This is a genomic window from Janthinobacterium sp. PLB04 (assembly GCF_021165895.1).
In the GTDB taxonomy this organism is placed as follows: Bacteria; Pseudomonadota; Gammaproteobacteria; order Burkholderiales; family Burkholderiaceae_D; genus Janthinobacterium; species Janthinobacterium lividum.
On sequence record NZ_CP088968.1, the window covers coordinates 2,999,954 to 3,461,326 of the forward strand.

A 461,373-nucleotide genomic window follows, 5' to 3' on the forward strand; every position below is an offset into this window, starting at 1 on the left:
GCTGTTTAGCTGCCGAGGCAATCACCGATACAAGATCGGCTACTGTCACTAGAACAAGTACCCACGTGGGACTCCGTAAATGAATAATGAGGGCATCTTATGGATGTGCTGAAAGAGTGTCAACTGAAGAAATCTTAGGTTTCCAAAGTGTAATGTGGGTGTTGCAGGCCGCTTGTTCAGCCATGTTGCGTGGCCATTGCCAGCGAATCGGACAATATCTGCCACAAGGCCGCGTGGCGCTGCTGCAGCGCGGCGCCGCCCGCGTAGATCAGTTCCACGTGCAGGCTGTCGACAATGCCCAGGTAGGCTTGCGCATACAGGTCGACGCGTTGCGGCGCCAAGGCGGGTGCCAGTCGGCCCAGGCTGGCCACGTAGTGCTGCTGCAACTGCGCCAGCAAGGCTTCGTAGCCCGTGCCGACTTCGATGCGCAGGGGCGCGGGCGGCAAATACGCCGTGCGCAGCAAAAAGCGCAAATGGGCCGAGTCCGCATAGCGCTGCGCCATGCGGTCGCAGTACAGGGAGCCGGCCAGAGCACTGCCGGCCGTGGCCACCAGCGCCGCTTCATCGGCAAAGCATGCATCCATGAAGGCTTGCTCTTCGGCCAGGGCGTCGGCAAACACGTCGAGGAACAGGGAATCCTTGCCGGCGAAGTGCGAGTACAGCGAAGCCTTGCGCATGCCCGCCTGCCCGGCGATGTCGCTGAGGGACGAGGCATCGTAGCCGTGCTCCGAAAAGTGCACGACGGCGACGGCACAGATGTTATCGGCCGAAGCCGAGCGTTTTTTCATCATTGGGGTGAGTGTGAGTGAGGCGTCAGTGCGCTCCCAGGCTGTTGGCATGGACCGGATGGACGCGCGCAGTGGCCAGGGTCAGCCATGATACCAGCAGGCCGGCCACGGTCAAGAACAGCAGCCAGGGCAATGGCCCCCATTCGGACAGGCTGGCCGCCAGCGGCGTGGCCAGCGACGACAAGGTCATCTGGATGGCGCCCAGCAGGGCGGCCGTGGAGCCGAGCGCGCGCTGCTGGGAACCCATGGCCATGGCCATCAGCGCCGCTTCCGCGATGCCCAGGCCAAACAGGGCCACGAACATGCCCGGCACGACGGCGGCGATGCCCGCTCCCGCCCAGGCACCGAGCAGTGCCAGTCCCGCGCCGCACAGCATGGCCGCGCTGCCCGTCACGCTCAATCGCGCCACGCCATACTTTTCCACCAGGCGGCCGCTGGCCATCGCACCCAGCAGCACGGCCACGCCCGTGGCGCCGAAGACGAGGCCGAAGCTGCCGGCGGACAGGCCGAAGTCGCGCTGGTACACGAGCGACGCGCCGCCGATATAGGCAAACAGGAAAAAGAAAGTGGCGGACAGGGCCAGCGCGGGCAGCAGGAAGGCGCGATCCAGCGCGATGCGCGCATACGTGCGGTGCATGCCTTGCGGCGAGACGCGGCGGGCGCGGGGCAGCGTTTCCGGCAGGAACAGCGCGCTATTGAGCAGGGTCAAGACACCGAGCGCGGCCAGGGCCAGCATCACGGCGCGCCAGCCGTAATGTGCGTCGAGCAAGCCGCCTACGGCCGGCGCCAGCACGGGCGCCAGGCCCACGATGGTCATCAGGAGGGCAAACAGCTGCGCCGCCTGCACGCCATCGGCCACGTCGCGCACCATGCTCATTACGACGACCAGGGTCAGCGCCGCACCCAGGCCCTGTAGGGTGCGCGCCAGCAGCAGGGTGGTCAATTGATCGGCCTGCGACGCCCATACGGCGGCAAGAATGTAGACGGCGATGCCGGCCAGCAGCGGACGGCGCCGGCCCAGCATGTCGGTCAGCGGGCCGCACAGCAGCTGTCCGCCGCCCAGTGCCAGCAGGAAGACGGTCAGGCTCAGCTGCACATTCGCGTACGAGGTATGCAGCTCGCGCGCCATGGCGGGCATCGAGGCCAGATACATGTCGATGCCGGCCGGACCGAGCACGGCGACCAGGGCCAGGGAAGCCGCCAGCCCGAGACTGGCGGCGGGAAGAGGGGTTTGCTGCTGCATTGCGCTTCCTTTGTATCGTCAAAAAAACGGGGCATGGACGCCGCCGTGTTTTTTATTGTACACTTACTGCCTACCGGTAGGTAGCTTGTTCAATCAATGAAAAGGATGAGAGCGATGAAAAAGGAAAAAATGACGGGCGCGTTGCCGCTGACGGGGGAGACGGCATGACGGAAGTGGGTATTTCGCTCAGCGGCGTCGCTGTCGCACTGCTGTTTGCCGCCTGGAGTTCACACCGCGCCCGCTGCGAACGGCGCGATGTCGTGCTGTTGACGATGCTGGGCACGGCCCTGGGATTGCCGGGCGCGGCCTTGCTGGCGCTGTAACGTTGTCACGTTGTAGGTCGGATTAGCGGAGCGTAATCCGACATCGCCACAAGCGCCAACCATGTGTCGGATTACGCGCTTGCGCGCTAATCCGACCTACGTGGATGTGCAGGCATAAAAAAGGCAGGCCGCGTGGCCTGCCTTCTTGTCGTCGATACGCCCGCGGAAGCGGGCGCCCGGCGCTTACTCTTCTTCGTACGAGCTGATAGGTGCGCAGCCGCAGAACAGGTTGCGGTCGCCGTACACGTTGTCGGCGCGGCCGACCGGTGGCCAGTATTTGCGCTGGCGCAGGGATGCGACGGGGTAGGCAGCGATTTCGCGGCTGTACTTGCGTTCCCAGTTGTCCGACATCAGCACCTGTGCCGTGTGCGGCGCGTTTTTCAGCGGGTTGTCGTCGTGGTCGAATTCACCGCTGGCGACCTTGGCGATTTCCGCGCGGATGGCGATCATGGCGTCGATGAAGCGGTCGATTTCCACTTTCGATTCGCTTTCCGTCGGCTCGATCATCAGGGTGCCCGGCACGGGGAAGCTCATGGTCGGCGCATGGAAACCGAAGTCCATCAAACGCTTGGCCACGTCTTCGTTGCTGATGCCGGTGGCGTCCGTGATCGGGCGCAGGTCCAGGATGCACTCGTGCGCGACCAGGCCATCGTGGCCCGAGTACAGCACGGGGTAGTGCGGCGCCAGGCGGCGCGCGATGTAGTTCGCCGCCAGGATCGCCGTCTCGGTCGCTGCCGTCAAGCCTTCCGCGCCCATCATGGCGATGTACATCCACGAAATCGGCAGGATGCTGGCCGAGCCGAATGGCGCGGCGCTGACGGCGCCGATGCCGGCCACATCGCGCTGGTAGCCGGAGGAACGCTGGTTCGGCAGGAATTTCGCCAGGTGGGCGCCGACGCCGATCGGGCCGACGCCTGGTCCGCCGCCGCCGTGCGGGATGCAGAAGGTCTTGTGCAGGTTCAGGTGCGACACGTCGCCGCCGAACGAGCCGGGAGCGGCCACGCCGACCAGCGCATTCATGTTGGCGCCGTCGATGTAGACCTGGCCGCCGTGCGAGTGGATGATCTCGCACAGTTCCTGGATGCCTTCTTCAAACACGCCGTGGGTGGATGGGTAGGTGACCATTACGCAGGCCAGGTTGGCGCTGTGCTTTTCCGCTTTCGCTTTCAGGTCGGCCAGGTCCACGTTGCCGTTGGCGTCGCAGCTGGTGACGACCACCTGCATGCCGACCATGTTGGCCGATGCCGGGTTGGTGCCGTGCGCCGACGACGGGATCAGGCAGATGTTGCGGTGGCCTTCGCCGCGCGATTCGTGGTAGGCCTTGATCACCAGCAGACCTGCGTATTCACCCTGCGAGCCGGCGTTCGGCTGCAGCGAGACGGCCGCGTAGCCTGTCAGCGCGCACAGCATCTCTTCCAGTTGCGAGATCATTTCGCGGTAGCCGACCGTTTGCGCATCGGGAGCGAACGGGTGGATGTTGGAGAACTCGGGCCAGGTGACGGGAATCATTTCCGACGTGGCGTTCAGCTTCATGGTGCACGAGCCGAGCGGGATCATGGTGCGGTCCAGCGCCAGGTCCTTGTCGGCCAGGCTGCGCAGGTAGCGCAGCATTTCGTGTTCCGAGTGGTAGCTGTTGAAGACGGGGTGGGTCAGGTAGGCGCTCTCGCGCGCCAGCTGTGCCGGCAGGGCGCTGGTGACGCCAGCTTCCACGCTGTCCAGGTCAGGCGCGGCAGGCGCGTTGGCCAGACCGTGCGCGAACACTTTCCACAGCAGCGCGATATCGTCGCGCGTGGTGGTTTCATCGAGCGACACGCCGACATGGGTATTGTCGATCTTGCGCAGATTAACGCCGTGGTGCATGGCCGTCGCGTGCAGTTGCGCCGCATCGTCGACATTGATGGTCAGGGTGTCGAAGTAGCTCGCGTTGACGACGCCATAGCCGAGTGTCTTCAGGTTGGCGGCCAACACGCCCGTGTAGCGGTGCACGCGCTGGGCGATCTGCAGCAGGCCGGCAGGACCGTGGTAGACGGCGTACATCGAGGCCATCACGGCCAGCAGTACTTGCGCCGTGCAGATGTTCGAGGTCGCTTTTTCGCGGCGGATATGCTGTTCGCGCGTTTGCAGGGCCAGGCGATACGCCTTGTTGCCTTGCGCATCGACGGTCACGCCGACCAGGCGGCCCGACATATTGCGCTTGAATTCATCGCGCGTGGACAGATAGCCTGCGTGCGGGCCGCCGAAACCGAGCGGCACGCCGAAGCGCTGGCTGTTGCCGACGACGACGTCGGCGCCCCATTCGCCCGGCGGCGTCAGCATGGTCAGGGCCAGCAGGTCGGCCGCGACGATGACCATGGCGCCATTCGCGTGCAGTTTTTCCACGCCGGCGCGGTAGTCGCGCACGACGCCATTGACGCCCGGGTATTGCAGCAGCACGCCGAAGCAGGCGTCCAGCGACTCGATTTCAGCCGGGTCGAAGGTACGCACTTCGATGCCGATCGGCTGGGCGCGCGTCTGCACCACTTCCAGCGTTTGCGGCAGCACGTCATTGGCGACGTACAGCACGTTCGACTTCGACTTGCCCACGCGCTGGATCAGGGTCATCGCCTCGGCGGCGGCCGTGCCTTCGTCCAGCATCGAGGCGTTCGAGATACCCATGCCGGTCAGATCCGTGATCACTTGCTGGAAGTTCAAAATCGCTTCCAGGCGGCCTTGCGAAATCTCTGGCTGGTAAGGCGTGTACGCCGTGTACCAGGCCGGGTTTTCAAAGATGTTGCGCAACACGACGCCAGGGGTGAACGTGTTGTAGTAGCCCTGGCCGATCAGGGATTTCAATACCTGGTTCTTGCCGGCGATGGCTTTCAGGCGCGACAGGGCTTCCTGTTCCGGCATCGGCTGCGAGTACGCGCCCAGGGGCAGGGCGCCCTTGTTGCGGATGTTGGCCGGTACCAGGGCGTCGATCAGCGCGGCGCGCGATGGATAGCCGAGGGTTGCCAGCATGGCTTGCTGTTCGGTGGCAGAAGGGCCGATGTGGCGGGCGATGAAGGCATCGCGTGCTTCGAGTTGGGTCAGGCTGGTGCGGGTCATGATATAGAGGCCAAAAAAGACTGAAAAACCGGGATGCGGCGCGCGGGCGCAGCGCAGAAAAAATGCAAACGGGCCGCGATTGCGGCCCGTGAGTCAAACGCGATTACGCGCCGGTGGTGGCGCCATAGGCGGCAGCGTCGAGCAAGCCGTCCAGGGCCGACACGTCGGCTGGCTTGATCTTGAACAGCCAGTTGGCGTAGGCGTCGGCGTTGATCGACTCAGGCGAGTTGACCACGTCGTCGTTGACAGCCACGACTTCGCCGGCGATCGGCGCGTAGATGTCGCTCGCTGCCTTGACCGATTCCACCACGGCGGCGTCGTCGCCGGCGCCGTAGGTATTGCCCACGGTTGGCAGTTCAACGAAGACGATGTCGCCCAGGGCGTCCTGCGCGTACTCGGTGATGCCGACGGTGATCGTGCCGTCGCCTTCAAGGCGTACCCATTCGTGGGAAGCGGTGTACTTCAGTTCTGCAGGAATGTTCATGTGTGGCTCCAGATGGTAAGTGTTCGTTATTGATTATGGTTGTACGGTCTTGCGGGCGGCTCTAATACGCTTACGCAGCCAGGATTTTACCGTTACGCACGAAAGGCAGCTTGACAACAGAAGCGGCCAGCTGCTTGCCGCGGATTTCCACGTGCACGGTGTCTCCCACGTTCACGCCGTTCGGCACGCGCGCCAGGGCAATCGCTTCCTGCATCGTCGGGCTGAAGGTGCCGCTGGTGATTTCGCCCGTGGCTTCGCTGCCGGCGATGATGACTTTCTGGTGGGCGCGCAGCACGCCGCCTTTTTCGCGCAGGATCAGGCCCACGAATTGCGCGTTCTGGCCTTTGGCCAGCAGGGCGGCCTTGCCGATGAAGTCGCGCTCGCTGACCAGGTCGATGGTCCACGCCAGGCCCGCGTCGAGCGGGTTGACGGTTTCATCCATGTCCTGGCCGTACAGATTCATGCCCGCTTCCAGGCGCAGGGTGTCGCGCGCGCCCAGGCCTGCCGGCTTGACGCCGGCCGCTGCCAGGGCATTCCACAGCGCTTCCACCTGGGTGGCGGCCACGCCGATTTCAAAGCCGTCTTCGCCCGTGTAACCGGTGCGCGCCAGCATGACTTCGCCGAAAGCCGTGTCCTTGACGATGACGACGTTGAATGGTTTGATGGCTTCGGAGGCCGCTTGCGTTTCCGGCAGCACTTGCCACACCTTGGCGCGGGCGTTCGGGCCTTGCACGGCGACCAGCGCCATGGCGTCATTACCGTCGCGGCGCTGGGTGATCGTCAGGCCGCTGTTGGTGTTGGTATTTTGCTGCTGCATCCAGGCCACGTCTTTTTCCGCCGTGCCCGCGTTGCCGACCAGGCGGAACCAGTTTTCATTGAAGAAGTAGACGATCAAGTCATCGATGACGGTACCTCCGGCATTAAGCATGCACGAGTACAGCGCCTTGCCCGACACTTGCAGCTTGTCAACGTTGTTGGCCAGCAAGCCGCGCAGGAAAGCGCGCACGTTCGGACCTTCGATATCGACCACGCACATATGGGACACGTCGAACATGCCGGCGTCGCCGCGCACGGCATTGTGTTCTTCGATTTGCGAGCCGTAGTTGACGGGCATGTCCCAGCCGCCGAAATCGACCATGCGGGCGCCGAGGGCACGGTGGGCGTTATTGAGTGGGGTCGCTTTGAGCGTCATGGATTCCTCGGGACGAAGGTAAAAGGGGAGTTAACAAAACATAGAATAGCCAAACACGGCTTTCCAGCGTGATCACTGACCCCCCTGTCCTTTGTACCTGAGAGATTACGGGGGCTTGCCCCGTGCGCCCCTTCGGTGGGCCGCCGGCAATAGCCGCGGCCGCTCTCCAGAGTTGAGCTGAAACGTGTCGCCAAAGCAACAGCTTCAGTCCGCCTGATCGGTCCTTTTGCCTGAGAGTTTTTGGGTAGTGCCCCTTCGGCGGCAACGCTGGTTTGCCCTCTCCCGATCAAGTGGGAGGAATATATGCCAGCAGGGTGTTTCTGTCAATCTGAAAAGACGTTGCCAAATTGCAGCAAAAGCCCCGGTTTGCGGGGCTGGCAGGGGGCTGGAGACGCCGCAAAAGGGCGCCCGGCCACGCGGGAATGCGCTATGATGAAATTCTGGCTTTCTTGCGGGTGCCTGCCATGAACACTACACAAAGCGAGACGCAAAACAACACCGAGCAGCACGGTTACTTTACCCTCTCGGGCGACGTCAACAGTGACATGGTGCGGCGCGTCTTCAACGCCGTGGCCGACATCACGGAAGACAAGCTCACCACCGCGCACATTTTGATCCAGTCCAACGGCGGCTATGTCAGCGACGGCATCTGTCTGTACAACTTTCTCAGCAAGTTGCCGCTCGACATCATTACCTACAATGCGGGCGCCGTGGCGTCCATCGCCGTCACCCTGTTCCTGGCGGGGCGGCACCGCCACGCCAGCGACACGGCCCGCTTCATGGTGCACAAGTCGCATGCGACAGCCTCGCCCGGATCGCGCCCCGACGCGCTCAGCATCATCGTCGAGGGCTTGCGCGCCGACGACATGCGCACCGAGCGCATCCTGCGCGGCCACGTCAGCCTGACGGAAGAGCAGTGGCAGGTGCACGCGTATTCCGACCTGCACCTGACGGCTGACCAGGCGCTGGAAGTGGGCATGATCGAATCGATTCGCGACTTTGCGCCGCCCAAGGGCAAGCGCTTGACGAATATCTGACGCCTGCCTTGCAATGCCCGGCGGATGGTTTTGGCGTGGAAATTTTGTAATCGAATGTAATTCTTCGCTGCAGCACAGCAAAAGCCGCGCGGAACAGCACTGAGTCGTGGCATAGTGCAAGCTGATCATGAAATAAGTGCAGGCACGATGACTTGGTGGAATGGAATTTCTTTTGCGGCCGATATGGCCGTGATGGGGCCGGCTGGCGTGGCGATCGCCCTCTGGTTGCTCGTTTCGCGCCAGTGGCGCCTGGTACTGAGCTGGAGCCTGTGGTACGGCGGCGGCCTGGCCCTCGTGGTGCTGTCGAAGCTGGCCTTCATGAGCTGGGGCGTGGGCAGCAGCGCGCTCGATTTTACGGGTTTCAGCGGCCACGCCATGCGCGCCGGCGCCGTGTTTCCCGTGCTGATGTATGTGCTGCTGCAGCGGGCCGCACCGCGCTGGCGCCATGCCGGCGTGCTCGTCGGCGTGGCGTTTGCCGTGCTGGTGGCTATTTCCCGCGTGGTCGTCCATGCGCACAGCGTGTCGGAAGCCGTCAGCGGCTGCGTGCTGGGTCTGGCGCTGGCGCTGGGCTTCATGTGGAATGCCCGCGGCGCCGTCAATTTCGCCGTCAGCCATGCGCTGGCCCTGGCCAGCCTGGTGCTGATGGTGGTGCTCAGCTTCAAGGCCGAACCCATGCCGACCGAGCAATGGCTGCAAAAACTGGCCCTGGTGCTGTCCGGCCATGAGCGTGTTTTTTCCCGCGAAGACTGGAAACTGGCACAGGATGGCCGCCCAGCCCCATGATGCGGGGCACGCTGGCGCCTGGCGCCACGGTTTTTTGGCCAGAAAAGCATCAGGAAATGGTATGATGAACCACTTTTTTTGCGGTGCATGGCCAGACAGCCGCCGCGATGGTGCATCTGAAGTGAATATGAACCGGGTTCACCCATAATATAACCGCCAGCATAGGCCAGGAACTCTAAAACACGTGCGTCTCTCTTCCATCAAGTTGTCGGGATTTAAGTCTTTCGTCGATCCCACCAATTTCCAGGTGCCAGGCCAGCTCGTGGGCGTGGTCGGGCCGAATGGCTGCGGCAAGTCGAACATCATCGACGCCGTGCGCTGGGTGCTGGGCGAATCGAAAGCGTCGGAACTGCGCGGCGAGTCCATGCAGGACGTCATTTTCAATGGCTCCACGCACCGCAAGCCGGCTGGGCGCGCCTCGGTCGAGCTGGTATTCGACAACAACGATGGCAAGGCCTCGGGCCAATGGGGCCAGTACGCCGAGATCGCCGTCAAGCGCACCCTGACGCGCGACGGCACGTCCACCTATTACATCAATGGCCAGCCCGTGCGCCGGCGCGACATCCAGGATATTTTCCTTGGTACGGGCCTCGGTCCGCGCGCCTACGCCATCATCGGCCAGGGCATGATTTCGCGCATCATCGAATCGCGCCCCGAAGAATTGCGCGTCTTCCTGGAGGAGGCGGCCGGCGTCTCCAAATACAAGGAACGCCGCCGCGAGACGGAAAACCGCTTGCAGGATACGCGCGAGAATTTGCTGCGCGTGGAAGACATCTTGCGCGAACTCAATGCCAACCTGGAAAAGCTGGAAGCGCAGGCGGCCGTGGCCACCCGTTTCCACGCCTTGCAGGCGGACCAGGAAGAAAAACAGAAACTGTTGTGGTTGCTGCGCAAGAACGAGGCGCAAAACGAGCAGACGCGCTATTTCCGCGAAGTGGAACAGGCGCAGACGGACCTGGAAGAGCAGACGGCCAAGCTGCGCAACGTGGAACTGACCCTCGAGCAGATGCGCCAGGCGCACTTTGCCGTGGGCGACCGTTTGCATACGGCGCAAGGCCATCTCTACCAGACGAATGCGGAAATCGGCAGCCTGGAAGCGCAGATCAAGTTCGTCATCGAATCGCGCGCCCGCCTGCAGGCGCAGCTGGCGACCCTGACGGCCCAGCGCGACCAGTGGACGCAGCAGGGTGGCGAATACCAGGAACAGATCGAAGAGGCGGAATTTCATCTCGAAGAGCTGGCTGCCAAGGTCGAGCAATCGCAAATGATGGCGGAGCAGAAGGGCGAGCAATTGCCTGAGCTGGACGCCGCCTGGCGCGCCGCGCAAAACAAGAGCACGGAATCTCGCGCCCGGATCATGCAGGCCCAGCAGCAGCTGGAACTGGAATCGGCACACCAGCGCAACGCCTCGAACATCCTGGCCAGTCTCTTGAGCCGCCGCGAGCGCCTGCAGCAGGAAAAGAACAGCCTGAGTTTGCCCGACAGCAGCCATCTGGAAAACCTGAAACTGCAGCTGGAAGAAAAGCAGCAAACGCTGGAAGAACAGGGTTTCTACCTGGAAGAGGCGCTGGAGCAGCAGCCGAAGCTGGAGCAGGAACGGGCCGAGGCGCAGGCGCAAGTCAATGCCGAGACGGCGGCGAATGCCCAGCTGGAAGCGCGTCTTTCCGCCTTGAAACAATTGCAGGAACGGGTACAGACCCAGGGCAAGGTTCAGCCATGGCTGAAAAAGCACGAGCTCGACACCTTGCCGCGCCTGTGGCAAAAGCTGCAGATCGAAGCGGGCTGGGAAGCGGCCATGGAATCGATCTTGCGCGAGCGCACGTCGGCCCTGCAACTGTCGAACATCGACTGGGCCAAAGCATTCTTTGCCGACGCGCCGCCGGCCAAGCTGGCCCTGTATGCGCCATCCACCGTGGCGCCGCTGCCGATGCCGGAAGTGGCGGGTCTGAAACCGTTCCTGAACTTGCTCAAACTCAATGATCCGGGCTTGCGCGGCTTGCTGCAGGATTGGCTGTACAACGCCTACGCCGTGGAAGACGCGGCCGAAGCCCTGGCCGAACGGGGCAAGCTGCCGCCAGGCGGCTACTTCGTCACGCGTGCCGGTCACGTGGTCACGGCCACCAGCGTGCGCTTCTATGCGGCTGATTCGGAGCAGGAAGGCATGCTGGGCCGCCAGCAGGAAATCGAGAATATCGGCAAACAGTTGCGCGCCCAGCAATTGCTGGCCGAAGAGGCGCGCGCCCGTTCCGTACGGGCCGACGCGGCCGTGGGGGCCTTGACGCGCAACCTGTCCGACCTGCGCTTGCGCATCCAGCAACTGACGGCATCCGTGCATACCTTGCAGCTCGACGTGGTCAAATTGTCGGAAGTGGAAGCGCGTTTCAACCAGCGCAGCACGCAGATCGGCGCCGACCTGGCCGAAATCGCCGCGCAGGAAGCGGAACAGATGCAGACCAAGCTGGAATCGGAAGAAAAATTCGAACAGCTGGACATGGAACTGGGCAACTTGCAGGAAGCGCACGAAGACGGCCATACGGACTTCCTGCAGAAGGAACAGCGCCTGGCCGAAGCGCGCGAAGCCTTGCGCGACCTGGAGCGGGCCGCCAAGGATACGGAATACGCGGAAAAAGCCCAGCGCGCGAAGATCGAGGAGTTGCGCCGCAACATCGCCACGGCCAGTACGCAGGCCCAGCAAGTGACTGCCAGCCTGCAGGCGGGCGAACTGGAACTGGCCAACCTGGAAAGCGGTGCGGCGGCCGACGGCTTGCAGGACTTGCTCGAACGCCGCACGACGCAGGAGAGGGCGCTGGCCGATGCGCGCCATGAGCTCGATCAGATCACGCAGCAGCTGCGCCTGTCCGAAGATGCGCGCACGCAATCGGAACGCAGCCTGCAGCCGCAGCGCGACAAGATCATGGAAATGCAGCTCAAGGAACAGGCCGCGCGCCTGAACCAGGAGCAATTCGCCCAGCAATTGCTGGAGTCGGGCGCCGATGAAGCTGTCCTCACGGAAAAATTGCACCCGGACATGCGTCCCTCGTATCTGCAGGGCGAAGTGACGCGTTTGACGAATGCCATCACGGGCCTGGGCGCCGTCAACCTGGCCGCGCTGGACGAACTGGCGCAGGCCTCCGAGCGCAAGAATTTCCTCGACGCCCAGAATGCCGACCTGACGGAAGCGATCAACACGCTGGAAGACGCGATCCACAAGATTGACAAGGAAACGCGCGACTTGCTGCAAGACACGTTCGACAAGGTCAACCACCACTTTTCCGAACTGTTCCCGATTCTGTTCGGCGGCGGCCAGGCCAAGCTGACCATGACGGGCGACGAGATTCTCGATTCCGGTGTACAAGTCATGGCGCAGCCTCCCGGCAAGAAAAATGCCACCATCCACCTGTTGTCCGGTGGAGAGAAGGCGCTGACCGCGACCGCATTGGTGTTTTCCATGTTCCGCCTGAATCCGGCGCCGTTCTGCCTGCTCGACGAAGTCGATGCACCGCTGGACGATTCGAACACGGAACGCTTCTGCCGCATGGTCAAGCGCATGTCCGACCAGACCCAATTCCTTTTCATTTCGCATAACAAGATTGCGATGGAAATGGCCCATCAATTGATCGGTGTGACGATGCAGGAGCAGGGCGTATCGCGCATCGTGGCGGTGGACATGGAGTCCGCCGCAAATTTTGCAACCGAGGCACAAGCAGCATGACAGACCTTCAAATTACCTTGTTCGGCGCCGGTGGCGTCTTTATCGTCGGCGTTTTCTCGTATAACAAATGGCAGGAATACAAGGCCAAGAAAAGCGTGGAACGGGCCTTTTCCACTGACCACGACGACGTGCTGATGCGCGAGGGCGACGCCCCTGCGGTGGAAGCCCAGGAACCCGTCTTGCGCCAGGAGCCGCGCTTCGACTCGGCGCCCGCCGCCAAGGCCGAACCATCGTTCGGCGCGCCGCCAGCGGCCCCCGTACCTGACGCGCCCGTGCATGCGGAACCGTCGCTGGCCGATGCCGACCCTGCACCCGCCACGCCTGCCGTGCCGGCGCAGCAGGAAGTCAGCGCCGCCAGCGAACAGGCGACCAGCCTGGTCGACCCGCTGATCGATTGCCTGCTGCCCCTTTCGCTGGAAGCGCCCGTGCGCGGCGACAAGATCCTGCCCGTGCTGCAAACCCTGCGCCTGGTGGGCAACAAGCCCGTGCACTTCATCGGTTTGCACGTGAATGGCGACTGGGAACCGATCACGCATGGCGGTGTCTACACCAAGATGCAGGGCGGCGTGCAGCTGGCCAGCCGCAGCACGGCCTTGAATGAACTGGAATATTCGGAACTGGTCACGCGCCTGCGCGGTGTGGCCGACGAGATCGGCGCCGAGCCGGAAGTGCCCGACATGATGGAAGTGATGGCCGAAGCGCGCAATCTGCACCGTTTCGTGGCCGGCCACGATGCCCAGCTGGGTGTGAACCTGCACACGAATGGCGCGCCATGGGCCATTTCCACCTTGCTGTTCGCGCTGGAAAAACAGGGCTTTGACGTGCGTCCTGATGGCCGTTTCGTCATGCCGGACGGCGACGGCGGCTATCTGTTCTCGCTGTCGACGAATGTCACCCTGGCCGAAGAAACGACGCCACGCCTGACTCTGTTGCTGGACGTGCCATGCGTGGCGCCTGCACGCGACGGCTTCGGCGCCATGGTCGCCTGCGCCAAGGCACTGGTGGGCCGCCTGGACGCGACCATCGTCGACGATTACAACCAGGCCTTGTCCGATGCGGCGCTGGCCGAGATCGCCGGCCAGGTGCAAGAGTTTTACCAGGAAATGGACGCGGCCGACATTCCGGCCGGCTCCACCCGCGCCCTGCGTTTATTTAGCTGAAGAATCCCGCAACAATGACTGATCCGATCAACCAGGACGCCACCCAGCGGAATGCCGCCCAGCGCGTCCTGGCACTCACGGCCGAACTCAATCGGCATCTGCACGCCTATCACGTGCTCGACAATCCCACCATCCCCGACGCCGAGTACGACAAGCTGTTTGTCGAACTGCAGGCGCTGGAAGCAGCCCATCCCGAATTGCGCACGCCCGATTCGCCCACCTTGCGCGTGGGCGCGGCGCCCTTGCCGCAATTTGAGCAAGTCACGCACACGGTGCCGATGCTGTCGCTGAATAATGGTTTCTCCGATGACGATATCGTCAATTTCGACCGCCGCGTGCGCGAAGGCCTGGACCTTGACGGTGCAGAGGTCGACTACGCGGCCGAAGTGAAATTCGACGGCCTGGCCATCAACCTGCGCTATGAAAACGGATTGTTCGTGCAGGCGGCCACGCGCGGCGACGGCGCCACGGGCGAAGACGTGACGGCGAATATCCGCACCATTTCCGGCATCCCGCTGCGCCTGCATGGTGACAGGATTCCTGCCGTGCTCGACGTGCGCGGCGAAGTGATGATGTTCAAGGCCGATTTTGCCCGTTTGAATGAACGCCAGCGCGAAGCGGGGCAGAAGGAATTCGCCAACCCGCGCAATGCGGCCGCCGGCAGCCTGCGCCAGCTCGATTCGCGCATCACGGCGCAGCGCAAGCTGCGCTTCTATGCGTATGGCATCGGCGCCCTCGATGGCGCCGCCATGCCGGTGTCGCATTCAGCCTTGCTGGACTGGTACGAAACGCTGGGCATCCCCGTGTCGAAGGAGCGCAAGGTAGTGCAGGGCGCGCAGGGCTTGCTGGCATATTACGTCGATATCGGCGCGCGCCGGCCCGTCTTGCCCTACGAAATCGACGGCGTCGTCTACAAGGTGAATGCAACGGAAGACCAGCAGGAACTGGGCTTTGTGTCGCGTGCGCCCCGTTTTGCGCTGGCGCACAAGTTCCCCGCCGAAGAGGCGCTGACGCAGGTGCTGGGCATCGATATCCAGGTGGGCCGCACGGGTGCCATGACACCCGTGGCGCGCCTGGCGCCCGTGTCCGTGGGCGGCGTGACGGTGACCAACGCTACCTTGCACAATGAAGATGAAGTGCTGCGCAAGGATGTGCGCGTGGGCGACACCGTCATCGTGCGCCGCGCCGGCGACGTGATTCCCGAAGTGCTGAGCGTGGTGCTGGAAAAACGCCCGGAACCGGCGCCGCTGCCGTTCAAGATGCTGGAAGCGTGTCCCGTCTGCGGCTCGCACGTGGTGCGCGAAGAGGGCGAGGCGATTGCCCGCTGCTCGGGTGGCCTGTTCTGTTCGGCACAGCGCAAGGAAGCGTTCCGCCATTTTGCGGGCCGCCGCATGATGGATATCGAAGGCCTGGGCGAACGTTATATCGATACCCTGGTCGAACTGGAATACGTGCATGGCTTGGCCGACTTGTACGGCCTGACCCTGGATAAATTGCTGGAAATGAAAGTGCGCGCCGACGAGCGCGATGGTTCGACGCCTGAAACAGTGCAACAAGGCAAGATTCCTACCAAGTGGGCGGAAAATCTGCTGGCCGGCATCGAGGCGAGCAAGCGCCCGCCGCTGGAGCGTTTCCTGTTCGCGCTGGGCATCCGCCACGTGGGAGAATCGACGGCCAAGACCCTGGCCGAATGGCTGGGCAGCCTGGCGTATGTACGCAAAGCGCCGGCGGCCTTGCTGCGCGTGCTGCCCGACATCGGCGGCACCGTGGCCGAATCGATAGCCGACTTCTTTGCGGAAGAAAAGAACCAGCAGGCGCTGCAGGCATTGCTGGACGCGGGTGTCACGCCGCAAGGCGAACATGCGCCCAGCGCCAAGCTGCGCACGCAGCTCGAACAAACCACCTTGCTGGCCGCCATCGGCATCCCGAAGCTGACGGAGCCGCGCAGCAAGCAGCTGGTGGAGCGGGGCGTGACCCTGGCCAGCCTGGCTGCGCAAGGCGCCAGCTTCCATGCGGGCTTGCCCGCCGCCGTGGCCGAATCGCTGGCGCAATGGCTGGCCGATGAGGGCAATGTCAAGCTGCTTGCTCAACTGGACGCCCTGCGAAATGAATTACTGTCACAATTGCCTGAAATGCCAGCCGCTGGCGGCAAACTGGAGGGTAAGACTTTCGTCCTGACGGGCACCTTGCCCAACATGAGCCGCGACGAAGCCGCGGAGCTGATCGAGGCGGCCGGTGGCAAGGTCAGCGGTTCCGTGTCGAAGAAGACAGGCTATGTTGTGGCCGGTTCGGATGCCGGCAGCAAGCTGGCCAAGGCCCAGGAGCTGGGTGTGGCCATACTCGACGAGGCTGGCTTGCTGGCTCTGCTGGCGCAGGACTAATCATTCAAAATACTACAGAAGACCCATGAAAAAAATCAGAAAAGCAGTTTTCCCCGTCGCCGGCCTGGGCAGCCGTTTCTTGCCAGCGACCAAGGCGCAACCGAAGGAAATGCTCCCCATCGTCGACAAGCCATTGATCCAGTACGCGGTGGAAGAAGCGGTGGCGGCCGGCATCACGGAAATGATCTTCATCACGGGCCGCAACAAGCGCGCCATCGAAGACCATTTCGATACGGCCTACGAGCTGGAGTCCGAACTGGAAGCGGCCGGCAAGCGCCAGTTGCTCGACATGGTGCAAAACGTCATTCCCAAGCACATCAATTGCATTTACATACGCCAGTCGGCGCCGCTGGGCCTCGGGCATGCCGTGCTGTGCGCCCGTCCCGTGATCGGCGACGAGCCGTTTGCCGTCTTGCTGGCCGACGATTTCATGGACGTGGAAGAGGGCGTGCGCCCCGTGCTGGCGCAGATGACCGATGTCTTCCAGTATGAAAATTGCTCGCTGCTGGCGGTGCAGGATGTGCCGCGCGCGGAAACCAAGCAGTACGGTATTGTCTCGGCAAAGAATTATCAGCCGGACCTCGAATTGGTCTCGGCCATCGTGGAAAAGCCTGCGCCCGAAGAGGCGCCATCGACCCTGGCCGTGGTGGGCCGTTATGTGCTGACCAGCCGTATCTTCAACCACCTGGAAAATATCGGCACGGGCGCCGGCGGCGAAATCCAGTTGACGGACGGCATCGCCGCCCTGATGCGCGAAGAGCGCGTGCTGGCTTACCGCTACCAGGGGCAGCGTTATGATTGCGGCTCCAAGCTTGGCTACCTGAAGGCAACGACGGCGATGGGCATGAAACATCCGGAAACGGGCGCGGCCTTCCGCACTTACCTGCAAGAACTGCAATCGGCACTGGAAGTAAAATGACCGTACGTGAAATCCTCAAGATGGGCGATCCGCGTTTGTTGCGCATGGCCGAGCCTGTGCGTGAATTCGATACGCCCGAATTGAATGCCCTGATTGCCGACATGTTCGACACCATGCATGCGGCCAATGGCGCGGGCCTGGCGGCGCCGCAGATCGGCGTCAATCTGCAACTGGTGATCTACGGCTTCAAGCAAAACCTGCGCTATCCCGACGCGCCGCAAGTACCGGAAACCGTGCTGATCAACCCTGTGCTGACGCCTTTGTCGGAACGCAAGGAAGAGGGCTTTGAAGGCTGCCTGTCCGTGCCTGGCCTGCGCGGCAGCGTGCCGCGCTGGAGTGAACTGCATTACGAAGGCGTGGACCAGTTCGGCCAGCCCATCAGCCGCGACTGCGACGGCTTCCATGCCCGCGTGGTACAGCATGAAGTGGACCACTTGCACGGTATTTTGTATCCGATGCGTATCGTCGATTTTACGCAATTCGGTTACACGGAAGTCATGTTTCCGGACCTCGATCCCAACGACGACGACTAGGCGGCCTGAGCTTGGGGGCGGATCTGGCAAGGGCGAGCCCTGTACGGAGCGATTCGATGCCGAAGAGCCAAGCCCGGTGCTGGAAGCTGGATTGCGGGATATCCTGTGCAAACAATTGCATTGCTGATTATTTTTCAGGTTCCATGCACGCCGCACTCTGTTTTGCCACGTACACCGGATTTTCCTGTCTGCGAAATTCGCAGAAATAGCGATATTCAAAATGCCTGAAGCCGGTATCCTGGCTATTTTCGTCGTCGCGGATGAAGCTCAGGATGGCGGACGGGTAGGCGTTTTTTAGCTGTTGCTCATAATTTTTGCAGGCAGCGCTGCGGCTGTAGCCTCCTCCGCGCCATGGCGTCCACTCGCTCTTGAGTTCGTCAATGGCATAGCGTTCTATGCCGTGGCTAGGGTGCTGGCACACGGGAAAGGCAGCACATGCGGCTGATTTTTTCATTTCCGCCCCTGCGGCCGTCAACAGATGCTGGGCGCGCGTGATCGGGATGATGTAAGTGACCAATTGCCCGCCGTTATTGATTGCTACAGCCACCCCTACCACTGTGCCATACCGACCAAAGACCGGACTTCCGCTATTGCCTGGATTGAGCGCCAGGTTGGTTTGCCACCACGGTTTGAGTTGTCCGTCGAGCATGGTGTTTTCCGCTGTTTTTTGGCCGCCTGGCACCAGCGCCAGGTCGCTTGCGCCAGCAAAGCCGAGGGCTGTCAAAGTGGTGCCTACGGCAATATTATCAGGCGGGGCGATCGTTACCGTTGGCCACGGGGCGGCGCCTGGCGCCAAAGGCAGCTTCAACAAGGCCAGATCGGACTCCGAATCGCGCGAAACGACGCTTGCTTCGACTGGCGGATTGAGCCGGGAGCCGGCGCGCGCAGTCACCATAGCCGAGTTGACCGTCACATCCTTTGTATGCGGGCTGACGACATGGGCGTTGGTAATGACGTGGCCGGAGGGGGAGACGATGAAGCCGCTGCCGTAATCGACGCCATCGCCGTCGGGCGTAGTATATTCATACTTGATTTGTACCGTGGCCGGCTGGTTGGCTGTGAACAGGCATTGCATATCCTGTGCCTCTGACAATGGCGTGAAGAGTCCGAGCAGCGGTACGCACATCAGGATTGGTTTATTCATCTCGATCTCCACTTGCCGGACTCAGCGCAACTCGACGCAGTGGCTTGTACCCGGCTTGCTGCAGCTCGGCTTGTGTGTAAGACCTGCGGCACACTCCGCCGCACGACAGGTTGGCCGTCGACTCGATCACCACCACCACGGGACCAGCTGGCCCGGCGTGGACTGATTCGACCAGACGCACGTGGCTGCGCGGCTTGTTGACGATGTCTGCCGGAGACAAGTCGTGCCAGGTGACGGGTTTGCTGACCTTGTTGTCTGGCAGGCTGCCCGTGGTGAAGTAGCGGCCCGTATTCCAGGCGTACGAGACAAAACCGGAACAGTCCATGCCTGTACTGTTGGGGTAAACGCAATTTGCTTGACGACAGGTGCAGTCGTCGCCTGCAAGCCGGCCTGCATCGAGATGCCTTGTGAAACTATCCAGTGAACTCATGTAGCCACCCCAGCGGTAAGGAATGCCGGTCACGTTTTTATCGAGTAAATCGTCGAGGCGGCGTGGACGGCGCCAGATGTTCTCGGGAGGCTTGCACAGGTTGGCGACAGCGGTTTGTGCAAATGCGCTGGGTTTCAGTCGCCACACGAGTTCCAGCGGTGCGCGCGCACGTTGCAGGATATGCGATGCGCTGATCGGCATCAGGGCGATATTGGTGGCGTCAGAGACGCCATTGAGGCGCTCAAGGCCGCGCAGGCTGTCGTCATATTCCGCAATGAGCGTGGTGCTTGCAAGGTGTGACGCCAGCGCCAGCGGCTCCGCCTTCCCTATATCGGAAAACAGGATAGTCTGCAGCCGCACGGTGTTATCGTGGAAGAGCAGGCTCAGAACTGTTCCATCGTCGCGGCGCACATAGGGACGGCGAGTGTCGCAAGCGAAAGCCGCTGGCTGCACGTAGGCTTCGGCGTCCGCGGCGCCCGAGGTATTGACCTTGACAAGGCGCACATAGGCCGCCTCGTCCGGCAAGCGCCGGCTTTCGTGCAGGGCCACCAGCGCACCTTGTTCTTCATTGACCCAAAGAACCCTGGCATCGACGATGCGCATGTTTGAAGTGAGCCTGATTTTCGCAAGCGGGCCTGTTGTCTGGGACGATTCGATGAGGATCTCGTTCGGAGAGGCGCGCGGCGCTGCCACTGCATAGGATGCGGCGGCGGCCAGCGTGGTCGCCAACGGCGTGCCTGCTTGTTCCTTCGACAGATCGATCGGCGTGCGTTTTCCATTCAGATCATCAAGTGCAAAACCGTCCGCGAGCGCAACCAGCTGCGGCACTCCTGCTTCGGCGTTGTAGTCGGTGCGTGTGCGGGCCAGCACCTGGCCCATGCGGCTCACGACCACAACCTCACCGAGCGCCCCGACAACGAGGAATCCCTGTGAGGTGGCAAGGAAATCAACAGGCTCGAGCAGATCTGGCGGCAATGCGACGTCGTGCTTGCCACCGTCAGCCAGCACGATGATCTTGCCGTTGACCTTGTCCAGCACGGCTATCCTTTCCGCTCCTGCACTGGCAATGGCGGCCGGTCCCTGACATTCCTCGTTGGGGTGGATTTCCAGGCCGAGCTGGCCCGGGCCACTGCCGACCTCCAGTGCGATGCCGAGTGGCGCTTGCGCATGGGCACATAAGGCGCCGGCCATCAAACATGCCGGCAATAGGAATGACAGGAAAAGGGTGCGCATGGTCTCCTCCGGCACGGTGGTCGCTGGTTCGGGATGGGTGAGCTACCAGACTAGCAGCGAAGATGCGGCTTTTGTACTGTGCGCTATTGAGCTGGATCACGCCGCACATGAAAAAATGGCCGCGCAGCTGATATTGCTGTGCGGCCATCTTGTTCTCGCGTGCGGCAGCCTGGGCCGAGGGTGATAGCGCCTTGTTCAGCGCACCTTGCGGCTGCTGCCCAAGTTATCCAGCAGCATCTTTAATTCATCCTGCATGGCATCCGTCAGGTTCAGGAAGCGGCAGCCGATCTGCACCTGTTCTCCCAGCAGGAAGGAGCGGAAGGTGCGCGACAGGCGGATTTCCAGGTCGGCGATCATGACCTTGTTTGGTCCCAGTTCCAGGCGCACGCGCGACAGCTTGCGCCCCACGTACAGGCCCACCGTGTCGCGCGGATGGGCGCGCATGCCGATGCCGCCGGCCGAGAAATCATACAGCTGCAATTCATACGGACGGCCCTCGAGCACGAAGGCGGCCAGGTAGTACACGCCCAGCGGCGTTTCCAGGCGCGTCGATTCGCGCCGTTCCAGCACCAGGCAATGGCTGGGGAAGTTGGTCAGGTAAACGTTCGGGCGTTCGGGATACGCCTGCCATTCGCCATTGATGGTGAATTGCAGCTTGGCGCTTTGCACCCACGAGACAAATGTGGCGCCGCCTTCGGGCAGGGTAGCGCCTTCATTGAGTTCCAGCACGAATTGCGGCAAGTCGTCGTCGACGGACAGAATGCGCGCCATGATGACGTCTTCGCCGCCCGTCGGGTAGATGGAGATGGCGTCGCCATTGTCAGCCAGGCTGCACAGGGTTTCGCCGATGTCCCACGGATCGCTCATATGGTGCGGCTTGGTGCCGGGCGCCATCGGCTCGGCCACGTCAGCCAGGCTGGGCGCGCCTTTGCGCAGGGGATTGGGAATGGGATCGTTCACGACAGCGTATCTCTTTTGTTCTAATGGGGAATAGTGTATAGGTTTAAAGCAATATTTACTAAGTAAATCACAATAATTGTTTTTATATCACTATATTCCTGTTGCTTATGCGGAATGGCACGCCGTGCGGCATGCCATCCAGATGTCGCCGCTTAAAATTGTTCGTCCGCGCTCAGATAGCGCCATTGCCCTGTCGGCAAGTCGCCCAGCTTGACCTTGCCGATGCGCACGCGTTTCAGGCCCAGCACTTTCAGGCCCACGGCTTCGCACATGCGGCGGATCTGGCGTTTCTTGCCTTCGCGCAGGGTAAAGCTCAGCTGATCTTCGTTTTGCCAGCGCACCTTGGCCGGCAACAGCGGCTTGCCGTCGAGCCACAGACCGTGGTTGAGCTTTTTCAGCTCGCTGTCGGGCAGGGTGCCGCCCTTGGTGTAGCTCACGCGCACCAGGTATTCCTTGTCGATATCGGTATCGTGGCCGATCAGCTGCTTGGCCACGCGGCCGTCCTGCGTCAGCACCAGCAGGCCGACGGAATCGATGTCCAGGCGGCCGGCCGCCACCAGGCTGCGCAGCTGGGTGGGGTGGAACTGTTCCGGGCTGCGGTCTTCTGCCCAGCGGTTTTCCGCCTTGATCAGGGCCACGGCAGGCGTGTAGCCGTCTTCCGCCTGGCCGCTGACATAGCCGACCGGTTTGTTGATCAGTACGGTCACCCGCTTCGACTGCTCGGCCGCCGCCTGGCGTTCCACGGTGACTCTCTGGCTCGGGTAGACCTTGCTGCCCAGTTCGGACACCACCTTGCCGTCCACACGGACCCAGCCGCGCGCGATCCATTCATCGGCTTCGCGGCGGGAGCACAGGCCCAGTTCGGACATGCGTTTGGACAAGCGTAATAATTCTTCGGTCATGTTGTTTCAGTTTCAGTAAAGGTAGGCGCTGCGCGGGAGGTCATCAAACCTTTAGCGCATCGAGTAAATCGGTTTCCAGCAATATCTGGTTGCGGGCATTGTTGAGCGCGGGACCGTCGACGAGGAAGACGTCTTCGACCCGCTCGCCCAGGGTCATGATCTTGGCCGTGTGCAAGTTAATGCGGTACTTGGTCAGCACGTTGGCGATCGCATACAGCAAGCCCGTGCGGTCGTTGGCCGCCACCGACAGCAAATAGTATTGGCCCTTTTCATCGGGCCGCAAATCCACGGTCGGCTGGAAGGGGAAGGTGCGCGACAGGCGCGACAGCCGTCCCTTGCCCGGTGGCGGCAGCGGCGTTTGCGACTGCAACAGTTCACCCAGCTCATGCTCGATCAGGCTGATGATGTCGCGGTAGCTCTTGGCGAAGTTTTGCTCGGTGACAAGGAACGTATCGAGCGCATAGCCATTCTTTGTCGTGTGGATCTTCGCGTCGAGAATGCTGAAGTTCTTGCGGTCGAAATAGCTGCAGATGCGCGCGAACAGGTCGGGCTGGTCGGGAATGTACACGGCCACCTGCAAGCCTTCGCCTATGGGCGCCAGCCGGCATTTTACCACCGGCAACTTGCTGTCGAGCTTGTCATACAGCGAGCGCGTCTGCCAGGCGATGTCGGACGCGTCGTGGCGCAGGAAATACGCCACGTCCAGCTGCTGCCACAGTTTCAGGTGGGCATCCGGCGGCAAGCCGTACAGGCGCAGGGTGGCCAGCGCTTCCTGCTGGCGGTTCTTCAGCTCGCGGTCGGCCGTGTGTGGCTCGCCGCCCAGCACGCGCAAGGTGATCTTGTACAGGTCTTCCAGCAGCTTGCCCTTCCAGGCATTCCACACTTTCGGGCTGGTGCCGCGGATGTCGGCCACCGTCAGCAGGTACAGACCCGTCAGGTGGCGCTCGTCCTTGACCACTTTCGCAAAGGCGGCGATGACGTCGGGATCGGAGAGATCCTGTTTTTGCGCCACTTGCGACATGGTCAGGTGATTTTCCACCAAGAAAGCCACCAGTTCCGTGTCTTCCGCCGACAGGCCGTGGTCCTGGCAGAACTGGGTGGCGTCGGCCACGCCCAGCTTCGAGTGGTCGCCGCCGCGGCCCTTGGCGATGTCGTGGAACAGGGCCGCCACGTACAGCAGCCACGACTGCGAGAAATCGGCCATCAGCTGGCTGCAGAACGGATATTCGTGCGCGTGTTCGCTCATGGTGAAGCGGCGCATGTTGCGCACCACCATCAAAATGTGCTGGTCGACCGTGTACACGTGGAACAGGTCGTGCTGCATCTGGCCCACGATGCGGCGGAAATTCGGCAGGTAGCGTCCCAGGATGCTCATCTCGTTCATGCGCCGCAGCGCATGGATGATGCCGACCGGGGCTTGCATGATGCGCAGGAAGAGGGCGCGATTGAGGGGATCCTGGCGGAAGGCGCCATCGATCTTGAAGCGCGCGTGCCACAGGGCCCGCGTGGCGCGCGACGTCATGCCCTTCAGGGCCGGGCGCTCCGTCATCAGCACGAAGACTTCCAGCATGGCCGACGGGTATTGCTCGAACGTATCGTCGGCGCTGATGTCGATCAGGCTGTTGACTTCATTGAAGCGTTCGTTGATGGGCACAGCCACGTCGTCTTGCGGAAACAATCGTGCCTCGATGTTTTGCAGCAGAATCGTGTTGAGCTGGGTCACCGTCTTGGCGGCCCAGTAGTAGCGCTGCATCAAGAATTCGCTGGCGCGGCGCATGTGCGGCCCGCTGCCCGTCGCTTGCAGGCCCAGCGATTCGGCGATGGCCGTCTGCACGTCGAACACGAGGCGGTCTTCGCGCCGTCCCGCATGCAGGTGCAGGCGCACGCGGATATCCTTGAAGGCGCGCTCCTTTTCCATCAGCTGGCGCGCTTCCGTCAGGGTGATCAGGCCGCCCGTGGCCAGCGTGCGCCACGAGTTCGCCAAGCCGGCCGCCTTGGCTACCCACAGGATCACCTGCAAGTCGCGCAGGCCGCCCGGGCTTTCCTTGCAATTCGGTTCCAGGCTGAAGGCCGTGTCTTCGTATTTGGCATGGCGCTGGCGCATTTCCGCCGTTTTCGCCTGGAAGAATGCCTGCGGATCCATGGCCGCGTCATAGCGCTGCTGCAATTGTGCGAACAAGTCCGCGTTGCCGCACACGAGGCGCGCTTCGAGCAAACTCGTTTGCACGGTGATGTCGGCCTTCGATTCGACCATGCATTCATCCACTGTGCGGATGCTGTGGCCGATTTCCAGGCCCAGATCCCACAGCAGTTGCACCAGTTCCTCGAGCTTTTCCTGCGTGGCCGCATCGGGCGCCTGTTGCAGCAGGATCAGCAGGTCGACATCGGAATAGGGAAACAGTTCTCCGCGGCCATAACCGCCCACGCCGACCAGGGCCGTGCCGGGCGGCAAGCCTGCTTCCTGCCAGGCACGCGCCAGCACGCCGTCGACGCTGTGGCGCAGGCTGCGCAGCAGTTTTTCAGGCTTGCCGTCGGCCTGGAAGGCCGCAATGACGACCTGGCGGTCGGCTTTCAGTTGCTGCTTCAGCTGTTCCCGAACTTGCTTTTTCATCTGGGCCCTGGGTGGCGGTGGGTCGGGGTGCGGTCAAGCCTGATGAATCAGGCTTTATTGCCGATCAAGGCGGGCGGCGGCGGCATGCCGGGCGAGACGGTCAGCACTTCATAACCCGTTTCCGTCACCAGCACCGTGTGTTCCCATTGCGCCGACAGGCTGCGGTCCTTGGTTTTGATGGTCCAGCCATCGTTCATTTCGCGGATTTCGCGGCGGCCCGAGTTGATCATCGGTTCGACGGTAAAAATCATGCCCGCTTCCAGGCGCTCCAGGGTGCCTGGTTTGCCGTAATGCAACACTTGCGGCTCTTCATGGAAAACCTTGCCGATGCCGTGGCCGCAGAATTCGCGCACCACGCTGTAGCCGGCTTTTTCCGCGTGCTGCTGGATGGCGTGGCCGATGTCGCCCAGGTGGGCGCCCGGCTTGATCTGGTCGATGCCCAGCCACATGCATTCATAGGTGATTTCCGACAGGCGCTTGGCCAGGATGGTCGGCGTGCCGACGAGGAACATGCGGCTGTTGTCGCCGTGGTAGCCATCCTTGATGACGGTGATGTCAAGGTTGACGGAGTCGCCGCTCTTGAGGACCTTGTCGCCGGGAATGCCATGGCAGATGACGTCGTTGACGGAGGTGCAGATGGCTTTCGGGTAGGGCGTGTAGCCGGGTGGGCAATAGTTCAGCGGGGCAGGGATGGTGCCCTGCACGTTGACCATGTATTCGTGGCACAGGCGGTCCAGTTCGCCGGTCGTGACGCCGACCTTGACGAAGGGGGTGATGTAGTCGAGTACTTCGGCGCCGAGCTTGCCGGCAACGCGCATGCCTTCGATGTCGGCGGCGCTATTGATACGGATGGTGGACATGGTGTATTTCGCAATCTGCAAGAATTCAGGTGAAAAGCACAGACGATTTCTGCTGTATGGGAAAAAGTCTGCAAATATGTCGAAATTATAAACGAGGCGCCCTGAATCCGCCGCCTCCTTCCTATGGGCAGGCAGGGATTTGTGGGTGAAGTGGCGGCCAGCAGGCGGCGGCGCCACACCTTGCACCAGCATGGTGCATTGGGTGTTTCCGCAGGGCGCGCGATTTGCAGCGCGGACTTGATGCGGCGGGCATTTCGGTGTAGAATCCCGGGTTGCTTGAATTCTCTTTTAAGCAATGCAGTAAAACAGTGTCTTTAATTTATATAAACACGCGAATCCGGTCGACAAGGGTGCCTGTATGGTGACTGATCGGATTCCAGACCCAACCCTGGAGTTAATAATGTCCGTAACAATGCGCGAAATGCTGGAAGCCGGTGTCCACTTTGGTCACCAAACCCGTTTTTGGAATCCAAAAATGGCACCGTTCATCTTCGGCCATCGCAACAAGATCCACATCATCAACCTGGAAAAAACCATGGCGATGTACCAGGACGCAATGAAGCACGTGCGTCAACTGGCTGCAAACCGTGGCACCATCCTGATGGTTGGCACCAAGCGTCAAGCTCGCGAAATCATCGCTGCTGAAGCACAACGCGCTGGCGTGCCTTTCGTTGATCAACGTTGGTTGGGCGGCATGCTGACCAACTTCAAAACGATCAAGACCTCGATCAAGCGTCTGAAAGACATGGAAGTGATGATCGAAGATGGTTCGATCGAGAAGCTGTCGAAAAAAGAAGCGCTGATGTTCTCCCGCGAAATGATCAAGCTGCAAAAATCGATCGGCGGCATCAAGGACATGGGCGGCATTCCTGACGCAATCTTCGTCGTCGACGTCGGCTACCACAAAGGTGCGATCACCGAAGCAGCTAAACTGGGTATCCCGGTCATCGGCGTTGTCGATACCAACCACTCCCCAGAAGGCGTGAACTTCGTGATCCCAGGTAACGATGACTCCTCGAAAGCCATCATGTTGTACGCTCGCGGTGTTGCTGATGCAATCATCGAAGGCCGTGCAGCTGCCGGTAACGAAGTTGTTGAAATGGTTAAAGCAGCCGCTGGCGACGAATTCGTCGAAGTAAACGAACAGGCTTAATGGCCAGGCTATCGCAAGATAGCCGTTTGTAAGCACAGCAGTAAGGGAAAAGGGGTGGCAGCAGCTCCCCCTTTTTTTTAACAAAAAAACGATAGTGACCGCTGGCGAGGCATGCATGCCCGGCCGCGACTATCGACTCACCGAATCAGGAGAAACACATGGCAGCGATTACAGCAGCGATGGTAGGCGAATTGCGCGGCAAGACCGACGCACCAATGATGGAATGCAAAAAAGCACTGACCGAAGCCGATGGCGACATGGCTCGTGCGGAAGAGATCCTGCGCGTCAAACTGGGCGGCAAGGCATCGAAAGCATCGGCACGCATCACCGCTGAAGGCGTCGTGGCAACCTACATCGCCAATGGCGTAGGCGCCCTGGTCGAAGTGAACTCGGAAACCGACTTCGTTGCGAAAAACGACGATTTCCTGGCACTGGCCAACAACGCTGCCCGTCTGGTAGCAGAACACAACCCGGCTGACGTAGCTGCCCTGCTGGCCTTGCCACTCGATGGCAAGACCCTGGAAGACGTGCGCGCTGCCCTGATCGGCAAAATCGGCGAAAACATGACCATCCGCCGCTTCCAGCGTTTCGAAACCAGCAACAAGCTGGCTTCGTACCTGCACGGTTCGCGCATTGGCGTGATCGTCGAATTCGACGGCGCCGATGAGCAAGTCGGCAAAGACGTGGCCATGCACATCGCTGCCATGAAGCCAGTGTCGCTGTCCTCGAACGAAGTTCCAGCGGAACTGATCGAAAAAGAGCGTTCGGTTGCCCAACTGAAAGCCGAAGAAGACGCAGCCAAAGCGGCCGCCGAAGGCAAGCCAGCGCAATCGCCGGAAATCCTGGCCAAGCGCCTGGAAGGTTCCGTACAGAAGTTCCTGAAAGAAGTTTCCCTGCTGAACCAAGCTTTCGTGAAAAACGACAAGCTGTCGGTTGAGCAAATGCTGAAGGCGGCTAACACCAGCGTCAAAGGTTTCGCCATGTACGTAGTGGGCGAGGGCATCGAGAAGAAGCAAGACGACTTCGCAGCAGAAGTCGCAGCACAGATGGCTGCCTCCCAGGGAGCGTAAGTAAAGCGGGCCGAGAGGCCCGTTTTTTTGGCCCGCCCGCACCTGTCGTGCCGGGCGGCGGCATGGGCAGCTTCCTCTCGCCTATCCGGCGCTGCAAGGCGCTGCGCCATGTCATACTCGAATAACCTCATTTATGGAGCCCCAGCTCATGTCAAAACCAGCCTACAAGCGCGTCCTCCTCAAGTTGTCCGGCGAAGCCCTGATGGGTGATGATCCCTACGGCATCAACCGCGCCACGATCGAGCGCATGGTGGCCGATGTGGCCGAGGTGGCGAAGTTGGGTGTGGAACTGGCAATCGTGATTGGCGGCGGCAATATCTTCCGCGGCGTCGCGCCTGGTGCGCAAGGCATGGACCGTGCCACCGCCGACTACATGGGCATGCTTGCCACGGTGATGAATGCACTGGCCCTGGCCGATGCCATGCGCCACGTCGGCATTACCGCGCGCGTCATGTCGGCCATCGGCATCGAACAAGTGGTCGAGCCGTACGTCCGCCCGAAAGCCCTGCAATACCTGGAAGAAGGTAAAGTGGTGGTCTTCGCCGCCGGTACCGGCAATCCATTCTTCACCACCGACACGGCAGCTGCCCTGCGCGGTTCCGAGATCAGCGCCGAGATCGTCCTGAAGGCCACCAAGGTCGACGGCGTCTACACGGCCGATCCGAAGAAGGATCCGAACGCCACCCTGTTCCACACGATTACGTTCGACGACGCCATCGCCAAGCACCTGCAAGTGATGGATGCCACGGCATTCGCCCTGTGCCGCGACCAGAAACTGCCGATCAAGGTGTTTTCGATCACCAAGCCAGGCGCGCTGATGCGCGTCATCATGGGTGAAGACGAAGGCACCCTGGTGCACGTATAAGGGAAGCGGAGCGCCGAGAAACCGCCCATGGCTGCGTTGCAGCGCCTGATCCACGTTATGTACTATTCGTAGCGTCTTCGGTTCTGCGCCTTGCCCTGAACGGTTTTCGGCACTCCCGGCAGCGGTACCATTCAAGCCGCAAGCGCAATAGAATATTCATTATTATCAAGACAAGGAGTAGGTAATGTCCTTAGCTGACGTTAAAAAGAACACCCAGGAACGCATGACGAAGTCGCTGGAAACACTGCGGGCCGATCTGGCCAAAGTGCGTACCGGCCGCGCCCATACGGGTATCCTGGACCACGTGATGGTCGATTACTACGGTTCGCCGACGGCGCTGACCCAGGTCGCCAACGTGACCCTGATCGACGCGCGCACCATCGGTGTGCAGCCGTACGAAAAGAAGATGGCCAACACCATCGAAAAAGCCATCCGCGACGCCGACCTGGGCTTGAACCCATCGGCACAGGGCGACCTGATCCGCGTGCCGACGCCGCCGCTGACGGAAGAGCGCCGCAAGGAAATGGTCAAGCTGGTCAAGAGCGAGGCGGAAGACGCGAAGATTGCCGTGCGTAATATTCGCCGCGATGCGAACGAGTCGCTGAAGAAGCTGGTCAAGGAAAAAGCCTGCTCCGAGGACGATGAGCGCCGCTCGTCGGAAGAAGTGCAGAAACTGACGGACAAGTTTATTGCCGACATCGACAAGATGGTCGTCGACAAAGAAAAAGAAGTACTGACGGTCTAGTTTTCAGTCCTTTTGACACTGCCCGGGAAAGCATCGCTTTTCCGGGCAGTGCTATTTGGCGCATAATAGCTATCTTTTATTTTTGGTATTCGTGTTTTCATGATCTATTCGAGTTCGACAACGGCAGTACCTGAGGTGGGCACGGTGCCGCGCCATGTGGCAATCATTATGGATGGCAATGGTCGCTGGGCAACCAAGCGCTTCCTGCCCCGCGTGGCTGGCCACGTCAAGGGCGCCGACGCCGTGCGCGGCATCGTCGAGACTTGCCTCGACCGCGGTGTCGAATATCTGACCTTGTTTGCCTTCAGTTCGGAAAACTGGCGCCGCCCGGAAGAAGAGGTGTCGATGCTGATGCGCCTGTTCGTCACGATGCTGGAACGTGAAGTGGTCAAGATGCATGCCAGCGACATCCGCCTGAAGGTGGTGGGCGACCTGTCGCGCTTCAATGGCGAGCTGCAAACCCTGATCGCCAATGCGGAGCGCAAGACGGCGAACAACACGCGCCTGACGGTATCCATCTGCGCCAATTACGGCGGCCGCTGGGACATCATGCAGGCAGTCAACAAAATGACGGCCGAGGCGGCAGCCAATGGCCAGCCCGCCGCGCACGCTTATACGGAAGAGCAACTGGCGCCGCACCTGGCCATGGCCTACGCGCCCGAGCCCGACCTGTTCATCCGTACGGGCGGCGAGCAGCGCATTTCCAATTTCCTCCTGTGGCAACTGGCGTACACTGAGTTGTTTTTCACCGAGACTTTCTGGCCCGACTTCAATGACGAGTGCCTCGACGCGGCAATCGCGTCTTACCAGCAGCGCGAACGGCGCTTTGGCCGTACCAGCGCGCAATTAACTGAAAAGACAAACTGATGCTGAAAACACGGATAATCACCGCCCTGGTCTTGTTGGCGGTCTTGCTGCCGGTTCTGTATCTGAATTATTTCCCCGCCTTCGCCGTGATCGCCACGGCGTTCTTCGGCGCCGCCGTCTGGGAAAGCTTCCGCATTTTCAAAAATCGCCATGCGCTCGTGATTGCCGCCGTCTGGACTGCCGCCTTCGCGTATACGTTCTTTGTCGGTAACGGCATGGCGCAGCTCAATTTCTGGTTCGCCCTGTGCGTGGCCATCTGGCTGATCCGCTTCGTGCCCTCGCTGGCGACGGGCTTGCCGCCTACCGAAGGCCTAGGCAATACCTTGCTCAGCCTCGTGTATCCGGTGACCATCGTCGGCTGCTTCGTCGCCATCATCGCCCTGTTCCTGCATAGCCCCTTGTTCTTGCTGTCCGTCATGGCCCTCGTGTGGATCGCCGATATCGGCGCCTATTTCTCGGGCAAGGCTTTCGGCAAGCGCAAGCTGGCGCCAAGCATTTCCCCAGGTAAATCCTGGGAAGGCGCCATTGGCGGCGGCATCGCCGTGCTGGTCATTGCCGCCATCACCATCGTGGCCGCGCCATCGCTGCCGGTCTTGCAAGACACCTTTGCCGTGCAGCTGCAATTGCGCCGCGGTTGGCTGGTGGCCCTGCTGGTGCTGCTGCTGATCGTCGCCGCCAGCATCGTCGGCGACCTGTTCGAATCCCAATTGAAGCGCCGCGCCGGCATCAAGGACAGCAGCAGCCTGCTGCCTGGCCATGGCGGCGTACTCGACCGTATCGACGCGTTGATCCCGGTCCTGCCATTTGCCGCCCTCGTGGCCAGCTGGCTTTAAGGAAACTCATGCAATACATCACCATTCTTGGCGCGACCGGTTCGGTCGGCGTGTCCACCCTGGACGTGCTCGCGCGTCATCCGGAGCAATACAGCGTGTATGCGCTGAGCGCGCATACGCGTGTGGCCGAACTGGCCGCCCAGTGCCTGCAATTTCGTCCCCAGCGCGCCGTCGTCGGCACGGCGGACGCCGCCCTTGAACTGACGCGCTTGCTGCGCGGGCAGGGCGTCGATACGCAAGTCGAGTACGGCGAAGAAGCCCTGTGCGCCATCGCCAGCGCGCCGCAAGTGACGGGCGTGATGGCGGCCATCGTCGGCGCGGCCGGCCTGGCGCCCACCCTGGCGGCGGCGCGTGCCGGAAAGAAAGTGTTGCTGGCCAATAAAGAAGCGCTCGTCATGTCCGGCCAGCTGTTCATCGATGCCGTGCACGATAACGGCGCCGTGCTGCTGCCGATCGACAGCGAACATAACGCCATCTTCCAATGCATGCCGCATGCCCATGGCCGCGCGCCAGGCGCCGCAGGCGTGGCAAAAATCGTGCTCACCGCTTCCGGCGGCCCCTTCCTCACGCGCGACGTCGAAACGCTCGATTCGGTCACGCCGGACCAGGCATGCAAGCATCCGACCTGGGCCATGGGGCGCAAGATTTCCGTCGATTCGGCCACCATGATGAACAAGGGCCTGGAAGTGATCGAGGCGCACTGGCTGTTCGGCGCCCCTGCCGAGCAGATCGAGGTGCTGATCCACCCGCAAAGCGTGATCCATTCGATGGTGTCGTATATCGACGGTTCCGTGCTGGCCCAGCTGGGCAATCCGGACATGCGCACGCCGATCGCGCATGCGCTGGCATATCCGCAGCGTATCGCTTCCGGCGTGGCGCAACTGGACCTGGCGCAAGTGGCTACCCTGCAGTTCGAGCGTCCCGACTTCCGCCGCTTCCCTTGCCTGGCGCTGGCCTTCGACGCCCTGCGCGCGGGCGGCACGGCCCCGGCTTTGCTCAATGCGGCCAATGAAGTGGCCGTGCAAGCCTTCCTCGACGAACAGATCGGCTTCCGCCAGATCGACCGGGTCATCGCGCACGTGATCGAGACGGTGCCGCATGGCGCCGCTTCCAGCATCGAGGCCGTGATGGAGCAGGATCGCCTGGCCAGAGCGGCTGCGCGAGCATACATCGCCCAGAGGCTGGCTGCATGACGCTCATCACCACGTTGCTGGCCTTTATTGTCGCGCTCGGTTCACTGATTACCCTGCACGAGCTGGGCCACTACCTGGTGGCGCGCTGGTGCGGCGTGAAAGTGCTGCGTTTCTCGATCGGCATGGGAAAAGTGGTGTATTCGCGCAAGTTTGGCAAGGACCAGACGGAATGGGCGATTTCCGCGCTGCCGCTGGGCGGCTATGTGAGCATGCTCGACAGCCGCGCGCAAGACCTCAGCGACTTGCCGGAAAGCGAATTGCGCAGCGAATTCACGCGCCAGAGCGTGTGGCGCCGCATCGCCATCGTGGCCGCCGGCCCGCTGGCCAATTTCCTCGTTGCCATCGTGCTGTACGCGGGCCTGTTCATGCATGGCATCGAAGAGCCGTCGAGCAAGCTCGGCCCCGTGGCCGAGCAGACGGCCGCCTATGCGGCCGGCTTGCGCAGCGGCGATACGGTCGAAGCGGTGAATGGCAAGGCTGTGGCCAGCTGGTCCGAGCTGCGCTGGGAGCTGATCCAGGCCACGCTCGACAAGCAGCCGGCACGCATCGAAGTGCGCCGGCCTGACCGCGGCGAGCAGGAAGCGACCTTGCCGACGGCCAGCCTGACGGAAACGGATCTGGAAGGCGACGTGCTGGGCAAGCTGGGCCTGACCCTGGCCCGTTCCGCGCCCACCCTGATGGAAATCATGCCCGGTGGCGCCGCCGCGCGCGCCGGCTTGCAGAAAGACGACCAGATCCTGGCCATCGACGAACAGCCCGTGCACGACGTGGCGGCCGTCATCGCCACCCTGAGCCAGGCGCCGGGCCGGACCTTGCAATTGCAACTCTTGCGCCAGGGCCAGGACCTGACCTTGGCCATTACGCCGGACGCCGTGCCGGGCGCCGGGGCAGAGGGAGCTGTAACAGTTGGTAAGATACAGGCAAAGCTGGGGCAGGTGCCGGATATGATCACCGTGGCATCCGGACCGTTCGCCGCCGTGGGCAAGGCGTCCGCCAAGGTCTGGGATACCAGTGTCATGAGCCTGAAAATGCTGGGCAAGATGATCACCGGCCAGGTCTCGCTGAAGAATGTGACGGGACCCATTACCATCGCCGATTACGCGGGCCAGACGGCGCGCATCGGCCTGGTAAGCTACCTGAGCTTCATTGCCTTCATCAGTATCAGTCTGGGCGTGATGAATTTGCTACCCATTCCTGTTCTGGATGGCGGGCATTTGCTGTATTATTCGCTGGAAGTTTTGACCGGACGCCCCTTGCCGGAGCGCGTAGGCGAGATTGCCCAGCGCCTGGGGATCGGTTTGTTGCTGACCTTGATGGTGCTTGCCGTCTTTAATGACGTGTTGCGATTGCTGAATTAGGGCGGTGGTTGATGCCATTGCGTGAGTCGCACAAGCAATCTTTTGTGTATGTTGTCCATTGATTTACCCATTGAATAACCCCAATGAAATTACATTCTGCTCGTTTTGCCTTGCCTTCCTTTCGCCGTAGCCTGATCGGCGCCGCCGTCATGGCCTTCTGTTCCGGCCACGCGTTGGCCGTCCAGCCATTTACTGTCAAGGACATCCGGGTCGAAGGGATCCAGCGTACTGAAGCGGGCACCGTGTTTGCCTACCTGCCGGTGCGGGTCGGCGAAACGTTCTCCGACGAGAAGAGCGTGGCCGCCATCAAGGCCCTGTACGCGACGGGCATGTTCAAGGATGTGCGCCTGGAAGCCGATGGCGACGTGCTGGTGGTGCTGGTCGAGGAACGTCCGGCCATCGCCACCGTGGAATTTACGGGTACCAAGGAATTTGAAAAGGATGTGCTGGTCAAGGCCCTGAAGGAAATCGGCGTCGGTGAAGCCAAGATTTTCGACAAGGCCTCCGTTGACCGCGCGGAACAGGAACTCAAGCGCCAGTACCTGTCGCATGGCCTGTACGGCGTGAAGATCACCACCACCGTCACGCCGATCGAGCGTAACCGCGTCAACGTGGTGTTCGCCGTCGACGAGGGCGACGTGGCCCGCATCAAGCAGATCAACATCGTCGGCAACAAGGCCTTCACCGACAAGGAACTGCGCGAGCAGCTGGCCCTGAACACGGGCGGCTGGTTCAGCTGGTACACCAAGGCCGACCAATATTCGAAGACCAAGCTGACGGGCGACATCGAGTCGCTCAAGTCCTACTACCTGGACCGCGGCTATATCGAGATGCAGGTCGACTCGACGCAAGTGTCGATCACGCCCGATAAAAAAGACATCTACCTGACGATCAATATCACCGAAGGCGAGAAGTACAAGATTGCCGGCACCAAGTTCGAAGGCGAGATGTTTGGCCGCGAAGAAGAGCTGAAAGCGCTGAACCTGATGCGCGAAGGCGAAATCTATTCGGGCGCGCGCCTGACGGCGACGAACAAGCGCATCCAGGATCGCCTGGCCACGTTCGGCTATGCATTTGCCAACGTCAACGCGAATCCGGAAATCAACCGTGAAAAGCATGAAGTGGGCTTTACCTTCTTCATCGATCCGGGCAAGCGCGTGTACGTGCGCCACATGAATATCGCCGGCAACACCACCACGCGCGATGAAGTCATCCGCCGCGAATTCCGCCAGTTCGAATCGTCCTGGTATGACAGCAACAAGATCAAGCTGTCGCGCGACCGTGTCGACCGCCTTGGCTACTTCAAGGACGTGACCATCGACACGCCGGAAGCGCAGGGCACGACCGACCAGGTCGACGTCAACGTGACGGTGGTGGAAAAACCAACCGGTAACTTCCTGATCGGCGGCGCTTTCTCGCAATCGGAAAAATTCACCCTGTCGGCGTCGATTTCGCAGGCCAACTTTGCCGGTAGCGGCAACACAGTCGGCATTGAACTCAATACCAGCCACTACAGCCGCACGATCGCGTTTTCGCAAACCAATCCGTACTACACGGACGATGGCATTTCGCGCAGCTTTGAAGTCTACCTGCGTACGACGGAACCGCCGGCGCTGAACATCGGCAGCTACAAGATCAAGCAAACCGGTGGCCGCGTCAGTTTCGGCGTGCCGTTCTCGGAAGTCGACACCGTCTTCTTCGGTATCGGCGCCGAGCGCTCGCGCATCGAAACCGACATCACCAGCCCGATCCGCTTCAAGCAATACGTGGTTGACAATGGCGGTCCGTCCGACGGTATCGGTTCGGCTACCACCAATTCCATCCCGCTGACGGCGGCATGGCAGCGCGACAGCCGCGACAGCGCCCTGACGCCGTCGATCGGCCGCTACCAGCGCGTCAACCTGGAGGCTGACCTGATCGGCGACCAGAAATACTTCCGTGCCATCTATGAGCACCAGTATTTCCGTCCGCTGTTCAGCAAGGTCACCCTGGCGCTGAAGGGCGAACTCGATTACGGCCACGGCATCGGCAAGCACGTGTATCCGGTCTTCAAGAACTTCTACGGCGGCGGTATCGGTTCGGTGCGCGGCTACCTGAGTTCTTCGCTGGGCGCGGTCGAACCGAGCACCAACGATGCCTTGGGCGGCGCTTCGCGCCTGATCGGTAACGCGGAACTGCAGATGCCATTCCCCGGTTCGGGCAATGACCGCAGCTTGCGCTGGTTCGGTTTCCTTGACGGCGGCCAGGTCTACCAGGAAGGCGAAAAAATGCGTTTGTCGCAATTGCGCTATTCTGCTGGCTTGGGCATCAGCTGGATTTCCCCGGTGGGCCCGCTCAAGCTGAGCTATGCCAAGCCGCTGAACGCCAAGCCGACGGACCGCCTGGAGCGCTTCCAGTTCCAGATGGGCACCGGTTTCTGACCGGCCATCTGAACCGGGGCGACAGCTTTTACTTTTTGACCATGGAGTATCATGAACACCGCATCCGCTACCCTGCCCAAGACCCTTGCCGTGATCGCATTGTGCTGGAGTTCGCTGTTGCCGGTGCAGGCGCAGGCTCAGGAGTCGAAGATCGCCTGGATCAGCAGCGAACGTATTTATAACGAATCGAGGCTGGCCAAGCTGGCCAGCGCCAAGCTGGCCGAAGAGTTCCGCTCGCGTGAAAAAGCCGTGCAGGAACTGGCCAGCCGCTTCAAGGTCGCCAACGAAGCCCTGGAAAAGGACATGCCGACCCTGAGCGAGGCGGAGCGCGCCAAGCGCCAGCGCGAGTTTTTCGAGTTGGACAAGGAGCTGCAACGCCGCCAGCGCGAATTTCGCGAAGACCTGAGCCAGCGTACGAACGAAGAGCGCAGCGCCATCGCGGAAAAAGCCAACACCATCATCCAGCAGATGGCGCATATCGAAGGATATGACATCGTGCTGCAGGAAGCCCTGTGGGCCAGCCCGCGCATCGACATTACCGACAAGGTATTGAAGGCGCTGGACAAGTAACTGTAATAGTTTTTACGCCTGACAGTGCCGTGGCGAGCGGATGTGAGTTGTGGTTGAGAAGCGGAGCTGTGCTGGAGCACAGTGAGCATCGGAGACCGCAAATCGCGCCGCGCAGCAGGCATAGTCAGGCGTTCTTATAAAGGTAAAAGATGGGCACTCGACTAGGAGACTTGGTCGAACGCTTCGGCGGGCAGTTGGCGGGCGATCCGAACCTGGAAGTTTCAGGCATCGCACCGCTGGCCGACGCCGGCGCTTCGCACATCAGCTTTCTCAGCAATAGCAAATTCCGCGCACAGGCCGCCCAGAGCGGCGCCGCGGCGCTGATCCTCACGCCGGCCGACGACGCGCTGATCGGCGGCGACTACGCCGGCGCGCGTATCGTCACCCCGAATCCCTATGTGTATTTCGCGCGTGCGGCGCAGTATTTCGCCGCCCTGCACGAGATCAAGGCCCCGGCCGGCATCCATCCGGGCGCCTTTGTCGACGCCAGCGCGCAGGTTGACGCCAGCGCCTCCGTCGGCGTGCATGCGGTGATCGAAGCGGGCGCCGTGATCGGTGCCGGCTGCGTCATCGGCGCCGGCTGCGTGGTGGGCCGCGACGCCGTCATCGGCGCCGGTACCCAGCTGTTCGCCAACGTGACCTTCCACGCGCGCTGCGTGATCGGCCAGCGCGGCATCATCCATTCGGGCGCCGTGATCGGCACCGACGGATTCGGCTTCGCCAACGAAGGCGGCGTGTATATCAAGATTCCGCAGACGGGCAGGGTGGTGATCGGTGACGATGTCGATATCGGCGCCAACACCACCATCGACCGTGGCGCACTGGCCGACACCATCATCGAAGATGGCGTCAAGCTCGATAACCAGATCCAGATCGGCCACAACTGCCATATCGGCGCACACACGGCCATGGCCGGCTGCGTCGGCGTGGCCGGCAGCGCCATCATCGGCAAGTACTGCACCTTTGGCGGTGCCGCCATGGTGCTGGGCCACCTGACCATTGCCGACCGCGTCCACGTGGGCTCGGGCAGCATGGTCTCGCGTTCGATCCTGGAAGCGGGCCAGTACACGGGCTTCTATCCGCTGGCCAAGAACGCCGACTGGGAAAAGAGCGCCGCCATCGTGCGCAACCTGTCAAGCATGCGCGAGAAGATACGCGCGCTTGAAAAAACAATTAAAACACTGACCACGCAAGACGAAAAATGACTACTGAAAAAAAGACCCTCGACATCCTCGCCATCAAATCGCTGCTGCCGCACCGTTACCCGCTGCTGCTGGTTGACCGCGTGCTGGACTGGGAAGCGAACAAAACCATCACCGCCATCAAGAACGTGACGGTCAACGAAGAGTTCTTCCAGGGCCATTTCCCGCACAAGCCAGTCATGCCTGGCGTGCTGATGATCGAAGCGCTGGCGCAGACGGCGGCCTTGCTGTCGTTCCTGACGATGGGCGTGAAGCCGGACGAAAATTCGGTGGTGTACTTTGTCGGCATCGACAATGCGCGCTTCAAGCGTCCTGTCGAGCCGGGCGACCAGCTGAAGATGGATGTGGAAATCCTGCGCGTCTCGCGCGGCATCTGGAAATACAAGGCCGTCGGTACGGTCGACGGCAAGCTGGCGGTGGAAGCGGAACTGATGTGCACCATCCGCAGCGCGCAGGATGCGAGCCAGTCTGCGAGCCAGCCAGCGGGGCAGTAACATGGCGGCCATCCACTCCACGGCAGTCATCGACCCGAAGGCCGAGCTCGACAGTTCGGTCGAGGTGGGTCCGTACACCATCATCGGTCCGCACGTGCGCATCGGCGCCGGCACCAAGGTTGGCCCGCACGTGGTGATCGACGGGCACACGACGATCGGCAGCGATAACCACCTGTTCCAGTTTTCCTCCATCGGCGCGCAGCCGCAGGACAAAAAATGGGCGGGCGAGGCGACGCGCCTGGAAATCGGCGACCGCAACACCATCCGCGAATTCTGCACCTTCAACACGGGCACCGTGCAGGGCGGCGGTGTGACGCGCCTGGGCAATGACAACTGGATTTCGGCGTATGTGCACCTGGCGCACGACTGCCTGGTGGGCAACAACACGATTTTTTCGAACAACGCGCAGCTGGCGGGCCACGTGGAGATCGGCGACTGGGTCATCATGAGCGGCTTCGCCAATGTGCACCAGTTCTGCAAGATCGGCGCGCACGCCTTCGTCGGCATGAGCACCAGCCTGACGCAGGACGTGCCACCATTCGTCCTGTTGAACGGCAATCCGGCGCAGGCGCATGGCGTCAATATCGAGGGCTTGAAACGCCGCGGCTTTACGCGCGAGCAGATCAACGGCATCCGCACCGCGTATAAACTCATCTACCGCTCGGGACTGACCCTGGAAGAATCCAAGGCTGCCCTGTTCGAAGAAGAAGCGGCATCGTCGCCCGAGGTGGCGGAACACATTCGTGCCATGCGCGAATTCCTTGGCGTGGCGTCGCGTGGCATCGTCCGCTGACCAGTCCGGCGGCCTGCCGGTCGCCAATGTCGCCATCGTCGCCGGCGAGGTGTCGGGCGACCTGCTGGCCAGCCGGCTGCTGTCCGGCCTCGTGCCGCAGCTGCCCGGCGCCCGCTTTCACGGCATTGGCGGCGAGCACATGGCCAGGCAGGGCTTCGTGTCCGACTGGCCGCTCGACAAGCTGACCGTGCGGGGCCTGTTCGAGATCATTCCCCGCTATCGCGAGATCAAGGGCATCCAGAACGCGTTGCGCGACCAGCTGCTGGCAGAGCGTCCCGCCGTCTTCATCGGCGCCGACTATCCGGGTTTTAACCTGGGACTGGAACAGCAACTCAAGGAAGGCGGCATCCCCACCGTGCACTACATCGGGCCGCAGATATGGGCCTGGCGCGGCGGGCGCATCAAGAAAATCATCAAGGCCGTCTCGCATATGCTGGTGATCTTCCCCTTCGAGGAAGAGATCTACCGCAAGGCGGGCGTGCCCGTCACCTATGTCGGCCATCCGCTGGCTGAAATGATTCCGTTGCAGCCCGACGAAGCGGCCGCGCGCCGCACTTTGGGCTTGCCGGAAGACGCGAATGTCGTGACCCTGATGCCGGGCAGCCGCATGGGCGAACTCAAATACAATACGGTGGCCTTTGTCGGTGCCTGCAAGCTGCTGCTGGCGCGCGACCGCTCCCTGCGTTTCGTCGCGCCCATGGCCGGCGAAAAGCAGCGCCAGTACTTCCTGCAATTGATTGCGGAAGCAGGCTTGCAGGACGTCGAGATATTGCTGACCGACGGCGGCTCGCACACGGCCATCTGCGCCGCCGATGCGGTGCTGGTGGCGTCCGGCACGGCCTCGCTGGAAGTGGCGCTGTACAAGAAGCCCATGGTCATCGCCTACAAGATGATGCGCGCGTCGTGGGAAATCATGCGCCACATGGGTTACCAGCCGTGGATCGGTTTGCCAAACATCCTGGCGCGCGACTACCTGGTGCCCGAACTGCTGCAAAACGCGGCCAGCCCCGAATCGCTGGCCGAGGCCATGTGGCAGCAGCTGAGCGACGTGCCGGGCCGCCTGCGCCTGGTGCAGCGCTTCACGGACATGCACCATAGCCTGCTGCGCGACAGCGCGCGCGAGAGCGCCAACGCCGTCATGCAAGTCATCGCCGCCAACCGCAAGTAAACCCCGATCACCGCTTCAACCGCAGTACCAACCAAAGATTCAACGTGAAAAATATCTATCCCGGCCTGTTTGACGACTTGCCATTCTCGCTCGATGAAATCATCTGCGGCGTCGACGAGGCAGGACGCGGTCCGCTGGCCGGCCCGGTGTTCGCCGCCGCCGTGATCCTCGACCCGAACCAGCCTATCGACGGCTTGCGCGACTCGAAAAAACTCAGCGAAACCAAGCGCGACCTGCTGGCGCCGCAGATCAAGGCCAAGGCTCTGGCCTGGGCCATCGCCGAAGCGTCGGAAGAAGAGATCGACCGCCTGAACATTTTGCAGGCGTCGATGCTGGCCATGCGCCGCGCCGTCGAGGCGTTGGCTACCGTGCCGACCCTGGCCCTGATCGACGGCAACCGCTGCCCCGTGATGCCGATACGCGGCATGGCCATCATTGGTGGCGACGACAAGGTCGATTCGATTTCCGCCGCCTCGATCCTGGCCAAGACGGCGCGCGACGCGGCCCTGGTACACCTGCATGCGGCCTATCCCGAATACTGCTTCGACCAACACAAGGGCTACGGCACCAAGCTGCACCTCGAGCGCCTGCACCTGCACGGCGCCTCGCCCGTGCACCGCCGCTCGTTCGCGCCCGTGCGCAACGTGATCGCCCTGTTCGGCGGACAGGAGGTGGTGGCATGAAGACGATTACCTCGCGCGACAACGCGCAATACAAGGATTTGCTGAAGCTGGCGGGCAGTTCGCAGGCGCGCCGCAAGTCGGGCCGCACCTTGCTCGACGGCGTGCACCTGTGCCAATCCTACCTGCAGCTGCGCGGCATGCCGGAGCAATGCATCGTCAGCGAAAGCGCCTTGCAGAACGGGGAAGTGGCGGACATCGTCGGCCAGCTGGAAAGCCAGCGCGCGCACGTGCTGGGCTTGCCTGACGCGCTGTATAACGCGGTGAGCCAGGTCGAGCACGGCGTGGGCGTGATGTTCCTCATCGAGACGCCGGAACGGGCCGTCACGCAGCCCCTGGGCGTGTCGGCCGTGCTGCTCGATAACCTGCAAGACCCGGGCAATGTGGGCTCCATCCTGCGCAGCGCGGCCGCCGCGGGCATCACGCAGGTGTATTGCAGCGCCGGCACGGCTTTCTGCTGGTCGCCGAAGGTGCTGCGCGCGGCGATGGGCGCGCATTTCGTGCTCGACATCTTTGAAAACGTCGACCTGGCGGCGCTCGTTTCCGGCGCCAAGGTGGCAACCCTCGCCACCAGCGGCTATGCAACGCAGCGCCTGTACGACGTCGACCTGCGCCAGCCCGTCGCGTGGCTGTTCGGCCATGAAGGGCAGGGCGTGGCCGACGACCTGCTGTCGATGGCCACGCACCAGGTGGTCATTCCCCACCTGGGCCAGATCGAATCGCTGAACGTGGCCGCCTGCGCCGCCGTCTGCTTCTTCGAGCAGCTACGCCAGGGCCAGGCCTGACGCTTTCCAAGCAGAGCCGCCATGCCTGATCATCCAGTTCCGCCTTTGCTCGCCGACGGTGCCGCACGTGACGAGGCCTGGTGGCGCCAGGTGGCGGCGTTGTATCCCGCGCCGCCGGACGCCATCGTCAATCTCGAGCATGGCTATTTCGGCGCCATGGCTGCGCCCGTGCAAGCCGCCTTCGAGCAGGCCGTGCGCTACACCAACGAGCAACTGAGTCCTTTCGTGCGCGGCGAGTTCACGCGCACGCATGTGGATATCCTGCGCCAGCGCGTCGCTGCGCTGATCCATGCCGAACCGCGCGACATACTGCTGACCCGCAGCGGCACCGAGTCCATGCAGGTGCTGATCACGCAATACCACGGCCTGGCGCCCGGCGATACGGTGCTGTGGAGTAATCTCGATTATCCGGCCATGCGCACGGCCATGCGCTGGCTGGCGCAGCGCCGTGGCGTCACCAGCACGCAAATCAAGCTGAGCTTGCCCATCGGCGATGACGAGATCATCGCCAGTTATGCGCAAGCCATGCGCCAGGCCGTCAAGCCCAAGTTGCTGCTGCTGTCGCAGGTAACGCCGGCCAATGGCCAGCAACTGCCAGTGCAGGCCATCATGGCGCTGGCGCGCGAGCACGGCATCGACGTGCTGCTCGACAGCGCCCATGCGCTGGGGCAGGTCGACGTGGACGTGCAGGCCATGGGCGTCGATTTCGCCGGTTTCAATCTGCATAAATGGCTGGGGGCGCCGGCGGGACTGGGTATCGTGTATATCCGTGCATCGCAGCTGCACAAGATCGAACCGCACTTTGGCGACGATGATTATCCGCCCGACGATATCCGCGGCCGCCTGCACATGGGCATGCCGCCGATCGGTGCCATCCTGGCCGCGCCTGCCGCATTGGACTTCCACGCGCGTCTGGGCGGCACGCCGGCGAAGAATGAACGCCTGGCCTGGCTGCGCCATTACTGGGTCAGCCGCGTCGCGCAACTGCCTGGCGTGCGCATTCTGTCGCCGCTCGATGCCAGGCGTGGCACGGCGCTGGTGGCCTTTGCCGTCGATGGCATGCGTGCGCGGGAACTGCAGCAGGTTTTATTGCACCGCTTCGGCGTGTTTACCGTCGAACGCAATATCGGCGATACCGATGTCGTGCGCGCCACGGTGGCCATCACCACCACCATCGGTGAACTGGACCGGTTGGTGGCGGCGCTGACGGCACTATCCAGAGAAACGGACACCTGACAAAACCGACGCGCAGCAGGTTTGGTCAAGCGTACTAGTACTCGCGGCGGTTCGGCTTGATCTCCTGCAGGATCGTCGTGGAGATCTCTTCGATCGACTTGGTGGTCGACGACAGCCAGCGGATGCCTTCGCGTTTCATCATTTTTTCCGCCTCGTTGACCTCGTAACGGCAATTTTCGATGGCCGCATACTTGCTTCCAGCGCGTCTTTCGTTGCGTATTTCCGACAAACGTTCGGGCGTAATGCTCAATCCGAAAATTTTATTCTTAAATTCCAGCAGGGCCGATGGCAGCTTGTCGCGCTCGAAATCGTCGGGAATCAGCGGATAGTTGGCCGCCTTAATGCCGTATTGCATGGCCAGGTACAGGCTGGTCGGGGTCTTGCCAGAGCGTGACACACCCACCAGAATGACATCGGCCGAGGACAGGTTCTTGTGCGACTGGCCATCGTCGTGCGCCAGCGAATAGTTGATCGCCTCGATGCGGTTCTTGTATTCCTCGCTGTCGACGATATTGTGCGAGCGCCCGATGGTATGGGTCGACATGACGCCCAGTTCCTGCTCCAGTGGGGCGACAAAGGTCTGGATCAGGTCCATGTGCATGCCACTGGACTTGCGGATCACGGCCGACAGGTCGTTCTTCACCAGGGTGGAGAAAATGATCGGGCGCTGGCCATCGGTGGCGAACGCTTCGTTGATCTTGCGCGCCGCCTCGTAGGCCTTGTCCATGGTGTCGATGAAGGGCAGGCGGATCTGGCGGAAGCGCAGATCGAACTGCGTCAGCACCGAGTGGCCGAACGTCTCGGCGGTGATGCCGGTGCCGTCGGAAACGAAGAAGACGGTGCGGGCCGCGGAGGGCAAAGGGGGGCGTGGATCTTGTGTCATGGGTTTTCGGATCAAGATTGTGCGTCGTCAATTTGCGCCGCACAAGGTAAAATGGCTGCAACGGTATGATTGTGCTGCACGACGCCAAGAATAACAAGAAGACTGTCTGTGCGCCGCGCGTAAAGATTTCTATCATCAGTAAGGGTGTCATTATGACCAACGCAGTATCGCAACAGCAGGAAGACAAGGACGCGGTGTATGTTGCCTCGTTCGAGCATTTGCGCATGACGGATGTGGAATCCGTCGGCGGCAAGAACGCCTCCCTGGGCGAAATGATCAGCCAGCTGGCGGAAGCCGGCGTGCGCGTGCCCGGTGGCTTTGCCACCACGGCGCAGGCATTCCGCGATTTCCTGTCGTATAGCGCCAATGGCGGCTTGCCGCTGGCCGAACGCATCGCCCAGCGCCTCGAAGGGCTGAACATCGATGACGTGCGCTCGCTGGCGCAAGCCGGCGCCGAGATCCGTCAATGGATCGTGGAAACGCCATTCCAGCCACGCCTGGCCGCCGAAATCGACCAGTTCTATGCCAAACTGGTGGCCGATTCCGATACCGAAATGTCGTTTGCCGTGCGTTCCTCGGCCACGGCGGAAGACTTGCCGGATGCGTCTTTTGCTGGTCAGCAAGAGACCTTCCTGAACGTGGTCGGCATCGACAACGTGCTCGAGGCCATGAAGCAGGTGTTCGCGTCGCTGTACAACGACCGCGCCATCTCGTACCGCGTGCACAAGGGCTTTACGCACGCTGAAGTGGCCTTGTCGGCCGGCGTGCAGCGCATGGTGCGTTCCGACCTGGGCGCGGCTGGCGTGATGTTTACCATCGATACGGAATCGGGCTTCAAGGACGTGGTCTTCGTCACCTCCAGCTATGGCCTGGGCGAGACCGTGGTGCAGGGCGCCGTCAATCCCGACGAATTCTATGTGCACAAGCCGATGCTGGAAAAAGGCAAGTCGCCTGTGATCCGCCGCAATATCGGCTCGAAGCTGCTGAAGATGGAATTCACGAACGAAGCGAAAGCTGGGCGTTCCGTGAAAACCGTCGACGTGCCCGTCGAAATGCGCAACCGCTATTCGCTGAACGACAGCGAAGTGGTGGAATTGGCCAAATACGCCGTCATCATCGAAAACCACTACGGCCGTCCGATGGACATCGAGTGGGGCAAGGATGGCCGCGATGGCAAGCTGTACATCCTGCAAGCGCGTCCCGAGACCGTCAAGTCGCAGCAAAAGGCGACCGACGTGCAAGAACGCTTCAAGCTGAAAAGCACGGGCACCGTACTGACCTCCGGCCGCGCCATCGGCCAGAAGATCGGCGCCGGCCCCGTGCGCGTGATTCACGACCCGGCCGACATGGAGCGCGTGCAGCCAGGCGACGTGCTTGTTGCCGACATGACGGACCCGAACTGGGAACCGGTCATGAAGCGCGCTTCGGCCATCGTCACCAACCGCGGCGGTCGTACTTGCCACGCAGCAATTATTGCGCGTGAACTGGGCGTGCCTGCCGTCGTCGGCTGCGGCGACGCGACCGACGTGCTGAAAGATGGCACGTTTGTCACCGTCGTGTGCTCCGAAGGCGACGAAGGCAAGATCTACGATGGCTTGCTGGAAACAGAAGTGTCGGAAGTGTCGCGCGGCGAATTGCCGAAGCTCGACACCAAGATCATGCTCAACGTGGGCAATCCGCAGCTGGCGTTTGACTTCCAGTCCGTGCCGAATGCCGGCGTTGGCCTGGCGCGCCTGGAATTCATCATCAATAACAATATTGGTGTGCACCCGCGCGCGATCCTGGAATACCCGAACATCGATGCCGACCTGAAAAAGGCCGTGGAATCGGTGGCGCGCGGCCACGCTTCGCCAAAGGCGTTCTACATCGACAAGCTGGCCGAAGGCATCGCCACCATCGCCGCCGCGTTCTGGCCGAAAAAAGTCATCGTGCGCCTGTCCGACTTCAAGTCGAACGAGTACAAGAAGCTGATCGGCGGTTCGCGCTACGAGCCGGACGAAGAAAACCCGATGCTGGGCTTCCGCGGCGCGGCGCGCTACCTGTCGGCCGACTTCTCCGAAGCGTTCAACATGGAATGCGAAGCGATGAAGCGCGTGCGCAATGACATGGGCCTGACCAACGTGGAAATCATGGTGCCGTTCGTGCGCACCCTGGGCCAGGCCGAGAAAGTCATCGACTTGCTGGCAAAAAATGGCTTGAAGCGCGGCGAGAACGACCTGCGCGTCATCATGATGTGCGAAGTGCCGTCGAACGCCATCCTAGCCGACCAGTTCCTCGACCATTTCGATGGCTTCTCGATCGGTTCGAACGACCTGACCCAGCTGACCCTGGGCCTGGACCGCGATTCCGGCATGGAATTGCTGGCTGCCGACTTCGACGAGCGCGATCCTGCCGTGAAAGCCCTGCTGGCCCTGGCCATCAAGGCTTGCCTGGCACGCGGCAAGTACATCGGCATTTGCGGTCAGGGTCCTTCCGACCATCCGGACTTCGCCGTCTGGCTGATGGAGCAGGGCATCGAATCGATGTCCCTGAATCCGGATTCGGTGATCGACACCTGGCAGAAACTGGCTGCGCTGAAAGCGTAAGCATCTTTCCCGCCCTTTGAAAACCCGCTGCCGCTCACCCGGCAGCGGGTTTTTTTATGCCTGCCACGCGGCGCACGGCAGTATTCGATGGGCTTGCTCCAGATCAGCTAAAATGATTCCACCAATACATTGAAACAGGAGTTCACATGGCAAGCAAGAAACCGAGCAAAGTGGCAAAGATCGATATCGGCATTTCCGAGGCGGACCGCGCGAAGATTGCGGAAGGCCTGTCCGGCCTGCTGGCCGACAGCTACACCTTGTACCTGATGACCCATAATTTTCACTGGAACGTCAAGGGGCCGATGTTCAACACCCTGCACCTGATGTTCATGACGCAATATACGGAGCAGTGGGCCGCGCTGGACCTGATCGCCGAGCGCATCCGCGCCCTCGGCTACCCGGCGCCCGGTACCTACAAGGAATTCGTCAAGCTGGCCTCGATCAAGGAAATCGACGGCGTGCCGCCGGCGTTGGACATGGTCAGCCACCTGGTATCGGCACAGGAAGCAACCGCGCGCACGGCGCGCCGCCTGTTCCCGCTGCTGGAAAAAGCCAATGACCAGCCGACGGCCGACCTGATCACGCAGCGCCTGGATTTGCATGAAAAGACGGCGTGGATGTTGCGCAGCCTGCTCGAGGAATAAAGGCCGGGCCTGCGGCGCTAATTCGCCCCCGCCTATTGACGTCATCAGGAATTGCGTTAGACTGCTTGTATATAGGTGTTTGGCAAGAATAATATCAGGCAGTAATACGCATTAAACCCCGTCGCTTATATAGGCTACGGGGTTTTTTATTTTCGGATTCGCAAAGATGGAGGCATCATGGCTGAATGGGTAGGCTGGTTTGTGGCGGCTGGCGCGGTATTGATCCTGGAGCTGTTTACGGGTACGTTTTATTTGCTGATGATCGCCATCGGCATCAGTGCCGGAGGACTGGTGGCGCTGGCGGGCGGCAATGGCGGTTGGCAAGCCCTGACGGCCGCCATTGTCGGCGTGGCTGCCACCCTGTTATTGCGGCGCAGCCGTTTTGGCAAGGCGGCGCGGCGCGATGCGGCGCAGGACCCGAATGTGAATCTCGATATCGGCCAAAGCGTGGCGGTCGTGCATTGGGTCGATGGCGCGGCGCGCGTCATGTACCGCGGCGCCTTGTGGGATGTGGAGCTGATTCCCGGCGGCGATACGCAAGCCGGCCATTACACCATACATGCCGTGCGTGGCAGCCGTTTGATTGTTGGATAACCTGGAGAGTAGATTATGGAAGTAAGCACTGGTAGCGTGTCGCTGATCTTGTTATTGCTGGCATTGGTATTTGTCTTCAAGACGGTCAATGTGGTGCCGCAGCAGCATGCCTGGGTGGTGGAGCGTCTGGGCAAGTTTCACGCGGTATTGGGTCCTGGCCTGAATATTGTCGTGCCTTTTGTCGACCGTATCGCCTACAAGCACGTGCTCAAGGAAATTCCGCTCGACGTGCCGCCGCAGGTGTGCATCACGCGCGACAATACGCAATTGCAGGTCGATGGCATTCTGTATTTCCAGATTACCGATGCCATGCGTGCCTCATATGGCTCGTCGAATTATATTGCCGCCATTACGCAGCTGGCGCAAACGACCTTGCGTTCGGTGATCGGTAAAATGGAACTCGACAAGACATTTGAAGAACGCGACCATATCAATACGGCCATCGTGAATGCCATCGATGAATCGGCGGCGAATTGGGGCGTCAAGGTATTGCGCTATGAAATCAAGGATTTGACGCCGCCCAAGGAAATACTGCATGCGATGCAGGCACAGATTACGGCCGAACGCGAAAAGCGCGCCCTGATTGCCGCCTCGGAAGGGCGCAAGCAGGAACAGATCAATATCGCCAGCGGTGAGCGCGAAGCGGCCATTGCCCGCTCCGAAGGCGAGAAGCAGGCCTCGATCAACCGTGCCGAAGGCCAGGCCACGGCCATCGTCGCGCTGGCGCAGGCCAGTGCCGAGGCGCTGCGCCAGGTGGGTGCCGCCATTCGCGAACCGGGCGGGGAAGATGCCGTGAACCTGAAAGTAGCTGAGCAGTATGTGGGCGCGTTCGCGCAATTGGCGAAAACCAATAACTCGATTATCGTGCCGGCGAATCTGGGCGATATGAGCGGTTTGATCGCCACGGCGATGCAGGTGGTGAAAACGCAGAAGCCGAAAGGCAGCGTGGCGATTCCCTGATTGCCTGGTGAATAGCAAACTCGTAGCAGGTTTGTCTTTAATACTGCCCGCCATATCGCGGGCAGTTTTCAATTGCGCCATTGGAATATATGCTGGCAGACGGGCTGGAGTATCTGCACTTGAATCCATAACGTTGAAATCTTTTCTTTATGCTATGCTGTGCGCACTTTCGGGCTTATATGCTGTCGTGCGACGCTTATCTTTTTGATTAAGTAGAATCTGCGGCTCATGCATGGCTATGATTGCGCCGATATCCGCGACGGATACTTGGGAGGAATTTTGGAGTTGATGCATAAGGGGCGATAGTATTGCTCCCATGTATATTTTGAATTGCAATTTATAATTACTATAAATTGCAATGAAACAAAAAGTACTGCAAAATAAATACTGCCGATGGCGCTGTATTGAACCGCAGCCGTACAAAGCGGAGACGCTTGTACAGGCAGTTCATGCGCGATGCCGGTTCCCCATGCTGGAACGATTACACTGTTTGAAAGCCAGGGAAGCAGGTTTTTTGGTAAAAGAATTGTAAAAAACAATCAAATCTGAAGAAAAATCACCTCAGTCGCGTTACAATTGGATAGAATTTAACTGTTCAGTTATATTTTTCAACTCACACAAGGAAATATCATGGATCTGTCCAGCTTATCCCTGTCCGAACTGCGCACCTTGCAGGACGACATCAAGAAGCAAATGAAGAAACGCGAACAGGACGATCTGTCCAAAGCGCGCGAGCAAATCCTGGCAATCGCCCAGAGCGTTGGCGTTTCCGTAAAAGATCTGGTTGGTACGGGTATCCGCGCTAAAACCGGCACGGTCGCAGTACGCTATCGCAATCCGGATGACGCGACGCAGCAATGGACTGGCCGTGGCCGTCAGCCGAAATGGGTCAAAGAGTGGACCGATTCGGGCAAATCGCGTGATCTGCTGAAGGTTTGATTCTGAAGGTTTAAAAACCGTTCATTCGGATGCTTGTCCTGTGCAGTGATACAGGTGTAGTACAAGGCAGCATGCAAGCATCCGGAACTTTCTTGATTTATCGTCTTTGGCCAGACAGGCAAAGCTGATTCATTCGCTTATCTCCATGGTGTTTTCACTAATACCAGTTTTTCCCGCCGTATCTCTTTCCATTCCCTGTTTTTATCCCATTGCGCTGTGCGTTTCCGCTTGCCGCAGGCACCGGCAAAATAAAACCCGGCATATAGCCGGGCTTGATGGTATCGGCGCAGCACGCTGCGCGTAGTGCCGGATCAGCGGCGGTGCGACTTCATCGCCGCCTGGACTTCGCGCGCGCCGTCGCGGTCGCGTTCCGCTGCCCGCTTGTCGTGCTGCTTCTTGCCCTTGGCCAGGCCGATTTCGCATTTCACGCGGCCGCCCTTGTAGTGCAGGTTGAGCGGCACCAGGGTATAGCCGGAGCGCTCCACCTTGCCGATCAGTTTATCCATTTCCGCACGGTGCAGCAGTAGCTTGCGCGTGCGCACGGCTTCCGGATGGATGTGGGTGGAGGCGGTCGGCAGGGCGCTGATATGCGCACCGAACAGGAAGAGTTCATCGCCGCGGACGACGACGTAGGCTTCCTTGATTTGTACGCGGGCGTCGCGGATGGCTTTGACTTCCCAGCCTTCCAGCACGATGCCGGCTTCGTAGCGATCCTCGATAAAGTAGTCGTGGAAGGCTTTTCTGTTGTCTGCTATGGTCATGAGATGGTAAATGTGCGCGGGTCGGTTAAACTACTGTCTCGCGCAAGCGCGATAAAATCAAATGTATCCAACATCATAGCAAATGGTTCTTCAATGGCAGTAGTACATAAATCAGTTTTTCTCGGCTATAGCGCCGAACAAATGTTCGCGCTGGTGGCGGCGGTGGAGGATTATCCCAAATTCCTGCCCTGGTGCGGTGCGGTCGAGATTCGCGAGCGGGGCGAGAACACGGTTGTCGCCAGCGTGGGCATACATTACCACGGCGTGCGCCAAAGCTTCACCACGTCCAACGAGAACGTACCGCCGACTTCCATCAAGATGAAGCTGGTGGACGGTCCTTTCAAGACCCTCGACGGCGTGTGGACCTTCAAGGCCCTGCGCGAAGATGCGTGCAAGATCGAACTGGACCTGCACTACGAGTTTTCCAGTCGCGTGCTGGAACAGATCATCGGCCCCGTCTTCGGCATGATCGCCAACAGCATGGTCGATTCCTTCTGCAAGCGCGCGGAGACGGTGTATGGCTGAAGCAGGCATCACGGTGCAAGTATGCCACGCGCTGCCCGACAGCACGTTCCTGCGCTCCTTGAACGTGCCTGCTGGCACCACCATCGAGCAGGCGGTGGCGCTGAGCGGACTGCTGCGGGAAATCCCCGCCATCGACCTGGCCGTGAACATGGTCGGTATCTATGGCAAGAAGAAGCCGTTGGATACCGTCCTGCGCGAGCATGATCGGGTGGAAGTCTACCGTCCCTTGCAGGCAGACCCGAAAGAAGCGCGCCGCCGGCGTGCCAGCGGCAAGCCCGCCAAGACCTGACGGGTCTGGAAGAGGGCAGGGCTGCGGCTTGCGGCTGGCCTTGGCGGGACATTTTTTTGCTATTTCCAAATATCTTTTTTATGCAGCAAGGACGGAGGGCGCTTTTTTCTGTATAATCTGCTTTTGCGCCAATAGGAAATGCTATGCGTCTACTTCAAAAAGCACTCACATTCGATGACGTGCTGCTCGTCCCAGCCTACTCCAACGTTCTGCCCGCCGATACGTCCCTCAAAACTCGCCTGACCCGCAATATCACCCTGAATATTCCCTTGCTGTCCGCAGCCATGGATACGGTGACGGAAGCCCGTCTGGCGATCGCGATGGCCCAGGAAGGCGGCATCGGCATCATCCACAAGAATTTGAATCCGAAGGACCAGGCACGTGAAGTGGCCCGCGTAAAGCGTTTCGAAGCAGGTGTGTTGCGTGATCCGATCACGATTCCGCCGGAAATGAAAATCCGCGACGTGATCGCTCTGACGGAACAGTACGGCATCAGCGGTTTCCCTGTTGTCAAGGGCAAGGAAGTCGTCGGCATCATCACCAACCGCGATTTGCGCTTTGAAAAGGAACTCGACGCGGAAGCTTCCGCCAAGATGACCCCGCGCGAAAAGCTGGTGGTCGTCAACGAAGATGCCGATACGGCCGAAGCCAAGCGCCTGATGAACAAGCACCGCCTCGAACGCGTGCTGGTCGTCAACGACGCGTTTGAGCTGCGCGGCCTGATCACCGTCAAGGATATCCAGAAATCGACCTCCCACCCGTTCGCGTCGAAAGACAGCCAGGGCAAACTGCTGGTCGGCGCCGCTGTCGGCGTAGGCGCCAAGGATGAAGAACGCATCGACCTGCTGGTCGCTGCCGGTGTCGACGTGCTGGTGGTCGACACGGCCCACGGTCACTCGCAAGGCATCCTCGACCGCGTACGCTGGATCAAGACCAAGTACCCGCAAGTGGAAGTGATTGGCGGCAATATCGCTACCGCCGCTGCCGCCAAGGCACTGGTGGAATACGGCGCCGATGCGGTCAAGGTCGGCATCGGTCCTGGCTCGATCTGCACCACGCGTATCGTCGCCGGCGTGGGCGTGCCGCAAATCACGGCCATTTCGAATGTTGCCGAGGCTTTGGCCGGTACGGGCGTGCCATGTATCGCCGACGGCGGTATCCGCTTCTCGGGCGATATCTCGAAAGCGCTGGCCGCTGGCGCCTCGACCGTCATGATGGGTTCCATGTTTGCCGGTACGGAAGAAGCACCAGGTGAAGTGATCCTGTACCAGGGCCGCAGCTACAAATCGTACCGCGGCATGGGTTCGCTGGGCGCGATGTCCGATGGTTCGGCTGACCGTTATTTCCAGGACGCCACCATGAAGGCCGACAAGTTTGTGCCTGAAGGTATCGAAGGCCGCGTCGCCTACAAGGGCAGCGTGCTGGCGATCATCTTCCAGCTGGTGGGCGGCGTGCGTCAATCGATGGGTTACTGCGGTTGCGCCACCATCGACGAACTGCGCGAAAAAGCGGAATTCGTGGAAATCACCTCAGCCGGCATGCGCGAGTCGCATGTCCATGATGTGCAGATCACGAAAGAAGCGCCAAATTATCGCTCCGAGTAAGCGGTAACGAAAGTCCAGACCGGCGCCCAGTGCGCCGGTTTTGCAATTGACCCTGAATAAAGCTCCGACCATGCACTCTAAAATCCTCATTCTCGATTTCGGTTCCCAAGTCACCCAGTTGATCGCCCGCCGCGTGCGCGATTCCGGCGTGTTTTCCGAAGTCTTCCCGTATGACGTCAGCGACGAATTCGTGCGCAACTATGGCGCCGCCGGCGTGATCCTGTCGGGCAGCCACAATTCCACGCTGGATGGCGACTCGCCGCGCGCGCCGCAAGCCGTGTTCGAGCTGGGCGTGCCCGTGCTGGGCATCTGCTACGGCATGCAAACCATGGCGGCCCAGCTGGGCGGCAAGGTGGAAAACGGCCTGGTGCGCGAATTCGGCTACGCCGAAGTGCGCGCCCGCAGCCACACCAAGTTGCTCAACGGTATTGCCGACTTCGTCACCGACGAAGGCCACGGCATGCTGAAAGTGTGGATGAGCCATGGCGACAAGGTGCTGGAAATGCCGCCAGGCTTCAAGTTGATGGGCAACACCCCGAGCTGCCCGATCGCGGCCATGGCCGACGAAGAGCGCCAGTTCTACGGCGTGCAATTCCACCCGGAAGTGACGCACACGGTGCAGGGCAAGGCCATGATCGGTCGTTTCGTGCATGAAATCTGCGGCTGCAAGTCGGACTGGAACATGCCCGACTACATCAGCGAAGCGGTGGAAAAAATCCGCGCGCAAGTCGGTAGCGATGACGTCATCCTGGGCCTGTCCGGCGGCGTCGATTCGTCCGTGGCTGCTGCCTTGATCCACCGCGCCATCGGCGACCAGCTGACCTGCGTCTTCGTCGACCACGGCCTGCTGCGCCTGGACGAAGGCAAGATGGTGATGGACATGTTCGCCAAGAACCTGGGCGTGAAAGTCATCCGCGTCGATGCGGAAGACCAGTTCATGGGCCACCTGGCCGGCGTTACCGACCCCGAGCAAAAGCGCAAGATCATCGGCCGCGAATTCGTCGAAGTCTTCCAGGTCGAGTCGGGCAAGCTGGTCAACGCCAAATGGCTGGCGCAAGGCACGATCTACCCGGACGTCATCGAATCGGCGGGCAAGGGCAAGAAAGGCCAGACCATCAAGAGCCACCACAACGTGGGCGGCTTGCCGGACACCATGAAGCTCAAGTTGCTTGAGCCTTTGCGCGAACTGTTCAAGGATGAAGTGCGCAAACTGGGCGTCGCCCTGGGCTTGCCGCATGACATGGTCTACCGCCACCCGTTCCCGGGCCCGGGCCTGGGCGTGCGCATCCTCGGCGAAGTCAAGAAAGACTACGCCGACCTGCTGCGCCGCGCCGACGCCATCTTCATCGAAGAACTGCGCAACACGCCGTACGAATTCGTCGCCGGCCAGGCCGTCGACCCGGACGCGCTGCCAGCGAACTGGTATGAAGCGACGAGCCAGGCTTTCGCCGTCTTCCTGCCCGTCAAATCGGTGGGCGTGATGGGCGATGGCCGTACCTACGAATACGTGGTGGCCTTGCGCGCCGTGCAAACGCAGGACTTCATGACGGCCCACTGGGCGCACCTGCCGCACAGCTTGCTGGGCAAGGTCTCCAACCGCATCATCAATGAAGTGCGCGGCATCAACCGCGTCGTCTACGATATCTCGGGCAAGCCGCCGGCGACCATCGAGTGGGAATAATCTCCCGTCCGGCACCGTAAGGTAACGCCGGGTCAATGAAACAGCTAAGCCCCTGATTTTTCAGGGGCTTTTTTTATTTTGTCTGGCAAACGCAAGCAGCATATGGCAGCGTCAAGCGGCTTTTTTTGTTGGTATTTTTCATGGTATCGCAAGCGTGCATTTGCCGGAGGGGTACTCATACCATCATCGGCACAGGTCGCGATAGATGGTATTTTGATGGTATTTTTTGATCTAAGTGACTGATTATAAAAGATATTTTTTCTTTGGCGAAGAGATGTCACGCTGATGGTATCAAATCCCTTTTACTCCCCCCCGATTTGCCCTCGATTTCACCTTAAGTGAATAGGTTCTTTTTGTATAAGTATTTGATTTGGTGGGATATTATGAAGTGACGTTGCTAACGTGATGGTACCGAAAGGGGGGATCATGCTCACTGACACCAAGCTGAAAAATCTTAAATCTGCCGATAAGGCATATAAGGTGCCTGACCGCGATGGACTTTACGCTCTTGTGCTTAAAAGTGGCAATGTGTCGTTTCGCTATAATTACCGCGTACATGGCCGACAGGAAACGCTGGTACTCGGCCAGTATGGCACATCGGGTTTGAGTCTGCAGGAGGCGAGAGCCCGGCTAAGCGAGGCTAAAAAGGAGTTGTCAGAAGGAAAGTCACCGGCTCGCCTCAAAGCGCAGGTGCGGACGCAGGCCGCAGCTGGTGGCCGGTTCGGTGCCTGGGCTGAACAATGGCTGCTCAAGTACAAAATGGCGGAGTCGACGCGGGACATGCGGTGCGCAGTGTACGAACGCGATCTGAAACGCCCATTTGGCAGCCTCTTGCTGCATGAAATTACGCACAACGAGTTGCGTTCCGTATGCGACGCCATCCTCGCACGTGGCGCCCCTGCGACGGCCGTGCACGCGCGCGATATCGTTAAGCTGGTCTTCAGGTATGCGGAACAACGCGGACAACAGATAACCGTTCAACTTGATTCGGGTCGACATAGGCATCCCAACGGTAAGCCGCAAGCTCCCAAATGCTCGGGGCGTCACAACCACATTCGAGTAATTCATTTGCCCAATCCACATAGTCATCGGCTTTTATCCAACGATCATCAACTCTCCTAAAAGCTAATTCCGTGAAATCCACTTACGCTCCTTGCAAGGTTGCGGTCTCCGAGGCTAAGAACTGAACGTCTGCTGCTGGCTGCAGATTCAATCGATCAACGCAACACTTTAACTTAAATGCATCGTTGCAGAGTGGAAATGATGCGAAAGAGAACTCGAATCGATTGCGCCGCGCACCGCGAACCCCGGGATTAACGTTGCAAGAGGTTTGGCCACGGAAGCGTGCATGGAGAACTTCACCGAAGCTCAAGCAGCTTTTACTTGAGCGCGGCAGGAGTCTTTGCAGGGCAGGGGCGATAGACAGGGCAGCCCCGATCTCGTCGTTGGATCAGGCAGCTACGAGATCGCACAGCAGGTGCTTCGCAGCACCAAGAGATCAGGGCCCAACGATCTGGCAACGCGATCCGCGCCATGCTAATGCTGTCGTTGGCGGCCCATGCCTCTATTTTCATGGTGTCGATAGCACTCAGCGCAACAGCCAAATCGGAAAACATCAGTGGCCCACCCACGGGCGTTTGGTTATCCAGAAGCTGGATACGCCCGACCTTCAAATGCTCGACCAGTGAAGCCGCCGCGACCTGCCCATCCTGCCCGCGTATTGCGTCAGAGATATCCAGTGTAAGCAGGGGGCATGCGCAGCACGAAAAAATCCGTGCTGTGCTCATCAACGCGACAGAACCATTCTATGCGCTATCCGGAATTCTCCCCGGCTACTCGGCGAGGCGCGAGCCGCCCTTTACATGTAAAGCCGTGTCAATTTTACAGCGCGGCGCAGGCGTCTGCCCAAGGGCTGGAGGGAGGGCGCCTGGCAGCGGCGCCTGGCACGTTCGTTGCTGAAGTGCAGGTACGCACCGGATTTCCCGCGCTGCGTATTACCCTCACAGGAGCTTTTCATGAATCAATCGAACCAACAACATACGGTCGCGGCGGCCAACGCCATTGAAGCCATCAATTTCTGCCATTACTGGGGCATGGCTTCGGCGGCGCTCAACATCCTCCTGCCCAACGTGCCCAGTTCGTACGCGACGCTGAAAACCGCCATTACGGCGCTCATCGCTGCCGGCAACGCAGTGTGCGCGTCGCCCAATGCTACGGCCTCGGCCAAAGCCGTGCCGTGCCCATGTCAAGGCGATACTGGTGATGCAGCCCTGGTGGCCCGTCGCCGCATGGCCGAAGATGTGTTGAACAAGGCGGCGCTGGAGCCAGAATGGAAAGCTCAGCTGCTGAGCGATCCGCGCGCCGCGCTTGCTGCGGCCGGTTTCGACGTCAGCGTGCCGTTGCCCGGCACCGCCCTGGACGGGTGCGACTTCAGCTGCATCCTCTCGACCTAAGAAGTGCCGTGTCCGTGCCGCACCTGCACGCGCAGCTGCGGCACGTCTCCCACCTGTTCTACACCCCTCACCCAGGCACCGCCATGAACCAGAACGCAGTTCGACAAACCGTTTTTCTGTCCACCGGAAAAGACCAGCCTACCTTGCCTGGCGCGGCCTATGATCGCCAGCAAAACAGGCTCTACAGGATTGCGGCCGATTGCCTGGCCGAGAAGGAGCAGACGCCGGACTGGACGGTCGACGCCTGGGCCGGGCCTTCGGGCAGCTGGACCTATGTCAGGAACAAATCGGTTTCCACTCCGTCTCAGGGCTGGAAGCTTCATGTATCGTCCAACGCCGCCTGTGCCGCAGAAGTGTTGGCGGCGACAATGGATGTGTTGCTGGGCGAGCCTGGGCACTTCAAGTTCGCCGCCGACATGGACGTGCTTCGCCGTCTCAACAGGGGTGAACTGGGATTGACGCAAGTCGGCAAGTTCATCACGATATATCCTACCGACGATGCGCAGGCTGTGCGCCTGGCGGCGCAGCTCCACGCGCGCACCGCCGGCCTGAGCGGCCCGGCCATTCCCACCGATCGCCAGCTTTCGCCAGGAAGCCTGGTACATTTCCGTTACGGGGACTTCCTCGGCCGCGAGCAGCAACTGCCAACCGGCGAACGGCGCCCCGTACTGGCTGACCCGGACGGCAAGCTGGTGGCCGACGTGCGGCTGACCCGCTACCAGAAGCCAGACTGGGTGCGCGATCCGTTCGGCGGCGGCGTCGAACGCACCGAAGTGCCCGCCCCCGGCACCGTCGCCGGCGGCCGTTTCCTCATCGTGGGCGAGCTGGCCGAAATGGCGCGCGGATCGGTGCTGCTCGCTGTCGACATGGCGCTGGGGCGGCGCTGCGTGCTCAAGACGGCCCGCAGGCATTGCCACGCCGATCATCGCGGCAGGGACGCATGGCACTACCTCCAGCGCGAATATGAACTGCTCAACGTGCTGGCGGACGATCCCCGCGTGCCGCAACCCTACCAGTTAGTCGAGGAGGGAACCGACCTCCTCATGCTGATTATGGAAGACATTCCCGGCGAACGGCTCGATGCCTATGTCGCCCAGCGCCTGGCGCAAGGCGCCCCTCTTGCCGACCATGAGGTGATCGACATTGGCATCGCGGCCGCACAGATTGTCGCCGATCTGCACGCCAGGGGAATTTCGCACGCTGACATCAAATCGACCAACCTGATCTTGTCGCCGGGCGGCGAGCTGAAGATCATCGACTTCGGCATCGCCTATTCGATGGGGGAGGATATCGCCGACCGGCCTCCGGGAACACGCGGCTACCGGTCGCGCAGCAAGAATGCCGTCCAGGCAGACACCTACGCGCTGGGCGCGCTGCTGTACTTTCTAGCCACTGGCGCGGAGCCATCGCGCGCGCCGGAGGAATTCCACCTGCTCGGGCGCCCGGTCGCGCTTCTGGCTCCGGGACGCGGGCGGGCGCTTGCCGCCTTGATCGAATCCTCTCTCGCCGATGAAGAGCAGGCGTCGCCCGCCCAACTGCTTGCCGGTCTGCTAGGCGTTTATCCGCCGGCGCCGGATACCAAAGGCCTCTGCGCAGTGCGCGCCCAGGATGGCGCCGAAGCGCCCGCCTCGCCCGGCTTGGTGATGCGCCTGCAGCAGTCGATCGTCAACGCACTGGAGCGGGGCCTGCGGCCGCGCTCTTCCTGGACGGCCGCTGCGGAACTGGCGCGCGACCTTAACGACGGCCGTGCGGGCGCGGTGCTGGCTCTGGCCGAGACGGCATCGGCCACGCACGAGCCGGCGGCGCTCGCCGCGCTGGGGCAGGCGGCGCATTCCCTGGCGTGCGCGGCTGGAACTCTGCCCGGTCTGTATGCCGGCGAGGCGGGCGTCGGGGTGGCCCTGCTGCGCGCCGGGCAGGTGACCGGTGACGCGGCCCTGGTCACGCTGGCTGCGGCCCGCGGCGAATGGGTTGCCGCGCAGCCGCACACCTCGCCCGACATCTACGTCGGCAGCGCCGGCCGGGCTCTTTTTCATCTTCTTCTCTGGAGCGAAACACGCGATCCTGCGGCGCTGCAAGCTGCCGTTGTGGCGGGCCAGGCATTGTTGCGCACGGCGGCGCGATCCGCGCAGGGGTGGTCCTGGACGATTCCGGACGGTTTCGAGCCCATGGCGGGCCAGTGCTACCTGGGATATGCGCACGGCGCCGCGGGTATCGGCGACACGCTGCTCGATCTGTGGACAGCCACGGGCGACGAGGCGTATGCGCAGGCTGCGGGCGAGGTTGTCCGCTTCCTCATCAGCCATGCGCAGCCGCTTGCCAACGGCGGGGCGAACTGGCCCGATACGCCTGCGGGCAGGATGGCCGGCACCTGCTGGTGCCATGGTGCGGCAGGCGTCGCCGTCTTCCTTGCGCATGCGCTGGCGACGGGACGATTCCCCGAAACGCAGGAATGGTTGAATCGCGCCGGCCATGCCGTGGCCACCGGCTCGCGTGTGCTCAATCCAGGCCAGTGCCATGGTCTGGCCGGCAGTATCGAATGCCTGCTGGACCTGCACCTGGCCACGGGCGAACCGCGCTGGCTCGACGAAGCGCGCACCCTGCGCGTCCTGCTCGAGGCATTCGTGGTCGAACGAGACGGCGCTGCGGTGGCCTGTTCGGAGCACCCCGATGATTTCGCCTGTACGTACTTGACCGGCTACGCAGGCGTGGCCGCCTGCCTGTCGCGCTTTTCCGGGGAGCGCATCAGCGCGCGCTTCATCGGCGTGCCGCGCTTTTCCCGGACGGCCGCGTAGTGTGGCGCTGCGCGGCGGTGGGGCCCACTGCCCGGTTCGAAGGCGGTGAAAGAGTGTAGAATTTGCCGCTCCTAGTACGCGCCATCGATGGCCCGATACACGGCAGTCTACCGGGGTGACACGCCAGACCATGAACGACGAATTCCGCACTCTTACCTCGCCCCTGTCCGGCCCGGGAGCCGATAGCCCTTCCCTGCTAGCCCTGACGATCCTCTGGCATCCGGACCCGGCAAGGATAGGTGAGCAATTCGTAACCGGGGCGCAAGGCACGGCGCTGGAACTGAGCCGCTATGGGCCGCTGTTTTGCCGCCCCGGCGGCGACCCGCTGCCACTGGGCCATGGCGGTTTGTCGCGCGAACCGCTGAGAGTAAGGCGCGACGCCCTCGACAATGTCTCGCTCCAACTGCCCGTCACCCGCATGGTCGTGGAACTCAACGGCAAGGTCGTGCAGGGCGATGTCGTCCTTGACGCCGCACAGGTCGGCGCAGGCCAGGTGCTGGCCCTGGGCCGTGCAGTGCTGCTGTGTTTTCACTGGATGGATTCGCTGCCCCGGCATAATCCCGCGCCCGGGGTGTCGGGTGTCGGCAGCGGCGCGCTGGCCATGCGCGACCAGATCCGCATGGTCGCCCCCACGGACATGCCGGTCTTGTTGCTCGGCGAAACCGGGACTGGTAAGGAGATCGCGGCGCGCGCCATCCATGCGTTGAGCAAGCGGGGCCGCGCCAAACTGGTGACAGTGAACATGGCGGCCTTGAACGAGGCCCTGGCCCCGGCCGACCTGTTCGGCGCGGCGCGCGGCGCCTACACCGGGGCGCAGGCCGATCGCAAAGGGTGGTTTGCCGAGGCCGACGGCGCCACTCTGTTTCTCGACGAAATAGGCAATGCGCCCGCCAGCGTGCAGCCGATGCTACTGCGCGTGCTTGAGGGTGGCGACTACCGGCCGCTTGGCGCGGCGCAGGACCAACGTTCCACCGCGCGCCTGATCGCCGCCACTGACCAGCAGCTCGATACGGCCGGCTTCAACCAGGCGCTGCTGCGGCGCCTGGAAGGGTTTTCCGTCGCACTGCCCGCGCTGCGCAGCCGACGCGAGGATATCGGGGTGCTAATTCTAGACCTGCTCGCCGACCAGGCGGCGGCGATGCGCCTTAGCTGCGCGCTGGTGAGCGAACTGGCATGCTATCACTGGCCCGGCAATATTCGGCAGCTGGCGCGGGCCCTGCAGCGCGCCATGCTGATCCTCGACGCCGGCGCCATCCCGCAATTCGCGCAGCTGGTGCGCGAGTCCGCCGCGGCTCCTGGCGGCGCCGCCAGCACCGGAGCGCCGGCGGCGCCTGGTCCCGCGCGGCGTAAGCCTGGCGAGCTGAGCGAGCACGATATCCTCGACGCCATGGAGCGCCACGCCTGGACCATCGCGCATGCCGCCAGGGCGCTGGGGATTTCCCGTCCCACCCTGTACAAACTGCTGGACAAGCATCCCGACATCAAGCGCGCCCAGTACATCCCGGCCGACGAAATCGACCGTGCCCTGGTCGCCAGCGAGGGCGATGTCGGCCGCTGCGCGGCACTGCTCAAGACGCCGGCCGAGCCGCTGCGGCGGCTGCTCGGCGAGCGGGAAGTTCCGTGCTCAGCCGGGCGGGATTGAGCCCACCTGCAGTTCCGGATCGGGCACGTTGGCGCTCACGGTGTAGCCGTCCGGCGCTGGCCAGGTTGCCGTGAAGGCGATTCCGAAGTCCCAGTCGCCCGCCTGGGTGCTCACCGTGAGGGTGGTGGGATTGGTCAGCGGGACCACTGCGCCCTGGACAAACGGCGCGCCTGCCGATCCGGCCATCGGCTGCGCGGTCAGCGTCGCCACCACACTGAAGGTCTGGGGCCGGTCGGAACAGACAAACGAGAAAGTGATCCGCTGGCTTTCGCCGGCGGCGCACACGGGCGCATCGCCGGCGCCGTCATACTTCCAGGCTACGTTTTGCCCGGCAGCGTCGAACGTGACGATGAAGTTGTTTGGATTCACAGCGATCATGTCGTTTCCTTTGGTTGTTACTGTGTGGAAAATTCCCGTGGAAATTAGCGGGCGTCAGTCTGCGGATAGCCGGGGTCGCGCCGCAGCGCGACCAGGTCCGGCTCCGCCTCGATCATCGTGACCGGATGGCCCTGGCGCCTGGCTTCGATAATTGCGGCCAGCGCCATCTGACGGTTACCTAGCAATTCGTAGGCTAGGGCCGCCCGGAAGCGGATGTAGGCGTTAGTGGGGGCCAGCGCGATGGCGCGCGCCACGAGTGCCATCGAGGCCGCTTTGTCGCCGTTGCGTGCGGCGTACAGGCCCATGCGCGACGCCAGAGTCGCATCGTTGGGCGAACGCGCCAGGCGGGGCGCGAGCAGACTGCTGGCCCGGGCATAGGCGCGGCGCGCCTCCGCTTCGCGCCCGGGGATCCACAGCAGCGCGTCGGCCAAGTTGGCCCAGTTCAGGTAGTTGCCCGGCGCGCCGCGGGTTGGCGATACGGCATTTTCAAACGCGGTAACGGCCTCGACGTAATCGCCGCGCAGGAAAAACGCATTGCCCAGGTTGCCGTAGAGCTTGGAGCTCGGGCCGACCTGCAAGCCTTGCTGCAGTACATGCAGTGCCTCATCGGCGCGGTTCTGGCTCAGCAGCACCGCGTTCAGGTTGGCGTATCCGGTGACGGCGTCAGGCTGCAGCCGGATGCTGTGGCGAAAAGCCTGCTCTGCGGCGGGGTAGTCGCCTTGCTCGTAATGGAGGATGCCCAGTTCGTCGGCGAACACCCGCTCTTGGGGGAACCGTCCGGCCGCCAGCGCCAGCGTGCGCAGAGCCTCGGGATAGCGGCGCGCATGCCGCAGGGCTTGCACCTTGCCGTACCAGGCGAAAAAGTTGCCAGGGTCGTTGCGCAGTGCCTGTTCGTACTCCTGGAAGGCCTGGTCATAGCGGCCCTGGGTGTCGAGCACCCAGCCGTTGGCGACGTGGCCCAGCGCGAGGTGCGGATCGAGCCGCAGGGTCTGCTGCGCACAGGCGGCGGCCTTGCCCAGCCAGACTTCATCCTGTCCATCGCCGCCATAACGGATGGCGTACACCAGCGCCATCCCGGCGACGGCTGCCGCGTTGCCGGGCCTGTGCGCCAGCACGCTGGAAAAATGCGCGGCGGCCTTGTCCAGGTTGCCGTGGCGGTCCACCTTCTTCAGGGCGTCCAGGCCGTCGCGCACCTGCTGTGTTTCGGAGAATGGCGCCGCCGCTTGCACCAGAGCGGGAGCGTAGGGCGCCAAGCGCCAGCCGGCAAGCGCTAGCGCCGCCACCGCCAGCGTGGCCAGGGCACTTTTGCGCCAGGGTCCCCCACGCCGTCGCGGCTGCTGCACTGCGCGCGGCGGCTGGCCTTCCGCGCCCGCCAGCGCGTCAAGGCGCTGCAGGACTCGCGTCATGCTGCCCAGGCGCTGCCCGGGCTGGCGGGCGGTCATGGCCCGGATGAGGGCGACCAGTGCGGCGCCGGCGCTGTCAGGATAGGTCCAAGTGGCCGAGTCGGAGTGCAGGTGGGCTGCGGCGAGCGCCAGGCCGTTGAGGCTTGCGTGGGGGCGTGTGCCGCACACCAGCTCATACAGGATGACCCCGAGTGCGTAGACGTCGCTGGGGGTGGTCGGCGCGGCGCCGTGGAAGCGTTCGGGCGCCATGTACATGATGGTGCCGACGGGTTCGGCGAGCGGAGCCGATCGGGTGGCCAGGCTGTCGATGCGCAGCGCCAGGCCGAAGTCCAGTATGCGCACTTGGCCCGTGGGCTCGACCATCAGGTTGGATGGTTTCAGGTCGCCGTGGACGAGGCCGGAATCGTGCGCATGCTGCATCGCTTCGGCCACCTGCCGCACCCAGTCAAGCGCGGTGGCCGCCGGCACGGCCGCGTTCTCGATGATCTGCCTGACAGTTTGCCCCAGCACCAGTTCCATCACGATCATCTGGGCTGCGCCATCTTCTTCGACGGCGTGCACCTTGACGAAAGCGGTGTGGCGCAGCGAGGCCGCCAGGCGAGCTTCGCGCATCGTGGCATTGTCCAGTCCAGCCCCAGCAGCATCCCGGATGCGCTTGACGGCCACGCTGCGCTGCAGCTTGCGGTCCCAGGCCTCGAAGACTTCACCATAGCCGCCTTCGCCGAGCCGGGCCCGGAACTCGTAATGCCCCACCAGATACGCGGCGGGCAGGGCACTCAGCTGCTCACCTGCGGGTGTAAAAATCGAGGTGGTCATCGCACGCCTTGAGGTGAGGACGAAATCGCGTTTTCAGGAAGGTCAGGCTTGCCCCGGTTGTCGAACCGCTCGGTTGGCCTAAACTCGCATATAACATTATACCAATGTTTCAATGGCTAAAAGTTGGCTGAGGAGGCTCCTTGGCGCACGGCGAGGTATGTAGTGGTCAACCCATCCCGGACACTACGTTAAGTTTTTTTTCGGCGACGGCCGGTGCCAGTCCCTGGTTGAACTGATGTGGTCGTATCCAGTTATACCGGTGCATCAGGTAGTGGCTGATGTCCCGTTGTGCTTTCTGTGCCGTCATGTAACCAGTTGACGGCAGCCATTCAGTTTTGAAGCTGCGGAACAGCCGTTCCATCGGAGAGTTATCCCAACAATTTCCCCGACGGCTCATACTCTGTCGTATCCGATAGCGCCACAAGCGCTGACGGAATTTTCGACTGGCGTACTGGCTACCTTGATCCGAATGAAACAGCAGCCTCTGCGGTCGACCTCGCTGCTCGTAAGCCATTTCCAGCGCTTGCACAACAAGGTCGGCATCGGGTCGTAGCGAGAATGCCCAGCCCACCGCTCGGCGAGCAAATAAATCCAACACCACAGCCAGGTAATACCATCGGCCTTGCGCCCAGACATAGGTGATGTCCCCGCACCAGACCTGATTTGGCGCCTCCACTGTGAATTCACGGCTGAGGTGGTTCGGAATATCGACCCGTTCCACCGTAGCCTGCTTATAGGCATGGCTGCCAGGCTGTTTGCAGACCAGCCCTAGCTCTTCCATCAAACGACTGACTTTGAAGCGGCCAATTGCCGTGCCTTCCTCGCGCATCATGCCCATAATGCTGCGGCTTCCCGCCGAACTGCGACTCTCGACGAACAGCTCGTGCACGCGGCCACGCAATGCCATGCGCTCAACATCAATGTGCCGGGCGCGCTCCCGATGCGCATACAGGCATGACCGCGCTACGTCGAACACCGAGCAGATCAACTCGATTGATTCGTCACCACAAATCTGATCGATTACCTCGTACGTTCTATCCCTTCCGACATCAAGAGCGCGGTAGCCTTTTTTAAAATGGACTTCTCCCGCTCGAGACGCTCAATACGTGCTTCGAGTTCCTGTATTCGCTGCTGATCTGGCGTCATTGCCTTGCTCTGCGGCGTGATGCCTTGCCGCTCCAACTGCAGCTGCTGCACCCAGCGGCGCAGCACCGATTCGCCGATGCCGACCGACCGGCTTGCCTCCACGTGGCTGTATCCTTGATCCAGCACCAAGCATGCTGCCTGCTGTTTGAACTCAGGGGAAAACGTACGTCTTTGCTTGCTCATCAAACACCTCTCCATGGCGAGCATTCTCGCCTAAATCAGTGTCCGGGTACATTAAACCACTACAACAGGAAATCTATGAGTTTGAAGGTTTCGCCGTCAAAGTCCTGGGGGAAAAACGTGATCTCACAGAATATCCTGTCTGGTTCATCCCAGTGGAAGTACGCTTGGATATGCTCAGGGTTGCTGCCGCCATTCCAAACAGTGGATAGCGAGCCAGATGCCTGTCGAAGATTGCCTTGCAACTCGGCTTTTGCAATATCATCGCCTTCACCCGTCATCGCCTGAACCAAAGTCCAAGATGATGCTAGAACCCTTAAGACGTCAATGGCTCCAGATGTCGAAATGCATTTGGCGAAGTTGATATCTCTACACGAACCATCACAGTCCAGAAGAGCGGTTTCAACGCGGCGTCGAGTAAGTTAGTCTATGTTCATCAGAATTGTAGTTTGGGCGGGTAGGTCCGCTTTTGGCCAAAGTAGCCATTCATCGCGGATTCGGCGTGACGGTAGGCATCATGCGCTTTACTTATGTGCGACGGCATGATCCACATACCCGTCTGGTCGAATGAGCAAGGCATGCACGCCGACTGGTGTTGCGTGGCGGTTCACGGGAACCGCCTTGACCGTGCCGATCCATCTAGCATCAAGTTGGGGCATGTAGTTGCCGTCTTCGCAATTGGTCATTTGTAATAGCACCCAACGGCCGGTTCGCAAAAAACTGAATAGCGAGGCCAGACTACCGTTACTGAGTTGCAACTGCCAGTCGGATAGCCGTCGCCCGGTCCAGTCCGGCAAGACGAGCCACCCTTGCGAAACCTCGGCGAGAGGGGCATCGTATCGAATACCGTAGCCGGACAGATCATGTGCGAGCGCTGCATTGAGCGCAGGGATTTTCATCAGATCACTGAACATCTCTCGCAGCTTCAGTCCCGGTGCATCGAACGAATTCATCATCAACGCGCTTTGCGCCAAGGTGTTGTTGTACAGCGCCGCTCCCACGGCGTGTCGCTCGTGATGGTAGCTGTCGAGCAGGGAGTCGGGAGCGTACCCTCGCACAACGCCAGCGAGCTTCCAGCCAAGGTTCATCGCGTCCTGCATGCCCACATTCATGCCCTGTCCGCCGGCGGGAAGATGAATATGTGCGGCATCACCGACCAGCAGGAAGCGATCTTTGCGGTAAGCGGCGGCGAGACGGGTTTCGTTCGAAAAGCGCGACAGCCATTGCGGTGTATGCAGGCCGAAGTCCTGACCTGCCACCCTGCGGGCCGAACTCGATAACTCGTCGAGCGTCACTGGCGTGGCCGCAGGCACACCCATCCGCTCCGCATCGACCACTATCACCCGGTGCATGCCCGTACTCAATGGGACCACCATCAAGCCCCCTGCAGCGTTAGTCATACTAAGAATTGGTGTGGCGGGCGGCGTACTGAGACAAACGTCGCCCAGCATGGCGGTCTTTGTGGCCGGCAGGCCATCGAACGCGATGCCCGCGTTCTGGCGTACCAAGCTGCGCGCACCGTCCGCACCGATCACATAGCTGCAAGAAAGGCCGAAAGGGCTGCCGCTTTGTCGGCCTTTCACAAAAACGCCGGTCGACGTTTCAACGACGCCTTCCACCGTGGCGTTTCGGCGCACCGCGACGCCAAGCTCATTTGCCCATGCCTCCAGTAATTGCTCCGTCACACTCTGTGGGATGAACAGGGTATACGGAAACGTGGTGTCAAGAACAGAGAAATCGAGGCGAGTGTCAAGACCGGCAAAGTGCCCCATGGGAATCTTTTTCCCACGTTCCAAGAAGCGATCGGCCACGCCCCGCTGTGCCAGCATTTCCACCGTCCTGCCGTGCATGGTAAGGGCACGCGATTGTGCTATCGGCTCCGCACGCCGCTCCAACACGGTGACATGCAGGCCAGCGAGCCGCAACTCACACGCCAGGGTCAAGCCAACAGGGCCTGCACCCACCACGATTACATCAGCATTATCAAGTTTCATTCCGCGCCCAAATCTAACGTTGTTAGGTAAAAATTCCATGTTAAACTAACGACGTTAGCCTGTCAAACACGAAACTTATAAGTATGAAAATTCAACGTGAAACCGTGATCGCAGCCGCTTTGGATCTGCTCGACGAGGTAGGTATCGATGGTCTTACAATGCGCCGTCTTGCCCAAAAACTAGATATTAAAGCAGCATCGCTTTATTGGCACTTCACCAACAAACAGGCTTTGATGGATGGCATGGCGGATGCTTTGATGGAAGGGGTCGCCCGCAAGGAATTGGCTGGGCCAGCTTGGTCGCCCAGCTGGTTCGTTGCGGTCAGCGCAACCGCGCACGACATCCGGCGTGCGCTACTCAAGCGACGTGACGGTGCACGCGTCTACGCGGGCACGTATGTCACCACCGACAATGTCTTCCGTGTTGCCGAGGCATTAATCGCCCCTTTATGCGAGGCGGGGGCCTCGACTCGCCTAGCGTCCTGGGGTGCTTTCAGCATCCTCTATTACGTGACTGGTTTCGTAACGGAAGAGCAGCCGCTGGTGCATCTGACGGCAGAATCCACGAACATCGAACGGCAACGGGAGCAATTTGCAGCGCTGGCGGCCCATCGCTATCCTCATGCTCTGGCAGCTATGGACGATCTGTTTGATATGGATTTTGATGCACGATTCGAGCTGGGCCTCGATCTTCTCATTACCGGGCTTGACGTGAGGATCAAAGAGGAGAGAAGGGGAAAAACGGAAAAATAGCACGCTAAGCCGATGGCGCATCTTTGAAGGGTTTTCCAACCAAAATGACAGGCTGCTTTCGGCCCAAGCTGTGTAAAAACGCAAAGCGGACATCAAGCTGGGGACACTCGACCTCTCAAAGCAGCCGCTAACGGTGCTCACACGGTGAAGGTCTGCTCTTGGCCTTGGATTCTCCCATCCCGCCCGCGACAAACCGGCAATAAGCAGGAACTGCTCGTCCAAAAAAGTACCGATGACTGCTCCAGTACCAGTCATCGGGTGATGCCACCATGTGCGCCCGGACTGGACCTGCCAGGCAATGCGGTCAGTATCGCCCCGGTAATGGGGCCACGCTGATCAGCACCATCCGCACCAGCATCGTCTTACTCCTCTTTTTCAAAGATGCGGATCTTCGCGCCGCCCTGGTAGTCCTGCAACTGCGCTTCGCCATCGATGCGTATGTCGCCCTTCAATATTACTTCAACGCTGATATCGACTTTTTTGATGCGAAACGTTTCAATGTCGGTTGGATGCACGTCGATTTCCATGGAAATCGAAGCGCCTGGCGCAATCGTGGTGAATTGCGTTTTCAGCGCCGGATTGGCCAGGCCACGGCGGGCGTAGGTGACGGCGCCGGTATCGGTATCGATGAATTTGACGATCGGGCCCGACTTGCGCAGGTAGTCGAGCGGAAAACCGATATCGCGGCTGCCATCGTTGCGGATGGTAACCAGCAGGTCGATCGGCTTGCGCTCATAGACGCAGCCAGCGTTGCCCAGGCATTGCAGGGAGATGGAGAGGGGCGCGTGGGTGCTCGTCATGGTGTTTGCTTTCAATGGTAGTGCCATCAGCATGGCATAGATAAGCAGGGTCAGACAATATCGCATCGTATTTTCCTGCCGATTTTTTTGCTCAGTAATTCCTGCGCCTCGATCGCGATATTCCAGCCGTGGCGTTTCAGGATCCGCGCGCCTTCTGCGTACGACATGATCGATTGCGTCAGGTCTTCCGGCGAGGTGCCGTTGACGTGGCAGACGATGGGCTCGTCGAGCGTGCCGTCCGGCTTGAAATAGCGTACCGTTTCTTCGAATTCCGTGTACGAGTATTCGTCGGGCATGCCGACGCAATGCCCGAATTCATGCGCATACGTGGTCAGTGCCGTTGCCAGCGACACGTTCATGACGTCGCCGGTCACGTTTTCGCGGTCATAGCGCTTGTGGATCTGCAGCGTGTAATGCTGATTCTCCTCGACCCAGAGGACGCGGAAAACCACGGGCAACACTTTTTGTCCGCATTGCGGGTCATTGATTTCAAGCCGGAACTTGTTGTTCCAGTTGCCTTCGATGCCGGCCGTCGCGTTTTTCTTCGCCAGCGCCACCACGTTGGCGCGCTGCTTGACGCGCAGCGCCGCCGATTCCGTGCCCTTGTCGCTCTCTTCCAGCGCCTGTCCTGCGGCGTCCAGTACCGTGATGGCCTTGAAGCGCACTTCCACCACCACCGGACCGTCCGATTTTGACGGCACGTACAGCTTGAACCAGATCCTGTCCTTGTATTTGTGCGGCGTGCCGTCGTGCTGGTAAGGCTGCGCATAGCGGCCATACGAGGGACCGGCGATTTCCTTTTCGTAGTCCTCGATCCAGCAGGCCGGCAGCTTGACCAGCACTTCCTTGCGGCGCTTGTTGTCCACTGGCGTGGTGCTGGAGTCGCCTGCCGGTTTGTATTTTGGTTCCGGCGGGGTGCTGGCCCTGGCTGCCGGCTGCCCTGGCGAACCTGGCACCGGCGCCGGTGCGGAAGAGGGGGCGGATGCCGGTGCCGGTGCCGAATCCTGGCCGCCCACGGTTTTCAGCAGCTCGATCACCAGCGCCTCGGTGGCGGCGGCCGCAATCACATGCGTCAAGCCCTTTTCGTCGGTCATGCCGCTCTCATAGCTGCCATCTTCGCGCTTGATGCGGTAGGGCTGGCGCGGCATCGCTTCGCCCGTGTCGCGGTCGCGCAGCACAAAGCCTTCGTCGAACAGCTTGATGCGCGTATCCGGCAGCGCCGGCAGCACGCCCGCCGCGCTGGCGCCGCCGTTGAACACGTGCTGGCCACCCTTGACCGTGAAGTTGCCGGGACAGGTAAACGTGATATTGCCGCCTTCAAGCGTGATCGACGATTGCCCGGCCTGTAGCGTGATCTTCTGATTGGCCTTGATGTCGATGCAGTCGTTGACCGAGATCACGGTAATGGCCTTGTCGGCCAGGATTTCCAGTTGCCCCGTATGCGCCTGCAGCGATACGGGGCCGTTCGCGGCAATCGCCTGGATGCCGCCGGTGTGGGTAAACAGTCCTTGCGCGCTGGCCGACACGGATGAATAGGTGTGGCCGGCCGTCATGTGCAAGTCCGCTTGCGTCGTCCAGTGCAACTGCTGGGCGGCAAACACCACGGTCGAGCCTGGCGTGGCCCAGTTGATGCTGGCAGGCGCTTCCATCAGTACCAGCGGCTGGCCGAACTTTTCCACCGGCTGGTCAGCGGCCAGCTTGCGCTCGCCTGCGCTGGCTTTTAGCGCCTCCTGACCGCCCACGCTCGCTTGGTATTTGCCATCCTGCTGCGGATCGATCTGCTTGATCAAGTCCAGCTGGGCCTGTTTCGTGTCCTGGCTGAACAGGGCGGTTTGTTGCTGTGCGGCCTCGGCCAGCGACTTGTTCAGTTCGGCCGCGCCTTTCAGCTGGGCCAGCGCTTCCATGGTGTCGAGCTGGGTAGAAGCAACGCCCGCGCCAGTCTGTGCGCGGGCGGTGGTCGAGATGAGCACGCCTTCGCCGCCGCGCAGCACGCTCCAGGCGTCGGTGCGCAGTTCGAAACCGCTGCCGCGGTAACTGCCGCGCTGGGCCGTGTTGGGGCCCTGCTGTACCAGGTAGCCGAGGTTCAGCTGCGTGGCCGCGCTGCTCGTCGCCAGGCGGGTACGCAACTGGCCCGGCGTGTCGTCGATCACCCACTGGTTATAGCCGCCGCCATCGAAATTGTGGCTGTGGATGCCGGAAATGACGCCGGCGTGATTGACGTCCGAACCGACGCCGGCCGCATACGGCGGCGCGTCGCTGCCGGTATAGAGCTGGGCCACTACCAGCGGACGGTCCATGTCGCCTTCGATGAAGTCGACCAGCACTTCGGTGCCGATGCGCGGCGTAAATTGTGAACCCCAGTTCGGGCCGGCCAAGGCTTCGGCAACGCGCACCCAGGTGCCTGACGCTTCATTGCCGGGTGCGTTGCCCTGTTGATCCGTGTTGTGCGCCATGCCGCCCGGATTGGCGGCGCCGCCCCGTTGCCAGGCGAACTGGATGCGTACCTGGTGGTCGCGCCCGGTGGTCGCCACGCTGTCGGGCAGGCCGACCACCAGCGCCGTTTGCGGCCCCAGCGCGCTGCTGGCCACGCGCGCGGCGGTGGCGAGCGGCACGATGGCCACGCTGGTCCGCGCGCAAGCGAAGGTATTGCGGTAGGTGCCGGCCTCGAGCTGGCCATCGAGCAGGCTGGCGACGTCGCTCAGGCTGGCCACTGCCGACAGTTTCGACAGTAGCGCCGTCAGCGCGCCGCCGGCCGGCCCCAGGTTGTTGCGTGCCTCGTGCTCGACCCAGAGCACGGTGAACTGGTTGGCGCCATCGGCATAGTGTTCGTGCTGCAGCAGGTCAAAGGCGTGGCCGGCCGCCATGCGCCGCACCGCGCCAGCGCCCGTGAATTGCTTGTTCTCCAGTTCCAGCGCCTGCAGCATGCGCAGGCCGTGCGGATCGGCCGCCGTGCTGTCGGCATAGCGCCGTTCGCCGGAGCCGTCGTACAGGGGCAGGGGTGGCAGCTCGCCCGCCTGCAGGCTCGAACTGTGTTCGGCGGCCGGCGCCGCCAGTTGCTGCGGGTCCCAGCTGCTGATGCCGACCGCATTGGGCCGCACCTGGCGCCGCGCGCTGAAGCTGTCGATGGCGTCATCGGTATCGCTGGCGCGCATGCCGTGAAAGCGCAGGCCAGCCACGCCCGGCGTCGGCGGCGCGACTGCCTTGCTGTCGAAAATCACGAGCTTGTGTTTTGCCTGCTGCGCGTTCTGTTGTTCGCCTTGTTGCGCCGCTCCATCCTGTTCGTGCTCGAAGCGCCAGCTCAGGCCTTCGAAGGCGAGCACGCGGGTCAGGAAGGCCAGGTCGCTTTCGCGGTATTGGGTCCAGACGGGGCGTGGCGCCAGTTCCTGGCTGACATCGAATTCGAAACGGACCTGCGGATAGTCGCCGAGCAGCTCCGTGATGAGGTCGCGCGCGTTCTTGTCCTGGAAGATATAGCTGTCGCGGCGCAAGCCCAGCAAGGCCAGGGCAGGCTCGAGGCGCAGCCGGTAGTGCGCCACGCCGCCATCGGCGCCGGCAAAGCCGCAGTCGGTGCACAGTCCGTGCCAGGCGCGCCAGCTGCCGTCGGGCTGCAGCAGCTTGAGCGTGATTTCTTCCCCGAGAAAGCTGGCCAGGTCCAGGCCCGCCGCCGTGCTCAAGGCATCGACCTCGAAGCGGAACAGCTCATTGACCGCCTCGCGGCCCGTCATCCGCTCGGCCATCAGCGATTCGGGCAGGTTCGATTCCTGTGCCGTGGCAAGCGTGATTAGCCGCGCATGCTGGGACAGGCCGGTGCCGAACACCCCCAGGGCGGCCTCTGTCGTTGCCGGGCCGCTCATTAAGGCAACGTGATGGTCAGGTTGGCCGTGCGCGGCGCCAGTTTGACGATATCGCTGTAGGCGTTCATCTGCTGTTCGGTGTTTTTGGCCAGCATGGTGCGCAGGCCCAGGTAACCGAGTGCACAGATCAGCGCGAATATCGAGCACAGCACCCACAGCGGCACGTCGTTGCGCAACTTGTGCGCAATCTGGTCGGGGCGTTCCGCATGTGGTGCAAAGCCGGCTTTCTTGCCCTTCATCTGGGCGATCTCGTCACCCAGGCGGGCCGTCAGGTAGGCCAGTTTTTCCGAGCCTTCCAGGATGTACCGCCCCTGGAAGCCGAGCAGCAAGCACATGTGAAACACTTCCAGCGCCTGCAGGTGGGCGCTGCCGCGCGCGCGCAGGGCTTCGAGACGGATGAAGAAATTCTCGCCGGCCAGCTGGTCGCCGAACAGCACCAGTTGCAGCGGGCGGCGCGCCCAGTCGTCGCGGATGGCATACGGCGAGCGCAGGATGATTTCGTCGACCGCTGCACAAAATGCATATTTGGCGGCATCGATATCGTCGGCCGAGGCCGCATGTTTTTTCGCCGCGTGCCCGAATTCGTCGAGAAACTGCGTCATCTTTCTGATGAAATCGGCATTGTCTTGCGGGCCGCTGCCGTTTTTCAGCATGAACAGCGCGTAGAAACCGTCGTACATCAGGTCCGTCAGCGTGTGTTCCGTGCCCGGGCCGGCAGGTACGCTCGATGCGTAAGCGGCGGAGCCGCCGGACATCAGGGAGGGGGCGTTTGCATTCATCGTTTATCTTCAGGAAGTAATGGCGACAAGTTCAAGTTTCAGATCCCGCATGCCGGACGGAACGTAGATCGAAATCGACTGGGCCTGCAGCATGCGGTCGTACATCTGGCCCTTCGCTTCGATGGTGAAGTAGTACGTATCGGGCCGCACGGGCACGGCGGCCGGCACTTGCGGCGTGTGCTGCAGGCGCACGCCGGGCAGGGCCGACAGCACGAATTTTTCCACATCGTCGGGCGCGCCGATCTTGAAGCGCAGCGGCACCACGTCCACCAGTTCCACGCCCGGCAGGTCGGCCGAGACGCCCAGGTAAAACGCGGTCTTGTCGTCGATCTTGCCCGAATCGAGCTTGCCGTGATGGTAAGACGGCTTGATTTCGGTCAATGCAATGGCGAAATATTTTGACGAGATCACCGTGTCGAGCAGTTCGCGGATGATCGCGTGCAGGCGCGCGAACGACGGCCCCGGATCGGTGTGCTGGTAAGCCGGCAGGTCGGCCAGCGCATGGGTTTTCGAGAACGTCATCAGCGCGCCGGCCAGGGCCAGCAGCGCTTCGTACAGGCGCTCCGGGTGCAGCGCCGGATGATGGAAATAATGGCTGAGCGAGGCGAAGGCCGAACTGGCCGTGTGCAGCAGCCAGAACGAGGACATGTCGCCGGAGCGAAATTCGATCACATTCTTGCTCGGCTCGCGGTGGTGGCCGTACAGGGCGTTGACCTTTGCCTGCAGCGCATCGATCAGGCGGCGCAGTTGCAGGAACAGCAGCGGGGCGCTGCGGATCGACAGGCTCGGCGGCACGAACGACGGGTCCGGCTCGAAGCCGCCGGTCGACAGGCGCCGCAGGCGCAGCAACGGAAAATTCACATACGAATCGCGCGGTTCCGATTCGGCCACCAGGCGCAGCGATTTTTGCAGGTAGGCCAGTTCGGCCTGCGCTGCATGGGTGTACAGGTCGGGCGTTTCCAGGTTGGTCTGACCGTAGCGGGCTGCGCTGTTGGTTTGGTCGGGCGCGGCAAAGTTGCCGCCGAAGTGTTTGAAGGCGGGCAGGGCGGCATAAAACGTGACGGTTTGCTGTGATTGCAGCAGCTTGCTCAGGTCCAGGGCTTCGGGCAACTCGTCGGCGCCGGGAGCGTTGTAGATTTCGCCATCCTGGAACACCAGCGACAGTTCCAGCAGCCGCAGCGTGTTATTGCTCAGCGCATCACGGTCGATCTGCACGTGATTGACACCCCAGGCGTAGGGATGCAGCGCCTTGATGCTTTCGTGCAGGCGATGTTCATGGTACCGGTCTTGCTGCTGGAAGTGCTGGGGGCGCAGAAACAGGCCTTCCCCCCATAACAATTTGCTTGTAATGCTCATCGATTGCCCTTTTTCCCGAGGAAGTAAAAGCGCGGAGAACGCTGCCGCTCCCGGGCTCTTTTGCAGCGCGATCGGCGCCTTGCAGGTGCATCCGATCATTCAATCTTTGCAATAAGAAACTATGTGCTTTTTTCGCAACTGCAACAACATTAACATTATCTGGAAGAAAGGCGCGTACGGTACGTTTCCCGCATGGCGCCTGCCTTTGCGGCCGATCGGATTGTGAGTTTTCGCGTATTTTCTATTGAACGGAGTCAATATTCAATCCGTGTTAGTCTCGCAAAAATAAGAATTTGGCAACTATAAATTGCAAGTTTTTTAATGACCGCATCATCTTTTTTTTTTGAGGGAAATCAGACCATGTCTCGCCAATTCACACTCCATTTTTTTGCCGCAGTCGCTTGCGCATTGACGCTCAGTGCCTGCAGCACCGCGCCTGCGGTCAAGACGGCGCCGCCGCCGCCCTCGCTCGACGAGCTGATGGCAAAGGCGACCCAGGCTGCCAGTTCGGGCAACAACGAGGCGGCCATGGGTTTGTGGAAACAAGCCGCTGTCGAATTCCCAGCCGATAAGAATCCATGGGTCCGTATGGCGCAGACCCGCTATGAGGCGGGCCAGTACGGCGACGCCATCATCAATGCCCAGGAAGTGCTGGTGCGCGACCCCGCCGACAAACTGGCCAACAGCGTCATTGCGATCAGCGGACTGCGCCTGTCGACGCGTGCATTGGCCGACCTGAGCCGCCAGAACAACCTGTCCGGTCCGCTGCGCACCGAATCGCAGGATCTGGCCAAGCTGTTGCGCGAAAGCCTGGGCGAAAGCGTCCTGGTACCGGCGCCTGCCGCGGCGCAGGCGCGCGACAAGCAACCGGCGCGTCCGCCGCGCAAGGGACAGAGCAAGACTGCTGACAGCAGTGCCAATCCCTTCGATGGTTTGAAGTGAAGCTGAGGCAGTAGCAATCTACCAGGGCATCGCGGATGCCGCCGATTACTCGTGAAGGGATGTGTCATGTCAAAAAAAGAAAGTGTTCAAAAACGCCTGCAAAAGGTCCGGCCGCCACGCGTGCAGATGACGTATGACGTGGAAATCGGCGATGCGATTGAAAACAAGGAACTGCCCTTCGTAATGGGCGTCGTGGGCGACTTCGGCGGCAATTCGGAAGTCGAGCAGAAACGGCTGAAGGACCGCAAGTTCATCGGCATTGACCGCGACAATTTCGACGAGGTGCTCAAGGGCGTCGAGCCGCGCGCCGCGTTTGGCGTCAGCAATGAGCTCAGCGATGAAGGCGGCCAGTTGCGCGTCGACCTGCGCTTCAAGTCGCTCAATGACTTCCGTCCCGAGGCGGTGGTGGAGCAGGTGGCGCCATTGCGCCGCTTGCTCGAGGCGCGCACCAAGCTGGCCGACCTGCGCAACAAGCTGGCCGGTAACGACAAGCTGGAAGATATCCTGAACGACGTGCTCAACAGCACGGAAAAGCTGGCCCAGCTGGAACAACAATCCACCGCCAAGAAAGACTGATCCCATGTCCGCTCAACTGACCCCTGCGTCCGGCGCTGCCGCGACTACCGATATCGGCTTGCTTGACCAGATCGTCGAACAAAGCAAGGTTGCCAAATCCAGCGTCGAGCATGCACGCGCCAAGGACCTGATTTCAGAACTGGTCAGCCAGGTGATGGAGGGCACCGTGGTGGTGTCGGACAACCTGGCGGCCACCATCGATGCGCGCGTTGCCGAGCTGGACAGACTCATTTCGCGCCAGCTCAGCGTCATCATGCATGCGCCCGAATTCCAGAAGCTGGAAAGCAGCTGGACCGGCCTGCATCACCTGGTCGATAACACGCCCACTGGCACCAACCTGAAGATCAAGCTGCTGAACGCCACCAAGCGCGAGCTGGTGCGCGATTTCCAGAGCGCGCTGGAATTCGATCAGTCGACCATGTTCAAGAAAGTGTATGAGGAAGAGTTCGGCACTTTCGGCGGTGCTCCATTCGGCGCGCTGCTGGGCGACTTCGAATTCACGCGCCAGCCCGAAGACATGTATTTCCTCGAGCAGATGTCGCATGTGGCCGCTGCCGCCCACGCGCCCTTCATTTCGGCCGCATCGCCCGAGCTGTTCGGCCTCGAGAGCTATTCCGACCTCGGCAAGCCGCGCGACCTGGCCAAGGTGTTCGACACGGTCGAATATGCGAAGTGGAAGTCGTTCCGCGAATCGGAAGATGCGCGCTACGTCGGCCTGACGCTGCCGCGCTACCTGGGGCGCCTGCCGTTCAATCCGGCCGACGGCGCCACCGTCGACGGCTTCAACTTCGTCGAGGATGTCGATGGCACCAACCACCAGAAATACCTGTGGTGCAATGCCGCCTATGCCTTCGGCGCCAAGCTGACGGCGGCCTTCGACGACTATGGCTGGTGCGCGGCGATCCGCGGCGTGGAAGGCGGCGGCCTGGTCGAAGACTTGCCGACCCATACCTTCAAGACTGACGAGGGTGAAGTGGCGCTGAAATGCCCGACCGAGATTGCGATTACCGACCGCCGCGAAAAAGAGCTGAGCGACCTGGGTTTCATTTCGCTGGTGCATTGCAAAAACACGGATTACGCGGCCTTCTTCGGCGCCCAGTCGGCGCAGAAGGCCAAGAAGTACAACACCGATTCCGCGAATGCGAATGCGGTGCTGTCGTCGCAGCTGCAATACATCTTTGCCGTGTCGCGCATCGCCCATTACATGAAGGCGATGATGCGCGACAAGATCGGCAGCTTTGCCGCCGCGTCCAACGTCGAAGACTTCCTCAACCGCTGGCTGATGCAATACGTGCTGCTCGACGATAACGCCAGCCAGGAACAGAAGGCCCAGTTCCCGCTGCGCGAAGCATCGGTGCAGGTGTCGGAAGTGCCTGGCCGTCCGGGCGTCTACCGGGCCATTTCCTTCCTGCGTCCCCATTTCCAGCTCGATGAGCTGTCCGTTTCACTCCGTTTGGTCGCGGAGCTGCCGCAATCGACCAAATCCTGATTTTTTCATAAACAACCGAAAGGAATGACATGGCAATCGACGTTTACTTGCAAATTGATGGTATCAAAGGCGAATCCACCGACACCTCCCACAAAGATTGGATCGAATGCAAGTCGGTCCAGTGGGAAGTACTGCAGCCGAAGTCCGCCACCGCCTCGACGGGCGGCGGCCACACCGCCGAACGTACCGAGCACAAGGATATCGTGGTCGCCAAGCTGGCCGACCTCGCCACGCCCCTGCTGCTGCAAAATTGCTCATCCGGTAAAACGATCCCGAAAGCCAAATTCGAATTCCTGCGTGCTGACGGCCAGGGCGAGCGCATCAAGTACTTCGAGATCGAGCTGGAAAACGTGCTGATCAGCAGCGTGGCGCCGTCCGTCGCCGCTGGCGACATCCTCGGCGAAAACGTATCGATCAAGTATTCCAAGGTCAAGTGGAAATACACGCAGCAAAAAGTCGGTGGCGGCTCAGGCGGCAATACCTCCGGCGGCTGGGATCTGTCGGCCAACAAGACGATTTGATCGGCAACGGCCCTTGCCGGATGAAGCCGTTCCGGCTAGCCGCCGACGGTGACTCCGGCTTGTGCCTGCGTGACTGATGCTCCTGAATCAAAGGGCCGCCGCAGGCCGCCCTTTTGTTCCTTCCCACTGCCAATGACGGGATACCGATGAAGGGTTTTACGCCGGGATTGTTCGACCGCCTGATGGACACGCCTGTCCAGGGCGCTTCCAGCAGCACCGTCTCGCGCCTGTCGCTGGAGGATCTGAAAGACACCGTGGCGCGCGACCTGGAGGCGCTGCTCAACACGCGCACCGTGATACCGGAAGCGCTGCTGAAAAAATTTCCCGAATGCGGCCGCTCGATTGTCACCTACGGCCTCAATGATTTCGCCGGCCTGAGCCTGTCGAGTTCCGATGACCGCGCGTATATCTGCCAGTGCCTGGAAAAGGCCATCGCGCGCCATGAGCCGCGCCTGCGCAGCGTGCGCGCTTCGCTGGAAATCCAGGAAGGCTCGATCAACCGCCTCAATTTCGCCATCACCGCGCTATTGGTGGTGCACTCGGCCCAGGAACCCGTCAACTTCGACGCCATCCTGCAGCCGTCAAGCCTGCACTACACGATCAGCAAGGCGCGCCGTGCGGCGCAAGGAGCCTGAACTTGGAAGAATTATTGCCGTATTACGAACGTGAACTGGGTTTCCTGCGCCGCTATTCGCGCGAGTTTTCCGAGCGCTACCCGAAGATCGCGGGACGGCTGCTGATCGGCGGCGAAGTCTGCGAAGACCCGCATATCGAGCGCATGATCCAGTCCTTCGCGCTGCTCAATTCGCGCATCTCGAAACGCCTCGATGACGATTACCCTGAATTCACCGAGGCGCTGTTCGAGGTACTGTATCCACATTACCTGCGGCCGTTTCCTTCGTGCTCGATCGCGCGTCTCGACTACAGCGGCGCGGCGGCGCAGCTGACGGCCGCCACCGAGATTGCGCGCGGCACCGAACTGGCGACGCGCCCCGTCAAGGGCGTCGCGTGCACCTTCCGCACCGCGTATCCCGTCACCGTGGCGCCGCTGGCGCTGACGCATGCGGCGTTTGCCGCCATCATCGACGCGCCCGAGCAGGTGCAACTGCCGCCAAACGCCACCTCCAGCGTCAGCATCGTCATCGAAGCGACCGCCGATCAGATCAGTCTGGCGCAACTGGGTGTCAAAAAGCTGCGCGTGTTCATCGACGGCGAGCCTTCGTTTTGCGCGGCGCTGCGCGACGCGCTGTTCATGCGCACGCTCAAGGCCTATGTGGAAGCGGACGATAGCGGACGCTGGAGCGCGCTGGCGCAGCTCCCCGTCAGCGCCGCCGGCTATGCCGAGGACGATGCGCTGATCCCGTTTTCGGCCCGTTCGCATCCGGCCTACCGGCTGCTGACCGAATACTTCTGCTTTCCCGAAAAATTCAATTTTTTCGACATCGACCTGGCCGCGCTGTGCGCACCGCTGCCGTCCGGCTGCCGGCGCATCACCTTGCACCTGGCCCTGGCCGGGCTGCGCACGGATTCGAATACGGCGCGCATGCTGGGCACCATGTCGACGAATAACCTGCTGCTGGGCTGCACCCCGGTGGTCAACCTGTTCCGCCTGCGCGGCGAGCCGATCCGGCTGACGCATACGGCCGCCAGCTATCCGGTGCTGGCCGATGCGCGCCGCGCCTACGCCTTCGAGGTGCAGGCCATCGAATCGGTCAAGCTGGTGCGCCAGACGCCGCAAGGGGAGTCGATCACGGAATTTCGCCCGTTCTATTCGCTGCGCCACGGCCAGATGCCGGCCAGGGATGGCCATTACTGGGTGATGCGGCGCGATGACACCATCAGCGAGAAAAGCCCCGGTTACGAGACCGAGATTTCCATCGTCGACATCGATTTCGATCCGGCCGCGATTGAAACCGATACCCTCAGCCTGGAGCTGAGCTGCACCAACCGCGACCTGCCGGCGCAACTTACCTATGGCCTGCGCGGCGGCGACCTGTTCCTGGAAGGCGGATCGAGCGTGCGCAGCATCCACTTCCTGCGCAAGCCGACGGAATCGCACCGCTTCGAGCGGGGGCGCGGCGCGCACTGGCGCCTGATCTCGCACCTGTCGCTGAACCATCTGTCGCTGTCGGGCAGCGGCCTGGAAGCGTTCCAGGAAATGCTGACCCTGTATGACTTGCCCCGCTCGGCGACCTCGCAACGGCAGATCAGCGGCATTGCGGCAATCGACCACAAGGCGGCCAACGCCTGGCTGCCCGGCAATCCCTTCGCCTGCCTGGTGCGCGGCCTGGAAGTGCGGCTGACGCTCGACGAGGAAGCGTTTGTGGGCAGCGGCATCCATGCGTTTGCCCATATCGTCGAGTGTTTTCTCGGCCTGTACGTGCATGCCAACAGTTTTACCCAACTGGTGGTGCTGTCGAAAAAATCGGGAGAGGAGTTGTTGCGATGCAAACCACGCAGCGGCGATTTGAGCCTAGTGTAATCGAGCGCCTGTTCGCCGAGCCTTACCGCTTCCAGTACTTCCAGGCGGTGCGCATGCTCGAACTCTGGCTGGTTCGCAACGGCATGGCGCGCGAGGGCGCGGTGGCCAACTACCTGCGCTTTCAAAATTCGGTGTCGCTCAATTTTGCGCCCAGCCAGCTTGAAGCGGTGCAGGCGGAACCGCGCGAGCTGGGCGCCCTGGCGGCCGACATGCGCGCGCTGGGCGAGGCCGTGCGGGGCGGCGAACTGAAATACGTCCGCATCACGCCTGCCTTCATGGGCTTTCTCGGCGTGGCCGGCGCGCTGCCGGCCCACTACACCGAACGCATCGCCGCGCATCAGCTGTACGAAAAGGATGAAGGACCGCGCGCCTTTCTCGACACTTTTTCCAGCCGTGCGCTGGCGCTGTTCTACGAAGCGTGGCGCAAGTACCGCCTGGAACTCAAGTACCAGCTCGATGGCAGGGACAAGTTCCTGCCGCTGCTGCTGTCGCTGGCGGGACTGGGCCATGCGTCGCTGCGCCAGCGCCTGTACGACGATGGCGATGGCGTCCTCGACGAGTCGGTGGGGTTTTTTGCGGCGGCCATGCGGCACCGGCCGCCATCGGCGGTGGCGATCGGCCAGGTATTGTCGGCCTATTTCGGCCAGACCATCAAGGTGACCCAGTTTGTCGGCTGCTGGTACGACGTGCCGCCCGACCAGCAAAGCAGCCTGGGCGGCATGAACGCCATGCTGGGTTCGACCGCGCTGGTCGGCGCGCGCGTCTGGCAGCGCGACTTGCGCATGCGGCTGGTGGTCGGACCGCTGGCGCGCATGCATTTCGACGCCTTTCTGCCGGGCGGTGCGGCGGCGCGCGCGCTGGAAAAAATGCTCACCATGTTTACCGGCCTGTGCCTCGAATACGAAGTGCAGCTGGTGTTGCGCGCCGAGGATGTGCATGGCGTTACGCTGGAGCAGCCGCGCAGCGGCGGGCGGCTGGGCTGGGACAGCTTCCTGATCACCTCCGGCGCCGCGCAGGACCGTGGCGACGTGCGCTACGAACTGCATACGCTGGCATGAACCATCTTTCTTTTTTATCCGTTTCCACACAAGGACCTTTGCCCCATGAGCATCAACCTCAAGACGCTGATCAGCAAGCTCAATGACACCAGCCGCACCGCCGCCACCCGCGCCGCCGGCATCTGCGTCGGCCTCGGACAATACGAGGTCGACCTGGAACACCTGTTCCTAGCCCTGCTGGAACAGCCGGCCAGCGACTTTGCGCTGATCGCCCGCCACAGCGGCATCAGCGTCAGCATGCTCGAAGCGGACCTGCAGGCCGAGGTGGCGCGCCTGCAGACCGGCAATGCGCGCACCCCCGTGTTTTCGCCCAGGCTGCCGAAGCTGTTTGAAAACGCCTGGCTGATCGCGTCGCTCGACGTGCAGGCCGGCCGCCAGGCCAGCATCCGCAGCGCCCATCTGCTGCAGGCGCTGCTGACCGACCCGGAGCTGGCGCAGCTGGCTTACCGCGGCTCGAAACTGTTCAACAAATTCAAGCTCGACGACCTGAAGCACAACCTCGACAAGATCACGCAAGGCTCGCAGGAAGCGGCAGGTGCCCCGGCTGCCGATGGCGAGGCGGGGGAGGGCGGCGATCCGGTCGGCGAACTGGAAGGGCGCGCGGCCGCGTCGAAAACCCCGGCGCTGGACCAGTTCACCACCAACCTGACGGCGCGCGCGCGCGACGGCAAGGTCGACCCGGTGATCGGGCGCGATGCCGAGATCCGCCAGGCGATCGATATCCTGATGCGCCGCCGCCAGAACAATCCCATCCTGACGGGCGAGGCGGGCGTGGGCAAGACGGCCGTGGTCGAAGGGCTGGCGCTGCGCATCGCGCAGGACGACGTGCCCGATGTGTTGAAGGGCGTCGAGATCCATACGCTGGACATGGGCCTGCTGCAGGCTGGCGCCAGCGTCAAGGGCGAGTTCGAGAACCGCCTGAAAAACGTCATCGACGAAGTCAAGAAAAGCCCGCATGCCATCATCCTGTTCATCGATGAAGCGCACACCATGATCGGCGCCGGCGGCACGGCCGGCCAGAACGACGCGGCCAACCTGCTCAAGCCGGCCTTGGCGCGCGGCGAGCTGCGCACGATCGCCGCCACCACCTGGGGCGAGTACAAGAAATATTTTGAAAAGGACGCCGCGCTGGCGCGCCGCTTCCAGGTCGTCAAGATCGAGGAGCCGAGCGAGGAACTGGCCTGCGCCATGTTGCGCGGCATGGCGCCGCTGATGGAAAAGCATTTCAATGTGCGCATCTACGACGAAGCCATCACCGAAGCGGTACGGCTGTCGCACCGGTACATCATGGGCCGGCAGCTGCCCGACAAGGCCATCAGCGTGCTCGATACCGCCTGCGCCAAGGTGGCGCTGGGCCAGAACGCCACGCCGGCCCTGCTGGAAAACCTGGTCAAAAAGCTTGACCGCATCGACGCCGAAGTCGCCACGCTCGAGCGCGAGGAAAAGAGCGGCGGGAACCACCCGGTGCGCCTGAAGGACTTGCGCGCGCAGCGCAGCACGGCTGCCGGCGAGCATGCGGCGCTGGCCGCGCGCTGGGAAAACGAAAAGACCCTGACCGGGAAGGTCAGGGCGGCACGCGAGGAGCTGGAAAGCGCCGGTGCGAAACCCGATGCCAGCCAGGCCGGCGACCTGCAGGCCTTGCTGAAGGACTTGCGTGCGCTGCAGGGCGAAACGCCGATGGTGCCGGTGCAGGTCGATGGCCACGTGGTGGCGGAAATCGTCGCCGGCTGGACCGGCATCCCGCTCGGCAAGATGGTCAAGGATGAAATCCGCACGGTGCTCAAGCTGAAGGATATGCTGGAAGAGCGCGTGCTGGGGCAGTCGCATGCGATCGAGGCGGTGGCGCAGCGCGTGCGCACCTCGCGCGCCAACCTGGACGACCCGAACAAGCCGAAGGGCGTGTTCCTGTTCGTCGGCCCGTCCGGCGTGGGCAAGACGGAAACGGCGCTGGCGCTGGCCGACGTGCTGTATGGCGGCGAACGCAAGCTGATCACCATCAACATGAGCGAATACCAGGAAGCGCACAGCGTATCGGGCCTGAAAGGCTCGCCGCCCGGCTATGTCGGTTACGGCGAAGGCGGCGTGCTGACCGAGGCCGTGCGGCGCAACCCGTACAGCGTGGTGCTGCTCGACGAAGTGGAAAAAGCCCACCCGGACGTGCTCGAACTGTTCTTCCAGGTCTTTGACAAGGGCGTGATGGAGGATGCCGAAGGGCGCGAGATCGACTTTAAAAATACCATCATCATCCTCACCTCGAACGTCGGTTCGAGCATCCTGATGCAGGCCTGTCTGAATGTGGCGGCGGCTGACCTGCCGACGCCGGAACAGCTGGAGGAAAAGATCCGTCCGCAACTGGTGAAGACCTTCAAGCCGGCCTTCCTGGGACGCTTGAGAGTGATCCCGTTCTATCCGATCTCGGACGATGTGCTGGTCAATATCATCGGCCTGAAACTGGGCAAGATCGCCCAGCGCATCGCGGCCAATCACAAGGCCGAATTCAGCCACGACGAGGCGCTGGTCGACGCCGTGCTGGCGCGCTGCACCGAAGTCGATTCGGGCGCGCGCAACGTCGACAATATCCTCAACGGCACCGTGCTGCCCGAGATCGCCGAGTCGGTGCTGGCCAAAATGGCCGAAGGCGCAGCGATCACGAAAATCAAGGTCAGCGCCAGCAAGCAGGGGCAGTTCAAGTACACCATCAAGTAAGGATGCGCACGCGAAGCAACATGGCTGCGTCGGCAGGCGCAGCGTCACTCAAGGGAATGGAAATGGACATGCATGGCTAATCCGGAGCAGGGAACAGACAATCTGTTTGCAGGGATCGGACAGCACGCCCGGCTGCTCAAGCTGGACACGCCGCTGGGCGCCGATGTCTTGCTGGCGCAGCGCGTCCATGCGGTCGACCGCGTGAGCCAGGGATACGACTATGTCGTCGATCTGCTGTCGCTCGACGATGCGGTGGAACTCAAGCAGCTGATCGCCCAGGAAGTGACCTTGTGGGTACTGCAGCCCGACGCCAGTTACAGCCCCATCCACGGTTACGTGCATACGGCCAGGAAGCTGGGTAGCGATGGGCAGCTGTCGGCCTACCAGATCGCTTTTGCCAGCTGCCTGCACTTCCTCAAGTTCCGCAAGGATGCGCGCACCTGGCAGAACAAGGGCGCCGACGACATCATCGCCGACGTGCTGGGCGGCCATCCGCAATGCCAGGGCAAGTTCAGGTTCGACCTGAACCAGGCGGTGCGTGAGCGCTCGTATTGCACGCAATACGAGACGGACTGGCAATTCGTCATGCGCATGCTGGAAAGCGAAGGCTGGTACGGCTATGTCGAACAGGCGGCCGATGGCAGAGGCCATCAGTGGATCATCACCGATTCGGTACAATCGCTCAAGCCGCTGCAGCCCGGGCAGATTGCCTTTCACCGCGCAGCTGGCACGGAGGAACTGGACAAGATCGTCCAGTGGGGCGGCGCCCGCACGCTGTCGAACAGCCAGCTGGCGACCCGCACCTATGATTACAAGGCGCCCCGCAGCAATCACCAGGATGCCGTGCAGATCTTGCCCGGGCACGGCAGCATTCCGGCGCAGCTCGAGGTCTACGAATATACGGGCGCCTACAGCAGCGCCGACACCGAGCATGGCGCGGAACAATCGCGCCTCCGGGTGCAGGAGTGGGAATCGCGCATCAAGCGGTTTTTTGGCACCTCGGGCGTGCGCCGGCTGCCGGTGGGTTGCTGGTTTACGCTGCTCGACCATCCGGCCCACGCCGAAGAGGCGGCCGAGGAGCGCCAGTTCGTCGTGCTGGGCGTGGAATGGGCGATCGAAAACAACCTGCCGTTGTCCAGCATGCAACAGGATTTTTCGGGCAGCCTGAAAGGCCGGCTGCAGCAGTTCAAGGAAGAGGCGGGCTTGAACCGCGCCGACCTGGCTCCGCCCGGTACCGGCGATGAGCGCACCGGCCACTGCTTCAACCGCTTCGAAGTGCAGCGCCGCAGCGTGGAATACCGCAGTGCCTTTGTGCACGCCAAGCCGGCCATGCATCCGCAAACGGCCACCGTGGTCGGCCCGGCCGGCGAGGAAATCCATACCGATACCCTGAACCGCGTGAAGGTGCGCTTCCACTGGGACCGCCTCAATCCCGGCGATGAAAAGGCGTCGTGCTGGGTGCGCGTGAGCTATCCGAATGCCGGCGAGGGCTATGGCGCCGTGCATGTGCCGCGCGTCGGCCAGGAAGTGATCATCACCTTCCTCGACGGGGACGTGGACCGGCCCATCATTACGGGCCGCATCTACAACGGCGAACAAGCGCCGCAGTGGCATACCGATGGGCGCATGTCGGGCTACAAATCGAAAGAATACAAGGGCGCGGGCTTCAACCAGCTGGTGATGGACGATAACACCGAGCAGAACCGGGTGCAGCTGTACAGCAGCAATACCCATGCACAGCTCAACCTGGGCTATCTGGTGGGGCAGCAGGGCAATCAGCGCGACGGCTTTTTCGGTTCCGGCTTCGCCCTCAATTCGGATGCGTATGGCGCCATCACCACGCAAAAGGGACTGTACATCAGCACCTACGGCCGGCCCGGCGGGCGCGGTTCCCAGCTCGACGTGCGCGAGGCGTACGATCAGCTGACGCAGGCGCACGAGCTGGCGCAAAACCTGTCGGACGTGGCGGAAAAGTCCAGTGCCGAGGCGCTGCCGGGGCAGCAGGCGTTCCAGCAATTCATCGACGCGACCCAGGCGCAATACGACGGCGCCGGCCAGCAGGGCGCCAACCGCTTCGCCGAGCCGGTACTGCTGGCGGCGTCGCCGGCCGGCATCGGCCTCGCCACGCCGAAGAGCACGCACCTGCACAGCGGCGAACAGCTTACGGTGTCGACGGGCGAGGATGCCAACCTGGCTGTCGGTAAAAGCCTGATCGCCAGCGTCAAGGAAAAGATCAGCCTGTTTGCATACAACGCGGGCATCAAGCTGTTCGCCGCGAAAGGAAAGGTCGAGATCCAGGCGCACGGCGGCGACATCGACATCATCGCCGAAAAGGTATTGCGCCTGCTGTCAGCCACCGACCGCATTGAAATTTTCGCCAAGAAGGAAATCATCCTCGGTGCCGATGGCTCGGCCATCAGGATCAACGGCGCGGGCATTACCGACATGACGAGTGGCCAGCGCATCAGCCATAACGCCGACTTCTCGATGCCAGGCCCCAAGACGATGCCGTATGCGCTGCCGGTGCTGCCCAAGGAAGTCTGCCTGGAATGCCTGAAAAAGCGCGCAAAACAGCGTACCGCCTTCGTCAACAAAGGGTCGCAGCGATGACTTTTTCATCGCTGGAGTACATAAAGGATAGAACATTGTGAGGAACGACAAACGAGATCGGCTCGAGAAGTCATTGCAGCCACTGTTGTCAGGCCGGCGCAGTATGCTGGGCTTGATCGGCCTGGGTGCGATGATGCCGCTTGCGGCTTTCGGACAAAAAAATAAAACCACGAAAAAGGCGGCCGCAGCGCATGGGGGAGTACGGCGCCAGGAAGTTTGCCGTGAATGCCTGCAAAAGCGCGCAAAACAGCGCTCCGCTTTCGTCAACAAAGGACCTCAACGATGAAATTTTTACCTCTGGATCAGGCTTCGTTTGCAGCAAACCTGGCAAGCGCGCTCGACAATCGTGAACTGAGCTGTTATGCCATTGTCGACCAGGCGCAGGACGGCACGCTGCTGGCGCGCTTTGAAAAAGAGCAGATCAGCATGCATAGCAAGTGCCTGCTGCCGGCGGCGCTCGGGTCCGATACGGAAGCGTACGCGCCCCATCTGGTGGCGCTGTCGCCACTGGCTGCCGATACCGAAGCGTGGCCGGACATCGTGCAAGGCGCCGCCAGCCATCCTGCCAGCTTTACGCTGCTTGCAAGTACTGATGATTTCGACACGCTGTGGGAAAGCCTGGCGGCGTTTACTGAAATACTGCTGCCGGACGGCACCGACATGATTTTTGCCTTCTGGGACCCGGCCATCCTGGGCACCCTGACGGGACAGAAAAGCGACCTGACTTTGCACGTGGGGGTGCAGGCGCTGACCGTTTCCCAGCGCGAGCGCCTGCTGCAAGGCATAGTAGCATGGTGGTATTGGGACCGCGATGGCCATCCCCAGCAGGTGCTGCCAGGGGAAAACGACAACGGCCTGGCTCCCCACCGGGTGACCTTGCCGCTCAAGCTGGCCCAGGTGCAGGTCGACATGCTGGTCGAAGCGGGCATGCCGGACCAGCTTTTGTCGATGCTGCAGGAAAACCAGCCGCAATTGCTGATGGATATTCCACCCGCGCAACACTATCGCCTCGTGCAAAAACACCTGTTGGCCGCGCGCAAACTGAAGCTGTCCGGCATGCGCGACATTCTTAACTACACCTGCGCCGCCCTGATCTACGGCGACAAGCTGCAGACCAACCCGGCCATTGCGTCACTGCTGGCGCAGGTAAAGGCTGGCGATATCAGCTTTGAAGCTGCCATGGACCAGTTTCCATGAGCATCTGGGAACAGGAAGCAACGAAGTCAGGCCGGCGGCTGGCGCTTGGATTGATGGCGTGTGGTCTGATACTGCCGTTGGTGGCGTGCGGGCAAGCGGTAAGGAAAGAGATATGGCTGAATGTGGAGATGGTCTCGTATGTCGATCGGCCCATCTTCGATATTATTTTTAACGGCACTGACTTGGGTGTGATGGATAAATATGGTTCCACTGGAACCATTACCGAGGTACGAATTCCTTTCGGCATCCAGGCGCTCAAATGGACGCTCGATGGACCAAGGGACTCGCCGCGCAATGGTGAGGTCGTGACCATAAAAAACCAGTTGGTGATTTCAGCAGAGCAGATACCGCTCGGAACGCGTTATCTTGGCTTGCATCTTTATCCGGACGACACCGCCGAGATAACCTTTGCGGACGCCCTACCTGAACGAACAGCCCGAGGCGAGAAAATTCTGGCGGCGAGGAAGAAATAACATGCGTGGCCAGGACGAAAAAAATGCAACCAGCAAAAAATTTGCACTTTCGTCGCCAGACAGGCGTCACACCATCAGGTTGATTGCGCTGGGGCTGTCAATGCCGCTGGTCGCGTGCGGTAGAGCGGTGCCGAAATATATAGTATTGGACGTGGTCATGTATTCGTATGTGGACAGAGTTATTACCGATATTATTTTTAACGACACTGATTTGGGTGTGATGAACAGATATGGTAGTACTGGAACCATTGTCGGTGTCGGTATTCCATTCGGAATCCAGAAATTACAATGGACCTTGGGTGGCCCAAAAGGTACACCACGCAATGGCGAGGTTGTGATCACAAATGGGAAATTGACAATATCGCGGCAGCAGATACCCGATGGTACTCGATATCTTGGCTTGCATCTTTATCCGGATAGCACCGCTGAAGTCACATTCGATGAATTTCTCCCGCAGAGAACCCAGCGAGGAAAAGAATACCGTTTGAAGAGAGCTAAAAATGAATGAGGCCATGAGCTGATTGAGCTTATATGCTGAATTCTGGTGTGAAGCAGTTATAAAGCGAAGTTGCTAAGGTAGGTAATTGATATACGGGGAATAAGGAGGCATCATGAAATACGATAAAGGTTGCGGTTTCGAGGGTGACAAAATTTTGCCACTTGCAGCACGACGAAGTGTGCTTGGTTTTTTCGGACTATTGTTGTTGACGCCACTGATGGCATGCGGTCAAGGAGGAAAAAAAATGCAGAAAGGTATAGTTCTCAATGTGGAGATGATTTCTTATGTCGATCACGTCATTACTAATATTATTTTTAACGGTGAAGACCTTGGCGTGATGAACAAGTTTGGTGCTACTGGTACTATCGCAGGTGTTCATATTCCGTTCGGAATTCAGACATTACACTGGGAATTGGATGGGCCGAAAGGAACGCCGCGCATAGGTGAGGTAGTGACCTTGAAGAATCAGTTAGTTATTTTGCCTGAACAGATACCTGCTGGAACGCGCTATCTTGGGTTGCATCTCTACCCAGATGATACCGCCGAGATAATTTTTTCTGAGTCCGTTCCTGATGTTAGTGCCCGCGGTAAAAAAATCCGCGCTGCGAGAAGATAATATGGCTGAAGACTACAAGTTGATTGCGGCGCGTGCATGTAATCGTGATACTCCGTCTTGCAAGCCAAATGCAAAACAGAACTGTGCTGATATTTTGAATATAAGTATATACTTTGACGGCACTGGTAATAATATGCTTGAGGATGAGAAATTTCGCCGCTGGGCTAATCCTGCACGAATGTGGCGATCGGCTCAATTTTTAAGAGATATACATAATTTAAATTATGCAATTTATGTTCCAGGGGTAGGTACAAAATTTAAAGACGAGTCTACCGATTGGATGGATTGGCCAGATAATAAGTTAATGAAAATGCAGGATTCAGAGGCTGCAGGGCGGGGATTAGGTGCCGGTGGAACACGACGAACCGAGTTCGGACAAACTAACATTGACGAGAATTTACGTGCCGCCCTCGTAAAAAATGCCAAGCAACTGAATATTCCGTTAAAGGCTTACCGAAAAAATGGAAAGCCGGAAAATATCAATGGCCTCGCCTCCGCTATCGAGGCGCACGGTTTGATTACTATCATTAATCTATCTATCTTCGGTTTTTCGCGCGGCGCGGCGTTGGCCCGGGCATTCAGCAACGATATGATGAAAGAGTGCGCTACTGGGAAAGATGGCGTGTTGCGTTATAAAGGCGTGCCCATACGTATGAACTTCATGGGATTATTCGATACGGTCGCCTCGTTTGGCTTGCCGTCGCTTACCATTGATACTCCCTTTAACGAAAAAAATCTGGTGGTGCCGCATGCGATCGAACGTTGTGTGCATTATGTGGCAGCCCATGAACTGCGTTTTTCGTTTCCCGTTGATCTGATCAGGAAAAACGGCGTGCTCAGGTCCGGTTGGGCGGAGACCGTCTACCCGGGCGCGCACTCGGATGTGGGAGGGGGATACGAGCCGCTGAAAGAACAGAAAATATCGAATAACTATGCACGTGTTCCCATGCGCGACATGATGCGCGAGGCCGTCAAAAGCGGCGTTCGTCTGGTTGACTATGAAGATTTACCTAAATTTGGAACAAAAATATTTGAAGATCGTTTTGAGCTCAAGCCTGAAGTCGAAGCGTCTTACAAGCAATACATGGCAGCAATCGGTGCTCCCGCCACCGTGGAGCAAGCTGTTACGGCCCACATGAAAGCCCTGTATTCCACATGGGGCACGATGACCAAGCGAAAAATCAAGACGCCGGACCTGATTGAAGCCGAGAGCGCAGGTGGCAGCAAAAAAGGTCATCCCGGCATTGCGCGTGAAGCTGAGTTGTTGCTGGATGCCGCCAAAGCAAAAGAATTTGCCGTGTCGCATATTCTGCCCACGGTATCGGCAGCAACGCTGCAGGTCATCGGCATGAAGTACAGCATGATCGTACGCCCGGAAAAGTGGCGGCTCGATGCCTGGCAAGCGACGGCATCCGATCCCGTACTCAATTTCATCAAATCCGCAGTGCATGATTCCAAGGCCGGCTTCATGGGCGGCGTGGAGCCGTTCAGTTATTTCCGTCCGCGCGGCATGACAGAATCATCGCGCAATGTGCTGGCGCAAGGTTTGGACTGGCTGGACGATACCGTCACTGCCATCAAGAAGGGCGTGATCAAGGTGTATCACCGGGCCGAGGGCGTGGTGGTGGAAACCTGGGAAGGCGGCAAGCGGGTGGCCACGCATACGTACAAGGTGGGTGAAAAATTTGTCGTCGATACCGTGCGTGCTGGCGTCACCTATACGGTGGAGGTGTATCAGAGCGGCAAGCAGGTCGTCATCGCTGCCGTGAAGCGCGGCCAGCAGATGGTCATTACCTCGGTCAACGTCGTCAAGAAAGAAATCACCGATGCCGCGACGGCCGTGCAGAAAAAGGCCGGCGAGGTGGCGGACGCAACCCAGGAGCTGGCGGCAGAGGCCGGGCGCAAGGTGCAAAGCGGCGTCAACCAGGCCAAGGACATGGCCACCGAAGCCGGGCGCAAGGTGCAGAGCGGCGCCAGCCAGGCCCGGGACATGGCCACCGAGGCCGCACGCAAGGTGCAGGGCGGCGCCAGCAAGGCGGCCAAGGCGATCAGCGACGGCGTCGATACGCAGGTAAAAGCGATTGAAGATGGCTGGAGTGCCTTCCGGCGCAATCAGCTGGGATTCTGACATGGCGCTCGCAATTATCCGGCTCGGCGACAAGACGACCCACGGCGGCGTCGTGGCAAGCGCCTCTCCCGTGCATACGATCCGCGGCATCGGTATCGCCAGGGTGGGCGACATGGTCGCGTGTCCATTGCCGGGCCATGGCAGCAATCCGATCATCGAGGGCAGTGCCGTATTCAGTATCGGCGGACGCAAGGTGGCGCTGCATGGGCATAAAAGCGCTTGCGGCTGCGCGCTGATCGCCAGCCTGCCCGTGGCCACGATAGGGTAGGAGGAGCATGAGCGATATTTCCTTGCCGCAAGCACCGCCCGTACACCGTCCGCGCCGCCGGCTGGTGTTCAGGATAATCTTGTGGATACTTGTGCTGGCAATTGTCGGCATTGCCTGGATTGCTCTGCTGGCAAGCGTGGCGCCATCGCGCCTGGATTTGTCAGGTGGGCGCGCGATACTGATGCTCTGCGCACCGCCCGTGCTGCTGGCCTTTCTGGGCTGGACAGGCCTGCAATTTCTTGCAACCCCAGGACCCGTGCCGTCTTTGCCTGCCAGCACGGCGATCCCGGCGCCGGCGCAGGAGTTGCCGCAGGAACCGCCGGCGCCGCCGATTCCCCTGGTGCGCCTGCATATCGGTGCCTGGAGCGCGCTGACGCCCCATGGCGCCGTGACCGAAACGGCCGAAGGCAGCAAGGCGCGCAAGCAAGTCTTCAAGCCCGACAAGGCCATCCTGCACCCGTCCGGCTACCCGGCCCATGCCGGTATCGTGGATCCCCTCGACCTCGGTGCGATGGGGCATGCCGCCGGCACGCGCCTGCGTGTCCCGCGCGTGATGACCCTGCTCGCCGCCATCCTTGACGACCTGCATGCGCAGCAGGGCAGCCTGGTTCGCCGCATCGATGGCCCGGTGAGCGTGTATTGGCTGGCGCCCGATGCGATATCCGGCGACGCGGCGCAGGGCGCAGTCTTTGCACGGGCATGGCAGCATTCGGCCTGGCGTGACATGCCCTATGTCTTGCAGCCGATGGCGGCCGGCGAAGCCTGTCTTTTCACGGTGCTGTCGGCCCTGCAGCACGGCATTCGCCAGCCTGCCGTTTGCGCCATCATCGTCGGCGCCGACAGCTTGCTGGACCCCGAGGAACTGGCGCCCGCCTTGGCGCTGGGACAGGTGTTTGCCGCCAGTGCGCCGCAGGGCTTCATTCCTGCCGAAGGCGCGGGCGGCATCGTGCTGTGGAACCCGGACAGGGCGCCGGAGCAGGGTTGGGCGCATGCCGCAATACTGGGACCGGTCAGCACCGCGCAGGGTGCCGCGACGCACGCCGCCGTGCATGGCGTGATGTCCGCCGCGCTCATGGCGTCGGGCATGGACGCCGCCGATATCGCCCATGTTGTCAGCGATGCCGATCACCGCCCGCAGGCAAGCATGGCCGTGGTTGCCGCCATGTTGCAGCTGCTGGCCGGTCTCGACCCGCTGGAACAGCGGATGAGCCCCATGGAGTCGGCAGGCAGTTTTGGCGCTGCAGCCGATCTGGTCCATCTTGCGCTGGCGGTAGAACTGGCCAGTGAAAAACCGGTGCTGGCGCTCGGCACCATCGGCGGACAGTGCGCTGGCGTCGTGATAATGCCCGCCTGAGCGGCAAGAGCGCACATGCAATGGTTTCAATCGCGCTCCTGCGATATACATTCCTCGCTACAATAATTGCAAAATATGCAAATCGTGGTAAACGACTGACGGGAATCGCATGTCATCCGCCTCGACCGACAAGATTGCTGACGCACTGGCCGCTTTCACGAGCGCCACGCGGCTGTACGAATTGACCATCGGCGAGGACGCGGACAGCAGCCTGCTGGTCGAAGCCTTTGCCGCCGACGAACGGCTGCGGGAGGTCGGCGCGCGCGACATCATCGCCTTGTCCACCAGTGCCCATGTTGCGCTGGCGTCCCTGCTGGGCCAGCCTGCCAGCCTGCATATCAGCCTGGCGGACGGCACGCGCACGCAGTTTTCCGGCTATGTCAGCGAAGCGGCCATGCTGGGCAGCAATGGCGGCCTGGCGCGCTACCGGCTGCGCATCACGCCTTGGTTGTTTCTGCTGACGCAAGTGCGTAACAGCCGCGTCTGGCAAGATCGGAGCGTGACGTCCATCGTCGACGAGGTATTGCAGGCGTATGCGCCATATGCGCTGTGGCGCTGGAGCGACGAGGTCGCATCTTTCATGCAGGACGCGGGTGAACGCAGCTATTGCTGCCAGTACCGCGAATCCGATTTCGATTTTATCCGCCGCCTGCTGACGGAAGAGGGCATCGCCTGGCGCTTCGAGGCGCACACACTGGTCCTGTTTGCCGATAGCAGTCAGCCCTGCGCCACGCCCGAGGACGCCAGCAGCGCACAGGCGGGCGGACTGCGCTTTCATGGCGCGCGCGTCGGCGAGCCTGGCGACAGCGTGCAAGCCTTGAGTGCGCGGCGCAGCCTGCAGGTGGGCCTGAGCAGCGTGCTCAGCTATGACTACAAGGCGAAAAAGGCCGTGACCGCCAGCGTGCCGGCCAACATCGCGCTTGGCGGCAAGAACGCGCCGGTGCTGGAAAGCTACGACACACCGGGCCAGTACTGGTACGCCAGCGCCGCCCAGGCGCAGCGCTACGCGCAGTTGCAGATGCAGGCCCATGAAGCGCGCGCCCAGCTATGGCAGGCGCGTTCGACCGTGCGCACCCTGCGCGCCGGCACGCGCTTTACCCTGACGCAGGGACCGTTACCGCAAGCCGATGGTGCCGCGTCCGAATATGTCGTGCTGCGCTTGGCCAGCATCGGCGTCAACAACCTGCCAGCGCCGGCCCTGGAGGGATTGGCGGAACTGTTCGGCCCGATACCGGAATTGCTGGAAGAAACCGTGGCAGAGTGGGGCGCAGGGTTTGCCGATGTCGCCGCCGCGATCGCCCAGGCGCAAACCAGCGGTTACGCCAACTGCATCGAGATGATCACCGCAAGCACCCCGTGGCGTCCGTTGCAGGATGGCAGCGATGCGCGCCAGCACGCCACGCCGACCGCCCTGGGCAGCCAGAGCGCCATCGTGGTCGGCGCCGATGGCAATGACGCGGCCGGCGGCGCCGATGAAATTTATTGCGACAGGCTGGGCCGGGTGCGCATCCGCTTCCACTGGCAGCAGGAGACTGGCGCGACTTGCTGGGTGCGCGTGGCGCAGCGCGCGACCGGCGGCGGCATGGGCAGCCAGTTCCTGCCGCGCATCGGCCAGGAAGTGCTGGTGCAATTCCTGGAAAACGATATCGACCGTCCCGTCATCGTCGGCGCGCTGTACAACGGGCAGGGCGAGGGCGGCACCGCAGCCACGCCGGGCGGTATTGCGCGCGATCAAAACGATGCTGGCGTTTTCCAGCCGGCCCACGATCACGCGGTAGCGGGGCAGGGTAATCTGGCGGGCGGCAACAGTCCGCTGTGGCATGGCGCCGCAGGCGCCAGCGCGGCGCACCGCAATGGAGCAGCGCAATGGGGCATCCGCAGCAAGGAGTTCGGCAAGGCGGGCGGCATGGCCGGTTACAACCAGCTGCTGTTCGACGACACCGACAGCCAGGGCCGGGTGCAGCTGAAAAGCAGCCATGCGGTCAGCGAACTGAGCCTGGGGCATCTGATCCACGGTGCCGACAATTACCGCGGCAGCCTGCGCGGCGCCGGCGCCGAGCTGCGCACCGATGCGTACGGCGCGGTGCGCGCCAGGGCGGGCTTGCTGATCACCAGTTATGTGCTCAAGCACGAGGCTGCGCAACGCGAGCCGTCCGGCGACAATGCCGGCGGCATCGCGCTATTGAAGCAGGCAGTGATGCTGGGCGACACCTTCAGCGCTGCCGCCAAAACGCACGAAACGGTCGCCTACGCCAGCCATATCGGCGCCAGCGCGCCGGATGCCAGCGAACTCGACGACCAGGCGCCGCCATTGAAGGCGCTCTTGGCCAGCGTGTCGGGCATGCATGAACAATTGCCGCACACCAAGGACGCCATCATCGCGATTGCCGCCAGGGCCGGACTGGGCGTTGTCGCGGGGCAAGACATGCAACTGGCCAGCGGCGAAACCGTCACACTGATGAGTGGCCAGGATACCCAGTTCACCGGCGGCGGCCAGTTGCGCGTGCACAGTGGCCAGGCCATCGGCGCCCTGGGCGGCGTGGTCAAGGCGGGCGAGAACAATATCGGCCTGCAGATGATCGCCGCCAAACAGGCCATCGACGTGCAGGCGCAGGCCGACGTGCTCCAAGTCCAGGCGCGCGAAGAGGTCAATATCGTCAGCGCCGCCGCGCATATCGACTGGGCGGCGGCCAAAAGCATCCGCCTGTCGACGGCGGGCGGGGCGAATATCACCATCGAGGGCGGCAATATTACGATCCAGTGTCCGGGCAAGATCACGGTGCATGCCGGCAGGAAGAGTTTTGTCGGCCCCACGCGCGCACCGTATGTGATGCCGCCGCTGCCATCGAGCACGTGTAAAAGCTGCATTTTGAGCGCCATGCAACAGGGCGCAGCGGGAGTGCTGCGGTGACGCCCGGCAGCGTTTCGACATTGCACCACTGGGTCCGGGCCAGTCTTGAGCGGCAACGCCTGCCTTATCTGCTGCTCGACAGTGCGCAAGCCGAAGACAGCCACCTGACGCTGCAGCGCTGGAAAGTGCCTTATGCGTCGCTGTTCGAGGAAACCCACGAAGCGAGCCTGCCGGAGATCGCGCCCCTGCTGATACGGCTGTCCGGCCTTGCGCCGGCCATGCTGGAAAAAGTCTGCGACTGGGCCGAAAAGCTCGGTTATGGCGCGCCTTGCCTGAGCTGGATGGAAAGTCCATGGCCCTTGCCCGAACTGGCGCGGCATTTGCGCCAGTTTCACGCCGTCGGCCTGAGCGACGAGCAGCAGATGATGCTGCGCTGGTATGACACGCGCATCCTGCCCGTCTGGCTGGCCTGCCTGGAGCCGCTGCAGCGCGAGCAGTTCGTGGCTGGACTGTTGAGCTTGCAGTACATCAACCGTTTTGGCGACGTTGCCGTCCTGCTGGAGGTCGACACTGCCGGTGCTGCACCGGACGCTGCGCTCATGGACTCGCCGCTCATCCACCTGGACGATGCGCAATACGGCATGCTGGTCGATGCCGGCGACGCCGATACGCTGATCAGCCATTTGCGGCGGGTGATCACGGACGAAACCAACGATACCCCGCCCCGGCTGCTGTACGAATTCGTCGCCCGCTACCAGCAGCGCGCGCTGGCCGCCGGCATCGACGACCTGGACCGCCAGACGCAATACCTGTTGCTGGCCCTGTATACGTCCGGCGCCGGCATCGAACATCCCGATTTCATCGCCCTGATGCAAGACCCACCCACCTCTATCGAAAGTTTTTATGAAGCCATGCAAGCCTTGTCCGACGACGTATGGGAAGCCGGCCCGCCTTTATGGGGCGTACAAGTTGAAGCTTGACCGGCTGCCGGCGCTGGCACTGTGCCTGAGTTTGGCCTTGGCGTTGGCCTTAGCGTTTGCTTGCGGCAACGTCGTGGCGCAGACAACGGTAAAAGCCGGGCCGCAAGCGTCAAGCACGGAGAAGCACGCCAAGCTGAAACCGGCCGACACCGCCAACCTGGTCAGCCATTTGCGGCGCGTGATCACCGATGAAACCAATGACACGCCGCCGCGCGTGCTGAACGCCTTTGTCGCGAAATACCAGCAGAGGGCGCTCGATGCCGGGATCGATGACCTCGACCGGCAAACGCAGTACGTCTTGCTGGCGCTATATACCTCCGGCAAGGCCATGGAACAGCCCTTGTTTATTGCATTCATGAAAAACCCACCCGCATCGTTCGATGCTTTTTACGACGCGCTGCAAGCCTTGCCGAAAACCGTTTGGGAAGCGGGGCCGCCGCTGTGGGAGGCGTATGAGCCAAAGGGATAATGATTCTTGAAATTGATTTCATGTAATTTGAATCACAAGATTTATTTGGCCGGCGAATTTCAGGAGATCACATGATAAAAAAACTATTGCCGAAAAATTTACTCAATGTATTTTTATGTATTTTTATAGCATTTTCAAATGCGGCATGTGGCAAGGAAAAGATGATGTTGCCAGTCAATGTAAGTGGATACAATCATACCGAACACGGGATCGGGGGTTATTTAGTGACCTTGTCGACAGGGTCGGAAGTGGAAGTGGGTTATCTCGATGCGGGTGCTGGTGGCGGTGGATATACCTGTTGCCTTTCAATTCCAGCCGTATGGCAACCGGGGATGACGGCAACAATCCGCATGAGCACCATAAAAAATGGAAAAGAAATTAGTGTGGAAAAAACCGTTCCCGTGCCTAAGTATGTCTCGAGCGACGCTGGAAGATTTATAGTACATTTTCTGCATAATGGAAATTACAAGGTATTTGTGACTAAATATGCATTGGGACATAGAAAGTATCCACTCTCGGGCAAGGAGGCAGAGCTTGAGCCAGGCGTGCCATTGGAGATTATATGGGAGTAATTCCAACTTCAAAATTGTTCATGGAGCTTATATAAATGTCTATTATTTATACTGGACGTAAAGCACCCTTGGATGGGCGTCGCAGGCTCACGGCAAAAGAATCGTCACAACGTGCCAAAGCCATGGCGTGCGTTAGATCACCTCATAAAACTGAATGCCAAGGGCAAGTTTATATCGGACTGTTTTATGATGGCAGCGGAAATAATGCTGCGTGGAGGCAGGTTGATCCGGTTGTCAATCCGAAAAATCTTACACAGCGGCAACGGAACAAGCACAGCAACGTTGCCAAGTTGTGGGATGCGCATCTTGAGCAAGAGAGAAACGGATATTTTAGTGTCTATATGCCAGGTGTAGGAACGCCGTTTGCTGCTATTGGTGACACTATTTCAACGCTTACCGATAATGCTGGCGGTGGATTTGGCTTTATGGGCGCCGATAGAATAAACTGGGGCATTACCTCGCTGTTCAATGCAGTGCATTCATACTTGACCGGATCCAACTTAATCGAGTCCGACGCACAGCGGGTGCTGGTTAACTTGATGAGTTCTCAGATGCTGCTGGGTAAAGAGGGCGTGCGGCGCTGGACGATGTTGACTGCTCTGGAAGAGCGTCTTGCAAAGGTCGTAAAAACCCATCAGCGCAAGGTAAAGCAAATTAATGTTTCCATTTTCGGTTTTTCCCGTGGCGCGGCCGAAGCGCGTGCCAGTGCACATTGGCTGCATCAGATATTTGAACGGGAAAATGGCGCATTTGAGCTTGCCGGCGTACCCATTCGGATAGGTTTCCTGGGAATTTTTGATACCGTTGCGGCAGTAGGTGTGGGTGATGTGACGCCAGTCACCTTTGGCCATATGGCGTGGGGAGATGGAACGCAGAGCATCCATCCAGTTGTCGAAGAATGTGCCCACTTTATTGCTTTGCATGAACAGCGCGCGAGTTTCCCGTTGGAATCGGCAACTGGACGGGGTAATGTAGGATATCCTGGCATGCATTCCGATGTGGGCGGCGGTTATTACCCGGGAGAGCAGGGCAGATCCATGCCGGCCTGGGGGCCCTCACCTCACTTGTCGCAGATACCGTTGATCGACATGCATTTCGCCGCCCTCAAAGCGGGAGTGCCGTTATTGACGATCAATGAAATGAACGAGAAACAGCGGGTTGCCGTTCGAAAGTCTTTTTCCACCGACCCAAGACTGATCGCCTCCTATAACAACTGGCTGACCCATAACGGCATCAAGGGCGCGGACGTGAAGACCTTTACCGAGGCGCATACAAAACAATATCTGCGCTGGCGCGGCATGTTGCACGCGCAGGGAAAAACGCAATTGAAGAGCAAGCGCTTTTTCAAGGAGTCGGATAAGCCGGGCCAGAAAGACTTGCTGGAGGCCGATACCGACCTGGGGATATATTTGCGCTCCTGGCGCGAACGAAAGAAGGCCAACGCAACCGTGGCAGGGTGGCTCAATGAACGTGCCAAGAGTGTCCTGAATCGCGTCAGCCCGGCTGGCATGCTGTTTGTCGAAGACGGCAAAGACCCGTTAAGCGACTGGGAAGAGCGGTTTTTGAAAATCATGACGGAAGGCGCGCAGCCGCCGGCCGGCTGCGTCACGCTGTTTGAAGATTATGTGCACGATTCGCGCGCCGGCTTTCGCATCCTGGGCAAGCACGAACCGGTATGGCTGACCGGCGGCTATGGCCGCTTCCGCAATGTTTTCGTGCAAAGCGATGATTATTCGAACATGTCGAATATCGCCAATGAATCTTTGAAGGCCGTCAAGGCAGCAGGCGACGCGGCCGTGACCTACTTCCAGAAGTTGTATGGCTATACGGTCAGCACTTACCGGGCAGCGCGCAGAAAGGTTGCCGCGACCGCGAAGGCGGTGGCCGAGGCCGAAAAACGGCTGGAGCGGCAGGCGGTGGCAACGTACAGGGAAACGAGCCGGATGATCGTCGATGGCGCCACCCGCGCCGGTCACGGCGTGCATGATGCCGGGGTGGAGGCGGAAAAAAAATTGGACCGCGCAGTCAAGACCGCGAAAAACGCCATGCAGCAAGCCAGCCAGGAAGCCCGGCTTTATTATCAGGCCGAAAAAAAGGTCATCTTGAAATATGCGAAGGCAGAGGCCGAGTGGAAGGCGCAGCTGGAAAAGCGCTGGCGCGAGGAAGAGCGGGAAAAAGCGAAATAAGACCGAGCCAGGCAGAACACCCTCGGCGACGGCAGATGCGCCGCCAAGGGGGAGGGGGCATCCGCTTAGCCATTGCCGGGCGGTTGCACGCCCAGCAGTTCTTCGATATGCGCGAGCGAATGGGGATCCTTGACCACCGTGCGTAGCCAGCTGTGCAAATCCTGGTCGGCCGCATTGGCGGCCTTGTCGGCAAAATAGGAGACGGGGCTGTGCGGCTCGCTGCGGCGGAAGAATTGCGCCACGGCGCGCAGTTGCTCGATCGCCTGCGCGCGGGTGGCGATGGCGCCGGGCGGGCCGGCCGGGATCGCTGGCAGGGCCGGCGCCATCGCGCTTTCTGCAATGGCCGTGCCGCCCGCCGCTGCGGCAGGCACGGCTGGCGCCGCGCCGGCACCGGCGGGCATCACGCGCAGCATCGCTTCGACGGCTTCGCGCGCCGTGGAGAAGGCCGGGCTGTCGTTGCCCAGCCGGGCGTCGACGACTCTTTCAAGCTTGCGCAGCGCTTCCAGGCAATCTTGCGCGTCGACGGCGAAGCTGGCGCAGAAGGCGGCCGAGTTGTTGCGCCGCGCCGCTTCCATATCGGACAACTTGACGCCCTCATGCTGTCTGGCGGAATCACCCGGGGCGGCCTGGCGCCGCGCCGTCTCGAAATCGATGGTGGAAAAGGCGCCGCCAGGGCCGCCCGTGACGGGCACCTCGCGCAGCAGCGCGGGGATGCGCGAGAGTATCCAGCTGAGGTTGCCGATGCGCTGCTCCTGGTCGCCATCCTCGGCTTCCGGGAACAGGCCCCGGTCCCAGAATTTTTCGCACAGCCCCGCCAGCACCAGCAAGCCTTCTGCCATGCCGCGCAGGTGGTGGCGCTTGGCGCCCGCTTCCGTCAGCCAGACGGCCAGGCGCAGATCCTTGCTGCTGCCGGCAAGCAGGCCGGCGCAGCTGCGCACGACGAAGTCCCAGTCGGCTTCCTTCAGGTCGGCGACCCATTCGCCCTGGTCGAGCGTGGGATCGTCGAACTTGCGCGCCAAGGTAATGGCATCGAGTTCGGGCGAAAACGCCAGGTCCACGCCTGCCGGTTGTTCATTGCTAATTGGAAGTAATAATTGTTCGGCTGAAAACATGTGGTCCCCTGATGGATGATTATTGCGCCATGCGAAATTCAATGCGCCGGTTGCGGGCGCGCCCGTCCACCGTGTCATTGCTGGCGATCGGCCGGTCGGAGCCCTGGCCCGAGGCCGTCAGCAGGTCGCCGTGGATGCCTTTCGATGCCAGGTAGAATTTGACGGCCTCGGCCCGCGCCTGGCTCAGGCTCTGGTTACTGGCGCGCAAGCCCTGGTTGTCGGTATGGCCGATGATCTCGACCTTGCGGCCGGCCAGTTTTTGCATGGCTGCCGCCATTTCATCGAGGATGGCGCGGCCCGATGGCGTCAAGGTGGCTTTGCCGCTTTCAAACTCGATGGTGCGGTTGGCCAGGGTGGTGTCGAGCACGCCTTGCTCGCTGGCCGACACGCGCAGGCCATTGTTGACGCTGTAGGTGGGATTGAGGCTGGTGGCGATATCGCTGGCGATTTTTTGCCGCTGCGCCTCGTTGGCCACTTCCCCGCGCACGCTGACGACGCTGCCGTCGATTTTCAGCTGGCCGCGGCTGATCTGCTTGAGGTTGGGCGACAGCAGCTTTTGCACATAGGCGTTCCAGTTGGCAGGCAGCACCACCTGGCCGACGGCGATCTGGTCGACCACCTTGTCGGCGCCGTACAGTTCGCGCAGGCGCGCCAGCACGGCGGCCTTGCTCGCTTCGTCAGGCACGGTGCCAGCGGCCAGCACCTGGCCTGGCTGCGGCGTGGCGGCCGTGGGTACCGAAATGGGCGCTTGCGCTGAAGCGGACATGGCGGTCAGCGCCATGCCGAGGAAGAGAACGATCCGGGATACGCGCATGGTCAGGTTCCGATAAAGGCGGCGCGCAGGGAATCGTGCGCCGATTTGAGCGAGAGGTTGGCTTGCGCCAGATAGGTCGACACTTTCTTGATCGCGTAGTCGTTGCCGACGTGTTCCTCGACCCAGTCCAGGTCGTCGAACGCGATATGGTGTTCCAGTGCCGCCTGCGGGTTCATCAGTACATGCAGGGTCTGCGCCGACGCGCCGGAAAATCCCAGCACCAGCGTCTGCCGGCCGCGCAGCCGCGTGATGAACAGCGCCAGCTCGAAGTCGGCACGCGCCAGGAACGGCGTGATCAGGTGCATCCAGAACGCCGCCACCATGTTGCGGTACAGCGGGTCGGCCGGCAGCGGCAATTCAAGACTTTTCTCCAGCCGGCTGGAACTGCTGGCCATCACCGGCTGCAGCAGCAGGCCCAGTGCCAGCAGCACCTGCCGCACCGTGCCCGTGAACCCGGTGGGCGCCAGCAGCGCGTCGAGTTCGCCTACGGTCTGCATGTCGAGGAAATCGTTGAAGGTGGCTTCATAGGCGGCGGCACGCAGGTCGAGGTCGATGCTGGCATGGCTGGCCGCGTGCAGCGCGTTGCCCGCATCGGGGCCGCGCATGTCGTTGCTGAGCGCCTCGCAACGGTTCCACAGGCGCGACAGCACCAGCGGACTGTTGGCGACAAACGCAGCCGGCTGGTCCACTTCCATGGTGCTCATCATCAGGAAGGGAAAACGGCGCGACGACGCATCGCTGCTGGCGGCGATATGGCCGGCGATGGCGCGTCCCCGGCGCGGGCCGATGAAGGCGAAATGCATGGGCGGCAACGCATCGTAGGTCAGCTTCCAGCGCGCGTCGGCGCTGAGCAGGTCCATCGCCTGCGCCAGCCAGTCGTCGAGGATCTTCAGCAGGGCCGGGTTGTCGCTGGCCTTGACGAAGTCGCCGCGGCTGGGCAGCTTGCCGAAATAGCCGATCGGGGTGGCGGTGGTGCGGCTCATGGCGCGACGGCGGCGCTGGCCGCATTGCCGGTGGCGGTGGGGGCGGCGCCAGGCGCATTCACGGCCGGTACGCTCTGGGCCACGACTTCCGGCAGCTTCAGGCCGCGGAAGCCCGCGGCGCCCGAGGCGGTGGCCGGTGCCGCGGGCGGCGCCGGCGTGGCGACGATCTTCAGGTTGGCGGCCACGCTCACGCCGCTGTTTTCCCAGCTCAATTCGAATACGCCGCCATCCTTGCGCTTGCGCTTGGCCGAATCGATCATTTTCTTCAGGCCGAAATGGCCGGGTTCGTTGAGCAACACGACCGTGCGGCCCTCCGGCGTGATGGCGCTGATGCGCGCGCCTGGCGTGCCTTGCGGATTCGGCCAGACCATATGGATCCACGGCTGCGGCTGGCCGCGCCAGCGCAGCGCCTGGCCATCGATCTCGATCGTGTACTCGGTGGCGCCGGTGGCAGCCAGCGCCTGCAGGTCGAAACGGGTTTGCGCTTCACCGGCGCCGGCCGCCGTGGCCACGCCGTTGGCGCTGAGCGGAGCGATCCAGCCGGGGAAGCTGGCCACCACTGACGGCGCCAGGCCGATGCCCATGTTGGCCCAGGTCTTGGCGCTGAGTGAATCGCCGCGGCGCACCACCAGCGGGCCGATGGTGGTATTGAAGAACTTGGCGATGCTGCCTTCCGGTCCGAATACCTGGCCGATGTCGGCATTGCTGGCCTCGCTACCCGAGGCGGGCGCGAACGGATACTTGGGCGCCAGGGTTTTCTGGAACGGTTCGAGCACCTGCGCCAGCCAGACCTTGTTGATTTCCGTTTCGGTCGGCTTGATGATGACGGCGAACGTCTGCATCAGCGGACGCACCAGCAGCGGCCGGATCGCCTGCTTTTGCGCATCGGTCATGCCGGTCAGCATCTGTTCATCCACGTATTTGAGCGCATCGGCCAGTTCCGAGCCGGTGCCGTCCAGCGTCTGCTGCATGAACTGCTTGGCGCCGGGACCCGTATCGCCCTGGTTCTTGATCTGGTTGAAGCGGGCGCGCAGCTTCGATAGCGCTTCCATGTAGCCGCGCATCAGCGATGCATCCTTGTCCTTGGTAACCACCAGGCGGGCCACGCCGGAGAATTCGCGGCCCACCGGTCCCATCGGCAAGGCGCCGGCGGCGGGCGCGCCGCTGCCGATGTTGACGTTGATGCCGGAGGGTTTCTGGCGCAGGATGGTTTCCTTGAACCAGCCCATCACGCCGCGCTGGGCGCGCTGCAAGCCCTGGCCCAGCAGTGACGGGTTGTCCCACGAGGTTTCCTTGTACACGGTTTCGATCAGCTTGTTGATCGGCGAGGTTTGCGGATCGCCGAGCCGGTTCATGGCCGCCGCCGCATTGTCGAAGCCGTTCAACTCGCGGATGCTGACGCCCTGGATGAATTTCTGCCATTCCTTGGCGTAGTCCGTCTTGTACAGTTCGACCAGCGCTTTCTGGATCTGCTCCGGGCTGCCTTCCAGCGTCAGGTCGTCCTTCGACGCCGTTTTCAGCACCCAGTCGGCGCTTTGCAGTTCGCGGTTGGCCGCCTCCTGGAACGCTTGCTGGATGAATTGTTCCCATGCGTCGCGCGTGAAGGTGCCGGGAATGGCGTAGCTGCCCAGCACCAGCTCCTTGTCCTGCTCGCCGACGATGCGCGCCACCGTCATCGAGGCGAAGCGCGTGGCGGCGCGTGCCTTGACGTCGGCGTACACGCGTTCGCGCGCCGGCATGCCCCGCACCACGCGGCGCAGGCTGTCACGCGACTGGTCGACCAGCGCCAGCTTGCTGTCGATCTGCGGCCAGGACGGGTCGTTGATCTGGGTGAGGTAAAACGAAATCATGCGTTCGGCGCTGCGTATCATCTGTTCGCGCGGCATGCTGCCGCGGTTGCTGTCGAGCCAGACTCTCCAGAAGCGGGTCAGCTGGTCATTCAGGTGGCTCGCTTCGGCGCGCGACTTGTCGCTCAGCATCAGATAGGTTTTCAGGGCGTTATAGGCGTCTTCCACATTCGCCGGCGAGGCATCCTTGAACTGCTGCGCGCCGAGGTTGACGGCGGCGGCCGTGGCTGGCGGCGCGGCGGCCGGGGCGCTGGCCAGGGCCGCCGTCGGCGTGGCGGCTACCGGTGCCGCCAGGGTGCCGGCCGGCGCGGGCAGGGTGGCGGCCGCGCTGGCCGACACCGCGCCGGATTGGGGCGTGCTGGCCATCGGCTGCAAGCGGCTGGCGCCGGCATTGACCTCGGCCAGGAAGGCTTCCAGCGATTGCGACACCGGCGCCAGCATCACTTCACGCACGCCCGAAAAATACTCTTCGCGCAGTTTGCGCTCCAGCAAGTCCCCCTGGTACAGGCCCAGGCCCAGCGAGACAGGTCTGCTGTTGCGGTAGGAATCGAGCTGCTCGATCCGGTCCTGCATGATTTCCAGCGCTTCGAAACGCGATTGCAGGTCGAGCCGCTTGTCCTGCACCTTGATCGCCTGGTCCAGGTCGGCCTGCACGTTGGCCACGAGCTGGCGGTTGGCCATGTACGACCAGCTCCAGCCGGCCAGCGCCAGGCCCACCAACGCGGTGGCGGCAAAGAAAGTGGCGTAGCGCACGCGGGTCTTGGCCGGACTGGCGTACTGGGCGACCAGCTCCTTGTCGGCGAAGATCACCTTGCGGAACAGATTGAGCAGGAAATAGCCGTGCTGGTCCTGTACCGCGTTCTGTTGCTGCGGCTGCAATTTCAAATCGAAGCGCTGCGCCACGCGTTCCGACGAGGCCGATACCGACATGCCTTCCTGCAGCGCGCTGGTGAAATAGAAGCCGCGCATGACGGGCTTGAACTGGAACGGGTTTTCCTCGAACAGGGTGGCGATGAAGGCGCGCAGCGACCCCTTGATCGCGCTGAACTCGAGGGGGAAGGTAAACACGCCCGGCGGCATGCGTTCCTGCTGCTGCAGCGCCATGCTGGCCAGGCTCAGCTCTTTCAAGCCGTCATACAGTTCGTCGAAACGCTGGTCGAACTGCTCCAGCACGTCCTGCCTGGAACTGGTCTGGCTGTAGGGCAGGGTGGCGCCCCATACCCGGTCGCGTTCGCCCCGTTCCGTGTCCTGGAAAAATTCGTTAAAACCGGTAATCAGGTCGGCCTTGGTGAACACCACGTAGACGGGCGCGTGCACTTCCAGTTTTTCCGTCAGCTCCTGCACCCGCTGGCGCAGGTTCTTGGCCAGGTTGATGGCGAATTCGGGCCGGCTGCCGGTCAGTTCGGCAATGCTGACGGCGATGATGATGCCGTTGATCGGCGCGCGCTTGCGGTGTTTTTTCAGCAGCGCCAGGAAGCCGAACCATTCGGCACGGTCTTCGTCGTTGACGGAATAACGGCCAGCCGTGTCGAGCAGGATGCCGTCGGTGGTGAAGAACCAGTCGCAATTGCGGGTGCCGCCGATGCCTTGCACGATCTTGCTGTCGGCAAAAGGAAACTGCAGGCCGGAATTGGCGATCGCCGTGCTCTTGCCGGCCGCCGGATTGCCGATGACCATATACCAGGGCAACTCGTACAGGGCGGCGTCGCCCGACAGCTGGCCCAGTTTGGACGTCTTGATGGTGCCGATCGCTTCGAGCATGCGTTTGCGGATGGCTTCGGTTTCCTCGCGCTGCGTGGGCCCCGCCTTGGGTACCGCGCCGGCCGTCTGCTGTTCCAGCATGCCGCCGAAGCTGGCGGCGTCGCGCTGGCGGCGCCTGCGCTGCAGCCACCATACCGCGCTGGCGACCAGCAGGACCAGCGCCAGCGGCGGCACGATCCATACCAGCGGCCATTCAAAGATGACGGCGCAACTAACCAGCAGCGCGGCCAGCGCCACGAAGCCGATGGCGAACAGGCTGAAACGGGTAGTAATGGAATGCCAGAATCGTTGCATCATAGTATGAGGGGCGAGAGGTTGATAGGCATGGTGGAGGAAGGGGTCATGTCGCGGCGAGGGATTCAGGGGCAAGGGCTTCCGGGCCCACTACTACGGCGGCCCGGTGGAAGGCGTCGAGGTTGCTCAGGCATAGCACCTGGCTGGCATTCTCGGCCGCCTCGTGCCGCGCCAGCACCAGCGCCGCCAGGGTGGCTACATGGCCACTCTGGCCGCAGGCCGCCGCCACGCTGAGTACGTCGTTGCTGAGATCGATATCGGGCAGCAGCGTGCCGGCATTGTTCATCAGTTCGATCATGCGGCTGGAGCGCTGGTCGGCATCGGCGTATAGCCGCGTGATCGCGTCCGGGGCGACAGACGCCGCCGACATCGCCTTGCCGCCCAGCTCGGCCAGCAAGGTGGCATCGCCATGGCCGCGGCCATCCGCCGACTGGCCGCGCACGGCCATGCTGGCATGGTGCAGCAGTACCGGCGTGTCCGCCTGCAGCGCCGCCGCCTGGGCCGCATCGGCCAGCAGCAGGCCGGCCGCGCCTTCGCCGGGAATCTGCCCGCCCGGCTGGCCGGTATTGAACAGCAGGCCGCGCGAGGTCCAGTCATGCACGGTCAGCTCGCCGATATGCGAACCGCAGGCCAGCACGATGGCCAGGCACGGCAGCTCCTGCAAGGCCGCCTGCGCGGCCAGCTGTTCGATCAGCGCCAGCGGCCCGCTGTCGCCGGCCAGGTGCACGCTGAGCTTGTCGGCAGGCCAGCCTTGCTGTTGCGCCTGCCCATGCAGCCAGGCGGCGCCCGTGTCGCGCTGCGGCTTGTTCCAATCGGGCGGCAACAGCAGATGCAGTTGCAGGGTCGGCAACGGCAGCGCGGCGCGCGATCCCGGTTGTGCCGCCTGGTAGTCGTCGAGCTGCGCGTGCATCGCCGCTTCCTGCATCAGTTCGGTCAATACCTCGGCGCCCAGCGCCAGTGCGCGCAGGTGTTCGGCATCGAAATGCGGTGCTGCGCCCGGCGCCGTATCGGCCGGACGGGTCTGCAGCCAGTCGTCCAGCAGGGCTTTCTGGCCATGTTCATCGAGGTCCGCCACGCGGGCGCTCATCACCGGGTAGCCTTGCGCGTCGGTCAGTTCCGGATCGAGTTCGGGACGCTGCTGCTTGTCCAGCAGCGCGGCCGCCAGTTCCGGCGCCGAGGCGCCGCCCGGCATGCGCAGTGCGGCGGCGGCCAGGTGCAGCGGCGCGCGCGGCGCAGGGTCATTGCCGGGCGCCCCGGCGTCGCCGTCGGCGGCGTCAACCAGCGCCGGCACCGCAGCCGGCGCGGCCAGCCTCGTTACCAGTTTCTTGCCCAGCCACCAGCTTATGAGGAGCGCCAGCGGCAATGCCAGCATGCTGCCGGCCAGGTCGCCCGTCGATGGCATGCGCGTGCTGGTGCGCCAGTACCAGATCGCGCCGCCCCAGCATAAGGCGAACACGGCCAGTATCAGCAGGCTGCGCCGCAGCCACGGGCGCATCAGTGCGCTCCCTTGCAGTGGCGACCGGAGGTCATAGCTGATCCGTGGTGGCTTGCTGGCTGGCGATCAGCACCGCGCCACAACTGGTCTTGTCGCCCTGGCGGGCCACCGGCTTGCCATCGACGATCCAGCTGGCGTCGCCGCTGACGATGGGACAGATGCCATGGCCTGGCCGCGGGCACGACACCTTGTCGCCTACGCGCGCAATGCCGATGCCGCCGCTGTCCGTCACCGCTGAGGCCTCCAGCACGCTGCCGCCATGCGATGTCTTGTCGCCCAATCTGATTACGGGACCAGCCATGTGTGCTCCTTCCAGTCATCGTTGTTTTTTCATTACACCAGGCACGCGCAGTTCGGTGTGGCCGAAGTCCATCATTTTCCAGCGCCCCCCCCACGTCATGCCGACCGATTCAGCCACTTCGCCATACAGCTGATAGCCGCGCATGGCCCATGGATCTTTCTCTGATATCACCAGCTTGCCGTCGCGCAAAAAGGCGCAATCGGCGGCCAGGCCATACTGATGCCAGCTCTGGAACGCGGCCGCATTGGTGACATTGCTGCCCATGCCGGCCAGCATGTTTTGCCGTTCCGGACTGCGGTAACCTTCCAGGATGGCCATGTCGTAGCCATGTTTTTCCTTCATGATCTTGAACACCAGCAGCAGCCTTTGCGCGTATTCGGCATTGAGCAGCGTCCAGTTGCGGCTGGCCGATACCAGCATCGGCCGCACTTGCTGTACTTCCTCGGTGGCGAACACCAGCGGCGGCAGATCTACTGGCGGCACCAGCTGTTCCCCTTGCAGCAGGGCCGACACTTGCGTATTCATCTCGCGCGTCGACACCTCGTAGCCGCCCAGCACGTTCTTGCTGCCTGCCAGCAAGGCGATCGCCGGTGGCAGGCACATCACTGCCGCACCGCCCAGAAACAGCAGGTAATGGCGGCGCACGAACGCCGCGCTGCCGAGCAAGGTGCTGGCGCCGCCACGGCGCAGCGTGTCCAGTCCGGCGTTCCTGCGCCGGGCCAGCCGCTCGAGCCGCGCCCCGATGCCCCGTTCGGCCGTCGCCAGCGCCCGCATCACCAGTTCGCGGCCGGATGGAAACAGCACGAGCCAGCTGATCAGGCATGCGAGTAAAAAATAGAGTGCCACCGCCAGTAGAAACACGCCCACCCCGTTCCAAAAAAGGCGCCAGGCATGGGCAGTTGAATGCCGCTGTGCCAGCGTTTGCGCTAATATTGCCGCTGAGTATATCTTACTAACTTGCTAATTACGGGGGCTTAGTTTCAATTGTGCGCCGGGTGCACACTGTTGATTTCCTAACATGCGTCACGCTTTTTTTTATTGTCGTAAGGTATTGCAAATATTGACAGGAGTTAAGATTTTGCCAAGCAATGACGACAGCCCGCGGCCATCGACACGGCCCAGCTTATTGACGCCCGCGCAACAGGCCGAGGCGGACCGTAGCCGTATCCTCAACCATCTCGAAGGCGGCAAGCGGCCTGCACCCGTGCCGCTTGGCGGCAGGCGCGCCAGCCGGTGGCCGGTCTGGGGTGGCATGCTGGCCGGCGCCTTGCTGTTGCTGGCCACCGGCGCCTGGCTGGGACAACGCGAGACGGCGGCGGTGGAGGATCCGGTGTTGCGCAGCACGGCGCCAGCAGCGGAAACACCGGCCGCGGCCACCGCTCCCGTCACCGCCGCAGCCAGCATACGCGAAGAGGAACAGCCGCCGCCGCCGCGGCAGAGCTTGAGCGAAATGCTGGGCGCCGACCTGCCAGCTCCCGTCCCGGCGCCGGTGCCCGGTCCCAGGGATGTGCTGAGCAAGGCGCTGGAAAGTCCGCAGAAGAGCGCGCCCAAGCCGGCGCGCGCGCCGCAGAAAAAAACGCCAGCCAAACCGCTCAATCCCGCTGATAAGGCCAAACCCGCCGCCACGCCGGAACAGGAAAGCGACGTAGCCCTCCTGGCCGCGCTCGTGTCGCATGCCCAGGCTGGCACGCCGCCCAAAAAAGCGCCGTCCAGCCTGCAAGCCCAGTTACAGCAATGCAGCAAGTTGAAACCGGCCGCCGCCGATAGCTGCCGGCAGCGAACTTGCGCCGGCCGTACCGGCAAGCCGCTATGCAAGGCCGCCAGGGCTGCGTCGAAAGGCGCGCAATGAGCGCAGCGCAGCTGGACCAGGTGGGCGCCGCGCTGGGAGCGTTCTCCAGCATCACGCGCTTGTACGAGATCAAGCTTGAAGGCGACAGCGCGCAGGAAGCGGCCCCGCTGCTGGTGGAGGCGTTCGCCTGCGACGAGCAATTGCAGACGCCCGGCGCGCGCGATGTCATCGTGCTGTCGACCAGCGCGCAGCTGGCGCTGGCACCCATGCTGGGCAAGCTGGCCACGCTGCAAGTGAGCTTGTTTGATGGCAGCCGCGCCAGCTTCAGCGGTCATGTCAGCGAGGCGGCCATGCTGGGCAGCATGGGCGGCCTGGCGCGCTACCGGCTGCGCCTGACGCCCTGGTTGTGGCGGCTGGGCCAGGTGCGTAACAGCAGAGTCTGGCAAGACAAGAGCGTGATCGAGATCGTCGAGTCCGTGTTCCAGTCCTACGCGCCGGCGGCGCGGTGGCGCTGGAGCGATGACACGCGTCCGTTCATGGATGGCGCCGCGGCGCGCAGCTATTGCTGCCAGTACCGCGAGTCGGACCTCGATTTCGTCAGCCGCCTGCTGACGGAAGAAGGGCTGGCATGGCGCTTCGAGGAACAGGAAGGCGGCCATTGCCTGGTGCTGTTTGCCGACAGCAGCAGCGACAGCGCGGTGCCGGAAGACGCGTCCAGCGCGGCCGGCGGCGGCATCCGCTTTCATGGCGCGCGCGCCGGCGAGCAGGGCGACACGCTGCAGGCGTTCAGCACGGCGCGTTCGCTGAACACGGCGCTGGCGACCGTGCTCAGTTATGACTACAAGGCCAAGCAGGCGGTCGCGGCCAGCGTGCCGACCCGGATGGCGGTGGGCGGCCAGCATGCGCCGCTGCTGGAAAGCTACGATACGCCGGGCCAGTATTACTATGCCGACTCAGCCCAGGCCAGCCGCTACGCGCTGTTGCGGATGCAATCGATCGAAGCGCGCAGCGAGCGCTGCGTTGCCCGTTCGACGGTGCGCACCTTGCGCGCCGGTACGCGCTTCAGCCTGACGCAGGGACCGCTGCAGGCGGCGGGCGGCGACGCGCCGGCCCCCGCTTATACGGTGCTGCGCGTTTGCAGCGTGGGCGTCAACAACCTGCCGGCGCCGGCCAGGCAAGGTCTGGCCGAACTGTTCGGCCCGATCCCGGAACTGCTGCAGGAAAGCCTGGGCACGCTGAACCTGGGCCCGCGCCACATCGAACATTTCGAGCAGGTGATCGCCCAGGCGGTGGCCAGCGGCTACGCCAATCATCTGGAAGCGATTCCCGCCGCCACGCCGTGGCGCCCGGTGCTGGCTGAAAACGGACTGCGCCAGCATCCGAAACCGACCGCCTTCGGCAGCCAGAGCGCCATCGTCGTGGGAGCCGATGGCAATGACGCGGCCAGCGGCGCCGATGAAATATATTGCGACAGCCTGGGCCGGGTGCGCATCCGCTTTCACTGGCAGCAGGAGACGGCGGCAACGTGCTGGGTGCGGGTGGCGCAGCGCGCGGCCGGTGGCGGCATGGGCAGCCAGTTCCTGCCGCGCATTGGCCAGGAAGTGCTGGTGCAGTTCCTGGAAAACGATATCGACCGGCCCATCATCGTCGGCGCGCTGTACAACGGCCAGGGCGAGGGTGGCGGTGCGCCCACGCCGGGCGGCGCCGCCGCTGCCCAGGCCGACACAGACAAACTGTTCGCGCCAGCCCACGACCATGGCGTCACGGCCCAGGGCAACCTGGCGGGCGGCAATAGCCCGCTGTGGCATGGCGCCGGCGGGGCCAGTGCGGCGCACCGGAATGCCAGCGCGCAATGGGGCATCCGCAGCAAGGAGTTCGGCAAGGCGGGCGGCATGGCCGGCTACAACCAGCTGCTGTTCGACGACACCGACAGCCAGGGCCGGGTGCAGTTGAAAAGCAGCCATGCGGCCAGCGAACTGAGCCTGGGCCATCTGATCCACGCGGCCGACAATTACCGCGGCAGCCTGCGCGGCGCCGGCGCCGAGCTGCGCACGGACGCGTATGGTGCGGTGCGGGCGGGCGCAGGCCTGCTGGTATCCAGTTATGTACTCAACCATGGCGCCGGCGCGCGCGACCCAGCCGGCGACAATGCGCCCGGCATGGCGCTGCTCAAGCAGGCAGCCAAGCTGGGCGAGACCTTCAGCGCGGCGGCCGTCACGCACCAGGGCGTGGCCTATGCGGCGCATCTGGGGGCGACGGCGCCCGGCAGCAGTACGCTCGATGCGAAGGCCGCGCCGTTGCCGGCCTTCCTGACCAGTGCCTCGGGCATGCTGAGCCGCGACAGCGTGGCGGCCGCCAGGAGCGATGCGGCCGGCAAGCCCGTCGCGCCGGCCGACGACAAGCTGCCGCACAGCAGCGACGCCATCATCGCCGTGGCGGCCAAGGGGGGCCTGGGCACGGTGGCTGGCCAGGATATGCAATTGTCGAATGGCGAAACGGTAACACTGATGAGCGGGCTCGATACGCAGTTCGCCGGCGGCGGCAAGTGGCGATTGCACACGGGCCAGGCGATCGGTCTGCTGGGCGGCGTGGTCAAGCCGGGCGAGGGCGAGCTGGGCATGCAGCTGGTGGCGGCCAGCCAGCCCATCGAGGTGCAAGCCCAGTCCGACGAGATCAAGGTGCAGGCGCGCGAAGAGGTCAATGTCGTCAGCGCCAACGCGCATATCGACTGGGCGGCGGCAAAAAGCATCCGCCTGTCGACGGCGGGCGGCGCCAACATCACCATCGAGGGCGGCAATATCACGATCCAGTGCCCCGGGAAGATCACAGTGTTTGCAGGCAAGAAAAGTTTTCTGGGGCCGACAGGACTCGGTTATCCATTGCCCCGCCTGCCGCGTTCCGAACTGGCGTTGCGGCCGTTGAAATTCTTGCTGCGCCTGGCCGACACGCCGGGGCTGAAAGGCCATGCGCTGGCGCACACGCCGTGGAAGATCACCCATGGCGCGCAGCCCGACGGCATGGATTTCATCGACGACGACAAGCTGGTGGCGCAGGGCAAGACCGATGCATCGGGGAATATCAGGCTCAGCGATGCGGAGGAAGAAAAGCTTGCCGCCGTCTATGCGAGCAATCCGGACCATACCTGGATCGTGTATCCGGGCCACAGCGTGCGGCTGAACGTGGAAACCGAATCGCCCGACTGGACCGACAAGGAAAAGCTGTTCCATGCGATGCAGGCGGCGGATTTCAGCGCCGGGCGCTATGCCACCATCTTCGAGGCGGCCGCCGCACCGCAGGCGCGCTATGCGAAAGAAGCGCTGGCCTCGCTTACCCTGAAAAACATCCTGCCGAAGGTGAAAGTCTGATGCTGACGTTTTCCTTCCATGCAAGCCAACCGGCGACACACTGCGACATGCGTCATGACAAATAAAAATATCTCCCAGCTGACGGGCCAGGACGGTACGCCGAGCGCGCCGGCCACGTCGGCGCCTGGCTGTTTCGTGCACGATGGCGAAGAATTGCCGAATTTCCCCGAGCAAAAGTGGGGCAGCATCTTTTCGGAACAGCAAAAGGGCAACCAGGTCGAATTCTATGTCACCGGTGAAGAGTATTTCACGGCTGTCGCCAAGGCCATCGAAGGCGCCAAGAAATCGATTTTCATCACCGGTTGGCAAGTCAATTTCGATGTCGAACTGACGGCGAGCAAGACCTTGTTCGAATGCCTGGAAACGGCGATAAGCAATCCCCACCGTCCGAAAGTGTATGTGATGCCGTGGCTTTCGCCCAAGGTCGGGGTCGACACGGGCGACTTCGAAACCGTGCTGGCGATATTCCAGCTCAATGCCGGCGTCGGCGGCCCCGCCAAGGCGTTCGCCTTGCCGGCGATCGCCCAGAGCGACATGGAAGGCATGCTGGGCATCGGCTTTTCCCATCACCAGAAACTCGTGGTGATCGACAATGAGCGCGCGTTTGTCGGCGGCATCGACCTTGCCTATGGCCGCCGCGACAACGGCAAGTTCGCCCTCAGCCACGGCACGCGCAAGGGCAACGAGGTGTACAACACCTGCATCCCGGCCATCGAGCCGATGAACCATGAAGCGCAAACGGCCTACCTGACGCGCGCCGAACTGCTGGCCGGTTGCATCGGCGGAAAAGTCGGTGGCGCGGCCACGTTTGCCACCTCGGCCACGATCAGGCCGATCGCCGTCGCGCTCGACGTGGTGCAGGACGCCAAGGACGGCATCGCGCGGATATCGAGGAATATTTCCGCCAAATGGGATGCGATCGACCTGATGCCCGACTTTATCGGCAAGCTGCAAGACATACCGATCGATGTTGCGCAGGATATATCGCGCTGGGCTTACGGCCAGCTCGACAAAGGCTTGCGCGACAAGGTCGATGCCGTGCGCACCACGGGCAGCGCGCATGTGATCGACGGCGGCACGGCGCTGATGTCCTGGCTGAACGCCGGCTCGCTGAACAAGCTGCCGCCCGAATTGCGCAGCGGCACGGTCAAGCTGATCGAAACCTTCGTGATCGGCATCCTCACTTATCTGTCGACCTTGGCCGACGCGCGTCCCACGCGCTATGAAAACCTGAAAAAATTGCGCAAGATCATGCCGACCGGGGCCAAGACCTTCGCCGCCACGCAGCCGCGCATGCCATGGCACGATGTGCATGCGGCCATCGTCGGGCCGTCGGTCAGCGACTTGAGCCGCAATTTCATCGAGCGCTGGAACGGCATTGCCCAGCGATATGAAAAATCGTACCAGGCCAGCATGCCGCCTTCGCTGATCAAGATGTTCCAGGCGCTGGGCATGTCCGGCACGCCCAGGCTGGTCTTGCAGCGCATCGCCGCCGCGCCGCCGCCCAAAACGCCTGCGAAGCCGCCGGGCGATGCCTGGGTGCAAGTGTTGCGCAGCGCGCCGATGAGGTTGCTCAATGACGAGCTGGCCGCACATGCGCGCGGCAGCAAACCTGCGGCCAGGCCGGAATGGCCGCAGAACAACTGTCTGAAGGCGATGCTGACGGCAATTAATGGAGCGCAGAAGTTCATCTACATCGAAGGCCAGTTTTTCCAGTCGGAATATGGCAGCGATGCAAGCAAGACCAGGCCGCTGTCCGGTCCGATGGCGGCGCTGCTCGACATCAGCAAGTCGCCGGCCTATGAAAAGTATGCGCGGCAGCTCGGCGTGTATGGCGTGCCGCCGGCGGACATGATCGACAAGCTGATCTGGTCGCAGATCGACGATGTCAAGGCCGACATTACCGGTGGCGGCAGTGATTTCATGGCCGATCTGTTCAATGTGATGAGCAACTACGCCGATATCACCTCGACCCGCATGATGGGCAAGGAAGAGCCAGGCATCCTCAATCCGATCGGCCTGGCATTGTCGCAGCGCATCGAGCGGGCCATCAACGATGGCTTGCCCTTCCATGTCTACATGGTGCTGCCGGTGCATCCGGAAGGCACGCTCGATACCCTCAATATTATGACGCAGCTGCATTTGACGATGCAGTCGCTGGTGTTCGGCAAGGATAGCCTGGTCAACCGGATCCGGCGCGCCATCCTGGTGCGGGATCTGCGCAAGAGCAAAAAACTGGGGGCGGAAGAGGCCAGGAAAACCGTTGCCGGCTACGCGCCGGACCGCCTGGCCGAACTGGCCGGCGACAAGTGGACCAGCTACCTGACCTTGCTCAACTTGCGTTCCTGGGAAACCCTGGGCACGCGTCACGTGACGGAGCAGATTTATGTGCACTCCAAGCTGCTGATCGCCGACGACAGGGTGGCGATCCTGGGCAGCGCCAATATCAACGACCGCAGCCAGCTGGGCGGGCGCGATTCTGAACTGGCGGTCGTCGTCAGGGATGACAATCAGACCGATGTCGAGCTCGATGGTGTCGATAGCGACAAGGTCAGCGTCAACGTGCATGACTTGCGGGTGCGCCTGTGGAAAAAACTGTTCGGCCTGACCGATGGCGCCACCCCGGCCAAGGGCTTGATCAAGCACCTGTTGCGTCCGGCGGCTCCGGACACCTGGGAGGCGATTCAAAAAGTGGCGCTGGCCAATGCGGAAGCGTATGCCAAGGCCTTCGCTTTCCTGGCCCGTCCAAGCGGCAAGCCCAGTTCGATCTGGCCCACCTGGAATGCCAGGACGCGCAGCCTGGAACACCACATGCCGTTCCACGAGCGCTTCTGGCGCGATGCCGATATCTTGCGCGACAAATCGCACTCCTGGGAGGCGCAAACGCGCGCGCCCGAATCGGCGCCGGTGGGTGTCGAGGGTTTTATCGTGGCCTTGCCAGTCACCTGGACGGCGGGCGAAAACAATATTTCAGGCATGAATCTGACCCTGCTGGCCCATCAGGAGAAGAAACCGCCGCGCGATGCAGACCATCCATTGCCGCAAGAGACCTACGCCCAGGTTGAATCAGGCAAGCGCCCGCCAGCCGGCCAGGGCGAAAGCTCGGCTTGAAGAATAGTGCTTTTTTTGATTGGTAGCCATGATGATAGTTTGTCTTCCGCGTTTTGCCGCATGCCATCTCGCCACTCTCCTGCTGTTTGCCGGCGCGTATGGCGAAGGCATGGCCGCCAACCAGGCCGATCCGGCGGCGCCATCGCGCAGGCCCACGGCGCAGGAACTGATGCAAGCGACCGCGCCCGGGTACGCGACGCCGGCCGGCATGGCGCGCGAGTGCCTGGGGCGGCTGGTGTTCGACGTGCATGCTCCGGTACAGTGGCCGACCCGCTACAAGGACGCGTCCGACACGGGCATCTTTTACCGGTCTTTCAGCGAAGACGTATTTCACCAGGGCGATGAGATACAGGTTGGAAATGTCCGCATCGGTGTGCTGGGGCCGCTAGGCAAGGAAGATATGGCCGCCTTGCGGGAAGCCATGCCGCAACCCAGGATCGACCGCCTGCAGGCGCTGCTCAAGGACGATGAGGCGGAACTGGCCGCATTGAAAGGCCAGCCCGCCAACGCGAAGACCCGCCAGGCGAGCTATCTGGCGCAGAAGTCGCTCACAGGCAGGCAGGCGCAGATCAAGGAACTGCAAAGCAACTACCAGACATTTGATTCCGGCCTGCCCGACAGTGACGGTTACCGCAGCAGCGAAGGTTCGGGAACGGCCAACCCCACCCGCTATTCCATCTATCGCAGCCACCTGAAGCGTGGCGAGTATGTGTATGTGTTTGAATCCATGCAAGAAATACGCGACAACAATAGCGAGGCAGCGCATGGCCAGCAGTTCATCCGCTTCCTGAAAAGCTTCCGCCCGCGCGCCGCCAATGAAGTGCCGAAAGAGCTGGGCCTGTGCATTCCGCATGGCTTTATCGCTGACGATGGCAAGACGGTCAGCGCTATCAAGCAGTCCTTGCGCTGGCCCGACGCGCCCGGCGTGTTGTATACGATCAGTACCGGCAACGTCGATGCGCGCGCCTTGAAGGTGCCGCTGGTCCAGGCGGCCGCCACCGGCGGCATCGGCCAGTTCGGCAGCCGCGGCGAGCAGGAAGCCAAGCCTTTCATTGTCGAACGCATCGCGCCCCGTAGCGTCCGCATCGGCGCGCTGACGGCGCAGCAGGGCGGCGTGGCGCTGAAAGTGGAGCGGCCAGGCAGCGCGCCGTTTGAAACCTATACGGTATTCACCGGTTACGCGGGATGGCTGGGCACGGCAGTGCTGCCCTACATCCTGATCGAACTTGGCAGCCGCAGCATGGAGCAGGCACCGGAACTGAAGCAGAATCCGCCGCCGTTCAAGAGCAGCTACGCGCGCCTGGAAACCTTGTTGAAGAGTACGCATTTGCGGCCCACCGAACCGGCCATGCCGGAGTTGCGCGGTCTGAGCGGCACGCAATGATTGCTGAGCCGAGATTTCAATCGAAACACTCTTGCTATAAAAAAATTTCTAGGGTGTAATGGCTTCGATAAAAATGCTTATTTACTAATTTTGTGCGGGAAGCCGCGTGATGGAGTTCCGGATGTCGATGTCCTTGCCCGCCAGTTTCACGCAAGCCAGCAGATTGCTACAGCTGACCACGCCCCTCGGCGCCGACCGCCTGCTGGCCGAATGCGTGCGCGGCGAGGAAGGCTTGAGCACGGGCTTCGTGTTCCAGATCGCGGCCCTGTCGACGGACGCCGCCATTTCCTTGCGTACCCTGATTGGCCAGCCGGCCCTGCTGCAATTGCTGACCGTTACCAGCGCCGACGCGCTGCGCCCGTTCCACGGCCATATCACCGCCGTCGAGCTGGTTGGCGCGAACGGCGGCATGGCGCGCTATCACCTGACCCTGGAACCCTGGAGCGCGTTTCTTGCCCACGGCCGCGACAGCCGCGTGTTCCAGGACATGACGGTATTCGACATCCTCGACGCGCTGTTTGCCGCTTACCAGGCGCAGGGCAAGCTGGCGCCGGCCTGGCGTTTCGATATCCTCGACCGCGCGGCATACCCGAAGCGCAGCCTGAGCACCCAGTACCAGGAAAGCGACTGGGCCTACGCGCAGCGCCTGATGCACGAGGAAGGGCTATTCTATTACTACGAACACGGCGGCGATCCCGGCAGCCCCAGCCTGGGCAGCCACTGCCTGGTGATCGCGGACCATAACGGCGCGTTCAAGCCGAATGCCCAGAGCAGCATCAATTTCACGCAGCCGGGCGCCGTCATGAAGGTTGACAGCATCGATCGCTGGCGCACCGAATTGCGCCAGCAGACCAATGCCATCGAACTGGGCAGCTGGGATTACCGCTCGCTCGACCAGCGCGTCGCCAGCGCGGCCGGCCAGGCGCAGGGCGTGGAGCTGCTCAGCCGCGACGCGCCCGGCGCCTATGCCTATGCCTCGCGCGAGCAGGGCCAGCGCATCGCGCGCAACCAGTTGCAGGCGCTGGAAGCGGGCAAGGAAGTCCATGTGGCGGCCGGTACCGTGCGTACCTTGTCGCCGGGTACCACGTTTAGCTTGCAGGGGCAGCCGGTGTTCGATCAGGCGGGCAGCGACGACGAGCGCAGCTTCCTGATCGTGCGCACGGTCCACCTGATGCACAACAACCTGAGCGCGGATCTGCAGTCGTCCATTGTGCAAACGCTCAAGACGGGCTTGCTCGATGCGGCCATCCGCAAGGAGCAAGCCGGCAGTCTGCACCGCATGCCCGCGCTGCTGGGCGCCATTGCCGAGCGGCCCCTGTACCGCAACCGCATCGATGCCATCCGCAGCAATATTCCTTATCGCGCCAGCGGCAAGGACCAGCATGGCCAGCTGCTGCATCCGCGCCCGACCGTGCATGGCCAGCAGACGGCCGTCGTGGTGGGTCCGGCCGGCGCCGTGATTCATACCGACCGCGACCACCGCATCAAGGTGCAATTTCACTGGCAGCGCGGCGTCATGAGCCACAGCCGCCTCGACCATCCGCAAGGCGGCAAGCATACCGGCGCGCCTGGCGACGACAGTGCCGGCACCTGGGTGCGCGTCGCCTCCACGATGGCGCCGGTGGCGGGCGCCAACTGGGGCGGCCATGCCTTGCCGCGCATCGGCCAGGAAGTATTGATCGATTTCCTGGAGGGCAATATCGACCGGCCGCTCGTGATCGGTACCGTCTACAACGGCCAAGGCACGGTCGACGCCCAGAATAACCGCGTGGCCCATGGCGCCGGGCCGGCCACCGGCAATGCGCCGGCCTGGTTTTCGGGGGAAGCGGGCGCGCATGCCCACCCGGCCGCACTGTCAGGCATCAAGAGCCAGGCCATGCAGGCCAGCCAGCAGGGCGGCGCGGCGTACAGCCAGCTGGTATTCGACGACAGCCCGGGCCAGCCGCGCGTGGCCCTGCAGCGCCATGCCGGAGCACACCAGGGCACTGCCGAGCTGAACCTGGGACACTTGCGCCATCAGACGGACAACCAGCGGCTGGCCGCCGCCGGCTTTGGCGCGGAACTGAAAACCGAGCACAGTGCCGCGCTGCGTGCGGGGCAGGGGCTGCTGCTGTCGACCGACGGGCGCACCAATGCCAGCGGTACGCAGATGGATACCAAGGAAGCCACGGCCCAGATCGAACAGAGCTTGGCCTTGCTGACTTCGCTTGCCGAGACGGCGCAAAAGCACAAGGCTGTGTTAGGCGGTGGGCAAGGCCAGGCCGAAGCGTCGCCCGATGCGCTGCCGGCGCTGAAGCAATTGGCGAACAGCATCGAAATGCTCAAGGGCACGGCGGGCACGGGCGATGGCCAGGTAACGGCCTATGGCGCGCCGCAGCTGCAATTGTCCAGTCCGGCCGGCATCGCCGCGACCACGCCGCTCAACGCCCTTTTCGCCGCCGGCAATACCAGCAGCATCGCGGCAGGGCAGGACATCAATTTCGGCGCGCAAGGCAACCATTTTCATGCGATTAGTTCCGGCATCAGCCTGTTTACTTATGGCAAGGCCAGCAAGCCCGACAAACCCAACCAGGAAACCGGCATCCGCCTGCATGCGGCCAGCGGCAAGGTCAGCAGCCAGAGCCAGTCCGATGAAACAAAATTAACCGCAGACAAGGCCGTGACCGTGGCCAGCGTCAGCAAAAGCGTCAACATCAGCGGCAAGCAGCATGTGCTGATGACGGTGCAGGGCGCCTATATCAAGCTCGAAGGCGGCAATATCGAGATTCATGGGCCCGGCAAGATGGAATTCAAGGCCGGCATGAAGGAGCTCACAGGGCCGGCCAGTGCCAGTCCTGCACCTTTGGCCTTGCCGGCAGGACAATTGAAAGGCTGTGCACTGAAACTGCTCGATGCCACGCAGGCGGGAGCGGCCAGTGTCAAACGATAAAGTGTCATCGCCTGCGCTGTCTTCGGCGGGGGTATCGACGGCGCGCGCCGATGAAGTGCTCTACAACGTGGCCCGCGGCTATGACAGGACCGTCGTCCTGATCGACCAGTTCATCGACAATCCTTTGCGCGAGGCGATCGAGGCTCTGTCGCCGCCCGCGGCCAGCGTGCTGCTCGATGACCCGATCTTCCAGGATGACTTGCAGCGCGCACCGATGCTGCTCGCGTTGTCAAACAGGCGGCCCGAGCACTATGCGCTGGTCGAATATAGTTTGAAGCTGGCGCAAGAGCAGCATGCCGAACCGGGCGCAGTGCCCCGGATCTGTGCCTGGCTATTTAGTAACGCGACGCTGGAACGTCTGCGTAGCGCCATGCTGGCGCGCCTGAATGTGCGCTATGCGTCCGGCGATGCCGTTTACCTGCGCTATTTTGACCCTCGCGTCATGCCGCATCTGGCGAGACTGTTTCCGCCATCTACTGCAGGCGTGTCGGGGCGCAGCAGTTTTGACGATCTGCTCGGCCCTGTCGAGAGATGGTGCCAGCTCGACCGCGATGGGCAGCTGATCCAGCATGGCAATGCGCAACCGGTGTCGGCAGTGCAAGATATTCCCCTGCGCATCGATGAGCCAACCAGGCAGGCGATGGACCGCATCGAGCAGATCAATCTGGTGGTGCGCATCCTGAGTGCAAGGCAAACGGCAATCGGGCCAGGCATCGATGCGCAAATAGACCACCATCTTGTCTACAGCGCAAGTGCGGGCCTGGACCAGCCTGATGACCAGATCGCCTATGCCTGGCGCGCCGTCGCACACGGCCAGGCATTCACCATGCACCCCGCCCTCGGGGAACTGATGCGGATGGCAGCCACGCAAGGCTTGCCGCTGGACATAGTATTAAACGCCCGTCTTCATTCCCTGGCTTGATGCTCAGCAGGATGACCGCGTGCCGCCCACTCAACAGGAAGAGCGATGAAAGACTGTAAATTTTGCGATAAAAACGGCTTGTTCATTTTGCCCTTGCGTTATGCGGCAGTGGTGGGCGAGGGTGCGGCCGGCAGCGTGCCCGCGCTGCCCGGCAAGCTGGGCGACAAGGTCAAGCACATCACGCTGGAAAACGCCAGCTATGCGCCGCGCCTGCTGCGCGCCGGTTTCCTGTACGTGTTGATCAAGCGGTCGGGATTGCTGTATTGGGAAGGCTATTTTGCCGACGACGACGCCTTCCTGTCCAAATTTCCCGTCGATTCGCCACCATCGGCGGCCGTGAATTTTTCTTGCGACCGCACCACCTGCGGCATCAACGCCAGCCTGATCGCGATCGACAAGATCGAGTTTGTCGAAAAAATTTATCTGTTGTTCACGCCAACTGCCATGACGAGAGAGCGGCTGGACGCGTATGCGGCCAATGCCGAGGCCAGCGTTAAAAAAGGACAAATGCAGGTTTTTCTGCCAAAGGAATGGGCGGCGGGCAGTACCGAACAGCCGCACAGCCTGAAGCCTGAAGAGCTTGGCAAATACGTCCCCGAGGCCGTGCTCGCCCGGCAGTATCAGAATGCCGGCAAGAGCCCCCTGGGGAAAATTCTCATGCAGCAGCTCTACATGGCAAGTTGCGATGCTTATGAAGGCACAGCCAATCTTCCTTTGGCGACGCCGGGCGGTCGGATCGGGAAGCTGGAAGAGAAAATGGTGGCGACCAAGGCGGCAGCGTTTGCTCTGTTTGACCCAATCGGCATCACGCAGGAGTTAAACGATTTTCGTAATGCAGCACTGCAACCGCTTGAGGATTTTTTTGAGCAGGTGGACAAGGAAAAAGTCAGCAATCGCCGGAAGATGGACGTCATGGTTGGCATTGATGATGTCAAGGACTGTGTCATCAAATACGGCGTGGAAATCAGAAAGAAAAATCTCGATGACATGGACTCGAGGGCGCTTCCGGATATTAATAAAAATAACGCCGAAATGCTCAGGAAATTAAATCGGGTAAAAGAAGCTGAAATAATTGAAGAGAGAATAAAGAAAACTTTTGAGGCGAGAGAGAAACGGCGCGAGCAGATTCTTGCGACCAGTGAGCAGGATGCGCGCGAAAAATTTGAAAAGAAATATGAGTCGCTCATTTCCCTCTCTGAAATTGATTTGCTGCGGAAGACGCTGGAGAAACTGTCGAAAGAAGCTGAGGCAAGATCGAGGAAGAGAACTGCCGACCATGTCAAGTGGGTGATGTCCACGGAACTGGTTGACGCATTTGATAGTTATGACGAGGAAAATATCAGTAGCGGATTTTGCTTTACTTTTGAATTTTCCCGGTGTGTGTTCGGCATGTTTGCAGGTAAGGAAAATGCACCTGTTCTTAAAAATTGGATGGATGTCAATTCAATTGAAAGAAAAAATTTGTACATGCGGTCAAATTTTTACAATCATAAATCTTTGTATGATCTTGCAGAAAAGGCTTTTAAAGATGCTAAAGAACAAGTCGATGCTGCAGGCGATATTTCAAAAGTACAGGCGGCACCATGGTTAAAAGCCGGTAAGGGCCTGATTGATTCCTTTAAGAAAATTGATTCCGCATGGGATGAATGGTTGCGCGATGGCGGAGTCCTTAAAATTCACAACAAGGATCCAGAGGCCAGCACGAAAAAGGCAATAGTGAATTTGTCAAAATACCATCGAACTGCGGAGGGGATGGCATTTGCCAAAATCTCGGAGTGGACTCAAGCAATGTTCACTAAAAGCGGGAAGCTGGACAAGGCAATTTCCAGTGTCGTCGGTATATTGCTGTATTCTAAATTGACGGATCTTGCTGAAAAAATAAGGTTTGATGAGTTGATGCTTCCTCTGAAACAAAAAAATATTGAGGAATTAAGAGAAAAATCAAAGAAGTACGCTGAAACGCTGAAGACGGAAAATAAAAAAAATAAATTAGAGCAAAGCATAGAAAATAAAGCTGAGCGGACTGCGCGAGCAGAAGCCACAAAAATTGCTCAGGCAGATGCGGCAAAAGTGGAAGGGAGCATAGGAAAACTGATAGAGGATGAGCAGGCAAAGGTAAAAAACAAGGTAAAGATTGCACTGGACGAACTGGACGTGGGTAAAAGGCCCGAGACCAATAATTTTCGCCATGCTCGTATCGGTGTTCTTTTAATGTCAATTGAAAGCCTTTCCCTGGCAACCAAATTGCCTCATTTCTTCGATTCTCCCAGGCTGAAAGCTGAGGTGGCAGCTTCAATATTGTCATTGAGTAGTATGTCTTTTGATTTGGTTTATTCTGTGACAAAATCTATCAGGGAAATTTCTCCTTACAACAAGATTTCGGGAATAAATAAAGGTGCAGATATTATTCGTGGTGGTTTTAAAATGGCTGCCGGGTTTCTTGGGGCTCTTTCTGGTGCAATTATAGTTTGGTTAGATGTCCTTTCGGCTTATGAGGAAATTAAGAAAGAAAGAACCAATAGAATGCTGGTGGGGATCTATGCTGGTCGGGCTGGTCTCGGTGTATATAATGCGATTGCGGGTTTGGTCGCTGCCTTTTCTTATTCTGCTCCTTTAATGTCTCGATTGGCGGGCTCGCTACTGGCGAGAAATTCGAGTTTTTCATTAAGTATGGCAAAATTTTTTGTTGGAACTGCTGCAGTTGCAAAAAAAGTGGCAGATGGAAGAACTCTTTTATTAATAAGGCTGGCTAGGTTCAATCTTATTGGTGTAGGAGTAACTGTTGTCGAAGTAGGATATCGGGTATGGATCATGGACGATGATCTGGAAAATTGGTTTCAAGCATGCAGTTTCAGAAAGAGAAGAGGATTATTCAGTGAAAAGCCGTTTGATTCTGTTGAGAAAGAATTAATGGAATTGCAGAAGGCATTCAAAACGGTTCAATCATAATTTTTAGGAAGCACATGATGAAAAAAAAGGGTGCTGAAAATGCTTCTTCCGAAGAGGTTTTTTTTACTGTGGAAGGAAAACTCACAGAATTTCATATGGCTGCAACAAATGTGAATTTACTTAGTAAAATCGAAAGCAGCCTTGCGGAAAAAAATCTGGCTGGCGGCGTTGCCGCCGTCATCAATGGCATGCCAGGGGCATTGGCAAACGCAGCCATGCTGAGTTTTTACGATGGTGAAGATATGTATAATTTTGCCGGACTGGTCAACGGGAAAGTAGTATGTGGTGTTTTTAGAGATGCCGATAAAATCAAGGATGGCGATGTCGTAAAATTGGTGGTCACACAGAGAAATGACGTGCTGTACGTACACAGTTTGATCCGCATTGATGACAGCTTTTTTATGATGCCATTGAATGCTTATTGCGGAGAGCGTGCTTTTTTCTGGAGTTGCATGAAATTTGCAAGGAACATGACTTTGGCTGTTTGGATAATTCTTTCTCTTATGTTTTTTTTATCTGTCGATGTATCGTTGGAGAAAAATGAGAATTTAATTACGATGTTCAGCATAATATTCCTGATGCCGTTGATTTTTTGTTTTCCTTTTGAGTATTGGAGCTTCAGAACTATGCGTGATTATTCGATCTATGCGACGAAGATTTTCACTGCCCATGGCTTTCCAAGGCCAAGTGACTTTGATATGCGCGCTGGCGCTACTTTATTCAAGGATCATAGCTATGGTTTTATTGGATATAGTTGTGAATTGGCCTTGAAAAAACACATATCGAAATACAAAATTCAATCTGCTTGATAATTTCCTCGATACATTTCCGTTACTTTTCAAGTTGGATCTGAGTGGCTTCCTCCCCGAAATTGATGGCATTGCTGTAAAGATATTGCCAGTTCAGCGATCGAGAAAATCATATGCATGAATTCTCCTATAAGTTGGTCAGCGGTGTTGTCGAGGATTTAAGAACTTCCGACATGCATGTGAATTATTTGAAGAGTGCCGAATCGTTCAAACGAATGTCCGGTTTGACCTCGATCGTGCAGGCTGCCACGGGTGAATCAGGCGCTGTTCACAGCGCACAGGCGGCCACAAGTGACGGAGATCCTGTCGCCGTCTTCAGCATGAGCGTGGGCGGCAAGTGGGTTAGCGGGAGTTTTTGGGAAGTTGGTTTTAGCGCCGGGGACGAGGTTCAGCTTGTCGGTTATCAAAAAGGCAATGACTTCATCGCTGTCGCAGTCATTGATGTAAAGGAAAACAAGATATGGATGCAGCCACATTCTGAACGTGGCACTACCGCAAAAAAATATCATCTATTAATATGTAGTGGGTATTTTTGCATAGGATTATACATCGTTACTCTTGGAATGGGTTTTTTTGGGAATATTCCATTATGGTTGATGCTGATTACTGCGACTATAACAGCGCCGGTTATTTTATTTGCAACAGTGGGATTGAGTTGGTCAGATTTTATGGATTTTTCGAAAGAAATGGATAGAGTAGGGAGGGCACTTGGGATCGCTGAGCCGGAAAAAATTGATCTTTTTAAAAGTACGAGAAAATCAAGAAAGTCAGGAAAGCCCGCTTTGCCGATGGGCGTGTACTATCTTTAAATTAGATAAGTAAAATGTAAGAACCCATTGATGTTCCTGATGAGCCGTTCCTCTCCGGGGTAGAAATGAAGCATCTTCATTTTCTAGACAAGGATGGTGGCAGGTACTTAGAGCTCGATGCTCTGGCGGTCGTAATCGCGCGCCATCCCCTGCGATGCTGTCGCGCGACTACCGGCAGGCAGTGCCCCTGTTTTATTCCGCTTGCCCCAGGCTGACCAGCCGTGCCAGGGTCTCTTGCGCGTTCATGCTCTTGGCCAGCGAGACGGCAGTCATGCCGCGGCTGTCCACGGCATCGATGCGGGCGCCGTGCTGCAGCAGCAGGTCGAGGATGGGCAGGCGGTTGAACATGGCTGCCATCATCAACGGGGTCTTGCCGTCCGGGCTGGCGCCGTCCACCCTGGCGCCGTGCTGTAGCAGCAGCGCGGCGATGTCCAGGTAGCCTTTATAGGCCACGCCGGCCAGCGGCGTCTGGCCCTGGTCGTTGGGGACGTTGGCGTCGGCGCCCGCTTCGAGCAGCAGGCGCGATGTTTCCAGGTAGCCATGGTAGCTGGCCAGCATGATCAGGCTGTCGCCTTTTTCGTTGCGGAAGTTGACTGGCACGCCTTGGGCCACCATGGCGCCCAGTTGCTGCGTATCGCCTTCGCGTACCAGGGCAAACAGGCCCTGGATGAATTCCAGCGTTTCGGCATCCATCGTTGCGGGGATTTTTCGTGCATCGGTGTTCATCGTGTTCTTTCCTCGAGGGGGGGGCTATGCCTGTAGTCTACTATGCGGCCGGCGCCAGCGCCTTTTGCCGCGAGGCCAGCGCCGCGCCGATGAAGATGGCGATGGCCGAGGCGATCAAGCCCCGTTCCAGTCCGGCCGGGCCGTCGGCGATCCAGCCGACGACGATGGGGCCGACGATCTGCCCCAGCGCAAAGACCGTCGTGTAGGCGCTGATGCCGGCCGTCCAGGATTGCTGCGGCAGGTTATGCCGCACCAGGGCCGTGGTCGACGCTACCACCGACAGAAATACGGCGCCGAAGACCAGGCCGGAGAGGAACACGACGGGTATGAAGCTCGTCAGCGCGGGCAGGATGGTCACCACGCCCAGCACGCCATTCAATATCGCCAGCGATTCGCCGCCCCTGTAGCGGTCCAGCATGCGCGCCCAGATGCGCGACGACGCCACCACCGCCAGGCCCAATAAAGTGTAGAACACGGTGACCAGGGTGGGCGGCATGCCTTGCTGCTTGAGCAGCGCGATGACAAAGGTCATGTAGCCGATGTAGCCGACGCCGAACATGAAGTAGCCAGCCAGGCTGGGGGTAAAGTCGCGCCATGCGAAGCGTCGCGGCGTGTCGAGGGCGCGCGGCGCTTCGCCGATCGCCTTGGCCGGCAAGGCCATGATGGCGGTGGCGAGCAGGCAGGCGATGCCCAGTGCCAGCCAGGGCCATTGCCACGCATGCGCGGCGCCGTGTTCCTGGGCGGACGCCAACGCGGCCGGCACCAGCAGGGCAGACAAGGCAATGCCAAAGCCCGTGCCGCCATAGTACAGGCCGATGTAGAAGCCGGCGCGCTGGCTGTGCATGGAACCGAGCCGCGCCGCCAGCACGCCGCCGGCGATGAACATGAAGGCGCTGGCCACGCCCGCGCACACGCGCTGCAGGAACAGGGTGGTGGTGTCGCTGACGAGGCCCGACATCAGCATGAAGATGCTGGCCAGCATGGAACCGATGATCAGCAGGCGCCACACGCCCAGGCGGCGCATGAGGGCCGGCGTGGCCAGTGCGCCGAGAAAATAGCCGAGTGCATTGAAGGTGTTCATGGCCCCGGCCAGCAGGTAGGACCAGCCCAGGTCGGCACGCATGGGCGGCAGCAGCAAGCCATAGGAAAAGCGCGACAGGCCCAGGGCGACGGCCGCGCCCAGCGAGAGCGCCAGCGCCGTGGCCAGCGGATGGGCCGGGGAATGATCGTGTGTCGGCATGGCCTGGAGACCCGTCTAGATGAAAAGCGTGGAGTTGGCGCCGGGATGGGGCAGGTCGGCGGGCAAGGTCTGTGGCGGCAGTGGCATACGGCGCTCACCGCAGGCTGTTTTTTACTGCCAAGTTAATGAATCGGCCCTGATAAGTCAAGCAGGCGCCGCCTGAACAGCACTGGCAATAATGCAATCTTGTTATTGTTACTTTTGGATAGAATTGTGAGACATGCAATACCATATAATTGCAATTAGGAAATTAACTTGCCTAAAATCAATTTCGCAGGTTGCTCCTGATCCTCCATATCATAAGGGCACTATGAATAAGAATAAACCCGGCGCGTTGTTGATTGCAGCGCTGATTGGCGCGGCCTTGGCTGGCTGCGCTTCCGAAACCTCGCAAGCCGTGGCAGTCCCCACGGTTGCCAGTGCAGCCCGTCCCTACGTTGGTCCACGCACCCTGATCGCTGTCGGCAAGTTCGACAACCGCTCGAACTTCATGCGCGGCATCTTTTCCGATGGCGTCGACCGCCTGGGCAGCCAGTCGAAAACAATCCTGATTGCGCACCTGCAAACGTCCAACCGTTTCAATGTGCTCGACCGCGACAACATGGCGGAACTCAAGCAGGAAGCCGAGTTCAAGAAGCAGGGCCAGAATATCAAGGGCGCCGATTTCGTCGTCACGGGCGACGTGACCGAATTCGGCCGCAAGGAAGTTGGCGATAAGCAATTGTTCGGCATCATGGGCCGCGGCAAGACGCAAGTGGCCTATGCCAAGGTCACCTTGAACGTCGTCAATATCGCTACGTCTGAAGTCGTGTTTTCGGCCGCCGGCGCCGGCGAATACAGCCTGTCGAACCGCGAAGTGCTGGGTTTTGGCGGCACCGCCAGCTATGACGCCACCCTCAACGGCAAGGTGCTGGACCTGGCCATGCGCGAAGCGGTCGAGCGCCTGGTGGCTGGTGTCGAAGCGGGCGCAATGCGCAAACAATAAGGTATCCCATGAAAACAATGATGGACAAGGGCGCAGCCCTGCTGGCGCTGCTCGCCTGTGCCGCCCTGACCGGTTGCGCCACGCAATCGAAGACCCTGTACCAATGGGAAGGCTACGAGCCGCAAGTGTACGAATACCTGAAGGGTGAAAGCCCTGAACAGCAGATCGCCGCCATGGAAAAAGACTTGCAAGTGATCGGTGCGAAGGGCAACCACGCGCCGCCGGGTTTCCATGCCCACCTGGGCATGCTGTACTCGATCGCGGGCAAGCCGGAACAGGTCGAAGCGCAGTTCGAAGACGAGAAAAAACTGTTTCCGGAATCGACGCCGTACATGGACTTCCTGTTGGGTAAATTGAAAAAAGGCGAGAAATTATGATGTCGCGCATGTTGAAAATGGCCCTGTGCCTGGGCCCTGCCATCTTCATGGTCGGTTGCGCCACCAAGCAGGCCGCGTATGATTACACCGCCTTCAAGGCGGCCAAGCCCCGCTCCATCGTGGTCTTGCCACCGCTGAACAACTCGCCGGAAGTTAATGCCGGCAACAGCGTCTACGCGCAAGTGACCTATCCGCTGGCCGAAGCGGGCTACTACGTGCTGCCGGTGGCCGTGGTCGGTGAGACCTTCAAGCAGAATGGCTTGACGAATGCTGCCGATATCCACGGCGTCGATGCGAAAAAGCTCAACGAGATCTTTGGCGCCGATGCGGGCCTGTACGTGACGATTTCCAAGTACGGCACGACGTACGCCGTGATCGACAGCGTGACGGTGGTGTCGGTCGATGCCAAGCTGGTCGACCTGAAGACGGGCGCCTTGCTGTGGCAGGGCGCGGCCAGCGCATCGAGCAACGAAGGCAACAACAGCGGTGGCGGCGGCCTGGTCGGCATGCTGGTGACGGCGGCCGTCAAGCAGATCATCAACACCAGCACCGATGCCAGCCATCCGCTGGCTGGCACGGCAAATGCGCGCATGCTGTCGGCCGGCGTGCCGAATGGCTTGCTGTACGGTCCCCGTTCGGAACGCTACCTGGCGCAGTAATCGTCCGGTAATACCCCGCACAGGCCCTGCATCAGCCAGGGCCTGTTGCATAGCGGACATTACCTGCCGACCAGCACGGCACATGTTTGCCGTGATGACCATCGCCAGAAGAAATCACGGACTCGGCTTCCGGCGCTGTCTTTCCTGAGTCCGGGCAGATCCAAAGGGGCAAATGATGGCTATTCAATTCAACGTCAACTTCAACGTGTCAGCGGACGAGCTGCAAGGCAAGACCGTGCTGGTCTTCTTGAAACCGCAGAACCCGCAGCGCAATTACCAGATCCACGCCTGGCAGGTGTTGACGGGCTCGGCCGGTGCCACCGAATCGTTCGGCTACGAGGCACAGATTTCCACTGACGTGAGCTACTATGGCGTCAACGACAACAAGCTCATCTCGGGCCGCAAGAGCATTTTTCCGGGCCAGTTGCTATCGGCCGTGCGTCCGAACGGCTTGTCGCCGCTGCTGCAGCCTGCCTCGACTTCGCTGGCGCAAATGAAGTTGACGCCGCAGCAGTGCGGCGTGATCAACCAGACCACCCCCTACATTCAGTTCGACAGCAACTGGTACGTCAATGACAAACCGGTCGTGACCATGCCTTATGTCGATACGAACATGACGGTAAGCTTCGAGTACCTGCCCAACTTTTATTTCATGGTGGCCACGCCGCCCATGGTGGGCCAGACTTACGTCGTGCAAAATTTCTCGGACATGACGCAGTATGTAGCGCCGGTCACGGCCACCGAAGTGGACGTCACGCTGAGCCGGAACCAGGGCCTGTGGAACTTCGACTTCGGCGCCAAGTAAGGCGTCCCGGCGCTGGCGCTGCCTACACTTCGACGGCCAGGTCGTCGAAGTCGGCCAGGGTGCCGCCATTGGCGATCAGATGCTCGAAGCTGTGCTTGCGGCGCAGGTCGATATCGGTATTGCTGACGCCCCGTTTCCAGTAACCGGCCACCAGCACCTGTTCCTTGTCCAGGCCTGCATCGATGCGGAAGTGCTGGCGGATGGCGCGCATTTCATCGCGTTCGCCGGCGCCCCATATCGCGTAACCGTGCGGATCTTGTAACGCCCTGGCCTGGGCGGCCAGCGGCCCGTCCGGCGCCACGTGGGCCGTGCCGAGGCGCTGCAATGCCAGGCCCGGCACCTTGGGCAATTCCTGGAACGCCGCTTCATCATCGGTCACTACCCAGCCGATGCCGCTCGCGTTGGCGGGCCATTGCTGCAACATGGCATACAAGGCGGGTATGCCCGTCTCGTCGAGGAAGAGGGCGAGCTTGCGTTCGCCGCCGCCTGGAACGGTGAACTGCGGGCGCGGCCCCGTCAGGCGAAAGACGTCGCCCACGCGCAGGCTGTCGCCCCAGCGCATCATGGGGCTGGCATGTTCATGCAGCACGATATCGAAGGTAAAGGCTGACGCCGCCGCGTCATAGCTGCGCACGGTGTAGATGCGCGAGGCGCCGCCATCGACGGCGCCGTCGAGATGGATGCGGAAGGCCACGTTGGGCAGCGCCCAGTGCGGATCGTCGCCCGAGCTGGCCAGGCTGGCCGTGACGCGCAGCACGCTGGGAACGGGGCGCGCGATGGCGGCGACGCTGGCCGTGACTGCATGCAGGCTGCGGTCATGCTCGGCATTGCGCAAGGGGCCGCCTGTTTGCGGTTCTGGGGGTGTTGCCATGGTAAGTACTCCTGTATCTTGGGTAATTAGTTTCATCATGCTAAACTAATTGCTGAAAAACGACAACGCAGCTGCCGCCACGGAAAATAATGAAGACTATCGCCCCCGATACACCGCGCCCCGGGCGTCCCCCCAGCATCACGCGCGCGCGCATTGCCGACGCCGGCATCGCCATGGGCTTGCCCGCCATGACCTTTACGGGCGTGGCCGCCTTGCTGGGCGTCAGCCACGTGGCGCTGTACAAGCACGTCGCACACCTGGCCGCACTCAAGCTGCTGGTGGCCGCGGAGATTTTTGCGCGCTGGCAATTGCCCACGCCCGGGGAGGATGGCCTGGAGCACTACCTGCTGCGTTTCAGCGCTTCGCTGCGCCAGCTGGTCAAATTGCATCCCGGCCTGGCGCCCTATCTGCTGCGCCGGAAAGCGACGCCGCCTACCATGCTGGCGCGCATCGAGGCCCACCAGGCGCAGGTGGCGCACGGCTACCAGCTGCCGCTGGAGCGCGCCCGCTGGCTGCTGTCGACCGTGGCGTTTCACTGCGTGGCCCTGGCCGACACCGTGTATGCGTCGGCCGGCGACGCCTGGGAAGCAGAGGACGATGCGCTCATCGAGGCCGAGTTCGACCTGGGCATGCGCGCGCTGGTCATCGGGGTGCTGGCGATGCGGCCGTAATAGCGCGCAATCTTGCTCGAACTATAACTGCGTCAGGCTCAGCTTGCCTGCATGGCCGGCCTGCGCCGGCGCCAGAACGGCGCTGACGGCCAGCGCGTTTCCTGGCCGTAGCAGAACGCCAGGTGGCGTTCGTACGCCGCGCCGATGGCTGTCAGTTCCCCATTGTATTTATGATAGGCATTCACGTCGCCGTGCAGAGTGCGGTCGGCGGCCTCGGCCGCGGCCAGGCCCGTGTACAGGGCATTGAAGATGCCTTGCGATGACAGCGGATCGAAGCTCAGCGCGGCGTCGCCGACGGCGAACCAGCCTGGGCCGGCACCGGTGTCCAGGGTCGCCGTATGCGCGGGCGTGGCCATGGCGAGTGTCTCGGCCGTGTAGCCTTGCTGCTCCAGCAATTCCCGTGTGGCGGGCATGCGGCGCGCCGCCGCTTCCAGCCAGCCGGCATCGCGCAAGATGTTGGTGTCGAGCAAGTCCGCATCCGTATGCAAGGCCAGCACGCGGCGCTGGCCGGGCAGGGGCGCGCTGTACCACCAGCCGTCTTCGCACGCCTCGATGTGGGCAAAGCCCCGCGCGGAGGGCGTGCGATCCTGCCCGTATTGCCATACTGATACCAGCCGGTCGCCGCGCTGGCGCCGCGCCCCGATTCTGCGGGCCAGCCGGGCGTTGCGTCCCGTGGCGTCGATGATGATGCGCGCCGCCGCGTCGCAGGGGCCGTGCTGCGTTACCAGGCGTACTTTCCAGCCGCCGTCATCCGGAGTGATGCCCGCGATCTTGGCCGAGGCCAGCAGGGCGGCGCCGCGCCGGCGCGCCTCGTCGCGCAGCCACAGGTCGAAGGTGCTGCGCGCCAGGTGCCAGCCGTGCCCGTCGGGATCGCTGAGGAAGTGGTGTTCCGTCCAGGCGCCGTTCCACCAGGCGCGGTTGCCGTGGTAGGGCGCATGGCCCTGGCGCAGGAAGGCGTCAAGCAAGCCCATGTCCTGCAACAGGCGCGCGGCGGCAGGCGGCAGCGATTCGCCGATGCGCGCCAGCGGCGCGGCCAGGCGCTCGACCAGCAAGATCCGGTGCCGCCCCGCCAGGTTCAGCGCGGCCGTGGCGCCGGCCGGACCGGCGCCAACGATGAGCACGTCGGCCTGCAGCAGGGTCACAAGCGGTGCCGTTGCAGATGGCGTGCTTTTTCCGTGCCTTCCAGGTCGACGTCGACGAACTCGTCCGGTATGCCCGCCGCGGCGCGCAACTGGTGCTTGTCGGCTATCGGTTGCGGCAGGTTTTCCACCTGCAGGAAGGCAGGGAAGCCCGTCACGTCCGTGGGGCCGGGGCGTACTTCCACCACGCCCACTTGCGCCAGGTCGGCGATCATGTTGTTGATCTGCTCTTCATAGCTGATGTTGCCCAGCGGACGTATCCACGCGGCGCGCCGGGCGAAGGCGGCCAGGCGGTCGTCGACGGGAACTTCGCGGTTCATCACCGTGTCGTAGGCGAGCTTGCTCATCACCTGGTTGGGCACGCGCGCGGGCCAGAACGTGGGCACGTAGGGATCGTAGTCGGACTGGTAGCCGGAGCGGCAGCTGGCCGTATCAGTCTGCCATGGCACGGCCATCCAGCGCGTCACGCCGCCGGCGATCTGCGCCGAGCAGGGGCTGCTGATATTGTCCGGTGTCAAGACGGCGCCGTAATCGGGCTCCACCCAGCCGGGCGGACGGTGCGCCAGGCGGAACGGTGCGCTGTACATGCTGGCCTGGCGCATGGGCCAGGTCATTTCGCAGCCGGGGTGGAATGCGTCGGCCAGGCAGAATTCCATGGCCGCGCGCAGCAGGGTGTCCGGTTGCTGCGCCAGTTCCACGTCGGCCAGGCTTTGCGGCGGCGTTTTGCCGGGCGCGTAGTCGTCCGTGAACTTGCCGTCGGCCCATTGCTTGAGGAAGCGCAACTGCAAATTGCTCAGCGCGCAGTTCTGGCGCGGCGTGTCTGCCGGCGGGATGGCCATCGCATCGCCATACAGCCACGGCCACGGCGATGGCGCCCAGGCGTCGCGCTCGAACTGGCGGAACTGGTTATAGATGACGTTGCGCCACTCCTTGCGGTTTTCGGACGGGCTGGCCAGGCGCGCCATCCATTCGTCGCGGCTGAACGGCGTGCTGCCGTCCCAGCCAAAGGCGGCCGCAAAGCCGGCATTCACCCATTGCAGATTGGACAGGCGCTCGAAAATGGGGCGGATATCGTCCTGGAACGAGGGAACGGCAGGCGCGGCAATTTTGCCTTCGGAAACAAACAAGTCGCGCATCAAGTCCCACATGGTGCGCACCGACTTTTGCTGCGGCGCATAGTCGGGCGGCGCGACGACCACCCAGGCCATATCGACGGGCAAGGCATGGCCCTGGTAGTGGACCTTGGCGCAGACGGGGCCGTCGGCCGTGTCGTCATGCCAGCCTTCGTTGTTGGCGAAGGTGATGGCGCGCGCACCATTCCACGAGGCCGACTTGCCATGGCCGCCCAGCACGATCAGCCGTCCCATGGCATCCGTGCGCAATTCGCCCAGGTAGACGGGCGTGCCCATGAAGCGGCCGCTGTCGAAGGCCACGCCCTGGCTGTCGCTGCCGCTGATCTTGCGCTCGCCCGGCGTGATGGACAGTTGCGCGCGGTCGGTGACGGCCATGTTGCGCAGGAACGAGGGCTGGGTGACATTCGCCTCGGGAATATCGAGCGCGATCTGGAACTGGTACCACGCCGCCTTCGTGTTGGCCAGGGTGACGGACCATTCGATGTCGGCATTGCTGGCGTTCAATTCGGCCACCGCCACGCCGGCCGCGTTCAGGCCGTAGATGCGAAAGCTGGCCGCCTGGCGCTTGATGGCTCCGGACGCATCGCGGTAATAACCGGCCGGCCGCGCCGCCGGTTCCGGCACTTCCGGTCCCAGAAAGTACTCGCTGGGGCTGTTGCCCACGCGTGCAATGCCGATGGGCGGATAAATCGCCGCCTTGACGATGACGGTATCCAAAGTGGGGGTGGACATGGCGGGCCTTTCCAGATGCGTGGAGGGAAGGAAAATATACCGCATAAAAAATGCGCCAAATGCGCACATAGTCACGCTGGCGTGAAATCGGGCGCCAGGCCGGGCAATTCAGTTACTACGGAGATTGACTTGTTGCCAGCATGTAGCTATCTTGGATTGGCATTGCCTGTTTATCAATACATAAAATAATGTATTGATCCGATATTTTTCTATGCAACCTTTGAGGAATGATATGAAAATCAAGGCTATTTTCTGTGTTGGCGCGCTATCCCTGCTGGCTTTTCTGCCGGTATCGCAAGCGGCCCAGCCTGGCGAGGCGCTCGCTGCGGCGGTACCGCTTGCGAAAGGCGTGGCGCTGTTTCCGCAAGAAGGCAATATTCCACCGTTCCGCGGGTCCGGGTCCAGGTAAGGCCACCGCGGCAGTCCCTGCGGCGCGGCGCCAGTCAAGGTAAGATGGTGGCTTTTTCAAGACCTTGAGAGGCCCGCGTGCGCGTGTTGCTGGTGGAAGACGATCCAATGATCGGGGAAAGCCTGGTCGAGGGCTTGCGCGGCGAGTGCTATGCCGTGGACTGGGTGCGCGATGGCCACGATGCGGAGCTGGCGCTGGCCGGCTTCGCCTACGATTTGATGCTGCTGGACCTGGGCTTGCCCGGCAAGGAGGGCATGGACGTGCTGCGCACCATGCGTGCGCGGGGCGCCGAGTTGCCCGTGCTGATCATCACGGCGCGCGACGGTACGCCGGCCCGCGTCGATGGGCTCGACAGCGGCGCCGACGATTACCTGGTCAAGCCGTTTGACCTCGACGAGTTGCTGGCGCGCATCCGCGCGCTGCTGCGCCGCCGCGTCAGCCGTTCGCGCTCCGTCATCGAGCACGGCGCGCTGATCCTCGACCTGGCCAGCCACGAGGTCACGTTCGAGGGCGAATTGATCAAACTGCCGCCGCGCGAGTTTTCCGTGCTGCGCGCCTTGCTCGACCATCCGGGCAAGGTGGTGTCGAAGCGCCAGCTGAGCGAAAAGCTGTATGGCTGGGATTGCGAAGTGGAAAGCAATACCGTCGATGTGTACGTGTACCAGCTGCGCAAGAAGCTCGGTGCCGACTGCATCCAGACCGTGCGCGGCGTGGGCTACAAGATGCGGGTGGCATCTTGCTGACCATCCGCCGCCAATTGCTGCTCGGTTTGCTGGCCGCTACCTTGCTGTGCGTGCTCGGCGCCGGCATTTCGCTGTTCCGTTCGCTGCTGGAAGAAACCAATGAACTGGCCGATCTGCAGCTGCGCCAGCTGGCCGTGGCCTTGCCCGACGAATTCGAGACGCAGACGGGCCTGGCCGCCGCGCAAGACCCGGAAGAAGCGTTCGTGCTGCAGGCCTGGGACGAGGACGGCCAGCCATTGCCCGTCCTGCAGGGCCAGCCGGCACTGCCGCGCTATGCGCTGGCCGGCTTTGCCGATGTCGTGCTGCACGGCGAGGACTGGCGTCTGTACGGCGAAACGCGGCGCGGCCGCTACGTGCAGGTGGCGCAGGCGCAGGCCGTGCGCGACCAGCTGGCCTGGCAGATGACCATGCGCGCCGGCGCGCCCCTGCTGGTATTCGCACTGATCCTGGCGCTGCTGATCGTCGCCGTCGTGGGGCGGGCGCTGGCGCCGCTGCACCGGCTGGCCGAATCCGTGGCGGGCCGTTCGCCGGACGCGCTCACGCCGCTGGCGGCCGACGACATGCCGCCCGAACTGCGGCCCGTGGCGCTGGCGTTGAATAGCCTGATGGGGCAGTTCGAAGCGGCGCTGACGGCGCAGCGCACCTTTGTTGCCGATGCGGCGCATGAATTGCGCTCGCCGCTGACGGCGCTGAAACTGCAGCTGCAGGTGGCCGAGCGGGCCGCCAGCGAGGAAGAACGCCGCGTGGCGCTGGCGCGGCTGCATGAGCGGCTGGACCGCAGCACGCACCTCGTGCGTCAGCTGCTCAGCCTGGCGCGCCACGAAACGGCGCTGGCGGCCAGCCAGCTGCACACGGTGGACCTGGGCCAATTGCTGGAAGCGGCCGTAGCCGACCATAGCGCGCTGGCCGACAGCCGGGAGATCGACCTGGGCGTGGTGGAAACGTTGCCGGCCAGGGTGCTGGTACAGGCCGATCCCGATGGCTTGCAAGTGTTGCTGAATAACCTGATCGACAACGCCTTGCGCTACACGCAGCAGGGCGGCAGGGTCGACTTGCAGGCGGCCGTGGAAGAGGGCCGGCCCCTGCTGCGCGTGTCCGACAACGGCCCAGGTGTGCCGCAACAGCACCACGCGCGCCTGTTCGACCGCTTCTTCCGCCCCGACGGCAACGACGCCTGGGGCTGCGGCCTGGGCCTGTCCATCGTGCGCCATATCGCCGAGCACCACCAGGCCGATATCGCGCTGGCCGAGGGGGGCGAGGGACGGGGCCTGCAGGTGACGGTGCGCTTTCCGCAAGCGGCCTGAAAAGAAAAAAAGCGGATGCCGGTCAGGGCATCCGCTTTTCAGTCACGGGCGAGGCGCTTACGCCAGCTCGGTGATGAATTGCTCGCGCGCAGGGCGCACTTTTTTCAAGTCCACCAGCCAGTCGCCGGCGTCGGCGCGGTAGCCGAGCGGCAGCATGACGACGGAACGCAGGCCTTTTTCACGCAGGTTCAGGATTTCATCGACCTTGGCTGGATCAAAGCCTTCCATCGGCGTCGAATCGACCTTTTCCTGGGCCGCGGCGATCAGCGCCGTGCCCACGCCGATATATGCCTGGCGCGCCGCGTGCTGGTAGTTGGTTTCCGCATCGCGCTGCGGATACGTGGCCAGGATTTGCTGGCGGTAGGCTTCCCAGCCTTCATTCTTGAAGCCGCGCACGGTGTTGACCAGGTCGAAGCGCGCGTTGATGCGTTCTGCCGTGTAATTGTCCCAGGCGGCGAATACCAGCAGGTGCGAGGCGTCCGTCACTTGCGACTGGTTCCATGCATGTGGCTTGATCTGTTCGCGCAGGGCCGGATTCGTCACGACGAAGACTTCATAAGGATGCAGTCCGCTGGAGCTGGCCGTCAGGCGCACGGCTTCCAGGATGCGCTCGACCTTGTCTTGCGGCACCGTTTTCGTCGGGTCCATCTTCTTGGTGGCGTAGCGCCATTGCAGTGTTTCGAGCAGTGCGGACATATAAATCCCTTTCATAATGAATAGTTCAGATTGGAAATGATAGCGGATTCAGGCATTTCAAGTGCGGCGGGCAAAAGAACTTGTATAGCCGAGCCAGGCACAGTTGTCTACAGGCCAAGCATGGCAAGCTCATGCTGCGGGTAGCGCGCGCCCTGCACGGCGGCGGGCGCGATGGCGGCGCCGATGGCGCCCAGCTCGGCTTTGTTCAGGGTGATACGCGCGGCTGCCACATTCTCTTCCAGGTGCGCCAGGCTGCGGGCGCCGGGTATCGGCACGATATTGCTGCCTTGGGCCAGCAGCCAGGCCAGGGCCAGCTGGGCCGCCGTGGCGCCGCGCGCCGCCGCCAGGCGCTGCAGTTCAGCCACCAGCTTCCCGTTGGCTTCCATCGCCTGCGGCTGGAAACGGGGCAGGCTGTGGCGGTAGTCGTCCGGCGCCAGCGCGGCGCCGGATGCGAGCCGGCCCGTCAGGAAGCCCCGGCCCAGCGGGCTGTACGGCACGAAGCCGATACCGAGCGCGCGGCAAGCGGGCAGCACCTCGGCTTCCACATCGCGGCTCCACAGCGAATACTCGGACTGGACGGCCGCAATCGGATGCACGGCGTGGGCGCGGCGCAGGGTGGCTGCCGACACTTCCGACAGCCCCAGGTGGCGAACCTTGCCGGCCCGCACCAGATCCGCCATGGCGCCGACGACGTCTTCGATGGGCACGGCGGGGTCCACGCGGTGCTGGTACAGCAAGTCGATGCAATCGATGCCCAGCCGGGACAGCGACGCTTCCACGGCCCGGACGATGTGTCCGGGGCGGCTGTCGACGCCCGCCATGCGTTCCACGCCCTGGCCGTGGGGCAAGATTCTGAAGCCGAACTTGGTGGCGATGCTGACCTTGCCGCGCAGTTGCTTCAAGGCGCGGCCCACCAGTTCCTCGTTGGCGTAGGGGCCGTAGACTTCCGCCGTATCGATCAGGGTCACGCCCAGTTCCACGGCGCGGTGCAGCACGCGCAGCGAGGTGGCCTCGTCGGCGCCGCCGTAGGCAAAGCTCATGCCCATGCAGCCCAGGCCGATGGGCGCGACGCGCAAGCCGGAGTTGCCCAGTGTTCTGTGTTCCATTTTTCACTCCTCTTCAAAAAAAGATGCAAGGAGTATGGATGAAGCAACAGCATGCGATAAGATATCTTATCCTGCATGCATTACTGAATTTTACTCATGAATAATGGCTGACCTCAATGAATTGACGGCCTTTGCCGCCGTCGCCCGCCTGCGCAGCTTTCGCAAGGCGGCCCTTGAACGGGGCGTGTCCGCTTCCGCCCTCAGCCATGCGCTGCGGGCGCTGGAAGAGCGCCTGGGCGTGCGCCTGCTGAACCGCACCACGCGCAGCGTCACGCCGACCGAGGCGGGGCAGCAGTTGCTGGCGCGGCTGGCGCCGGCCATGCGCGAAATCGATGATGCCTTGCAGGACTTGAGCGCCTTGCAGGATGTACCCGCAGGCAAGCTGCGCCTGAACGTGCCCCGTCCGGCCGCCCGGCTGCTGCTGGCGCCCATGCTGGCCAGCTTCGTCGCCCGTTATCCGCGCGTGCAGGTGGAAGTGGTGACGGATGACGGCATGATCGATATCGTGCGCGACGGTTTTGACGCGGGCATCCGCTTCGGCGAGCAGGTGGCGGCCGACATGATCGCCGTGCCCGTGGGCGCACCCCAGCCTTTCGTGGTGGTGGCGTCGCCCGCTTACCTGGCGGCGCATGGGGCGCCAAGCACGCCGCGCGACTTGCTCGAGCATGCCTGCATCGGCCGGCGTTTTCCCAGCGGGCGCCAGTATGCGTGGGAGTTCGAGCAGGCAGGCGAGGGTGTCAGCATCGCCGTCGGCGGGCCGCTGGTGTTCGACGACGATGAACTGATGCTGCGCGCGGCCCGCGATGGCGCGGGACTGGCGTATGTGTACGAAGCCGATGCGCGCGCCGATATCGCGGCGGGAAGCCTGGTGTGCGTGCTGGAACGTTGCCTGCCGCCGCCGCCCCGTTACTTCCTGTACTACCCGAGCCGGCGGCAGATGCCGCCCGTGCTGCGCGCCTTTGTCGACATGCTGCGCGCGCCGGCGATATAGTCAGCCGGCGTGCGGCGGCGCGGCATGCTCGACCGGCCACTTGATGGTGAACAGGCTGCCGCCCGCCTTGCCACGCGTGCAGACGGCGCTGCCGCCATGCGCGCGCGCGATGGCTTCGACCACGGCCAGGCCCAGGCCGCTGCCCGCGTTCAGGTCGACCCTGTCGCTGTCGCCGCGGCGGAATGCTTCGAACACGTGCGGCGCCAGTTCCTCGGCAATGCCGGGGCCTGCATCTTCGACGCTCAGGTAGTACTGGCCCGCCTGCACGCGGGTGCGCACGCGCAGCAAGCCCGGATGCGCATAGCGGCGCGCGTTGTCGAGCAGGGCCAGCACGATTTGCCGGATGCGCGCCGCGTCGCAGCAGACGGGATGGTCGGACAGGTGCAGTTGCAGCGTAAAGCCGGCCGCTTCCATGTCCGGCGCCAGCAGGCGGCGCACCTCCTCGATTTCCAGCGTCAGGTCCGTCCATGCCATGCGCAGCTGCATATGGCCGCTGTCGGCCAGGCTCAGGGTGCGCAAGTCCTCGATCAGGCGGCCCAGGTCTTCCACTTGCGACAGCAGGCTGGAAAACGGCACTTCCTCTGGCTTGAAGACGCCGTCGACGACGCCTTGCAGGGTGCCGCGCAGGATGGTCACGGGCGTGCGCAGCTCGTGCGCGATGGCCGCATTCCACGTCTCGCTTTCCTTGGCCGCCCGCTGCAGGCGCTCGGCCATGCTGTTGAAATCGTCGACCAGCATGGCCGTTTCACCCAGGGTGCGGTCGCCGGCGAAGGCGCGCGCGGACAGGTCGCCATGCGCCACGCGGCGCACGCTGTCCATCACGGAATTGATCGGTTTTAAAATGCGCGACGCGAGCTTGATGGCGAAGAACGCGGCCAGCAGCAAGCCAAAGATGGTAATCGACAGTATCCATAGCCATTCCACCGTCGTCGGCGACCAGTCGTCCGGCTCGGACAGCATGTTGGGGTCGATCTTGAAGACGACGGCGAAAAACGTCCACGAAAAAATCCAGATGACGAGGATGCTGATGACCATCAGCACGGACATCGACAGCACGATCTGCCGGTTCAAGCCTGTGAAGCGCATCAGAGGTCGCTTTCCAGGCGGTAGCCCACACCGCGCAGGCTGGCCGGCATGTTCATCACGCCCGCTTCTTCCAGCTTCTTGCGCAGCTTGCTGACGTGGCTGTCCACCGTGCGTTCCATCGAATTGCTCTCGGGCATGCACGACTCCAGCAATTCCAGGCGGCTGCAGACGCGGCGCGGCGTGCGCGCCAGGTGGGCCAGCAGGCGGAACTCCGTCAAGGTCAGGCTCAAAGGCACGGGCGCGCCTTCGCGCAGCACGCTGGCCACATAGGTTTCCTGGTCGATCTCGATGGGGCCGCAGCGCAGGCGCTGGCCGCCGACGGGGTGGTGGCGCACGCGCGAGCGGCGCAGCACGGCCGCCACGCGGGCCACCACTTCGGCCGGATTGAAGGGCTTGATGATGTAGTCGTCGGCGCCCACGCGCAGGGCAGCCAGTTTATCGGCATCCTGGTCGCGCGCCGTCAGCATGATGACGGGCGTCTCGCCGCGCCGCCGTACTTCCGTCAGCACGCCCCAGCCATCGACACGGGGCATTTGCACGTCGAGCAGCAGCAGGTCCGGCGCCAGTGCCAGGTGCTGCTGCAGCGCTTCCTGGCCATCGTGCGCGAAGGCCGTGCGGTAGCCGTCGCGCTCCAGGTAACCGGCGAGGATGCGGGCGATTTGCGGTTCATCTTCGGCGATCAGGACGAGGGCGGAAGGCGGCGTGGTGGCAAGGAAGGAGGGCTGGCTGGCGCTGTGATGATAGTTCATATAAATAGTCTAGCATTCTTCGCCGTCTCCATCGAATCTCCACATTTCTTTGACGGAACATCCATCTTGGCCTTCTATGCTCTTGTTATCTGTCGACCGGACCGCCGGTTGGGATCTGCCATAGAGAAAGACCATGCATCCGAGCCACCTCACCAAGAAAAACATGTTGATCGCCGCGGCACTGCTCAGCCTTGCCGCCTGTTCCAAACCCGCGCCGGAAGAAGGCGCCGCGCCGCCCGCCGCCGTGACGGTGCTCAAGCTGCAAGCGGCGCCTGTCGTCCTCAGCGATGAATTGCCGGGCAGGGTGGCCGCTTTCCGCACGGCCGACATCCGCCCGCAAGTGGGCGGCATCGTGCTGCGCCGCCAGTTCGAGCAGGGCGCTGAAGTGAAAGCGGGGCAGAAGCTGTTCCAGCTGAACCCGGCGCCATTCCAGGCGGACGTCGATTCGGCTGCCGCCGCCCTGCAGCATGCGGTGGCCACGGCGAACCGCGCCAGCAGCCAGGCCGACAGGTTGAAGCCGCTGGTGGAAGCGGACGCCATCAGCCGCCAGGCGTATGACGATGCCGTGGCCCAGCGCGACCAAGCCGTGGCCACCGTGGCCCAGGCGCGCGCGGCCCTGGCGCGCCGCCGCCTGGACCTGGCCTTTGCCAGCATCGAGGCGCCCATTGCCGGGCGCATCGGCTCCGAACTGGTGACGGAAGGCGCGCTCGTGGGCCTGGCCGATGCCACGCCGATGGCGCGCATCCAGCAGATCGACAAGGTGTATGTCGACGTGCGCCAGCCGGCCGCCGCGCTGGCCGCGCTGCAAGCCTCGGGCACCGGCGGCGCGGACAAGCTGCCCGTGACCATTTTAGGCGCCGATGGTCAGCCGCATCCCGTCACGGGCCGCATCCTGTTCTCAGGCATCAGCGTCGATGCGGGCACGGGCGACGCCGTCATCCGCGTGCTGGTCGACAATCCGCAGCGCCAGCTGCTGCCGGGCATGTTCGTGCGCGCCCGCATCGCCCGCGCCGTGCAGGCAAATGGCGTGCTGCTGCCGCAGCAAGCCGTCTTGCACAGCAGCGGCGGCCAGGCGCAGGCCTGGGTGCTCGATGGCACGAACAAAGCAAGCCTTAAACCCATCAGCGTGGGCGACGTGATCGACCACCAGTACGTGGTCAACGGCGGCTTGAAGGCTGGCGAAACCGTCGTCATCGAAGGCCAGGAACGCTTGCAGCCGGGCGCCACGGCCGCACCGCAGCCGTGGAAACCCGCCGTCGTGGCAACGGCGGCTGCCGCCAAGGCGCGTTGATGCACCATATGAATACAATGAAAGCCTAACGACATGCCTCAATTTTTCATCAACCGCCCCGTCTTTGCGTGGGTGGTGGCGGTCTTCATCGTCCTGTTCGGATTGATCGCCATACCGCAATTGCCGATTGCGCGCTTCCCTTCGGTGGCGCCGCCCAGCGTCAGCATCAGCGCCAACTATCCTGGCGCCACGCCGCAAACCATGAACGATTCCGTGGTGGGTCTGATCGAACGCGAACTGTCGGGCGTCAAGCACCTGCTGTATTTCGAGTCGTCCACCGATACCTCGGGTTCGGCCTCGATCACCGTCACCTTCCAGCCGGGCACGAATCCGGAAATGGCGCAGGTGGACGTGCAAAACCGCCTGAAAGCCATCGAACCGCGCCTGCCGCAAGCCGTGCGGCAAAATGGCTTGACGGTGGAGTCGGCGTCGTCCGGCTTCCTGATGATCGTCAGCCTGATTTCCGAGAATGGCCAGCATGACGAAGTGGCGCTGGGCGACTACCTGGCGCGCAACGTGACGGAAGAGCTGCGCCGCATTCCCGGCGTGGGCAAGGTGCAGCTGTTCGGCTCCGAGCGGGCCATGCGCATCTGGGTCGATCCGGCCAAGCTGGTATCGTACAACATCGCCATGGGCGAGCTGACGGCCGCCATCGCGCAGCAAAATGCGCAGATCGCCCCGGGCCGCCTGGGCGATTCGCCCGCCGTGCACGGCCAGCGCGTCACGATTCCGCTGACGGTGCAGGGCCAGTTGCAAACGCCGGCCGAATTTGCCGCCATCGTCCTGCGCGCGAACGCGGATGGCTCGAAAGTGACCATCGGCGACGTGGCGAAAGTGTCGCTGGGCGCGCAAAGCTTCAATTTCAGCATCCGCGAAAACGGCCAGGCCGCTTCGGGCGCCGCCATCATGCTGTCGCCGGGCGCCAACGCCGTGCAGACGGCCAGCGCCGTGCGCGCGCGCATGGCCGAACTGGCGCACACGATGCCCGCCGGGATCAAGTATTCGGTGCCCTTCGATACGGCGCCGTTCGTGAAGATCTCCATCGAGAAGGTCGTCGTCACCCTGCTGGAAGCGATGGTGCTGGTGTTCCTCGTCATGTATCTGTTCCTGCAAAAGATACGCTATACGCTGATTCCCGCCATCGTCGCGCCGATTGCCCTGATGGGCACCTTCACGGTGATGCTGATGGCCGGCTATTCCGTCAACGTGCTGACCATGTTCGGCATGGTGCTGGCGATCGGCATCATCGTTGACGATGCCATCGTCGTGGTGGAAGCCGTCGAGCGCCTGATGGCGACCGAAGGCTTGTCGCCGAAGGAGGCGACGTCGAAGGCCATGCGCGAAATCACCGGTGCCGTCGTCGGCATCACCCTGGTGCTGACGGCCGTGTTCATCCCGATGGCGCTGGCCAGCGGTTCCGTGGGCGCCATCTACCGCCAGTTCACCCTGGCCATGGCCGTGTCGATCCTGTTCTCGGCGTTTTTGGCGCTGACCCTGACGCCGGCCCTGTGCGCCACCATGTTGAAACCGATCGGTCCGCACGAGCATGACAAGAAGGGCTTCTTCCTGTGGTTTGACCGCCAGTTCGAGCGCATGACGGCCCGCTATGAAAAGGGCGTGGTGGCGATGCTTAAACGCGCGGGCCGTTCGATGGTCGTGTATGGCGCCATCGTCGCGGCGCTGGGCGTGGCCTTCATGCAGCTGCCTTCGGCCTTTTTGCCGGAAGAAGACCAGGGCTATTTCATCACCTCGATCCAGCTGCCGTCCGACGCCACCATGGAGCGCACGCTCGATGTCGTCAAACTGTACGAGCAGCACGTGGCCACGCGGCCCGGCATCGAAGTGAATCAGTCGATCCTCGGCTTCAGCTTTTCCGGCGCGGGACCGAACGCGGGCCTGGCGTTCACCATGCTGAAGGACTGGAAACAGCGCAACGGCGCCACGGCGCAGGAAGAAGTGGCGCTGGCGCAGGAAGCCATGTCGCAGGCGAAGGAGGGCGTGATCATGAGCCTGATGCCGCCCGCCATTGATGAACTGGGCAACTCGTCCGGCTTTTCCATGCGCTTGCAAGACCGCGCCAACCAGGGTATCGCTGCCCTGCAGGCGGCGCAGAACCAGCTGCTGGGCCTGGCCGCGCAAAGCAGCAAGGTGGCGGGCGTGTATCCGGACGGCTTGCCGCCGGGCGCCAGCGTGCGCCTCGATATCGACCGCACCAAGGCGGAAGCGCTGGGTGTGTCGTTTACGGCCATTGCCGACATGCTGACGGCAGCCATGGGGTCGACCTATGTCAACGATTTTCCGAACGCCGGCCGCATGCAGCAGGTGATCATCCAGGCCGATGCGCCGTCGCGCATGCAGTTGAACGACGTGCTGGCCCTGCGCATCCGCAATAACGCGGGCGGCATGGTGGCCTTGGGCGAACTGGTGCGCCCCGTGTGGAGCGAGTCGCCGCTGCAACTGGTGCGCTACCAGGGTTATCCTGCGGCGCGCATTTCGGGCAGCGCGGCGCCGGGCGTATCGAGCGGCGACGCCATGCTGGAAATGGAGCGCCTGGTGAAACAGCTGCCGCCCGGCTTCGCGCTGGCGTGGACGGGGCAGTCGCTGCAAGAGAAGGAATCGGCGTCGCAAGCACCCATGCTGATGGCGCTGTCGATGCTGGTGGTCTTCCTCGTGCTGGCGGCCCTGTATGAAAGCTGGAGCATTCCCGTCTCCGTGATGCTGGTCGTGCCTTTGGGCTTGCTGGGCGCAGTGCTGGCCGTGATGTTGCGCGGCATGCCGAACGATGTGTTCTTCAAGGTGGGCATGATCACGATCATCGGCCTGTCGGCGAAGAATGCGATCCTGATCGTCGAATATGCGCGCCAGCTGCAGGCGCAGGGCAAGGGGCTGGTCGAGGCGACGGTGGAAGCGGCCCGCTTGCGTTTGCGTCCGATCTTGATGACGTCCTTGGCCTTTGCACTGGGCGTCGTGCCGCTGATGCTGGCCACGGGCGCCAGCGCCGAAACGCAGCATGCGATCGGCACGGGCGTGTTCGGCGGCATGATTACCGCCACCGTGCTGGCCGTGTTTTTCGTGCCCGTGTTCTTTGTCGTGGTGCTGGGCGCCGTCGACAAGATGGGCAGCTATTTCAACAAACGCAGTAATCGCATCGCCGTCAAGGCGGTGGAAGGGGAGTTGTAATGCGTTGGTTTCATCTGTTACCGATCGCCGGGCTGTTGTCGGCGTGTTCATTGACGCCGCCGCTGGTCAAGCCGGCGGCGCCGATACCGGCCAGCTATGGCGCGGTCGCCGCGCCAGGCATGGTCGACACTGCGGCCGACCTGGGCTGGCGCCAGATGCTGCTCGATGCGCGCCTGCAGCGCCTGGTCGACATCGCACTGGAAAACAACCGCGACTTGCGCGTGGCGTCCCTTAACGTGGAAGCCGTGCGGGCGCAGTACCAGATCCAGGATGCGGGCCGCTATCCGGCCATCGGCGCGAATGCCGGCGGCGTGCGCCAGCGCGGCGCCGACGCGGTGACACAAAACCACGCAGTACAAAGCCAATTTTCTGCCGGCATCGCCATGAGCGCGTTCGAGATCGACCTGTTCGGCCGCCTGCGGTCCTTGTCGGACGCGGCGTTTGCGCGCTACCTGGCCACGCAGCAGGGCCAGCGCGCCGCGCACATGGCCCTGATCGGCGCCGTCGCCGATGCGTACCTGGAACAGCGGCTGGCCGAGGAGCAGCTGGCGCTGGCGCGGCAAACCCTGCTTGACTGGCGCCAGGCTTTGACCCTGACGCAGCGCCTGCACGGCGCGCAGCAGGGCAGCGGCCTGGACGTGGCGCAGGCGGAAGGACAGGCGGCCACGGCGGAAGCGGATGTACAGGCCCGGGAGCGGGCCAGCGCCTTGGCCCGCAACAGCCTGGAACTGCTGTTGGGCGCGCCGTTGCCAACGGACTTGCCGGCGGGCCGGCCGCTCGATGGCCAGCCCGTGCTGACGCAGCTGCCGCCCGGCCTGCCGTCGGACTTGCTGGCGCGCCGTCCTGACATCCTGCAAGCGGAATACGCGCTGGTGGCGGCGAATGCGGAAATCGGCGCGGCCCGCGCCGCCTTCTTCCCCCGTCTGTCGCTGACGGCGTCGCTGGGCTTTGCCAGCCCTGAGCTCGGCGACCTGTTCCGTGGCAGCGCGCGCAGCTGGTCGTTCGCGCCGCAAGTGACGCAGCCGCTGTTCCAGGGCGGCCAGCTGCGCGCGGAATTGCAACTGTCGCGCCTGCGCAAGGACGTGGCCGTGCTGCAATACGAGCAGGCCATCCAGGCGGCCTTCCGCGACGTGCGCGACGGGCTGGCCGGCAGCGCCACGTATGCGCAGCAGATCGATGCGCAGCAGCGCGTGGTGGTCGCGGCGCAGCAGCGCCAGCGGCTGTCGCAGCTGCGCTACGACGCGGGCCAGGACAGCCGCCTGGAATTGCTCGACGCGCAGCGCCAGTCGTATGCTGCCCAGCAAACCCTGCTCGACGTGCGGCGCGACCAGTTCAAGTCGTCCGTGGCCCTGTACAAGGCGCTGGGGGGCGGGCTGGCAGAGTAGCCCGCCTTGCGAGGGGGCGGCCGGCCGGGCGTGGGCTCGGCTGGCTACGCGCCGGGCCAGTCGATCAACAGCGGTTGCGGCATCCACGGGTGCCGGATGGCAGCCAGGTTCCACGGCAAACGGCTCAGCAGTACATCGAAGGGATTGCGCGCGACAGCCAGCGTGCATTTCCCGTCGCCTTTTTGCAGTCGGCCTTCGCGCTGCAGAAAGACCTGGCGCAATCCCTCGGGCGAGGTTTGTCCCACCGCTGGCCAATGGCGCATCACGGCGGCCAGCACTTGTTCGCACAGGGCACGTTCTTCTTCTCCGAGGTCGACGGGTGGAGCAGGGAAGTCCGGTTCCAGGCCGCACAGCAGCTTGTTCAGTAGCAATTGCTGCTCCGGTGCATCGCTCCTGCCATCGACCAGGTATTGCAGCAAATGAACGGCGTGCGCGCCGTGTTCGCCGCGCAGCTGCGGCCTGCCATCGCCGCCAGTGGCGAGCAAGTCCAGCCGCTGGAACATTGCCGGCAGGAACGGGTGGAGCAGCACCAGGCCGGCGTTCCTGATGCCGGCGATGTCAGGCGAATTTGCAGCGTCGTTCATGCGTTTATCCCGTCTGTTACGCTGTAAACGCCCCAATAGGGCGGTTGCGCGCCAGGCTCCAGCCTGTCGTGTACTGGGTACCGGGCTGGCCATCCGCCTGTTGCACGCTGTGGCTCCAGAGTATTTCCGTAAAGCTCAGCTTGAACTGCTCGGTGGGCATGTCGTCGGGATGGGTTTGCAGCTGGATTTCGCTGATCAGGGCGTCGCGCAGGGCAATGGTGATGATGTTGGCCGTCTTGCCGCTCGAATAACGGGCGATGTACAGCCTGGTCGGCTGGGCCGCACTCCTGCCCAGTGGCTCGGCGCGCAGGCACAGTTCATACAGCTTGATGGACGTTTGGTCGACATATTTGACGCAGGTAAATTCCGTGATCACGGGCCGCCCGGACGTGCGCGCCGAATTGCTGACGTCCGTCGTCACCTGCTGTTTCATGCCCTGGTGCAGCGAGACCAGCTCGATGCACGGGCCCAGGTCCTGCAGGGCGCCGCCATCGCGCCAGATGGCGTCGATGCCGGCGCTGCCACCATCCGGCATCTTGCCGAACACGAGTTCCGGGTTGCCGGGTTCCAGCAAGATCAAATCCATGGCGATGCTTCCTTCAAGTCAGTGTACACGGGCCTTCATGCGCTACAGGTGGATATTGCGCGGGCGTCGCCCTTGCCAACCCTCCTCGCCATCGTCGTCAACAAGACAGACTTTTACCTGCGCCGTATTCGGTGACGTGAAGCGCACGATGACGGTGGCGCTCTGGCGGTCATGGGTGATGTACCACAGGGCGTCGCCTTGCGCCTGGCCGATGCTGTCCACGCGGCGCACCAGCAGGTCAGCCTGGCTGCGTTCCACCAGTGCCACGCTCAGCTGCGCTTCCTCCAACCTTGTTGTCTGATACACGATTGCCACGGTCCGCTCCATGTTGTTGATTTTCCTGCCCAAGACTATACACCGAAAAAGTTGCCTAAACACAACCAAAAATCGAGCCGAAATAACTTTTTTTGTGCCACTGCATCCAAACGCCGGCACGGCGCGTAGTACAGGGGTGCGCTCACCGCAACGGCGGCACGAGCGGCACTTCCACTCTTTCAGGGGCCACGATCATGCCGATATTACCGACCTTGCCATTTGCCAAGCTGCTGCTTGTTTCCGCCGTCGCCATGTCGCTCGCCGCTTGCGGCGGCGATGACCATGATGATGTCGTCGTCACGCCACCGCCGCCCGTGGTGGTGGCCGGCGATGTCTTCGTGCTCACCGCCAGCAATAAACTGCTGTCGTTCGACCGCGCCACGCCAGCCACCATCCGCACTACGGCCACCGTGACGGGCTTGCAGGCCGGCGAAAACCTGCTGGGCATCGATGTCCGTCCCGCCGATGGCCAGCTGTATGGCGTCGGCAGCACGGGGCGCATCTACACCCTGAATGGCGTGACGGGCGCCGCCACCGTGAAAGCCACCCTGGCGGCCGATGCGGGCGACACCACGGCGCCGTACACGGCGCTGGCCGGCACGGAATTCGGCGTCGATTTCAACCCCGCCGCCGACCGCTTGCGCATCGTCAGCAACACGGGGCAAAGCCTGCGCATCAATGTCGATACGGGCGCGACCACGACGGATGGCAGCATCAACGGCGGCGTGGCCAGCACCGCCATCACGGCCGCCGCCTATACCAACAGCTTCGCCGGCACGGCCAGCACCACTTTATTTGTCATCGACGCTGCCAACGCCACCCTGTACACGCAAAATCCGCCCAACAACGGCACCCTGGCCAGTGCCGTGCCGCTGGGCGTGGCGGCGACCGGCGTGGCCGGTTTCGACATCGATGCGCGCACGAATACGGGCTACGCCGTCATGACGGTGGCCGGCGTGCGCAACCTGTACACCCTGAACCTGGCCGCGACCACCGCCCCGGCGGCCCTGGTGGCGGCCATCGGCGTGACGGAAGAATTGCGCGGCATCGCCTTGAACGCGCCGGCCGCGCCCATCGCGTATGGCTTGACGGACGACGCCCGCATCGTGACCTTCAAGACGGCCACGCCGAACACCCTGGACGCCAATGTGGCCGTCACGGGCCTGGCTGCGGGCGAACGCCTGCTGGGTTTTGACATCCGTCCCAAGGATGGCCTGCTGTACGGGATTTCCTCGGCGGGGCGCATCGTCACCATCGATCCGGCCACTGGCGCGGCCACGGTCAAGGCGACGCTGGCCGCCGATGCGGCGGACGCCACCGCGCCCTACACGGCCATTGCGGGCACGGCCTTTGGCGTCGATTTCAACCCCGTCGCCGACCGCCTGCGCGTGATCGGCAACACGGGGCAAAGCTTGCGCATCAATGTCGATACGGGCGCCACCACCACCGATGGCGCCGTCAACCGCGCGGGCGCGACGCCGGCCGTGACGGCGGCGGCCTACACCAACAGCTTTGCCGGCACGACGGCCACCATGCTGTTCGATATCGACACAGCCAGCGCCAGTCTCGCCCTGCAAAATCCGCCGAATGACGGTACCCTCGTCAACGTTGGGCTGCTGGGCGTGGCGGCGGCGGGCGACGTCGGCTTCGATATCGCGGGCGGCGCCAACGGCCTGGCCTTGGCGGCCTTGCGCACTGCCGCCACGGGCCCGAGCTCCCTGTACCGCATCGACCTGGCAACGGGCGCGGCGGTGCTGAGCGGCGGCGCGGCCACGCCGGCGGCGTCCGTCATCGGCAACGGCACGGTGGGACTGGTGGATATCGCCATCGCGCTCAAGTAAGAAAATGCGCCGCAGCTTTGCTTTGATTCAATAATTCCAGTATTATGGAAATATTGTTGACATACGCAGGCTGCGGCGCACGGTGCCCGCGACGCCGCATCGAACGGGACCTCACCGCATGCTGACCGCTTTCCTGATCTTTCTTGCTACATTAACCCTCGTCATCTGGCAGCCGCGCGGCCTGGGCATCGGCTGGAGCGCCGTCATCGGCGCCTGTGTCGCCTTGCTGGCCGGCGTGATCCACTGGGGCGACATCCCCGTCGTCTGGCATATCGTGTGGAACGCCACCGGCACCTTCATTGCCGTGATCATCATCAGCCTGCTGCTGGACGCGGCCGGCTTCTTCGAATGGGCGGCGCTGCACGTGGCGCGCTGGGGCGGGGGCAGCGGACGAAAACTGTTCGTGCTGCTGGTCTTGCTGGGCGCGCTCGTTTCCGCCGTGTTCGCCAATGACGGCGCCGCGCTGATCCTGACGCCCATCGTCATCGCCATGCTGCGGGCGCTGAAGTTTTCCGCCAAGGCCACGCTGGCCTACGTGATGGCGGCCGGCTTCATCGCCGACACGGCCAGCCTGCCGCTGGTGGTGTCGAATCTGGTGAACATCGTCTCGGCCGATTTCTTCAAGATCGGCTTTGCCGAATATGCGTCCGTGATGGTGCCCGTCAACGTCGTCGCCGTGGCCGCCACCCTGGGGGCCTTGCTGCTCTTTTTTCACCGGGATATTCCCCGCGACTATGCAGTGGCGCAGCTGAAGCGCCCGGACGCCGCCATCCGCGACCTGGGCACCTTCCGCGCCGGCTGGCTGGTGCTGGCGCTGCTGCTGGTGGGATTCTTCTCGCAAGAATACCTGGGCGTGCCCATCAGCTTGATCGCCGCCATGGGCGCCGCGCTGTTGCTGGGCGTGGCCGGCAAGGGCCACGTGATTTCCACGCGCCACGTGCTGCGCCATGCGCCGTGGCACATCGTCGTCTTTTCGCTGGGCATGTACCTGGTCGTGTACGGCTTGCGCAATGCGGGTTTGACGGCTTACCTGACGGACATGCTGAACCACTTTGCGCAGTATGGCGTGTGGGGCGCGGCCATGGGCACGGGCGTGCTGACGGCCTTGCTGTCGTCCGTGATGAACAATCTGCCGACGGTGCTCGTCGGCGCGCTGGCCATCGACCCGACGACGGCGCAGGGGGCCGTGCGCGAGGCGATGATCTACGCGAACGTCATCGGCAGCGACCTGGGTCCGAAGATCACGCCCATCGGCAGCCTGGCCACCTTGCTGTGGTTGCATGTGCTCGACAGCAAGAACATCCACATTTCCTGGGGATACTATTTCTGCGTCGGCATCGTGCTGACCGTGCCCGTGCTGCTGGTGACCCTGGCCGCGCTGGCGCTGCGCCTGGGGTGATGTCAGAGGGGAAGATAGTTTACTAGACGACCGGTCAGATTTTTTGCTATACTGGCTGCATGAGCAAAAAATCTTCCGCCGACATGCGCCAGCACCTGATCGACATCGCCAAGGCTTTGATGGCCGAGAAGGGCTATACGGCCGTGGGCCTGGCCGAACTGGTGGCGGCGGCCGGCGTGCCGAAAGGTTCCTTCTACTATTACTTCAAGTCGAAGGAAGAGTTTGGCCAAGCTTTGCTCGATGACTATTTCACCACCTATTTGCAGACGGTCGACGCCTTGCTGGCGGGGCCTGGCAATGCCCGCGAGCGTTTGCTGGCCTATTTTGACAACTGGCGCGCGACGCAGGCCAGCAGCGCGCCGGAAGGCAAGTGCCTGGTGGTCAAGCTGGGCGCTGAAGTGTGCGACTTGTCCGTGGACATGGGCGCCGTGCTGCAGCACGGCACGGGCGCCATCCTGGACCGCCTGACGCAGTGCGTGGAAGCGGGCCATCTCGACGGTTCCTTGGCGGTGGCAATGCCGGCGCGCGTGCTGGCCGAATCCCTTTACCAGTTATGGCTGGGCGCGTCCCTGATGGTCAAGGTGGCCAGGAGCGGCGGACCGTTCGACGCTGCCATGGCGACCACGCAACGGCTGCTGTCGTAGCCGTTTTTTTGACCATTAACTAGACGACCGGTCAGTTATTTCCGGTTTTTTCTGACTTAACATGAAAGCAATACGATGACCGAACAGCATGAAAGCGATTTATTTTCCCCGGTCGATCTGGGCGCGCTGGCATTGGCCAACCGCATCGTCATGGCGCCGCTCACGCGCAGCCGCATGGGCGACGATGGCGTGCCGAACGCCTTGCACGCCGAGTATTACGCCCAGCGCGCCAGCGCCGGCCTGATCATCAGCGAAGCGACGAATATTTCGGCCCAGGGCCGCGGCTATGCCCTGACCCCGGGGATATGGACGGACGAGCAGGTGGCCGGCTGGAAGCTGGTCACCGATGCCGTGCATGCGGCCGGCGGCAAGATCGTTTGCCAGCTGTGGCATGTGGGACGGTTTTCGCATGCCAGCCTGCAGCCCGATGGCGCCGCGCCCGTCGCGCCATCCGCCATCCGCGCCGAGGGCAGCACCTACACCGCCAGCGGCATGCAGCCCGTGTCCATGCCGCGCGCGCTGGCAACGGGGGAAATCGCCGGCGTCGTCGCGCAGTATGCGCATGCGGCCGCATGCGCGCTGCGCGCCGGTTTCGATGGCGTCGAAGTGCATTCGGCCAATAGCTACCTGCTCGACCAGTTCTTGCGCGACTCGACCAACCGGCGCACGGACGCTTATGGCGGCAGCATCGAAAACCGCGCGCGGCTCACCTTGGAGGTAACGCACGCCGTGGTGAAAGTGTGGGGCGCGGCGCGGGTCGGCATCCGCCTGTCTCCCGTCACGCCCGACGCGGGCAACACGCCGATCGACAGCGACGTGATGGCCACCTATGGCTACCTGATCGAACAGTTGAACCGGCATGGACTGGCGTACCTGCACTTCGTCGAGGGCGCCACGGCCACCTCGCGCGATGTGCCCGTTGGCGTCGACCTCGATGCGCTGCGGGCGCTGTTCAACGGCCCGTACATCGGCAACAACCACTATGACTTGCCGCTAGCGCAGGCGCGCCGCGCGCAAGGCAAGGTCGATGCGGTGGCGTTTGGCCGTCCCTTCATCGCCAACCCGGATCTGGTGGCGCGGCTGCGCCATGGCGTGGCGCTGGCCGTGGCGCCGCGCGAGGCGTATTACGGCGGTGGCGCCAACGGCTATACCGACTGGCCCGCCAGCCAGTTCTGATTTCTCTTCACCCACCCAAGGAGCGCAACATGAACAACCCTACGTATGTGCAGGATTACCAGGCGATTGTCGCCGTGCTGAATCAATACAATGCGGGCGGCGCGCAGGCCGACAGCAGCATCATGCGCCCGGCTTTCAGCAGCCAGGCCACCATTTTCGGCGTCGATGGCGGCGATAAACTGACGGGCGGGCCCATCGAAGGCCTGTTCGAGATCATCGACAGCGCCTTCCGTCCATCGCCGCAGGCAAAGGCGGCCATCGTGCGCGTCGACATCGTGGGTACGGCGGCCAGCGCGCGCGTCGATACGGACGATATCTCGGGTTTCCGCTTTACCGACTTTTTCAATTTGCTCAAGGTGCAGGGCGAGTGGACCATCGTCAGCAAGATCTATCACACGCACGCGGGGGCCTGATGCACTGGCTGGGCGCCCGATGCTGTATCGTGTGGCGTCCAGCATGCGGGGAGAAGCAATGAAACTGATACTGATAGGCGCCACGGGCCTGGTGGGCCGCGAAGTGCTGCGCCTGGCGCTGAGTGACGCACGCGTCACGGCCATCGTCGCGCCCGTGCGCAAAGCCTTGCCGGCGCATCCCAAGCTGGACGCGCCCCTTGTCGATTTCGACCGCTTGCCGGCGGATGCGCCCTGGTGGCAGGCCGATGCCGTCATCTGCACACTTGGCACGACCATGAAGGTGGCGGGCACGCGGCAGGCCTTCCGGCGGGTCGACCATGGCTATCCGCTGGCCGCGGCGCGGCTGGCGCTGGCGGCCGGCACGCCCACGTATGCGCTCAATTCCGCCGCCGGCGCCGACGCGGCCTCGCGTTTCTTCTATAACCGCGTCAAGGGCGAGCTGGAACGCGACCTGGAAGCGCTGGGTTTCAGATCGCTCACGCACGTGCGGCCGGGCCTGATCGGCGGCGAACGCGATGAGGCGCGGGCGGGCGAGGGCGCCGCCTTGCGCATCCTGCGCGTGCTGGCTCCCGTGCTGCCGCGCCGCTGGCGCATCAATCCCGCGCCGCGCATCGCCAGCGCCTTGCTGGAAGCGGCGATTGCCGCCGCGCCGGGCGTGCACATGGTGACGTCCGAGCACCTTTTGTGAGCGCGCCCCCGTATAATTCTCGTTCATCTACTTGCGAGTACAGACAATGCAGACAGTACGTGTTTACCAGGCCAGCGACCGCGACGCCTGCCTGGCCCTCTTCGACGGCAATACGCCGCGCTTTTTCGACCCTTCGGAGCGCGTTCGCTTTGCCGCCTGGATCGATGCAGCGGCGCAGCCCTATCTTGTCATCGAGCGCGTCATCGATGGTGATGCGCGCATCGTCGCCTGCGGCGGCCACGCCATCGAGGCGGATGGCATGACCGCCAGCCTGTCGTGGGGCATGGTGGCGCAGGATCTGCACGGCCAGGGGCTGGGCCAGGCACTGACGCAGGCGCGCCTCGATGCGATCAGCGCCATGCCGCAGCTGACCAGTGTGACCATGAATACCAGCCAGTACACGCAGGGTTTTTATGCGCGCTTCGGCTTCGTGGCCGTGAAGGTGACGCCGGATGGCATCGGACCCGGCCTCGACCAGTGGGATATGGTTTTGCCGCTGCCGCGCGCCGGGGGCGTTGATGGCAGCCGCTGACCACCATATCGCCCCGGTGCCGCTGGAAAAAGCCTACCGCCTGCTCAATCATGGCCCGTCCATCCTCGTTTCGGCCCGCCACGCCGGCATCGATAACGTGATGGCCGCCGCCTGGGCCTGCGTCCTCGATTTCGCGCCGCCGAAACTGACCGTGGTGCTGGACAAGGCAACGCGCACGCGCGCGCTGGTCGAAGGCAGCGGCACGTTTGTCATCCAGGTGCCGACGGCGGCGCAGTTGCAACTGACCCACGCCGTCGGCACGCACAGCCTCGATGCGCAGCCCGATAAACTGGCGCGCGCTGGCGTGCAGCTGTTTCACATGGACGGCGTTGATGTGCCGTTCGTGGCCGGCTGTTCCGCCTGGCTGGCCTGCCGTTTGATCCCCGAACCGCACAACCAGACGGCGTATGACCTGTTCATCGGCGAAGTGGTGGGCGCCTGGGCCGACACGCGCGTGTTCCGCGACGGGCACTGGCATTTCGAACAGGCCGATCCATCCTGGCGCAGCCTGCACTACATCGCCGGCGGGCGCTTCTATGCGATCGGCGAGGCGCTCGATGCTGCCCCGAGCTGACCCGCTGGCGGACCAGGCCGCCACCACGCCGCTCGTCATCGTCGCCAGCAGCGGCACCGGCGGCGACATGCAGCCGTTTATCGCACTGGCGCAGGGTTTGCAGCAACGGGGCCGGCGCGTGCTGCTGCTGGTGCCGGGCTGGCAGGAAGCGGCCGCGCAAGCCTCGCGGCTGCCATATCGCACCTTCGGCAGCGCGGAAGAGGGCCAGGCCATGCTGGGCGACCCCGGCCTGTGGGATGAGCGCAAGGGTTGGGGCGTGGTGTGGAATGGCCTGGTGCCGCACCTGGGCGCCGTGCGCGACGTCGTGCAATGCTTGCCGGCCGATGAGGCTTGCGTGGTGCTGTGCCATCCCATCCTCGTGCCGATGGCGGCCCTCGCGCGCTCCGCGCGGCCGGACCTGCGCATCGTCGCGGCGTATCTGGCGCCATCGAACCTGTGCAGCAGCCATGATTTCCTGGCGGCCGGCTCCTTGCGCATTCCCGCCTGGATGCCGCTGGCCTGGCGCCAGGCCCTGTGGCGCATGATCCACCGCAGCATGATCGATCCGGTGATGCTGCCGGGTCTGAACGGCGCGCGCGCGCAGCACGGCTTGCCGCCGGAAGCGCATTTTTTTGCACACATGCTGGCCGCGCCGGACGCGTCGCTGGGGCTGTTTCCCGCGTGGTTCGCCGCCCCGCAGGCGGACTGGCCGCCGCACTTCGCGCAAGCCGATTTCACCGCTGCCGCCATGCCTGGCGCTGCGGCGCTGCCACCGGAGCTGGAACGTTTTCTGGGCGAGGGCGAGCCGCCCATCGTGTTTACGCCCGGTACCGGGCACCAGCACGCGCAGCGCTATTTCAGCATCGCCCTCGCAGTCTTGCGGCGGCTGGGGCGGCGCGGCCTGTTCCTCACGCCCCATGCGGCGCAACTGCCGCAGCACATGCCGGCCAGCGTCATGTGGCAGGCCCACGCACCGTTTGCGGCGCTGTTGCCGCGCACGGCGGCCGTGGTGCACCATGGCGGCATCGGCACCAGCGCGGACGCCTTCCGCGCGGGCATCCCGCAACTGATCGTGCCGTTCGCGTACGACCAGTTCGATAACGGCTGGCGCGCCAAACGGCTCGGTGTGGGGGATGTCTTGCTGGCCAGGCGCCTGTCGGCGGGGCGCATGCGGCGGCAGCTGGCGCGCCTGCTCGCCGCGCCCGAGGTCAAGCTGGCGTGCGGCGAGGTGGCCCGCCAGATGGGGCAGGGGCTTGAATCAGCGCGCCTGCTGGATCACGTCGAAGCGGCCCTGGCAGCTTAGTCCGCCCAGGGGAGCTAGGTATCGTCGAGGGCGATGACCCGGTCGTTTGCGCCGGGCACGCAGCCGTCGGCGATCGGTTCCCAGCCCCGATGCACCACCACCCGCTTGCCATCGTGGCAGATTTCCACGCGCTCGCTGGCGGGCAGGCGCTGGCGCGCGAACGCTTCCAGGCTGGCCGGCAGGCTCACCGCCAACTGCATCGAGCGAATTGCCTCAGGCGGGTGGTCATCCATGTGCACGAGCGGCACGAAGATCGAACCGAGCATCAGCCAGCGCGCACCCACGTCGACGGGGGCGGGCGCATAGGGCGCGGCGCGCAGCCAGTCCTGGGCGCGGGCGCGCAAGTCGCTGCCGGCGGCCAGCTCACCCCAGGCCGAGGCCAGCAATTCCACCACCCACTGATTGCAATTCTGGTATTTCAGGCTGAAGGCATACGCGTTGGCGCTGTAGCGGCCTGCCAGCAACTGCTGCACGCGCACGGGGTCGAGCAGGGCGCGGCGCAGGGGCGGCACGGTTTCGGCCGGCAGTTTCACGAGCGAGATGTAGCCCAGCGCCGGGTTTTCCGTGCCCATGGCGAAACCGGCCGTGCCCTGGTCGAAGATGCGCGGGCGGCCCTCGTCGCAGGCGTAGTACAGTTGGCGCGCGGACCAGCCGCTGTCGTTGTCGTGGCGCCAGGCCAGTGCCGCATGCGAATAGCGGATGCCGAAGCGGGCCAGGTCCAGGCCGGAGCGGCTGATCAGGGCCACGCTGCCTTCGCTGGCGGCCAGTTCCTCGCGCACGACGGCTGCAAAGCGCAACAGGCGATCCTGTTCCGTGGCCGTGAGCTCCTGTGCGCGGTCGCAAAAACGCGAGGAGGCGAGCGAGGTGCCCGCCTGGGCGGCGCCCATGCTGAAGATGGCGCAAACGCCCAGCAGCAGTGCCGGGCGGCGCGGGAGAAAACGAATCAAAGGCTGACGGGACGCGTGGCCATTTCGCCGTACCAGTCGTCGGCCAGCACGAGGAAGAAGGCGGTGCGCGTGTCGTTGCGCGAGAATTCGATGCCGTAGGCGCGGTTTTGCGCATGCACCACGTCGCCCTGCGCCAGCTGCTGCTTGTCGAGCGCCGCTTGTGGCAAGTCCAGCACCAGCGGCGTTGCCGTGGCGTCGGCCTGCATGGTCAGGCGCGTCATGCCGTCGCGGCCCGGCACGGCGGCCACGTCGATGATGCGGTAGGGGCCATTGGCCACCTTGTTGTCGCGCGAGGAGCTGTTGCTCGAACCGTTGAGCGAGTCGGAAATGCTGCCGCTCGACTGGGAGCCGGCGCTGGAGGCCGAGGAAACGAAGCTGTCGGCGTTGGCGTTGCACGCCATGGTCAGAGCTGCGGCCAGGCCGAGCATGCGTAAGGTGGAGGTAGTCAAGGCAGTTTTCCAGTGGACATCAATGAAAGCGGACCGGGTCCATCCCGGCCCGCGCCATCATAGCAGATCGGCCATCAGCTGAGCAGTACCTCGATCAGGCCCTTTGCTTCGGCCGACGGCTGCGTGCGCAGCGCCTGCAGCACGGGATCGTGCTCCAGGTAGGCTTGCAGCTGCGCGCTGACGGTGATGCTGGCCTGCGGCAGCGGCGAAGGGACGGGTGCCAGCGCCTTGGCCAGCAGCAGGGTGTCGCGCAAGCCCTCGGGCGGCAGCATGATGGTCGAGCCGGGCAAGGCATTGACGGCATCGGCCACCGGCTGCGGCACGCCCAGCTGGCGCATCAGCGAGCGGCCTATCACTTCCAGGGCGGACGCCATCTGCGTTTCCATGTGGGCGTACAGGCCCGGGGTCTTGTCGGCCTGGGCCAGCAAATAAAAGCCGGCCACTTCATGCACGATGCCGGCAAACAGCGCCGTATCGGCATCCGTATGCGTGACGGCGCTGGCCAGTCCATGCGCCAGCGCCGCCACGTGCACGGTGTGCGCCCACAACTGGGTGGCGCGGGCGCGCAAGGCTTCGTCGCGGATGCCCGCGTTCAGCTGGCGGATGACGGCCGCCGTCGCCAGAGAGTACAGGTTGCGGTGTCCCAGCCGCTCGACGGCGGCGCGCACGCTGGTGATGGCGGGCGTATGGCCGGGCGAGAACAGGGCCGAATTGGCCAGCGCCACAGCGCGCGCCGACAAGGTCGGTTCGCACAGCAGCAGCCGGCTGATGTCGGCCGAGTGGCAATCCGGGTTGGCCAGTTCCTTTTGCAGGAGCAGTGCCGTATTGATGCTGGTGGGAAAGGCCAGGGTTTCCGTTTCGGCGCTGGCCAAAAGTTGCGCCAGGCTGCTGAGCGTGTTGACGTGCATGGATAGGGGAGCGAGAAGTAGCAATGTCTGCATATTATCAGGCAATGTGGCCTGCATGGCGTCCGCCTGCCTTTCCTGCGAAACAAGTTGCGCATCGGCTCCGCATCGGTCCATTCATCAGCCCAGCTTATAGGTCCTAGTGGCTTTGTGCCGCTAATCAGCGCGGGCCAGCGCTGTTAAGCTTGGATTGCCAGGACAGGCGAAGCCGGCTGCCCGGCGGCACGCCCATTCTGGGAACCGATCTTACCGGCAAGAAAGGAAAACACCCATGCATCGATACGCCGCGGCACTCTTGCCGCTTTGCCTGCCCGCCGGGGCCGTCTCTGCCTCCGCGTCTGCCGAGGCCGCTGCCACGCACGCCGCCGTCACCGTCACGCGCGCCGCCGCCATGCCCACCATCACGGGCGACGCCGCCTATTTCACGGGCACGGTCGAAGTCGACGCCATGTTCCAGCGGCCGTCTCCGGCCCGCGTGGGCGGCGGCATCGTCACCTTTGCGCCCGGCGCCCGCACGGCCTGGCATACGCATCCGCTAGGCCAGACCCTCGTCGTCACGCAAGGCAGTGGCTGGGTGCAGCACTGGCAGGGCCCGCTGCAGGCGCTGGCGGTCGGCGACGTGGCGTGGATACCGCCCGGGGTCAAGCACTGGCATGGCGCGACGGCCACGTCCGCCATGCAGCATGTTGCGATTGCGGAGGCGCAAGATGGCACGGCGGTGACGTGGCTGGAGCAGGTGGCGGATGACAGCTACCCCAAATAGTCAGGGCTGCCCGCCGTGCAGCAGTGCCCGATGGCGAAGCTGCTAGCGCGGCTTTGGCGCGGGCTCGGCCGTGTCACTGCTTGGGGTGAGCGCCGTTCCGGCGAAGCGCGCCTCGCCGGAGACCAGCTTTTGGCCTATGCCGACGAAGCCGCGGATCTGCTCATCCGAATGGCCTTTCAGGTCGGAAAAGACAGCGCGCATCTGCTGCGGGGAGACGCCGGCTTTATCTGCCCGGTTGAGCGTGCTGAAGCCTTCGAGCAAGCGCGCCGTTCCCAGGGGACTGCGCAGTGAATCGATCAGTGTATCTAACATATTTGCCTCCTTATGGCGTTGGCGTTGAGACGGTGGACTACTGAGCAAAGTGTAGCGGCCCTGGCATCGGAAACTGGACCCGCATAATGCTAGAATTACGTACCTTGACATGGCGAGCAAAGACTGATAGTAAATATGATTGCAAAAAAAGAATTATTTCCAGGGCGCATACAGGCGGATCAAATTCTTGTGCATCAGTGCGCGATACGCCGCTTTCAGTCGCGGCACGGGCAGCAATTCCAGGAGCTGAGGAACTTGCGGAACAGCGTCATGGCGGCGATCGACGTGCGACCAGGTATGTGGCGCCTATTGTCAAACCAACGTGACAGGCACTTTGCCTTGCTCGATATCATGCACGTGCTGAATACGAGGAATGGACGAGCGGCCTTGCGGGAAGGGGCGTTGATGCCATTTGACGATGCAATGCAGATGCCGCAGTTGGCGGCCTTCACGGCGCTGCATGAGGAATCAGCGAGAGAAGTATTGGACTTATTGCTGGCGAATCTGGATTTCATCGACGGTCTGGTTGAGACGTGTCGCATCTTCGAGATTTATAGTGTGCTTGCCGTGAGTGTGCGGGTGGATGCCCTGGAGCTCGTCAAGCGTTACTATCATACATACCACCGGGCAAGGAACTGTTCCCGCATCGAAAATTATTCTGATGTGGCGGAGGCGGACACCCGCTGGGCATTCATGCTGGAGACGGACGAAGCCACTGACGACCTGGCGCTGCTGCTGGGCACAGGCGTCATCACGCCTTATTTCCGCGGTGCTGGCATCGATATTTTTGATGATGACGCCAATGACGTGGTGCTTAATAATACAAAACAGAATGATGGCATCTATTTGCGCATAACAATTGGCGACGAGGCTCCGCATCAGATTGACGCGGCCCTTATCTATTTAAGGGAAGCGTTATTGGGTAAGGCGCGCGACAAGGGGTTTGCCAGAGCGAATTATGCAAGGCGCCGTTTCGACGAGTCCAATTTCGTGAACGGACTGCGCCATCCGCTATTCTTTGATGTCAAGCGGGGCAGCTATCTGGCGCCATTGATGGGTCTTGCATGCTGGGATGAAAAAGAGTCGGGCGCCACAGTGGATCAGGTCTGCGTCAAGGTTGTTGCAGATGCCGAGGGGTATCGTCTCGACAATAAACTGCAGGGCACGGTGTATGAGGTGGATACCGTCAAAAAACATTATCAACACATCGCGGCTGCGATCAAGGCGCCGCTGGCAAAAAAAGCCGGACGCCTTGATGTCTTTCTCGCGGGCGTTACGGATGGCCCCGCTTTCTAGACCCGGGAAAAGCAAAGGCCGACAGCCGGCTCGATGGTGCGCGTGGCAACAAACTAGGGCAGCAGCAACGCATGCTGGCTGGCCGTATGGAAATCGCGCCACACGCGGTTGATGGCGCTGTCTTCGCGGGCCGCGTACAGGCCGCAGTACGGGTACAGGCCATCGACGGCGGCGCGGCACACGGCGACCATATCCAGCGAACGGTCTTGCACGGCCTGCATGGCGTCCGCGTCGAGCGCCGCGCCGGCGGCAACCGTTGCCCAGCTGTCATCCAGCACGGCATAAAAGCGGGCACGGGCGGCAGCGCAGGCGTCTTGCTTGCCTTGCAGGAATGCGGCTACTTCCGGCACGTCCAGCAGCGGCAAGCCGGCGCGCGCATGGCGGCGGTGGCGCATGCATTCCTCTGCCAGCTGCATGAAATGCGCGGCCATGCCGGCCACGTTGGCGGCCAGGGTCACGTAGGCCAGTGAGTAAAACGGGTAGCGGTACAGGGGGCCGTCGGCCGTCGCGGTGTCGGGACTGATCGTAAAGCCATGTTCCTTGCTGAGCCACTGGCCGTCGATGCGGTAGCTGTGCGAGGCGCTGGCGCGCATGCCGATGCTGTTCCACGAGGGCACCAGTTGCACCAGCGCGGCGGGCACGAGGAAGGCGCGGATGCGCGGCTTGCCATCCGCATCGAGCAGGGGCTGGCCATCGCGCTGCAGCCTGGCGTTCAGGGTGAAGTGGGTGGCCATCGGCGCGCCGCTGGCGTAGTCCCAGCTGCCCGAGATGCGGTAGCCGTCGCCTTCCTCTTCCGCATCACCGGTGGCCGCGCCGCTGCCGCCCAGGCAGACCCGGGGCGTGCCGATGATTGCGCGCGCCATGTTGGGCGCCAGAAAGCCGGCGAACCAGCCGGCGCCCGCGCACAGGGTCAGCACCCAGCCCATGCTGCCATCGACGGCCGCCACGGCTTCTTCCAGACGCACCACTTGCGGCAAGGGCAGCTCGGCGCCGCCCGCGCTGCGCGGCGCCAGCATCGTCAGCCAGCCGCGCCGGTGCAGCAAGGCTTGCTGTACTGGATGCAAAAAGCGGGCGGCGTCGGCCGCCGGCGCATGGCGCGCGATGCGGCGCGCGTCGCGCCCGGAAAGGGTAGCAAGGGTAGCGGGGACAGCGTGCGGCATGGGCGGAATCCGGCAATGGCAGAGGCGGGCATTTTCGCACAGTGCCGTGTACAGGGGATAGTCAGCGCCTGTTGCGGCGCCAGTCCGGCGCCTGTAAGCTGCAGGAAAGGGGGAAATATGTACAGATTCGTCAATGCGGGGAGCGCGGCGGCATTACTGTTGTGCCTGTCAGCCTGCGCCAGCGTGCCGCCACCGCCGCCGGTCATCATAGTGGGCAAGGATGACATCACCGTGGCGGGACAGCGCGTCCACACGGTGGAGGAGATGCTGGCCGTCCTGGCCGAGAAGAATATGGCCAGCGTAGCCTTGCGTACGGAGCCGGACGTCCCCTATGAGCGCATCGGAGCGGTGATCTACTCCATCTTTCGCGCCGATAGAAAGGTGACGGAAGTGGGCCGCTCCGCAGCACCGTGAGTTCTGCCATGCCGGCCGCCAATGCCTGCCGCCGCAAGTGGTGACTATGCGACATGGTGCGAACGGGCATAAGCGGCTACAGTATGGCGTTCCCTACTTGAAAGCTTACCGTCCATGAGCACGTTCCGTCTTCCCGACCCGCACTTCGCCGAGAAAGTCCGCGCCAGTTTTGATTTGCAGAACGCCATGACCCTGATCCAGGCCAGCCTGCCCGTGGTGGCGCATGGCAGCACGGAAATCCACGTGCCGCACTGGAGCGGCATCGAGCAGCAGCACGGTTTCGTGCATGGCGGCGTGGTCGGCATGATCGCGGACTCGGCCGCCGGCTACGCGGCCATGACCATGGTGGCTGACGGCGCGTCCGTGCTGACGGTGGAATACAAGATGAATTTGCTGGCGCCCGCCGATGGCGAGAAACTGATCGCGCGCGGCAAGGTGGTGCGTCCGGGCCGCACCCTGATCGTCACGCAGGCGGAAGTGTACGCCGTGCGCGATGGCAGGGAAACCCTGTGCGCGCTGATGCAGCAAACCATCATGGTGATGCACGGCAAGTCGGAAAAGACGTGAGCCGTGCACCGGACAACGGCGCTCAAGCCGCCTTGGCCAGGCCTTCCGCTTCCAATGCCGCCTTGACGCTGTCGCGCTGACCCACTCTCGCCAGGAAAGCTTGCACCTGCGCCAGTGCGGACAAATCCACGCCCACGCCTGGCGCCCAGCCCGTGATGACGAACAGGTAGGCGTCGGCGACCGTGAACGTGTCGCCGGTCAGGTAAGCCTGGCCTTCCAGGCGGCTGTCCACCCACTTGTATTTCTTGCCCAGTTGCTTGATGAACAGTGCCTTGGTGGCGGCGTCGATGCGGGAGTCAAACAGGGGGCTGAACGATTTGTGCAGCTCGGACGTGATGTAGTTCTGCCATTCCAGCACCTTGTAGCGGGCAAAACTGCCCACGGGCGGCAGCAAGTCCTGTCTGCCGGCCTGTTCGGCGACGTACTGGGCGATGACGGGGCCTTCGCTCAAGGTTGTTCCATCATCGAGCGCCAGCAGCGGCACCTGGCCTTTCGGATTGAGTTCGTAGTAATTGCCGCCTTCCTGCGTCTTGTGCTGGCCCAGGTCGACCTTGACCAGGGTGAACGGCGTGCCCGTTTCGCGCAGGATGATGTGCGGTGCCTGCGAGCAGGCGCCCGGCGAGTAAAAGAGTTTCATGGCGATCCTTGAACAGGTGGGAAAACAGCCACTATAGTCCTGCGCAGCCGCACGGTAAACGCGTGTTCGTTTGGTGACTGCGCATGCCCGGTGCGGGATTGCGCTGGCTCAAACCCGGGGATAGCGCAAGGTGTCGAGCAGCAAGGTAAACGCGGGAGAAGGGTGGCGCCGGCTCGGGTAATACAGCTTGTAGCCCGCGTACGCGGGGCACCAGTCGTCCAGCACGCGCACCAGCCTGCCATCGGCCACGTAGGGCAGCACCACGTCTTCGGCCATGCAGGCCACGCCCAGCCCATCGAGCGCCGAATGCAAGCGCATGGCCATGTTGTTGTAGATCATCTGTCCCTCCACCCGTACTTTCAGTTCCTGCCCATGCTTGGCAAACTCCCAGGCAAACAGGCCGCCCACGGTGGGCAGGCGCATGTTGATGCAGTTGTGCGCCATCAAGTCCTGCGGCGTGGCGGGCGGCGCATGGCGGCTGAAATACGCGGGCGAAGCGACGATGGCCATGCGGAAATCGGGACCGATGGGCATGGCGATCATGTCCTTGGCCACTTGCTCGCCCAGGCGCACGCCCGCGTCGCAGCGCGCGGCCACGATATCGGTCATGCCGTTGTCGACGACGACTTCGATGTTGATGTCGGGATAGTCCGGCAGCAACCGGGCGATGGCAGGTTGCAGCACCGTCAGCGCCGAGTGTTCTCCCGCACTGATGCGGATGTTGCCGGCCGGCTTGTCGCGCCGCTCGCTGAGCAGGGCCAGTTCCGCCTCGATCTCGTCGAAGCGGGGCGCCACCGTGCGCAGCAGCTGTTCGCCCGCTTCCGTGGGCGAGACGCTGCGCGTGGTGCGCACCAGCAGGCGCAAGTCGAGCCGTTCTTCCAGCGCCCGCACGGTCTGGCTCAGCGCCGACTGCGACACGCCCAGCTTGGCTGCCGCCCGGGTAAAACTGCCTTCGCGGGCCACGGCCACGAAGGCGAGGATGTCGTTGAAGTTGGTTTGTGCCATGGCGGATGTCTTTCCAATTCATTAGTTGCGCTAATAAGTTCATGCGGACTTTAGCATCTATTCATGGTAATGCGCCAGCCTTACAGTGTAGGCATGAAAACTGCTCCCGATTCCGCTATCCCCGCCGCGCCGCACAAGGCGGCCATCCTTGCCATCATCCTCGTCAGCTATGTGATGATCGTGCTCGACACGTCCATCGTGCTGACGGGTTTGCCGAAAATCCACCAGGAACTGGGCTTTACGGATACGGGCCTGGCCTGGGTGCAAAGCGCCTACACCCTGACGTTTGGCGGCTTGCTGCTGCTGGCCGCGCGCGCTGGCGATGCGCATGGCCGGCTCCGCCTGTTGCAGCTGGGCCTGGCGCTGTTCACGCTGGCGTCGCTGGCCATCGGCCTGGCGCAGTCGCCGGCCATGATGATTGCCGCGCGCGCCATCCAGGGCGTCGGCGCGGCCATTCTGGCGCCGTCGACCCTGGCCTTGCTGCAAACCACGTTTGCGGAGGGACGCGAACGCACGCGGGCCATCGCCCTGTACAGCGCCGTGGCGGGGATCGCCGCCAGCGTGGGGCTGGTGCTGGGCGGCGTGCTGGCCGAATGGCTGTCGTGGCGCGTGGGTTTCTTCATCAATCTGCCGATTGGCGCCGCCATGCTGGTGGCCGCGCGCCGTTTCATCGCGGAAAGCGCGCGCAGCGGGGGCAAGTTCGACGTGGCCGGCGCCGCCAGCTCGACCATGGGCATGTCGGCCCTCGTGTATGGCTTGATCCGCTCGGCCGGCGCCGGCTGGGGCGATGCCTTGACGCAGGGTGCGCTGGCGGCGGGCGTGCTGCTGCTGGCCGCCTTCATCTTCATCGAGCGCCGCGCCGCGCAACCGATCCTGCCGCTGCGACTGTTTGCCGATCGGCAGCGCAATGCCGCGTACGGGGCCAGGGTGCTGTTCCTGGGCGCCATGATCGGGTTTTTCTTCTTCACCACGCAATTTCTGCAAGTGGTGCTCGGCTATCCGCCCTCGTTGACGGGCCTGGCTTTCCTGCCCATGACCCTGGTCAACTTCGGCGTCGCCCTGTGCGTGCCGCGTTTGACGCGCCGCCTGGGCAATGCGCGCCTGCTGGCCACGGGACTGGGATTGACCCTGCTGGGCATGGCATGGCTGAGCCGCGTCGATGCGGGCACGGCTTACTGGCTGGGGGTGGCCTTGCCCATGGTGCTGATCGGCGCGGGGCAGGGCATGGCCTTGAGCCCCCTGACGGCGGCCGGCGTGGCCGGCGTGCCGGCGCGGGATGCGGGCGCCGCCTCGGGCATCGTCAACGTGGCGCACCAGCTGGGAAGTTCGCTGGGGCTGGCGGCGCTGGTGGCCGTGGCCGGCCTGGGCGCGGGCCAGCTGGCAGGCGTGCCCCTGCTGGCGCACCGCGTGACGGTGGCTCTGGGCAGCGCCTCTGCCATGCTGGCGCTGGCCTTGCTGCTGGTGCTGACTTGTCAGGCGCGGCCACCCAAGCTGCCGCCCCCATCCACCGCCAGCACCTGACCTGTCACGTAACTGGCTTGTTCCGATAGCAGGAAGCCGACGGCGGCGGCAATTTCATCGGGCTGTCCCAGGCGCCGCATCGGGATTGTTCCAAGAACCTGGCGTTCCATCTCGCTGCCGACGGGACGGGTCTTGCGGAACAGTTCCGTTTCCACGGGGCCTGGCGCGACCGCATTGACCGTCACGCCGTGTTCGGCCAATTCCAGGGCCCAGGTTCTCGTGCAGCCGACCAGGGCGCTTTTGGCGGCGGAATAGGCCGTGCGGTTCACGCTGCCGTGGATGGCACGGCTGCAGATATTGACTATCCGGCCATACCGGCGCTGCTTCATCGCCTCCACGAATTGCTGCGTCACCTGGATGGCGGCGCGCACGTTCAGATCGAAGACGTTCTGCAACGTGGCAAAGTTGATTTGCCCCAATGGCTGGGGCGAGGCAATGCCTGCATTGTTCACGATGCCGTCGATGTCAAACTGTTGTTCAAGCGCCTTGAGCACTGCCTCCGTCTGCGCCAGGTCGGCAAGATCGCAGGCCACCAGCGTGCCCGGAAAGTCCATGTCTTCGATGTGCCGCGCGATGCCGACGACCCGATGGCCTTGCTGATGCAGCAAGGTGCTGATGGCATAACCGATGCCGCGTGTCGCGCCAGTGACGAGAAAAGTACGGGATGTCATGGGAGAGGATTTCCTTTGGCCAGAAAATGCAGCTTGAAAGGGTACACTTTTTTGCCATTGCATGCTTCGCTGCCGGGCTTGCTGTCTGCGCTGTCATGCCGCCGCAGCGGTTGACCACTCGCGCAGCAATTGTCCGAACGCGTCGGCCGCCGCCGTGCTGCCGGCGGCCCGCCACAGCAGCTGGAACTGGGCGGCGGGCAGGGCGGGCAAGCCATGCTGGCCATCGATGACCACCATGCCCGCTTCCAGGTCGCCTTGCGGCAAGGCCGTGATGGCCAGCCCGGCCAGCACGGCGGCGCGCAAGCCCTGCTGGCTGGGCGAGGTGAACGCCACGCGCCAGTCGAGTCCGGCGCCATCGAGGGCGTCGACGCCCACTTGCCGGTGCATGCAGGGCGCCGGTGAAAACGCCAGCGGCAGGGGCAGCGCGCCGTCATGCCGGAAGTCAAGCGCCGCGGCCCAGACGAAGCGCGTGCGGCGCAGCACGGCCGCCTCATCTTGCCCGTCCGCCAGAACCATGACGACGGCCAGGTCCAGCGCATCGGCCGCGACCAGTTTTTGCAAGTCAAGATAGGTGCCCACCGTGACATCCAGGCGCACGGAGGGAAACAGATGCGCGAACTGCGCCAGCAGGGCCGGCAAGCGCGCGCCCATGAAATTTTCCGGCACGCCAAAGCGCACGGCGCCCGCAATCGAGGAGCGCTGGAAGCGCCGCGACAGCGCTTCCTGGGCTGCCAGGATCTGCCGCGCGTGGCGCAGAAAATCTTCGCCATCTTCCGTCAGGCTCAGGCTGCGCGTCGTGCGCACCAGCAGCGCCGTGCCCGCCTGCTCTTCCAGGCGGCGGATCTGGTGGCTGATGGCGGACTGGCTCAGGTGCAGCCGTTCGGCGGCGCGCGTAAAGCCGCCCGTGTCCTGGACTGCCACAAAGGCGCGCAGCAGGGCGGTGTCGAAGTCCATGGGGTTCCCGTGATTCATGATGAAAATGAATGAATTGTACAAAATTTTATCATTTCCCTCATGAGTCCTGGCTTTCTAGAATGGCGGCTCGCAGTGCGCCGCCTCCACGCGCGCCCCCATGACTACCGACATCAAGGCTTCGATGCACCTGACTACTTCACAACAAAACTCGCTGACCCTGGCCGCCGTGTGCCTGGCCTCGCTCATGTTCGGGCTGGAAATTTCCAGCGTGCCCGTCATCCTGCCCACGCTGGAAACCGTGCTGCATGGCGACTTCAAGGACTTGCAATGGATCATGAACGCCTACACCCTGGCCTGCACCACCGTGCTGATGGCCACGGGCACCCTGGCTGACCGCTATGGCCGCAAGCGCTTGCTGCTCGCCAGCCTGGCCCTGTTCGGCCTCAGTTCCCTCGCATGCGGCTGGGCCGGCAGCACTGGCGTGCTGATCGCCGCGCGCGCGCTGCAAGGCATGGCCGGCGGCGCCATGCTGATTTGCCAGGTGGCCGTGCTGTCGCAGCAGTTCCCGGCCGGCGCGGCGCGGGGCAGGGCGTTTGGCGCCTGGGGCATCGTGTTTGGCCTGGGCCTGGGCTTCGGCCCCATCATCGGCGCGGCCATCGTCGCGCTGTCAAACTGGCAATGGGTATTTCTCGTGCACGGCCCGCTGGCCGTCGTTGCGCTGCTGCTGGCGGGCCTGGGCGTGAGCGAGTCGCGCGACCCGCAGCGGCGCAAGCTGGACGTGGCGGGCATCGCTACCCTGTCGCTGGCCGTGTTCAGTCTGGCGTGGTGCATCACGCAGGGGCCGGCGCTGGGTTTCACGGACCCGCGCACGGTGGCCAGCCTGGCCGTGGCGCTGGCCGGTTTTGCCGCGTTTGCCGTCATCGAACGGCGCCAGGCCGAACCGATGATTGACTTTTCCGTGTTCCGCATCCGCCGCTTCTCGGGTGCGCTGCTCGGTTCGGCGGGCATGAACTGCAGTTTCTGGCCGCTCATGATTTATCTGCCCCTGTACGTGCAGCACTGTCTCGGCTATAGCAGCCTGGGGACGGGCCTGACCTTGCTGGCCTACACCTTGCCCACCTTGCTCGTGCCGCCGCTGGCCGAGCGGCTGGCGCTGCGCTACCGGGCCGATACGGTGATCCCTGCCGGCTTGCTGGCCATCGGCACGGGCTTGCTGCTGATGTGCTGGGGCAGCCATGCGGACGCCGCCAGCTGGCTGACGATCCTGCCCGGCTGCCTGCTGGCGGGCACCGGCCTGGGGCTGACGAATACGCCCGTCACCAACACGACGACGGGTGCCGTGCCGGGCGAACGGGCCGGCATGGCGTCCAGCATCGACATCAGCGCGCGCATGGTCAGCCTGTCCATCAATATCGCGCTGATGGGTTTTATCCTCGTCGAAGCCATGCAGTCCGCCTTGCGGCAGCACTTGCCCGGTGGACTGGACGCGGCCACCTTGCGCGCCATGGCGGAGAATTTGTCGGCAGGCAAGGGCGCCGCCGCGCTGCCGGATGGCGTGGCGAAGCTTGCGCTGGCACAAGGCTTTGGCGCCGTGATGCTGTACGGAGGCGTGGCGGCCTGCCTGTTCGCCGTGGCCAGCTGGCTGGTGTTTGGCGCCGGACGCTCGCGGCAGGCTTCCGGCATGCCGGCGCGCTGAGATACAGGGGCAGGGGAGGCTATAATCTGGGCACGTTGACAAGTGTTGCTCAACGTCATTAAGAGGCCGCCCATGCATAAACTGATTTCTGAACTCACCCGCCTGTATCTGTTCGATGAACAGCAGCAATACGTCGATGCGGACGGCGGCGCGCAGCCGCTGACGCCGGCCGTGCTGGCGCGCCATCTGTCGGGCGAGCAGACAGTAGCGGTGCAACTCGTGACCGGGAGTGGCCTGGCGCGCGCGCTGGTGCTGGAGTTTGGCGGCAAGGGCGGCGGCGAGGCGCACTGGAGCGCACTGTGCACGATCGCCAATGCCGTGCAGCACGAGCTGGACTTGCCGGCGCCCGCCGTCAGCATCTCGGGCACGGCGTTCCAGTTATGGCTGTCACTGGCCACGCCCGTGCCCGCCGCCCAGGCGCGCCAGTTCGTGCAGCTGCTGCGTTCCACTTTCTTGCCTGCCTCGACCGACATTCTCGCCGTCGCGCCGCCCGCTTACGTGGAGCAGGTGGCGCTGCCGCCCGCGTTGCAGCCGTCCGGCAAGTGGGCCGCCTTCATCCACCCCAGCATGGGCGCCGCCTTCGTCGACGAACCGGGCCTGGACATGCCACCGCCGCCAGCGGCCCAGCTGGGCTTCCTGGAAAGCTTGCGCAGCATCAACCCGGGACAATTCGCGCAGGCGCTGGCGAAGCTGCAGGGACATGCGGGCCTTTCGGAGTCTTCGCCAGCGCCTGTTCCCGTGGCCGCATCGCCTGTTGCATCTTCCGCCACCGCGCCAGGCTTGCTGTTGCAGGACGCCACCCTAGAAGACATCGTGCGCTGGCTGCATGCGCGCAACATCGAACCGACGTTCCGGCACCGGCTGCCGTAGCCACGGCATGTTCAGAACAATTGAAATTTCGCATGAAAGGCAGCATTCAATGGATTTCCATGTAGTCGCAAATTCCTATAATTGCTACGGCGGTCACACAACGTTGTCTCTGATCGGGGATTTTCTTCTCGCGGGCAGCGGCAATTTTGGCGGCGCGATTCAGGAAATTGCAGTTACGCTTCACTTCAGCGACTCTGGTCCGGCAAAGAAGACGCTGGAATCTCTGTTGGAGACGCACAACAATTTCCGCGCAACACTGCCCAAGGTCACTTATCGAAGAGCAAAGGGCAAGGTCGAGATTGCCATCGCCAGCGAATTGATGGAAGGCCGGGACTGGACGCATTCTTCAACATTATCTTTGCCACTTTTTAAAGCAGGTGTGGATGAAGTCATCCATGCATTAGGGCTATTGAGCAAGCGATTGAAGCGCACTGATGATTTTAGCCTGGAGAAATTTCTGGACCACTGTGAAGCTGCCAGGAAACGCGTCCCGGATTCCGAGGAAGCTCTTCAACTCCTGGCATCCGGGCTGAAGGCAGCGGCACAAGCCAAGCGCGATGGAATGTCAGCCTGGGAGCAGTTGGGAATCGACTGGGAAGACTTTCATCCCAAGGCACGCGAGATGTTGGATGATCCATTTTTTTGGAACTGCACGGACGATTTCTCGCCGAACGGCAATGATACTGGAGCCGATCTTCTGGAGAGCTATCGCGAGTGGCACAAGACGCACAAGGATGTCACGCCAATTCGATTCCTCGAGAAACTGGCAAAGCAGTGGGGATACGCCGACATACGCGCCATGGACGATGATGTGCGCTGCGAAGCGTCGATTGCTCTCGCATTTGCGGAGATAAAGTTAAGAGCGGCATGCAACCAACAGGCGCGACAACTGGCATTGGACGCTATCGGGCAGCAAAGAGCCCAGGCGCTGGCCGCGGGGGATTGGTCTCATCGCGAAGAAAAGCTGGATGCCTTGAATCAGATCGAAGCAAAGTTGAAGCAAATGGATCACACCATGGTGCATTTGACGGACTGAGGCGCAGAGATTACTTTGACGTTCAATGTGACTTCAAGCGGCAGCAATGGGGCGGAAGCTACCAACGACAGCAGCCAGAAGCGGACTTTTCGTTGGCAATTATTTAAATAAGAAAACATGCACCCACCGTGGAATTTTACCTTTTAGTTTAGGAATGAAAAAAATTCCAAGGAGAAAAGCCGTGGACCATAAGAAAAACAGCAGATTTACACTCAAAGATGTCTTGATGAAAACCAATGCTCAGCGTCTTTCTGAGGCACCAAGAAGCGAGAAAATTATTCATTATGTTTTTGTTTTTGGCATTGCGATTGTTATAGTGGCCTCTCTTGTTTTTATGGATTGATTTTTACTCATATAATCTATGGAAACTAATGCCACAGCATTACAGTTTAAAGAATCGCACAAGAAAATAATGTTTTATATTTTAGAGATACGATGTATTTCTTAAAAGCAATGCTGCTTGTCGTAACGCCGTTGCTAACAGTACAGCCTACATTTGCGTTTGAGTCCTCGGGCAAAGTTGCGGATGTCGCAATCCGTGCTCTCGCCGATCAGACTGCAAAACAGCTCGCGCAAAATGAACTCGATGGCGTTTACGCATCTATGTCGCCTAAACTCAAATCGGTCTACTCCCGCGATGAGTGGGTAAAGCCAGCATGGGGTATGCAAAGAATCTTCGGATGCATTGAATCGTTTGATTTTGAAGCCATCAACTACGGAAAGCGAGGCGTTTAGTTAGAGTGTTGCGACCACCGATTGAATCCGCAGACGACAGCGGACGGTCGCCCAGGCGACGAGTCTACCTGCAGGCTGTATCCACATTTTTTGTTCGTCCAGCCCCGATTATTGAAACAGGGAAATGCCTGCGATGAAAAATCTTGTACTTGCCGTTGCGCTGTGCCTGGATAACGGCGTTCCGCCAGCGGCGCTTGCCGCCGACGCCGCGCCCACAGTCACCATCGAGAACGCGTTTTCGCCCGATGGCGGGGCGGAGGCGCTGGTGCTCAAGGTCATCGATAGCGCGGCGTCGACGATACGGCTGGCCGCCTATTCGTTCAGCTCGCCCCATGTGGTCGAGGCCTTGCTGCGGGCGCGGCAGCGGGGCGTGGATGTCAGGGTGCTGGCCGATACGCGGCGCAACGCGCGCAAGAACAGCCGGGCCGCGCTGGACCGGCTCGTCGGTGCGGGCATTCCCACGCGCCTGATTTCCCGCTATGCCTTGCATCACGACAAGTACATCGTGGCCGATGGCGTGACCGTGCAGAACGGCAGCTTCAATTACACGGCCGATGCGGCCACCGCCAACAGCGAAAATGTGCTCGTCGTGTGGAATAGCGAGCGCCTGGCGCAGTCGTACCTGGCGCACTGGGAAAACCGCTGGGCCAGCGGCATCGACTATGCGCGAAGGCCTGCCGCGGCACTTGCGCCGCGGCCCTGATCATTGCCCCTGCGCGCGCAGCCAGTCGAACACTTGCCCGACGATGGGCGAACGCGGGTGCTCCGCCACGCCCGACAGCCACCAGGTGGCGCCGGGCACGCGCGGGTAAGCGGGCAGGACGTGCAGCTGGCCACGCGCCAGGCTGGCATTGGCCAGCAAGCGGGGCAGGCAGGCGATGCCGCGTCCATCCAGGGTGGCGTCGAGCAAGAGGCGCGCATCGTCATAGATGGCCCGCTTGCGAAAGCGCGCCAGCGGGCCCAGGAACAATGGTGCCGTAGTGTCGCCCGTCAAGCTTTCTTCCAGGCAAACCAGATCCGCGTGCAGGTGATGCACATCCTGCGGCACGCCGGCCAGCCGCGCCGCCAGCTCGCTGTTGGCGACCATCACCCATTCATCGCGCAGCAGGGGGATTTCCTGCAAGTCCGGCTGCAGGATGGGGCGCTCGCCGATGGCGATATCGACGTCGATTTCATCGACGAAGCGGGCGCTCTCGTCGACCGACAGCAGCAAGCACAGTTCGGGCAGCCGCGTTTCCAGTTCCCGCAGCCGGGGCTGCAGCCAGCCGTGCAGCAGGGGCGCCGGACATACCAGCACGACCAATCCCGGATCGAGATAGGTGGCGATGCGCCCCAGGCCGCTGCGCAGCACGGTCATCGAGCGCTGCACGCTGCGCAGCAGCACTTCGCCCGCCACCGTCAGTTCCACGCCCCGTCCCGCGCGGCGGAACAGCGGCTGCTTGACCTGTTCTTCCAGCAATTGCACCTGGTGGCTGATGGCCGACTGCGTCACGTGCAGCTCGTCGGCCGCGCGCGAGAAATTGCCGTGGCGGGCCGCTGCCTCGAAACCCATCAACAACTTCAGCGAAGGAATGCGATGTTCTGACATATGAGAAAATCTAATGAATTAAGGTAAATCATATCATTTGTTTTCATGTCTTGATCGCTCCACAATGCCGTCCATGCCAGCGCATCGACTGCGCGGCACTCTGACTAACTAATCAAGGATGGATATGAACACACGTCGATATTTCTTGCGTCATTGCATGCTGGGCGGCAGCGCGCTGGCCATGGGCGGCATGCTGGCCGGCTGCGGCGGCGGCACGCCGGAAACGGGCCCGGTGGCGCCAGTGCCGCCCATCATCAGCGGCGGTGGCGTCAACCAGACCGACGGCTGGCGCATGCCCGACGAGGCCGAAGCCCACAAGGCGACGTGGATGGCGTATGGCGCCTCGAACGCCGTCTGGACGCGCGCGCAAGTGCCGCAGGTGCAGCTGGCGCTGGTGCGCATCGCCAACGCCATCGCTGCGCATGAACCCGTCAACATGCTGGTGCGCCCGGACGAGCTGGCCAGTGCGCGACCCTTGTTCGATGCGCGCGTGAACCTGATTCCCGCCGAGATGGACGATGTCTGGATGCGCGACACGGGGCCTGTCTTCGTGCGCAAGCCGAATGGCGAGCGGGCCGGCGTGAAGTTCAACTTCAATGGCTGGGGCAACAAGCAGCAGTCCGGCAAGGATAGGCAGGTGGCCGACGTGGTCGCCGCCCAGGCCCGGGTGCCGCTGCTGGCCACGCGCCTGGTGCTCGAAGGCGGGGCCCTGGAAGTCGATGGCAAGGGCACGGCCATCATCACGGAAAGCTGCGTGCTCAACAGCAACCGCAATCCGGGCTGGAGCAAGGCCGATTGCGAAGCGGAACTGCTGCGCCTGCTGGGCATCCGCAAGGTCATCTGGCTGCCAGGCATCAAGAACAAGGACATCACGGATGCCCACACGGACTTTTACGCCCGTTTCGTGCGCCCCGGCGTGGTGGCGGCGCACCGCGAGATGGACCCGGAATCGTACGATTACGCGCTGACCCGGCGCCACCTGGAGATCTTGCGCGGCGCCACCGATGCGGATGGCCAGCCGCTGCAGATCGTCGTCATCGACGGCCCCGAGAAAATTCGGCCAGGAAACAACCCGAATACCTTCGCCGCCGGCTACATCAATTATTATGCCACCAGCAACGCCATTTTCCTGCCGGAATTCGGCGACGCGCAAGCGGACGCCAGCGCCAGGGCGCAGTACGCGCAACTGTATCCGGGCCGTGCCGTGATCCAGATCAATATCGATCCCATCGCGGCCGGTGGCGGCGGCATCCATTGCACCACGCAACAGGAAATTGCATAAAGGAGATCAGCATGCAACGACGACATTTCCTCACTGGCACCATGGGCCTGGCGGCGGCCGTGGGCTTGCCGGCCTTGCCCGCCCTGGCGGCGGGCGCGGGTTGGCGCATGCCCGACGAAGGCGAGCGCCACGCCGCCACCTGGATGGCCTTCGGCGCGAATGACGAGGTATGGGGCAAGCGCCTGAAGGCGGGCGCGCAGGCGGACCTGGCGCGCATCGCGCAGGCGATTGCCAGCGTCGAACCCGTGCACATGCTGGTCAACGAGGAAGACTACGACGTGGCGGCTCGCCTGTGCGGCAACAAGGTCAAGCTGCTGGTGCAGCCTATCGACGACCTATGGATGCGCGACACGGGCCCCGTCTTCGTCAGGAAGGCGGGCGGCGCGCTGGCCGGCGTGAACTTCAATTTCAATGGCTGGGGCGAAAAGCAGGACTATGACGACGATACGCTCGTGGCCCCTTTCGTGGCCGGACGCGCCGGCGTGGCCCTGCTGGAAAGCAGCCTGGTGCTGGAAGGGGGCGGCATCGAAGTCGATGGCCAGGGCACGGCCATCATCACGGAAAGCTGCGTGCTGAACGCCAACCGCAACCCTGGCGTCGGCAAGGCAAAGTGCGAGCTGGAATTGCGCCGGCTGCTGGGCATCGAGAAAGTCATCTGGCTGCCCGGCATTGCAGGCCAGGACATCACCGATGGCCACACGGATTTCTATGCCCGCTTCTGCGCTCCCGGCGTCGTCGCGGCCGGCTTCGACAGCGACCCATCCTCGCCCGAGCACGCCGTTACCCGGCGCCACCTCGACATCCTGCGCAAGGCCACGGATGCGCGCGGCCGTGCGCTGCAGGTGGTAGTCTTGCCCGGACCTGGTTCAGTTCGTCCGCGCTATGAAAACAAGGACTTCGCCGCCGGCTACATCAATTTCTATGTCTGCAACGGCGCCGTGCTATGCCCGGAATTCGGCGATGCGACAGCCGACCGCAACACCAAAGCTATCCTGCGCGAACACTTCCCCAGGCGCGACATCGTGCAGCTGAATATCGACGCCATCGCGGCCGGTGGCGGCGGCATCCACTGCACCACGCAGCAGCAGCCGGCATAGGCATGCCTGTCCGGCGGACGACTCAATCCGCCATTTCCCGGATCAGCGCGGCCACCAGCTGCGCCGCCCCCATTTCCCGCGCCAGCGGCGCGCCCTGGCCGGCCCATTGGGCGGCGAATTCACTGTTGCCGTGCTGGCTGGCTGCCGCGTTCAATTGTTTGGCGGCATCGTAGGCGACGGGATAGTCGGCCGGCGGCGGGCTGCCCGGCGCTTCGCCATGTTCGATCAGGCGGTTCACCATGCCGCGCGCCAGGCGTCCCGAGAGGGCCGCCGTCAAACGCGTTGCCGCCGCCCGTTCGCTTTTCAGGTTGGCCCGGTAGCTGGCGTTGGCCGAGGATTCCGGGCACAGCACGAACGCCGTGCCCAGCTGGGCGGCCACGGCGCCCAGGTCCAGCGCGGCGCGGATGCCTTGTCCATCCATGATGCCGCCGGCGGCGATCAGGGGCAGGGTAGTGCGGCCCGCCAGCAGGCGCAGCAGCACGGTGGTGCTGTGGCGCTCGTCCGGCGCCTGCGGGTCGAAGACGCCGCGATGCCCGCCCGCTTCTACGCCCTGCGCCACGATGGCGTCGACGCCCGCCTGTTCGATGAGCGCCGCCTCGCGCAGATTGGTGGCCGTGGCCAGCGTGTAGACGCCGGCCTGGCGCAGGGTGGCAATCTGCTGCTGCGTCGGCAAGCCGAAGTGGAAGCTGGCGACGGCGGGACGCAGTTCCAGCAACAGGGCAAACGCCGCCTCATTGCCGATGAACGTTTGATATATCTCGTCGAGTTGCACTGGCACGGCCGCGCCCAGCTCCGCAAACAGGGGCGCCAGGTGGGCCAGCCAGGCCGCTTCGCGCCGCGCATCCCGTGCCGCCGGCGCATGGCAGAACACATTCACATTGAAGGGGCCATCCGTCAGCGCGCGCGTGTCTTCGATCATCTGGCGCGCCTGCGCCACCGTGCCGGCGCCGATGGCCAGGGATCCCAGGCCGCCCGCGTTCGAGACGGCAGCGGCCATGCGAGGCGTGGAGACGCCCGCCATCGGCGCCTGAATGATGGGGCATTGCAGGCCGAGGCGGTCGAGGAAGGGCTGGATTGACGTCATGGTATTTCCTTCACGAAGTTGAGGACGCTTGAGGATGCTGTGCATTATTCGTATTTGAAGAATATAATAGCATAATCATTTTTAAAAAGAGAATACTATGGAGTCGGAATCATTGCGGATTTTTTGCTCGGTCGCCAGTGAACTGAGCGTCACCCAGGCCGCCGCCCGACTGGGCCGCGCGCCGTCCAGCGTCACCACGCGCATCCAGCAACTGGAAGCCGATATCGGCGCGGAATTGTTCGTGCGCACAAATAAACGCATGGCCCTGACTGCGGCGGGCGAGCGCTTTCTCGAGTATGCGCAGCGTTTGCTGGCGCTGGAGGAGGAAGCCCGGCACGTCGTCACGGGCGGGCGCGAGGGGGGCACCTTGCGCATCGGCAGCATGGAAAGCACGGCGGCCAGCCGCTTGCCTGCGCTGCTGGCCGCGTATCACGCCGGTTATCCGGGGACGCGCCTGGAGTTGAGCACGGGGCCGTCGCGCCCCCTGATCGAGCAGGTGCGCACGGGCTTGCTCGACTGCGCCTTCGTGGCCTTGCCGCCGTCGTTCGGCGGCGGCGCCGCCCTGGCGGAGCTGGGCCTGGCATCGAGGGCCGTGTGGCGCGAGGAGCTGTGCTTGCTCCTGCCGGCCAGCGAAGCGTCCGTGCGGCATGCCGCAGACGTGCGCACGCGTTCGCTGGCGGCCTTCCCGCAGGGCTGCACCTACCGCGGCATCGCCGAAGAGGTGCTGGGCGTGGCCGGCAGCACGCAGTGGCGGGTGCAAGAGCTGAGTTCGTATCACATCATGATCGCCTGCGTGGCGGCCGGCGCCTGCGTGACTTTGCTGCCGGCCAGCGTGCTGGCGCTGTCCGACGCGCCTGCCACCTTGACAACGCTGCCCGCAGGGCAAATTGACACTGTGCTGGTCTGGCGCGCGGGATTCGACCTGCCCGCCTTTCAGCATTTGCTGGCGCAAGTCGCCAAGGCGGCGTGATGAGTGCGCCGGCCAGGCTGCGCGCGGCCATCGCCGCGGCCGTCATCCTCGCCATCGGCATGGGCTTTGGCCGCTTCGCCTTCACGGCCATCTACCCGCATATGGTCAAGGAAGGCGTCTTGAGCTTGCGCGACGGCAGCCTGGCCGCCTCGGCCAACTATGCGGGCTATCTGCTGGGCGCCATCCTGGCCATGCGCGCGCGGGCCCACAGCGCACACAGGCTGAGCCTGTGGTCGGTGGCCGGCACGGCGTTGTGCCTGGGCGTGCTGGCCTTGCCGATGCCCGTCTGGCTCTTCGTGACGGTGCGCGGCGTGGCGGGCGTGTTCAGCGCCCTGGCCATGGTGGCCGCCTCGCTGTGGCTGCTGGAACAGCGACGGCATGCGCGCGGCGCGCCGCTGCTGTACGCGGGCGTGGGTGCCGGCATCGCCGTCTCGGCCGAATTGCTGGTGCTGGCATCGCAGCTGGGCTGGCACAGCGCCGGCATGTGGCTGCTGCTGGCCGGCGTCACCGTGCTGGCGGGGCTGGCGGCCGCGCCCGCCATTACCGCCAGCGGCGAGGCAACGCCGGATGCGCCGGCGCAACCGGCCGCATCGGTCTTGGCGCCCGTGGCGCCCTGGCCGCTGGTGCTGATCTACGGACTGGCGGGACTCGGCTACATCGTCACGGCCACGTATCTGCCCGTGCTGGTCAAGACGGCCTTGCCCGGGCTGAATTCCGCCCATGTGTGGGCCGTGTTCGGCCTGGGCGCGGCGCCCTCGTGTTTCCTGTGGTACCGGCTGCATGAGCGTCTGGGCACGCGCCAGGCGCTGCGGCTGAACTTGCTGCTGCAGGCGCTGGGCGTGGCCTTGCCCGTGCTGGCCCCATCGGCCGCCGGCTACTTGTTCAGCGCCATCCTCGTCGGCGGTACGTTTGTCGGTACGGTCACCATCGCCATGCCGGCCGCGCAGCGGGCGGCAGTCAAGGCGGGCAAGTTTGGTTCGAACATGATGGCCATCATGACGGTGGTGTATGGCATCGGACAGATCATCGGCCCCGTGCTGGCCGGCAGCCTGTATGCCCAGTCGCACAGTTTCAACAGCGCATTATTGGCGGCGGCCGGCGCGCTGCTGCTGGCCATTGTGGTGAGCCTGCGTCTGTAAACCTCAGAGGCCGAATGCGCAACGCATGAAGTCGCGCCGCAGTTCATTGACCCGGGCGGAATCGCGCGTGTAGTACAGCTTGTTTGTCAGCAGCACCGCATAGCGGCCGCGCCGGGGGCTGAGCCACATGGCCGTGCCGGTGAAACCCTGGTGACACCAGACGTCGTCTTGCGGCCCGCTGCCTGCCGCAGGGTGCCAGAACAGGCCGCGTGACGGCTGCAGCGCGCCCGTCTGCAGCGTCAGCGAGGCGCGTACCCAGCCGGCATCGAGTACAGCGCCATGCAGGCCCGGCGCCAGCATGGCCCGCAGGAAGCGTTGCAGGTCCGGCACATTGGAAAACAGCCCGGAGATGCCGCATACGCCGCCCAACAGACGGGCCGAAAAATCATGCACTACGCCGCAAAGGTGGGCGCCCGCCTGCTCGCAATACTCGGTGGGCGCGACCAGCTGGCCGTGCCGTGGCGTCACAGGGCCGAATCCCGTGGCGGCCATGCCCAGCGGCCGCAGCACATGCTCGGCCAGGGCCTGGTCCAGGGGCGTGCCCAGCAGCCGCTCGATGACAAAGCCGAGGATCAGGGCCGCGCGGTCCGTGTATTCGACAGCTTGACCTGGTATGCCTTCCAGCGGTTCGCGCAGCACGCCGCGCACGATATCGTCGTACACCTCGCCATAGCTGGCGCGCAGGCGCGCGCGCAGCGGCAGACCGGCCGTATGCGTGAGCAGCTGGAAAATCGTGATGGGCGCCAGTGCATGCCCCTGCGTGCCGGGCAACACGTCGGCCAGCCGGCTGTCCAGGCGCAGGCGTTTCTGGCTAATCAGCCTGCCAGTCAGCGACCAGACGCTGATGATCTTGGTCAGCGAAGCGATGTCGAACAGGGTGCCGACCTGCATCGCGGCGCTGGCGGGCTCGGGCGTGAGCCGCCCGGCCGCGCCCGCCACGCCGTGGTGGACGGTGCCCATGGCCCAGGCCGCGCCTGGAAAAATCTGTTCGTGCACGCCGGCTTGCACCAGTTCTGCCAACTGTTCCGTTATCTGCATGATGATTGCGCTGTGTGTGTGCTGTCATGGCTTGTCGCTTCCGCCCCCAGCCAGCGCGCCACCGACTGCGCCAGCCATTCGCCCTCGTCGAGCGGCAGGTCGTGGCCGGCGTCGCCGTGGATCAGGCAATCGGCTTGCCAGGCGCGCGCCAGGCGCTGCGAACAGCGGTGGTCGACCAATAGGTCTTGCGCGCCGGCCATCACCAGCACGGGCATGGGCGGGCGGATGAGGGGCGCGCGGTAGCGGGCGGCCGACAGCAGTTGGCGCAGCGCATTGCTGCGGCTCACCGGGTATTCCTGCTGATAAGTCAACCAATCGGCCAGCAGCGCAGGGTTGCCGCCAGCATGCCGGCGGCTGGTCAGGCGCAATATCAGCGCTTCCTGGCTACTTTGGTCGCCCAGCAGCAGCTGGCGCAGCAGGGCGCCGTAGTTTTGCCAGCGCAGGCGCCGGTAAAACGGGCTGTATGGCCGCATGCTGGTGTTGATGAGCACGCAGCGAGCGATTTCCTGCGGGTAGCGGTGAGCCCATTCCACGGCCACCATGCCGCCCAGCGACAGGGCCAGCAAGTGGTAGGGCGCCGGGATGCCCCGCGCCAGCAGCTCCCGGCGGCAGGCTTCCACCATGGCGGCCACGCGGGTGGCGCTGTCGTGCGCGTGGCGCGTGCCATTGCCGGGCAAGTCGGGCGTGACGATGCTGGCGCCGGGCAGGGCGCGCGCGAGGGTCGCGGGAAAGCTTCCCCAGTGGCGCTGTTCGCGCATCAGGCCGCGCAGCAGGACCCAGGTGGACGATCCGCTCATGATTCGTACCATTGCGCCAGCGCGCGCCGGCGCTGCGCCTTGCGCAGCAAGCCTTCCGGCATCCAGCGGCCGTGGCTGCTGGCGGCGCGCATGAGGAAATCGAACCAGACCAGGTGCCGCCGCAGCACGCGTTGCAAGCGGTGCGCGGCCGTGGGGTTGAAGATGCTGACCCGGTTGAACAGCTGGCGCGGGTTTTTCTTGACCCACAGCCACGAGCCCATTTCCAGCGTCAGCGGCAGGAACACGCGCCCGCTGTAGCTGGTGCCGTTCAGGTACAGATAGTCCCACAGGTCGCCATGCGTGCGGTATTGCCGGCTTTGCGGCTCGAACACATAGTTGTGGTTCGGGTAGCTCTGGCTGAACAGCTCTTCCAGCGCGCCGATCTCGGCCAGGTGTTCGATGGGCACCTTGGTGTGCGCATGGGGAAACCAGATGCGGTCGCGCAAGCCGAAACCGGAATGGCAATCGAGGGCGATGCTGAACTGGCGCGACAGCAGTTCGCGCTCGACCAGGTCGCACACGGCCTGGCTTTCCAGCTCCATCGGGCCATCCGCCGCGCCCCGGTACCAGGGCAGGCGGGCGCTGTAGCGCTGTCCGCCGAGCATGAACGGCACTTTTTCGCGCGCGCTCAGCGGCGCATTGCGCATCAGGTCCACGCCCTGCGGATTGCAGCGCGTGGCTTGCCACATGCCGCCCGGATTAACCAGCGGCATGAACACGAGGCGCATGCTTTCCAGCTGCTGGTGCAGGGTGGCATCCCAGCGCAGGCGGGCGACCAGGCTTTCCAGGAAAGACAGGATGACTTGCGTGCCGATGCGTTCGAGGCCGTGAATGCCGCCGAAAAAGCCCAGCACGGGCACGTCGGGACTCGGATTGCCCAGCGCAATTGCGTACACGGGAAACTCGCGTCCATCCATGGCGATGCTGCAGGGCGCGGCCACTTCCAGGTGGCTGCCGCCCTCGTCGATGAGGCGCTTCAGCATGACCAGCTCGGGCAGATTCTTTTCGATCATCAGGCGTCTGAAAGGGAAAGTGACAGCCAGTGTAGCCGAAATCACTGCCGCGCCAGACGTCCCGCATGGCGAAATGTGCGCACGCTGGCCATGTCACGAAGCCGTCATTTTTTGTGTGTAGGCTATTGCAGTTGATACAAGAATTATCACTTGGCAATACCTCGTTTCCGCATATTTTCACCCTCACACGATAGCGACACGATAGCGATATGACAGGCAGCCCGGCATCCGTTCATGTGCTAGCGCTGGCCGGATACCTGGTACTGCTGGGTTTCCTGGCCGCGGTGGGACCCGTACGGGCGCAGCCGGCCGATGGCCCCGTGCTGCAGTTCGATATCGCCGCGCAAAACCTCGGCGACGCGCTGGATCTCTACAGCCGCCGTACGGGCATCGCCGTGCTGATGGATCAGCGCTACGCGCAGCGCCAGTCAGCCTCCGTGCGCGGCGCCCATGCGGCCGGCGCGGCCCTGCAATCCTTGCTGGAGGGTACTGGGCTGCAATCGCGCCTGTCCGATGCGCAAGCCGTCATCGTGTATGCCCCGGCAGGCGCAGCCGAGCTGCCGCAGGCCGCCGTCGTGGCCGCCGCCGACATACCGGGTGCCACGCAGGGCGGCGGCGACCATGCGGCCTATGTGAGCCGCCTGCAGCACGTACTGCTGGGGCTGCTGTGCCGCGCGGCGCAGACGCGTCCCGGCGGCTACCGCCTGGCGCTGCAGCTGTATCTGAACCGTGCCGGCGTGGTGGACCGCGTGCACCTGCTCGACAGCACCGGCTTGCGCGCGCGCGACACGGCCATCGCTCGCGTGGTGCTGGGCATGCGCGTGGGCGCGGCGCCGCTGCCGTCGATGCCGCAGCCCGTTTCCATCCTGCTGCTGCCGCAAGGGCCGGGCAGCGAAGTCGATTGCGCTTCCAGCATGCTGGGTAGCAACGCGCCATGAGCATGCCCGACCTGCGCACCAGGCTGAAACGCCATCTCAGTTCGCGCTATGCCGTGCTGCGCTGGCGCCTCGAACGGGTGGTCGGCTGCAAGCACCATGCGGCCGATGCGCTGCAGGAAACCTGGCTGCGCCTCGAAGCGATGGTGGCGCCTGGCCCCGCTGCCGCGCCCGTCCACAATCCCGACGCCTATCTGCTGCGCATGGCGGCCAATATCGCCACCGACGCGTATCGCCGCGACCGCATCATCGTCACCGAGCGCGAACGCGAAGAGCTGATGCACATGGCCGACGAGGCGGGCGACGACATCAGCGACCCGGCGCGCATCGTCTCGGCGCGGCTCGACGTGCAGGCGCTCGACGCGGCCCTGGCAGGCCTGTCGCCGCGCCGCCGCGCCATCCTGACGGCGGCGCGCATCGACGGCATGCTCAACGCGGAAATCGCCGAGCGCTTCGGCATTTCCGTGGCGATGGTGAAGAAAGAATTGCAGGCCGCCATGCAACACTGTAAAACGTGCATGGCCGATGCCGATGCCGCCCAGCGCAGCGATGTGTCGGGCCGCCGTAAATATTGATGAATCCCATGACTGCTCCTGACCGCGATCCACGCGACGTTTTTGAACCTGCCGACACGGCCATCGGCCAGCAAGCCGCTGCCTGGTGGGCGCGGCTGCGTGCCGACGATTTCACGCAGGCCGACGCCGACGCCTTGCGCGCCTGGTGCGCGCGCAGCCCTGCGCATGCGCGCGCCTGGCGCGAATTGCAACAGCTGTGGCAGTCGCTCGATCCCGCCCTGACCCGCGCCGCCGCCGCGCCACAGAGGGAGAACGTGCTGGCGTTCCCGGCGCGCCCCGGGCGGCGGGCTTTTCTGGGCGGCGCGCTGGCGGCCGGCGTGGCCGTGCTGGCCTTGCGCCCGCCGCTGGGCGCCTGGCCTTCGCTGCAGGAATGGAGCGCCGACTACCGCACGGGCACGGGCGAGCAGCGGCAAGTGGCCCTGTCGCAGCAGATGACGGTGCAGATGAATACGCAGACGCGCATCGATGTGCGGGCGCAGGACGCCATTGAACTGCTGGGCGGCGAGGCGGAAATCCTCGCCAGCGGCGCGCGCCAGCCCGTGACGGTGGTGGCGGGCGCGGGGCGTTTGCTGGCGCAGTCAGCCCGCTTCAACGTGCGCCACACGGACGATGCCGTTTGCGTCACCTGCCTGGCGGGCGCCGTGGACGTCGTCTGGCAACAGCGCCGCCAGACCCTTGATGCGGGGCAGCAACTGGTGTATGACGACCGGGGCGTGCATGCGGCCACGGCCGCACCAAAGGGCGAAGCGAACGCGTGGCGCACGGGCGCGCTGTCGTTTGTCGGCAAGCCGCTGGCCGAAGTCGTCGATGAAATCAACCGCTACCGTCCGGGCCGTGTCGTGCTGCGTAATGCCGAGCTGGGCCGCCGCCTCGTGCGCATGCGTTTTTCCATCGGGCAAATCGATGGCGCGCTGGCGATGATACGCGACCTGTACGGCGCTCAAATGACCAGTCTGCCAGGCGGCATCGTGCTGCTCAGCTGATCCCGGTTTTCCCAGCGGCGGGGGATTGAAAATATTTTTCAAAAAACATTATCCCTTCCGCCGCCCAGCTACGTCATGGAGGCATGGACGCTTGCGCTACCGCCAGGCTCCGTTCCCTTCTCTCTAGCCAGGAAACCATTGCCATGACCAAGCTTCACACTGCCCAGCGCCCAGTCCCAACCGTTGACACGGGCGCGCAGCGTACCACCACGCTGGGCAGCCGCTTGCGGCTCACGCCGCTCGCTTACGCACTGACCACCATGCTGATGGCGGGCGCCTTTACCACGCCGGCGCGCGCGCAGCAGGCATTCAGCGGCGGCTGGTTCGCGGCCAAGGGTGCGGCGCAAAATACGGCGGCCACTTCGGGCCGCCTGCCGAATGGCCAGCCGCTGCCGCTGGGCAGCCGTCCCGAAGGCCAGCGGGCGAATGAACCGTTACAGCGCTCGCTCAACAACCTGAACCTGGCTGCGCGCGCCATCGCCGCGCAGCAAGCGGCCCAGGCGCAGGCGCGCCAGGCGGCGAGCGGCGTGCCCGGCGCACCCGATGGTCTCGTGAAAGGCGGCTTGCAGGTCGACACCAACAGCCTGACGGCTGGCTGGCTCAATGCCCAGGGCCCCGTGCAGACGGTAGCGAACGGCAAGACGGCCGTGGTGGTGCAGCAGACGGCGGACAAGGCCATCCTGAACTGGGAAACATTCAATGTGGGCAAGGATACGACCCTGACGTTCCAGCAGCAGAAGGACTGGGCCGTGCTGAACCGGGTCAACGATCCGCAAGCGCGACCCAGCCAGATCCAGGGCCAGATCAAGGCCGATGGCACGGTGCTGCTCGTCAACCGCAACGGCATCGTGTTTACGGGCACGAGCCAGGTCGACACGCGCAGCCTGGTGGCGGCCGCGGCCCGCGTCAGCGATGCGCAATTCCAGAAAAACGGCATCTACAGTCCCGGCACGGCCGGCGCCACGACGTTCACCGATGCGGCCGGCAAGGTGCAGGTGCAGGCCGGTGCGCGCCTGGCCAGCAATGCGCCCAAGGGCAGCACGGAAGGCGGCGGTTACGTGATGCTGCTGGGCAAGGAAGTGCACAATGCGGGCGAGATCAGCACGCCCAAGGGCCAGGCCCTGCTGGCCGCCGGCGACAGCTTTACCATCAAGAAAGGCGTGGGCACGGATGGCAATCCGCTGTCGACCACGCGCGGCAGCGAAGTCGTGCCGCAGTTCGCGGCCGGCAGCACGGCGGGCAAGGTCGTCAACACGGGCCTGATCCAGGCGCGCGAAGGCGACGTCACCCTGGCCGGGCGCACGGTGCAGCAGGACGGCGTGCTGCTCGCCACCACCACCACGGCCACGCGCGGCACGATACACCTCAACGCACTGGGCAGCGACGCTGCCGTTACCGTGGGACGCGGCGCCACCACGGCCATCCTCGTCGAGGATGACGGCAAGACGACGGCGCTCGACAGCCAGCGCGACGCCATGCGCGGCCCCGCCGTGACGTCCACGGAAAACATCCTTGCCGTGAACGACCGCCGCGACCAGTCGCGCATCGAGATCGGCAGCGCCGGCACGGTGGAATTCATGGGCGACTCGCTGACCCTGGCCACGGGCGGCCAGATCGCCGTCAATGCCAGCAGCCGCAGCATGCTGCGCGACGGCGCCCAGCTCGACGTCTCCGGCGCCGTCGGCGTGAAGGTGGCGATGGAGGCGAACAATGTCGAGATCAACGTGCAGGGCAACGAACAGCGCGACGCGCCCGTCAACCGCGACGGCAAGGCCTTGATCAACAATAATATCTGGGTGGACCGCCGCAAGCTGGTGTTCGTACCGAAGGGCACGAACGGCTACGACAGCGACCGCTGGTACACGGCCGGCGGCTTGCTGGAAGTGGCAGGCTACCTGGGCACGCAGGGCCACTCCGTCAGCGAATGGATGGCGCAGGGCGGCACGGTGAGCTTCGGCGGCAAGGACGTCGTCACGCAGCTTGGGTCCAGCATCAACCTGTCGGGCGGCACGCTCGACGTGCAGACGGGCGCGCTGCGCCAGACCTGGCTGAAAGGCGCGGACGGCAAGCTGTATGAAGCGGGCAGCGCGCCCGCCGACCTGGCGTATGCGGGCGTGTACAAGGGTTACGAGGAAGAACATGCGCGCTGGGGCAAGGACGCCAGCGCCTTCTATGCCAATCCATTGATCGCTGCGCAAAAGCGCCTGGAAAACGGCTATACGGTGGGCCGCGACGCAGGCAAGCTGGTGGTGGCCACGGGGTCGGCCGTGCTGGAGGGGGGGATTTCCGGCGACGTCTTCCAGGGCGAGCGCCAGGTGCAGGCGCCGCAGGCGCTGCTCGACGGCTACCAGCAGTCGCAGCTGGCGGCCGCGCAGCGGGGGCAATTGATCGTCGGCCAGTATCAGCCGATGTTCGACAAGCGCACGGGCGTGCTGCAGCATGCGTTGTCGGCCGTCATGGACGAGGTGCGCCTGACGCGCGTGCAGGACGGCATCGCCGCCGGCCTCGACGTGGCCGACGTGTTGGCTGCAGAGCGTCAGGGCAAGCTGCTGCTCGACACCAATTTACTCAACAGCCAGCAATTGGGCGCGGTCCGCATTGCCGCGAAAGGCGCGATCACCGTCGACAGCGCGCTGCAGGTGGCCGATGGCGGCAATATCACCCTGTTCGGCAAGGACGTGGCCATCAATGCCAGCCTGCGCAGCCATGGCGGCAGCATCGCGGCTGGCAACGTGCTGAACCAGATCGGTGCGCTGGGCATGCTCGATACCTTCGTCAATCCGGGCGTCCCCCCGGGCAAACTGGTGCTGGCCGATGGCGTCAGCCTCGATACCAGCGGTCTGCTCAGTAACGTGCTGCGCGATCCGCTGGCCGCCGCCGGCCTGCCATACCTGAACGGCGGCAGCGTCTCGCTGCGCGCGTTTGGCGACGTGCGCATCGGCAATGGCAGCCTGGTCGATGTGAGCTCGGGCGCGGCCATCCTGGCGCAGGCGAAACTGCAGGGCGGCAAGGGCGGCAACGTGACCCTGGCCAGCTATGGCGCGAAGGCCGACCTGGCGCTGGGCGAGGGCGCGCAAGTGCGCGGCCATGGCGTGCAGGGCGGCGGCAAGCTGGAATTGCAGGCCAACAAGATCCTGATCGGCCACATTGAAAAACCCGAGGCAGGCACCGTGCAGCTGGATGGCGGCTTTTTCGACAAGGGTTTTTCCAGCTACAGCCTGGTCGGCAAGCAGGGCGTGACGGTAGCGGACGGCACGCAGGTGGACGTGCGCATGCCCGTGCTGCGCGTGGTGGAGAATGAAAAACTGGCCCTGTGGACGCCGGAACAGGTCACGGAAAACCCACTCAAGGGCACCTTGACGCAGCGCAAGGGCGCCAGCCTGGCCCTGCAGGTGGGCGATATCCAGTCCGGTGCGGCCGACATGGCCAGCGCCGAATTGCTGGTGGGCAAGAATGCCGTGGTGAGCGTCGACGCGGGCCAGTCCATCAAGCTGTCCAGCGTGGGCCAGCTGACGGTGGAAGGCCGGCTGAATGCGTGGGGCGGCAAGATCGGCCTGGGCGGCGTGGGCGTCGACAAGCCCGTGTCCGAGGCGGTGGAAGCGGCCGGCCATGGCCGCTCCATCTGGATCGGCGACAACGCCGTGCTCGACGTGGCTGCGCGCGCCGTCAGCGCCACGGATGCGCAGGGCCGGCGCTACGGCAAGGTGGTCGACGGCGGCAGCATCGTCGTCGGCGGCGAGATCGACCATGCACAGGGCAGCACTTCGGCGGCCAGCCTGTTCGTCGTCGTGCGCGACGGCGCCGTGCTCGATGCGTCCGGCGCGCACGCCGTGCTCGACGTCAATGGCGGCGCCATCGACGTGGCCAGCGCGGGCGGCAGCATCGCGCTGGCGTCGAACAATGGCCTGTACCTCGATGGCCAGTTGCGGGCCAGGGCGGGCGGCGCAGGCGCGGCGGGCGGCACCCTGTCCGTGGCCACGGGCACGCCCGAATACCTGAAAGTGCTGGCCACGCCCAAGGTGCTGCAGGGCCGCCAGCTGCGGCTGACGCAGCGCCAGGCGGCCAGCGACCTGGCTGACAATGTGACGGCCCGGGACGGGGCGCAGGCGCTGCAGTACGGTCATGGCCGTTTTTCCGTGGAGCAGGTGGAGGCGGGCGGTTTCGGCAACCTGGCCCTGCTGGGCGCCGCCAGCTTCGATGGCGACGTGTCGCTGACGATGCGGCAAAGCTTCCAGTTGTACGGCGCGCCCGTGCTGTCGCCCGGCAGTTCGCCCGACGCGAAGGTCAGCATCGCGGCGCCCTATGTGCGCCTGGCCAGCATCAAGCCGGCCGGCCGCGATTTCTATACGACGCCCGGCGGCGCAGGGGAGTCGCCGGTCGCCCGGCAGATCAGCATAGCGGGCGACCTGATCGACGTGCGCGGCATGGTCGGCGTCGTGGCCAACGACGTGCGCCTGACCAGCAGCGGCGACCTGCGCTTCCTGCTGTCGCCGCTGGGCTGGGATGGCAACCAGCCGTCGACGGTGCTGTCTTCGCCTGGCGACATGACCCTCACCGCGGCCCAGCTGTATCCGGCCACGGGCGCCGGCGCCGCCGTGCGCGTGGGCATGGACATGAAAGACGGCAATATCGTCTACAACCCCGAGCGCAGCCTGACCATCGCGCGCAGCACGGACAGCATTCCCGCCGTGCCGTACTCGGCCTTTGGCATGCTGCAGCTGGGCGCCGCCCACATCGAGCAGGGCGGCATCGTGCGCGCGCCGCTGGGCCTGCTTAACCTGGGCCTCAGCCTGCGCGCTGACGAGAATAGCCTGAGCATCAATTTCTTGCCTGGTAGTATCACCTCCGTCAGCGCCGCCGGCATGGCCATGCCGTATGGCGGCACGGCCGATGGCCAGAACTGGAACGTCGACGGCAAGAAGACGGAGTTTCTCGGCGTCGGCGGCAGCAGCGTCAACGGCACCATGCGCATCGGCGTCGATATCGCCAGCGTGGCCGTGGCCGTCAAGCCGGGCGCGCTGCTGGACTTGTCGGGCGGCGGCGAACTGACGGGCGCCGGTTTCGTCGCGGGCCGCGGCGGCTCCACCGATGCGCGCTACCATCCGCTGCTGCAGGTGGGGGCGAACGGTGGCTTTGTCCTGCCTGGCCTGGCGACGAATCCCGTGTACGCCATCGTGCCGGGCGTGCAGGCGCCGCAGGCGCCCGTGGGCGGCGACCAGGGCGCTTCCGACCCGGCCGTGGGCCGGCAGGTGACGCTAGGCAGCGGCGTGCCGGGCTTGCCCGCCGGCACCTATACGTTGATGCCATCGACCTATGCCTTGCTGCCGGGCGCCTTCCGCGTGGAGCTGAACGGCCTGGCGGGGCAGGCGAGTGGCGGCGCACCGGCGCAGCCGCTGCGCAACGGTTCCTGGGCCGCGCCCGGCACACTGTCGATCGCGGGTACGGATATCCGCGCGCCGCTGGCCAGCCAGCTGATACTCACGCCGGCCAAGGTCTTGCGCACGTATTCGCAGTACAACGAAATGGGCTATACGGCGTTTGCCCTGGCCGACGCGCAAACGCGGGGCATTCCCCGCCCGCTGCTGCCGGCCGATGCGAAGACGTTCAAGCTGCAGCTGGCGCCCGGCGCCGGCACCGACTCCTTCCAGTTCGAGGGCACGGGCAAGTTCGGCGCGGCCACGGGCGGCTTCGGCGGCACCGTGTCGGTGATCGCGGGCGGCCCGGAGGATATTGAAATCATCGCCGACGGCGCGTCCGCCACGCCGGGTTTTGGCGGCGTCACGCTGCATGCCGGCAGCCTGAACGCGATCGGCGCGGCGCGCATCGTCATCGGTTCCACTCCCATCATCAATTACGGACAGGGCGGCAACTACATCAGTTTTGGCACGGCGCAGGCACACAATATCTACCTGCGCCGCGGCGCCATCCTGGCGGCGCCGGAAGTGATGCTGCTGGCGCGCGATCCCTGGAATACGGAATGGACCGCCGGCCTGATCGATGTTGCACCCGGCGCGGGCATCAACACGTTGGGACGCGGCAAGGCCGCCTATGACTCCAGCGACGGTTTTATCTACCAGAGCAACGAGGGCATCCACATGCTGGCCGCCTCGAACGGCTTGATGAATGTGGCCCCGGTCGGCGGTTCGGCGCGCGGCGGCATCAGCATCGGCGTGTGCGGCGACGCCTGCGCCGGCACGGCCAGCCTGTACTCGGAAGGCACCTTGTTGATGTCGACGAATGGCAGTTTCGAGCTGGACAACTCGGCCCACTACGGCACGCGCAACCTGAGCCTGGCGGTGGGCGCCATCAACATGGGCAGCAGCGAGGCGCTGGCGGCGGCCCAGGTCAGCGGCACGCGTTCCAGCGGCCTGGCCATGAACCAGGGCGTGCTGGACCGCCTGCTGCGCGGCGACACCAGCACGGGCGCGCCGGCCCTGCAGGCACTGATGCTGAGCGCGGCCGACAGCGTCAATTTCTATGGCGACGTGGTGCTCGATACCTACGACAAGACGACGGGCAAGTCCACCCTGGAGCGCCTGGTGCTGACCACGCCGGCCATGTACGGCCAGGGCGGCGACGGCGCGGTGGCTACCATCCGCACGGCCAACCTGATCTGGGGCGGCGCCCTGTCGCCGGCCGGCAATGTGATCACGCATGGCGCCGGCACGGGCAGCGGCACCCTGAACCTGGAAGCGGAGCGCATCGATTTCGGTTTCGGCCCGTTCACGCAGCCGGCCGGCGTCGCCTCGTTCGACCGCCTGGCGCTGGGCTTTGCCAATGTCAACCTGAAGGCCAGCGGGCAAGTCACGGCCAACCACAAGGGCAGCCTGTCCGTCTACCAGGCGCAGGACGGCTACGAGGCGGGCAAGGGCTACCAGTACAGCGGCGGCAAGCTGAATATCATCACGCCGCTGCTGACGGGCGACGCCGGTTCCACGCACAGCTACACGGCGGGCGGCGCGCTGACGGTGGCCGCGCCGGCCGGCGTGACGCCGGCCGCACCCGTCAAGAACAACGATGGGCTTGGCGCCCAGCTGAGCTTGAAGGGCGACAGCGTCAGCGTGGCTACGGCCGTGGTGCTGCCGAGCGGCAAGCTCACCGTCAACGCACAGCATGACATCACCGTGGCGGACGGCGCCCGCCTCGACCTGGCGGGCCGCAAGAGCACTTTCTTCGACGTGGATAAATACAGCTGGGGCGGCGACGTGACCCTGGACAGCCGCGCCGGCGACATCCGCGCAGCAAGCGGCGCCGTGATCGACCTGTCGGCCGAGAACAACCGCGCCGGCAGCCTGAAGGCCGTGGCGCTCGACGGCGCGGCCGGCATGGTGGATTTGCAGGGCAAGATATTGGGCGGCGCCAGCGGCAGCTACGACGCGGGCGGCACCATGGTGCCGTACAAGCAGGGCAGCGTGGACGTGCGCGCGCAAACCCTGGGCGCGGGCGGCAATCTGGACAGCCAGTTCGCGTCGCTGAACCAGCGCCTGACGGCAGGCGGCGTGACGGGCGGGCGCAGCTTCCAGCTGAAACGGGGCGACTTGACGATAGGCAATGATCTGAAGGCGGGCGAGGTGCAGGTGTCAGTCGACAACGGCAGCCTGACCGTCGCTGGCGTGATCGACGCCAGCGGCGAGCGCGTGGGCAGTATCCGCCTGGCCGGCAAGCATGGATTGACGTTGGCCGGCAACGCCGTGCTCGACGCGCATGGCACCGTTCTGCGCGTCGACAGCTATGGCAAGATCATCGACAGCCCGAATCGGGCCATGGTGGAACTGAATGCGGGCGAGGGCGCATTGAACCTGGCCGGCGGCGCGCAGATCGACGTGCGCCACGGCACGGCCGCCGTGGCCGGCAAGGGCAAGGGCGAACACGACGGCGCCGCGCGCGGCACGGTGGAATTGAGCGCGCCGCGCCTGGGCAGCGGCGGCGCGCGCACGGATGCGGATGCGGCCACCTTTGGCGACATCGCCGTCGCCGCCGGCGGCGGCTTGACCATCCGCGGCGCGAAATCCATCGCCGTCAATGCCATGCAGCGCTACGACGACGCGGCCTACGCCATGGCGCCCGACGCCAATGGCGTGCCGGTGTCCGACCTGTCGGTCGGCGGCCGTCCCTACCAGGTGATCAACCAGGCGTATCTCGACAGCAAGCACGGGGACAGCACAGCCTTCATCGATGCGGCGCTGGCGAATACGGCCTTGCGCAACGGCAAGCTGGCGGGCCTGGCCACTGCCGCGTATGCCGATGCGCTGCACTTGCGTCCCGGCGTCGATATCGTCAGCAAGTCGGCGGACGGCGACCTGGTGGTGCAGGGCGACCTGGATTTGTCGGGCATGCGCTATGCCAGCCTGAACCCGCGCTTCCAGCGGACGAGCGTGCGCGGTTCGGGCGAGGTGGGCAGCCTGCTGCTGCGCGCCGGCGGCGACCTGAGCATCTACGGCAGCATCAACGACGGCTTCGCGCCGCCGCCCGCCACCAAGGACGAGAACGGCTGGCGCTTGCTGCCGGGGCGCGACATCAATGGCAGCGACGTCATCGTGCCGGGCAAGGGCGTGACCGTGGCCGATGGCACGCTGTTTCCGGGCGGAATCGCGCTCAATTATGACCTGCCCATCAAGGGTTTCAATGTGATGGCCAATACGCGCCTGCCCGTGGCCGTGACCCTGGACCAGGCCATGATCGTGCCGGCCGGCACGGTGCTGGCGGCCGCCGTGCGCGACAGCGCCGGCAATATCGTCCACGCGGCCGGCACCTTGCTGGCCACGGAGCAGACCTTTACGGCCGGCATGCGTCTGGACGCCGGCAGCGTGCTCAAGCAAACGGTGAAAGTGAGCGCCATGACCTGGCCCAAGGGCGTGCCGCTGCCTGGCGTGGCCGGCGAACGCTCGGTCTTTGTACTCGATGGCAACCTGGCGCTGGCCGTGGGCTCCCTGATCCCGTCCGGCACCGACGTCAAGCTGTTGCCCGATGTGACGGCAATCGAGCTGCGTCCGGAAGTGGCGGGCAGCCAGGGCAAGCTATGGGCCATCGCGCCCATGCTGGCCGAAGGCTCGCAGGCGTGGGGCATGCGCCTGGTGGCGGGCGCCGACCTGGACGGGGCCGACACGCGCGGCGTGCAGGCGCATCCCGCGCACGGCACCCTGCGCCTGGCCGACAGCCACTACGGCATGTATGGCGTGCTGGTGCCGCCGAAGGGCGTGCAGTACTGGAGCAAGGAAGCGGGAGAGCAGGGCATCGAAGGCATCGTGGCGGGCGAACCGATCTCCGAGGAATTTCTGAATCAGAACGGCACCACGATTGCGAAGTTCTGCGCCGAAACCGCCAGCTGGTGCGATCTGAGGGTGTCCTACGTGTGGACCAAAGAAGGCGCGGAAGAGTTTGCCGACCCCAAAACCAAGGAGGGCGACCTGCTCGATCCGGTGGCGCTGGGCTGGCCCACCATTTGCGAGGAAAATCCCACCTGGTGCGGCACGCCGAACCCCACGTTCGACTACAAGGCGAGCAGCCTGCGCCACAGCGTGCTGCGCACGGGTACGGGCGACCTGGACCTCGTCAGCGGCGGCGACCTGCGCATGGACAGCCTGTATGGCGTGTACACGGCGGGCATGTCGTCTTCGCCGACGGCGGCCGGCGATCCGTACAACCTGCCGCGCTCGCGCAATGCGAACGGTACGGTGCTGGGCAACCCCGACGGCGCGCATGAACGCCTGGTCGATGGCGGCGCCGACAGCATCTACCGGGCATGGTATCCGGACCAGGGCGGCAATCTGCTGCTGAAGGTGGCGGGTAACTTGAGCGGCTCGTTGATCAACGCGGCGAGCGCCAGCAACGAACGTCCCGTCAGCAAGGATGGCCTGGCCGATTCGGTGCCGGTGGGCAACTGGCTGTGGCGCCAGGGCAGCGGCGGCGTGGCCACGGGCGGCCCGGCCCAGCCGACGGCCTGGTGGATCAACTTCGGCAGCTATATGCGCCGCGATACCCTGGCCGACACCGTGCTGGGCTTTACGGGCTTCGGTACCCTGGGCGGCGGCAATGTGCGCGCCGAGGTGGCGGGGGATGCGGGCGTGCAGACACTGCTGACAGGCAGTTCTTATAACGCCAGCATCAATCCCCGTTCGCAGGGCTTGCTGCTGGCCGTGGGCAGCACGGGCCGCGTGCAGGCCGACGGCAGCCTGCTGCTGACGGGCGGCGGCGACCTCGACCTGCGCGTGGGCGGTGCGCTCAACCCCGCCAGCACGCCCGGTGGCGGCTATCTGAATGGCGCGCTGGTCGACTTGCGGGGCCACGCGGAAACGTCGGCCGCACAGCTGGGTAGCCTGGCGCTGCAGTACGGTTCGCAGCCTACCCAGCACGTACCGCTGGAAACGCGGGCCTATGATGCCTTCACGGCCACGCGCGCCACGCCGCGCGGCGGCATGATCCTGGTACCCGGCGACGCCACCTTCAGCGTGGCGACCCTGGGCGACCAGGCGCTGCAGGATGTGGCCGACCCCGGCCGCGTGTCCCTGCCCAATGCCACGCCATTCACCGGCCCGTCCGGAGAGCAGGGCTATGGCTACAGCTGGTTCAGCCTGTGGACGCCGCGCACGGCGCTCGACCTGTTCTCTGCCGGTGGCAATATGACTCCCCTGAGCGGGCCGCTTGGCACGGCCACCGACCTGGCCATCGTCTACCCGTCCATCGTGCGGGCCGCGGCGCCGCATGGCAGCTTGTATTACGGCAAAGCAATTGTCGACTCGAATGCCGCCACCAGTTATGCTGATCCGCTGGTGCTGGCGCCATCGCCAAATGCGCAGCTGCAGTGGCTCGCCGGCGACTCCATCTATGCGGGCGGCTATGCCGTCAGCCAGTCCGGTGCCGCCGCCGACAGCATCGTTACGCCGTTCAAGCCTGGCTTTACGGGCTGGGATATCAAGAGTAACGTGACCGATCCCCTGGCTGCCAATGTCTCAAGCACGGGGGCGCCAGTAACGAAATGGAACTTCCCGCTGTTTGCCTTCGGACCGAATTCCTCGGCCGGCCCTGCGAACAGCGGTACGCAGGCCGCCCGCATCTATGCCGCCACGGGCGACCTGGTGGGCGTGAACAGCGGCCGCATCATCGAGTTCACCGATGCCGCGCATGCGGGCAACACCTGGTACGAGGGGGGGCAAGCCGTGTGGATGAAGGCGGGACGCGATATCGTCAGCAGCGGCACGGCGCAGCTGGAAGCTGTGGATGGCACCGCCACCGGGGAAAGGCGCTTCAGGATTCTCAGCAACCTTTTCGTGCACAACAATACATATGACGTATCGGTGGTCTCGGCCGGGCGCGACATCCTGGGCAGTTCCTTCAACGTGGCCGGTCCCGGCACGCTGGACATCAGCGCCGGGCGCAACATATTGATGCAGGACAAGGGCAGCGTCGTCAGCCTCGGTCCCGTCGTGACGGGCGACAAGCGCCCGGGCGCCGGCATCGCCATGCAGGCGGGCGTGGGCGCGGCCGGCCTCGATTACCTGCGCTTCGTCAAGCCGTATCTGGACCCGGCGAACGTGGCGCAGAAGGGTGTGCCGCTGGCCGACCAGGCGGGCAAGGTGGTGAAATCGTACGACAGTGAACTGGCAACCTGGCTCGGTGAGCGCTATGCCTTCAAGGGCACGGCGGCCGAGGCGCTGGCCTTTTATCTCGCCTTGCCCGAGCCGCAGCAGCGCGTGTTCGCCCGCACCGTGTATTTCGCGGAACTGAAGGCGGGCGGGCGCGAGTACAACGATGCGGACAGCTCGCGCTATGGCAGCTTCTTGCGCAGCCGCAACGCCATCGCGGCCCTGGCGCCGGCCACGGACGCCAGCGGCAAGGCGATTTCGTATGCGGGCGATATCGTCATGTACCGCGGCACGTATGCCGCCTACAATCCGCTTTCGCTGAACTATGACCGCATCGTTCCCCGCAGCGGCTACGTGCACACGAACTTCGGCGGCGATATCGAGCTGCTGACGCCGGGCGGCAGGCAGGTGTTCGGCATCGAAGGCGAGGCGCCGCCGGCCACCTCGGGCGTCATCACCAAGGGCGGCGGGAATATCGACCTGTTCTCGCACGGCAGCATCCTGCTGGGGCAGAGCCGCATCATGACGACGTTTGGCGGCGACATTCTGGGCTGGTCGTCGCAGGGCGACATCAACGCGGGGCGCGGTTCGAAGTCGACCATCGTCTACACGCCGCCCAAGCGCGTGTATGACAACTGGGGCAACGTGACCCTGTCGTCCGACGTGCCGAGCACGGGCGCCGGCATCGCCACCCTGGCGCCTATCGCGGAAGTGCCGGCCGGCGACGTGGACTTGCTGGCCCCGCTGGGCACCATCGATGCGGGCGAGGCGGGCATCCGCGTCTCGGGCAACGTCAACCTGGCCGCGCTGAAGGTGATGAACGCGGCGAACATCCAGGTCAAGGGCGAAGCGAAGGGCATGCCGACGGTGGCGTCCGTCAACGTGGCGGCCATGAGCAACGCCAGCGCGGCGGCGACACAGGCCACGGCGGCGGCGCAGGAAGTGGTACAGCGCGAGCGCGCCGCCACCCGTTCGGCGCAGCCCTCCGTGTTCACGGTGCGCGTGCTGGGCTTTGGCAGCGAAGCGCCGCCCGACAGCGCGCAAGCCACTCCGGCCGACGGCGCGCGCATCGAGGCGGCCGATTACAACCCGCGCAGCGCCGTGCGCGTGCTGGGCCTGGGGCCGCTGCCGGAATCGGCCACGCGCCAGCTGACGGCGCAAGAGCGCAGCAGGTTGTCGCCATGATGGCCGGCATGACCCACGTGGCTGCTGTCTTGCCCTTGCGCGCGGCGGGGCATACCGGCATGGCCTGGTGCCGGCCTGCCATCCGGCCCCGCCTGCAGGCGGTCAACGACGTGGCGCCCCTGCCAGTTCCGCCGCCAGGGCAGGGCGCCCGCCTGCAGGCGGTGCTGGAAGGCAATTACGCGGGACTGCACCGGCGCCTGGCGCGCCACCTGGGCTGCGCCGAGCTGGCCAGCGACAGCCTGCACGACGCCTGGCTGCGGCTGGGCAGCTTGGCGGCAGGGGATGGCGCCGCGCTGGCGCACAGCCCCGTCGCCTATGTGTTCCGCGTGGCGTGCAATGCGGCCATGGACAGCCTGCGCCGCAACCGCGCCTGGCTGTATGCGGACGAGGGCGGTGACGATGGCGCCGCCGGCCTCGTCGATTTCCTCGCCGATACGGCGGCCGGGCCGGAACGCCTGGCCGAGCTGCAGGCGGACGTGCGGCGCCTGGCGCAGGCCGTCGACCTGCTGCCGCGGCGCCACCGGCAAGTGCTCGAAGCGCTGCGCGTGGACGAGCTGACCCGTCAGGAAGTGGCCGAGCGGCACGACATGTCCTTGCGGAATGTCGATACGGCCCTGCGCCAGGCGCTTGACCATTGCGCCCGCCACACGGGTTACGCGGCGCAGGGGGGCGTCGGCACGACCCGGCGCAGCCTGCGCCTGCGCCAGGGATAGGCGCTCACCCATGTCTTACGTTCGTTCGCGTACAGACGCGTAGCAATCCGGCCGTCAGACTGGTACTTCGGGCCTGCATGCGCCCACCCAGCCAGTCCACAGCCAGGAGGAAGCGCGAGATGACAGAGTGTAATCACATCAATGCCGGCAGGCGCGGTTTGCTGATCGCCGGCGCGCTGTCTGCCACGGCAGCGGCCGTGCCCGGCGTGGCGGAAGCGGTGAATACGGCTACCCAGGCCGGTATTTCTCCGCCACCCGTCCTGATGCAAGTCAGCCTGGACGTCAATGGCCAACGCCACAGCCTGGAACTCGACACGCGCACCACCTTGCTCGACGCCTTGCGCGAACAGCTGCACCTGACGGGCACCAAAAAGGGTTGCGACCACGGCCAGTGCGGCGCCTGCACCGTCATGCTCGATGGCCAGCGCATCAATGCCTGCTTGACTCTTGCTGTGATGCATGACGGGGCCAAGGTCACCACCATCGAGGGACTGGGCACGCCCGACAAGCTGCACCCGATGCAGGCCGCCTTCGTCGCGCATGACGGTTATCAATGCGGCTACTGTACCCCGGGGCAGATCTGCTCGGCCGTTGCCGCGCTGTCAGAGATCCTCCAGGGCATCCCCAGCCACGTCAGCACCGACTTGAATGCGGCCCCGCAGGCGACGCCGGAAGAATTGCGCGAGCGTATGAGCGGCAATATCTGCCGCTGCGGCGCCTACTCCAACATCATCGAGGCCATCACCGAGGTGGCGGGGAGGCCGGCATGAGAGTGTTCAGCTACCAGAAGGCCGCCACGCCGGCCGAAGCGGCGGCCGCCGCCTTGCACACGCCGGGCGCCCGCTTCATCGCGGGCGGCACGAATCTGCTCGATCTGATGAAACTGGAGATCGAAACGCCCACGCATTTGATCGACGTCAATGGCCTCGCGCTGGATAAAGTGGAAGCAACAAAGGACGGCGGCTTGCGCATCGGCGCCCTCGTGCACAATACGGCCCTGGCAGCCCACGCCACCGTGCGCCGCGATTATGCCGTGCTGTCGCGCGCCTTGCTGGCCGGCGCCTCGGCGCAATTGCGCAACAAGGCGACGACGGCCGGCAACCTGCTGCAGCGCACGCGCTGCCCATACTTTTATGATACGAATCAGGCCTGCAACAAGCGCGTGCCGGGCAGCGGCTGCTCGGCCATCGCCGGCTTCAGCCGGCCGCTGGCGATTCTGGGCGGCAGCGAGGCTTGCATCGCCACGCATCCCAGCGACATGGCCGTGGCCATGCGCGTGCTTGACGCTGCCATCGACACGGTGCGGGCCGACGGCGCCGTGCGCACCATCCCCATCGCCGACTTTTACCGCTTGCCGGGCAACACGCCACAGCTGGAAACCGTGCTGCAGCCGGGCGAGCTGATCACCAGCGTGACCTTGCCCCGGCCCGCCGGCGGCAAGCATGTCTACCGCAAGGTGCGCGACCGCGCCTCGTACGCGTTCGCGCTGGTGTCCGTGGCGGCCATCATCTTGCCCAATGGCACGGGCAGGCTGGCCTTGGGCGGCGTCGCGCCGCAGCCGTGGAGAATTTCTGGCGCCGAGCAGGCGATACCGAATGGCGCCGCCGCCGTGGCCGGGCAGTTGCTGGCCGGCGCCAAACCGACTGACGACAACGCCTTCAAGGTGACCCTGGCGCAGCGCACGATTGCCGCGGTGCTGGCTGAAGCGCAAGCGAAGAAAGGCTAGGGCCATGAAATTCACGATACCTGCCACCACCAATCCCATCGACCAGCTGAAAGTCGTGGGCCGTCCCACGGACCGCATCGACGGCCCCCTGAAAACCACGGGCACGGCGCCGTATGCGTATGAACAGAACAAGGCCGCGCCGCATGCGGCCTACGGCCATGTCGTCGGCGCGGCGATAGCCAGGGGCAGCATCGCCTCCATCGATACCAGCGCCGCGCGGCGCGCGCCTGGCGTACTGGCCGTGGTGACGGCGGAATCGGCGGGAAAACTAGGCAAAGGCAAGATGAACACGGCGAAGCTGCTCGGTGGTCCGGAGATTGAACATTACCACCAGGCCGTCGCACTGGTGGTTGCGGAAACCTTCGAACAGGCCCGCTCGGCTGCGCAGTTGCTCGACGTCAAATATATCGAGCAGAAGGGCGCCTTCGATTTGGCGAAAGCAAAGGGCACGGCAGCCAAGCCGAAGGACGGCAAGCCCGACAGCAAGACGGGCAACTTCGCCGGCGCCTTTGCCAATGCGCCAGTGCGCCTGGATGCCACCTATACGACGCCTGACCAGTCGCACGCCATGATGGAGCCGCACGCCTCGATTGCCGCCTGGGAGGGCGACAAGGTGACGCTGTGGACGGCGAACCAGATGGTGGACTGGGGCCGCGGCGACCTGGCCCGTACCTTGGGCATACCGAAAGACAAGGTGCGCATCGTCTCGCCCTACATCGGCGGTGGCTTCGGCGGCAAGCTGTTCGTGCGCGCGGAAGCCTTGCTGGCGGCCCTGGGCGCGCGCGCGGCGCAGCGTCCCGTCAAGGTGGCCCTGACGCGGCCCCTGATGTTCAACAATACGACGCACCGGCCAGCCACCATCCAGCGCCTGCGCATCGGCGCCACGCGCGACGGCAAGATCACGGCCATTGGCCATGAATCGTGGTCCGGCGACTTGAAAGGTGGCCAGCCGGAAACGGCCGTGATGCAGACGCGGCTGCTGTATGCGGGGCCGAACCGCATGACGGCCATGCGCCTGGCCGTGCTCGACTTGCCGGAAGGCAATGCCATGCGTGCGCCGGGCGAGGCGCCGGGGCTGATGGCGCTGGAAATTGCCATGGATGAGATGGCCGACAAGCTGAAAATGGATCCCATCGTTTTCCGCATCCTGAACGACACGAAAGTGGACCCGGAAAAGCCGAGCAGGCCGTTTTCCCAGCGCCGCCTGATCGACTGCCTGCGCACGGGCGCCGTGGAATTCGGCTGGAAGGAGAGATCAACCCGGCCGGGTGCGCGGCGCGACGGCCGCTGGCTCGTCGGCATGGGCGTGGCGGCCGCCTTCCGCAACAACCTCGTCATGAAGTCCGCCGCCCGCGTGCGCCTCGATGGCAATGGCGTGATCACGGTGGAAACGGACATGACGGACATCGGCACGGGCAGCTATACCATCATCGCGCAGACGGCGGCGGAAATGCTGGGCGTGACGTTGAACAAGGTGGTCGTGCGCCTGGGCGATTCGGATTTTCCCGTCTCGGCCGGTTCGGGCGGGCAATGGGGCGGCAACAGTTCCACGGCCGGCGTCTACGCGGCCTGCGTGCGCCTGCGCCAGGCCATCGCCGGCAAGCTGGGCTTCGATGAAAAAGAAGCGCGCTTTTCCGATGGGCAAGTGAGCCAGGGCGAGCGCAGCGTGCCGCTCGCGGCCGCCGCCTACCATGGCGACGTCGTCGCGGAAGACCATATGGAATACGGCGACCTCGATAAAAAATTCCAGCAATCGACGTTCGGCGCCCATTTCGTCGAAGTGGGCGTGGACAGCGACACGGGCGAAGTGCGCGTGCGCCGCATGCTGGCCGTGTGCGCGGCCGGCCGCATCCTGAACCCGAAAGCGGCCCGCAGCCAGGTGATCGGCGCCATGAGCATGGGAGTGGGCGCGGCCCTGATGGAAGAACTGGTGGTCGACCAGCGCCGCGGCTTCTTCGTCAACCACGACCTGGCCGGCTACGAAGTGCCCGTGCACGCCGACATCCCGCACCAGGATGTCATCTTCCTCGATGAAACCGACCCCATGTCCTCGCCCATGAAAGCCAAGGGCGTGGGCGAGCTGGGCATCTGCGGCGTGGCGGCGGCCATCGCCAATGCCGTCTACAACGCCACCGGCGTGCGCGTGCGCGACTATCCGGTGACCCTCGACAAGCTGCTGGCGAAGTTGCCGGAATCGGCCCGTATTGCCTGAACGGGGCGGGCTATTGGTTTCTTGTATCTGCACTGCTATATTGTCGAAACATTATTCGATCGTATGGGAGAGGCATGAAGCGCACACTGTTGCTGGTGGTGGGTCTGTTTAACTTGAATATGGCCGCCCAGGCCTCGTCCTTGCCCGATTACCCCTTCATTTTCCAGACAGGGACGGCCCAGGTGGAAGTGCCGCCGGACATGGCCGTCATGGAGATCACCGTTGCCAGCCGGGGCGCCGATGCGGCAAAGACGCTGGGCGTGGTCAATGCTGGTGCCGCGGAGGTCTTCCAGTTGCTGGGCAAGGTGAAAATTGCGCAAGCGGATATCCAGGCCTCCGAAATCATGCGCACGCTCGATTATTCAGGCAGGGAAAAACGCGATTCGCCGCCCATGTATGTCATCAACCGCAACCTGCGCGTCTGGGTCCGGGACTTGGCGGCATGGACGCCACTGGTGTCGGAGCTGGCCGCCATGAAGAATATCACCCGGATGGACACGGAATTCAAGACCAGCGCGCACGACGCGCTGGTCGCCGAACTGGACCTGAAGGCTGCCAGGGATGCGGAGACGAAGGCGGCGCGCATTGCCAAATCGTTCAACCGGAAGATCGCGTCCGTCATGGCCATATCGGAAGTGTCGTTTCAATCGATCGAGCGCGCGCTGATGCGTTCCGGCAATGAGGGTTTCGCGCCGCCGCCCTTTATTCCTCCCACGGAGCCTTCGTCGGCCGTCCGCGCGCCGGGCAGCATCGCATTGGAGAAAAGCGTGAATGTCCTGTTCAAGCTGGAATAGGCGCAGCTGGCGGCATGGCATGTCAACAAGCATAGCAAAATTGCGCGACATCTTCCGGTCTCTGCAATATAATGAGAATCATTATCATTAAAGTCGCCGGATCCGCTCTTGTCTGCCTTGCCTTTCCCTTCGAATGACACGACCCTGGCCGCCAACCTGTTCACGGGCCACCAGGGCTGGCTGCTGCAGCGCCTGCTGTTGCGTTTGCGTAACCGGGCCGAGGCGGAAGATGTCACTTCTGAAACATTTCTGCGCGTATTGCATGCGGGGCGCCTGGCCGCCATCCGCGAGCCGCGCGCGTATCTCACGACGGTGGCGAAAAGCATCTTGCTGCAGCAGTGGCGGCGGCGCGATATCGAGCAGGCGTACATCGACACCCTGGCGCAGCTGCCGGACGCCGTCCAGCCGTCGCCGGAAGAGCGTGCCGTGCTGCTCGAAGCGCTGGAGCGGCTGTCGCGCGCCCTCGATACCCTGCCCAGCAAGGCGCGCAGCGCTTTCCTGATGAGCCAGCTCGACGGCCTCACGTATGCGCAGATCGCTGTTGAACTGGGCGTGTCGGCCAGCATGGTGCGCCAGTACATGGCGCAAGGCTTGCGCTGCTGCCTGGCCGCGGCGGATTCGGCATGAGCATGTCTCCTGCGGTACGGGATGCGGCCATCGGCTGGCTGGTCGAGCTCAGCTCGGGCGAAGCGGACGAGGGCCAGCGCCAGGCCTTCATCCGCTGGCTGGCTGCCGATGCGCGCCATGCGGCTGCGTGGCATACCCTGGGACGCGCCGTCGAGCATAGCGTCGGCCCGCTGCAGGCGGCGGGCGGGGCGGGGGCCGTCGGGCAGACCCTGGCGCGCGCCGCGCAGCACGACAAAAAGCGGCGCCAGCTGCTGCAGGGCGCCCTGTGCCTGGCGGGCGCGGTATTCGGCGGCGCCTGGCTGCTGCGCGGCAGCCCGTTTTTGCCGGACTGGAGCGCGGACCTGCATACGGCCACGGCCAGGCGGGGCCGCTTTGCGCTGGCCGACGGCAGCGTGCTGACCTTGGATGCCCGGTCCTCTGCCGACACGGACGTTACCCATGAACACCGGCAAGTCACCTTGCGCCAGGGACAGCTGCTGGCCCGCGTGGCACAGCCGGCAAGCGCCCATCCCTTCCTACTGCGCAGCACGCACGGCACGGTGACGGCGCTGGGCAGCGAACTGATGTTGCGGCGCGAAGCGCTGGGCACCGTCGCGCTGGCCGTGCAGGGCGACCTCGAAGTGCGCCCGGCCGGCAAAGGCCTGGCGCGCGTGCTGCGCCAAGGGCAGGCGGCGCGGTTTGACGAGGACCGCCTCACCATGTTGCCCGGCATGGCGGCAGGGCAGGCGACGGCGTGGGAGCAGGGCATGCTGCTGGCCGTCGACCAGCCGCTGGGCGAAGTGGTGGCCGCCTTGCGTCCCTACCGCCACGGCTATATCGACATCACGCCGGCGGCCGCGGCGCTGCGCGTGTCGGGCAATTACTCGCTCGACGACAGCGGTGCCACCTTGCTGGCGCTGGCCGAAACCCTGCCCGTGACCTTGCGCCAGGGCCCCGGCGGCTGGTGGACGGGCCTGGATCTGAAGGCAAGCTGAAATATTTTTGCGCCAGCACTGTCACTTTTGGCGCGTCGCGGCTCATACCTGGTGTAGCCCCACTTTTCCTTCACCACCAAGATAGAGTCCCAGCATGCCACCATTGTTGATGCGCCAGATTCCCCTGGCTGTAATGTTACTTTCCTGCGCCGTGCCTGCCGTCCTGGCGCAGACGCCATCGGTCCAGATCGCGCCAGCCACCGTGCGCTATGACGTGCCGGCCCAGTCCCTGAACGCCAGCCTGATCGCCATTGCCAGCCGTGGCGGCGTGCGCATCTCCATCGATGCGGACCTGGCGCGCGGCGTCAGCGGAGCGGCCGTGCAGGGCGATTTCACGGCAGAGCAAGCCTTGCGCCGCGCCTTGCAGGGCACGCAGCTGGCCTTGCTCAAGACCGGTAGCGGCGTCTATACGGTACAAGCAGCCGCACCACAAGCTTCCGCCGTCCAGCCGGAAGCGACCATGCCGGAAGTAATCATCACCACCAATTACCTGGGCCAGGTGACCGAAGACACGGGCTCGTACACGACGGGCGCCGTCAGCACGGCGAACCGCCTGGTGCTGTCGCCGCGCGAGACGCCGCACGCGGTCAGCGTCGTCACGCGCCAGCAGATGGACGATTTCGGCCTGGTGCAGCTCAGCGAGGTGCTCAGCCACACGCCCGGCGTGTACGTGCAGCACATCGACAGCGAGCGCACGATCTATTATGCGCGCGGTTTTTCGCTCGACAATTTCAGCTACGACGGCTTGCCGTGGACGCGCGACGCCTCGCTGAACCTGGGCGAGTCCCTGGCCAACATGGACCTGTACGACCGGGTCGAGGTGCTGAAAGGCGCGAATGCGCTGATGAGCGGTGCCGGCACGCCGGGCGCCACCGTCAACCTGATCCGCAAGAAGCCCACGCGCGAACTGCGCGCGCTGGCCGACCTGTCGGCCGGATCGTGGAGCAATTACCGCGGCATGGTCGATGTGGGCGGCCCCCTGAACGACAGCGGCAGCGTGCGTGCGCGCGCCGTGGCCTCGTACCAGGACAAGCATTCCTTTGTCGACCGCTACCAGCGCCGCTCCGAACTGGCGTATGGCACGCTGGAAGCGGATCTGTCGCCGCGCACTTTGCTGACCGTGGGCGCCGACTACCAGCACACGGTGCCGCGCAATAGCGACTGGGGTGGCGCGCCCCTGTTCGACGCGGACGGCAAGCGCTTCACCATGCCCCGTTCGTTCAACGGCGCGCCCACCTGGAGCACGCAGCAGACGGAAGCCAAATCCGTCTTCGCTTCGCTCGAGCACACGTTTGACAATGGCTGGCTGGCCAATCTGCGCCTGATCCACCAGGCCAATGCGCTGTATGCGCCCGTCGCCTACCTTGACGGCTTCCCGAAGGCGGACGGCAGCGGCACGTCCGTCACGGCGCGCCAGTACAACAGCGACGCCACCAGCAATGGCCTGGACATGTACGCCAAGGGCCCGTTCACCTTGCTGGGCCGCACGCATGAGCTGGTGGTGGGCGCGAACGCCTACCGCAAGCAGTCGGACGACGTCTTCAGCCCGTATTCCTTCATCAAGGTCGACAATATTTATACCTACCGGGGCATCGTGGCTGAGCCAAAATGGGAGCTGGACACGGCCCGCGAAGTCATCCGCCAGAAGGCCGTGTATGCGACGGGCCGCTTTTCGCTGCCGCAGGGCGTGCACGTGATCGTGGGCGGGCGCCTGTCGTCCTACGTCAATCCCACGGCCGACATCGACGAGTCGTCGATCTTCACGCCGTATGCGGGCCTGACCTGGGATTTTGCGCCGGATCTGACGGCGTTTGCCAGCTACAGCGATATCTTCAGTCCGCAAAACAGCCGCGACGTCGACAACAGGACCCTGGACCCGATGCTGGGCAAGAATATCGAGGCGGGCGTGAAGGGCGTGTTCCTGAATGGCCGCCTGAACGCCAGCGCGGCCGCCTTCGAGGTGCGCCAGGATAACTACGCGGAATACGTTGACGCGGTCAACAAGGTGACGGGCATGGATGCCTACCGCGCCATCGACGGCGTGCGTTCGCGCGGCGTGGAACTGGAAGTGTCGGGCCAGCTCATGCCGGGCTGGCAGTTGCAGGCCGGCTACACGCACAAGATCGCGCGCGACGCCAGCGGCAAGGTCAACACGCTGGCGCCGGAAGACCAGCTCAGCCTGTACAGCACCTGGCAGCCGATGCCGCGCCTGACGGTGGGCGGCGGCGCCCGCTGGCAATCGCGTACCTGGCAGAAAACCCGGGCCGTGCGCGGCGGCACCACCACCGTGCACCAGGGCTCGTATGCCGTCTTCGACGCCATGGCGCGCTACCAGATCTCCGACCGCCTAGCCGTGTCGCTCAACCTCAATAATCTGGGCGACCGCACTTACTATGGCATCAGCACGGGCCGCCGGGTCAGCTATGGCGATCCGCGCAATGCGATGCTGAGCTTGAGTTACCGCTATTGATGCGTAGTCAGCGCATGCCGGGCGCATGCCGCCCGGCATGCATGCGCATCAGAAGCGGTAGGTCAACGTCCCCCTGACACTGCGCGGCGCGCCATACGTGCCTTGCGCATAGGTGTTAATGTTGATGTATTTCTTGTCCAGCGCGTTTTCCACGTTCAGCTGGGCTGTCAGCTGGCGCGACAGCTGGTACGTGGCCATCAGGCTCACCGTGCTGTAGGCTTCCTGCGTCACTCTTTCCTTGCCGTCCGGGCCTTCGTCGTCAAAGTAGAACTTGCTTTGCCAGTTGACGCCGCCGCCCACGGTGAGGTCAGGGCGTACTTTCCACGTGGTAAACAATCGCGCCGTCGAGCGTGGAGACAGGGTGTTGATGTCCTGCTGCTCGCGGTCCTTGGCGCGGAAGTGGCTGGCGCTGGCAGTCACGTTCCAGCCCGGCGCCAAACGGCCCGACAATTCCCCCTCGATGCCGCGGCTGGTGGCGCCGCGCGCCGCATAATACGCTTGCGTGGTGGTGCCGGGCACCCGGTGCGCGCCGTCCGGCTGGGCCAGCTTGTCCTGCTTGATTTCAAAGATGCCGATGGAACCGTTGGTCCGGCCCTCGGCCAGTTCGCCCTTCAAGCCCACTTCCATGCTTTGCCCCGTCAGCGGGTCCAGCCAGGCGCCCGCGCGGTCCTGGTTTTCCTGCGGGCGGAAGATGTCCGTGTAGCTGGCATAGGCCGAATACGTCTCATTGAGATCGATCACCACGCCCGCGTAGGGCACGAACTTGCTCTTGGCGAAGGCAAAGCGAGCGCTGCCGTCAAAGCCGATGCGGTCCTTGTCCCAGCGGCTCAAGCGCCCGCCGAGTATCAATTTGGTGTGCTCGGCAAGGTTCAGGCGCGCCGCGCCGTAGGCGCCATATTGCTTGGTCGTGTATTTTTCCGACAGCACGAGTTCGCCCCAGGCCGGCTGCGGGTAGCTGCCATCCCAGGCGAGGAAATTGCCGATCGGTTCAGGGTCGAGCGCTTCCTTGACGCTGAACTCGGCGTGCTGCAGCGTGTAGTTGGCGCCCACGATGACTTCATGCTGGCGTCCGCCCAAGGTAAATGGCCCGGACAGCTTCACGTCGGCGCTGCTCTGGTCGCGCGCCCCGATGTAGCGGTTCGGATAGCCGAGCATGCCCAGGCCCGTGATGCGGTCCGGCCGCTCGGCCAGGAATACCAGCGGCGTGTCTTCCGTATGCTTGCTGTACATGGCTTGCGCCTGCGCTTTCCAACCCTGGCCCAGCGCGTGTTCCAGCGTGGCGTGCACATTCGTCTGTTCCGTGGCCCAGGCGGCCCAGCGGGGCGCCGTCGTGACGGAACGGTCGAAATCGGTGCGCGAGCCGTCGCTGTACCACAGGGGGAAGCCGCCCCAGTTGCTGCCTTTCGGATCGTTCTTCTGGTAGCTGGCGCCCAGCATGGCCACGGTACCGGGCGCCAGGTCCGCCTCGACGGTGGCGTAGACGAGCTGGCGCTGGTTCGAATAGCCATTGGTAAACGACTTGCGGTCTTGCCAGGCGCCCGCCACCCGGCCGCGCACGGAACCGTCCCCGTTCAGCGGCGTGGCCAGGTCGAGCGTGCCCCGGTAATCGCTCCACGAGCCGGCCGCCAGCGACCATTGCCCTTCGAATTGCCTGGCGCTGGCCCGCTTGCGCACCAGGTTGATCGAGGCGGATGGGTAGCCGGCGCCCGTCAGCAAGCCCGTGGCGCCCCGAGTCACTTCCACGCGGTCGTAGATCAGCGAATCCATTTCCGATTCGCCGCCCGAATACTGCACCTTATAGGTGGTGGGCACGCCGTCGTACTGGAAATTGTCGACGTCGAAGCCGCGCGCGGAAAACGTGCTGCGTTCCGTGTCGAACTGGTTGACGGCGATGCCGGGCGTATTGCGCAGCACGTCGCGTACCGTCAGCAAGTCCTGGTCGTCCATGCGCTGGCGCGTGATGACGCTGACCGATTGCGGCGTCTCGCGCAGCGACAGCACCAGCCCCGTGGCGCTGGCCGTGGCCGGCGTCGTGTACGAGCCCGTGCCTTCCGTGCTCGTGCTGCGCTCGGCCGTGGCGCGCACGGCGATGCCGGGCAGGGTGGCCGCGTCGACCGCCGATGGCAGCTTGCGCACGGCGTAGTGGCCACCGCCCTGGTCGACAGCGTATAAGCCGCTGCCATCGAGCAGGCGGGCGAAACCGTCGGCCACCTGGTAGTTGCCGTTCAAGCCGCGGCTGTTCAAGCCCGCATACAGGCTGGCGGCGCCGGAAATGCTGACTCCGGCGTCGGCCGCAAACGCGGACAGGACGGTGCCGAGGGGGCCGGCGGACACCTGATAGTGGCGCGCGGGCGCCTGCTGCGGGTGCTGCTGGGCGGATGCGGGCGCGCTCAAGGCCAGGCTGCCCAGCAGGGCCAGGGTGATGCTGGTGTGGCGGTAATGCTTCATTGCTTGTTTCCCTTCGTTCATGTGTTGGTCCTGTGTGGATTGACGGGGCACATGACGGAAAGGGACATTGTTCTCAAAAATTTTTATGCGGGCTCGACGGAAATCCACCAACGGCTGTGGCGCCGTACGCGGATGGGCAGCGAAGCTTGCAGCAGGGCCAGCAGGGCGTCCGTGTCGCGCAGCTGGTACACGCCCGACACCCTCAGCCGCGCCACGGCCGGATCGCAGCGCACCACGCCGTGGCGGTAGCGGGCCAGCTGCGCCAGCACCTGGTCCAGCGGCGTGTCGTCCGCGTACAGCAGGCCCTTGAGCCAGGCGGACGCATGCGGCGCCAGCGGCTGCGGCGCGCCGGCGGCCGTTTCATCGAAACTGGCTTGCCAGCCCGCCTGCACGATGACGGGCGGGCCTTCGGCGGGCCGCACTTCCACGGCGCCCTGCGAGACGGCCACGTGGGTACGCGCGCCCAGCAGGCGGTCCTCCTGGCGCACCGTGAAGCGCGTGCCGATGGCGCGGACGCTGCCGTTGCTGGTGCGTACGATGAAGGAACGCCCGAGGGGATCGGGGCTGGTCGCCACGTGTATCTCTCCGCCGCGCAGCTGCACCAGGCGCAGGGACGCGCCGAAGACGATGTCGGCGGCGCTGGCCGTATTCAGGCTCAGGCCGCTGCCGTCGGCCAGGGTGTGGTGGCGGATTTCGCCTGTCGCCGTGCGCAGGTCGGCCGTCCAGGCTTGCCATGGCGCCACGCGCAGCATGGCCCAGCCGGCTGGGCCGGCGACGATCAGCACGGCCAGGGTCTTCAGGATGGCGCGGCGCTGCGCGCGGGCCGGGCGGTCCAGCACTTGCCTGGACAAGGGCATGGCCAGCGGCGGAGGCAGCATGCCAAAGGTGCGGCACACTTGCTCGGCCCGCTGCCACGCCGTTTCATGGTCGGGGTGGGCGGCGCGCCAGCGGGCCAGCCCCTGTTGCGCGGCAGCGTCCAGTTCGCCGCCTTGCAGGCGCATCATCCAGTGCGCCGCTTCGCGCGCGGCGCGCGCATCGAGGGCCGCGCTCATGTCAGGCCAGCAGCAGGATGCATTGTTCGAACGCCTGCACCATGTAGCGCTTGACGGTGCGCTCGCTGACGTTCAGGCGCGCGGCGATGTCCGCATACGCCATGCCTTCCAGCTGCGACAGCAGGAAGGCCGTGCGCACTTTCGTGCCCAGGCCGTCAAGCATGGCGTCGATCTGGTGCAGGGTTTCCAGGATCAGCAAGCGGTCTTCCGCCGACGGCGTGACGGGGGCGGGCAGCTGCGCCAGGGTGGCCAGCCATGCCTGTTCCAGCGACTGGCGGCGGTAATGGTCGATCAGCAGGCGGCGCGCCACGGTGGTCAGGTAGGCGCGCGGCTCGCGCAGGGTGACGGCGCGCTCGCCGGGCGTGGCCAGCAGCTTGACGAAGGTATCCTGCGCCAGGTCGGCCGCGTGATCCGTACAGGACAATTTGCCGCGCAGCCAGCGCAGCAGCCAGGGATGGTGCTGGCCATACAGCAGTGCGACAGGATCGGCGGCGGGGGATACGGCAGACGTCACGATACACTCCAGGTTGGCGCTGAAGTTCCCCCAGGCCGCCGGCAAGTGCAGGTTCTTCTTGAGTGCGAATGGTTCTCATTTTACATTGGCGTGCCTGAATGTCAATGCGGCAGCCGGATTGGCATGGCAATCATGCTCTTTCCGCTATACTGGCCCCCCGGCACTGCCGCCATTCTTTGAAAATCACCATGGACTTGAGTACCCACGCCGCCGTCGTCAATGGCGAAGCCTATCGCGATGGCAGGAAGATCGCCCATTTCGATATCGACAAGGTGGGCGACTTCCTCGGCGATCCCGATTGTTTCGTGTGGATCGGCCTGGCCGGCCCCGACGTCACGGCCATGCAGGCGCTGCAAACGGCTTTCGGCTTGCACGAACTGGCCGTCGAGGATGCGCAGGGCGCGCACGAGCGGCCCAAGCTGGAAGAGTACGGCGACACCTTGTTCATGGTGATGCACACGGCCACCCTGGACGGCGAGGCCATCGTCTATGGCGAAACCCACGTCTTTCTCGGCCCCCGCTTCATCATCACGGTGCGCCACGGCGCCTCTGCCGGCTATGCGAAGTTGCGTGAGCGCAAGGAAAGCGTGCCCGAGAAGCTGGCCAGCGGCCCTGGCTACGTGCTGTATTCCATCATCGATTTCATCGTCGACCAGTACCAGCCCTGCATCGACCATTTGCAGGCCCGCTTCCAGCACCATGAGCTGCAGCTGTTCAAGCCCAGCTTGAGCGAAGACAAGCTGCAGGATTTCTACCAGCTCAAGACGGAACTGCTCAAGCTCGACGCGGCCGTCAATCCCCTGCATGACATCTGCACCCAGCTGATCCGTTTCCATGGCGATATCGTGCCCAAGGAAAACCGCATCTATTACCGCGACATTCTCGACCACGTCAAACGGGTCACGCACACGGCGGGGCAGATGCGCGAACTGGTCAATTCGGCCATGCAGGTGGCGCTGGGGCAAATTTCGATCCGCCAGAACGAGGTCGTCAAACGCCTGGCCGCCTGGGCCGCCATCCTGGCCGTGCCCACCATGGTCTTCAGCCTGTACGGCATGAACTTCGAATTCATGCCGGAACTGAAGTGGCGCGGCAGCTATCCGGCCGTGATCGTCGTCATCATCGCCGGCTGCTGGTGGCTGCACCGGCGCCTGAAGCGCGAAGGCTGGCTGTAGCCGGCAGGCTTACGCTGCGGCCAGCGCGTTTGCCGCCTCTAGTATCAGCGCCGTCACTTCCACGGGACGCGAGGCCAGCGAGGCGTGACTGGCGTTGAGCGTGATGACTTTGCGCGCCTGCAGGCGCGCCGCCATGCGCTCCTGGTTGACGGGGGCAATCATGCGGTCGGCAGTGGAAATCTGGTACCAGCTGGGTTTATGCTTCCAGGCCGGGTCGCTGACGGTGTCGCCGAAGGTGCTGGCCAGCGGCGCTTTCTGCACCACGCCCAGCACGGCGCCTTCTTCCGCGTCGAGGTCCTGGCAAAAGCTGTCATGGTATTGCCCGGGCTTGACCCACAGATAGCCGTCGCTGTCGCCTTCCAGATTGGCCGCGCCGATGGGCGGGTGTTCCTGCGTGATGCTGCCCGGGCTTTCGCCCGCGTCAGGCGCGAAGGCGGCGATGTACACGAGGCCGACCACATTCGGCGCATTGCCGGCCACGCTGATGACGGCGCCGCCGTAGGAGTGTCCTACCAGTAATACCGGGCCATCGACCTGCGCCACCATCTTGCGCGTGCGCTCGGCGTCGTCGGCCAGCGACGTCAGGGGCAGTTCGACGGCGCGGATGGCTGTGTGGCCCTGGCGCCGCAATTCGAGGATTACGCGGCTCCAGTGGGCGGCGCCGCCCCAGAAACCGTGGACGAGGACGATGGTGGCTTGCTGGCTCATGCGGAACTCCTTGTGGTGTAGGAAAACAGCGTAGGCCGCGTGCGTGTCCCAAGGCAAGCGCGCGGCGGGCAGGTGCACATCCATTGTAGACCTTGCGGGTGCGCCCCGCCTGCAGCGTGCCTGCCGCCTAGAACTGGCCGCGCAGCGTCACCGAGGCATTGCGCGGCGTGCCGTAGTAATTGCCGCCGTAGGAAGATCCCACCGTGCGGTAGTACGTCTTGTCGAAGACGTTGTTGACATTCAGGGCCACGCTCCAGTGGCGGTCGATGCGATAGCTGGTCATGGCGTTCCACACGGCGTAGCCGGCCTGCGTGTAGCGAAATGGCAGGGACGGCCCGTTGAATTGCTGCGTGGCCGGGTTGAACGTGGCGGCCTGTCCGCTCACGTATTGCGTGCTCTGGATGGTGGTGCCGCCGCCTACCGTCCAGGCGTCGCCCGCGCCCGGCAAGCGCCACGTACCCCACAATTTGAGCAAATGGCGGGGCGTGATGCTGCTGAAGGCGGCGCCGTCCGTTTCATTGCGGTTGTGGTTGTAGGTATAGCCACCAGACAGGTTGAGACCCGGCACGACTTCGCCGCTCAGCTCCGCGTCGACGCCTTCGCTGATGACCTTGCCGCTGGCCGTATAGCAGCAGCTGCCTGCATACAGTTCGCTGGAAAACGGGTAGCGCGGATCGCTGATGGCCAGTTTGTCCTGCACCGTGCGGTACAGGGCCACGGCCGTATTGACCTTGCCGTCGAACAATTCGCCCTTGACTCCCGCTTCGATATTGCTGCCGCGCACGGGCGGCAAACCCTTGCCCGGTGCGGGGCCGGCCTTGGAACCGTATTGCGGATTGAAAATCTGCGCATAGCTGGCATAGGCTGTCCATTGCGCATCGATATCGTAGACCACGCCGGCGAATGGCGTGACCTTGGTCGGCTCCGTGTAGCGCGTGGCGTCGGCCAGTTGCAAGGTTTCGGTCGGGTTGCCGTCCAGGTCGTACTTTTCCCAGTACACCTGGTCGTAGCGGTATTTGTTGGCGCGCGCGCCCACGATCAGTTTGGTGGCGGGCGCCACGTCCAGGCGCAGGGTGCCGTACAGGCCATATTGCTTCTGGTCCCATGGCTGGTAGTCGCGCTGGATGTCGCCGAACACCGGGCGGGGAAAGACGGTGTCTGCCGGCTTGAACACGTTGACGGGAACGTTGTTGCCGCTGACGGGATACGCGCCGCGCCAGCGGCTCTGGATATTCTGCATGTCAGCGCCCAGCAGCACTTCGTGCGTGCGGCCGAGTAAGTCGAACGCGCCGCTCAGGCTCACGTCCAGCAGCTTTTGCTCGTTGCTGTAGATATTGTAGGCGGCAGTCGCCAGCGGGCCTATCAACGTCAGCGGATCGACGCCGCCACCCACGGGGCCCAGCTCGCCCGTACCGCTCTGGCGCGTCTGTGCCGCATTGGCGCGCAGGGTCCAGCGCTGCGCCAGGCGCCAGGTCAGCTTGGCGAACACTTCTTTCGAGGCGGCATCCATATACGCCCATGGCGCGCTCAAGCCCGTGTGGCGCGGCAAGCCCAGGTCGGCGCCATTGCTGTAGCGGGGCACGGAGGTCTGGTTGCCATGTTCGTTCAGCCGCTGTTCGCGCGCACCCAAGGCCAGCACGGCGCCCGGCGCGATATCGGCTTCCAGCACGCCGTACACGAGCGGCCGTTCGCTGGCGCGGTTGTCAATGAAATACTTGCGGTTTTCATACGCCAGCACGACGCGGCCGCGCAGCTTGCCGTCGAAGGCCAGAGGGCCGGACGCATCGATCTGGGCGCGGTAGTCGTCCCAGCTGCCGGCCGAGGCGCTGACGCTGTATTGCGGCGTGGCCGTGGGCATCTTGCGCACCAGGTTGACGGCGCCGCCCGGGTTGCCCGTGCCGTTCAACAAGCCGGCCGGACCGCGCAGGATTTCCACGCGGTCGTATTGCGCCATGTCAAAGCTGACATTGGCGACAAAGCCCTTGTCCATGGGCGCGCCGCCATCGAGCTGGAAGCTGTTGATGGCAAAACCGCGCGAATAGATATCGGTCAGGCGAAAGCCGTTATCCTGCACCGTGATGCCGGCGGCTTGCTCGGCTGCCGCGCCCAGGTCCGTCAGCTTCTGGTCGTCCAGGCGCTGGCGCGTGATGACGGAGACCGATTGCGGCAGTTCGCGCAGCGATTGCGCCGTCTTGCCGATGGTGGTGACGGGCGTGGCGTAGGAATGGCTGCCTTCCGTTTCACCGTCGCGCCGCCCCGTGACGCGAATTTCGCGCATGCTGTAGTCGGTATCCTCGGCCGCCTTGATGGCCGGCTTGCGGATGGTGACCACGCCGCCTTCGCGCACGCCTTCCAGGCCCGTGCCGTGCAACAGCAGCGGCAGGGCTTCCTGCACCGTGTAGCTGCCGCGCAAGCCTTGTGTTTGCAATCCATCCGTCAGTGCCGTGGGAAACGATAGCAGGATGCCGGCCGTGCGGCCAAAGCGCGTCAACGCCGTGTCGAGCGGGCCGGCGGGAATATCGTGGATGCTGTGCATGCCGGGCGCGGGTACGCTCGTCGCCGTGTCGGCGGCCCATGCGGCCGCTGGCTGGCCGGCCAGCAGGGCGAAGCCGCCAGCGAGGAACAGCTGGCCGATGGCAAGGGAAATGCGGCTGCGGCGCAGGCGGGAAGCAGCTGGTGTTGGGTGTGATTGCATGAGTATTCCATCGGAAGTAAAAGAGGTGTTCTCCTGTATGTCCGGTGAAAATCCAGAACAGCTCACTTTTTTTGAAAATGGTCAGCCGTCCCGCTGTAGCGCTTCGATGGTCAGCCAGTAGCGCGTCAGGTAGCGCGCCTGGATGGGCAGGCTGGCCAGCAGGGCCGTGATCACGGCTTCCGGCGCAGCCAGCTGGTAGGTGCCCGAGACGCGCAGGCTGGCGACGGCCGCATCGCAACCCAGGTGGCCGCGCCGGTGGCGCGCCAGTTCGGCCAGGAAGTCCGCAAGGCGCATGCCATTGGCCACCAGCATGCCATCCGTCCAGGCCGCGTCGCTGTCGCTGGCCGCCTGCGCGGGGCCGATGGCGTGCGCGCCGAAGCTGGCGCGCTGGCCGGCGCTGACGGTGCGCGTCTCGCTGCCGGCGCTGGTACGGATCTCGACGGCGCCTTCGAATACGTCCAGCCGGGTGAGATGGTCCATGCGGCGCACGCTGAAACGCGTGCCCAGGGGACGAAGCGTGCCGTGCTGCGTTGCCAGTACGAAGGGGCGCTCGTCCGCATGGCCCGTGGTCGCCAGCAATTCGCCCGCCAGCAGCACGATGCGCCGTTCGCCGGGCGCGTAGGCCAGCTTGACGGCCGTATCCGTGTTGAGCTGCAGGCGCGTGCCATCGGCCAGCGTGTGGTCGCCACGTTCGCCCACGGCCGTGCGCAGGTCGGCGCGCCAGTGCTGCCAGGGCAGCTGTTCCTGCGCCAGCCAGGCGCTGCTGCCGGTGAAAAAAGCGAGGGTCAGGATTTTCAGGGCGTGGCGGCGTCCTGGCGAACGGGGCGGGGCCAGCATGGCATGTGCGAGGGCCGCGCCGACGGGCGAGGCGATGTCGCGCAAGCGTCCGTTTACGGCCTCGATGCGCTGCCAGGCGCGCCGGTGCTCGGGGTGCTGCGCCAGCCATGCCTGCAAGCCCTGGCGCGCCTGGGCCTGAGCGCTGGTGTCTTCCGTTTGCAATTCCACCAGCCAGGCGACGGCGGCACGCGCCACCGCGGCAGAGATGGGCGCGGCATCGTGCGCGCCGTGCATCAGCTGGCCATGGCGAAATAGCACTGCGCATAGGCGCGCGCCAGGTGGCGCTTGACGGTGCTCAGGGAAATGCGCAGCTCGGCCCCGATTTCAGCCTGGCTCATGCCATCGAGCTGCGCATACAAAAAGGCGCGCCTGACGACGCTGGGCAGGCCGGACAGCAGGCGGTCGATTTCCAGCAGGCTTTCCAGCAGCAGCGCCCGCTCTTCGGGCGAGGGTGCGCTGGCCGCAGGCAGCTGGCCCAGCGCGTCCAGATAGGCCCGTTCCAGCTGCTGGCGCTCCGTATAGTTGCACAGCACGCGGCGCGCAATGGTGGTCAGGAAGGCGCGCGGTTCGCGCGCGGCGATCGGTTCCTGGCGGTCCAGCAGGCGCACGAAGGTGTCGTGCGCCAGGTCGGCCGCCTTGCCAGTGTCGCCCAGGCGCCGCCGCAGCCAGCCTTGCAGCCAGCCGTGGTGGTCGAGGTACAAGGTGCTGATTTCCTGGTGCAGCGGATGTTTGGCGATGGACATGGCGTTCAGTGAGCGGTATGCAGAGCTGTGAACGGTCGGCTGTTACACTTTGCATTAAATGAGGATGGTAATCATTCTCAATTGTAGCGCCGCGCTGTCATTTACGCAATATGCGATGGCCAGGTACTTACTTGTCCCAGGGCATGGCCTCGATGGCGCCGACCACCGTGCTCTCGTATTCGATGAAGAAGTCGCTGTGGAAGCCGTTGCGTATCACCAGATGGCTGCTGCCGGGCAGGGCGGCGGCCAGGCGGTCGCCGTCGGCCAGGCGCAGGGGGCGGATAAAGTCCAGCAGCGCTTGCGCGTCGGCCTGGCTGGCGGGATCGGCTTGCAGCAGCCATGGAAACAGGTTGCGCAAGGTGCCGGGATCGACGGTGACGACGAGCGCCGGCGCGCGCACGCGGCGGTAGTCGGGCGAAAAATTGTGCGCGGCCATGTCCATGGCCCTGGCGATGGCGGGCGGGGTATTCGCTTGCACGGCGCCGCCGGGCAGCACTTCCAGGGCGTCGCGCCAGTTCGCTTCCAGCGCCGGCCACCATTGCTTGTTGATCCGCCTGGCATAGGCGATCGAGGCATCCAGCGATGCCAGGTCGGCCGGGCCAGGTTGCGGTTCGTCGAAGGGCGTGGGCTGGGGTTCCTCATAGCCGCCGCTGGACAGGTAATCGAAGGTCGTGTCCAGGTAGGCGAGTCCCCGCACGCGCTGCGGGTGGCTGCCGGCGAACAGTGTCAGTTCGTTGCCGGCGATGGAGTGGCCGGCCAGGATGATGCGTTGAACCTTCAGTGTGTCCAGCACGGCCAGCAGGTCGGCCACCAGGGTGGCGGGGGCATACGTCATCTCGTTGGCGTCGCTCCCGGGCAGCGGCTTGCTGGAGGCGCCATAGCCGCGCCGCGTGACGGCCAGCACGCGGTGGCGGCGCGCCAGCGCGGGCGCCAGGCTGTCGAAGGCGTGCGCATTGGCGCCCAGACCTGCCAGCAGCACGATCACGTCGCCGCTGGCGACGCCTGGCGCCGCGGGCCAGTCGCGCACGTACAGGCTGACGCCGGGGGCGACGCCGATCTGCCGGTCGATCACCGCCGCGGCGCGCGGCCCGCTGCCGCCGCCGCAGGCGGCCAGGCCCGCCAGCGCGCCCATGCCGAACAGCAGGCGCCTGCGGGCGTGGAAATGGGGGATGGCATCGGTGGGTCTGGTCATGCGGTACTCCTTGCTGGACGGGGACATGGCCAGTATCGGCGCCGTGCATGAAGTACAGCTGAGGGGCGGGTGAAGGAAGGCTGAAGCCCGCCGGCCGCGCTAGTGCGACACCAGCACCGGCAACGTCATCTCCTGCAGCACGGTGCGGGTGACGCCGCCCAGCAGCGCTTCGCGCAGGCGCATGTGGCCGTAGCAGCCCATCACGACCAGGTCGCAGCGCCGCTGCGCGGCCATGGCCAGCAGGGCCGTGCCCACGTCCTGGCCCGGCGGCGTGTCGTGCTGCAGCACCTCGACGTTGACGCCATGGCGCGCCAGGTACAGGGCCAGGTCGGCACCCGGCTGCTCGCCGTGCGCGGCCGGCTGCGCGTGCGAATTGACGACGGCCAGGGTGACTTGCCGCGCCTTTTGCAGCAGCGGCAGCGCATCGGTGATGGCGCGCAGCGCTTCGGCGCTGCCGTTCCAGGCCAGCAGCGGATGCTGCGCGGCGCCCGCCGGCGCGGCGGAGGGCGCGTGCGGCACCATCAGCACGGGCCGGCCGCAATGCAGCATCAGGTATTCGGCCGTGCCGGCGATGACGCGCGACGGCGTATCCTGCGCATCCGTCTGGCCCAGGATCAGCAAGTCGCAATAGCGCGCCTGCAGCAGCAGCGCGCCTTGCGCATCGTCGTCGACGAAGCGCGTTTCGTAGCTGCCCAGGCCTTCCTCGCGGGCGATGCGCTCGAAGTCGTGCAGCGCCTCGCTGGCCTGGTTGCGCAGCGCCTGCATCTGCGCCGGCGCAAACTGCAGCGCGTTGACGCCGCCGCCATACGCGTAGCGCGAGATGCCGCTCATGGCCGAACCGATCAGGTGGGCCCCTTCGGCGACGGCCAGGCGCACGGCCAGGCGGATGCGCTGGGCGCAGTGGCGGGAATTGTCGACGTGGACCAGCAGGGTCGTATAGGGCATGGCGTTTTCCTCGGTTGTCGGTTGTCAGGTCTGCAGCACGTAGCTGCCCGGTGCATCGCCCAGGGCAATCCCCATGGCCGGTGGCGCCACTTGCGCGCCCGCGCGTTCTTCCAGCCACGCTTGCCAGGCGGGCCACCACGAACCGTCATGGTGCGGCACGTCGCGCTGCCAGCTGTCCGCGTCGACATAGGGCGCATCGTGGCCGTGCGTGGCCAGCTGGTAGCTGCGGCGCGGCTGGCCCGGCGGCGAGACGACGCCCGCATTGTGGCCGCCCGAGGTGAGCAAAAAGGTGACGTCCGTGTCGGTCAGCAGCTGCAGTTTATACACGGAGCGCCACGGCGCCACGTGGTCCGTCAGGGTGCCGACGGCAAAGATGGGCGCGTCGATGTCGCGCAGGGCGATGTGGCGGCCCGCGGTGCGGTAGCGGCCTTCGGCCAGGTCGTTGTGCAGGAACAGGCGGCGCAGGTATTCCGCATGCATGCGGCAGGGCATGCGCGTGGCGTCCCCGTTCCAGGCCATCAGGTCGCTGTCCTGCTCGTCCTGTCCCATCAGGTAATGGCGCAGCTGGCGCGACCAGACCAGGTCGTTCGAGCGCAGCAGCTGGAAGGCGCCCGCCATCTGCTTCGTATCGAGGTAGCCCTGCTTCCACATGGCCGCTTCCAGGAAGCTGACCTGGCTGTCGTCGATGAACAGCGACAGTTCGCCCGGCTCCTTGAAGTCGACCTGCGAGGCCAGCATGGTGAGGCTGGCCAGGCGCGCATCGCCGTCGCGCGCCATCGTCGCGGCGGCGATCGCCAGCAGGGTGCCGCCCAGGCAGTAGCCGGCCGCATGCACCTGCGGCGCGCCCGTGATGCGGGCAACGGCGTCGAGCGCATCCATCACGCCCAGTTGCCGGTAGTCTTCCAGCGACAACTCGCGGTCTTCTTCCAGCGGATTTTTCCAGGAAATCATGAATACCGTGTGGCCCTGGCCCACCAGGTAGCGCACCAGCGAATTGTGCGGCGACAGGTCGAGAATATAGAACTTCATGATCCAGGCGGGCACGAACAGCAGCGGCGTGGCATGCACGCTCTCTGTCGCGGGCACGTACTGTATCAATTCGATCAAGTCATTGCGGTAGACCACCTTGCCCGGCGTGACGGCCAGGTTCTGGCCCACCTTGTAGCGGTGCGCATCGGGTGCATGCGCTCCCATGGCGGCGCGCTGCCAGTCGCCGGCCGCGTGGGCCATGCCGCGCGCCAGGCTGGCGCCGCCGCTGTCGAGGGCCGCTTGCTGCACCACGGGATTGGTCAGCAGGAAGTTCGACGGCGCCAGCATGTCGAGCCACTGGCGCACGGTGAACGTGACGACATCTTCGTGGTGCGGCGAGACGCCGCGCACGCCCGTGGTGGCGCGGTGCCACCATTGCTGCTGCAGCAAGAAGCCCTGGTAGACGAGGTTGTACGGCCAGCGCCGCCAGGCAGGGTCGTCGAAGCGCCGGTCCTGCGGCAGCGGCGCGATGCACGGCGGCTCAGTGGCGCTGCCGGCCAGCGCCGACTGCAGCGCGTACTGCTGCCAGCGGCCGATCTTCTTCCACGCTTCCTGCAGCAGGGTTTGCTGCTTCGATGGCGCGAGCGCCAGGTGGCTGAGCCAGTCGGCATAGGCGTTGCCCAGCGCGGCAGGCGAAATGCCGCCCGTGAACTTGCCCAGCCAGGCGCTCAGCAGCAGGTCCAGGGTGGCGCCTTCCGGTGCGCTTTCCGGATAGTCGGGCACTGGCACGCCTTGCCAGGCGCTGCCCAGGCGCTCATGTTCAATGTTGTGTTCCGCGTCGCTTGGCTGCGTCTTGCTCATCCAGGGCTCCTGTCATTTTTTTACAGGGTAGCAAGAGCTTGTTCAAAAAATTATGATCTACATCAAGTTTGGCCGGATGCGTGCGGCAGGCGGCTTGCCACTTGGATGGCAGTTCGAATAAAAGCCATTTAAACGAATATTGCGATTAAAATGATTATATTGAATTTTAATCCATACGGGTTCGGGCATGGATGGCGTGAAAAGCTTGCTGTGAACCATTTTTCACTATGACAGGACATATTTCCTCCATCGTTCCGCCTGTCGAGGAATAAGAAAAACGATTTTTTCGTGAATTTATTTGTTGTATTTGATAAATTTATGTAGCAAGATGTAGTTAAGCAAGAAGTGAAGCAAGACCGCTCACGGTGGATAGAGGAGATGGACATGCATACGAAAATGTCGGCAAGCGGCAGCGAAGAGGCGGGCAAGGGCTACCCACACGGGGCAGGCGCGGTTGCCGGCAATGCGTCCGTGCGGCGCCTGAAGGCGATCGGCTACCTGGCCCTGTTGCTGGCCATACTGCCGGCCGCAACGTGCATCGCCATGGGGCGCGCCGGCGTACCGGCGCCGTTCAGCACCGCCTGCGGCGTGGTGTCGTGCGTGGCCGCAGGCCATGCGCTCTAGCGCACTGCCTGCGCTTCCTCGCAGATCCATGCCATGAATGCCTGCACGGCGGGGCGCGTGGCCGCGTCGGGCCGCGCCACCAGGTAGTAGGCAAAGCGCGCGGGCCAGGGCAAATCCAGCACTTGCACCAGGCGCCCGGCGGCGATTTCCTCCTGCGCGTACAGCTGCGGCACCAGGGCCAGGCCCTGGCCCGCCTCGGCTGCGCGTATCAATAGAAAGTCATCTTCGAAGGCCGAGCCGCGCCGCGCCCGCGCCGCATCCGTGCTGTCGTCCGGGGCGCCATGCGCGGCCAGCCACAATGGCCAGTCGGCGCGGTCCGTATCGTGCAGCAGCGGGTAGCGCAGGCAATCGGCCGGCGTGGCGATGGGCGGCTGGCCCGCCATCAGGGATGGACTGGCGACGGGCACCAGCACGGGCGCCATCAATCGCGTCACCTGCAAGCCCGGATAGTCGCCCAGGCCGTGGCGCAAGGCCACGTCGACCCGGTCGCGGCGCAGGTCGACCAGCGCGGATGTCGCTTCCACGCGCACTTCGATATGGGGATGGCGCTGGTTGAAGCGGCCCAGGCGCGGCACCAGCCACGCGGCGGCAAAGGTGGCGACCGTGCTGACGGTCAGCGTCTGGCGCGCGCCCATGTCTTCCAGCGCCTGGCTGGCGCCGGCGATCTGCGCGAAGGCGCCCAGCAGGGCGGGGTGGACCATGGCGCCCGCCTCGGTCAGGCGCAAGCCCTGGCGTTCGCGCGTAAACAGGGGCATGCCGACCCGCTCTTCCAGCAGGCGGATCTGCTGGCTGACGGCGCCGGACGTCACGTGCAGCGCCTCGGCGGCCGCCTTGATGCTGCCGCGCTGGCCCACTTCGACAAAGGCGCGCAGCGCCTGGAGCGGTAAAGGATGCTTCATCGATATAGTTTTTCTATAGTTGTACGCGAAAAATCATCGTTTCAGTTTCGCTCTGGAAAAACGCATTATAGGGGCATGCGGCGTTCTTTTGACGTCGAGTAAAACTATATCGATAGGATCTCCTATGTTACTTTCACATCGGCAACTTTGCCTGGTGTTGCTGTGCACCACGCAATTCGTTGCCTTGCTCGATTTTTCCATCACCATGATTCCCTTGCCGCAAATCCAGCAGAGTCTGGGCTTTACGCCCGGCGGGCTGCAATGGGTGATCAATGCGTATGGCGTGGCCATCGCCGGCTTCCTGCTGCTGGGAGGGCGCGCGGCCGACATGTTTGGCCGCCGCCGCGTCTTCATCACGGGGCTGCTGCTGTTCACGGCCGCCTCGCTGCTCGGTGGTTTTTCGCACAGCCCCGCCATGCTGGTGGCCACGCGCGCGCTGCAGGGCTTCGGCGCCGCCATGTTTTCGCCGGCCGCGTTCTCGCTGCTGCTGGCCGTGTTTCCCGAGCCGGCGCAGCGCAACCGGGCGCTGGGTGCCTGGACGGCCGTGGCGGCCAGCGGCTTTGTCGCGGGACTGATCCTGGGCGGCTTCATCACGGATATGCTGGGCTGGCGCTGGGTGCTGTGGATTAACGTGCCCGTCGGCTTGCTGGTGCTGGCCCTGTCGCCGGCCTTGCCCCTGGGCCGGCCCGATGCGGATGGCGCTGCCGCTGGCGGCACGCTCGATGTGTGGGGTGCGCTGCTGGTGGCGTCGGGCGCGGCGACGCTGGTGTTTGCCTTTGCCAATAGCGAGCATGTGGGACTGGCGCATCCGCTCACGTTTGCCCTGGTCGCGCTGGCGCTGGCCCTGCTGGCGCTGTTCGTCTGGGTGGAGGGACGGGTGGCCGCGCCGCTGATGCCGCTGGCCGTCTTCCGGCGCCGCTCCACGGGCGGGGCGAATATCGTCTCCCTGCTGGCCAACACGGCCCTGGGCCCCACCTTTGTCGTCGTGGCGCTGGCCATGCAGGAAGTGCTGGGCTTCAGTGCCACGCGCACGGGGCTGGGACTGTTGCCGATGGCCGTCGCCTTTACCGTGGCCAGCGCGTGGGCCGGGCCGGCATTGATCGCCCGCTGCGGCACCAAGCCCGTCATCGTCGGCGGCATGCTGCTGTTCATCGGCGGGCTGGCCATGCTGGGCAGTTCGCTGGCCACGCTGGCTGCCTGGGGCGCCTCCATCCTGCCCGGTACCGTACTGGCCGGCATCGGCTATGGCCTGGCGTTTCCCGCCTGGACGGTGGCCGGCATCGATGGCGTGCCGGAAGCGGACCATGGCCTGGCGGGCGGCATGCTGACCACCACGCAGGAGGTCGGGTCCGCCGTGGGCCTGGCCGTGGGCGTGGCTGTCAGCATCGCCGTGCTGGCCGGCGGCGGCACGGCCGCGCAAGGCTACAGCAGCGCCATCCTCGTTTCCGCCTGCCTGGTCGTGGCGGGCCTGGCGTGCGCCGTCGCCATCCTGCCCGGCAAGGCCGCGCGCCAGGAGGCGGCGCCATGATGGAGCTCTATACCGACAGCTCGCCGAACGGTTTCAAAGCCACGATTGCGCTGGCCGAACTGGGCTTGCCATACCGGCTGCGCCACGTGCGCATCGAGCAGGGCGAACACCGGCTGTCCGCTTTCCTGGCCCTCAATCCGCACGCGCGCATCCCCGTGCTGGTCGACCACGAGACGGGCATCACCGTGTTTGAATCGGCCGCCATATTGCTGTACCTGGCCGAGAAAACGGGGCGGCTGCTGCCGAAGGCTCCCGCGCAGCGCTGGGCCGCCATCACCTGGTTGCAATTCCACGCGGCCAGCATGGGGCCGATGCTGGGCCAGCGCGTGCATTTCGAGATCGCGGGCGGAGGCGCGAATGCGGCCGCCACGGCGCACTTCCGCCAGCTGTGCGACGCCGCCCTGGCCACCATGGATGGCCGCCTGGCGGACAACGCCTACCTGGCCGGCGACGACTATTCCATCGCCGACATCGCCAGCTTCGGCTGGCTGCATATCGCCCGCATCGTCGGCTTCGAACTCGCTGACTGGCCGCACGTGGCCGCCTGGTACGCCCGCGTGGCTGCCCGTCCGGTCGTGCAGCTGGGCATCTCCATTCCCGCGCCCGCCACGGGCGCCTGATTTTTATCAAGGAACAACATGAGCATTGACATCATAGAAGGCGCTTCGTCGCAGGCTTTCACGCAGCACCGCGGCTACCGCCGCATGTTCGCGCCCGGCGCGCTCACCCTCGGCATTTATCTGCCGCTGCGTTTTTACCAGGGCGACATGCGGGCGCTGGCCGGCCAGGCGGACCTGGTCGCCGCCATGGACCGGCAAGGCTTTGCCGCCGCCTGGGTGCGCGACATTCCCCTGTTCGACCCGCGCTTCGGCGATGCGGGCCAGCTGTTCGACCCGTGGACCTATCTGGCGTATCTGGCGGCGCGCACGGATGCGCTGGCCCTGGCCACGGGCAGCGCCATTTTTACCCTTCGCCATCCCATTGACCTGGCCAAGGCGGCCGCCAGCATCGACCAGCTGTCGGGCGGGCGCCTGGTGCTGGGCACGGCGTCGGGCGACCGCGCCAGCGAATTTCCCGCGTACGGCGTGCCGCATGCCACGCGCGGCGCGCGCTATGCGCAGGCCGTGCACATGTTCCGCCAGTTGCTGCAGGCAGGCCCAGCCAGCATTGACGGCCCGCTGGGCAGCCTGGCTGGCCTCGAACTGCTGCCCAAGCCCGTGACGGGCGTCATTCCCCTGGTCGTCACCAGTTCCTCGGGCCAGCCGCTGGCGTGGATCGGGCGTCATGCCGACGGCTGGCTGACGTATCCGGAAGCGACGGATACGCCGGACGGGCCGCGCCGGCTGGCGGACAAGATCCGCGCCTGGCGCCAGTGCATCCCCGATGGCGGCTTTCGTCCGCACATGTGCAATGAGTGGCTGGACCTGGTGGACGACCCCGATTATCCGCGCACGCCCGTGCGCAGCGGCTATGTGCTGCGCACGGGGCGCAAGGGTTTGATCGACTTGCTGGGTGAATGGCGCGAAGCGGGCGTCAACCATGCGGCGCTGGGCATCCAGCATGGCCAGCGCCCGGCTGCGGAGGTGCTGCAGGAACTGGCCGAGGAGGTGCTGCCGCACTTTCCGTCGCATGCGGCGCCGTGCGGGGATATTCTTCGCTGGTAGTGGCGCTAAAACGCCTGGCTGACTGAATAAATCAGCAAGCCGGCCAGGCCGCCCACGATGGTGCCGTTGATGCGGATGAATTGCAGGTCGCGTCCGATGGCCAGTTCGATGCGTTCGCTCATTTCATCCTTGCTCCACAGGTCCAGGCGGGCGGCGATGAAGGCGCCCACTTCGCCCCGGTAGCGGCGCACCAGCGAGCCGCTGCCGGCGACGATGGCGTCGTTCAGCCATGCCCGTGCAGCTTTGTCCGTTTCCAGCACCTTGCCCGTGTTGCGTGCCAGGCTGGCGATGGCTTGCGCCAGTACGGGCTGGTCGGCGTGCAGGTCGGCCAGCAGGCGCGTGCTGATGTGCTTCCAGACGTCGCCCAGCATGGCTTGCACCGTGTCGCTGGCGACCAGCTGCAACTGGTAGCGGCGCACCGTTGCCTGCCACTGCGGGTCGGCCTTCAGGTGCAGTGCGCTGTCGGCGATCCAGCCAGCGATGCGCTGGCGCAGCGGGTGCTGCGGATCGACGCGCACGGCGAAGGCGAATTTTTGCAACGAGGCGATCATGCGGGGCTCGTACGCTTTCACGGCTTTTTTCACCAGCGCGTTCTCGATCTGGAAAGCGCCCAGCACGAAGTCGCCGATGGCGGCGTGGTGACCTTCGTCGTCCAGGTAGGCGGCGCTGCGGTCGAGCATGAAGTCCAGCAGTTCCTGCGGCTTGCCGTCGGCGATCAGCGCATCGATGCAGTCGGCCGCCACGTCCGACAGATTCAATTGTCCCAGGTAGCTGCTGGCCTGTACACGCAGCAGTCGGCCCAGCTGATCGTGATCGGCCATCGCCAGCAGCTGCCTGGCGACACTGGCGCTGGCCATGCCCAGCCGCTGCGCGTGGACCTCGTCACCGAGCCAGGCGCCCAGCCGCGCGGCGGGGTCGGCCTGCACGATGCGCTCGGCGATGCCTTGCTCGGTGATGAAATGGTTTTCCACGAAGGCGCCCAGGCTGCGGCCGATGTCCGCCTTGCTGTTCGGGATGATGGCCGTATGCCACAGGGGGATGCCCAGCGGGTGGCGGAACAGGGCGACGACGGCGAACCAGTCGGCAATCGCCCCCACCATGGCCGCTTCGGCGAACGCTTCCACATAGCCCCAGGCGGGGTGGCCGCCCCGCTGCGAACGGGCCACGGCGAAGACCAGCGCGGCCAGCAGCAGCAAGCCAACGGCCAGCCACTGCATGTTGCGCAGGCGCGCGCGCTTGAGCTGGTCCGTGCTCTGGTCCAGCTGTGCGATGAGGTCGGGGGAAGGTTGCATGGATGGCGGCCTGCAGGGTTGCGAGACCGCCATCTTACTGCGATGGCGCAGTGACGGGATTACTGTTGCGGATGCAGCAGCGAACGGCGGCGCGCGTAGCCGAAGTAGATCACCAGGCCGATCACCAGCCAGATGGAAAAGGCCACCCAGGTGACCCAGCTGAGGAAGCTCATCAGGCCCACGCACAGGATCACGGCCAGCGCCGGCACATACGGCACGCCGGGGCAGCGGAAGGCGCGCGGCAGGTCGGGACGCTTCTTGCGCAGCACCACGACAGCTATCGACACCATGGTGAAGGCGGCCAGCGTGCCGATGTTGATCAGCTCGGCGAGGATGTTGAGCGGGATCACGGCGGCGATCAGGCCGAAGACGATGCCGACCAGCCAGGTGGCGAAGAACGGCGTGTGGAAGCGCGGGTGCACGGTCGACAGGCGCTTTGGCAGCAAGCCGTCGCGCGACATGGCGAAGATGATGCGCGTCTGGCCGAAGGCCATCACGAGGATCACGGTGGTCATGCCGAGGATGGCGCCCAGGTCGACGAAGCCGGCGATCCAGTTTTCGCCCGCGTATTGCAGGGCCAGCGAGACGGGATGGTCGACGCCGAGGAATTTCTGGTATGGCACGATGCCCGTCATGATGGCCGACACCACCACGTACAGCACGGCGCACACGGCCAGTGAACCGATGATCCCGATAGGCAGGTCGCGCGACGGTTTCTTGACTTCCTCGGCGGCCGAGGTGACGGCGTCAAAGCCGATGAAGGCAAAGAAGACGAGGGCGGCGGCGCTCAGCATGCCGTGGTAGCCGAACGGCATGTAGGGCTGCCAGTTGGCCGGCTGCACGTGGCGCGCGCCGAAGATAATAAACAGCAGCACCACGCCCACCTTGATGGCGACCATGATGTTGTTCAGGCGCGCCGATTCGCGCACGCCCCAGCCCAGCATGGCCGTCAGCAGCAGCATGATGACGAGGGCCGGCAGGTTGATGAAGGTCGTCACGCCGGGCAGCGCGCCAGGTGCGGCGGTGAGTGCGACGGGCAGGGTAATGCCAAAGCCCGACAGCAGCGACTGGAAGTAGCCGGACCAGCCGACGGAGACGGCGGCAGCGGCCAGGCCGTACTCGAGCAGCAAGTCCCAGCCTATCATCCAGGCGGCCAGCTCGCCCAGGGTGGCATAGCTGTAGGTGTAGATGGAGCCGGCCACGGGCACCGTGGAGGCGAATTCCGCGTAGCACAGGGCGGCGAAGCAGCAGGCGACGGCCGCCACGACGAACGACAGCGACAGGGCGGGGCCGGCCGTCAGCGCCCCCGTGCCGGTGAGCACGAAAATGCCCGTGCCGACGATGGCGCCAATGCCCATGAGGACAAGGTCGAAGGGCCCCAGCACCTTGGCCAGTCCTCCTGGCTTCTTGCTGTGGGCAATCATGTCATCCAAATTCTTGGTTCTAAATAAGCTCACTGTGTCTCCTGGTGGTTTTTGTCATGGCGCCATTGCCGCCTCGTGAGTAGCACGACGCAGCCAGATTCTAGCCCAGGCGCCCGTGATTCCTGAAGGAAAACCGTACAGTGCCGCGCGCGCCAGCCCTGTAAACTTGCCTGGCAGGCAAAAAAAAGCCCCGGGATGATGAACCGGGGCTGGAAAGGAGACTGCTACAAATGCTTACGTGGGTTTACCTTGAAAAATGCGCCTCGATCTCTTCGAGGGTCTTGCCCTTCGTTTCAGGGAGCAAAAACGCGGCCGCCAGGAAGTACAGCACGGTGCAGCCGGCGCCAAAGAAGAACAGCGTCGAGTAACCATGCAAGCCCACGGTCGGCAGGAAGATGGCGGCGATCACCGTCGAGACGAACTGGTTGACGAGCAGGGCGATGCTCATGCCGTTCGAGCGGATGCGGGTCGGCATCAGCTCGGACAGGGCCAGCCACACGCATACGCCCGGGCCGACGGCAAAGCTGGAAACGAACACGCAGATGGCAATCGCTACCAGCCAGCCGTGCGTGGACGAGGGCACGGGGCCCAGGCTGGCCTTCTCGATGCGCAGCGGCGCTTCGCGTCCGGCGGCCGGGTCGGCGAAGGGATTCAGGTGCAGCTTGCGGAAGAACACGCCGATCACGCTGTCGGCCTGCACGGCGTCTTCGCGGGCGATGGACACCTGGCGCAGCACGGGATCGTCGCTGCGCAGGCTTTTCACGTTGGTGAACGGGCCGTAGGCGTAGGCGATGGTCAGCTGTTGCGGCGTGCCGTCGGCCGCCGCGCCCAGGGCCGTCAAGGTAGCCGCATCGAGGTGCAAGGACAGGCTGTCCGCCTGCACTTGCGCCGCGATGGCGGGGCGCACGTCGGCCAGGTGCGCTTCGGCGCCGCGGAACAGCAGGCCGGCCGCCAGCAGCGAGACGACGATGCCGCCCGTGCCCAGCATCAGCAGGAACTTGCGGCCCTTGCGGTCCACCAGCAGCACGGCCACCACCGTCATCACGGCGTTCAGTACTTTCAATAACACGTCCGCCATATTGGCCGAGGCGCCCGACAGGCCCGCCTGGTTCAGAATATTGACGACATAGGCGAGGATGGAATTGATGCCCGTCGCCTGCGTGCAGGCGAGGATCAGGCAGGCCAGCAGGAAGGGCAGCACGTAGCGGCGGCTCAGCAGCGGATCCCTGGCCTTGCCGCTTGCCTTGGCCGTATTCTCCGGCGTGTCCTGCATCTCGCGCAGTTCGATGTCGGCGGCGGCGGGCAAGCGCGTGCGCAGCAGCGACTGGCGCGCCTGCTCGATGCGGCCCCGTTGCGCCAGCCAGCGTGGCGATTCGGCCAGCAGCAGGGCGCCGATGGTAAATACGAGGCCCGGCGTCAGGCAGACCCAGAAGATGCTGCGCCAGGCGTGGTCCTTGGCCGTGAAGATGGCGGCGATGCGGCCCGCTTCCGGCAAGGCTTGCGCCGCCTGCGTGGCCGTTTCCACCGTCTGCGCTTGCAGCAGGCCGATCAGGGCGGCGGCCACCAGGCCGATGGTCAGCAGCAGCTGGAACAGGGCGGCACCGCGCCCGCGCTGTTGCGCGGGGAGGCATTCTGCCAGGTACAGGGGCACGACGACGCCGATCAAGCCGCCGCTGATGCCTTGCAGCAGACGGCCCAGCAGCAGCGGCGTGTAGCCGTCGGCCAGGGCGATCAGCGGGATGCTGGCGCTGAACAGGGCGCCGGCCAGGAACATCACCCAGCGCCGGCCCAGGATATCGGCCAGGGCGCCGGCGAACAGCGATGACAGGACGGAGCCCAGCAGCACGGCGGCGACGATAAAGCTCAGCTGCTGGGCCGTCAGTTTCCAGGCCACTGAGGCCGTCGATTCCAGGTAGGGCAGGGCACCGGCGATGATGCCGATGTCTATGCCGTACAGCAATCCCCCCATGCCGGCAATAAATAGCAGGTAGCGCATGGCCCACACGGGGGCCTTGTGTGACGTGTCGTGCATGAAAACTCCGGGACGGGGTTGAGGTTGGGGGGCTGGGTCTAGAGACTGAATCTAGCGGGTGGAAAGATCGATGGCCGTGCCTTCGACGAAGACGGACACTGGCTGCAAGTTGGCATCGAGGACGACGATATCGGCCCAGGCGCCGGGCGCCAGGCGGCCCCGTTCGGATTCGCCCAGGTAATCGGCCGGGTACAGCGACAGGCGGTTCGAGGCGTCGGCCAGGTCCAGGCCCAGGTCGACGAAATTGCGCAGCGCCTGGTCCATGGTCAGCACGCTGCCGGCCAGCGAGCCCGTTGCCAGGCGCACGCAGCCCAGGCATTTGTAGACGCGCTGCGTGCCCAGGCCGTATTCGCCATCGGGCATGCCGGTGGCCGAGGTGGCGTCCGTCACGCCGTACAGGCGCGGGATGGCGCGCAGGGCCGCGCGCAGGGCGCCCTTGGCCACGTGCTGCAGGTCGGGGATGATTTCCGCGTATTCCGCATGCGCCAGCGCCGCACCCACCATGCCGGGGTCGTAATGCGTCATGCCCGTCATGCCGTTGTACAGGTGCGTAAAGCCGGAAACGCCGGCCTGCAACGCCGCGACGCCTTCGTCATACGTGCCGGCGCTGTGGCCGATCTGCACGCGGATGCCCATCGCCGCCAGTTGCGGGATCAGTTCCAGGTGGCCGGGGATTTCCGGCGCCATGGTCAAGACCTTGATGGGGGCGATGGCGTGAAAGCGCTGCACCAGCGCCAGACTGGCCTGCACCACGTCGGGCGGCTGCGCGCCCAGGCGGTGCAGGTTCAGGAACGGGCCCTCCAGGTGCACGCCCAGCATGCGCGCGCCGTTGGCCGGGCGCTCGGCGATGACGCCGGCCAGGCCTTGCAGGGCGCGCAGGATCGATGGCTCCTTGGCTGTCAGGGTCGTGCCCAGGAGGGCCGTGGTGCCGTGGCGCGCATGCACCTGCGCCACGGTGGCGCCGGCGTCGCCGCCCTCCATGATGTCGACGCCGGCCGCGCCATGCACGTGCAGGTCGATGAAGCCGGGCAGGATGGTCAGCGCGCTGTCGGCGGCAGGGTCTTTCTGTATCTGGACGATGCGCTGGTCAAAAGTGATGGTGCCCGTGATCCAGCCAGATGGGGTAAGGATTCTGCCGCTCAGCATGTGTTATTCCGCTATAAAAAGTTCGATGCCCAGCTTTTGCAGCCCTTCGCGGTACTCCTGGCTGATGCTGGCATCGGTGATGACGGTATCGACCCGGTCCAGCTGCACGATGCGGTGCAGGCTGACGCGGCCGAACTTGGAGGCGTCCGTGAGGACGATGATTTTCTTCGCCCGTTCCACCATCTTGTGGTTCAGGCTTGCTTCCGCTTCGTGGTGGGTGGTCACGCCAAATTGCAGGTCGAAGCCGTCCACGCCCAGGAACAGCTTGTCGAAGCTGTACGCCTGCAGGCAGGTTTCCGCCTGGCTACCCTGGATCGACAGCGACTGCTTGCGCAGCAGGCCGCCGGTCAGGATCAGGTCCACGCCCGGCGCGTCGGCCAGTTCCCACGCGATGTTCAGGCCATTCGTCGCTACCGTCACGCCCGTCGCATCGCGCAGATGGCGCGCCAGCGAAATGGTGGTGGTGCCCGAGTCGATGATGATGTTGTCGCCCGGTTCCACCAGCCGCGCCGCATAGGCGCCGATGCGCTCCTTCTGCTCGTGGTTGATGGCGTCCTTCTGGCGTATCGTGTGCTCGGGCGGCGGCGTGCGCGTCAGGGTCGCGCCGCCGTGGCTGCGCGTGGCCATGCCTTGCGCTTCCAGCGCATTCAAGTCGCTGCGGATGGTGACCGCGGACACGCCGAGCTTTTCCACCAGATCGGTCACCTGCACCGAGCCCTGCTGGGCAAGCATTTGGAGGATGGATTCACGGCGTTGGCTGGTATTTCGCATGGTGGCGGGCTCAGTAAAAAATGAAAAATACCGAGCTTAACAGATTGCCGCTTCGGCAATGACGGCCACTGCCGCATTGCGGTTGCAGGCGCGCGCATATTGCGCCAGCAAGCTGCCGATCTTGTGCTCGATCAAGGCTGGTGCCTGCGCTGGCAAACTGCCCTGCACCACGGCCAGGTACTGTTCCGGCAAATGCTGGCTCAGCAGCGGCAGCGGAATGGCCACGGCGTCCAGGTTGGCCAGCAGCTTGCCCACGGCGGCCGCCACTTCCGGCTCGCCCCAGTAGTAGCGGCAACGGTCGCTCAAGCCGTAGCGGCGCATCAATCGCTGTTCTTCCGGCGTGCCCAGGTAATGCTTGATCCAGTTCTTCGGCTTGGCCACCATCACGTCGTCGAGCACCTGCATCAGCTGCGAGGTGGCGTGCGCCGGCAGCAGTTCTTCCTCGATCTGGCACAGGGCGAACAGCGCCTCGCGCAGGGCGAAGGTGGCGGCGGGCCCCACTTTCAGGATGGCGAAGTGGTCGCGCACCATGGCATGCAGGGCCGACTCGCGCTGGTAGTCGGTGGAATGGGCTTCGAACACGAGGCCAGGCTGTTCGGCGACAAAGGCCGACAGCTCGGTGGCGGCGTTCGCGTCGTAATGCTGGATGCTGCTCTGGTCGAAATCGACGCCCGGCTGCACCACCATGGCGATGACCCGGCGCCAGGCGCCATGCAGGTCGTTCTCGAGAAACGCGCGGCGGTGCACGTCGAGGGTGCGGCGCGCCGCTTGCGGGCTGGTGACGGCGCCGGCCTGCGCCAGCGACGCTTCGCCGCCGGGAATCGGCACTTCCGTGCCGATCACGTAGACGGGCGGCGCGAAGCCGGCGGCGGCCGCCGCTTCCTCGGCGACGATGCACAGGCGCGCCGAACGGGCGGCCACGGTTTCATCGTCGAGCTGCAAGGGGTCATCAATGCAGCGCATGCTGCAATCGAGGTGGATCTTGTGGAAACCGGCCGACGCATACGCGGCGATCAGGGTTTCGGCGTGATTCATCGCGGTGGCCGCATCGAGGTGCTGCCAGGCGTTCGGACCCAGATGGTCGCCGCCCAGCACGAGGCGGCTGGCGGGAAAACCCTGTTCGCGGGCCAGTGCCAGCATGGTGTCGCGGAAAACGGCCGGCGTCATGCCAGTGTAGCCGCCGAACTGGTCGACCTGGTTCGACGTCGCCTCGACCAGCAGCACGGTGTCGTACTCGCTGGCCACGCGCATGGCGGCGCGCAGCACGCTCGGGTGGCTGCAGCAGACGGCGTACAGTCCCACGCGCTCGCCGCGGCGGTGCGCCTTGATCACTTGCTGGATCGGGGACAGGGTAAAAGTCGGGTTTTCCGCTTGCTTCATCATGTTGACGCCTTTGTATGTTGTCGTATCAAAAGGGCCGCGCCGCGCGCGCCGCCGGCATCGCCAAAGCGGGGCGGCAGGATAGGCGGCACGTGCACGCCGGGGAACAGGTGGCGCTTGACGGCGGCCGGCAGCTTGTCGTACAGGTGCGGCAGCTTGGACAGGCCGCCGCCGAGCACGATGACGTGCGGGTCATAGGCCAGCACCAGGCCGGCCAGCGCGTGGCCAAGCACATCGAGGTGCACGGCCACCGTGCGCTGGGCCACGGCATCGCCCATGTTGGCGCGCGCCACGATGGCCAAAGGCTCTGCGCCGTCGCCGCCAAAGTGCGCGTGGATTTTGCGCATGGCGGGGCCGGAGACATAGCGCTCCAGGCAGCCCGCCTTGCCGCATGGGCAGGGGTAATCGGCCAAGCCATGCTGCGCCAGCAGGGTGGCGGGCAGGCTCCAGTGGCCCCATTCGCCGGCCACGCCGTTAAAGCCGCGCAGCAGCTGGCCACCCACGCAATAGCCGCCGCCAGCGCCCGTGCCGAGGATGGCGCCGAACATGCTGGCGGCATTGTCGGCCGCGCCGCCTTGCGCTTCCGACAGGGCGAAGCACTGGCAATCGTTGCCGATGGCGACAGGACGTTTCAAGGCCTGCTGCAGGGTTTGCGCCACCAGGCGGCCGTTCAGGGCCGGCACGTTGGAGCTCAGTTGCCGGCCGCTGGCGCTGTCGATCACGCCGGGCAGGCCGATGCCGACAGGCGCCGTCGTGCCCAGGGCGGCGTCGCCGCGCGCCACCAGGTCGACGATGGCTTGCACGAAGGCGGCAAAATCGTCGCCCGGCGTGGCCACGCGTTCGCGGAACACTTCCGTCAGCGCGCCGTCGCGGTCGGCAAAGGCGACCAGCTCCATCTTGCTGCCGCCGATGTCGATGCCGTGATAGCCGGCTGTGTGATTAGAATTGGTCATGGCCATAGATGGTGACGCCCTGCACGACACGGTTGACGATGCCGCCGGCGAATGGATTGTCGGGGCGCAGTTGCAGCAGCGCGGACTGGTGCAGCGCATATTGCTGCGCCATCAGCAGCCACAGCGGAGCCAGCCAGGCGTCGGGCCAGGCCGGCGCATCGGCTGATAGGTCGCCGCCGATGCCCACGGTCAGGCAGCGCTGCGCCACGCTGTCGCGCTGCAGTTCTTTCAATAGGTCGTCTTCGTACTGGCGCGCCAGCGGCTTGCTGCTGCGCAGCAGGATCACCAGCGACTCCGTGGTGACGGCCGATTTCGGGCCGTGGCGGAAACCGAGCGGCGTATTCGCCATCGCCATCACGCGGCCACCCGTCAATTCCAGTATCTTCAATGCCGCTTCCTTGGCCAGCGCTTCCAGCGGGCCGCTGCCCAGGTAGACCACGCGCTGCACGGATGTTGATCCCAGGTCCGCCACGGGGGCCGACCAGCCGCGCAAGGCTTGCTCGCCCAGCTGCGCCAGGGTCTCCAGGCGGTCCAGATCCGTGTCCTTGCCCAGTACCGACAGGGCTGCCAGCAGCATGCTGCTAAAGCTGCTGGTCATGGCGAAGCCGCGGTCGCAGCTGCCTTCCGGCATCAGCAGGTTATACGTATTACTGTCGTTCGCGCCCTGGCGCGCCAGCTTGCCGTCCGCGTTGCAGGTGATGTTCAGGAAGCGCGCGCCGGGCACGACCTGGCGCAGCAGTTCCACGGCAGCCAGGCTTTCCGGGCTGTCGCCGCTGCGGGCAAACGAGACGAGCAGGGTGGGTGCGTCCGCTTCCAGATACAGCTCATGGTGCGTCAGCAAAGTCGTGGTGGCGATGGCGCGGATCTGCGCAGGCCATGCCGCATTCAGGGTATCGACGACGATTTCGCCCACATAGGCCGAGCTGCCAGCGCCCGTCAGGATGACGCGTTGCTGCGGATTGGACAGCGCGTCGCCGAGGAAGGCGGCCAGGGCCGCTTGTTCGTTGCGCAAAATAGTGGCCAGCGCGCGCCAGATGGCTGGCTGGTGCGCGATTTCCTCGGCCGTGTGCAGGCCGCCGATGTCGCGCCAGGTTTGAATGTCACGCTGAAGAAGGGTAGTCATGGAGTGTCAGTAAAGTGTTTGTTGGAGAAAGCATAAATACTAAATTTCGAAAAGTCAAATACGAAAGTAAAACGAAAGTAAATAGTTGTGCGCCTTGCGAAATAATGTCGTTTTAAAGGCCGTGAAACATGCTGCGGTGCAGCGCAAAAGCATGTGTCGGCGCGGCCTGTCGCTGAAATACGACGATAACGAAAGATTGCGCTGTGGAATTTGAGTGAAACGTAAGATAAATTGGCTTATTTTAGGCATTTTATTAATAAATTGGCGCCATAACTTTCTTTTGGTTGACGATATTTATTTTTCTTCTTAAAGTAATTTCATTGAATCACTTCTGAAAGTCAGCAGATGAACCCTCTCCCGCTTCCCCGCCGCGTCCTTGCCGCCTGTGTCCTCGCCGCCCTTGCCACCCTGGCTGCCCCCGGCCTGCATGCCGCGGCCATCGGCAATCTGCAGTCGCTCTCCGCCGTGCGCGCGGCCGACGTGGCCAAGGGCGAGGCAGTGGGCTGGGATGTGCGCAGCGATACGGGCATGCAGCTGCGTATCAGCCTGCCGCAGGCGGACGTGCTGCGCATCCAGGCGGGCGGCAAGGGCGGCTTGACAGGGCCGGGCGACAAGGCCGCGCCCATCGTCGTGGGCCAGCCTGCCGCGCAGGTGGCGTACCAGATCAATGAACAGCCCGACCACATCCTGATCAGCACTGATGCCTTGAGCCTGCGCATCGACCGCAAACCGTTGCGCTTTACCCTGCTGCGCAAGGGCGACGCGGTGCCCCTGTGGCGCGAGGTGCAGCCGCTGTCGCTCGACGACAAACAGGGCGTGCAAGTATTATCGAGCCTGCCGGGCGAGCGGTACTTTGGCGGCGGCCAGCAGAATGGCCGCTTCGAATTCAAGGGCAAGCAGGTGCCCGTGTCGTATTCGGGCGGCTGGGAAGAGGGCGACCGGCCGAATCCCGCGCCATTCTTGATGAGTTCACGGGGCTGGGGCATGCTGCGCAATACCTGGGCAGACGGCAATTACGACTTGCGCGACCAGGAGCAGATATCGCTGCAGCACGCAGAAGGCCGCTTCGATGCGTATTTCTTCGTCGGCAAGGATCTGCGCGACGTCGTCGCCCGCTACACGGACTTGACGGGCCGCGCGCGCATGCTGCCCCGCTGGGCACTGGAATACGGCGACGCCGATTGCTACAACGATGGCGACAACGTGAAAAAGCCCGGCTCCGTGCCGAAGGGCTGGACGGACGGCCCCACGGGCAAGACGCCGGACGTGGTGGACAGCGTGGCGCGCCAGTACCGCGAACACGACATGCCGGGCGGCTGGATCCTGCCCAACGACGGTTATGGCTGCGGCTACACGAACTTGCCGGAAACGGTGAAGGGCCTGGCAGGCTATGGCTTCCGCACGGGCCTGTGGACGGAAAACGGCGTCGACAAGATCGCCTGGGAAGTGGGCCAGGCGGGCAGCCGCGTGCAAAAGCTGGACGTGGCGTGGACGGGCAAGGGCTACCAGTTCGCCATGGATGCGAACAAGTCGGCGTATGACGGCATCCTGAACAACTCCGACAGCCGCCCGTTCCTGTGGACGGTGATGGGCTGGGCCGGCATCCAGCGCTACGCCGTGGCATGGACGGGCGACCAGAGCGCCAGCTGGGATTACATCCGCTGGCACATCCCGACCCTGATCGGTTCGGGCCTGTCCGGCCAGGCGTATGCGTCCGGCGACGTGGACGCCATCTTTGGCGGCAGCCCGGAAACCTATCTGCGCGACTTGCAGTGGAAAAGTTTTACGCCCGTCCTGATGGGCATGTCCGGCTGGGCTGCGGCCGAGCGCAAGCATCCGTGGTGGTTCGAGCAGCCGTACCGCGACATCAACCGCCGCTATCTGAAGCTCAAGATGCGTTTGACGCCGTATATGTATACCCTCGTGCGCGAAGCCGAACAATCGGGCGCGCCGCTGGTGCGCGGCCTGATGTGGGATTACCCGCAAGACCCGGCCGCCTACACGGAAGCGTATAAATATCAATTCCTGCTGGGCCGCGACGTGCTGGTGGCGCCTGTCTACCGCAGCCAGGCCGTCAGCGGCGGCTGGCGCAAGGGCATCCACCTGCCGCAGGGTACCTGGTACGACTACTGGGATGGCCGCCAGGCCACGGCGGAGGCGCAAGGGCGCGACCTGGATATGCAGGTCACGCTGGACAAGCTGCCCGTGTTCGTGCGCGCCGGCGCCATCCTGCCCATGTATCCGGAAATGCTGTACGACGGCCAGAAGCCGAAGGACCAGCTCACGCTCGACGTGTATCCGCACGGCGATTCCGACTACACCTTGTATGAAGACGACGGCAACACGCGCCAGTACCAGGGCGGCGCCTTCAGCCAGCAAGTCATCCGCATGCGCCAGGCGGGCGCCGACGTGCAGGTCGACATCGGCGCCGTCGATGGCAAGTACCAGGGCCAGGAAGGGCGCCGCGGCTATGCGCTGCGCATGCTGGCCGGCCAGGCCCCGGCCGCCGTGCGCGCCGGCGAACGGCTGATCGCGGCATTCGCCGACCGTGCCGCCTACGACAAGGCGTTGGACGGCTGGTTCTTCGATGCGGCCGATCGAAAAGGCACCCTGCACGTGAAAGTGGCGGCGCAGGACATCCGCCAGCCTTTGATGCTGCAAGTCGCCGGCGCGCTGGCCGTGGCGCGAGCCGACGCCGACTTCCCGGCCGCCCCCGTGCCGGGCCGCGCCTTGCCGGCCGACGCCATGCAGGTGGTGGCGCGTCCTGCGGAAGAAAGCGGCTACCCGCTGGAAAACGCCTTCGATGGCAAGCCGGAGACGTGGTTCCGTACCGTGCGCAGCCCGTCCGTGAAAAGCGGTCCGCACGAATGGGTGGTCGGCTTTACGGAACGGCGCCTGGTGGACGGCATCGAACTGGCGCCGCGCAACGACCAGCACTGGAAGCATGGCCAGGTGCGCGATTATGAAATCTACATCGGCGACAACAACGGCGAGTGGGGCGCTCCGCTGGCACGCGGCACACTGAAACTGCAAGAGGGAACGCAGACCATCAGCTTCCCCGCCACGGCCGGGCGCCTGCTGCGCTTCCGCGTGATGAGCACGCAAAATCCGGAAGGCGATGGCGCGGCGTCCCTGGACCCGATGGTGACGGCGGCGCAAGGCGCGCCGGTGGCGCGCGCGTTCGATGCGGCGCTGGCGACCGACGTGGCGCCCGTTACCTTGTCCGAATTCCGCGTGCTCGAACACCGCGTGGCCGAAGGCGCGGAGGTGCAGCGCTATCTGTCGGACCTGGCGCTGCCGAAGAATATCGCGAAAGACCGGCCAGCCGGCAAGGCGGCCGAGATGCGCATGAACGGGCTGTGGTTCCGCAAGGGCCTCGGCGTGGGACCTGCCAGCCGCATCGACTTGCAGCTGGCGGGCAACTGGAATCTGCTGCGCGCCGACCTGGGCGTGGACGATAGCTGCCGCAGCGCGGGCGGCTTGCAATTCCAGGTCTGGAGCGGTGAGCGGCTGCTGTACGACAGCGGCCTGGTCACGGCTCCCGGGGTGGTCAAACCCGAAATCGACGTGCGCGGCCTGAGCCAGCTCAGTTTGCGCACCCTGGGCGCGCGCGGCGCCCGAGCGGCCCAGGTCTGCGGCAACTGGGCCAATGCCGTGCTGACCGGCACGGAGGGCGCGACGGTCAAGCCGCGCTAGGCACTCAATCATTTCACTAAAAACGAGCCCCTCTTCGGACCGGGGAGGGGCTCTTGCAGCCTGACGAAAACAAATCACTTATAAAAAGGGAGATGGGAATGCACTTGAAAAAACTGATGGCCGCCATGGCGGCGGTAGGATTGGGCTCAACTGCGCTGGCATCAATGGCGCTGGCAGCGGAGGAGGAGAAACTGGCGCGCGTCGAAGTGACGGGTTCCAGCCTGAAGCGCATCAACGCGGAAACGGCGTCGCCGGTACAGGTGATCAACGCCAAGCAGATCGAAAACATGGGCGCGCTCACCTTGCTGCAAGTGCTGGACAACCTGCCCGCGGCCCGTCCGGCGCAGCAGGACTTCCGCTCGATGTTCACGGGTTCCGATGGCGGCTCGCAAGCGAACTTGCGCGGCCTCGGTGCGCAGGGCACCCTGGTGCTGCTGAATGGCCGCCGCCTGTCGTTCTATGGCGCGCCGGCCGGTTTCCAGACCATGTTCGTCAATATCGACGCCATTCCCGCCGCCGCCATCGAGCGCATGGAGATTTTGACGGACGGTGCGTCGGCCGTATATGGCTCCGATGCCGTGGCCGGCGTCATCAACGTGATCACCAAGAAGTCGTATCAGGGCCTGGAAGCGCGCGCCAATGGCGAATTTTCGCCCAGCGTGAAAGCCTATGGCGAGCGCCAGGCCAGCGTGCTGTATGGCCTGGGCGACCTGGCCAGCGACGGCTACAACATCTACGGTTCCGTGAACGTCTACCAGCGCGACCGCATCGCGCTGGCCGATACCTGGCGCAAGCGTCCCGCGTATTTTTATGCGAACAATCCCAATTTCATCCCGAACATGCGCGTGGGCGTGGGCAGCGAACCGGGCACGATGAATCCCGGGACCTTTTTTGTCTTCGACAAGGCGAAGAACAATGCGCGCACCCAGCGCGCCGTCAATGGCTGCAACAACAGCATCACCGAAGCGTCGGGCACGCGCTGCGTGTGGAATGCGCTACCCAACCAGCTTGACACGGGGCCTACCTCGGAGCGCGCCACGGCTTACCTGAGCGGCCGGCTGAAACTCGGCGGCGACATGGAAGCGTTCGCGGAAGGCGCGTTCACTCACATCAAGATGCGCGGCGAGAATGGTCCGTCCAGCTTCAATAGCGGCAGCACGAATAACTGGTTCGCGCGCAATACGGGCAATACCCTGAATACCTTCGCCACGCCTTTCCTGAGCCCGAACAACGTCTACCTGAAAGGCAAGCTCGATGCCGATATGGTGGCGAAGATGGGCGGCGCGGCCGGCTTGAATTACCTGCTGCAGGATGCGACGGGCCACTTCGGCCAGAAGAATGTCGATGAAAACTACCGCGCGCTCGTCGGCCTGCGCGGCAGCATCGGCGGCGGCTGGGATTTTGAAACGGCGCTCAGCGTGGCGGGCAGCCATTCGACCCTGTTCCAGACGGCGAACATCAACATCAAGGGATTCGAGCAGGCGTTCGGCCCGTTCAAGGAGGATCCCGTCAGCGGCCGCACCTATATCTCCGACAATCCCGCCTACAAGTTCGGTGAAATCAGTGCAGCCAATGCGGCGCTGGTGCGCGCGGCCTACCCGACCTTCGCCATCGAATCGTGGACCAAGCTGATGACGTGGGATGCGAAGCTGGAAGGCACCCTGTTCAAGCTGGGCGAGCGCGAAGTGCGCGCCGCCGTGGGCACCAACATCATGCGCGAGAGCTTCCTCACGCCCGGCAACGCGGATGCGGCGAATGGCTTGATTACGCAGCAGGGCGGTTCCTGGTTCGATGGCCGGCGCACCATCGCGGCCGTGTTTGGCGAAGTGGTGGTGCCGCTCAGCGATACCCTGGAAGTCAACGCGGCCGCGCGCCTGGACAAATACCCGCACTTCGCCGCCAACCTCGCGCCCAAGCTGGGCGTGATCTGGCGCGCGCGGCCCGAGCTGATGCTGCGCGGGACGTATTCGGAAGGCTTCCGCGCACCCAACCTGGCCGAATCGGGAACGGGCGGCGTCTTTGCGCAGGTGGGCGGCATCCGCGACACGGTGCGCTGCGACGAAACGAATGCCATGGCGCGCGCCCTGATGAAGTCCGCGGTGGCGACGGATGCGGACCTGGGCAAGAGTTTGCTCAATTCGAACTGCTCCACGACGGTGGGCGGCCTGACGCCGCCGAACCAGAATCTGCGTCCGGAAAAGGCGAAGATATCGACCGTGGGCCTGGTGCTGCAGCCGGCCAAGGACGTGAGCATCTCCATCGATTACTGGTTCATCAACCGCCGCGACGAAATCGTGCGCCAGGACTTCAACGAGCTGTTTACGGAGCTGGTGGCCAAATACGGCCCGACCCTGGCCGGCACGCCCAGCGCCATCCGCAACGACCTGACGGATACGGACCGGGGCAACGTCGCGGCCGTGGCGGCCATGTGCGCCAATCCCGCCAATGCGGGCGTGTGCGCGGGCGGCCTGCCCGGCTACTCGGTGGGTAACCTGGGCGGCTTGATCAACTCGTATTCGAACCGTGGCCGCACCCTGATGGATGGCGTGGACATCGATGCGCGCACGCGCTTTGCGCTCGGCGACTGGGGCAAGCTGAGCACTGGCATCGCGGCCACCATCCGCAAGCGCGACACCCATGACAGCGAAGACGGCAGCGACATCAAGGGCAACACCGTTGGCTACTACGATTCGCCGCGCTACCGCGCCACCGTCAACGCCGACTGGAGCTACCGCAACTTCGTCAGCAGCGTCTTTATCAACTATTCGGGCAAGACGCGCTGGGCGTATGGTCCCTGGGACAAGGACAACACGCCGGAAAACTGCACTGCCGCCTCGGTGGCCTTGCCTGCCGGCCAGTGCAAGGGTGCGCCGTCATACACCACGGTGAACCTGGCCTTCAGCTGGAAGCCGCTGAAGAACCTGGACGTGGGCCTGAACGTGAAAAACGCGTTCAACAAGCAGCCGTACTATGACCCGAACGGCTGGGAAGGCTACAACCATAGCCAGGACCTGTTCGGCCGCCAGTTCGCCCTGTCGGCCAGCTACAAGTTCTTTTAAAGCGTGACGATGCCCCGGTCCGCCAGCCGGCATGGTGCGGGCCGGGGTATTGCCATGAAAAAGAAAATACAATACTCAAAAATGCACAATACGAAAGATAAACGTAAGTGAAAGGGCATAGGCATGTCTTCTTTCGCGTTGCTCTTCCCGGATTGCCACGCCGATTATCCGCTGCCGGACGACTCCTTGCCTGCGCGTGTATCTGCCATACCACGATAACGAAAGCAATCTGCCGCGAATCTGATTCAATCGAAAGATAGATACTCTTTATTTGCTCAATTTAGCGATAAATTTACGTTATAACTTTCTTTTTGTTGACGATACTTATTTTTCTTTTTAAAGTAATCCCAAGAAAAGAAAATCAGCCGATACGGACTGATTTCCCGGAAGGTGCAACTGCCTGGCTGCACCGGCCGACGACCACCATAAAAATTGCATCCCCCCGACTTCGCCCTGGAGCGGGGAGGGCGCGCATAACCCTCGATATAGACGGAGAGACAGCATGCATACCACCCGACTCAAATTGCGCGACATCAGCCGCGCCGCAGCGATCGTGATCGCACTGGCGGCCGGCGTGCCAGGCCAGGCCTGGGCACAGTCGAACGCCACCAGCACCATTTTCGGTGAAGTGAGTGCGCCGGCCGGCGCCACCGTGGTGCTGGAAAACCTGGCGACGGGCGTGCAGCGCAGCCTGACGCCCGATACGTCGGGCCGCTACGTGGCCAACTCCATGCCGCCAGGCCGCTATGCGGTGCGCGTGCTGCGCGCCGGTTCGGTGGAAGCGTCGCAGGAAGTCGAAGCCCTGATCGGCGCGGGCGCGGAAGCGAACTTCGGCCCGGCCAGCGCCGCCGGCACGGTGGGCCAGGAGCAGACCGTCGTGGTGAAGGCGTCGCGCAATCCGATCGACGTGTCGAACACCAACAATGGCGTGATCTTCACGGCCAAGGAATTGAAAGCGCTGCCGGTCGGGAACGACGTCGCCTCCATCGTGCAGCTGACGCCGGGCGTGTCGCGCGGCACCAACAGCGTGTATGGCAATGCGCCATCGATCGGCGGCTCGGGCCAGTCCGAAAACGCCTTTTACGTCAACGGCTTCCCGATCACGAATATCCTGACCCAGGTGGGCGCATCGGAGCTGCCGTTCGGCGCGATCTCGAACCTGCAGGTGCTGTCGGGCGGCTATGGCTCGGAGTTTGGCCGCTCCACGGGCGGGGTGATCAACATCACCACCAAGAGTGGCGGCAACAAGGTCGAATTCGGCGGCAAGGTGTCCATCATCCCCCGTTCGCTGAAAGGCGAGCCGGAAAACACCTATTACCCGAACACGGGCGCCAATCCGAAGACGGATGGCAATCTGCTGTACTGGAACCGCGACAATGGCAGCACCAGCAAGGTGGTGGGCCTGTATGGCAGCGGCCCGCTGATCAAGAACAAACTGTTCGCCTTCGTGGCGCTGGAACAGACGAGCACGGACAGCCAGGCCGTTGCCGCCACCGCCGACTCGGGCACGGCCCTGGCGCGCGGCTGGAGCACCAGCCAGAGCAAGGTGAACCGCATGATGGCCAAGCTCGATTACAACCTGACGGACGACCATCACTTCGAATACACCAAGCTGTATGACCGCACGAAAACGGATAGCCAGGCGTATGGCTACAGCTACGCCACGCATGCGAGCAATGGCGTACAGGCGGGCAAGGGCGAGACGACGGTCAACTGCTGCGGATCATCGGCCGCGCCGGGCGCCAACATCGACATCTTCAAGTACACGGGCTACCTGACGGACAACCTGACCGTGACGGCCATGATGGGCGAATCGCGCACGTCGCACACCCGCACGCCGAATGGCTACAATCCGCTGCTGGCGCAAACGTCGTCGAATACCTCGACCCAGGTGCCTGGCCTGACGTACGCCAATCCGCAAACGGTGACGGGCACTCTGGTCGACCCATCGTCGGAAGACCGCCAGAAGGCCAAGCGTCTGGACCTCGAATACAAGCTGGGCAAGCACTCGCTGCGTGGCGGCATCGACCGCATCGACGTGGAATCGAAGGTGGGCCTGAGCCTGGCGGGCGGCTACCGCTGGAGCTATCTGAAAGCGGACGATCCGAACCGGGCCATCAACGGCGCGTTCGAGACGCCGGCACAGGGTGGCGGCTACGGTGCGCAGGGCTATTACGTCAGCAAGGACTTGAATGCCAACCTGGCGCGTCCGACCAGCGTGCAGTCGGCGCAATACATCCAGGATCACTACCAGGTCACGGAACGGGTGCTGCTGGACCTGGGCCTGCGCCGCGAGCAGTTCACCAACTACAGCACCGATGGCGTGGCCTTCATTTCGCAGCGCAACATGATCGCCCCGCGCGTGGGCGCCACCTGGGATTACCTGGGCGACGGCACCCTGAAATTCTTCGCCAACGGCGGCCGTTACCACTTGCCGGTGCCGTCGAATTTGTCGAGCAACATGGCCAGCCCCTTCCTGGCCACCAGCGAGATGTACACCTACACGGGCGTCGATCCCGTCACGGGCGCGCCGACGGGCCTGCACGCGATCAGCAAGCCGTATTCGGCCAACAACGCGTACGGCCAGAGCCGCGATGCGCGCGAAGTGACGGCCATCGGCTTGAAACCGCTGTCGCAGGATGAATTCTCGCTGGGCTTCGAACGCGCCCTGAGCAAGAAGCTGGTGGTGGGCGCCAGCGTCCTGTACCGCAAGCTGAACGACACCAACGACGACGTCTGCGATGCGCGTCCGCTGCAAGCCTGGGCCACGCGCAACAGCGTCGACACGAGCAACTGGGGCGGCTTCCAATGCGCCATCATCAACCCTGGCCGCGACAACAGCCTGATGGTGGACTTTGACGATGGCAAAGGCTTGCGCCGCGTGGATATTTCGGCGGCGGAGTGGGGCAATCCGCTGCCATCGCGCACCTACCGCGCCTTGAACCTGTTCGTCGAGCACCCGTACACGAACGGCTGGTACGGCAAGCTGACCTACACCCTGTCTGCGCTGAAGGGCAATATGGAAGGCCAGACGGACAGCATCGGCGGCGGCGACGTGGGTCTGACCGTCAGCGACGACCACAAGGAACTGATGTACAACGCCTATGGCTACCTGCCAGGCGACCATCGCCACGCGTTCAAGGCCTACGGTTTCATGCAGGTCATCCCGGACGTGATGGTCGGCGCCAACCTGTCGCTGACCTCCGGCGCGCCGCGCAACTGCATCGGCGCGCTGCCCGATAACCTGCGGTTCGAGAACGATTACGGCGATTCCTACTTCTATTGCAATGGCAAGCCGGCGCCGCGCGGTAGCCAGGGTCGCCTGCCTTGGCAAGCCCAGCTGGACATGAATCTGGCCTATACTCCCAGCGCCGTCAAGGGCCTGAGCCTGAAAGTGGACGTCTTCAATGTGTTCAACAGCCAGACCGTGACCCGCTATAACGAAACGCGCGAAGACCATGGCGCCATCGCCCGCAACTACCTGCAGGTGGCTGGCCGCACGGCGCCGCGTTCCGTGCGCTTCACGGCGGAATACACCTATTAAACTGCAGCCGGCCCGCTGCAAGGCGGGCCGGTGACGAACATTACCAATGGAAGCGAGAAGAGACCAATGACAACACAAATCAATCGACGCAATTTCCTGTCCGCCAGCGCCGCGCTGGCCGGTGGCGCCATGGCCGGCAGCGCCTTGCTGCCTGGCGACGCCAGCGCCGCCCCTGCGGCCGGCCGCGACAAGATCCGCCTGGGCCTGATCGGCACGGGCATGCGCGGCCAGGTGCTGCTGGCTGAACTGGTGCGCCGCGATGACGTGGAAGTGGTTGCGCTGTGCGATATCGAGCCGATCATGCTGAAACACGCGCTGGGCCAGGTGGCCAAAGCCGGCAAGCCCCGTCCGCGCACGTATGGCGAAGACCGCGACCAGAAAGCCTACAAGCGCATGCTGGACGCGGGCGGCCTCGATGGCGTGATCATCGCCACGCCGTGGGAATTCCACGCGCCGATGGCGATCGCCGCCATGCAGGCGAAGATACCGGTCGGTTGCGAAGTGGTGGCCGGCATTACCCTGCAAGACCACTGGGACGTCCTGAACACCCAGCTGAAAACGGGCACGCCGTACATGTTGCTGGAAAACGTATGCTACCGCCGCGACGTGATGGCTGCGCTGCAGATGGTGCGCGCGGGCCTGTTCGGCGAACTGCTGCACCTGCAGGGCGGCTACCAGCACGATCTGCGCGCCGTGAAATTCAACAGCGGCAATCCGGCCAAGCCGTATGGCGGCGGCGTGGAATTCGGCGAAAAGGGCTGGTCGGAAGCCCATTGGCGCACGCAGCACTCGGTCGAACGCAATGGCGAACTGTATCCGAGCCACGGCATCGGCCCGTGCGCCATGTACACCAACATCAACCGCGGCAACCGTTTTACGCGCATCAACGCCTTCGCCACCAAGGCGCGCGGCTTGCACGACTACATCGTCAAGCAGCCGGGCGGCGCACAGCATGCGAACGCCAAGGTCAAGTTCAAGCTGGGCGACGTGGTCACCACCACCCTGGCGTGCGAGAACGGCGAAACCATCATCCTGCAGCACGATACGAGCCTGCCGCGCCCGTACTCGCTGGGCTTCCGCGTGCAAGGCACGGACGGCCTGTGGATGGACCTGAACAATTCCATCCATATCGAGGGCGTCAGCAAGCCGCACCAGTGGGACGATTTCAAGACCTACCAGGACAAGTATGAGCACCCGGTCTGGCGCAAATATGCGGCGCAAGCGGAAGGCGCGGGCCACGGCGGCATGGACTTCTTCGTCATCCACGCCTTTGTCGAAGCGCTGAAGGCCAACGCGCCGATGCCGATCGATATCTACGATGCCGTGACGTGGAGCGCCATCACGCCGCTGTCCGAGCAGTCGATCGCCGCCAACTTCCAGACCCTGGACTTCCCGGACTTCACGGGCGGCCAGTGGAAAGCGCGCAAGCCTATCTTCGCTCTCGACGGCAAGTACTAAGCCTTCACGACCCGCTACCGCGCCTGCCGCCGTAGCGGTTTTTTTCCAGCCATCCCAGCTTTTCAAACCGCGGCGCACGCCGCAGGACTTCTTGCGCCTGTTGCACGCCGTACCACCAGGAGACGTTGATGAAACACAGAAGTTCATTACTCTACGCAGTCCTTCCCGCCATGCCATTGCTGCTGGCCGCATGCGGCGGCGCCACTGCCACCGCTACCCCCGACCTGGGCGGCACCGCCTTGCTGGCCGCCAGCGTGGCCGCGCCGGCCACCACCGCCACCGTGGAACTGGCCGGCAACGCCTTCATCACGGGCGGGAACGAGGGCGCGGTCATCGGGGAACATGGCCTGGCCGGCTGGAGCAATCCGGCTGCCGTCGCCAGCACGTATTTCCGAGTCTCCGGGGCGGGCCCGGTCCAGGTGGCGCTTGACGCCAGTCTGGCCGATGGCGGCAACAGCAACATCCGCGTGAAGATCAACGGCAAGCCCTTCGACGTGAAGCTGGCCGGCAAGGCGCGCAAGACCTATGCCGTGGGCACGGTGAACGTGGCGGCGGCCGGCTATGTGAAGGTGGACTTGCAGGGGCTGTCGCGCGTGAAGGCCACGTTCGGCGACGTCACCGCGCTGAAGGTGACGTCGAACGCCGCGCTCACGTACGCCAATGACCCAGCCAATTACTACTGGTCGCGGCGCGGCCCGTCCGTGCACATGGGCTACACGGTGCCGGCCAATACCGAGTATTTTTATAACGAGATGACGATACCCAAGGGGCAGGACGCCATCGGCTCCTATTTCATGGCCAACGGCTTTGGCCAGGGCTACATGGGCATCCAGGTGAAATCACCGAGCGAGCGCTGGATACTGTTTTCCGTGTGGGACGCCGACAATGGCGCCAAGACCACCCTGGTCAGCAAGGGTGCCGGCGTGGTCGATAACGCCTTTGGCGGCGAGGGCACGGGAGGCCAGACCTATCTGTCGTATAACTGGGCAGCCGGCACGACGTACCGCTTCATCACGCGCGCGCGGCCCGACGGTAATGGCGGCAGCGATTACTCGGCCTGGTTCTTCGCGCCCGAGACGGGCAAATGGCGCTACATCGCCACCTGGAAGCGGCCGGCCATCAGTACGTATCTGACGGGCGTGCATTCCTTCCTCGAGAACTTCATCGATACTCTGGGCTACACGGAACGCCGCGTCCAGTTTGGCAACCAGTGGGCAAGGAATGCATCGGGCACCTGGTTGGAAGTGACGGCCGGGAGGTTCACCGGCGACGCCACGGCCACGAATGCACAGCGCATGGATTACGCGGGCGGGCTGGAAAACGGCAAGTTCTACCTGCATAACGGCGGCTTCTTTGCCGATTACGTGCAAACCAGCCAGAACTTCACGCGTCCGGCCACGGGCCAGGCACCGGCTGTCGATGTGAGCGCCTTGCCGATGCAATAAGCGCTGGTTTTCAGCCCGGTCGCTTGCCCACCATCGCTTCGATGCCGCGATAGTAGGTGAGCGGCCGGCCTATCGTCACTCCCATCAATGCCGCCGCCTGGATGATGTCGTTGGTATCGCGCCGGTACACGACCAGCGCATCCATTTCGTCGCTGCCGTTGCCGTCGATCTGGATCAGGTCATAGCCGCCTTCGTCCACGGCGCGCTGTGCCAGTTCCTTGTCCAGCCACTCGAAATAGGGCAGCGCGCTACCGTCGCTGTCCTTGAGCAGCTCGTACGGGAAGTCGGGGAATGCGTCGAACATGTCCTGTATCTGTTCGTGCAGCTCATCGAGCTTGTCGCTCGACGCCATATAACCGCCCAGGTGCGAGAGCATCGCCACCGCGTAGGCTTGCGCATCGCTGTCGATCCACTCGTCGCGTGGCGCGGACGGCGCATCGGTGATGGCGGCGACGGCTTCGTCGAGTTCCTCTCCTTCCAGGTCACCGCAGGTCAGTTTGGTCAGCAGTTCAGACAAGAGCATGTTTGGCTTTCAGGGTAGGGCACGGCCAGGGGAGAGGCATGTGCAAGATGTTGCAAATACTATCATTTCTACGTGCCACGCGGCGGTTGCGCCAGCCGTGTCATGCCAGTTAGAATGCGAATCATTATTGTTTGCGTGTGAGGATTTTCCGTGCCGCCTGCCCAATCCGGCGTCCACCAGGAGGTGGGCAGCCTGTATCACGATCACCACCGCTGGCTGCAAGGCTGGCTCAGGCACAAGCTGGGCAATGCGTTTGACGCGGCCGACGTGGCGCACGACACCTTCATGCGCCTGCTCAATCGCGACGAGACCATCGCCGCGCGCGAGCCGCGTGCCTTCCTGACGACGGTGGCCAAGGGCGTGCTGGGCAATCTGTACCGCCGGCGCGACCTGGAGGCGGCCTACCTGGAAACCCTGGCCAGCCTGCCGGCGCAATGCGCGCCCGACCCGGAGGCGCAGGCGATCCTGCTCGAAGCCCTGTTCGACATCGACCGCCGCCTCGATGGCCTGGCGCCTGCCGTGCGCCGCGCCTTTCTGCTGTCGCAGCTCGACGGCATGCCGCAGGCGGCCATCGCCGCCGAGCTGCATGTCTCGCTGGCCACCGTGCAGCGCTACCTGGTCAAAGCCATGCACCAGTGCTTCTTTTCCCCGCTGGCGCCGTGATGGGTGCCTCGACGCCGGAAGCGGCCAGCTTGCAGGCTGTCGAATGGCTGGTGCGGCTGCAGGCCGGTGACGCCACGCCGGAAGTGGAGCAGGCATGGCGCGCCTGGCGCGGCAGCGACCCGGAAAACGAGCAAGCCTGGCAGCATGTGGAAGGCTGCATGGCGCGCATGCGTGCCTTGCCCGCGCCGTTGGCGCACGGCACGCTGGCCCGCAAGCCGCGGCACGCGCAAGCGAATGCGGCGCGGCGTCAGTCGCTCAAGCTGCTGGCGCTGCTGGCCGTGGGCGGCGGCGCCTGGCTGGCTGGCGGCGATGAGCAGGCGCGCTTCTGGCTGGCCGATTACCGCACGGGCACGGGCGAATTGCGCCACATCGTGCTGGCAGACGGCACGCGCATCGCCCTCAACACGGCCACCTCCATCGACGTGCGTTTCGATGCGGGCCAGCGCCTGGTGACGGTACTCAAAGGCGAGATCATGGTCACGACCGCGCACGATGCGGCTGGCCGGCCCTTTTTCGTGCGCACGGGCCAGGGCCGCTTGCAACCCGTGGGCACGCGCTTTGCCGTGCGCGTGGAAGGGGAGCGTACGCGCCTGGGCGTATTTGCGGGCGCCGTCGACATGCTGCCGGAACAAGCGCCCGATGCGGCGCGCAGGCTGCAGGCGGGCGAACAAACGACTTTCACGGCGGGCAGCGTGGGCTCCATCGAGCTTCTGCCTGCCGGCGCCGATGCGTGGACGGCCGGCATGCTGGTGGCGCACGACATGCCGCTGGCCGATTTTGTCGGCGAGCTGGCACGCTACCGCCATGGGCGCCTGGCCTGCGACCCGGCCGTCGCCCACCTGCGCGTCTCGGGCATCTATCCGCTGGCCGACACGACGCAAGTGCTGGACATGCTGACGCGTACCTTGCCCGTCGACGTGCGCCAGAGCACGCGCTTCTGGGTGAGCGTGGTGCCGCATCGGAAGCATCCATGATTATTTTCTGAAAATGTGAGGGTTTTTCGATTTTCGCGTGGCATAGCGAGTGAACCCCTCATTCACTTTCAGGAAAACAGTCCGCATGCCCAGCACAACACCTACTTACCCATCTTCCGCTTCCCGCACGTGCCGCCGCAGCGTGGCGGCGCTGGCCGTCAGCCACGCCCTGTGGCTGCTGGCCGCCGGCGGCGCATTGGCCGCCGCGCCTATTGCCCAGGCAGCCAATGGGGCGCGCATCGAACTGGCGATACCCGGCGGCACCCTGGAACAGGTGCTGGTGCGCTTCGGTCAGCAGACGGGCACCATGATCTCTTACCAGGCCGCCACCGTGGCCGGCAAGCGCAGCGCCGGACTGACGGGCAGCTACAGCATCCCTGCAGCGCTGGGCGCCATCGTCGCCGGTTCGGGCCTGCGCGCCGTGCCTCAGGCAAATGGCGGCTATGTGCTCGACGTGGCAGCTTCCGATGGCGGCCAGACCATGCCGGAGATGAAGGTCAGCGCCAGCTTTGATGCGAATGGCGCGACGGAAGGCAGCGGCTCGTATACGACGCAGACCATGCGCTCGGCCACGCGCCTGGGCCTGTCCGTGCGCGAGACGCCGCAAGCCGTCAGCGTGGTCACGCGCCAGCAGATGGATGACCAGAACCTGCAAACGGTGGAAGAGGTGCTGCAAAACGCGGCCGGCGTGGCCATCAACCGCTACGACAGCGACCGTACTTCATTCTTTGCGCGCGGCTTTTCCATCGCCAGCTACCAGTACGACGGCATTCCCACCACGGTCGACAATGCCTACAACGTGGGTGACAGCACCCTGGACATGACGGCCTACGACAGGGTCGAGATCGTGCGCGGGGCCACGGGCTTGCTCACTGGCGCCGGGGAGCCGTCGGCCACCATCAACCTGGTGCGCAAGCGCGCGTCATCGAAGCAGATGGCCGGGAATGCCGCCCTGAGCCTCGGTTCCTGGAACAATGCGCGCGCCAGCGCCGACCTCTCCACGCCATTGAGCAGCGATGGCAAGGTGCGTGGGCGCGTCGTCGCCAGCTATCAAGACAGCGAATCGTATGTGAACCTGTATCACGGCAAGAAAGCCATGGCCTATGCCACCGTGGAAGCGGACCTGGCGCCCGGCAGCGTGCTGATTGCCGGCTATGAATACCAGGACAACCGCCCGCGCGGCGGCATGTATGGCGGCTTGCCGCTGTGGTATGCGGATGGCGAACGGGCCACCTTGCCCCGTTCCGCCACCACGGCGACCACCTGGAGCCGCTGGTTCAGCACCAGCCAGACGGCTTTTCTGCGCCTGGAGCAGGACCTGGGCAAGGGCTGGAACCTGACGGCCATGCTGAATCACGGCTGGGGCAATTATTCGGCGGCCGAGCTTTTCGCCAATACCTGGCCGGACAAGGCCACGGGCCAGGGCGTGACGGGCTACACCGGGTTTTACTCGGGCACGCGGCGCCAGGATAGCGTCGACGCCTATGTGCAGGGACCGCTGCAGCTGCTGGGGCGCACGCACGACCTGGCGTTCGGCGTCTCCGGCAGCAACCAGTTCTCCAGCAACCCGGGCATCTCGGGTGGCAGCGTCGATTACGGCAATTTCCATCAATGGCAGGGCGTGACGCCGGAGCCGGACTGGAATGACCCGAATTTCTCGCGCTGGCAGCTGCTCGACACGGTGCAGCAGCGCGGCATCTACGGCACGGCGCGCTTTTCGCTGGCCGATCCCTTGAAACTGATCGTCGGCGCGCGCTACAGCCGCTACAAGGCGGACCACGTCGATGACTGGGGCGGCAGCTACGCCTATGCCAAGCATGCGGTCACGCCGTATGCGGGCCTGGTGTGGGATATCGACGCGCAGCATGCGCTGTACACCAGCTACAGCAAGATCTTCAAGCCGCAGGGCTACCAGGACCGGTTCGGCCGCTACCTCGATCCCGTGCAGGGAAAGAATCTGGAAGCGGGCGTGAAGGGCGAGTATTTCGGCGGCCGATTGAACGCGGCGCTGGCCGTGTTCCGCATCGCGCAAGATGGCCTGGCGCAGGAAGATACGGGCCATTTTGTCGGCAATTCGCTGACGCAGGCGTATTTCGCGGCATCGGGCACCACCAGCAAGGGCGTGGAGCTGGATGTGTCGGGTGAATTGGCAAAGGGCTGGAGTGTGTCGGCCAGCGTGTCGCACGCGGCGGCCAAAGACAATACCGGCGCGCGCCTGAACAGCTATGTGCCGCAGACCCTGGCGCGCGTGTTTTCCACTTGGCAGATGCCCGGCGACTGGCGCGCCCTGTCCGTGGGCGGCGGCGTGAACTGGCAGAGCGGCGCCTACCGCGACGCCACCGGGCCGACGGGTGCGCAGCGCGTGGAGCAGGGCGGCTATGCCGTGGCCAGCCTGATGGCGAAGTACGCGCTGTCGCGCCAGTTGTCGCTGCAGGCGAACGTCAATAACCTGTTCGACAAGCATTACTACAGCCAGCTTGGCATGTATAACCAGGCTTACTGGGGCGCGCCGCGCAACGCCAGCGTCACCCTGCGCTACATGTTCTGATGCATCAGAGCGGCCAGGCCTGCTTGGTGACGGCCACCGCGACGATGTAGGCGAATGCCAGCACGGCGAGCGCGAAGGCGGCGCCGCGCACGGCCGGCGTCTTGCCGCGTTTCAGGGCGATGGTGCCCAGCACGATGTAAGCCACCAGCGCACACAGCTTGGCAGCCAGCCAGGGGTGGCTGCCCGGCGACTGGCCGCTCCACACGGCCAGCGTGATGGCGCTGGCCAGCAAGGCCGTGTCGACCAGGTGCGGCAGTACCTTTACCCAGCGCTGCTGCAAGGCGGGCGAGGCGCGCAGCATCCAGGCGCCGCGCAAGAGGAAAAGAAAGCCGCTGGCGGCGGCGCATCCCATGTGGAAATGCTTGAGGCTCAGATAATCCATGCGTGATGTGGTGGGCGTTGATTGACGGTGGCGCCAGCATAGCCGCCTTTGGCGTGCCGCGCCATACGCCGTCGGGATGAGGCGCGATCAGCGGCACCATTTCACGTACACCAGCTCGGGGTCTCCCTCGTCGAGATGGTCGATCTGGCCGCTGCGCACGAAGCCCGCTCTGGCGAACAGCCGTTGCGCGGCCAGGTTGGACTGGTTCGTCGAGGTGAACAGCTTGCCTGTCTGGCACGCGGCTTCGGCGGCGGCCAGCAGGCGCAAGCCCACGCCGCGCCGCTGCTGCCCGGGAGCGACCACCACCAGCGAGACGAAGCCGTAGCCGAAGAAGTCGTCGTGCGTGAGGACATAGCCAGCGACCTGGCCAGCCCGCATGGCCACCTGGCAGTGCCCCTTGCCGACGGCGGCGCGCACGGCATCGCCCCGGCTGGCGTGCGCCTGCGCATACGCATCGCAGGCCAGCATGGCTGCCACATCGCCGGCCAGGGCCGCGCGGGTGATGATGGGGTCTGTTTCGTGCCTGTTCTGCATGCCGCTCCTTTTTCTCCAGGCGCCGAGTGTGCCAAAAATAGCTGCGTTTGTAAAACACCCGCCATCCAGGCTAGGTCCATCCTCCGCCATCTAGTCACTTTTGCCGATACGGCTATCCAGATTGCCTTTCCAGAATCACCCTGTGGCCGATAGTGCCTTTCCCCTCTGCCACGTAAGCTGGTCGGGACGGCTGGCCAGACGGCCAGTGCATTCATGGAGAAACATCGTGGCTACCCTAGATGGCACTAAGAACAACAGTAGTAACAAGGCAGTCGAACCTGGCATGCGGCGCAAGCAGGCGTCCGTGCTGATCAGCAGCACCTTCGCGTTTACCATCTGCTTTGCAGTCTGGATGATGTTTGCCGTACTGGGCATCCCCATCAAGACCAGCCTGGGCTTGACTGAAACACAATTCGGCCTGCTGGCCGCCATGCCCGTGCTGACGGGCTCCCTCGTGCGCGTGCCGCTGGGCATCTGGACGGACAAATACGGCGGACGCCGCGTCTTCTTCTGGCTGATGCTGGCCAGCGTGGTGCCGATCTACCTGATTTCCTACGCCACCGCCTACTGGCATTTTCTCGTGCTGGGCATGTTCGTCGGCCTGGCGGGCGGTTCGTTTTCCGTCGGCACGCCGTACGTGGCGCGCTGGTATGAAAAGGAGCGCCGCGGCCTGGCGATGGGCATCTTCGGCGCCGGCAATTCCGGTTCCGCGCTGACCAAGTTCGTCGCGCCCGGCATCGTCGCCGCCTTCGGCTGGCAAATGCTGCCCAAGGTATATGCGGTGGCCATGCTGGCCACGGCCATCATCTTCTGGCTGTTCTCTTACACGGACAAATCGCATCTGGCGCCATCGGGCGAGAGCTTTTCGGCGCAGATGAAGGTGCTGAAGGATCCCCGCGTGTGGCGCTACTGCCAGTACTACTCGGTGGTGTTTGGCGGTTACGTGGCGCTGGCGCTGTGGATGACGAAGTACTACGTGGCCGAATACGGCTTTGACCTGAAACACGCGGCGCTGCTGGCTGCGTGCTTCTCGCTGCCGGGCGGCGTGCTGCGCGCCGTGGGCGGCTGGATCTCCGACAAATACGGTGCGGCGAAAGTCACCTGGGCCGTGATGTGGGTGTGCTGGGTGTGCTTCTTCCTGCTGTCGTATCCGCAAACGCAGATGGTCGTGGAAACCGTCACGGGTCCGCTGGCTTTCCATATCGGCCTGTCGCCGCTGTGGTTCACCGTGCTGCTGTTCATCGTCGGCATCGCCATGGCCGTGGGCAAGGCGTCCGTCTTCAAGTTCATCGGCGATGATTTTTCCGACAATATCGGCGCCGTCTCGGGCGTGGTCGGCCTGGCCGGCGGCCTGGGAGGCTTCATCCTGCCCGTGATGTTCGGCGCCCTGGTGGACTTTACCGGCGTGCGTTCGAGCTCCTTCATGCTCCTGTACGGCACCGTCTGCGTTTCCCTCGTCTGGATGCATTTCTCGTTCAAGCCGCTGCGCGCGGCCACTATCAATCAACCTGCAGGAGCTAAAGCATGAGCCGCTACATGATCAATACGTGGGAGCCGGAAACCCCGAGCTTCTGGCAAAACACGGGCAAGGCCACGGCCGCGCGCAATCTGTGGATCTCGATTCCCGCGCTGCTGCTGGCATTCGCCGTGTGGATGGTGTGGAGCGTGGTGGTGGTCAACCTGCCCAACATCGGTTTTACCTACAGTAACAACCAGCTGTTCTGGCTGACGGCCTTGCCGGGCCTGTCCGGCGCCACCTTGCGCATCTTTTATTCGTTCATGGTGCCGATCTTCGGCGGCCGCCGCTGGACGGCCATTTCCACTGGCTCGCTCCTGATTCCCGCCATCGGTATCGGCCTGGCCGTGCAGGATGTGAACACGGGCTATCCGACCATGCTGATCCTGGCGCTGCTGTGCGGCTTCGGCGGCGGCAATTTCGCCTCGTCGATGGCCAATATCAGCTTTTTCTATCCCAAGGCGAGCAAGGGTTTCGCGCTGGGCATGAATGCGGGCCTGGGCAACCTGGGCGTGTCGGTGGTGCAGTTCGTCGTGCCGCTGGTGATCACCTTTGCCGTCTTCGGCGCCTGGGGCGGCGATTCGCTCACCTGGGTGAAAAATGGCGTGAGCAAGGACATGTGGCTGCAAAACGCGGGCTTCATCTGGGTGCCGTTCATCGCCTTGAGTACCTTGCTGGCCTGGTTCGGCATGAATGACCTGGCGTCGGCGAAGGCTTCGTTTTCCGAACAGGCCGTGATCTTCAAGCGCAAGCACAACTGGCTCATGTGCTGGCTGTACACGGGTACCTTCGGCTCCTTCATCGGTTATTCGGCCGCCTTTCCGCTGCTGATCAAGATCCAGTTCCCCGACGTGAATCCGCTCGATTATGCCTTCCTCGGCCCCCTGGTCGGTGCGCTGGCGCGCGTGGCCGGCGGCGTGATTTCCGATAAATTGGGCGGCGCCCGCGTCACCCTGTGGTCGTTCCTGCTGATGATCGGCGCCGTGCTGGGCGTGCTGTACTTCATGCCGCAAGCGGGCGTGGGTGGCAGCTTCAATGGTTTCTTCTGGATGTTCATGCTGCTGTTCGCCGGCACGGGCGTCGGCAATGCGTCGACCTTCCGCATGATCCCCGTGATCTTCCTGACGGAGCACCAGCGCGCGGCCGCCGGCAAGGGCAAGGCCGAGCAGGAGCAAGCCATCGTCGACGCCAACAAGGAAGGCGCGGCCGTCCTGGGCTTTACGTCGGCCGTGGCCGCGTATGGCGCCTTCTTCATCCCGAAAAGCTATGGCACATCGATTGCGCTGACGGGCAGCCCCGACGCGGCCTTGTGGTGCTTCATCGGCTTTTATGTGAGCTGCATCGCCATCACCTGGTGGTGCTATGCGCGCAAGAATGCGCCGATGCCTTGCTAGTTGGCGTCAGAACGCCTGGCAAGTCCTGCTTGCCGGGCGCTGTATAAAGTATTCGAGGTAGTCATGGAAGAACTGGAAAAATTTGTCAACGGCTTCAGCCTGTTTCAGCAGCAGTATTTCAGCGAGCCGCAAACCTTGTACGACAGCCTGCGCGACGGGCAGCGGCCTTCGACCTTGCTGATCGGCTGCTGCGATTCGCGCGTCGATCCCATGCTGCTGACGGGCAGCGACCCGGGCGACATGTTCGTCGTGCGCAATATCGCCAACCTGGTGCCACCGTGTACCCCGGACGCGCCGCCCGGCGTCAGCTCGGCCATCGAGTTCGCCGTCTGCAAGCTGGAAGTGGCCAGGGTCATCGTGCTCGGACATGCGCGCTGCGGCGGCATCCGCGCGCTGCTGGAACCGCAGCCGCGCGCGGAAGGCCAGGAAACGGACTTTGTGGGACAGTGGATGCGCATCGCCGAACCGGTGGCGCAAAGGGTGCGGCGCGAGCTGGCGCACCGCTCGTCGGCGGAACAGCACCACGCGTGCGAGCTGGCCAGCATCCTGCAGTCGCTGGACAACCTGCTCACCTACCCGTGGCTGAAGCGGCGGGTGGAGCAGGGGGTGTTGAAACTGCATGGATGGTATTTCGACATCGACAGCGGGGCCCTGATGGCATATTCGGCGCGCCAGCAGCAGTTTTTGCCGCTGGTCTGCCCGATCGAACGGGCGCGTCATCTGCACGAGCGCCCTTGGCCGGATTCAGCTAAAACGTAACAAATCCCCGCTGCGGTCAAACGCCAGCAGGCTGTCGATGCGGCCTTGCTCGATGGCCGTCACCATGGCGCGCAGGGGCGCCTCGCATTCCTGCGCCGCGGGCGGCTGGCCGTCCTGGCCCGCCAGTCCCGCCACGAAGACCACGTCCCAGTGCGTCTGCATCTGTTTCGACTCCTCTTTCAATGTCTCGAAGCTGTCCAGTTCCTCGGGCAGCTTGTCGGCGCACATCACGGGCGTGAGGGACTTGCCCTGGCCGCCAGGCTGGGCCTGCGCCTGGGTAAAGGTGAACAGCAGGCGTTGCGGCTGCTCCTGGTTGCGGGCGCTGCGCAGCAGGCTGGCGTAATCGGTAATCGGCATGGTGCTCTTTCTCTGTGTTGAACGATGACGACAGGTATACCGCAGCGCCGCCTTGCCGCCCATAGGCAATAGTGACTATCCGGGTGACTACGCGCCTATGCATTCCTGGTGCCGGAAACCGACTTCTTGCCAATACCGCCGGGCACGGCACATCGATAGACTGTTTGTATCGACGCTTGAGCCATCCTGCTTGCAGCGTTTTTTAAGACCTGGCGCCGCTGTCCGCGGCGCAATGTGGAGGTAGCATGAGTCACTTTCTGGACCGCCTGAAATTTTTTAGCAAGCCCGCCGAGCCGTTTTCAAACGGCCATGGCACCGTGGTCGATGAAGACCGTACCTGGGAAAACGCCTACCGCCAGCGCTGGCAGCACGACAAGATCGTGCGCTCCACGCATGGCGTGAACTGCACCGGCTCATGCAGCTGGAAGGTATACGTCAAGAATGGCCTGATCACCTGGGAAACCCAGCAAACCGATTATCCGCGCACGCGGCCCGACCTGCCCAACCACGAACCGCGCGGCTGCCCGCGCGGTGCCAGCTATTCCTGGTACGTGTATTCGGCGCAGCGCGTGAAATACCCGATGGTGCGCGGCCGCCTGATGGAAATGTGGCGCGAAGCGCGCAAGACCATGGACCCCGTCACGGCCTGGGACTGGATCAGCCAGGATCCCGTGCGCTCGCAGCAGTACAAGTCCATCCGCGGCCTGGGCGGCTTCGTGCGCGCCACCTGGGACGAATCGAATGAAATCATCGCCGCCGCGAATGCGCTGACGATCAAGAAATACGGCCCGGACCGCGTTGTCGGCTTTTCGCCGATTCCCGCCATGTCCATGGTCAGCTATGCCTCCGGCACGCGCTACCTGTCGCTGATCGGCGGCGTGGCCCTGAGCTTCTATGACTGGTACTGCGACTTGCCGCCAGCCAGCCCGCAAGTGTGGGGCGAGCAGACGGACGTGCCGGAATCGGCCGACTGGTACAACTCGACCTATCTGATGGTGTGGGGCTCGAACGTGCCGATGACGCGCACGCCCGATGCTCACTTCTACACGGAAGTGCGCTACAAGGGCACGAAAACCGTGGCTATCTCGCCCGATTACGGCGAAATGGTGAAATTCGGCGACATCTGGCTGGCGCCGAAGCAGGGCACGGATGCCGCGCTGGCGCTGGCCATGGGCCACGTCATCCTCAAGGAATTCCACTCGGAAGGGCAGAGCGCCTACTTCCGCGACTATGCGCGCCAGTACACGGACTTCCCCATGCTGGTGCTGCTCAAGGAGCATAACGGCACCCTGGTACCCGACTACTTCCTGCGCGCTTCGCACCTGGACAACAACCTCGACGAAACCAACAATCCGGAATGGAAAACCCTCGTCATCGATGAAACCACGGGCGCCATCACAGCGCCGGCAGGCTCCATCGGCTTCCGCTGGGGCGAATCGGGCAAGTGGAACCTGGAGCAAAAAGCGGGCGGCAGCGGCGAGCCTATCGTGCCGATGCTCTCCATGATCAACGACAGCGACGCCGTCACGGAAGTGGGCTTTGCCTACTTCGGCGGCAAGGATGCGTCCGACATGTTGCTGCGCAAGGTACCGGTGAAAACCATCCGCCTGGCCGACGGCACGACGGGCCTGGTCACCACCGTGTTCGACCTGACCCTGGCCAACTACGGCATCGACCGTGGCCTCGGCGGCGAAAACGTGGCGGAAAGCTATGACGACGACGTGCCGTACACCCCCGCATGGCAGGAGAAGCACACGGGCGTGAAACGCGCCGATGTCATCACCGTGGCGCGCCAGTTCGCGGAAAACGCGGACCAGACGCGCGGCAAGAGCATGGTCATCGTGGGCGCCGGCCTGAATCACTGGTACCACATGGACATGACGTACCGCGGCATCATCAACATGCTGATGATGTGCGGCTGTATCGGCCAGTCGGGCGGCGGCTGGGCCCATTACGTGGGCCAGGAAAAACTGCGTCCGCAAACGGGCTGGACGCCTTTGGCCTTCGCCCAGGACTGGGTGCGTCCGATGCGCCAGATGAACGGCACCTCGTTCTTCTATGCCCACACGAGCCAGTGGCGCCATGAAAAGCTGGAAACGGGCGACATCGCCTCGCCATCGGCGGCCGGCGGCACGGGCGACCTGACCCTGCTCGACTACAACGCCAAGGCGGAACGCATGGGCTGGCTGCCATCGGCGCCGCAGTTGCAGACCAATCCGCTGGAAGTGGCCAAGGCCGCCAAGGCGGCAGGGCAGGCGCCAGCCGCATATGCGCTCGACCAGATCAAGGCGGGCCAGCTGCAGTTTTCGTGCGACGACCCGGACAACCCGGCCAACTTCCCGCGCAATATGTTTGTCTGGCGCTCGAATATCCTGGGCAGCTCGGGCAAGGGCCACGAGTACTTCCTGAAATACCTGCTCGGCACGCAGAACGGCTTGCTCAGTGACGAAGACGACTGCATCACGCCGAAGCAGGTGAAAGTGCGCCCTGCCGCCGAAGGCAAGCTCGATCTGCTGGTGGTGCTGGACTTCCGCATGTCGACCACCTGCCTGTATGGCGACGTGGTGCTGCCGACGGCCACCTGGTACGAAAAGGATGATCTGAATACGTCGGACATGCATCCGTTCATCCACCCGCTGTCGGAAGCCGTGCAGCCCTTGTGGCAATCGAAGTCGGACTGGGAAATCTACAAGGGCATCGCCGAGAAATTCTCGGAAATCGGCGGCGAGCTGCTGGGCACCCAGCAAGACATCATCCTCACGCCGCTGATGCACGACACCCCGGGCGAACTGGGCCAGCCTTTCGATCCCAAGGATTGGCGCGCCGGCGAATGCGACGCCATTCCCGGCAAGACCATGCCGAACATGACGGTGGTCGAGCGCAATTACCGCGACGTGTACAAGAAGTTCACCTCGATCGGCCCGCTGCTGGAAACCATCGGCAACGGCGGCAAGGGCATTTCCTGGAAAACGGGGCATGAAGTCGAGGTACTGCGCGGCGTCAACCGCACGGTGCTCGAAGAAGGCGTCTCCAAGGGCCAGCCGCGCCTCGATACGGCCATCGACGCGGCCGAGATGATTTTGTCGCTGGCGCCGGAAACGAATGGCCACGTGGCCGTCAAGGCCTGGGCCGCGCTGTCGGCCATCACGGGACGCGAGCATACGCACCTGGCGCTGCCGCGCGAGCATGACAGCATCCGCTTCCGCGACGTGCAGGCGCAGCCGCGCAAGATCATTTCCTCGCCCACCTGGTCGGGCCTGGAAAGCGAGGAAGTCAGCTACACGGCCGGCTATACCAACGTGCATGAACTGATCCCTTGGCGCACCCTGACGGGCCGCCAGCAGTTCTACCAGGATCACCTGTGGATGCGCGATTTCGGCGAGGGACTGTGCGTGTACAAGCCGGCCATCAACACGAAGACGACGGAAGCGCTGCTGGGCACCAAGCCGAACGGCAACAAGGAACTGGCGCTGAACTTTTTGACGCCGCACCAGAAGTGGGGCATCCACTCCACGTATTCGGACAACCTGCGCATGCTGACCCTGTCGCGCGGCGGACCGCACGTGTGGCTGTCGGAGACCGACGCGAAGACGGCCGGCATCGTCGACAACGACTGGATCGAAGTGTTCAACGTGAACGGCAGCCTGACGGCGCGCGCCATCGTCAGCCAGCGCATCCCGGCCGGCATGACGATGATGTACCACGCCCAGGAAAAGATCATCAACGTGCCTGGCGCGGAGATGACGGGCAAGCGGGGCGGCATCCATAACTCGGTGACGCGGGCCGTGCCCAAGCCGACGCACATGATCGGCGGCTACGCCCAACTGGCGTACGGCTTCAATTACTACGGCACGGTGGGCTCCAACCGCGATGAATTCGTATTGGTGCGCAAGATGAACAAGGTCGACTGGCTCGAAGGCCCGTTGCAGGAAGAAGGAGCATAGTATGAAAATCAGAGCGCAAATCGGCATGGTGCTGAACCTGGACAAGTGCATCGGCTGCCACACCTGTTCCGTCACCTGCAAGAACGTATGGACCAGCCGCGACGGCGTCGAGTACGCATGGTTCAACAACGTGGAAACCAAGCCGGGCATCGGCTATCCGAAGCAGTGGGAAAACCAGGACAAGTGGAATGGCGGCTGGCGCCGCACGGACGCGGGCAAGATTGAGCCGCGCCAGGGCAGCCGTCTGAAAATCCTGGCCAACATCTTCGCCAACCCGAACCTGCCGGCCATCGACGAGTATTACGAGCCGTTCACCTACGACTACGAGCACCTGCAAAGCGCGCCGCTGTCGCAGACGCCGCCGACGGCCCGTCCGATCTCCGTGCTGACGGGGAAAAAGATGGAGAAAATCGAGTGGGGCCCGAACTGGGAAGATGACCTGGGCGGCGAATTCGCCCAGCGCAGCAAAGATAAACTGTTCGACAACATGCAGAAGGAGATGTACGGCACGTTCGAAAACACCTTCATGATGTACTTGCCGCGCCTGTGCGAGCATTGCCTGAACCCGACGTGTGTGGCGTCTTGCCCCTCCGGCTCCGTGTACAAGCGCGAAGACGACGGCATCGTACTGATCGACCAGGACAAGTGCCGCGGCTGGCGCATGTGCATCTCCGGTTGCCCGTACAAGAAGATTTACTACAATTGGTCGTCCGGCAAGGCGGAGAAGTGCACCTTCTGCTTCCCGCGCATCGAAGCGGGCCAGCCTACCGTGTGCTCGGAAACGTGCGTGGGCCGCATCCGCTACCTGGGCGTGCTGCTGTACGACGCCGACAGGATCGAGGCTGCCGCCTCCGTGCCGCAAGAGCAGGACCTGTACCAGGCGCAGCTCGATCTGTTCCTCGACCCGCACGACCCGGCCATCATCGCCGAGGCGCGCCGCCAGGGCATCCCGGACCTTTGGCTGGAAGCGGCCGTCAAGTCGCCCGTCTACAAGATGGCCGTCGAGTGGAAAGTGGCGTTCCCGCTGCATCCCGAGTACCGCACCTTGCCGATGGTGTGGTACGTGCCGCCCCTGTCGCCGATCCAGGCGGCCGCCGAATCGGGCAAGCTGGGTGTGAACGGCATGCTGCCGGACACGCAAAGCCTGCGCATTCCCGTGCAGTACCTGGCCAATCTGCTGACGGCCGGCGACCAGCCGCCCATCGTCACGGCACTGGACCGCATGCTGGCCATGCGTGCCTACATGCGCAGCAAGACTGTCGAGAAGGTGGAGAACCTCACGGTTCTGAAACAGGTGGGCTTGACCAAGGCGCAGGTGGAGGACATGTACCACATCATGGCTATCGCCAACTACGAAGACCGCTTCGTCATCCCCAGCAGCCACAAGGAAATGGCCGAGGACAGTTTCAACGAGAAGGGTTCGTGCGGCTTCAGCTTCGGCAATGGCTGCTCGGACGGCACCAGCGAGCCGACCTTGTTCGGCAAGAAAAAGCACGGTTCGGCCATCTTCATGCAGATGCCGAAGTCGCGCAAAACGGCGCCAGGCGCTTAAGGAGCTCAAATGGAACACGCTATGCATCACTACCAAGTCCTGTCTCGCCTGCTGCTGTATCCCGAGCCAGAGCTGATCGCGCACCTGCCGCAGCTCGGCGCCGCGCTGGCGGCCGTGCCGGAGCAGCACGCGCTGCTGCGGCCCTTGCTGGCGCACCTGGAAAGCAGCAGCCTGATCGACCTGCAGCAGCAGTACGTGGCCACATTCGACCGCAATACGTCGCACTCGCTGCACCTGTTCGAGCATATCCACGGCGAATCGCGCGACCGGGGCCAGGCCATGGTCGACCTGATGGAGGAATACAAGCGCCACGGCCTGCAAATGGTGGGCGACGACTTGCCCGACTTCGTGCCACTGTTCCTGGAGTTTCTGGCACAGCTCGACGAGGAAGTCTCGGCACCGCTGCTGGGCGACGCCGTCCACGTGCTGGCGCACATCGGCCGCAAGCTGACGGCCAACGGCAGCCCGTACGCGCCCGTCTTCACGCTGCTCGAACGCCTGAGCCCCGTGGCGGCAGAAATGCTGGCCGAACCGCCGGTGCGCGACATGGACGAAGCGCTGGAAACCTTCGGTCCCGGTGCGGACGGCGTCGAGCCGTTGCTGCGCCAAGCGCCGGGCGGCGTCCATCCCGTGCATTTTCACCCGCAGCCGCGGCGCGCCGCTTGAATCGCGTCCGCATGAGGAGAGTACATCATGAGTAATTACTTGCATCAATTTGTGTATGGCATTTATCCATACATCGCGCTGGCCATCTTTTTCCTGGGTAGCCTGATCCGTTTCGACCGCGAGCAATATACGTGGAAGTCCGATTCCAGCCAGCTGCTGCACCGCGGCAGCCTGCGCCTGGGCAATATCCTGTTCCACATCGGCATCATCGGCCTGCTGTTCGGCCATGCGGCCGGCTTGCTGACCCCCGTCTGGGTATGGGATACCCTGGGCGTGTCGCATAGCCTGAAGCAGGGCGTGGCCATGGCGGCCGGCGGCGTGATGGGCGGCCTGTGTCTGGCCGGCATCCTGATCCTGCTGGCGCGCCGCTTCGGCAATGAACGGCTGCGCGCCGTCACCACGGCCGGCGACAAGCTGGTGATGGTGTGGATCTTGCTAACCTTGCTGCTGGGCCTGTCGTCGATCTTCGTCTCGGCTTCGCACATGGATGGCCACATGATGGTCTTGCTGATGAACTGGGCGCAGCACATCGTGACCTTCCGCGGCGACGCGGCCAGCTTCATCGTCGATGCGCCGCTGGTGTTCAAGCTGCACCTGTTCATGGGCATGTCGCTGTTCGTCATCTTCCCGTTCACCCGCCTGGTGCACGTGTGGAGCGGCTTCGGCGCCATTGGATATCTGGGCCGCGCCTATCAACTGGTGCGCCGCCGCTAAGAAAGGAGCTACATCATGGGAATCTCCGTCAATGGCATCGATATCGACGATGCCGACATCGCGCAGGAGCTGCCGCATCACGACGGCGCCGGCAATCCGCTGAAACAGGCCGTGCACGAACTGGTGCTGCGCCGGCTCCTGCTCGACGAAGCCGAACGCCTCGGCGTGCAGGGCGGCAGTACTGACGACCGCATCGAAGCGCTGTTTGCGCAGGAAGTGCGCGTGCCGCCCGCCGACGATGCGGCTTGCCGCACCTTTTATGCGCAGCGCCCGCAGCTGTTCAGCAGCGGGGCGCTGGTCGAGGCGCGCCACATCCTGTTCCAGGTGACGCCCGAGGCGCCGCTGGAGCTGCTGCGCACGACGGCGCAAGCCGTGCTCGATGCCCTGAAACTGGCGCCCGAGCGCTTCGGCGAACTGGCGGCGCAGTATTCGAACTGCCCATCCGGCGCCCTGGGGGGCAACCTGGGCCAGCTGTCGCCGGGCCAGAGCGTGCCGGAATTCGACGCGCTGCTGTTCCGCCTGGAAGAGGGCGCGCTGGCCGGCCATTTGCTGGAAACGCGCTTCGGCTACCACATCGTGCAAGTACTGCGCCGGGTCGAAGGCCAGGCCATCGCCTATGAGGCGGTGCAGGCGCAAATCGCCGACCGCCTGTCGCGCGCCGCGTGGCAGCGCGCCGTGCACCAGTACCTGCACTTGCTGGTGGGGCGCGCCGAGATCGCCGGTGTCGAGCTGGAAGGCACAGCCAGTCCGCTGGTTCAGTAGGCTGAAAGGCGTAGTCCGAAAGGCGTAGGCCGCTAGGCCTTCTGGGGCACAGCCAGATCGTGCCCCAGCCTTTACAATCAAGAAAGAAACAGGAGTAGCGTCATGGGTAGCGTCAAGTTGCAGGACCGTTTTGGCCGTTCGATCGATTATGTGCGGCTGTCCGTTACCGACCGTTGCGATTTGCGCTGCAGTTACTGCATGCCCAAGGGCTTTCGCGGCTTCGAGGAACCGAAGGACTGGCTGACGTTCGACGAGATTGAGCGCCTGCTGGGCATCTTCGTTCGCCTCGGCACGCGCCGCGTGCGCCTGACGGGCGGCGAGCCCCTGTTGCGGCGCAACCTGCCGGAACTGGCGCAGCGGCTGACGGCGCTGCCTGGCCTGCAGGACCTGTCGCTGTCGACGAATGCCACCCAACTGGGCAAGCACGCCGTGGCCTTGCGCGCGGCGGGCGTGGACCGCATCAACGTCAGCCTGGATTCGCTGGATCGCGCCTGCATGCAGCAGATCACGGGGCGCGACAGCCTGCAACCGATTCTGGATGGCCTGATGGCGGGCAAGGCGGCCGGTTTCGACCCGATCAAGATCAATATGGTGGCCATGCGCGGCGTCAATGACGGCCAGATCGAGGCCATGGCGGCGTTCTGCATCGAGCAGCAGTTCATCCTGCGCCTGATCGAAGCCATGCCCATGGGCAGCACGGGCCGCAATGCCTGCTACATGCCGCTGGGCCCCGTGCGCGAGCGCCTGGCGGCCCGCTTTGGCCTGGTGCCGCAGGCGATGGAGCTCGGTGGCGGGCCGGCGCGCTACATGGCGACAGCCGACGGGCGCTCGAGCATCGGCTTCATCACGCCCATGTCGCAGCATTTTTGCGCCACCTGCAACCGCGTGCGCCTGTCCGTCGATGGTACCCTGTACCTGTGCCTGGGCCAGGAAGAGAAATTCGCCTTCGGCCCCATGCTGCGCGGCGGGGCCACGGATGCGGAGATCGAAGCGGCGATCCGCGCCGCCATCGAACTCAAGCCGCAGCAGCATGATTTTAATACGCAGCCCGATAAAATCATCCGGTTCATGGCACAGACGGGCGGCTGAGGCAGTTTGCATTTACATTCAAGGGCGGTATGAAATTCAAGGCGATGTTTTCCTCCTGGCAGAAGCTGTCGACCAAGATCGTCGGCGCGCTGCTGCTCATGCTGGTGCTGGCCTTGAGCGCCATCGGTTGCACCCTGTTCCTGTCGTGGCAGCTGGAAGGCAGTTCGGCCGCCATCAACGAGACGGGCCGGCTGCGCATGCAGACCTACCGCCTGACTCTGCTGCTTGCCAGCGACGCCCGCGAACAGGCGCGCCAGCAGGCGATGCTGATCGACGAGACCCTGGCCAAGATCGGCCACGGCGACCCGCAGCGCCCCTTGTTCCTGCCTCCCAGCACGGCCATCAAGTCGGAATTCGAGCGCATCGGCGTTGCCTGGCGCGGCGCCCTGCGTCCGTCCGCGCTGGCCGCCGATTCCACCGCGCGCGCGCGCCAGTTCGAGCATGACGCCGATACCTTCGTGGGGCAGGTCGATCAATTGGTGCGCCTGATCGAGCACGATAGCGAACAGCGCACCTTCTGGCTGCGCGCCTCGCAGCTGATCCTCGTCGGCATGGCCGTCATCGGTACGGTCAGCATGATCTACCTGATGTTCATGCTGATCATCGAACCGGTGACGCGGCTGCGCCTTGGCATGCAGCGCATGAAGGAGCGCGATTTCAGCGTGCGCCTGGCAGTGGAAAGCAATGACGAATTCGGCCAGCTGGCCAGTGGCTTCAACCAGATGGCCGACCGCCTGCAGGCGCTGTACGGCAACCTGGAAGAGGGCGTGCGCAGCAAGACGGCCACCCTCGAATACCGCAACCGCGAACTGGCGCTGCTGTACGAAAGCGCCGCCTTTTTGCAGCGCCCGCAGCCCCTGGAAGACATTTGCGGCGGCTTCATGCAGCGCATCGTCGACTATTTCGAAGCCGATGGCTCCACCGTGCGCGTGCTCGACGCCGAGCGGGGCAACCTGCACATGGTGGTGCACACGGGCCTGTCCGAGGAACTGGTGGCGTCCGAGCATTGCCTGAAGGTGGGCGACTGCCTATGCGGCACGGCCGTCGAGATGAAGGTGGCGAAGGTGCACGACATGCGCCGCATCGACAAGGCGCACGAGCTGCGCTGCCACCGCGAAGGCTTTGCCACCGTCTCCGTCTTCCATATCCACGCGCATGAACAGCACCTGGGCTTTTTCAACCTGCATTTCCGCCATGCGCGCGTGTTTTCCGCGCGCGAGCTGGCCTTGCTGGAAACCCTGGGCCAGCTGCTGGGCATCGCGCTGGAAAACCTGCGCCTGGCCGCGCGCGAGCGCGAAATGGCCATTTCCGAAGAGCGCAACCTGGTGGCGCAAGGCCTGCACGACAGCATCGCGCAAAGCCTCAATTTCCTCAACCTGCAAGTGCAGATGCTTGACGACTCCGTGCGCAACGCCCGTTTCGACGAGGTGGCGGGCATCGTGCCGGCCCTGCATGCGGGCGTGAAGGAAAGCTACGAGGATGTGCGCGAGCTGCTGGCGAACTTCCGCAGCCGCCTGATGGAGGATGACCTGATCGGCTCCCTGCGCGCGGCGGTGGACAAATTCCGCCGCCAGACGGGCATCGAGGCCGATCTGCTGGCCGACGTCGACGGCGCGCCATTCCCCCGCGAGCAGCAATTGCAGTTATTATTCATCGTGCAGGAAGCGCTGTCGAACATCCGCAAGCACGCCCAGGCCAGCCACGTCGAGGTGCGCCTCGCCGATCACCAGGACTTTACCTTGACGATCAGCGATAATGGCGTCGGCTTCGATGCTGCCGCCGTGCTGGAAAAGGGCGACAGCCATGTCGGCATCCATATCATGCGCGAGCGCGCACAGCGCATCGACGCCACGTTCGACGTGCATGCCTGTCCCGGCGGCGGCACGACCGTCGAACTGCACCTGTCGCGCGAACAGCGCCGCGCCGCCTAAGCCACTATCTGAAAGTACAAAAAAATGGAGACTCCCGATAAACCGATCACCGTCATGCTGGTGGACGACCACGCGCTGTTCCGCAGCGGCATACGCTCGCTGCTGCAGCGGCATACGGATTTTTCCGTCGTGGGCGAGGCGGCCGATGGCGTGGAAGGCATCAAGCGCGCCATCCAGCTGCAGCCCGACGTGGTGCTGCTGGACCTGAACATGGCCGGCATGTCCGGCGTCGAAGCGCTGCAACTGATGCAGCACGACTGTCCCGACACGGCCATTGTCATGCTGACCGTGTCGGAAGACGCGGAAGACCTGGCGACGGCCCTGCGCGCGGGCGCCTGCGGTTACCTGATCAAGAATATCGATGCCGACTACCTGGTGCGCGCCATCCGCCGCGCGGCCGCCGGCGAAGTCGTCATCGCCGAAGCCATGACGGGCAAGCTGGTGGCACAGCTGCAGGCGGGCACGCGGCGCGAAGAACCCGTGTCGGAACTCGACAAGCTCACGCCGCGCGAAAAGGAAATCATCGACTGCCTGTCGCGCGGCGAGAGCAACAAGGGCATCGCCCGCACCCTCGACCTGGCCGAAAGCACGGTCAAGATCCACGTGCAGAACGTGCTGAAAAAACTCAACCTCACCAGCCGTGTGCAGGCGGCCGTGTATGCGGTCGAGCATCGCCAGGGCAAGTAGCCCGGTAGAAGGGTCTGGCCCGCCGGGTCGGACCCAGGCCCGCTGCCATCTATTTCGCTAGTTCTTTTTGCCGATAGCCGTCCTTGTGCTTTTAAAGTAGTATATTGAATATATCTTTAAAAGCGAGCCCATCATGGCCATCACCCCGATCAGCGAACCATCTCCTTCTGCCGCCGCCCCCGGCGCGGCGCCCTGGCATGCCGGCCACGCCGTCTGGCAACTGGGTTTCCGCCCGTTCTACCTGCTGGCGGCCGTGTTTGCGGCCATCAGCATTCCCCTGTGGCTGGCCAGCTATTTCGGCGTGCTTGCGGGCGGCCTGCACGTGGGGCTGGGCTGGCATATGCATGAAATGGTGTTCGGCTTCGCGCTGGCCGTCGTCGTGGGATTTTTGTACACGGCGGGACGCAACTGGACGGGCTTGCCCACGCCGCACGGCGCCCAGCTGATGGCGCTGGCAGCGTTGTGGCTGGCGGGGCGCGTGGCCATGCTGTGCGGCCCCGGCCTCGTGGCAGCGCTGGTCGACTGGCTGTTCCTGCCGCTGGCATCCTGGCCCCTGTACCTGGTGCTGCGCCGCTCGGGCAATACGCGCAACCTGTTCCTCGTCGGTCTGCTGGCCTTGCTGGCGCTGGCCAATGGCCTGTTCCACGCGTCCGTGCTGGGCTGGCTGCCGCTGTCGCTGTTTGTGCCCGTGCAGGCGGCCATCTTCATCATCGTGCTGATCGAATCGGTGATCGGCGCGCGCGTGATTCCCATGTTCACCCGCAATGGCGCGCCAGGCAGTACGCCCGTGGCCAGCCCGCAGCGGGCCTTGATCGCCGTGGCCTGCATGGCGGCGACTGCGATCGCGTGGCTGGCTGGTGCGCCGTCCTGGCTGACGGCGCCGCTGGCCTTCTGTGCCGCCGGCGTGTCGCTGGCCAACCTGCTGGCATGGCAGCCACAGCGCACCTTGCGCGTGCCGCTGCTGTGGATCCTGCACCTGTCGTATGCGTGGATCGGCATCGGTTTCGCGCTGCTGGCGCTGGCCAGCCTGCACCTGCTGCCGGCCAGCGCCGCGTTTCACGCGCTGACGGTGGGGTCGATGGCGGGCCTGATCATCGGCATGATGACGCGCACTACCCTGGGTCACACGGGCCGCCCGTTGAAAGGCGGCAGGGCGGAAGCGGCGATGTACTGGCTGATCCAGCTGGGAGCGCTGGCGCGCCTGCTGGCCGCCGTCGGTCCCGTTTCGCTCTCCATGCCGCTTCTGCTGGCGGCCGGGGCGTGCTGGTCGCTGGCCTTTGGCCTGTATGCGTGCGTGTATGCGCCGTACCTGTGGCGCGCCAGGGTGGATGGCCGCGAAGGCTAGGCTGGTATCAGGAAGGGCGCCAGGCCAGCAGTTTCCTGATTTCCGGCGTCCAGTAGGACAGCGATTCGCCCACCACGAATAGCAGCAGGCCCAGCATCAAGGCTCTCAGCAGCAAATCCCTGCACCAGATCATGGCGTCTCCCAAATTTTCATATTGGCAAGTTTATCATTGGCATGCCCGGCCATGTTGCGTTTCTGGTATGGCCATCTGCTCGGGCGGCGGCGTCTGTGCCGTGAAGGCGGCGACGGCCTCGATGGCCTGCGCAAGCGCCTGTTCCAGTGCATCGAGGGCGGCGGCCGCATCGTCGCCGGCGTGCAGCAGCTGTTCCGCATGCCGGGCCGCATGCAGGGTGGCAGGCAGGGCCAGGCTGCCGGCCACGCCCGCCAGCTTGTGCGCCAGCGCGGCCGCATCGCTGCGGGCATTGGCCGCCAGCAGGGCGCGCATGGCGTCCACCGTGTTGCGATAAGTGCTGCCAAAGCGCGACAGATGCTGGCGGTAGGGCGCTGCATCGAGCCACTGCGCCATCCCCTGCGCCAGGTCGATCGCGGGCGCCGCGCCGTTTGGCGGCACGGGCATCGCCATTTCGGCCAGGGCCGGCGGCAGGGACGGCAGCCCTTGCGCATGGCGCCGGTGCGCGCGCGCGATCAGGGCTATGGTCTGCGGCACGTCGAACGGTTTGCTGATGAAATGGTTTACGCCCGCTTCCAGCGCCGCCGCGCGCTGTGTCTGGAACGCCCCAGCCGTCAGTGCCACTACGGGCAGGTCCTGGAATTGCGGCAGCTGGCGCAGCGCGCGGGTCGCCTGCAAACCATCCATGACGGGCATCTGTACATCCATCAGCACGATGTCGACGTCGGCGGGGTGCGCCAGCAGCCAGTCCAGCGCCTGCCGGCCATCGCAGGCGAATGAGGGCACGGCCCCCTGGTCGCACAGGATATGCTTGACCACGTCGCGGTTGATCTCGCTGTCGTCGACCACCAGCACGCGCACGCCGGCCAGCTGGCGCTCTTCCAGCGGAGCAAGGCTGGCGTCCAGGCCGGCGGCCTTGGCGCGCTGCTGGCGCGCCTCCATCGTCGCGTTGTACAGGCTGGAAGCGGTCACCGGTTCGTTGAGGATGGCATCGGCGGCATTGGCCGGGTCGGTGCACCGTCGCGCGGGCGCTGTCGCCGGCGCGCCGCTGGCTGCCAGGATGACGACGGGGCAGTCCTGCGGCGGCAAGTATTCGCGCAGCGCGCGTGCCGTGGCTTCGCCATCCAGCCCCTGCATGCGCGCGGCCAGCAGCACCACGCCGGGCCGCGCATCCCCGGCGCAGGCCAGCGCATAATCGAGTGCCGCCTGGCCGCCGGACACGGCATGCACCTGCCAGCCCAGGCCGCGCGCCACGGCGCCCACCGCTTCGCGCGTGCCGGCGTTGCCATCGGCCAGCAAGACGCGCAGGTCCTGCATGCCCTGCATGTCGGGCGAGGACAGGGCGCCGGCGGGCAGCAGTTGCAGCGGCACCGTGAAACTGAATGCGCTGCCCTGGCCCAATGCGCTTTTCAGGTGCAGGGCGCCGCCCATCAGGCGCACCAGCTGGCGGCAGATGGTCAGGCCCAGGCCCGTGCCGCCGAAGCGGCGCGTGGTGGACGTGTCGGCCTGGGCGAAGGCGGAAAAGATCGCTTCCTGCACTTCGGGGGCGATGCCGATGCCCGTGTCGCGCACGCAAAAGCGCAGCACGGCGGCGTCGCCGTCCCGGCTCTCCAGCGTACTCGTCAGCTCGACCGTGCCTTGCGCGGTGAACTTGATGGCATTGCTGGTCAGGTTGACCAGCACCTGTTCCAGCCGCAGCGCGTCGCCCAGCACGTGGTCGATGCCATCGGGCAGCGGCCCGATCCGCACCTCAACCGGCTTGTCATGCGCGGCCACGCCCATGCTGGCGGCAATCTTCTCGATCACTTCGGCCAGGCGGAACGGCGCCTGCTCGATGGTCATGTGGCCCGCCTCGATCTTCGAGACGTCCAGCACGTCGTTGATGATGCCCAGCAGCGACTGGCCGGCGGCGCGGATCTTGCGCGTCATCTGCAGTCCTTCCTCATCCTGGCTGCCCCTTTCCAGCAGCCATGCCATGCCGAGGATGGCGTTGAGCGGCGAGCGGATTTCATGGCTCATGTTGGCGAGGAATTCCGCCTTGCTGCGGTTGGCCGCCTCGGCGCCATCGCGCGCCAGCAGCATGGCCGCTTCGGCCTGCTTTTGCGCGGAAATATCCTGGGCAAAGATCAGCGTGGCCGGCCCATCCTTGAGCATCACGCGCGTGCTGGTCTTGAGGATGGGCACGGGCCGGCCCTGCTTGTCCACGCCGACGGCTTCAAACATCTGTTCGCTGGCCGAATCGGCCTCGATCAGCGCCTCGTTGCTTGCCAGCGCCACTTGCGAGGCGGGCGTGAGCATGGTGCGCCAGGGCAGGCCGCTCAGGTCATCCTCGAGCGCGTAGCCGTGCAGGTGGCGGTAGCGGGGATTGGAATACACGAAGCGCCCATGGCGCAGGATGGCGATCGCCACGGGCGCATCTTCGATCAAGGTGCGAAAGCGCGTTTCGCTGTCGGACACGGCTTGCATGGCCTGGCGTTCCCTTTCCTGCTCCACCTGCCAGGCGGCTTGCTGCCGCCGCCGCCGCTGGCTCCAGAACAGCAGGCTGGCCGCGGCCAGGGCCAGCATGGCAAAGCAGAGGGTGTAGCCCAGCGCCTGCCGCCGCAGCGGGGCGGCGATGGCCGCTTCTTCGCGGCTCAGGCCGATGATCAGGGCGCGGTCCATGTGCAGCTCAGGCGGGGCGATGGTCGCCATGGCCATGACGCGGGGGGCGGCGGAGGCACCGGCCCCGGCCCCGGCAATCTCGACGCCGCTCAGCACGCCCGCCTGGTAGCCGCTGTCGCGGAAGCGCCGCAGGAAGCTGCCGGGCAGGTCCACATTGCCGCCATTGGCGCTTTTGGCCGGATAGTTCAGGAATTGCCGGCCGTCGCCATGCACCACCACGGCCCAGACATCGGCCGCATACATGGCGGTGCGGAACTTGGCCGTGAAGTATTCGCGGTCGAAGGTGGCCACCACGACGCCGGCAAAGCGGCCTTGCCGGTCCTGCACCATGCGCGACGCCGTGATGACCAGGTCCCGCCTGAAGGACAGGAAAGGGGCCGAGATATACAGCATGCGCGCATCGGGCGCGTCGCGCGCCGTCTGGAAGTAGCCGCGGCGCGAAAAATCCTGGCCGGCCAGCTCCGGGATGTTGGTGGCGACCGGCTTGCCGCTGGCATCGATGACCAGCATGGTGCGCACGCCCGGCATGGCGTCGACCAGCGCGGCCAGGCGCCGTGGCAGGGCTTGCCCGGCGTCGGGTGCGGCGCCGGCGGCAAGATAATCACGGATCACGCCGTCGAGCACCTGATTCGTCGCCGCCAGGTCGACTTCGATATTTTTTGCCAGCAGCGCTGTCAGCACGCTCAGCCGTTCACGCTCGGCCGCATCGTGCCGCGCCGCCTCGGCCAGGTGCGCATAGGCGAGGGCGGCAGCGACGATCAGCAGCCCGAGGAGCAAGAACAGCCATTCGATCAGTCGCCTGCGCAACGCCGCCGCATCTGTGTGATAGCTCATGTGGCGATGCTATACCTGATATGCACGGAGAACAACTTTTACGCATGACTACGCAGGTGATAGTGTGGCCAATTTGCCGCCAGGCGGCAGCCGCCGGCTAGCGCGTCAGCCAGCGCTCGACCATTGCGCGCAGCTGGGCGGCCGTGAAGGGCTTGGCCAGATAATCGTCCATGCCGGCCACCACGCAGCGCTGCCGGTCGTCCGCGGTGACGCCGGCCGTGAGGGCGATGACGGGCAGGCGTGGCGCGCCGCTGGCCGCTTCGCGGGCGCGCAGGGCCTGGCACGCCTGGTAGCCGTCCATGACGGGCATCATGCCATCCATCAGGACCAGGTCGTACCGTTGTTCGGCCAGCGCCTGCAGGCCCAGCGCGCCGTTCTCCGCCGTGTCGATGCTGTAGCCGCAGGTGCCCAGCTGCAGGCATACCAGCTGGCGGTTCAGCGCCGTATCCTCGACCAGCAGGATGCGCGCGCCCGGCGCCGGCGCCGGTGCAGATTCGGATGCGGATGGCGGCGCTGTCTCGGGCGCCGGCGGCTTGGCGGCATTCGCCGCTTCCGCGCCCGCCTGCGGCGCCGGCGCCATGGCCGCGTCGCGCTCCTGGCGTCGCAGCAGGGACATGATCAGGGCGATGGCCGCGGCCAGCACGAGCAGGCTGACCACGGCCGCGCCGCCCATGGTGCGCAGCATGCGCCGCCAGCCCGCCAGGTAGACCTCGTCCGTCACCGTCACGTTGATGGCCAGCGGGTAGTCGCGTACCAGCCGTATGCCGGCCAGGCGGTTGACCGCGCGTCCCTGGTCGGCCGCGCGCGGCGAGTCCACTTGCAGCACGCCATCGGTCTTGCCCTGTTCCAGCAGGCGGTAGGTGCTGCCCGTCAGGTTGCGCTTGCCCATCATGGCGGGCACGGCCGGCCAGCGGGCCAGCAGCGTGTAGTCGCTGCGGTACAGGGAAAAGGCCGTGTGTTCGCCGATGCTGGTGCTGTGGAAGAATTTGCTGAAGAAGTCGCACGACAGGCCGACCAGCACCACGCCCAGGAAGCGGCCGTCCGGCCCGCTGATGCGCCGGCTGATATAGAAGGTCCAGGCGCCATTGCCCTTGTTTTGCACGGGCGCGCTGACATGCATGCCGCCGTCCGGGTGGCGCCGGTGATACTCGAAGTAGTCGCGCTCGTCGAGGCGGATGGGGGGCGCGGGAAAGGCGCGGCTGAAGGCCAGCACGCTGGCATCGCTGCCGACGATGGACACCACATCCACTTGCGGCACGCCGCCGATCTTGTACAACAGCATCTGGTGCATGGCCGGCGTGCCGGCGGCGGAGGCCAGCGCTTGCGCATCCACGGGGGCGGCGGCTTCGATTTCGTTGCTGACGCTGTCGAGCACCAGGCTGGCCGCCGTCATGCTCTGCGCCGTGTTTTCCGCCAGCAGCAGCGACAGCTTGGACAGGTCCTGTTTCCAGTCATCGACGGCTTCGTGGTGCAGCAGCACGCCGGAGACGACGATGCTCAGCGCCAGCAGGCCCACCAGCACCAGGCCCGCGACGGCCGCCGTGGTGCGTGGCCGGTAGCGGTGCGCCAGACGCAGAAGGGCCTGGCGCGCGTTCATGCCTGCGCGCCCGTGTATTCAAGCATGCTGCGGCGTACCTCCTGCTCCACTGCGCCGACCAGCGCTGCCGTTTCAGCGAGCCAGCCCGGCGCCGCCACACCCCGGTGGCGCACCAGGTGCTCCAGTTCCGCCAGCCGCGCCACCAGGGTACTGGCGCCCAGCAGGACCACGGTGCCGCGCAAGGTATGGCAGCTATGCACGATGGCTTGCGCCGCGCCGCCGCGCACGGCCTGCTCCACGCGCGCAAACATGGCTGGCGACGTATCGAGGTAGGTCTGCGACAGGGAGCGGAACATCTCCAGGTCGCGGCCGGTGGCCTGGAACAGCACGGCAGGATCGATGTGGCGATAGGCTGGCATGGCGGCTCCGGGACGAGAGGGGAGGCAGTCGCGGGCTAGGCGGCCAGGCTGTTGCGCCGCGCATGGCCGGCGCAGCAGGCGCGCAGATAGCCGCGCAGTTCGTCGTAATTGACGGGCTTGGCAAAGAACACCACGCCGGGCGGTACGCCGCCCCGTTCTTCCAGTTCCTCCGGCGTCAGGCTCGACAGCATGGCGATGTGCATGTCCGCCAGCAGCGGGTCGGCCAGGATGGTGCGGATCACCTCGTATCCGTCGATGCCTTCCATGATGATGTCGGCCAGCAGGATATCGGGCTGGTCGCGGGCAATTTCCATCAGCGCCTGGTAGCCGTTCTCGCAAAAGCGCAAGCTTGCCTGCAAGCCCCATGCGCCGATCTGCTTTTCATACAGCGCGCGTTCGATGGGATTGTCTTCGATCACCAAAATCGAGGGCGGGCGGCCCGATGGGGCGGGGCGGCTGGCCCGCGCCGTGCGCTGGTCCTGGCCCGGCTGGCCGGGATTGCCCTTGTAAGCCTCGACAGCCGCGAGGGGAATGCGCCGGTGGCCGCCCTTGGTCTTCCAGGCTTCGATAACGCCGGCCTCGACCAGTTGCTGCACCGATGTGACCGAGATGCCGAGGATTTCGGCGGCCTTTTGGGTAGTGCAAACGTCTGCAGTGTGCATGATGGGTTCTATGGTCGCGGATGAAGTTAAAGGGAATGATACGCAATCGCGCTGAAGAAATCAATTTTAACGAATTAGATGAATTCACTAAAAACCTTGCATGTCGCGCACCGGGTCCTGATGCACGCTCATGGCCGGCTTGCTACGCCGCTGCAGTCATCGGTCCGCGCCACGTCCGCCGTTTGCAGGGCCGTGACGGCTTGCGACAGCGCATCGAGCGCCACCAGCAGTTCCGCGTGCAGGCGGCGCAGCGCGCCGATATCGTTGGAAAGGCCCGCATGCATGGCCTGGCGCGCCAGCGCCTGCAAGGGGAGCAAGCCCATGGCGTGGCTGCCGTCGAGAATTTCCTGCGCCAGCACTCTTGCCGGGGCCGTCCGCTCGCAGCGCAGCGCATGGGCGATGCCGGCCAGGCGGTCGCGCGACTCGGCCACGAACAGTGCCAGAATCTCGCCCTGCAGGCGCCGGTCGTGGCCGAACATGGCGTCCAGGCGGGCTGCCTCGAATGGCGGCGTATCCGGCGCCTTGGGCGCTTGCGGCGGCGGTGCGCTGTCAGCCACTTTGGCCGGCGGCGCCGCCTTGCGCGTTTGCAGCAGCGCATGCAGATCGGCCGGCGTGCCGCCCGCGCCCGGCGCGCGGCCAGCCTGGCGCCAGCGGGTGCGGCGCCAGAGCAGGGCGGCCAGCAGCAACAGCAGGCCTGCCAGCGCCAGCGCCGGACGCATCAGCGACAGGTCTTCGCAGCGAAGGAAGGGGTGAATGGCAAGGAATGCGTTCATGGCAGTGCTCCAGTGCGGTCTATGCAAGTGATCCTGCGTGATGACTGACCTGAAATGCTTGGCTTGGATGTTTTCATTTTACGATAAAAAATCGTTTTATTCGAGAAATTTGTTGTTTATTTAGTTTATTCATTTTTTTCATCAAAAATCATATGGTTGTGGCGGGCTGTACGCTCAGCTCGTGTATAAAAAGCCACACGGCATGCATCGGACGCTGTGGCGTGTGGCACGCTTTGCCAATTAGTGAAAAAATGCAATTTCCTTGATCGCCATCAAATACGGTGCGCAGGCGCGTGCCGCCGACTGACTCTTGTAAAGGAGCATCATGACTGCCTCTGCCCGGCCTGGACCCTTGCTTATCATCACCGCAGTCATCTTCATCGTGCTGGGCCTGGCGCTTGCCGGCGGCGGCGCCTGGCTCGTCAGCCTCGGTGGTTCCTGGTATTACGTCGTGGCCGGTATTGGCATGCTCATCGCGGGTGCGCTCGTGTGGAAGGGACGGCGCAGCGCCCAGCTGTTTCTCGCGCTGCTGCTGTTCGCCACCCTGATCTGGTCCGTCATCGAAGTGAAGTTCGACTGGTGGCAATTGCTGCCGCGCCTCGATATCTGGTTTGCCGCCGCCGTCTGGCTGCTGCTGCCGTTCATCGACCGCCGCCTCGATCCGCCGGTGACGGCCGGGGCGAAACCGCGCGACGCGGGCAAGAGCGCCCTGGCCGCCGCCGTGGTGCTGACGGCTGCCGTGGGCGTGTTCTCGCTGTTCCAGGATTACTACACCTTGCATGGCGAAGTGCCGGCCGAGAACATGGCCGCCACGCCGCAAGGCGATTTCGCGCCCGGCGTGGCGCCCAACGACTGGGCCGCGTATGGCCGCTCCGGCTATGGCGACCGCTATGCGCCGGCCGCGCAGATCACGCCGGCCAACGCGGCGCAGCTGAAACAGGCGTGGGTGTACAACACGGGCGACTTCAAGGGGCCGAACGATCCGGGCGAGATCGCCAACGAAGTCACGCCCCTGAAAGTGAACGGCATGCTGTACCTGTGCACGCCGCATAACATCGTCATCGCGCTGGACCCGGACACGGGCAAGGAGATCTGGCGCCACGATCCGAAGATCAACCGCGACGCATCCAGCTACCAGCACATGATCTGCCGAGGCGTGGCCTATTGGGACGTCAACGCGGGCCGCGCCAAGGGCGACCCGGCCCCCGAAGCTGCCACCATGGAATGTCCGCGCCGCATCCTGGCGCCCACCATGGATGCGACCCTGATCGCCGTGAATGCCGATACGGGCGAAGCGTGCAAAAGCTTTGGCGAAAATGGCGTGATCGGCCTGTACCATGGCATGGGCATGAAGAAGCGGGGCTTTTTGATGCCCACGTCGCCGCCGGCCGTGGCGCAAAACGTGGTGGTGATGGCCGCCAGCGTCACCGATAATTTTTCCACGGAAGAGCCGTCGGGCGTGATCCGTGGCTACGATCCCGTCACCGGCAAGCTGATGTGGAACTGGGATGCCTCGAACCCGGACGACACGGCGCCGATTGCCGATGGCAAGACCTACACGAACAACTCGCCCAATTCCTGGGGCGTGTCCAGCGTCGATGAAAAGCTGGGCATGGTCTATATTCCGATGGGCAATGAAACGCCCGATACGTGGGGCGGCAACCGCAACCCCCATGGCGAGAAATACAATAGCGCCATCGTCGCGCTGGATCTGGCGACGGGCAAGGTACGCTGGGTCTACCAGACCGTGCACCACGATATCTGGGACATGGACATCGGCGGCCAGCCCACCCTGGTCGACATCGACACGCCGAAAGGTAAAGTACCGTCCGTGGTGGCCACAACCAAGCGGGGCGATATCTATGTGATCGACCGCCGCGATGGCAGCCTGGTGGTGCCGGCGCCGGAAAAACCGGTGCCGACGAATAACCCGGCTCCAGGCGACCGCTTGTCGCCCACGCAGCCATTCTCGGCCCTCACTTTCTTGCCCGAGAAAAACATCAGCGAAACGGATATGTGGGGCACGACGCCGTTCGACCAGCTGGCGTGCCGCATCATCTTCCGCCAGCACCGCTACGAAGGCCCGTTTACGCCGCAGACGGTGGCCGAAGGCAAGATCAAGGGCGCCATCATCTCGCCGGGCCCGCTGGGCATCTTCGAGTGGGGCGGGGCGGCTGTCGATCCGGTGCGTCAATTGCTGCTGGTGAACCCCGACTACATGGGCTTCCTGGAACGCCTGGTGCCGCGCGCGCAAGCCAATGCGAAGGGCGGCACGGGTTCGGAAATGGGCTTGCAGCCGCAGACGGGCGTGCCATTCGCCGTGGAAATCAAGCCCTTCCTGTCGCCGCTGGGCTTCCCGTGCCAGGCGCCGCCGTGGGGCTATATCGCCGCCGTTGACTTGCGCACCATGAAAAAAGTGTGGATGCACAAGAACGGCACCACGCGCGACAGCGCCCCAGTCCCCATCGCCTTGCCGCTGGGCGTGCCCAGCCTGGGCGGCATCAGCACCACGGGCGGCGGCGTGGCTTTCCTCAGCAGCACGCTCGACTACTACATCCGCGGCTACGACGTGCGCAACGGCAAGACCGTGTGGAAAGCCCGCTTGCCGGCCGGCGGCCAGGCCACACCGATGAGCTATGTCTCCGACAAGACGGGCAAGCAATATGTCGTCGTCATGGCCGGCGGCCATGGATCATTGGGCACGAAGATGGGCGATAGCCTGGTGGCGTTTGCCTTGCCGGACGAGGCGGTGAAGGAGGCGGGGAAAACGAAATAATTACGCTCGCTGCGGCGCCGCCACTGCTGGCGGCGCCGCAGCGTCATTCATTGTCGGGCTGGCGAGTTTTCAAATTTGCATGTTGCTTGTGGGAATGCCGTTTGTTAGACTCAGGAGCGGACCCATATCGCATATCTGTGACTGACTTAATGAAAACGACGACCCTCTCAGTAATAATTGCCGCATTACTTTCCCTTGGTGCTTGTTCTCCTAAAACACCCAATGCCGAACTGGATGCGGCGAATAAAAAGATCGCCGCGCTGGAAGCCGAGCTGGCGCTTGAAAAGGCAAAAAACGCTCCAGTTCCCGTAGCCGGTGCCGCAGCCTCTGCGCCAGTGGCAAGCGCCGCTGCCGTGGCCGAAACAGTCGTGACGGGAAAACAGTGGAATTATGATGTGAGTGAAGACAAGATGGATGGCGGCACGACCTATTTCGCTAACGTGTATAGCACCAATAGCGTTAATTTTGACTTCCCCTACAGCGGATTACAAAACGCCAAATTGACTTTGCGGACAGGATACCGTCAAGGTAAAGATGTGATTTTTTCCATTAGAAAGGGGCAGATATTGTGCCCCTCCTATCAAGGTTGCACGGTGCTGGTGAGATTTGATGACGAAAAGCCCGTGAATTATTCCGCAGTGGCTCCTGCGGACAATAGTTCAGATACGATTTTCTTGCGCAATTATGAGAAATTCCTGGGAAAACTGCAAAAAGCGAAAAGAGTGCGGATTGCCGTGGATATTTTTCAGGAAGGCGCACCCGTATTTGAATTTGATGTCAGCGGATTTGACCGCCAACAATATCAGCCCAAGAAATAAATTCGCTTCCTGATAAAAGGGCGTTGTCCGCAAGCTTATTGCAGACAACGCCCTTTTTTATTTCGCCGCCAATCCCAGCTTCAACCCCACCAGCTTGCCCGGCGCGGCCTCCGTTTTTTCCGGTGCGCCCGCGCTGACTCTGGCCGCCGGCGTGCCGTCCTGCTGCAGGGCTGCCAGGATGGCCGCGCTGCGCTGGGTGCCCAGCTTGCTCAAGGCGTCGGCAGGCAGGGGCTGCCTGGCTTCCAGCTGCTCGCGCAAGCCGTTGTAGAAAGCGCCCGTGTCCGCCACTTGCGGCTCTCCTTCGATCAGCTTGCCCAGGCGTTGCAAGACGGGGATCTTGGCCGCCGCCGGAGCGGAGGCGCTGGCGGATGCCGCCGCTGCGGCCGCTGTGGCTGGTACGGCCGATTCCGCCGCCTTTTTCTGCTTGTCCAGCTCGGCCTTGCCGAAGCGTTCGCCGTACAGGTCGCGCAGGGCGCCCCGTATCTTGCGTTCGCCCAGGTTCAACGGTCCCGGTTCCTCGCCCGCTTCCAGCTTGATGCCGGCCTTGGCGGCGACGGCGCGGCGCACGGCCTGGGCGCGCAGGGCGGCCGCATCCGTGTCGCTGTACTGGCCCGGCACGGCCAGCTTCAGCTGTTCGCGCTTGGCCAGGATCTGCGCCACCTGCTTGAGTTTTTCCCGTTCCGGCGGCAGCAGCACGGCGCTGCCCGCATCGAAGTCGATGGCTTCGAGCTTGTCGGCGCTGATGCCCAGCAAATTGCCCAGCGCGCGGAACGGCGCCGTGACGATTTTCGTCAGCACATTGCCCACGGCTTTCCAGATCAGGGCGCCATAGCTGAATTGCGGGTCGTTCATGTCGCCCGACACGGGCAAACCCAGGTCGATGCGTCCGTCCGAATCCTTGAGGATGGCCAGCGCCAGTTCCAAAGGCAGTTTCAAGGCGTCCGGACTGTCGATGCGCTCGCCCAGGGTCAGCTTGTCGAGCACGATCTGGTTCGTGCCGTCCAGCTGGCGGTTGCGTACCTTGTATTGCAAGTCCAGCGAAATCTTGCCTTCAGCCACCTTGTAGCCGGCAAACTTCATCGTGTACGGCGAGGCGGACACCATGTCGACATTCTTGAAGACCACGTTCAAGTCCGTATTGTCGGTGGGCGCAAACGGATTGAGTTGGCCACGCACGCGGGCCAGGCCGAATTCGTCGATGCGGCCGTCGAGTTCAATCTGGCTGCGCGCATCGCGCTTCGTCGACAGGCCCGTGACGACGCCATTGAGTTCATAGATCTTCGCGGCGAACTGGGGCCGCAAGCTGAGGTCGGCAAAGTCCAGCTTAGCGTTTTGCAGGCGCACGCGGCGCACGCGCACGGGGAAGGCGGCGTCCGCTGCCGGCGTGGTGGTGGCCGACGGCGCGGGCGCTGGCGCGGCCGGTTCCGGCGCTTTCACCAGCAAGCGCTGCGCGTTCAGGCTGCGGTCGTTTTCGATGATCAGCTGGGCGTTCGGTTCCACCACGCGCAGTTCGAGGATATCGACAAAATCAGGCCCCACGCTGGCCGTCAGCTTGTCGGCGCGCACGCTCTTCCACGAGGCAAAGCGCTTGCCATCCGTTTCATTGAGCACGAGGCCCGCGATATCCACGCCGCCCACATAGCGTACTTTCGGCGCTTTCGGCGCGCCGCCGCCCGTCGTCAGGCGGCCGCTGCCGGACAAGCTGCCACCGGCCAGCTTCAGTTTTAGATGTTGCGCCAGCAAGGGTTGCACAGGGGCCAGGGTCAGTTGTTTCAAATTCAGCTGCGCATCGACGGCGCCCGTGCCCGGCAAGAACTTGCCATTGGCCGTGAGCAAGCCGCCTTCGCGCAGGCCCACGCCCAGCTCGAAAGGCAGCGCCTGCTGCATGTCGTCGCTGACGTTTTGCAGGGACAATCTGGCATCCTGCAGGTTGCCCTTGATGCCAGTGCCCGCATCATCGAAACGGGCGCCGAACTTGCTCAGTTCTACCTTGTCCACCTTGGTGGACCAGGGTGCGGACGGTGCTTCCTTGGTCGTGTCGACCTTGTTGGAGGCAAACACGGGCAGCTTTTGCGCAATCGCAAATTCGCCCTGGCGGTTGCGCGCCAGGTCGATCTGCGCGCCGCTGGCCGTCACGGCGCCCAGGTGCATGGTATGTGCCGCCAGGTCGATCTTGCCCTCTGTAAAGCCCAATTGTGCCAGCTTGAACGGTGTTTGCGCGCCCCGCTGCATGGCGAGGTCGGCCAGGCTGAAGCTCGCGCCGTCGATCACGGTGGCCATGCCCGCTGGACCTTGTTGCAAGCCCAGTTGCAGCTGTAGTTGCAATTGTTTCGCGCTCAGCTGCAAGGCTGGCGAGACGGTTTCATCGATGGCGGACACGTCCACATTGGCCAGCGCCAGCTGTTTTAAATCCACCTTCCATTTGCCAGGCCTGGCTGGTGCGGCTGGTGCGGTGGCGGCGGGCGCGGGATTGCCCGGCAGCATCAGGCTCGCCACGTCGATCTCGCCCTTGCTGTCGCGGCGCACGGCCACCTTGCCGCCGTACAGATTGATTTTATCCACCGTGACGTTCTGGCGCGCCAGGTCCACGTTCACGCCGGCGATGCCCAGGGTATCCAGCGATGTGAATGGCGCGCCCTTGCCATCTTGCACCAGCGCCAGGTCGCGCAAGGCCAGGCCCGCGCCTTTGACGGTGGCTTCCAGCTTGCCGTCCGCATAGGAAAAGGCGTAGGGCAGGCGCGCCGACAATTGGCCGCTCGTGACTGTGGCGCGCGTATAGGCTTTCAGATAGGCGGCAAGGCCGGGCAGGGAAGCGTCGTTCAGTATCAGCTCGCCTTCGCCACGGATGGGGCTCAGCGAGGCCGTGCCGCGCCAGTGCAGCTTGCCGCCGCGCGCCGCATCGGCGCTGAGGCTGTAGCTGCCGTTGGCGTCGGGCAGGGTCGAGATATTATCGAGCGTAAAGTTGATCGGCGTAAAGTTGTCCGCATAGCCTGCCTTCTGGTCTTGCCAATCCACTTTGCCTTGTTCCAGCGCAAAGTGGGCGATGACGAGGCGCGGCATGCCGCCGTCGCTCTTTTCCGGATGGTTGCGTTGCCAGGTGGCCAGCACTTCGGCCAGGTTGAACTTGCCGTCCGGCGTGATCGTCAGCTGCGCTTGCGGCGCCGTGATGCGGATTTCCGCCAGGCTCCAGGCGCGGCGCACGATGGATTTCCATTCCAGCTGCACGGCCAGGGCACCGATGGACAGCAGCGGCGCGCCGCTCTTGCCATCTGCGCCGGGCGCTTCCTTGAAAGCGATCTGGTCCGCTTCCAGGCGCAAGGTAAACGGGTTGAAGCGCACGTCAGCGATGCTGGCCTGGCGCGCGAGTTCTTTCTCGGCAAATTTGGGTAACTGGTTTTTGATGACGTAGGGCACCAGCCAGAAGCCGGCCGCGCTGTAGGCGGCCAGGGCGCAGCCTGTGCCGACGGCCCAGCGCTGCCAGCGTTTCCAGCGAAAGGTTTTCGTCTGCACGCTTTTGTTGTCGATTGTGTTCACGAACTTACCTTTAATATTCTTGTTAGGCGGCGCAATCTGCGCGCCGTGACTGTCAGTATGCCTCTTTGCGGCCTCGTCTGCAAAATCCAAACGTGTTCAAGTGACAACAGGTGCCCCAGTGATCTTGTTTCTTCTGTAAAACTCACACAAACTCACCTTTTATTGATAATGATTCCCATTACCGGTATCATGAGCACTAACCGTAAGTTTCCATTTGTACATATTTTCTCATTGAAAGCCCGATGTCATGCCTGTCGCTTTTCCACGCACCCGTTTACTTCCAGTCGCCGCAGCCCTGTCGCTGGCCTTCGCTTCCCATGCCGTGTTGGCGGCCAATGGGGCCAGCGGCCAGGACGACCTGACGGCTGGCGATGAGAAAGTCATGCAAGCGGTGCAGGTGACGGGAGCCCGCGCGCAGGGCCTGGTACCGCTCACCACGGAGGCGGGCAGCTTTCGTGGCGCCAGCATCATGGACGTGCCATCGACCGTCAACGTGATCACGCGTGAATTGCTGGAGCAGCAAGCCGTGTCCGGCCTGTACGACGCCGTGCGCAATACGGCGGGCGTGACGCGCCAGCAAAACGGCGGCGAGACCTGGGATCAATTGGTGATACGCGGCATCGCCGTGGAAAACCGCACGAATTACCGCCTGAACGGTTCCATGCCCATCATGAATTTTTCGCAAGTACCCATGGAGAACAAGGAGCGGGTGGAAGTGCTGAAGGGCGCCTCGGCCCTGTATTACGGGTTTACCTCGCCAGCCGGCGTCGTCAACTTCGTCACCAAGCGGGCCGGCAGCCAGCCCGTCACGAGCATGGGCCTGAGCCTCGACGACCGCGGCAGTGCCGTGGCGCATGTCGACGTGGGCCGCCGCTTTGGCGCGCAGCAGGAATTCGGCGTGCGCATCAACGCGGCCGGCGGCACCCTGGGTTCCTGGCTGGACCATGTCGGCAACGGCAACCGCCGTTTCCTTTCCACGGCGCTCGACTGGAGAGTAACGAACAAACTGCTGCTGAAGGCCGACCTGGAATACGAGCGCCGCAGGGTGACGGAGCAGGCGGGCGTGGCCTTGCCCACGGCCGTGAAAGGCGTGATCAGTTTGCCGCGCGCCGTCGATCCGCGCCAGCTGATCGGCCCCGACTGGTCAAATTTCGAGGCACAGACGAAAAACGCGCAATTGCGCGCCGACTATGCCATCACGGATGGCTGGGCCTTGACGGTGGAAGCGGGCCACTCGGAAACGGCGCGCGACCGCCGCCTGGCCATCTTCCGCCTGAACAACGCGGCCGCGCTGGCCACGGGCGCGGGCCGCATCACGGGCAATATCCAGCACAGCGTGACGGCGTCGGACCTGCTGCGCGCGGAACTGGCTGGCAATTTCAATACGGGTTTTATCGCCCATGAACTGACCCTGGGCGCCTCGCGCACGGACAAGTCGCAAGATCCGATTTACCAGAGCAATTACACGATTGCCTCGCAAAACCTGTACAACCCCGTGCCCGTGACGAATGTCGTGTTCGGTCCCAAGCCGACGGCGCCCACGACGGCCGCGCTCGACACGCGCGACACGGGCTTGTACGCGCTTGACCGCATGGTCTTCAACCCGCAATGGCAAAGCGTCATCGGCGTGCGCCGCAGCAGCTATCAAAGCGACCAGGGCGCCAGCCACTACGACGTCAGCAAGACGACGCCGATGGCGTCAGTGATCTACAAGGCCACGCCCGAGCTGTCGTTTTACGTGTCCACGGCGCGCGGGCTGGAGGAGGGGGAGACGGGGCCGACGGGCACCGCCAACCAGGGCGTCAAGATGGCGCCCGGAGTCAGCAAACAGAAAGAGCTGGGCGCGCGCTGGCTGACCCCAAGCGGCACCTTGCTCTCCGCCGCGTTGTTCGACATCACGCGCCCCGGCTACTACACCAACGCCAGCAATGTGTTCACGTCCGATGGCGAACAGCGCTACCGTGGCCTGGAGCTGTCGACCCAGGGCAAGCTGACGCGCCAGCTGTCGTGGCAGACGTCAGCCCAGTTCCTCGACCCAAGCTTTGCGCGCATCAACGCCGACTACAACGGCAAGGCGCCGGAAAACGCATCGAAACGCACGGCCAGCGCCTTTTTGGCTTACGCGTTTGACGCCGTGCCGGGCCTGTCCGTCAACGGCGGCGCGTATTACTACAGCGCCCGTCCCGTCAACGACCTGAACCAGGCTTTCCTCGGCGGCGTGAGCCTGTTCAGCGCGGGCGCCCGCTATGCGAGCCGCGTGATGGACAAGGCCGTCGTGTGGCAGCTCAACGTGGAAAATGCGGCCGACAAGCGCTACTGGGCCGGCGCCGGCACGCGCCTGGCGTCCGGCGCTCCGCGCGCCGTCAAGCTGTCGATGAAAGTGGATTGGTAGGGAAGGCTTGACCTGGACCCTGTGCGCAGGGTGCTTGCCCTGATACAATGTTGCCATGTTCATCAGCAAAGGCAAGGCAAGCATCGTCCTGTGGATCGCGTGTATCGCCATCTTCCTGGCCACGCTCGCCCCTACGGTGTCGCGCGCGCTGACGGTCGCCAGCGGCCTGGCCGTGCCCAGCCTGGAAATCTGCTCGGTGGCGGGCGGCATGAACATGCTGCCCGCGGCATTCTCCACGGACGCGCCCGATACCTCCAAGGGCGGCATGCGCATGGGCGATTGCCCGTGCTGCAGCATGCATGCGGCCACCCTCGATATTCCCCCCACGACCCTGGTGCTCGCTTCCGGAGAAATCCTCACGGGCTTGCTGCCGCTGCTGTTCTACCAATCCGCCACGCCCCTGTTCGCCTGGACACCCGTCCAGCCCCGCGGGCCGCCCGCCGTTTTCTGATCTGTCCCTTTCCCTGAACTGCCTTGCGCCGCGCGTGTCGTGCGCTTGCGTCTGTTCGTTTTACCCATACAGAATCTGAAAGCAGCACCATGAAACATTTACCGTTATTGATTTCCCTCGCCATCGCCATACCCGCCGTGGCGCAAACCCGCACTGAAGAGGTCTTGCCCGAGATGAAAGTCATCGTCGCGGGCGTCAAGGAAGGCTACCGTCCCGCCGCCGACACGGCGCTGATGCTCAGCAGTACACCCGGTTACAGCGTGGCGGCCGGCGGCGGCGTGTCCGGCTTGCCGGTCGTCAATGGCTTTGCCGATGATCGCATCAAGATTCGCATCGACGGCATGGAACTGACGTCGGCCTGCGCCAACCACATGAATACGCCGCTGTCCTATATCGACCCGCAGCAGGTGCAGCGCATCAAGCTGATTGCCGGCGTGACGCCCGTCAGCGCGGGCGGCGACAGCATCGGCGGCACCATCGAGGTGCAGTCAAACGCCCCCGTGTTCGCCCAGCCCGGCGCAGGGCTGCTCACGCAAGGCAGCTTTGCCGTGTCCGGCCGCAGCGTCAACAACAGCGTGGCGACCAGCGTGAATGCCTCGGTAGCCAATGATATGCTCAGCATCGGCTACAGCGGCGCCTACACGCGCGGCCACAGCTATGAAGATGGGCATGGCAATACCGTGCTGGCCAGCATGGTTGAAAGCATCAACCAGTCCATCGTGCTGGCGGCGAAACGCGATGGCCAGCAGCTGACCCTGCGCGCCGGCGTGCAGCACATCCCGTACCAGGGTTTTCCCAACCAGTACATGGACATGACGGATAACCACGGCCAGTTCGCCAACCTGGCTTACCAGGGCACATTTGCCTGGGGCGTGCTGGACGCGCGCGCCTACTGGCAGCAGACGGACCATGAAATGGGCTTTTTCACGCCCGAGCGCGCGGGCACGATGCCGATGATTACGCATGGACGCAACACGGGCTATGCGCTGATGGCCAGCTTGCCGACCGCTGCGGGCGAGTTGCGCCTGGGCCAGGAGTGGCACGGTTTTCGCCTCGACGACTATTGGCCAGCCGTGCCCGGTTCCATGATGATGGGGCCGCGCACCTATCTGAACATCAACGACGGCAAGCGCGACCGCACCGTGCTGTTTGGCGAGCTGGAGACGCGCCATGGCCAGGATGCGCGCTGGACGAGCGTGCTGGGCTTGCGCGGCGAATCCGTGCGCATGGATACGGGCGACGTGCAATCGTACGGCACCAACATGATGAACATGCCGGACGTGATGGCAGCCAGGGCTTTCAATGCGCGCAGCCGCAGCCAGCGCGACACGAATATCGATGCCTCCGCGCAAGCCACCTTCACGCCCGATGCGGCCAGCAGCTATGAATTCGCGCTGGCGCGCAAGGTGCGCTCGCCCAACCTGTACGAGCGCTACTCGTGGGGCCGCGGCTCGATGGCGATGACCATGACCAACTGGTTTGGCGATGGCAATGGCTATGTGGGCAGTATCGACCTCAAGCCCGAGACGGCTTACACGGCGGCTTTCACGGCCGACTGGCATGGCGGCGGCGAGGAGGGCTGGTTCGTGCGCGTCAACCCGTACTACAGCAAGGTCGACAATTACATCGACGTCGACGTGCTGGCGTCTTTCCACCCGTACATGAAAATGGGCGCGAACGGTAATTTGCTGCGCTTTGCCAACCACGACGCCAAACTGTACGGCGCCAATGTGGCATGGCAGCTGCCGCTGGCCAGCAGCACGCGCTGGGGCAGTTTCATGGCCAGCGGCAACGCCGCATACACGCGGGGCAAGCGCAGCGATGGCGGCGACCTGTACCGGATGATGCCGTTCAACGCCTTGCTGGCCGTCGAGCACAAGCTGGGCGCCTGGAGCAACCGCATCGAGACGAAGATCGTGGCGCGCAAGGAGAAGGTCGACGCGCGCCGCTTCGAACCCGAAACGGGCGGTTATGCGCTCGTCAACCTGCGCAGCAGCGTGGCGCTGGGCAAGATGGCCAGCCTGAGCGCGGGCGTGAGCAACCTGTTCAACCGCGCGTATGCGGACCCGCTGGGCGGCGTGTACCTGTCGGGCTTGAAAACGAACGGCGGGGCGCTGCAAGCCTTGCCGGCCGAGGGCAGGTCGATTGATCTGGGGCTGCAGCTGAAGTTCTAAGGCTGGCAATCAGCGGGCGCCTTCGACTTCCCCCATAGGGAGGAAGGGGGCGCCTGCCGCTCAGTTGCTTGCGAAACCCTGAAACCTGCGGCATTCCGTCAGATCATGGCTGGCTGGCTGGCTGCGCATGCGGGCATCGGGAATGATTAGATCAGAGCAAAACACCGCCAGTTTAAATGGAGGAAAGATCGGCGGTATCTGTGGTCAGCTTACGTGCAGATTTGCCAAAGTCCATTGCTGGACGCTTTACTGACTTCCTAGGCAAATGCGGCAGTTTCCTCCAAATCCGTGTTTGCCTCCAGGCGCCGAGTGACTGAATTGGCCGCTGTCCTTGAAGCCAGCCGGGCAAACCGGTGCGGCAGCCACAGGAAGCCAACCGTCCCCACTGCATTGAGCGATGATCTTTTGACCGGCTAGCGTGGCTTCCACCAAAGTGACTTTCTTTGACAGGTTCATTGCATCGCTTCGTAATTCGGATGCCCATGCACCTGCGGCGTATCCAATTTGTGGCAAGGAAATTGGCAGGGCCCCGGAGGAAGTGGTCAGGATAAGCTGCACGGGAGCATAGGTCCGATTAGCAGTGGCGGGATCAATGAATGGCTTTCTCGAGCAGATGAGAGACCACTGTGCCTCACTTTGCGGGAGTTGAAATCCAATCACATTAAATTCCTTATTCAGCGTCTGTATCTCCCCATTGGTCTGAGCATTGCAGGAGACGGCAGCTGGATCAATCGCGAGCGATTCAACTGATTGGGGCGCTGCGCTTTTTCGCTGCACGCTTATCGAAAAGACGGTAGGCGAATCATTTGCAGGCATGGACACTGAAGTGGCCACACCTTTGGTACTGAGTGCTCGGCATGCAACGTATGCATCCAGCGAGTTGCGCACAACTAGGCTTGAATCAGCCTGGCTATAGCTTGTATTGGTATCGAATGACTGTTCACCTTTGCAATAGGCATCCTTTGACGTGTAGGAAAGTCCGAGTGCAGACGTCGCATCCTTATAGTCAATGCCCAAGCCGGTATTCGATGAGGTACAAACATTCTTATAGTAGTATTTTCTTTGGTCCGAAAATGAGACATCGTGTCTGACATCCCTCGACGCATATCTGAGTATGTCTCCGCAGGATTCAAGCTCCTGCGCCACGACGGGGCAGGCGCTGATGCTGATAAAGAGAGTTGCAACGCAAAACGACAGGGTCTTCATGTGTTCACCTCTGGGTGTGAAAACTATAAAAGAGTGATTGCGTGGACAAATACCGGAGTCAGGCGAAAGCTGGCCGCACGCTCTGCCTGGAGAACCGATTTCCAGGCGTGGCGGTGGCGCTACAGATATGACGATCAAATCTTTGTAAGACTGGTCTTACAAAGATAGTTGACCCGGACGGTAAAAAAACTCTCGAATTGTCACTTTGCAAAAAAATGGCGATCTCTGTGCCTGTTGCCGCTGAATAGCGCCATCGATCCGCTACTGTGTCTGGGATCTGCTGCATGAATGTGCGGACACATGATGCCCCGTCACCCATTGCCTGATCAACCATCCTTTGCCAGGCGCGCCCGGATGCGGTCTAATCATGGCTTGTTCTTACACGAGGTTGCCATGCTGCCCACTTCCGCCATCGCCGCGCTGCGCGAAAAATTTCCCCTGATTACAGAACTGATGGCCTTGCAGCCCTTGAGCTGGTTCAATCCCGCCATCGCGCCGGCGACCGAGGCCTTGAACGACGTGGGCTTGACGGCGGACGATGTGGCGGCCGCCAGCGCGCGCCTGGCCCGTTTTGCGCCCTATCTGGCCAAGGCTTTCCCGGAAACGCAGGTCAGCGGCGGCATCATCGAGTCGCCCGTCGTGCCGCTGCCAGCCATGCAGGCGGCGCTTGGCATGCCTGGCGGTCGGCTGTGGCTCAAGCAGGATAGCCATTTACCCATTTCCGGCTCCATCAAGGCCCGTGGCGGTATCTATGAAGTGCTGAAACATGCGGAAATGCTGGCGCTGGACGCCGGTTTGCTGAAGGAGGGCGACGATTACAGCTTGCTGGCCAGCGACGCCGTGCGGGCCTTCTTTGGCCAGTATGCGATCGCCGTCGGTTCCACGGGCAATCTGGGCTTGTCGATTGGCATCATGAGCGCGCGCCTGGGCTTTCGCGCCACCGTGCACATGTCGGCCGATGCGCGCCAGTGGAAGAAGGACAAATTGCGCAGCCACGGCGTCACCGTCGTCGAGTACGCGACTGACTACAGCGTGGCCGTGGAAGCGGGCCGCAGGCAGGCGGAGAATGATCCGGCTTGCCACTTTGTCGACGATGAAAACTCGCACGATCTGTTTCTCGGCTACGCGGTGGCGGGCCAGCGCTTGAAAGACCAGTTCGCCGCAAGCGGCGTCACGGTCGATGCCGCGCACCCGCTGTTCGTGTATTTGCCGTGCGGCGTGGGCGGCGGCCCCGGCGGCGTGGCATTCGGCTTGAAGCTGGCCTTTGGCGACCATGTCCACTGCGTGTTTGTCGAGCCGACCCATTCGCCGTGCATGCTGCTGGGCGTGCACACGGGCTTGCACGATCGGATCAGCGTGCAGGAGATCGGCATCGACAACCTCACGGCCGCCGATGGCCTGGCCGTGGGACGCCCGTCGGGCTTCGTCGGACGGGCCATGCAGCGGCTGATCGACGGCTACGCCACCGTCACGGATGAAGAACTGTACCGCTTGCTGGCGACGCTGGAGCAAACGGAGCAGCTGCGCCTGGAACCGTCGGCCGCGGCCAGTTTCGCGGGTATCCCTCCCGTGCTGGCTGCGCCGCAATATCAGCAGAATCTGGCGCAGGCCACGCATCTGGTGTGGGGCACGGGCGGCAGCATGGTTCCCGAGGCGGAAATGGCCGCCTACGTGGCGCGGGGCCGCGCCTTGCTGGCGGCCGGAGCCGCTTGATGCCGGCCGGCGCGGCGCTCACGGCCAGCCAGTTCGCCAACCTGCACACCTTTCTCGTGGCGGCGCGCCATGCCAGCTTCGCGCTGGCGGCGCAGGAACTGGCGCTCACGCCCAGCGCCGTCAGCCACCGCATCGCGCGGCTGGAGGCGGGCCTGGGTCTGCGCTTGTTCCAGCGCCTGACGCGGCAGGTCAAGCTGACGCAGGACGGCGAACGCATCTTTGCCGCCCTGCAGGCGGGCTGGGATGGCCTGCATGCGGCCATTGCCGGCAGCGACACGCTGGCGGGCAGCGTCACCGTGCATGCGCGCCCCTCGGTGGCGCAATGCTGGCTGGTGCCGCGCCTGGCAGGGTTCGCTGCGCAGTATCCGGACGTGGCGATCGATTTGCGCGTGGGTAATGATAGCGTGGACTTTCGCGCCGGCCAGGTCGACCTGGCCTTGCATTATGGCGACGGCAGCTTTCCCGGCCTGGCCTCGCGCAAGCTGATGGATGAATGGCTGGCGCCCGTCTGCAGTCCCGCTTATGCGCGCGAACACGGCCTGCTGGAGACGCCACATCACTTGTCCAGCGCGACGCTGCTGCACGACACCCTGGCCTGGCCCGCCTGCGCGCCCGATGCGGAGTGGCGCCTGTGGCTGGACGCGCAGGCGCCAGACGTGAGTCTGCCCGCGCGCAGCCTGCGCTTCGACCGCGCCGACCTGTGCGCGCAGGCGGCCATCCACCACGCGGGCGTGGCCATGGGCCGGCGCCAGCTGGTGCAGCCGTGGCTGGCCAGCGGCCAACTGGTCTTGCCGTTTGGCGGTTTTGCCTTGGCCAGCCCGCAGGCGTATTACCTCGTGCACAGCGGGCGCGCCGCGCTGCCGGCACGGGTGCAGGCCTTGCTCGACTGGCTGCTGGGGCAGGCAATTTGATACACTGCGCGCCTTACCAAGCAACGCGCCAGAAAGCAGCCCCATGCAACCATCTCCCTTGACCTCCACCGCGCCAGCGGAATTGCGCGCATCTGCGCTGGCCTGCCTGCTCGAACCGGACCCGGCGACCAAGGTGGCGATGGTGGCGGCCATGGCCGAAGCGCAGCTGGCGCTCGATGCGCAGGCGCCGCTGGCGCCGACCGGCCCCGTGCCAGGCCGCCCCGAGCGTCCGGAGCTGGTACCGCCGCGCCTGGTGGGGCGGCGTTCGATGATCACGCCGGAAGGGCGCGCCATGCTCGTGCACGCGCTCGCGCACATCGAGTTCAACGCCATGAACCTGGCCCTCGACGCCCTGTGGCGTTTCCCGGACTTGCCGGCCGAGTACTACACGGACTGGCTGCGCGTGGCGAAAGAGGAAGCCACGCACTTTGCCATGCTGCAGGCGCACCTGCAGGTGCTGGGCCACACGTATGGCGATTTTCCCGGCCATGACAGCCTGTGGGAAATGGTCGACAAGACGCGCGGCGACGTGCTGGCGCGCATGGCGCTGGTGCCGCGCACCCTGGAAGCGCGGGGGCTGGACGCGATTCCGCCGCTGCGCGCCAAGCTGGCGCAGGCGGGAGACATGGCCGCCGCCGCCATCCTCGACATCATCCTGCGCGATGAGGTGGGGCACGTGGAAATCGGCAACCGCTGGTATGGCTACCTGTGCCAGCAGCGGGGCCTGGAGCTGCGCGCCACGTATGCCGAGCTGGCGCTGCGCTACGAGGCGCCGACCCTGCGCGGCCCGTTCAACCTGGAAGCGCGGCGCCGGGCGGGGTTTTCCGAGCTGGAACTGTCCGACTTGCCCGCCTGAGGCCATCGCGGCGTGACGGTCACGGGTGGGCCGTCAGGCTGATGTGCCAGTGGCTCAGGTGTCCCTTCTCGATATGGACTTTCATCGGCTTGAGCCACGCGCCCGCGCCGGGGATCTTGTCGGCCGGATCGGCGGAAAAGCGCCCGTTGACGAGCGCCAGCTTGACTAAGCTGGGGCCGATGTAAACGACGCGCGTCCTGGCCGGTAACGCCTCCTGGGCCAGCATGGCGCGGTTGGCCGCGATCCATGCCAGCAAGGCCGCCAGCTTCGGCTTTTGCGCCGGGTTGGTGACCACTTCCGCCTTTGCCGCGATGATCAGTTTCTCGATGTCGGCGCCATTGTTCTGGCCGCCCAGTGTATCCGTGTAGCCGCCCGCGCCGTCGGCGTAGCGCAAGTCGATCTGCTGGCCGTCGCTGTGGCCGCTGTGGCCGAGGATGGAACGGCCCGTGGCCGTCTGCGTCACGTGCTGGCCGCTGATGTCGTCGAAGCGGTAGGCATTGCCCGCCAGCCAGGCGATGGCCAGGCGCGTGGCCCACGAGTCGCCGCCCGCATCGCGCGCGCCATAGCGGCGCGCCGCCAGCGCCGCTTCATTATTGGCCAGATACAGGGGAATGTAGGCCGTGTCGCCCTTGAATTGCACTTGCCCCCCTTCGGCCGGGTCGGAGCTGGCGTCGGTATTGTCGATGCGGCCCTTCAGGCGCACCGTGACGACGGCTTTCTTGTCGAGCTTGGCGCCGGCAAAGACGGGCAGCACCAGGCTGGGAAATTTCACCTTGCCGGCGCTCTTGGTATTGACCTGAGACAATAAATTCACCGTGCTGAAGGCGGGATTGCCGCCACCGGCCGAAATGCCGATATTGACCTCCGTAATCGTCGCCGCCGCCGGCGTGTAGTGCAGTTCCAGCGGCAAGGTGTGGGTGGCCGTCGTCGCTCCTTGCGAGACGGATACATACGGTCCCGGCAGATTGCCCGTCAGCTTGATCGGCTGCAGCACGGGGTGGGCGGCCTTGTTGGGCGAGCTGAATTTCGCCTGCGTCACCTTCAAACCCTTGCACACGAGGCTCAGTTCCACCGTCGTCACGGTGGCCAGGGAGCTGTCGCCGATATTCGTGGCACTGACATTGCCGCCCAGGCTCAACGCTCCGGCCTGGGTTTGCTTGGTGACATCGACGCATTCCGTCCTGACGATGCTGCCCTGCGTGTAATGCGTCTGGTTGACGGCACCCGTGGCGGCCAGGTTGACGCCGGGCAGTCCCGTCACGGCGTACGACCAGGTATCGTTGTACTGGCTTTGCGCCGTCGTATAGACGGGGTACTCGGCCGTGCTGACGGTGATTTTCACTCCCACGTTTTTCGTGCCTTTGGGCACCGTGTAGCTGACGGGCACGCTGATGGTCTGGTTTTGCGCGGCGGCCGTGGCCGTGAACGTTTTGCTGCCCTCGTCATCCTGCGGCGTCACGTCCGGCACGGCGCGGGGCGCGGCTGTCTCGGCGCGCGCGGGCGGACCGGCGCCATCCTGCGTGACAGTGGCGGCCGCGTAGCTTTGCGGCGCGGCGCGCTGGGCCAGGCCGGGGCCGTACGGATAGACGATGTCCACGTTGATGGTGGTGCTGTTGTCGAAGACGGCGGTGCTGACGCTGACCACGCCCGGGTGGACGAGATCGTTCAAGGTCAGCTGGTAGGTATCGGGCAGCACGCCGTCAAAATGGAAGGCGCCCGTGGCGTCGACCACGGCCACCTGGCGCTGGTGGCTGTTGTAGCCGGCCAATAACATCTTCTTGCCGGCCAGCCCCGTGGCATTGCCGCCCGCGGGAGTGCGCAGCTGGCCTTGCAGCACGGTACCAGACTTGATGGCGATCAGGGCATAGCTGGCCGTGAATTCACCGTCCTGCGAGACGAAATTGAGGTTTATCTCGTAGGTGCCGTTGGGCAGGAGTATCAGCATCTGCTGCATGGCCGCGGCGCTGATGCGGAAACTGTTGCTGGCCGCATCGAAGACCCAATACTGCTTGAGGCTGACGGAAGCGCCGCCCGGCGTCGACAGCAGGCCATCGCTGTCCTCCTGCAGGCTCGTGGGGGCGGCGCCCATCAGGCGAAATTCCAGCGCGGTCGCCTGCAGCCGGTTGTTCGGCCCCAGTCCGGTGATGGCCAGCACGGGCGCCGTGGCGGGCACGTTGCCGTCGTCGTCCGGCTCCACATAGGTTTCCACGGCCGTGGGCAATTCCGTCTGGATCAGCAGGTCGAGGGTGGTGACGCTGTTGCCCTTGCTGAGGAAAAACTGCGCGTGCTGGTCCACGCCCGTGTCACCAGGCGTGGAAAAGCGCAGGCTGCCGTCCTGCAGCAGCACGTCCGTGACGTCGCCGCTGGCCTTGACGCTGTCGGCGCCGTCCGTAAAACCCAGCTCGGCCAGCGACAGCACGACCACCTGCGCGGGCCGCACGGGATCGAGTGCGATGCCGGCGTTGGCGCTGAAAGTCCACGCCAGGCCGCTGCTCTGGAAGGCGATGTTGCGCTCGATGCGCACGATGATGGTGTCGTCGGGCGTGACGGTGGCGCCCGCATCGATGCTGCCGGCCAGCACGTCGCCATCGATGATGGTGCTGCCTTCGGGCACGCTGGCCAGCACGGCTTGCACATTGCTGGCCGCCTCGCCGCTGTTGTTGCGGATATGCACGCGGTAGGTATAGTCCCAGGCCGTGCGGCTGACGCGCTGTTCGGCCACCTTTTCCAGCTGTGTCACTTCGAAGTCCCCGGCGGCCTGGACGGCGGTTGCGGTGCCGGCCAGCATGACCTTCGGCGCGGGCGGCTGCGTGGGATCGTTCGGTCCGCCGCAGCCGCACAGGCTCAGCGCCAGCAATGAGGCCAGCGCGGCGCCCGCCAGTTGCCGGCGCCGCAGGCCGGCCATGGCCAACACGCCGGCCAGCAGCAGCCAATATGTAGAGGGCAGGGCGACGGCGGCCGGCTGCGTGGCGCCCGCTTCGAGCTCGATGAAGGAGACGGGGTCGAGGATGGAAAACGGCTGGGCGCCGGGGCTGCCCGCGCCCAGGTAATCGAAGGTGACGGAAAATCCCGTGGCCGTGGCGCCGGGCGCGATGCCGCCCGCCAGCGCCAGCGCGTCGAGGTAGCCGCTGGCGGGGATGGCGGGATCGGGCTGCACCAGCAGCACGTCCCAGCCGGGGGCCGTGGAGACGCTGTGCAGGTTGGCATACTGGCCCACGCTGAAGAACAAGGTGAATTCCTCGATGGACACGGCCAGGGTGGTATTGCTGACCGTATAGTCGTAGCGCCACTGCGTGCCGCCCAGCGATGTTGCCGCGTAGCCGATGCTCGTGGCGTGCGCGGCAGACATTGCGCATAGCAGCAGCACCAGCAGCGCCTGCTTGATAAAGCTCATGATCGTTCCCCCGTTGACCGGCGCCAAGCGTGCCCAGGCAAGAGGTCAAGCAGGAAGCATTCCCGAACAAATTTTTCTGTAAAAACAAGGGCTTGGTCGAGGCGGGCCGGAACAGGTGTCAAATCTGCCGACACGGGACGTTATGGCTGAGCCTGTCAGCGCTGTCCTACCCGTCTTGTCGAAACTGTCTGATTGTATGCCTTGCGGAAACACGCGATGATCGTGTTCATGCTGCAACAGCCAACCATTCCGACGGAGTATGCGATGCAAAAGCCAGACCAGTCCATTCACGTGAACAAGCCGTTCTTGCTGATCTGCCTGTTTACTTTCTCGACCCTGGCGGCCACCTTGACCAATACGGGCGAGACGCCGGCCAGTGATGCCGCGCCGGCGCCCGTGGCACGCGAAGCGGGCCATGGCTCCTTGCCCGTCTGCAGCACGGATGCCCTCAAGCTGTCGGCCCATTGCCAGCCCCAGCCCGGGCGCCAGGCTTGACGGGAACGGACCCTTGCAGCCGCTGCTGCAGCAAGGCCAGCACGGCCGCTTCCTCCGGTGCCAGCGCCTGTAAGTCGTCCTGCATTTGTTGCCGCGCCCGCGCGCGCATGCCTTCCAATAAGCTGCCATCCAGATACGATTCCAGCACGGCCGGGTGCACATAGCACTTGCGGCAGATCGTCGGCGTGTTGCCCAGCTTTTTAGCCACGGACTCGATCGCCTGCACGATGTTTTTCTTGGCTTGCGCATCGGAGTCGACCTGTTCGAACGCTTGCAGGGCCAGCGCGGCGAGCAAGGTGCCGGACCAGGTGCGGAAATCCTTGGCCGTGTAATCTTCGCCCGTCACCTCGCGCAGGTAATCGTTGACGTCGCCCGAGCCGATGCCGTGGCGCTCGCCCTCCGCATCCACATATTGAAACAGTTCCTGACCCGGCAGTTCGCGCATGCGCTGCAGCACCCTGGCCAGGCGCCGGTCGCTCAGGCGGATATCGTGGCGCACGCCGCTCTTGCCCTTGAAATGGAAGGCCACGGCGCTGCCGTCGACCTGCACGTGGCGCGTGCGCAGCGTGGTCAGGCCGAACGATTTGTTTGTGCGCGCATATTCTTCGTTGCCGATGCGCATCATCGTCAATTCCAGCAGGTGCACGATGGTGGCCAGCACTTTTTCACGGGGTAAGCCCGGCAACTGCATGCCGCGCGCGACGGCGGCGCGGATGGCGGGCAGGGCGCGGCCAAAGCTGAGCATGCGCTCATATTTCACTTCGTCGCGCACCTGGCGCCAGCGCGCATGGTAGCGGTACTGTTTTCGTCCGCGCGCGTCGCGCCCCGTCGCCTGCAGGTGGCCGTTGGCGTGCGGGCAGATCCACACGCCCGTCCAGGCCGGTGGAATGGCCAGTGCCTTGATGCGCGTCAAGATGGCGGCATCGCGCAGGATCGACCCGTCCGCGTCGCGGTAGCGGAACCTGCCGGGCTTGCCCAGGCGGGCGATGCCGCCCTGGTGGTCGCCCGTGTAGCGCAGGCCGGCGGCGCGGGCCGTGGTGGTGGCAGATATTTCCATGACGATAGCTTACCTTGCAGGCCGCGCACCCGCCGCGCCGTTATGCTAAGGTGCGCATTCGTAACGCCGTGCGCGGCAGACAGGAGCAGCAGATGTTTGGCAGAAAAAAGAATCTGGAAGAAGACCACGCCCCCCAGGCCGACAAACAGTATGAAAAGAAATACACGGATGACAGCTTCTGGGACAAGGTCGTCAAGTTCGCCAAGACGGCGGGACGCGAAGTCATCGAGAAAGCCCTGTGGCTGTACTACGCGGCACAGCAGCCGAATACTCCGCTGTGGGCCAAGACGGCGATCTATGGCGCGCTCGGCTATTTCATTTCGCCCATCGATGCGATTCCCGACATCACGCCCGTGGTCGGCTATGCGGATGACCTGGCCGTGCTGGCGGCGGCTGTCGCCACGGTCGCCACCTACATCACGGCCGAGGTCAAGGAACGGGCCGCCGAGAAATTGCGCGGCTGGTTCGGCGTCTAACCGCCGGGAGCGGGCTGGCCCGGTTGGCCCTTGACGGCATTGCGGTAGCGGGCCCTGGCCTCGGCCCTCTTGACCGCTTCGCTGGCGATGTTCTGCGCCCTGATGCGGGCCTTTTCACTCTTGCTGCGCTGCTGCGCCACGTCCTTGTTGCCGATACGGTTGGTCATGCTGGTCTCCTCGTTGAGTGTCAAGTCTGACCAGCACAGCATACTTTCTTGCCCGCGCGCCACCGTGCGTCCGCTCACACAAGCGGCATGCCTACCTCGCTGGCGCGCCGCTGCCGCCATGCGCCAGCAGGCGCAGCACGACTTCCTTCTGGAATGAGCGAAACTCCTTGTCGGCGCTGACGTTGGCGAAGGCCAGCACGGCAGTCTTGCTGGCCCGGTCGACGCAGACGACGGACGCGGCGCCCGGGTCGCCGCCGCTGTGCGTGGCCAGCGGCTTGCCGTCGACGTCGCGCAGCTGCCACACCAAAGCCTGGCGCACGGACGCATCGGCAGGCACGACGGGGGCCGCTTGCGGGGCGAAAAACAATTGCAGAGTGGAATCTTGCAAGTAACGGTGGCCATCGACCCGGCCGCCATTGCTGAAGATGGCCAGGAAACGGGCAAAGTCATGCGCGGAGCTGCGCAGCAGGCCGGCCGGCCAGTCCGGATAGCCGACGGGCGGCAACACTTGCAGGCCCGGCTCCTTGTGCGCATACGGCTGGGCGATGACGGCGCGCCGCGGCAAGCCGGCCAGGTTCCAGGCCGTGCTGTCCATGCCCAGCGGTTCGAACAGGTGCTCGTGCGCAAAGGCATCCAGGCCATCGGGGTTCAAGCGGCCCACCAGATAGCCGAGCAGGGCGATGCCGACATTGCTGTAGCGCCATTCCGTGCCGGGCCGGGCGGCAAACGACACATCCGCGTCATACCAGGCGCCGCCGCGCGACAGATAGCCCTTGACGAAGTCGCGCAGGGGCAGTCGCGGGTCGCCCTGCACGGCAAACGCCGTCGTCTTTTCGTACACGGCGTCGGAAATGCCCGAGGTGTGGCTGAGCAAATGCCGGAAGGTGATGGGCACGTCGGGGAACTTGGGATGCATGAGCGGGAAGTCCAGGTGGGCCGCCACCTTGTCGTCCAGCTGGAAGGCGCCTTGTTCCAGCAGCATCATGATGGCCGTGGCCGTGACGAGCTTGCTGACGGAGGCGACATGGAACACCGTGTTGGCATCGGCTTTCTTGCCGGCCTGGATGTCGGCCCAGCCATAGCCGCGCGCGAATATGGTGCGCTCGCCGCGCACCACGGCCACGCTCATGCCCGGCGTTTCCGTGCGGGCCAGGCCATCGCGCATGAAGCCGTCAAATGCCGTTTCCCACGCCAGCCTGGCCGGATCGGTGGCGCAGCCCGTTTGCAGCAGGGCCAGTGAGACGCCCAGTCCCAGCACGCTTCTTCGTTTCATTGCTTCTCTCTTTTGCCATTTTGAATGATCTTAACAATATTTCTGCCAGTCATAGGGGCAATTGACAAAACATTGCTACACAGCAATGGTGATGAGGGGCTGGCGTCTATTTGCGCCAGTAGCGCTCCAGCAGGGGTTTGACCGTCAGGCCGTGCGCGACGATGGACAGGATGACGACGACCAGGGTGATGTCGGCCAGTTCGCGCGCCAGGCCACGCGGCAAGCCATGCGCGATGGCATAGCTGAGGTAGTACATCGAACCGATGCCGCGCACGCCGAACCACGCGGCCAGCCCGCGCAGCCGCATGCTGGTGCCCGAAGCCAGCAAGCCAAGCATCACGCTGGCCGGGCGTGCCACCAGCAGCAGGAACAGCGCTACGCTCCACGCTTGCCAGTTCCAGGCGGCGGCCGTGACGGCGCCGCCCAGCAACAGCACCAGGGTCAGTTCGGACAGGCGTTCCAGGTGTTCCTTGAAGACAAGGGATTCGCCGCTGACGGTCAGCGGCACGTCGCTGTCGTGCGGCCTGGTGGCGGACACGGCATGGGTTTCTTCCGCTTGCAGCAAGCCTTGCCGGTCTTTCGGCGCGCCGGCCAGCCGCAGTTCCGTCTGGCGCAAGGCCACGCCGGCAAAGAAGACGGCCAGGAAGCCCCACGCATGCAGCCAGGTCGTCAGACCGTAGACGAGGGCGATCAAGCCCAGGGCCGCCAGATCGTCCAGCATCGCGTGTTTCGGTTCCTTGGCGCGCACCTGCCAGCCCAGCCAGGCCAGCAGCGCGCCGCCGGCCGCGCCCAGGGCCATGGCGCCCGCGCTGGCCCACACCAAATCGCGCCACAGCCAGGTGGCGCCGTGCGGCCCCAGTTCATGCAGCCCCAGCAAGCCCAGACCCAGCATGACGAAAGGAAATCCGCTGCCATCGTTCATGCCCGCCTCGCTGGTCAGGATGAAGCGCAATTGCTCGCTGTCGCCCGCATGGCGCAGCTGTACGTCGGTGGCCAGCACGGGGTCGGTGGGTGCGAGGATGGCGCCCAGCAGCACGCCCGCGCCCCATGGCAGGCCCAGCACCCAGTAGGCGAACGCGGCCACCAGGGCGACGGAAATAGCCATCGACAGCCACGCCAGGCGCAGCGACGGCAGCCAGCGCGCCAGGCTGAATGGCACGGGCATCTTGACGCCGGCGGAAAACAAAGAGATGAGGACGGCGATTTCCGTCAGGGTTTCCAGCAGGGGTGCCTGCTGCACCAGGTCGAACGCAAACAGGCCGAGGAACATGGGGCCCAGCAGCAGGCCCACGCCCAGGTAAGCCATGGCCGAGGTCAAGGGCAGGCGCGCGATGCCGTCGGCGCCCAGGCCACGCGCCAGCATCAGGCAGCCGATCAGGATGAACCAGGCGGTGGTGCTCATGCGAACCATTGTAGCGGCGCGCGGACAAGGGCAGCGCGCCGCAGGTTTTTCAAGCCTTGTGCAGTGACACGCTGTCGTTCTGCGCCTGCATGGCGTGCAGCTCGATGGGGTCGTGCGTGGAGCGCAGGCGGGGCAGGCCGTGCGGGTAGTGGGCCGTAATAAATGCCAGCATCTGCTCGCGCACGATACAGCGCAGCTCGAAGGCCAGGCCTGAATCTGCCGCGCTGATCAGAAAGCGCACGCGCACGGCCCGCTCGTTCGAATCCGTCGCCTGCACCGTGCAGACCCGGCCATCCCATTGCGTGGCGGATGCGCAGATGCGCGTCAGTTCCGCGCGCAGGGGTTCGAGCGGGATGCTGAAATCGAGCCACAGGAACACCGTGCCCAGCAGGGTGGACGAGCTGTGTGTCCAGTTCTCGAACGGGTTTTCAATGAACCATTGCAGCGGCACGATCAGGCGGCGCTCGTCCCACACGCGCACGACGACATACGTGCCCTTGATTTCCTCGACCTTGCCCCATTCGCCGTTGACGATCAGCACGTCATCGATGCGGATGGGTTGCGAAAATGCAATTTGCAGCCCAGCAATGAAATTGCCGAGCACGGGACGGGCGGCGATACCGGCCACCAGGCCCGCCACGCCGGCCGAGGCCAGCAGGCTGGCGCCGATCTGCCGCGCGCCGGGCAGGGTCAGCAGCACGAAGGCCAGGCCCAGGATCACGACGATGGCGTGCGCGCTGCGCGTGAGCACGCGGGCCTGGGTGATCAGGCGGCGCGCGCGCAGGTTGTCAGCCACGTCGACGGGGTTGACTTCGGAAATCGTGATGGAAAGGGCCTGGATGCATTGCATGGCCAGCCAGGTCAGCGCGATGATCAGCGCCACGCTGGTGATATGCGACATGGCGACCAGCCCCGGCGTGTCGTCGGGCGCGCCGGCCAGCACCATGCGCAGGCCGAAGACGATCACGCACAGCTGGCTGGCGCGGAAGGCCACGCGCGTGGCATTGGTGGTGAATGGGCGGCCATTGGCCAGTCTTTTCAGCAGGCTGATGCCGGCCCGGTGCACGCCGATGGCGACCACGGTGACGAGCAGGGCGGAAACGAACACGGTCAGTGCCGAGCGCAGCGGGCCTCCCATCAGCGAGTGGAACGTGCTGAGATCCATAGGCGAAAACTCCTTGAAATTGGTGGGGGGGGATGTCGGAAGCGGGTATTTTACGGGCAGATGGCGTAACGGGGGCGTGCGTTGCCGTACGGATAAGACCTGCGTCAACGTGGATACTGAAAGAAATTGCTGCGCTGCGCCATGCCATGTTGACGTTTCAATACGGAAAGCAAACGGGCGTCGCCGCAGTGGAAACATAGTCATACTTGCCATGCTTTTTGTTTTTGCAAAGGAAAACGATGATAGTACGATCACTCCGAATGTCCTTGCGCTTCATCCTGCCACTGGCTCTGGTGCTGGGATTGTTTGCTTATATTGTGGTACCCCTGCTCGACAATATCACCCTGCGCTGGTATGTGCGCGACCTCGACAGCCGGGCAGAATTGCTCGCCGGAACCCTCCGGCCCTCGCTCACCGAATACCTGCCCGCGCAAGATGCCAGCCGCATCGGCGAACTGTTCCAGGGCGCCACGCGCGACGAACGCCTGATCGCCATCGGCTTTTGCGACAACGCGGGCCACCTGGTTTACCAGTCCGCGCAATATCCCGCTTCCATCGGCTGCTGGAGCACGCCTTCCACGGGCGGGCTGTACAAATCCCTGGCGCAATTGCCGCAAGGGCAAGTCCACATCAGCGAAACGCCCGTGATGCAGGATGCATCCCAGCTGGGACGCCTGGTGCTGGTGCAGGACATGAGTTTTGTCGAGCGCCGCAATACGGATACCAAGCGCTTCATCTTTGCCTTCCTGGCTGTGCTGGCCGTATTGATTTCCCTGATGACCGTGTTCGTGGCCCATTTGAGCTGGCGCGGCTGGCTGTCGGCCGTGAAGGATATTTTACGGGGCGAATTGCTGCCGAAAAGTAATGGCGCCGTGGCCGCCGCCACGGCGCCCGCCGCCGCGCCCGCGCCGCCGCCGGAAATGCAGCCGCTGATCGGCGACTTGCGCGAATTGCTGCAGGAATACCACCTGGAACGCCAGGGCGACAACGGCTGGTCGTCCGACTGGACGCCGGACAAGCTGCGCGCCTTGCTGGAAGCGGACTTGCAGGGCGACCAGGTGCTCGTCGTGTCGAACCGCGAACCGTATATCCACACGAAAACAGATGCCGGCGTCACCGTGCAGCGTCCTGCCAGCGGCCTGGTGACGGCCGTGGAAGCCGTGATGCGCGCCTGTTCCGGTACGTGGATCGCGCACGGCGCCGGTTCCGCCGACCGCGAGACGGTGGATAAGCTCGACCACGTGCCCGTGCCGCCCGACAATCCCAGCTATACCTTGCGCCGCGTGTGGCTGACGGAAGAGGAAGAGCAGGGCTACTATTATGGTTTCGCCAATGAAGGCATGTGGCCGCTGTGCCATATCGCCCACGTGCGCCCCGTGTTCCGCTCGTCCGACTGGGAGCAGTACGTGAAGGTCAACCGCCGCTTCGCCGACGCCGTGATCGCGGAGGCGAAGACGGACAATCCCGTCGTGCTGGTGCAGGATTACCACTTTGCCTTGCTGCCGCGCATGGTGCGCGAAGCCTTGCCGAAAGCGACGATCATCACTTTCTGGCATATCCCCTGGCCGAACTCGGAATCGTTCGGCATTTGCCCTTGGCGCGAAGAAATCCTCGACGGTTTGCTGGGCAGCACCATCCTCGGTTTCCATACGCCATTCCACCGCAAGAATTTTCTGGAAACGGTGGACCGCTACCTGGAAACCCGCATCGAACCGGAAGCGTCGACCATTTCCTATGGCGGCGAGATGACGCAGGTCGAGGATTACCCGATTTCCATCGCCTGGCCCGAGGACGACCCGGCGCAACCGGACGTGGCCACCTGCCGCGCGCAAATCCGCAGCGAGCTGGGCGTGGCATCCGACCACTTGCTGGGCATCGGCGTGGACCGCCTCGATTACACGAAGGGCATCGTCGAGCGCTTCCAGGCCGTCGAGCGCATGCTGGAACAGCAGCCTGGCATGGCGGGCAATTTCACTTTTGTGCAGATCGCCGCCCCCAGCCGCGCTTCGCTCGATGAATATCAAAGCTTCGACGCGCGCGTGCGCAAGATGGTCGAGCGCATCAACCGCCGTTTCGGCAGCGGAGATTACGTGCCCATCCTGCTGAAAGCCGAGCACCACGGCCAGGACGACTTGCAGCGCTACTTCCGCGCTTCCGAAGTGTGCATGGTGACGAGCTTGCATGACGGCATGAATCTGGTGGCCAAGGAATTCATCGCCGCGCGCGACGACGAGCTGGGCGTGCTGGTGCTGAGCCAGTTCACGGGCGCCGCGCGCGAGCTGCATGAAGCGCTGATCATCAACCCGTATCACATCGAGCAGGGGGCCGACGCCCTGTACCGCGCCCTCGTGATGCCGCCCGTGGAGCAGCGCGAGCGCATGAAGAGCATGCGGGCCCGTGTGAAACATTTCAATGTCTACCGCTGGGCCGGGCGCATGCTGCTGGACGCGGCCCGCTTGCGCCAGCGCGACAAGGTCATGACCAAGATCGACGCCCACAGCCGCATCAAGCGGCGCAAGGGGATCTGATGGACGATACCCCTGACGATAGCGCGGCCTTGCTGCAACTGCTGGGTACACCTGGCACAGCCGTCTTCCTCGACTTCGACGGCACCCTGGTCGACCTGGCGTCCACGCCCGATGGCGTGCGCCTGGAAGCGGGCGTGGTTGAAGCGCTGGCGCTGCTGGCCGAGCGCCACGGCGGCGCGCTGGCCCTCATTTCCGGGCGTCCCATAGTCCAGCTCGATGCCATGCTGGCGCCCTTGACCCTGCCGGTTGCCGGCGTGCATGGCGTGGAGCGGCGCGGCGCCGATGGCGTGCTGCATGTGGCGGCCACGCCCGATGTCTCGCCCGTGCTGGCGCGTGCGCAGGCGTTGGCGGCGAGGTACCCCGGTTTGCTGGTGGAGCAGAAGCGCGGTGCCGTGGCCCTGCATTACCGGCTGGCGCCCGAACTTGAGCAATTGTGCCTGCAGGAAATGACGGCGGCCGTGCAAGCGTGCCCGGGGGTATTGCTGTTGCATGGCAAAATGGTCCTGGAAGCCAAGCCGGCCGCCACCGACAAGGGCGGCGCCATCGCCGCCTTCATGGTGGAAGCGCCATTCGCCGGCCGCCGGCCCGTGTTTGCGGGCGACGACACCACCGACGAGGCAGGCTTTGCCTATGTTCAACTAGCAGGCGGGCAGGGCGTGAAAGTGGGCAAGGGCCCCAGCGCTGCCACCCTGCGCCTGGCCAGCCCGGGCGCCTTGCGCGCCGCGCTGCTGGCCGCGTCCGTATCGCCTTTCAAGGAGTAGCCGATGACCATATCCACTGAACAAGCTGATGACACCCCCGGCGGCGCGTCCGCGCAAGCATCCCTCAACTGCGGCGTGGTGGGCAATTGCGCCTTCAGCGCGCTGATCGACCAGGCGGGGCAGGTCGTCTGGTCCTGCCTGCCCCGTTTCGATGGCGATCCCGTCTTCAACGGCTTGCTGGACGCCACGGAAAACGGCAGCGTGTGGGCCATCGACATTGAAAACTTTGCTCGCAGCGAACAGTTTTATGAGCCGAACACGGCCGTGCTGCGCACGCGGCTGTACGACACGGATGGGCGCGGCGTGGAAATCACGGATTTCGCGCCCCGATTCCTCAGCCGCGACCGCATGTTCCGCCCGCTGATGCTGATCCGCCGGGTGCGGCCGCTCGATCATGCCGTGCGCATCCGGGTGCGCCTGCGCCCCCGCTACGACTGGGGCAAGCTGGCGCCGCAGATCACGCAGGGCAGCCACCACATCCGCTACGTGGGGCCGGAACAGACCTTGCGCCTGAACACGGATGTGTCGCTCAATTATGTACTGAGCGAAACGTATTTCGTGCTTGGGGGCACGGCCAACTTCCTGCTGGGCCCGGATGAAACCTTGGCCGGCGGCATAGACGAGACGGCGCGCATCTTTGAAAAGGAAACCATCAATTATTGGCGCACCTACACGCGGCGCCTGGCCGTGCCGCTGGAATGGCAGGACGTGGTCATCCGCGCCGCCATCACCCTGAAACTGTCTTTATATGAGGACACGGGTGCCATCATCGCCGCCATGACCACCAGCATTCCGGAAGCGCCCGGCAGCAGCCGCAACTGGGATTACCGCTACTGCTGGCTGCGCGACGCCTTCTTCGTCGTGCGGGCATTGAACAGCCTGTCGGAAGTGGGCACCATGGAGGAATACCTGCGCTGGCTGACGAATATCGTCGCCCGCTCGAAAGGCGGCCACATCCAGCCCCTGTACGGCATCGGCCTGGAAGAGCAGTTGCCCGAATCCATGCTCGACCACTTGCCCGGCTACCGCGGCAATGGCCCCGTGCGCGTCGGCAACCAGGCGCAGGAACACTTCCAGCACGACGTCTACGGCAACATCGTGCTCGGTGCAGCCCAGGCCTTCCTCGACCACCGCTTGTTCCACCGGGCGGGAAAAGCCGAGTTCGCCGCGCTGGAAGCCGTGGGCGATCAGGCATTCAAATTGCATGCGGAGCCGGACGCGGGCATGTGGGAACTGCGCACGCGGGCGAGGGTCCACACCTCGTCCATGCTGATGAGCTGGGCCGCCTGCGACCGCCTGGCCAAGGTCGCGCACAAGCTGGGCCTGGACGACCGGGCCGACCACTGGAACAGCCGCGCCGTGCTGATCCGTGAACGCCTGCTGCGCGAGGCGTGGAGCGAGGAGCGCCAGGCCTTCGCGGAAAGCCTGGGCGGACGCGACCTGGACGCCTCCGTGCTCTTGATGGCGGAAGTCAACTTCATCGACCCCATGGACCCCCGTTTCATCGCCACCGTCGATGCGCTGGAAGCGTCCTTGTGCGACGGCCCCTACATGCGCCGCTACGAAGCGCCCGACGACTTCGGCAAACCGGAAACGGCTTTCAACATCTGCACCTTCTGGCGCATCGACGCCCTGGCCCGCATCGGCAGGAAGGATGAGGCACGCCAAATCTTCGAAACAATGCTAATGGCGCGCAACCACCTGGGCTTGCTGTCGGAAGACACGCATCCCGTGACGGGCGAGATGTGGGGCAATTTCCCGCAGACGTATTCGATGGTGGGCCTCATCAACTGCGCGGTGAGGTTGTCGGCGCCTTGGGATAGTGCGATTTAAGTTCACCCCCAAGGCAAGTTCCGGGGTCGGACCCTCAGGGTCCGACCCCAGCTTTTTCACTGCTCGGGGTAATCACGCGCCAGCAGGCTCGCGTCGCCCATACAACCTGCACTCCGCCGCCAGCGCCAGCAGATTCGGGTCGCGCTCGCGGCTGCTCAGCATCAGCAGGGTGATTTGCTGGTGCGAGCCGTAGCGGGCGTCCAGCGGAATCAGTTCGATGCGGGAGCTGAAGGCGCGCACGCGGCCGGGCAGCAGGCTGTAGCCGATGCCGCCACTGACCAGGTTGATCAGCGAAAAGATGTCGCCCACGCGCATGGCCGTGTCGGGCACGAATCCCGCCAGCTCGAATGCATGGTTGAAGCTTTGCGAAGTGACGAAACCCTCGTTGAGCGTGACGAATTTGTCGTCGCGCAGCGCCTGCAAGTCCACCGAGGCGGCGCCCGCATAGGGCGAGGCCAGCGGCGCGGCCAGGAAGATGTCGTCCTGGAACAGGGGCACGGCCACCAGCCCGGCATGCTGTTCGTCTTCCTGCACGCCGACGATGATGGCGTCCAGCCTGCCATCGGCCAGGCTTTGCAGCAGTTCGCGGTTCGAACCCAGCGTCAGGTCGATGTCGAGACCGGGCCGGCGCAGCTTCAGGGCAATCACCAGTTGCGGGATGCAGTGCAGGGTCAATGAATACAGCGAGCCGATCTTCAGGCGCACGGGATTGATGCCCGACATCTCCCGCACCTTGCGCACGCCTTCCTCGCACTCGGCCAGCGCGCGCCGCGCCGATTCGGCAAAGGTGTAGGCCGCATGCAGGGGGATCAGGCTGCGCCCCTCGCGCTTGAACAGGGGACAGCGCAAGCCGTCTTCCAGCGAGTGCAGGGCGCGGTGCACGCTGACCGTGCTCTGGCCCAGCGCATCGGCCACCCGCGCCAGGTTGTTCAATTCCATGAAGCTGAGAAAAACTTCCAGCTTTTTCAGGGTAATTTCTTCGTTGATGGCCATAATCACCGTGATTATCGTGAGTTCATTAACTTCAGGGTAATGAACATGGTAGCAGGTTGATTGTCGCGGTTCCGTTTTCGCTCTATCGTCGGGGTTCGATAGCTCATTCCGGAGGCATGATGTCAACCGCCACAGCAGCGCCAGGGCAGCGGCAAAAACAATGGGACACGCGGCGCACCGAGAAGCGCCGCCGCCTGGAAGCCGTGCGCCAGTACGCGAGCGGCCCCGTGCTGCAACAGGGCGACATGGTCGCCGTGCTCGAAGCGCTGCTTGCGCCGGGCGACCGCGTCGTCCTCGAAGGCAATAACCAGAAGCAGGCCGATTTCCTCGCCCGCATGCTGACCCAGGTCAATCCCGACAAGATCCACCATCTGCACCTGATCATGCCCAGCGTCAGCTTGCCCGAGCACTTGGACTTGTTCGAACGGGGCATCGCCCGCAAGCTCGATTTTTCGTTTGCCGGCACGCAAAGCCTGCGCATCGCGCAATTCCTGCAGGATGGCTTGCTGGAAGTGGGCGCCATCCACACGTATATCGAGCTGTATGCGCGCCTGTTCGTCGACCTGACGCCCAACGTCGTCATGGTGGCCGGCTACATGGCCGACCGCCAGGGCAATCTGTACACGGGCCCCAGCACGGAGGACACGCCCACCCTGGTGGAATCGGCGGCCTTCCGCGATGGCATCGTCATCGCCCAGGTGAACCAGATCGTCGACGACGTCAGCGACTTGCCGCGGGTCGACGTGCCCGGCTCGTGGATCGATTTCGTCGTGCAGTCCGACAAACCGTTCTTCATCGAACCCTTGTTTACCCGCGACCCGCGCGTGATTAAGCCCGTGCACGTGCTGATGGCCATGATGGCGATCCGCGGCGTGTATGAAAAACACCAGGTGCAGTCGCTCAATCACGGCATCGGCTTCAATACGGCCGCCATCGAACTGATTTTGCCCACCTACGGCGAGCAGCTGGGTTTGAAGGGCAAGATTTGCCGCAACTGGGTGCTCAACCCGCATCCCACCCTGATTCCCGCCATCGAGACGGGCTGGGTCGAGAGCGTGCACTGCTTCGGCGCGGAGCTGGGCATGGAAGGCTATGCGGCCGCCCGGCCCGACGTGTTCTTCACGGGCCGCGACGGTTCCATGCGCTCGAACCGCGCCCTGTGCCAGCTGGCCGGCCAGTATGCGGTCGACCTGTTCATCGGCGCCACCCTGCAGATGGATGGCCTGGGCAATTCGTCCACCGTCACCAACGGCCGGCTGGCCGGTTTCGGCGGCGCGCCCAATATGGGCCACGATCCGCACGGCCGGCGCCACCCGACGCCCGCCTGGCTGGACCTGATCGAAACGGACGACCCGCTGGCGCGCGGCAAGAAGCTGGTGGTGCAGATGGTCGAAACCTTCCAGGACGGCGGCCAGCCGACCATCGTCGAATCGCTCGACGCGGTGGCCGTGGGCCAGGCCAGCGGCATGCCGCTGGCGCCCGTGATGATCTATGGCGACGACGTCACCCACGTGCTGACGGAAGAGGGCATCGCCTACCTGTACAAGGCCCGTTCGCTCGACGAGCGCAAGGCCATGCTGGCGGCCGTGGCCGGCGTGACGCCCATCGGCCTGCGCCACGACCCGAAGACGACGGCCAAACTGCGCGCCGACGGCCTGATCGCGCTGCCCGAGGATATCGGCGTGCAGCGCGGCGCAGCCAGCCGCTCGCTGCTGGCCGCAAAAAGCATCGCCGACCTGGTCGAATGGTCGGACGGCCTGTATCAACCACCCGCCAAATTCAGGAGCTGGTAATGAGCACAATGATGATGACAATGACGACGACAGTGCCGGTGCAGGTACGCCCTGCGGCGCTGGCGCGGCAGGTGCTGCAGGCGCTGCTCGATGAAGTGACCCTGACGCCGAAACCGGGCCTCGTCGATTTGCGCAGCCGTGGCGCCCATGCGGATTTGAACTGGGCCCTGATGTGCCATTCGGCCTGCGTGCTGGAGCCCGTGTTTCAAGCCATGGCCGACGCTGGCGCGCAGATTGAAGACGACGACCTGCTGCGCCAGCGCATCGGCGCCATCGGCCGCGATGGCGAGGCGCTGATGCTGGCAGCCACGGGCGGCGTGAACACGCACCGGGGCGCCATCTGGGCGCTGGGCCTGCTGGTGACGGCGGCGGCGCAGCAGGGGGCTAGGGGCGCATCGCTGGCGCCGCAGGCCGTGGCGGCGCGGGCCGGCGCGCTGGCCCGTTTGCATGACCGCGGCGCGCCTGGCGTTACCGGCAACAAGGGCGAGCTGGCGTGCCGCCAGTATCGGGTCGATGGCGCGCGGGGCCAGGCCCGCGCCGGTTTTCCCCTGGTGACGGGCGCCGGGTTGCCCGTTTTGCACGCCTCGCGGCTGCGCGGCGACAATGAAACGACAGCGCGGCTGAACGCCTTGCTGGCCATTCTCAGCGGCCTGGACGACACCTGCGTGCTGTCGCGCGGCGGCGAGCCGGCCTTGCTGGAATTGCAGATGGGAGCGGCGCGGGTACTGGCCGCCGGCGGCGCGGCCACTGCCGCCGGTACCGAGGCGCTGCTGGCGCTGGAAGCGGTGGCGCTGGAGCGCGGCGTGTCGCCGGGCGGCGCGGCGGACTTGCTGGCGGCCACCCTGTTCCTCGACCGATTGACGGAAGGAGAAGCGCATGGAAACGCGTGACTATACATTCCCGGCAGGACGGCCGGCGGCAGGGCGGGCCCTGGCCGGCGTCGTCGGTTCGGGTGACCTGGAAGTGCTGCTGCAGCCTGGCGACGATGGCGTGATCCGCATCGTCGTGAATACCTCCGTCGACGGCAAGGGTGCCGTGTGGGATGCGCTGTTGCTGCGCGTCTTCGGCGGCGAGCCGCTGCCGGCGGCGAGCATCGTCATCAACGATTGCGGCGCCACGCCGGGCGTGGTGCGCATGCGCATCGAGCAAGCCTATGAAGAATTGCAAGCGGGGAGGGCGGCATGAGTACATTGAAGCAATTGCTGGAGCGCGACAGCTTCATCGAACGGGGCGCGCGCAGCCGGGCCAGGGCCTTGCTGGACTCTGGCAGCATGCGCGAACTGCTCGACCCGTTCTGCGGCATGGCTTCGCCCTGGCTACCGAAGCAGGGCGTCACGGCGCAGGCGGATGACGGCGTGGTGGTGGCCAAGGGGCTGTTCGATGGCCAGCCGGCCGTGGTGCTGGCCATCGAGGGTGCCTACCAGGGCGGCAGCATGGGAGAAGTGGGCGGCGCGAAAATCGCCGGCGCGCTGGAACTGGCGGCGCGCGACAACCGCCAGGGCGTGCCGACACGCGCCGTGATCCTGTTCGAGACGGGCGGCGTGCGCCTGCAGGAAGCCAACCTGGGCCTCGCTGCCATTGCCGACATCCATGCCGCCATCGTCGACCTGCGCCGCTACCAGCCCGTCATCGGCATTACGGCCGGCACCGTGGGCTGCTACGGCGGCATGTCGATCGCGGCGGGCTTGTGCAGCTATCTGGTCGTCACGCGCGAGGCGCGCCTGGGGCTCAATGGGCCGGCCGTGATCGAGCAGGAGGCGGGCGTGGACGAATTCGACTCGCGCAACAAACCGTTCATCTGGAGCCTGACGGGTGGCGAGCAGCGCTTCCACAGCGGCCTGGCCGACGCCTATGTGGAAGACGACACGGCGCGGATGCGCGCCACCGTGGCCGCATTGTTCGCACGCGGCGTGCCGGCGCAGCACCGCAGCGACCAGGCCGACGTCTTCCTGGCCCGCCTGGCGCAAGTGGACGCGGGCCCGCAAGCCACGCCGGAAGCCGTGCGTAGCATCTACAGCAAAGGAGCAGCAGCATGAACGCCATCAGCGATACGAGCCGCGGCGCCGTCTGGCTGGCGGCACTCACGTACAACGCTGCGCCGCTGGACGGCTACCCGCCTTCCGTGCGCGTGGTCGACGCGCCGCTGGCGGGCGCGCCGGCGCGCTACCTCGCCGTGCTGCCCGACCCGGACAACCGTTTTGCGCGTGCCCGCACTGGGGAAATCGGCCTGGCCGAGGCGTGGCAGCTGGCGCGCGCCGTCCAGCAGGTGGTTGCCGAGGACCGCGCGCTGGCCGTGAAACGGCCCATCGTCGCCGTCATCGACGTGGCCAGCCAGGCCTATGGCCGGCGCGAGGAAGCGTACGGCATCCACCAGGCGCTGGCCGGCGCGGCGGGGGCTTACGCCGAGGCGCGCCTGGCCGGCCATCCCGTGATCGGCCTGATCGTCGGCAAGGCCATGTCGGGCGCCTTCCTCGCCCACGGCTACCAGGCCAATCGCCTGATCGCGCTCGACGATCCGCAAGTGATGGTGCACGCGATGGGCAAGGCGTCGGCGGCGCGCATCACCCTGCGCACCGTGGCAGCGCTCGAAGCGCTGGCCGCGACCATCGCGCCGATGGCCTACGACATTCGCAACTACGCCACGCTGGGACTGCTGTGGCAGACCTTGCAGGTGGCGCAGCCCGATGATCCGTCGGCGCAGGATACGGCCGCCGTCGACGCCTGCCTGCAGGCGGCTCTCGGCGATATCCGCGCCGACCCGCAGCGGGATCTTTCCAGCCGCCTGGGCGCGCCGCACCGCCAGGCATCGGCAAGAGTCAGGGAGGTATTGCAGCAGCAGTGGTAGGTGAAACAACAGAGAAGACACCAAGTCATTCCTATTCCTATAACGGAGACAATCATGATCATTTACGGAACCGCACTGCTGGCGTTATGCCATTTGCTCGGCATCTTCCTGGGCGACCTGCTCGGGCAGCTGATGGGCGTCAAGACCAACGTGGGCGGCGTGGGCATCGCCATGCTGCTGCTGATCTGCGCCCGCCTGTACATGCAGCGCCGATCCTGGCTGCCGCAGATGACGGAACGGGGCGTCGAATACTGGGGCGCCATGTATATTCCCGTGGTGGTGGCGATGGCGGCGCAGCAGGACGTGGTGGCGGCCCTGCGCGGCGGGCCGGTTGCCGTGCTGGCCGCCATCGGTTCCGTGCTCGTTTGCGGTGCCGTGATTTCGTTGATTAACCGTTCGGAAAGCCCTGCTGCCATCGCTGCCGCTGAAGCCGACTGCGTGCAAGCCGACTCGATGTTGATGAAGGAGCACCGTCATGCTTGAAATCTTTGAAAAAGCCGCCATCCACAATGGCCTGGTGACGGCCTTCGCCTTTGTCGGCCTGATCATGCTGCTGTCGATCGCCCTGTCGAAGTACCTGACCTTCGGCCGCGTGCACGGCTCGGCCATCGCCATCGTGATCGGCCTGGGCCTCGCCTACTGGGGCGGCGTGCATAGCGGCGGCCACAAGGGCCTGGCCGATTTGTCGCTGTTCGGCGGCATCGGCCTGATGGGCGGCGCCATGCTGCGCGACTTCGCCATCGTCGCCACGGCCTTCGAAGTGCAGGCGACGGAAGCGCGCAAGGCTGGCCTGATCGGCTTGGTGGCGCTGGTGCTGGGCGTGGTGCTGCCCTTCCTCGTTGGCGCCGGTGTCGCCTATGCGTTTGGCTATTCGGACGCCGTCAGCATGACCACCATCGGCGCCGGCGCCGTCACGTACATCGTCGGCCCCGTCACGGGCGCGGCCATCGGCGCCAGTTCGGACGTCATGGCCCTGAGCATTGCGGCGGGCCTGATCAAGGCCATCCTGGTGATGGTGGGCACGCCCGCCGCGGCGCGCTTTTTGCGCCTGAAAACGCCGCGCTCGGCGATGGTGTTTGGCGGCCTGGCCGGCACCGTCAGCGGCGTGTCGGCCGGCTTGGCCGCCACGGACCGCAAGCTGGTGCCGTATGGCGCGCTGGTGGCCACGTTTCATACGGGCCTGGGCTGCTTGCTGGGACCGTCCTTGCTGTTCTTTGCCGTCAAGGCGGTGGTGGCCTGATGAAAGCCTGGCGCGCGCATGATTTGCTGTGGCTGGACGGTCCGCCGGACGGCGCGTCCTTGCCCGCCTGGTGCGATGCAGTGTGGCTGCGGGCGGCGCCGCTGGTGGTGCGGCGCGCCAGCAGCGCGCCTGGGCGCATTCCCGTGGGCATGCGCGGTATGCTGCGCAGCGAGCGGCATGCGTGCGAAGTGGACGCGGCCGCCGTCGTGCGCAGCGTCACGCCGGAAATGCTGGCGCAGCTGGCGCACACCCCGTCGTCCGGTTTTGACTGTACTGCGCTCGATGTGCTGCGGGAAGTGGCGCCGCTGCTCGACGCCACGGGCTGGGCCTGGGGGCCGACGGGCGGCGTGGGATTCGCCCTGGCCAGCGGCTTGCCCGTGCTGCGCGCCGACAGCGACCTCGATCTCGTGCTGCGCATCGCCGCGCCGCCGGACGCCGCGCAGGCCGGCGCCCTGCGTACCATCGCGGCGACTGTCATGGCTTGCCGGCTGGATCTGCAGATCGACACGGGCAGTGGCGGCTTTGCGTATGCCGAGTGGGCGGCGGGGCGGGGCAAGGTCTTGCTGAAAACGGATCACGGTCCCGTGCTGACGGCCACGCCCTGGGAGCTGGCATGAGCGTGTTGTTTACCTTTCCCGGCCAGGGCGCCCAGTATCCGGGCATGCTGCATGCGCTGCCCGACGACTTGGCCGTGGCGGGGGCTTTGGCCGAAGCTGCGGGCGTGCTGGGCCACGATTCCCTGGCGCTGGACACGGCTGCCGCGCTGGCGTCGACGCGGGCCGTGCAACTGTGCTTGCTGATTGCGGGCGTGGCCATGGCGCGTTCCCTGGCGGCGCGCGGCGCGCTGCCCGACATGGTGGCCGGCTTTTCCATCGGCGAGTATGCAGCGGCCGTCGTCGCCGGCGCGCTCGATTATGCGGATGCCGTGCGCCTGGTGGCGTGGCGCGGAGAGCTGATGGAGCAGGCATATCCCAACGGCTACGGCATGGCTGCCATCATCGGGCTTGATCTGGCGCAACTCGAACCCGTGCTTGCCGAGGTGCACGGCGCAGCTACGCCCGTGTATGTCGCCAACTTGAATGCGCCGCGCCAGATCGCCATTGCCGGCAGCGAAGCCGCCTTGCAAGCCGTGATGGCGCTGGCCCTGGCGCACGGCGCCAGCAAGGCCAAGCGCCTGGCTGTCGGCGTGCCGTCGCATTGCCCGTTGATGGAGGCCGCCGCGGGCGGCATGGCCGCCGCCTTCGAGGGCGTGGACCTGCGCCGGCCATCGCTCGTCTATCTGAGCAGCAGCGCGGCGCGCGCGCTGTTCGACCCGGCCCGCATCCGCGACAGCCTGGCGGCCAACATGGCCCAGCGCGTACAGTGGAGCAGTACCGTGCGGCTGGCATGGGAGCGGGGCGCCCGGCTGGCGCTGGAAATGCCGCCCGGCAGCGTCCTGACGCGGCTGACGGCGCCCGACTTCACGGACGGCGTGGCCATCTGCTGCGAAGGCAACCGGGGCGACAGCTTGCTGGCGCTGGTACAGCGGGAGCGCAACGGCGCCGTGCCTTAAAGCCTGGCGCTCAAGCCAATCTGGAATCCACGGCCCGGCAAGGGCGCGATGTATTTCAGTGGAGAATTGTGCGGCCGGGCATCGTCATCGAGCAGGTTGGTTCCGCTGATGAACACGTCGATGCCTGCAAACGGCGAGTTCGGCACCAGCAGCGCGCGGCTCACCTGGAAGTTCACCATAGTGTAGCCGTCGAGCGGCACTTCCTCGCTGACGCTCTTGCCCAGGTACTTTTGCTTGTCATACCGGGTGCCGGACAGCCTGGCCTTCCACCCCATGTTTTCCCACAGCAGATTCGCGCCATAGCGGTTGGTGGGCATGTTGGGCAGACACGCGCCATCGTTGTGCGCGCGCAGCTTGTCGGGGTTGTCCGCCTTGTTCTTGACCAGGTCGGCAAATGCGGACAGGTTCAGTTTTCCGTAGCTGCCAAGCTGTATGACCTGGGAAGCGTCGATCTCGAATCCTTTGACCGTCGTATCGGTCTGCTTCCAATATTTCAAGGGCAGGCGATTGGCCATCTGGGCGCCCGAGTGGCCAAGGTAGAGATAGTTCTCGTATTTCATGACATAGCCCGTCGCCGACATGGCAAAGCCGCGATTGCCCAACAGGGCGGTGAGTTCGGTACTTCGAGCGCGCTCCGCCTTCAAGTCCTGGTTGCCTTCTTCCTGGGTCATGATGGAATAGTGGCGGTTGCTCGCATACAACTCATTGACGTCGGGTGCTCTTTCCGAAGAGGCATAGCGCAGCTTCGCACCGAACAGCTGGCCAAGCTTGGCCGAGGCCCCCAGGCTATAGCTGTTCAGGCTGAACGACCTGTCCTCGAGTTTGGTATTTTTTGCATTCCTCGATGTCTTGAATCCGCTCTTGCGGATCTCGTGGTCCACTTTTTCATGGCGCAAGCCCGCGTCGAAGGTGGCCCAGTCGACATCGATGCTTTCCTTGACGAACAGCGCGCGGCTGGCCGTGCGCGCATCGGGCAGGTAAAGCTGCGGGCCGCTGCCGGCGATATCCCTGGCTTTATGGCTGAGGCCAAGCATGCCGCTCAAGGGGCCTGCGCGCCGGTGCGCCAGCAGGAGCTCGGCCTGATTGGTGTCGAACTGGTAGTCATTCGCCTTGGCCGCACCGAGGCGTTCTCCCGAGGCATTGCTCAGGCGGGACACGCGTAGTTGCGCGCTTTCAATGTACGCGACGGGGTCGAGCAGATTGGCTTCCAGCGCATATTTATCTTGCTGTATCACCACGCCGACGGGCAGCCCTTCGTCATAGTTCGCGCCGAAAGACTTGTTTTCCATGGAAAAACCCGGCACGCCATACTCGCTATTCTTGGTATCGATGCTGACGGCCACGTAGCCACGGTTGAAAAAGTAGGTGCTGCCGACGGCAAAATGGGAATTGCTGGCATAGCTGTTGCCCAGGGTGCGATGGTAGTCCGGTGTCACGTCCTTGTTGATCTTGTTCTGGGTCGTCGACGGCGTACCGGGCACGTAAGCGGGGTTGGCCGGATTGACGTAGGTCTTGCGCTGCCAGACGGACGTCGGCTGATTGGTATAGAAGGAAAAGTCTCCATCCGCCCAGTCCGGATTTTCCGTCATGAATTGGTCGATAAACGGTTGCGAAGCCTTGTTGTAGATTTGCTGAATGCGTGCTTCCTTCTGGCAACTGTCGGCCAGGAAGGTATTCACGCCGCCCTTCAAGGGAAACAGCTGGCTGTTGCACACGCTGGCCTTGCTGTTGCCGGGAATATCGTAATGCCCGATCTTCTGGAAGGACAGTTGCAGATTCGTCGAGAAGCGCTTGCCATCGTTGAAGTTGACGCGCAAGCCTTGCGCGTCGGCATCGTTGAATCCCTTGTGCAGGATCAATTCCACGTCCTTTTCCTTGCTTTCCATCTTCCTGGAAACGATGCCGGAATCGACGTCGACGCTGCCGCCAATCGCATTGCCGCCGAAACGCACGGCGTCCGACGATTTGTTGACGGTCGCGCTGCGCGCAAACAGCGGATCGAACGGGATGTTGATGTCGCCGCTGAGCGCATTCATGCCGAGGATGGACTGGCCATCCTCGAGGATCTGCACGCGGCTGCCGCTCAGGCTGCGTATCACCGGCGCGCCCGCATTCGGCCCGAAGGCGCTGCTTTGCACGCCCGAGACATGTTCTAGCATGCCGCCCAGGGTCCGGTTCTGGGCTTGCGTATTTTCGACGAGGACGACGCTGTCGATGCTGGAAGGCCGGTCAGCCCGGACCTTGATGGTTTGCAGGGTGACGTCGTCCGCCGCGTAAGCGAGCGGGGCAGTGGACAGCATGGCAGCTGCGAATACGTGATGGCGCATAGGACTTTCTAAAAAGGCGGAAGGTAGTGCTGGGCGCAGGCCCGGCGTGAAGACGCAAATGCAATTGAGTTGCAATAATAGCTTGCGTCTGATGCTATTGCAAGTAAACTGCATTTAATGGCATTGGCGGACTGGCGCACGGAAGCTGCGCAGCGCAGGCAGCCGGCATGTGCCGGCTACTGAGTTGTAAAGTGGGGAGGGGTGCTGGCCTTGCGCGTTGCGCGTGATCAGGCCGCTGGCAAGGTATGCGGCGCAGACTGCATTGGTCCGCTTGCGCCGTGATGGAGTCGCTGCTTCAGGTGAAGTTCGCTGGCTTTTTCACCTGCAGCCGGCGCGCGCGCCGTTTGCGCTCCCAGATGACGATGCCCGTCACGGACAGCATGGCCACCATCACGCCCATGAAGGACATCATGATGCGCCCGGGCAAGCCGAGGATGCGGCCCGAATGCAGGGGGAACTGCAGTTGCACGAAGACGTCCGCGGCCGTGCCTTCCCACGGCTTGTGCTGGCCGATGATGCTGCCATCCATGCCGTCGACATACAGGTTCGACAGGCCCATGCCGGCCGCGCCGAATTCGTCGGCGGGGTCGAAGAAGGAGACGTTGTAGAACGAATAGTTGCCGCCATAATAAATGCCGCCGATGGGCGCCGTGATGCCGCGCTGCACGGCCTGCTTTTTGGCGATCTCCACCGCCTGCTCGAAGCCGATCACGGGCTTGATGTAGGTGCCGTAGGGCGCCGGCGTTTGCGTTTCGTACGGTCCCGGCGTGGTGGTGGAAACGAGCGACATGACGGGATAAAACACTTCGCGGTACAGGTTCAGCGAGAACGACGTAAACGCGACGACAATAATGATTATCCACACCCACAGGCCGCCCGCGCGGTGCAGATCGAAATTGAGCTTGTAGCCGCCGGCCGCCCAGCGCACCACCCACGCTGGTTTCCACCGTTGCCACCAGTTGGCGGCATCGCGGTGGCGCGGCGTTTCGTCTTGCGCGCGCGGGCGCAAACGGCGCGGCGTGGTCAGGTAAAGCGCCACCATGCTGTCGAGCAGCCAGATCAGGGCGACGCTCCCCATCAGCCAGTAGCCCCAGCGGTCCGTGCCCCAGAAGGCGGGCACGTGCAGGCTGTAGTGCAGATGGCGCAAGAACGGCATCAGGCTGCGGCGCGACAGGGAAATGGCCGTCGAATCGCGCGTGCCCGTGATCTGCGCCGTGACGGGGTCGATGTAGACGGTGTTGTAGTCGAGCACGAACGGTTTGTTCGTGGCCGGGTCGGTTAGCGGGCGCACCATGAAGGCGGCCGCATGGCCTTCTTCCAGGCCCAGGGTCATGTAATTGACTTCCACGCGCGGGTCGGCGGCAGCGACTTTTTGCGCCAGCGCAAATGGTTGCTGCAGGGGGCCGCGGCCCGGCGTGTCCATGATGTCGGCGTTGAACCATTCATCCAGTTCATGGTCCCACGACGTGACGGCGCCCGTGAGGCCGGCAACGATGAGGAAGAGGGCGATGGTAAGACCGGCCCAGCGGTGTATGACAGTCCAGAAAGCGCGCATGCGGTACAAACCTTCAACATGAAACCGGCTTGTTGCCGCCAGCGGGCGCCACCGGGGCGCACAGGGAAATGCCAGGCATAGGCCTGATATTTTGATAATGGGAATCGTTCTCATTATCCGCCTTGGCATGGCGTTTGTCTAGCGCCAATAGTGTTGACCAAGGTTAAATGGCGCATGCTAAGATGCTAGCAAGAAGTTAATTTACATTCCACATGGAAATATTCAAGGCTGAAGCGGCATGCGTATAGAAGACCGGAACAATGTCCGCATTAGCGAATGCAGTGGCGCGCCGCAGGCGGGCGCGGCAGCTACCATGGTGTTCATGCACGGCTTTGGCTGCGACCAAACCATGTGGCGCTACCTGGAGCCGCTGTTTCGTGCGCGCTACCGCACCGTGCTGTTCGACCTGGTCGGCAGCGGCGCGTCGGACCTGGCCGCCTATGATTTCGATAGCTATGCGCGGCTCGACGCGCATGGGGCCGATTTGCTCCAGGTCATCCATGCCGCCGGCGGCGGCCCCGTGATTTGCATCGGCCATTCCGTCAGCACCATGAGCGCCTTGCTGGCGACGATCGCCGAGCCGGATCTGTTCGCCGCACAAGTCATGCTGGCACCGTCGCCGTGCTATGTCGACGATGCGGCGGCCCGCTACCAGGGCGGCTTCAGCCGTGCCGATATCGACGACTTGCTCGATGCCATGGAGAGCAATTACCTGGGCTGGTCCGCCGGCATGGCGCCCGCCATCATGGGCGCGCCCGGCCAGCCGGCGCTGGGGCAAGACCTGGTGAACAGCTTTTGCCGCACGGATCCGGCCATCGCCCGGCATTTCGCGCAAACCACTTTTTTGTCCGACCACCGCGCTGTCTTGCCGCACAACAGCACGCCTGCCCTGATCGTGCAATGCAGCGACGATTTCATCGCGCCGCTGCCCGTGGGCGAGTACTTGCGTGAAATGCTGCCGCACAGCAGCCTGCAGGTGATCGAGAATGTGGGCCATTGCCCGCACATGAGCGTGCCCGATGCCAGCTACCGCGCCATCCGTCACTTTCTCGACGGCCTGCACCTGTAATGCGCGACGCGATGCCTTCCCTGCCTGACGCCGATACCCTGTTCCAGCACGCAGCCTGCGGCTTGTTGCTGTGTACGGCTGACGGCACCATCGTTCAGGCGAACGCCACCTTTTGCGGCTGGCTCGGCTATGGCGCCGGGGAATTGCTCGGCAAAAAGAAATTGCAGGATTTGCTGACCATTGGCGGGCGCGTATTCCACCAGACCCACTGGCTGCCCCTGATGCAGGTGCAGGGCAGCGTGTCGGAAATCCTGCTCGACATGCGCCAGCGCCAGGGGCAATCCATCCCCATGCTGTTCAACGCCGTGCGCCGCGTGCACGAGGGCGTGCGTTATGACGAGATCGCCGTCTTTATCGCCAGCGACCGGCGCAAATACGAACAGCAGCTGCAGCTGGCGCGCAAGGAGGCCGGCGAGCTCAACGAGCAGCTGGCGGCCGCCGACCGGCGCAAGGACGAGTTCCTGGCCACCCTGGCGCACGAGCTGCGCAACCCGCTGGCGCCCATGCGCAATGTGCTGGAAGTGCTGCGCCTGGCGCAGTTGGACGACCCGCAACTGTGCTGGGCGCGGGACGTGCTGGGCCGGCAAGTGGGGCACATGACGCACCTGGTCGACGATTTGATGGAAGTGTCGCGCATCACGCAGGGCCGTCTGGAACTGCGCCGCGCCAGCGTGGAACTGGCGCCCGTGGTGGAAGCGGCCCTGCACAGCGTGGCGGAGCTGGCCGCGCAATCCGGCCACAAGGTGCTCGTGGAGCAATGGCCGCAGCCTATCTGGCTCGACGCCGATGCCACGCGCCTGGGGCAGATGATCGCCAACCTGCTGACCAATGCCGTCAAGTACACGCCCGCCAATGGCGTCATCGGGCTGGAGGTGGCCTGCACGGCAAACGAAGTACACATTACCGTGCGCGATTCGGGCATCGGCATCGCGCCCGGGCACCTGGACAAGGTGTTCGAGCTGTTTTCGCAGCTGGAGCCGGCCCTGTCGCGGGCCCAGGGCGGCCTGGGCATCGGCCTGTCATTGGTGCGGGGCCTGGCCGAATTGCATGGCGGCAGCATCAGCGCGCATAGCGATGGCGTGGGGCAGGGCAGCACCTTTGTATTGCGCCTGCCGCTGCCGGCCGTGCCTTTGCTGGCGCCGCCCGAGCCCAACCGCCGCTTGCTGGCCGGCACGCGCGAAGGCAAGGTGCTGGTGATCGATGACAGCGCCGACGCGGCCGAAAGCCTGGCGCTTGCGCTCGACATCCTCGGCTATGACGTGCGCACGGCCTACGACGGCACGGCCGGCATGGCGGCGGCGCACAGCTTCATGCCGCAAGTGATATTGCTCGACATCGGCTTGCCGCACATGAATGGCTACGACGTGGCGCGGCTGCTGCGTAGTGAACCCTGCGGCAAGGATGCCATCCTCGTGGCCGTCACGGGCTGGGGCCAGGACAAGGACCGCCAGATGGCGTCCGATGCGGGCTTTGATTTGCACCTGACCAAGCCCGTGGATTTTTATGAGCTCGATGCGGTGTTACAGAAGATGTTGCAGGCGGGTGCAGAATAGTAAGAATGAATTGAAGGTAATGGAACAACTGACAGTACTTGAAATCGCCGTTTTCCAGCTGCGCATGGGATTTGGCCGGGCGGACCGCTGCGTGGACTGGGCTGTGGAACGCCTGCGCCGAGACGAGGAAGGCGACGACCTGGAAGTCGTGCTGCTGGCCAGCGCCCGGGGCCGCGACGAGGTGCTGCCGCTGGCCGAGGCCATCATCGAGCGCTACCGGGGAGCGCAGCGCCTCAGTGAACAATTCCTGGCTGGCAAATACATCGTCGAACTGCGCGCCGCCTACCTGGCGGGCCGGGAAAGCGCGGCGTCGCTCGATGCCATCTTTACCCGCCTGTACCCGGCGCTTGGCTATCCGGACTGGCTGGTGATGCTGAGCCGCAATTGCGAGTATGCTATGGACGTAGCCGATTTCGAGCTGCCGTTCGAGGATGAATTCCGATATATTGCCAGCCTGTGGGCGCAGGTGGAGAGCATGGCCGCGTTCGAGCGCGAATACCGCCGACAGACCTCCAATACCCATGATATGAAGTAGGTGCAGATGACTGACAATAATGTGCTGCGCGCGCTGGGACTCAGCGAAGCTTTGCTGGCTCATCTGGATGGTGATAGCGTTGCATCGCCATTGCATTACCGTTGCCAGGCGGCGCGTGCATGGCGTTCCTCGCCCATGGCAGGGAGCGGTATCGTGGCCTTGTGGGAATGCGGCATGGTGCTCGATTACTTCAATCCTGCCAATGGCTGTTTCGAGCGCTGCAGCCTGGAAAATATTGACGAGGTGTGGCGCAGCTATGCATCGCTGCAAGGCTTACTGGCAGAACTATTTCTTAATGCATACGAGGATGAAGTGGATGACGCCGCGCTGTGCGCCTGCGCCAGCCTGTTTGGCTTCCATGCGATACAGCGTTTGCTGGCGGAGGCCGCTAACGCGGGAACGGGCTACAGGCAATGGCGTACGGGCTTTGGCGCGAGTTGTACGGACCGTTAAGCATCGTTGAGATGCTTCACTTCTGACAGTCCTGTCCGCTTGCATCGCTGAGATAAATTGATATATCTCACCGTATAATTTGCGCAATTCTTTTCGCTGGGAATAATGTGCAAAACAAGACTATCGGTTTACTTGGCGGCATCGGCTGGGCCTCGACCCTGGAATACTATCGGCTCATCAATGAAATGCTGGTGGCGCGCATCGGACCCGCGCACAGCGCGCGCATCATGCTGGTCAGCATGGACCAGGCCGATTTCGTTGCGCACGCGGCGCAGCCCGATTCGCATGCCATCGAACAATTTCTGATCGGCGAAGGTCTGCGCCTGCAAGCCATGGGCGCGGACTTCTTCCTGCTGTGCGCGAACGGTGCGCACCGCTTCGCGCCGGCCGTCGTGCCGCGGATCGGCTTGCCTTTTATCAGCATCGTCGAGGAAACTGCGAAGCGGGTGCAGCAGTCGGGTGTGCGCAAGGTCGGCTTGCTGGGCGTTAAACAGACCATGACGGGCCGCTTTTATCACGATGCGCTGGAGAAGTTGGGCATCAAGACCGTGACGCCCGACGAGGCCGACCAGGAAATCTTGCACGACATTATCTACACGCAACTGGTGCAGAATATTGTTACCGACGCCAGCCGGAACATTTTCCTGGAGATCATCGAGAAACTGCGGCTGCAAGGCGTGCAGGGCGTGATTCTGGGCTGTACGGAGATTCCATTGCTGGTCAAGCCCGGCGATGTCGATTTGCCGCTATTTAATACCACGGCGATTCATTGCGAGGCGGCAGTGGTGTTTGCCACCGAAGACTAGATGCTCGCATATGAGCGGCGCCCGCAAGGGAGCCGCTCATTTACCATCAAGCCGGCTGCGCGCCGCTCACATTGCGGCTGCGGTTTTCCACCAGCACGGAAATGCCGAGCACGACGATGCCGCCGCAGGCCAGCATGGCGCCGACCCAGCCCGTCGAGCGCAAGCCCATGCCCATGGCGATGGCGATGCCGCCGGCCCACGCGCCCAGCGCGTTGGCGATGTTGAAGGCGGAATGGTTGAGGGCGGCGGCCACCGTTTGCGCGTCGCCGGCCACGTCCATCAAGCGCGTCTGCACGGCCGGAGCGACGGCGATGCCGGCGCCGATGGCGAACAGGTTGATCGCCGTCAGCCAGACATTGCTGCTGGTATAGGTAAAGGCGGCCAGGGCGGTCACGTTCCACAACAGCACGCCGAAGATGGTCCACAGGCGCGAGCGGTCGGCCAGCCAGCCGCCGATCAGATTACCAACGGTCATGCCGATACCGATAATGGCCAGCAAGATGGAAATGACGAGCGGCGACACTTTCGTCACTTCCAGCAGGGTTGGCGTAATAAACGTGTAGACGGCGAACATGCCGCCGAAGCCGATCGCCACCATCAGCAGGGTCAGCCACACTTGCAGGCGGCGGAAGACGCCCAGTTCGCGGCGCGGGCTCGAATCGCCGGCAGCGACCATGGGCACGAAGATGCGCACCATCAGCATGGTCAGCAAGCCCAGTGCGGCGACGAGCAAAAAGGCCGAGCGCCAGCCCAGGGTCTGGCCGATATACGTGGCCAGCGGCACGCCAAAGATATTCGCCACGGTCAAGCCCATCAGGACGCGGGCCACGGCCTGGCCGCGCCGGTCCGGTTCGGCCAGGGCGGCCGCCACCAGCGCCGCCACGCCAAAGTAGGCGCCGTGCGGGATGCCGGCCACGAAGCGGGCGACGACCAGCAAGCCATAGTTGGGCGCGATAGCGCTGAGCAAGTTGCCGCCAGCGAACATCAGCATCAGACAGATCAGCATCAAACGGCGCGGCATGCGCGCCAGGAAGATCGTGATCAGGGGCGCGCCGATGACCACGCCCAGCGCGTAGGCGCTGATCATGTGGCTCATCTGCGGCAAGGTCGTGCCCAGGTCGTCGGCCACCACGGGCAGGATGCTCATGGAGGCGAATTCGCCCGTGCCGATGGCGAGGCCGCCGATGGCCAGGGCCAGGTCGGCATAGCCAGCGCCAAAAGGCGCGGTGACGCGCGGAATCAGGGGATCTACGGAGGCGTGCATGTTCTTGTTAGTTGGGTAAAGAATGACAGGGCGGAGGGGCGCGCAGTGGCCCAGCCGGAGGTGGCAATGCGCCACCAGAATCGACGGATGGCCGGTATTTTCGGGCTAGAAGAGCTGCCCAAAGACAACATTGTAAAAGATTCGGGCAAGCTCTGCAGGGCGCCGGCTAAAATTTGCTGCACTGCACACAACAGCGTTTGCTCTTGTTGTTAACGATAACACGGAATATGCGCGATTCCGCCACAGGGAGAGCGAAGAAAGCCTGGCTGTGGCGGAAATGGTCTTCCTTGCGTATTACTTCGCTAACGATTGCTGCAGCGCTTCCAGGCCCGCCACATAAATGCCGTGGAACAGCTCCGTCACTTCCTGCTCGCTTACGCCCACGGGCGTGAAGCGGCCCGACCAGGTGACCCGCGCGCCGTCGCTGCCGGCAATCGCGCTCACTTGCAGGGTCGACAGGTAATCGGCGGCGGGAAACGGCGCCTGCAGGATGGAATAGCTGTAGCTGCGCGCTGCATTGTCGTACGCTTCCAGCTGCTCGACGATGACGTCGCCGGCCGGGTTGACCAGGTGGCGGATGCGGCCCCCTGCGCTTAACGTGCTGCTGGGAATATAAGGCAGCCAGTCGGGCAGCGAATTGAAGCCGCAGATCAGTTGCCATACTTGTGCCGGCGTGGCGGCGACGTCGATCGAAGTAGTGGTATGTGCCATGATGAATTCCTTGTCTATATCAGAGAGTGTCGCCGGGCAGGGGCGCGAAGGCCGACACCAGTTGCTCGGCGCGCATGTCTTGCCAGAATGCGGCGGGGATGGCGCTGTTCAAGGCTGCCAGGTCTTCGGCCAGGCGTTCCGGACGGCTGGCGCCGGGGATCACGGCAGCCACGGCAGGATTGGCCAGGGAAAATTGCAGGGCGGCAGCCTTGACGCTGACGCCATGGCGCGCGGCAATCGCCTTGATGCGTTCGACCTTGGCGATGATTTCGGGCGAAGCTTTCTGGTATTCGAAATGCGCGCCACCGGCCAGGATGCCCGAGCTGTAAGGGCCGCCCACGACGATGTCGACGTTCTGTTTTGCCGCGGCAGGCATCAGGCGCTGCAGCGCCCGTTCATGGTCGAGCAGGGTGTAGCGGCCGGCCAGCAGGAAGGCGTCCGGCTGGGCTTCGGCCAGGTCCAGGGTCAGTTCCAGCGGTTCCACCTTGTTCACGCCCACGCCCCAGGCCTTGATGACGCCTTCTTCGCGCAAGCGGGTCAGCACGCGGAAGGCGCCCGTGCGGGCAATCTCGAATTGCGCCAGCCAGTTGTCGCCGTGGAAATCCTGGGCGATGTCGTGGACCCAGACGATATCGAGGTGGTCCGTATCCAGGCGTTTCAAACTGTCTTCGATCGAACGCAGGGTGGCGTCGGCCGAGTAGTCATCGACGATCTTGTTCTTGCGGCCAAATTCGAACAAGCCGCCTTTTTCGCCCAGTTCGCGGGCGGCGGGGTCTTCCAGTTCATCGAGGATCAGGCGGCCCACCTTGGTGCTCAGCACGTAATCGTCGCGGCGGCGCTGCTTCAGGGCGGCACCCAGGCGCAGCTCGGCCAGGCCGGCGCCGTAGAACGGGGCCGTGTCGAAGTAGCGGATGCCCGATTCCCACGCCGCGTCGACGGTCGCCAGCGCTTCCTGTTCCGGAATGTTACGGAACATATTGCCCAGCGGCGCCGTGCCGAAACCCAGTTTGCCTGTCAGTAAGTGTTTGATTGTCATGATGTTTTCCTTCAATGTGTGGATCAGTGAAGACAGAATAGCTGGACAAGTTAAGCCTGTCCAAGACATAATTGGCGCAACTTGAGTCCTGAAAGGTCTGATATGCTGGACATACGCCAATTGCAATACTTCATCGCCGTCGCCGAGGAAGAACACGTGGGGCGCGCCGCCGAACGCCTGCATATTTCCCAGTCGCCGCTGAGCCGGCAAATCGCCCAGCTCGAAGACCGGCTGGGCCTGACCCTGTTCGAGCGCAGCGCCCAGCGGATCCGCCTGACGCGCGACGGCCATACCTTCCTTGCCGAAGCGCGCGCGTTTATCACCCACGGGAACCGCCTGGAAGCGCTGGCGAAACGGCTGGGACGCGGCGACGAGGGTGGCCTGTGCATAGGCTACATCGAAAACGCCATGCATGCGGGCGTGTTGCCGGACGGCTTGCGCGCCTTGCGGGCCACGCGGCCGCAGGTGCACATCGCCCTGTACAACCTGCATTCGGCCGAGCAGATCGAAGGCTTGCGCCAGCGCAGCCTCGATATCGCGCTGCTGTGCGAGCCGCCGCTGCCGAACGACGCGGACCTCGATTGCGCGCAAGTGCTGAGCGACCCCATGCTGCTGGCCTTGCCGGAAACGCACCCGCTGGCGCACAAGGCCCACCTGACCCCGGACGACCTGGCGGGCCAGGAGTGGATCGCCGTGCTGCACAAGGAAAGCGTGCTGAAACACGATAATTTCATCGCCGCCTGCGCGCGCGCCGGTTTTACGCCCGATATCCGCATGGAAGCAACGGAGCCGCTGACGGCGCTGGGCCTGGTGGCGGCCGGGCTGGGCATGGCCATGATCCAGCACAGCCTGCGCCAGCACGCGCCGGCCGGCGTCGTCGTGAGGGAATTGCCGTGGTTCAGCTACCGCACGCCCCTGTGGCTGGCCTGGCACAAGGTCAATTTGCGTCCGGTGGTGGGGATTTTCCGGGAAACCTTGCTGCAGCAGGCGGGCGCAGCCGCTTAGCAACACCTAACAAAACCGTAGCGAGCGGGATGAGTTGTGGCTGAGAAGCGGAGCTGTGCTTGAGCACAGTGAGCATCGGAGGCCGCAAATCGCGACGCGCAGTAGGTTTGGTTAGGTGTTCTAGATTTTCCTGGCGTGCTTCAAGTGCAAGGGCAGCCACCACCACATGCAAATGATGAGCGCGCCCATCAGCACGCAGGCGATGATGCCGGCGACGTGGCCGAACACTTCCGACATCACCAGATTGGTGCCTAAGATAAACGCCAGCGCCAGGGAAAAGGCGCCGCACATCATGATGCGGTCGGCCACGCGCTTGAAGCGTTCGCGGTCTTGCAGGGGGCGCATCACGCGGTGCTGAATGGCTGGCGCGCTGAGCAGCACCAGGCTGGTCATGGACAGGAAAAACGTCAGCAGGAAGACGATTTTTTCCGCCTGCACGATCTTCGCGAAGCCGCCGTTGAAGGGCAGGATGATGAGGAAGGCCGTCAGCATCTGCGCGCCCGGCAAGAGGATGCGCAATTCGCTGAGCAGGTCGGACAAGTCGCCTGCGTCGTCTGGCTGGTCATTTTCATCCTGGTGTTGCGCTGGTGGCATGGGACCGTCCTCGTGATGGTAATGGAGCCAGTCTACCCGGCAGTGCCTTGCCTGACTGTGGGCGGGCGCACCTTCAGAAGTATTGCATGCCGCGCCCAGGCAGGCGGGCGGCGTATTCGCGCAACCGCCACAGCGGCGTCGAGACGATGGCCGTGGCGCTGTGCGAAGCGTCGTGGCCACAATGGCCGCAACTGTGGCGCCGGTGCGGCGCCAGCGCGAAGTCGCCCAGGTCCAGGTGCGGGTGGCCGCAGCGGGCGCAGTCGCTGCAGCCCAGCGGCACGCCAGCCTGCAGCGCGGCGGCGAACGCTTGCGCGGCGGGCGGCGTGATATTCAGTTGCACTAAGTCGGGAGGAAACAGGCCGGGCAGGGCGCGGCAGTCGATGGCCAGCGCGGCCGCGTCGCGCGCCAGCAGGGCGCCGCCGTCATTGGCCCGGGCGCGCAGTTGCAGCAAGCCATCCGGGCCCAGGCGCAGGGTGCTGGCGTGGAATTGCGTGGGGTCGAACAATTCCGGATACAGCACATAGCCCATGGGGCTGGCGTGCTGGCGGCAACGCATGGGCTGTGTTGTTTGCCAGCCGGCCAGATCGGCTTGCGTACCCCAGTAGCACTGGTGCGTGCGGCACCAGTGGCGCGCCGCGCCGTTGCGAAATTTTCCAGCGGGCAGCAGATCGCACAGGACGATGGCGTCCAGCCCCGCACCGGCGCGAAAGTGGCCCGTGATGTGGGATGTGGTGACGGCAAGATGGCCTGTGCTCGCTTGCAGGGGCCAGCAGATGCCGGGCAGGGTCAGCGGCGTGGCCAATGGCGCCTCCCGGCGGCTATCGCCTTGCCAGCCGCTGGCTGTCTGGCATGAAAAAGCCCGCCGATTCGGGCGGGCTGTGCTGACGGGGATGCCAAAAGCATGGCCCGGTCTATTCTTCCGTATCGGCCAGGGTGACGATGGCGCGCGCCCATTTCGAGTATTTCAGGTTCGCCAGATCGCGCACGGTCTTGATATTGAATGCCTGCTTGAGCAGCTCCGCATCCTTCTCGCTCACGCCTTGCAGCGCGTCGACGGGGGCATCAGCGATTTCCTTGAACGTCTTTTTTTCGTAAGCCTTGTCTACCGCTTTATTGATGTTCATATGTTGATACTCCTCAGTAAGTAGGAAAATTAATTCTACACGTTTTTGCGCACGATCAATTTACGCTTGCAAGTTGTGCCGAACTAAATATGATGGAGGTGGGCACCTCGACCGTGAGGCCGTCTGTGCGTTCGCCTTGGGATTGTAATTATGTCACTGTTATTATTCATAGTATAATGATTTCCGTGGCGGAGAATGGTCTGCGCCATACCGACGCCGCAGTCACGCGGCACTAATCGATAGCGTTCAGGAGAATACGATGAGTTTGCTAGACCAACTTGCAGGACAGGCGATGAGCGCTTTGGGCAATAAAAGTGCTGACGGGGAAGCCCCATCGGGATTGATGGCCAGCGTGATGGACCTGGTCAACCAGCATGGCGGCTTGCCCGGCCTGCTGCAGAAGTTCCAGGAAAGCGGCCTGGGCGACCAGGTGGCCAGCTGGATCGGCACCGGCGCCAATGCGCCCGTCTCCGGCGAACAGATCAAGGATGCGCTGGGCAGCGACACGATCACCCAGATCGCCGAAAAAGCGGGCGTCGCCCCGGACGCGGCCTCGGGCGGCCTGGCAGCCTTGCTGCCCCAGCTGATCGACAAGCTGACCCCGGACGGCCAGGTACCGGAAGGCAATGACCTCGTCAGCCAGGGCTTGAATATGCTCAAGGGCAAGATCTTCGGTTGATCAACCGATGCGGCAACAAAAAACCTCGCAGCGATGCGGGGTTTTTTTGTTTTCAGGCGGCGGCCATCATGCCGAAGTGGGGCTGCTCAGCAGTCAGCCGTGCCGTACTCCCTTCCACCAGATACGAGCAATACCGTCTCCGCTCGGCGATGCCGCCGCGCCGCTCCATCAGTTCGCCCAGCATGGCGACGGCATCGGCGGCCATCTTTTGCACGGGCTGGCGCAGGGTGGTGATGTCGTAGCTGAGCCAGCCGGACGCTTCCAGCGCGTCGAAGCCGGCCACCGACATCTGCAGCGGCACCTGGATACCCATCTGGTGGCGCGCCGTGTCCAGGCAGCCGATGGCCATGATGTCGTTGCCGCAAATGACGGCGTCCGGCACGCGGCCCAGGCGGTCGATGACCTTGCGCAAGCCGCGTCCGCCGCTGGCATAGTCGTAGTTGCCGCTGACGACGATGGGCGCGGGCAAGCCCAGGGTCAGCAAACGGTCCAGCATGCCGCCCTTGCGTTCCTGCGCGACGGCCGAGTCGCCGGGGCCGTCGATGATGGCAAACTGGCGGTGGCCCGCTTCGGCCAGGCGCGAGACGAGCAGGCGCGCCGCTTCGGCCTGGTCGCACAGCACGGCGTGCACGGCGTGCTCGCGCGGGCTGCGGTTGAACAGCACCAGCGGCACGTCGCGCCGGCCGAATTCAGCCATCTGCTCGTCCGACAGGCAGGCAGCCACGACAGCGCCGTCGACCTGGTATTGCCACACATCGCACAAGACCTTGCCAATGTCCGCTTCGCGCTCCAGGGTAAACAACAAGAGACGCTTGCCCAGGCGGGCGATTTGCTGGCTCAGGTCGGACAACACTTGCGGATAGTACAGATTGGCCAGGTTGGAAATGATGACGGCGACCAGGTTCGAGCGGCGCGTGATCAGGCTGCGCGCGGCCGCGTTCGGGATGTAGTCGAGGGTGATGGCCGCCTGCATGACCTTGGCATGGGTGGCGGGCGAGATGCTGGCGCCCGGCTTGAAGCACCGTGACACGGCCGATTGCGACACGCCGGCCAGCAGGGCCACGTCATACGAGGTCACGCGCCGTCCGGCGCCGGGTATGGCGCGGGTGGTGGTGATGGGTGTCCGGGCTACAGTATTCTTTTTTCGCATATTGGTCTGGCAAGCAACCTGTCTCAAAGTATTCCTGCAGGCCCGGCCGCTTGTGGCGGCCTGGGCGGGCAGAATGAGCATAGCGCAAAAGATTGCCTTATGGCAAGACTACATGCTTATTTACGCTTATTGTTCATGTTGCAAAAAATATGACTGAATGGCAAGTGCTCGGCAGCCCCTCAATCGCTGCTGTCGCACGGCCCGCTGCCATAGGGGCTGAGGCGTCCCGGCGGATCCACGCGGCGGGCGCTGAAATCGCTGGCCAGCGTGGGTAATGGCCATTCCGCCGTGGCGCTCGCTTCCGTGCCGCTGACGCTGCCCCGCACAGCCAGGACGACGTCCACCCAGGAACCGTAGTTGCGCGGATAGCTGACGGTAACGGTGGCCATGCCCAGCGCGTCGCTCAGGCCGCTGGCGCTGACGGTCAGGGGGATGCCCGGGTCGAGCACGCCATTGCCGTTGCGGTCGTAGGCGGCGTCAAAAATGCCGTTGCGCAAGACGTCCTCGTTGGCGCAGCTGTAGTGGGGCAGGGCCAGGCGCCAGACGCCCGTGTCGGGGAATTCGGGCTTGTCCGCTTGCCATACATAATATCCCTTGGCGTAGCGGCTGGGCCAGGCGGCGGCCGTGATGGCAACGCCGGGCACGGCATTGCCGGCGCTGTCGGACACGAATACGGCAAAGTCCTTCTGCAGCACGCTGGGTGAATATTCGCGCAGCAGGCTGCCCGTGCCCAGCTTGATCGACAGCGCTTGCCGCGCCACCGTCAGGCGCACGAGGGCCGTGGCCGCCGCTTGCGGCGCACCCTCGATGCGGGCCTGGATCAGCACGCCGTCGCGGCCGCTGTCGGCCGGCCCCGCCACATACACGGCGCGCGCCAGGCCGTCGCTGCCCGTCAGCACCCGGTCCGCCTGCCGCAGATAGCCGCCGCTGGGGTCGCTCAAGATGGAAAACAGCACGGGCGCGTTCTTGACCAGGTTGTTGACGGCACCATCGCGCACGACGGCGCCGATGGTGCTGAAGTTATCGGCGGGCACGCCATTGCCGGGATTGGCCCGCAGCACTGCCGGGTCCGCTTGCACGGCCAGCTTGCTGGCAGGACTCAATGGCGCGATGAATTCCAACCGCGTCTGCGCCGTGGGTCCGCCTGCCACGGCGGCCGTGACGGTCGCCACGCCCGCGTTGGCCGATTGCACGTAGCTGCGCGGCAAGTTGCCATTGCTGAAAATCAGGCTGGCGGGCAAGGCCTGGCTGCAGGCGCTGTCCGCAAACAGGCTGCCGCGCGAGGTCGACAGGCTGGCGCTGCCCGCTTGCGCCACGCCTGCCTTGTCGTAGCGCGCGTCGATAGGCTGGCAGGCCAGGGTGGCGATCTCCGGCAGCACGTCCGCACCGCTGGCGTCCTGGCCCACGGCCGGACTCAGGCGCAGGTCGCTGCCGGCTACGGCATACGCCTGCGTGGCGGCGGCGCCCAGGGCGCTGACGGAAACGGCATCCTTGCCCAGGCTGCCAGCCGTCAGGCGCAGCACCAGCTGGCCTTGCGCATTGCTGAGCGCCGCGCTCCCATCCTTGACGCGCACGCCGTTGCCGCCACCCGTGCTGTAGGCGATGGCGGCACCGGCCACGGGCTTGCGCGCCGAGTCGCGCACGGTGACGGTGAGGTCGGCGCCCTGGCCCAGCATCAGGGCGGCCGGCCCCAGCACTTCCACGCTGCTGCCCGTGACGGCCACCGTGCCCTTGCCGCTGTGCCTGCCGACTTGCGCCGTCACGGTGATGCTGCGGTTGCTGTTGGCGCCGCCGGTCCCCAGCAAAGCGCGCGCCTGGCCGTTCTTGTCCGTTACGGCGTCGACGCTGCCGAGGATGCCGGAATCGGCGGCAAAGGAAATCTTTGCGTTTGGCAAGGCCAGGTTGGCGCCATCCTTGACGAGGGCCGTGACGCTCACTTCACTGCCTGCCAGTCCCGCCGAGGCCAGTTCCGTGCTGGAAAACACCAGGTTGACGGCGCTGGCCAGGCTGGCCGGCTCGGGCGGAGTGACCGGCGGAATCACGGGTGGCGTCACGGGCGGGGTAACTGGCGGCTTCACGGGCGGCACGGTGGGCGGCGGGCTGCCGCCGCAGCCTGCCGTGCTGTGCAGCGAGCAGCCGGCACCGGCCTGGGTATCGGCCGAGCCGCCGCCGCAGCCGGCCAGGGAAACGAGGAAGGCCGCCAGCAAGGTAGCAGGCAGCAAAACAGCGGGCAGGTGGCGCGGGTGGCGCAGGCGGGCGAGGGGCACGATGGGTCTCCGGGAGCTGGCCGAGTTGCTCGGCATCACTTCCAAGAGTAGCTTTTGCGCGCGGCCGCTACTTGATGCAAAGCAAGTTTATGCTGTTGACCCCGTCGAACGGGTTTTGCTGGTGCAATGGCCTGCCTTCTGATAACATAACGCCCCTTTATTCAGGGAAGGGTCGACATGGCCAATGCTTGCGGCGTCGATTTCGGCACGTCAAATTCCACGGTAGGCTGGGCACGTCCCGGGCAGAGCACCATGCTCGGCCTGGAAGATGGCAAGACGACCTTACCGTCCGTCGTCTTCTTCAATGCGGAAGACGAGGAAGTCAGTTTTGGCCGCGCGGCGCTGGCCGGCTATCTGGCCGGTTACGAGGGGCGCTTGATGCGCTCGCTGAAAAGCTTGCTGGGTACCAGCCTCATCGATGGCCAGACGGAAGTGGGTGGCCGTGCCTTGCCATTTCGCATGTTACTGGCGCAATTCATTGGCGAAGTGAAACGCCGCGCCGAGCAGTCCGCCGGCCGCGAATTCTCGTCCGCCGTGTTCGGCCGTCCCGTCTTCTTTATCGACGACAATGCACAAGCCGACCAGCTGGCGCAAGACACGCTGGCCGAAGTGGCGCGCTCCGTCGGTTTCAAGGACGTCGCCTTCCAGTTCGAGCCGATTGCCGCCGCGTTCGATTACGAGTCGCAAATCGACAAGGAAGAACTGGTGCTGATCGCCGACATCGGCGGCGGTACCTCCGACTTTTCGCTGGTGCGGCTGTCGCCGGAACGGGCGAAAAAGACCGAGCGGCGCGACGACATCCTTGCCACCGGCGGCGTGCACATCGGCGGCACGGATTTCGATAAGTACCTGAGCCTGTCATCCGTCATGCCCTTGCTCGGTTATGGCAGCCGCCTGCATAACAATAGCGAAGTGCCATCCAGCTATTATTTCAACCTGGCGACCTGGCACACGATCAACCTGGCGTACACGAAGAAGATCTGGGTGCAGCTGGCCGACGTGTGCCGCGATGCACGTGAGCAAGACAAGATGGGGCGTCTGCAAAAGCTGATCGACGAGCGCGCCGGCCACTGGCTGGCCATGAAAGTAGAAGAGGGCAAGATTGCCCTGTCCGACGCGGCCGAAGTGCAGCTGGAGCTGGAGCGTCTGTCGCCCGCGCAAAGCCTGTTGCTCAAACGCACGCAGTTCGACGACGCCATCGGCCACTTGTGCGGTTCCGTGGAAGAAACCGTGCTGCGCCTGTTGCGCGACGCGGGCGTGGCGCCGGAAGCCGTCGACACCGTGTTCTTCACGGGCGGCTCCAGCGGCGTGCGCTTGCTGCGCGAAAAGATCGCCGCCCTGGTGCCGGCTGCGCGCAAGGTCGAGGGCGATCTGTTCGGCAGTATTGGCGCGGGACTCGCGCTGGACGCCGTGCGTAAATTTGGTTGATAATCATCACCCATTGCCGCACCCACGAAAGAACGCCCCATGAATGTGTTTGACAAACCGATCGTCATGATCGACTTCGAGACGACCGGTTTATCTCCCGACATGGGCGACCGCATCACGGAAGTGGCGGCGCTGCGCATTGAGGGCGGGCGGATCACGGACCGCTATGTGACCCTGATCAACTGCAATGCGCGCATTCCCTCGTTCATCACGGGCTTGACGGGCATCACGCAGGCGATGGTGGACAAGGCGCCGCCCGTGGCCGAGGTGGTGCCGCAGCTGCTGGATTTTATTGGCAGCGATGCCTTGTCGGCGCACAATGCCAGCTTCGATGAGAAATTCCTGCGCGCGGAAAGCGCCAGGCTGAACCTGACACCGGCGCACCAGTCGCTCGTGTGTTCCTTGAAACTGTCGCGCCGCGTGTTTCCCGGCATGGCCAGCTACAAGCTGGGCTTGCTGTCCAGCCAGCTGGGCATCGCCTTCAAGAGCGCCGCCCACAGGGCCGAGTCCGATGCGGAAGTGGCGGCGCAAGTGCTGATCCATATCGGCCGCCATTTGCGCAGCAGCTATGGCATCGCCGATGTCGACGCGGATTTGCTCGTGTCGCTGAACAAGCTGGCCGCCGCGAAAGTACCGCAATTCCTGCAAAAGTATCCGTCGCGCCGCTGAGCGCCGTTCCCCTCTAAGCAGGTTCATCAAAACGATATAATTTTGTTATTTCGTTTGAGCCTGCTCAAGTCCTTCCCCCGCATCGAATTTAAAATTTAAGCAACACACGATTTCGCCGCCCTGGGCCGCCGTTTTGCGCGTGCTGCCGGCAAGCGCAATGTGGATGGGGGCGCACATGGACAAGCACCATACTTCCAGAGATAGCCATCAGGCGTATATCTGGTTCCGCACGGCGGCCGAGCAGGGCAATGCTTATGCCCAGTTCAACCTGGGATTGATGTACAAGAAGGGTGAAGGCGTGGCGCAGGACGATGCGCGCGCCTTTGTCTGGCTACGCCTGGCCGCGTTGCAAGGGCTGGCCTTCGCACAGAACCACCTGGGCGCCCTGTATTACCACGGCCGCGGCGTGACGCAGAGCGACGAGGACGCCGTGCTGTGGTTTCGCCGCGCGGCCGCCCAGGGCGATGCCTCGGCCCAGCAAAACCTGGGGCAGATGTACCGCAAGGGACGGGGCGTGCTGCAGAGCGACGAACTGGCCCTGGCATGGTTTTACCGCGCCTCCGAACAGGGCGTGGCCAGTGCGCAATCGCTGCTGGGCGAAGCCTATGCGCAAGGCCTGGGCGCGAAAAAGAACGATGCGCTGGCCCTGGCGTGGTTCCGCAAGGCAGCCTTGCAGGGCGATGCGCAGGCGCAGCTGAACCTGGGGCTTGTCTACAAGCGGGGCCAGGGCGTGGCGCAAAGCGATACGCAGGCGCTGGCCTGGTTCCGCCAGGCCGCCGCCCAGGGCCTGGCGGTGGCGCAGCGGCAACTCGGCGTGGCGTATGCGGAAGGCCTGGGCGTGGCGCCCGACCAGCTGCGCGCCTATGCCTGGCTGCAGCGGGCGGCCGAGCAGGACGACGCCGACGCCCAGTTCAACCTGGGCCTGATGCTGGCGCGCGGCCAGGGCGTGGACAAGGACGAGGCGCGTGCCGTCGTCTGGTACCGGCGTGCCGCCATGCAAGGCCATTGCATGGCGCAATACAATCTGGGCGGCATGTTTGCGGGCGGACGCGGCGTGGGCCGCGACTTGCGCCAGGCACTGGACTGGTACGCCAGGGCGGCGGACCAGGGCGCGTCGAATGCGCAGTTTAACCTGGGCGTGATGTATGCCAACGGCCAGGGCGTGGAGCGCGACGAGGCGTGCGCCGTGCGCTGGTATCGCACGGCCGCCGAGCAGGGCGATGCCAGCGCGCAGAACAACCTGGGCGTCATGTATGCGAACGGCCATGGCGTGCCGCAGGACGATGGCCTGGCCGTGCAATGGTATGCGCGCGCGGCCGGCCAGGGCCATGCGCTGGCGCAATACAACCTGGGCGGCATGTATAACAGCGGGCGCGGCGTGGAGAAGGATCCCGTCTGTGGCTACATGTGGCTGGCACTGGCGGCCGAGGGCGGCGACAGCGGGGCTGCCAGGGCCAGGGAGGCGGCTGGCGCCAGGCTGGAGCCGGCCCAGCTGCAAGAGGCGCAGCAGCGCATGCGGCAATGGCACCAGGTGCGCTTCCCCGCGCGGCCTCCGCGCGACTGAAGCACTGGCACCGTGCGCGCGCGGACGCGTGCTGCATGCGATAATTGCCGGTAAGCATGTCGCGAAGGCGGCAAGGTTTTTGGCACAGTGAAAGGTGAACCATGGTAAGGCAGGCAGGCGAGGATGCATCCGAGCAAAAAGTCATCGACGACATCGCCACGCACGGCTGGCATGGCGTGCATATCGGTGCGGATGAAGAAGGTCCCGGCTATGCCTTCACGATAGGCGCTTGTCACAGTTTTGGCCAGCCTGAGTTCCTCATCATGGGCTTGCCGCGCGCCATGGCCCACCAGATACTCGATGTGGCGCTGGACGCCGCGCGCAGCGGCGCCATCACGGATTTCACGGCTACCACGGATGTCTTGCTGGAAGGCCATCAGTGCGCCTTCGTGCGCGTGCCCGTCGAGCAATACCGCAACTATGTCGGCTATGCGCGCTGGTATTACCAGGGCGATGATTTTACGCTGTACCAGATCGTCTGGCCGTCGCGCGATGGCCATTTTCCGTGGCAGGCGCAAGCCAGTGCGCAGTATGTGGAGAGCCAGCCCTTGCTGGGGCCGGCGCCGCTGGCCGCATGACGGCAGGCCCCTCCGTCAGCATTGTGACCGGCACGGCGACCGTGTGCGTGTTCGACCCGGCGCTCTTGCGCGACAAGCTGGAAGAGGACTGCGACTGGTGGAGCCTTCCCAGTGCGGAACTGGCGGCCGTGAATGCGGGGCAGGTGGCATTTTTCAACGTGGGCGGCGACGGCGCGTATGAACTTGTCTTGCACGCCGAACTTGCCAAACCGCATGTGGAAGTGCATCTGGCTGTCGTCTCGGGCCGCGTCTTCATCGGTGCCGGGGAGGATGTCACGGGTGGCGGCCTTGAGCCGGACACGGCATACGGCGGCCTCTTCGTGGATGTGCCCGTGGGCAGCTACCGCGTGCAGGCGCGCCGCGATGGCGCGCACATCAGCCTGGCATTCGTGCCCGATGCCTGCGGCAGCAATGCGTTTGGCGACCTCGTGCGTATTTGACCGTGCGTCTCCGATTCCCGTTCAGCTTCTGATTATTGGCCCTGGTTACGCATCCATGCGCGCCACGCCCCCACCTTGCCGCCGGTCCAGGAACAGGCTGTTGCCGTGGATTTTCTTTGCCTGCTTCTTTGCTTCGGCCGCTTGTGTGGCGATCTGATGGTGCGTGTAGTACTGGTGCGCCTCCACCTTGATGACGCCCAGCGATAGGCTGATCAATGAGTAAAACACTTTCTTGCCTTGCCGGTCTTCGCTGATGTAGCCGCCCCGTTCGCAATCGCTGGTGCTGTAGTAGGCGAGGATGGCGGCCGCGAAATCGTCCAGCATGGCCTGGCAGCGCGCTTCCCAGTCTTCGCTCTGGAACAAAATCATGAAATCGTCACCGCCGATGTGGCCGATGAAGTCGCGGTTCGGGTCGCAATGGCCGCTGAGGATTTCTCCCGTCAGCTGGATCACGTCGTCGCCCTTGCGGTAGCCGTACACATCGTTGAAGGGCTTGAAGTGGTCGAGGTCGCAATAGCAGACCCAGAAGCGGCTGCCGCTGTGCAATAAGCGGTCGATATGCTCGTTGATGGGCACGTTGCCGGGCAGTTGCGTCAGCGGGTTGGCATAGCGGGCCGCGTTGATCTGCATCTGCGTGATTTCGCGCATCAGGTCGTGTCCCGTGCCCATGCCCAGGTAGCGGCCGTGTTCGGTAATGATGAAACCGTTGAACAGGTGGTGGGCATCCGACTGCACCATGGTGTAGCTGAGTTCCTGCAAGCTCGTTTCGTGGTCGGCGATCAGGGGCGTGGCATCCATGAACAGGCTGCATGATTTCTTGCCATACAGTTCACGCTGGTAGGGGCGGGCGAAGTGGTCGATCATTTCGAAGCGGCTGATCAAGCCCAGCGGCACGCCGTCGTCGACGACGGGGATGATCATCAGCTTCGGGTCTTTCAGGAAGATGTCGTACACCTCGTTATTGTTTTTCTTAGGCGAAACGGCGATCACCCGGTGCAGCAGCTTGCGGATGCTGGCGCCATTCTTTTCCAGGCTGCTGCGTTGTGGATACACGGCCACGCCATTGCGCCCCAGCGCCTGCACAACTTCCGCCGGCAGGGCCCGTGCCGGCACCGCATTGGGCCGGCCCAGGTGATAGCCTTGTCCGAACGCCACGCCCAGGTCGCGCAAGACCAGCAATTCCGTCTGCGCTTCGATGCCTTCGGCGATCACCAGGGTGCCCGATTTCTCCGCGATTTCCTGGATCGAGCGCACGAATTGCAGTTTCACGGGGTCATTATTGATGCCCTGGATGAAATGCATGTCGATTTTCACGTATTCCGGGCGCAGTTCGGACCACAGGCGCAGGCTGGAAAAGCCCTCGCCCAGGTCGTCGATAGCGATCTGGAAACCCATGTTGCGGTAATGTAGTACCGCTTCGCGCATCAGTTCGTAATCGTAGGTGGGCTGGTTTTCCGTTAGTTCGATGATGACACGGTCCGGATTGATGCCGATGTGCTCGATGTATTCCAGGGTTTCGCCATGGCGCGCATTTCGCAGCAGCAGGCACTCCGGGCTGACGTTGAGGAACAGCTTGCCCGGCAGTTGCAGTTCGGCAAAGCGCTCGAGCACCACTTGCCGGCACAGGTGCTCCACTTCCAGGGTCAGGTCATGCGCGCGCGCCACCTTGAACAGATTCATCGGCGCGTGCAGGGGGCTGTCGGACGGTCCTCGTATCAAGCCTTCGTAGCCGATGATGTCGCCGCTGTGCATGTGGATGATGGGCTGGAACAGCGCGTTGAGCTTGCGGCCCGCGAGGATCTCGTGCAAGGCATCCGTCCCTTCGATGCTCATGGTGGCCGATGGCGGCTTCAGGTAAGCCACATTCGATGGCGTCGGGCCGGGCGGCGCGGCGGTGGCGGCAGGGAGGGCGAGAGTGTGCATAGGCGGATGTGGCGGCACGGCCTCTGGACGGGCCATGAACATGTTGCCGATAGTAAAGAAGATTTATGACAACTTGATGAAACGACTTTGTTTTTGATAATGTTTCTTGCATGAACGTCAGTTTGCCGATTCCGGCGAAAGCGAGATTTATCATGGTCATCCATGTAATTTACCCAAACAAAAGACGGCAAATCCATCCGATAACTGTGCTTTAAAAGTGGCAATCCGCGCTATGATTTCTCTTGGCGAAAGTCAACATAGGCAGCCGTGCTTGAGCGGTATGCTTTCCCCGACATCCAACAATGAGACGACAACCCATGCAATTACGTAGTGCAACCCTCATATTCAGCTTGATGGCCGCCTTCGGTGGCAATGCCCTGGCGCAAAGCGCCGCGATGCCATCGTGCCCGGCCGGCGACGGCGCTGCCGTGACGTATCCTGTCAGCAAAAAAGTCGACCAGCAAGACAGCTATTTCGGCACCACCATCGCCGATCCGTACCGCTGGCTGGAAGACGCCAACAGCGCGGAAACGGGCGAGTGGGTCACGGCGCAAAACAAGCTGACGCAGTCGTACCTGGGTACCATCCCGGAGCGCGCCGCGATCAAGCAGCGCCTGACCAAGCTGTGGAACTATGAGCGTTTCTCTACGCCAACGAAGCAGGGCGGCCGTTACTTCTACAGCCGCAATGACGGCTTGCAGAACCAGGCCGTGCTGTACACGGTGAAAAAACTGACGGACGAGCCCCGTCTGCTGCTCGATCCGAATACCCTGTCCACGGATGGCACGGTGGCGCTGGCCGGCACCTCGATCAGCCCGAACGGCAAGTATTTGGCGTATGCCACGTCGGCTTCCGGTTCCGACTGGAACGAGTGGAAAGTGCGCGACATCGAATCGGGCAAGGATTTGACGGACCACATCAAGTGGGCCAAGTTCTCCGGCGCTTCGTGGACCAAGGACAACACCGGTTTCTTCTACAGCCGCTATGACGCGCCGAACGAAGCCACCAAGCTGGCCGATATCAATTACTTCCAGAAATTGTATTTTCACAAGATCGGCACGCCGCAAAGCGACGACGTGCTCGTCTTCGACCGTCCCGACCAGAAGGAATGGGCGTTTGGCGGCAGCACCGTCAGCGACGATGGCAATTACCTGATCATCACGGCCACGCAAGGCACGGAACGCAAGAACCGCATCTTCTACAAGGACTTGCGCCAGAAGAACGCCAAGGTCGTCGGCTTGCTGGAAGCGTTCGACGCTTCCTACTCCTTCATCGACAATGACGGCCCCGTATTCTTCTTCAAGACGGACAACAAGGCGCCAAAATCGCGCGTGATCGCCATCGATACGCGTAAACCGCTGCCCTCCGACTGGAAGGAAATCGTGCCGCAAAGCGCGGAAACCCTCGTGGCCGTCAACCTGATCAATAACCAGCTGGTGCTCGATTACTTGAAAGATGCGCAAACGCAGATCAAGATCGTCGACCTGAATGGCAAGCTGGTGCGCGAAGTGGCCTTGCCGGGCATCGGTTCGGCGGGCGGTTTCGCGGGCAAGCGTGGCGATACGGAAACGTTCTACTCGTTTACCAGCTTCACGACGCCAGCGACCATCTACCGCTACGACATGAAATCGGGCAAGAGCAGCGTGTACCGCCAGCCGAAGGTCGATTTCGACCCGAACGCCTTTGAAACGCGCCAGCAATTCTTCACCAGCCGCGACGGCACCAAGGTACCGATGTTCATCGTCTCGAAAAAAGGCATGAAGCTGGACGGCACGAACCCGACCTATCTGTACGGCTATGGCGGCTTCAATATTTCACTGACACCGAGCTTCTCCGTGGCGAATCTTGCCTGGGTAGAAATGGGCGGCGTCTACGTGATGGCCAATCTGCGCGGCGGCGGCGAATACGGCGAAGCCTGGCACCAGGCTGGCACCAAGCTGAACAAGCAAAACGTGTTCGACGATTTTATCGGCGCGGCGCAATGGCTGGTGGACAACAAGGTCACCTCGCCATCCAAGCTGGCGATCGGCGGCGGCAGCAATGGCGGCCTGCTGGTGGGCGCAGCCATGACGCAGCGTCCGGACCTGTTCGCCGCAGCGATTCCGCAAGTGGGCGTGCTCGACATGTTGCGCTTCCACAAGTTCACCGTGGGCTGGGGCTGGGTGCCTGACTACGGTTCGTCGGACGATGCCGAGCAGTTCAAGGCGCTGGTGAAATACTCGCCGCTGCACAACCTGAAGGCGGGCGGTTGCTATCCGGCCACCATGATCACGACGGCCGACCATGACGACCGCGTCGTGCCTGCCCACAGCTTCAAGTTCGCCGCCGCCGCCCAGGCGGCGCAAGGCGGCGCGGCACCCGTGCTGATCCGCATCGACAGCAAGGCGGGTCATGGCGCCGGCAAGCCGACGACCAAGCAGATCGAAGAAGTGGCGGACCGTTGGGGCTTCCTCAGCCGTTCGTTGAAGATGACGCCAGTCGCGGCGCCGGAACCGGCGAAAGTGGCGGCGCAGTAATCAGGTAGTTGCAGTACCGGGGTCAGACCCGTCGGGTCTGACCCCAGCATTTAGCGGGCTTATCCTCGCCAGTACCCCCTCCCCAAACACGGCCTGGAACGGCAAATCCTTGCGCTGCGCATAGCCGATATAGCAATCGCACTTGAAGCGCGGGCAGGATTTTTCTTGCAGCATGTCAGCCAGGTCATCCTCATATAAATTCCCCAGCCGCTCGGGCACGAAGTGGCAGCGCGCCAGTTCGCCGTCGCCATCGACGGACAGCGACGTTTCGCCCGCCAGGCACGGCTTGCCGCGCGAGGAAGAGGGGCGGCGGTTGTGCGCGAACCACGGGTCGACGGCATCAAACCAGGCCAGGTCTTCCTCGCTGTAGTAGTGGGGGCCACGCCGGTCATACGCGTTCAGCCACAGGTAGACGTGCTTGGGCAGAGCCGCGCGCAGGGCGCGGATGGCGTCCAGGTGCTCGTTCATCGCCACGACACCGACGGAATAGCGCACGCCCATCGTGTCCAGGCGCGCGCAGCGTTCGAGAAAACGGGCCAGTGTCGTCTGGTCCGGGTGGTAGGTGCACCACAGGCCGATTTTTTCCAGCCCGTCCATCCCTTGCAGCCAGTTCAGGGGGCCGGACAGATTCGTCTGCAGCGCCACCTGGCGCACGTGCGGCAGGCTGGCCAGCGTCTGCATGGCCGCGCGATAATGGCGCCGCACCAGCGCTTCGCCCCACGGCGTAAACAGGATGCCGATGTCCCGCTTTTGTGCCGCCAGCCAGCTGGTAAAACGCGCCACTTCGCGCGCATCGCGTGCCAGGGTGGCGCGGCTGTCGCGCTTCTTGGCAAACGGGCAGTAGCCGCAGGCGTAGTTGCAGCTCGCCAGAGTACCCCGGTACAGCAGGGACAACGTGCCCGGCGGCGTTGTCAGCACGCCTGGCCCTCTTGCGCCATCAGCGCGCGCACCGTGTCGGAGGCCAGCCACGGGCCGATGGTGTCGGCGTAGCTGTAGCCCAGGTCGTTCAGGCGCAGCAGGGGGCCGCTTTCTTCCACCAGTTCCAGCGCGTGCAGTTCTGCCAGCTGCGGCAGGTCTGCTTCGCAGCGGCTGCCGAAGCGCGCCGTGTAGGCGTCGCGGTCCAGGCCTGGTTCCGTCAGCAGCGACTGGATCACGTAGCGGCGGCGCTGTTCTTCGCCATTGAGCTGGTAACCGTGTTCGGCCTGCGCGAAGCGCGCTTCATCCAGCGCCAGGTATTGTTCGATGATGCCGATGGTCTGCGTGCGCGCCACCGCGTATTCACTCGAATAATGGAGGCTGGCCGTGTAGGAGCGGGCGCCCGCGCCCAGCCCCACCATGCCATCGTTCTGGCAGCAGTACGAGGGGCCGTTCTGTTCCGGTGCATGCGGGGCGCGGAACATGCGCATCGATACCTGCTCATAGCCCTGGGCGCGCAAATGGTCGCGCGCGGCCGCGTACAGGGCCAGGCGGCTGTCGCCGTCGCGTGCCAGCATGATGGGGTTCAGCGTATCGGCGCCTTTGCGCCGCGCGATCTTGCCAAGGCCTGTCTGTTCGCGCACGTACAGCGGATACAGGTAGATTTCTTCCGGCTGGAAGGCCAGCGCGCTGTCGATGGACGCGAGCAGGCTGGCCACGGTTTGCCCGGCGATGCCGTAGATCAGGTCCAGGTTCAGCGTGGGAAAGCCGGCCGCGCGTATCAGGCCGATGGCGTGGTGCACGGTGGCGTTCTGCTGGGGGCGCGCCAACGCGCGCATCTCGCCGGCGGCAAAGCTCTGGATGCCCAGGCTGACCCGGTCGATGCCGTGCGCGCGGCATACGGCCAGGCGCTCGGCCGTGATGGTTTCCGGCGACGCTTCGATGCCGGCCGGCGTGGCTTGCAGGTCGATGCCGAGGATGTCGCGCGCGCCGCACAGCAAGGTGTCCAGCTGCGCCGGCGACAGATAGGTGGGGGTCCCGCCGCCCAGCGCGAAGCGGGCAAAGCGCCGTTCGCCCAGCGCGCCGGCCAGGGCGCGCATCTGCACCAGCACTTGCCGCACGTAGCGCTCGACCATGTCTGCACCGGGGCGTGCCATGGCGAACAGGTTGCAAAAGCCGCAGCGCATCTCGCAAAACGGGATGTGGATGTAGGCGAAGAGGGCGGAGCGGTCTTGCCGCGCCCACAGGGGCGCAAGCGGCGCCGCCTGTGGCAAGGCGCGATAGGCCGCCTTGTGCGGATACGAATATGAATACGCCTGATAGGGCGTGTGGCGCATGCGCTGCGCCAGGGTGCCAGGTTGTTCGGCTGGGTTCACGGTGGGGATTCCTTGGGAGGTGTATCGGTATCGGGGGGGATGAAAAAGTGCGCGTACGGTACCTGCCACACGCTGTCGTGGGCGACCCTGTGGCCCCGGTAGCCGTCTTCGCCATACGCGCTGCCATGGTCCGAACAGACGATGGCAAACGTGGGCGCGCGCGTGGCGCACGTGGTAAACAGGGGCGCCAGGGCGCCATCCACATAGCGCAGGGCCGCCGCATGGCTTTCCAGGCAGTCGGCACGGCAGCCGGGCAGGTAGGCGCGGTTCGGCGTGTGCAGGGCGGCCACATTGATGAACAAAAAAGTGCGCTCGTCGCTGGCGGCCAGGCGGGCTATGGCCAGGGCCACCTGCTTTTGCGTCGAATGGCGGCTGGCCACGCCCATGCCGGCGCTCCAGTGGCTTTCCTGGAACAGCGACGGCAGCACCGTGCCCAGCGCCGTCTGTTTATTGAAAAAGCCCACGCCGCCGATGCAGATGGTGCGGTAGCCGCGCGCGGCAAGGGCGGCGGGAAGGTCCGCTTCCTCGAACGCAAACGTGTGCGGCGAGGTGGTTTCGCTGCCGGCAAAAGCGCTGGCGAACAGGCGCGGATGGCGGCCCGGCGCCGCGGGCGTGGGCAAAAAGCCGGCAAAAAAGGCCTGGTGCGCCGCATACGTGAACGTGGCGGGCGAGTGGCGCCGTTCCCAGCCGCCAGGTGGTAAAAAACGTCCCAGCACGGGCAGTTCGCCCGCTTCATGCAGCGCTTGCGCCACGTCAAAGCGCAGGGTGTCGAGCGTGATGAAGACGATGTCATGGCTGCCCACGACGGCGCGCATGTCGGGGATGGCTGGTGTGTCTTTAAACATGTGTCAGTTGCGATGCGTAAGTGTCCGCGCCTTGCCACAGCAGGCCTGGCAGCAGGTCGCCGAAGGCGTTCGCTTCGAGCACATGGGCCTGGCCCTGGCGCACCACGAGGTCGTAGCCCGTCACGTGGCTCTTGGGGAAGGCGCGCGCGGCCAGGGCGCTGGCCGCTTCCAGCGCCGCCAGGTCGGCTGCGTTCAACAGGCCGGCCGCGTCGCCGCGCTGGTTGTCGAGGTGCAGATTCGTCATCATCCGGTCGCCGATGCGCGCCACCCGGTGCGCGGGCTGGCCGGCCAGGGTCACGACGCGCAAGTCGTAGTGGCTGTCGCCGCAGCGCGGCTTGTTCAGCCATGCCTCCGCGTACAGCTGTTGCGCGGCCAGCGCGTCGACGAGGGCGGCGATGTCGTGCTGCGTCTCGTAACGGGCCATGCGCTTGACGTTGAACAAGCGTATCTGGCCGTCCGCCCGCGATAAGGTTGCAGAGGTGGTGGCTTGCTGGCGGCCAGCTCTATTCCTGCGGTAGGCAACGACGCCCGACGCGGACGAACCGTAGCGCGGTTTCAGGTAAACGCGGTCAAGCTGGTGTTCGTGCAGCAGCGACTGGAGATGGTCGTAGCCGTGCACGGGGCCGAGCAGGGCGGGAATGGCGATGCCGTGCGCGGCCAGATGGCGCTGGCAAGCCAGCTTGTCCGTCATGAGGGTGATGTCGGCCGGCGCATTGAAGACGCGCGCCTGCGGCAGCTCGGCCAGTTGCGCCGCCAGCGAGGCCATGGCAGAGGCAAAGCCCGCAAACCAGGCATCCATCGCCAGCAGCTCGCCATGCGCGGGCGCCTCGACCGGTGGACGGCCCAGCCGCCGGCAACCGTCATGCAGCAGCCGCAGGTGGGCGGCCGGATCGTCGCCGGGCGGCTCGATCTTGAACAGGCAGGGCTGGCGCAGGGCTTCCTCCAGCAGCGCCGGCCGCGCCAGCCAGTCGCGCCATTCCAGCACTTGCGCGGGCGGCAGGCGCAGTTGCGCGCGCGCCGCCTGCATCAGGCGCACGCGCTTGCTGCCGCCGGTGGCCAGCAACAGCATCCCTATTTATTCGCCGACGGCGACGTAGCGATAGACTTCGTCGTCGTCCTCGTCGTCTTCCTGCGGATCATCGAGCCTGACCGGGAAGGGCAGGGCCTTGAGTTTTTCCTGGTTCGCTTCCGAGATATAGTGGTGCGACAGGTCCATGCGCTTCAGATTGCCCAATTGCGTGCCGTGCAGCAGCGCTTCGGCGCCGACGTCGCCCAGGGTGCCCAGCGACAGATCCAGGGTCTCGACCGTGGCCAGCAGCGGCTCGTTGGCCAGCCAGACGGCCAGCTCGTCGGCGATCTGCGCATCGCGCAAGCCCAGGTAACGCAGGGTTGGCGTGGCCAGTTGCTCCAGTACTTTCTGGTACAGCGCCACGTCGCCCGAGAAGCCGTAGTCCTCCGTGCCCAGCCACAGTTCCAGGTATTCCAGCTTGGGCATGCTCGACTGGGCCAGCGCCTGCGCGATCTTCTGATCGAGGCCACCGGACTCGATGGTGAACTTGCGCAGGTTCTGGTGCGCGAACGGTTCGATGATCAATTCATTGCCGCCACGGATGCGCAGTTCTTCCAGCTGCGGGAAAGCGTCCAGCAGCGGCTTGTAGCTGCCTTGCACGATCCACGAGATTTCGCATTCCTCGTACGTCATGTCGCCGATGAACAGGGCGCGCAAGTTCGGCAACTGCGGCGCGTGGCTGGCCAGCGCGGCGATCACCTCGTCGGCGCCTGCCTCGTACGGGTCGCCCCACATGCCGATGATCAGCGCTTCAAGCGCATGCTTGTCGGTCTTTTCCAGGAAGCTGGCGATCAGGTCCGGCATCTTGCGCTTGTCGTCATACTCGAGCGAGAGGCGGTAGACGATATCCTGCCCGGATTGCAGCGCAATATCAGGATCGTACTGGACGACCTTTTTTTGGTGGAAGAGGGTGGTGCTTTCGGAAATCGTCATTGCTAAGGCTCCATGAAAGACAGTGAAAATCTTGTCTAATCCAAAATCTTAGCATGGGCGAAAGAGCTTATTGCACACCGCTGAAAAGCAACTATCTATGGATTACCACCAATAAGGCCTTGCCTTCCGTCTTGCCCAGGTTGCGGATGGTATGCGGCTGGTCCGCCGGATAGCGTGCCGTGCCGCCATTCTTGACCTTTTTCTTCGCCGCGCCCACTTCCAGCTCCAGATTGCCGTGGATCACCGTCAAATGCTCGGTGGTGCCCGGATCGTGCGGTTGCGACGCCAGTTCGCCGCCCGGCGCCAGCGTCACTTCATACCATTCGTATTTGCCGGCCAGTTCCATCGGCCCGAGGATGCGCAGCACGTAGCCCGCGTGGTCGCCGGGCAGGGTGGGGGTTTCGTGGGCGTCCGTGATGCGGATGGTTTCCACGGTTTTTTCCGCGCTGGACAGCAATTCGCCGATCTGCACGCCCAGGGCGTTGGCCAGGCGCCACGTGATGGCGATGGTGGGATTGGCTTTTTCGCGCTCGATTTGCGACAGCATGGACTTCGAGACGCCCGCGATGCGCGACAAATCCTCCAGTGTCAGGCCGCGCGCCAGGCGCAGCCGTTGCAGGGTGGCACCTACTTCAGGGGGAGAATTGGTCGAAACGCTGGTTTTCATCGGCAGGTGGCTTGCAAAGTTCAAAAGGCTTGGGTAATATCCACTATATTGAATTTCAGTTCGAAATAGTGGATTTTGAGGAAAAACACGGAAACGTGTAGACTTCAAACAGCGCTTCACGGTACAGCATTGTGCGCGCACCGGTCAAGCGGCCGCTTTTCCCTATGGCGGCTGAGGTCACCCGGATACCACACATACAACAGGGACACACAAGGATCATCATGAGCGAGCAAGCGAAGAACACCTTTTTCAGCGGTCTGCAACAGAATCTCGATCAACTGCGCCAGCAGGGCTTATACAAGCCCGAGCGCGTGATCGCCTCGCGCCAGGGCGCCGAAGTGGTGTGCGACGATGGCCGTACCCTGATCAATATGTGTGCGAATAACTACCTGGGCCTGTCCGGCGACCTGCAGACGCAGGAAGCGTCTATTGCCGCCACGCAAAAGTACGGCTACGGCCTGTCGTCCGTGCGCTTCATCTGCGGCACGCAAACCGTGCACAAGGAACTGGAACAGGCGATTTCCGCGTTCCTGGGGACCGAGGACACGATTTTGTACGCGGCGGCTTTTGACGCCAACGGCGGCGTGTTCGAGCCACTGTTCGATGAAAACGACGCCATCATCTCCGATGCGCTGAACCACGCGTCCATCATCGACGGCATCCGCCTGTGCAAGGCTGGCCGCTACCGCTACCTGCATAACGACATGGCCGACCTGGAAGTGCAGCTGAAAGCGGCGATTGCCGCCGGCAAGCGCCATAAGGTCATCGTCACTGACGGCGTGTTCTCGATGGACGGCACGATTGCGCAGCTCGACAAGATCTGCGACCTGGCCGACCAATACGGCGCGCTGGTGATGATCGACGAATGCCACGCTTCCGGCTTCATGGGCGCGACGGGCCGCGGCACGCACGAGCATCACAATGTGATGGGCCGCATCGACATCATCACGGGCACCCTGGGCAAGGCCCTGGGCGGCGCCATGGGCGGCTTCACGTCGGCGCGCAAGGAAGTCATCGACACCCTGCGCCAGAAATCGCGTCCCTACCTGTTCTCGAACACGCTGGCGCCATCGATCGCCGGCGCCTCGCTGTCGGTACTGGAGCGCCTGGCCAAGTCGACGGAACTGCGCGATCGCCTGCATGACAACACGGCCTTCTTCCGCAGCGAGATCGAACGCATCGGCTTCACCATCAAGCCGGGCACCCATCCCGTCGTTCCCGTGATGCTGTTCGACGCGCCCGTGGCGCAGAAGTTCGCCGCCCGCCTGTATGAACTGGGCGTGCTGGTGACGGGCTTCTTCTACCCGGTCGTGCCGATGGGCCAGGCTCGCGTGCGCGTGCAGCTGTCGGCTGCCCACACCCGCGAACAGCTGGTGCAAGTGCTGGCCGCCTTCGAGCAGGCTGGCAAGGAACTCGGTCTGCTGACCACTACCAATTAACAAGAAATCAGGATAAGAAGATGGAACGTATTTTAGTCATTGGCGCAAACGGCCAAATCGGTAGTGAGCTGGTGGGCGCGCTGGCGCAGCAGCACGGCGCGGACAATGTCATCGCCAGCGACATCGGCACGAACAACCTGTACCAGGCCAAGCGCTATGCGCAATTGAATGTGCTGGACAAGGACGGCCTGGCGCAGATCATCGCCGATGAAGGCATCACCCAGGTGTACCAGCTGGCGGCCATGCTGTCGGCCACGGGCGAAGCGGCGCCGCTGAAGGCGTGGAGCCTGAACATGGATGGCTTGCTGAATATCCTGGAACTGGCGCGCGAACGCGGCGAGGCAGGCAAGCCGCTGCGCATCTTCTGGCCATCGTCGATCGCCGCCTTCGGTCCGAACACGCCGCAAGTCAATACGCCGCAAATGACGGTGATGGACCCGACCTCGATGTACGGCATCAGCAAGCTGGCCGGCGAGCGCCTGTGCGAGTACTACTTCAACAAGTACGGCGTGGACGTGCGAAGCATCCGCTATCCTGGCATCATCAGCTACAAATCGCCTCCGGGCGGCGGCACCACCGATTACGCCATCGCCATCTTCCATGCGGCCTTGCGCGGCGAGCGCTATGACTGCTTCCTCGATGCGAACACCACCTTGCCGATGATTTACATGCCCGACGCCATCCGCGCCACCATCGAACTGATGGACGCTCCTGTGTCGCAGATCAAGATCCGTTCGTCCTACAATGTGGCCGGCGTGTCGTTCAACCCCGAGCAGCTGGCCAAGGCCATCGTGCGCATGGTGCCGGACTTCAAGATCAGCTACAAGCCGGACAGCCGCCAGGCCATCGCCGACAGCTGGCCGCAAAGCCTGGACGACAGCAAGGCCAGCGCGGACTGGGGCTGGAAGGCGCAGATCGGCGTCGAGCAGATGGTCACGGACATGCTGGCCAATGTCGACGTGGGTCACGCCGCCAAGGCTGCCTGAAGCACGCCCGCGCATTTAAAAACATACTAATATAAAGAGACACTACATGGATATGAGCGTATTTGACCTGTTCAAGATCGGCATCGGGCCGTCGAGTTCCCACACGGTGGGGCCGATGGTGGCGGCGCGGCGGTTCCTGGTCGAATACGGTCCGCTGGACCAGGTAGTGGGCGTCGAGGCGGCCCTGTATGGCTCGCTGGCGCTGACGGGCGTGGGCCATGCCACGGACAAGGCCGTCATTCTTGGCCTGATGGGAGAAACGCCGCAGGACGTGGCGCCCGATGCCGTCGACACCAAGCTGGCCGCCATCGAGGCGGCCGGCGAGATCGCCTTGCTGGGCGCGCACGTGGTGCCATTCACGGCCGCCACGGGCTTGATCTGGCACAAGAGCGAATCCCTGTCCGAACATCCGAACGGCATGCGTTTTACCCTGAAACTGGCGGACGGCAGCCGGGTCGACAAGGTGTATTACTCGATCGGCGGCGGTTTTATCCGCGAAGCGGGCGAGGCGCAAGCCGAAGCGGCCGTGGAGTCGGCCGCCAGCGCGCGGGTTGTCTTCCCTTTCGACACCATGGAGCAGTTGCTGGCGCACGGCGTGGAAAGCGGCCTGTCGATCCCTGAAATGCTGCGCGCGAACGAATGCGTCAAGCGCAGCGACGCGGAACTCAATGAAGGACTGGACCGCATCTGGCACGTCATGCGCGACTGCATCGCGCACGGCCTGGAAACGACGGGCAACCTGCCGGGCGGCTTGAACGTGAAGCGCCGCGCCGCGAAATTGTGGCGCCTGGCGCAGGAAGCGAAGGCGTCCGACAACCGCGCCAACGACTTGCCGCACGACGCCGTGCACCTGGTCAGCCTGTACGCGATGGCCGTCAACGAGGAAAACGCGGCGGGCGGGCGCGTGGTCACTGCCCCGACCAACGGCGCCGCCGGCATCATCCCGGCCGTGCTGCGCTACTACGCGCAGGATTGCCGCCCCAGCGATCCGGTCGGCGGCGTGCGCCGCTTCATGCTGACGGCCGCCGCCATCGGCATGCTGTGCAAGCGCAATGCCTCGATCTCGGGCGCCGAAGTGGGTTGCCAGGGCGAAGTGGGTGTGGCGTGCGCCATGGCCGCCGCCGGCCTGGTGGCGGCATTGGGCGGCACGAACGAGCAGATCGAAAACGCGGCCGAAATCGGCATCGAACACCACCTGGGCATGACGTGCGACCCCATCGGCGGCCTGGTGCAGATCCCCTGCATCGAGCGCAATGGCATGGGCGCCGTGAAAGCCATCACAGCCGCCTCGCTGGCGCTGAAGGGCGATGGCACCCATTTCGTCAGCCTCGACGAAGTCATCGAAACCATGCGCCAGACGGGCGCGGACATGCAGGACAAGTACAAGGAAACGTCGCTGGGCGGCCTGGCCGTGCATGTAATCACCGTCAACCACGCCGCTTGCTGATGTGTTGCTGGTAGTGTCGGATTACGCGCGGAGCGCTAATCCGACCTACGATACGCCACGGTCGGCGTAGGTCGGCTTAGCCCGCAGGGCGTAAGCCGACATCACCACGGCAGCAAGCCATCACCGTCACTCCTCCTCAAACAACTGCTCCAGCCTCCTGGGGTAGTTATTCAAAAAATCGCGCGTCACGGCGAAGTGTTCCGTGTCTTCATATGCCACCTCGTGGATGCCGCCGCCCGTAAACATCAGGATTTTCGCGTTCGGATAGGCCAGCAGGATGGGCGAATGGGTGGCGATGATCAGCTGCGAGTCGTCCTGCACCAGTTGGTGGATCACCGATAGCGCCGCCATCTGGCGGCTCGGCGACAGGGCCGCCTCGGGCTCGTCCAGCAGATACAAGCCCTTGCCCCGCAGCTTGTTGATCAGGGTCGCCATGAACGCTTCGCCGTGCGATTGCGCGTGCAGCGACTTGCCGCCGTAGCTGGCCAGGTATTCGGGCATGTCGTCCATGTAGGTGGCGACGTTGAAAAAGCTTTCGGCGCGCAGGAAATAGCTGTCCTCGGGCTTCTTGTAGCTCTTGCTCAGGCGCAAGTGCGCGTGCAAGCCCGATTCCTCGTCCGACGGCAGGGCGATGCGCACGTTGCGCGTGCCGCCATCCTTGCCGAAGCCCAGCGCCACGGCCAGCGCTTCGAGCATGGTCGACTTGCCGCTGCCATTTTCGCCCACGAAAAACGTCACGTCGCGGTGGAAGTCCATGTGCACGAAGTCGCGGATGGCGGGGATGGTGAACGGATAGTGGTCCATGTCGACGACAGCGTCGGGGCGCAGCGCGGCGCTTTGCAAATACGGTTTTTTACTGATCGGCATGGCCGGTTTTCGACTCCATGATTGGCACTTTACAGGGCAGAAAGTACAGTGTGGCGCAAATCGGCGGCGCACGCCAGTACGCACGCCGGCCATGTTTGCCTGGCTTGATCTCATGCCATTATGGCTGCATTGACAATATCCAGGCTCTCCAATTGTCACATCCTGACCTGGCTGGCGCCACGCGATTCGCCTTGGACGGCGGCTGGCACTATAATATCCGCTGCCATTCATGATTAACCGCTCTCAGCTCAACTGGACTCTTCAAATCTATGCATTACGTGTCTACCCGCGCTGATAAAGCGCCATTGCAGTCGCAACAGTCATCTTTGCAGCAATTTTCCGACATCCTCCTGGGCGGCCTCGCCCCCGATGGCGGACTGTATCTCCCTGAACACTACCCGCAAGTCACTGGTGCCGAGCTGAACGCCTGGCGCACATTGTCGTATGCCGACCTGGCCTACGAAATCCTGAAGAAGTTCGCCACCGATATCCCGGCCGCGGACCTGAAGGCACTGACGGCGAAAACCTATACCAAGGCAGTCTACAAGAACGCCCGCGCCGGCGAAAACGCGGCCGACATCACGCCGCTGCGCGTGCTCGAAGAAAACGTCGTCAAGGGCGGCCAGACTACCCTGATGCTGCAGGCGCTGTCGAACGGCCCGACCCTGGCCTTCAAGGACATGGCCATGCAGCTGCTGGGCAACCTGTTCGAATACACCTTGGCCAAGCACGACGCCGAACTCAATATCTTCGGCGCCACGTCGGGCGACACGGGCAGCGCGGCCGAATACGCGATGCGCGGCAAGAAGGGCATCCGCGTCTTCATGCTGTCGCCGCACAAGAAAATGAGCGCCTTCCAGACGGCGCAGATGTTCAGCCTGCAAGACCCGAATATCTACAACATCGCCGTCGAAGGCGTGTTCGACGATTGCCAGGACATGGTCAAGGCCGTCTCGAACGACTTGCCGTTCAAGGCGAAACAGAAGATCGGCACCGTCAACTCCATCAACTGGGCGCGCGTCGTGGCGCAGGTCGTGTACTACTTCCGCGGCTATCTGGCGGCAACCACCAGCAACGAGCAAAAAGTGTCGTTCACGGTGCCGTCGGGCAACTTCGGCAATATCTGCGCCGGCCATATCGCCCGCATGATGGGGCTGCCCATCTCGAAATTGGTGGCGGCGACGAATGAAAACGACGTGCTCGACGAATTCTTCCGCACGGGCGTCTACCGCGTGCGCAAGTCCGCCGAGACCTACCATACGAGCAGCCCGTCGATGGATATCTCGAAAGCGTCGAATTTCGAGCGCTTCGTCTACGACCTGGTGGGCCGCGACAGCGACCGCGTGCGCGCCCTGTTCACGAAAGTGGAAACGCATGGCGGCTTCGACTTGTCCGGCAAGCCTGGCAGCGACGGCGACGAATTCAAGCTGGTGGCCAAGTACGGCTTCAAGTCGGGCAAGTCCACGCACCAGGACCGCCTCGATACCATCCGCGACGTGGCCGACGACTACGGCATCACCATCGACACGCACACGGCCGACGGCATCAAGGTGGCGCGCGAACACCTGGAGCCCAACGTGCCGATGATCGTGCTGGAAACGGCGCTGGCGGCCAAGTTCAACGAAACCATCCTCGAAGCGCTGGGGGTGGACGCGGAACGGCCAAAGGGCTTCGAGAACATCGAAGACTTGCCGCAAAAGTTCGTCGTGATGGATGCGGACGTGGAAAAGATGAAGGCGTATATCGCCGCCAACACGGGCTTGTGATGAGCGGGCCTGCGATGAACGATCCGAGCGCACAACGCAAGCCGATGCTGTCCGTGGCCGAGGCGCAAGCCTTCATGCTGGGCGCGGCGCGCCCGGTGGCCGAGGTGGAGCTGGTCGACACCATGCGCGCCAACGGCCGCGTGCTGGCGGCCGCGCAAACGTCGACCCTGAACGTCCCCGAGCGCGACAACACGCAGATGGATGGCTATGCCGTGCGCGCGCAGGATTGCGCTAGCGGCGCGGCCAGCTTGCCCGTATCGCAGCGCATCGCGGCCGGCCACGTGGGCCAGCCCTTGCAGCCGGGGACGGCGGCGCGCATCTTCACGGGCGCCCTGATCCCGGACGGCGCCGATTGCGTCGTGATGCAGGAGCAGTGCACCTTGCTTGACGGCGTAGTGACGGTCAATCACGTGCCGCAGGCGGGTGAATGGGTGCGCCGCCAGGGCGAGGATATCCGCGCCGGCGGCGAGATCCTCGGTGCCGGCCGCCGCCTGCGCAGCCAGGAAATGGGCCTGGCCGCCTCGGTGGGCCTGGCGCAGCTGCCGGTGCTGCGCAAGCTGCGCGTCGCCGTCTTCTTCACGGGCGACGAGCTGGCCATGCCCGGTGAGGCTCTGGCGCCGGGCGCCGTCTACAACTCGAACCGTTTTACCTTGCGCGGCCTGCTGGAAAATCTGGGCTGCGAGATCACGGACCTGGGCATCGTGCCCGACAGCCTGGAAGCGACAAAGGCCGTGCTGCGCCAGGCGGCCCAGGGCAATGATCTGATCATCACCTCGGGCGGCGTGTCCGTGGGCGAGGAAGACCATATCAAGCCGGCCGTGGAAGCGGAAGGGCGGCTGAACATGTGGCAGATCGCCGTCAAGCCGGGCAAGCCGCTGGCGTTTGGCGAAGTGCAGGATGCGTTCTTTATCGGCTTGCCTGGCAATCCCGTCTCCAGCTTCGTCACCTTCCTGCTGTTCGTGCGCCCCTTCATCCTGCGCCTGCAAGGCGTGGCGGGGAACCTGGCGCCGCGCAGCTACAAGCTGCCGGCCGCGTTCGAGCGCCTGAAGGCGGACAAGCGCAACGAGTTCTTGCGCGCCAAGGTCAATGAGGAGGGCGAGCTGGAACTGTTCGCCAACCAGAGTTCGGGCGTGCTGACGTCCACCGTGTGGGGCGACGGCTTGATCGATTGCCCGCCGGGGCTGTCGATTGCGCGCGGCGACATGCTGCGGTTTATCCCGTTTAACGAATTGCTGTACTAAGGAAGTAGCGATGAAGATCAATCTGCGATTTTTTGCCAGCGTGCGCGAGCTGGTGGGAACCGGCCATGAAGTGCTGGAAGTGAGCGCGGAGGCCGCGTCACGGCTGACGGTGGGCGAGGTGCGAAATCTCCTGATCGCCCGCGGCGGCAACTGGGAATACGCGCTGGCGCAGGGCCGTGCGCTGCGCATGGCGCATAATCAGGTGATGTGCGATGCCGCTACCGTGATAGGCGACGGCGACGAAGTGGCGTTCTTTCCACCCGTGACGGGCGGCTGATCCCGCTTCCCAAATGAGACGGCCACTTCATCGAAGTGGCCGTTTTTTCATGAAGACTTGGTTTTCGGTTTGTCCCCGCTGCACGTGGCGCAGGCGATGGCTTTCTTGTAGCGCCAGTATTTCGAACCGATGAAGATGGCCGACGCCACCAGCGACCAGGCCAGCGCGCTGAGGATGTCGGCCTGGCTGGTGGTGCCCTTGCTGTACTCGACCACCGTCAGGATGATGAATAAGATCGAACTGGCCAGCAAATAACGGGAAATCCAGAATCCTGCACCCATGTGTTTCTCCTCTTGTCGTCTCGTTGTCTCGTGAAGTCAAAGTGCCGATCGCTGCAGCATGTTGGCGCAGTATGCATCATTTTTCGGCATTCTTGCCATCCCCGCGCCTTATCTCGACTAAAATGCCGGGGTTTTCACCGTCTTTCCAGCTTGCCATGACCCATTCCAGCCTTCCTCCCTTTCACATCGCCGTCATCGGCGGCGGCCCTGCCGGCCTGATGGCCGCCCAGGCTGCCACCGACCAGGGAGCCAGGGTGGAGCTGTTCGACGCCATGCCGTCCGTCGGCCGCAAATTCCTGCTGGCGGGACGCGGCGGCATGAATATCACGCATGCGGAAGACTACCAGTCCTTCGTCTCCCGTTACGGCAGGCCGGCCCGCTGGCTCAAGCCGGCGCTGGACCAGTTCGGCCCGCAAAAGGTGCGCGACTGGGTGCACGGCCTGGGCGTGGATACTTTCGTCGGCTCCTCGAGCCGCGTCTTCCCGACGGACATGAAGGCGGCGCCCTTGCTGCGCGCCTGGCTGCACCGCCTGCGCGAAGCGGGCGTGCAATTTCACATGCGCCACCGCTGGACGGGCTGGCGCGACGGCCGGCTGGCCTTCGCCACGCCGGACGGCGAGCGGTTATTCGTTTTCGACGCCGTGATCCTGGCGCTCGGTGGCGGCAGCTGGGCGCGGCTCGGCTCGGACGGCGCCTGGGTGCCGCTGCTGCGAGAGCAGGGCGTGGCCGTGGCCCCCCTGGCGCCGGCCAATTGCGGCTTCGACGTGGACTGGAGCGAGCATTTCAGCAGCCGCCATGCCGGCGAACCGCTGGCCACCGTGGCCATCACGGCGCGCGATATCGATGGCTTGACGATCAAGCGCCAGGGCCAGTTCGTCATCACGGCGGGCGGCGTCGAGGGCAGCCTGATCTACGCGCTGTCGGCCGCGCTGCGCCAGCAGATCACCGCCGAGGGCAGCACCACCATCTGGCTCGACCTGGCGCCCGACCACAGTCATGAACGCGTGTTCGAGGAAGTGACGCGCCCGCGCGGTTCCCGCTCCATGTCCAGCCACCTGAATAGCCGTCTGGGCATCAAGGGCGTGAAATCGGGCTTGCTGCGCGAATGCCTGAGCGCGGCCGACTTCGCCGATGAAGCCAGGCTGGCGGACGCCATCAAGCTGCTGCCCGTCCGACTTGTGCGTCCGCGCCCCATCGATGAAGCCATCAGCAGCGCCGGCGGCGTGGAATTCGACGGTGTCAAAGGCAGCATGCTGCGCGCCATGCCGGGCGTGTTCCTGGCGGGGGAAATGCTGGACTGGGAAGCGCCGACGGGCGGCTACCTGCTGACGGCCTGCCTGGCGCAAGGCAAGGCGGCCGGCGAGCAGGCGGTCAGTTGGCTGGAAGAGAACGTTAGTGCCAGGTAATTTCGCCCGAGCCGCTTTTCTGCGTTTCGCGCTGGCGCGGGTTGCCGTGGACGTGGATGTCGCCGCTGCCGCGCAGGGTTAGGTTGCTGGCGTCGCGCACGAAGACGGTGCTCGTGCCGGAGCCTTGCAGGCTGACGCTGGCCTTGTCGGCGGCCAGGTGCTCGGCATCGATATCGCCTGAACCGCTCAGATCGGCACGCAGGAACTTGGTATTGCCGCTGGCGGCGATGCGCCCGGAGCCCACCATTTCCAGCACCACGCTGTCGCTGTTGCCGCCATTGATGTCGAGGTCGCCGCTACCGTTGACCGTGGCTTGCACCTGCTTGTAGCGTCCCGTGAAACTGACATCGCCCGAACCCGTCAATTCCAGGATGAAACTGTCTCCGGAAAATCCCGTGATCTTGCTGTCGCCGTTGCCGTGCACTTCGACGCGGACGAGGGCGGGCAGCACCAGTTCCACCTGCAGGGGCTGGCGGTGGTGGAACAGCATGCCTTTCGGGCCGATATGCAGGGTCGTGCCATCCTGCGTGGTGTCGACGTTGGACAGCAGACGCTGTTCGCCGCTGACCTTCAGCGATGGCGTGGCGCCGCGGCGCAGCACCAGGTCGATGGGGCCGGCCAGGTCGATGCTATTGATATTGGGGGAAACCGGGCGCGTTTCGCTGCGCACGGCACGGCCGGCGGCGCTGCTGGGATTGCTGATTCCCTTGGCGCGCAGTGCCGCATACGACATGGCGATCAGGACCAGTGCCAGCAAGAGCATGGACAGGCCAACTTTGAGCAAGCGTTTCATGGCAGCCTTTCTAGTGACCTTTGAGCAGGGAAACATTCATGGCAACGTAACGCTTGATGCCGATCAAGGTATAGCGCGTTACGACCAGACTGAGCAGGAAGATGGCGATGCCGCCGAGCAGCATACCCACGCCAAAGACGGTTTGCGTGGTGCGCGCATCGCGGTCCATGTCGGTGGAGATGCGGATGCCCCCGCCGGCCAGCGCTTCGGCCCGCTCCATCATGCGCGAGGAGGCGCCGGGCGCCCCGGTCTCGGACTCGGCCGGGTCATGCTGCAAGCGGCCGGGCAGGTGATCGACTTCGATGCCCGTGTCGCCGATGGTGATGCGCGTTTCGCGCCGTTCGCCGTTTTCGCCGCCGTCATCGTCGTGGATGAAGACGTGGCGCAGGGGACCGTCGAGCACCAGTTCGTTGGCGCCGGACAAACCGCTGGCCGTGATGGCGATGCCGGCCAGGTAAAAGCTCAGGCCGACGGCGTACAGGGTGGCCAGCAGGGCTGCATACACGGCGGCAGGCACGACCATGAACAGGTTGAAGATGGCCAGGCCCACCAGCGAGACGAGCAGGCGCAGCAGGTTGACGGGGGTTTTCTTTTGTTCGAAAGCCTGGCGGTGCGTGCTGTTGCGCAAGGTAAGGGCGATTTTTTTCGGGTCGCCCAGGTCGTCTGCGATCTCGTGCTCGCTGCGGCCGGCCGCAGCGCCTTCGATGAAGGTCTGTTCGTAATAGTCGAGCGTCTTGGCGACCAGGTCCGGTGGCAAGCCTGCCAGCGCGCGTCGCAGTGCGTCGAGATAATCTTGTTTGTTCATCATATTCTTCCTGTCCGCCGCTTCAGCCCATGGCCGGCAGCAGCATGCTTGCCTGGCTCAGCAGCAATGGTGCCTGTGGCGCCTGCTGTGCGTGAATGACGATGAATGTGGCCAGCACCACACCAGCCAGCAGCGCCAGGGCTTTCAAGCTGTTTTTCAAGTGCAAGGTGGTGTGCATGGTATTCCCCGTGGCATGGCCGTTGTCGATGATCAGACTGTACCCAAGCGCACGCGGGCGCACCAGCGCGGTGCGACAGAATGCAATTTCGCGGGGGCGAGCGACACCAGGGGAGGATGCACCGTCAAGTCTACTTTGCCACCTTGCCCGTGGTAATGGCTTTTGCCGCCGCCACGCCGCTGCGCACGGCGGCCTCGATGGTGGCCGGATAGTCTTGCGTCCGGTCATCATTGGCCGTGTAGTCGCCTGCCAGCAGCAAGCCAGGCATGCCGCTGGCGTTGCCGGGGCGAGCCAGGTCGGGCGTGCAGGCAAAGGTGGCGCGCTTTTCCGTGATCAGCTGGGTCCACAGGGGCTGCGCCAGGGCAGGGCGCTGCAACACCTGGGCCAACTGCGCCGCGATGGCTTGCGCCAGCGGTCCATGGCCTTGCTCGGCGGCATAGCCGGAGGCGCTGATGACGACGGCCAGCAAGCCCGCTTGGTTGCTGTCGAGCTGGCCCCGGTCGAAGACGAACTGGCCCCAGTGCTGTTGCTCCGGCGCATCGACGAGGGCGTAGAACGGCAAGTCCAGGCGCACCGAAACATCGTACTGCAGGTAACAGGTGCTGATGGCTTCCGGCATGAACGCTTGCATGCGGCTCACCGCTTCGTCAAGGCGGGCGTCGTGCAAGCCTTGCAGCAGGCTGGCCGCCTGCACGGAGGAGGTGGCCACGATCACGCCATCAAAGCTTTCGCCGTCATCAAGCCCCCAGCGGCCATCGGGCAGCGCCTGCAAAGCGGTGATTTTGGCGCCCGTGCGGACTGTACCGCCATGCTGCACCACGTAGCGGCTTGCCGCGTCGGGTAACAGGGCACTCAGGTCCGCCTTCGGGATCAGCATGTCGGAGGCGCGGCGGCGGCTGGCGCCCAGGCTGTCGCGCAGCACGTTGAGGAAGACGCGGGCCGAGGCGCGCTCGGGCGGGGTATTCAGTGCGGCCAGGCACAGCGGGTGCCACATCAGCCGGTTCAGGCGCTCCGTCTGGTCGAAGCGCTGCAGCAATTCGCTGACCGAGCAATCGTTATACAGCTGCCAGCCCATCGTCCGCATGGCGGTGGAAAAGCGCATCAGGGCCAGCTTGTCGGCGCGCAATAATCCCTGGGCGCGCAGCAGCGCCCATGCCAGGTGCAGTGGCGCGGGCAGGCGCGGCGCGATGAAATCCATGCCGCCCGAGCCGGCCGGATAGCGCATCTGCAGGGGCAGGGTGAGGATCAGCTCGGCAGGGTCTTGTCCCGCCAGCTTGATCAGGCGCAAGGTTTCCGTGTAAGCGCCCAGCAAGATGTGCTGGCCGTTGTCGAGCACAGTGCTTTCGCGTTCGACCCGGCGCGCCCGTCCGCCCAAGGTGCGCGCCGCCTCGAATACACTCACCGCGTGACCGGCGCGCGCCAGTTCCATGGCCGCCGCGCAGCCAGCCCAGCCGGCGCCGATGACGGCGTAGCGTTGCTTCACGCTGCTCTTAGCCACGAACCCAGGTCTTCCAGGCCAGCCACAGTTTGCGGATCGGCGTGAGCGAGATGCGCTGTTTCAGCACGTGGTAGCCGTCGCGCTCGACTTCATTGAGCAGGGTGCGGTAGATGGCGGCCATGATCAGGCCCGGGCGCTGGGCGCGGCGGTCTTCTGCCGGCAAGAGCGCGAAGGCTTCGTCATACGCCTTTTGCGCGCGCGCCACCTGGAAACGCATGAGGTTTTCAAAGTTTTCGCTGTGGCGCGCATTCAGCAAGTCGGCCGCCGTCACATTGAATTGCTGCAATTCGCTGATCGGCAGATAGATGCGCCCCTTGCGCGCGTCTTCGCCCACATCGCGGATGATATTGGTGAGCTGGAAGGCATGGCCCAGCTTTTCCGCATACAGCAGGGTTTCCGGGCGGGTCGCGCCGAAGATGCTGGCCGACAAGATTCCCACCACGCTGGCCACGTGCCAGCAATAGCGGCTCATGGCCTGGTAGTCGAGGTAGCGGGTCTGGTTCAAGTCCATTTCCATGCCGTCGATGATGGCCTGCAAATGCTTTTCTTCCAGTTTATATACGTCCAGGTGTGGCTGCAGCGCGCGCATCACGGGATGCGTGGGATTGCCCTCGTACATGGCCTTGACTTCCTTGCGCCACCAGACCAGCTTGGTGCGTGCCACGGCTTCGTCCGTGCATTCGTCGACCGTGTCATCGACTTCGCGGCAGAAGGCGTACAGGGCCGTGATGGCCTTGCGGCGCTCGGCGGGCAGGAACAGGAAGCTGTAGTAGAAGCTGGAGCCGCTCTGGGCGGCCTTTTGTTGGCAGTATTCGTCGGGAGACATAGTCAAAAGAGCAAGGGTTGCAGATCGAAGCCGCTATTCTATCGTCTTACAGAGTGGGCGACGGGGGAAAAGCCGTTTTTACTTGTGTCTCTTGATGCAAGCTTTTGCGCGACATGCGCAGGGCGCGCCAGAAAATGATCAGCCAGTCGCGTTTCTCCAGCTTGGGGCGGCGCCGGAACACGTCGTAATTGACGGCTTCGATGGCTTCCAGGATGCGCAGGCCGCCTTGGATCACGAGACGCAGTTCCCAGCCGATGCGTCCGCGCAAACGCAGGGCCAGCGGCGCGCCGGACAGCATCAGGGCGCGCGTGCGGGCCACTTCAAAGCGCATCAGGGCGCTCCACTTGCCGTGGGCCTCGGGCCGCTCGAAGGCGGCGGCGGAGACGGCAAAGCGGGTCAGGTCTTCCATCGGCAGGTAGATGCGCTCTTTTTGCTGGTCGATGGCGACGTCTTGCAAGAAATTAATTAGTTGCAAAGCTGAACATATGGCATCGGAATCGCGTACATTCTGTTCATCGGCCGCGCCATACAGGTGCAGCATCAGCAGCCCCACGGGGTTGGCGGAACGGGCGCAGTAATCGAGCACGTCGTCATAGCTGGCGTAGCGCGTCGTTTCCACATCCTGCTTGAAGGCGGACAATAAATCGTGGAATGGCTTCAGCGGCAACTGGTGTTTGGCAATGACGGCGGCCAGGCGTTCGAACATGGCGGCGTTCTCGCCCCCATGGCCTTCGTGGCGGGCGATGCGGCCCAGCGCCTCTTCGTAGGCGTGCAGGGCCGCCAGGCGCTCGGCCGGCGTGGCGTCGCCTTCGTCGGCCAGGTCGTCGGCGCTGCGGGCGAAGGCATAGATGGCTTCGACGGCGGGCACCAGGCGGCGCGGCAGTAAAAATGATGCAACAGGAAAATTTTCGTAATGGTCTACAGGCATGAACACACTTCTCTAGTCTTGCGTTTGTCCGGCACCCTCAAACGCTGGAATGTGGCCGGGCGTTGTACGTCTCAAGATTAATGACGCATAAGTCACTAAAAACTTTTACGCACGATTATAATTAATAACCAGAAAGTCATTAGGCGAAGAGTACTTCCGCCATGACCAAACTGATATTGTCACAAATTTAAGGATATCGCGTGCGAAAAAGTTTGGCCTGGCCCAAAGGACAGGCAAAAAGTTTCTCCGCATAAAAATATTACAGCCCGCATAGTAAAGGAAAATACCTTGTTTGCCCTGAAAACCCTGCGCCGCGAGACCGGCGCTTCCGCACTTCCTGGCCTGCGGCTGATTGCCGCCGCCGCCCTGGCGATGACATTGGCGGCCTGTTCCAAGCCTGCCGTCAAAGTGGAAGACGTGCGCCCCGTGCGCGCGATTGTGTTGTCTAGCAGTAATGTTGACGTGAGTGCCGAGCTGTCGGGCGAGGTCGTGCCCCGTGTCGTATCGCAGCTGGGCTTCCGCGTGGGCGGCAAGATCGTGGCGCGCAAGGTCGACGTGGGCGCCAGCGTGAAGAAGGGGCAAGTGTTGATGCAGCTCGATCCTGTCGACTTGCAACTGTCGCAGGCGCAGGCCAAGGCCTCGCTGGTCAGCGCGGAGACGAGCCGCGACCTGGCGCGCGCGGAATTGAAGCGCTACCAGGATTTGCGCGAGAAAAACTTCGTCAGCCAGGCCGTGCTCGACAGCAAGGATGCCACCTACAAGGCGGCGCAGGCAAACGTGGAAGCGGCCCAGGCCCTGTACCGGGGTCAGGCGAACCAGTCCGGCTATGCCAGCTTGCTGGCTGACGTCGATGGCGTCGTCACGCGCATCGAGGCTGAAGTGGGGCAGGTGGTGGCGCCCGGCGCACCCGTGGTGCAAGTGGCCAGGAGCGGCGAGAAGGAAGTCATGATCGGCATTCCTGAAGATAAGGTTGAAACCTTGCGTGGCGTCAAGGATGTGGTGGTGCGCCTGTGGGCCGACCCGAAGCAGGCGTTGCCGGGCAAGATACGCGAAATATCGCCCGTGGCCGATGCCGCCACGCGCACCTACCTGGCGAAAGTCAGCATCCCGGACGCGCCGCAGGCACGCCTGGGCATGACGGCCGTGGTGCAGTTCGCCTCGCAAACGACCACGCCGCAGATCAAGGTGCCGTTGACGGCCCTGTTCAATGAGAAATCGCAAAGTTCCGTGTGGGTGGTGGAAAACGGCGCCGTGAAGCTCGTGCCGGTGACGGTGGGCGGCGTGGCGGGCAATGAGTTGCTGCTGACCTCGGGCGTGAAGGAAGGCCAGACGGTCGTCACGGCCGGCGTCAACCTGCTCAAGCCGGGCCAGAAAGTGACCATTCTCGGCGCCGAACTGGCCAGCAAGCCTGATGTGGCCGCTGCCCCCGTCAGCGTGGGTGCGGCCAAATGAAGGGCGGCTTCAATCTGTCGCGCTGGGCGCTCGAACACATCCCGCTGACGCGCTACCTGATGGCCGTGCTGCTGATCGGCGGCATGCTCAGCTACGCCAGCCTGGGCCAGGATGAAGATCCCCCGTTCACCTTCCGCGCCATGGTCTTGCAAGCCTACTGGCCCGGCGCCACGGCCTTGCAGATGGCCGAGCAGGTGACGGACAAGCTGGAAAAGAAACTGCAGGAAACGCCGTACATCGACGAGATCACCAGCTATTCGAAGCCGGGCGAAACCTTGATCCTGCTGGAACTGCGCGAATCGGCGCCGCCCAAGGAAACGGCGGCCGCCTGGTACCAGGTGCGCAAGAAGATCGGCGACATCCAGGGCAGCTTGCCGGCCGGCGTCGTGGGCCCGTTCTTCAATGACGAGTTCGGCGACACGTACGGCTCCATCTTCGCCCTGTCCGGCGATGGTTTTACGTACGCGGAAATGAAGGATTATGCGGACAAGGTACGCCAGGAACTGCTGGCCGTAGGGCAGGTATCGAAGGTGGAACTGTTCGGCGTGCAGGATGAAAAGATCAATATCATCTTTTCGCACAAGAAATTTGCCCAGCTGGGCATTCCGTTCGACGCCATCGTGCAGCAACTGTCCGCGCAAAACAGCATCAACGCCACCGGCGTGCTGGTGACGCCGACGGACAATCTGCAAGTGCGCGTGACGGGCGCCATGGTGACCGTCAAGGACCTGGAAAACCTGGAGCTGCGCGCCAACGGCACGACTTTCCGCCTCGGTGATTTTGCCACAGTAAAGCGCGAACTCGTCGATCCTCCCAAGGACAAGATGCGTTTCAATGGCAAGGAAGTGATCGGCCTGGGCGTGTCGATGGAAAAGGGCGGCAATATCATCGACATGGGCAAGGCCTTGCAGGCAACGGTGACGCGCATGAAGAGCGAATTGCCGGTTGGCATAGAGCTACAGCGCGTATCGAACCAGCCGGAAGCCGTGTCCGCCTCCGTGGGTGAATTCGTGCATACCCTGATCGAAGCCATCCTGATCGTGCTGGCCGTCAGCTTCGTCGCGCTGGGCTTGCACACGAAACCGCTGCGCATCGACGTGCGGCCCGGGCTGGTGGTGGCGCTGACCATCCCGCTGGTGCTGGCCGTCACCTTCCTGTTCATGCGCCTGCTCGACATCGACTTGCACAAGATTTCCCTGGGCGCCCTGATCATCGCGCTGGGCTTGCTGGTCGATGATGCCATCATTGCCGTCGAGATGATGGTGCGCAAGATGGAAGAGGGCATGTCGCGTTTCGACGCGGCCACCTTCGCCTACACATCGACGGCCATGCCCATGCTGACGGGCACCCTGATCACGGTGGCGGGCTTCTTGCCCATCGGCCTGGCCAAGTCGGCCGCCGGTGAATACACGTTCTCCTTGTTCTCCGTCAATGCGCTGGCCCTGATCATCTCGTGGGTGGTGGCCGTCGTCTTCACGCCCTACATCGGCTACGTCTTGCTGAAAGTGAAACCGCACGCGCACAACGACCATGAATTGTTCGATACGCCGAACTTCCGCCGCTTCCGCCGTGCCGTCACCTGGTGCGTGGAATGGCGCAAGACGACGATCGCCGCCACCCTGGCCATCTTTGCGCTGGGCATCTATGGCTTTAACTTTATCGAAAAGCAATTCTTCCCCGATTCCAGCCGTCCTGAGCTGATGGTGGAACTGTGGTCGCCCGAAGGCACGACCTTTGCGGCGAATGAAAAGCAGGTGAAGAAATTCGAAGCGTTCGTCGGCAAGCTCGACGGCGTGGAAAGCGTGACCAGCTATGTGGGCACGGGCAGCCCCCGTTTCTACCTGCCGCTGGACCAGATCTTCCCGCAGACCAATGTGTCGCAAGTGGTGGTCTTGCCGAAGAGCCTGGCTGACCGCGAACGCCTGCGCCAGCAAATCGTCGATGTCTTCAAGAAGGATTTTCCGGAAGTGCGGGGCCGTGTAAAACTGTTGCCGAATGGGCCGCCGGTGCCGTATCCCGTGCAGTTTCGCGTCACGGGACCGGAAGTGGCCGGTGTGCGGGCCATCGCCGACCAGGTCAAGGACATTATGCGCGCCAATCCGAACACCCTGGGCGTGAACGACAACTGGAATGAATCGGTGAAAGTGCTGCGCCTGGACCTGGATCAGGACAAGATGCGCGCGCTGGGCGTCACCTCGAAAACGGTGATGCAGGCGGCCAATACGATTCTGTCGGGTACCGTCATCGGCCAATTCCGTGAAGACAATAAGCTGATCGACATCCAGGTGCGCCAGCCGCTGGAAGAGCGGGCGACGATTTCCGTGCTGAACGACACGAATATCCCGACGGCGACGGGCAAGTCCGTGCCCATCTCGCAACTGGCCCGCGCGCATTTCGTGTGGGAGCCGGGTGTCGTCTGGCGCGACAAGCGCGAATGGGCCATTACCGTGCAATCGGACGTGATCGATGGCATCCAGGGCGCCACCGTGTCGACGCAGCTGGCGCCGCAGCTGGACGCTTTGCGTGCCAAGTTGCCGGCCGGCTACCGCATCAATGTGAAGGGCGTGGCGGCCGACAGCGGCGAGGCGGAAGCGTCGATCTCGGCGAACTTGCCGCTGGCTATCTTTATCATCTTCACCTTGCTGATGCTGCAGTTGCACAGTTTCTCGCGTTCCCTGCTGGTGTTCCTGACGGGGCCTCTGGGCGTGGCGGGTGCCGCCTTTGCCTTGCTGCTGCTGCACCGCCCGCTGGGTTTCGTAGCCAACCTGGGCGTCATCGCGCTGTTCGGCATGATCATCCGCAACTCGGTGATCCTTGTCGACCAGATCGAGCAAGACATCCGCGATGGTTCGGCCCCATGGGACGCCATCATCGACTCGGCCGTGCGCCGCTGCCGTCCCATCGTGCTGACGGCTGCCGCCGCGGCGCTGGCCATGATCCCGTTGTCGCGCTCGGTGTTCTGGGGGCCGATGGCCGTCGCCATCATGGGCGGCCTGATCCTGGCGACGGCCTTGACCTTGCTGTTCTTGCCGGCCCTGTATGCGGCCTGGTTCCGGGTCAAGAAGCCGGAGCCGGCGACCGCAAAAGAAGGCTAGCAGCCAGCGCCAGGGCGCGGGCATAAAAAAGGCGGCATTCCTCTGGGAAATCCAGTAGAATGCCGCCTTTGCTTTACCGAGGGCTTGCTCGTTTAGTCCACGGTAGCCAGATCGCTCCCGAGTTGTTAAAATCAGGGAAGTCGCCTGTGGCAAGCAGTGCAAAGTAGTACAAAATGCGGATGTGGTGGAATTGGTAGACACGCTGGTCTTAGAAGCCAGTGCTTCGGCTTGGGAGTTCGAGTCTCCCCATCCGCACCAATCCGGGTTGTTCCAGCCCGGACGTGCAGCGCCATCAAGTTGTTCTTCAGCCTCGTTGCAGGCGTCTTTCCTGTTGCCTTTCCTGTATTTCCGTCATCCCGGCTGCCTTTGCTTGCGCCATTTTTCGCCAGAGATCGGGCGGCAGGGAAGGGCCCGGGCGGAGATTTGCCTGAAAAATGGCCAAATTGAGGTAAATCAAAGGTTTTTTGCCCGAAATCTTCGCTCTGGGCGCATTTCTTTGTTTCGGACGGGGCGCCAGTTCGCATATACTAATGAACGAAGCAGGCTGGAAAGCCTGTCTCTGGCGAAATAAAGAATGCCGGGGCAAGAGTAAAGACAGGGCACCCCCAGGCTGTGGCGATTCATTCGCCGCCGCTGGTATCCTCTGTGGCCGGGCTGCAAAGCCAGCCACTTTCCCGAAGTCCTTTGTTATAATGCCACGCTTTACCGAATGATGGCCGGCCCTGCATTTACTTAGAAGCAAGGCTGGACGCTCGGAGCCCTGTCGCAGTACTGGAAGCGGCGGATTGTTTGGTGCCTGGTGCGGGTTTTTCCCTCAGCCGGGTAGACCAGGTCCATTGTCCTGCTTGCAGTACTTTTACAGATGAATATGCGAGCGAGTGAAGCTGGACCCATGTCTTGTTGCCAGTGATGGCGCAAGGGGTCGGGTCTTCTTTTCTCGCACCAACAGTGTTTATTTTTTGGACGATTTTTTACATGGCAACTGCAGTCGAAACCTTGGGCAAACTCGAACGTCGTATCACGATCTCCTTCCCGCTGACGGACGTCCGCACGGAAGTTGAGAAGCGCCTGAAAGTGCAAGCCCGTACGGCTAAGGCACCGGGCTTCCGTCCGGGCAAAGTGCCGTTGAAAATGGTCGCAGCACAATACGGCTACCAAATTGAATCCGAAGTGCTGAACGACAAAGTCGGCCGCGCGTTCAACGACGCCGCCAACGAAAACAATCTGCGCGTGGCCGGTTTCCCGAACATCGTGCCGAAAGAAGAAGCAGCCGAAGGCCAGCTGGCTTTCGACGCAACGTTCGAAGTGTATCCGGAAGTCGCCATCGGCGACCTGACGGCCGTTGAAATCGAAACCGTGCAAGCCGACGTGTCGGAAGCCGAAATCGACAAGACCATCGACATCCTGCGCAAGCAGCGCGTGCACTTCCACACCAAGGGCGAAGCTGGCGAACACGGCGACGGCGGTGAGCCGATCGCTGCCAACGGCGACCGCGTGACTGTCGACTTCGTCGGCTCGATCGACGGCGTTGAATTCCCAGGCGGCAAAGCTGAAGGCTACGCTTTCGTGCTGGGCGAAGGCCGCATGCTGCCAGAATTCGAAGCAGCGACCCTGGGCCTGAAAGTAGGCGAGTCGAAGACTTTCCCATTGTCGTTCCCAGAGGACTACCACGGTAAAGACGTTGCCGGCAAAACCGCTTCGTTCACCATCACGCTGCAAAAACTGGAATGGGCGCACCTGCCGGAAGTCGATGCTGAATTCGCAAAGTCGCTGGGCGTTGCCGATGGCGACCTGGCCAAAATGCGCGAAGACATCAAAGTCAACCTGCAACGTGAAGTCGCTGGCCGCGTAAAAGCACGCAACAAGGAAGCCGTCATGGACGCGCTGATCAAAGTTGCTGAGCTGGAAGTGCCAAAAACGCTGATCGCTCAGGATTCCGAGCGGCTGGCCGAAATGACCCGCCAGGACATGGCGCAGCGCGGCATGAACGTCAAGGACGTGCCTTTCCCAGCAGAACTGTTCGCAGAAAAAGCCGAGCGTCGCGTACGCCTGGGCCTGATCCTGTCGCAACTGGTTGGCGACAACAAGCTGCAGGCTACGCCTGAGCAAGTCAAGGCGCAAATCGAAGATTTCGCCCAAAGCTACGAAGATCCACGCGAAGTGCTGAAGTACTACTACAGCGACCGTCGTCGTCTGGGTGAGATCGAAGCCCTTGTATTGGAAGAAAACGTCGTCACCTACGTGTTGGGCCTGTCGAAAGTCACGACGAAAGCAGTTGCTTTCGACGAACTGATGGGAAGCAACGCACAAGCGTAAACCAGTTGGTATTGGGATGCCATGATAGCTTTTAACACCTGATAAAACCGTAGCGAGCGGATGGGAGTTGTGGCTGAGAAGCGGAGCTGTGCGAATGCACAGTGAGCATCGGAGGCCGCAAATCGCGACGCGCAGTAGGTTTTGTCAGGTGTCTCAAGGTGGTGGTAGTATCCCCTAACTGCTTCACAAGGAAATGAAATGACAGGTATGAACCGTAATCCGGCGCTGGACACAGAGATGCTCGGCCTGGTGCCGATGGTGGTGGAACAAAGCGGTCGCGGCGAGCGCTCGTATGATATTTACTCGCGCCTGCTGAAAGAACGCTTGATTTTCATGGTCGGCCCGGTCAATGACCAGATGGCCAACCTGGTTGTCGCCCAGCTGCTGTTCCTGGAAAGCGAAAATCCGGAAAAGGAAATCTCGCTCTACATCAACTCGCCAGGTGGTTCGGTCTCGGCCGGCATGGCCATCTACGACACCATGCAGTTCATCAAGCCGGACGTCTCGACCCTGTGCACGGGCATGGCTGCTTCGATGGGCGCTTTCCTGCTGGCCGCTGGCGCCAAGGGCAAGCGTTTCTCGCTGCCGAACTCGCGCATCATGATTCACCAGCCGTCCGGTGGTTCGCAAGGCATGGCGTCCGATATCGAGATCCAGGCGAAGGAAATCCTTTACCTGCGCACCCGCTTGAACGGCATCATGGCCGAGCGCACGGGCCAGACGATCGAACAGATCGCCAAGGACACCGACCGCGACCGTTTCATGTCCGCCGACGAGGCCGTTGAGTATGGTTTGATCGACAAAGTGTTGACCAGCCGCGCTTGATGAGCCCCTACCGGTATTGCTAAGTACGTAAGTTAACGCCCGGGCGCTCAAACGTTCGGGCGTTTCGCTTTTATTTCGGGTAGCATGGAGCTTGTGCGCGTTGTTGACTTGCGCCATGGCTAGCGGCCTTTACGGGCGGCAACCAACATCCGGCTTGCGATTTTGCAATATTGTTAATGCAGTTCCAACCAAAATGCCTTATGTCAGACAAAAAATCCTCTAGCGGCGAAAAATTACTGTATTGCTCGTTCTGCGGCAAAAGCCAGCACGAGGTGAAGAAACTCATCGCCGGCCCGTCCGTATTCATTTGCGACGAGTGCATCGACTTGTGCAACGACATCATCCGTGATGAAACGTCGAGCATCGAGACGGTGACCGGTACCAAATCCGACCTGCCGACGCCGCAAGAAATTGCCGCCTTGCTCGATCAGTACGTGATCGGCCAGCAGACTGCCAAGCGCATCCTGTCGGTGGCGGTGTACAACCATTACAAGCGCCTCAAGCACCTGGGCAAGAAAGACGACATCGAACTGGCCAAGAGCAACATCTTGCTGGTCGGTCCTACCGGTTCGGGCAAGACCCTGCTGGCACAGACCCTGGCGCGCATGCTCAACGTGCCGTTCGTGATCGCCGACGCCACCACCCTGACCGAAGCCGGTTACGTGGGTGAAGACGTGGAAAACATCATCCAGAAGCTGCTGCAAAGCTGCAACTATGACGTCGAGAAAGCTCAGCGCGGCATCGTCTACATCGATGAGATCGACAAGATTTCGCGCAAGTCCGACAATCCGTCCATCACGCGCGACGTGTCGGGCGAGGGCGTGCAGCAAGCCTTGCTCAAACTCATCGAAGGCACGATGGCTTCCGTGCCGCCACAAGGCGGCCGCAAGCACCCGAACCAGGATTTCGTGCAGATCGACACGACCAACATCATGTTCATCTGCGGCGGCGCCTTCGACGGCTTGTCGAAAGTGATCGCCAACCGTTCCGAAAAGAGCGGTATCGGCTTCTCGGCCACGGTGCGCAGCAAGTCGCAAAGCACGGCCAGCGAACTGATGTTGCAAGCGGAGCCGGAAGATCTGGTCAAGTTCGGCCTGATCCCGGAACTGGTGGGCCGTCTGCCCGTTATCGCCACCCTGGCTGAATTGACGGAAGAAGCGCTGATCCAGATCCTGGTCGAGCCGAAGAATGCGCTGATCAAGCAGTATTCGAAGCTGCTCGAGATGGAAGGCGCGGAACTGGAGATTCGTCCGGCCGCCTTGCATGCGATCGCCAAGAAGGCGCTGGCGCGCAAGACCGGTGCCCGTGGCCTGCGTTCCATCCTGGAACATGCTTTGCTGGACGTCATGTACGAACTGCCGAGCGAACAAAATGTGGTGAAAGTCGTCATCGACGAAAATACCATCACCAGCGGCGCCAAACCTTTGTTGATTTATCAAGAGACTGCCAAGGCCTCCGGAGAAAATTGATTACTGTCGAGACAAATGCATAAAAAGGGTTTTGATTCCTTAATGCATGGCAGTACAATTTAAATCAATGAGTGCAGGCTTCAATCGGAAAGCCACTCGCGGCGCTTAGCTGCGCGTGGCTTTTTTACTGTGAAAACTGCATTTATTACCGTCATGCGGGTGTGTTTTGCGAAATAGACAGAAAAATGTTTGTTTCACAGAATTATTTATTCTCGCCGGTCTTGTGTTTTGGCAGCGAGCGCCAACATCGTAAACACGCTTTCTATAAGGTACGCCATGACAACTTCCAAATTAACTGAGCAAACTCAACTGCCGTTATTGCCGTTGCGGGATGTCGTCGTTTTCCCGCATATGGTGATACCGCTGTTCGTTGGCCGTCCAAAGTCGATCAAGGCGCTGGAAGCTGCGATGGAGCAGGGCAAGAGCATCATGCTTGCCGCTCAAAAAGCAGCCGCGAAGGACGAGCCGTCTCCTTCGGATATCTATGAAATTGGCTGCGTCGCCAATATTCTGCAAATGCTGAAGCTGCCCGATGGCACCGTCAAGGTGCTGGTCGAAGGCGCGCAGCGTGCCCGCATCAACCACATCAGCGATGCGCCGACGCACTTCATCGCCGACCTGACGCCGCTCGAATCCGAGCCGGGCGACGAGTCGGAAGTCGAAGCCATGCGCCGCGCGATCGTGCAGCAGTTCGACCAGTACGTCAAACTGAACAAAAAGATTCCACCGGAAATCCTCGCTTCGCTGTCGGGCATCGACGATGCCGGCCGCCTGGCCGACACGGTGGCCGCGCATCTGCCGCTGAAGCTTGAGCAAAAACAAGTCATCCTGGAAATTTTCAGCGTGGCCAAGCGCCTCGAGCACCTGCTGGGCCAGCTCGAAGGCGAGCTCGACATCCTGCAGGTGGAAAAGCGCATCCGCGGCCGCGTCAAGCGCCAGATGGAAAAGTCGCAGCGCGAGTACTACCTGAACGAGCAAGTCAAGGCGATCCAGAAGGAACTGGGCGAGGGCGAAGATGGCGCCGACCTCGACGAGCTGGAGAAAAAAGTCGCTTCGGCAAAGATGCCGAAGGAAGCGCTCGACAAGGCCACCAACGAGTTGAAAAAACTCAAGCTGATGTCGCCGATGTCGGCCGAAGCCACCGTCGTGCGCAACTACATCGACACCCTGGTCAATTTGCCTTGGAAAAAGAAATCCAAGGTCAATAACGACCTGGCAAATGCGGAAAAAGTGCTCGAGGGCGACCACTACGGCCTCGACAAGGTCAAGGAACGCATCCTGGAATACCTCGCGGTGCAACAGCGCGTCGACAAGCTGAAAGCGCCTATCCTGTGCTTCGTCGGTCCTCCGGGCGTCGGCAAGACTTCGCTGGGCCAGTCCATCGCCCGCGCGACGAACCGCAAGTTCGTGCGCATGGCCCTGGGCGGCGTGCGCGACGAAGCCGAGATACGCGGCCACCGCCGCACCTACATCGGCTCGATGCCGGGCAAGATATTGCAATCGCTGTCGAAAGTCGGCGTGCGCAATCCTTTGTTCCTGCTCGATGAAGTCGACAAGATGGGTGCCGATTTCCGTGGCGATCCATCGTCGGCCTTGCTGGAAGTGCTCGATCCGGAACAGAACCACACGTTCTCCGACCATTACATCGAAGTCGATTTCGACTTGTCCGACGTGATGTTCGTGGCCACGTCGAACTCGTACAATATTCCGCCAGCCTTGCTCGACCGCATGGAAGTGATCCGTCTGTCCGGTTACACGGAAGACGAAAAGACCAGCATCGCGCAGCGTTATCTGCTGCCGAAGCAGATCAAGAACAATGGCTTGAAGGAAGAGGAAATCTCGGTGGCCGAGTCGGCCTTGCGCGACATCATCCGCTACTACACGCGGGAAGCCGGTGTGCGTTCGCTCGAGCGTGAAGTGTCGAAGATCTGCCGCAAGGTGGTCAAGATGCTGCTGCTGAAGAAATCCGACAAGAAGGTCATCGTCAACTCGAAGAACCTGGATAAATTCCTTGGCGTGCGCCGCTATGATTTCGGTGTCGCAGAGAAAGAAAACCAGGTAGGCCAGGTGGTCGGTCTGGCATGGACGGAAGTGGGCGGCGATCTGCTGACCATCGAAGCCGTGTCGATGCCGGGCAAGGGCGGCATCATCCGCACGGGTACGCTGGGCGACGTCATGAAAGAGTCGATCGAGGCAGCCCGCACAGTGGTGCGCAGCCGGGCACAGCGCCTGGGCATCAAGGCGGACGTGTTCGAGAAGAGCGACATCCACATCCACGTGCCGGAAGGCGCGACACCGAAGGACGGTCCTTCGGCTGGCGCGGCCATGACGGTGGCGATGGTGTCGGTCTTCACGGGCATCCCCGTGCGCGCCGACGTGGCGATGACGGGCGAGATCACCTTGCGCGGCGAAGTATTGCCGATCGGCGGCCTGAAAGAAAAGCTGCTGGCAGCGCATCGCGGCGGCATTAAGACGGTCCTGATTCCAGAGCAGAATGTGAAAGACCTGGCCGATATTCCGGACAACGTCAAGAACAAACTGGAGATCGTTCCCGTGCGCTGGATCGACAAAGTGCTGGAAATCGCCCTCGAACGCATGCCTGAAGCGTTGGCGGACGTCGCTGCGGTGGAGGCTGTCACGGCTGCCGCGGCCAAGCCTGACGCGGCCGGCGAGGTAGTAAAACACTAACGTTTTACCCCTGTTTTCCCCAAACAAGCGCTTTTAGAGCGCTTGTTTTATATTGAAACGTGAATTGCGACCCCAAAGCGCTTGACACATATACAGTGTGGCTTGTTTAATACGCCTGCACATTTTTTTCGCCGGACAGCTGTGGTGCCAAAAGTGCCGCAACGATACGGTAAACGTTTTATACCTTTGTAATTGGGGATGCTAGTGAACAAGACTGAATTGATCGACCACATTGCTGAAAAAGCTGACATTTCCAAAGCCGCCGCTGCGCGCGCACTCGACGCTGTTATCGGCGGCGTGACGGAAACTTTGAAAAACAACGACAGCGTGACGCTGGTTGGTTTTGGCACTTTCTCGGTCAGCGAACGCGCTGAGCGTACCGGCCGCAATCCGCGTACCAAAGAAGCGATCACGATCGAAGCTGCAAAAGTTCCAAAATTTAAAGCTGGTAAAGCTTTGAAGGATGCTGTAAACTAACGGACTTCGGTGAGGTGACAATCACCGGAAACATTTGGCGGCGCCTTCGGGTGCCGCGATTTCAGGGTTGAAGTTCTTCGAATCGCAACCCTGGATACAAATGCAAGTAGTACTGTGTATTTTTCGGAGTGGTAGTTCAGTTGGTTAGAATGCCGGCCTGTCACGTCGGAGGTCGCGGGTTCGAGTCCCGTCCGCTCCGCCAAAAAAATACGCTCTTAAGGAGTGGTAGTTCAGTTGGTTAGAATACCGGCCTGTCACGTCGGGGGTCGCGGGTTCGAGTCCCGTCCGCTCCGCCAGAATATAGAAGCCCGCGCTGCTGAATAAGTAGCGCGGGTTTTTCTTTTATGCGCCCGATTATCTTTGCGCCCCCTCGTTTTAATTCTGCCGCCATGCTTTTTCCGAATGGCCCGCGCGCGCATTTAAATCCGCTTTAAGCTTTGCCAGGTTTAATGTTCAGGCTGTCGCCTGGCCGGCCATGCGCCGCCAGGGCAGGGCGCGCGCCCTGATTTACTCTTGCTATAGCGCTATGGGCATTGTAGAATCAGGAGATAATGGCTTGGGCGTCAGAATCCTGCTTTAGTTCCAGCGCCAAGTTGTTGAATCTAAAGGGGAAGTGGACATCTGTCCCGTCCATTCCGCCGAAGAAATCAAGGCGAACGCATGTTCGCCTTTTTTTATAGTGATCCACTCATCCCGAATTGGCTGACCATGTTTGAATTTATTCGTACCCATCGACGCTTGATGCAGTTTCTCTTGATGCTGGTCATCGTCCCGTCTTTTGCACTGGTCGGTATCAGCGGCTACCAAAGCTTCGGCGATGGCGCGAACACCATCGCCAAGGTCGGCGACCAGGTCGTTACGCAGCAGCAATATGAAGAAGCGCAACGCCAGCAGATCGACCGCTACCGCCAGATGATGGGCGAGCAGTTCGACCAGAAAATGTTTGACACGCCGGAAGCACGCCAGAGCATCCTCGACAACCTGATCGCCGAGCGCGCCGTGGCCGCCGAAGTGGGCCGTAGCCACCTGGTCATCAGCGATGCCGTGCTGCAAAAGGAAGTGCTGGAAATCCCGGGCTTGACCTTGCCGGACGGTAAATTCGACCTGGAACGCTACAAGGCCATGCTGGCAGCCCAAGGCATGACGCCGCAGATGTACGATGCGCGCCGCCGCAGCGACCTGGCCCTGCAGCAACTGGCCGGCGCCGTGCAAGGCACCGCCTTCGCGCCGAGCACCGTCTCCAAGCGTTTGTCCGACATCACCTCGGAAGAGCGCGAAGTGCAGGAACTGCTGCTGCCGATCGCCCAGTATGTGCCGGAAGTCAAAGTGACGGACGCCATGATCAAGGCTTTCTATGACAAGAACAGCAAGTTCTTCGAGATCCCGGAACAAGCCAAGGTCGAATACGTCGTGCTGGACGACAGTGCTGCAGGCGAGCAAGTCGACGTGACCGACGCCGACGTGACCGGCTACTATGCGAAGAACCAGAAAGCCTACACGACGGAAGAAGCGCGCCAGGCCAGCCACATCCTCGTAGCCGTCAAGAAAGACGCCTCGGCCGCCGACAAGGCAGCCGCCAAGGCCAAGGCCGAAGCCATCCTGGCCGACGTGCGCAAGACGCCTGCCAGCTTTGCTGCCGTGGCGAAAGCCAAGTCGGAAGATCCGGCGTCCGCAGAGCAGGGCGGCGACCTGGGCGTGATTGGCAAGGATGGCTTGCCGGCACCGCTGCTGAGCGCTGTCGCGAAACTCAAGCAAGGCGAAATCAGCGACGTCGTCGCTTCCGATTTCGGCTTCCACATCCTGACCGTCACCTCGCTCAAGCCACAGCACGTGCGTGCGCTGGACGAAGTGCGCGGTGAAATCACGGCGGATCTGCGCAAGCAATTTGCCGCCAAGAAATACTCGGAAATGGCGGAAACGTTCACCAACACGGTCTACGAGCAATCGGACAGCCTGAAGCCGGTGGCCGACAAGCTGAAACTGAAAGTGGAAACCGTCGCCAACCTGTCGCGCACGCCGTCGCCAGCACTGGGCAAGGCGCCGTTCAACAATGCCAAGTTCCTGTCGGCCATCTTCTCGAACGATGCACTGAAAGACAAGCGCAATACGGAAGCCGTGACCGTTGCGCCGAACGTGCTGATCGCCGGCCGCGTGGTGGAATTCAAGCCGGCAACCAAGCGTCCGCTGGCCGAAGTCGAAGCCATGATCCGTCAGCGCGTGACCCTGGAAGAAGCGGAAAAGCTGGCCAAGAAAGCGGGCGAGACCAAGCTGGCCGCCTTGAAGGCCTCCGGCGATGCGACCGGTTTCGGCGCGGCGCAATGGGTATCGCGTAGCAAGCTGGACGGCATCAACCGCGCCGCCATCGCGCAAGTCATGAAAGCGGACACGAGCAAGCTGCCAGCCTATGTGGGCGTGGACCTGCCAGCCCTGGGCTACGGCATCTACCGCATTGCCAAGGTGCAGCAGCCGGAGCAAGTGGACGCGGCGCGCCGCCAGCAAGAGAAAGACCAGATCAGCGGCATCCTGGCGCAACAGGAAATGTTCGATTATGTCGAGTACCTGAAAGCCAAGGCCAAGGTGAAGATCGTCAAGCCGGTCACCGCCCCAGCCACCCCAGCGCCGGAAGCACCGTAAGATTTAGTTTCCACGCATAAAAATAGCCGCTTTCGAGCGGCTATTTTTTTGTCTGCGGAATCGACGGACTTACTTGGCTTTCAGCAACGGCGCCAGCTGTGGCCAGATGTTTTTCAGGATGGTTGGATGGGCTAGCGCATTCGGGTGCATGCGGTCGGCCTGGAACAGCTGCGGCTGGTCGGCGATGCCTTCGAACATGAAGGGCACCAGCGGCGCCTTCCATTCCCTGGCCAGCTTGCCGTACACGCCGTAAAACTGTTCGCCGTAGGCGCGACCATAGTTGGGCGGCATGCGCATGCCCACCAGCACCACCTGCGCACCCGATTTTTTGGCCGCCTCACCCATGGCGCGCAGATTCGCTTCGGCCGCCGCCACGGGCAAGCCGCGCAAGCCGTCGTTGGCGCCCAGTTCGATCAGCACGACATCGGGCTGGTGCCTGGTCAGCAGGGCGGGCAGGCGCGCGCGGCCGCCGCTGGTGGTCTCGCCGCTGATGCTGGCATTGACGATGCGCGTATCGTTCTTTTGTGCCTGCAGCCGCTGTTCCAGCAGCGCCACCCAGCCCGTGCCCCGTGCCAGCCCATACTCGGCCGAGAGGCTGTCGCCGAGCACCAGCAGCGTTTTTGGTGCAGAATAGGCGTTCGTCATGCTCGATACCAGCAGCAGGGCTGCCGCAGGAAGCAGGGACAGCGTGCGCCGCCGCATGCGGCTGCTGCCCTTGACACTTATTTGTTCACGAAATTTTTTAAGATAGATCAGCATGCCCGAATTCCCTAAAGCGACTTCCACCAGTTTTCTCCCGTCAGAAGCAGCGGCCCAGCGGCCCGCCGCACCCCACAGCCAAAATGCCCAGCCGGCCATCGAAGTGGTCCAGCTGGCCAAGCACGTACCCGATGCCGATGGTGAGCTGACCATCCTGCATCAAGTCGATTTTACCGTGCAAACGGCGGAGACGCTGGCCATCGTCGGCGCCTCCGGTTCCGGCAAGTCCACCTTGCTCGGTTTATTGGCCGGCCTGGATACGCCGAGCGAGGGCAAGGTGATCCTCGATGGCACGGATATCTTTGCCCTCGACGAAGACGGCCGCGCCGGTTTTCGCAAGGAAAAGCTCGGTTTCGTGTTCCAGTCCTTCCAGCTGCTGGCCCACCTGACGGCGCTGGAAAACGTCATGCTGCCGCTGGAATTGCGCGGCGATCCTGACGCGAAGGAAAAGGCGCAAGCCATGCTGGGCAGAGTCAACCTGGGCAGCCGCCTGAAGCACTATCCGAAATACCTGTCCGGCGGGGAGCAGCAGCGCGTGGCCCTGGCCCGCGCGTTCGTGACGGAACCGCCGCTGCTGTTCGCCGACGAGCCGACGGGCAGCCTCGATGCGGCCACCGGCGAGGCCGTGATCCAGCTGATGTTCGAACTGAACCGCGAACGTGGCTCGACCCTGGTGCTGGTCACGCATGACAGCTCGATCGCGGCCCGCTGCGGCCGCACCATTACCATCTCGGCAGGCCGGCTGGTGTGATTGGTGCTGGTGATTGTCGGATTACGCGCTGGCGCGCTAATCCGACCTACTTGCCTGCCATCATCGCAGCCGTAGCTTGGATTAGCGTAGCGTAATCCAACACTCCCACGCCATACGCTTATGCCGACAAGGCATTGATCAGCTTGCGTATCGCCGGGATCAATTCCCCCGCCGTCAGCCCGATGGGGCCGCTGCCTGCCGCCACCAGCGCATCGGCCGCCGCGCCATGCAGCCAGACGGCGCCAATCGCCGCCTCCCATTCCGGCCAGCCTTGCGCCAGCAGGCTGCCGCACAGGCCGGACAACACGTCTCCCGTGCCTGCCGTCGCCAGCGCGGGGCCGCCCGTGTTGTTGACGACGACCTGGCCGTCGGGCGCGGCGATCACCGTGCCCGAACCTTTTAATACCACGATTGCGCCCAGCTGCGTGGCCAGCTGGCGCGCCGCGCCCAGGCGGTCGGCCTGTACTTCGGCCACCGTCATGTCGAGCAGGCGTGCCGCTTCCAGCGGATGCGGCGTCAATATCGTCGCTCCTGCGCCCGTGCGCACGGCCAGCGCCGATTGCAGCTCCGGTTCGGCCGCCATCAGGTTCAGCGCGTCCGCGTCCAGCAGAAGGGGGCTGTCGCTGTCAATGGCGCGCTGCAGCAGCTCCACCGTATCGGCCTTGTCGCCGAGGCCGGGGCCGGCCACCAGGGCCGCGAAGTGCAGGCCCGAGAAATCCACGTCCCTGGCGTGCCGGCACATGAGTTCCGGCTGGCCGCTGTCGAAGGCGGGCGGTGCGTCGGGAAACGCGATATACACTCTTCCCGCGCCCGCATGCAGGGCCATGCGGGCGGCCAGGATGGGCGCGCCGGCCATGCCTTGCGCGCCGCCGATGACGGCCACGCTGCCGTAGCTGCCCTTGTGCGTATTCTGGCGCCGTGGCTGCAACTGGCGGGCGAACAGGTGCAGGCCGCCCAGCTGCGCCTTCGCAGGGGGCAGCAGGGCCGGGGCGATGGCCAGGGCCGCCACTTCCAGTTCCCCCGCATGGTCGCGGCCATTCGCCGTGTGCAGGCCCGGCTTGTCGCCGATGAAGGTGAGCGTATGCGTGGCGCGGATGGCGACGCCATCGATGGCGCCCGTGTCCGCGTGCAGGCCGCTGGGCACGTCGAGCGCCAGCACGGGGCAATCGAGATTGTTGACCAGCTGCGCCATGTCGCGGCATTCGCCGTCCAGGGGACGCGACGCGCCGATGCCGAACAGGCCGTCGATGACGAGGTGCCAGGGCGCCGCGCCCACTGCCGCAGACGCCATCGAGGTTGCCGCTTCCATGAAGCGGGCGGCGCTGTTGCGCGCGCGGCTCAGCGCCTGTTCGCGCTCGGGCGACGTGGCTTGCGCCTCGGGCGCCAGCCAGACGAGCACCTCGGTGCCGCTGCCGGCCAGGTGCGCGGCCGCTTCCAGCGCGTCGCCGCCGTTGTCGCCGGGGCCTGCCAGCACCAGTACGCGCCGGTGGCCCGCGCCGTCGCCATCTTCCTGGGCGTGCAGCAGCTTCAGGGCGGTACTGGCGGCGGCCTGGCCCGCGCGCTGCATCAGCAGCCCTTGCGGCAGGTCTTGCATGGCCGCTTGTTCGATGGCGCGCAGTTCGGCGATGGAGTACAGCGGTGTTGCAGAGTCGATCAGGGGCATGGCGCGTGTTCCGTTAGTCAGCATGTCTTCAACATAAGGCCGAAGCGGTCGAAAGGCAAGGCGCGCACGCCTGAATCGCGTCCCTGTTTGGCGGCTACAATAGCCATCTCACATAAGCGCGGGGGCAAGGCGATGGACTGGCAATTCTGGATCGACCGGGGCGGCACCTTTACGGACATCGTGGCGCGCCGTCCTGACGGCAGCCTGGCCACCTTCAAGCTGCTGTCGGAAAACCCGGGCCAGTACCGCGACGCGGCGCTGGCCGGCATGCGCCAGCTGATGGGCCTTGCGCCTGGCGCGCCGCTGCCCGTGGAGCAGGTGAGCGCCATCAAGATGGGCACGACGGTGGCCACCAACGCGCTGCTCGAACGCAAGGGCGAGCCCACCGTGCTGGCCATCACGCGCGGTTTTCGCGACGCCTTGCGCATCGCCTACCAGAACCGCCCGCAGCTGTTCGCCCGCCAGATCATCCTGCCCGAACTGCTGTACGGCGACGTGATCGAGATCGATGAAAGGGTGGGCGCCCATGGCGACGTCGTGACGCCGCTCGACGAGGCGGCCGCGCAGGCTGCGCTGGCACACGCGCATGCGCGCGGCGTGCGCGCCATCGCGATCGTGCTGATGCACGGCTACCGTTACCACGCGCACGAGGCGCGGGTGGCGCAGCTGGCGCGCGCTGCCGGTTTTACGCAGGTGTCCGTGTCGCACGAGGTCAGCCCCATGATGAAACTGGTGGCGCGCGGCGACACCACGGTGGTCGATGCCTATCTGTCGCCCATCCTGCGCCGCTACGTCGACCAGCTGGCGATGGAGCTGCCCGGCGTGCACCTGCAATTCATGCAGTCGAACGGCGGCTTGACGGATGCGCGCGCCTTCCAGGGCAAGGACAGCATTCTGTCCGGTCCCGCGGGCGGCATCGTCGGCATGGTGCGCGCCAGCGCGCTGGCCGGTTTCGATAAAGTCATCGGCTTCGACATGGGCGGCACGTCCACCGACGTGTCGCATTACGCGGGCGAGTTCGAACGCGTGTTCGAGACGCAGATCGCCGGCGTGCGCATGCGCGCGCCCATGATGAGCATCCACACGGTGGCCGCGGGCGGCGGCTCCATCCTGCATTTCGACGGCGCCCGCTACAAGGTGGGGCCGGACAGCGCGGGTGCCAACCCGGGGCCCGCCAGCTACCGGCGCGGAGGCCCGCTGGCCGTCACCGACTGCAACGTCATGCTGGGCAAGCTGCAGCCCGCGTTCTTCCCGCGCGTTTTCGGCCCCGACGCGAATGAAGCGCTGGATGTGGCCACGGTGCGGTCCCAGTTTGAGGCGCTGGCCCGCACGGTGAGCTCTACCCCGGAGCAGGTGGCCGAAGGCTATATCGCCATCGCAGTCGGGAACATGGCCAACGCCATCAAGCAGATTTCCGTGCAGCGCGGCCACGACGTCACGGAATATACGCTCACCAGCTTTGGCGGCGCGGGCGGCCAGCACGCCTGCCTGGTGGCCGATGCGCTGGGCATGCGCACGGTGTTCATCCACAGCCTGGCGGGCGTGATGTCGGCCTACGGCATGGGCCTGGCCGACCAGAGCGCCATGCGCGAACAGGCCATCGAGGCGGTATTGGGCGTGGATCTCGCTGGCGATTTCGCGCAACTGGGCGAACTGGCGCAAGGCGACTTGCTGCGCCAGGGCGTGGCAGGGGAGCGCATCGCGCTGGTGTCGCGCGTGCACCTGCGCTATGAAGGCACGGATTCGGCCCTCGTCGTGCTGTTCGATACGGCCGCCGGCATGCAGGCGCAGTTCGAAGCGGCGTATAAAAAACGCTTTTCCTTTCTGATGCCGGCGCGCGCGCTGATCGTCGAGGCGATCTCCGTGGAAGCCATCGGCGCTTCCGATGCGCCGCAAGCGGCCATGCCGGCCAATACCCCCCGCACAGGCACGCTGGCGCCCGCGCAGACGGTGGGCATGTACTGCGCCGGAGCGTGGCGCGACAGCGGCCTGTATGCGGCGGACAGCCTGCGTCCCGGCGACGCCATCGACGGCCCGGCCATCGTCAGCGACGCCAATGCCACCACCGTCATCGAACCCGGCTGGCGCGCCGAGGTCACTGCGCATGGCCATTTGATCTTGCGCAGGGTGGCCGCCTTGCCGGAGCGGCGCGCCATCGGGACCAATGCGGACCCCGTCATGCTGGAAATTTTCAATAACCTGTTCATGTCGATTGCCGAGCAGATGGGCCTGCGCCTGCAAAATACGGCCCATTCCGTCAACATCAAGGAGCGGCTCGATTTCAGCTGCGCCATCTTCGACGCGCAAGGCCATTTGATCGCGAATGCGCCGCACATGCCCGTGCATCTGGGGTCCATGGGCGAGAGCATCCGCACCGTCATGACGCGCAATGCGGGAACCATGCGGCCCGGCGACGTCTTCATGCTGAACGACCCGTACCACGGCGGCACGCATCTGCCCGACGTGACGGTCATTTCGCCCGTCTTCGATGCAGAGGGAGAATCCATCCTGTTCTACGTGGGCTCGCGCGGCCACCATGCCGATATCGGCGGCACCACGCCCGGCTCGATGCCGCCCGACTCCACGCGCATCGAGGAAGAGGGCGTATTGATCGACAATTTCAAGCTGGTGGACGGCGCCACGGGGTTGTTGCGCGAGGCGGAAACACTGACCCTGCTGGCGGGCGCCAGCTGGCCGGCCCGCAATCCCCGGCAAAACCTGGCCGACCTGCGCGCCCAGGTGGCGGCCAATCAGAAGGGGGCCGAGGAACTGCACAAGATGGTCGCGCATTTCGGCCACGCCGTCGTGCAAGCCTACATGGGCCACGTGCAGGACAATGCCGAGGAAGCCGTGCGCAGGGTCATCACGACCCTGAAGGATGGCAGCTACGCGCTGGACCTCGATAACGGCGCGCGCATCCGGGTGGCGATCAAGGTCGACGTGGCGCGGCGCAGCGCTGTCATCGACTTTACGGGGACCTCAAGCCAGCTGCCGAACAATTTCAATGCGCCGTCCGCCGTCTGCATGGCGGCCGTGCTGTATGTGTTCCGCACCCTCGTCGACGACGAGATTCCCTTGAACGCGGGCTGTCTGAAACCTTTGACCGTGATCATCCCGCCCGGCTCCATGCTCAACCCGCAGTATCCGGCCTCCGTCGTCTCGGGCAACGTGGAAACCTCGACCTGCATCACGAACGCCCTGTATGGCGCGCTGGGGGCGATGGCGGCCTCGCAGGGGACGATGAACAATTTCACGTTCGGCAGCGCCAAATACCAGTATTACGAGACGATATCGGGCGGCTCGGGCGCCGGCCCCGGTTTTGACGGCACGGACGTGGTGCAGACGAACATGACCAATTCGCGCCTGACGGACCCGGAAATCCTCGAGTGGCGCTTCCCCGTGCGCCTGGACAGCTACAGCATCCGCGCCGGGTCGGGCGGGGCGGGGCGCTGGCACGGCGGCAATGGCGGCGTGCGCCGGGTGCGCTTCCTGGAGCCGATGACGGCGGCGATCCTGTCGAACAACCGCATCCATCCGCCTTTCGGCATGGACGGCGGCGAGGCGGGCGCGCTGGGACGCAATTACGTGGAGCGGGCGGACGGCACGGTGGAGCACCTGGCGCATATCGGCAAGACCGGCATGCTGGCGGGCGACGTGTTCGTCATCGAGACGCCGGGCGGCGGCGGTTACGGCAAGACGGAATAGGCCATGTCAGCACTGGCACCGCTGAGCTGCGCGCGCACCTGGCCCACGTCGCGCATGGGCGCGCGGCCGAACTGGCGGCTGTATTCGCGGCTGAACTGCGATTCGCTGGCGTAGCCGACGCGGTAGCCGGCCGTGCCCGCGTCGATCTGCTCGACCAGCATCAAGCGCCGCGCTTCCTGCAGGCGCAGCAGCTTCTGGTACTGCATCGGCGTCATGGCCGTGATCGCCTTGAAGTGGTGGTGCAGCGACGACATGCTCATGTTCGCCATGCCGGCCAGGTGCTCGATGCGCAGCGGTTCGCAATAATTGTGCTTGATCCAGTCGATGGCTTGCCCCACCTGGTGCGACTGGCTGCTGGCCAGCGCCATGTGGCGCAGGCGCGCGCCGACAGGGCCGTTGAGCAGGCGGTAGGTCAGCTCGCGGCGGATCAAGGGCGCCAGCGTCGCGATTTCTCCCGGCTTGTCGAGCAGGCGCACGAGGCGCAGCATGGCGTCGAGCAGTTCAGCCGACACGTCGCTGACGGAAATGCCGCGCGTGGCAGGCAGGATTTTCTGCTGCGCCGCGCTTTCGTTGCTGCTTTCGCTGTCGAGCAACGCGGCCACGTCGGCGATGTCGATCCCCAGCACCACGCACAGATGCGGCTTGTCGACGCTCGCCTCCACCACGCGCACCTGCACCGGCAGGTCGACGGAGGTCAGCAGATACTGCATGCGGCTGTAGTGGAAGGTTTCGCTGCCCAGGGTGACGTCCTTCGCCCCTTGCGCAATGATGGCCACGCTGGGGCGCGCCGCATGGAACAGCGATTCCGTGACGGACGACTGGCGGTGGAAGGTGAGGTTGCCGATGGCCGTCGTGTAGTCGCCCGTGCGCGGCGCATGGCGGCTGATCAGGGCGGCGATTTCATCTTGCGGCGGGAGTGGTGTGGACAGGGTGGACATGTGGGCCAGTATGCGTCAGGTAGGTAAGGGCAGGGGCTGATCTTACGCAGATTTGGAGGATCGTGCAAAGGTCTTGCAGGATCGCGATAACGGCGGCCGGGCATCTCGGGCACACTTGTGCAATCGCATGCACGGCACGCGTCACCCCCTCGTCACACACATATAGATACAGGAGTTTTCATGACCACCATCGCCAAAGGCTACGCCGCACTGGGCCCGACTTCCGCACTGCAACCGTTCACGTTCGAGCGCCGCGCCCCGCGCGAAGACGACGTGGCCATCTCGATCAAATATTGTGGCGTGTGCCATTCCGACATCCACCAGGCGCGCGACGAATGGGGCGGCGCCGCCTTCCCGATGGTGCCCGGCCATGAAATCGCCGGCGTCGTCACGGCCGTTGGCGCCAACGTCAGCAAGTTCAAGGTGGGCGACCACGTGGGCGTGGGCTGCTTCGTCGATTCCTGCACCACCTGCAAGACGCGCAATGTGGACCTGGAGCAGTACATGCCTGGCCTGATCCAGACCTACAACGGTCTGGAAGCGGACGGCAAGACGGCCACGCAGGGCGGCTACTCGGATAGCATCGTCGTCAAGGAAGGCTATGTGCTGTCGATTCCCGACAACCTGCCGCTGGACGCGGCCGCACCGCTGCTGTGCGCCGGCATCACCCTGTATTCGCCGCTGAACCACTGGAAGGCTGGCCCTGGCAAGCAGGTCGCCATCCTCGGCATGGGTGGCCTGGGTCACATGGGCGTGAAAATCGCCCACGCCATGGGCGCCGAAGTGACGGTGCTGAGCCAGACCCTGTCGAAGCGCGAAGACGGCCTGCGCCTGGGCGCCAATCATTACTACGCCACCAACGATGCGGAAACCTTCAGCAAACTGGCCGGCACGTTTGACCTCATCATCTGCACGGTGGGCGCGTCCATCGACTGGAACCAGTACATCAACCTGCTGAAGGTCGATGGCAGCATGGTCATCGTCGGCATCCCGGACGGCGCCGTGCCGCCGATCAGCGCCTTCGGCCTGGTAGGCGCGCGCCGCAGCCTGTCCGGTTCCATGATCGGTTCGATCAAGGAAACCCAGGAAATGCTGGATTTCTGCGGCAAGCACAATATTGTGTCGGACATCGAGATCATCCGCATCCAGGATATCAATGAGGCGTTCGAGCGCGTCGTCAAAAGCGATGTCAGATATCGTTTTGTGATTGACATGGCGTCGCTGTAACACCCGGCGTGCCTGTGTTTGTTGGATTACGCGCTTTGCGCTAATCCAACCTACGCATATCCAGCGTTCCGGTAGGTCGGATTAGCTCGCAGAGCGTAATCCGACATCCCCACCAAATCATCCCATCCCCGCCAAAAATCAAGCTCCCTTGTCAATTTTTCTTTCCTTGCGTCAAAAATCGGCATAAAATGAAACCGTACAGTACAGTTTCACTACGTAGATTTAAAAAATCAGCCATCCCCGGCGCGTTGGCCTGGGCAGGGGAGGCGTCATGGATAAAAAATGGACACTTCAGCAAATAAGGGAGCGCCGGCGATCCCGGTGGTCTTCAGGGGCAAGCGGCTTGCCCTGACGGTTTTTGGCATTTTTCTCGGGTTTTCCGGCCTGGCCCTGGCGGCCGGTGGCATCGAACTGATTACCCTCGGCGGTTCCTGGTATTACCTGCCGGCCGGTCTCGGCCTGCTCCTCGCCGGCGTGCTGTATTTGCGCCGCAAGCCGCTGGCCAGCAGCATCGTCGCCGTGCTGGTCGTCGCCACCCTGGTCTGGGCCGTATGGGAAATCGGCTTCGCCTTCTGGCCCATGGTGCCGCGCCTGGCGCCGTTCTTCGTCATCGGCCTGGTGGCCGCCTTGCTGCATCCGTGGCTGGCGGGCCGCAAGCACAATGGGCAGTCGGGCGGCTTCGCGGCCCTGTTTGCCGTCGTGCTGGTGGCTGGTTTCGCTGCCATGTTCAAGCCGCACGGCGTGACGGAAGCCACGGTGCAGCCGCAGCAGGATGCCGTGACGGCCATCAATGACGGCAGCGCCAACTGGGCGCATTATGGCTATGGACCGCAGGGCACGCGCTTCGCGCCGTACACGCAGATCGACAAGGCTAACGTCGATCAGTTGCAGGTGGCGTGGACCTACCGCTCGGGCGAACTGGCCGAAGGCGCGTCCGAATCGCAGAATACGCCGCTGCAGATCGGCGACACCATCTATACGTGTACGCCGACGAGCAAGGTCATCGCGCTGGACGCGGACACGGGCAAGGAACGCTGGACCTTCGATCCGAAGCCAGCCAATACGAAGACGTGGAACCGCTGCCGCGGCGTCGGCTACTACGAGCCGGCCAAGGTGACAAAACCGTTCCGTTTTGACGGCATGCAGGCGGCCAGCGCGCCGGTGGCGGGTGCGTGCGCCAGGCGCATCGTGCAAGTGACCATGGATGCGCGCCTGATCGAGATCGACGCGCAGACGGGCAAGCAGTGCGAGGGCTTCGGCGACAAGGGCTCCGTCGACCTGACCGTCGGCCTGGGCAAGGTCAAGATGAACGTGCCGTACTACGCCTACACGTCCGCGCCCACGGTGGCGCGCAACCTGATCATCCTCGGCGGCTGGGTCTTCGACGGCCGTTCCACCGATGAACCATCGGGCGTCGTGCGCGCCTACAGCGCCGACACGGGGGAACTGGTGTGGGCCTGGGACCTGGGCAATCCGGCCATCACCAAACTGCCGCCGGAAGGGCAGACCTACACCCGCAGCACGCCCAACATGTGGTCCACGCCCGCGTTCGACGATGCGCTGGGCCTGGTCTATCTGCCGACGGGGAACGAGCAGCCCGACTTCTGGGGCGGCAAGCGCCCGCCGCTGACGGAAAAATATGCGTCGGCCATCGTCGCCCTCGACATGGCCACGGGCCGCGAGCGCTGGACGTATCAAACCGTCCACCACGATATCTGGGACTACGACGTGGCCGCGCAGCCGGCCCTGTACGACGTCCCGGACGGCAAGGGCGGCAAGATTCCCGCACTGGTGCAGCTGACCAAGCGCGGCCAGATCTTCATGCTGGACCGCCGCACGGGCAAGCCGATCGCCGAAGTCGTCGAAAAAGCCGTGCCGCAGGAGCACGCGGCCGGCGACTGGGTGGCAAAGACGCAGCCATACTCCACAGGCATGCCGGCCCTGGGTGCGGAAACGCTGACGGAGCGCGACATGTGGGGCGCCACCTTCTTCGACCAGTTGGCGTGCCGCATCAGCTTCCGCAAGCTCAATTACCAGGGCGAGTTCACGGCGCCAAGCACGAAAGAAACCCTGATCTACCCGGGCTACTACGGTGGCTTCAACTGGGGCGGCGCGGCCGTCGATGAAAGCAATGGCTATATGTTCGTCAACGATATCCGCATGCCGCAAGTGGTCAGGCTGGTGCCGCGCGAAACGGTGGATGTGGCCAAGCTGACCTCGGGCCACGGCGTGGGCAGCACCTATCCGATGGATGGCACGCCCTTCGTCATCGACCACAAGGCGTTTAACTCGCCGCTGGGCATTCCCTGCCAAAGTCCGCCGTGGGGCGTGTTTGCCGCCATCGATCTGAAGACGCGCACGAAGGTGTGGGAGCGTCCGGCCGGCACGGTGCAGGATGCCGTCATCAACGGCGTGCGCGCCCGGCTGCCTGTCCCGCTGGGCATGCCGACCCTGGGCGGCGGCATGAGCACGGCGTCCGGCCTGGTGTTTTATGCGGGCACGCAGGATTACTATCTGCGCGCCATGGATATCGCCACCGGCCGCGAAGTGTGGAAGGCGCGCATGCCGGTCGGCTCGCAAGGCACGCCGATGACGTATGTGTCGCCCAGGTCGGGCCGCCAGTATGTCGTGGTGGTCGCGGGCGGCGCCCGCCAGAGCCCGGACCGCGGGGATTACGTGATAGCATACGCGCTTCCCAAGACACAGTAAGAGTTTGCTTCATGCCCCAGTTGCGCACCGTTCCAGCTTCCCCGACTACCCGAAGCGAGGAGCGGCGGCGCAAGCTGCTGGTGGCGGCAGCGGACCTCTTCCTCGCCTCAGGCTATGACGGCGTCAGCATGGACGCCATCGTGGCCGAGGCGGGCGGCTCGAAGGCCACCGCCTACCGCTACTTCGGCAGCAAGCAGGAGCTGCTGGTGGCGGTGGTGGAATACCTGTGCGCCGACTTCATCATCGACTTGCGCCGTCTCGATACCTCGCAAGCGGGCCTGGAACAGGGCTTGCAGCTGATCCTCGATGAACTGGTGGCCGTCGTCACCAGTCCCCGCCACGTGGATTTCTACCGCCTCGTCGTCACGGGCGCGGCCGCCGTGCCGGCCGTGGGCCTCACCTGGTACGATCACGGCCCGCAAGTGTGGCACGCGCTGATCCTGCGCCTGCTGGAACAACAGCGCACCCGGGGCCGCATCGCGCCCGACACCTCGTTTTCCAATTTGCCGCAAATCCTGTTCGATGCCGTCTTCTCGCACCTCACCACGCGTACCGTCATGCTGGGGCAGGGCGGCGATGCGGCCACGTTCCGGCCCTTGATCGCGGAGCTGATCGAGCTGGTGGTGGCGCGGGTGGAGCGTAGCCCAGATTAGGCCCGGAAGGGTTGCAATCCGGCGGGGGTGATCTCGCGAATCGCACGCACGGATATGCTGCCGGTTGCGATGGCCTCCGCCGGCGCGCGCAAGCCGCGAGGAGTTCCAATATGCCGGCAACTCGCGCCATACATGCAGGCCGTCCGCCGCGCCGCTGTGCCGTCCCGCCAGACTATCCCGAGCCTTCCGGTCTTCATCTTGCATTGTTTGCAACTGGGACATTTTGTCTCAATGTATGGAAATTGTTTTAAAGTAGTATGCATCAGAGCGTGCAGCAACACCAACCTTGAGCAGACGCTGCTGAAGCAGTGTTTTGAGGTAGCGCTCCTCACGATAGATAGCGTCAAGTAATAGACTGGAAATACGCAAAATGATGGATTGGACCCCTATAGTCTTCGTTACGTTCAAAGCTCTCGTGCTCGGCACGGGCATGTTCTTCGCCATCAAGTGGCATTACGATCAAGGGAAGAAGGATAAGGATAAGGCGAAGCAGAATCGCGCGGTGCTGCGCGCGAGCGGCAAGGTGGTCGCAGGCTTCGTGCTGTTGCTCATGGGTCTGGGACTCGTCACCTTCGTCATTGTGCGGATGGTCGGTCTGGACATGACCCTCCCATGATGGCAAAGAATAATCGGCCGATATCCAGTGATGCGGCAGCCATTCCTCAGGACGTCTTCTGCGGGAGCTGTTCGGCAAGCCCGATGAGGATGCCTTCAGGGCCACGGATGTAGCAGAGCCGATACATGTTTTCATACTGGACGACTTCGCCGGCCAGCTTCGCGCCGCGTTTGACGAGCCGGACGAGTGTATCGTCGATATCCTCGACGGTAAACATGACACGCAGGTAACCGAGAGCGTTCACTGGGGCGTTGCGGTGATCGGCGGCCAAGGGCGGCGCGAGGAAGCGCGATAACTCGAGACGGCTGTGGCCGTCCGGCGTACGCATCATGGCAATCTCGACGCGCATGCCAAGCAGTCCGGTGACGCCATCCGCCCAGTCTCCTTCAACCGGGGCGCGCCCTTCGAGAACGAGGCCCAGTTCGGTGAAGAACTCGATGGCGGCATCGATGTCTTCTACCACGATGCCGACATTGTCCATACGCTTGACTGTCATGTTGCCTCCTGGGTGCCTAACGTCAACTGGACGTCAGATTGACGCCTTAAGGATGTGGCATGAGGTCTCGTCGCCTGGAGAAATCCTCGGCCCCTGGCTCTGGCCGCAGATTCTCTTGGTGACAGGGTTGCGACAGCATCAGGTGGCAATGCCGTACTTATGCTGGGTCGCTGCATACTGCTGCTTCAGCGACTCCAGTTTCGGATGCTTGGGATCGATCTTGCTGATCACCTGCATCTGGTGCTGCGCCTGTTCGGCCAGCGGGGCTTCCCAGCCCAGCATGTTGAGCTGGCGCAGGATGGCGTCGACGGAAGCGAACAGCACGGGCAGGTTGCCCGGCGTCTTGCGCAGGGCCTGGCGCAGCACGAAGACGGCGCCCTTGAGCTCGCCGCTTTCCGATTTGCTGGCCGCATCCTGCATCAATTCCTGCACCTGGTTGCTGATCTGCTGGCCCATGCCTTGCGCCAGGTCGTGGCGGCCCGCCTTTTCAAAGACATCGACGGCCGCTTCCATCGTCACATCGCTGTCGGCTTCGTTGACGAGTTTCATCATGACGTCGGACGCCGCCTGTTCCAGATTGTTTTTCAGGCAGCTTTGCACGAGGCCCACCTTCAGCTGCGTCGACAGGCCCCGCGCCGTGTCCAGGGCGGCGGCGGCCAGCTGCAGTTCGCTGGCGGCGGCGATGTCGTTGCCCGACAATTCATGCAGCATGGCCGCCGAGATGGCGCGGCACGCTTCCACGTTGGCGCCGCCACGCAGCGAGCGTTCCATATCGCGCAACACGCCGCTCGCCTGCGGCGCATCACCTTTCTTGACCAGCGTCTTGACCAGGTTGACATGGTCTTCCGGGTCGCGGAATTCGGAGTACTTCGCTTTCGTCACCACCTGTTTATATGCCCGTTCGGCCGCGCCGATGTCTCCCGTGTCATAGGCGATGCCGCCCAAGTGGCGCAAGCGGCGCACCATGTGCGGCGAAATGGCCACCGCGTCCTCGAGGATTTTCTTCGCCTGCAGTTGCTGGCCCATGGCTTCATGGTTTTGCGCCAGCAAGTCGTAGGCGGCCATGAAGCGGGGATAGACTTCCACCAGTTCCAGCAGCGCATCCTGCGCCTCTTCGTGGCGCTGCTGCTCGAACAGGGTGCGCGCCAGTCCCAGATGGGCCCAGGCCATCGGCCGCGTGGCCAGCATGTCGCCGTACAGCTGTTCCGCTTCCTTCCATTCATCGAGCGCGATGTGCAGTTCGGCGCGCAGGCGCGCGAAATCGGCTGCCAGGCGCGGGTGCTGCAATTCGGCCGCGCGGCAGCTTTTCACGGCTTCGCGCAGGTCGCCCTTGTCGATCAGCTGATACGTGGGCAGGAACATGGCGCGCCGCTCGATGGCGCGCGCGATGCGGCCGCTCAGGACATCGACGGTAAACGGTTTCAAGATGTAGTCGGACGGGGTCAGCTCGGCCGCGCTGATCACCTTGCTGTGGATGGCTTCCGAGGTCAGCATGATGAAGATCGTCCACAGCCCGATCAGCTTGTGATGGCGCAAGTCTTCCAGCAATTGCTGGCCATCCTGGCCGTCCGTGCCGCTACCAAGATCGTATTCGCACAGGATGATGTCGAACGGTTTCTTCGTCAGCAAGCGGATGGCCGTGCCGGAATTGACGGCATATTCCACCTTGGTGATGGCCGCCTGGTTCAGCATATTGTGCAGATTGCCCCGCATGCTGGGGTTCGGGTCGACGATCAGGACAGATAAGTCGCTAGTTTCTGGCATGGTTCAGCTCTCGTTCATCTGTTCGGTCATTTGCGGGAACTCTTCTTATATGTATCTGTCTGGCAGTATTACTTTTTATCAGCATACTGCAAAGCCGGGCGACACTGCCAGCAAAATGCATGCAATCGGGCGCGGGGCAGGGCGCAGGGCGCGTCCGGTGGCGTGGGGCGTTGTATTTCATGGCGCCGCGGCCCTGCGCGCGGGTGCGGGAGACGCATATCCGAGCAAATAGTTGACTAGCATGATAGTATCCTAATTGCAACTAGTGTTGAATGCCGCGCAATCTTGCGGCCAGGCATGCGCAAGGCTGTACCGGGCGCTTTTCTTCTTTCTGGTGTCGATACCCGTATGCGTGTTCCTGACTTATCTTCCCTGCGGCGCATTGCTGTTCCCCTCGCATTTGGCGGCAACAGCGAACAGCAGCACACCTATTTTGCGGAGCTGCACCGGGTCGGCATGGTCACGCAGCTGCTGGGCATCATTGCCTACAGCCTGACCTGGCTGATGATGCCGGAGCCGTATCATCCGAACTTCTCGCACGCCGTGCTGGCGCTGCTGGGCATGTTGACGAGCCTGATCGTGCGCTACCGCTGCACCACCTTGCCCGTGCTGACGATTACGGGCGCCTGCGCCGTGCTGACCCTGACCTTTGGCCTGCGCACCATGGCCGACGCCGTCCATCACGCCAGCTTCTGGGTCTTGCCCGTGGGCGTCTTCATGACCCTGGCCATCGCCTCCATCTTCAATGGCGGCCTCAGCTACCTGGCCGTGGTGGCCGGCGTGTGGTGGAACGTGGGCCACGGCCTGTATCCCGTCAACGCTGGCTTGCCCGACCAGTCCTGGGCGCCGTTGATGATCGCCGTCAGCATCCTGTTCGGGCTGGCGCTGAATGTCAGCTTCAGCTTGTTGCGCTTGCGTAACTACCACTCCAAGCTGGAATTGACGCGGCTGGCCTTCCAGGACAGCCTGACCGGCCTGAACAACCGCCGCATGTTCACGCAGCGCGCCCAGCAGATGCATGGCGCGCCGCAAGGCGGCATGCTGCATTTCCTGATGATCGATATCGACGATTTCAAGATCATCAACGACCAGCAGGGCCACGATGCGGGCGACGAGGTGCTCGTGCGCACGGCCGCCATCATCGCCGACAAGGCGCAGGGCCATCTGTGCGGGCGCCTGGGCGGCGAGGAATTCGGCGTCGTCTACGCGGGCGACCGCGAGGCCGTGCGCGCCTTTGCCGGCGCCCTGGTCGCTGCCGTCAGCCAGGCTTTTCATGCCGCACAGTTCGTGTCGATCAGCGTGGGCGTGGCCGAACTGGACCGGGGCAAGGACCTGGGCCACAGCTACCGGCTGGCCGACGAGGCGCTGTACCTGGCCAAGCGGCAAGGCAAGAACCGCTACGTGATCGCCTGATGTCAGGCTGACGGTGTTGTTGCCATGTCAAAAAATGGCCGCTGTGCAGGGCAAAAGGGTGGCAAAGGCCCAAGTTCCGGTCATAAGGCAGGGGTAAAACGGGTATAATGCGCGCAAAGGAAATTTGCCGTACGAAAGATATTGTCATACCTACCTTTAACCCGCAGCCACGCTGCATCAACCACCTTCCAATCATGTTGATACTGCCGGGTTCCAATGCCCTGTCCCATTTCCGTAGCCACCGTCTGTTAAGCCAACTGCAAGCCGTCTCGCCTGCGATTGTTGCCGTGCAAGCACGCTATGTCCATTTCATCGATGCCAGCGCGCCTCTCAGCAACGACGACAGCACGCGCCTTGGCGCCTTGCTGACGTACGGCGAGCCGGCCCACGCTGACAATACGGAAGGCGCTGCCGAAGAATTCTTCGTCATCCCCCGTTTCGGCACGATTTCGCCGTGGGCTTCGAAGGCCACCGACATCGCGCACAACTGCGGCATGGCGCACATCAAACGCGTCGAACGCGGCATCGCTTTCCGCATCAACCTGAAATCGGGCATCCTGGGCAGCGCCATTGGCGCCGGCAAATTGACGGACGAGCAAGTGCAAGCCGTGGCCGACTTGCTGCACGACCGCATGACGGAATCCGTGCTGCGCAGCGCGGACGACGCCAAGGACCTGTTCCGCACCCTGGAAGCGCGTCCACTGGAATCGATCGACTTGCTGGGGCAGGGCAAGCGCGCACTGGAAACGGCGAACACGGAACTGGGCCTGGCGATGTCGGAAGACGAAATCGACTACCTGGACGCCGCCTTCACCAAGGCCGGCCGCAACCCGACGGACGTGGAACTGATGATGTTCGCGCAGGCGAACAGCGAGCATTGCCGCCACAAGATCTTCAATGCCGACTGGACCATCGACGGCGTGGCGCAACCCAAGTCCCTGTTCGGCATGATCAAGAACACGCATGAACTGCAGCCGAAGGGCACCGTCGTCGCCTACAGCGACAACTCGTCCATCATGGAAGGCGCGACCGTGTCGCGCTTCTACCCGCGCGGCGACAAGCACGAATACGCGGCATCCACGGAACTGACGCACACCCTGATGAAGGTGGAAACGCATAACCACCCGACGGCCATCTCTCCATTCCCGGGCGCCTCCACGGGTGCGGGCGGCGAGATCCGCGACGAAGGCGCAACGGGCCGCGGCGCCAAGCCGAAAGCCGGTTTGACGGGTTTCACCGTATCGAATCTGTCGCTGCCGGACGCCGTGCGCAGCTGGGAAACGGCCGCTTCCGTGACGGCGCCATTGGCCTCGCGCACGGATGCGGACCAATACGGCAAACCGGAGCGCATCGCTTCGCCCCTGCAGATCATGATCGAAGGCCCATTGGGCGGCGCCGCGTTCTCGAACGAATTCGGCCGTCCGGTCCTGGGCGGCTACTTCCGCACGTATGAACAGAACGTCGGCACGGATAAAGACGCCGTCTTCGGCTACCATAAGCCGATCATGATCGCTGGCGGCATCGGCAATATCTCGGCGCAGCACACGCACAAGAACGACATCCCCGTCGGCAGCCTGCTGGTGCAGCTGGGTGGCCCGGGCATGCGCATCGGCATGGGCGGCAGCGCCGCTTCGTCGATGACCACCGGCAGCAACACGGCCGACCTGGACTTCGATTCCGTCCAGCGCGGCAATCCGGAAATGGAACGCCGCGCCCAGGAAGTCATCAACGCCTGCTGGCAAATGGGCGCGGACAACCCGATCATCTCCATCCACGACGTGGGTGCGGGCGGCTTGTCGAACGCGTTCCCGGAAATCACCAACGACGCCAAGCGCGGCGCGATTTTCGACCTGCGCAAGGTGCCGCTGGAAGAATCAGGCATGGCGCCGAAGGAAATCTGGAGCAATGAATCGCAGGAACGCTACGTTCTGGCCATCGCGCCGGAAAGCCTGCCACTGTTCAAAGCCATGTGCGAACGCGAACGCTGCCTGTTCGCCGCCGTGGGCGTGGCCACCGAAGAGCGTCAATTGAAGCTGATCGACCCGGAACTCGGCAACGAGCCGGTCGACATGCCGATGGACGTCTTGCTGGGCAAGCCGCCAAAGATGCAGCGCGACGTGGTCCACGTGGCCAACGATTTCCCTGCCATTGATCTCACCGGCATGGACCTGGTTGATGTCGCGCAAAAAGTGCTGCTGCTGCCAACCGTGGCTGACAAATCCTTCCTGATCACCATCGGCGACCGCAGCGTGGGCGGCATGACCGTGCGCGACCAGATGGTGGGACCATGGCAAGTGCCGGTGGCCGATTGCGCCGTCACCACCATGAGCTTTGAAGGTTATCTGGGCGAAGCGATGGCCATGGGCGAACGCACGCCGCTGGCCGTCATCGACGCCGCCGCCTCGGGCCGCATGGCCGTGGGCGAAGCCGTCACCAACATCGCCGCCGCGGCGATTGCCGATATCTCCGACATCAAATTGTCCGCCAACTGGATGGCCGCCTGCGGCCAGCCTGGCCAGGACGCGGCCCTGTACGACACGGTCAAGGCTGTCGGCATGGACCTGTGCCCGGCGCTGGGCATCAGCATCCCCGTCGGGAAGGATTCGCTGTCGATGCGCACGACGTGGAAAGACGAGAGCACGGGCGCGGCGAAATCCGTCACGTCGCCCGTGTCGCTGATCGTGTCCTCGTTCGCGCCAGTGACGGACGTGCGCAAGTCGCTCACGCCGCAGCTGAAAACGGACAAGGGCGACACGTCCCTGATCCTGATCGATCTGGGCCGCGGCAAGAACCGCCTGGGCGCCTCGGCGCTGGCGCAAGTCATGGGCCAGCTGGGCAATGAAACGCCGGACGTGGACAGCGCGGAAGACTTGAAAGGCTTCTTCGCGGCCATTCAAAAGCTCAACAGCGACGACAAGCTGCTGGCCTATCATGACCGTTCGGACGGCGGCCTGTACGCCACCCTGACGGAAATGGCCTTCGCCGGCCACACGGGCATGTCCGTCAATCTGGACATGCTGACCATGGAAGGCGAGCACTCGAGCGACTGGGGCGACGCCAAGAACTGGACGGGCCAGGTGGCGGAACGCCGCAACGAACTGACCCTGCGCGCCCTGTTCAGCGAAGAGCTGGGCGCCGTGATCCAGGTGCGCGCGGAAGAAAAGTCGCTCGTCATGGATGTGCTGCGCACCTTCAACCTGGGCGCCTGCAGCCATATCATCGGCAAATTGAACGACCGCGACGTCATCGAATTCACGCGCGACGCCAAGCTGATCTACACCCAGCCGCGCGCGGACCTGCACCGCCTGTGGAGCGAAACGAGCTGGCGCATCGCCCGCCTGCGCGACAATCCGGCCTGCGCGGACGCCGAATACGACCGCCTGCTGGACGTGCAAGATCCGGGCATGTCGCCTATCGTCACCTTCGACCAGAACGACAACATCGCCGCGCCATTCATCGCCACGGGCGTGCGTCCGCGCGTCGCCATCCTGCGCGAGCAGGGCGTTAACTCGCACATCGAGACGGCCTACGTGATGCACCAGGCAGGCTTCACGGCTGTCGACGTGCACATGAGCGACCTGATCGCGGGCCGCGTGAAGCTGGACGACTTCCAGGGCGTCATCGCCGTGGGGGGCTTCTCCTACGGCGACGTGCTGGGCGCGGGCGAAGGCTGGGCGAAAACCATCCTGTTCAACGCCAGCCTGGCGGAACAGTTCGCGCGCTTCTTCAACCGCACGGACAGCTTCGGCCTCGGTATCTGCAACGGCTGCCAGATGATGAGCAACCTGAAATCCATCATCCCTGGCGCCCACGCCTGGCCTAAATTCACGCGCAACAAGTCGGAGAAATTCGAAGGCCGCTTTGCCATGGTCGAAGTGATGGATTCCCCATCGATCTTCTTCAACGGCATGGCCGGCACCCAAGCCGGCATCGCCATCGCCCACGGCGAAGGCTACGCCGACTTCTCGCAAACGGGCGACATCACCCAAGTCACCAAAGCTATGCGCTTCGTCGACAACAAGGGCGCCGCCACCGAAGCGTATCCGTACAACCCGAACGGCTCGCCGGAAGGCATCACCTCCGTCACCACGCCAGACGGCCGCTTCACCGTGCTGATGCCGCACGCGGAGCGCGTGTTCCGCAGCGTTCAACAGTCCTACCACCCTGAAGCATGGGGCGAGGATTCGCCGTGGATGCGCATGTTCAGGAATGCACGGAAGTTTGTGGGGTAATTAGTTCGCTTGCAGAGCAGCGTTGATGTTCAAGGCGCTGTTGCTGGGGGAGGAATGAAAAAGCCGCTGTCGGGAGATAGCGGCTTTTTTGATATTTAATTAACTCATGATGTTGTTGGTTGTTGCGGAAATTTTATTTTTCTCGATTTTCGTTAGTAAAATTCATCTATCGAACTATAAATCGATAAATTGACTTGGGCTTTCATTTTTCCTTATTGAATTTAGCATGTGTAATTTTTCTCTCATTTGCTGCGTTATCCAAATCGCCGCAACCTCTGAAACTTTTGCGTAACTTGCTGGTCCTTTATCAATGCATATTTCAAAATATGATCGGGTTGTTTTTTCAGGTTGTTGTTGAAAGCCACTTCTCCAATTGTTTTCACCGGGAAAATTTTGCCTAAATAGTATCGAATATATTTTTGTGTTAATTATTTGATAGTGGTATGTGTTAACTCGTTGCTTTTTGTCAATGTAGTAGTTTTCCGCAGATACTCCATCCCGCAAGGTTATTCTTTTCTTTACTAGTAATGTCTTTAAATAGTTGTCTATTGTATCTTTGGTTATTTTGTCGCTTGTAAAAAGAATGTCTTTAATTGTTTTTTCTATGTCTGGTAGTATGAAATATTTTGTCGAGCGATGCGTATCAATTTGTCTTAAAAACTGAATTTCCTCCATCCAATTTGCCCACTTTCCGGCTAAAAGTTGGCTATAGAATTTTTCTGCAACAGGTTCTGTTCTTGTTTTAATGTACCGTGCAGCAAAAAATTCTTGGACACTAGCGTGAACAAAATTTATTTTCTTTGCCTCGTCTACTAGTAAGCATGTTATGTTTTTAACATCTTCAATAAACCCCTGTGGATCACTTGTCACATCACATTCCCTGATGCTTTCAATTGCAAATTGATATGCGTTCTCTCGATCTAATGTGATGGTTTGACGACGTCTTGTAGCAAAGCAAAAAGCTTCAAATATTTGCTGAATTTCACGATCATTTAACTTTGTTTTTCGTTGTCGCCTCCAGCCTAGTTTTGAACCATCATGGCGGACTAGTAATATTTGAAAAAGTTCATCATAGAATTCTGCGAAATCAAGAGGTATTTTATGCGCCGTTTGATAAGAAATCGCCAATAGTGTTGCAAGGAGAGGTGTTTTTACAAGTTCTTTAATTTTAACGGGTGAAGCGGTAATCGCATTTACAAGTCTGTTTGTGAATTCTTCGTCTTTAGTTATTTTTTTATAAAATCCAAAAAGATCTTCATTTTCTAATGGGGAAATTCTGTTGGCATAGAAATTTGATAGATTTTTACATTCTGTATCTGGTCGCGAACTTAAAACAATTCTACACATTGGGAATTTGTATGACAAATCGTCTATTTCCACGAGAGTCTTTTGTACATTAATTGTATCAATTTCATCAAACCCATCTAATAGAAATGATATTTTTCCTTTCTCGGCGAAATGTGTCATTAATTCAATGTCGGTTTTAATTCCAAGCAATAATGAAAATCTTTCGGTCAAATAAGAAAAAAGTGATTTTTCTTCTACATTGCGTAATTCGCAGAAAACTGGAACTCTAACGCCACTGCGAATTTCTCTCCCAAGTAGGTAGCGCATTAGAATTGACTTGCCTTGGCCCACTGTTCCAAAAATAATGTTGTGATTGTTTTCTAGGTTTTCTAGCGAAGTGAGCTTAGTACTTCCTTCGTTATCTTCGTTGGATACAGATACAGGATAAAAAAATGTACTTAAGCTTAATGGCCTGTCGGTGTGCCAAATTGTTTTAACTCTCTGACTTTCCCATAATTTTTTATGTAGCCCGTTCATTTTTGAGGCTGTCCTCAAGATGGAAATTTTTTCCTTTACTAATCCAGAACTTGATGAATATAAGTCTTCTATAGGTTTTCTAAGAAGTGCGATGGCTGCGGAAAAATCTGGCATATTTACTTTCAGATATATTTTTAATGATATGAATGAGTGGTTTTGTTTTTTAATTCAGTGGTCGTAGATTTTATAGTTATGAATCTGTTTTCTTGAAAAATTCTAGTCGCAATTTTCATCAATAGTGCGTGTCATGCGCGAAGAGATAAGAACTGCAGTCAATAATGAAGCACTACCGATGACGTTGGAGCGCAATGTGCTTAAGGTGGCTTCATTCTGGGAAACCTATTTAGTTGATTTCTGACGTACACTGAAGTAAGGCTATTCACTGACTCCTGAATGTAAGAGACGCTATCCTTGAAGTAGTCATTTATCGCTCCGACAATCGTCGCCAGACTGGCGGAGAACAGCAGCCAGCGGAAGTCGCCCAATAGCGTGCTGGCGGCAACATGCTGGTCGATTCCCGTTTCCACCCGCTTGGCGAGGAATGGCCCGAGGAAGGAATTTGAAGTGCGCGACAGCAGCATCAAAATACTGAACAGGGCCAACGACACGGCGATGCGCCGCGTGCGGATGCCGGCGATGCGCACAGAATAGGCGAGGGTGCCGATGATGTGGATGATGAACGTCAGTGCGCAAATCAACAGCAATTGCTTGTCCATCACAACCTTGCAATAAAGAAAAAGTAATTCCAATGCTGCCATGGAGTTACTTATTTTTCAACTGCAAAGAAGATAATGCACACACGATCTTGCTTTTGTGGTGTTTTATGTGCGTTAGTGTGGCGTTGGCTGAATTTCACCCCAGCTCTTTGCCTGTGGGTTGGACCATGCGGTCAGCGGAGGCAAGGCATGCTTCCAGCGCTTGCATTCCACTCCCGCGCCCCCAGCTAGGTGACAGTGGTAGCCTGTAGCGCTGCCTCATCCGAACCAACCAGGAGAACCGCCATGAGTTTCGATTCCTTTCTGTCCAAACTGAAGACCAAAGCCAGCGAACTGAAGACCGAAGCCCTGAAGTACAAGAACAAGGATTTCCTGAATGCCGCGATGGCGGGCTCGGCCCTGATCGCCATGGCGGACGGCAGCGTCAGTGCGGAAGAGAAGCAGAAGATGGTGAAGTTTATTGAAAGCAATGATGCGCTGTCGGTGTTTACCACCACGGACGTGATCAAGGCTTTCCAGGAATATGTCGGCCAGCTGGAGTTCGACAAGGATATCGGGGAAGCCAAGGCCTATCAGGCGCTGGGCAAGATGAAGTCGAATGTGGAGGCGTCGCGCTTGCTGGTGCGCATGATTATCGCCGTCGCTTCGTCGGACGGCAATTTCGACGCCAACGAGCAGCGCGTGGCCAGCAAGATCGCGCGCGAGCTGGGCTTGAATCCTGCGGAGTTCGAGCTGCAGTAACCGCCAGGCCAGCCGGCCAGCCGGCCCCGGCTGGCTAGCTTAATCCTTGTCCCACCACGGCGGCGCGTCCTCCGACCTCGGGCATGCCATCTTCAATGGACTTATCTTGTAGCGGATCTCGATCACCTGCCCATGGTGAAACGGACCGCGTATCCAGTCGCCGGAATGAAAGAGGTAGGACTTGCCATTGATGCAGCGTTCGGTCGGCAAGTCGCCGATGGGGCCGGTCGAACGCAGGGTGACGCGCACTTCGCCAGTTGCATCGAGCGGCGCGTCGGCGCTTGCATACAGTATATCTATGCCGACATCGCAGACACTGGTGCTGCCTATCTTGCTGCAGTACTTGATATACGTTTGCTGGCGCGCCGTGACCATGTGATCTTCATGCCGCATCGGCTTGCCGTCGTCAAAGGTAAAGCGCAGGACGACTTGCGTGGGCTCGCTGGCCGGATGGCGCGTGGTGCTGGTGCAGGCGGCGCTGACCAAGGCCAGCAAGGGCCAGGCCAGCAGGCGCAGGATGCCGCGCAGCAGCTTCGAGATCGGGTTGTTGCCGGATGGATGCTGCATGTGGCGTTGCCATTTGTCTCATGAACGGGGCGCCGATGATAGCATGCGAAGGCAGCGGTTCCGCTAGCACGCGCCGCGATTCAATTCCTGCAGCACTTTCTTGCACAGCATCCCATAACCGACCCCCGTGCCGCGTTTGTGTGCTGCCAGGTCGTAGCCGGCGCTGATGTCGTCCCATGCCACGCTGCCGGGCAGGGGCCGCAAGTCGTCGTCGAGGTCCATCTCGAAATGAATGAAGTGGCCATCGGCGCTCAGCAGCTTGCCGTACACGGCGGGCATGCCGGGGCAAGCCAGTTGCAGGTCGAGCATGAGGGCCGTACCCAGCGCCACGCCATGGCTGGCCGCGCACTGGCGCAAGGCGTCGGGCAGGGGACGCGCGCGCCACCAGGCCGCCGTCTGCTTGATGGCGGCCTGGGTCAGCGCGTTTTGCTGCTGGACAGAATACTGTTTGCTCATGGCTGCCACCCATGCGGCACGCGGCTTGCCGCCCTAACGCGATGCCAGGCCCATGCTTTTTACATGGGCTGGCACGATCTCGCCGCTGGCCAGTTTTTCGGCCGGTACCCGCATCAGCACTTCGCCACCCACGCTGCCGTCGTCGCGCAAGTCGATGCGCATGGCCAGTTGCTGGTCGAGCGCCACGAAGCTGTCGCTGCCGGTGGCGATGATGCGGTGTTCTTCCTGGTCATCGATGCGCGCATACATCATGGCGCCGATGCTGCCCGCGTTGCGCAGGTAGAGCACTTGTCCGTTCGACAGCTCATAGCCGCCGCGGAACGGGGCAAAACTTTCCGCACTCATGAAATGTCTGTGTGCCGGTAATTCGATCGTGTGCAGGCGTCCGCCGGGAACGACGACGGTCTGGCTGTCGGGCAGCGTTTGCGCATTTGCCAGCAGGGCGCAGACGCCCAAGGTGCCGGCCAAGATCCATGTTTTCATTTTTTTACCCATCCTTGAACTGTGGTGCCGTCCGCTGCCGGCGCGGCGATGTTGATGCGGGTGACAGGGAAACCGAACCGGCTGGTCCGCAAGCGCTGCTGTCACACTGGCAAGGCGCGGGCTGCCGGTGTTGCCAGTGTAGACAGGCAAGATGCACCGCGCATCATCCGATCGGATGACACGGCCTCATGCATCGAGTACGGCCAGGTGCGCCGTGGCGCCGTGGATCAGGGCGATCAGTTCGCCCTGGCGCCGCGTATCCGTCTTTAAATAGGTGTGGTGCAGATGCGTCTTGACGGTGTTGACGCTGATGCCGCCCTGCGCGGCGATTTCCTCGATGGTGGCCCCTTGCGCCAGCGCCTTGCCCACTTGCGCCTCGGCTTGCGTCAAGTCAAACAGCTGGCGCAAGGCAGGGACGGACGTGCTTGCTTTGGTGGGATCGCGCCCGATCAGCAGTGCGCACGGGGGCTGGCAATCGGCAAGCGGGGTGACGGTCAGGGCCAGGGGGGCTTGCTGCTTGCGCGCCAGGCGCAGGGATTGGCATTGCGCTGCGCCGCCGGCGCAGGAGATGACCAGGCGCACGGCGCGCTCCAGTGTGGGTGGCACTGCGTGGGCCAGTTGCGCCGCATGCAAGGCGTGGCCGGCGGGGGTGGCGAAACGCAGTCCGAGGTTGGCGTCGAGCACCAGCACGACGGCGCCCATGGCGTCGAGCGCTGCCAGCGCACAGTGGCTGGCCAGTTGCGCTTCGCGCAAGCGCTGCTGCAGGCACAGGGCGCGTTGCAGATGCGGCAAGAGCTCCTGCCATTGCTGGCCGCTCAAGCCGGCGTTGTCGAGCCGCGGCCAGTCGCCAGCGCCGCAGGCCGAGTCGTACATGGCGCCGATCAGTTTGCCCACATTCATTGCCGTGCTCATGCTTGCCCCCAATCCTGATTACATCAGTGTGCCGCGGGCGTGCAGGTGCGGAACTGGGTAAGGGCAGTGTGGTACAGCGATTAGCCCCACCTTTGTAAGGAAGGGCTGGGCGCTGCCATCTGGCCTGGGCATCTTTCAAGATAGTATAAATATGGCACCGCTGCAATGCGGCGCTGCAGCGGATTGCGGATGTCCGCTACGTACTTTCGGCAACCAGGCGTTCCACGAGCATGCGGGATTTCGCGTCCCTGGCATGAACACAAGGTCACCAAGCTCTTTTGGGCCGAGCGCGCCTGTGACGTTCGCGTGCAACGATCAAGTTTCCGCTCTGGCTGCAGTCAGTGCAACCTGGAATGGACCGGTGCCAGGGGCAGCAATGGTCAAAGTCAAATGCATGATGACTTGGCCGTTCATCGATACCGCATAGCTCGTGCTCGATAGGCTTGCAGTCGCACTGGCCGGCGTGACCATCTTCGATTGGTAGGTGGCCCCCTGGGTCTTCAAATAATCCAGAAAGCCGATCACCAGATTCGTGGTCATCGACGCGTCCAGGTCATTTGCAAAGACACTGCATGCGCTCTCGCCGATACTCGTCAGGACGAAGCGCGAGTTGTCGAGTTGCACGTTCCAGGCGTTACCAGAGTAAGCCCCCAAATATGCTGCCGCATCGATGCTTGATAGCTTTTGAAAGCCCGGCCGTGCTAACCAGGCCTGGAATTTTTCCGGATAGGGAAAGTTCATAAAACAGCCTTGAACGAACTGGTCAACGACCTGCGCGGTAGCCAATTCGGACGCTTTAGGAGAAGCGCAAGCGGCGAAAGGGGAAACAAACAGCAGAAGTGCCGCAACGATTTTCTTCATGAATAACCTTAAATTTAGTTGCTATCTATCCGTTTCTGGCCGCTACTGGATGGCCGGAATAGTTCAGTGTACGAGGTTGTTGCTTTCAGGGCAAGTTCGTCAGGCGCCCGATGGGCGAGGACAAGGAAACTGGCAGGCGGCACGGGCCGGGGACAAAAAAAACCGGAAAAATGGCGATTTTGACCGCGTGCTATAGCATCCGAAGCAATCGGACACATGGAAAACATATCCATAGGGTAAGCTTCGGGCCTAAGCTATTTCGCAACTCTATCAAAATTACATGACCTCCATAATGATCCCCGACGTCGCCCTGGTCGACAATACCGAACAACGCACGCCGCTGGTGCTCGTGCTGGACTGCTCCGGCAGCATGGATGGCGAACCCGTTTCGCTGCTGAACGAAGGCCTGGCCTTGCTGGAACAGGAACTCAAGTCCGACGTGATCGCCGCCAAGCGCGTGCGCATCCTCGTGATTCAATATGGCGCCCACGATGAAGCCCTCGTGGCCAGCAACTGGTGCGATGCCATGGATTTCACGGCGCCACGTCTGGAAGCGAACGGCACGACGCCCACCGGCGCGGCCGTCGAACTGGCCCTGGCCGAGATCGAGCAGGAAAAGCAGCGTTTCCGCGCGGCAGGCGTGGCGTATACGCGCCCGTGGCTGTTTTTGATGTCCGATGGCGAGCCGACGGACCGCTGGCAGCACGGCGCCGAACAGGCGCGCGTGGCCGAGCAGGCCAATAAAGTGGCGATCTTCCCCATCGCCGTGGGCGACCACGCAAACATCGATACCCTGGGCGAATTCTCCAGCCGCGGCGAGCGGGGCGTGAAGCAGTTGAAAGGCTTGCAGTTCCGCGAACTGTTCCTGTGGCTGAGCGCCAGCATGCAGGTGGTGTCGCAATCGCGTCCCGGCGCGCAGGCGCAACTGGCCTCGACGGACGGCTGGTCCGTCGTGAGTACGTGAAAGCCCGTTGATCCATGACGATAGTAAACAAGCATTGGCGCGTGTTCGGCGCCTCCGTCACGGGCAAGGCGCACCTGGATAAAGATATTCCTTGCCAGGATGCGCACGCACATGCCGTCGTGGACGATGTTTTGGTCGCCATCGTCTGCGATGGCGCCGGATCGGCCCGCCTCAGCGAGCAGGGCGCGCAGTTTGTTGCCGCGCACACCGTGCAGGCGCTGGCCGGACGGCTGGAGCAGGGCGCCACCGTGCAGGATTTGCACGACGGCGCGCTGGCGGGCACCCTGGCGCAGATCCGCGCCGCGCTGGACGACATCGCCCGCGCCGCCAACGCCACCCTCGACGACTACGCTTCCACCGTGGTGGGCGTGGTGATGGGCAGCGACAACGGTTTCTTTTTCCACCTGGGTGACGGCCTGGGCGTGGCGCAGCTGAACGATGGCGGCGAACTGATCTCGCTGCCCGCCAACGGCGAATACGCGAACGAAACCTATTTCATCAGCGGCGAGCGCTGGCGTGAACAGCTGCGCCTGCTGCCGATTCCCCAGTCCGTGCGCGGCATCGTGCTGATGTCCGACGGCTGCATGCCCTTTGCCATGAGCAAGAACAATGGGGCCCTGTACGCGCCATTCATGGATGCCGTGCAAGCTTATCTGCGCACGGTCGACAGCGTGGCGCTGGGCAATGCGGCGCTGGCGTCTACCCTGGCCGACCCGCGCACGCACCAGATCACGGGTGACGACAAGACCTTGCTGCTGGCCTTGCGCGCATGAGCAAGAAGCAAGGTGTGACACCGGGCCTGAGCTCGGGTGGAAAAATTTGGCTGGATAAAGTCCGCAGCCTGGTCTTGGGCAAACTCGTCAAGAGCGGCGGCGCGGGCAGCGTATACCTGCTGCCGGGCGCGCCCGCGCAGGTCGCCAAGCTCTACCATCCGCACCTGGACCGGGCCGCCAACCGGCGCAAGCTCGAAGCGATGCTGGAACTGTCGCCCGAGCTGCCCGATCAACTGGAAAACGGCAGGCGCTACGTCCAGATCGCCTGGCCGCAGGCGGCCGTGTTCGACGGCCAGGGCGGCTTCGCCGGTTTTGTCATGCCTTTGCTGGACATGGCGCAGACGGCCGAGCTGGAACAGATCATGCAGGAGCGGCAGGCGCGTGCGGCAGGATTGCCCACGGGACTCGGTCCCAAGCTGACCCTGGCCGCCAACCTGGCCGCCGTCATCGATGCGCTGCACCAGCAGCAGCATTACGTGGTCGATCTGAAACCCGTGAACCTGCGTTTCTACCGCGACTCGCTGTACATCGCCATGCTCGACTGCGACGGCTTCAGCATCCAGGGCCATGCGGAGCGTTTTCCTGCCGAGCAATTCACGGCCGACTACCTGGCGCCGGAATTCCAGCGCAAGGGCATGCCGGCGGGAACGGAAATGGCGCAAGACCGTTTTGCCCTGGCCGTCGTCATCTTCCAGTTGCTCAACTTTGGCATCCACCCGTACAGCGGGCGGCCCGGCAATGCGCAAGTGGCGACCGACATTCCCGGGCGCATCCGCGACGGCTGCTATGCGTACGGAATAAAACGCCACAAGCAACTGGCGCCGAATGCCACCAGCGGCCACACGCTGATGCCGCCCGAATTGCGCGCCATGTTCGACCGCGCGTTTTCCCCATCCCCCAAACCGCAGCGGCCATCGGCGGCCGATTGGGCGCAGTTGCTGCGCGGCTATGCGCAGCGCAGCGGCGGCAAGCTCGTCGTGTGTACGGCGAATCCCGAACACCAGCATTTTGCGGGCCAGGGTTGCGCTGCCTGCGCGCGCGACAAGGTCATCGCTGCGGCCGCGCAAGCTTCGGTGCAGGCACAGCAGATGCAGGTACAACAGCCGCCGCAGCAGCACAGCACGCGCGGCGCGCACCATACGGCGCCGGGGCAGGCGCCCGTGCGGCTGCCTGCGGGTGCCGCGCAGGCCAATGCGGGCGGCATTTCCGGCAAAGGCTGGGCCGTGGTGGTGCTGCTGATCGTGCTGTTCCTGATCGGCTTTACGGCCTGGACCTCATCGCCAGACGAAGTCAAGGACAAGGCCAGCCTGCAGGCGCAAGCGGACCAGGCGGCGGGCCTGGAAGTATTCAGCTGGCGCCAGCGCAAGGCGGCCGGCTTCCAGCAGTCCGACGCGCGCAAGGCCGTGTACAGCCTGTCGCAAGCGATGACCAAGGGCGACGATGGCGCCGTCACGCGCGGCTTGCAGCTGCTGTACCGGGCCGGCGAGGACAAGTCGTCGCGCTACGAGGGTGACAAGGTGCGCGCGCGGCTGCGTACCACTTTGATGGAAGGCCTGGGTGCGATGCCCGGCTATGCCCCCGAATTGGCGAAGACCTATCTTGACCAGTTGCAAGCCGACCCGCGCGATCACTTGGCAGCGGCGGCCATGGGCCGCATGCACCTGAGCCTGAACGAACCGCAGGCGGCGCGCCAGTACTTCGAACAAGCCGTGTGGGGCCGTCCCACCGATGGCGTGGCCTGGCTCGGCATCGCGGCCACGGCCCTGCTGCGTGGCGGCGATGAGCAGGATGCCGTCAACCTGGTGGCGCTGGCGCAGCTGACGTCTTACCGTTACGCGGTAGAAAACGCCATGCCGACGGAACCGGGCGAGCCATCCGACAATGGTGTCGCCGCCACGGAAAAACGCATGGACCGGGCCGCCAAAGTGCTGCGCCTGGCTCAGGGGGGGGCCTACCAGAAGCGCTGGGACAAGGCGCTGGCCGATGGCGCGCTGCTGGCGGCAAAACTCAAGGCCTTGCCGCCCTTGCCGGACCAGCCTGCGGGCGTGCTGCGCGAGACGATGACGACGGTTGATTACGGCGTGCTCGACAAGCAGAATGCGACGGGCGAAAACCGCTTGACCCTGTCGATTGCCGCCGACGGCACCCTGACGCATGCGGCGGCGAAAATGCCGATGGAACCCCAGTTGAACAAGGTCATGCAGGACAGCGTGAAGCGCTGGACCTATTTGCCGGCCGTCAAGCATGGCCAGTTGCGGGATGCCAAGGCGGAGGTGCTGGTGCGCTACCGCAATGGCCGGGTCAGCTTTGTGCCGGCCGAGCCGCGTGTCTCGCCGGACGATTAAAGGAATGACATGAAAATCAAGACCCTCTGCGCGCTGCTTGGCGCTTCCTTGCTGTGGCCCGCGCTGTCGCAGGCGGAAATCGTGCAGCGCCAGGTGCTGACAGCCATCGCCGCCGAGCAGGACAGCGAAGGCGGCGACGTGTTCACGATTGCCGGCACGACGGCCTGCGGCGGCAAGCAGATACGCATGGATGCCCGCTCGGTGAACCTGGACGAGGCGCCGTACGAAGCGCTGAAAGCCGAGCTGGCCCGGCGCATCCGGGACAAGACGCCCATGCTCGTCACCCTGAAAAAATGCCCGGAGGATGCGAGCGTGCCCATCGTGCGCCAGATCGCCGCCTGCACGCCAGCCGCCTGCGCCGATGGCCGGGCGCGGCTGTACCTGCACGAACGTTTCTACCCCATCGAGCAGGAAAACGCGCCCAACGTGCTGCTGTTGCCCTTGCCGAAAGGCAAACTGCCGGGCACGTGGAAGGTGGAGATTTATAGCGTGGCGGGACACAAGCTGCGCCTGTCGGGCCAGGTCAACCGCGCCGACTATGCGCAGGGCGAGCTGGTGGGCGGCTATGTCGCGTATTACCCCGACGGCAAGATCGAGAAACAGGTGGCGCAGGATGGGCAGGGCCGGCAGGATGGCGTTACCAGCTTGTATCGTGCGGATGGCAGCCTGGAATCGCGTGGCAGCTGGCGGCATGGCTTGCCGGAAGGCACGCACCAGCAATATCACGCCACGGGCCAGCTGCGCGAGGCCAGCGTGTACCGCAACGGACAGCGCGTTGACGGTCCCGTGCAGACGTTTGACGAAAATGGCAAGTTGAGCACCAGTTATGTGCTGCGCGATGGCCGCATGGAAGGTGAATTGATCGCGTATTTCCCGGATGGAAAGGTGTCGAACCGCACGCAAGTGAGCAAGGGCAAGTTCAATGGCAGCACCACGGATTACTATCCCAATGGCAGCATACACAGCAGCATGACGCAGCGCAACGATCTACCGGTCGGGGAAGCGCTGGAGTTTTATCCGGATGGCAAGGTGCAAACCCGCCAGCAGTATGGCGATGACGGTGGATTGCTGAGCATCCAGCGCTACAGCCCTCAAGGCGTGCTGGTACTGGAGAGACGTTGGGACGCGAAGTTGCGCGAGCAAGGCACGTCGCGCTCGTGGTACGAGAACGGCAAGCCCGAGCAAGCCATCGAGTACGTGAACGACCGTCGCGACGGCTGGAGCCGCAGCTGGCACGAGGATGGCAGCTTGAAGAGCGAATGCCGGTATGTGGCCGGCAAGGCCCAGGGCGCATGTGGTGACGCGCCACCAGCGCCGGAATTGCAGCGCAAGGAGCAGGCATGGCGCGCACTGTGAAGCATCTGTTTGGCGCCATGCTGCTGTTACCGGCGCTGGCCCACGCCGAGATCGTGCAGCGCCAGGTGATCACGGCGATCACGGCCGCGCCTGGCAGCGGCGATATCCTGACCGTGGACGAGGACACGGGCTGCGGCGGCAGGCAGCTGCGCATGGATGCGGCATCGGTCGGACTGAACGAGGAGCAGTATGGCGTCATGAAGGCCGAACTGGCCAACATGATACGCGACAAGAATCCCTTGCTCGTGCGCCTGCGCGCCTGCCCGGCGCCCGGCCGGACTGGGGCCGATGCCAAGGCCGAGGCCGAGGCCATTCCCGTCATCCACATGCTGCGCGGCTGCGATGCGCACTGTGCCGATGGCAAGGCCCGTTTATATTTGAACCACAACCTGTCGCGCGGCGAAGTGATGGAACAGGCGCGCTATGCGCTGGTCCTGCCGCTGCCACCCGGCAAGACACCGGGCACCTGGCAAGTCGCGATCTATCAGGTGCGCGAAGGGGAACCGAAGCGGCTGATTGGCCACGTCAACGATCCCGATTATCTGCGCGGCAAGCTGGTGGGCAACTACAGCATGTATTACCCGCATGGCCAGCTGGAAATGCAGGTGGAGCAGGATGGGCGCGGCGTGCAGGAGGGCGTGCAGGTCCGCTATTATCCGGACGGTCAGCTGTCCATGCGGACTACCTGGCGCAATGGCGTGCAGCAGGGGGAAGAGCAGACTTACCACCAGAATGGCAAGCTGATCGAGTCACGCACCTACCGCAACGGCGCCCGCGCCGATGGTGTGGTGGAAACGTTCGACAAGGACGGCAAGCTGCGCACGCGCACGACCCAGGTCAAGGGCCGGACGGATGGCGAGCTGCTGCTGTTCTATCCGGATGGCACCGTGGAAAGCCGCAGCCGGCATGACAACGGCATCATGACGGGGCCCAGCATCCGCTATTTCCCAGATGGCAAGGTGCAGCGCACCACCAACTACGTTGACGGCAAGCCAGTCGGCGAGAGCGTCGAATACTATCCGGACGGTAAAGTCGCCATCAAGCGCACGCACAGCGGCCACTTTGTCTTGCGCAGCACACAGCGTTTCAGCCGGACGGGCGTATTGATCGTGCACAAGCTGTGGAACGAGGGCGGCCGCGAGGAGGGCGCGCTGCGTTCCTGGTATGCGAATGGCAAGCCGAGGCAGCTGATCGAGTACGTGGATGGCGAACGCCAGGGCTGGACGCGGCACTGGCGGGAAGATGGCAGTGTGGAAAGCGAGTGCCGCTATGTGGCGGACGAACCGCAGGGGGCGTGTACGGGGGCGTCTGCGAAGATGTCGTACACGGAAGATGGGATCGAGTTTGAGATGCCGAAGCAGTGAGGAGCGTAATCTAGCCCAAAGGCAAGGTCTGGGGTCAGTCACTGCGTGATCGGAATGTGCCCTATTGGAGCACATTTCCCCGCCAGGTCTGACCCCGGCCCTTTGCCTGTGGGTTCCGTAATGCTATCGGCTCACGGCTAGGACTGAGGCACAGCATTACCTATGCGGCGGCGTCAGCACGCTGGCTATCGCCTTCGGCAAGGTTTCCGGATAATCGCGGCTGAAGTGCAGGCCGCGGCTTTCGCGGCGGGACAGGGCGCTGTTGACGATCATCGAGGCCACGTCGACGAGGTTGCGCAGTTCCAGTAAGTCGTGCGTGATGCGGAAGTTGCGGTAGTACTCGTCGATCTCTTCCTTCAAGAGCGCGATGCGGTGCTGGGCCCGTTCCAGGCGCTTGGTCGTGCGTACGATGCCCACGTAATTCCACATGAAGCGGCGCAGCTCGTCCCAGTTGTGCGAAATCACCACTTCCTCATCCGCATCCGTGACCCGGCTTTCATCCCAGTCGGGCAGGTATGGCGTGCCCAGCTTTTCCTTGCTTTCGATATCCTGCGCGCAGGCGCGGCCGATGACGATGCATTCGAGCAAGGAATTCGACGCCAGGCGGTTCGCGCCATGCAAGCCCGTGCAGGCTGTCTCGCCGACCGCATACAGGCCCGGCAAGTCGGCCCGGCCCGCCAGATCCGTCACGACGCCGCCGCACGTATAGTGGGCGGCGGGCACGATGGGGATAGGCTGCTTGGTGATGTCGATGCCCAGTTCCAGGCAGCGCGCGTAGATGGTCGGGAAGTGTTCGATGAGGAATTCGGCCGGTTTGTGGCTGATGTCCAGGTGCACGTAATCGAGGCCGCGTTTCTTGATCTCGAAGTCGATGGCGCGCGCCACCACGTCGCGCGGCGCCAGTTCGGCCCGTTCGTCGTGGGCCAGCATGAAGCGCTGGCCGGCTGCCGCGCCCGCTTCGGGCGGCAGTTTCAGCAAGCCGCCTTCGCCACGGATGGCTTCGGTGATCAAAAACGATTTCGCATACGGGTGGTACAAGCACGTGGGGTGGAACTGAATGAATTCCATGTTCGACACGCGGCAGCCGGCGCGCCAGGCCATGGCGATGCCGTCGCCGCTGGCCGTGTCGGGATTCGTTGTATATAAATACACCTTGCCGGCGCCGCCCGTGGCCAGCACGGTGTGCTCGGCGGCAAACGTCAGCACTTTACCCGTTTGCTCATCCTGCACGTACAGGCCATGGCAATGGGGCTGGGCATTGCGCTGCGTGGGCTTCATGCCCAGCTTGTCGGAGGTGATCAGGTCGATCGCGCAATGGTGTTCGAACAGCGTAATGTTCGGGTGGGCGCGCACCTTTTCTTCCAGCGTTACTTGCACGGCATGCCCGGTGGCGTCGGCCGCGTGGATGATGCGACGCTGGCTGTGTCCGCCTTCGCGGGTCAGGTGGAAACCCAGCTCGGCCGTGGCGTCGCGCGTAAACGGCACGCCTTGCTCGATCAGCCATTCGATGGCTTCGCGGCCGTGCTCGACGATGTAGCGCGTGGCGCTCTCGTCGCACAGCCCGCCGCCGGCGATCAGGGTGTCTTCGATGTGCTGCTGGTGGCTGTCGCCCGAGTCCAGCACGGCCGCGATCCCGCCTTGCGCCCAGTTGCTGGCGCCATCGAGCAGCGCGCGTTTGGAAATGATCGCGACGGTGCGCGTCTCAGCTAAATGCAGTGCAACCGATAAACCCGCCAGGCCACTGCCGACAATCGCTACATCAAATTTCATGACATTTATCTTTTTTCAGGGGAAGCATACTATAGTCCATTTCACATCAATCGGTAATGTGTTGAGATAAATTCTGCCAGTGAAAGATAGCTGGGGCCGTAGCTTGTGGCGTATCAATGTCTTCGTGGAACAGTTCGCCATGATGGCAAGACCGGTGGCAAGCCGCCCTGTGCGCGGCGTGCCGCCTTTGCCGCAGGAGGCCCCATGATCCGCATCTTCAGCCATTACGTCTCGAAAACAGCGTTTATCTTGCTGTTGCTGGAAATCATGATCCTGCTGCTGTCGGCCACCCTGACGTCGCTGCTGTGGCTGGCGGATGGCAGCCGCGTGCTGCGGGTGAGCGAGGTTTACCTGTCTTCCTCGATCTTTGCCCTGGTCATCGTTTTCAGCATGAGCGCGCTGGGCATGTACCAGCACCGCTCGCGCGAAGATATCCGCAACACCTTATTGCGCATCCTGCCGTCGTTCGCCTTGGGTTTTGCCGTTCTGAGCGTGCTGATCCGTTTTATTCCTTCCTTGCATTTCGGACGCGGCAGCGTGCTGATCTTCGGCCTGGGCGCCATCGGCGTGCTGCTGGCGCGCCTGGTGGTGTTCAAATCCTCGCAATCGGCGCTGATGGAAGGCCGGCTGATCCTGGTGGGCGGCGGGGCGCTGGCGCGCGAATGCATGGAGCTGGCGGCGAGCAAGATCGGTTTCCACCAGTTTACGGTGGTCGGCTGCATCGATGTGGCGGGCGAGCGCTGCTGCGTGCCGGCCTCGGCCTTGCTGCCGGCCGAACCGTCGCTGCTGGCCATGGCCCAGCGCCATGCCGCGCATGAGATCGTCGTGTCCGTCAGCGACCGGCGCAATGGCGCGTTTCCTGCCAAGCAACTGCTGGAATGCGCGCTGGGCGGCGTCAAGGTGATCGACGCGGCCACGTTTTTCGAGCGCGAAGCGTGCCAGATCCGCATCGATTCCTTGCAACCGAGCTATCTGATCTATGGCGGCGGCTTCGACCAGAGCTTTTTCCGCGCCGCCTCGAAGCGCCTGTTCGACCTGGCCGCCAGCGGGGTCATCTGCCTGGCCGCGCTGCCCGTGATGCTGGCGACGGCCCTGTGCATCCGCCTGGAAGATGGCGGCCCCGTGTTTTACCAGCAAGAGCGGGTAGGGCGCGACGGCTTGCCCTTCAATGTGCTGAAATTTCGCAGCATGCGCTGCGACGCGGAGCGCGATGGCAAGCCCATCTGGGCGCTGGACAACGATGCGCGCATCACGCGCGTTGGCAAGCTGATCCGCAAGCTGCGGATCGACGAGCTGCCGCAAATGCTCAATGTGTTTCGCGGCGAGATGAGTTTCGTGGGACCGCGCCCCGAGCGCGCCTACTTTGTCGAGCAACTGAAGGAGCAGGTGCCGTACTACAACATTCGTCACAGCATCAAGCCGGGCATCACGGGCCTGGCGCAGGTGCGCTATCAATATGGCGCTTCCGTCGACGATGCGGTGAACAAACTGCAATATGATTTGTATTATGTGAAGAACAATAGCCTGTTCCTCGACTTGCTGATCCTGCTCGATACGGTGCAGGTAGTGCTGTTTGGCAAAGGCAGCCGATGATACGGGCGCAGTCGGACTGGCTGGCGGCGGCCGACGCTGCGGCCCTCAGCCATGGCCTGGCGTCGCTGGCTTTCTTCGTGCTGGCGCTGTTGCTCATCAGCAACTGGCGCGCGCGGCAGAATGTGCGCGCCTTGCTGGTCGCTTGTCTGGCGACGGGCGGCTGGGCCACGGGCGCGGTGGTGCTGGTGCTGCTGGGACAGCGCACCGCCTTGGCCGGCGACGCGCTGGAACTGCTGCGCACCTTGGCCTGGCTGGTGTTTTTGCTGCTGCTGATCGAACCGTCGCAGCCCCGCCTGCGCCTCGTGCTGGCCGGCATCGCCCTCACGGCGCTGGCGCCCTGGCTGTTCTCCCTGGCTTCATCCTGGCTGGCATTGCCATTGCCTGCGCGCATCATTGCCAGTGTCTGCCGTTTGCTGCTGGCCGTGCTGGGCATGTTGCTGGTGGAGCAGTGGTATCGCAACACGCCACCGTTGAAACGCTGGGGCATCAAGTTTGCCTGCCTGGGCGTGGGCGGGCTGTTCGCCTACGATTTCTATCTGTACAGCGACGCCTTGCTGTTTCGCACGGTCAACGATGACATCTGGGCGGCGCGCGGCATCGTCGACGCCTTGTGCGCGCCGCTGCTGGCCGTCTCTGCCGCGCGCAATCCGGGCTGGGCACTGGGCCTGTCCGTCTCGCGCCAGATGCTGTACCGCTCGGCTGCCTTGCTGGGCTCGGCCATCTACCTGCTGGCCATGGCGGCCAGCGCCTATTACTTGCGCTATTTCGGCGGCACCTGGGGTTCCCTGATGCAGATGGCTTACCTGGGCGGCGCGGCCCTGCTGCTGGCGGGCGTGCTGTTTTCCGGCAGCCTGCGCGCCAAGCTCAAGGTGACGATCAATAAACATTTTTACAATGCCATCTTCGATTACCGCGAGGAATGGCTGCGATTTACGCGCGCGCTGTCCGAGGATGGCCCGGCGCTGGGCGAACGCACGATACAGGCCATGGCGCAGCTGGTGGAAAGCCGCGCCGGCGCGCTGTGGATCTTGCGCGAGCCAGGGCAATTTGCCCCGGCGGCCAGCTGGAACTGGCCGCCGGGCACGTGGAGCGAGCCGGCGTCCGGTCCCCTGTGCCAGTTTCTGGAGGCAAGACTCTGGGTGATCGACGTGCACGATTGCCAGCAAAATCCGCGCCAGTACGGCGGCTTGCGCTTGCCGCCCGCGCTGCTGGCGCTGCCCGACGTGTGGCTGCTGGTGCCCTTGATGCTGCATGGCCAGCTGTTCGCCTTTGTCGCGCTGGCGCGCCCCCGCACGCGCATAGCCTTGAACTGGGAAATCCGCGACGTGCTGAAAATTGCCGGCAGCCAGGCCGCCAGCTACCTGGCGCACCGCGAATCGCTCGATACCCTGACGGTGGCGCGCCAGTTCGACTCGTTCAACCGCATGTCCACTTTCATCGTGCATGATCTCAAGAATTTGGTGTTCCAGTTGTCGCTGCTACTGAGCAATGCGGAAAAGCACCGCGCCAATCCCGCCTTCCAGGAAGACATGCTGGGCACCCTCGACCATTCCGTGCAGAAAATGAAGACCTTGCTGCAAAAACTGGCGCGCGGCGAGGCGCCGGAAGCACCGGCGCCGCTGCAACTCGACGGCTTGCTGCGCCAGGCCGTAGCGGCCAAGGCCAGCCTGGCGCCGGCGCCCCGGCTGGAAATCGTCGATGGCGAACTGACGGTGCTGGCCAACCGCGCGCGGCTGGAGCGGGTGCTGGGCCACTTGATCCAGAACGCCATCGAGGCGACGGCCAGCGATGGCAAGGTGGCCGTGCGGTTGCGGCGCGTACAGCACACGGCCGTTGTCGAGCTCGACGATACGGGGCAGGGCATGAGCGAGCAATTCATCCGCGAGCGCCTGTTCAAACCGTTCGACACGACCAAGACGGCGGGCATGGGCATCGGCGTGTTCGAAAGCCGCGAATACTTGCGCGAAGTGGGCGGCAGCCTGGAAGTGCGCAGCGAGCCGCAGGTGGGCACGACGTTTCGCGTGATCCTGCCGCTGCATGCGGCATAGCAAAGGAGTGGGGTGCCATGGGCAAGCAAAAACTGCTGGTCATCGAAGACGATCCCGGCCTGCAAAAACAGTTGCACTGGAGTTTTGACGGCTACGATGTCTTGCTGGCGGGCGAGCGCGAGGCGGCGCTGGCGCTGGTGCGGCGCCACCAGCCGGCCGTCGTGACGATGGACCTGGGTTTGCCGCCCGACCCGGACGGTGCCACGGAAGGCCTCGCCACCTTGCAGCAAATCCTTGCGCTGGCGCCGGACACGAAAGTCATCATCCTGTCGGGCAACCAGGAGCGCGCGCATGCCTTGAAAGCCATCGCGCTGGGCGCTTACGATTTCCACCAGAAACCGTTCGAGGCCGATATGCTGGGCCTGGTCATTGCCCGCGCGTTTTATCTGCACGCGATGCAGCAGGAAAACCGCCGCATGCTGCAGACGCAGGCGGATTCTCCGCTGGCCGGCATCGTCAGCCGCGACCCGGGCATGCTGAAACTGTGCCGCAGCGTGGAAAAAGTGGCGCCCTCGTCGGCCAGCGTGATGCTGCTGGGCGACTCGGGCAGCGGCAAGGAACTGATTGCGCGGGGCTTGCATGCGCTGTCGAGCCGCCATGCGCAACGTTTCGTGGCCATCAATTGCGCGGCCATCCCGGAAAACCTGCTGGAAAGCGATCTGTTCGGCTATGAGCGGGGCGCGTTTACGGGCGCGGCCCGGCAAACCCTGGGCAAGATCGAACTGGCCCATGGCGGCACCTTCTTTCTCGACGAAATCGGCGACATGCCGATGGCGCTGCAGGCGAAATTGCTGCGCTTCCTGCAGGAAAGAGTCATCGAAAGGGTGGGCGGCCGTGCCGAGATCGCCATCGACGTGCGCATCGTCTGCGCCACGCACCAGGATCTGAAAGTGCTGGCGGAACAGGGGCGTTTCCGCGAAGACTTGTTTTACCGGCTCAGCGAAATCGTCTTGCGCATCCCGCCGCTGCGCGAGCGGGCCGGCGATTGCACCTTGCTGGCGCAGCATTTCAAGAACAAGTTCTGCGCCAGCGAAGGCCGCAGCAACCTGCATTTCAGCGCCGGCGCGCTGCAGCTCATCGAGACGTATGGCTGGCCCGGCAATGTGCGCGAAGTGGAAAACTGCATCAAGCGGGCCGTCATCATGAGCGACGGGCCGCAGATCGCGGCCGACGACCTGGGCTTGCCCGCCAGCGCCCAGGCCGCCCCCGCCGATGAATCCATCAATCTGCGTCAGGCCCGCGAAGCTGCCGAGTACAAGGTCATGGTGCGCGCGCTGGCCCGCGCCGACGGCAATATCGCCAAGGCGGCCGAACTGCTGGGCGTGAGCCGGCCCACCCTGTATGACTTGATGGGCCATCACGGCATCAAGTAGCCGCGGGATACTGATATGAATTGAATATCAAGATTGTGTATGGCGTCGCACATACGCTGGCGCCGTCACGGCGCATCCTAGCCTCATCAACAACAAGGAGGGGTTATGAACGCGATCAATTTATTGATGAAGGACCACAAGGCCGTCAAGGCCCTGTTTGCGCAGTATGAGAACCTGAGCGACCGCTCCTTTGCCACCAAGAAAAAACTGGCCGACCAGATCTGCCAGGAATTGACCGTGCACACGCAGCTGGAAGAAGAAATCTTCTACCCGGCCGTGCGCCGCCCGATCCATGACGGCGACCTGATGGATGAAGCCGTCGTCGAGCATGCGAGCGCCAAGGAGCTCATCGCGCAGATTACCGCGATGGACCCCGCCGACGACCTGTACGACGCCAAGGTCAAGGTGCTGTCCGAGCAGATCGAGCACCACGTCAAGGAAGAAGAGGGCGACATGTTTCCCAAAGTGCGCCATACGGCCGTCGACCTCGACGCGCTGGGCAAGGAAATGGCCGCGCGCAAGGAACAGCTGACGGGCATCGCCGCCTGAGCGGCTTAAAAAATCAACAACCAAGGGAGTATTCCATGCAAGCTACACAATTGTCCGTGTCGGACCTGAACAATCCGGGCGTATCCTGGGGCGCCGTGCTGGCGGGTGCAGCCGCCGCGGCCGCCTTGTCCTTCATTTTGCTGATTCTCGGCGTGGGCCTGGGCCTGTCGTCCGTGTCGCCGTGGTCGTTCAACGCGACAGCCATCGGCGTGTCGACCATCGCCTGGCTGGCCTTCATGCAACTGGCCGCGTCCGGCATCGGCGGCTACATGGCGGGCCGGCTGCGCGTGAAATGGAGTTCCATCCACACGGATGAGGTGCATTTCCGCGATACGGCCCACGGCTTGCTGGCCTGGGCCGTGGCCACCCTGATCACCGTGGCTGTGCTGGCCGGCGGCACGCGCGCCGTGCTGAGCGGCGCCATCGACGCGGGCAGCGGCGTGGCGGCTGCCATAGCCCCCGCAGCGGCAGCGGGCGCAGGTGCTGCTGGCGCTGCAAGCGCCAAGCAAGGCGAGGGCAGCGGCGCCAATCCGCTCGACTATTTCTCGGACATGCTGCTGCGCGCCGCGCCTGCTGCACCGGCTACCACTGCCACCGCCACCGGCACCCTGGCGGCGCCCGCGGCCAATGCCAGCACCGCCGAGCAGCGCGTGGAAATCGGCAAGATCTTCGCCACCGGCCTGTCCACGGGCAGCCTGGCCGCAGATGACCGCGCCTACCTGGGCCAAGTCGTGGCCAGCCGCACGGGCTTGACGCAGGCGGAAGCGGAAGCGCGCGTCGACGCCGTCTACGCCCGCGCCGCCAAGGCTGCCGCCGATGCCAAGGCTGCCGCCCAGCAAGCGGCTGAAACGGCCCGCAAGGCCGGTGCCCACACGGCGCTGTGGATGTTCGTCGCCTTGTTGCTAGGCGCTTTCGTGGCCAGCCTGGCGGCAACGTTTGGCGGCCGCCAGCGCGACCATGAGCGCGTGCTGCGCCATGTGACCATTTAATTCACCGATTTAATCTAGGAGACTGCCATGCGTTCCATCCTCTTGCTGCTGCTGGGCATTCCATTGCCCATCGTCATACTGATCGCCCTGTTCGTGCATTGATAAGACGTTGACGTAAAAAACGGCGCCCGCCGCAAGCCGGGCGCCGTTTGTGTTGAAGCGGGTCCATGTGTAAGATGGCGCGATCTTTCCACCGAGACTATCCATGACCTTGACCGCCCTGCGTCCCTTGCTGAAAACCGCCGCCATCGCTGCCTTTGCCTGCAGCGTGCTGGCCTCGTGTTCCACCCTGATCGGCCCGCGCGACGTGAATGTGTCGCTGAGCAAGATGCAGCAAGGCCTGGAACGCCGCTTTCCCATCGACAAGCGCGTGCTGTCCGTGCTGGATGTCAAGCTGACCCACCCGCAACTGTCGTTGCAGCCCGAGCGCGAACGGGTTGCCCTGAGCGTGGACGCCAGCGTCTTGCCGCCCTTTATCCGCCAGGGCTGGCGCGGCAGCCTGGCCATGTCGGGCCGCCTAGTGCTGGACGCCCAGCGCAACGCCGTCTACCTGAGCGAAGCGAGCGTGGACAAGGTCGCCATCGATGGCATGGACGAGTCGCAGCAGCGCCAGTTCGCCAAGGTGGCCAGCCTGGTGGCCGACCAGCTCATGCACGAAACGCCGATCTATACGTTCAAACCCGACGAATTGCGCTATGCGGGCGTGCAATTCGTGCCCACGCAGATCCGGACCTCGGCCAATGGGCTGACCGTGACGTTCGAGCCGGTGAAGTAGGCTAGGCCTCGAACGCGGGCGTGCCGATTTGCGTGGCCGTGTTATTGCGCGGCGTCGCCTCTTCATGGAACAGGTCAGCCAGGTACTCGCACAGCGCATCTGCTTGAATATCGTCCGGAATAATGAAATCGGCGGGCCTGCGCTTGCCTTCCGCACCGAGATAGAAGGCGCGCCAGGCGCCCTGACTCTCCCGGACGCCAATCAGCGTGCCGAAAATATTGAATCTGAATTCCTGCATCAAACTTCTCCAGTGAAAGAGCCAGGCAAAAAGATGTGGCGAGCGACAGGTATGGCTATTGCTAGATGGTAACATTTGCTGATCATCGGCATGGACTTTAGGCTTGCTTCAGCGAACATCGGATCACAGGAGTTGTTCAACCGCCATTGTTGCCCCGCAAGCAGGCCGACTATAATCCTGCCTCTCATGCCTGGACACAGCATGTTCCCCAACATGAAGTTAAAACAATTAAAGGAATCTTCGTGAAACGTTCACTCATCAGCGCCGCCTGCTGCGCCTTGTTCGCCTTCTCCTCGCCCGCGCTGTACGCCCAGCAAGGCACTACCTCCGCCGCGCCCGTCTCCGGCATCGACCTGAAAACCCTGGACCCTGCGGTCAGCCCCAGGGATGATTTCTACGGCTACGTCAACGGCGTCTGGACGCGCAATACGGAAATCCCGGCCGACAAATCCGTCTGGGGCACGTATATCGAATTGCGCGAAATCGCCCAGGGCCAGTTGCGCGGCCTGATCGATGCCACCGTCAAGAACCCCGGCAAGCCCGGCAGCGAAGCGCACAAGATTGCCGACCTGTACACGAGCTTCATGAACGACAAGGCGCGCAATGCGGCTGGTTTCAAGCCCCTGCGCGCCGAACTGGCCCGCGTCGCCGCCGTCAAGGACAAGAAAGACTTGCCGGCGCTGCTGGCCTACCTGCAAGGCAATGGCGTTGCCACGCCGTTTTCCGCCTATGTGGCACCCGATGCGCAAGACCCCGAGCGCTACACGGTCAACATCAGCCAGTCCGGCCTGGGCTTGCCTGACCGCGATTACTACCTGAAGGAGGACGACGCCAAGCTGCAAGCCGTGCGCGCCAAATACCTCAAGCATATCGAAACCATGCTGGCCATGAGCGGCGACAAGGCCGCTGCCGCACACGCGGCGCAAATCCTCGACCTCGAAACGCGCCTGGCGGCCGTGCAGTGGACGCGCGTGCAGATGCGCGACCCCGTCAAATCGTACAACCGCGTCGACTTCGACAAATTCGCGGCACTGGCGCCAGCCTTCGACTGGAATGCCTACTTTACGGCCGCCGGCCTGGCGCCGAAGGCCTCCTCGGCCGTGGTGCGCCAGCCCAGCTTCATGACCGGCTTTTCCGAGACCGTGGCCGCCGTGCCGCTGGAATCCTGGAAGAGCTATCTGAACTGGCGCATCATCGAAAGCTATGCCTCCTTCCTGGACAGCGCTACGGTCAAGGAGCGTTTCGCCTTCGACGGCACGGTGCTGCGCGGCGTGCCGCAAAGCGAACCGCAGTGGCAACTGGCGCTGCGCTTCACGGATGGCGCCATCAGCGACGCCGTCGGCAAGCGTTACGTGGAAATGTATCTGCCGCCGGAAACCCGGCCCCGCGTGATGGCCATGTTCGACAATTTCGTCGCCTCGTTCAAGGATGGCATCGAGCAGCTCGACTGGATGGGCCCGGAAACCAAGAAGGAAGCCCAGCTCAAGCTGGCAGCCTTGAAGCCGAAGATCGCGTATCCCGATACCTGGCGCGACTACAGCAGCATGCAGACGCAGCCAAACGACCTGATCGCCAACGTGCGCGCCGCGCGCGCGTGGAGCCGCCAGCAAAACCTGGCCAAGCTGGGCAAGCCGGTCGACCGCGACGAATGGTCGATGACGCCGCAAACCGTGAACGCCAGCTACAGCCCGTCGCTCAACGCCATCACGATTCCGGCCGCCATTTTGCAGCCGCCATTCTTCAACGTGAAAGCGGAAGATGCCGTCAACTACGGCTTGCTGGGCATCACCTTCGGCCATGAAATCAGCCATGCCTTCGACGATTCCGGCAGCCAGTACGACGCCAAGGGCCGTCTGCGCAACTGGTGGACGGCAGAGGACCGCACGGCCTTCAAGGCCCTGGCCGCCGGCCTCGTCAAGCAATATGGCGCCTACAGTCCCGTGCCGGGCTACCACATCAATGGCGAACTGACCCTGGGCGAAAACATCGGCGACAATTCCGGCCTGTCGATCACCTACAAGGCGTACCAGCGTTCCTTGAACGGCAAGCCTTCGCCAGTCATCGATGGCTTGACGGGCGAACAGCGCCTGTACATCGGCTTTGCGCAGAAATGGCGCGCGAAATTGCGTCCCGAAGCGGCCATCGCGCAGATCAAGAGCGACCCCCATTCGCCGGGCGAATTCCGCGCCAAGGGCACGGTCAAGAACCAGCCCGGTTTCTATGAAGCGTTCGGCATCAAGCCAGGCGACCCGATGTATCTGCCGCCGGAGCAGCGCGTGATCATGTGGTAAGCAGGTAGGGCAGTTGGGCAACCGCGCCGCGGACTATTCCTTGGCGTGGTTGAGCGTGTACCTGGGCAACTCCACCGTCAGGTCTTCCTGGGCGAGGCGGGCCTGGCAGGACAGGCGCGAATGGGGCTGCAAACCCCAGGCCTGGTCGAGCATGTCTTCCTCATTGTCGCCCAGTTCGTTGAGCGTATCGAAACCCTGCACCACGACCACGTGGCAGGTGGAACAGGCGCCGACCTGGCCGCACGCGTGTTCCATGTCGATCTTGTTGAGCAGCAATGCGTCACAAATGCTCATGTTCTGCGGCGCGTCAAACACGGCGCCGTCGGGGGCCAGCTCGGGATGGGGCAGGACGGTGATTTTTGGCATGCGGGATTCTCCTTGATGTCGCTTGAATACCGCTACCTTGAACCTTCCCGCCTTGATAAGGTCAAGCGCAATGTTGCGCCTGAACTGGGGCTTTCTGCGCTTACATCTTCGATGCCGGATGTTCCGCCAGCGGGACAAACTGGCCGGTAGCCTCGTCGAGCGCGTCCAGTGAGCCATTTTCGATGTCATACACCCAGCCATGCAGGGTCAGGCGCTTTTGCGTGATGCCCAGCGCTACCGAGGGGTGTGTGCGGATGTTGTTGAGTTGCGCCACGACATTGGCGCGTACCATGCCGTCGATGCGGTCCTGTTCCGTGGCATGCTCGATCGACTCATTGATCATGCGCGCCGCATCCGCGTGCCGCAGCCAGTTCTTGACTGCCGGCATGTGATCGAGGCAGGTACAGGTGGCGATGGCCTTCATCGCGCCGCAATCGGAATGGCCGCAAATGACGATGTCCGTCACATTCAGGGCCGCAACGGCAAATTCGACGGACGCGCTCACGCCGCCCGGTTCCGGGCCAAACGAGGGCACGATGTTGCCCGCGTTGCGAATCACGAACAGTTCGCCAGGTTCGCGCTGCGTCACCAGTTCCGGCACCATGCGGCTGTCGGAACAGGAAATGAACAAGGCCTTGGGCGTCTGTCCCGTGGCCAGTGTCTTGAACAACTCTCGGCGTTCAGGAAAGACTTCCTTCTGGAAACGTAGAAATCCGGCAATGATGTCGCGCATAAATAAAAGAAGAGAGTGGTGTGAGCCCGTATTATCGCCGATGTCAGCGCGGCTGGCTTGCCGGCTGGCCGGTTTGAGGCCCCGTAATGCAGCGGTCAAGATGCTCGATCAATTGCAGGAACACGCGTTTATCGGCAATGTGATTCAGCGTGTTGCTCATGAAGACGTCGCTGGCGGCCGCTGCCACGGCACCGCGGACTTGTGCGCAGGCGGCATGCAGTTGCGCGCGGTCAAGCTCAAGCAGCGCCGCGGCGATGCCTGCACGCGTGAAGTCGAAGGCATCGATGCCGCAACAGCCGGCGACGCAATGGGTTTCCAGGCGGCAGATCAGCGGCCACAGCCCCTCCAGGTGCTCGTCGATGCCGACGGCTTGCGCATAGCGCTCGCCGAGGTCGATGTGCTCGATCCATGCGTCTTCGGCAATCTGGATATCGTATTGATGGTCGCGTTGCGTCATGTTTGCTTTCCCGCATGCGCGGTGACTGTCTGATAGAGGCGCCATCGTACCGCAAGCGCGGCGGCAGTTGGCACACCATGCAGCAAGGCATGAAAAAACCGCCCGAAGGCGGTTTTGTGTGTGCACTGTATTGCCGCTTACTTCTTGTCAGGCAAGGCGTATGCCAGCACGTAGTCGCCGCGGTCCGGCGACTGGCGCGCACCGCCGGCGCTGACGACGATGTATTGCTTGCCCGTTTTCGGCGAGACATACGTCATCGGGCCGGATTGGCTGCCCACGGGCAGGCGCTGTTTCCAGATTTCCTTACCGGTGGCGCTGTCAAAGGCGCGCAGGTAGAAATCCTGCGTACCGGCAAAGAACAGCAAGCCGGATTGCGTCGACATCGACGCGCCCAGGGTCGGCATGCCGATCGGAATCGGCATTTTCATGCGGATGCCCATCGGCCCCGTATCCTGCACCGTGCCGACCGGTACCTGCCACACGAGCTTGCGGGTTTTCAGATCGATGGCCGACATGGTGCCGAACGGCGGCTTCTGGCAGGGAATGCCCGCTTTCGACAGGAAACGTTCGCGCATGGCGCCGAACGGCGTGCCTTCCTGCGGCACGACGCCCATCTCGATGCCGCTGGCACCCTTCGGAATAGCGGCGCGCGGGATCATGTAGTTGGCCAGGCCCAAACGCATGTCGTTGACAAACATGTAGTTGGTGGTCGGGTCGACGGAGACGCTGCCCCAGTTCATGCCGCCCAGCGAGCCTGGGAACTGCAGCGAACGGTCGAGGCCCGGCGGCGTGTAGACGCCTTCGTGGCGCATGCCCTTGAATTCGATGCGGCACAGCAACTGGTCAAACACGGTGCCGCCCCACATGTCGGACTCGTGCAAGGTGGCGTTGCCGATCGACGGCATGCCGATGGAGAACGGCTGCGTGGGCGAATAGCGCTCGCCAGGCACCTTGCCTTGCGGTACGGGACGCTCTTCCACGGCCGCGATGGGCTCGCCCGTCACGCGGTTGAGAAGGAAGATTTCACCTTGTTTCGTCACTTGCGCCAGCGCAGGCAGGGTGCCGCCTTTGCCGTCGGGAATGTCGTACAGCAGCGGCTGGGCCGGCAAGTCGAAGTCCCACAGGTCGTGGTGGGTGGTCTGGAAGGTCCAGCGCACCTTGCCCGTTTTCGCGTTGACGGCAACGATGGACGAGCTGTACTTGTCGTCCAGCGCCGTGCGCGTGCCGCCGAAGAAGTCGGGCGTGGCATTGCCGGTCGGCAGGTAGATGGTGTCCAGCTGGGCGTCATACGACATGGCCGACCAGACGTTCGGCGTGCCGCGCGTATAGGTCTGGCCTTGCGGCGGCAGTTTCGTGATGGCCGGGTTGCCCGGATCCCAGGCCCACACCAGTTCGCCGCTGCGCACGTCAAACGCGCGCACCACGCCCGGCGGCTCGCCGGTGGAGAAATTGTCGGCCACGCGGCCGCCGACGACGACCAGGTCGCCCGCGATCAGCGGCGTCGATGTTTGCTGGTAGTAGCCGGGCTTGACTTCGCCCATGCCCACCTTCAAGTCGACGGTGCCGTGCTCGCCAAAATCGGCGCAAGGCTCACCGGTAGCCGCGTCGAGCGCGATCAGGCGCGCATCGATGGTCGGCAGCAAGATGCGCTTGCGGCAGGCGGCCGGGGCGGCGTCGCTGGAGGCGCTGGCCGGCAGCGGCTGCGCGGCGGGCGCTTCATGGTAGCCCAGGCCGCGGCAGCGCTGCCAGTTTGGCGCGGAACCTTGCGGGTCGTATTTCCAGCGCTCGGCGCCCGTATCGGCGTCCAGCGCCACGACCTTGCCGTAGGCCGTGCAGACGTACAGGGTATCGCCCACCTGCAGCGGCGTGTTCTGGTCTTCCGCGCCAGAACCATTGCTTTGCGGGATGTCGCCCGTGTGCGCCGTCCAGGCCAGTTTCAGATGGCCGACGTTGCCCTTGTTGATCTGGTCCAGGGCGGCGAAGCGGTTGCCGGCCGTGGTGTTACCCCAGTGCAGCCAGTTTTTCTGCTGCGCGCCGGGAGCGACCGGCGTCACGCCCGCCACCACATCCGCTTCGATGACGGACTTGGGCAAGAAGAAATTGACGCCTGTGATGGCCAGGCAGACGGCGATCAGGCCCGCCAGCGCGAAGGCGCCTTTGCCAGCCGGCACGCCGGTGGCGCGGCGCAAGCCGGGATAGGCGAGGGCTACCAGGCATGCCAGCACGCCGAAGACGAACAGGCGCGACACCAGGGGCCAGAAGTTCCAGCCCGCGTCGATGGGGGCCCAGATCAGGGCAACGATAAAGGCGGCACCGAACAGCAGGGCGCCGGCCGGCTTGCTCCGCCAGACGAGTATGCCAGAGGCGAACGTGGCAATGCCCATCGGCAGGTAAAACCAGCTGCCGCCCAGGTACGCGAGGTAGGCTCCGCCGATAGCGAGGAAGAGGCCGGACAAGATGAGCAGCACGGCTGGCAGGTAGCGCAGCGGCGACGCTGCTTGACCCCGCGTTGCGGGTGTGGATGAACTGGAAGGGTTCACGATGATTCCTTTTATTGTTGACCGGGCGGCCAGGCGCCGCCAGGTGATGCTGAATAACCAAGACTCGGTTCCCCCGTTGGGCGAGGGGTGAGCTTCCGCCCGCTGGCGGGATGCTCAGACCGGGTTTGGCGTGGTGGATTTGCTGTCGAGATTGGCGATGATGCGGCTGAGCATGTCCAGCAAGGCGTGTTCTTCCTCGGTGCTGAAACCGGCGAGGGCTTCGCGGTTGCTGGCATGAATCGCTTCCTTGATCAGGGGCGACTGCTGTAATGCGGCCGGGGTAAGGCCGAACAGGCTGCTGCGTCCATCGCTGGGATCGGGTTGGCGGCTGACCAGGCCGTCACGTTCCATGCGCGCCAGCGTGGCCGCCATGGTCGGCTGCTCGACGGCAGCAGCGACGGTCAGTGCTTTCTGCGTCAGCTGCGCGCCATTTGCCAGTTCGTAAAACACGGGCAACTGGCCCGGCGCCATGCCGATCAGCTTGAGCTTGCGCTCGATGACCCTGGCAAACAGGCGTGCAGCCCGGCTCGTCATGTGGCCTGCGGACTGCTCTTTCTGGAAGTCGATCACGAACATCCCCGGTGAAAAGAATATAGCATGCTATCATAATTTCGATGAGCATAGCAGGCTATGCATTTTTCCAGGCGGCCGGAAATGCAAAAACCGCCCGAAGGCGGTTTTTTTGGGGTGAAGCCGGTGCTTAAATAAAATAGATCAGCGCGATGATGCCGACCACCAGCGCCACGCGGGTGACCTGGTAGGCCGTCTTGTTCCACGCCTTGAAGCGGCGACGGTACTGGCCCATGGTCCATGAAATCTGGAACAGCTTGCTGACGCCGCCGACCTGGTCGCCCAGTTCGTTCGGCGAGGCGGCGGCCGTCATCAGGGTGCGGCCCAGCCAGCGGTTCAAGCCTTGCGCCCAGCGGTAGCGCATCGGACGCTCGATGTCGCAGAACAGGATGATGCGGTCGCTGTCGGCGTCGTTGCGGGCCCAGTGGATATACGTTTCATCGAACATCACGGCCTGGCCGTCGCGCCAGCTGTGGCGCTCGCCATCGACGTCGATGAAGCAGCGGTCGTCGTTTGGCGTCTGCAAGCCCAGGTGGTAGCGCAGGGAGCCGGCGAACGGGTCGCGGTGCGGGTTGAGCTTGCCGCCTTGCGGCAGTTCCGCGAACATGGCCGCCTTGATCGAGGGAATCGATTGCAGCAGCGCATAGGTTTGCGGGCACATCTGCTGTGCCGACGGGTGGTTCGCGTCATACCATTTCAGGTAGAAACGCTTCCAGCCATACTTGAAGAAGGAATTGAAACCCACGTCATTGTTCTTTTCCGCGGCCTTGATCTTTTTCATTTCCTGCATGCGCAGCGCTTCATCGCGGATGATTTGCCAGTTCTGCTGCAGCGGCGCCAGTTCCGGGAATTGATCGACGGAAAGGTATGGCGTGGCCGGCACCTTGGAAAAGGTGTGCATGAACAGGTTCAGCGGCGCCATGAACGAGGAATGATCGAAGATCTGGCGGCGAAACGGCAGGCGCACCTTGCCACGAAAATGAATATGTAAAACGGAAAACACAAAAATGCCCAGCAAGGCCCACTTCATACACAACCTCGTTTTTTAAGAATGGGGCAATTATAACCAGTTAATGCCATCGTCACCCCGGGCCACGGTGAAGGAAAGATGAAGCGGCGCATGGGAGAGCTCTGTCCTACAATGGCTGTTCTCCACACTGACACGAGGTAACAATGGAAATCTGGCACGCACCGCTCGACCTGGCCGCCCTCAACGCCGCCAGCGAGGGCACGGCCATGCGCCACCTGGGCATCGCATTCACGGCCTTCGGCCCCGACTGGATCGAAGCGACCATGCCCGTCGACCACCGCACCATGCAGCCATTCAAGCTGCTGCATGGCGGCGCTTCCGTGCTGCTGGCCGAAACCCTGGGCAGCATGGCCGCGAATGCCTGCCTCGATTCCAGCCGGCAGGTGAGCGTGGGCCAGGAAATCAATGCCAACCACGTGCGCGGCGTGCGTGGCGGCCATGTGACGGGGCGCGCCACGCCTATCCACCGGGGCCGCACCAGCCAGGTCTGGGAAATCCGCATCACCGATGGTGACGGCAAACTGTGCTGCATTTCGCGCATCACCATGGCTGTCATCGAGGCCCCGGGCGCGGGCTGATACGTTCCATCTTGACTTGCATCAAGGCATTAAATGCGGCCGCGTGAAATCATAAATAACGCTGTTCGCTTATAATTCAGTGTGCTGTTGTAGGGCGTGGGGGTATGTCCCGCGCGCCTGCATTGCCTGAAATTAGAAGCTGACTGCCCAAAAAACGCCAGTTAGAGACCCATCCTGCGCCATGCAGGAACGGCAACACGACGGCGAGCAGATCGCTGGTTTTTAGATAACCAGCAACAATCAACTTTATTACAGGGCAATAACAACAATGATGTCATTCAATCGTTTGACGATAGGCGCGCGCCTGAGCGCAGGCTTCGGGCTGCTGGTGCTACTCATGCTGGTGCTGGCTGCCTTCGCACTGCTGCGCATCGGCGCCATCTCCGGCGCCATGGACGCGCAAGAAAAAGTACAACTGGAAAAACTCGAACCCCTGTACGTGGCGCGCGAAGCGCTCGACCAGACGGGCCTGGCTGCCCGCAATGCGTATATCTTCCATGACCAGGCGGCCGCCGAAAAAGAGCTGGCCATCCTCGACAGCCAGAAGGCGCTGTACCTGGAAGCGCTGGCCCGCCTCGCGCCGCAGTTCGCCGGCGATGCGCAATTCGAGAAGGTCAGCACGGGCCTCAAAACCATGGCGCGGGAATTGCAGCGTCCGCGCCAGTTCCGCGCCACGGGACAGATGGAGCAGTATGGCACCTTCCTCGTCGAGGAGTGCAGCCCTTTGCGGCGCCAGATCGTCGCCGATATCGATACGGTGCTGAAAAACGTGCAGCGCGAATCGGAGCAGGCCAGCGTGGCCGCGCGCGCCATCTACGGCCAGTCGCTGCGCTGGATCGGCGTGCTGGCCGCGCTCAGCGTGCTCATTTGCATTGCCGTGGCCACCGTCATCACGCGCGGCCTGCTGCGCCAGCTGGGCGGCGAACCGGCGTATGCGGCCTCGATTGCCGGGCGCATCGCGCTCGGTGAACTGGCCATCGACGTGCACACGCGCCACGGCGACGACAGCAGCCTGCTGTTTGCCATCAAGACCATGCGCGACAACCTGGCCGCCATCGTCGGCAAGGTGCGCCATGGCACGGAAAGCATCGCCATGGCCTCGACCGAGATCGCTACGGGCAACCGCGATCTGTCGCAGCGCACGGAGCAGCAGGCCGGCTCGCTGGAAGAGGTGGCGTCATCGATGGAGGAACTGATTTCCACCGTGCGCCAGAATGCGGACAACGCCCAGCAGGCGAACCGCCTGGCGCGCGAAGCGTCGAAGGTGTCGGAGCAGGGCGGCAAGGCGGTGGCCGAAGTGGTGCATACGATGGGCCTGATCAATGCCTCGTCGAACAAGATCGTCGACATCATCGGCGTGATCGACAGCATCGCCTTCCAGACGAATATCCTGGCCTTGAACGCGGCAGTGGAAGCGGCGCGTGCCGGCGAGCAGGGACGCGGTTTTGCAGTCGTCGCCACGGAAGTGCGCAGTCTGGCGCAACGCTCTAGCGCCGCCGCGCGCGAAATCAAGGCCCTGATCGACGATTCCGTCAGCAAGGTGGGTACCGGAACCTTGCTCGTCGAGCAGGCCGGCGTCACCATGCACGACGTGGTGGCCGGCATCGGCAGGGTGACGGGCATCATGGCCGAGATCAGCCACGCCACGCAGGAGCAGGGCGCCGGCATCGAGCAAGTCAACCGCGCCATCGTCGACATGGACCGCGTGACCCAGCAAAACGCGGCCCTGGTCGAGCAGGCGGCCGCCGCCGCGCAGGAATTGCAGCAGCAGGCGGCGCAGCTGGAACAGGAAGTGGGCATCTTCAAATTGGCCAAGCCGGCCAACGGACCGCTGCGCCTGGCGGCTTGATGCCGAGAGCGCGGCAGCACGGCGCGCCATGCGCCAATAGTCGTATTCCGCGCTACAATGAGAGCTGGATCAACGCCAGGACTTCTCATGCAAGTGCGCCGCAGCCATGATCTATCCAGCCCGGACGACGACAAGCCGGCGCCGCCCGTGCTGCAGCTGGCCCTTGCCGGCCTCGGCTGGGGTTTGCTCACCTGCATGCTGTGCTTTGCCATCCTGTTTGTGACCAAATGGCTGTTGCCGCCCGAATACTGGGGCGCGCACACAGGACTGTCCAAGTTCAAGCGTGAAATGTCGCTGCCCCTGCTGGTGTTCTGGGTCGTCATCTATTCACCCATCCTGGAAACCTTCCTTGGCCAGCTGCTGCCGCTGGAAATCCTCCGGCGCCTGGGCGCCAGCCGCCAGCTGAGTATTTTTATCGGCACCATCCTGTGGGCCATCGTGCATTTCATCAGCGGCGGCTTGCTGCATGCCATCGTCGCGCTGGGGTCGGGCGCCATGTTCAGTTTTGTCTACCTGCGCTACCGCGGCCCCAGTGTCGCCGTTGCCTACGCAACGACGACGTTTGCGCGCGCCTGCAACAATATCGCCATTCTGGTGGCCGTGTTTTACGGCCTCGACGCCTGAAGCACCTTCCAAAACCTACTGCGCGTCGGTATAGGCGGCCTGCGATGCTCACCGGCTCGGCGCCCCCGTACTCAAGTACGGTTACGCTTCTCGACCACCTCTACCTTCCGCTCGCTACGGTTTTGTTAGGCGCTTTTCTTCCTTCCTGAGCAAATACGGCACCAGCGCCGCCAGCGCCACGGCCAGTAGCGCCAGGCCGTTCAGCAGCTGACGGAAGGCGGCGTCATAGCTGGCGCGCAGCAGCGTTTCCTGGCCGCCCAGCAGCTGTGTCGCCTGTTGGAGATCGCCGAGCGCGGCGCGGCTGGCGGCGGCCAGCACGGGCAGGCCTGCCGGCAGTTGCCGCGCCAGCGCTGCACCGATCAGGCCGGCCAGTGCGGCGCCTGCCAGGGCCAGCGCCACGCCATCGGCGCTGACGCGCACGGTATTGAAGATACCCGTCGCCATGCCGGCCCGCTCTGTTTCCACCACGCTCAGGGCCATGCCATCCATCAAGCCCCACGGCAAGCCGATGCCCACGCCGATCAGCAGCAGGGGGCCGGCCAAGGTGCCAGCGTCACCGCCGCCCAGCACCTGTGCCAGCCAGGCCAGGCCCGCCGCGGCCAGCAGCAATCCCGCGGCGCACAGGGCGCCTGTCCCCACACAGCGCGACAGCAGCGCGGCCAGCATGGGCACGAGCAGCAATGGCGCGGCCAGGGCGATCATCAAACGGCCTGCGGCCAGCGCGGACATGTTGTCGATACCGATGAAGCGCCCCGGCAGCATGACGATCAGCACGATGAACAGGAAGGCGGGCGAGGCGGCCAGCACTTGCACGGCGACAAAGCGGCGCTGGCGGAACAGCGACAAATCCAGCATGGGCCGCGCCGTCCTGCGCTCGATCGCGCCAAAGGCGAGAAACAGCAGCATGGACGAGGCGACGGACAGCAGCACGGCGCCGTTGCGCCAGCCGTGTTCGGGCGCCAGCAGCATGCCCAGGGTCAACAGGCCCAGCGCGGCGGTGAAGCTGAGGGCGCCGGGCCAGTCCAGCCGGCCCTTGCCGCGCGCCGGATCGGCCGGCACGTTGCCCCATACCAGCAGCATGCCGATGGCGCCCAGCGCGGCCGTGGCATAAAAGATGGCGGGCCAGCGCGCCACCGCCAGCATGGCGCCGGCCGCCAGCGGGCCGAAGGCCAGGCCCAGGCCGAACGTCGTGCCCAGCACGCTCATCACGCGGCTGCGCGCCGCGCCGTGGAACAATGGCGCCAGCGACGACATGGCGGCGGCGAATGCGGCCGCGCCGCCGAGGCCTTGCACGAAGCGCAGCGCGGCGATCCATGCCACCGATGGCGCGTGGGCAATGGCCAGGGTCGCCACGCAAAACAGCGCCAGCCCCGCCAGCCAGACGCGGCGCCGTCCCAGCACGTCCGTCAGGCTGCCGGCCACCATCATGGCGCTGCCATAGCTGAGGATATACGCATTGATGACCCAGTTCAGGGCGGCGGCGCTGCCGTGCAATTCGGCGCCGAGGGCGGGCAGGGCCACGGCCGGACCCGTGAAACACAGGGGAATCAGCAAGCCCGTCAGGCAAGCGGCCAGCACTTGCAGGGGGAGTGAAAGACGTGAGGAGTGGGGCATGGGCGTCGGATAGGAAAGAAAGAGGGGCGAGTATGGCGCGCCCATCATTAAAGAAAAATGGGCTAAACTGATCAACATATCGGACAAATATGTCTTGAATGGGGGATGAATGGATAGCTTGGGCGGCATCGCCATGTTCGTGCAGGTGGCCGACAGCGGCAGTTTTTCGGCCACAGGCCGGCTGCTGGGGCTATCGTCGTCGGCGGTCGGCAAGAGCGTGGCGCGCATGGAGGCGCGGCTGGGTGCGCGCCTGTTCCAGCGCAGCACGCGGCACTTGGCATTGACGGCGGAAGGGGAGAAATTCCTGCAGCGCTGCAAGCGCATTCTGGCCGAGGTGGAAGCGGCCGAGCGCGAGCTGGGCGAATCGGGCGGCGCGCCGAGCGGCCGCCTTCGCATCAGCCTGCCACGCTACAGCGGCCTGTTCGAGCCGGCCATCGGCGCCTTCATGCAAGCCTACCCGGCCATCGAACTCGACCTCGATTTTTCCGACGCCATGGTCAACATCGTCAGCGACGGTTTTGACGCGGCCGTGCGCACGGGAGAGCTGGCCGATTCGGGCTTGATGCGGCGCAAACTATGTACATTCCGCCGCCTGCTGGTGGCGTCGCCCGCCTACCTGGCGCGCCATGGCCGGCCCGCCGATGGCGCCGGGCTGCTGCGGCACGCGCGCCTGGACTACCGCTTTCCCGCCACGGGCCGCCTGGAGCAGTGGCCGCTGATGGACGAGGCAAGCCAGCCGGTGCCCGGCATGGTCTGCAACAGCCTGGAAATGCGCGTCTTCCTGGCCGTGCAGGGGCAGGGCATCGCCTACCTGCCCGCATTTGCCGTGCAGCGCGAACTGGCGGCGGGGCAACTGGTCTCGCTGCTGGACGACCATACGCAGGCGCGCACGGCATTCTGGCTGCTGTGGCCGGCCAGCCGCCACCTGCCGCCGCGCTTGCGCGTCTTCATCGATTTCCTGGTGGAGCAGTTACAGGATCAAACTTTTGGAGCTTTGCCATGACGCAGGATGTTTCCCTGACGCCCTTGCAGTTGCATGTGGCTGGCGCCACCGTGCGCCACGCGCATCCGTTTCCCATGCCGCAGTTGCCCCCGCAGGAACCGCTGACGGCGGCCCTGCGTGACGGCTGGGTACGGCCCTTGTACATGGGCTTGCACCAGCCCCAGGCGCAGGCGTGCCTGGCCCGGCTGGCGCTGGCCGACGATACCGTCATCGCCCGCCTGCTGGGGCAATTCGACTGGCGCAGCCGCACGGCGGGCGCCTATCTGGCCGCATTGATGCATCGTCCCGGCTTCACGGACCAGCTGGGCGGCCTGCTGCTGGCCAGTGAAGTCTGCTACGCGGGCAGCGCGTATTGTCTGGCGCTGGCCGCCTTCGACACGCCCGGCAGCCGCGATTATCTGCACCGCTATCTTGAGCATTATTTGCGCCAGCCGCAGCTGCACTTTGATCAGGAGCAAGCCATGGCGGCCATTGCCTACCTGGATGGCCAGCAGGGCCGGGATGAGGCGGCGCGCCATGCGCCAGCCTGGGCCGATTTTACCGCCAGCCGGCCGGGCCTGGCGCTGGATGAAGCGCTCGCAGCATTGACTGGCCGCATGGCCACCTTGCGCGCCTTGCAGGCCGCGGCGCCAGGCAAATAGGCGCGATCCCCCTCAAACTTCGGCGCCGTTGGTATTGTTGGCGGTCTACCGCGCGCTTTCCATGGATTCGACGGTGTCGAAAATATGCGCCAGCGCACCTTCCATGGCGCCGGCCGTTGCGTCGCCGCTCTGGTTGGTGATGATGAAGACCCCGAGCTGGTATTTTGGAATGACGTAGGCGTAGCTTTGCGCACGCGGCACGCCGCCATGGTGTACATAATGCGTGCCCAACTGGCGATTGCTGCCGATATTCCAGAAATAGCCAATGCTGAAGTCGTCCTGAAAGCGTACCAGCGGCTTGTGCGATTCGACGACCGCGGGATCGGCACCCAATTGCAGGCGCAGGTATTTCGTCATATCCGGCATGCTCGACTTCAGGTTGCCGGCTGCGCCCCAAGGCAGTTGCGGCATCGGTGTCGTCATGACGGGATTGTCGCTGTGGTAGCCGGGCGCCAGCCGGCCGGCATCCGTGGCTGCGAGTCTCAGCCTGGTATCGTGCATGCCGGCTGCGCGCGCGACGAATTGCGTGAGCAGAACTTCGTAGGGCAGTCCGTAGATTGTTTCAAGCGTGTGCGCAATGAGTTCGGTACCGGCGCTTGAATAGGCGTAGTCCTTGCCAAGCGGACCCTGGATGCTGACCGTGTGCAAGTCCTGCCAGAATTGCTGTTGCCCGTAGCTGGCGTAGGCTGCATTGAGCTTTGCCGGCGTGGCGTGTGCGGTGAAATCCTTCAATATGGTGTTCACCTGCAATGGCAGCATGCCCGGCATGGTGCTGGTGTGCGTGATCAAATGGCGCAAGCGAACTGGCTGTCCGTGCGACTGCAGGTTCGGGTAGGCGGCCGGCAGGTACTTTTGTATGGGATCGTCGAGCGCCGCCTTCCCATCCAGCACGGCGTTCGCCAGCAGCAGGCCAGCAAAAGTCTTGCTGATTGAGCCGATTTCATACAGCGTTGCATCGTTCGGCGGATTGCCTTTGCCGGTCTCCAGCTCGCCTTGATGCAGCATGAATTCCTTGCCCCGATAAACGACGGCAATCGAAGTCGCGTGCAGGAATTTTGACTGCAGCAGGGTGGTCGCGGTCTGGCGCATGGCCGCAGGAATGTCATGCGCAGGTGCCGTGGCCGCGGGCTTGCAAGCTGCCAGCACGAGTGTCATTGCAGTGATGCTTGCGGCGAGTTTGCTTATCATGCGCACCATCCATCCAAGGGGGAGGGGCATTCTCGCACAATGGGTGCAGCAGTGAAAGAAATTGTGCTGGCCTGCGCCAGCCGCGCGCTTTTTTCCTCCTTTCCGTCACTCCGCCATTCCGCTTTTCCTTTTCTCTCCTCCATGCAGTGTGACATTTGCATGACAAACAACAGTGTTCCGCCCCCTTGAACGTCAGTAGGGGGTGCATGCGTGGCGACCACCAACCGCGCGCCGCCCATGCACCGAAAGTGCCGGACCGTTGAAGGTGCATGCTGAACTGCAAGTGGATGCGGCCGGGACTTTTGCCTTGCATGTCAGCTTGCGCCGACATATTCAATCTTGGTTTTGACGTTTAACGACAGGAAACTGCAACATGACTGAAAAATTTGCATCGCAAACTTCCACCTCCGCTGACGATGGCATTTCCGCCATCGAGGCATACCTGAACAGTGCCGCCGCCGTGGCGCTGCAGCGCTTCACCGGCACGCCGGATGCCGATGTGCTCAACGGCACCACGGGCGCCGACGTGCTCGAAGGCCTGGCCGGCGACGATACGTATTACGTCAACGACAGCGGCGACGTGATCGTCGAGCTGGCCAATGGCGGCACCGATACCGTGTATACCAGCGTCAACTACACGGTGGCCGACAACGTCGAGAACGTGCGCCTCGCCGCCAGCGGCTTGACGGTGACGGGCAGCACCAACACCAACAATATCTTTCATGTCAGCGTGGCCGGCGGCAATGTGCTCGACGGTGGCGGCACGGGCAACTCGGTCAATTACCTTGGCTCCAGCGCGGGCGTGACGGCCACCCTGTCAGGGGCGAGTGGTCCGGTGGCGGCAGCGCCGGGCAGCGATGTGCTGGTCAATTTCGCCAGCATCGTGGGCAGCAAGTTCGATGACGTCCTGACCGGCAATGAACTCAAGAACCTCCTGGTTGGCGGCATCGGCAACGACACCTTGCGGGGTGGCAAGGGCGACGATACGCTGCTCGGCGCGGTGGGTGACGACACCTATATTTTTGCCCGCGGTGACGGCGCCGATATCATCGTCGAGGTGGTCGAGGGCGGCGGCCACAATGTCGTTTCCTTCCTGGCCGGCGTCAGCGCCGACCAGCTGTGGTTCCGCCAGGTGGGCGTGAACCTGGAAGTGAGCACCATCGGCACGACCGACAAGATCACCATCAATGGCTGGTTCAGCGCGGGCATCGTGCCCCGCATCCAGGAATTCCGCACGGCCGACGGCCGCGTGCTGCTGGGCAGCGACGTGCAAAACCTGGTGCAGGCGATGGCGGGCCTGGTGCCGCCCCCGGCCGGCCAGCTGACCCTGCCGCCGAACATCGCCGGCATCCTGGCCCCGGCACTGGCGCAGAACTGGCGCACCGAGGGAGCAGGCACGGTGAACCCTGACATCATCAAGGGCACGGCGGGCGCCGACGTGATGGTCGGCGGGGCCGGCGACGACATTTATTACGTCAACCATGGCAACGACGTGGTGATTGAACAGCCTGGCGGCGGCCGCGACACCGTCTACACGACGGTCAGCTATACCATGGGCGCCAACGTCGAGGAGCTGCATCTGAGCGCGGCCGGCCTGGGGGTAAGGGGCAACGGCAGCGGCAACGTCTTCCACATCGATGTGGCCGGCGGTCACCTGGTGCAAGGCATCGGCAGCAATAATTCCGCCACCTATGCGGGTTCCAGGGCGGGCGCCACGGCGGCCATCGCCTCCATCAGCGGCACCCCCGTGGCGCGCCCGGGCAGCGATGTGCTGGTCAATATTTCCAGCGTGACTGGCAGCGCCTATGACGACGTGTTGACGGGCAACGAACTGGCCAATACCCTGTCCGGCGGCCTCGGCAACGATACCTTACAAGGCGGCAAGGGCGACGACTTCCTCGTCGGCGGGCTGGGTGACGATACCTATGTTTTTGCGCGTGGCGACGGCGCGGACATCATCGGCGAGCCCTCCGCCGATGCGAAGTACGACAGCATCGCCTTCCTGGCCGGCGTCAATATCGACCAGCTGTGGTTCCGCCAGGTGGGCGCAGACCTGGAAGTGAGCACCATCGGCACCACGGACAAGATCACCATCCGCGGCTGGAGCATTGCCAAGCCGAACATCGAGGAATTCCGCACGGCCGCCGGCCACGTCATGCGCGGTGCCGACGTGCAGCTGCTGGTGCAGGCAATGGCGGGATTGACGCCGCCGCCGCTGGGCCAGCTGACCCTGCCGGCCGGCACGGCCGCCGCCCTGGCGCCCGTGCTGGCCCAGGCCTGGCATTTCAACGGTCCCACGCAGCCCACGGGGCAGCACTTTGTCGGCACGGCGGGCGCCGATGTCATCAACGGCAGCGCCGGCGCCGACCTGCTGGAAGGCCTGGGCGGCGACGACACCTATTACGTCAACCACGGGGGCGATTTCATCGTCGAACGGGGCAACGGCGGCAGCGATACGGTGTACACCAGCGTCGACTACAAGGTGGCCGACAACGTCGAGAATGTGCGCCTCATCGGCTCGGGCCTGACGGTAACGGGCAGCGCCTACAACAACAATGTCTTTTATGTCGATACGCCTGGCGGCAACGTGCTCGACGGCGGCGGGACCGGCAACACGCTCAACTACGCCAGCGCCACGGCAGGCGTGACGGCCACCTTCGCACCGGTCGGCGGGTCGATGGTCGCGCGCCCGGGTGCCGACGTGCTGGCCAATTTCAATATGGTTTTCGGCAGCAAGTTCGATGACGTGTTGACCGGCAATGAGATCAAGAACATCCTCTTCGGCGGCTTCGGCAACGATACCTTGCAGGGCGGCAAGGGTGACGACACCCTGGCCGGCCTCATGGGCAACGACACCTATCTCTTCGCCCGCGGCGACGGCGCCGACATCATCGCCGAGGGCGTGGAGGCGGACAGCCACGATGTCGTTTCTTTCCTGGCCGGCGTCAGCGCCGACCAGCTGTGGTTCCGTCAGGCGGGCGCGCACCTGGAAGTGAGCACCATCGGCACCACGGACAAGATCACCGTCAATAACTGGTACGCGGACACGCCGGTGCGCATCGAGGAATTCCGCATGGCCGATGGCAAAGTCTTGCTGGGCAGCGATGTGCAAAACTTGGTGCAGGCGATGGCGGGCCTGACGCCGCCGCCAGCGGGCCAGCTGACCTTGCCGGCCGGTACGGCCGCCATCCTGGCGCCGGTGCTGGCGCAGAACTGGCGCGCCGCGCCACCAGCGGCTGGCGCCAGCCAGAGCGGCTTCGGCGGTTGGCCAGCGGATCCGGCGCAGCTGGTGCAAGCCATGGCCGGCTTTGCCGTGCCTGCGGCCGCATCGGCGCCCTGGTCGGCGCCAGGCGCTGGGTCGACGCAGATCCAGCTGGCGGCAGTCCATTGATCGCCCGCGTTGCTAGCTAGTTAGCTTCACCATCACGCAGCCGGGCCGGGGTGAGCCGCCACGGCCCGGCTGCGCCATTGAATCTCTGATATTGCCCGATGACAGTCCTCTCATACCGCAACGATCCGCCCTCCATACAACCTGCGCCCGACACGGGCTTGCTGTCGCTGCTGCTGATGGCCAGCCTGCACGGCATCGCCGCCGACGGCGCCCAGCTCAAGCATGCGTTCGGCCAGGCCGTGTTCACGCGGCAAACCGTCCTGCTGGCCGCGAAACAGCTGGGCTTGACGGCAAAGCTGGTGCGCCAGGCGCCGGCACGGCTGGCGCAATCGCCGCTACCGGCCATCGCCATCGATAGCGCAGGCCGTTTCTTTATTCTCGGCAAGGTCGAAACGGACGATGACGGCGTGAGCAAGGTGCTGATCCAGCATCCGGGCCAGCCGCCGCAAATCCTTGGCCGCGAAGCGTTCCTTGCCGCCTGGACGGGCGAACTGATCTTTTTCACCAGCAAGGCCAGCTTTGCGGGCGAAACGGCCCGTTTCGACTTCAGCTGGTTCATTCCCGCCATCGTCAAGTACCGCAGGCTGCTGGGCGAAGTGCTGCTGATTTCTTTCGTGCTGCAACTGATCGGCCTGGCCACGCCCCTGTTTTTCCAGGTGGTGATGGACAAGGTGCTGGTCAACCACGCCATGAAAACCCTGCACGTGGTCGCCATCGGTCTGGTCTGCGCCATCGTCTTCGAGGCCGTGCTCAGTCTCATCCGTACCTATGTATTCGCGCGCACCAGCAGCAAGATCGACGTGGAACTGGGCGCGCGCCTGTTCCGCCACCTGCTGGCCTTGCCGATCGCCTACTTCCAGGCGCGCCGCGTGGGCGATTCCGTGGCGCGCATCCATGAACTGGAAAACATCCGTTCTTTTCTTACTGGCAACGCGATGACCCTGGTGCTGGACTTGCTGTTTTCCTTCATCTTCATCGCCGCCATGCTGTGGTACAGCGCCGCGCTGAGCGTCGTCGTGCTCGTTTCCATTCCCGTCTACGCGGCCCTGTCGATGCTGCTCACGCCCGTGCTGCGGGGCCGGTTGAACGATAAATTCAACCGCAGCGCGGAAAACCAGTCCTTCCTGGTTGAAACCATCAGCGGCGTCGATACGCTCAAGGCCATGGCCGTGGAACCGCGCTGGCAGCAGCAATGGGAAAAACAGCTGGCCGGCTATGTCTCGGCGGGCTTGTCGGCGAATAACATCGGCATGCTGGCCAGCGGCGGCGTCACCCTGGTCAGCAAGCTGGTGACGGCGGCCATCATGTGGTGGGGCGCCACGCTCGTCATCGACGGCAAGATGACCGTGGGCGAACTGGTCGCCTTCAACATGCTGGCAGGGCAGGTGGCCTCGCCCATCCTGCGCCTGGCGCAGCTGTGGAACGATTTCCAGCAAGTGGGCATTTCCATGAGCCGGCTGGGCGATATCCTCAACGCCCGCACGGAAGCAGGCAGCCAGAAGGCGCGCCTGCCGCGCATCGCCGGCGCCATCGATTTCCAGCAAGTGGGCTTCCGCTACCGGCCCGATGCGGCCGAGGTGCTGCGCAATGTGTCGATTGCCATTGCGCCTGGCGAAGTGATCGGCATCGTCGGGCGTTCCGGTTCCGGCAAGAGCACCCTGACGCGGCTGGCGCAGCGCCTGTATATTCCCGAGCGGGGCAAGGTATTGATCGACGGGCAGGATATCGCCGTCATCGACACGGCCTCGCTGCGGCGCCAGATCGGCGTGGTGCTGCAGGAAAACATCCTCTTTAACCGCTCCGTGCGCGACAACATCGCCCTGAGCGACCCGGCGCTGCCCATCGATGCCGTTATCGCCGTGGCGAAACTGGCCGGTGCCCACGATTTCATTTGCGAGTTGCCAGAAGGCTACGACACCATGGTGGGCGAGCATGGCACGGGCTTGTCGGGCGGCCAGCGCCAGCGCATCGCCATCGCCCGCGCCCTGATCGGCAATCCGCGCATCCTGATTTTCGATGAAGCGACAAGCGCGCTCGACTATGAATCGGAAAAAATCATCCAGGACAATATGCGCGGCATTTGCGCGGGTCGCACCGTGCTGATCATCGCCCACCGCCTGTCGGCCGTGCGCGAAGCGAATCGCATCGTGGTCATGGAGCGGGGGCAAGTGGCCGAACTGGGCACGCATGCGGCGCTGCTGGCGAACCCGGGCGGCATCTACGCCCATCTGTACAGCCTGCAGCAGGGCACGAGCGGGAGCGCCGCATGAGCGCCGGCCACCGTCTGGCCGCGTATGGCGAGCTGTTCAAACGCTACGGCCAGGTGCTGCGGCATAGCTGGCGCGACCGCGCCGCATTGCGCGGTCCCGTGCTCAGCGAAGACGAGGCGGCCTTCCTGCCGGCCGCGCTGGCGCTGCAGGAGCGGCCCGTGTCTCCATCGTTGCGCCTGACGGCCAGAGTGATGATGCTGCTGGTCGGCTGCGTGGTGCTGTGGGCTGTCTTTGGCCAGGTCGACATCATCGTCAATGCGGTCGGCAAGATCATTCCGTCCGGCAACACCAAGACCATCGCCTCGGTCGACGTGGCGGCCGTGCGCGCCCTGCATGTGCGCGAGGGGCAAGCCGTGCAGGCGGGCCAGCTGCTGGTGGAGCTCGACAGCCGCGGCCCGGACGCCGAGCGCGACAAGGCCGCCGGCGACGCGGTGGCGGCCGCGCTGCAGATGGCCCGTTCGCGCGCGCTGATCGCCGCCATCGACACCTTGAATACGCCGAAGCTGGCGGCGCCCGATGGCGTTTCCGCCGCCCAGCGCGAGGAAGCGCAGGGCCACCTCGATGGCCAGTACGCCAGTTTCCGCGCCAGGCTGGCGCATCTCGACGGGGAAATCGCCCGCTATGCCCAGGCGCTGCCGCTGGCGGCGCGGCGCGCCGGCGATTACCGGGCCCTGCTTGCCACGCGCGACGTGGCCGAACACGCGTGGCTGGAAAAGGAGCAGGCGCGCATCGACCTGGCCGGCCAGCTGGCGTCGGCCCGCAGCGAGCGCGCAGCCCTGGTGGCGCAGACGCGCAAGGACGCCTATGACGCGCTGACGGAAGGGGCCAGAGTGGCGGCGGCCAGCGGCCAGGATGCGCGCCGCGCCGGCGCCCGCGGCAGCCTGCTGCGCCTGACGGCGCCCGTCGACGGCACGGTGCAGCAGCTGAAGCTGCATACGGTGGGCGGCGTGGTGCCGGCCGCGCAGGCGCTGATGCAGATCGTGCCGCGCCAGGGCAGGCTGGAAATCGACGCCGTGCTGGAAAACCGCGACGTCGGCTTCGTCCAGGAAGGGCAGGTGGTGGCCGTCAAGGTCGACGCCTTCGACTATACAAAGTATGGCACCGTGCCCGCCGTCGTCCGCAGCGTCTCGCGCGACGCCATCGAAGACGAGAAGAAGGGCCTCGTGTATGCCGTGAAAATCACGCTGCAGCAGCCGGCCATGGTCATCGACGGCAGATTGGTGCCGCTATCGGCCGGCATGGCGGTGCGCGCGGAAATCCGCACGGGGACGAGAAGGGTGATCGAATATGTGCTCTCGCCGCTGGTGCAGCACCAGAAGGAGGCGCTGCATGAACGCTAGATGCCGCGCCGCCTTGCTCGCCGCTGGCCTGTGCCTGTGCGTGGCCGCCGCGCCAGTCCGGGCCCAGTCCCTGGACGCCGCGCCATGCCCATCCACGCATGATGCTGGTGTGCTGCTGACCGTGCCTTTGACCCTGCCGGCGGCCGTCGACCTGGCCCTGTGCCATAACGCGCAAGTGCACGGTGCCTGGGCCGGCATCCGGCTGCAGGCGGCCGGGCTGGGCGAGGCCAGGGCCGCCTATCTGCCGACCCTGAATGCGGGCGCGAGCCGGCTGCACGACCGCACGGCCTATCCGGGCTCCAGCACTGCTTCCGGCAGCTTGAACAGCAATACGGCCTCGCTGAATCTGTCCTGGCGCCTGTTCGACTTTGGCGGGCGCGCGGCGGGCCAGCGTTCGGCACAGGACTTGCTTGACGCGGCCCTGGCGAACCGTGACGCCGTGCTGCAAAAGACACTGGCAGCCACCGTCAGCGCGTATTTCGAGGCGCAGACGGCGCGTGCCAGCGTGCGCATGCGGCAGGAATACCAGGCGCTGGCCCATGAAACGGTGCTGGCCACGCAGCGCCGCGCGCAGCGGGGACTCGGCTCTCACAGCGACACCCTGCAGGCGACGAGCGCCCTGGCCAAGGCGTCCCTGGGCGCCAGCCGCGCCGACGGCGAGTTCCAGAAGGCCCGCGCCGTGCTGGTATATACCCTGGGCTTGCCGGCCGATGCGGGCGTGATCCTGGACGACGATGCGGATGGCGCGGCGGCGGGCTTGCGCGAGGGTTTGCAAGATGAGTTGCAAGCCTGGCTGGCGCTGGCCCAGGCGCAACATCCGGCCATCCTGGCCGCGCAGGCGCAGCTGGCGGCGGCGCGCGAAAGGGTGGACGTGACCCGGTCGGAGGGGCGTCCCAGCATCGACCTGACGGCGAATCTCTACCAGAACGGCCGGCCCAACCAGGGCTTGTCCGCCGCTTCCACGCGCGAAACCCTGGTGGGCATCTCATTGAACATCCCCCTGTTCGACGGTTTTGCGCGCCAATACAAGGTGCGCGGCGCATTGGCGCAGGCCGGGCAAAGGGAGGCCGAGGCCGAGGAAGTGCGGCAGCAGACCCTGATGGCACTAGTGAAAACGCATGCGGAGGCGAGCACGGCGCTGTCCAACCTGGCCGCCTCGCAGGTGTGGCTGGACGCGGCGCGCGATGCCCTGGCCAGCGTGCAGCGCAAGTTCGGCCTGGGGGCGGCGGATATCCTGGAAATGCTGAACACCCAGTCGGCGCTGCTCGAGGCGCAGCAGGAGCGCATCCGTTGCCAGGCGGAATGGCGTTCGGCCCGGCTGCGTCTGCTGGCCAGCGCCGGCGTGCTGGGGCGGGACGATATCCCGGACGGTGGCGTTAAAAGCGGCGGCAAACTGCGCGCCTCGACGGCGCAATAATGACTATATTGGAGGCTGGCCTTCCCGCGCGGGGAGGTGTTGCTATCGACCAAGGGAGACATCATGCACAGCATACAAAAGATTACCCCGTGTTTATGGTTCAACGGCCACGCCGAGGCGGCGGCCCTGTTTTATACGGGGATTTTCCCCAATTCGAAGATCGGCCAGATCCTGCGCTATGGCGAGGAGGGCAGGGAAATCCACGGCCAGGAGCCTGGCAGCGTCTTGACGGTAGCGTTCGAACTCGACGGCCAGACGTTCACGGGCCTGAACGGCGGACCCCTGTTCCAGTTTTCCGAAGCGATCTCGTTCCAGGTCAATTGCGAGACCCAGGACGAGGTCGACCACTACTGGAACCAGCTGTCCGAAGGCGGGCCGCCGGAAGCCCAGCAGTGCAGCTGGCTCAAGGACCAGTTCGGCGTGTCCTGGCAAATCGTGCCCACCATCATGGTCAAGCTGTTGGGCGATCCCGATCCCGTCAAGGCCCAGCGCGTGATGAAAGCCATGATGGGCATGAAAAAGATCAACATTGACGAGATCAAGCGGGCCTACGCGGGCTAGTCTGGCCCATCGGGCGGGTGGAGCGGGGCGCACGCCAGCGGCGCGCCCTGTCCAAGATGGCCGGCATTTGCTATAGTCCCAGCCATCTTTCCATCCGCTTACAGACCCTGCCATGACCACAAGTACCAGCAGCACCATCGCGCCCCGCACCTTCGGCACGCCCCTGTCTTCCACCGCCATCAAGGTCATGCTGCTGGGTTCCGGCGAACTGGGCAAGGAAGTGATCATTTCACTGCAGCGACTGGGCGTGGAAGTGATCGCCGTCGACCGCTATCCGAACGCGCCGGGCCATCCGGTGGCGCACCGCTCGCACGTGATCGACATGAGCGACGGCGTGGCGCTGGCAGCCCTGATAGCCCTGGAAAAGCCGGACTTGATCGTGCCGGAAATCGAAGCCATCGCCACCGACACCCTGGCGGCGCTGGAAGCAGCGGGGCAAATCACGTGCATCCCGAATGCCCGGGCGGCCGTGCTGACGATGAACCGCGAAGGCATCCGCACCCTGGCGGCGGAAACCCTGGGAGTGGCGACGTCGCCGTACCGCTTCGCCAGCAGCCTGCAGGAGTTGCAGGCCGCTTGCCAGGAAATCGGCTTCCCGTGCGTCGTGAAACCCGTGATGTCGTCGTCGGGCAAGGGCCAGTCCAAGCTCGATAGCGCGCAAGACGTGGAAACGGCATGGGCGTATGCGGCCAGCGGCAGCCGGGTCGATACGGGCCGTGTCATCGTCGAGGGTTTCATCGACTTCGATTACGAGATCACCCTGCTGACGGTGCGCGCCGTCGGCGCTTCGGGACAGATCGAGACGCAGTTCTGCGAGCCGATCGGCCATTTGCAGGTGCATGGCGACTACGTGGAATCGTGGCAGCCGGCCCGCATGGCGCCGCTGGCCCTCGAGCGTTCGCGCGACATCGCCCGCAAGGTGACGGACAACCTGGGCGGCCTGGGCCTGTTCGGCGTGGAGCTGTTCGTCAAGGACGACATGGTGTGGTTCTCGGAAGTGAGCCCCCGTCCGCACGACACGGGCATGGTTACCATGGCCAGCCAGGTGCAGAGCGAATTTGAGCTGCACGCGAAAGCCATCCTCGGCTTGCCCGTCAACGTGGCGCTGCGCTCGCCCGGCGCCTCGGCCGTCATCTATGGCCAGCTGGAAGCGAAAGGCATCGCCTTCGAAGGCGTGGCCGATGCCTTGAGCGTGCCGGGCACGGACTTGCGCCTGTTCGGCAAGCCGGAATCGTTCGCCCGCCGCCGCATGGGCGTGGCGCTGGCCACGGCCGACGATATCGACACGGCCCGCGCGCGCGCCGTGCTGGCCGCATCCAAAGTGAAACCGGTCGCCCGCTGATGGCAGAGGCCAGCCTGCCGCAGGCCGACGCCGGCGGCGATGACGTCAAGCGCAAGCTGCGCGGCCACATCGCGCGGCGCAACCTGGCCGGCGCCGCCAACGACTGCAAGTGGAACGAACTGCTGGCCTTCATGCGCGGGCAGCCCGACTGGGCGCCGTCGTACCGTTACGGCTCCGTCACCGGCTATGTGTCGCGCTGGGATACTGAATGGGATTACCACCCGCCGTTCCCGTTCATGGGCGTGGAGTGGCTGGACATCAGCCTGTATTCGGAAGAACACGTGGCCATGCTGCTGCCCAGGAAGATCATCGACCACGGCGTGTGGATCGTGCCGGAACTGGAACGCATCGGCTTCGATTTCGAAGTGCGCGACCGGGTGGCGCGCATCTGGGGCTATTTGCCCCGTTCCTACGACGACTTTCCTCCCGCCGACTAATTCACAGAGTATTCTCATGCCTGAAAACGCTATCCCCCAAGTACCGCAACCTGACGACGCCGTCGTCGGCAAGGAGGCGGGCGCGCAGATGCTGGCCACGGCCTGCGCCGCGCGCGACGCCTTCTATGCCACCCTGGGCGCCATGGACGCCGACGTGCTGGCGCCGCTGGTCAACCCGGCCTTCATGGGCGGCCCGCGCTGGCCATCGTTGCGCCAGGCCTGGAGGGTGATCCGACGGAGTGATTCCATCCTCATCGCCAGCGATGGCTTGAGCGATCCGTTCGAGGATGATGACGACGTGTTCGTCCCGCGCGGCCACCTGCTGGAAGTGTGCATCGAGGCGCCGCTGTCCGCCTTCGACGGCAAGGAAGTGGCGCATTCCTGGCTCTTCGACGTCATTTACCAGGTCAGCCAGAACGTGGCCGACCATGGCTCCATCGATTTGCTGGTGCAGCGTCACGGCAGCGTGTCGATGGCGCTGGACTTGCAGCAGGCACCGGAGGGACTGGAAGACGAAAACGAACAGGTGGCTGTGCTGCTGGCCCAGGGCGCAAGCAGCATTCCCCCATCCTTCGACACGCCGTATGGCGAAGTGCTGCTGCTGACGCTTACCGTGCTGCAGCCGGCCGAACTGGCGTACATCAGCGAAGCGGACGACAAGGCCCGATCGCGGCGCGACCTGGCCGCCGCGCTGGCCGCTTCGCCGACGGGCCATCTGAGCGTGGCCAGGCGGCCGGCCGTCATTCCCCGCTAGGCTGTTCGACGGGCGGCACGGCCGGTTCTTGCGGTGTTTCCTTCGCTTCCATGATGGCTGGCGGCGGCTCGCTCCACTTGCCCGCCGCCTTCAGCTTGTTCTTCAGCCCCGGCAGGGGAAAGCCCAACGCATAGGCTTTTTGCGCGTGCACGCTGGCTTTCTCGTATTCCTTCTTCTTCACGTACATCAGGCCCAGGTTGTACTGGATGGTGGCCTGCTCGGGCGCCAGGCGGCTGGCCGCGTCCAGCTGTTCCAGCGCCGTCGCGTCCTGGCCCGTGGAGAGCAAATAGCTGCCATACACCATGCGCGCCGTCACGTCGTGCGGCGCGAAGGCGATCGCCCGCTCAAAATAGCAGCTGACCGTGTAGCGGGCGCCGCGCGGCTGCGCGCTTTTCAGGCGCAAGCCCAGCTTGGCCATCGAGGCCAGCGCCCGGTGGTGATTCGGGAAGTGCTCCAATGTGTAGAGGAATTCCCGCTTGACCTTGAGGATCTCGATCATTTCCAGCATGCCGCGGCTGGCCGCGTATACCGCGCCGGACCACGACCAGGCGCGCGGATCGCCTTCGTCGCCGTACTGCGCCACTTTCGACAGGTCGACGGAACCGACCAGGTCGGCCAGGTCGGCCGTGGTGGGATCGTGCGGCGCATACGTGCCGATGCCGCAGCGGCCCGCCTCGGACAGGTGGATGCGCTCGACGGGCATGCGCAGGAAATCGCCTGCGTACTGCTCTTCCAGGCGGGCGCGGCAATGCGGGCACAGTTCGCCCTGCAGCTCCGCATCATAGCTGGCGCGAAAGTCGGCGCGCATGCTGTGCGGCACCAGATGCAGCGGCGATTCGTGCACGGGACAGCCGGCGATGCCGTACAACGCGCCTTCGCTGCTGTGGCTGTATTCTTCCAGCCCCCGCTTGAGCAGGATCACCATGGTCGATTTGCCGCCCGACGGCGGGCCCAGCAATAGCAACATGCGCCGGCCCACCTCGGAGCCGGCGGCGGCGGCCTTGAAGTAGGCGGCAACCCGGTCGATCGCCTCGTCAATGCCGAACAGCTCGTCGTCGAACAGGCGGCAGCGGAAGCGCCCGTTGTCATCGGTCTGGCCGTTCCAGCGCATCATGTCCCACAGGTACTGGTGCGCGCTGCGCGTCAGCAGAGCCGCGCGACCGGGCAGGATCTGCTCGATGAAATCGGCAAAACTGCCGCCCCATGGGCGGATGCGGTGTTTTGCCGCCCAGGCCGCCATGCCGTGCACAAAACCCGCATGCTGGCCTGCTTGCTCGCCCGCAGGCGCGTCGTCGTGGCGTGTCATACCAGGGCTCGTCATTGTTTCCCCATCCATACCGTTGCTGCCGTGGAGCAGGCCCGGTTCCAGCCTGTCAGCCAAGTATACGGCGCCACCTCTGGCCGCACGCCTGATCTCGCTCAACCTTGACGAGGGAACTATTTTTATCCTCGCTGCCCCCGTTGGGGCAGGGCTGCCCTGCGCCAGCGCAGTTCAATCCAGATCAATACCGGCCGGCGCGGTCCGTCCAGACTGGTGGTTTGCGGCGACCCACGAGGAGAACATGATGATAGGCAACGAGAATGGTTTCAGCGCCCCGCCTGGCGGCAGCGGCAGGGGACAAAGCGCGGACGATGAAGAGGCCGTCGGCCAATTTTCCGTCCCTGGCGAAGACGATAATACGATCGAGAGCGCGTCCGTCTCGGGCGTGCCCGACGCCCTGAGCGGCGTCAGCATGGAATTGCTGGAAATCAAGCGCAGCATCGAAGACGGCATGCGCCAGAGCATTTCCCAGGCGGGCGGCGTGCGCGCGGCCGACGCCTTCAGCGACGGCGGCAATATCCAGGGCGTGTCCATCGGCCTGGGCGAGGGCGCCAGCGACAGCTCGTCCGGCGAGCCGGGCTTGCCGGCCCTGACCCTGTACGTGGCCGAGCCCACTTCCGTCGACCGCGCCAAGGCCGCCATCGTGGGGGCCATGGGCGTGCGCGCCGTGTCCAGCGACAGGGTGCCCGTCAACATCGTCGTCACGGGCGTGATCGATGCGCAACCGCACCGCTTCCGTTTGCGCCCTGCGCCGGGCGGCGTGTCGGTCGGGCATTTCCGCATCACGGCCGGCACCATCGGCTGCCTGGCCGTGGGGCGCAGTGCGCCGCGCAACAGTCGTTTGATGATTCTTAGCAATAATCACGTGCTGGCCAATTCCAATGGCGGCGTGTTCAACGATTGCATCGTGCAGCCGGGCCCCATTGATGGCGGCCGCTGCCCGCAAGACCAGGTGGCCGTGCTCGAGCGCTTCGTGCCCATCAATTTCAGCGGCGGCGTCAACTTCGTCGATTGCGCCACCGGCTGGGCCTGGCCAGACCGCGTGCGACCCGAACTGGTCTACCTGAGCGGCGGCGTGCCGGCGTACTTCCGCATCAGCAATGCGCTGGTGGCGCCCGCGCTGGGCATGATGGTTGGCAAGTCCGGTCGCACGACGCAGCTGACGCAGGGCCGCATCACGGGCCTGGGCGCCACCATCAACGTCAATTACGGCGGCGGCAGGATCGCCTTGTTCCAGGACCAGATCGCCATCACGGGCGTCAGCGGGGCATTCAGCGCGGGCGGCGATTCCGGCTCGTCCATCTGGACGTGGAACCAGCAGCGCAATCCCGTCGGCCTGCTGTTTGCCGGCGGCGGCAATATCACGTTTGCCAACCAGATGCGGCGGGTGGTGGTGGCGCTCGACATCAATTTGTACACCTGAGCACGCTGCAAGGGCATGGCGCGGCGGCGTTGCGCCGCCTTGCATCACGCTGTCTTTTGCACGATGATGATATGTGTCAAGGGCAGCAGCCACGCATGGTGTTGGCCGGCGAAGCGTGCTGCAACGCCGGATGGCCGGGTGTATCATGGAAGGCATCAGGAGGGTCTGTCATGTCAAACAGTAAATTCGCACAATCGCCCCATGCCGTCTTCGAGGACGCCGCCATGCCGTATTTGCCGGATGATGCCTCTGGACAGGGAATGGGCGGCGCGGGCCAGGGATACTACGCCCCTGCCGCGCCCCCGGGCCGCCTGGAAGCGGCAAAGCGGCGCAACGAGCGGGCGCTGATGGCGATCGATGGCGTGGAAGGCGTCAGCCTGGGGCAGACGGCCGTGGGCAAGGAAGCGCTTGTCGTATATTTGCGCGACTCGTCCGTCAAGCGGCGCGTACCGTTGCAGGTCGAGGGCTATCCGGTGGAGACGAGCATCACGGGCCAGATCGATATCCAACGCTGGTAGGTAGGCGAGCCCGACGGCTAGGCCGCCGGGCTGCGCATAGCCGCAGGAAGACCTGTTGCCAGGCCTTCGGCTTCGCTTATCCGCCCGCCTTATTTGCTCAGGCGGCCGATCGCTTCAGCCACGCCCGCGCCATAGGCAGGGTCGCACAGGGTGCAGTTGCCGATGTGGCGTTGCTTGACTTGTTCCGAAGCGCCCGAGATGGCGCGCGCCGTGTTGTCGAACAAGGCTTGCTGCTGTGCCGGCGTCATCAGGCGGAACAGGGCGCGCGGCTGCGAATAGTAATCCTCGTCGACACGGTGGTTCCAGTGGTCCGCCGCGCCTTCGATGCTCAGCGGTGGTTCGCGGAAATCGGGCTGCTCGGCCCATTCCTGCTCGCTGTTCGGTTCATAGCCCAAGGTTCCGCCCTGGTTGCCGTCGACCCGCATCTGGCCATCGCGGTGATAGCTGTGGAACGGGCATTTCGGCGCGTTGACAGGAATATGGCTGTGGTTGACGCCGAGGCGGTAGCGCTGCGCGTCGCCATACGAAAACAGCCGGCCTTGCAGCATCTTGTCCGGCGAAAAGCTGATGCCTGGCACCACGTTGGCCGGGTTGAAGGCGGCTTGTTCCACTTCGGCAAAGTGATTGTCCGCATTGCGGTTCAGTTCCAGCACGCCCACTTCGATCAGCGGATAGTCGCCGTGTGGCCATACTTTCGACAGGTCAAACGGGTTGAGGTGATACGTGCCTGCCTCTTTTTCCGGCATGATCTGCACGTACAGGGTCCAGCGGGGGAAATCCTTGTTTTCGATGCTCTCGTACAAGTCGCGGTGCGAGCTTTCGCGGTCCTTGCCCACCAGTTCTTCGGCTTCCGCATCCGTCAGATTTTGAATCCCTTGCTGGGTCTTGAACGTGAACTTGACCCAGAAACGCTCGTTTTGCGCATTCAGGAAGCTGAAGGTATGGCTGCCGAAGCCATGCATGTGGCGGAAGCTGCGCGGCAAGCCACGGTCGCTCATCACCACCGTCACCTGGTGCAGGGCTTCGGGCAGCGAGGTCCAGAAGTCCCAGTTGCTGTTGGCGCTGCGCAAGCCCGTGCGCGGGTCGCGCTTGATGGCGTGATTCAAATCGGGAAATTTCAATGGGTCGCGCATGAAAAACACGGGCGTATTGTTGCCGACCAGGTCCCAGTTGCCTTCTTCCGTGTAGAACTTCAGGGCGAAGCCGCGGATATCGCGTTCCGCGTCCGCCGCGCCCCGTTCGCCGGCTACCGTGGAAAAGCGCGCGAACATCGGCGTTTTCTTGCCCACTTCGCCAAAGATTTTCGCGCGCGTGTAGCGCGTGATATCGTGCGTGACGGTAAACGTGCCGTGCGCGCCGGAACCCTTGGCATGCATGCGGCGCTCGGGAATGACTTCGCGGTCGAAGTGGGCCAGCTTTTCCAGGAACCACACATCTTGCAGCAGGGCGGGGCCGCGTGGGCCGGCCGTCTGGATGTTCTGGTTGTCGACTACAGGCGCGCCAAAGGCGGTGGTCAGCTTTTTCATTGGACTCTTTCTTTCATGGCTAGGCAGAGCAATGGACGCACCGGCGCTACTCAAACACTGGCTGGGTTGAATGAACACTCACCGGGGCTGGTCCAGAGTAAAATTTCTAAAATGCAAACCAGTGTAAACCTTTTTGTGCGAGACGGCTTGCCACGCCGCCCATGCAAGCACAGGCGGCATCCTTGTATCATAAGCGCTGATTGGCTGCCGCTCCCGCACGCTTGCAAGTTACAAGTATATAAAGACAGGCCTAGCTCACGCCACTGGCCTTTTGTCCAGATTTTAAAACCCAGTTTTTTAAAAACGGTTCCAATTGTTATGCCGGTGCTCCGTCGCTTCCTTCATCAGGTGGCCGGCGCGCAGGGCGTCGTCTGCCTGCACCGTCATGGCCAGTTCCTGGATGGCGGGTGGGTATTCATGGTGGGCCGCTTCCTCCAGCAATTCGCGGCCCTTGGCCAGGTCGCGCGGCACGCCGCGGCCTTCGCGGTAGGCGTTGTACAGCAGGAACATGGCATGTGGATTGCCCAGCTCGCTCGACTTGTCCAGCCAGCGCGCCGCTTCACCTTGATCTTTCGGCACGCCTTCGCCATTCGCCGCCAGCAAGCCCAGCATCAATGCCGCCTTTGCATGGCCTTGCTGCGCCGCTTGCCGGTACCACAGCCAGGCCTGGGCCGGCGTGGCCGCGCGCAGCATCTGGCCCAGTTCGAAGGCCGCTTCCGTGTCGCCGGCGCGGGCCGCCTGTTCGAACAAGGCCAGGGCCTCGGCGCGGCGTTCGGCACGGGGCTGGTAGATCAGCGCCAGTTCGCGCTCGGCGACGGGCATGTCCTTGCCGGCCCAGCTGCGGACCTTGCGCTCGGCCTGGTGGTCGCCCGCCTGGCGCGCATGCATGGCGACGGCTTCGATTTCCGCCGCCGTGGGCGGTGGCGATGCCTGGCAGGCCGCCAGGGCTGCAGCCAGCACGACGGCGGGGAGGGAGAGTGCGTGTTTCATTGGGATTACCTTTCATCAAAACAGGCCGGAACTGCGCTTGTTCCGGCCCTCGGACCTTATTTGCTCAGGTCGATGCGGTACTTGGCAAAGCCGCTGGCGTCGAGTCCGCCTTCGGCCGCCACGTTGCTGATGCCGCTGCCTTGCGCCAGCGCCAGATGGCCCGGCGCCGAGCGCAGGATCACGGGACCTGCCGTGGCCGTCTTGACGAAGCTCCAGCTGCGCGCGC

Annotated in this window: 374 protein-coding genes, 3 tRNA genes, 1 pseudogene and 2 riboswitches (1 of these 380 running past the window's edge); of the genes and pseudogenes, 233 read left to right on the plus strand and 145 right to left on the minus strand. The window is 63.5% G+C overall.

Annotated features, from left to right (window positions below; genetic code table 11):
* Positions 1 to 176: 176 nt before the first annotated feature.
* Together LSO07_RS13385 and LSO07_RS13390 are read right to left on the minus strand one after the other, a co-directional pair.
* Positions 177 to 791, minus strand: coding sequence for a TetR/AcrR family transcriptional regulator (locus tag LSO07_RS13385; protein ID WP_151094703.1), 615 nt, complete (start codon positions 789 to 791; stop codon positions 177 to 179).
* Between the two features lie 22 nt (positions 792 to 813).
* Positions 814 to 2,031 (minus strand): Bcr/CflA family efflux MFS transporter, encoded by a 1,218-nt coding sequence (locus LSO07_RS13390; RefSeq protein ID WP_151094705.1) that lies wholly within the window; start codon positions 2,029 to 2,031, stop codon positions 814 to 816.
* 164 nt (positions 2,032 to 2,195) lie between these two features.
* Between LSO07_RS13390 and LSO07_RS13395 the strand changes: the two genes are divergently transcribed.
* Positions 2,196 to 2,354 carry a hypothetical protein gene (locus LSO07_RS13395; RefSeq protein ID WP_171985004.1) on the plus strand — a complete coding sequence of 53 codons (159 nt, stop codon included), beginning with the start codon at positions 2,196 to 2,198 and terminating at the stop codon, positions 2,352 to 2,354.
* Between the two features lie 183 nt (positions 2,355 to 2,537).
* Here the strand turns inward: LSO07_RS13395 and gcvP are convergent, their stop codons facing one another.
* From gcvP to gcvT, 3 genes are all read right to left on the minus strand, one after another.
* The gene (gene gcvP, locus LSO07_RS13400; protein ID WP_151094707.1) at positions 2,538 to 5,438 is read right to left on the minus strand and encodes an aminomethyl-transferring glycine dehydrogenase; all 2,901 of its coding nucleotides are present in this window, start codon (positions 5,436 to 5,438) and stop codon (positions 2,538 to 2,540) included.
* Positions 5,439 to 5,541: 103 nt separating this feature from the next.
* On the minus strand, positions 5,542 to 5,922 hold the full coding sequence (gene gcvH, locus LSO07_RS13405) for a glycine cleavage system protein GcvH (RefSeq protein WP_034784168.1): 381 nt from the start codon (positions 5,920 to 5,922) through the stop codon (positions 5,542 to 5,544).
* Between the two features lie 70 nt (positions 5,923 to 5,992).
* Positions 5,993 to 7,114, minus strand: coding sequence for a glycine cleavage system aminomethyltransferase GcvT (gene gcvT / locus LSO07_RS13410; protein WP_151094709.1), 1,122 nt, complete (start codon positions 7,112 to 7,114; stop codon positions 5,993 to 5,995).
* Positions 7,115 to 7,188: 74 nt separating this feature from the next.
* Positions 7,189 to 7,294: riboswitch (glycine riboswitch) on the minus strand.
* 28 nt (positions 7,295 to 7,322) lie between these two features.
* Positions 7,323 to 7,409, minus strand: a riboswitch (glycine riboswitch).
* Between the two features lie 169 nt (positions 7,410 to 7,578).
* Here gcvT and LSO07_RS13415 point away from each other — a divergent pair.
* From LSO07_RS13415 to def, 7 genes are all read left to right on the plus strand, one after another.
* Positions 7,579 to 8,151: an ATP-dependent Clp protease proteolytic subunit gene (locus LSO07_RS13415; protein WP_034784247.1), complete on the plus strand. Its 573-nt coding sequence runs from the start codon at positions 7,579 to 7,581 to the stop codon at positions 8,149 to 8,151.
* Positions 8,152 to 8,298: 147 nt separating this feature from the next.
* Positions 8,299 to 8,934, plus strand: coding sequence for a phosphatase PAP2 family protein (locus LSO07_RS13420; protein WP_225317295.1), 636 nt, complete (start codon positions 8,299 to 8,301; stop codon positions 8,932 to 8,934).
* A 184-nt stretch (positions 8,935 to 9,118) separates the two neighbouring features.
* A complete protein-coding gene (gene smc, locus LSO07_RS13425) occupies positions 9,119 to 12,646 on the plus strand; it encodes a chromosome segregation protein SMC (RefSeq protein WP_151094711.1) in 3,528 nt (1,175 codons plus the stop codon).
* Positions 12,643 to 13,806, plus strand: coding sequence for a cell division protein ZipA C-terminal FtsZ-binding domain-containing protein (locus LSO07_RS13430; protein WP_151094713.1), 1,164 nt, complete (start codon positions 12,643 to 12,645; stop codon positions 13,804 to 13,806). The genes smc and LSO07_RS13430 overlap by 4 nt, the downstream gene beginning before the upstream one ends.
* Before the next feature lie 14 nt (positions 13,807 to 13,820).
* A complete protein-coding gene (gene ligA, locus LSO07_RS13435; RefSeq protein ID WP_151094715.1) occupies positions 13,821 to 16,187 on the plus strand; it encodes an NAD-dependent DNA ligase LigA in 2,367 nt (788 codons plus the stop codon).
* 25 nt (positions 16,188 to 16,212) lie between these two features.
* Entirely contained in the window at positions 16,213 to 17,106 is an 894-nt protein-coding gene (gene galU, locus LSO07_RS13440) for a UTP--glucose-1-phosphate uridylyltransferase GalU (RefSeq protein ID WP_034784160.1), read from the plus strand.
* Positions 17,103 to 17,639, plus strand: a complete 537-nt coding sequence (def, locus tag LSO07_RS13445) for a peptide deformylase (protein ID WP_151094717.1) — start codon at positions 17,103 to 17,105, stop codon at positions 17,637 to 17,639. The genes galU and def overlap by 4 nt, the downstream gene beginning before the upstream one ends.
* 127 nt (positions 17,640 to 17,766) lie before the next feature.
* On the opposite strand, the gene LSO07_RS13450 is transcribed toward def, so the two are convergent.
* Both LSO07_RS13450 and LSO07_RS13455 read right to left on the minus strand, forming a co-directional pair.
* Complete coding sequence (locus tag LSO07_RS13450; protein WP_151094719.1) at positions 17,767 to 18,783, minus strand: S1C family serine protease; 1,017 nt, start codon at positions 18,781 to 18,783, stop codon at positions 17,767 to 17,769.
* Entirely contained in the window at positions 18,776 to 20,446 is a 1,671-nt protein-coding gene (locus LSO07_RS13455) for a hypothetical protein (protein WP_151094721.1), read from the minus strand. Before LSO07_RS13455 ends, LSO07_RS13450 begins: the two co-directional genes overlap by 8 nt.
* On the opposite strand from LSO07_RS13455, the gene LSO07_RS13460 reads away from it, so the two are divergent.
* Positions 20,445 to 20,630 carry a hypothetical protein gene (locus tag LSO07_RS13460; RefSeq protein WP_151094723.1) on the plus strand — a complete coding sequence of 62 codons (186 nt, stop codon included), beginning with the start codon at positions 20,445 to 20,447 and terminating at the stop codon, positions 20,628 to 20,630. The two genes, LSO07_RS13455 and LSO07_RS13460, sit on opposite strands and share 2 nt — an antisense overlap.
* A gap of 11 nt (positions 20,631 to 20,641) precedes the next feature.
* Here the strand turns inward: LSO07_RS13460 and LSO07_RS13465 are convergent, their stop codons facing one another.
* The 4 genes from LSO07_RS13465 to map form a co-directional block, all read right to left on the minus strand.
* Positions 20,642 to 21,406 (minus strand): flagellar brake protein, encoded by a 765-nt coding sequence (locus LSO07_RS13465; RefSeq protein WP_080753528.1) that lies wholly within the window; start codon positions 21,404 to 21,406, stop codon positions 20,642 to 20,644.
* 152 nt (positions 21,407 to 21,558) lie between these two features.
* On the minus strand, positions 21,559 to 22,308 hold the full coding sequence (locus tag LSO07_RS13470) for a pseudouridine synthase (RefSeq protein ID WP_034752263.1): 750 nt from the start codon (positions 22,306 to 22,308) through the stop codon (positions 21,559 to 21,561).
* Positions 22,309 to 22,351: 43 nt separating this feature from the next.
* Entirely contained in the window at positions 22,352 to 24,919 is a 2,568-nt protein-coding gene (locus LSO07_RS13475; RefSeq protein WP_151094725.1) for a [protein-PII] uridylyltransferase, read from the minus strand.
* Between the two features lie 47 nt (positions 24,920 to 24,966).
* Complete coding sequence (gene map, locus LSO07_RS13480) at positions 24,967 to 25,779, minus strand: type I methionyl aminopeptidase (RefSeq protein WP_070257392.1); 813 nt, start codon at positions 25,777 to 25,779, stop codon at positions 24,967 to 24,969.
* Positions 25,780 to 26,179: 400 nt separating this feature from the next.
* Here map and rpsB point away from each other — a divergent pair, with 400 nt between their 5' ends.
* From rpsB to LSO07_RS13565, 17 genes are all read left to right on the plus strand, one after another.
* Positions 26,180 to 26,932: a 30S ribosomal protein S2 gene (gene rpsB / locus LSO07_RS13485; protein ID WP_010397614.1), complete on the plus strand. Its 753-nt coding sequence runs from the start codon at positions 26,180 to 26,182 to the stop codon at positions 26,930 to 26,932.
* Positions 26,933 to 27,090: 158 nt separating this feature from the next.
* Positions 27,091 to 28,002 carry a translation elongation factor Ts gene (gene tsf / locus LSO07_RS13490; RefSeq protein WP_034784153.1) on the plus strand — a complete coding sequence of 304 codons (912 nt, stop codon included), beginning with the start codon at positions 27,091 to 27,093 and terminating at the stop codon, positions 28,000 to 28,002.
* A 148-nt stretch (positions 28,003 to 28,150) separates the two neighbouring features.
* A complete protein-coding gene (gene pyrH, locus LSO07_RS13495; RefSeq protein ID WP_034752258.1) occupies positions 28,151 to 28,867 on the plus strand; it encodes a UMP kinase in 717 nt (238 codons plus the stop codon).
* A 184-nt stretch (positions 28,868 to 29,051) separates the two neighbouring features.
* Entirely contained in the window at positions 29,052 to 29,612 is a 561-nt protein-coding gene (frr, locus tag LSO07_RS13500; RefSeq protein ID WP_034784152.1) for a ribosome recycling factor, read from the plus strand.
* A gap of 99 nt (positions 29,613 to 29,711) precedes the next feature.
* Complete coding sequence (gene uppS, locus LSO07_RS13505) at positions 29,712 to 30,479, plus strand: polyprenyl diphosphate synthase (RefSeq protein ID WP_034784151.1); 768 nt, start codon at positions 29,712 to 29,714, stop codon at positions 30,477 to 30,479.
* Entirely contained in the window at positions 30,479 to 31,312 is an 834-nt protein-coding gene (locus tag LSO07_RS13510) for a phosphatidate cytidylyltransferase (protein ID WP_034784149.1), read from the plus strand. The genes uppS and LSO07_RS13510 overlap by 1 nt, the downstream gene beginning before the upstream one ends.
* Positions 31,313 to 31,320: 8 nt before the next feature.
* Positions 31,321 to 32,505, plus strand: coding sequence for a 1-deoxy-D-xylulose-5-phosphate reductoisomerase (gene ispC, locus LSO07_RS13515; RefSeq protein WP_151094727.1), 1,185 nt, complete (start codon positions 31,321 to 31,323; stop codon positions 32,503 to 32,505).
* Positions 32,502 to 33,863 (plus strand): RIP metalloprotease RseP, encoded by a 1,362-nt coding sequence (rseP, locus tag LSO07_RS13520; RefSeq protein WP_151094729.1) that lies wholly within the window; start codon positions 32,502 to 32,504, stop codon positions 33,861 to 33,863. Before ispC ends, rseP begins: the two co-directional genes overlap by 4 nt.
* Positions 33,864 to 33,946: 83 nt before the next feature.
* Complete coding sequence (gene bamA, locus LSO07_RS13525) at positions 33,947 to 36,283, plus strand: outer membrane protein assembly factor BamA (protein WP_034784144.1); 2,337 nt, start codon at positions 33,947 to 33,949, stop codon at positions 36,281 to 36,283.
* 51 nt (positions 36,284 to 36,334) lie between these two features.
* Complete coding sequence (locus LSO07_RS13530) at positions 36,335 to 36,853, plus strand: OmpH family outer membrane protein (protein WP_051958405.1); 519 nt, start codon at positions 36,335 to 36,337, stop codon at positions 36,851 to 36,853.
* A gap of 149 nt (positions 36,854 to 37,002) precedes the next feature.
* Entirely contained in the window at positions 37,003 to 38,058 is a 1,056-nt protein-coding gene (gene lpxD / locus LSO07_RS13535) for a UDP-3-O-(3-hydroxymyristoyl)glucosamine N-acyltransferase (RefSeq protein ID WP_151094730.1), read from the plus strand.
* Positions 38,055 to 38,549 carry a 3-hydroxyacyl-ACP dehydratase FabZ gene (fabZ, locus tag LSO07_RS13540; RefSeq protein ID WP_070257388.1) on the plus strand — a complete coding sequence of 165 codons (495 nt, stop codon included), beginning with the start codon at positions 38,055 to 38,057 and terminating at the stop codon, positions 38,547 to 38,549. The genes lpxD and fabZ overlap by 4 nt, the downstream gene beginning before the upstream one ends.
* Before the next feature lies 1 nt (position 38,550).
* Positions 38,551 to 39,342, plus strand: coding sequence for an acyl-ACP--UDP-N-acetylglucosamine O-acyltransferase (gene lpxA, locus LSO07_RS13545; protein ID WP_092610952.1), 792 nt, complete (start codon positions 38,551 to 38,553; stop codon positions 39,340 to 39,342).
* Entirely contained in the window at positions 39,326 to 40,510 is a 1,185-nt protein-coding gene (lpxB, locus tag LSO07_RS13550) for a lipid-A-disaccharide synthase (protein WP_070279824.1), read from the plus strand. The genes lpxA and lpxB overlap by 17 nt, the downstream gene beginning before the upstream one ends.
* Before the next feature lie 44 nt (positions 40,511 to 40,554).
* The gene (gene rnhB, locus LSO07_RS13555) at positions 40,555 to 41,193 is read left to right on the plus strand and encodes a ribonuclease HII (RefSeq protein ID WP_151094734.1); all 639 of its coding nucleotides are present in this window, start codon (positions 40,555 to 40,557) and stop codon (positions 41,191 to 41,193) included.
* Entirely contained in the window at positions 41,190 to 41,975 is a 786-nt protein-coding gene (locus LSO07_RS13560; RefSeq protein ID WP_034784137.1) for a TrmH family RNA methyltransferase, read from the plus strand. The genes rnhB and LSO07_RS13560 overlap by 4 nt, the downstream gene beginning before the upstream one ends.
* Positions 41,976 to 41,996: 21 nt before the next feature.
* Positions 41,997 to 43,211, plus strand: coding sequence for an aminotransferase class V-fold PLP-dependent enzyme (locus LSO07_RS13565; protein ID WP_151094736.1), 1,215 nt, complete (start codon positions 41,997 to 41,999; stop codon positions 43,209 to 43,211).
* Positions 43,212 to 43,245: 34 nt separating this feature from the next.
* Here the strand turns inward: LSO07_RS13565 and ppsR are convergent, their stop codons facing one another.
* On the minus strand, positions 43,246 to 44,094 hold the full coding sequence (gene ppsR, locus LSO07_RS13570; RefSeq protein WP_034784135.1) for a posphoenolpyruvate synthetase regulatory kinase/phosphorylase PpsR: 849 nt from the start codon (positions 44,092 to 44,094) through the stop codon (positions 43,246 to 43,248).
* Between the two features lie 152 nt (positions 44,095 to 44,246).
* On the opposite strand from ppsR, the gene ppsA reads away from it, so the two are divergent.
* The 5 genes from ppsA (at position 44,247) to LSO07_RS13595 (ending at position 49,816) form a co-directional block, all read left to right on the plus strand.
* Positions 44,247 to 46,679, plus strand: coding sequence for a phosphoenolpyruvate synthase (ppsA, locus tag LSO07_RS13575; RefSeq protein ID WP_034752367.1), 2,433 nt, complete (start codon positions 44,247 to 44,249; stop codon positions 46,677 to 46,679).
* Positions 46,680 to 46,825: 146 nt separating this feature from the next.
* Complete coding sequence (locus LSO07_RS13580; protein WP_034752224.1) at positions 46,826 to 47,323, plus strand: Dps family protein; 498 nt, start codon at positions 46,826 to 46,828, stop codon at positions 47,321 to 47,323.
* 177 nt (positions 47,324 to 47,500) lie between these two features.
* Positions 47,501 to 47,917, plus strand: coding sequence for an NfeD family protein (locus LSO07_RS13585; protein WP_151094738.1), 417 nt, complete (start codon positions 47,501 to 47,503; stop codon positions 47,915 to 47,917).
* Positions 47,918 to 47,932: 15 nt separating this feature from the next.
* Positions 47,933 to 48,877: an SPFH domain-containing protein gene (locus tag LSO07_RS13590; RefSeq protein ID WP_070257384.1), complete on the plus strand. Its 945-nt coding sequence runs from the start codon at positions 47,933 to 47,935 to the stop codon at positions 48,875 to 48,877.
* Between the two features lie 630 nt (positions 48,878 to 49,507).
* Positions 49,508 to 49,816, plus strand: coding sequence for an H-NS histone family protein (locus LSO07_RS13595; RefSeq protein WP_010397665.1), 309 nt, complete (start codon positions 49,508 to 49,510; stop codon positions 49,814 to 49,816).
* A gap of 311 nt (positions 49,817 to 50,127) precedes the next feature.
* On the opposite strand, the gene smpB is transcribed toward LSO07_RS13595, so the two are convergent.
* Positions 50,128 to 50,577: an SsrA-binding protein SmpB gene (smpB, locus tag LSO07_RS13600; protein ID WP_034784131.1), complete on the minus strand. Its 450-nt coding sequence runs from the start codon at positions 50,575 to 50,577 to the stop codon at positions 50,128 to 50,130.
* 93 nt (positions 50,578 to 50,670) lie between these two features.
* On the opposite strand from smpB, the gene LSO07_RS13605 reads away from it, so the two are divergent.
* The 8 genes from LSO07_RS13605 (at position 50,671) to LSO07_RS13640 (ending at position 61,563) form a co-directional block, all read left to right on the plus strand.
* The gene (locus LSO07_RS13605; RefSeq protein WP_035818194.1) at positions 50,671 to 51,102 is read left to right on the plus strand and encodes a type II toxin-antitoxin system RatA family toxin; all 432 of its coding nucleotides are present in this window, start codon (positions 50,671 to 50,673) and stop codon (positions 51,100 to 51,102) included.
* On the plus strand, positions 51,095 to 51,391 hold the full coding sequence (locus LSO07_RS13610; protein WP_151094740.1) for an RnfH family protein: 297 nt from the start codon (positions 51,095 to 51,097) through the stop codon (positions 51,389 to 51,391). Before LSO07_RS13605 ends, LSO07_RS13610 begins: the two co-directional genes overlap by 8 nt.
* Positions 51,392 to 51,534: 143 nt before the next feature.
* On the plus strand, positions 51,535 to 52,995 hold the full coding sequence (gene guaB, locus LSO07_RS13615) for an IMP dehydrogenase (RefSeq protein ID WP_034777711.1): 1,461 nt from the start codon (positions 51,535 to 51,537) through the stop codon (positions 52,993 to 52,995).
* A gap of 70 nt (positions 52,996 to 53,065) precedes the next feature.
* A complete protein-coding gene (guaA, locus tag LSO07_RS13620; RefSeq protein ID WP_034777714.1) occupies positions 53,066 to 54,676 on the plus strand; it encodes a glutamine-hydrolyzing GMP synthase in 1,611 nt (536 codons plus the stop codon).
* A 426-nt stretch (positions 54,677 to 55,102) separates the two neighbouring features.
* Positions 55,103 to 55,798, plus strand: a complete 696-nt coding sequence (locus tag LSO07_RS13625; protein WP_151094742.1) for a tyrosine-type recombinase/integrase — start codon at positions 55,103 to 55,105, stop codon at positions 55,796 to 55,798.
* An 893-nt stretch (positions 55,799 to 56,691) separates the two neighbouring features.
* Positions 56,692 to 57,129: a hypothetical protein gene (locus tag LSO07_RS13630; RefSeq protein WP_191909666.1), complete on the plus strand. Its 438-nt coding sequence runs from the start codon at positions 56,692 to 56,694 to the stop codon at positions 57,127 to 57,129.
* Positions 57,130 to 57,212: 83 nt separating this feature from the next.
* Positions 57,213 to 59,921 carry a class III lanthionine synthetase LanKC N-terminal domain-containing protein gene (locus LSO07_RS13635; protein ID WP_191909667.1) on the plus strand — a complete coding sequence of 903 codons (2,709 nt, stop codon included), beginning with the start codon at positions 57,213 to 57,215 and terminating at the stop codon, positions 59,919 to 59,921.
* 130 nt (positions 59,922 to 60,051) lie between these two features.
* On the plus strand, positions 60,052 to 61,563 hold the full coding sequence (locus LSO07_RS13640; protein WP_151094746.1) for a sigma 54-interacting transcriptional regulator: 1,512 nt from the start codon (positions 60,052 to 60,054) through the stop codon (positions 61,561 to 61,563).
* Here LSO07_RS13640 and LSO07_RS13645 read toward each other — a convergent pair.
* From LSO07_RS13645 to LSO07_RS13665, 5 genes are all read right to left on the minus strand, one after another.
* A complete protein-coding gene (locus tag LSO07_RS13645; RefSeq protein ID WP_151094748.1) occupies positions 61,546 to 61,941 on the minus strand; it encodes a hypothetical protein in 396 nt (131 codons plus the stop codon). The two genes, LSO07_RS13640 and LSO07_RS13645, sit on opposite strands and share 18 nt — an antisense overlap.
* A gap of 44 nt (positions 61,942 to 61,985) precedes the next feature.
* Positions 61,986 to 64,160 carry a serine/threonine-protein kinase gene (locus LSO07_RS13650; RefSeq protein WP_151094750.1) on the minus strand — a complete coding sequence of 725 codons (2,175 nt, stop codon included), beginning with the start codon at positions 64,158 to 64,160 and terminating at the stop codon, positions 61,986 to 61,988.
* Between the two features lie 166 nt (positions 64,161 to 64,326).
* Positions 64,327 to 65,489 (minus strand): IS3 family transposase gene (locus LSO07_RS13655; RefSeq protein WP_231773018.1). Its coding sequence is split into 2 segments (ribosomal slippage): positions 64,327 to 65,234 and positions 65,234 to 65,489, totalling 1,164 coding nucleotides; the frame shifts between segments, so codons are not numbered across the junction.
* Positions 65,490 to 65,548: 59 nt separating this feature from the next.
* Positions 65,549 to 65,767: a hypothetical protein gene (locus tag LSO07_RS13660; RefSeq protein WP_208672461.1), complete on the minus strand. Its 219-nt coding sequence runs from the start codon at positions 65,765 to 65,767 to the stop codon at positions 65,549 to 65,551.
* 243 nt (positions 65,768 to 66,010) lie between these two features.
* Positions 66,011 to 67,480, minus strand: a complete 1,470-nt coding sequence (locus LSO07_RS13665) for an FAD-dependent oxidoreductase (RefSeq protein WP_208672462.1) — start codon at positions 67,478 to 67,480, stop codon at positions 66,011 to 66,013.
* Between the two features lie 83 nt (positions 67,481 to 67,563).
* On the opposite strand from LSO07_RS13665, the gene LSO07_RS13670 reads away from it, so the two are divergent.
* Positions 67,564 to 68,232: a TetR/AcrR family transcriptional regulator C-terminal domain-containing protein gene (locus LSO07_RS13670; RefSeq protein ID WP_208672463.1), complete on the plus strand. Its 669-nt coding sequence runs from the start codon at positions 67,564 to 67,566 to the stop codon at positions 68,230 to 68,232.
* A gap of 362 nt (positions 68,233 to 68,594) precedes the next feature.
* Here the strand turns inward: LSO07_RS13670 and LSO07_RS13675 are convergent, their stop codons facing one another.
* The 4 genes from LSO07_RS13675 to tssK are packed head-to-tail and all read right to left on the minus strand — an operon-like array spanning position 68,595 to position 75,021.
* Entirely contained in the window at positions 68,595 to 69,032 is a 438-nt protein-coding gene (locus LSO07_RS13675) for a hypothetical protein (RefSeq protein WP_092611025.1), read from the minus strand.
* A gap of 50 nt (positions 69,033 to 69,082) precedes the next feature.
* A complete protein-coding gene (gene tssI, locus LSO07_RS13680; protein ID WP_208672464.1) occupies positions 69,083 to 72,886 on the minus strand; it encodes a type VI secretion system Vgr family protein in 3,804 nt (1,267 codons plus the stop codon).
* Entirely contained in the window at positions 72,886 to 73,665 is a 780-nt protein-coding gene (icmH, locus tag LSO07_RS13685) for a type IVB secretion system protein IcmH/DotU (protein WP_034777796.1), read from the minus strand. Before icmH ends, tssI begins: the two co-directional genes overlap by 1 nt.
* Before the next feature lie 9 nt (positions 73,666 to 73,674).
* On the minus strand, positions 73,675 to 75,021 hold the full coding sequence (tssK, locus tag LSO07_RS13690; protein WP_070257341.1) for a type VI secretion system baseplate subunit TssK: 1,347 nt from the start codon (positions 75,019 to 75,021) through the stop codon (positions 73,675 to 73,677).
* Between the two features lie 360 nt (positions 75,022 to 75,381).
* On the opposite strand from tssK, the gene LSO07_RS13695 reads away from it, so the two are divergent.
* The 22 genes from LSO07_RS13695 (at position 75,382) to LSO07_RS13800 (ending at position 100,998) form a co-directional block, all read left to right on the plus strand.
* The gene (locus LSO07_RS13695; RefSeq protein ID WP_231773009.1) at positions 75,382 to 75,963 is read left to right on the plus strand and encodes a tetratricopeptide repeat protein; all 582 of its coding nucleotides are present in this window, start codon (positions 75,382 to 75,384) and stop codon (positions 75,961 to 75,963) included.
* A 66-nt stretch (positions 75,964 to 76,029) separates the two neighbouring features.
* A complete protein-coding gene (gene tssB / locus LSO07_RS13700) occupies positions 76,030 to 76,539 on the plus strand; it encodes a type VI secretion system contractile sheath small subunit (protein WP_070257339.1) in 510 nt (169 codons plus the stop codon).
* 4 nt (positions 76,540 to 76,543) lie between these two features.
* Entirely contained in the window at positions 76,544 to 78,028 is a 1,485-nt protein-coding gene (gene tssC / locus LSO07_RS13705) for a type VI secretion system contractile sheath large subunit (RefSeq protein ID WP_034777802.1), read from the plus strand.
* A gap of 29 nt (positions 78,029 to 78,057) precedes the next feature.
* Positions 78,058 to 78,549 carry an Hcp family type VI secretion system effector gene (locus LSO07_RS13710; RefSeq protein ID WP_034752191.1) on the plus strand — a complete coding sequence of 164 codons (492 nt, stop codon included), beginning with the start codon at positions 78,058 to 78,060 and terminating at the stop codon, positions 78,547 to 78,549.
* Positions 78,550 to 78,695: 146 nt separating this feature from the next.
* Complete coding sequence (gene tssE / locus LSO07_RS13715; RefSeq protein ID WP_034777804.1) at positions 78,696 to 79,184, plus strand: type VI secretion system baseplate subunit TssE; 489 nt, start codon at positions 78,696 to 78,698, stop codon at positions 79,182 to 79,184.
* A 2-nt stretch (positions 79,185 to 79,186) separates the two neighbouring features.
* Positions 79,187 to 81,031 (plus strand): type VI secretion system baseplate subunit TssF, encoded by a 1,845-nt coding sequence (tssF, locus tag LSO07_RS13720; RefSeq protein ID WP_208672465.1) that lies wholly within the window; start codon positions 79,187 to 79,189, stop codon positions 81,029 to 81,031.
* Positions 80,995 to 82,089: a type VI secretion system baseplate subunit TssG gene (tssG, locus tag LSO07_RS13725; protein WP_070257325.1), complete on the plus strand. Its 1,095-nt coding sequence runs from the start codon at positions 80,995 to 80,997 to the stop codon at positions 82,087 to 82,089. The genes tssF and tssG overlap by 37 nt, the downstream gene beginning before the upstream one ends.
* Before the next feature lie 45 nt (positions 82,090 to 82,134).
* Entirely contained in the window at positions 82,135 to 84,795 is a 2,661-nt protein-coding gene (gene tssH, locus LSO07_RS13730) for a type VI secretion system ATPase TssH (RefSeq protein WP_208672466.1), read from the plus strand.
* A gap of 72 nt (positions 84,796 to 84,867) precedes the next feature.
* Positions 84,868 to 87,405, plus strand: coding sequence for a type VI secretion system Vgr family protein (locus LSO07_RS13735; protein ID WP_208672467.1), 2,538 nt, complete (start codon positions 84,868 to 84,870; stop codon positions 87,403 to 87,405).
* Positions 87,406 to 87,508: 103 nt separating this feature from the next.
* Complete coding sequence (locus tag LSO07_RS13740; protein WP_208672468.1) at positions 87,509 to 87,691, plus strand: hypothetical protein; 183 nt, start codon at positions 87,509 to 87,511, stop codon at positions 87,689 to 87,691.
* A complete protein-coding gene (locus tag LSO07_RS13745) occupies positions 87,688 to 88,602 on the plus strand; it encodes a DUF4123 domain-containing protein (protein ID WP_208672469.1) in 915 nt (304 codons plus the stop codon). Before LSO07_RS13740 ends, LSO07_RS13745 begins: the two co-directional genes overlap by 4 nt.
* A complete protein-coding gene (locus LSO07_RS13750) occupies positions 88,599 to 89,075 on the plus strand; it encodes a hypothetical protein (RefSeq protein WP_208672470.1) in 477 nt (158 codons plus the stop codon). The genes LSO07_RS13745 and LSO07_RS13750 overlap by 4 nt, the downstream gene beginning before the upstream one ends.
* A 1-nt stretch (position 89,076) precedes the next feature.
* On the plus strand, positions 89,077 to 89,583 hold the full coding sequence (locus LSO07_RS13755; RefSeq protein WP_208672471.1) for a hypothetical protein: 507 nt from the start codon (positions 89,077 to 89,079) through the stop codon (positions 89,581 to 89,583).
* A 103-nt stretch (positions 89,584 to 89,686) separates the two neighbouring features.
* Positions 89,687 to 90,190 carry a hypothetical protein gene (locus tag LSO07_RS13760; RefSeq protein ID WP_208672472.1) on the plus strand — a complete coding sequence of 168 codons (504 nt, stop codon included), beginning with the start codon at positions 89,687 to 89,689 and terminating at the stop codon, positions 90,188 to 90,190.
* 1 nt (position 90,191) lies between these two features.
* Positions 90,192 to 92,318, plus strand: a complete 2,127-nt coding sequence (locus LSO07_RS13765; protein ID WP_208672473.1) for a phospholipase effector Tle1 domain-containing protein — start codon at positions 90,192 to 90,194, stop codon at positions 92,316 to 92,318.
* A 1-nt stretch (position 92,319) separates the two neighbouring features.
* On the plus strand, positions 92,320 to 92,586 hold the full coding sequence (locus LSO07_RS13770) for a PAAR domain-containing protein (RefSeq protein ID WP_034788038.1): 267 nt from the start codon (positions 92,320 to 92,322) through the stop codon (positions 92,584 to 92,586).
* A 7-nt stretch (positions 92,587 to 92,593) separates the two neighbouring features.
* Positions 92,594 to 93,940: a hypothetical protein gene (locus tag LSO07_RS13775; protein WP_208672474.1), complete on the plus strand. Its 1,347-nt coding sequence runs from the start codon at positions 92,594 to 92,596 to the stop codon at positions 93,938 to 93,940.
* Between the two features lie 109 nt (positions 93,941 to 94,049).
* Positions 94,050 to 96,851, plus strand: coding sequence for a type VI secretion system Vgr family protein (locus tag LSO07_RS13780; RefSeq protein ID WP_231773010.1), 2,802 nt, complete (start codon positions 94,050 to 94,052; stop codon positions 96,849 to 96,851).
* Complete coding sequence (locus LSO07_RS13785; RefSeq protein ID WP_191909668.1) at positions 96,848 to 97,771, plus strand: DUF4123 domain-containing protein; 924 nt, start codon at positions 96,848 to 96,850, stop codon at positions 97,769 to 97,771. The genes LSO07_RS13780 and LSO07_RS13785 overlap by 4 nt, the downstream gene beginning before the upstream one ends.
* Before the next feature lie 37 nt (positions 97,772 to 97,808).
* Positions 97,809 to 98,240: a hypothetical protein gene (locus LSO07_RS13790; RefSeq protein ID WP_151094754.1), complete on the plus strand. Its 432-nt coding sequence runs from the start codon at positions 97,809 to 97,811 to the stop codon at positions 98,238 to 98,240.
* A gap of 71 nt (positions 98,241 to 98,311) precedes the next feature.
* Complete coding sequence (locus LSO07_RS13795) at positions 98,312 to 98,812, plus strand: DUF3304 domain-containing protein (RefSeq protein ID WP_151094756.1); 501 nt, start codon at positions 98,312 to 98,314, stop codon at positions 98,810 to 98,812.
* A 35-nt stretch (positions 98,813 to 98,847) separates the two neighbouring features.
* On the plus strand, positions 98,848 to 100,998 hold the full coding sequence (locus tag LSO07_RS13800; RefSeq protein WP_151094758.1) for a phospholipase effector Tle1 domain-containing protein: 2,151 nt from the start codon (positions 98,848 to 98,850) through the stop codon (positions 100,996 to 100,998).
* 65 nt (positions 100,999 to 101,063) lie between these two features.
* Here LSO07_RS13800 and tssA read toward each other — a convergent pair whose 3' ends face one another.
* From tssA to LSO07_RS13835, 7 genes are read right to left on the minus strand one after another with little or no spacing between them, the layout of a single operon-like run.
* On the minus strand, positions 101,064 to 102,110 hold the full coding sequence (gene tssA, locus LSO07_RS13805; RefSeq protein ID WP_151094760.1) for a type VI secretion system protein TssA: 1,047 nt from the start codon (positions 102,108 to 102,110) through the stop codon (positions 101,064 to 101,066).
* A gap of 19 nt (positions 102,111 to 102,129) precedes the next feature.
* Entirely contained in the window at positions 102,130 to 102,924 is a 795-nt protein-coding gene (locus tag LSO07_RS13810) for an OmpA family protein (RefSeq protein ID WP_151094762.1), read from the minus strand.
* Positions 102,925 to 102,926: 2 nt separating this feature from the next.
* Positions 102,927 to 103,907 (minus strand): type VI secretion system-associated protein TagF, encoded by a 981-nt coding sequence (gene tagF, locus LSO07_RS13815; protein WP_070256530.1) that lies wholly within the window; start codon positions 103,905 to 103,907, stop codon positions 102,927 to 102,929.
* Complete coding sequence (gene tssM / locus LSO07_RS13820) at positions 103,904 to 107,809, minus strand: type VI secretion system membrane subunit TssM (protein ID WP_099394579.1); 3,906 nt, start codon at positions 107,807 to 107,809, stop codon at positions 103,904 to 103,906. Before tssM ends, tagF begins: the two co-directional genes overlap by 4 nt.
* Positions 107,810 to 107,855: 46 nt before the next feature.
* Complete coding sequence (locus LSO07_RS13825; RefSeq protein WP_151094764.1) at positions 107,856 to 109,304, minus strand: hypothetical protein; 1,449 nt, start codon at positions 109,302 to 109,304, stop codon at positions 107,856 to 107,858.
* A gap of 31 nt (positions 109,305 to 109,335) precedes the next feature.
* Complete coding sequence (locus LSO07_RS13830) at positions 109,336 to 109,605, minus strand: PAAR domain-containing protein (RefSeq protein WP_034788054.1); 270 nt, start codon at positions 109,603 to 109,605, stop codon at positions 109,336 to 109,338.
* A 15-nt stretch (positions 109,606 to 109,620) separates the two neighbouring features.
* A complete protein-coding gene (locus LSO07_RS13835) occupies positions 109,621 to 110,466 on the minus strand; it encodes a M15 family metallopeptidase (protein WP_034788266.1) in 846 nt (281 codons plus the stop codon).
* 217 nt (positions 110,467 to 110,683) lie between these two features.
* Here LSO07_RS13835 and LSO07_RS13840 point away from each other — a divergent pair, with 217 nt between their 5' ends.
* The 9 genes from LSO07_RS13840 to LSO07_RS13880 all read left to right on the plus strand — a co-directional run bounded on the left by LSO07_RS13840 (position 110,684) and on the right by LSO07_RS13880 (position 127,672).
* Entirely contained in the window at positions 110,684 to 111,454 is a 771-nt protein-coding gene (locus tag LSO07_RS13840) for a hypothetical protein (protein WP_151094766.1), read from the plus strand.
* Positions 111,451 to 114,759 carry a type VI secretion system Vgr family protein gene (locus tag LSO07_RS13845; protein WP_151094768.1) on the plus strand — a complete coding sequence of 1,103 codons (3,309 nt, stop codon included), beginning with the start codon at positions 111,451 to 111,453 and terminating at the stop codon, positions 114,757 to 114,759. Before LSO07_RS13840 ends, LSO07_RS13845 begins: the two co-directional genes overlap by 4 nt.
* A gap of 54 nt (positions 114,760 to 114,813) precedes the next feature.
* Positions 114,814 to 117,870, plus strand: coding sequence for a phospholipase (locus LSO07_RS13850; protein ID WP_191909669.1), 3,057 nt, complete (start codon positions 114,814 to 114,816; stop codon positions 117,868 to 117,870).
* Between the two features lie 28 nt (positions 117,871 to 117,898).
* Positions 117,899 to 119,254 (plus strand): T6SS immunity protein Tli4 family protein, encoded by a 1,356-nt coding sequence (locus tag LSO07_RS13855; protein ID WP_151094772.1) that lies wholly within the window; start codon positions 117,899 to 117,901, stop codon positions 119,252 to 119,254.
* A gap of 121 nt (positions 119,255 to 119,375) precedes the next feature.
* The gene (locus LSO07_RS13860; RefSeq protein ID WP_225317296.1) at positions 119,376 to 122,183 is read left to right on the plus strand and encodes a type VI secretion system Vgr family protein; all 2,808 of its coding nucleotides are present in this window, start codon (positions 119,376 to 119,378) and stop codon (positions 122,181 to 122,183) included.
* Entirely contained in the window at positions 122,170 to 123,105 is a 936-nt protein-coding gene (locus LSO07_RS13865) for a DUF4123 domain-containing protein (protein ID WP_191909670.1), read from the plus strand. The genes LSO07_RS13860 and LSO07_RS13865 overlap by 14 nt, the downstream gene beginning before the upstream one ends.
* Positions 123,106 to 123,150: 45 nt before the next feature.
* The gene (locus tag LSO07_RS13870; RefSeq protein WP_151094776.1) at positions 123,151 to 126,054 is read left to right on the plus strand and encodes a T6SS effector BTH_I2691 family protein; all 2,904 of its coding nucleotides are present in this window, start codon (positions 123,151 to 123,153) and stop codon (positions 126,052 to 126,054) included.
* 14 nt (positions 126,055 to 126,068) lie between these two features.
* Entirely contained in the window at positions 126,069 to 126,863 is a 795-nt protein-coding gene (locus LSO07_RS13875) for a hypothetical protein (protein WP_151094778.1), read from the plus strand.
* 113 nt (positions 126,864 to 126,976) lie between these two features.
* Positions 126,977 to 127,672, plus strand: a complete 696-nt coding sequence (locus LSO07_RS13880; RefSeq protein WP_151094780.1) for a putative type VI secretion system effector — start codon at positions 126,977 to 126,979, stop codon at positions 127,670 to 127,672.
* A gap of 192 nt (positions 127,673 to 127,864) precedes the next feature.
* Here LSO07_RS13880 and LSO07_RS13885 read toward each other — a convergent pair whose 3' ends face one another.
* A complete protein-coding gene (locus LSO07_RS13885; protein WP_151094782.1) occupies positions 127,865 to 128,398 on the minus strand; it encodes an ankyrin repeat domain-containing protein in 534 nt (177 codons plus the stop codon).
* A gap of 40 nt (positions 128,399 to 128,438) precedes the next feature.
* Complete coding sequence (locus LSO07_RS13890) at positions 128,439 to 129,638, minus strand: YbfB/YjiJ family MFS transporter (RefSeq protein WP_151094784.1); 1,200 nt, start codon at positions 129,636 to 129,638, stop codon at positions 128,439 to 128,441.
* A gap of 310 nt (positions 129,639 to 129,948) precedes the next feature.
* On the opposite strand from LSO07_RS13890, the gene LSO07_RS13895 reads away from it, so the two are divergent.
* The 4 genes from LSO07_RS13895 (at position 129,949) to LSO07_RS13910 (ending at position 132,464) form a co-directional block, all read left to right on the plus strand.
* Positions 129,949 to 130,623, plus strand: a complete 675-nt coding sequence (locus tag LSO07_RS13895) for a CsgG/HfaB family protein (RefSeq protein ID WP_034788077.1) — start codon at positions 129,949 to 129,951, stop codon at positions 130,621 to 130,623.
* Positions 130,624 to 130,631: 8 nt separating this feature from the next.
* Positions 130,632 to 131,000: a DUF4810 domain-containing protein gene (locus LSO07_RS13900; RefSeq protein ID WP_225317297.1), complete on the plus strand. Its 369-nt coding sequence runs from the start codon at positions 130,632 to 130,634 to the stop codon at positions 130,998 to 131,000.
* The gene (locus LSO07_RS13905) at positions 130,997 to 131,659 is read left to right on the plus strand and encodes a DUF799 domain-containing protein (protein ID WP_034788080.1); all 663 of its coding nucleotides are present in this window, start codon (positions 130,997 to 130,999) and stop codon (positions 131,657 to 131,659) included. The genes LSO07_RS13900 and LSO07_RS13905 overlap by 4 nt, the downstream gene beginning before the upstream one ends.
* A 172-nt stretch (positions 131,660 to 131,831) precedes the next feature.
* A complete protein-coding gene (locus LSO07_RS13910; RefSeq protein ID WP_225317298.1) occupies positions 131,832 to 132,464 on the plus strand; it encodes a hypothetical protein in 633 nt (210 codons plus the stop codon).
* A gap of 22 nt (positions 132,465 to 132,486) precedes the next feature.
* Here the strand turns inward: LSO07_RS13910 and LSO07_RS13915 are convergent, their stop codons facing one another.
* Entirely contained in the window at positions 132,487 to 133,335 is an 849-nt protein-coding gene (locus tag LSO07_RS13915) for a siderophore-interacting protein (RefSeq protein WP_151094786.1), read from the minus strand.
* An 89-nt stretch (positions 133,336 to 133,424) separates the two neighbouring features.
* Here LSO07_RS13915 and LSO07_RS13920 point away from each other — a divergent pair, with 89 nt between their 5' ends.
* The gene (locus tag LSO07_RS13920; protein WP_151094788.1) at positions 133,425 to 134,006 is read left to right on the plus strand and encodes a TetR/AcrR family transcriptional regulator; all 582 of its coding nucleotides are present in this window, start codon (positions 133,425 to 133,427) and stop codon (positions 134,004 to 134,006) included.
* A 38-nt stretch (positions 134,007 to 134,044) separates the two neighbouring features.
* Here the strand turns inward: LSO07_RS13920 and LSO07_RS13925 are convergent, their stop codons facing one another.
* Positions 134,045 to 135,148: a tryptophan 7-halogenase gene (locus tag LSO07_RS13925; protein WP_151094790.1), complete on the minus strand. Its 1,104-nt coding sequence runs from the start codon at positions 135,146 to 135,148 to the stop codon at positions 134,045 to 134,047.
* Positions 135,145 to 137,010: a LodA/GoxA family CTQ-dependent oxidase gene (locus tag LSO07_RS13930; protein ID WP_151094792.1), complete on the minus strand. Its 1,866-nt coding sequence runs from the start codon at positions 137,008 to 137,010 to the stop codon at positions 135,145 to 135,147. Before LSO07_RS13930 ends, LSO07_RS13925 begins: the two co-directional genes overlap by 4 nt.
* Positions 137,011 to 137,242: 232 nt before the next feature.
* On the opposite strand from LSO07_RS13930, the gene LSO07_RS13935 reads away from it, so the two are divergent.
* The 3 genes from LSO07_RS13935 (at position 137,243) to LSO07_RS13945 (ending at position 139,466) form a co-directional block, all read left to right on the plus strand.
* On the plus strand, positions 137,243 to 137,419 hold the full coding sequence (locus tag LSO07_RS13935) for a hypothetical protein (RefSeq protein WP_161789630.1): 177 nt from the start codon (positions 137,243 to 137,245) through the stop codon (positions 137,417 to 137,419).
* Between the two features lie 77 nt (positions 137,420 to 137,496).
* Entirely contained in the window at positions 137,497 to 138,162 is a 666-nt protein-coding gene (locus LSO07_RS13940) for a response regulator transcription factor (RefSeq protein WP_034788094.1), read from the plus strand.
* Complete coding sequence (locus LSO07_RS13945; protein ID WP_034788095.1) at positions 138,156 to 139,466, plus strand: ATP-binding protein; 1,311 nt, start codon at positions 138,156 to 138,158, stop codon at positions 139,464 to 139,466. The genes LSO07_RS13940 and LSO07_RS13945 overlap by 7 nt, the downstream gene beginning before the upstream one ends.
* 57 nt (positions 139,467 to 139,523) lie before the next feature.
* On the opposite strand, the gene LSO07_RS13950 is transcribed toward LSO07_RS13945, so the two are convergent.
* Positions 139,524 to 140,162 (minus strand): NAD(P)H-dependent oxidoreductase, encoded by a 639-nt coding sequence (locus LSO07_RS13950; protein ID WP_034788098.1) that lies wholly within the window; start codon positions 140,160 to 140,162, stop codon positions 139,524 to 139,526.
* A gap of 107 nt (positions 140,163 to 140,269) precedes the next feature.
* Complete coding sequence (locus LSO07_RS13955) at positions 140,270 to 141,268, minus strand: aldo/keto reductase (RefSeq protein WP_151094794.1); 999 nt, start codon at positions 141,266 to 141,268, stop codon at positions 140,270 to 140,272.
* Positions 141,269 to 141,371: 103 nt separating this feature from the next.
* On the opposite strand from LSO07_RS13955, the gene LSO07_RS13960 reads away from it, so the two are divergent.
* Positions 141,372 to 142,259 carry a LysR family transcriptional regulator gene (locus LSO07_RS13960; RefSeq protein WP_151094796.1) on the plus strand — a complete coding sequence of 296 codons (888 nt, stop codon included), beginning with the start codon at positions 141,372 to 141,374 and terminating at the stop codon, positions 142,257 to 142,259.
* Here the strand turns inward: LSO07_RS13960 and LSO07_RS13965 are convergent, their stop codons facing one another.
* Both LSO07_RS13965 and LSO07_RS13970 read right to left on the minus strand, forming a co-directional pair.
* Complete coding sequence (locus tag LSO07_RS13965) at positions 142,260 to 143,345, minus strand: ATP-binding protein (protein WP_151094798.1); 1,086 nt, start codon at positions 143,343 to 143,345, stop codon at positions 142,260 to 142,262.
* Complete coding sequence (locus tag LSO07_RS13970) at positions 143,345 to 144,094, minus strand: response regulator (RefSeq protein ID WP_099387532.1); 750 nt, start codon at positions 144,092 to 144,094, stop codon at positions 143,345 to 143,347. The genes LSO07_RS13965 and LSO07_RS13970 overlap by 1 nt, the downstream gene beginning before the upstream one ends.
* 133 nt (positions 144,095 to 144,227) lie before the next feature.
* Here LSO07_RS13970 and LSO07_RS13975 point away from each other — a divergent pair, with 133 nt between their 5' ends.
* From LSO07_RS13975 to LSO07_RS13985, 3 genes are read left to right on the plus strand one after another with little or no spacing between them, the layout of a single operon-like run.
* The gene (locus LSO07_RS13975; RefSeq protein ID WP_151094800.1) at positions 144,228 to 145,385 is read left to right on the plus strand and encodes an efflux RND transporter periplasmic adaptor subunit; all 1,158 of its coding nucleotides are present in this window, start codon (positions 144,228 to 144,230) and stop codon (positions 145,383 to 145,385) included.
* 33 nt (positions 145,386 to 145,418) lie between these two features.
* On the plus strand, positions 145,419 to 148,565 hold the full coding sequence (locus LSO07_RS13980) for an efflux RND transporter permease subunit (RefSeq protein WP_151094802.1): 3,147 nt from the start codon (positions 145,419 to 145,421) through the stop codon (positions 148,563 to 148,565).
* Positions 148,565 to 149,950: an efflux transporter outer membrane subunit gene (locus tag LSO07_RS13985; protein ID WP_151094804.1), complete on the plus strand. Its 1,386-nt coding sequence runs from the start codon at positions 148,565 to 148,567 to the stop codon at positions 149,948 to 149,950. The genes LSO07_RS13980 and LSO07_RS13985 overlap by 1 nt, the downstream gene beginning before the upstream one ends.
* A gap of 44 nt (positions 149,951 to 149,994) precedes the next feature.
* Here LSO07_RS13985 and LSO07_RS13990 read toward each other — a convergent pair whose 3' ends face one another.
* The 3 genes from LSO07_RS13990 to LSO07_RS14000 are packed head-to-tail and all read right to left on the minus strand — an operon-like array spanning position 149,995 to position 151,435.
* Positions 149,995 to 150,534: a contractile injection system tape measure protein gene (locus LSO07_RS13990; protein WP_034788123.1), complete on the minus strand. Its 540-nt coding sequence runs from the start codon at positions 150,532 to 150,534 to the stop codon at positions 149,995 to 149,997.
* A 16-nt stretch (positions 150,535 to 150,550) separates the two neighbouring features.
* Positions 150,551 to 151,120 carry an Hcp family type VI secretion system effector gene (locus LSO07_RS13995; protein ID WP_151094806.1) on the minus strand — a complete coding sequence of 190 codons (570 nt, stop codon included), beginning with the start codon at positions 151,118 to 151,120 and terminating at the stop codon, positions 150,551 to 150,553.
* A 42-nt stretch (positions 151,121 to 151,162) separates the two neighbouring features.
* Positions 151,163 to 151,435, minus strand: coding sequence for a DUF6150 family protein (locus LSO07_RS14000; protein WP_151094808.1), 273 nt, complete (start codon positions 151,433 to 151,435; stop codon positions 151,163 to 151,165).
* Positions 151,436 to 151,629: 194 nt separating this feature from the next.
* Here LSO07_RS14000 and LSO07_RS14005 point away from each other — a divergent pair, with 194 nt between their 5' ends.
* The 9 genes from LSO07_RS14005 to LSO07_RS14045 all read left to right on the plus strand — a co-directional run bounded on the left by LSO07_RS14005 (position 151,630) and on the right by LSO07_RS14045 (position 159,984).
* Complete coding sequence (locus tag LSO07_RS14005; RefSeq protein ID WP_151094810.1) at positions 151,630 to 153,276, plus strand: DUF4394 domain-containing protein; 1,647 nt, start codon at positions 151,630 to 151,632, stop codon at positions 153,274 to 153,276.
* A gap of 118 nt (positions 153,277 to 153,394) precedes the next feature.
* Positions 153,395 to 154,675 carry an arsenic transporter gene (locus LSO07_RS14010; protein ID WP_151094812.1) on the plus strand — a complete coding sequence of 427 codons (1,281 nt, stop codon included), beginning with the start codon at positions 153,395 to 153,397 and terminating at the stop codon, positions 154,673 to 154,675.
* 59 nt (positions 154,676 to 154,734) lie between these two features.
* Positions 154,735 to 155,319 carry a TetR/AcrR family transcriptional regulator gene (locus LSO07_RS14015; RefSeq protein WP_208672481.1) on the plus strand — a complete coding sequence of 195 codons (585 nt, stop codon included), beginning with the start codon at positions 154,735 to 154,737 and terminating at the stop codon, positions 155,317 to 155,319.
* 75 nt (positions 155,320 to 155,394) lie between these two features.
* Positions 155,395 to 156,495, plus strand: coding sequence for an alkene reductase (locus tag LSO07_RS14020; RefSeq protein ID WP_151094814.1), 1,101 nt, complete (start codon positions 155,395 to 155,397; stop codon positions 156,493 to 156,495).
* A gap of 29 nt (positions 156,496 to 156,524) precedes the next feature.
* Complete coding sequence (locus LSO07_RS14025; RefSeq protein WP_034788139.1) at positions 156,525 to 156,908, plus strand: nuclear transport factor 2 family protein; 384 nt, start codon at positions 156,525 to 156,527, stop codon at positions 156,906 to 156,908.
* A 58-nt stretch (positions 156,909 to 156,966) separates the two neighbouring features.
* Entirely contained in the window at positions 156,967 to 157,596 is a 630-nt protein-coding gene (locus LSO07_RS14030; RefSeq protein WP_034788142.1) for an NAD-dependent dehydratase, read from the plus strand.
* A 46-nt stretch (positions 157,597 to 157,642) separates the two neighbouring features.
* Positions 157,643 to 158,128, plus strand: a complete 486-nt coding sequence (locus LSO07_RS14035) for a GNAT family N-acetyltransferase (protein ID WP_151094816.1) — start codon at positions 157,643 to 157,645, stop codon at positions 158,126 to 158,128.
* Positions 158,115 to 158,702, plus strand: coding sequence for a flavin reductase family protein (locus LSO07_RS14040; RefSeq protein WP_151094818.1), 588 nt, complete (start codon positions 158,115 to 158,117; stop codon positions 158,700 to 158,702). The genes LSO07_RS14035 and LSO07_RS14040 overlap by 14 nt, the downstream gene beginning before the upstream one ends.
* Positions 158,686 to 159,984 carry a glycosyltransferase gene (locus LSO07_RS14045; RefSeq protein WP_191909671.1) on the plus strand — a complete coding sequence of 433 codons (1,299 nt, stop codon included), beginning with the start codon at positions 158,686 to 158,688 and terminating at the stop codon, positions 159,982 to 159,984. The genes LSO07_RS14040 and LSO07_RS14045 overlap by 17 nt, the downstream gene beginning before the upstream one ends.
* Before the next feature lie 14 nt (positions 159,985 to 159,998).
* Here the strand turns inward: LSO07_RS14045 and LSO07_RS14050 are convergent, their stop codons facing one another.
* The 3 genes from LSO07_RS14050 to LSO07_RS14060 form a co-directional block, all read right to left on the minus strand.
* Positions 159,999 to 160,871: a DUF2145 domain-containing protein gene (locus LSO07_RS14050; RefSeq protein WP_151097588.1), complete on the minus strand. Its 873-nt coding sequence runs from the start codon at positions 160,869 to 160,871 to the stop codon at positions 159,999 to 160,001.
* Between the two features lie 56 nt (positions 160,872 to 160,927).
* A complete protein-coding gene (locus LSO07_RS14055; RefSeq protein ID WP_151097591.1) occupies positions 160,928 to 161,359 on the minus strand; it encodes a hypothetical protein in 432 nt (143 codons plus the stop codon).
* A 95-nt stretch (positions 161,360 to 161,454) separates the two neighbouring features.
* Positions 161,455 to 162,321: an HDOD domain-containing protein gene (locus LSO07_RS14060; RefSeq protein WP_231773011.1), complete on the minus strand. Its 867-nt coding sequence runs from the start codon at positions 162,319 to 162,321 to the stop codon at positions 161,455 to 161,457.
* 235 nt (positions 162,322 to 162,556) lie between these two features.
* Between LSO07_RS14060 and LSO07_RS14065 the strand changes: the two genes are divergently transcribed.
* On the plus strand, positions 162,557 to 163,048 hold the full coding sequence (locus LSO07_RS14065) for a (R)-mandelonitrile lyase (RefSeq protein ID WP_151094822.1): 492 nt from the start codon (positions 162,557 to 162,559) through the stop codon (positions 163,046 to 163,048).
* A gap of 42 nt (positions 163,049 to 163,090) precedes the next feature.
* Here the strand turns inward: LSO07_RS14065 and LSO07_RS14070 are convergent, their stop codons facing one another.
* Entirely contained in the window at positions 163,091 to 163,360 is a 270-nt protein-coding gene (locus LSO07_RS14070) for a hypothetical protein (RefSeq protein ID WP_070279388.1), read from the minus strand.
* 270 nt (positions 163,361 to 163,630) lie between these two features.
* Between LSO07_RS14070 and LSO07_RS14075 the strand changes: the two genes are divergently transcribed.
* Positions 163,631 to 164,656, plus strand: a complete 1,026-nt coding sequence (locus LSO07_RS14075) for a hypothetical protein (protein WP_151094824.1) — start codon at positions 163,631 to 163,633, stop codon at positions 164,654 to 164,656.
* Positions 164,657 to 164,709: 53 nt separating this feature from the next.
* Here the strand turns inward: LSO07_RS14075 and LSO07_RS14080 are convergent, their stop codons facing one another.
* Entirely contained in the window at positions 164,710 to 165,816 is a 1,107-nt protein-coding gene (locus tag LSO07_RS14080; RefSeq protein ID WP_151094826.1) for an acyl-CoA dehydrogenase, read from the minus strand.
* Between the two features lie 117 nt (positions 165,817 to 165,933).
* Here LSO07_RS14080 and LSO07_RS14085 point away from each other — a divergent pair, with 117 nt between their 5' ends.
* Together LSO07_RS14085 and LSO07_RS14090 are read left to right on the plus strand one after the other, a co-directional pair.
* Positions 165,934 to 166,230 carry a hypothetical protein gene (locus LSO07_RS14085; RefSeq protein ID WP_151094828.1) on the plus strand — a complete coding sequence of 99 codons (297 nt, stop codon included), beginning with the start codon at positions 165,934 to 165,936 and terminating at the stop codon, positions 166,228 to 166,230.
* Positions 166,231 to 166,344: 114 nt separating this feature from the next.
* Positions 166,345 to 166,797: a PaaI family thioesterase gene (locus tag LSO07_RS14090; protein ID WP_151094830.1), complete on the plus strand. Its 453-nt coding sequence runs from the start codon at positions 166,345 to 166,347 to the stop codon at positions 166,795 to 166,797.
* 22 nt (positions 166,798 to 166,819) lie between these two features.
* On the opposite strand, the gene gstA is transcribed toward LSO07_RS14090, so the two are convergent.
* On the minus strand, positions 166,820 to 167,434 hold the full coding sequence (gene gstA / locus LSO07_RS14095) for a glutathione transferase GstA (RefSeq protein WP_151094832.1): 615 nt from the start codon (positions 167,432 to 167,434) through the stop codon (positions 166,820 to 166,822).
* A 108-nt stretch (positions 167,435 to 167,542) separates the two neighbouring features.
* Complete coding sequence (locus tag LSO07_RS14100) at positions 167,543 to 168,439, minus strand: LysR family transcriptional regulator (protein WP_151094834.1); 897 nt, start codon at positions 168,437 to 168,439, stop codon at positions 167,543 to 167,545.
* Between the two features lie 93 nt (positions 168,440 to 168,532).
* Between LSO07_RS14100 and LSO07_RS14105 the strand changes: the two genes are divergently transcribed.
* Positions 168,533 to 169,960 (plus strand): MFS transporter, encoded by a 1,428-nt coding sequence (locus tag LSO07_RS14105; RefSeq protein WP_151094836.1) that lies wholly within the window; start codon positions 168,533 to 168,535, stop codon positions 169,958 to 169,960.
* Here the strand turns inward: LSO07_RS14105 and LSO07_RS14110 are convergent.
* Both LSO07_RS14110 and LSO07_RS14115 read right to left on the minus strand, forming a co-directional pair.
* Positions 169,912 to 170,631, minus strand: coding sequence for an SDR family oxidoreductase (locus LSO07_RS14110; RefSeq protein ID WP_151094838.1), 720 nt, complete (start codon positions 170,629 to 170,631; stop codon positions 169,912 to 169,914). The genes LSO07_RS14105 and LSO07_RS14110 overlap by 49 nt on opposite strands.
* Positions 170,632 to 170,724: 93 nt before the next feature.
* Positions 170,725 to 171,585: a LysR family transcriptional regulator gene (locus LSO07_RS14115; protein WP_151094840.1), complete on the minus strand. Its 861-nt coding sequence runs from the start codon at positions 171,583 to 171,585 to the stop codon at positions 170,725 to 170,727.
* Positions 171,586 to 171,703: 118 nt separating this feature from the next.
* Between LSO07_RS14115 and LSO07_RS14120 the strand changes: the two genes are divergently transcribed.
* The 6 genes from LSO07_RS14120 (at position 171,704) to LSO07_RS14145 (ending at position 176,586) form a co-directional block, all read left to right on the plus strand.
* Complete coding sequence (locus LSO07_RS14120) at positions 171,704 to 173,242, plus strand: MFS transporter (RefSeq protein WP_225317301.1); 1,539 nt, start codon at positions 171,704 to 171,706, stop codon at positions 173,240 to 173,242.
* Positions 173,243 to 173,314: 72 nt separating this feature from the next.
* Entirely contained in the window at positions 173,315 to 174,112 is a 798-nt protein-coding gene (locus LSO07_RS14125; protein WP_151094842.1) for a TOTE conflict system archaeo-eukaryotic primase domain-containing protein, read from the plus strand.
* Between the two features lie 7 nt (positions 174,113 to 174,119).
* Complete coding sequence (locus LSO07_RS14130) at positions 174,120 to 175,148, plus strand: hypothetical protein (RefSeq protein WP_151094844.1); 1,029 nt, start codon at positions 174,120 to 174,122, stop codon at positions 175,146 to 175,148.
* 181 nt (positions 175,149 to 175,329) lie between these two features.
* Positions 175,330 to 175,491: a hypothetical protein gene (locus LSO07_RS14135; RefSeq protein WP_191909672.1), complete on the plus strand. Its 162-nt coding sequence runs from the start codon at positions 175,330 to 175,332 to the stop codon at positions 175,489 to 175,491.
* 92 nt (positions 175,492 to 175,583) lie between these two features.
* A complete protein-coding gene (locus LSO07_RS14140) occupies positions 175,584 to 175,883 on the plus strand; it encodes a hypothetical protein (RefSeq protein ID WP_034788186.1) in 300 nt (99 codons plus the stop codon).
* 133 nt (positions 175,884 to 176,016) lie between these two features.
* Positions 176,017 to 176,586, plus strand: a complete 570-nt coding sequence (locus LSO07_RS14145) for a phospholipase D family nuclease (protein WP_225317302.1) — start codon at positions 176,017 to 176,019, stop codon at positions 176,584 to 176,586.
* On the opposite strand, the gene LSO07_RS14150 is transcribed toward LSO07_RS14145, so the two are convergent.
* Positions 176,587 to 177,471 carry a LysR family transcriptional regulator gene (locus LSO07_RS14150; RefSeq protein WP_151094848.1) on the minus strand — a complete coding sequence of 295 codons (885 nt, stop codon included), beginning with the start codon at positions 177,469 to 177,471 and terminating at the stop codon, positions 176,587 to 176,589.
* Positions 177,472 to 177,595: 124 nt separating this feature from the next.
* Here LSO07_RS14150 and LSO07_RS14155 point away from each other — a divergent pair, with 124 nt between their 5' ends.
* Both LSO07_RS14155 and LSO07_RS14160 read left to right on the plus strand, forming a co-directional pair.
* Complete coding sequence (locus LSO07_RS14155) at positions 177,596 to 178,753, plus strand: agmatine deiminase family protein (RefSeq protein ID WP_151094850.1); 1,158 nt, start codon at positions 177,596 to 177,598, stop codon at positions 178,751 to 178,753.
* 11 nt (positions 178,754 to 178,764) lie between these two features.
* Positions 178,765 to 179,850: an agmatine deiminase family protein gene (locus tag LSO07_RS14160; protein ID WP_151094853.1), complete on the plus strand. Its 1,086-nt coding sequence runs from the start codon at positions 178,765 to 178,767 to the stop codon at positions 179,848 to 179,850.
* A gap of 22 nt (positions 179,851 to 179,872) precedes the next feature.
* Here LSO07_RS14160 and LSO07_RS14165 read toward each other — a convergent pair whose 3' ends face one another.
* Complete coding sequence (locus tag LSO07_RS14165) at positions 179,873 to 180,934, minus strand: NAD(P)H-dependent flavin oxidoreductase (protein ID WP_151094855.1); 1,062 nt, start codon at positions 180,932 to 180,934, stop codon at positions 179,873 to 179,875.
* Between the two features lie 97 nt (positions 180,935 to 181,031).
* Here LSO07_RS14165 and LSO07_RS14170 point away from each other — a divergent pair, with 97 nt between their 5' ends.
* Both LSO07_RS14170 and LSO07_RS14175 read left to right on the plus strand, forming a co-directional pair.
* Positions 181,032 to 181,904, plus strand: a complete 873-nt coding sequence (locus LSO07_RS14170; RefSeq protein ID WP_151094857.1) for a LysR family transcriptional regulator — start codon at positions 181,032 to 181,034, stop codon at positions 181,902 to 181,904.
* Positions 181,904 to 183,043, plus strand: a complete 1,140-nt coding sequence (locus tag LSO07_RS14175) for a YbfB/YjiJ family MFS transporter (RefSeq protein ID WP_151094859.1) — start codon at positions 181,904 to 181,906, stop codon at positions 183,041 to 183,043. The genes LSO07_RS14170 and LSO07_RS14175 overlap by 1 nt, the downstream gene beginning before the upstream one ends.
* Positions 183,044 to 183,046: 3 nt before the next feature.
* On the opposite strand, the gene LSO07_RS14180 is transcribed toward LSO07_RS14175, so the two are convergent.
* From LSO07_RS14180 to LSO07_RS14190, 3 genes are read right to left on the minus strand one after another with little or no spacing between them, the layout of a single operon-like run.
* Entirely contained in the window at positions 183,047 to 184,081 is a 1,035-nt protein-coding gene (locus LSO07_RS14180) for a serine hydrolase domain-containing protein (RefSeq protein ID WP_191909673.1), read from the minus strand.
* On the minus strand, positions 184,072 to 184,878 hold the full coding sequence (locus tag LSO07_RS14185; protein WP_151094863.1) for an alpha/beta fold hydrolase: 807 nt from the start codon (positions 184,876 to 184,878) through the stop codon (positions 184,072 to 184,074). Before LSO07_RS14185 ends, LSO07_RS14180 begins: the two co-directional genes overlap by 10 nt.
* A complete protein-coding gene (locus LSO07_RS14190; protein WP_151094865.1) occupies positions 184,875 to 185,891 on the minus strand; it encodes a M14 family zinc carboxypeptidase in 1,017 nt (338 codons plus the stop codon). The genes LSO07_RS14185 and LSO07_RS14190 overlap by 4 nt, the downstream gene beginning before the upstream one ends.
* A 209-nt stretch (positions 185,892 to 186,100) precedes the next feature.
* Here LSO07_RS14190 and LSO07_RS14195 point away from each other — a divergent pair, with 209 nt between their 5' ends.
* The 12 genes from LSO07_RS14195 to LSO07_RS14250 all read left to right on the plus strand — a co-directional run bounded on the left by LSO07_RS14195 (position 186,101) and on the right by LSO07_RS14250 (position 210,667).
* Positions 186,101 to 186,829, plus strand: a complete 729-nt coding sequence (locus tag LSO07_RS14195; protein WP_151094867.1) for a hypothetical protein — start codon at positions 186,101 to 186,103, stop codon at positions 186,827 to 186,829.
* On the plus strand, positions 186,826 to 187,401 hold the full coding sequence (locus LSO07_RS14200) for an RNA polymerase sigma factor (RefSeq protein WP_092613534.1): 576 nt from the start codon (positions 186,826 to 186,828) through the stop codon (positions 187,399 to 187,401). The genes LSO07_RS14195 and LSO07_RS14200 overlap by 4 nt, the downstream gene beginning before the upstream one ends.
* A gap of 8 nt (positions 187,402 to 187,409) precedes the next feature.
* Entirely contained in the window at positions 187,410 to 188,384 is a 975-nt protein-coding gene (locus tag LSO07_RS14205; RefSeq protein ID WP_151094869.1) for a FecR family protein, read from the plus strand.
* A 143-nt stretch (positions 188,385 to 188,527) separates the two neighbouring features.
* Positions 188,528 to 201,151 carry a filamentous haemagglutinin family protein gene (locus LSO07_RS14210; RefSeq protein WP_151094871.1) on the plus strand — a complete coding sequence of 4,208 codons (12,624 nt, stop codon included), beginning with the start codon at positions 188,528 to 188,530 and terminating at the stop codon, positions 201,149 to 201,151.
* Entirely contained in the window at positions 201,148 to 201,864 is a 717-nt protein-coding gene (locus tag LSO07_RS14215) for an RNA polymerase sigma factor (protein WP_151094873.1), read from the plus strand. Before LSO07_RS14210 ends, LSO07_RS14215 begins: the two co-directional genes overlap by 4 nt.
* A gap of 119 nt (positions 201,865 to 201,983) precedes the next feature.
* A complete protein-coding gene (gene paoA, locus LSO07_RS14220; RefSeq protein WP_151094875.1) occupies positions 201,984 to 202,634 on the plus strand; it encodes an aldehyde dehydrogenase iron-sulfur subunit PaoA in 651 nt (216 codons plus the stop codon).
* Entirely contained in the window at positions 202,631 to 203,590 is a 960-nt protein-coding gene (locus tag LSO07_RS14225; RefSeq protein ID WP_151094877.1) for an FAD binding domain-containing protein, read from the plus strand. Before paoA ends, LSO07_RS14225 begins: the two co-directional genes overlap by 4 nt.
* A 4-nt stretch (positions 203,591 to 203,594) precedes the next feature.
* Positions 203,595 to 205,802, plus strand: a complete 2,208-nt coding sequence (paoC, locus tag LSO07_RS14230; protein WP_151094879.1) for an aldehyde oxidoreductase molybdenum-binding subunit PaoC — start codon at positions 203,595 to 203,597, stop codon at positions 205,800 to 205,802.
* Between the two features lie 74 nt (positions 205,803 to 205,876).
* The gene (locus tag LSO07_RS14235; protein WP_099393454.1) at positions 205,877 to 206,596 is read left to right on the plus strand and encodes an SIMPL domain-containing protein; all 720 of its coding nucleotides are present in this window, start codon (positions 205,877 to 205,879) and stop codon (positions 206,594 to 206,596) included.
* Between the two features lie 108 nt (positions 206,597 to 206,704).
* A complete protein-coding gene (locus LSO07_RS14240) occupies positions 206,705 to 207,223 on the plus strand; it encodes a sigma-70 family RNA polymerase sigma factor (RefSeq protein ID WP_151094881.1) in 519 nt (172 codons plus the stop codon).
* A complete protein-coding gene (locus tag LSO07_RS14245; RefSeq protein WP_151094884.1) occupies positions 207,220 to 208,197 on the plus strand; it encodes a FecR family protein in 978 nt (325 codons plus the stop codon). Before LSO07_RS14240 ends, LSO07_RS14245 begins: the two co-directional genes overlap by 4 nt.
* A gap of 94 nt (positions 208,198 to 208,291) precedes the next feature.
* Positions 208,292 to 210,667, plus strand: a complete 2,376-nt coding sequence (locus LSO07_RS14250; RefSeq protein WP_151094886.1) for a TonB-dependent siderophore receptor — start codon at positions 208,292 to 208,294, stop codon at positions 210,665 to 210,667.
* Between the two features lie 48 nt (positions 210,668 to 210,715).
* On the opposite strand, the gene LSO07_RS14255 is transcribed toward LSO07_RS14250, so the two are convergent.
* The 3 genes from LSO07_RS14255 to LSO07_RS14265 form a co-directional block, all read right to left on the minus strand.
* Positions 210,716 to 213,136, minus strand: coding sequence for a TonB-dependent siderophore receptor (locus tag LSO07_RS14255; RefSeq protein WP_225317303.1), 2,421 nt, complete (start codon positions 213,134 to 213,136; stop codon positions 210,716 to 210,718).
* A gap of 62 nt (positions 213,137 to 213,198) precedes the next feature.
* Entirely contained in the window at positions 213,199 to 214,167 is a 969-nt protein-coding gene (locus tag LSO07_RS14260; protein ID WP_151094888.1) for a FecR domain-containing protein, read from the minus strand.
* A gap of 1 nt (position 214,168) precedes the next feature.
* On the minus strand, positions 214,169 to 214,681 hold the full coding sequence (locus LSO07_RS14265; RefSeq protein ID WP_151094890.1) for a sigma-70 family RNA polymerase sigma factor: 513 nt from the start codon (positions 214,679 to 214,681) through the stop codon (positions 214,169 to 214,171).
* A gap of 188 nt (positions 214,682 to 214,869) precedes the next feature.
* On the opposite strand from LSO07_RS14265, the gene LSO07_RS14270 reads away from it, so the two are divergent.
* Positions 214,870 to 215,856, plus strand: a complete 987-nt coding sequence (locus LSO07_RS14270; RefSeq protein WP_070279420.1) for a magnesium and cobalt transport protein CorA — start codon at positions 214,870 to 214,872, stop codon at positions 215,854 to 215,856.
* A 9-nt stretch (positions 215,857 to 215,865) separates the two neighbouring features.
* Here LSO07_RS14270 and LSO07_RS14275 read toward each other — a convergent pair whose 3' ends face one another.
* The 7 genes from LSO07_RS14275 to LSO07_RS14305 all read right to left on the minus strand — a co-directional run bounded on the left by LSO07_RS14275 (position 215,866) and on the right by LSO07_RS14305 (position 224,806).
* The gene (locus tag LSO07_RS14275; RefSeq protein ID WP_151094892.1) at positions 215,866 to 216,564 is read right to left on the minus strand and encodes an alpha/beta hydrolase; all 699 of its coding nucleotides are present in this window, start codon (positions 216,562 to 216,564) and stop codon (positions 215,866 to 215,868) included.
* Positions 216,565 to 216,691: 127 nt separating this feature from the next.
* Positions 216,692 to 219,259, minus strand: coding sequence for a TonB-dependent siderophore receptor (locus tag LSO07_RS14280; RefSeq protein WP_151094894.1), 2,568 nt, complete (start codon positions 219,257 to 219,259; stop codon positions 216,692 to 216,694).
* An 81-nt stretch (positions 219,260 to 219,340) separates the two neighbouring features.
* Positions 219,341 to 220,330 carry a FecR domain-containing protein gene (locus tag LSO07_RS14285; protein ID WP_151094896.1) on the minus strand — a complete coding sequence of 330 codons (990 nt, stop codon included), beginning with the start codon at positions 220,328 to 220,330 and terminating at the stop codon, positions 219,341 to 219,343.
* Positions 220,330 to 220,839 carry a sigma-70 family RNA polymerase sigma factor gene (locus LSO07_RS14290; protein ID WP_151094898.1) on the minus strand — a complete coding sequence of 170 codons (510 nt, stop codon included), beginning with the start codon at positions 220,837 to 220,839 and terminating at the stop codon, positions 220,330 to 220,332. The genes LSO07_RS14285 and LSO07_RS14290 overlap by 1 nt, the downstream gene beginning before the upstream one ends.
* A gap of 127 nt (positions 220,840 to 220,966) precedes the next feature.
* Positions 220,967 to 222,031: an alpha/beta hydrolase gene (locus tag LSO07_RS14295; protein WP_191909674.1), complete on the minus strand. Its 1,065-nt coding sequence runs from the start codon at positions 222,029 to 222,031 to the stop codon at positions 220,967 to 220,969.
* 99 nt (positions 222,032 to 222,130) lie between these two features.
* On the minus strand, positions 222,131 to 222,976 hold the full coding sequence (locus LSO07_RS14300) for a universal stress protein (RefSeq protein WP_151094903.1): 846 nt from the start codon (positions 222,974 to 222,976) through the stop codon (positions 222,131 to 222,133).
* Positions 222,977 to 223,000: 24 nt separating this feature from the next.
* Positions 223,001 to 224,806, minus strand: a complete 1,806-nt coding sequence (locus LSO07_RS14305) for a PHA/PHB synthase family protein (protein WP_151094905.1) — start codon at positions 224,804 to 224,806, stop codon at positions 223,001 to 223,003.
* 384 nt (positions 224,807 to 225,190) lie between these two features.
* On the opposite strand from LSO07_RS14305, the gene LSO07_RS14310 reads away from it, so the two are divergent.
* Positions 225,191 to 225,430 (plus strand): hypothetical protein, encoded by a 240-nt coding sequence (locus LSO07_RS14310; RefSeq protein ID WP_151094907.1) that lies wholly within the window; start codon positions 225,191 to 225,193, stop codon positions 225,428 to 225,430.
* Here the strand turns inward: LSO07_RS14310 and gcvA are convergent.
* Positions 225,427 to 226,329 carry a transcriptional regulator GcvA gene (gene gcvA, locus LSO07_RS14315; RefSeq protein ID WP_092613595.1) on the minus strand — a complete coding sequence of 301 codons (903 nt, stop codon included), beginning with the start codon at positions 226,327 to 226,329 and terminating at the stop codon, positions 225,427 to 225,429. The two genes, LSO07_RS14310 and gcvA, sit on opposite strands and share 4 nt — an antisense overlap.
* A 124-nt stretch (positions 226,330 to 226,453) precedes the next feature.
* On the opposite strand from gcvA, the gene LSO07_RS14320 reads away from it, so the two are divergent.
* Genes LSO07_RS14320 through LSO07_RS14330 form a run of 3 tightly spaced genes read left to right on the plus strand, consistent with a single transcriptional unit; the run spans position 226,454 to position 229,521 of the window.
* Positions 226,454 to 227,857 (plus strand): MFS transporter, encoded by a 1,404-nt coding sequence (locus LSO07_RS14320; RefSeq protein ID WP_151094909.1) that lies wholly within the window; start codon positions 226,454 to 226,456, stop codon positions 227,855 to 227,857.
* Positions 227,854 to 228,477: a glutathione S-transferase family protein gene (locus LSO07_RS14325; RefSeq protein WP_151094912.1), complete on the plus strand. Its 624-nt coding sequence runs from the start codon at positions 227,854 to 227,856 to the stop codon at positions 228,475 to 228,477. Before LSO07_RS14320 ends, LSO07_RS14325 begins: the two co-directional genes overlap by 4 nt.
* Before the next feature lie 18 nt (positions 228,478 to 228,495).
* On the plus strand, positions 228,496 to 229,521 hold the full coding sequence (locus LSO07_RS14330) for an LLM class oxidoreductase (RefSeq protein ID WP_151094914.1): 1,026 nt from the start codon (positions 228,496 to 228,498) through the stop codon (positions 229,519 to 229,521).
* 5 nt (positions 229,522 to 229,526) lie between these two features.
* Here LSO07_RS14330 and LSO07_RS14335 read toward each other — a convergent pair whose 3' ends face one another.
* The 8 genes from LSO07_RS14335 to LSO07_RS14370 all read right to left on the minus strand — a co-directional run bounded on the left by LSO07_RS14335 (position 229,527) and on the right by LSO07_RS14370 (position 239,642).
* On the minus strand, positions 229,527 to 230,813 hold the full coding sequence (locus LSO07_RS14335) for a DUF445 domain-containing protein (RefSeq protein ID WP_151094916.1): 1,287 nt from the start codon (positions 230,811 to 230,813) through the stop codon (positions 229,527 to 229,529).
* A gap of 59 nt (positions 230,814 to 230,872) precedes the next feature.
* Positions 230,873 to 232,270: an amino acid permease gene (locus tag LSO07_RS14340; protein ID WP_092613605.1), complete on the minus strand. Its 1,398-nt coding sequence runs from the start codon at positions 232,268 to 232,270 to the stop codon at positions 230,873 to 230,875.
* 211 nt (positions 232,271 to 232,481) lie between these two features.
* Positions 232,482 to 234,269: an MFS transporter gene (locus LSO07_RS14345; RefSeq protein ID WP_151094918.1), complete on the minus strand. Its 1,788-nt coding sequence runs from the start codon at positions 234,267 to 234,269 to the stop codon at positions 232,482 to 232,484.
* 51 nt (positions 234,270 to 234,320) lie between these two features.
* Complete coding sequence (locus tag LSO07_RS14350) at positions 234,321 to 235,415, minus strand: N-acetylglucosamine-6-phosphate deacetylase (protein ID WP_151094920.1); 1,095 nt, start codon at positions 235,413 to 235,415, stop codon at positions 234,321 to 234,323.
* A 3-nt stretch (positions 235,416 to 235,418) separates the two neighbouring features.
* Complete coding sequence (locus tag LSO07_RS14355) at positions 235,419 to 236,186, minus strand: DeoR family transcriptional regulator (RefSeq protein WP_034781637.1); 768 nt, start codon at positions 236,184 to 236,186, stop codon at positions 235,419 to 235,421.
* Positions 236,187 to 236,222: 36 nt separating this feature from the next.
* Positions 236,223 to 237,566 (minus strand): D-tagatose-bisphosphate aldolase, class II, non-catalytic subunit, encoded by a 1,344-nt coding sequence (locus LSO07_RS14360; protein WP_208672505.1) that lies wholly within the window; start codon positions 237,564 to 237,566, stop codon positions 236,223 to 236,225.
* Positions 237,566 to 238,519 carry an ROK family protein gene (locus LSO07_RS14365; protein ID WP_034781636.1) on the minus strand — a complete coding sequence of 318 codons (954 nt, stop codon included), beginning with the start codon at positions 238,517 to 238,519 and terminating at the stop codon, positions 237,566 to 237,568. The genes LSO07_RS14360 and LSO07_RS14365 overlap by 1 nt, the downstream gene beginning before the upstream one ends.
* Positions 238,506 to 239,642 (minus strand): SIS domain-containing protein, encoded by a 1,137-nt coding sequence (locus LSO07_RS14370; protein WP_151094922.1) that lies wholly within the window; start codon positions 239,640 to 239,642, stop codon positions 238,506 to 238,508. The genes LSO07_RS14365 and LSO07_RS14370 overlap by 14 nt, the downstream gene beginning before the upstream one ends.
* Positions 239,643 to 239,987: 345 nt before the next feature.
* On the opposite strand from LSO07_RS14370, the gene LSO07_RS14375 reads away from it, so the two are divergent.
* The 5 genes from LSO07_RS14375 to LSO07_RS14395 all read left to right on the plus strand — a co-directional run bounded on the left by LSO07_RS14375 (position 239,988) and on the right by LSO07_RS14395 (position 252,844).
* On the plus strand, positions 239,988 to 243,338 hold the full coding sequence (locus tag LSO07_RS14375; protein WP_225317304.1) for a TIM-barrel domain-containing protein: 3,351 nt from the start codon (positions 239,988 to 239,990) through the stop codon (positions 243,336 to 243,338).
* A 98-nt stretch (positions 243,339 to 243,436) separates the two neighbouring features.
* Positions 243,437 to 246,397, plus strand: coding sequence for a TonB-dependent receptor plug domain-containing protein (locus tag LSO07_RS14380; RefSeq protein ID WP_151094924.1), 2,961 nt, complete (start codon positions 243,437 to 243,439; stop codon positions 246,395 to 246,397).
* 502 nt (positions 246,398 to 246,899) lie between these two features.
* Positions 246,900 to 249,941: a TonB-dependent receptor gene (locus tag LSO07_RS14385; RefSeq protein ID WP_099393474.1), complete on the plus strand. Its 3,042-nt coding sequence runs from the start codon at positions 246,900 to 246,902 to the stop codon at positions 249,939 to 249,941.
* A 66-nt stretch (positions 249,942 to 250,007) separates the two neighbouring features.
* On the plus strand, positions 250,008 to 251,399 hold the full coding sequence (locus tag LSO07_RS14390) for a Gfo/Idh/MocA family protein (RefSeq protein WP_208672401.1): 1,392 nt from the start codon (positions 250,008 to 250,010) through the stop codon (positions 251,397 to 251,399).
* Between the two features lie 128 nt (positions 251,400 to 251,527).
* Positions 251,528 to 252,844: a DUF3472 domain-containing protein gene (locus LSO07_RS14395; protein WP_225317305.1), complete on the plus strand. Its 1,317-nt coding sequence runs from the start codon at positions 251,528 to 251,530 to the stop codon at positions 252,842 to 252,844.
* A 10-nt stretch (positions 252,845 to 252,854) separates the two neighbouring features.
* Here the strand turns inward: LSO07_RS14395 and LSO07_RS14400 are convergent, their stop codons facing one another.
* Positions 252,855 to 253,367, minus strand: coding sequence for a hypothetical protein (locus LSO07_RS14400; RefSeq protein WP_151094926.1), 513 nt, complete (start codon positions 253,365 to 253,367; stop codon positions 252,855 to 252,857).
* A 150-nt stretch (positions 253,368 to 253,517) separates the two neighbouring features.
* On the opposite strand from LSO07_RS14400, the gene LSO07_RS14405 reads away from it, so the two are divergent.
* The 3 genes from LSO07_RS14405 (at position 253,518) to LSO07_RS14415 (ending at position 257,552) form a co-directional block, all read left to right on the plus strand.
* Positions 253,518 to 254,030 (plus strand): sigma-70 family RNA polymerase sigma factor, encoded by a 513-nt coding sequence (locus LSO07_RS14405; protein WP_151094928.1) that lies wholly within the window; start codon positions 253,518 to 253,520, stop codon positions 254,028 to 254,030.
* Complete coding sequence (locus tag LSO07_RS14410; protein WP_151094930.1) at positions 254,030 to 255,004, plus strand: FecR domain-containing protein; 975 nt, start codon at positions 254,030 to 254,032, stop codon at positions 255,002 to 255,004. The genes LSO07_RS14405 and LSO07_RS14410 overlap by 1 nt, the downstream gene beginning before the upstream one ends.
* A gap of 85 nt (positions 255,005 to 255,089) precedes the next feature.
* Positions 255,090 to 257,552 (plus strand): TonB-dependent siderophore receptor, encoded by a 2,463-nt coding sequence (locus tag LSO07_RS14415; RefSeq protein WP_151094932.1) that lies wholly within the window; start codon positions 255,090 to 255,092, stop codon positions 257,550 to 257,552.
* Positions 257,553 to 257,556: 4 nt separating this feature from the next.
* Here LSO07_RS14415 and LSO07_RS14420 read toward each other — a convergent pair whose 3' ends face one another.
* A complete protein-coding gene (locus LSO07_RS14420; protein ID WP_151094934.1) occupies positions 257,557 to 257,934 on the minus strand; it encodes a SirB2 family protein in 378 nt (125 codons plus the stop codon).
* 87 nt (positions 257,935 to 258,021) lie between these two features.
* Entirely contained in the window at positions 258,022 to 258,468 is a 447-nt protein-coding gene (locus LSO07_RS14425; RefSeq protein WP_151094936.1) for a GNAT family N-acetyltransferase, read from the minus strand.
* 283 nt (positions 258,469 to 258,751) lie between these two features.
* Here LSO07_RS14425 and LSO07_RS14430 point away from each other — a divergent pair, with 283 nt between their 5' ends.
* The 3 genes from LSO07_RS14430 (at position 258,752) to LSO07_RS14440 (ending at position 262,137) form a co-directional block, all read left to right on the plus strand.
* Positions 258,752 to 259,996, plus strand: coding sequence for an MFS transporter (locus tag LSO07_RS14430; RefSeq protein ID WP_034781620.1), 1,245 nt, complete (start codon positions 258,752 to 258,754; stop codon positions 259,994 to 259,996).
* Positions 259,993 to 261,378, plus strand: a complete 1,386-nt coding sequence (locus LSO07_RS14435; RefSeq protein ID WP_034781619.1) for a NarK family nitrate/nitrite MFS transporter — start codon at positions 259,993 to 259,995, stop codon at positions 261,376 to 261,378. The genes LSO07_RS14430 and LSO07_RS14435 overlap by 4 nt, the downstream gene beginning before the upstream one ends.
* A 63-nt stretch (positions 261,379 to 261,441) precedes the next feature.
* Positions 261,442 to 262,137 (plus strand): carbonic anhydrase, encoded by a 696-nt coding sequence (locus LSO07_RS14440; protein ID WP_034781617.1) that lies wholly within the window; start codon positions 261,442 to 261,444, stop codon positions 262,135 to 262,137.
* Here the strand turns inward: LSO07_RS14440 and LSO07_RS14445 are convergent.
* Positions 262,123 to 262,494 carry a hypothetical protein gene (locus tag LSO07_RS14445; protein WP_034781616.1) on the minus strand — a complete coding sequence of 124 codons (372 nt, stop codon included), beginning with the start codon at positions 262,492 to 262,494 and terminating at the stop codon, positions 262,123 to 262,125. The genes LSO07_RS14440 and LSO07_RS14445 overlap by 15 nt on opposite strands.
* A gap of 245 nt (positions 262,495 to 262,739) precedes the next feature.
* On the opposite strand from LSO07_RS14445, the gene LSO07_RS14450 reads away from it, so the two are divergent.
* From LSO07_RS14450 to LSO07_RS14490, 9 genes are all read left to right on the plus strand, one after another.
* Complete coding sequence (locus LSO07_RS14450; protein WP_070256339.1) at positions 262,740 to 266,438, plus strand: nitrate reductase subunit alpha; 3,699 nt, start codon at positions 262,740 to 262,742, stop codon at positions 266,436 to 266,438.
* Position 266,439: 1 nt separating this feature from the next.
* A complete protein-coding gene (gene narH, locus LSO07_RS14455) occupies positions 266,440 to 267,990 on the plus strand; it encodes a nitrate reductase subunit beta (RefSeq protein WP_070256337.1) in 1,551 nt (516 codons plus the stop codon).
* 9 nt (positions 267,991 to 267,999) lie between these two features.
* Entirely contained in the window at positions 268,000 to 268,656 is a 657-nt protein-coding gene (gene narJ / locus LSO07_RS14460; RefSeq protein WP_225317306.1) for a nitrate reductase molybdenum cofactor assembly chaperone, read from the plus strand.
* 27 nt (positions 268,657 to 268,683) lie between these two features.
* The gene (gene narI / locus LSO07_RS14465; protein WP_151094938.1) at positions 268,684 to 269,370 is read left to right on the plus strand and encodes a respiratory nitrate reductase subunit gamma; all 687 of its coding nucleotides are present in this window, start codon (positions 268,684 to 268,686) and stop codon (positions 269,368 to 269,370) included.
* Between the two features lie 15 nt (positions 269,371 to 269,385).
* Positions 269,386 to 270,132: a peptidylprolyl isomerase gene (locus tag LSO07_RS14470; RefSeq protein ID WP_034781603.1), complete on the plus strand. Its 747-nt coding sequence runs from the start codon at positions 269,386 to 269,388 to the stop codon at positions 270,130 to 270,132.
* Between the two features lie 102 nt (positions 270,133 to 270,234).
* The gene (moaA, locus tag LSO07_RS14475; protein WP_099387605.1) at positions 270,235 to 271,221 is read left to right on the plus strand and encodes a GTP 3',8-cyclase MoaA; all 987 of its coding nucleotides are present in this window, start codon (positions 270,235 to 270,237) and stop codon (positions 271,219 to 271,221) included.
* Positions 271,222 to 271,265: 44 nt separating this feature from the next.
* Positions 271,266 to 273,152, plus strand: a complete 1,887-nt coding sequence (locus tag LSO07_RS14480) for a type IV pili methyl-accepting chemotaxis transducer N-terminal domain-containing protein (protein ID WP_306532415.1) — start codon at positions 271,266 to 271,268, stop codon at positions 273,150 to 273,152.
* 24 nt (positions 273,153 to 273,176) lie between these two features.
* Positions 273,177 to 273,839, plus strand: a complete 663-nt coding sequence (locus LSO07_RS14485; protein WP_034781594.1) for a response regulator — start codon at positions 273,177 to 273,179, stop codon at positions 273,837 to 273,839.
* 133 nt (positions 273,840 to 273,972) lie between these two features.
* Positions 273,973 to 275,184, plus strand: coding sequence for an NnrS family protein (locus LSO07_RS14490; protein WP_151094939.1), 1,212 nt, complete (start codon positions 273,973 to 273,975; stop codon positions 275,182 to 275,184).
* Between the two features lie 7 nt (positions 275,185 to 275,191).
* Here the strand turns inward: LSO07_RS14490 and LSO07_RS28360 are convergent, their stop codons facing one another.
* From LSO07_RS28360 to LSO07_RS14515, 6 genes are all read right to left on the minus strand, one after another.
* A complete protein-coding gene (locus LSO07_RS28360) occupies positions 275,192 to 275,317 on the minus strand; it encodes a hypothetical protein (RefSeq protein WP_263643050.1) in 126 nt (41 codons plus the stop codon).
* A gap of 33 nt (positions 275,318 to 275,350) precedes the next feature.
* On the minus strand, positions 275,351 to 278,809 hold the full coding sequence (locus tag LSO07_RS14495) for a response regulator (RefSeq protein WP_151094941.1): 3,459 nt from the start codon (positions 278,807 to 278,809) through the stop codon (positions 275,351 to 275,353).
* Between the two features lie 97 nt (positions 278,810 to 278,906).
* Positions 278,907 to 280,406, minus strand: a complete 1,500-nt coding sequence (locus tag LSO07_RS14500; protein WP_151094943.1) for a response regulator — start codon at positions 280,404 to 280,406, stop codon at positions 278,907 to 278,909.
* Entirely contained in the window at positions 280,403 to 280,765 is a 363-nt protein-coding gene (locus tag LSO07_RS14505; RefSeq protein ID WP_151094945.1) for an Hpt domain-containing protein, read from the minus strand. The genes LSO07_RS14500 and LSO07_RS14505 overlap by 4 nt, the downstream gene beginning before the upstream one ends.
* Positions 280,766 to 280,800: 35 nt before the next feature.
* Positions 280,801 to 281,427 (minus strand): response regulator, encoded by a 627-nt coding sequence (locus tag LSO07_RS14510; protein ID WP_151094947.1) that lies wholly within the window; start codon positions 281,425 to 281,427, stop codon positions 280,801 to 280,803.
* Positions 281,428 to 281,555: 128 nt separating this feature from the next.
* Positions 281,556 to 282,200, minus strand: coding sequence for an Hpt domain-containing protein (locus LSO07_RS14515; RefSeq protein WP_151094949.1), 645 nt, complete (start codon positions 282,198 to 282,200; stop codon positions 281,556 to 281,558).
* Between the two features lie 352 nt (positions 282,201 to 282,552).
* On the opposite strand from LSO07_RS14515, the gene LSO07_RS14520 reads away from it, so the two are divergent.
* Together LSO07_RS14520 and LSO07_RS14525 are read left to right on the plus strand one after the other, a co-directional pair.
* Complete coding sequence (locus tag LSO07_RS14520) at positions 282,553 to 284,976, plus strand: membrane-bound PQQ-dependent dehydrogenase, glucose/quinate/shikimate family (protein WP_331717115.1); 2,424 nt, start codon at positions 282,553 to 282,555, stop codon at positions 284,974 to 284,976.
* A 149-nt stretch (positions 284,977 to 285,125) separates the two neighbouring features.
* A complete protein-coding gene (locus tag LSO07_RS14525) occupies positions 285,126 to 285,794 on the plus strand; it encodes a hypothetical protein (protein ID WP_151094954.1) in 669 nt (222 codons plus the stop codon).
* Between the two features lie 57 nt (positions 285,795 to 285,851).
* Here LSO07_RS14525 and LSO07_RS14530 read toward each other — a convergent pair whose 3' ends face one another.
* A complete protein-coding gene (locus LSO07_RS14530) occupies positions 285,852 to 289,328 on the minus strand; it encodes a DUF748 domain-containing protein (RefSeq protein WP_225317307.1) in 3,477 nt (1,158 codons plus the stop codon).
* Between the two features lie 247 nt (positions 289,329 to 289,575).
* On the opposite strand from LSO07_RS14530, the gene LSO07_RS14535 reads away from it, so the two are divergent.
* The 3 genes from LSO07_RS14535 (at position 289,576) to LSO07_RS14545 (ending at position 294,345) form a co-directional block, all read left to right on the plus strand.
* Positions 289,576 to 291,720, plus strand: coding sequence for a TonB-dependent siderophore receptor (locus LSO07_RS14535; protein WP_151094955.1), 2,145 nt, complete (start codon positions 289,576 to 289,578; stop codon positions 291,718 to 291,720).
* A gap of 55 nt (positions 291,721 to 291,775) precedes the next feature.
* The gene (locus LSO07_RS14540) at positions 291,776 to 292,171 is read left to right on the plus strand and encodes a DUF2946 domain-containing protein (RefSeq protein WP_151094957.1); all 396 of its coding nucleotides are present in this window, start codon (positions 291,776 to 291,778) and stop codon (positions 292,169 to 292,171) included.
* Between the two features lie 89 nt (positions 292,172 to 292,260).
* Complete coding sequence (locus LSO07_RS14545) at positions 292,261 to 294,345, plus strand: TonB-dependent receptor (RefSeq protein WP_151094960.1); 2,085 nt, start codon at positions 292,261 to 292,263, stop codon at positions 294,343 to 294,345.
* A 246-nt stretch (positions 294,346 to 294,591) separates the two neighbouring features.
* Here the strand turns inward: LSO07_RS14545 and LSO07_RS14550 are convergent, their stop codons facing one another.
* Positions 294,592 to 295,551 (minus strand): hypothetical protein, encoded by a 960-nt coding sequence (locus LSO07_RS14550; RefSeq protein WP_151094962.1) that lies wholly within the window; start codon positions 295,549 to 295,551, stop codon positions 294,592 to 294,594.
* Between the two features lie 393 nt (positions 295,552 to 295,944).
* Here LSO07_RS14550 and LSO07_RS14555 point away from each other — a divergent pair, with 393 nt between their 5' ends.
* Genes LSO07_RS14555 through LSO07_RS14565 form a run of 3 tightly spaced genes read left to right on the plus strand, consistent with a single transcriptional unit; the run spans position 295,945 to position 299,031 of the window.
* Positions 295,945 to 297,264 (plus strand): D-serine ammonia-lyase, encoded by a 1,320-nt coding sequence (locus tag LSO07_RS14555; RefSeq protein ID WP_151094964.1) that lies wholly within the window; start codon positions 295,945 to 295,947, stop codon positions 297,262 to 297,264.
* On the plus strand, positions 297,264 to 298,175 hold the full coding sequence (gene dsdC, locus LSO07_RS14560) for a DNA-binding transcriptional regulator DsdC (protein WP_151097621.1): 912 nt from the start codon (positions 297,264 to 297,266) through the stop codon (positions 298,173 to 298,175). Before LSO07_RS14555 ends, dsdC begins: the two co-directional genes overlap by 1 nt.
* 43 nt (positions 298,176 to 298,218) lie before the next feature.
* The gene (locus LSO07_RS14565) at positions 298,219 to 299,031 is read left to right on the plus strand and encodes a ferritin-like domain-containing protein (protein WP_151094966.1); all 813 of its coding nucleotides are present in this window, start codon (positions 298,219 to 298,221) and stop codon (positions 299,029 to 299,031) included.
* A gap of 19 nt (positions 299,032 to 299,050) precedes the next feature.
* Here the strand turns inward: LSO07_RS14565 and LSO07_RS14570 are convergent, their stop codons facing one another.
* Positions 299,051 to 302,425, minus strand: a complete 3,375-nt coding sequence (locus LSO07_RS14570) for a hypothetical protein (protein ID WP_151094968.1) — start codon at positions 302,423 to 302,425, stop codon at positions 299,051 to 299,053.
* A gap of 264 nt (positions 302,426 to 302,689) precedes the next feature.
* Here LSO07_RS14570 and LSO07_RS14575 point away from each other — a divergent pair, with 264 nt between their 5' ends.
* The gene (locus LSO07_RS14575; RefSeq protein ID WP_151094970.1) at positions 302,690 to 302,920 is read left to right on the plus strand and encodes a hypothetical protein; all 231 of its coding nucleotides are present in this window, start codon (positions 302,690 to 302,692) and stop codon (positions 302,918 to 302,920) included.
* Here LSO07_RS14575 and LSO07_RS14580 read toward each other — a convergent pair.
* The gene (locus LSO07_RS14580) at positions 302,874 to 303,977 is read right to left on the minus strand and encodes a DNA topoisomerase IB (RefSeq protein ID WP_151094973.1); all 1,104 of its coding nucleotides are present in this window, start codon (positions 303,975 to 303,977) and stop codon (positions 302,874 to 302,876) included. The two genes, LSO07_RS14575 and LSO07_RS14580, sit on opposite strands and share 47 nt — an antisense overlap.
* Before the next feature lie 92 nt (positions 303,978 to 304,069).
* Between LSO07_RS14580 and LSO07_RS14585 the strand changes: the two genes are divergently transcribed.
* Positions 304,070 to 304,453, plus strand: a complete 384-nt coding sequence (locus LSO07_RS14585; RefSeq protein WP_052140069.1) for a YkvA family protein — start codon at positions 304,070 to 304,072, stop codon at positions 304,451 to 304,453.
* On the opposite strand, the gene LSO07_RS14590 is transcribed toward LSO07_RS14585, so the two are convergent.
* From LSO07_RS14590 to LSO07_RS14605, 4 genes are all read right to left on the minus strand, one after another.
* The gene (locus LSO07_RS14590; RefSeq protein WP_191909675.1) at positions 304,450 to 304,620 is read right to left on the minus strand and encodes a hypothetical protein; all 171 of its coding nucleotides are present in this window, start codon (positions 304,618 to 304,620) and stop codon (positions 304,450 to 304,452) included. The two genes, LSO07_RS14585 and LSO07_RS14590, sit on opposite strands and share 4 nt — an antisense overlap.
* Before the next feature lie 91 nt (positions 304,621 to 304,711).
* A complete protein-coding gene (locus tag LSO07_RS14595) occupies positions 304,712 to 305,893 on the minus strand; it encodes a serine hydrolase domain-containing protein (RefSeq protein ID WP_151094974.1) in 1,182 nt (393 codons plus the stop codon).
* A 106-nt stretch (positions 305,894 to 305,999) separates the two neighbouring features.
* Positions 306,000 to 307,295 (minus strand): cation:proton antiporter, encoded by a 1,296-nt coding sequence (locus LSO07_RS14600; RefSeq protein WP_151094976.1) that lies wholly within the window; start codon positions 307,293 to 307,295, stop codon positions 306,000 to 306,002.
* A 49-nt stretch (positions 307,296 to 307,344) separates the two neighbouring features.
* Complete coding sequence (locus tag LSO07_RS14605) at positions 307,345 to 308,460, minus strand: mechanosensitive ion channel family protein (protein ID WP_070256285.1); 1,116 nt, start codon at positions 308,458 to 308,460, stop codon at positions 307,345 to 307,347.
* Between the two features lie 260 nt (positions 308,461 to 308,720).
* On the opposite strand from LSO07_RS14605, the gene LSO07_RS14610 reads away from it, so the two are divergent.
* The 3 genes from LSO07_RS14610 to LSO07_RS14620 are packed head-to-tail and all read left to right on the plus strand — an operon-like array spanning position 308,721 to position 313,582.
* A complete protein-coding gene (locus LSO07_RS14610) occupies positions 308,721 to 310,988 on the plus strand; it encodes an alpha,alpha-trehalose-phosphate synthase (UDP-forming) (protein ID WP_151094978.1) in 2,268 nt (755 codons plus the stop codon).
* Positions 310,988 to 311,749 carry a trehalose-phosphatase gene (gene otsB, locus LSO07_RS14615; protein ID WP_151094980.1) on the plus strand — a complete coding sequence of 254 codons (762 nt, stop codon included), beginning with the start codon at positions 310,988 to 310,990 and terminating at the stop codon, positions 311,747 to 311,749. Before LSO07_RS14610 ends, otsB begins: the two co-directional genes overlap by 1 nt.
* Before the next feature lie 3 nt (positions 311,750 to 311,752).
* Positions 311,753 to 313,582 carry a glycoside hydrolase family 15 protein gene (locus tag LSO07_RS14620; RefSeq protein WP_151094982.1) on the plus strand — a complete coding sequence of 610 codons (1,830 nt, stop codon included), beginning with the start codon at positions 311,753 to 311,755 and terminating at the stop codon, positions 313,580 to 313,582.
* 72 nt (positions 313,583 to 313,654) lie between these two features.
* Here the strand turns inward: LSO07_RS14620 and LSO07_RS14625 are convergent, their stop codons facing one another.
* Positions 313,655 to 314,575, minus strand: a complete 921-nt coding sequence (locus tag LSO07_RS14625) for a LysR family transcriptional regulator (RefSeq protein ID WP_070256268.1) — start codon at positions 314,573 to 314,575, stop codon at positions 313,655 to 313,657.
* A 119-nt stretch (positions 314,576 to 314,694) separates the two neighbouring features.
* Between LSO07_RS14625 and mdcA the strand changes: the two genes are divergently transcribed.
* Genes mdcA through mdcH form a run of 9 tightly spaced genes read left to right on the plus strand, consistent with a single transcriptional unit; the run spans position 314,695 to position 322,005 of the window.
* Positions 314,695 to 316,368, plus strand: coding sequence for a malonate decarboxylase subunit alpha (gene mdcA, locus LSO07_RS14630; protein ID WP_092604754.1), 1,674 nt, complete (start codon positions 314,695 to 314,697; stop codon positions 316,366 to 316,368).
* The gene (locus tag LSO07_RS14635) at positions 316,368 to 317,258 is read left to right on the plus strand and encodes a triphosphoribosyl-dephospho-CoA synthase (protein WP_191909677.1); all 891 of its coding nucleotides are present in this window, start codon (positions 316,368 to 316,370) and stop codon (positions 317,256 to 317,258) included. The genes mdcA and LSO07_RS14635 overlap by 1 nt, the downstream gene beginning before the upstream one ends.
* Complete coding sequence (locus LSO07_RS14640) at positions 317,245 to 317,553, plus strand: malonate decarboxylase subunit delta (protein WP_151094986.1); 309 nt, start codon at positions 317,245 to 317,247, stop codon at positions 317,551 to 317,553. The genes LSO07_RS14635 and LSO07_RS14640 overlap by 14 nt, the downstream gene beginning before the upstream one ends.
* Positions 317,550 to 318,404, plus strand: a complete 855-nt coding sequence (locus LSO07_RS14645) for a biotin-independent malonate decarboxylase subunit beta (protein ID WP_151094989.1) — start codon at positions 317,550 to 317,552, stop codon at positions 318,402 to 318,404. Before LSO07_RS14640 ends, LSO07_RS14645 begins: the two co-directional genes overlap by 4 nt.
* On the plus strand, positions 318,401 to 319,213 hold the full coding sequence (gene mdcE / locus LSO07_RS14650; protein WP_151094991.1) for a biotin-independent malonate decarboxylase subunit gamma: 813 nt from the start codon (positions 318,401 to 318,403) through the stop codon (positions 319,211 to 319,213). Before LSO07_RS14645 ends, mdcE begins: the two co-directional genes overlap by 4 nt.
* A 54-nt stretch (positions 319,214 to 319,267) precedes the next feature.
* Positions 319,268 to 319,696 (plus strand): malonate transporter subunit MadL, encoded by a 429-nt coding sequence (madL, locus tag LSO07_RS14655; protein WP_151094993.1) that lies wholly within the window; start codon positions 319,268 to 319,270, stop codon positions 319,694 to 319,696.
* On the plus strand, positions 319,689 to 320,453 hold the full coding sequence (gene madM / locus LSO07_RS14660) for a malonate transporter subunit MadM (protein ID WP_034781494.1): 765 nt from the start codon (positions 319,689 to 319,691) through the stop codon (positions 320,451 to 320,453). The genes madL and madM overlap by 8 nt, the downstream gene beginning before the upstream one ends.
* On the plus strand, positions 320,453 to 321,070 hold the full coding sequence (locus LSO07_RS14665; protein ID WP_151094995.1) for a malonate decarboxylase holo-ACP synthase: 618 nt from the start codon (positions 320,453 to 320,455) through the stop codon (positions 321,068 to 321,070). The genes madM and LSO07_RS14665 overlap by 1 nt, the downstream gene beginning before the upstream one ends.
* Positions 321,067 to 322,005, plus strand: a complete 939-nt coding sequence (mdcH, locus tag LSO07_RS14670) for a malonate decarboxylase subunit epsilon (protein ID WP_151094997.1) — start codon at positions 321,067 to 321,069, stop codon at positions 322,003 to 322,005. The genes LSO07_RS14665 and mdcH overlap by 4 nt, the downstream gene beginning before the upstream one ends.
* Here the strand turns inward: mdcH and LSO07_RS14675 are convergent.
* Positions 322,002 to 324,305, minus strand: a complete 2,304-nt coding sequence (locus LSO07_RS14675) for a TonB-dependent receptor (RefSeq protein ID WP_225317309.1) — start codon at positions 324,303 to 324,305, stop codon at positions 322,002 to 322,004. The genes mdcH and LSO07_RS14675 overlap by 4 nt on opposite strands.
* Before the next feature lie 322 nt (positions 324,306 to 324,627).
* Positions 324,628 to 325,887, minus strand: coding sequence for a PepSY-associated TM helix domain-containing protein (locus tag LSO07_RS14680; RefSeq protein WP_151095001.1), 1,260 nt, complete (start codon positions 325,885 to 325,887; stop codon positions 324,628 to 324,630).
* A gap of 238 nt (positions 325,888 to 326,125) precedes the next feature.
* Here LSO07_RS14680 and LSO07_RS14685 point away from each other — a divergent pair, with 238 nt between their 5' ends.
* The 5 genes from LSO07_RS14685 (at position 326,126) to LSO07_RS14705 (ending at position 330,303) form a co-directional block, all read left to right on the plus strand.
* Positions 326,126 to 326,956 carry an alpha/beta fold hydrolase gene (locus LSO07_RS14685; protein ID WP_151095004.1) on the plus strand — a complete coding sequence of 277 codons (831 nt, stop codon included), beginning with the start codon at positions 326,126 to 326,128 and terminating at the stop codon, positions 326,954 to 326,956.
* A gap of 11 nt (positions 326,957 to 326,967) precedes the next feature.
* The gene (locus LSO07_RS14690; RefSeq protein ID WP_151095006.1) at positions 326,968 to 328,509 is read left to right on the plus strand and encodes a hybrid sensor histidine kinase/response regulator; all 1,542 of its coding nucleotides are present in this window, start codon (positions 326,968 to 326,970) and stop codon (positions 328,507 to 328,509) included.
* 19 nt (positions 328,510 to 328,528) lie between these two features.
* On the plus strand, positions 328,529 to 329,044 hold the full coding sequence (locus LSO07_RS14695) for a hypothetical protein (RefSeq protein WP_151095008.1): 516 nt from the start codon (positions 328,529 to 328,531) through the stop codon (positions 329,042 to 329,044).
* Between the two features lie 21 nt (positions 329,045 to 329,065).
* Positions 329,066 to 329,497: a hypothetical protein gene (locus LSO07_RS14700; protein WP_151095010.1), complete on the plus strand. Its 432-nt coding sequence runs from the start codon at positions 329,066 to 329,068 to the stop codon at positions 329,495 to 329,497.
* A 107-nt stretch (positions 329,498 to 329,604) separates the two neighbouring features.
* The gene (locus LSO07_RS14705; protein WP_191909678.1) at positions 329,605 to 330,303 is read left to right on the plus strand and encodes an aspartate/glutamate racemase family protein; all 699 of its coding nucleotides are present in this window, start codon (positions 329,605 to 329,607) and stop codon (positions 330,301 to 330,303) included.
* Positions 330,304 to 330,349: 46 nt separating this feature from the next.
* On the opposite strand, the gene LSO07_RS14710 is transcribed toward LSO07_RS14705, so the two are convergent.
* From LSO07_RS14710 to LSO07_RS14720, 3 genes are all read right to left on the minus strand, one after another.
* Positions 330,350 to 331,567 carry an MFS transporter gene (locus tag LSO07_RS14710; protein WP_151095014.1) on the minus strand — a complete coding sequence of 406 codons (1,218 nt, stop codon included), beginning with the start codon at positions 331,565 to 331,567 and terminating at the stop codon, positions 330,350 to 330,352.
* A 294-nt stretch (positions 331,568 to 331,861) separates the two neighbouring features.
* On the minus strand, positions 331,862 to 332,278 hold the full coding sequence (locus LSO07_RS14715) for an SRPBCC family protein (protein ID WP_151095016.1): 417 nt from the start codon (positions 332,276 to 332,278) through the stop codon (positions 331,862 to 331,864).
* Positions 332,279 to 332,297: 19 nt separating this feature from the next.
* Positions 332,298 to 333,314 (minus strand): aldo/keto reductase, encoded by a 1,017-nt coding sequence (locus LSO07_RS14720; RefSeq protein ID WP_151095018.1) that lies wholly within the window; start codon positions 333,312 to 333,314, stop codon positions 332,298 to 332,300.
* A 102-nt stretch (positions 333,315 to 333,416) separates the two neighbouring features.
* On the opposite strand from LSO07_RS14720, the gene LSO07_RS14725 reads away from it, so the two are divergent.
* Positions 333,417 to 334,319: a LysR family transcriptional regulator gene (locus tag LSO07_RS14725; protein WP_151095020.1), complete on the plus strand. Its 903-nt coding sequence runs from the start codon at positions 333,417 to 333,419 to the stop codon at positions 334,317 to 334,319.
* Positions 334,320 to 334,439: 120 nt separating this feature from the next.
* Here the strand turns inward: LSO07_RS14725 and LSO07_RS14730 are convergent, their stop codons facing one another.
* The 3 genes from LSO07_RS14730 to LSO07_RS14740 form a co-directional block, all read right to left on the minus strand.
* The gene (locus LSO07_RS14730; RefSeq protein WP_151095022.1) at positions 334,440 to 334,913 is read right to left on the minus strand and encodes a DUF6328 family protein; all 474 of its coding nucleotides are present in this window, start codon (positions 334,911 to 334,913) and stop codon (positions 334,440 to 334,442) included.
* A 73-nt stretch (positions 334,914 to 334,986) separates the two neighbouring features.
* The gene (locus tag LSO07_RS14735) at positions 334,987 to 335,715 is read right to left on the minus strand and encodes a hypothetical protein (protein ID WP_151095024.1); all 729 of its coding nucleotides are present in this window, start codon (positions 335,713 to 335,715) and stop codon (positions 334,987 to 334,989) included.
* Positions 335,716 to 335,824: 109 nt separating this feature from the next.
* Positions 335,825 to 336,037: a hypothetical protein gene (locus LSO07_RS14740; protein ID WP_034751103.1), complete on the minus strand. Its 213-nt coding sequence runs from the start codon at positions 336,035 to 336,037 to the stop codon at positions 335,825 to 335,827.
* 259 nt (positions 336,038 to 336,296) lie between these two features.
* Between LSO07_RS14740 and LSO07_RS14745 the strand changes: the two genes are divergently transcribed.
* Positions 336,297 to 336,716, plus strand: coding sequence for a YidB family protein (locus LSO07_RS14745; RefSeq protein ID WP_034751100.1), 420 nt, complete (start codon positions 336,297 to 336,299; stop codon positions 336,714 to 336,716).
* Positions 336,717 to 336,768: 52 nt separating this feature from the next.
* Here the strand turns inward: LSO07_RS14745 and LSO07_RS14750 are convergent, their stop codons facing one another.
* Together LSO07_RS14750 and LSO07_RS14755 are read right to left on the minus strand one after the other, a co-directional pair.
* Positions 336,769 to 337,866 (minus strand): LacI family DNA-binding transcriptional regulator, encoded by a 1,098-nt coding sequence (locus LSO07_RS14750; RefSeq protein WP_151095026.1) that lies wholly within the window; start codon positions 337,864 to 337,866, stop codon positions 336,769 to 336,771.
* 179 nt (positions 337,867 to 338,045) lie between these two features.
* Positions 338,046 to 340,133 carry an Ig-like domain-containing protein gene (locus LSO07_RS14755; protein ID WP_191909679.1) on the minus strand — a complete coding sequence of 696 codons (2,088 nt, stop codon included), beginning with the start codon at positions 340,131 to 340,133 and terminating at the stop codon, positions 338,046 to 338,048.
* A gap of 177 nt (positions 340,134 to 340,310) precedes the next feature.
* Between LSO07_RS14755 and LSO07_RS14760 the strand changes: the two genes are divergently transcribed.
* The 5 genes from LSO07_RS14760 to LSO07_RS14785 all read left to right on the plus strand — a co-directional run bounded on the left by LSO07_RS14760 (position 340,311) and on the right by LSO07_RS14785 (position 344,812).
* A complete protein-coding gene (locus tag LSO07_RS14760) occupies positions 340,311 to 341,561 on the plus strand; it encodes an Hsp70 family protein (RefSeq protein ID WP_151095032.1) in 1,251 nt (416 codons plus the stop codon).
* A 39-nt stretch (positions 341,562 to 341,600) separates the two neighbouring features.
* Positions 341,601 to 342,230, plus strand: a complete 630-nt coding sequence (locus LSO07_RS14765; protein ID WP_191909680.1) for a 3'-5' exonuclease — start codon at positions 341,601 to 341,603, stop codon at positions 342,228 to 342,230.
* A 175-nt stretch (positions 342,231 to 342,405) separates the two neighbouring features.
* On the plus strand, positions 342,406 to 343,794 hold the full coding sequence (locus LSO07_RS28365) for a tetratricopeptide repeat protein (protein ID WP_151095034.1): 1,389 nt from the start codon (positions 342,406 to 342,408) through the stop codon (positions 343,792 to 343,794).
* A 101-nt stretch (positions 343,795 to 343,895) separates the two neighbouring features.
* The gene (locus tag LSO07_RS14780; RefSeq protein ID WP_034781444.1) at positions 343,896 to 344,372 is read left to right on the plus strand and encodes a DUF4262 domain-containing protein; all 477 of its coding nucleotides are present in this window, start codon (positions 343,896 to 343,898) and stop codon (positions 344,370 to 344,372) included.
* Complete coding sequence (locus LSO07_RS14785) at positions 344,369 to 344,812, plus strand: DUF6386 family protein (protein WP_151095036.1); 444 nt, start codon at positions 344,369 to 344,371, stop codon at positions 344,810 to 344,812. The genes LSO07_RS14780 and LSO07_RS14785 overlap by 4 nt, the downstream gene beginning before the upstream one ends.
* 45 nt (positions 344,813 to 344,857) lie before the next feature.
* On the opposite strand, the gene LSO07_RS14790 is transcribed toward LSO07_RS14785, so the two are convergent.
* Entirely contained in the window at positions 344,858 to 346,645 is a 1,788-nt protein-coding gene (locus LSO07_RS14790) for a GGDEF domain-containing protein (RefSeq protein WP_151097627.1), read from the minus strand.
* Positions 346,646 to 347,052: 407 nt separating this feature from the next.
* Between LSO07_RS14790 and LSO07_RS14795 the strand changes: the two genes are divergently transcribed.
* Positions 347,053 to 349,251 (plus strand): prolyl oligopeptidase family serine peptidase, encoded by a 2,199-nt coding sequence (locus tag LSO07_RS14795; protein ID WP_151095038.1) that lies wholly within the window; start codon positions 347,053 to 347,055, stop codon positions 349,249 to 349,251.
* On the opposite strand, the gene LSO07_RS14800 is transcribed toward LSO07_RS14795, so the two are convergent.
* The 6 genes from LSO07_RS14800 to LSO07_RS14825 form a co-directional block, all read right to left on the minus strand.
* Positions 349,252 to 350,169 (minus strand): STM4011 family radical SAM protein, encoded by a 918-nt coding sequence (locus LSO07_RS14800; protein WP_151095040.1) that lies wholly within the window; start codon positions 350,167 to 350,169, stop codon positions 349,252 to 349,254.
* Positions 350,163 to 351,542, minus strand: coding sequence for an STM4012 family radical SAM protein (locus tag LSO07_RS14805; protein ID WP_208672402.1), 1,380 nt, complete (start codon positions 351,540 to 351,542; stop codon positions 350,163 to 350,165). Before LSO07_RS14805 ends, LSO07_RS14800 begins: the two co-directional genes overlap by 7 nt.
* Positions 351,539 to 352,387, minus strand: coding sequence for an STM4013/SEN3800 family hydrolase (locus LSO07_RS14810; RefSeq protein ID WP_151095042.1), 849 nt, complete (start codon positions 352,385 to 352,387; stop codon positions 351,539 to 351,541). Before LSO07_RS14810 ends, LSO07_RS14805 begins: the two co-directional genes overlap by 4 nt.
* Positions 352,380 to 353,456, minus strand: coding sequence for an STM4014 family protein (locus LSO07_RS14815; RefSeq protein WP_151095044.1), 1,077 nt, complete (start codon positions 353,454 to 353,456; stop codon positions 352,380 to 352,382). The genes LSO07_RS14810 and LSO07_RS14815 overlap by 8 nt, the downstream gene beginning before the upstream one ends.
* 6 nt (positions 353,457 to 353,462) lie before the next feature.
* Positions 353,463 to 354,389, minus strand: coding sequence for an STM4015 family protein (locus LSO07_RS14820; RefSeq protein ID WP_151095046.1), 927 nt, complete (start codon positions 354,387 to 354,389; stop codon positions 353,463 to 353,465).
* A 91-nt stretch (positions 354,390 to 354,480) separates the two neighbouring features.
* A complete protein-coding gene (locus LSO07_RS14825) occupies positions 354,481 to 355,056 on the minus strand; it encodes a helix-turn-helix domain-containing protein (RefSeq protein ID WP_034781438.1) in 576 nt (191 codons plus the stop codon).
* 221 nt (positions 355,057 to 355,277) lie between these two features.
* On the opposite strand from LSO07_RS14825, the gene kbl reads away from it, so the two are divergent.
* Genes kbl through LSO07_RS14840 form a run of 3 tightly spaced genes read left to right on the plus strand, consistent with a single transcriptional unit; the run spans position 355,278 to position 358,928 of the window.
* Positions 355,278 to 356,495 carry a glycine C-acetyltransferase gene (gene kbl / locus LSO07_RS14830; protein ID WP_070279496.1) on the plus strand — a complete coding sequence of 406 codons (1,218 nt, stop codon included), beginning with the start codon at positions 355,278 to 355,280 and terminating at the stop codon, positions 356,493 to 356,495.
* Positions 356,496 to 356,515: 20 nt separating this feature from the next.
* Positions 356,516 to 357,481, plus strand: coding sequence for an NAD-dependent epimerase/dehydratase family protein (locus tag LSO07_RS14835; protein WP_151095048.1), 966 nt, complete (start codon positions 356,516 to 356,518; stop codon positions 357,479 to 357,481).
* Between the two features lie 46 nt (positions 357,482 to 357,527).
* Entirely contained in the window at positions 357,528 to 358,928 is a 1,401-nt protein-coding gene (locus LSO07_RS14840) for an L-serine ammonia-lyase (protein ID WP_151095050.1), read from the plus strand.
* A gap of 126 nt (positions 358,929 to 359,054) precedes the next feature.
* Here the strand turns inward: LSO07_RS14840 and LSO07_RS14845 are convergent, their stop codons facing one another.
* Positions 359,055 to 359,795 (minus strand): AAA family ATPase, encoded by a 741-nt coding sequence (locus LSO07_RS14845; protein WP_070256164.1) that lies wholly within the window; start codon positions 359,793 to 359,795, stop codon positions 359,055 to 359,057.
* A 269-nt stretch (positions 359,796 to 360,064) separates the two neighbouring features.
* On the opposite strand from LSO07_RS14845, the gene thrC reads away from it, so the two are divergent.
* The 3 genes from thrC to moaD are packed head-to-tail and all read left to right on the plus strand — an operon-like array spanning position 360,065 to position 363,079.
* On the plus strand, positions 360,065 to 361,561 hold the full coding sequence (thrC, locus tag LSO07_RS14850) for a threonine synthase (protein ID WP_070256163.1): 1,497 nt from the start codon (positions 360,065 to 360,067) through the stop codon (positions 361,559 to 361,561).
* 14 nt (positions 361,562 to 361,575) lie between these two features.
* Complete coding sequence (locus LSO07_RS14855; protein WP_151095052.1) at positions 361,576 to 362,802, plus strand: molybdopterin molybdotransferase MoeA; 1,227 nt, start codon at positions 361,576 to 361,578, stop codon at positions 362,800 to 362,802.
* Positions 362,803 to 362,812: 10 nt separating this feature from the next.
* Positions 362,813 to 363,079, plus strand: a complete 267-nt coding sequence (gene moaD, locus LSO07_RS14860; protein WP_070256161.1) for a molybdopterin converting factor subunit 1 — start codon at positions 362,813 to 362,815, stop codon at positions 363,077 to 363,079.
* A gap of 47 nt (positions 363,080 to 363,126) precedes the next feature.
* On the opposite strand, the gene LSO07_RS14865 is transcribed toward moaD, so the two are convergent.
* Entirely contained in the window at positions 363,127 to 363,360 is a 234-nt protein-coding gene (locus LSO07_RS14865) for a hypothetical protein (RefSeq protein ID WP_034781412.1), read from the minus strand.
* A gap of 155 nt (positions 363,361 to 363,515) precedes the next feature.
* On the opposite strand from LSO07_RS14865, the gene LSO07_RS14870 reads away from it, so the two are divergent.
* Entirely contained in the window at positions 363,516 to 364,766 is a 1,251-nt protein-coding gene (locus tag LSO07_RS14870) for a TIGR03862 family flavoprotein (protein WP_151095054.1), read from the plus strand.
* Here LSO07_RS14870 and LSO07_RS14875 read toward each other — a convergent pair.
* From LSO07_RS14875 to hpnC, 6 genes are all read right to left on the minus strand, one after another.
* Positions 364,753 to 365,559: a head GIN domain-containing protein gene (locus LSO07_RS14875; RefSeq protein ID WP_034787287.1), complete on the minus strand. Its 807-nt coding sequence runs from the start codon at positions 365,557 to 365,559 to the stop codon at positions 364,753 to 364,755. The two genes, LSO07_RS14870 and LSO07_RS14875, sit on opposite strands and share 14 nt — an antisense overlap.
* Before the next feature lie 10 nt (positions 365,560 to 365,569).
* The gene (locus tag LSO07_RS14880) at positions 365,570 to 366,367 is read right to left on the minus strand and encodes a DUF1700 domain-containing protein (protein WP_225317310.1); all 798 of its coding nucleotides are present in this window, start codon (positions 366,365 to 366,367) and stop codon (positions 365,570 to 365,572) included.
* Between the two features lie 19 nt (positions 366,368 to 366,386).
* Positions 366,387 to 366,542 carry a hypothetical protein gene (locus LSO07_RS14885; RefSeq protein ID WP_161789615.1) on the minus strand — a complete coding sequence of 52 codons (156 nt, stop codon included), beginning with the start codon at positions 366,540 to 366,542 and terminating at the stop codon, positions 366,387 to 366,389.
* Positions 366,543 to 366,672: 130 nt separating this feature from the next.
* Positions 366,673 to 368,025: a hydroxysqualene dehydroxylase HpnE gene (gene hpnE / locus LSO07_RS14890; protein ID WP_318526584.1), complete on the minus strand. Its 1,353-nt coding sequence runs from the start codon at positions 368,023 to 368,025 to the stop codon at positions 366,673 to 366,675.
* Between the two features lie 7 nt (positions 368,026 to 368,032).
* Positions 368,033 to 368,866, minus strand: a complete 834-nt coding sequence (gene hpnD, locus LSO07_RS14895) for a presqualene diphosphate synthase HpnD (RefSeq protein ID WP_058050483.1) — start codon at positions 368,864 to 368,866, stop codon at positions 368,033 to 368,035.
* 46 nt (positions 368,867 to 368,912) lie between these two features.
* Entirely contained in the window at positions 368,913 to 369,794 is an 882-nt protein-coding gene (gene hpnC, locus LSO07_RS14900) for a squalene synthase HpnC (protein ID WP_151095057.1), read from the minus strand.
* Positions 369,795 to 370,082: 288 nt separating this feature from the next.
* On the opposite strand from hpnC, the gene LSO07_RS14905 reads away from it, so the two are divergent.
* The 11 genes from LSO07_RS14905 (at position 370,083) to LSO07_RS14955 (ending at position 384,750) form a co-directional block, all read left to right on the plus strand.
* Positions 370,083 to 371,246 (plus strand): efflux RND transporter periplasmic adaptor subunit, encoded by a 1,164-nt coding sequence (locus LSO07_RS14905; protein WP_151095059.1) that lies wholly within the window; start codon positions 370,083 to 370,085, stop codon positions 371,244 to 371,246.
* Complete coding sequence (locus tag LSO07_RS14910; RefSeq protein WP_151095060.1) at positions 371,243 to 374,341, plus strand: efflux RND transporter permease subunit; 3,099 nt, start codon at positions 371,243 to 371,245, stop codon at positions 374,339 to 374,341. Before LSO07_RS14905 ends, LSO07_RS14910 begins: the two co-directional genes overlap by 4 nt.
* 175 nt (positions 374,342 to 374,516) lie before the next feature.
* Positions 374,517 to 374,599: transfer RNA gene (locus LSO07_RS14915), tRNA-Leu, on the plus strand.
* Between the two features lie 717 nt (positions 374,600 to 375,316).
* Entirely contained in the window at positions 375,317 to 376,657 is a 1,341-nt protein-coding gene (gene tig, locus LSO07_RS14920; RefSeq protein ID WP_070256539.1) for a trigger factor, read from the plus strand.
* 207 nt (positions 376,658 to 376,864) lie between these two features.
* On the plus strand, positions 376,865 to 377,482 hold the full coding sequence (gene clpP / locus LSO07_RS14925) for an ATP-dependent Clp endopeptidase proteolytic subunit ClpP (protein WP_369811567.1): 618 nt from the start codon (positions 376,865 to 376,867) through the stop codon (positions 377,480 to 377,482).
* Between the two features lie 200 nt (positions 377,483 to 377,682).
* Positions 377,683 to 378,951, plus strand: coding sequence for an ATP-dependent Clp protease ATP-binding subunit ClpX (clpX, locus tag LSO07_RS14930; protein WP_034787303.1), 1,269 nt, complete (start codon positions 377,683 to 377,685; stop codon positions 378,949 to 378,951).
* Positions 378,952 to 379,227: 276 nt separating this feature from the next.
* Entirely contained in the window at positions 379,228 to 381,639 is a 2,412-nt protein-coding gene (lon, locus tag LSO07_RS14935; RefSeq protein ID WP_034787304.1) for an endopeptidase La, read from the plus strand.
* Between the two features lie 204 nt (positions 381,640 to 381,843).
* Positions 381,844 to 382,116: an HU family DNA-binding protein gene (locus LSO07_RS14940; protein ID WP_010398442.1), complete on the plus strand. Its 273-nt coding sequence runs from the start codon at positions 381,844 to 381,846 to the stop codon at positions 382,114 to 382,116.
* 125 nt (positions 382,117 to 382,241) lie between these two features.
* A tRNA-Asp gene (locus tag LSO07_RS14945) sits at positions 382,242 to 382,318 on the plus strand.
* 17 nt (positions 382,319 to 382,335) lie between these two features.
* Positions 382,336 to 382,412, plus strand: a tRNA-Asp gene (locus LSO07_RS14950).
* Between the two features lie 445 nt (positions 382,413 to 382,857).
* Entirely contained in the window at positions 382,858 to 384,750 is a 1,893-nt protein-coding gene (locus LSO07_RS14955; protein ID WP_231772984.1) for a SurA N-terminal domain-containing protein, read from the plus strand.
* A 69-nt stretch (positions 384,751 to 384,819) separates the two neighbouring features.
* On the opposite strand, the gene LSO07_RS14960 is transcribed toward LSO07_RS14955, so the two are convergent.
* The gene (locus LSO07_RS14960) at positions 384,820 to 385,509 is read right to left on the minus strand and encodes an arylesterase (RefSeq protein WP_151095064.1); all 690 of its coding nucleotides are present in this window, start codon (positions 385,507 to 385,509) and stop codon (positions 384,820 to 384,822) included.
* Between LSO07_RS14960 and LSO07_RS14965 the strand changes: the two genes are divergently transcribed.
* Entirely contained in the window at positions 385,508 to 386,260 is a 753-nt protein-coding gene (locus LSO07_RS14965; protein ID WP_249153734.1) for an ABC transporter ATP-binding protein, read from the plus strand. The two genes, LSO07_RS14960 and LSO07_RS14965, sit on opposite strands and share 2 nt — an antisense overlap.
* A 118-nt stretch (positions 386,261 to 386,378) precedes the next feature.
* On the opposite strand, the gene LSO07_RS14970 is transcribed toward LSO07_RS14965, so the two are convergent.
* Positions 386,379 to 387,923, minus strand: a complete 1,545-nt coding sequence (locus tag LSO07_RS14970; protein WP_151095067.1) for an NAD(P)H-hydrate dehydratase — start codon at positions 387,921 to 387,923, stop codon at positions 386,379 to 386,381.
* Between the two features lie 132 nt (positions 387,924 to 388,055).
* Between LSO07_RS14970 and LSO07_RS14975 the strand changes: the two genes are divergently transcribed.
* Entirely contained in the window at positions 388,056 to 391,628 is a 3,573-nt protein-coding gene (locus LSO07_RS14975) for a hydantoinase B/oxoprolinase family protein (RefSeq protein WP_151095069.1), read from the plus strand.
* Here LSO07_RS14975 and LSO07_RS14980 read toward each other — a convergent pair.
* On the minus strand, positions 391,610 to 392,566 hold the full coding sequence (locus tag LSO07_RS14980; RefSeq protein ID WP_191909682.1) for an AraC family transcriptional regulator: 957 nt from the start codon (positions 392,564 to 392,566) through the stop codon (positions 391,610 to 391,612). The two genes, LSO07_RS14975 and LSO07_RS14980, sit on opposite strands and share 19 nt — an antisense overlap.
* A gap of 180 nt (positions 392,567 to 392,746) precedes the next feature.
* On the opposite strand from LSO07_RS14980, the gene LSO07_RS14985 reads away from it, so the two are divergent.
* The 4 genes from LSO07_RS14985 to LSO07_RS15000 all read left to right on the plus strand — a co-directional run bounded on the left by LSO07_RS14985 (position 392,747) and on the right by LSO07_RS15000 (position 397,771).
* Positions 392,747 to 393,793: an NAD(P)-dependent alcohol dehydrogenase gene (locus LSO07_RS14985; protein WP_034787320.1), complete on the plus strand. Its 1,047-nt coding sequence runs from the start codon at positions 392,747 to 392,749 to the stop codon at positions 393,791 to 393,793.
* 282 nt (positions 393,794 to 394,075) lie between these two features.
* Complete coding sequence (locus LSO07_RS14990) at positions 394,076 to 396,502, plus strand: membrane-bound PQQ-dependent dehydrogenase, glucose/quinate/shikimate family (RefSeq protein ID WP_151095071.1); 2,427 nt, start codon at positions 394,076 to 394,078, stop codon at positions 396,500 to 396,502.
* 11 nt (positions 396,503 to 396,513) lie between these two features.
* Positions 396,514 to 397,155: a TetR/AcrR family transcriptional regulator gene (locus LSO07_RS14995; RefSeq protein WP_151095073.1), complete on the plus strand. Its 642-nt coding sequence runs from the start codon at positions 396,514 to 396,516 to the stop codon at positions 397,153 to 397,155.
* A 370-nt stretch (positions 397,156 to 397,525) separates the two neighbouring features.
* Positions 397,526 to 397,771, plus strand: coding sequence for a hypothetical protein (locus tag LSO07_RS15000; protein ID WP_034787325.1), 246 nt, complete (start codon positions 397,526 to 397,528; stop codon positions 397,769 to 397,771).
* Between the two features lie 46 nt (positions 397,772 to 397,817).
* Here LSO07_RS15000 and LSO07_RS15005 read toward each other — a convergent pair whose 3' ends face one another.
* Together LSO07_RS15005 and LSO07_RS15010 are read right to left on the minus strand one after the other, a co-directional pair.
* A complete protein-coding gene (locus LSO07_RS15005; RefSeq protein WP_151095075.1) occupies positions 397,818 to 398,267 on the minus strand; it encodes a VOC family protein in 450 nt (149 codons plus the stop codon).
* 138 nt (positions 398,268 to 398,405) lie between these two features.
* Positions 398,406 to 400,031, minus strand: coding sequence for a tetratricopeptide repeat-containing response regulator (locus LSO07_RS15010; protein ID WP_070259783.1), 1,626 nt, complete (start codon positions 400,029 to 400,031; stop codon positions 398,406 to 398,408).
* A 348-nt stretch (positions 400,032 to 400,379) separates the two neighbouring features.
* Here LSO07_RS15010 and LSO07_RS15015 point away from each other — a divergent pair, with 348 nt between their 5' ends.
* Both LSO07_RS15015 and purL read left to right on the plus strand, forming a co-directional pair.
* Entirely contained in the window at positions 400,380 to 401,444 is a 1,065-nt protein-coding gene (locus LSO07_RS15015; protein WP_191909683.1) for a GGDEF domain-containing protein, read from the plus strand.
* A 194-nt stretch (positions 401,445 to 401,638) separates the two neighbouring features.
* Positions 401,639 to 405,676 carry a phosphoribosylformylglycinamidine synthase gene (purL, locus tag LSO07_RS15020; protein WP_151095079.1) on the plus strand — a complete coding sequence of 1,346 codons (4,038 nt, stop codon included), beginning with the start codon at positions 401,639 to 401,641 and terminating at the stop codon, positions 405,674 to 405,676.
* Positions 405,677 to 405,850: 174 nt separating this feature from the next.
* Here the strand turns inward: purL and LSO07_RS15025 are convergent, their stop codons facing one another.
* Complete coding sequence (locus LSO07_RS15025; RefSeq protein ID WP_151095081.1) at positions 405,851 to 407,614, minus strand: NACHT domain-containing protein; 1,764 nt, start codon at positions 407,612 to 407,614, stop codon at positions 405,851 to 405,853.
* Positions 407,615 to 407,889: 275 nt separating this feature from the next.
* Positions 407,890 to 408,216 (minus strand): annotated as a pseudogene (locus tag LSO07_RS15030) (lipid II flippase family protein); the annotation flags it as partial.
* Positions 408,217 to 408,501: 285 nt separating this feature from the next.
* On the opposite strand from LSO07_RS15030, the gene LSO07_RS15035 reads away from it, so the two are divergent.
* Positions 408,502 to 408,957, plus strand: coding sequence for a tellurite resistance TerB family protein (locus LSO07_RS15035; protein ID WP_151095083.1), 456 nt, complete (start codon positions 408,502 to 408,504; stop codon positions 408,955 to 408,957).
* A 39-nt stretch (positions 408,958 to 408,996) separates the two neighbouring features.
* Here LSO07_RS15035 and LSO07_RS15040 read toward each other — a convergent pair whose 3' ends face one another.
* From LSO07_RS15040 to LSO07_RS15060, 5 genes are all read right to left on the minus strand, one after another.
* Positions 408,997 to 409,524: a hypothetical protein gene (locus LSO07_RS15040; RefSeq protein WP_151095085.1), complete on the minus strand. Its 528-nt coding sequence runs from the start codon at positions 409,522 to 409,524 to the stop codon at positions 408,997 to 408,999.
* Positions 409,525 to 409,587: 63 nt separating this feature from the next.
* The gene (locus LSO07_RS15045) at positions 409,588 to 409,980 is read right to left on the minus strand and encodes a hypothetical protein (protein ID WP_151095087.1); all 393 of its coding nucleotides are present in this window, start codon (positions 409,978 to 409,980) and stop codon (positions 409,588 to 409,590) included.
* Between the two features lie 33 nt (positions 409,981 to 410,013).
* Positions 410,014 to 410,463, minus strand: coding sequence for a hypothetical protein (locus LSO07_RS15050; RefSeq protein ID WP_151095089.1), 450 nt, complete (start codon positions 410,461 to 410,463; stop codon positions 410,014 to 410,016).
* 186 nt (positions 410,464 to 410,649) lie between these two features.
* On the minus strand, positions 410,650 to 411,375 hold the full coding sequence (locus LSO07_RS15055; protein WP_151095091.1) for a helix-turn-helix transcriptional regulator: 726 nt from the start codon (positions 411,373 to 411,375) through the stop codon (positions 410,650 to 410,652).
* Between the two features lie 315 nt (positions 411,376 to 411,690).
* On the minus strand, positions 411,691 to 412,236 hold the full coding sequence (locus tag LSO07_RS15060; RefSeq protein WP_151095093.1) for an NMCC_0638 family (lipo)protein: 546 nt from the start codon (positions 412,234 to 412,236) through the stop codon (positions 411,691 to 411,693).
* Positions 412,237 to 412,516: 280 nt separating this feature from the next.
* On the opposite strand from LSO07_RS15060, the gene LSO07_RS15065 reads away from it, so the two are divergent.
* The 5 genes from LSO07_RS15065 to LSO07_RS15085 are packed head-to-tail and all read left to right on the plus strand — an operon-like array spanning position 412,517 to position 419,038.
* Positions 412,517 to 413,200, plus strand: coding sequence for a vWA domain-containing protein (locus tag LSO07_RS15065; RefSeq protein WP_151095095.1), 684 nt, complete (start codon positions 412,517 to 412,519; stop codon positions 413,198 to 413,200).
* A gap of 14 nt (positions 413,201 to 413,214) precedes the next feature.
* Positions 413,215 to 413,973, plus strand: a complete 759-nt coding sequence (locus LSO07_RS15070; protein WP_151095097.1) for a PP2C family serine/threonine-protein phosphatase — start codon at positions 413,215 to 413,217, stop codon at positions 413,971 to 413,973.
* On the plus strand, positions 413,970 to 416,318 hold the full coding sequence (locus LSO07_RS15075; protein WP_151095099.1) for a hypothetical protein: 2,349 nt from the start codon (positions 413,970 to 413,972) through the stop codon (positions 416,316 to 416,318). Before LSO07_RS15070 ends, LSO07_RS15075 begins: the two co-directional genes overlap by 4 nt.
* Positions 416,319 to 416,327: 9 nt before the next feature.
* Positions 416,328 to 417,674, plus strand: a complete 1,347-nt coding sequence (locus LSO07_RS15080) for a toxin-antitoxin system YwqK family antitoxin (RefSeq protein ID WP_151095101.1) — start codon at positions 416,328 to 416,330, stop codon at positions 417,672 to 417,674.
* Positions 417,659 to 419,038, plus strand: coding sequence for a toxin-antitoxin system YwqK family antitoxin (locus LSO07_RS15085; RefSeq protein ID WP_151095103.1), 1,380 nt, complete (start codon positions 417,659 to 417,661; stop codon positions 419,036 to 419,038). Before LSO07_RS15080 ends, LSO07_RS15085 begins: the two co-directional genes overlap by 16 nt.
* Positions 419,039 to 419,194: 156 nt before the next feature.
* Here the strand turns inward: LSO07_RS15085 and nadB are convergent, their stop codons facing one another.
* Entirely contained in the window at positions 419,195 to 420,808 is a 1,614-nt protein-coding gene (gene nadB, locus LSO07_RS15090; RefSeq protein ID WP_070279521.1) for an L-aspartate oxidase, read from the minus strand.
* A 204-nt stretch (positions 420,809 to 421,012) separates the two neighbouring features.
* Here nadB and LSO07_RS15095 point away from each other — a divergent pair, with 204 nt between their 5' ends.
* The 5 genes from LSO07_RS15095 (at position 421,013) to LSO07_RS15115 (ending at position 427,360) form a co-directional block, all read left to right on the plus strand.
* Entirely contained in the window at positions 421,013 to 422,401 is a 1,389-nt protein-coding gene (locus LSO07_RS15095) for a TIGR03013 family XrtA/PEP-CTERM system glycosyltransferase (RefSeq protein ID WP_151095105.1), read from the plus strand.
* Positions 422,398 to 424,449: an XrtA/PEP-CTERM system histidine kinase PrsK gene (gene prsK / locus LSO07_RS15100; RefSeq protein WP_151095107.1), complete on the plus strand. Its 2,052-nt coding sequence runs from the start codon at positions 422,398 to 422,400 to the stop codon at positions 424,447 to 424,449. The genes LSO07_RS15095 and prsK overlap by 4 nt, the downstream gene beginning before the upstream one ends.
* A 17-nt stretch (positions 424,450 to 424,466) precedes the next feature.
* On the plus strand, positions 424,467 to 425,822 hold the full coding sequence (prsR, locus tag LSO07_RS15105; RefSeq protein WP_151095109.1) for a PEP-CTERM-box response regulator transcription factor: 1,356 nt from the start codon (positions 424,467 to 424,469) through the stop codon (positions 425,820 to 425,822).
* A 105-nt stretch (positions 425,823 to 425,927) separates the two neighbouring features.
* The gene (locus tag LSO07_RS15110) at positions 425,928 to 426,371 is read left to right on the plus strand and encodes a hemerythrin domain-containing protein (RefSeq protein ID WP_151095111.1); all 444 of its coding nucleotides are present in this window, start codon (positions 425,928 to 425,930) and stop codon (positions 426,369 to 426,371) included.
* A gap of 35 nt (positions 426,372 to 426,406) precedes the next feature.
* Positions 426,407 to 427,360 carry a hypothetical protein gene (locus LSO07_RS15115; protein ID WP_151095113.1) on the plus strand — a complete coding sequence of 318 codons (954 nt, stop codon included), beginning with the start codon at positions 426,407 to 426,409 and terminating at the stop codon, positions 427,358 to 427,360.
* A 9-nt stretch (positions 427,361 to 427,369) separates the two neighbouring features.
* On the opposite strand, the gene LSO07_RS15120 is transcribed toward LSO07_RS15115, so the two are convergent.
* Positions 427,370 to 427,567, minus strand: coding sequence for a hypothetical protein (locus LSO07_RS15120; protein ID WP_151095115.1), 198 nt, complete (start codon positions 427,565 to 427,567; stop codon positions 427,370 to 427,372).
* Here LSO07_RS15120 and LSO07_RS15125 point away from each other — a divergent pair.
* Complete coding sequence (locus LSO07_RS15125; RefSeq protein ID WP_151095117.1) at positions 427,566 to 428,135, plus strand: DUF1439 domain-containing protein; 570 nt, start codon at positions 427,566 to 427,568, stop codon at positions 428,133 to 428,135. The two genes, LSO07_RS15120 and LSO07_RS15125, sit on opposite strands and share 2 nt — an antisense overlap.
* A 1-nt stretch (position 428,136) precedes the next feature.
* Here LSO07_RS15125 and LSO07_RS15130 read toward each other — a convergent pair whose 3' ends face one another.
* Positions 428,137 to 428,373, minus strand: a complete 237-nt coding sequence (locus tag LSO07_RS15130) for a DUF7661 family protein (RefSeq protein ID WP_070279526.1) — start codon at positions 428,371 to 428,373, stop codon at positions 428,137 to 428,139.
* Between the two features lie 242 nt (positions 428,374 to 428,615).
* Here LSO07_RS15130 and LSO07_RS15135 point away from each other — a divergent pair, with 242 nt between their 5' ends.
* On the plus strand, positions 428,616 to 430,664 hold the full coding sequence (locus tag LSO07_RS15135; RefSeq protein WP_151095119.1) for a M13 family metallopeptidase: 2,049 nt from the start codon (positions 428,616 to 428,618) through the stop codon (positions 430,662 to 430,664).
* Positions 430,665 to 430,697: 33 nt separating this feature from the next.
* Here the strand turns inward: LSO07_RS15135 and fdx are convergent, their stop codons facing one another.
* The 6 genes from fdx to lpxO all read right to left on the minus strand — a co-directional run bounded on the left by fdx (position 430,698) and on the right by lpxO (position 436,360).
* The gene (gene fdx / locus LSO07_RS15140; RefSeq protein ID WP_034787357.1) at positions 430,698 to 431,030 is read right to left on the minus strand and encodes an ISC system 2Fe-2S type ferredoxin; all 333 of its coding nucleotides are present in this window, start codon (positions 431,028 to 431,030) and stop codon (positions 430,698 to 430,700) included.
* A 100-nt stretch (positions 431,031 to 431,130) separates the two neighbouring features.
* The gene (locus tag LSO07_RS15145) at positions 431,131 to 431,763 is read right to left on the minus strand and encodes a carbonic anhydrase (RefSeq protein WP_034787358.1); all 633 of its coding nucleotides are present in this window, start codon (positions 431,761 to 431,763) and stop codon (positions 431,131 to 431,133) included.
* Positions 431,764 to 431,806: 43 nt separating this feature from the next.
* Positions 431,807 to 432,220, minus strand: a complete 414-nt coding sequence (locus LSO07_RS15150; RefSeq protein ID WP_151095121.1) for a DUF6331 family protein — start codon at positions 432,218 to 432,220, stop codon at positions 431,807 to 431,809.
* 137 nt (positions 432,221 to 432,357) lie between these two features.
* Complete coding sequence (locus LSO07_RS15155; RefSeq protein ID WP_225317459.1) at positions 432,358 to 434,688, minus strand: glucose/quinate/shikimate family membrane-bound PQQ-dependent dehydrogenase; 2,331 nt, start codon at positions 434,686 to 434,688, stop codon at positions 432,358 to 432,360.
* Positions 434,689 to 434,874: 186 nt separating this feature from the next.
* A complete protein-coding gene (locus LSO07_RS15160; protein ID WP_225317312.1) occupies positions 434,875 to 435,330 on the minus strand; it encodes a MarR family winged helix-turn-helix transcriptional regulator in 456 nt (151 codons plus the stop codon).
* Between the two features lie 130 nt (positions 435,331 to 435,460).
* Positions 435,461 to 436,360 carry a lipid A hydroxylase LpxO gene (lpxO, locus tag LSO07_RS15165; protein ID WP_034787360.1) on the minus strand — a complete coding sequence of 300 codons (900 nt, stop codon included), beginning with the start codon at positions 436,358 to 436,360 and terminating at the stop codon, positions 435,461 to 435,463.
* 143 nt (positions 436,361 to 436,503) lie between these two features.
* Between lpxO and LSO07_RS15170 the strand changes: the two genes are divergently transcribed.
* The 3 genes from LSO07_RS15170 (at position 436,504) to LSO07_RS15180 (ending at position 439,411) form a co-directional block, all read left to right on the plus strand.
* Complete coding sequence (locus LSO07_RS15170) at positions 436,504 to 436,938, plus strand: hotdog fold thioesterase (RefSeq protein WP_151095125.1); 435 nt, start codon at positions 436,504 to 436,506, stop codon at positions 436,936 to 436,938.
* 268 nt (positions 436,939 to 437,206) lie between these two features.
* Positions 437,207 to 438,787, plus strand: coding sequence for a methyl-accepting chemotaxis protein (locus LSO07_RS15175; protein WP_034787362.1), 1,581 nt, complete (start codon positions 437,207 to 437,209; stop codon positions 438,785 to 438,787).
* A gap of 87 nt (positions 438,788 to 438,874) precedes the next feature.
* A complete protein-coding gene (locus tag LSO07_RS15180; RefSeq protein ID WP_034787364.1) occupies positions 438,875 to 439,411 on the plus strand; it encodes a CPBP family intramembrane metalloprotease in 537 nt (178 codons plus the stop codon).
* A gap of 114 nt (positions 439,412 to 439,525) precedes the next feature.
* Here the strand turns inward: LSO07_RS15180 and LSO07_RS15185 are convergent, their stop codons facing one another.
* Entirely contained in the window at positions 439,526 to 441,025 is a 1,500-nt protein-coding gene (locus tag LSO07_RS15185; protein WP_151095127.1) for an MFS transporter, read from the minus strand.
* Positions 441,026 to 441,134: 109 nt separating this feature from the next.
* On the opposite strand from LSO07_RS15185, the gene LSO07_RS15190 reads away from it, so the two are divergent.
* Both LSO07_RS15190 and LSO07_RS15195 read left to right on the plus strand, forming a co-directional pair.
* Positions 441,135 to 442,028, plus strand: a complete 894-nt coding sequence (locus LSO07_RS15190) for a LysR family transcriptional regulator (protein WP_151095129.1) — start codon at positions 441,135 to 441,137, stop codon at positions 442,026 to 442,028.
* Positions 442,025 to 442,669 (plus strand): DUF6000 family protein, encoded by a 645-nt coding sequence (locus LSO07_RS15195; protein ID WP_151095131.1) that lies wholly within the window; start codon positions 442,025 to 442,027, stop codon positions 442,667 to 442,669. Before LSO07_RS15190 ends, LSO07_RS15195 begins: the two co-directional genes overlap by 4 nt.
* A 45-nt stretch (positions 442,670 to 442,714) precedes the next feature.
* On the opposite strand, the gene LSO07_RS15200 is transcribed toward LSO07_RS15195, so the two are convergent.
* Positions 442,715 to 443,887, minus strand: coding sequence for a serine hydrolase domain-containing protein (locus LSO07_RS15200; protein WP_151095133.1), 1,173 nt, complete (start codon positions 443,885 to 443,887; stop codon positions 442,715 to 442,717).
* Between the two features lie 343 nt (positions 443,888 to 444,230).
* On the opposite strand from LSO07_RS15200, the gene LSO07_RS15205 reads away from it, so the two are divergent.
* From LSO07_RS15205 to LSO07_RS15240, 8 genes are all read left to right on the plus strand, one after another.
* Positions 444,231 to 447,248: a calcium-binding protein gene (locus LSO07_RS15205; protein ID WP_151095135.1), complete on the plus strand. Its 3,018-nt coding sequence runs from the start codon at positions 444,231 to 444,233 to the stop codon at positions 447,246 to 447,248.
* A gap of 98 nt (positions 447,249 to 447,346) precedes the next feature.
* The gene (locus LSO07_RS15210; RefSeq protein WP_151095137.1) at positions 447,347 to 449,518 is read left to right on the plus strand and encodes a type I secretion system permease/ATPase; all 2,172 of its coding nucleotides are present in this window, start codon (positions 447,347 to 447,349) and stop codon (positions 449,516 to 449,518) included.
* Positions 449,515 to 450,858 carry an HlyD family type I secretion periplasmic adaptor subunit gene (locus tag LSO07_RS15215; protein WP_151095139.1) on the plus strand — a complete coding sequence of 448 codons (1,344 nt, stop codon included), beginning with the start codon at positions 449,515 to 449,517 and terminating at the stop codon, positions 450,856 to 450,858. Before LSO07_RS15210 ends, LSO07_RS15215 begins: the two co-directional genes overlap by 4 nt.
* The gene (locus LSO07_RS15220; protein WP_191909684.1) at positions 450,848 to 452,275 is read left to right on the plus strand and encodes a TolC family protein; all 1,428 of its coding nucleotides are present in this window, start codon (positions 450,848 to 450,850) and stop codon (positions 452,273 to 452,275) included. The genes LSO07_RS15215 and LSO07_RS15220 overlap by 11 nt, the downstream gene beginning before the upstream one ends.
* 63 nt (positions 452,276 to 452,338) lie before the next feature.
* Positions 452,339 to 452,836, plus strand: coding sequence for a VOC family protein (locus tag LSO07_RS15225; protein ID WP_070254453.1), 498 nt, complete (start codon positions 452,339 to 452,341; stop codon positions 452,834 to 452,836).
* A gap of 112 nt (positions 452,837 to 452,948) precedes the next feature.
* A complete protein-coding gene (gene purT / locus LSO07_RS15230; RefSeq protein WP_151095143.1) occupies positions 452,949 to 454,178 on the plus strand; it encodes a formate-dependent phosphoribosylglycinamide formyltransferase in 1,230 nt (409 codons plus the stop codon).
* A complete protein-coding gene (locus LSO07_RS15235; RefSeq protein ID WP_070279540.1) occupies positions 454,178 to 454,615 on the plus strand; it encodes a DUF6678 family protein in 438 nt (145 codons plus the stop codon). The genes purT and LSO07_RS15235 overlap by 1 nt, the downstream gene beginning before the upstream one ends.
* A gap of 16 nt (positions 454,616 to 454,631) precedes the next feature.
* Positions 454,632 to 455,369: a hypothetical protein gene (locus tag LSO07_RS15240; protein ID WP_151095145.1), complete on the plus strand. Its 738-nt coding sequence runs from the start codon at positions 454,632 to 454,634 to the stop codon at positions 455,367 to 455,369.
* Here LSO07_RS15240 and LSO07_RS15245 read toward each other — a convergent pair.
* The gene (locus LSO07_RS15245) at positions 455,356 to 456,675 is read right to left on the minus strand and encodes a hypothetical protein (protein WP_191909685.1); all 1,320 of its coding nucleotides are present in this window, start codon (positions 456,673 to 456,675) and stop codon (positions 455,356 to 455,358) included. The genes LSO07_RS15240 and LSO07_RS15245 overlap by 14 nt on opposite strands.
* Positions 456,676 to 456,931: 256 nt before the next feature.
* Here LSO07_RS15245 and LSO07_RS15250 point away from each other — a divergent pair, with 256 nt between their 5' ends.
* A complete protein-coding gene (locus tag LSO07_RS15250; RefSeq protein WP_225317313.1) occupies positions 456,932 to 458,113 on the plus strand; it encodes a S1 family peptidase in 1,182 nt (393 codons plus the stop codon).
* A gap of 170 nt (positions 458,114 to 458,283) precedes the next feature.
* Positions 458,284 to 458,631 carry a hypothetical protein gene (locus tag LSO07_RS15255; protein WP_099387732.1) on the plus strand — a complete coding sequence of 116 codons (348 nt, stop codon included), beginning with the start codon at positions 458,284 to 458,286 and terminating at the stop codon, positions 458,629 to 458,631.
* 89 nt (positions 458,632 to 458,720) lie between these two features.
* Here LSO07_RS15255 and LSO07_RS15260 read toward each other — a convergent pair whose 3' ends face one another.
* From LSO07_RS15260 to LSO07_RS15270, 3 genes are all read right to left on the minus strand, one after another.
* Positions 458,721 to 460,157 (minus strand): catalase, encoded by a 1,437-nt coding sequence (locus LSO07_RS15260; protein WP_092604865.1) that lies wholly within the window; start codon positions 460,155 to 460,157, stop codon positions 458,721 to 458,723.
* A gap of 297 nt (positions 460,158 to 460,454) precedes the next feature.
* Positions 460,455 to 461,147, minus strand: coding sequence for a tetratricopeptide repeat protein (locus LSO07_RS15265; RefSeq protein WP_083299635.1), 693 nt, complete (start codon positions 461,145 to 461,147; stop codon positions 460,455 to 460,457).
* Between the two features lie 56 nt (positions 461,148 to 461,203).
* Positions 461,204 to 461,373 carry the end of a bifunctional 2',3'-cyclic-nucleotide 2'-phosphodiesterase/3'-nucleotidase gene (locus tag LSO07_RS15270; protein WP_151095147.1) on the minus strand. 1,933 nt of this gene lie beyond the right edge of the window, so 170 of the gene's 2,103 nt are visible here — the last part of the coding sequence; the start codon falls outside the window, past its right edge — the gene reads right to left on this strand; its stop codon occupies positions 461,204 to 461,206.

Excerpts from the sequence above, each read along its gene's own strand:
- LSO07_RS14855 (WP_151095052.1), top strand. The coding sequence starts at position 361,576 with ATGAACGATCCGAGCGCACAACGCAAGCCGATGCTGTCCGTGGCCGAG.
- LSO07_RS14355 (WP_034781637.1), bottom strand. The coding sequence starts at position 236,186 with ATGCGAAATACCAGCCAACGCCGTGAATCCATCCTCCAAATGCTTGCC.
- lpxA (WP_092610952.1), top strand. The coding sequence starts at position 38,551 with ATGGCGGCCATCCACTCCACGGCAGTCATCGACCCGAAGGCCGAGCTC.
- LSO07_RS13595 (WP_010397665.1), top strand. The coding sequence starts at position 49,508 with ATGGATCTGTCCAGCTTATCCCTGTCCGAACTGCGCACCTTGCAGGAC.
- LSO07_RS13955 (WP_151094794.1), bottom strand. The coding sequence starts at position 141,268 with ATGGAACACAGAACACTGGGCAACTCCGGCTTGCGCGTCGCGCCCATC.
- LSO07_RS13645 (WP_151094748.1), bottom strand. The coding sequence starts at position 61,941 with ATGATCGCTGTGAATCCAAACAACTTCATCGTCACGTTCGACGCTGCC.
- LSO07_RS13880 (WP_151094780.1), top strand. The coding sequence starts at position 126,977 with ATGCATGAATTCTCCTATAAGTTGGTCAGCGGTGTTGTCGAGGATTTA.
- LSO07_RS14395 (WP_225317305.1), top strand. The coding sequence starts at position 251,528 with ATGAAACACAGAAGTTCATTACTCTACGCAGTCCTTCCCGCCATGCCA.
- LSO07_RS15225 (WP_070254453.1), top strand. The coding sequence starts at position 452,339 with ATGCACAGCATACAAAAGATTACCCCGTGTTTATGGTTCAACGGCCAC.
- LSO07_RS13930 (WP_151094792.1), bottom strand. The coding sequence starts at position 137,010 with ATGTCCACCCCCACTTTGGATACCGTCATCGTCAAGGCGGCGATTTAT.
- LSO07_RS14020 (WP_151094814.1), top strand. The coding sequence starts at position 155,395 with ATGACCGAACAGCATGAAAGCGATTTATTTTCCCCGGTCGATCTGGGC.
- gcvT (WP_151094709.1), bottom strand. The coding sequence starts at position 7,114 with ATGACGCTCAAAGCGACCCCACTCAATAACGCCCACCGTGCCCTCGGC.
- LSO07_RS14115 (WP_151094840.1), bottom strand. The coding sequence starts at position 171,585 with ATGGACTTCGACACCGCCCTGCTGCGCGCCTTTGTGGCAGTCCAGGAC.
- LSO07_RS14295 (WP_191909674.1), bottom strand. The coding sequence starts at position 222,031 with ATGACCAGACCCACCGATGCCATCCCCCATTTCCACGCCCGCAGGCGC.
- gcvA (WP_092613595.1), bottom strand. The coding sequence starts at position 226,329 with ATGAAGCATCCTTTACCGCTCCAGGCGCTGCGCGCCTTTGTCGAAGTG.
- LSO07_RS14110 (WP_151094838.1), bottom strand. The coding sequence starts at position 170,631 with ATGACATCCCGTACTTTTCTCGTCACTGGCGCGACACGCGGCATCGGT.
- LSO07_RS14060 (WP_231773011.1), bottom strand. The coding sequence starts at position 162,321 with ATGCAGACATTGCTACTTCTCGCTCCCCTATCCATGCACGTCAACACG.
- LSO07_RS14280 (WP_151094894.1), bottom strand. The coding sequence starts at position 219,259 with ATGCAATCACACCCAACACCAGCTGCTTCCCGCCTGCGCCGCAGCCGC.
- LSO07_RS14005 (WP_151094810.1), top strand. The coding sequence starts at position 151,630 with ATGCCGATATTACCGACCTTGCCATTTGCCAAGCTGCTGCTTGTTTCC.
- LSO07_RS15025 (WP_151095081.1), bottom strand. The coding sequence starts at position 407,614 with ATGCCAGATTTTTCCGCAGCCATCGCACTTCTTAGAAAACCTATAGAA.
- LSO07_RS14430 (WP_034781620.1), top strand. The coding sequence starts at position 258,752 with ATGCGGCGCAAGCAGGCGTCCGTGCTGATCAGCAGCACCTTCGCGTTT.
- LSO07_RS15190 (WP_151095129.1), top strand. The coding sequence starts at position 441,135 with ATGGATAGCTTGGGCGGCATCGCCATGTTCGTGCAGGTGGCCGACAGC.
- tssB (WP_070257339.1), top strand. The coding sequence starts at position 76,030 with ATGTCAAAAAAAGAAAGTGTTCAAAAACGCCTGCAAAAGGTCCGGCCG.
- LSO07_RS13755 (WP_208672471.1), top strand. The coding sequence starts at position 89,077 with ATGCGTGGCCAGGACGAAAAAAATGCAACCAGCAAAAAATTTGCACTT.
- LSO07_RS15060 (WP_151095093.1), bottom strand. The coding sequence starts at position 412,236 with ATGAAGAAAATCGTTGCGGCACTTCTGCTGTTTGTTTCCCCTTTCGCC.
- dsdC (WP_151097621.1), top strand. The coding sequence starts at position 297,264 with ATGCCGGCCGGCGCGGCGCTCACGGCCAGCCAGTTCGCCAACCTGCAC.
- LSO07_RS13460 (WP_151094723.1), top strand. The coding sequence starts at position 20,445 with ATGGTCTCCTCCGGCACGGTGGTCGCTGGTTCGGGATGGGTGAGCTAC.
- LSO07_RS13850 (WP_191909669.1), top strand. The coding sequence starts at position 114,814 with ATGACAAATAAAAATATCTCCCAGCTGACGGGCCAGGACGGTACGCCG.
- LSO07_RS14245 (WP_151094884.1), top strand. The coding sequence starts at position 207,220 with ATGAGCATGTCTCCTGCGGTACGGGATGCGGCCATCGGCTGGCTGGTC.
- ligA (WP_151094715.1), top strand. The coding sequence starts at position 13,821 with ATGACTGATCCGATCAACCAGGACGCCACCCAGCGGAATGCCGCCCAG.
- LSO07_RS14175 (WP_151094859.1), top strand. The coding sequence starts at position 181,904 with ATGAGTGCGCCGGCCAGGCTGCGCGCGGCCATCGCCGCGGCCGTCATC.
- LSO07_RS13385 (WP_151094703.1), bottom strand. The coding sequence starts at position 791 with ATGATGAAAAAACGCTCGGCTTCGGCCGATAACATCTGTGCCGTCGCC.
- LSO07_RS14725 (WP_151095020.1), top strand. The coding sequence starts at position 333,417 with ATGCTGGACATACGCCAATTGCAATACTTCATCGCCGTCGCCGAGGAA.
- LSO07_RS14600 (WP_151094976.1), bottom strand. The coding sequence starts at position 307,295 with ATGAGCACCACCGCCTGGTTCATCCTGATCGGCTGCCTGATGCTGGCG.
- LSO07_RS14490 (WP_151094939.1), top strand. The coding sequence starts at position 273,973 with ATGGCCATCACCCCGATCAGCGAACCATCTCCTTCTGCCGCCGCCCCC.
- LSO07_RS14845 (WP_070256164.1), bottom strand. The coding sequence starts at position 359,795 with ATGCCGATCAGTAAAAAACCGTATTTGCAAAGCGCCGCGCTGCGCCCC.
- LSO07_RS13770 (WP_034788038.1), top strand. The coding sequence starts at position 92,320 with ATGGCGCTCGCAATTATCCGGCTCGGCGACAAGACGACCCACGGCGGC.
- LSO07_RS14720 (WP_151095018.1), bottom strand. The coding sequence starts at position 333,314 with ATGACAATCAAACACTTACTGACAGGCAAACTGGGTTTCGGCACGGCG.
- LSO07_RS14160 (WP_151094853.1), top strand. The coding sequence starts at position 178,765 with ATGCAACGACGACATTTCCTCACTGGCACCATGGGCCTGGCGGCGGCC.
- LSO07_RS13890 (WP_151094784.1), bottom strand. The coding sequence starts at position 129,638 with ATGCCGACACACGATCATTCCCCGGCCCATCCGCTGGCCACGGCGCTG.
- LSO07_RS13920 (WP_151094788.1), top strand. The coding sequence starts at position 133,425 with ATGAAGACTATCGCCCCCGATACACCGCGCCCCGGGCGTCCCCCCAGC.
- LSO07_RS14820 (WP_151095046.1), bottom strand. The coding sequence starts at position 354,389 with ATGACGATTTCCGAAAGCACCACCCTCTTCCACCAAAAAAAGGTCGTC.
- otsB (WP_151094980.1), top strand. The coding sequence starts at position 310,988 with ATGGACGATACCCCTGACGATAGCGCGGCCTTGCTGCAACTGCTGGGT.
- LSO07_RS15095 (WP_151095105.1), top strand. The coding sequence starts at position 421,013 with ATGATCCGCATCTTCAGCCATTACGTCTCGAAAACAGCGTTTATCTTG.
- LSO07_RS15010 (WP_070259783.1), bottom strand. The coding sequence starts at position 400,031 with ATGCCAGAAACTAGCGACTTATCTGTCCTGATCGTCGACCCGAACCCC.
- LSO07_RS13985 (WP_151094804.1), top strand. The coding sequence starts at position 148,565 with ATGCGTTGGTTTCATCTGTTACCGATCGCCGGGCTGTTGTCGGCGTGT.
- tssM (WP_099394579.1), bottom strand. The coding sequence starts at position 107,809 with ATGCAACGATTCTGGCATTCCATTACTACCCGTTTCAGCCTGTTCGCC.
- LSO07_RS14235 (WP_099393454.1), top strand. The coding sequence starts at position 205,877 with ATGAAGCGCACACTGTTGCTGGTGGTGGGTCTGTTTAACTTGAATATG.
- LSO07_RS14525 (WP_151094954.1), top strand. The coding sequence starts at position 285,126 with ATGAAAACGACGACCCTCTCAGTAATAATTGCCGCATTACTTTCCCTT.
- LSO07_RS14360 (WP_208672505.1), bottom strand. The coding sequence starts at position 237,566 with ATGAAGCAAGCGGAAAACCCGACTTTTACCCTGTCCCCGATCCAGCAA.
- LSO07_RS14415 (WP_151094932.1), top strand. The coding sequence starts at position 255,090 with ATGCCCAGCACAACACCTACTTACCCATCTTCCGCTTCCCGCACGTGC.
- LSO07_RS15235 (WP_070279540.1), top strand. The coding sequence starts at position 454,178 with ATGGCAGAGGCCAGCCTGCCGCAGGCCGACGCCGGCGGCGATGACGTC.
- LSO07_RS15185 (WP_151095127.1), bottom strand. The coding sequence starts at position 441,025 with ATGCCCCACTCCTCACGTCTTTCACTCCCCCTGCAAGTGCTGGCCGCT.
- LSO07_RS14300 (WP_151094903.1), bottom strand. The coding sequence starts at position 222,976 with ATGCCCTATACGACCCTGCTGGTCCACGTCGACAATTCCCGCCACTGC.
- LSO07_RS14645 (WP_151094989.1), top strand. The coding sequence starts at position 317,550 with ATGAGTACATTGAAGCAATTGCTGGAGCGCGACAGCTTCATCGAACGG.
- LSO07_RS14435 (WP_034781619.1), top strand. The coding sequence starts at position 259,993 with ATGAGCCGCTACATGATCAATACGTGGGAGCCGGAAACCCCGAGCTTC.
- LSO07_RS13895 (WP_034788077.1), top strand. The coding sequence starts at position 129,949 with ATGAATAAGAATAAACCCGGCGCGTTGTTGATTGCAGCGCTGATTGGC.
- LSO07_RS14365 (WP_034781636.1), bottom strand. The coding sequence starts at position 238,519 with ATGACCAATTCTAATCACACAGCCGGCTATCACGGCATCGACATCGGC.
- LSO07_RS14715 (WP_151095016.1), bottom strand. The coding sequence starts at position 332,278 with ATGGCACATACCACTACTTCGATCGACGTCGCCGCCACGCCGGCACAA.
- LSO07_RS15175 (WP_034787362.1), top strand. The coding sequence starts at position 437,207 with ATGATGTCATTCAATCGTTTGACGATAGGCGCGCGCCTGAGCGCAGGC.
- ppsR (WP_034784135.1), bottom strand. The coding sequence starts at position 44,094 with ATGACACAAGATCCACGCCCCCCTTTGCCCTCCGCGGCCCGCACCGTC.
- LSO07_RS13740 (WP_208672468.1), top strand. The coding sequence starts at position 87,509 with ATGCTGGGCTTGATCGGCCTGGGTGCGATGATGCCGCTTGCGGCTTTC.
- fabZ (WP_070257388.1), top strand. The coding sequence starts at position 38,055 with ATGACTACTGAAAAAAAGACCCTCGACATCCTCGCCATCAAATCGCTG.
- LSO07_RS15005 (WP_151095075.1), bottom strand. The coding sequence starts at position 398,267 with ATGACAGTCAAGCGTATGGACAATGTCGGCATCGTGGTAGAAGACATC.
- LSO07_RS15250 (WP_225317313.1), top strand. The coding sequence starts at position 456,932 with ATGATGATAGGCAACGAGAATGGTTTCAGCGCCCCGCCTGGCGGCAGC.
- LSO07_RS13585 (WP_151094738.1), top strand. The coding sequence starts at position 47,501 with ATGGCTGAATGGGTAGGCTGGTTTGTGGCGGCTGGCGCGGTATTGATC.
- LSO07_RS14285 (WP_151094896.1), bottom strand. The coding sequence starts at position 220,330 with ATGCACGGCGCGCACGATGCCGCGCCCATCTCTGCCGCGGTGGCGCGT.
- LSO07_RS14730 (WP_151095022.1), bottom strand. The coding sequence starts at position 334,913 with ATGCCACCAGCGCAACACCAGGATGAAAATGACCAGCCAGACGACGCA.
- LSO07_RS13935 (WP_161789630.1), top strand. The coding sequence starts at position 137,243 with ATGAAAATCAAGGCTATTTTCTGTGTTGGCGCGCTATCCCTGCTGGCT.
- LSO07_RS14165 (WP_151094855.1), bottom strand. The coding sequence starts at position 180,934 with ATGACGTCAATCCAGCCCTTCCTCGACCGCCTCGGCCTGCAATGCCCC.
- LSO07_RS14410 (WP_151094930.1), top strand. The coding sequence starts at position 254,030 with ATGGGTGCCTCGACGCCGGAAGCGGCCAGCTTGCAGGCTGTCGAATGG.
- LSO07_RS14495 (WP_151094941.1), bottom strand. The coding sequence starts at position 278,809 with ATGAGCTATCACACAGATGCGGCGGCGTTGCGCAGGCGACTGATCGAA.
- LSO07_RS13795 (WP_151094756.1), top strand. The coding sequence starts at position 98,312 with ATGATAAAAAAACTATTGCCGAAAAATTTACTCAATGTATTTTTATGT.
- LSO07_RS14570 (WP_151094968.1), bottom strand. The coding sequence starts at position 302,425 with ATGAGCTTTATCAAGCAGGCGCTGCTGGTGCTGCTGCTATGCGCAATG.
- LSO07_RS13640 (WP_151094746.1), top strand. The coding sequence starts at position 60,052 with ATGAACGACGAATTCCGCACTCTTACCTCGCCCCTGTCCGGCCCGGGA.
- LSO07_RS13670 (WP_208672463.1), top strand. The coding sequence starts at position 67,564 with ATGAAAATTCAACGTGAAACCGTGATCGCAGCCGCTTTGGATCTGCTC.
- def (WP_151094717.1), top strand. The coding sequence starts at position 17,103 with ATGACCGTACGTGAAATCCTCAAGATGGGCGATCCGCGTTTGTTGCGC.
- LSO07_RS15150 (WP_151095121.1), bottom strand. The coding sequence starts at position 432,220 with ATGACGCAACGCGACCATCAATACGATATCCAGATTGCCGAAGACGCA.
- frr (WP_034784152.1), top strand. The coding sequence starts at position 29,052 with ATGTCCTTAGCTGACGTTAAAAAGAACACCCAGGAACGCATGACGAAG.
- LSO07_RS15000 (WP_034787325.1), top strand. The coding sequence starts at position 397,526 with ATGATGGATTGGACCCCTATAGTCTTCGTTACGTTCAAAGCTCTCGTG.
- LSO07_RS13775 (WP_208672474.1), top strand. The coding sequence starts at position 92,594 with ATGAGCGATATTTCCTTGCCGCAAGCACCGCCCGTACACCGTCCGCGC.
- purL (WP_151095079.1), top strand. The coding sequence starts at position 401,639 with ATGTTGATACTGCCGGGTTCCAATGCCCTGTCCCATTTCCGTAGCCAC.
- LSO07_RS13420 (WP_225317295.1), top strand. The coding sequence starts at position 8,299 with ATGACTTGGTGGAATGGAATTTCTTTTGCGGCCGATATGGCCGTGATG.
- LSO07_RS14255 (WP_225317303.1), bottom strand. The coding sequence starts at position 213,136 with ATGAACGAAGGGAAACAAGCAATGAAGCATTACCGCCACACCAGCATC.
- tssI (WP_208672464.1), bottom strand. The coding sequence starts at position 72,886 with ATGAGCGGCCCGGCAACGACAGAGGCCGCCCTGGGGGTGTTCGGCACC.
- LSO07_RS14040 (WP_151094818.1), top strand. The coding sequence starts at position 158,115 with ATGGCAGCCGCTGACCACCATATCGCCCCGGTGCCGCTGGAAAAAGCC.
- prsR (WP_151095109.1), top strand. The coding sequence starts at position 424,467 with ATGGGCAAGCAAAAACTGCTGGTCATCGAAGACGATCCCGGCCTGCAA.
- LSO07_RS13760 (WP_208672472.1), top strand. The coding sequence starts at position 89,687 with ATGAAATACGATAAAGGTTGCGGTTTCGAGGGTGACAAAATTTTGCCA.
- LSO07_RS14875 (WP_034787287.1), bottom strand. The coding sequence starts at position 365,559 with ATGAAACGCTTGCTCAAAGTTGGCCTGTCCATGCTCTTGCTGGCACTG.
- LSO07_RS13855 (WP_151094772.1), top strand. The coding sequence starts at position 117,899 with ATGATGATAGTTTGTCTTCCGCGTTTTGCCGCATGCCATCTCGCCACT.
- kbl (WP_070279496.1), top strand. The coding sequence starts at position 355,278 with ATGAGCGAGCAAGCGAAGAACACCTTTTTCAGCGGTCTGCAACAGAAT.
- LSO07_RS13475 (WP_151094725.1), bottom strand. The coding sequence starts at position 24,919 with ATGAAAAAGCAAGTTCGGGAACAGCTGAAGCAGCAACTGAAAGCCGAC.
- LSO07_RS14070 (WP_070279388.1), bottom strand. The coding sequence starts at position 163,360 with ATGTTAGATACACTGATCGATTCACTGCGCAGTCCCCTGGGAACGGCG.
- LSO07_RS15245 (WP_191909685.1), bottom strand. The coding sequence starts at position 456,675 with ATGACACGCCACGACGACGCGCCTGCGGGCGAGCAAGCAGGCCAGCAT.
- guaA (WP_034777714.1), top strand. The coding sequence starts at position 53,066 with ATGCACTCTAAAATCCTCATTCTCGATTTCGGTTCCCAAGTCACCCAG.
- LSO07_RS14865 (WP_034781412.1), bottom strand. The coding sequence starts at position 363,360 with ATGGGTGCAGGATTCTGGATTTCCCGTTATTTGCTGGCCAGTTCGATC.
- LSO07_RS14880 (WP_225317310.1), bottom strand. The coding sequence starts at position 366,367 with ATGATGAACAAACAAGATTATCTCGACGCACTGCGACGCGCGCTGGCA.
- tsf (WP_034784153.1), top strand. The coding sequence starts at position 27,091 with ATGGCAGCGATTACAGCAGCGATGGTAGGCGAATTGCGCGGCAAGACC.
- LSO07_RS14320 (WP_151094909.1), top strand. The coding sequence starts at position 226,454 with ATGTTACTTTCACATCGGCAACTTTGCCTGGTGTTGCTGTGCACCACG.
- LSO07_RS14125 (WP_151094842.1), top strand. The coding sequence starts at position 173,315 with ATGCATAAACTGATTTCTGAACTCACCCGCCTGTATCTGTTCGATGAA.
- LSO07_RS14085 (WP_151094828.1), top strand. The coding sequence starts at position 165,934 with ATGTACAGATTCGTCAATGCGGGGAGCGCGGCGGCATTACTGTTGTGC.
- LSO07_RS14665 (WP_151094995.1), top strand. The coding sequence starts at position 320,453 with ATGAAAGCCTGGCGCGCGCATGATTTGCTGTGGCTGGACGGTCCGCCG.
- hpnD (WP_058050483.1), bottom strand. The coding sequence starts at position 368,866 with ATGTCTCCCGACGAATACTGCCAACAAAAGGCCGCCCAGAGCGGCTCC.
- LSO07_RS13965 (WP_151094798.1), bottom strand. The coding sequence starts at position 143,345 with ATGCGCTTCACAGGCTTGAACCGGCAGATCGTGCTGTCGATGTCCGTG.
- LSO07_RS14100 (WP_151094834.1), bottom strand. The coding sequence starts at position 168,439 with ATGGCACAAACCAACTTCAACGACATCCTCGCCTTCGTGGCCGTGGCC.
- LSO07_RS14515 (WP_151094949.1), bottom strand. The coding sequence starts at position 282,200 with ATGAACGCATTCCTTGCCATTCACCCCTTCCTTCGCTGCGAAGACCTG.
- LSO07_RS14065 (WP_151094822.1), top strand. The coding sequence starts at position 162,557 with ATGCATCGATACGCCGCGGCACTCTTGCCGCTTTGCCTGCCCGCCGGG.
- madL (WP_151094993.1), top strand. The coding sequence starts at position 319,268 with ATGATCATTTACGGAACCGCACTGCTGGCGTTATGCCATTTGCTCGGC.
- LSO07_RS13390 (WP_151094705.1), bottom strand. The coding sequence starts at position 2,031 with ATGCAGCAGCAAACCCCTCTTCCCGCCGCCAGTCTCGGGCTGGCGGCT.
- mdcE (WP_151094991.1), top strand. The coding sequence starts at position 318,401 with ATGAACGCCATCAGCGATACGAGCCGCGGCGCCGTCTGGCTGGCGGCA.
- LSO07_RS13660 (WP_208672461.1), bottom strand. The coding sequence starts at position 65,767 with ATGACGGGTGAAGGCGATGATATTGCAAAAGCCGAGTTGCAAGGCAAT.
- gcvP (WP_151094707.1), bottom strand. The coding sequence starts at position 5,438 with ATGACCCGCACCAGCCTGACCCAACTCGAAGCACGCGATGCCTTCATC.
- LSO07_RS14185 (WP_151094863.1), bottom strand. The coding sequence starts at position 184,878 with ATGAGCGGATCGTCCACCTGGGTCCTGCTGCGCGGCCTGATGCGCGAA.
- LSO07_RS14595 (WP_151094974.1), bottom strand. The coding sequence starts at position 305,893 with ATGAAACGAAGAAGCGTGCTGGGACTGGGCGTCTCACTGGCCCTGCTG.
- LSO07_RS14835 (WP_151095048.1), top strand. The coding sequence starts at position 356,516 with ATGGAACGTATTTTAGTCATTGGCGCAAACGGCCAAATCGGTAGTGAG.
- LSO07_RS13800 (WP_151094758.1), top strand. The coding sequence starts at position 98,848 with ATGTCTATTATTTATACTGGACGTAAAGCACCCTTGGATGGGCGTCGC.
- LSO07_RS13650 (WP_151094750.1), bottom strand. The coding sequence starts at position 64,160 with ATGACCACCTCGATTTTTACACCCGCAGGTGAGCAGCTGAGTGCCCTG.
- LSO07_RS15180 (WP_034787364.1), top strand. The coding sequence starts at position 438,875 with ATGCAAGTGCGCCGCAGCCATGATCTATCCAGCCCGGACGACGACAAG.
- LSO07_RS14810 (WP_151095042.1), bottom strand. The coding sequence starts at position 352,387 with ATGTTTAAAGACACACCAGCCATCCCCGACATGCGCGCCGTCGTGGGC.
- LSO07_RS14050 (WP_151097588.1), bottom strand. The coding sequence starts at position 160,871 with ATGGGCGCCGCCCAGGCGGGCACCTCGCTCGCCTCCTCGCGTTTTTGC.
- LSO07_RS14750 (WP_151095026.1), bottom strand. The coding sequence starts at position 337,866 with ATGCGAAAAAAGAATACTGTAGCCCGGACACCCATCACCACCACCCGC.
- LSO07_RS14425 (WP_151094936.1), bottom strand. The coding sequence starts at position 258,468 with ATGCAGAACAGGCACGAAACAGACCCCATCATCACCCGCGCGGCCCTG.
- LSO07_RS14470 (WP_034781603.1), top strand. The coding sequence starts at position 269,386 with ATGGGAATCTCCGTCAATGGCATCGATATCGACGATGCCGACATCGCG.
- LSO07_RS14740 (WP_034751103.1), bottom strand. The coding sequence starts at position 336,037 with ATGAACATCAATAAAGCGGTAGACAAGGCTTACGAAAAAAAGACGTTC.
- LSO07_RS13580 (WP_034752224.1), top strand. The coding sequence starts at position 46,826 with ATGGCAAGCAAGAAACCGAGCAAAGTGGCAAAGATCGATATCGGCATT.
- LSO07_RS14190 (WP_151094865.1), bottom strand. The coding sequence starts at position 185,891 with ATGATCGAAAAGAATCTGCCCGAGCTGGTCATGCTGAAGCGCCTCATC.
- LSO07_RS14030 (WP_034788142.1), top strand. The coding sequence starts at position 156,967 with ATGAAACTGATACTGATAGGCGCCACGGGCCTGGTGGGCCGCGAAGTG.
- LSO07_RS14205 (WP_151094869.1), top strand. The coding sequence starts at position 187,410 with ATGACTGCTCCTGACCGCGATCCACGCGACGTTTTTGAACCTGCCGAC.
- LSO07_RS14620 (WP_151094982.1), top strand. The coding sequence starts at position 311,753 with ATGACCATATCCACTGAACAAGCTGATGACACCCCCGGCGGCGCGTCC.
- rseP (WP_151094729.1), top strand. The coding sequence starts at position 32,502 with ATGACGCTCATCACCACGTTGCTGGCCTTTATTGTCGCGCTCGGTTCA.
- LSO07_RS14870 (WP_151095054.1), top strand. The coding sequence starts at position 363,516 with ATGACCCATTCCAGCCTTCCTCCCTTTCACATCGCCGTCATCGGCGGC.
- LSO07_RS15215 (WP_151095139.1), top strand. The coding sequence starts at position 449,515 with ATGAGCGCCGGCCACCGTCTGGCCGCGTATGGCGAGCTGTTCAAACGC.
- mdcA (WP_092604754.1), top strand. The coding sequence starts at position 314,695 with ATGTCAACCGCCACAGCAGCGCCAGGGCAGCGGCAAAAACAATGGGAC.
- smpB (WP_034784131.1), bottom strand. The coding sequence starts at position 50,577 with ATGACCATAGCAGACAACAGAAAAGCCTTCCACGACTACTTTATCGAG.
- LSO07_RS15260 (WP_092604865.1), bottom strand. The coding sequence starts at position 460,157 with ATGAAAAAGCTGACCACCGCCTTTGGCGCGCCTGTAGTCGACAACCAG.
- LSO07_RS14590 (WP_191909675.1), bottom strand. The coding sequence starts at position 304,620 with ATGACCAACCGTATCGGCAACAAGGACGTGGCGCAGCAGCGCAGCAAG.
- LSO07_RS14155 (WP_151094850.1), top strand. The coding sequence starts at position 177,596 with ATGAACACACGTCGATATTTCTTGCGTCATTGCATGCTGGGCGGCAGC.
- LSO07_RS14815 (WP_151095044.1), bottom strand. The coding sequence starts at position 353,456 with ATGCTGTTGCTGGCCACCGGCGGCAGCAAGCGCGTGCGCCTGATGCAG.
- LSO07_RS14565 (WP_151094966.1), top strand. The coding sequence starts at position 298,219 with ATGCAACCATCTCCCTTGACCTCCACCGCGCCAGCGGAATTGCGCGCA.
- LSO07_RS13630 (WP_191909666.1), top strand. The coding sequence starts at position 56,692 with ATGAATCAATCGAACCAACAACATACGGTCGCGGCGGCCAACGCCATT.
- LSO07_RS13970 (WP_099387532.1), bottom strand. The coding sequence starts at position 144,094 with ATGAACTATCATCACAGCGCCAGCCAGCCCTCCTTCCTTGCCACCACG.
- moaD (WP_070256161.1), top strand. The coding sequence starts at position 362,813 with ATGAAGATCAATCTGCGATTTTTTGCCAGCGTGCGCGAGCTGGTGGGA.
- LSO07_RS15255 (WP_099387732.1), top strand. The coding sequence starts at position 458,284 with ATGTCAAACAGTAAATTCGCACAATCGCCCCATGCCGTCTTCGAGGAC.
- LSO07_RS14825 (WP_034781438.1), bottom strand. The coding sequence starts at position 355,056 with ATGAAAACCAGCGTTTCGACCAATTCTCCCCCTGAAGTAGGTGCCACC.
- LSO07_RS14765 (WP_191909680.1), top strand. The coding sequence starts at position 341,601 with ATGAATGTGTTTGACAAACCGATCGTCATGATCGACTTCGAGACGACC.
- LSO07_RS14990 (WP_151095071.1), top strand. The coding sequence starts at position 394,076 with ATGGACACTTCAGCAAATAAGGGAGCGCCGGCGATCCCGGTGGTCTTC.
- LSO07_RS14080 (WP_151094826.1), bottom strand. The coding sequence starts at position 165,816 with ATGCCGCACGCTGTCCCCGCTACCCTTGCTACCCTTTCCGGGCGCGAC.
- LSO07_RS14010 (WP_151094812.1), top strand. The coding sequence starts at position 153,395 with ATGCTGACCGCTTTCCTGATCTTTCTTGCTACATTAACCCTCGTCATC.
- LSO07_RS14585 (WP_052140069.1), top strand. The coding sequence starts at position 304,070 with ATGTTTGGCAGAAAAAAGAATCTGGAAGAAGACCACGCCCCCCAGGCC.
- LSO07_RS15145 (WP_034787358.1), bottom strand. The coding sequence starts at position 431,763 with ATGCGCGACATCATTGCCGGATTTCTACGTTTCCAGAAGGAAGTCTTT.
- LSO07_RS14780 (WP_034781444.1), top strand. The coding sequence starts at position 343,896 with ATGGTAAGGCAGGCAGGCGAGGATGCATCCGAGCAAAAAGTCATCGAC.
- LSO07_RS14685 (WP_151095004.1), top strand. The coding sequence starts at position 326,126 with ATGCGTATAGAAGACCGGAACAATGTCCGCATTAGCGAATGCAGTGGC.
- prsK (WP_151095107.1), top strand. The coding sequence starts at position 422,398 with ATGATACGGGCGCAGTCGGACTGGCTGGCGGCGGCCGACGCTGCGGCC.
- LSO07_RS13605 (WP_035818194.1), top strand. The coding sequence starts at position 50,671 with ATGGCAGTAGTACATAAATCAGTTTTTCTCGGCTATAGCGCCGAACAA.
- LSO07_RS15210 (WP_151095137.1), top strand. The coding sequence starts at position 447,347 with ATGACAGTCCTCTCATACCGCAACGATCCGCCCTCCATACAACCTGCG.
- LSO07_RS13910 (WP_225317298.1), top strand. The coding sequence starts at position 131,832 with ATGATGGCTATTCAATTCAACGTCAACTTCAACGTGTCAGCGGACGAG.
- hpnC (WP_151095057.1), bottom strand. The coding sequence starts at position 369,794 with ATGCCTGTAGACCATTACGAAAATTTTCCTGTTGCATCATTTTTACTG.
- ppsA (WP_034752367.1), top strand. The coding sequence starts at position 44,247 with ATGACCAACGCAGTATCGCAACAGCAGGAAGACAAGGACGCGGTGTAT.
- tssE (WP_034777804.1), top strand. The coding sequence starts at position 78,696 with ATGAAGGGTTTTACGCCGGGATTGTTCGACCGCCTGATGGACACGCCT.
- LSO07_RS13915 (WP_151094786.1), bottom strand. The coding sequence starts at position 133,335 with ATGGCAACACCCCCAGAACCGCAAACAGGCGGCCCCTTGCGCAATGCC.
- LSO07_RS15045 (WP_151095087.1), bottom strand. The coding sequence starts at position 409,980 with ATGAGCAAACAGTATTCTGTCCAGCAGCAAAACGCGCTGACCCAGGCC.
- LSO07_RS13980 (WP_151094802.1), top strand. The coding sequence starts at position 145,419 with ATGCCTCAATTTTTCATCAACCGCCCCGTCTTTGCGTGGGTGGTGGCG.
- tig (WP_070256539.1), top strand. The coding sequence starts at position 375,317 with ATGGCAACTGCAGTCGAAACCTTGGGCAAACTCGAACGTCGTATCACG.
- LSO07_RS13860 (WP_225317296.1), top strand. The coding sequence starts at position 119,376 with ATGTCGATGTCCTTGCCCGCCAGTTTCACGCAAGCCAGCAGATTGCTA.
- LSO07_RS13560 (WP_034784137.1), top strand. The coding sequence starts at position 41,190 with ATGAAGACGATTACCTCGCGCGACAACGCGCAATACAAGGATTTGCTG.
- LSO07_RS14760 (WP_151095032.1), top strand. The coding sequence starts at position 340,311 with ATGGCCAATGCTTGCGGCGTCGATTTCGGCACGTCAAATTCCACGGTA.
- LSO07_RS13960 (WP_151094796.1), top strand. The coding sequence starts at position 141,372 with ATGGCTGACCTCAATGAATTGACGGCCTTTGCCGCCGTCGCCCGCCTG.
- purT (WP_151095143.1), top strand. The coding sequence starts at position 452,949 with ATGACCACAAGTACCAGCAGCACCATCGCGCCCCGCACCTTCGGCACG.
- LSO07_RS13780 (WP_231773010.1), top strand. The coding sequence starts at position 94,050 with ATGTCATCCGCCTCGACCGACAAGATTGCTGACGCACTGGCCGCTTTC.
- LSO07_RS13665 (WP_208672462.1), bottom strand. The coding sequence starts at position 67,480 with ATGAAACTTGATAATGCTGATGTAATCGTGGTGGGTGCAGGCCCTGTT.
- LSO07_RS13510 (WP_034784149.1), top strand. The coding sequence starts at position 30,479 with ATGCTGAAAACACGGATAATCACCGCCCTGGTCTTGTTGGCGGTCTTG.
- uppS (WP_034784151.1), top strand. The coding sequence starts at position 29,712 with ATGATCTATTCGAGTTCGACAACGGCAGTACCTGAGGTGGGCACGGTG.
- LSO07_RS14535 (WP_151094955.1), top strand. The coding sequence starts at position 289,576 with ATGCCTGTCGCTTTTCCACGCACCCGTTTACTTCCAGTCGCCGCAGCC.
- LSO07_RS13875 (WP_151094778.1), top strand. The coding sequence starts at position 126,069 with ATGATGAAAAAAAAGGGTGCTGAAAATGCTTCTTCCGAAGAGGTTTTT.
- LSO07_RS14015 (WP_208672481.1), top strand. The coding sequence starts at position 154,735 with ATGAGCAAAAAATCTTCCGCCGACATGCGCCAGCACCTGATCGACATC.
- fdx (WP_034787357.1), bottom strand. The coding sequence starts at position 431,030 with ATGCCAAAAATCACCGTCCTGCCCCATCCCGAGCTGGCCCCCGACGGC.
- LSO07_RS14790 (WP_151097627.1), bottom strand. The coding sequence starts at position 346,645 with ATGAGCATCGAAGGGACGGATGCCTTGCACGAGATCCTCGCGGGCCGC.
- LSO07_RS13950 (WP_034788098.1), bottom strand. The coding sequence starts at position 140,162 with ATGTCCGCACTGCTCGAAACACTGCAATGGCGCTACGCCACCAAGAAG.
- LSO07_RS13885 (WP_151094782.1), bottom strand. The coding sequence starts at position 128,398 with ATGAACACCGATGCACGAAAAATCCCCGCAACGATGGATGCCGAAACG.
- LSO07_RS14975 (WP_151095069.1), top strand. The coding sequence starts at position 388,056 with ATGGACTGGCAATTCTGGATCGACCGGGGCGGCACCTTTACGGACATC.
- LSO07_RS13530 (WP_051958405.1), top strand. The coding sequence starts at position 36,335 with ATGAACACCGCATCCGCTACCCTGCCCAAGACCCTTGCCGTGATCGCA.
- LSO07_RS15125 (WP_151095117.1), top strand. The coding sequence starts at position 427,566 with ATGACCTTGACCGCCCTGCGTCCCTTGCTGAAAACCGCCGCCATCGCT.
- LSO07_RS14690 (WP_151095006.1), top strand. The coding sequence starts at position 326,968 with ATGCCTTCCCTGCCTGACGCCGATACCCTGTTCCAGCACGCAGCCTGC.
- LSO07_RS14180 (WP_191909673.1), bottom strand. The coding sequence starts at position 184,081 with ATGCAGATAACGGAACAGTTGGCAGAACTGGTGCAAGCCGGCGTGCAC.
- LSO07_RS15075 (WP_151095099.1), top strand. The coding sequence starts at position 413,970 with ATGAGCAAGAAGCAAGGTGTGACACCGGGCCTGAGCTCGGGTGGAAAA.
- LSO07_RS14985 (WP_034787320.1), top strand. The coding sequence starts at position 392,747 with ATGACCACCATCGCCAAAGGCTACGCCGCACTGGGCCCGACTTCCGCA.
- LSO07_RS13990 (WP_034788123.1), bottom strand. The coding sequence starts at position 150,534 with ATGAACGACGCTGCAAATTCGCCTGACATCGCCGGCATCAGGAACGCC.
- LSO07_RS13610 (WP_151094740.1), top strand. The coding sequence starts at position 51,095 with ATGGCTGAAGCAGGCATCACGGTGCAAGTATGCCACGCGCTGCCCGAC.
- LSO07_RS14375 (WP_225317304.1), top strand. The coding sequence starts at position 239,988 with ATGAACCCTCTCCCGCTTCCCCGCCGCGTCCTTGCCGCCTGTGTCCTC.
- LSO07_RS14680 (WP_151095001.1), bottom strand. The coding sequence starts at position 325,887 with ATGCGCGCTTTCTGGACTGTCATACACCGCTGGGCCGGTCTTACCATC.
- LSO07_RS15035 (WP_151095083.1), top strand. The coding sequence starts at position 408,502 with ATGAGTTTCGATTCCTTTCTGTCCAAACTGAAGACCAAAGCCAGCGAA.
- LSO07_RS14965 (WP_249153734.1), top strand. The coding sequence starts at position 385,508 with ATGCCCGAATTCCCTAAAGCGACTTCCACCAGTTTTCTCCCGTCAGAA.
- LSO07_RS14130 (WP_151094844.1), top strand. The coding sequence starts at position 174,120 with ATGTTCAGAACAATTGAAATTTCGCATGAAAGGCAGCATTCAATGGAT.
- LSO07_RS14580 (WP_151094973.1), bottom strand. The coding sequence starts at position 303,977 with ATGGAAATATCTGCCACCACCACGGCCCGCGCCGCCGGCCTGCGCTAC.
- LSO07_RS14450 (WP_070256339.1), top strand. The coding sequence starts at position 262,740 with ATGAGTCACTTTCTGGACCGCCTGAAATTTTTTAGCAAGCCCGCCGAG.
- LSO07_RS13565 (WP_151094736.1), top strand. The coding sequence starts at position 41,997 with ATGCCTGATCATCCAGTTCCGCCTTTGCTCGCCGACGGTGCCGCACGT.
- LSO07_RS14795 (WP_151095038.1), top strand. The coding sequence starts at position 347,053 with ATGCAATTACGTAGTGCAACCCTCATATTCAGCTTGATGGCCGCCTTC.
- tssG (WP_070257325.1), top strand. The coding sequence starts at position 80,995 with ATGCAAACCACGCAGCGGCGATTTGAGCCTAGTGTAATCGAGCGCCTG.
- LSO07_RS14885 (WP_161789615.1), bottom strand. The coding sequence starts at position 366,542 with ATGCACACCACCTTGCACTTGAAAAACAGCTTGAAAGCCCTGGCGCTG.
- lpxO (WP_034787360.1), bottom strand. The coding sequence starts at position 436,360 with ATGAAGTGGGCCTTGCTGGGCATTTTTGTGTTTTCCGTTTTACATATT.
- gcvH (WP_034784168.1), bottom strand. The coding sequence starts at position 5,922 with ATGAACATTCCTGCAGAACTGAAGTACACCGCTTCCCACGAATGGGTA.
- nadB (WP_070279521.1), bottom strand. The coding sequence starts at position 420,808 with ATGAAATTTGATGTAGCGATTGTCGGCAGTGGCCTGGCGGGTTTATCG.
- LSO07_RS15115 (WP_151095113.1), top strand. The coding sequence starts at position 426,407 with ATGCAAGCTACACAATTGTCCGTGTCGGACCTGAACAATCCGGGCGTA.
- LSO07_RS15065 (WP_151095095.1), top strand. The coding sequence starts at position 412,517 with ATGACCTCCATAATGATCCCCGACGTCGCCCTGGTCGACAATACCGAA.
- LSO07_RS14250 (WP_151094886.1), top strand. The coding sequence starts at position 208,292 with ATGCCACCATTGTTGATGCGCCAGATTCCCCTGGCTGTAATGTTACTT.
- LSO07_RS14200 (WP_092613534.1), top strand. The coding sequence starts at position 186,826 with ATGAGCATGCCCGACCTGCGCACCAGGCTGAAACGCCATCTCAGTTCG.
- LSO07_RS14350 (WP_151094920.1), bottom strand. The coding sequence starts at position 235,415 with ATGCTGAGCGGCAGAATCCTTACCCCATCTGGCTGGATCACGGGCACC.
- LSO07_RS15040 (WP_151095085.1), bottom strand. The coding sequence starts at position 409,524 with ATGCAGCATCCATCCGGCAACAACCCGATCTCGAAGCTGCTGCGCGGC.
- LSO07_RS14445 (WP_034781616.1), bottom strand. The coding sequence starts at position 262,494 with ATGCCGATTACCGATTACGCCAGCCTGCTGCGCAGCGCCCGCAACCAG.
- LSO07_RS14400 (WP_151094926.1), bottom strand. The coding sequence starts at position 253,367 with ATGCTCTTGTCTGAACTGCTGACCAAACTGACCTGCGGTGACCTGGAA.
- LSO07_RS13845 (WP_151094768.1), top strand. The coding sequence starts at position 111,451 with ATGAGCGCAGCGCAGCTGGACCAGGTGGGCGCCGCGCTGGGAGCGTTC.
- LSO07_RS14420 (WP_151094934.1), bottom strand. The coding sequence starts at position 257,934 with ATGGATTATCTGAGCCTCAAGCATTTCCACATGGGATGCGCCGCCGCC.
- LSO07_RS13905 (WP_034788080.1), top strand. The coding sequence starts at position 130,997 with ATGATGTCGCGCATGTTGAAAATGGCCCTGTGCCTGGGCCCTGCCATC.
- tssH (WP_208672466.1), top strand. The coding sequence starts at position 82,135 with ATGAGCATCAACCTCAAGACGCTGATCAGCAAGCTCAATGACACCAGC.
- LSO07_RS13900 (WP_225317297.1), top strand. The coding sequence starts at position 130,632 with ATGAAAACAATGATGGACAAGGGCGCAGCCCTGCTGGCGCTGCTCGCC.
- LSO07_RS14505 (WP_151094945.1), bottom strand. The coding sequence starts at position 280,765 with ATGCCAGCCTATCGCCACATCGATCCTGCCGTGCTGTTCCAGGCCACC.
- LSO07_RS13735 (WP_208672467.1), top strand. The coding sequence starts at position 84,868 with ATGGCTAATCCGGAGCAGGGAACAGACAATCTGTTTGCAGGGATCGGA.
- LSO07_RS14635 (WP_191909677.1), top strand. The coding sequence starts at position 316,368 with ATGAGCACAATGATGATGACAATGACGACGACAGTGCCGGTGCAGGTA.
- LSO07_RS14335 (WP_151094916.1), bottom strand. The coding sequence starts at position 230,813 with ATGCAACCTTCCCCCGACCTCATCGCACAGCTGGACCAGAGCACGGAC.
- LSO07_RS14640 (WP_151094986.1), top strand. The coding sequence starts at position 317,245 with ATGGAAACGCGTGACTATACATTCCCGGCAGGACGGCCGGCGGCAGGG.
- LSO07_RS14610 (WP_151094978.1), top strand. The coding sequence starts at position 308,721 with ATGTCCTTGCGCTTCATCCTGCCACTGGCTCTGGTGCTGGGATTGTTT.
- tagF (WP_070256530.1), bottom strand. The coding sequence starts at position 103,907 with ATGAGCCGCACCACCGCCACCCCGATCGGCTATTTCGGCAAGCTGCCC.
- LSO07_RS13395 (WP_171985004.1), top strand. The coding sequence starts at position 2,196 with ATGACGGAAGTGGGTATTTCGCTCAGCGGCGTCGCTGTCGCACTGCTG.
- LSO07_RS14480 (WP_306532415.1), top strand. The coding sequence starts at position 271,266 with ATGTTTTCCTCCTGGCAGAAGCTGTCGACCAAGATCGTCGGCGCGCTG.
- LSO07_RS14540 (WP_151094957.1), top strand. The coding sequence starts at position 291,776 with ATGTTCATCAGCAAAGGCAAGGCAAGCATCGTCCTGTGGATCGCGTGT.
- LSO07_RS13455 (WP_151094721.1), bottom strand. The coding sequence starts at position 20,446 with ATGCGCACCCTTTTCCTGTCATTCCTATTGCCGGCATGTTTGATGGCC.
- LSO07_RS14090 (WP_151094830.1), top strand. The coding sequence starts at position 166,345 with ATGAGCACGTTCCGTCTTCCCGACCCGCACTTCGCCGAGAAAGTCCGC.
- LSO07_RS14605 (WP_070256285.1), bottom strand. The coding sequence starts at position 308,460 with ATGGATCTCAGCACGTTCCACTCGCTGATGGGAGGCCCGCTGCGCTCG.
- LSO07_RS15050 (WP_151095089.1), bottom strand. The coding sequence starts at position 410,463 with ATGAAAACATGGATCTTGGCCGGCACCTTGGGCGTCTGCGCCCTGCTG.
- LSO07_RS13765 (WP_208672473.1), top strand. The coding sequence starts at position 90,192 with ATGGCTGAAGACTACAAGTTGATTGCGGCGCGTGCATGTAATCGTGAT.
- LSO07_RS15085 (WP_151095103.1), top strand. The coding sequence starts at position 417,659 with ATGGCGCGCACTGTGAAGCATCTGTTTGGCGCCATGCTGCTGTTACCG.
- tssK (WP_070257341.1), bottom strand. The coding sequence starts at position 75,021 with ATGAGCATTACAAGCAAATTGTTATGGGGGGAAGGCCTGTTTCTGCGC.
- LSO07_RS14075 (WP_151094824.1), top strand. The coding sequence starts at position 163,631 with ATGGCGGCGATCGACGTGCGACCAGGTATGTGGCGCCTATTGTCAAAC.
- LSO07_RS14510 (WP_151094947.1), bottom strand. The coding sequence starts at position 281,427 with ATGCACACTGCAGACGTTTGCACTACCCAAAAGGCCGCCGAAATCCTC.
- LSO07_RS13470 (WP_034752263.1), bottom strand. The coding sequence starts at position 22,308 with ATGACCGAAGAATTATTACGCTTGTCCAAACGCATGTCCGAACTGGGC.
- paoA (WP_151094875.1), top strand. The coding sequence starts at position 201,984 with ATGACAGAGTGTAATCACATCAATGCCGGCAGGCGCGGTTTGCTGATC.
- LSO07_RS14215 (WP_151094873.1), top strand. The coding sequence starts at position 201,148 with ATGATGGCCGGCATGACCCACGTGGCTGCTGTCTTGCCCTTGCGCGCG.
- LSO07_RS15080 (WP_151095101.1), top strand. The coding sequence starts at position 416,328 with ATGAAAATCAAGACCCTCTGCGCGCTGCTTGGCGCTTCCTTGCTGTGG.
- LSO07_RS14035 (WP_151094816.1), top strand. The coding sequence starts at position 157,643 with ATGCAGACAGTACGTGTTTACCAGGCCAGCGACCGCGACGCCTGCCTG.
- LSO07_RS14955 (WP_231772984.1), top strand. The coding sequence starts at position 382,858 with ATGCAGTTTCTCTTGATGCTGGTCATCGTCCCGTCTTTTGCACTGGTC.
- LSO07_RS13745 (WP_208672469.1), top strand. The coding sequence starts at position 87,688 with ATGAAATTTTTACCTCTGGATCAGGCTTCGTTTGCAGCAAACCTGGCA.
- LSO07_RS15120 (WP_151095115.1), bottom strand. The coding sequence starts at position 427,567 with ATGGATAGTCTCGGTGGAAAGATCGCGCCATCTTACACATGGACCCGC.
- LSO07_RS28365 (WP_151095034.1), top strand. The coding sequence starts at position 342,406 with ATGGACAAGCACCATACTTCCAGAGATAGCCATCAGGCGTATATCTGG.
- LSO07_RS14170 (WP_151094857.1), top strand. The coding sequence starts at position 181,032 with ATGGAGTCGGAATCATTGCGGATTTTTTGCTCGGTCGCCAGTGAACTG.
- thrC (WP_070256163.1), top strand. The coding sequence starts at position 360,065 with ATGCATTACGTGTCTACCCGCGCTGATAAAGCGCCATTGCAGTCGCAA.
- LSO07_RS15195 (WP_151095131.1), top strand. The coding sequence starts at position 442,025 with ATGACGCAGGATGTTTCCCTGACGCCCTTGCAGTTGCATGTGGCTGGC.
- tssA (WP_151094760.1), bottom strand. The coding sequence starts at position 102,110 with ATGTTTTCAGCCGAACAATTATTACTTCCAATTAGCAATGAACAACCG.
- LSO07_RS13695 (WP_231773009.1), top strand. The coding sequence starts at position 75,382 with ATGTCTCGCCAATTCACACTCCATTTTTTTGCCGCAGTCGCTTGCGCA.
- LSO07_RS13710 (WP_034752191.1), top strand. The coding sequence starts at position 78,058 with ATGGCAATCGACGTTTACTTGCAAATTGATGGTATCAAAGGCGAATCC.
- LSO07_RS13975 (WP_151094800.1), top strand. The coding sequence starts at position 144,228 with ATGCATCCGAGCCACCTCACCAAGAAAAACATGTTGATCGCCGCGGCA.
- LSO07_RS15170 (WP_151095125.1), top strand. The coding sequence starts at position 436,504 with ATGGAAATCTGGCACGCACCGCTCGACCTGGCCGCCCTCAACGCCGCC.
- narI (WP_151094938.1), top strand. The coding sequence starts at position 268,684 with ATGAGTAATTACTTGCATCAATTTGTGTATGGCATTTATCCATACATC.
- LSO07_RS14120 (WP_225317301.1), top strand. The coding sequence starts at position 171,704 with ATGACTACCGACATCAAGGCTTCGATGCACCTGACTACTTCACAACAA.
- LSO07_RS28360 (WP_263643050.1), bottom strand. The coding sequence starts at position 275,317 with ATGATCTGGTGCAGGGATTTGCTGCTGAGAGCCTTGATGCTGGGCCTG.
- clpX (WP_034787303.1), top strand. The coding sequence starts at position 377,683 with ATGTCAGACAAAAAATCCTCTAGCGGCGAAAAATTACTGTATTGCTCG.
- LSO07_RS14840 (WP_151095050.1), top strand. The coding sequence starts at position 357,528 with ATGGATATGAGCGTATTTGACCTGTTCAAGATCGGCATCGGGCCGTCG.
- LSO07_RS15070 (WP_151095097.1), top strand. The coding sequence starts at position 413,215 with ATGACGATAGTAAACAAGCATTGGCGCGTGTTCGGCGCCTCCGTCACG.
- madM (WP_034781494.1), top strand. The coding sequence starts at position 319,689 with ATGCTTGAAATCTTTGAAAAAGCCGCCATCCACAATGGCCTGGTGACG.
- narH (WP_070256337.1), top strand. The coding sequence starts at position 266,440 with ATGAAAATCAGAGCGCAAATCGGCATGGTGCTGAACCTGGACAAGTGC.
- LSO07_RS14045 (WP_191909671.1), top strand. The coding sequence starts at position 158,686 with ATGCTGCCCCGAGCTGACCCGCTGGCGGACCAGGCCGCCACCACGCCG.
- LSO07_RS14275 (WP_151094892.1), bottom strand. The coding sequence starts at position 216,564 with ATGAGCCAGCAAGCCACCATCGTCCTCGTCCACGGTTTCTGGGGCGGC.
- LSO07_RS14195 (WP_151094867.1), top strand. The coding sequence starts at position 186,101 with ATGACAGGCAGCCCGGCATCCGTTCATGTGCTAGCGCTGGCCGGATAC.
- LSO07_RS13995 (WP_151094806.1), bottom strand. The coding sequence starts at position 151,120 with ATGGATTTGATCTTGCTGGAACCCGGCAACCCGGAACTCGTGTTCGGC.
- icmH (WP_034777796.1), bottom strand. The coding sequence starts at position 73,665 with ATGAATGCAAACGCCCCCTCCCTGATGTCCGGCGGCTCCGCCGCTTAC.
- LSO07_RS14710 (WP_151095014.1), bottom strand. The coding sequence starts at position 331,567 with ATGCACGCCTCCGTAGATCCCCTGATTCCGCGCGTCACCGCGCCTTTT.
- LSO07_RS14910 (WP_151095060.1), top strand. The coding sequence starts at position 371,243 with ATGAAGGGCGGCTTCAATCTGTCGCGCTGGGCGCTCGAACACATCCCG.
- mdcH (WP_151094997.1), top strand. The coding sequence starts at position 321,067 with ATGAGCGTGTTGTTTACCTTTCCCGGCCAGGGCGCCCAGTATCCGGGC.
- LSO07_RS14980 (WP_191909682.1), bottom strand. The coding sequence starts at position 392,566 with ATGTCCACCCTGTCCACACCACTCCCGCCGCAAGATGAAATCGCCGCC.
- LSO07_RS15205 (WP_151095135.1), top strand. The coding sequence starts at position 444,231 with ATGACTGAAAAATTTGCATCGCAAACTTCCACCTCCGCTGACGATGGC.
- LSO07_RS15220 (WP_191909684.1), top strand. The coding sequence starts at position 450,848 with ATGAACGCTAGATGCCGCGCCGCCTTGCTCGCCGCTGGCCTGTGCCTG.
- LSO07_RS13450 (WP_151094719.1), bottom strand. The coding sequence starts at position 18,783 with ATGAATAAACCAATCCTGATGTGCGTACCGCTGCTCGGACTCTTCACG.
- LSO07_RS14625 (WP_070256268.1), bottom strand. The coding sequence starts at position 314,575 with ATGGCCATCAACGAAGAAATTACCCTGAAAAAGCTGGAAGTTTTTCTC.
- galU (WP_034784160.1), top strand. The coding sequence starts at position 16,213 with ATGAAAAAAATCAGAAAAGCAGTTTTCCCCGTCGCCGGCCTGGGCAGC.
- LSO07_RS14675 (WP_225317309.1), bottom strand. The coding sequence starts at position 324,305 with ATGCTGTCCACTGCCCCGCTCGCTTACGCGGCGGACGACGTCACCCTG.
- LSO07_RS13590 (WP_070257384.1), top strand. The coding sequence starts at position 47,933 with ATGGAAGTAAGCACTGGTAGCGTGTCGCTGATCTTGTTATTGCTGGCA.
- LSO07_RS15055 (WP_151095091.1), bottom strand. The coding sequence starts at position 411,375 with ATGAGCACGGCAATGAATGTGGGCAAACTGATCGGCGCCATGTACGAC.
- pyrH (WP_034752258.1), top strand. The coding sequence starts at position 28,151 with ATGTCAAAACCAGCCTACAAGCGCGTCCTCCTCAAGTTGTCCGGCGAA.
- LSO07_RS14210 (WP_151094871.1), top strand. The coding sequence starts at position 188,528 with ATGACCAAGCTTCACACTGCCCAGCGCCCAGTCCCAACCGTTGACACG.
- LSO07_RS13625 (WP_151094742.1), top strand. The coding sequence starts at position 55,103 with ATGCTCACTGACACCAAGCTGAAAAATCTTAAATCTGCCGATAAGGCA.
- LSO07_RS14345 (WP_151094918.1), bottom strand. The coding sequence starts at position 234,269 with ATGCACGACACGTCACACAAGGCCCCCGTGTGGGCCATGCGCTACCTG.
- LSO07_RS15240 (WP_151095145.1), top strand. The coding sequence starts at position 454,632 with ATGCCTGAAAACGCTATCCCCCAAGTACCGCAACCTGACGACGCCGTC.
- LSO07_RS14385 (WP_099393474.1), top strand. The coding sequence starts at position 246,900 with ATGCATACCACCCGACTCAAATTGCGCGACATCAGCCGCGCCGCAGCG.
- lon (WP_034787304.1), top strand. The coding sequence starts at position 379,228 with ATGACAACTTCCAAATTAACTGAGCAAACTCAACTGCCGTTATTGCCG.
- LSO07_RS14370 (WP_151094922.1), bottom strand. The coding sequence starts at position 239,642 with ATGACTACCCTTCTTCAGCGTGACATTCAAACCTGGCGCGACATCGGC.
- paoC (WP_151094879.1), top strand. The coding sequence starts at position 203,595 with ATGAAATTCACGATACCTGCCACCACCAATCCCATCGACCAGCTGAAA.
- LSO07_RS14550 (WP_151094962.1), bottom strand. The coding sequence starts at position 295,551 with ATGAAGACCCTGTCGTTTTGCGTTGCAACTCTCTTTATCAGCATCAGC.
- LSO07_RS14225 (WP_151094877.1), top strand. The coding sequence starts at position 202,631 with ATGAGAGTGTTCAGCTACCAGAAGGCCGCCACGCCGGCCGAAGCGGCG.
- LSO07_RS14440 (WP_034781617.1), top strand. The coding sequence starts at position 261,442 with ATGGAAGAACTGGAAAAATTTGTCAACGGCTTCAGCCTGTTTCAGCAG.
- LSO07_RS14390 (WP_208672401.1), top strand. The coding sequence starts at position 250,008 with ATGACAACACAAATCAATCGACGCAATTTCCTGTCCGCCAGCGCCGCG.
- moaA (WP_099387605.1), top strand. The coding sequence starts at position 270,235 with ATGGGTAGCGTCAAGTTGCAGGACCGTTTTGGCCGTTCGATCGATTAT.
- ispC (WP_151094727.1), top strand. The coding sequence starts at position 31,321 with ATGCAATACATCACCATTCTTGGCGCGACCGGTTCGGTCGGCGTGTCC.
- LSO07_RS14995 (WP_151095073.1), top strand. The coding sequence starts at position 396,514 with ATGCCCCAGTTGCGCACCGTTCCAGCTTCCCCGACTACCCGAAGCGAG.
- LSO07_RS13415 (WP_034784247.1), top strand. The coding sequence starts at position 7,579 with ATGAACACTACACAAAGCGAGACGCAAAACAACACCGAGCAGCACGGT.
- LSO07_RS15200 (WP_151095133.1), bottom strand. The coding sequence starts at position 443,887 with ATGCCCCTCCCCCTTGGATGGATGGTGCGCATGATAAGCAAACTCGCC.
- LSO07_RS14025 (WP_034788139.1), top strand. The coding sequence starts at position 156,525 with ATGAACAACCCTACGTATGTGCAGGATTACCAGGCGATTGTCGCCGTG.
- LSO07_RS14785 (WP_151095036.1), top strand. The coding sequence starts at position 344,369 with ATGACGGCAGGCCCCTCCGTCAGCATTGTGACCGGCACGGCGACCGTG.
- LSO07_RS14695 (WP_151095008.1), top strand. The coding sequence starts at position 328,529 with ATGGAACAACTGACAGTACTTGAAATCGCCGTTTTCCAGCTGCGCATG.
- LSO07_RS13675 (WP_092611025.1), bottom strand. The coding sequence starts at position 69,032 with ATGACGAGCACCCACGCGCCCCTCTCCATCTCCCTGCAATGCCTGGGC.
- LSO07_RS14105 (WP_151094836.1), top strand. The coding sequence starts at position 168,533 with ATGAAAACTGCTCCCGATTCCGCTATCCCCGCCGCGCCGCACAAGGCG.
- LSO07_RS14485 (WP_034781594.1), top strand. The coding sequence starts at position 273,177 with ATGGAGACTCCCGATAAACCGATCACCGTCATGCTGGTGGACGACCAC.
- clpP (WP_369811567.1), top strand. The coding sequence starts at position 376,865 with ATGAACCGTAATCCGGCGCTGGACACAGAGATGCTCGGCCTGGTGCCG.
- rpsB (WP_010397614.1), top strand. The coding sequence starts at position 26,180 with ATGTCCGTAACAATGCGCGAAATGCTGGAAGCCGGTGTCCACTTTGGT.
- LSO07_RS14545 (WP_151094960.1), top strand. The coding sequence starts at position 292,261 with ATGAAACATTTACCGTTATTGATTTCCCTCGCCATCGCCATACCCGCC.
- LSO07_RS15015 (WP_191909683.1), top strand. The coding sequence starts at position 400,380 with ATGCGTGTTCCTGACTTATCTTCCCTGCGGCGCATTGCTGTTCCCCTC.
- LSO07_RS13635 (WP_191909667.1), top strand. The coding sequence starts at position 57,213 with ATGAACCAGAACGCAGTTCGACAAACCGTTTTTCTGTCCACCGGAAAA.
- LSO07_RS15110 (WP_151095111.1), top strand. The coding sequence starts at position 425,928 with ATGAACGCGATCAATTTATTGATGAAGGACCACAAGGCCGTCAAGGCC.
- LSO07_RS15130 (WP_070279526.1), bottom strand. The coding sequence starts at position 428,373 with ATGCAGGAATTCAGATTCAATATTTTCGGCACGCTGATTGGCGTCCGG.
- LSO07_RS13750 (WP_208672470.1), top strand. The coding sequence starts at position 88,599 with ATGAGCATCTGGGAACAGGAAGCAACGAAGTCAGGCCGGCGGCTGGCG.
- LSO07_RS14310 (WP_151094907.1), top strand. The coding sequence starts at position 225,191 with ATGCATACGAAAATGTCGGCAAGCGGCAGCGAAGAGGCGGGCAAGGGC.
- LSO07_RS14380 (WP_151094924.1), top strand. The coding sequence starts at position 243,437 with ATGCACTTGAAAAAACTGATGGCCGCCATGGCGGCGGTAGGATTGGGC.
- gstA (WP_151094832.1), bottom strand. The coding sequence starts at position 167,434 with ATGAAACTCTTTTACTCGCCGGGCGCCTGCTCGCAGGCACCGCACATC.
- LSO07_RS14260 (WP_151094888.1), bottom strand. The coding sequence starts at position 214,167 with ATGAGCGCGGCCCTCGATGCGCGCGCCGCGCGCGAAGCGGCGCACTGG.
- LSO07_RS14575 (WP_151094970.1), top strand. The coding sequence starts at position 302,690 with ATGCAAAAGCCAGACCAGTCCATTCACGTGAACAAGCCGTTCTTGCTG.
- LSO07_RS14305 (WP_151094905.1), bottom strand. The coding sequence starts at position 224,806 with ATGAGCAAGACGCAGCCAAGCGACGCGGAACACAACATTGAACATGAG.
- guaB (WP_034777711.1), top strand. The coding sequence starts at position 51,535 with ATGCGTCTACTTCAAAAAGCACTCACATTCGATGACGTGCTGCTCGTC.
- LSO07_RS14500 (WP_151094943.1), bottom strand. The coding sequence starts at position 280,406 with ATGAACGCGCGCCAGGCCCTTCTGCGTCTGGCGCACCGCTACCGGCCA.
- LSO07_RS14745 (WP_034751100.1), top strand. The coding sequence starts at position 336,297 with ATGAGTTTGCTAGACCAACTTGCAGGACAGGCGATGAGCGCTTTGGGC.
- LSO07_RS15265 (WP_083299635.1), bottom strand. The coding sequence starts at position 461,147 with ATGAAACACGCACTCTCCCTCCCCGCCGTCGTGCTGGCTGCAGCCCTG.
- LSO07_RS14555 (WP_151094964.1), top strand. The coding sequence starts at position 295,945 with ATGCTGCCCACTTCCGCCATCGCCGCGCTGCGCGAAAAATTTCCCCTG.
- LSO07_RS13830 (WP_034788054.1), bottom strand. The coding sequence starts at position 109,605 with ATGGCTGGTCCCGTAATCAGATTGGGCGACAAGACATCGCATGGCGGC.
- LSO07_RS14055 (WP_151097591.1), bottom strand. The coding sequence starts at position 161,359 with ATGCTCGGCCTGGCCGCAGCTCTGACCATGGCGTGCAACGCCAACGCC.
- LSO07_RS14150 (WP_151094848.1), bottom strand. The coding sequence starts at position 177,471 with ATGTCAGAACATCGCATTCCTTCGCTGAAGTTGTTGATGGGTTTCGAG.
- LSO07_RS14330 (WP_151094914.1), top strand. The coding sequence starts at position 228,496 with ATGAGCATTGACATCATAGAAGGCGCTTCGTCGCAGGCTTTCACGCAG.
- LSO07_RS13870 (WP_151094776.1), top strand. The coding sequence starts at position 123,151 with ATGAAAGACTGTAAATTTTGCGATAAAAACGGCTTGTTCATTTTGCCC.
- LSO07_RS14960 (WP_151095064.1), bottom strand. The coding sequence starts at position 385,509 with ATGCTGATCTATCTTAAAAAATTTCGTGAACAAATAAGTGTCAAGGGC.
- LSO07_RS13810 (WP_151094762.1), bottom strand. The coding sequence starts at position 102,924 with ATGCGCGTATCCCGGATCGTTCTCTTCCTCGGCATGGCGCTGACCGCC.
- LSO07_RS14970 (WP_151095067.1), bottom strand. The coding sequence starts at position 387,923 with ATGCCCCTGATCGACTCTGCAACACCGCTGTACTCCATCGCCGAACTG.
- LSO07_RS13430 (WP_151094713.1), top strand. The coding sequence starts at position 12,643 with ATGACAGACCTTCAAATTACCTTGTTCGGCGCCGGTGGCGTCTTTATC.
- LSO07_RS14290 (WP_151094898.1), bottom strand. The coding sequence starts at position 220,839 with ATGTCCATCGCCAAACATCCGCTGCACCAGGAAATCAGCACCTTGTAC.
- LSO07_RS14325 (WP_151094912.1), top strand. The coding sequence starts at position 227,854 with ATGATGGAGCTCTATACCGACAGCTCGCCGAACGGTTTCAAAGCCACG.
- bamA (WP_034784144.1), top strand. The coding sequence starts at position 33,947 with ATGAAATTACATTCTGCTCGTTTTGCCTTGCCTTCCTTTCGCCGTAGC.
- LSO07_RS14270 (WP_070279420.1), top strand. The coding sequence starts at position 214,870 with ATGGACTTGAGTACCCACGCCGCCGTCGTCAATGGCGAAGCCTATCGC.
- LSO07_RS14140 (WP_034788186.1), top strand. The coding sequence starts at position 175,584 with ATGTATTTCTTAAAAGCAATGCTGCTTGTCGTAACGCCGTTGCTAACA.
- map (WP_070257392.1), bottom strand. The coding sequence starts at position 25,779 with ATGTCCACCATCCGTATCAATAGCGCCGCCGACATCGAAGGCATGCGC.
- LSO07_RS13825 (WP_151094764.1), bottom strand. The coding sequence starts at position 109,304 with ATGCGCCCGTGGCTGCGGCGCAGCCTGCTGATACTGGCCGTGTTCGCC.
- lpxD (WP_151094730.1), top strand. The coding sequence starts at position 37,003 with ATGGGCACTCGACTAGGAGACTTGGTCGAACGCTTCGGCGGGCAGTTG.
- narJ (WP_225317306.1), top strand. The coding sequence starts at position 268,000 with ATGGAACACGCTATGCATCACTACCAAGTCCTGTCTCGCCTGCTGCTG.
- LSO07_RS14145 (WP_225317302.1), top strand. The coding sequence starts at position 176,017 with ATGAAAAATCTTGTACTTGCCGTTGCGCTGTGCCTGGATAACGGCGTT.
- tssC (WP_034777802.1), top strand. The coding sequence starts at position 76,544 with ATGTCCGCTCAACTGACCCCTGCGTCCGGCGCTGCCGCGACTACCGAT.